The organism is Phreatobacter sp. (assembly GCF_051860605.1).
GTDB lineage: Bacteria > Pseudomonadota > Alphaproteobacteria > Rhizobiales > Phreatobacteraceae > Phreatobacter.
In genome coordinates this window covers 1-360586 of record NZ_JBHYDR010000006.1, presented here as the reverse complement: position 1 = coordinate 360586, position 360586 = coordinate 1, and the positions used below count along the sequence as shown (strand labels likewise).

Here is a 360586-nt window from a genome sequence, read left to right as displayed (position 1 = left end):
GCCATAACGCCGCCGCCGCAGGGCGAGGCATGCTACGAGGCTCGATACGGCTGACGCCTGCCCGCCTCGCCGTTCTTCGCCACGGCGCGATCGCCGCGGCATCGCTCGGAGCAATGACGCACCTCCGCCCAGGCGCGGGCCCATTTCTTCCGCCAGGCGAAAGGGCGGCCGCAGGTCGTGCAGAGCTTCTGGGGCAAGTCGCCCTTCCGGACCATTTTCGCCATCGCGACACACTGTTCTGAACCGTCGCCGGCCGCGTGTCGTATCGCGCTGGCCGGCATCGGTGCCGGCGGCGAGACAGCGGACCCATGGCAGGCACCTTCCTCATCTACGGTGGCACGGGGGGCATCGGATCGGCGCTGGCCCGGCGGATGCGCGGGCGCGGCCATGCCGTCCACCTGGTTGCGCGCGACGGGGCCCGGCTGAAGGACCTCGCCCGCGACATCGACGCGACCTGGTCGGTCGCCGACGTGACCGACCGCGCAAGCATCGACGCGGCCGCTGCCGAGGCCGGTCCGGACCTCGCCGGCCTTGCCTATTGCGTCGGGTCGATCAACCTCAAACCCGTCGCAAGGCTGACGGATGCCGACTTCACGCGCGACTTCGAGGTGAACGCGCTGGGTGCCGTGCGCGCCATCCAGTCCAGCCTGCCGGCGCTGAAGGCCCATGGCGGCACGACGTCCTCCATCCTGCTGGTGTCCAGCGTGGCGGTGGCGCAGGGGTTCTCCGCCCACGCCTCCATCGCCATGGCCAAGGGGGCGGTCGAGGGCCTGACGGTCGCGCTTGCCGCCGAACTGGCGCCGCGCATCCGCGTCAATTGCATCGCACCCTCGCTGACCCGCACGCCGCTTGCCGCCGCACTGACCGGTTCCGACCAGATGGCGAACGCCATCGCGGCGCTGCATCCCCTTCCGCGACTTGGCGAGCCGGACGATGTCGCCGCCCTTGGCGCATTGCTGCTGGATGCCGAGGCCGGGTGGATCACGGGCCAGATCATCGGTGTCGATGGCGGCCGCTCGACGCTGCGGACCAAGGGATGAATACCCTGGGTTGAAGATTGCGGCCTAGCGGTGCCACCCGACCCGGCCGAAATGATCGGGAGACATCTCGAAGACCGCAATGAAAGCGAGATTGAATATCGGCTGGCGGACCCGCTAGACTGTCTGACACAAGTGGGGGCGAGCCAATGAGCGTCATCGTCGAGACGATCCTCTACGTCATCTTCGATCTCATTCTCGTTGGCATTGCCAGTATCCTGCTGCCGCTCCTGACCCTCGGGCGGGTGCGTGTCGCCGCAGCCGATGCGCCCGGCGCGTTTCCGCTGCACGGATTCCGACGCGGCGAGGACGGGCGGCTGGAACTCGGCCGGAGCCACACAGGCAAGTATGCGCTCGTCATCCTGCTGTTGATCCTCGCTTTCTGGCTGAGCTTCGCGGCCCGCTGAGGCGCGGCGAACCGGGACGCCGTCCCGAACGTATCGGGTGCATGACCGCTCCCGTTCTCCGTTTCGTGCTCGGTGACCACCTGACCAGAACGGTCGCGTCGCTGCGCGACATCGATCCCGCCCGCGACATCGTCCTGATGGTCGAGGTGGCGGACGAGACCACCTATGTCCCGCATCACCGGCAGAAGATCGCCTTCATTCTCTCGGCGATGCGGCACTTCGCCCAGGATCTCAAGGGCGAGGGGATCAGGGTCGATTATGTGCGGCTGGACGATGCCGCCAATACCGGCTCATTCACCGGGGAACTGATGCGGGCCGTGGCTCGGCATAGCCCGTCGCGGATCGTGGCAACCGAGCCCGGCGAGTGGCGGGTCCGCCGGATGATGGAGGACTGGGAGACGCTTGCCGGCGTTCCGGTGGACATCCGCGAGGATGACCGGTTCGTCTGCAGCCACGAACGCTTCGCCCGCTGGGCCGAGGGCCGGAAGGCCTACCGCATGGAGTTCTTCTACCGGGAGATGCGGCGCGGCACCGGGTTGCTGATGGCGGACGGCGAGCCCGTGGGCGGCCGCTGGAACTTCGATGCCGAGAACCGCCAGCCCCTGCCGCGCGGCGCGCGCCTTCCCGAGCGCCTGCGCTTTACCCCCGATGGCATCACGGCCGATGTGATTGCGCTCGTCGCGAGCCGCTTTCCCGACCAGTTCGGCGATCTCGACGCCTTCGGATGGGCGGTGACGCGCGCCGATGCGCTGCGTGCGCTCGACCATTTCATTACCGACTGCCTTGCCGGGTTCGGCGACCATCAGGATGCGATGAAGCGCGGCGCACCATTCCTGCACCACAGCCTGCTGTCGCCCTGTCTCAATGTCGGACTGCTCACCGCCATGGAGGTCTGCCGGGCCGCCGAGAGAGCCTACCGGCAGGGCCTCGCTCCGCTGAATGCGGTGGAGGGGTTCATCCGCCAGATCATCGGCTGGCGCGAATATGTCCGCGGCATCTACTGGCGCCACATGCCGGACTATGCCGACACCAATCACCTCGGCGCCGGCCGGCCGCTGCCCTGGTTCTACTGGTCCGGCGAAACCGACATGGCCTGCCTGGCCGAGACCATCGCCGACACGCGGCGCAACGCCTATGCCCACCACATCCAGCGCCTCATGATCACGGGCAATTTCGCGCTGCTGGCAGGCATCCGCCCGGCTGAGATCGAGGACTGGTATCTGGCGGTCTATGCCGATGCCTTCGACTGGGTGGAACTGCCCAACACCCACGGCATGGTGATGTTTGCCGATGGCGGGCTGCTTGCCTCCAAGCCCTATGCGGCCTCGGGGGCCTATATCGACCGCATGTCGGACTATTGCTCCGGCTGCCGCCACGACCCCAAGATCAAGCTCGGGCCGGGCGCCTGTCCGTTCAACCTGCTCTACTGGAACTTCATCGACGCGAACGAGGCCGTGCTGGCCGCCAATCCGCGCATGGCCATGCCCTACCGGACCTGGCGCGCCATGGACGCCCAGCGCAAGGCGGCGATCCGCGCGCAGGCCCAGGCCTTCCTCGACGGGCTCGACGGGTCAGGGGGCGCACCGGCAAGCCCGGTTCAGGCCAGCCTGCCGCTGTGACCGGGGCTTTTGCCGGTCCGTGAGAGGGCCATTCCATCTGATGAAACATCGTTTCAAACTAAGCCTTCCGACGGACTATCGCTGCGGCGCATGATCGGCTTTCATCCGTCGTGCCGATACACGTTGGACGCTCGAACCCGGACCCTTCCATGACGCTCCCCGTCTCGCTTGCCAGCCGTCTGCAGCTTCCCGCCATCGGGTCGCCGCTGTTCATCGTGTCGAACCCCGATCTGGTCATCGCCCAGTGCAAGGCCGGCATCGTCGGCTCCTTCCCCGCGCTCAACGCCCGTCCGGGGCCGGTGCTCGAGGACTGGATGAAGCGGATCACGGAGGAACTGGGGGCCTATGACGAGGCCCATCCGGAGGCGCCCTCGGCGCCGTTCGCGGTCAACCAGATCGTCCATAAGTCCAATGACCGGCTCATGCTCGATGTCGAGATGTGCGTGAAGTACAAGGTGCCGGTGGTCATCACCTCGCTCGGCGCGCGGCCGGAGCTCAACGAGGCGATCCATTCCTATGGCGGCATCACGCTGCACGACATCATCAACATCACCCACGCCAAGAAGGCGCTGGAAAAGGGTGCCGACGGTCTGATCGCGGTGGCGGCGGGTGCGGGCGGCCATGCCGGCACGCTTTCGCCCATCGCGCTGATCCAGGAGATCCGCGAGTTCTTCGACGGTCCGCTGGCCCTCTCGGGTGCCATCGCCACCGGGCGCGCGATCCTCGCCGCGCAGGCAATGGGGGCCGATCTCGGCTATATCGGTTCGGCCTTCATCGCCACGCGGGAGGCCAATGCCGACGAGGCCTACAAACAGGCGATCGTCGATGGCACGGCAGGCGACATCGTCTATTCAAACCTGTTCACCGGCGTGCACGGCAATTATCTGCGCGCCTCGATCGTCGCCGCCGGCCTCGACCCCGAGAACCTGCCGCAGAGCGACCCCTCCAAGATGAGCTTCGGTTCGGGCGGCACGTCCAAGAGCAAGGCCTGGCGCGACATCTGGGGTTCGGGACAGGGCATCGGCGCGGTCAAGGCGGTCGAGGGAGCCGGCGAGTTCATCGCCCGGCTGAAGCGCGAATATGCCGCCGCCCAGGCCGATCTTGCCAAGGTCTCTGCCTGGCCCCTGCGCGAGGCACGACGGCTGGCAAGCTGATCGACCCCGTCCTTTCGCACGGCGGCGCTTGACGGCGCGGCCGGTTGCGCCATCCTCTGGCTTCCCCCGGACCGCGGGCCGGCCCTGATGCCGGCTTGCCGAAGCAGCCAGCCGGAGGATGCCCATGCGCCCAGTCGATACCCCAGCCGATTCGCCGCGGCTGCCCGCGTCTGGCGTGCCATCCGTGCGCGCGGCGACGGCCCACGATATCCGGGCCGCGCTTGAGGCCGGCTTTGCGGATCTGAGGGCCGCGCCCCTCTACGGCCTGTTCTTCGGCGCCATCTACTGCCTCGGCGGCTGGCTGATGATGATCCTTCCCGGGATGTTCGGCTATGTCTGGGCGGTCTATCCGCTCGCGGCGGGATTTGCGCTGATTGGCCCCTTCGTCGCGGTCGGGCTCTACGAGGTCTCGCGCCGGCGGGAGATGGGCCAGCCGCTGAGCTGGCCTGCCGTGCTCGGCGCGGTCTGGCGACAGGGCGGCCGGGAACTGTCCTGGATGGCCTTCGTCACGCTCTTCATCTTCATGATGTGGATGTACCAGGTGCGGGTGCTCTATGCCCTGTTCTTCGGTTTCGCGACGCTCGATCCGGTCCTGTTCCTCAAGCAGGTCGCAACCACCTGGGAGGGCTGGACCTTTCTGGCCGTCGGCACGGTGGCAGGCGCCTGCATGGCGCTGGGCACCTTCGCGATCACGGTCGTGTCGTTCCCGCTGCTGCTCGACCGTGACATCGACATGGTGACGGCCATCATCACCAGCGTGCGGGCCGTGCTGGCCAGTCCCATGGTCATGCTCGGCTGGGGAATTGTGACGGCTGTGGTGGTGTTCCTCGCCATGGCACCGCTGTTCACCGGCCTCGTGGTCGTGCTGCCCCTGTGGGGGCACGCGACCTGGCATCTCTACCGGCGGCTGGTGATCGGGCCGGAGGCGTCGGAGGCCGGCCGGGCATGACAAAAGGCCCGCCGGTGAGGGCGGGCCTTTCGCACCACGAACGGGGGAAGATGCGGGCCGCCTGACAGGCAGGCGGTCGGATCGTCAGGCCGCCTTGGAGCCGAACGGGGCGAACTTGCCCATCTCGGCCTGCAGGGCCTTGGCGCTTTCGGTTGCGGCCTGGCGGACGGCGTTGAAGCTGTCCTGGGCGCGGACGATGTTGGCCTGGCCGATTTCCTTGACGAAATCGACATAGCGCTTGGCCGCATCCTGGGCGCAGGAGGCATCGGCGAGCGACTGGATGCCGCCCAGCGTCATGGTGACATTGGCGACGGTGGCGTCGATCACGTTGCGCGACACGGTGGCGCCGGCGCCGACGACGGCGACAAGCGCCTTCTCGACAGTCGCGGTGGCGTTCAGCGCGCCCTGCTCGACATCGGCCACGCGGGCCTTGGCGGATTCGGCGTTCTGCTTGACGAAGTCGCGGGCGGCGGTCGGAACCTGGATCTTCTCCTGGGCGCCCTTGAGCGTCTCGAGGATCTGGGCGACCGGCGCGAAAGCGGCGGATTCGGTGGCGGTGGCCTTCGTCTTGGCGGTCTTCTCGGTCATTTCTCTCTCCATTCTCTCGTTTGAGCCATGGTGGCTGCGTCCGACATCGGCCCGCAGCGGCAGAGCTCTTATCGCATGAACTATTGTGCATTGCAACATAAAAATTGGATGCAGCGCAACATCACATATTCACCCGTCTTTTCAGGCTCTTGGGATGCATGGTCTGGAACCGGGTCGCCTGACGCGGGTTTCGGACATGGGGCAGCGCCTTCCGAATGGCGCTCGGGCGGCCTATGTCAGGGAGCCGAGGCCCGGAGGAGTGCAGCATGGACGGAACAGGCAAGGCCGCGCCCGCCGCCGGACGCCTTGGCGGGAGCGAACTGGCTCTCACGGACCATGACCTGGAAAAGCTCGCCGGGCTGCGCCGCGCCAAGGTCGTCGCCACCAGCCTGCTCGGCGTCAATGTCTCCGTCATGGTCATCGCCAAGGTGCTGGAGCACCATCATCCGGCCTTCGGCTTCGTCGCGGCTTTCGCCGAGGCCGCCACCATCGGCGGTATCGCCGACTGGTATGCGGTGGTGGCGCTGTTCAAGCATCCGCTCGGCCTGCCGATCCCCCACACCGCCATCGTCAGCAAGAACCAGTCGCGCATCGCCGACAGCCTCGGACAGTTCGTCGAGACCAATTTCCTCGCCCCGGCGCCGGTCGCGGCCAAGCTGCGCGAGGTCGATTTCGCCAAGATCATCTCGGACTGGCTGTCAGATCCGGAAAAGAGCCGGAACCTTGCCCGCTTCGCCCTCAAGCTCGTGCCGCAGGCCGTGGCCGGGCTTGACCAGTCACGGATGAAGGATTTCGTCACCCAGCGCGTCATGGACCAGATCCGGCAGCTGAAGATCGCGCCCGTGGCGGCGCAGATGCTGTCCGCCTTCACCTCCGATGGCCGGCATCAGAAGCTGCTCGACGAGATCATCGGCGCGATCGAGAAGATCCTGGCGGACGAGGCGACCGTTGCCGGCATCCGCGAGAAGATCCGGCGTGAACTGCCGAGCCTGTTCAACCTGTTCAAGGCGGACGCCTATCTCCTGAACAAGGTCATGAAGTCCACCTCCTCGTTCCTCGACGAGGTGCGCGAGGATCCCGACCACGCATTGCGCCGCGAGTTCGACCGGTTCGTCGCGACCTTCATCGACCAGTTGCGCGACAGTCCCGAGATGGCGGCGCGCGCCGAGAAGCTCAAGGCGGACCTGCTCGCGCGCGCGGAGTTGCGCGACCTTGCCCAGCAGGTCTGGCGCTCGATCACCACCTTCCTCACCGACGACATCGCCTCGCCGCAGTCGCAGATCGAGAGCCAGCTTGTCAGTCTGTTCGTCGATATCGGTCGCAAGCTTGCGACCGATCCGGTGATGGCGGCCGAGATCAACGAGGGTTTTGTCACGGTGCTCGCCGGCTTCGTCGAACAGCAGAAGAGCGGGGCATCGACCTTCATCGCCGATCAGGTGAAATCCTGGGACCTCAACCAGCTCATCCGCCTCATCGAGATCAATATCGGGCGCGACCTGCAATATATCCGCCTCAACGGCACGCTGATCGGAGGCCTTGCCGGTCTCACCCTGCACACGATCGAGGTGCTGATCCGCTCCGCGTGAGCCGGGACCGGTCGGCGCTGGCCTCCTTGATCCGGTCACGGGGCGGGCCTACGGTCAGTCGGACGGGTCCGGCGCAGGCCGGGTCGCCGGGCCCGGCCCCGGACTGCCAGCCACATGGAGATGCGACATGACCGAGATGCCCAAATCGATCCTCGATATGTTCTCCAAGCTCGGGCAGGAGATGAAAATCCCGACCGTCGACCTTGAGAAGATCGTCGACCATCACCGCAAGAACTTCGAGGCTCTGAGCGCCAGCGGCAAGGCCGCAGCGGAGGGCGCCACGGCGATCGCGGCCAAGCAGCGCGAGATCATCGAGACGGCGATCAAGGAGATCCAGGACGCCTCCAGGGGCTTCCGGATGCCCGGGAGCGCGCAGGAGATGATGGCTGCGCAAAGCGAATTCGCCAAGAAGGCCATGGAAGCCGCGGTGAAGAACACCCGCGACATGGCCGAACTCGTCCAGCGCTCCAATCAGGACGCGGTGCGCATCATCCAGGACCGGATGAAGGAAAGCTTCGAGGAAATCCGCCAGAGCTTCACGCGCAAGTGAGGCCGGGTGCCCGGGCGCAGGCGGCCTGTCAGGCCGCGCGCCAGGGCTGGGGGTAGAAGATCGACCGCCAGCCGGACCGCTCGAACGGATCGTGGCTGCCCTCGGCCTGCGCCAGCCGGTCGGCCACCGCATAGGCGACCGACGGGTTGTGGCCAAGGCCGCAATGGCTGCCGCGCACCTCGATGTTCTCGGTCAGCGGGCCTTCGGTCTCCACGCAGCACTGCCAGGCGCAGATGCCGTCGGTGCGCGAATAGATGGCGGTGGTCGGCACCGGCGGCGGATCGGAAATGAGCCCGCCCATGTGGTGGTCGCGGTCGTCGACCTTGTGGCCCGACGTGAATTCGTAGAGCCGCCAGGCATTGGTCGCCTTCGGCGTGCCCTTGAACGGCGAACCGAGCGTGATGACCCGCCGCACCTTGTCGGGCAGCATCTTGGCAAGCTGGCGGGCATAGATGCCGCCCAGGCTCCAGCCGACGAGGCTGACCTTGCTGCCATGGGTCTCGGCCAGTTCCTCGATCCGCTCCACCATGCGCCGCTCGATGCCGGGCAGGAGGCCGTAATTGCGGCCAAGCTCCCAGCCATAGGCAGCATAGCCCTGGCCGGCGAGATAGGTCCTGAGCGGAACCGTGGCCCGGTCGGAGGTGACAAGGCCGGGCAGCACGAGCACGGGATGGCCGTCGCCGCGCGGGGCAGAGGCCAGCAGCGGATAGGCGGTGACGAAGGCGGCGAGTTCCGGGATCGCCCGGCCTTCAAGCAAGAGAAGCGTGCGCGATGGCGGCGCGAGCTCTGCGGATGCGACTGCCATGCTGTCTCCTCCGTCGTGGCTCCGGCCTGTCGCCGTGCCTGATTCGTGGCTCCCGAGAGGGGAAGCCCCGCAACTAGACCATTGCCGGGCCGCTGCGACAAGCTGCCCCGCCGTCATGCGGCAGGGCGCTGTCCGTCAGATGGGGGCGGGCGACGGCCATTCCAAGGGCGCTTCAGCGTGGTGCAGCCTTCGCGTTGCGTCTGGACGCCGGTTTGGCGGGCACCTTGCCACCGGCGGCCTTCGGTCTGGCCCCGGCCTTCCCGGCCTTTGCCGGTGCCGGCTTTGCGGCCGTTTCTGCCTTGGCCGAAGGCTCTTTGGCTGGAGCCTTCCTGGCTGCGGCTTTCGCCGTGGTTGCCGCCTTTGCGGTCGTTGCCTCTTTTGCCGGTTTTGCTCCCTTGGATGCCTTGCCGGCCGGGGGCGTCTTCGCGGGCGCATCCTCTGCCGTCGGCGGTGCGGCTGCCGCGGCCGCCTTGGCCGGTGCCGGGGAAGCGGTGGCCATTTTCGCCTTCACCGCCGCCACCAGTTCATCGAGAGCGGGCTTCAGGTCATCGGCGAGCGCGGCCATGTCGGGCATGGCCTTGCGGCAGCCGGTCAGGCCGAAATCGAGCTGGCCGAGATAGCTTTGCACCGTGAGATTGAGGCCGATGCCGTGCGTCGGGATCGAGACCGGATACAGCGCCGAGACCTTCGCCCCCGCGCAGTAGAGCGGGAAGGGCGGGCCGGGCGTGTTGGAAATGACGACATTGACGCCCATCGGCACCATGTCGGCGATGCCGGACTTGCCGAACAGCTGCATCAGGCCCGGCAGGATAAGCGGGGCGCCGATCATGGTGAAGTCCTTCGGTGCCGCCTCCTTTGTGACGCCGGCGACCTGCTTGGTGGTGGTCGAGGTCTTGCGGATCGAGGCGAGGCGCTCCAGCGGATCGGCGATGTCGGTCGCCAGCGGGCAGTTCATGCCGAAGACCTGGTTGTTGATGTCGGTGTTGCCGGCCTCGCGCAGCGAAATCGGCACGAAGGCGATGAGCGGCGTCTTGGGCAGCTTCTTCTTGGCCTGGAGATAACGCCTCAGGGCGCCCGAACAGACTGCCATGACGACATCGTTGAGCTTGGCGCCGGTCGCCTTCGCCACCAGCTTGGCATCGTCGAGGGAGAGCGTCCGCGCCGCATAGGCGCGCTGGCCGGTGATGGTGACGTTGAAGGGTGTCTTCGGTGGCACGAGGCTGGGCAGGGCCGGGGTGCCGGAGGGCTTGTCCGCCGTCTCGTCCTTCTTCTCCGCCGAGGAACCCGGCAGCAGCGCACTCGCGACCGAGCCGACGAGCTTGGCTCCGGCGGTCATCAGCGTGATGTGCTGGCGCACCATGTTGGCCATCAGGTCGTTAAGGCCGACGACGGCGCGCTGCGGGACGCTCGGCTTCGCCTTCTGCTTCGCCTCAGGGGCCGGGCCGACATCGCGCGGCACCTCGGTGATGTCGTAGAGCGCCTTGGTGATGACCATGCCGGCGCCACCATCCACGGCCGCATGGTGGACCTTGGAATAGAGCGCGAAGCGGCCGTCGGCGAGGCCGTCGATGACGGTGAACTGCCAGAGCGGGCGCGAGCGATCGAGCGTCACGGAATGCAGGTCGCCGACCAGCGTCTCGAGCTGGGCGAAGCTGCCCGGCTTCGGCAGGGTCTGGTGGCGGATGTGATAGTCGAGGTCGACATCGCCGGCATCGACCCAGCCGGGATGGTCGAGGTCGAAGATGGCGCGGGCGAGCTTCTTGGAGAAGATCGGGATGAGGTGGACGCGCTTCTCGAAAAAGCTGCGGAAATGTTCGTGGAACGTGCCCGTCATGGCCTTTGGCGGCTCGTAGAGCGTCAACCCCGCGACATGCATCGGGGTCTCGGGCGTCTCCATGTAGAGGAAGGTCGCATCGATCCCGCTGAGCTGCTTCATGGCGGTTCTCCCTCGCGCCCGATGCGCATCGGCCTCTGGCGGGCCCTTGGCGCCATTCAAGGACGGGACAGCCCGCGGCACAAGCCCGGTGACGGCGCTTGAAGCCGGGGCGGAGAGGGCTCTAGTGTCGGACCAACGAGAACAGTCCCAAGGGAGAATGCCATGGCACGCCGCGATGCGACCCCGTCCGGCAAGGCCGGAACCCGGAAACCGCCTTCGGCCAAGGCGTCTGCGGCCAAGGCGTCCGCCGCCAAGGCAACAGCGGCGAAACCCGCCAGGGCGAAGGCCACGGCTGCCGGCAACGGGCCCGCCGCTGATGCCGCCGAGGCGGTCCGCAACGCCCCCGACCGGCCGCTTGCCGAGCAGATCGCCGAGGATGCCTCGCGCAACACGCTGGCGCTCAACCCGCTGGTGGGCGTGCGCACCGAGGAACTGATCGGGGCTGCGCGTACGCTGGTGGGCGCTCTCGCGGCACAGCCGCAGATTGTCGCCCAGCAATGGATGGACTTCGTCAAGGAGATGGGCCGGATCGTCACCGGCCAATCGGAGGTCGCGCCCGATCCGAAGGACAAGCGCTTCGCCGATCCGGCCTGGCAGGCCAATGCCTTCCACCGCACGCTGATGCAGTCCTACACGGCGTGGGCGAAGACCGTTCACGAGGCAGTGGCCAAGACCGACCTGCCCGACAAGGATGCCGCCCGCGCGCGGCTCGTGACCTCGATCTTCGTCGATGCCATGGCCCCGTCCAACACGCTGCTCGGCAATCCGACCGCGCTGAAGCACGCGGTGGATACGCGCGGCAAGAGCCTCGTCGAGGGCGTGAAGAACTACATCTCCGACCTGTCGAAGAACGGCGGCCTGCCGAGCCAGGTCGACATGAGCGGCTTCAAGGTGGGCGAGAATCTCGGCAATACGCCGGGAACGGTGGTGTTCCGCAACGACGTGCTGGAGCTCATTCTCTACACGCCGACGACCGAGACGGTCTTCTCGCGGCCGCTGCTGATCGTGCCGCCGCAGATCAACAAGTTCTATGCGGTCGATCTCTCGCCGAAGAAGAGCATGATCCGCTTCCTGCTGGCGAACGGCATCCAGCCCTTCTGCATCTCCTGGCGCAACCCGACGGCCGAGCAGCGCGACTGGGGTCTCGACACCTATATCCAGGCGCTCGACGAGGCGGTGGATGCGGCCCTCGACATCACGGGGCAGGACAAGCTCACCATCATGGGGTCGTGTTCGGGCGGCATCACCGTTTCCACCTATGCCGGCTGGCTGGCGGGGCAGGGGCTGGACAAGCTCGCCTCGATCATCCTCGCCGTCTGCGTGATCGACACGGAAGCAGGCGCCGATACCGATTTCGCCGCGCTGGTGACGCCGGAATCGGTCATGGCGGCCAAGCAGATGTCGGCCACCCGCGGCGTGCTGGACGGCCAGGAGATGGCGAAGATGTTCGCCTGGATGCGGCCGAACGACCTGATCTGGAACTACTGGGTCAACAACTACCTGATGGGCAACCAGCCGCCGGCCTTCGACATCCTCTACTGGAATGCCGACACCACCCGCCTGCCGGCGCGCCTGCACGGCGACTTCCTCGACCTGATCTTCACCAATCCCTTCGTCAATGCCGGCAAGATGTCGATCCACGGCGTGCCGATCGACATGGGCAAGGTGACGGCCGAGGCCTATGTCATCGGCGGCACCACCGACCACATCACGCCATGGAAGGCGGTGTACCAGACCGCCCGCATCTACGGGCCGGACACCACCTATGTCCTGTCCAATTCGGGCCACCTGCAGAGCCTCCTGAACCCGCCCGGCAACCCCAAGGCCTGGTTCGTCACCGGCAAGGCGACGGCCGAGGATCCCGACCAGTGGGCCAAGGGCGCCGAGAAGCAGGCCGATTCCTGGTGGACGCACTGGGGGCCATGGCTGAAGGCGCGCGCCGGCAAGGAAATCGCAGCGCCGAAATCGGCCGGAAGCGCCCGCTACAAGCCGCTCGGCCCCTCGCCGGGCACCTATGTGTTCGAGCCGTGAGGGGAGCCGACCGGCTGACAGTGCCGAATCGGCCGGCCTGTCGCATGATCGCGAAAAGTCGCCTGACACGCTGCAAGAGGACCTGCCCTTGACCCAGACCGCCCCGCATTCCGCCCCGGCCTCCTTCGAGACCCGCATGGAGGACGTCGGCGGGCAGGTGCTGCGCGTCGGTATCCGCAGGGGAACGGGCAAGCGGCCGCCGCTGCTCATGTTCAACGGCATTGGCGCCAATCTGGAACTGGCGGCCCCGTTCTTCGAGGCTCTGGGCGATACCGAGGCCGTCATCTTCGACGTACCCGGCATCGGCGGCTCACCGGCGCCGCTGCTGCCCTACCGCCCCTCGACGCTGGTCAAGCTCGCCCACGATCTGATGCGCCAGCTTGGCTATGACGGCGAGATCGACGTCTCCGGTGTCTCGTGGGGCGGGGGCGTCGCGCAGCAGTTCGCCTTTCAGTACCCCCTGGTTTGCCGGCGCCTGGTGCTGGTCGCGACTTCCCCCGGTTCGATCATGGTTCCCGGCGCGCCCGATGTGCTGGCCAAGATGGCAAGCCCCCGGCGCTACGCGGACAAGGGCTACATGCAGTCGATCGCCGCCGACATCTATGGCGGTGCCTTCCGCCGCGATCCGACCCTGATCCAGCGCCATGCGGCGGCCATGCGCGGCGCGACGCAATACGGCTATACGCTGCAATTGCTGGCCATGCTGGGCTGGACCAGCCTGCCCTGGCTCTGGATGCTCCGCCAGCCGACGCTCGTCGTCTCAGGAACCGACGATCCGCTCATTCCGGTGATCAATGCCAAGGCGCTGGCGAGCCTTATTCCCAAGGCCCGGCTGGAACTGGTCGATGACGGACACCTGTTCGTGGTCACCGATCCGGTTCGCATGGCGGCGCTGGTCGAGGAGTTTCTGGCAGAGGAGTGATGCCTGCCGGGGCGCGACACCTGTCTCGCAGGTGCGAGGCGTCACGTTGTTGCATGGCAGCATGAGTGCAATCGCAGCTCTCGGCCAAGAAATGCCATGAGGCAAAGCGTGTTGACGGTCGGGAGGGCTGTTTCGCCACAGTCCTGACACGGGAATGAAAGAACCGAAACAGCGTGGAAACAATTGATCGGATGCGTCAAAAGTCTTGATGAGTTCCGTCAAAACCGTAATACGCTGAAATGCGACCAACGGAGCGAGACGAGAGGCCGAAACAGCCCCGGCCCATAAGCCTCGCCATCAACCGTTGGAGCCCATCATGTCCCTCATGTCGTCCCATGCCCCGTCCGCCTCATCCCAGGCCGGCGGCTTTCTCACCCGCATTGCCGCCCTTGCCGGTGGCCTTTTCGCAAGCTTCGCCGACTGGCAGCGCGTGCGCCGCAACACGCTCGAGCTCGGCAGCCTCAGCGACGAGTCGCTGAAGGATATCGGCATCGAGCGTTCGCAGATCGAGCGCATCGCCCGCCACGGCCGCAGCTTCCGCTGATCCTGTCCGGCTCCGGCATGGCAGCCAGCGTCTGCACGACACCCCTCTTCGGCACGGCGGCCGGGGAGGGGTTTGTCATGCGGCGGGTGGTGGCCGGGACGCGCGCACAAGCCGGTCGAGGAAAGCCGGGATCGGCCGGCCCTCGCCGACCAGCCAGCGCCCCATGGCGCCGGCCACGCGGATGACGGAGGCCCGTTCGCCGATGCGGTCACGCCAGGCGACGAGGCGCGGATGCGCCTCGGTCATCGGTGCGCCCATCCGGTCCCCGAACAACTGGGCCATGTAGAAGGCGATGTCGGCATAGGAGAAGGCGCCGGCAAGGCACTCGCCTCGGCCAAGCTCCGCCTCCATGGCATCGTAGAAGGCCGAAGCTCCGGCCCTCGCGGCGATCGCGGCCGGGTCGTCGGGCGCCTGCTGAAGTCCCATCAGCCGGACGATGTGGGGAAAATAGACCTCGTCCGACTTCATCTCGAGCAGGCGTGACCGTGCCCGTGCCACCGGATCGCGCGGCCAGAGCGGCGGATCCGGGACGATGTCCTCCAGATATTCGAAGATCTGCGTCGAATCGAAAATCTCCACCGGCCCGTGGACCAGCACCGGCACCTGCCGCTTCGGGTTGATGCGCAGCACCTCGGGGTGCTTCGGCTCGTAGAGACGCTTCATATCGAACGGCACCATCACGACCTCGGCGTCGATGCCCTTTTCCAGCAGGGCAATCTCGGCCTTGGCGCCGAACATGCTGAGCGGTCCGGAATAGAGGCGCGGGCGGGTCGGGGACGTCATCGGGGGGAGCTCTCTGGTCAGGCAGGCGCCAGACTGGCAGCCGCCGGCTCCCGTCCTGTCAGCAGCTATTCCGCCGCTTCCTTGTCCTGGCTGTCGGTGCGGTTGGCCTCGTCGACGACGAGGCGGATGCGTTCGGCGAGCGTCAGGTCGGACCGCTTGCGCCGGCGTCCCGGCCCGGTGCCGGCGGCCTGTTCCGACAGGATCGCGGCGATGCGCGAGTTGGGCCCTTCCAGCGTATGGGTCACGCGGGCAATGGTCGCGGCGAGCGAATCCATCTTCTCCCGCACCATGTCGATGTCGCGGGCATCGCGCGTCGAGGCGGTCTGCGCCGACTGGGTGAGCGCGGCAACCTCGCGCTGGATGCGCACGCGGTCCTCGCGCGCCTTGGCGAGCGAGCCCTCGAGCATGTTCTTCGCCGCCTTGGCGGTCTCCGCCTCCACCTGGAGGGCGCGGGCTGTCTCTCCTGCCGTGACCTTGAGCATCGCGAGTTCCGCCGCCAGCCGGTCGCGCTCGGCTTCGCCCCTTGCGGTGGTGCGCTCGGCCGTGTCGCGCGCCTGCCTCTCCCGCTCGGCGCGGGCCGTTTCCTCGGTGAGCCGCTCCTTCTGTCCGGCAAGCTCTGCCGTCATCTTCTCGATGCGGCGGGTTCCGGCCTCCACCTTGCCCTGCAGCGTGCGCACCTCGCCCGTCAGTTCGCCGTTGCGCCGCCGCTCGGCGCTGAGATCGCGGGCCGTCTCCGACAGCGTGCGGTTCAGCTCGGCAAGTTCCGCGCGCAAGCTGTTGGTCAGTTCGTTCTCGCGGTTCAGCCGGTCCTGGACCTCCGAAATGCGCTGCCGCTCGGCGGTGAGCGCCGAGGTCACCTCGGAGAAGGACTTGCGACGGGCGGCAATGTCGGCCTCTGCGAGTTCCAGGCTGCGGGTGAGATCGTTGACCACGGCGGTCTGGCTGTCGATCCGGGTGCGCAGCGCCACGCCGTCGATCCGCAGGGCATTGGCATCGGCCCGCGAGGCGGCCAGTTCCTCCGTGCGCTCGGCCAGCGCCGCATCGCGCTCGGCCAGCGTTTCGGCCGCAGCCTTCAGGCTGGCCTCCTGCCCGGCGATGGTCGCGCGGGCTGCAGCGAGATCGGCCCCAAGCCCCGCCACTGTGCCGTCGAGCGCGGCAATGCGTGCCGCCCGCGCGTCGAGTTCGGTGTTGATGTCGCGGATCACCTCGGTGCGGCGGGCGAGTTCGATCGTCCGCAGGTTGAGCTCCTCGCGGAGCCCGTCGGCGGCAATCTCCAGCCGGCGCGTCATCACCGCATAGTCCGCACGGATCTGGTCCTTCTCGGCCTTGATCTCCGAGAACGACAGCGGCATGGCGTTTTCCACCCGCCGCGTGGTGAGCCGAACGGCGCGCCGCCAGACCGCGCCCATCATCCCGAGCGACAGCAAAGCCGCCGTGAGGAAGCCGAGCGCGAAGACCATGGCGGTCTCGATGGTCACGACCGGCGCTCTCCTTCTCGTGCGCGCAGACAGGGCAGCTCACGCTGCGTCAGCCACCTTTTGCCATGCCGGGCCCGCCGCGGGAAGGGCCGGCGCGCCGGATCAGAAGGGGTTCCAGGTCGGGCGCGAGGTGAATTTCAGGTAGCCGCCATTGACGCCGAGCCGGGCGCCGACACCGGTGCGGATCGGCACGACCAGCATGTTGTCGGCACCGAGCGCCGTCATGCCGAGGCCGCCGACCAGATAGGCCGAACCGTCGACGCCGATGAAGCGGCGCTCAAGGTCCTGCGGCGAGCGGACACGATAGGCCAGCATCATGGTGCGCGCGCCGTCGCCGCCGAAGTCGAAGCCGAGCGTCGGACCCTGCCAGAACACTTTCGCGTCGGCGCCATCCTTGGTGTAAAGCATGCCCTCGCCGTAGCGCAGGCCGGCGACGAAGGCGCCCGAACCCTCCTGGCCGAGGATATAGGCGCTCGGCCGGCCCCATTGCTGGGTGGCGCGCTCGACGAGATTGGCGAGCCCCCGGCTGGTCGAGCCGAAGAAGCGGTGGCCAGTGCCGACGATCTCGCTGTTCGAATAGGTGCGCGGCGACTGGTCCTGATAGGCGCGCTGGGCCAGTGCCTGGCGGTCGAAGCCGACGAGAGCAGTGCCCGCGAGGGCGGCGATCAGGGCGCGGCGATCGATATGGTCATGGCTCATATGTGGTTCTCCACGGATCGGCGGCCCGAACCGGCCGCCGCGATGTGAGATGATCCTAAGCGGGGAAGGTAACCATTTGGTCACCAGTCGCAGATTTCGGGCATTGCGGTAAGGAACTGGTTACCCTCGGTTGCCAAGGTCGGCCTCCGTCTTCGACTCCCAGATTCGGCAGAAAACATGACGATGGTGAGGCATTTCCTCCGACCCCTGGCCTGGACGCTGGTCGTGACCGCGCTCTATGCCGGCGTCGCTGTCCTGATCGGAATGACGGGGGTGGAGGACGGGCCCCGGGCGGCCACCACCGAGCGCATCGTCACCGACCGGATGACCGGCGTGGCGCTCTACGGCATGGACCCGGTGGCCTATTTCACCGATGGCGGACCCCGCGAGGGCTCTGCGGATTTCGAGTTGAGCTGGGCAGGGGCGACGTGGCGCTTCCAGAACGAGGGCAATCGCGCGGCCTTCATGCAGCACCCCGGCGTCTATCAGCCGCGCTATGGCGGCTATGACGCGATCGCGGTCGGCGAGGAGAGCCCGGCGGCCGGTCATCCGTCCATCTGGCTCGTCCATGACGACCGGCTCTATGTCTTCCATTCCGAGCGCAACCGCACGGTCTTCGCCACCGATCCGGACAAGGCCGTGGCCCGCGCCGAGCGCGCATGGCCGACGGTGCGCGACAGGCTCGTGCCCTGACCGCGAACGGGCCGGCCCATCGGCCTCGCGAAGCGCGCATGGCTGCATTCCAGCGCATCCACTGGCGCCCTTAGGACTTGACCGCGGGCGGTCCCCGCGTGCTTTTCGACGGCATGCCGAACCTCGTCGTCGCCGCCACGGGTGCCCGTCTTCTCGTCAATCCCGGTCTTGACCGAAACCGGCCCTATGGCGAGGCGGAGCGCGCCATCCTGTCGCTGGAAGGCGCCCGTCTCGCCCATTCGACCATCTCGGCCTGGCCCGGCTATGCGGCCACGCCCGTCCTGTCCCTCGACGCTCTCGCGGCCGCTTCGGGGCTTGCCGCCATCGCCTACAAGCACGAGGGCCGGCGCTTCGCCCTGAAGAGCTTCAAGGCGCTGGGCGGCGCTTATGCCGTGGAGCGGCTGGTGGTGCAGCGCGGATCGGCCGAGGGGCTGACAGTCACCTGCGCCACCGACGGCAATCACGGCCGGGCGGTGGCCTGGGGCGCCAGCCGGCTGGGCGTGAAGGCGGTTATCTATGTCCACGAGACGGTGAGCGAGGGACGCGCCACCGCCATCGCCGCTTTCGGTGCCGAGGTGCGCCGGGTACCGGGCAATTACGACGATGCCGTGCGCGCCTCCGCCGAGGCGGCCGCCGCCAACGACTGGACCATCGTCTCCGACACGTCCTGGCCGGGCTATGACCTGATCCCGCGCGACGTCATGCAGGGCTATGCCGTGCTGGCGATGGAAGCGGAGGAGCAGGGCGCCGCCCCGACCCATGTCTTCGTGCAGGGCGGGGTGGGCGGTCTCGCTGCCGGTGTCCTGTCCTGGTACTGGGAGCTGCAGGGTGCGGGCCGGCCGCGCGTGATCGTGGTCGAGCCGGAAACCGCCGATTGCCTCTACCGGAGCGCATTGGCGGGTCGCTGGACCGCGGTCGGCGGCGACCTCGACACCATCATGGCGGGTCTTGCCTGCGGCGAGCCTTCGCAGCTTGCCTGGGCGCTGCTGGCGCCGGGTGCCGATGCCTTCGTGACCATTCCCGACGCACGCGCGGCCGATGCCATGCGCGACCTTGCCGATCTGGGGATCGCGGCGGGCGAATCCGGGGTTGCCGGGCTTGCGGGCCTTCGCGCCATTGCCGGCGACGCGGCCTGCCGCGCCGCGCTGGGCCTCGACGGGGCCTCGCGCGTGTTCTGCATCGGGACCGAAGGGGCCACCGACCCCGTCATCTATCGCGAAATCGTCGGGCGCGATCCCGAAGACGTCGAAAGGATGTCCGCATGAGCCGAATCGTCACCGTGGGCGCTGCCCAGATGGGGCCGATCCAGCGCGCCCATTCGCGCCGCGAGGTGGTGGCGCGCATGGTGGAACTGATGCGCGAGGCGGCGGCGCACCGCTGCGACCTCGTGGTCTTCCCCGAACTGACGCTGACCACCTTCTTCCCCCGCTGGTGGATGGAGGACCAGAGCGAAATCGATGCGTTCTTCGAGCGCGAGATGCCGTCCAACGAGACCGCGCCGCTGTTCAGCGAGGCGGCCCGGCTCGGCATCGGCTTTTCGTTCGGCTATGCCGAACTGACCCCCGAGGGCCGGCACTTCAACACCGCGCTGCTGGTCGACAACACCGGCCGGCAGGTCGGCAAATACCGCAAGATCCATCTGCCGGGCCATGCGGAACATGAGCCGTGGCGCGCCTTCCAGCACCTGGAGAAGCGCTATTTCGAGGTGGGCGACCTTTCCTGGGGCGTGTGGAACGCGCTCGGCGGCCATATGGGCATGATGATCTGCAATGACCGGCGCTGGCCGGAGAGCTACCGGATGATGGGGCTGCAGTCGGTGGAGATGATCCTGCTCGGCTACAACACGCCGCGCCACAACCCGCCGGCACCCGACCACGACCGCCTGTCGGAGTTCCACAACCAATTGGTCATGCAGGCCGGCGCCTACCAGAACGGCACCTGGGTGGTTGGCGTCGCCAAATGCGGCGTGGAGGAGGGCTGCGAGATGATCGGCGGCTCCTCGATCATCGCGCCCACCGGCGAGGTGATCGGCCAGGCGCTGACGCAAGACGACGAACTGGTGATTGCCCGCTGCGACCTCGATATCGGCAAGAGCTACAGGGCGACGACGTTCAATTTCGACATGCATCGCCAGCCGGAGCAGTACCGGCGAATCGTCGAGCAGCGGGGCGCGGTGGGGCCGGCGGGGTGATCTGGCGTGGGCGGTTCAGGGGCGACTGCACCTGCTTGCAGACGTGATCGAACGGCGCGGCCCGAGGCACGATCATTTATGAATCAGGCTCATGATCGCATGCTGAGCGCGCACCCTAATCGGCGGGGCGTCTCTCGACTAACTTCCGTGTGAAAATTCATGAACAGAGAGCGGAGATACCGCCATGAACACGCGGAACCAAACCGGCCACGCGACGCCTCGTCAGATGGAGTCTGAAGTTGCTCGTCGCGATCTCTTGAAACTGACGGGCGCGGGCTTCGCAGCCATCGGCGCCGGCTCTCTCGTCACGGCGTCCAGCGCAGGGGCTCAACGAATGTCATCGGAATGGGACAAGGTTTTCCCGAAGAGCCCGATGATCGACCACGAGAAGGTGACCTTTAGGAACCGCTACGGCATCACCCTGGTTGGCGATCTCTACCTCCCGAAGAACCGTGTCGACGGGCGGCTGGCAGCGCTCGCCGTCTGCGGCGCTTTCGGCGCGGTGAAGGAGCAATCGTCGGGCCTCTATGCGCAGACCATGGCGGAGCGCGGTTTCGCCGCTCTGGCTTTCGATGCGTCCTATACGGGCGAGAGTGGCGGCGAGCCGTGCAACGTCGCCTCGCCGGACATCAATACCGAGGATTTCAGCGCCGCGGTCGACTTTCTCGGACTGCATTCTGCCGTGAACCGGGAGCGCATCGGCATCATCGGTATTTGTGGCTGGGGCGGCATGGCATTGAACGCCGCCGCCATCGACAAGCGTGTCAAGGCGGTTGCCGCCAGCACCATGTACGACATGACGCGGGTCATGTCGCGCGGCTACAATGACAGCGTGACGCTCGAACAGCGCACACAGGCGCTGGAACAAATGAACCGACAGCGTTGGGTGGACGCCGAGCGCGGAACACCGGCTTACCAGCCGCCCTACAATGAGCTGAAGGGTGGCGAGGCACAGTTCCTGATCGACTATCACGCCTATTACATGACACCGCGCGGCTACCATGCCCGTGCTGTCAACTCTGGCAACGCGTGGACGCAGACGACTCCGCTGTCGTTCATGAACATGCCAATCCTGTCGTACATCAGGGAGATCGCACCGCGCCCGCTGTTGCTGATCCACGGCGAGAAGGCCCATTCGCGCTACTTCAGCGAAACGGCTTACGCGGCTGCAGCCGAACCGAAAGAACTGATGATCATCCCCGGTGCCAGCCACATCGACCTCTACGACAGGGTCGACCTGATCCCGTTCGGCAGGCTGGCCGGCTTCTTCAATCAGCATCTGGCTGCGTGAAGGCAACCCGGGCCAGCATGCTCGAAACAAGCCTCAACAAGACCGGGAGAGCGCCACGTGCTGAAATCGCTGCTTGGTGCCGCCGCCGTGATGATCGGAACGGCGGGAGTTGCCATGGCTCAGGATCGTATTCGGCTTGTCTCAGACTGGGGCGAAGTAACAGCCGAACTTGCAGACAACGAGGCGGCGCGCGCGCTGGCTCGGATGCTTCCGCTCACCATCGCGATGCGCGACCACCTCCGACAGGAAAAGACAGGCAATCTGCCCTCATCGCTGCCGGACTTGGCACGGCAGCAAGACTTCTCGACGGGCACGCTTGGCCTGTGGAGCTCCAATCATTTCGTCATCTACTATCGCAGCGGTCGCGTCCCGCTTCCGGGCATAGTCGTGCTCGGCCGGGTGAGGGGCGACGTCTCGATCTTCGACCGGCCGGGCCCGGTTGCGATCCGCCTGGAGCGCGCAAACTGAGAGGTCTGCGGTGATGCACTTCACCGGCCCGGCCGCTGTCGGTATCGGGCAAGTCATCCCACTCCGGCAACTGGAATAGCGCCGGGCAGAGGCTATGATCGACGCCGCAACATGAGAAGGGTTCGCGTGTGACGCGGCAGAACGTCAACGACCTCCTCGCCTTCCTGGCCGTCGCGCGCGAACGCAGTTTCACGAGGGCTGCGGCCAGGCTCGGTGTTTCGCAGTCCGCCCTGAGCCATACGATCCGTCAGCTTGAGGCGCGCCTCGGCGTCCGCCTGCTGACGCGCACCACGCGCGCGGTTGCACCCACCGAGGCCGGCGAGCGGCTGCTTGAGAGGATCGGCCCCCATTTCGACCAGATCGAGGTGGAGATCGACGCCCTGAACGATCTGCGCGAGAAGCCCGCCGGGACGGTCAGGATCGTCGCGTCGGACTATGCGATCAACAACGTCCTCTGGCCAAAATTGAGAAGCGTCCTTCCGAGATACCCGGACATCAAGGTCGAATTGCTGCTCGACAACGGCCTGACCGACATTGTCACCGGGCGCTATGACGCGGGCGTTCGCATGGGCGAGCAACTGGCAAAAGACATGATCTCCGCCCGCATCGGACCGGATTTCAGATTCGCCGTGGTCGGCTCAAGGACGTACTTCGACGCGCATCCCACGCCCTCGAAGCCCCAGGACCTCATGCAGCACCAGTGCATCAACTACCGTTTCCCCACGTCCGGTGCGCTCTACGTGTGGGAGTTCGAGGACAACGGCCGCGAGATCAAAGTACGCGTCGATGGTCAACTGGTGTTCAACAATATCTTCCATGTTCTGGAAGCCGCCCTGGCAGGGTGCGGCCTGGCCTATGTGCCGGAGGAGATCGCCCTTTCCCAAATTGAGGAGGGGCGGCTGCAGCGCGTGCTCCAGGGCTGGTCGCCGTACTGGGATGGCTACCACCTCTACTATCCGAGCAGGCGACAATCATCTCCGGCCTTCGTTGCACTCGTGAATGCGCTGCGGCATCGCATTTAGCCGCGCGCTCGCCTGTTTCGCGGACGTTGCCAAAGGTCCGACATGGCGATGATCGGTCATGGCGTCTCCTATTCGGCCGCCTGCCTTGCCCCACCCTCCCAGCCCAGCAGCTTGCCGGGGTTCATCAGCCCGTGCGGATCGGCAAGGCGCTTGAACTCCGGCTGCGGCGCGTCGATCCGCTTCCAGCCGGCATTGTTCAGCACGAAGGTGTGGGGGCTGGAGGGCTGCACGCCGCCCTCGGCCGCCCGACGCATGATCTCGTCCAGCCGCTCGGGCGTGGTGAACTTCACCAGCGGCAGGGATGAGGTGATGACCTTCCCCTCGCGGCGCTGGAACTCGAGGTGGAAGAACACGTCCTCGTGGAATTCCTTTTCCGCCCAGGCGACGAGCTTCAGGTTGTCGGGGGCGGGGAAGCGGAGCTGCAGATAGGTGATGGACGGGTCCATCTTGAGGGCGTGCAGCGTCGTGTGGTTCCAGGTGTATTCGTAGAGCGGACCGGGGCCGCCGCGCTCCTTGTGGGTGCCGAAGGCGACCGCCTTCGCCTCGGCCGCGCCGCGCCGGAAGGTGACCCTGCCGGCATGGTCGGCGATCAGGAGGTCGAGCGTGTCGGCCTGCGGCTCGGAGACCATCAGGATGGCGAAGGCCCTGTCCGTCTCCAGATAGGGGGCGAGGCGGCGCAGATAGGGCCCGATGCGCGGGTCGTGGACCGAGACCAGCTTCTTGGCCAGCCCGTCGCATTCCATGAAGGCCTGACCGAAGCGGGCGGCCGCCGTCAGGCTGTCGAAGGTGACGATGCGCTCGGCCCAGTCGTGGGCGGGGGCGGTCGGCAGTTCCACCTCGGTGATGATGCCGTTGACGCCATAGGCGTGCATGACCTTCAGGATCTCGCGGCCGCGCAGTTCAATCAGGCGCGGCTCCTCCTCCACCGTCATCACCTCCAGCGCGGTGACGGCGCCGAGATTGTCGATCTGACCCCAGGTGCAGGAGCCGGCACCGGCGGCGCCGCCGGCGACGAAGCCGCCGATGGTCGCCTGCGCGCGCGTGGACGGGTGAAAGCGCAGCTCCTGGCCATGGGCATCGAGCGCCTTGTCCATGTCGAGCATGTTGGCGCCGGCCTCGAACCGGCAGCCGCCGGGTTTTGCGAACACCATGCGGCCGAGCTTGCGCATGTCGACGACCAGCCCGCCGGCCAGCGGCACGGCCTGTCCGTAATTACCCGTACCGCCGCCGCGGATGACCAGCGGCACGCGATGGCGCGCGCAGGCCGCGGCGATGCGGCGCAACTCGTCCTTGCTGGACGGAGTTGCCACCAGGTCGGCGACCTTGCCCTCCAGAAGCGGCTTGAGCACGGGCGAGAACCAGAAGAAGTCGCGGCTCGCCATGCGCAGCGTCGGCGCGTCGTCGGCGAGCGCGATGCCGGAGAGGTCGGCGCGCAGGGCCTCAAGTTTGCTCATCGGGTCTATCCATCGGTCGGACTGGTGCCACAGTGCCAGAAGGGCGAGGCAGCCGCCATGCCACGGCGCGTGCGCGGCCATGTTGTGCCGGGGGATCGGGCGGCGCGGGCAAGCCTGCCGCTCAAGCCAGTGGCAGAGTGCCTCAAACCTGTGCAAGTCTGATCCGTGAAACCCCTCAATCCGGGCCTTTGGTCCGGCACGGCCGTTGCTCTTCGGCCCTGCATCGGTTTCATGGGTCTCCAGACGGGCCCAGCACAGGAGAGGTCGTCATGTCCGCCACACCCCCGACCAGCCGCAGCCTGACACGCCGCCGGGCGCTTGCCCTCGGCGCGGGCGTCTCGGCTGCCTATCTCATGACCTCGGGCAAGATCAGCGCCCAGGGCCTCGACAAGGTATCCTACCAGACCAACTGGCGTGCCCAGGCCGAGCATGGCGGCTTCTACCAGGGCGTCGCCGCCGGCATCTATCGCAAGTACGGCATCGAGGCGGACATCCGGATGGGTGGCCCGCAGCAGAATCCCTCGCAGCTCCTGCTCGGCGGACGGGTCGACATGATCATGTCGAACTCGTTCGAGGCGATCCGCTATGTGCAGGAGAACCTGCCGTTCCTGTGCATCGCCTCGATCTTCCAGAAGGACCCGCAGGTCATCATCTGCCATCCGGGCGTCGGCAATGACAGCTTCGCGGCGCTGAAGGGCAAGACCATCCTGGTGGGCGCCGGCGGGCGCACCTCGTTCTGGCCCTATCTGAAGGCCCGTTTCGGCTTCACCGACGAGCAGGTGCGTCCCTACACGTTCAACATGGCGCCGTTCCTGGCCGACAAGAACCTATGCCAGCAGGGCTTCCTGTCGTCCGAGCCCTTCGCCATCGAGCAGCAGGGCGGGGTCAGGCCGCTGGTCCATCTCATCGCCGATGCCGGCTTCGCAAACTACAACACGACCATCAACATCTCGAGCAAGATGGTCGCCGAGCGGGCCGACGTCGTGCAGCGCTTCGTCACGGCCTCGCTGGAGGGCTGGGCCGAGTACATGAAGGGCGGACCGGCGATCGCCGAGGCCAACAAGCTGATCATGCGGGACAATCCCGACATGGATCAGAAGAAGATCGACTATGCCATCAAGGTCATGACCGAGAACGGCATCGTCATGTCGGGCGATGCCACCACGCTCGGCATCGGCGCGATGACCGATGAACGCTGGGGCCGCTTCTACACGCAGATGCGCGATGCCGGCGTGTTCCAGCCCAATGTCGATTTCAAGAAGGCCTATGACCTCCGCTTCATCAACAAGGGCATCGGAAGGACCTGACGTGGTCCAGGCCGCACGCGTCCGTGCGACGGCGACCGGCGGCGCAAGGCCGCTGGTCACCGTCCGCGGTGTCACCAAGCAGTTCGCCAACGGCACGATTGCCGTCCGCGACGTCAATCTGGACCTTGCGACCGGCGAATTTGTCAGCCTGCTGGGGCCGTCCGGCTGCGGCAAGTCGACCCTGCTGCGCATGATCGCCGGTCTTGGCGACCCGAGCGTCGGCACCATCGACTGGCCGACCGCCATGCACGATGCGTCCGGGCACGCTGAGCGGGATCTCGGCTTCGTGTTCCAGGACCCGACCCTGATGCCCTGGGCAACGGCGCTGGCCAATGTCACGCTGCCGCTGCGGCTGAAGGGCGTGAAGGGGCGCGAAGCGGAGGACCGCGGCGCCGAGATGCTGGCGCTTGTCGGGCTCAAGGGCTTCGAGACGAGCTATCCGCGCGAATTGTCCGGCGGTATGAAGATGCGCGTGTCGATCGCCCGGGCGCTCGTCACCCATCCGAAGATCCTGCTGATGGACGAGCCCTTCGCCGCGCTGGACGAGATCACCCGCCACAGACTGAACGACGACCTGCTCGGCCTGTGGGAAGCCAATCGCTTCACCGCCGTCTTCGTCACCCACTCGGTTTTCGAAAGCGTCTATCTGTCCCAGCGCATCGTCGTGATGGCGGCCCGGCCGGGCCGGGTCATGGCCGACCTTCGGGTCGAGGCGCCCTATCCGCGCGACGAGTTGTTCCGCACCTCGGCCGATTATGCTCACTGGTGCCGCATCGCCTCGGAAAAGCTGAAGGAGGCCATCGCCTCATGAGCGACACGACGCTTCCCGGGCCGGCGGTGCCGCATGACGGCACCGATGCCGAGGCCCGCCCGGTCTATCGGGTGGACAAGAAGGTGCTCGGCATCTCGACGGAAGCCTGGCCGGGCATCCTGGCTCCGCTCGTCATCGGCGTGTTCGCGCTCGGCCTTTGGGAGTTCGTGGTCTGGTGGCGCGAGGTTCCGCCCTTCATCCTGCCGGGCCCGCTGCTGATCGCCCGCACGCTGTTCGAGGACTGGGGCACGCTGTCGGCCTCGCTGTGGATCACGCTGCGCATCACTGCGGCGGCGCTGATCGCGGCTGTCTCGCTGGGGGTGGGGCTTGCCGTGCTGTTCTCGCAGTCCAAGTGGCTGGAGAAGTCGCTGTTCCCCTATGCGGTGATCCTGCAGGTGACGCCGATCGTTTCGATCGCGCCGCTGATCATCATCTGGGTCGGCGACATCAACCTGTCGCTGCTGATCTGTGCCTGGATCGTCGCCTTCTTCCCGATCCTGTCGAACACGATCCTCGGGCTGAACTCGGCCGACCACAACCTGATCAATCTGTTCCAGCTCTACGGCGCCTCGCGCTGGCAGATGCTGCGCTATCTGCGCCTGCCGGCAGCGCTGCCCTACTTTCTCGGCGGCCTGAAGATTTCCGGCGGCCTTGCGCTGATCGGCGCGGTGGTGGCCGAGTTCGTGGCGGGCTCGGGCGGCTCGGCGTCGGGGCTTGCCTACCGCATCCTGGAGGCGGGCTACCAGCTCAAGATCCCGCGCATGTTCGCCGCCCTGATCATGATCTCGATGACCGGCATCGCCATCTTCCTGATGACCAGCTGGATCTCCCACATGCTCCTGCGGCGCTGGCACGAGAGCGCGCTGAAGCGGGAGAACTAGAGGGTTCAGAGGGCGGCGGGCGCGATGAGCCGGACTGCCGGAAAATAGGTTCGGAAGCGGCGGGTGTCGCGGGTCAGGATGGTGAGGCCAGCGACTTCGGCATGGGCGCCAATCAGGAAGTCTGCCAAAAGACTCGTTCGCGGGCCGCCCGACTCTCGATAGGATGCGAAGGCCTTGCCGGCGCGAAACAGGGCATCTGGCGGCGTATCCGCGAGTTTCACCTCAAGCTGTTCCAGCCAGGCCGTCACATCAGATCGCCGGTCGAAACGTGCCGAGAGCTCCGCATAGTTGATCGGGGTTGTCACGACGGAACCTACCCTGCCGACAGCCACCAGCTGTTCGGCGGACCATCTGGCCCATTTGGGATCGTCGCTGAAGATATCGATCAGTACATTCGTATCGACGAGCGTCAATCGTCGCTCCTGATCATCTTCATAAACTCGTCGGTCGTGACCATACCCTTCAGCGGCGCAGCGCGTCGGACAGCTTCAACCTTATGTCGATAGCTTTCTTCCCGCGATGTTGGAACCGGTCCAATGGAAACCTTTCCATCGGGAGCCAGCGTGACCGAGACCTTGTCCCCCGGCTTGATGCCGGCAGCCTCTCTCACGGCCTTGGGGATGGTGACCTGCCCCTTCACGGTCATGGTGGTCATGGCGGCCTCCGCGGTAATACCAACAAGGTAATACTAGCCTGGGGCCCCATCAAGGCGCCCCTCACAGCCTCGCCATGGCCGCCCTCACCCGCTCGATGAAGCCGGCGCGCTGCTCGGCTGTCGCGACGTTCAGGTGGTAGAGCGCCAGATAGCGGCGCTTCGCCTTCCAGCCGGTGAACCACCACAGGTAGCGCATGACGATCTTCTTCGGCGGATCGCCCATCCACAGCGCGTACCAGAACGGTCGGCCATAGGTGACGATGCCGGTGATCGAGCGGATATGGGTGAGCAGGGGCTTCACGGCGGCGGGGTTCGAGATGTCGAAGCCCACACCCGGCATGAACATGCGGTCGAAGAAGCCCTTGAGCATGGCCGGCGGGCCGAAGCTCCAGGTGGGGAATTGCACGACCAGCGCCTCGGCCGCCCTGAGCCGCTTGATGAAGGGTTCGAGTCCCTGCTGGTTCACCGCCTCATCGTGGTAGGTCCGGCGGCCCTCGGCGGAGAGGACGGGATCGAAGCCCTCGGCATAGAGGTCGAGCAGGTCGACCTCGTGGCCGGCCGCCTTCAGCACGGCCAGCGCCTCGGCGCGGATGGCGGCGTGGAAGCTCTCGGGCAGGGGGTGGCAATAGAGATAGAGGACTCTCATCGGACGGGCACGTAGCTGGCCATCTTGCCGGGATTGAGCAGACCCATCGGGTCGACCTCCGCCTTGAAGCCGCTCTGGTCAGCATCCGCCCGCTTGTGGCGCGAGCCGCCTTCCAGGCTGACCACATGCGGATTGGCGACCATGACGCCGTGGCTCTCGTGCTCCGCGATGATCGCGTTCAGCCGCTCCGGCGTGGTGTAGCGCACGATCGGCAGGGCCGAGCAGGTGATCCTGCCGGCGAAGCGGATGAATTCCAGATGTGGCAGCACCTCGCCCTCGAACAGGGCCTTCATCTGCATGACGCTCTCTTCCAGCCGGTCATGCGGATAGAGCAACTGGAGATAGGTGACGGAGCGGTCGGTCTTGAGCCACTGAAGGGTGGTGTGGTTCCAGGTATATTCGTAGAGCGGCACCTGGCCGGGACCTTCCTCCGAGGGCGCCTCCAGCGTGATCGTACCGCGTCCGGCGAGAATGGCGCGGAAGCTTTCGAGGAACGGCTCGGCGATCATGGCGATCAGAATGGCCTGGCCTTCCGGGCAGGCGCGCTTCAGCGCGCCGAACTTTGACGGGATCGGCCAGGCGATGGGCGACAGCAGCTTCTTCACCACGCCGTCGGCATGGGCGACGTCGCGCCCGGCGGCGAAGGCCTCCTCGAATGTGTCGAAGGCGACGATCACGTCGATCCAGGGCCAGGCCGGTGCGGTCGGCATTTCCAGCTCGGTGATGATGCCGGTGGTGCCGTAGGCGCGGTTGACCTTCTGCGCCGCGTCCTGGCGCAGTTCCAGGACACGCGGCTCCTCCTCGACGGTGACGATGCGGGCGGCGAGAATATTGCCGGGTTCGCGCAGGCCGCCATAGGCGACCGAGCCGACGCCGCCCGAACCGCCGGCCACAAAGCCGCCGATGGTGGCGGTGCGCTTGGTGGAGGGGTGCATGCGCAGTTCGTAGCCCCCGGCCCGGACCTCCTGGTCGAGGGCAAGCAGATTGGTTCCGGCGCGCGCGCGCGCGACGCCCGGCTTCTGCCAGACGATGCCGGAGAGGGCGTTGATGTCGAGCAGGACGCCGCCGGCAAGCGGCATGGCCTGGCCGTAATTGCCGGTGCCGCCGGCGCGCACGGTGAGCGGGATGCGCAGGCGCGCGCACGCGGAGGCGGTGCGGATGACATCGGCCTCGTCGCGCGGCTGGACGATGATGTCGGCGCGAACGTCCTTCAGCTCCTCGGCGAGGATCGGCGAATACCAGAAGAAGTCGCGGGAGCGGCGGCGGACCACCACCGGCTCGGTGATCACGGGTACGTCGCCGAGGAGGGCGAGGAGGGCCGGGATGTCGTGGCTCTGCGGAACGTGGCTGCGCGCTGCAGCGGGTGTCTGGTGAAGGGTCATGCCGGGTGATTCCGCCTCGCCGGGTGGCAGCGCGAATCATGCAACCGGCGGGCCAGAGAGGCAATCGCCGGCAGCCCGTCGCTCGCACGCCCGCCGCGCAAACCTTGCGGGACCGGCCGCCAGGGCGCGCCGATTTCTCTCCTCTCCGCCTGCGAAACAGGCATTCCGCGACCCTTGGTTAACCGTCCGCTAGCGTTTTCCCTACAAGGTTACCGGCAATCGAACGGACCCGGAGACCCTTCAGTGAAGATCAAGACCCGCCTTCTCGTCGTGGTCGGCTGCCTGGCTGCCGCCGCCCTTGTGATCGGTGCGGTGGCGGCCACCGGCTTCCAGCGCTATCAGGCCGCCATCGAGGAGAACGAGCGCAATGCGCGCGTCACCCAGCTGGCCGAGCAAGCCAATGCGCTGATCTATGCCGTGGTGATGGAATCGCGCGGTATCTACATGTCGTCCGACCCGAAGGTGCTCGAGCGGTTCGCGGCCAACCAGGACCGCGAGCTTGCCAAGTTCCGCGCCGTCGTCAGCGAATGGGCCGGCCTTGCCCGCCCCGAGGACGATGCCGTGAAGACCCGCCTGCTCGAACAGGCCGAAGCCTTCATCAAGCTGCGCAACGACCTCTCCCAGGCCGGCCGGGCCCAAGGCAACCAGGCCGCCCGCGTCATCGGCGACAACGACGCCAACCGTACCACCCGCCAGCGGCTGAATGCCGAGATGATGGCCTTCGCCCAAGCCAACGCCCAGCGGGTCTCGGCCCTGGCCGACCGGGTGCAGACCATGCAGCGGCAGTTCACCTGGGCGATCGTCGGCACGATCGGCCTGGCGCTGCTCGCCGCCATCCTCGCCTTCTGGACCGTTTTGATGGGCGTCGCCCGCCCGCTTGCCCGCCTCACCGCCTCGGTCGATGCGGTGGCCGATGGCCGAAGCGACGTCGAGGTCAGCGATACCGAACGCGGCGACGAGATCGGCGGCCTTGCCCGCTCGGTCCTGGTGTTCCGCGACAATGCCCGCGAGATGGAGCGCCTGAAGGCCGCCGAAGCCGCCCGCGAGGCCGAGGTCAAGGCCCAGCGGGTCCGCGAGATGGCCGTGCTGGCCGAGGAGTTCTCGGCCACCGTCCAGTCGGTCGTGTCCACCGTCACCCAGTCGGCCGAGGCGATCGTCGACAACGCCATCCGCGTTGGCGACGTTGCCCGCAACGTCGCCGATCTCGGCGAGACGGTGGCGGCCACCTCGGCCGGCGCCACGCAGAGCGTCGAGAGCGCTGCCGGCTCGGCGCAGGAACTGGCCTCCTCCATCGGCGAGATTTCCAGCCGCACGGCGCAGGCCCAGCAGATCGCGGCCTCGGCGGTGGATCAGGCGACCCGCACCGGCGAGATCGTCGGCACGCTCGTCACCTCCACCCAGAAGATCGGCGACGTGGTCAACCTGATCAACGCCATCGCCGCCCAGACCAACCTGCTGGCGCTGAATGCCACCATCGAGGCGGCGCGTGCAGGCGAAGCCGGCAAGGGCTTCGCTGTGGTCGCCACGGAAGTGAAGAGCCTGGCCGCCCAGACCTCCAAGGCGACCGAGGAAATCGCCAGCCAGATCGGCGCGGTCCAGTCGGTCACCGGCGATGCGGTCTCGGCCATCGAGGCCATCAACCGCACCATTGCCGAGATCAATTCGATCTCCTCCTCCATCATGGCGGCGGTCGAGGAGCAGTCGGCGGTGACCAACGGCATTGCCGGTTCGGTGGCCGATGCCGCCGAAGGCACCCGGTCCGTGGAGACCGATATCGGCCGGGTGACCCGCGCGGCCGGCGAGACCCGCGAGGCTGCTTCCGCCATGAACACGGCGGCCGGCTCGCTGAAGGACGGCTCCTCGAAGCTGGACGGCGCGGTGGCCGGCTTCCTCGCCCGGATCAGGGCCGCCTGAGGCGGTTCATCCGGCCCGAAACGACGAAGCCCGGCTCAACAGCCGGGCTTCGGTTTTTTTGGAGGGCCGTTCCGCCAGTCAGGGCGACCCTGTGGTGAACCACGGTTGTCGGGCCTGTACCGTCCGACGAAATCGGCAACACCCTTGCGCCAAGCCCGCTGCACAGGGCTGTGCATCGCATGCATGCTTCGAGGAATGAACAGTTTTAACCGCGTGAAATGCGCGTATCCAGCGAATTTGCTTGGGTCGATTGTTCGTTGGTGTTCTCACCTCGGACGTTGGATATCGAACCACTCCAGATGTCGGGGGGTGCAATTGCACCCGTGAGCGCGCAGCATTTGAGTGAACCCGATGGCTACACGGGCGGCCCAGTAAAGCGTTTGACCTATGGCACGAAATTCATCAAAATCGAAGCAATTGACTATTGCGTGATAATCACACCAGCGGGGCCATATTGGAGATTTGACAATGACTAAATTGCCAAATGATAGAATATCATTCGAGCTAGAGTACATGTACAGAGATGGAGGCAATTATAAATTTTTCGGGCATGTTTTGTTGGACGATTCAATTGACATCACGCAATTGAATGAGACTATGATCGATAGATGTTATTTTTTGCCAATGGAAGTAGGGCTCGAGTCGCTGGTGCCTTCGCCCAGAAACTCCGACGATCACGATCTTCATGAAGTAATCGGAATTAATGAGACGGTTTCCAATGGTCCTAGAACATCAAGTGCCGAATTAGTTCGGCGCTTTGCGCTCGCATCCTCCAAGGGTTGGTACAATGTCCGGTGAAAGGTGGACATCGGAGCAGCTAAAGCTCGTTCTTGAGCTGTATGCTTTCACGCCGTTCGGAAAGATGCACTCACGGAATCCGGACATAATTGCACTTGCTGACCGTATTGGTAGATCGAGTAGTGCCGTCGCGATGAAGATGGTGAACTTTGCGAGTCTTGATCCAACCCTTGAGCAGAAGGGTATGGCGAACGCAAGCAAATTGGATCGAATTGCTTGGGACGATTTTTTCAGCACTCTGAAATTTGATGACGACCGTGAAGGAGGTTTTTCCGATGTTGAGAAAGATCGATATGTATTCAATGATCAAGCAGTAGGTTTAGATGTTGAATCATTGTCTAAGTCTCGGCGAGGACAATCTGCATTTCGTAAGATAATACTCGCATCATACGATAATATGTGCGCCATATCATCGATAACGAATGAACATCTTCTTGTTGCAAGCCATATCGACCCTTGGGCGGTCAATGCGGATCGCAGGATCGATCCAACAAATGGAATATGTCTTTCAAGTATTTTTGACAGAGCGTTTGAGAATGGCTTGGTTGTCATTGGTGATGATTGGGAGGTCTTGGTTTCGAGCAGACTGTCTGAAAATGACTGCGAAAAACTTCGGTCAATAGGCAGTTCGAAAATTCGTCGTCCCTCAAAATTCGTACCTGATCTATCTCTTTTTCGGAGGCATAGAGAAAAATTCAGCGGATCATATTTGTGTTTATAAACGATTTTTGACCAAAAATTTTTTGTTGTTGCGCTTTTTACTAGAATGGCATAGTGAAATTGTGCTATCAAGGCCTATATTATTTGATTTATACTCTGTTATTGAGAGGATACGCTCTCTTGTATTGACCTCACACAGATTTTCCGCGCAGTTCGGCTTGATCGTGGCCGTCGCGAATTGGTCCAATACCTGAACGTTGATCAGCCCGGCCCGGCTCAACAGCCGGGCTTCGGTGTTTTTGGGGTGCTCGGCGCCCGCTGTCACGCCACCGATTTCGCGAACCGCTTCGAGCGCTTCGGGTGCCACCAGGCGCCAGAGACCACCGTGCCCTCGGCAACGATCTTTTTGTCGCCGATCAGGTGCTCGCCGACCACGTCGACATAGTCGAACTTGCCTTCCCTGATCGACAGGATCGTGGCATCGCCAGCCGAACCGGGCTTGAGACTGCCAAGTTCCGGACGCTTCAGCGCCATGGCCGCGTTGACGGTGGAGGCCGCGATCACCCGGTCGAGCGGCATGCCGAGGCAGAGGAACTTCGACAGCGTCGTCACCTGGTCGAAGGCCGGGCCCTCGATGCACAGCGTATGCACGTCGGAGGAGATGACGTCCGGCTCGAAGCCGCTTGCCAGCATGTTGCGGGTGGTCTTGAACGAGAACGAGCCCTTGCCGTGGCCGATGTCGAAGATAACGCCCTTCTTGCGGGCGGCGACGACCTCCGGCTTGACCGCGCCCTGCGCCGTGCAGGGGGCGTTGGGGAAGGGGCGGAAGGCGTGGGTCAGCACATCGCCGGGGCGCAGGCGGCCGATCACATGCTCGTAGCTCGGCGGCGGATGGTCGATATGGGCCATCAGCGGCATGCCGACCTCGTTGGCCACCTGCAGCGCCATGTCGAGGGCCGCCTCGCCGTTCATGCCGGAGGCGTGCAGGCCGACACGCACCTTGATGCCGACGATCAGGTCGCGGTTGGCGTCGGCTACCGCCACGCAGTCGATCGGGTTGAGATGGGCGATCTCGCGGCTCTCGCCGACCATGACGCGTTTGTCGAAGCCGTAGATGCCGGCATGGCTGACATGGAGATAGGCGAGGATGCGCACCTGGCTCTTCTCGATGACGTGCTTGCGGAAGCCCATCCAGTTGCCGGGGCCGGCCGAGCCGGTGTCGACGGCGGTGGTCACGCCGGAGGTGCGGCAGAACTCCTCGGCGTCGATGCCGAGCGAGGTGCCGCCCCAGTAGACATGAGTGTGCAGGTCGATGAGGCCCGGCGTGACGATATAGCCGGAAACGTCGCGGATCTCGGTGCCGGGCGCCGCCTTCAGCTCCTTGCCGACCGCCGCCACCTTGCCGCCGGAAAAGGCGACATCGCGGACGCCGTCGAGTTTCTGCGAGGGGTCGATCACCCGGCCGCCGCGCAGGATCAGGTCAAAGGTCATCAAGGGCTCCACTTGGGTCGATGGCACGGGCAGCAGGGACGGGCCCATGCGAAAAGGACATGGATCGGGCCGTTGCCGGGCCCCTGCAGCGGGGGGCAAGATTGCGCGCCCGGAGCCGGCTTGCCAACCGTCCCGACCATGAACTTTGCGGAGACCTCCCATGCCGGCGCGCCACTGGGGCGACCTGAAGACCACCGATTTCGACCGCCTCGACCCGGCGACCACCGTTGCCGTGCTGCCGCTGGCAGCCATCGAGCAGCACGGGCCGCATCTGCCGGTCTCGACCGACACCTCGATCATGCAGGGCATGATCGCGACCGCCTTTCCCCTGGTGGGCGAGGGGGTGACAGCCCTGTTCCTGCCGATCGAGGCGGTGGCCAAGTCCAACGAGCACCTGCATTCGAAGGGGACGCTGACGCTGTCGGCCGAGACGGTGCTGCGCGGCTGGATCGAGATCGGCGAGAGCGTGAAGCGCGCCGGCATCGACAAGATCGTGCTGATGACCTCGCATGGCGGCAATCTCGACCCGATGCGGGTGGTGGCCCGCGAGCTGCGCGTCCGCTTCGGCCAGCTGGCGGTGGTGACGAGCTGGACCGCCTTCGGCCGCCCGCCGGGCCTCTATGGCGACCTCGACATCAAGCACGGGATCCACGGCGGCGATGTCGAGACCTCGCTGATGCTGCACTTCCGGCCCGACCTCGTGGACATGGCCGAGGCGCGGCTGTTCGAGCCGGTCATGGTGTCGATGGAGAAGGAATTCGCCTATCTGCGCCCCACCGTGAACCATGCCTTCGGCTGGATGGCCCAGGACATCCATCCCGACGGCACGGCGGGCGACGCCTCGCTGGCGACGCCTGAGAAGGGCCGGCTGACCGCGGAATTCCAGGCGCGGGAGTTCGTGAAGCTGCTGGACGACATGGCGCGGTTCGACATCGGCCGGCTGTATCGGCCGAAGGCGTGAGGCTTTAGGTCCGATTGAAGGAAAATAAGCCTTGACCATCGTGACGATGGTCTGCTATGAAATGGATATGTTCGGAACGTGCGTCCGGCGCTTCGTTTCGCCCATCCGCCCCCGCACAGACCCGCCGCCCTCGAACCGGAGACAACGCATGCACACGGTGATGGTGATCAGTGCCGGACTGCTGCTGCTGGCGGCGACCGCCATCGTCGTGAGACGGGCCGGCGCCGACGGCTGGATGATCCCGAAGATCGTTCTGCCGCTCTGGCTGCTGGCTTCGCTGGTCAATATGTGGGTGGGCGTCACCCGTGCGGGCTATTCCGTCGCCGTCGAGACGCCCATCCTGCTGCTTGTGTTCGGTGTTCCGGCGCTGGCCGCGCTGGCTGCCGGATGGCGCCTGTCGCGGAGATAGAGGCGGCCGCCGTCCGCGGGCAAAGGATCAGCCGGCCACCGGCTTCACGTCCACCGCGACCGAAATCTCGTGATCGCCGGCAGCGATCAGCACGCCGCCATTCGGGGCGACATCCACATAATCCCGGCCGATCGCCAGGGCGATATGGTCCTCGTCGACGATCAGGCCGTTGGTGGGATCGAGGCCCCACCAGCCAAGCTCGCGCCCGCACCAGACCTGCACCCAGGCATGGGTGGCATCGGCGCCCTCGAGGCGCGGCTGGCCCGGTGGCGGATTGGTGCGCAGGAAGCCGGAGACATAGGCCGCCGGCAGGCCGAGGCCACGCAGGCCGGCGATCATGATGTGGGTGAAGTCCTGGCAGACCCCGCGTCGCATGGCGAAGGCCTGGCTGGCCGGTGTGTTCGTGTCGGTGGCCTTGTCGTCATAGGCGAAATCGGCCTGCATGCGCCTGGCGAGGTCGAAGGCGGCCTCGAGGATCGGCCGGCCGGGCGGGAAGGAGGCGCTGGCATAGGCGCGGATCGCGGGATCGCGCGGCACGCGGCTGGAGGGAAACAGCGCATGGACCGGCGAGGCGGGGGACAGGTCCGCGGCCGCGAAGGCGGTCTCGCGCACGCGCTCCCAGGGCGGGTCCATGCCGGGCAGGGGGCGCTGGCGGCCGCTGACCCCGACGCGGGCCCGCATGGATATGCGCACCGCCTTATGCGGCGCGTCGAAGTTCACGAAGATGCGGTGATTGCCGAAGAAGTCGAGATCGTCGCGGCGCTGGGTCGGCTCGGGCGTGATGCTGATCTCGGTGGCGATCACCTTCTGCCCCGGCCGGTCGACCGGAACGAGGCGCAGCACATGCTGGGCGAAGACCACCGGGCGGGCGTAGCGATAGTCGGACACCTGACGCAGATCGTAGATCATCAGGGCAGCTCGATGGCGGTCGGCAGCAGGGCGCGCGTGCCGTCCCGGTGGGTGAAATACTGCTCCGAGACGACGTCGGACAGGTCCATCAGGTCGCGCTCGACGGCCAGGATCTGGCGGTCCTCCATGGCCTCCGCATCGGTCGTCTGAAGCGCGACGATGACCCTGGCCACCAGCTTCTCGGCCTTGTTGAGCCGGCCGTCGGCGGTGTGGTCGGGCAGATGCTTCAGATGCTGGATGATCCGCTCGGCCTGGAAGGCGACCGAGCGCGGGTTGTTCGGGTCGAGGATGACGAGATCGAGCACCGGCGCGCGCGCGGCGATCATGACATAGCGCCGGCGATAGGTGATCTGGCTGTCGGCGAGGCCGAGCAGCACGTCGAGGCCCGACGTGCCGCCCTTTTCCGCGGCGAAGCGGCGGGTGAAGCGGCAGGTCGCCAGGGCCCGCTCGATGCGCCGGCCGATCTCCAGGAAGCGCCAGCCGATCAGCTGGTTCATGTTCTCCTGGGCAAGACCGGAAAAGGCCGCGGACAGGCGCAGGCCCGCCTCGACCGCATCGAGCGTGCCGGTCTCGGTGCGCCGGCTGTCGCGCTCGGCCAGCGAGACGAGATCGGTGATGGTCTTCCAGGCATCGGGCGAGAAGCGGTCGCGGATCACCGAGGCACAGCCGAGCGCTGAACGGGCGAGCGAGAGGATGCTGCCGGCAGTGCGGCCGTTGACGACCATGGCGATGACGGCCAGCGGGTCGGCGATGACGGCATCGTCGGGCACGGCATTCCAGACCTTCAGCAGGTCGACAATGCCCTTCACGGCGCCGGTGGTCGTCGATTCGCCGGCGCCGACCTGGTCGCCGAGCACGCGCACCAGGCGCAGCGTCGCCTCGGCCCGCTCCATGTAGCGCGCCAGCCAGTAGAGGTTGTCGGCGGCCCGGCTCGGCAGCGAGGCGGTGGCCCGGCGCACCGCCACCCGGTCCGGGGTCGGCAGCAGCGTCGTCTGGGCAATCTCGCCCTCGCCGAGCACGCAGACATCGGCGGAGCTGCCGTCGCGCTGCATGGTGACGGCGCGGGCGTCGATCCGGTCGCCGATGCGGCAGAAGCCGCCGGGCATCACGGTCCAGCCGTCGCCGGCACGGGCGAGGAACAGGCGCAGGATGAACGGGCGCGGCTCCAGATAGCCGTCGACCCAGACCGGCGTGGTCGACAGCTTGACCACCTCCTGGGCGACGAAATCCGACCCGCGCAGCCGCATCTCGCCGGCAAGGCGGATGCGCTGCTCGGGATCGAGGTCGCTGGCCAGAACCGGGCCGTCGTCCAGCACGCCGGGCAGGGCCGGCGCGAAGGCCGGTGCGATGACGAAGGATTCCAGATCGGCAATCACCGCGCCGCGCTCCAGCGGCTGGCCGCACCACCATGTGGCGATATGCGGGATGGCCAGGTCCCGGCCGAGGCGGGCGCGGGCGATGGTCGGCAGGAAGGCCAGCAGCGAGCGCGATTCGATGACGCCGGAGCCGAGCGCATTCGCGAGCGTCACCGTGCCGGAGCGCACGGCATGGGCAAGGCCGGCGACGCCCAGATGCGAGCGCGGATTGAGTTCCAGCGGGTCGGCGAAGTCGGCGTCCAGCCGGCGCCAGACCATTTCCAGCTTCTTCAGACCGGACACGGTGCGCAGGTAGAGCGTGTCGTCGCGCACGGTCAGGTCGGCGCCTTCGGTCAGCAGGAAGCCGAGATAGCGGGCGAGGAAGGCATGTTCGAAATAGGTCTCGTTGAGCGGGCCGGGCGTCAGCACGGCAACGCGCGAATCGGTGGTGGCCGCCAGCCCCGAGAATTGCGAGCGCATGTCCTGAAAGAAGCCGGCCAGCCGCTCCACCGGCAGGGTGCGGTAGATCTCGGGGAGGGCGCGCGCCATGGCGAGGCGGTTTTCCAGCGCGTAACCGGCGCCGGATGGCGCCTGCGCCCGGTCGCCGAGCACCCACCAGCGGCCGTCCGGGCCGCGACCGACATCGACGGCATAGTAGAGGAGGTGCGAGCCGCCGCGCGGCTCGACCCCCACCATGGGGCGCAGGAAGTCGGGCGAGCCGGCAAAGGCTGCGGCCGGCAGCAGGCCGTCATGGACGAGGCTCGCCTCGCCGAACAGGTCCTTCAGGACGAGTTCCAGCAGGCCCGCCCGCTCCATCAGTCCTTCGGTCAGGGCCCGCCACTCGCCAGGGTCGATGACCAGCGGCACATGGGACAGCGGCCAGGTCCGCTCCGCCCCGTTCGGATCGTCATAGACCCGGTAGAACACACCGGAATCGCGCAGATACTGGTCCGCCGTGCCGAAGCGCCGGTCGAGTTCGCGCGGGCCGAGATCGGCGAGCGCCGCCAGCACCGGCTTCCAGTGTTCGCGCGGCTCACCATCGGCGCCGACCAGCTCGTCATAGACGCCGGCGAGCGGCCGGTAGCGCGCCAGCATCGCCAGGACGCGCTCGGCACGGCTCTCGGTGGCGCGTTGACCCCTCAGGCTCATGACATCTCAATGGACCGGCGGCCGGCGCAAGTCGAGGGTGGCGGGGAATTCCCCGGTGCGTTCCGCAGGAGGGGGATCGACAAGGCCGGGCGTATGGCCGTGATCCTGGAAGCGCGCACGGCGGCGCGCCTCGGCCTCGTAGGAATTGACCGGAAAGGTGTCGTAGTTGCGGCCGCCGGGATGGGCGACGTGATAGACGCAGCCGCCCATCGAGCGCCGGCCCCAGCTGTCGACGAGGTCGAAGGTCAGCGGCGCGTGGACCTTGATGGTCGGATGCAGACCGGAGGGCGGCTGCCAGGCCTTGAAGCGCACGCCGCCGACAAATTCGCCCGTGCGCCCGGTGGCGATCAGCGGCACGGGGCGGCCGTTGCAGGTGACGACGTGGCGCTCCGGCTGAAGGCCGGTGAGCTTCACCTCGATGCGCTCGACGGAGGAATCGACATAGCGGACGGTGCCGCCGATGGCGCCCTCCTCGCCCATGACATGCCAGGGCTCGAGGGCCTGACGCAGTTCCATGCGCACGCCGGCATGATCGACCAGCCCGGCCAGCGGGAAGCGGAACTCGTACTGCGCCTCGAACCAGGCGGGATCGAAGGCATAGCCGGCGCGCGACAGGTCGGCCAGGACGCCAAGGAAGTCCTCCCGGACGAAATGCGGCAGCATGAAGCGGTCGTGCAGGGCCGTGCCCCAGCGGACCAGCGGGCCATCCTGCGGCTCGCGCCAGAACCAGGCGATGAGGGCGCGAATCAGCAATTGCTGGGCAAGGCTCATGCGCGGGTCGGGCGGCATCTCGAAGCCGCGGAACTCGACGAGACCCAGCCGGCCGGACGGCCCGTCCGGCGAGAACAGCTTGTCGATGCACAGTTCGGTGCGGTGGGTGTTGCCGGTGGAATCGACCAGCAGGTTGCGGAACAGCCGGTCCACCAGCCAGGGCCGCGGCGGGTCGCCCTCGCCCGGCTTCGGCACCATCGCCATGGCGATCTCCAGCTCGTAGAGCCCGTCATGGCGCGCCTCGTCGACGCGCGGGGCCTGGCTGGTCGGGCCGATGAACATGCCGGAGAACAGGTAGGACAGCGAGGGGTGGCGCTGCCAGTAGAGCACCAGACTCTTCAGCAGGTCCGGCCGGCGCAGGAACGGGCTGTCCAGCGGCCGTGCCCCGCCGACCACGACATGGTTGCCGCCGCCGGTTCCGGTGTGGCGGCCGTCGAGCATGAACTTCTCGGTGCCGAGCCGGGCAAGCCGGGCCTCCTCATAGAGGCCCTGGGTGATGGCGACGCATTCGCGCCAGGAGGCAGCCGGATGGACGTTCACCTCGATCACGCCGGGATCGGGCGTCACCTTGATGACGTTGAGGCGCGGGTCGGTGGGGGGCGGATAGCCCTCGACATGGACGGGCAGCCCGAGTTCCTTCGCCGTCGACTCGGTCGCGGCGATGAGCTCCAGATAGTCCTCCAGCCGCTCGGTCGGCGGCATGAAGACGCAGAGCCGGCCGTCGCGCGGCTCCACCGCCAGCGCCGTCCGCACCGAATTGTCGTCGGTCAGGATCTGCTCCACCTGCTCGCCGCGCTCGGCCTCGCGCTCGCGCTCGCCCGAGATGCGCTGCGTGACGCGGCTTTCGATCTCCTGCGGCTCGGGCAGGGTGTCGGGCACCGCGGTCGGGTCGGCGTCGACGACATAGGGATAGGCGGCGGGCGGCACCCAGGGGAGCGCTGCCAGCGGCAGGCGGTAGCCGACCGGGCTGTCGCCGGGCACGAGGAACAGCTTCTCGCGCCGGAGCTTCCACTTCTCCGTCATCCAGTTGCGCTTGGCCGGCTCGGCGTTCCAGCGCTGGATCGGCAGGACATAGCCGGAAGGGTGGGTCAGGCCGCGGCCGAACACCCGGGCGATGCGGGCGCGCGCCTCGGCGTCCTCCAGCCGGGAATCGAGCGCATCGACATTCTCCGGCAGTTCGGCCTCCTTGAGCACCCAGTGCGCGGGGTCCTCGTAGGCCGGAACCGCGGCTTCCGGCTCCAGCCCGAGCCGGGAGGCAATGCCGGCGGCAAGGGCGCCCGCGGCATCGACGGTTGCCGGCTCGACCGCGGTCTCGCGGGCGATCAGGCGCTCGTCCTGCCAGATCGGCCGGCCGTCACGCCGCCAGTAGAGGGCGAAGGTCCAGCGCGGCAGGCTCTCGCCCGGATACCACTTGCCCTGGCCGTAATGCAGGAAGCCGCCCGGCGCGAAGCGGTCGCGCAGCCGGCGGATGAGTTCGTCCGCCCGGTCGCGCTTCATCGGCCCGACGGCGTCGGTGTTCCACTCGGCGCCCTCGTAGTCGTCGACCGAGACGAAGGTCGGCTCGCCGCCCATGGTCAGGCGCACGTCCTGGGCGGTCAGGTCGGCGTCGATCCGGTCGCCGAGCGCGTCGAGCTTCTCCCAGGCCGCGTCCGAGAAGGGGGCCGTGACACGCGGGCGCTCGTCGACGCGGTCGACGCGCATGTCGAAGGCGAACGAGACCTCGGCCGGATCGACATTTCCCGAGATCGGCGCCGCCGAGCGGAAATGCGGGGTCGCGGCCAGCGGGATATGGCCCTCGCCGCAGAGCAGGCCGGAGGTCGGGTCGAGGCCGACCCAGCCGGCGCCGGGGATATAGACCTCGGTCCAGGCATGCAGGTCGGTGAAGTCCTTGTCGGTTCCGGCCGGCCCGTCGAGGGCCTTGAGATCGGGCTTCAGCTGGATCAGGTAGCCGGACACGAAGCGGGCGGCGAGGCCGAGCCGGCGGGCAAGCTGGACCATGAGCCAGGCCGAGTCGCGGCACGAGCCGGAGGCCCGCTCCAGCGTTTCGTCGGGGGTCTGGACCCCCGGCTCCATGCGGATGACGTAGCGGATGTCGTTCTGGAGCTGCTGGTTGATCGCGACGAGGAAATTGATCGTCTGCATCGGCGCGCGCGGAATGGCGGCGAGATAGGCCTCGAAGGCGGGCCCGGCCGGTTCGGCATGCAGATAGGGAGCAAGCTCCTCGGCCAGCGCCGGCGCATAGGTGAAGGGGAAGGTCTCGGCATAGGCCTCGATGAAGAAATCGAACGGATTGATCACCGCCATGTCGGCGAGCAGGTCGACCGTGATCGAGAACTCGGTGGTCTTTTCGGGGAAGACGAAACGGGCCAGCCAGTTGCCGTGCGGGTCCTGCTGCCAGTTCACGAAATGGGTCTCGGGAACCACTTTCAGCGAATAGCTCTGCACGGCCGTGCGGCTGTGCGGGGCCGGCCGCAGGCGGATCACCTGGGGCCCGAGCGACACCGGCCGGTCATACAGATAGCGGGTGACGTGGTGCAGTTTCGCGAGAATGGCCATGGGACCTGCGGGCTAGGGGAACCTACGGGTAAGCGGTCGGCATCCCTTGAGTCAAAGGCTGCGATCGCGCCCGTGCGAGGCAAAGCAAACATCGCGCCGGACCCGGTGGTGTGCCCGTCGCGCCACGGCCGGCCGGGAGCGGGCCGGGAGGGAGGTGAGTTGCGTCCAAAGGCCTTGACATTGCGAGCGATTTCCCGCCTTCGATGGTTGCACGACCCTGACCGGGGAGCGACGTGCAGCTTTATCTTCCGATCGCAGAACTACCCGTCAACATGCTCCTCATTCTGGGCATGGGGCTGGCGATCGGCTTCATTTCGGGCATGTTCGGGGTCGGTGGCGGCTTTCTGCTCACGCCCCTCCTCATCTTCATCGGCATCCCCCCGTCGGTTGCGGTCGCCTCGGTGTCGGGCCAGATCGCCGCCTCGTCCTTCTCCGGCACGATCAGCTACTGGCGCAGGAAGGCGGTCGATCCGAAGCTCGTCTCCGTGCTTCTTGTCGGCTCGGTGGTGGGCTCGGCGCTTGGCGTCGCGGCCTTCGCGCTGCTCCGGCGTGTCGGACAGCTCGATCTGTTCATCGCCATCTCCTATGTCAGCCTGCTCGGCGGTATCGGCCTGCTGATGGTCGCCGAGAGCAGCCGCGCGATCATGCGCAACCGGTCCGACGAGCCGCCCAAGCTGCCGCCGACGCGCAGCCGGCGCATCGCATCGGGCCTGCCCTTCGTGGTGGACTTCCCCCGCTCGCGTATCTCCATCTCGGTCATCCCGGTGATCGCCATCGGCCTCGGCATCGGCTTTCTCGGCGCCATGATGGGCATCGGCGGCGGCTTCCTGCTGGTGCCGGCGCTGATCTACATGCTGCGTGTCTCGACCTCGGTGGTGATCGGCACGTCCAGCCTGCAGACGCTGATCACCATGCTGATGACGGTCATCTTCCACGCCATATCCAATGCCTCGGTGGACGTGGTGCTGGCGCTGCTGCTGATGATCGGCGGGGTGATCGGCGCCCAGTTCGGCGCGCGCACCTCGCTCGCCCTGAAGGGCGAGGAATTGCGGCTGCTGCTCGGCATCGTGGTGCTGTCGGTCGGCGTGCGCTTCCTGATCGATCTGGTCGTCCGGCCGGAGGATCCCTTCTCGAACACCATCGTCGAATGGGCGACCCGGACATGACCGCCCGTCTCGTCCTTTTCGCCCTTCTCGTCCTCCTGGGCCTCGGCACCGTCGCGGCGCGCGCCGAGACGATGATCATCTCGCTGTCCACGCACCGACTTGAGATCACCTCCAACTTCGTCGGTGCCCAGATCGTCCTGTTCGGGGCCATCGAGCGCGACGCGCAGACCATCTCGCGAACGGGCACCTACGACATCGCGGTGGTCGTGCGCGGCCCCAGGGCCATGGTGGTGACCCGCCAGAAGAACCGCCTGTTCGGCATCTGGATGAACACCGATGCCCGCGAGTTCATCGAGGTGCCGAGCTATTATGCACTGGTGTCGAACCGGCCGGCCGAGGTGATGGCCGATCTCGACCTGCGCCGTCGCCAGCAGATAGGCGTTCAGGGCGTGCGTGTGGAGACGCCGCGCATCGGCACCAATCCCTCCGCGACGCCGGCCTTCCGCGACGCCTTCCTGCGCATCAACCAGGCGCGCGGCCTCTACCGGGAGAACCCGACCGGCGTCACCTTCCTGACGCCCATGCTGTTCCGCGCCAACATCCCCGTGGTGCCGAACACGCCGGTCGGCACTTTCGACGTGGATATCTACCTGTTGTCGGGCGGCGTGATCCTCGCCCGCGACAGCACCAATTTCGAGGTCACCAAGACCGGCTTCGAGGCCTTCGTGGCCAATTCCGCGCGCGATTACGGCCTGCTCTACGGCATGGCGGCCGCGGCGCTGGCGCTGTTCACCGGCTGGGCGGCCAGTATCATCTTCCGGCGGGACTGACAGACCGTCACAAAGCCGTCGCGGCCGGATGACACGGCAGGCGGATGAGCAGGACAGCGGCAATGCCGGAGAGTTTGGGGCAGGCCTGGCACCATGGCTGGCGGGGACGCTGGTTCCTCTATGCCGCCGGCAGCCTGCTGGCGATGGTGCTGATGGTCTGGGGCCGGCTCGCCTGGCCCTATGCGGCCGGGGCGGGACTTGCGCTTGTCGCCGCAGGCTTTGCCATGCGGGTGCCGGCCGGCCGGGCGGGCGCCGGAGAGGCCCCGCCCGTCGAGCGGCAGGGGCCGCGGCGCACCGACCTGACCATCGAGGGGCTGATCGGCGCGCTTCCCGAGCCGGCCATCCTCACCGATGCCCGCCTGGGGGTGAGGAGCTTCAACGCCGCAGCGCTTGCCGTGGCATCGGGCCTCAGGCGCGGCGAGCCGCTGACGCTGGCCATGCGCGAGCCGGGGCTCGTCGAGGCGGTGCGGCGGGCGGTGGCGGCCGGAACGGCCCAGGAGGTCGACTACGAGGAGCGCGTGCCGGTCAGTCGGTGGTTCCGGGCGGTGGCGGCGCCGCTGGCCATCACCGCGCAGGCGCGGGACGGCGGCGAGCCGGATTTCGTGCTCATCACCCTGCGCGACCTGTCGGAGGAGAAGCGCCTGGAGCGGCTGCGCGCCGATTTCGTCGCCAATGCCAGCCACGAACTGCGCACGCCGCTGGCCTCCGTCGTCGGCTTCATCGAGACCATCCAGGGACCTGCCCGCAACGACCCGGCCGCCACCGAGCGGTTCCTCGCGATCATGCTGTCGCAGGCCCAGCGCATGGCGCGGCTGATCGACGACCTCCTGTCGCTGTCGCGCGTGGAACTCAACGAGCATGTCCGCCCCTCCGGCCGGGTCGATCTGGTGACGCTCATCGGCCATGTCCGCGACACGCTCGGCCCCTTCGCGCAGGCGCAGGAGGTCAGCGTCCAGGTCACGGCGGCAGAGCCCGCCCTGCCGGTGACCGGCGACCACGACGAACTGATCCGCCTGTTCGAGAACCTGGTCCAGAATGCCATCAAATACGGCGCCGAGGGCAGGCGGGTGGAGATCACCCTGTCGCGAGAGGCGCGCGAGGGCCGCCGCGACGAGGCTGTCGTGGCCATCCGCGACTTCGGCGCCGGCATCCCGGCGGACCATCTGCCGCGGCTGACCGAACGTTTCTACCGGGTCGATGTCGCGTCCAGCCGGGACAAGGGCGGCACGGGGCTCGGCCTGGCGCTGGTCAAGCACATCCTCAACCGGCACCGCGGGCGCCTGTCCATCGACAGCCGCCCCGGCGAGGGGGCGGTGTTCACCGTCCGGCTCGAATACGCCGAAGCCGTCACCCCGCCGGCGGGACCTGCGGAAAGCGGGCGGGCCTGAGGGCGATCGTGCGCCGCCCGTTGCGGCGCGGTTCCGTCGCAAGTGCAACAAGCGCTTGAACTGGCAGCATAATTGACGTCATTGATGTGTCACCTCACGGGCATAGAACCGTCGCGTCGTGGGGCTATGGAGCAAGTCCGTCCGCCCCATTGAGGAGATTGGCATGACCGAGCACATCGTCAGCGCTTTCGAGAACGAACTGAAGAGCCTGGCGCAGCGGGTCGCCGAAATGGGCGGTCTGACCGAGAAACAGATCGTCGGCGCGATCGACGCCCTTGTGCGCGGTGACAACGAACTGGCCCAGACCGTCCGCGAGGCGGACCCGGCCATCGATGCCATGCAGCGCGACATCGAGGAGACCGGCGTTCTGGTCATCGCCAAGCGCCAGCCCATGGCCATCGACCTGCGGGAGATCGTCGGCGCGCTGCGCATCGCGTCGGACCTGGAGCGGATCGCCGATCTTGCCAAGAACATCGCCAAGCGGGTCATCGTGATCAACGGGACGCTGCCGGCGCCGAAGGTGACGGGTGGCTTCGAGGCCATGTCCAAACTGGCGCTGGAGCGGGTCAAGGAAGTGCTCGACGCCTATGCCCAGCGCGATGTGGCGGCGGCCATGGACGTGTGGAAGGCGGATGGCGACATCGACGCCCTCTACAATTCGCTGTTCCGCGAGCTTCTGACCTACATGCTCGAGGATCCGCGCAATATCGGCGCCTGCACCCATCTCCTGTTCTGCGCCAAGAACCTGGAGCGGATCGGCGATCACGCGACCAACATCGCCGAGACCGTCCACTACATGGTCAAGGGCGTGGCGCTCTCCGACGAGCGGCCGAAGCTCGACACCACCAGCATCATCACGGCCGGCACCTGACGGGGACCGGATCGCAAGGGACCAGGACAGTTCCATGACGGCACGCATCATGGTCGTTGAGGACGAGGAGCCGATCGGCGTCCTCCTGCGCTACAATCTCGAGGCCGAGGGCTACAATGTCGAGACGGTGGGCCGCGGCGACGAGGCCGAGGTGCGCCTGCGCGAGGCGGTGCCGGACCTGCTCCTGCTCGACTGGATGCTACCGGGCCTGTCCGGCATCGAGCTGTGCCGGCGGCTGCGGCTGCGGCCGGAAACCGAGCGCCTGCCGGTGATCATGCTGACCGCGCGCGGCGAGGAGGGCGAGCGCGTGCGCGGCCTGGCCACCGGCGCCGACGACTACGTGGTCAAGCCCTTCTCCGTTCCCGAACTTCTGGCGCGGGTGCGGGCGCTGCTGCGGCGGGCCAAGCCCGAGCACCTGTCGAGCCTCCTGAAGTCGGGCGATATCGAGCTCGACCGCGAGACGCGGCGGGTTCATCGCGCCGGCCGCGAGATCAATCTCGGGCCGACCGAGTTCCGGCTGCTGGAATTCCTCATGCAGTCGCCGGGCCGTGTCTATACCCGCGAGCAGCTGCTCGACGGCGTCTGGGGCCGAGACGTCTATATCGATGAGCGCACCGTCGACGTTCACATCGGCCGCCTTCGCAAGGCGGTGCGGCGCGGCCGGGAGATCGACCCGATCCGCACGGTGCGCGGCTCGGGCTATGCCTTCAACGAGCGTTTCCCGGCAGCCTGACGGCCGGGTGCCCCGACCGGGTTCGGGGGGTGACAGCCGGGATTTCGTGCTTCGTGCCATGGCGGGCCCGGAATATCGAGGAGATAGCGGACCCAGCGCCGGACGTAGCGGTTGTCCGGCTGTGCCCCCGCGATGTCTGCGCGGCAATCCTCGAAACCGATGGACTTGAGCAGACGCACGTAGTGGCGGAATTCGTGCGGCACGTTGCCAGCCTTCAGCATCGCGACGATGCGGGCACGCAGCCGCTCCCGCAGCCGCTCGTCGAGATCGACGCGGCGCAATTCGCGTGCCATCCGCGACTTGTGCAGGCGGCCGAACGGCATGAAGTCGTCTGCCTCGATCAGCTCGACGCCGATGGCGATACAGCCGGCGTCGTGCTGGCGCACGCCTTCGATCACCGCGTCGAGCACCGGCGATATCCACAGACGCTCGCCCTGCCGCATGCGTCGACCGGCCAGCGGACGAGGTTGGATCCCGACGGACCGGCAGTGCATCCGATAGCGGCGCAGGATCGCCGCCTCGGACCAGTCGCCGGTGCCGTTGTGGTCGATGATCTGGACGGGAGGCGTTTGCGACATGGGTTGCTCGGGCGGCCCGGGACTGCAAGAGCCTGCAGCCGGTGCCCTTGGGTCGCGGAGCAGCCGCTCGCGGTTCACCGCGGGCTCACGCCTCAAGGCTCTCCTTGAGCATTTCCAGTTCCAGCCAGCGGTCCTCCGCCGCCGACAGCTCGGCCTGTGCCTTGCCGAGGGCGGCGGTAGCCTTGTCGAAGGCGGCCCAATCGCGGACATAGAGGGCCGGGTCGGCGAGGATCGTCTGCAGCCTGGCGATGTCGCGGCCGAGCGCTTCCATGCGGGCCGGCAGGCTGTCGAGGTCGTGCTTCTCGCGGAACGAGAGCTTGCGCCGGGCCGTGTCCGGGGCGGATGCGGGAGAACTGGCGGGCGCGGCCGCCGCGGCGGGCCTCGCGGCCGCCTCGGCCTTGCGGGCCCGGATGCCGGCGCCGCGCTGGGCCACCATGTCGGCATAGCCGCCGGCATATTCGGTCCAGCGGCCGTCGCCCTCGGCCATCAGCACCGAGGTGCAGACCCGGTCGAGGAAGTCGCGGTCGTGGGAGACGAGGATCAGCGTGCCGGGAAACTCGCCGAGCATTTCCTGCAGCAGGTCGAGGGTCTCGAGGTCCAGGTCGTTGGTCGGCTCGTCGAGCACCAGCAGGTTGGCCGGGCTTGCCAGCGCACGCGCCAGCATCAGCCGGCCGCGCTCGCCGCCCGACAGGACGCCGACCGGCGTGCCCCGCTGCTCGGGCGCGAACAGGAAGTCCTTCATGTAGCCGATGACATGGCGGTTCTCGCCGTTGATGGTGACATAGTCGCCCCGTCCGCGCGTCAGGGCCTCGGCGAGCGGAGTTGCCGGGTCCAGTTCGTCGCGCCGCTGGTCGAGGCTGGCCATGACCAGGTTGGTGCCGAGCTTGACCGTGCCGGCATCGGGTTCGAGCGTGCCGGTCAGCAGCCTGACCAATGTCGTCTTGCCGGCACCGTTCGGCCCGATGATGCCGAGCCGGTCGCCGCGCAGGATGCGCAGGTCAAGCCCGTCGACCAGCGTGCGGCCGCCCAGCGCCTTGGTGATGCCGTGGGTCTCGACGATGCGCCGGCCGGAGACCTCGGCGTCGGAGACGGTCAGCGTGACATTGCCGACCGCCCGGCGATGCTCGCGGAAGTCCTTGCGCAGGCTGTGCAGGCCGGCGAGGCGACGGACATTGCGCTTGCGCCGCGCCGAGACGCCGTAGCGCAGCCAGTGCTCCTCGCGGTTGATCTGCCGGTCGAGCTTGTGCTGCTCCTTTTCCTCCTGTTCGAGGGTCTCGTCGCGCCAGGCCTCGAAATCGGCAAAGCCGCTGTCGAGGCGCCGGGTCAGGCCGCGGTCGAGCCAGACGGTGGTGCGCGACAGCGTTTCGAGGAACCGGCGGTCGTGGCTGATCATCACCACGGCCGAACCGATCTGCCGGAGCCTTGCCTCCAGCCATTCGATGGCGGGCAGGTCGAGATGGTTGGTCGGCTCGTCGAGGATCAGGATGTCCGGATCGGGGGCGAGCGCGCGGGCGAGCGCCGCACGCTTGGCCTCGCCGCCGGAGAGCCCTGCAGTGCCCTCCTCGCCGGTGAGGCCGAGTTCCCCGAGCAGGTAGCGGGCCCGATAGGCGTCGTCGCCCGGCCCGAGGCCGGCCTCGACATAGGCGAGCGTTGTGTCGAAGCCGGACAGGTCCGGTTCCTGCGGCAGGTATCGGATGGTCGCGCCCGGCTGGGCGAAGCGGCTGCCGCCATCGGGCTCGACGAGGCCTGCGGCAATCTTCAGAAGGGTCGACTTGCCCGAACCGTTGCGGCCGACCAAAGCGAGGCGGTCGCCGGCCTCGATCGACAGGTCGGCTGCGACCAGCAGCGGGGTGCCGCCGAAGGTGAGCGAGATCGACTGGAGCTGGATCAGGGGAGGGGCCATGGCCACCCTCTAGAGCAAAGCGTCGCCGGATTGAACCATCGCCTGCGACATGAGGGGCCAATTGTCACGGCCGGTTGCCGGTGGCTGGATCGGCGCGCGGCGATCGGCGAAGAAGAATGGCCCGCCTGACGGGCTGATTCCCCGTTTCGGCCAAGGAACAGGATCTCAACCGCATGCGGACAGTGCTCGTTGCGGCCGGCATGGCCCTCCTCTCCACGCTCGCCACCCCGGCCATCGCCCAGCAGGCCTCCACCCTCATCATCATGGACGGTTCGGGCTCAATGTGGGGCCGCATCGGCGGCCGGCCGAAGCTGGAGATCGCCCGCGAAACCGTGGCGCGGGTCCTGGCGACCATGCCGGCCAACCGGCGCCTCGGCCTGATGGCCTATGGCCACCGCTCCCGCGGCGACTGCGCCGATATCGAGTTGATCGTGCCGCCGGCCGCCGGCGGGGCCGCCGCGATCCGCGACGCCGTGGCGGCCATGCGCTTCCAGGGCCGCACGCCGCTGACCGAATCGCTCAGGCAGGCGGCCGAGGCGCTGCGCAGCACCGAGGAGCCCGCAACCGTCGTCCTGATCACCGACGGGATCGAAACCTGCAGTGCCGACCCCTGCGCGATGGCCAGCGACCTGAAGGCGGCCGGTGTCAGCTTCACCGCCCATGTCATCGGCTTCGGCCTGACCCGCCGCGAGGGCGCGCAGGTCGCTTGCATCGCCGCCAATACCGGCGGGCGCTATATCGAGGCGCGCGATGCGGGCGCGCTCGCGGGCGCCCTTGCCGAGGTTGTTGCGGCTGCTCCGGCGCCGTCAGCCGGAGCCCCGCCTGCCGCGGCTGCCGCCCCGCCGCCGGCACCCGAACCCGAGACCTCGCGCCACTTTCCCGGCGGGGAGATGATGACCGATGCGGCGCTGGCCCCGACCGGCGGTACGACCAGCGAGCCGATGCCCTATCCGGCCGAGCGGGCGTTTCCGCCGGAGGGCACGATCGCGCAGTGCCGGGCCCAGTGCGACGCCGACAGCGCCTGCGGCGCCTGGCGCTACGAGCCGAAGGGCAGTCATTTCGTCGATCATGCGCGCTGCCACATGTACAATTCCTCGGCCGAGTTCGACCTCGGCATGATGCGGCCGGAGGATGGCTGGGCCTCCGGCATGAAGCCGGGCGTGCGGAGCCTGATCCGGCCCTATCTGCCTCTCGGCACATCGACCTTTCCGGTGACGCTGGAAGTGCGCGGGCCGGTGGCGCCCGGCGCGGAGATCACGGTTCTGTGGGCGGGACCGGCGAATGCCCGTGACTGGGTCGACATCGTGCCGGCGGGACATGAGGGCACCGATGGTGCGCTCGCCCATTTCGACGTGAACGAAACGATCGAGCCCGGCGATGCGCTCCAGGGCGCCGGGACGCTGACGGCACCGGACCAGCCGGGAACCTATGAACTGCGCTATGTGCTGGCGCGGGAGATCGACCGCAGGGTGCTGCATCGCATAAGGGTGACGGTCGGCCCGCCACGCTGAGGGGCCGGGCTGCGGCTCCGGGGGGCTGAATGCGCATCCTGCTGGTCTATTGCCATCCCTGCCCGGAGAGCTTCACGGCCGCGATCCGCGACCGGGCCGTTGCCGCGCTGGCGGGCGCCGGCCACACGGTGGAGGTCGTCGATCTTCACGCCGAGGGCTTCAACCCGGTCATGGAGGCCGCGGAACGGCGCGACTACCACACGCCGGGGCTGAACGAGCAGCCGGTTGCCGCACATCTTGCCGCGCTGCGCCGGGCCGAGGGGCTGCTCTTCGTCTATCCGACCTGGTGGTATGGCCTGCCGGCCATGCTGAAGGGCTGGCTGGACCGGGTGTGGGTGCCGCATGCGACCTTCACCATGCCCGAGGACGGCAGGCCCATCGGCCGCGTTCTGACCGATATCCGCCTGGTGGCGGCCGTGTCCACGCTGGGTTCGCCGTGGTGGTGGTGGCGCTTCGTCATGTCCGAACCCGGTCGCCGGACCCTGCTGAGGGGATTGCGGCCGCTCGTCCATCCGCGCTGCCGGACGCTGTGGCTGGCGCTGCACGAGATCGATACGGCCAGCGCCGGGCAGCGCGAGGCGTTTCTCGAGAAGGTCGGGAACCGGCTGGGACGTGTGCGCTGAGCCCGCCTCAGTCGAACAGGCTTGACACGCTTTCCTCGGTGGCCGTGCGGGCGATCGCCTCGCCGATCAGGCTTGCGACCGACAGGGTGCGGATGTTGCGCGCCACGCGCACCGCCTCGGTCGGCTGGATGGAATCGGTGATGACCAGTTCCTTCAGCTTCGAGGCGGTGATGCGCGCCACGGCGCCGCCCGACAGCACGCCGTGGGTGATGTAGGCGGACACGTCCCTGGCGCCGCGGGCCAGCAGCGCCTCGGCGGCGTTCACCAGCGTGCCGCCTGAATCGATGATGTCGTCGACGAGGATGCAGCTCTTGCCTTCGACATCGCCGATGACGTTCATCACCTCGCTCTCGCCCGGGCGCTCGCGGCGCTTGTCGACAATGGCGAGCTGGGCGTCGATGCGCTTGGCCAGCGCGCGGGCGCGGACGACGCCGCCGACGTCGGGCGAGACGACCATCACGTCCGAGATGTCGCGGGTGTCCCGGATATCCTTGGCCAGCAGCGGCGCGGCGAACAGGTTGTCGGTCGGGATGTCGAAGAAGCCCTGGATCTGGCCGGCATGCAGGTCCAGCGTCATGACCCGGTCGGCGCCGGCGCGGGTGATGAGATTGGCCACCAGCTTGGCCGAGATGGGCGTGCGCGAGCCGGACCGGCGGTCCTGTCGAGCATAGCCGAAATAGGGGATGACCGCCGTGATGCGCTTGGCCGAGGACCGCCGCAGCGCGTCGCAGATGATCAGCACCTCCATCAGGTGGTCATTGGCCGGGAAGGACGTCGACTGGACGATATAGACGTCTTCGCCGCGCACGTTTTCCTGGATCTCGACGAAGATCTCCATGTCGGCGAAGCGCCGGACCGAAGCCTTCGTCAGCGGGGTGTTCAGGTAGGACCCGATCGCTTCGGCCAACGGACGGTTGGAGTTGCCGGCAACGATCTTGATCCCGGGTTTGCGCGACATCAGGCAGGTCTCGGCGGAGGCAAGGGTGGCGCCGTCATAGCAACCGCATCCCGACGCCACAATGCCGCAGCCTGGAAGTGTGCCATCCCATCAACAGGTGTGACGGTTGGGTGACTCGTCCGCCTCAGCCTGCCAGCGTGATCGCGGCGATGTGCCGGCCATAGTCCGGCTCCTTCCGGTGGGTCGCCCGGCGATAGGAGAAGAAGCGCTCCCCGTCCGCATAGGTGTCGAGCCCGAGGTCCTCGATGGCGGTGATGCCGGCGGCCGCGAGCCGGTGGGCGATGAAACCCGGCAGGTCGAACTGGGCGTGGCCGGGCTTCCCGGGCACGAAGAACCGGGCATGGCCGGCATCGGCGGCCGTGAACTGGGCGACGAAGGCATCCCCCACCTCATAGCTCGGCTGGCGAATCAGCGGGCCGATGGCTGCGACCATGGACCCGCGCCTTGCGCCGAGCCCCTCCATGGCGCCGATGGTCGCCTCCAGGACGCCCGACAGCGCGCCCTTCCAGCCGGCATGGGCGGCACCGACCACGCCGGCCCGGGGGTCTGCGAACAGGACCGGGCCGCAATCGGCGGTGGCCACCCCGCAGGCGATGCCGGGCGTTGCCGACACGACCGCATCGGCCCGCGGGCGGTCGCCGCCCGCATGAGGGCGGTCGGCCACGACCACGTCGGGCGAATGAATCTGGAAGCAGGAGATGAGGGCATCGGCCGTGACGCCGAGCGATTCGGCCATGCGCCGGCGGTTCTCGCGGACATTGTCCTGGCTGTCGTTGGAGCCGAGGCCGGCATTGAGCGAGCCATAGATGCCCGAGGAGACGCCGCCCTGCCGGGTGAAGAAGGCGTGGCGGATGCCGGGAAGGGCTGCGAGGGAGGGGGCTGTGACCTGCATCCCGTCAGCCAAAGCCGCTTCGCGGCGTCCTGTCAAACGGTGCCGTCCGAGGCAGGGATCACAAACGAAAAGGCGCGCCTTGCGGGCGCGCCCTGGTCGTCCGGATGGGTGTCTGGCAGGGCCAGTCTCAGAACTGGCGGGCCGGGGCGGCGGCGCCGGGAGCCGAAGGCGCCTGGCCGGCGGCCATCGGGGCACCGGGACGCGGGCGGCGCTCGGGACGCGGCTTCGGCTTGGGAGCGGGCAGGAGACCGTCACGCTGGGCCTGCTTGCGGGCGGCCTTGCGGGCGCGGCGCACGGCCTCGGCCTTCTCGCGGTTCTTGCGCTCGGACGGCTTCTCGTAGGCCTTGCGCTGCTTCATCTCGCGGAAAATGCCTTCACGCTGCATCTTCTTCTTCAGGACGCGCAGCGCCTGATCAACATTGTTGTCGCGAACGAGAACCTGCATGTCGTCTCCGGTCGAAAGTCAAAAGAATCGGTTCAGGCCGGCACGGCCGGCTTCTTGCGCCAGAGCTGGAAGCCGTTCTCGGCAATTCCAGCCTCGATGGCCGTGCGGCTCAATCCGTGCGGCGGCTTCTGGTCGCCGCGGACGACGCCGACATTGGTCCAGGGACCGAATTTCTCAGGAAGGTTGCCGCCGCGCGCGTCGGATGCGAAGCCAAACAGCAGATCCTTCGATCCTGACCGGAACATGAAGAGCCGGTTGGGATCGTCGCGATGGCTCGTTGCACGCATGACACACTTCCTATGGCTGAGGCCCAACAGGGCCAGAGCGGGGCCGCGCCCATCACAGGGTGCGAACCCGCCTCGCTGGACTGCACCAACCGCCGGTTCATCCGCGGTCGGTCGGGCTGTCCGAATTGCGTCAGTCGACGGCCTTCAGATTGTCAGCCGAGGACTTGCCCGACCGACGGTCGGCCACGACCTCGAAAGAGATCTTCTGGCCTTCGTTGAGGCCGTAGAGGCCAGCGCGCTCGACGGCGCTGATGTGAACGAACACGTCACTGCCCCCGGCATCCGGCTGGATAAAGCCGAAGCCCTTCTGGGAATTGAACCACTTCACGGTTCCGGTCTGCATAGGATAGTCCTTTCGCGGAGCGAGCTTAAGATAAACGACCCGCGTCACGCACGAGTAGTTGGTTTCACGTTTGCGAAGAGCTTTTGAGAGCGGTGCGCCGACTGTGCGACGCGGGGCCAAAAAAGAACGGCCGAAACGTGGGGGTTAGATATCCTGCCGGGCCGGAAAAATCAAGGAATATCTTTACCGGGCAGAAATCCGGTGCTTTCGCTGCTGGCCGGCTGCGGCCATCCGTAGCTGCTGCCGTCGCGCCACCCATGCCGGAAAGCCGTTGCCAGCCCCGTGCTCCGGGCTAGAGTTGGCGCTTCACAGACGGGCGGTACGGCCCGCGAACCAGAGGTGGAGTGGGATGTTGAATCGGTTTATCGCGGCGGCGGGGCTCGCCGCCATGGTGTTCGGCGCGGGTGCCGTCCAGGCGCAGACCATCGAGTGGCGCGGCGGCTCGATCGGCGGTGGCTGGTACACGATCGTCTCGGGCGCGGCCAAGCTCCTCGAGGACAAGGTGCCCGGTCTCACCGTCAAGGCCGTTCCCGGCGGCGGCGCGGCCAATCCCGTTGCGGTCCAGCAGGGCCAGGCCCAGATGGCCATGTCCATTGACATCTTCGCGGCCATGGCGGCGGCCGGCACCGGCACCTATCAGGGTCGCCCGGCGGCGGACAAGCTGCGCATGATCGGCCAGTCCTTCGGCGACACGCCCTATCACTTCATCCGCGCGCCGGGCCAGACCATGGACATCCCGACGCTGTTCCGCGAGGGCCGCAACATCCGCTTCGGCGGGGCCAACAATGGCGCGACCGACGAGATCGCGCTGCGCTGGCTGCTCGCCCTGTACGGCCAGACCTATGACAGCCTGCGCGCCCGCGGCTGGCGCTTCCAGCTCACCGCCTATGCCGACCTTGCCGCCGCCTATCGCGACAACCAGCTCGACTATGCCTTCTTCGCCCTGGGCCTGCCCGGTTCGGCGGTGGTCGACATGGCGACGGGCCGCGACGGCGAACTGCTGGACATCCCGCAGGAGGTGCTGGACGGCTTCAAGCAGCGCCACGGCATGGGCTCCGGCGTCATTCCGCCCGGCACCTATCCGCGGTTCCAGGGCACGCGCGAGGTGCGCACGCTGGTCATGGCGACGACGCTCGTGACCTCGTCCGACGTGTCCGAGGACATCGTCTACAAGATCACCAAGGCGATCTGCGAGAACGTCGCCGATCTGCCGCGCATCCACGCCTCGCTGAAGGACTATCGCTGCGAGACGGCGGTGGCCAACCGGCCGGTCCCGGTTCATCCGGGTGCCCTGCGCTACTATCGCGAGCGCGGCTGGGTCCAGGGCTGAACGGTCATCCGGTCCGTCCAGCAGGCCCGGGCCTCCCGGCCCGGGCCTTGCTTCATTCGCATTCCGACTTGGCGTCCTGCCGTGACCCCGGACTGATCCGATGCGCCTCCTGAAGGGCCCCGTCTTCTGGCTGGCGGGAGCAGTTGCCGTTGCCGCCGCGCTGTTCCACCTGTGGACCGGCGGCTTCGGCTTCCTGGAGCCGCGCGAGCAGCGCTCCGTCCACCTGCTTCTGCTGCTGCCGCTGGCCTTCATTCTCTATCCGGCCACGGCTGGCTCCCCGAAGGACCGGCCGACGCTCCTGGACGGCGTGCTGTCGGCGCTCGCCGTGCTGCCGAGCCTCTATTCCTATTCCTGCGCCAATGGCGGGGCCTATTGCGCCTCGATCATCAACTTGCGCTTCGAGACGGTGGATCCGGTCTTCCCCGTCGAGTTCTGGCTGGGGGCGCTGGCCATCGTCCTCATCATCGAGGCGCTCAGGCGGGCCGTAGCACCGGCGCTTGCCCTGCTGGTCTCCATCGGCATGGTCTATCTGTTCGTCACGGAATACATGCCGGGCATCCTGCATTTCCGCGACATCCCGACGAGCCAGATCATCGAGACGATGTATCTGTTCAATTCGATGGGCATCTACGGGTCGATCACCGGCATCTCGGCGACCATGGTCGCCATGTTCATCATCTTCGGCGCCTTCATCGAGGGCTCGGGCGTCGGCCGTCTGTTCCACAATCTCGGCATGGCAGCGGCCGGACGGCAGGCGGGCGGGCCGGCCAAGGTGGCGGTTGTCTCCTCCGGCCTATTCGGCACGATCTCCGGGTCGTCGGTCGCCAACGTGTTCACGACCGGCTCCTTCACCATCCCCGCCATGATCCGCAACGGCTACCGGCCGGCCTTCGCCGCCGGCACCGAGGCGGCGGCCTCCGTCGGCGGGCAGATCATGCCGCCGGTCATGGGGGCCGGCGCCTTCGTCATGGCCGAGATCACCAACATCCCCTACCAGACCATCGCGCTGGCGGCCCTTGCCGGGTCGATGCTCTATGTCTTCATGATCCTCATCAGCGTGCATTTCGAGGCGCGCAAGCTCAGGCTCGCCGGCTGCGATCCCTCGGAAATCCCGACCTGGGGCGAGGTGCTGCGCGACATGCACCTGCTCATCCCGGTCTTCGTCATGATCGGCACCATGGTGATGGGCTATTCGCCCACCTTCGCGGCCTTCTGGGGCATTGTCGCGGTGCTGCCGGCCTCGTGGCTGCGGACCCATACGCGGCTCTATCCGCGCGACCTCGTGCGGATGCTGGCAGCCGGCGGGCGCAACATGGTGGTGGTCGCGCTCGCCTGCGCGGGCGCGGGCATGTTCGTCGCCTGCCTGACCGTCACCGGCATGGTCATCTCCTTCTCGACCGTGGTGACCGGCCTTGCCGGCGACAGCCTCTACATGGCCGGCTTCCTGGTGGCGCTGACGGTGCTGATCCTCGGCATGGGCGTGCCGACGACGGCCGCCTACATCATCGGGGCGGCCATCGGCGCGCCGATCCTGCAGCAGTTCGGCGTGCCGGTGCTGGCCTCGCACATGTTCGTCTTCTACTTCTCGATCCTCGCCGATGCGACGCCGCCGGTCTCGGTCGCCTCCTATGCGGCCGCGTCGATCGCGCGGTGCAGTCCGATGGCGGCGGGTGTCACGGCCTTCCGGCTGGCGATCGCCGGCTTCCTCATCGGCTTCTCCTACCTGCATTCCAACTCGCTGCTGATGCAGGACACCTGGCACGAATTCGTCAGCGAGTTCACCGTCAACGCGGCGGCGCTGACCCTGATGGCCGCCGGCTTCTTCGGGTTCTTCCGGGCGCCGGTGCCGACGATCCTGCGCTTCGTACTGGTGCCGCTGGGCGTTGCGCTGGTGCTGGTCGATGCCGTGCCCGCCTGGTGGCGGCTCGCCATCGCCATTCTCGTGTGCGTTGGCCTCTACCTCTTCCAGAAGGCGGCGGCCGGACGGGAAGACATCATCCTCGCTGATGAGGCGTCCGTGCGTGCCGAGGCCCGGCTGGGCAAGGAAATCTCCTCCCGATGACTATCGACAGATTGCAGATCCGGCTGGTTCGCTGGCCGCTGAAGATGACGCGCAAGCACGGTGTCGGCGACATCGCCGACACGCTGCCGGGGGTCATCGTCTCGCTGCAGACGCGCGAGGGCCTGACCGGCTGGGGAGAGGCTGCGCCGTGGTCGGTGTTTTCCGGCACGGCGGAAGCGGCGGTTTCGGCGCTCGACGTCTATCTGCGTCCGCTGGTCATCGGCCGCGCGCCGGCCGAGGCGGCACGCATCATGGCGGAAGCCGACCGCGTTCTTGTCGGCCATCCGGAGGCCAAGATGGCGCTCGACATGGCGCTGCAGGATTTGCGCGGCCAGTTGGCCGGGGTGCCGGTTGCCGACCTGCTCGGCGGGGTGTTCCGTCGAAACATCCCGCTCTCCGTCTCCATCGCCGATCCGGATTTCGACGCCGATCTGGATTTTGCCCGGTCGCGGCTGGCCGAGGGCGTGCGGCTGTTCAAGGTCAAGACCGGCTTTTCCACCCATGCCGAGGACCTGAGACGGCTGGAGCGGCTGACCGCCATCCTGCCTGCGGATGCCTCGCTGCGGGTCGACTACAATCAGGGGCTGGAGACGGTGGACGCCATCCGCACGCTCCGCGACGTGGAGGCCTTCCGCCCGGCCTTCATCGAGCAGCCGGTGGCGCGCGACCGGCGCGATGCGATGGCCGAGATCACCCGCGCTCTCGACACGCCGATCCTCGCCGACGAGAGCGTGTTTTCGCCGGAGGAGGCGGTGGAATGCGCCCGCGCGCGCTTTGCCGACGCCATCTCGATCAAGCTGATGAAGGCGGGCTCGTTCGCGAAGGCCAGGGCGATCGCCGCCATTGCAGGCGCGGCCGGCATGCCCTGCTATGGCGGCACCATGTATGAGGCCGGCATCGCCCTGACCGCCGGCATCCATTTCGCCGCCTCGACGCCCGCCATGACGCTGGGCGCGGAATATTACACCTCCGCCTTCGTGCTCGGCACGGAGATCCTTGCGCAGCCGGTGCGGCTGGAGGCCGGCGCGTCCTGGCTGCCGGAGGGAACGGGGCTCGGCATCGCCGTGAACGAGGCAGCCCTTGCCGGCGTCACGGTGGAAAGCCGCGGCTAGGCCGCGTCAGGCAACCTGAGCGTTCGGACCGGCCAGTTCGCTGGCAAGGCCACGGGCGAATTCCGGATAGGTCTCGGCAAGCTCCCCGAGCACGCGCCCGCGCAGCAGCGCCAGGATGTCGGCATCCGGATCGGGCGTTTCGGCGGCCTGTCCGTCGTGGTCGAAGGCAAAGCCGGTGGCCGCGATAACCTCCTCCAGCGTGTGGCCGGGATGGACCGAGGTCAGGCGGAAGCGGCGCCTGTCCTTGTCGAAGGCGAACAGCGCGAGGCTCGTCAGCAGCGCATGCGGCCCGCCGGATCGGTAGGTGCCAGCCTCGCTGGTGCCGGGGGCGGACACGAAATCGACCTTTTCGACGAAGACGCGCGGGGAATGTTCCTCGCGGAACAGGATCACCCGCGGGACGACGAAATAGAGATAGCTGGAGCCGAAGGAGCCGGGCCAGCGAACCGGCGTTGCCGGATAGTCGCCGGTGCCGACCAGGTTGATATTCGCCTCGCCGTCGATCTGGCCGCCGCCGAGGAAGAAGGCGTCGATCCGGCCCTGTCCGGCGCAGTCGAACAGCTCCACCGAACCGTTGGTGAAGAAGTTGTTCTCGCGCGAGCCGAGGATGGAGATGCGCACCCGCGGGCGGCCGTCGCGCTCGGCGAGCGCCCGCAGCAGCATGGCGCCGGCCGCCGGGATCGGTGAGGAGGCGCCGACAGCGACGTGGCGGACGCCCTCCAGCAGGCCGGCAATGCTGACGATCAGGCGCTCACGCGGCAGGACTGGGCTCACCGCGCGACCTCCAGCACGCGGTCGGCGCCGTCGAGGAAGGCGCGGAAGCCTTCCCGGCTGCGGGCGGCTTCGGCATAGGTCCGGATCGCGGCCATGTCGGCGGGATATTCGTTCCACAGGCCGATGGGGGCGGCCCCGCCGGGGGCGAGCGCGATGCCCTCGACATAGAGCGCGGGCAGGGCGCCTGCGGCCAGCGTCTCGTCGGCGAACAGGCTGTCCTCGACGATGCGCTCCACCGTCACGAATGTGCGCTCGGAGGCATAGGCGAGGCTCGCCAGTTCCCGGCGCCGGCCGACCCAGACATTGCCGTCGCGGTCGGCGAAGGGGCAGTGGAAGACGGTGACGTCCGGGCGGATGGCCGGAATGGCGACGATCGGGTCCGGCGCGTCCGCGAAGGGGTTCTGGATCACCTTCCAGTCCGGTCGGTTGGCGAGCAGGTCGGTGCCGATCATGCCGCGCAGGGTGGCGAAGGGCACGCCCTTCTGGGCCGCCAGGAAGCCGGCATGGACGGCCGGGCAGGTGCCGTCCATGACGCGGATGGAGCCGTCCTTGACGGCGCGCTGGAAGCAGGGCGCACCACCCGCCTCGCCGAGCGTCATGGCGCTGGTCTCGATGGTGGCGACCAGCCCCGCGCCGATCAGCATGTCGGGCTGCATGCCGCCGGTCGGCAGGCAGACGATATGCAGGCGCTGCGGCGCGCGGGCGATGATCGGCCGCGTCAGCGCCATGGAGACGCCGGCATAGTCGACCGGCAGAGCGAGCTTCGCGCCGTCGGGAATCGCGGCGGCGATCTCATCGAGGGTGAGGATGGTGCTCATGGCGGCCTCCCTGTGCCCGGTCCTGCCGACGGGCTGCGGCCACACTATGCCAGAGCCGGCCCCGGTGCCGCAGGGGGCCTTTCGGGCAGGAGCAATTCGCCCCCCGGCGTCCTACCAGACGGGCCGAAGTCCGGGCGAATGGACCAGCACGGCCTTGAACAGGGCGCCCATGCCGGCGGGTGCCGGATCGACCAGCCGCTCGACACCCGACCGGATCGTCTCGAAGGCGGCCGGATTGGCGCGCGCCAGCGCCTCGGCCCGGGCGGCAAGCCCGAGGCGGAACAGCAGGTCGCGCTGGGTGAGCGGCGGGGCGACGTCAAGTCCAGCCGTCGTCATGGTCCGCGCGAAGGCAGCGAAGTCGACATGGGCCGTGAGGTCGGCGTGGCCCGGTTCGGCCAGCGGGTCCGCGAAGGCATGGGCCTTCACCGCCTGCAGCGTCTCGCCATGGGCCGACGCCAGGTGGCCATAGTCGATGAACAGCGCGGCCAGCGGGCCAGCGGCGGCACGGGCGGCGAGAGCGTCCGCGATCGCCGAAAAGGCCGGGCAGAGCTCGAAGACGCTGCCGGCCGGCGCCTGTCGCAGGGGCTCGGGCACCAGTGCCGGCGGCAGCGGATCGGGGGCGAGGCCGAAGGCGAAGGCGCCCCCGGCATCCAGCCCAACGACCCGCTCGCGCCAGCCGCGCTCCGTCATGACCAGTTGCCGGACGGGCAGGGCATCGAGAAACTCGTTGGCGACGAGGATTGTCGCGCCCGCCGGCACGGTTTCGAGGTCGTCGTGCCACGATGCGGAGGCGCCGGTGGCATGAAGCGCCTCGCGCTGGTGCTCGCGCAGCCGCGGCGAGGTTTCCACCAGGTGGATGTCGAGGGCGCCGGCAAAGTCCGGCATGGACCGGGCAGCGCGCAGGAGGTCGGCCATCAGCGTGCCCCGGCCGGGGCCGAGCTCGACGAGCCGCAGCGGGGAGGGCTGGCCCATGGCCTGCCAGGTCGCCGCCGCGAAGGCGCCGATCAGTTCGCCGAAGACCTGGCTGATCTCGGGGGCCGTGACGAAATCGCCGGCCGCACCGAAGGGCTCGCGGGCGCGGTAATAGCCGTGGCGCGGATGGCCGAGGCAGAGCGCCATGTAGCGCGAAACCGGGATTGGGCCCTCGGCCGCAATGAGGTCCTTCAGCTCGCGTCCGAGCGGCGTGTCGCCCGTGCTCATGCGGTCCGGCGGGAGCGCAGCACCAGCCAGAGCCCTGCCAGGACGAGCGGCACCGACAGCAACTGGCCCATGGTGGCGCCCGCGAACAGGAAGCCGAGCTGCGGGTCCGGCTGGCGGAACAATTCACCGAAGGCGCGGGCAAGGCCGTAGCCGATGCCGAAACAGCCGGCCATGAAGCCGGGGCGCTTCAGCCCGCCGGAGCGGGCGATGAGCAGCAGCACCGCGAACAGCACGAGACCCTCGGTCAGGGCCTGATAGATCTGGCTCGGATGGCGGGGCTCCGGCCCGGCGCCGGGGAAGATCACCGCCCAGGGCACGTCGGCAACGCGGCCCCACAGTTCGCCATTGACGAAATTGGCGATGCGGCCGAGCGCGATGCCGAGCGGCGCGACGATGGCGGCAAGGTCGATGAGGGCGGGGAAGGAATAGCCGTTGCGGCGGGCATAGATCCACAGGCCCAGTACGCAGCCGACAATGCCGCCGTGGAAGGCCATGCCGCCTTGCCAGACGGCGAAGATCTGCGAGGGGTTCGCGATGTAATGGTCGAAATTGTAGATGAAGACGAAGGCGAGGCGGCCCCCGAGAATGCCGACGAGTGCGGCCCAGACAATGGCGTCGTCGATGGCGGCGGGCGGAAACGGCGAGCGGTTCTCCGGCCAGAGCGAGGCGGTCGCGACAAGGCGCCGGGCGAGCCACCAGCCGGCCAGGAAGCCGCCGATATAGGCCAGGGCATACCAGCGGATGGCGAAGGGGCCGAGCTGGATCAGGACGGGATCGATGGCGGGAAAGGGGATGGCGAGCACCGGCATGGGCGCGGTGTGCCTGCCGGGCGGGGCAAGGTCAAGGCGGCCGGCCGGATCGGCGCTGCGGGTTCGGCTCTTGCGCGCGGCCCCTGCCATGCCCATACCCTGCCTGAACCAGGAGCCTTCGCCATGACCCAGACCACTGACCGCATCGCCGATGAATTCGCCAAGTTCCTCACCGATGCCGCCGGCTTCGCGCAGGGCATGAAGCGGGAGGCCGATACCTTCGTGAAGACCCAGGCCGAGCACTTCCTGCGCGATCTCGACCTGCCGAGCCGCGAGGAGTTCGAGGCGGTCCGCGACATGGCGGTGAAGGCGCGCGAGGAGAACGAGGCGCTCAAGGAGCGCATCGCCGCGCTGGAGGAGATGCTGAAGGCGGCTTCAAAGCCAAAGAAGGCGGAGAAGGGCGAGAAGTGAGCGGAAGGCCGGTCAGGCGGCAGCCGCCACCGGCCGTTTCGCCTTGTCGCCGATGGCCGCCACCAGCATCTGCGGGATGGTGGCAACGATCAACAGCACAAGCAGGCCGAGCATCTCCACCAGCGTGAGCGGCGCGCGCGGGAACTGCGCACCGGCGGACGCCAGCACGGACCAGCCCCAGGCGAGGATCGCACCCATGGCCGCCCAGGCGGCAAGGGCGAGGATCGCCCGGATCGGCTTGCCCAGGGTCCATCCCCAGCTCCAGTCGAAGATGGCGCGTGCAAGCCCGGCCAGGAGGGCGAGGGTCGCCCCCGCCACGGCGCCGCCGAGCAGCGTGCCGGGTCCGGCGCCGGCCACCACCGAATTGATCAGCGAGAAGCCGCCGCCCATGAAGGCGCCGCGGGCGACGATGCCGCCGAAGGTCGGATAGAGCGTCGCCACCAGCACCAGCGCCACCGCCGGCACGAACAGGACGAGGCGGAACAGGATCATCGGCCGGCGCGCCACGAAGACGCCGACCAGCAGGCGGACCAGCACGAAGACGATCGCGAAGGCGAAGACCGGGAAGCGGTCGGCATAGACGCCGAGGATCAGCCAGGGCGAGTCCACGGCCTCATCGATGCCGCGCGCGGTGAGCCCGGTCGCATAGGCCCAGACGACGGCGAACAGGCTGGCCAGCAGCGGCAACATGGCGCCGAAGGCAGCCCGCCGATCGATCAGGCGCATGGACATTCTCCGGCTTCAGCCCGTTCGCAATTGCGCGACAAACCTAGCAGGGCGCGCGGCCGACCGAAACTGCCGGCAGCCTCCGCCACGCAGCCGTGATGGGCGCCTGACCGGTGCTCAGCCCGGCCAGCGCTGCGCCTTGGAGACGAGGAAATCGCGGAACACCTGCACGCGGGCGACCGACTTCAGCTCTTCCGGATAGACGAACCAGGCGTCGAGCACCGGCATCTCCTCGTCCTCGAGGATCTGCACCAGGCCGGAGCCGTCGCGGACCAGATAGTCGGGCAGAACGGCTATGCCGATGCCGTTCTCCACCGCCGCCACCAGACCGGAAATGTTGTTGATGGTCATGGCGAATGCGCGCGGCGGCATGCCGTTGCGGCCGGCCGTGGCAAGCCAGGTGAGGTTCTGCATGTAGTTCGGCGCCCGGCCGCCGAAGGCCAGCAGGCGGTGGCCGTCGAGATCGGGCCCGACCTTGGGCGTGCCGTTGCGCTTGACGTAGTCGGAATGGGCGAAGGCGTGGAACTTGATCTGGAACAGCTTGCGCTGGATCAGGTCCGGCTGCACGGGCTGGCGCACGCGGATGCCGACATCGGCCTCGCGCATCGACAGGTCCAGTTCCTCGTCGGTGAGGATCATCTTGATCTGGATGTCGGGATAGAGGTCGAGGAACTCGCCGAGGCGCGGCGCGAGCCAGGCGGTGCCAAGGCCGACGGTCGTGGTCACCTTCAGCTCGCCGTTCGGACGCTCCTTGGAATCGGTGAGCTTCACCTTGGCGCTCTCGAGCTTCATCAGCACGTCCTGCGCCGTGTGATAGAGCAGTTCGCCCTGTTCGGTCAGGACGAGGCCGCGCGCATGGCGGTGAAACAGTGGCACCTTCAGGTCCTGTTCCAGCGAGGAGACCTGACGCGAGACCGCCGACTGGGACAGGCCCAGTGTGTCGGCAGCGTGCGTGAAGCTGCCGGCCGCAGCGGCCGCGTGGAAAATCCTCAGCTTGTCCCAGTCCATCGCTTCCCCCTTTGGCCGGGCGCCCGTGGCGCCTATTCGGCCGCCGCGCGGGTCGTCGCGTGGTGTGCGAGGAACCGTTCGGCTTCCAGTGCGGCCATGCAGCCCATTCCGGCAGCGGTGACCGCCTGCCGGTAGATATCGTCGGTGACGTCGCCTGCGGCGAACACGCCGGGCACGTCGGTGGCCGTGGAGTCGGGCGCGGTCCACAGATAGCCCGAAGGCTTGTGGCGCAGCTGGCCGGCGAAGAGCTCGACCGCCGGCGCATGGCCGATGGCGATGAACACCCCGTCCACGGGCCGCTCCTGGGTCTCGCCGGTCCTGACATTCTTCAGGCGCACGCGGGTGACGACGGCCGGATTCTCGCGGCCGATCACCTCGTCGAGCGCATGGTCCCAGACCACCTCGATCTTCGGATGGGCGAACAGCCGCTCCTGCAGGATCTTCTCGGCCTTGAACGCGTCACGGCGATGCACGACCGTGACCTTCGAGGCGAAATTGGTCAGGAACAGCGCTTCCTCGACGGCGGTGTTGCCGCCACCCACCACCACGACCTCCTTGCCGCGGTAGAAGAAGCCGTCGCAGGTGGCGCAGGCCGAGACGCCGAAGCCGCGGAACGCCTGCTCGGAGGGCAGCTCCAGCCATTTCGCCTGCGCGCCCGTGCAGATGATCAGCGCATCGGCCATGTAGATGTCGCCCGACTCGCATTCGAGCCGGAACGGACGGGTCTTCAGGTCCACCTTCGCCACATGGTCGGAGACGATGCGGGTGCCGACATGGGCTGCCTGCTTCTCCATCTGCTCCATCAGCCAGGGGCCCTGGATGACGTCGGCGAAACCGGGATAGTTCTCCACATCGGTGGTGATGGTCAGCTGTCCGCCCGGCTGGATGCCCTGGATCATGACCGGCTTAAGCATTGCGCGCGCGGCATAGATGGCGGCCGTGTAGCCAGCCGGCCCGGAGCCGATGATGACGACGCGCTCGTGATGGATTCCCATGACGGTGCCGGCCTTTGGGGAGCAACGGGGGAGTGGGGGGCGGAATCTGCCCGGAGACCAAGAGTTTAGGGGGAGCTATGCGCCTTGCGCAAGGCTCATTCCATCGACCTTCGCAATTTGCCGACAAAATGCGTTGATGAAAATATTCAATGATTCAAATGAGTCATGGGCAAACGGTCGCATCGCTCGCGCCGATGTGACCATCTGCCGCCCAAATCTCAGGCAGCCTTGCCGGTGATGAAGCGGATCAGCTTCTTGAACCGCGAGGAGCGTGCGTGGCGCCCCTGCTCGTGGTCCACCACCGCCTGGGTCGTCACCCAGTTCATCTGGATGGCGCGGCGCTTGCCGGCGAAGGGCTCGTGCCCGTGCCAGGAGCGGTCCGACCGGCGGAAGATCAGCAGCGTTCCGCCATTCGGGGGAATTTCGGCGGCATAGTCGTTCAGGTCCGTGCCGTTGCGCAGGACGCGCAGGCGCCCGCCATCCGCATCCCAGTCGTCGTTCATGTAGAGCAGGACGGTGATGATCTTGGTCTCGGAATCGGTGTGGATCTTGCCGTCTGTGGCGCGCGTGAAGCCGCGCACGGTGTACATGGTCGGCCGGCCGGCGAGATCGACGCCGAACTTCTCCTCGACCGCCTTGCGGAAGGGCTCCTGGTCGAGCTCGGCCATCAGGCCGTGGAAATTGCCGCGGATGTCGAGCACCGAGGGGGGATGCGAGCCGGGGCCGGGGACGTCGGGATAGTCGGCTAGGATGTCCTTCAGGCGATCCGCCTTCACGAAGTTCGGGATCACCACGAAGTCATAAGGGTCGGTCTGAAGCGTCGCCGCGCGCAGGCGGTCGATGTCGATATAGCTCATGATGGCCTCGCGTCCGGTGGCGCCGCATCGTGCCTGAAAATGCGACATAGGTGGGGCGGCTGGCAATGTCCACGCGGGCGTCTGCGTGCAGGCGGGGCAATCGCAAGAGGCGGACCGGACGTTGCGCATGGCGACCTGCATGAGAAATATTGTTGCTGGCGGGGGCGGGCTGCGCTATCGGCTGGCATCCGGTGCTGCATTGCACCGGCCGACCTGCCGGGGCCGGATCTGCCGCGGTGTGAGCGAACCCCCGACAGTGAGGCTGCCGTGAAGGCCCGGCTCGATGCCATCGATTGGAAAATCCTCAAGGAACTCCAGGCCGACGGCCGGATGACCAATGTCGAGCTGGCGAGCAGGGTCGGCATATCCGCGCCGCCCTGCCTCAGGCGCGTGCGCGCGCTTGAGGAGATGGGCGTCATCCGCGGCTATCGGGCGCTGGTCGCCGCCGACAAGCTCGGCTACGGGGTCACGGTCTTCGCCATGGTGCATCTGGCCAGCCAGGCCGAGGCCGACCTGAACGCCTTCGTGGCGCGCGTACGCGCCTGGCCCGAGATCCGCGAGTGCCATACGGTCTCGGGCGATTTCGATTTCGTGATGAAATGCGTGGCACCGGACCTGGCCAGCTTCCAGACCTTCGTCGGCGAGCTCGTCGCCATTCCCAATGTCCGCAATGTCCGCACGGTCCTGACCCTGACGCAGGTCAAGGACGAGCCCATCGTGCCAATGGATGCGCCGCCGGCGGACTGACCAGCGCTCCGCCCCTGCACCCGTCATGGCAGCCGGGCGCCTGCCTGATGGGGGATGTCGTCGGGCATGACGGCTCGCCTAGATTGCCGCCCGGATGGCAGCGGGATGGCAGGCATGAGTGCTCCGGCAAGCGATGGTCAGCATCAGGCGGACGAGGGCCGGCGGGTCACGCTCGCCATGCCCCACGGCACGATGTCGGGCCTGCGCTTCGGGTCGCAGGAGGGCGAGCCCGACCTCCTGTTCCTCCATGCCAACGGCTTCAACGCCGCGACCTATCGTCCGCTGGTCGCGCCGCTCGGCGGCCGCTGGAGGGTATTGGCGCTCGACCAGCGCGGGCACGGCTTCACACGCCTGCCGGCCGAGCCGTCCGAGCTCGAGGACTGGTGGCCCTATGCACGCGACCTCATCACCCTGCTGGACCGGCGGGCGGCGGCTGGCGCCCGGCCGGTGGTCCTGGCGGGGCACTCGATGGGGGCGACGGCCTCGATCCTTGCCGCATCCCAGCGTCCGCGGGCGGTGAAGCGCCTGGTTCTCGCCGATCCGGTCCTGATGTCCCGGGATTTCCGGCTGTCGCTGTTCACGCACGCGGGCCGCAAGCAGTCGGAGGCCTCGCCGCTGTCGGTCGGCGCGGGCAAGCGGCGGCCGGTCTTTGCCAGCCGCGCGGACGCTCTCGAATCCTATCGGACCCGACGGGCCTTCTCGACCTGGCAGCCCGGCTTCCTCGAAGGCTATGTCGAGGGCGGCTTCATTGAGGATCCGGAAGGCGTGCGGTTGGCCTGCGCGCCCGCCTGGGAGGCAGCCTCGTTCCGCTCGCACCGGCACAATTCCTGGGCCGCGCTGAAGCGCCTCGCCATGCCGGTCCGTCTGTTGTCGGCCGGCGAGGGCTCGACCGTCCATGGCGGCGCCGATCGCGTTCGCCGCATCGCACCGAACGTCGCCGCCGAGAGCCTGCCCGGCACAACCCATTTCCTCCCCATGGAGCGGCCGGACGTGCTGCGGGCGGCCCTTGAGGAGGCTCTCACGGCGGCGTGACCATTGATCGCCGAGTCGTGACCGGCGGTCGCGTGCGCCGCAGCACGAAATGAACTATTCTGTTCAATAATCGTTGCCGAGGTGGTGGGGCCAAAGCGGCCCGCAACGATTTTGACGAGATCCATGACCCAACAGACTTCGCTTTCCAGCTGGTTTTTCGGCACCCTGCCGGCCGGGGCGCAGGGGCGGCCTGACCGCGATGCGCGCATCGACGTGTTCCGCGGTCTCGCCCTCATCATCATCTTCATCGACCATGTTGCCGGAAATGCCGTTTCGATGGTCACGCCCATGGCGCTGGGCTTCTCGGATGCAGCCGAATATTTCGTTCTGCTGGCCGGCTTCTCGGCCGCGCTCGCCTATGGCCCTGCGATCGACCGCAAGGGGCTGGTGGCCGGCGGCGCACCCGTGGTGGCGCGTATCTGGAAGCTTTACACGGCGCATCTCGCCCTGTTCGTGTTCATGGCTGTGGCGGTGGCCTTCATGGCGGTTCGGTTCGGCAACCCGCTCTACTACGAGCATGTGTCGATCCTGCCGTTCTTCCAGGACCCGGCGAACACGATCCTGCGGATCGCCACGCTGACCTTCCTGCCCAACTACCTCGACATCCTGCCGCTCTATGTCGTCCTGCTGGCGATGATGCCGGCAATCTGGCTGCTGGCGCGGACGGCGCCGGTCGCGGCCATCGGCGCCTCTGCCGGCCTCTATGGTCTGGCGTGGGGGCTGCAGCTTGCGCTGCCCAATTTCGCCACGGGTGGCTCGTGGTTCTTCAATCCCTTCGCCTGGCAGCTCCTGTTCACGGTCGGTCTGGTTGCCGGCCATGCGACGCTCAATGGCGTGGCGCTGCCGCGTTCGCACTGGCTGGTTGTCGGCGCGGTGGCGCTGCTTGCCATCGGCCTCGTCACCCAGGCTCCCTGGTCGGTCATTTCCGGACTCGAGTCGATGGTCCTCCCCGATGCCTGGCGCCTGGAACTGGACAAGGCCAATCTGTCCCTCTGGCGGTTCAGCCATGCTCTGGCAGTTGCCTATCTGATGGCGCGGTTCGTCGCCTTCGATGCGGCCTGGCTGAAGCGCGGCCTGTTCCGCCTGCTCGAGGAGGCCGGGCGCCACTCGCTGCCGCTGTTCTGCCTCGGCGTGATCCTGTCGATGATCGGCACGTTCGCCTTCTTCGAGATCGGCCGCGGCCCGCTGATGCAGGTTGTCGTCAACGTCACCGGGATCGTCGTGCTGCTGGGTGCAGGACGCATGTTCCAGTGGTATCGTGACATCTCGACCAAGGCGCCGCGGCCGGCTCCCGCCCCCGTCGCCAGCGGCATGGAAGAGGTGAAGACCGCTTGATCCGCTGCCTTACCGCTCTGTTCCTGGCCGCCGCGCTCAGTCTTGGCCCGGCGGCTCAGGCCTTTGCGCCGGGCGCCCGTCCGGCGCCGGAGGCGCTTGCGCGTTGCGATGCCGGTGCCGAGGTCAGGCGCATCCATCAGGACCTGCCGCGCTCGCGTGCGGCCGTTGCCGAGGGCCGTGTCCTGACAATCGTGACGCTCGGCTCGACCTCCACGCTGGGAGCCGGCGCCTCCTCCGAGGCCGCGTCCTATCCGGGTGTTCTCGAAACCGAGCTGTCGCGCCTGCTGCCCGGCCATGTCCTCAGGGTGGTCAATGCCGGGGTCGCCAGCAATTCGGCCCACCAGATGTATATGCGGCTCGACGATGACGTGCTGTCCGAGGAGCCTCGTCTGGTCATCTGGCAGACCGGCGTGAACGATGCCATCCACGACGTGGGGATCGAGCGCTTCAAGCGCATCCTGCGCAAGGGCATCGCGCGCCTGCGCGAGGCCGGCGTCGATGTGGTGCTGATGGACATGCAGCCGCTGCGGCAGATGGAGCGCTACCCCGTCTATGCCGATTACCAGGCCGCCCTTCATGCGGTGGCGCTGGAAACGGGAACGCCCGTGTTCCGGCGCTTCGCCCTGCTTGGCGTGCTGCTGGCCGATGGCCGGCTCCGGCAGGACGAGATCGTCGGGACCGGCGAAGCCGGTCACGCGGTCGATTCGGGCTATTTCTGCCTCGGCATGAATCTCGCCCGCTCGCTTGCGGAAATCCTGTCGCCGCGCGCCGTCCAGATGCGCTGAGCGCAGGCGCGCAACCGTCTCGCCACCCGCGTCATCCACACCGACCGGCAGGCCTGCCGCAGGCGGCTTCCCATCCCCGGCAAAGCCGTCTATAGGGCACCTCAATCACGCGACCCACGGTCCGGGGTATGCGGTTGCGCGGGGCTGGCTCTTTGGGGGTCCGGCCTCTTTTTTTGCGCCGCCTGATCCGGACGACCGACAAACCAGCCTGAAAAAGGCCGGAGACCCATGCCGAAACGCACCGACATCGCCTCCATCCTCATCATCGGCGCCGGCCCGATCGTCATCGGCCAGGCCTGCGAGTTCGACTATTCGGGCACGCAGGCGGTCAAGGCGCTGAAGGAGGAGGGCTACCGGATCGTCCTGGTCAATTCGAACCCGGCGACGATCATGACCGATCCCGATCTGGCCCACGCGACCTATATCGAGCCGATCACCCCGGAGATCGTCGCCAAGATCATCGAGAAGGAGCGCTACGCGGTTCCCGGCGGCTTCGCGCTGCTGCCCACCATGGGTGGCCAGACCGCGCTGAACACGGCGCTCAAGCTTGAATCCATGGGCGTGCTCAAGCAGTTCGACGTCGAGATGATCGGCGCCAAGGCCGACGCCATCGACAAGGCGGAGAACCGCGAGCGGTTCCGCCAGGCCATGACCAAGATCGGGCTTGCGACGCCCAAGAGCCATGTCGTGCAGTCGCTGGGTGCGGCGCTGGACGTGCTCGACGATATCGGCCTGCCGGCCATCATCCGCCCCTCGTTCACGCTCGGCGGCACCGGCGGCGGCATTGCCTACAACAAGGCCGAATTCATCGAGATCGTCGAGCGGGGGCTGGATGCCTCGCCGACCACCGAGGTGCTGGTCGAGGAATCGGTGCTGGGCTGGAAGGAGTTCGAGATGGAGGTTGTCCGCGACACGGCGGACAACGCGATCATCGTCTGCTCCATCGAGAACGTCGATCCGATGGGCGTTCACACCGGCGATTCGATCACGATCGCCCCGGCGCTGACGCTGACCGACAAGGAATACCAGATCATGCGCGACGCCTCGATCCGCGTGCTGCGCGAGATCGGCGTCGAGACGGGCGGCTCGAACGTGCAGTTCGCGGTCAACCCGGCCGACGGCCGCCTGGTCGTCATCGAGATGAACCCGCGCGTGTCGCGCTCCTCGGCCCTTGCCTCGAAGGCGACGGGGTTCCCGATCGCCAAGGTCGCGGCCAAGCTTGCGGTCGGCTACACGCTCGACGAGGTCAGGAACGACATTACCGGCGGGGCGACGCCTGCCTCGTTCGAGCCGACCATCGACTACATCGTCACCAAGGTGCCGCGCTTCGCCTTCGAGAAGTTCCCCGGCGCCGACCCGGTGCTGACCACCTCGATGAAGTCGGTCGGCGAGGTCATGGCCATCGGGCGCACCTTTCAGGAATCGCTGCAGAAGGCCATGCGCGGCCTCGAGACCGGGCTGACCGGCCTCGACGAGATCGAAATCGAGGGCCTCGGCAAGGGCGACGACAAGAACGCCATCCGCGCCGCCATCGGCACGCCGACGCCGGACCGGCTGCTGAAGGTCGCCCAGGCCATGCGGCTTGGCGTGTCCAATGCCGAGATTCACACCTATTGCCGGATCGACCCCTGGTTCCTCGACCAGATCCGCGGCATCGTCGACATGGAGGCCGCCATCCGGACGCGGGGCCTGCCGCAGACGGCGGGCGTCTTCCGCAAGCTGAAGGCGATGGGCTTTTCCGACGCGCGGCTTGCCGTCCTCACCGACCGCAGCGAGGCGGAGGTGGCAGAGGCCCGCCGGTCGCTGGGCGTCCGGCCCGCCTACAAGCGCATCGACACCTGCGCGGCCGAGTTCGCCTCCCCCACCGCCTACATGTACTCGACCTACGAGGAGCCTTTTGCCGGCGCGCTGGCGGACGAGGCCCGGCCATCCGACCGCGAGAAGGTGGTCATCCTCGGCGGCGGCCCGAACCGCATCGGTCAGGGTATCGAGTTCGACTATTGCTGCTGCCATGCCTGTTTCGCGCTCTCCGATGCGGGCTACGAGACCATCATGGTCAATTGCAATCCGGAGACGGTCTCGACCGACTACGACACCTCCGACCGGCTCTATTTCGAGAGCCTGACCGCCGAGGACGTGATCGAGATCCTGGAGCGCGAGCAGACCAACGGCACGCTGAAGGGCGTCATCGTCCAGTTCGGCGGCCAGACGCCGCTGAAGCTCGCCCGGGCGCTGGAGGAGGCGAAGATCCCGATCCTCGGCACCTCGCCCGATGCGATCGACCTGGCCGAGGACCGCGACCGGTTCAAGCGACTGCTCGACAAGCTCGGGCTGAAGCAGCCGAAGAACGGCATCGCCTATTCGGTCGAGCAGGCCCGCCTGATCGCCGGCGAACTCGGCTATCCGCTGGTGGTGCGCCCGTCCTACGTGCTGGGCGGCCGCGCCATGCAGATCATCCGCGAGGAGGGGCAGCTCGGCGACTACCTTCTCGGCACGCTGCCCGAACTGGTGCCGGCCGACGTCAAGGCCCGCTATCCGAACGACAAGACCGGCCAGATCAACACGGTGCTGGGCAAGAACCCGCTGCTGTTCGACCGCTATCTGTCGGATGCCATCGAGGTGGACGTGGACTGCCTTGCCGACGGCAAGACGTCCTTCGTCGCCGGGATCATGGAGCATATCGAGGAGGCCGGCATCCATTCGGGCGATTCCGCCTGCTCGCTGCCGCCCTATTCGCTCTCGCCCGCCATGCTGGAGGAACTGGAGCGCCAGACGAAGGCGCTGGCGCTGGCGCTCGACGTCGGCGGGCTGATGAACGTGCAGTTCGCCATCAAGGACGGCGCGATCTATGTGCTGGAGGTCAATCCGCGGGCTTCCCGCACGGTGCCCTTCGTCGCCAAGGTGGTCGGCCAGCCGATCGCCAAGATCGCCTCGCGCATCATGGCGGGCGAGAGCCTTGCCTCCTTCGGCCTGACGACGCCGACGCTCGGGCATATGGGCGTCAAGGAAGCCGTCTTCCCCTTCGCCCGCTTCCCCGGCGTCGATGTGCTGCTCGGACCGGAGATGAAGTCGACCGGAGAGGTCATGGGCCTCGACCGTTCGTTTGCCACCGCCTTTGCCAAGAGCCAGCTCGGCGCCGGCACCATCGTGCCGACCTCCGGCACGGTGTTCGTCTCGGTGCGCGACGACGACAAGGCGCGCATCCTGGATTCGGTGCGCATGCTGCATACGCTGGGGTTCAAGATCATCGCCACCTCCGGCAACCAGCGTTATCTGGCCGAGCAGGGCATTCCCTGCGGCAAGATCAACAAGGTGCTCGAAGGCCGGCCGCACATCGTCGACGCAATCAAGAACGGCGAGGTGCAGCTGGTGTTCAACACAACCGAAGGCGCCCAGGCGCTGTCCGACTCGCGCTCGCTGCGCCGCGCCGCCCTCTTGCAGAAGGTGCCCTACTACACCACTCTTGCTGGAGCGATCGCGGCTGCGCAGGGCATCAGGGCCTACCTTGAAGGTGACCTTGAGGTCCGGGCGCTGCAGAGCTACTTCGCCTGATCGGGCCCCCGCCCGGGCAGGGCGGTTGCAAATTCAGAGGTTGGGTTCCGCGCGGCCGGCGTCCTCGGCACGCGGCGCCTTTTTCTTTATCGAAAGGTCAGGGCGAGCATCATGGAAAAGGTTCCGATGACCATCGCCGGCTTCGCCAAGCTCGAAGCCGAGTTGAAGGAGCGCCAGCAGGTGGAACGTCCGCGCATCATCGCGGCCATCTCCGAGGCCCGTTCGCATGGAGACCTGTCGGAAAATGCCGAATACCATTCGGCCAAGGAACAGCAGTCGCTCAATGAGGGCCGGGTCGCCGAGCTGGAGAGCCTGATCGCGCGGGCAGAGGTGATCGACGTGACCAAGCTGTCCGGCGAGACCGTCAAGTTCGGCGCCACCGTCAAGCTGGTGAACGAGGATACCGAGGAAGAGCGGGTCTGGCAGATCGTCGGCGACAGCGAGGCCGACGCCAAGGCCGGCCGCATCTCGATCTCCTCGCCGCTGGCGCGTGCGCTGATCGGCAAGAAGGCCGGCACCTCGGTCGAGGTGAACACGCCCAAAGGGGCGCAGAGCTACGAGGTTCTGGAAGTCCGCTGGGTCTGACCGCGTTCCGGGTCGGGCGAGCGCCCGCTGGTCGGCACACCATCCGAAACGACAAAGGCGCGGCCGTGGGCCGCGCCTTTTTCATGCCGCAGAAGCGCGCCCCCGAAGGGGCCGCATTCGAGTCAGCGGGCCATGTTGGTGTTGACCGTCTGGAAGGCGGTGTTGACCGAGCCGCCGAGCGTGTTGACGGCGAGGATGATCACGGCGGCGATGCCGGCGGCGATCAGGCCGTACTCGATGGCGGTGGCGCCGGAATTGTCATTGGCGAAGCGGGAGAGAAGGGCCTTCATGGGGAACTCCATCGGTGTCTGTTGCGAACCGTGTCCACGGTGGTAGCCGTTCGACTATCCGGGACAGAGCCTAGCAAGCCCCTCTGGAGGAACCGTAAAGTGAAGCCCGGAAATTGCCCGGGCGGTTTGACGCTTTGTTCATCGACAAATTGAAACAAAGATAAACGATTCTGGAGAGGCCCCGGAAGGCATCCATCCCTTGATCTGCCTGCCCGTTCATGACGTTCTGACTGGTGGGCGACGGAAAAATGGACAGATGACCATGACGTTTCACGCCTCGTTGCGTTCAGGCCTTGCGGCCGCTGCAATCGGATTTTTCGCAGTCGCGGCCGTCACGCCCATGCCGGCGCGCGCGCAGCCGGCGCCGGCCGTCCAGCAGGACCCCGCGCTCGCGGCGGAGATCGGCAAGGTCAATGCCTATACGGGGCTGATGAACCGGACGCTGCGCGCGGTGGAGTCCTGGCAGCGCTATGCGAGCTGGGTGGACATGCGCCGGGGCCCGACCGGGCGCGAGCGCTACATCAGCTACGGTCTCTACAGCCTCTACGACGTGACGCGTGAACTGGCGGCCGCCCGGCAGGCCATGGTCAGCCCGCCCGAGCGTCCCGCGCTCGACGAGGCGGTCGGCCGCTACATCCTGGCCTATGAGGCGCTGGCCCCGCTCATCACCCGCGCCGAGCGTTATTACGACCGGCAGGATTACCGCGACGACCGCATGGCCGAGGGGCGGGCGCTGCATGAGCAGATGGTGCCGGCCGCCCAGGAGTTCCTGGCGGCCCGCGCTGCCCTCGAAGGCCAGATGCGGGCCATGCGGGCCGATCTCGACCTGCGCGAACTGGCGGATATCGAGGCGCGGGAGGGCCGGTCGGCGCGCTGGCAGATCCGCAACACGATGATCCAGGCGCGGGCGGTGATCAATGCGCTGCCGCCGCGCGGCCAGCGTCAGGTGGACATGGCGGCTCTCGACGAGGCCATTGCCGGCTACTCGGCGGCGATCCGCGAGATCGACCGATACAAGGAGCGCGATCCGCAGGGCCTGTCGATGTTCGAGGGGCGCGCCAGTTCCTGGCTCGGAAGCCTGCGCGAGTTCCGCCAGAAGCTTGGCCGCAGCCGCGGTGACATCCGCCGGGTCGGCAACGAGGCGACCTGGCTGGTCAACAACTACAACATGCTGGTGTCGCTCGCGGGGACCGCCATGTCCATGTCGCGGATGCGCCGGTGACGGCGAAGGAACGTCAGGCTCTCACGAAGGGTTGAGCGCCGGACCATGGCCGCAAGGGCGCTTTTGCCATTTCATGGTCGCCAGTCCGATCGAACGGGGAGCAACCGATGACGACCAGACGCCAGATCCTCATCGCCGGAATTGCAACCTTCGGCGTCGCCGTCCTGCCGGCAGGGGTTGCGGCTCACCACGGCTGGGGCGGCTTCGACCGATCGAAGGTGCTCGACTTCACGGGGGTGGTGGCGCGCTCCACCTATGCCAACCCTCACGGTACGCTGTTCATGGTCAGGGACGGGCAGGAACTGACCATCGAGTTGTCGCCGACATCGCGCATGCAGGCGAGGGGCCTGTCGCCGGAGGATATCGCCGCCGGCAAGACGGTGCGCGTCTATGCTTACCAGAACCGCGGCAACCCGCAGGTCTTCCGGGCCGAATGGGTGGAGGTCGAAGGCCGTCGCGTGCAATTGCGCTGAGCCGGTCAGACGAAGGCGATCCAGCGGCCGAGGGCAAGGGCCGCCGGCCACAGCACCAGCGACAGCGCTCCGGCCAGGCGGCCGGCGCTGCTGTCAAGGACGGTCTGCAGGGACCGTCGGCGGGCCAGCCACTCGAACAGGGCGGCATTGGCGAGCGCCAGCGCGATCACCGCCAGCTTGGCGAGAAACACCCGATTGGCCAGGTACTCGTCAGGTCGCGCCGAGACGAGGACGATGCCGGTGGCGATCGCCAGCACCGCGCCGCTTCGTGCCAGCCGCCGCAGCAGGCGCACGGCTGCCGTGTCGAGCGACCTGACCAGCCCGACCAGGCGCAGATCGACCAGCACGATGCCGCCGATCAGAAAGGCGATGCCGGCAATGTGCAGTGCGGAGACCGCGGCATAGCGAGGCGAGGACAGGGCAACGCCCGTGATCGCGCCGAGACCGGACAGGAGCGCCCCAAGCGTCTCCACGCCGGCCGCGCTCAGCCGCCCAGCAAGTGCTTGACCAGTGGGCTCGCCTTGCCGAAGTCCATCTGGCCGGCAAAGCGGGCCTTCAGTTCGCCCATCACCTTGCCCATGTCCTTGATGCCGGCGGCGCCGGTATCCGCGATCACGGCGGCAATGGCGGCCTTCGCCTCGGCGTCGTCCATCTGCTTCGGCATATAGGCGGCGATCACGGCGATCTCGCCATTCTCCTGGTCGGCCAGTTCCGGCCGGCCGCCATCGGCATACATGCGCGCGCTCTCCTGGCGCTGCTTCACCATCTTCTGGAGCAGTTGCAGGATCTCGTCGTCGGACAGGGGGCCCTTGCCGGCGCCGCGCGCCTCGATGTCCCTGTCCTTCAGGGCGGCCTGGATCAGGCGGACGGTGGCAAGTCGCGGCTTGTCGCCGGCCTTCATCGCCTCCTTCATGTCGCTCGTGAACCGGTCGCGCAGCATGATCGTTCTCCACCAGGAGGGGAAACGCTCCGCCGGCGGCGGAAACAGCTTACCCGAGAGGCGCAAGCCTCTGATTTATCTTGAATATAATGTCCCCGCGCAGGGTTGACGGCAGGCCCGGTAGCACGTAACTGTCCGGACTGATCCCGCGCCGGGGCGAGCCCGGTGCGCGCGCGCGGTCGATGCCCGTCCCGCGGGGCATTCGGGCCTTCGTCCGGTGCGCTTGACCCGAGCCTGATAGACGAACCATGAGCGCTTCTCAAGATCATGCCGGCCACGCGGCCGCAGCCGACGGCTGGACCGAGGACAAGCCGACCGCACTTCTGGTGCTGGCGGATGGAACCGTCATCGAGGGCCAGGGCCTTGGCGCCGATGGCGCGGCCGATGGCGAGGTCTGCTTCAACACGGCGATGACCGGCTACCAGGAGATCCTCACCGATCCCTCCTATGCCGGCCAGATCATCACCTTCACGTTTCCCCATATCGGCAATGTCGGCGCCAATGACGAGGATATCGAAACCGTCAACATGGCCTCGGCATCCGGCGTGCGCGGCGTGGTGCTGAAGGCGCCGATCACCGACCCTTCGAACTATCGGTCGGGCGGCCATTTCGACCTCTGGCTGAAGCGCCGCGGCATTGTCGGCCTTGCCGGCATCGACACGCGCGCGCTGACCGCGCTGATCCGCGAGAAAGGCATGCCCAATGCGGTCATCGCCCATTCGCTGACCGGCGAGTTCGACATCGAGGCGCTGAAGCGCCGCGCGGCCGGCCTGCCGCTGATGGACGGGCTGGATCTCGTTCCGGGCGTCACCTCGCAGCAGCGCTATCCCTGGTCGGAGACGGTCTGGGAGTGGAACGAGGGCTATGGCGAGGCGGGCGAGCCGCGTTTCCACGTCGTCGCGCTGGACTATGGCGTCAAGCGCAACATCCTGCGCCTGCTGGCCAATGCCGGCTGCAAGGTGACGGTGGTGCCGGCCAGTGCCACGGCCGAGGATGTGCTGGCGCTGAAGCCGGACGGCGTCTTCCTGTCGAACGGGCCGGGCGATCCGGCGGCGACCGGCACCTATGCCGTGCCGGTGATCCGGGCGGTGCTGGACAGGCAGATCCCGACCTTCGGCATCTGCCTCGGCCACCAGATGCTCGGCCTCGCGGTGGGCGCGAAAACCATGAAGATGCACCAGGGTCATCACGGCGCGAACCATCCCGTGAAGGACATGGACACCGGCAAGGTGGAGATCACCTCGATGAACCACGGTTTCGCCGTGGACGAGGCCTCGCTCCCGGCCAATGCCCGCCCGACCCATATCAGCCTGTTCGACGGCTCCAATGCCGGCATCGCGCTGACCGACCGGCCCGCCTTCTCGGTGCAGTACCACCCGGAGGCCAGCCCCGGCCCGATGGACAGCCACTACCTGTTCGACCGGTTCGTGGCGCTGATGGAAAAGGCCAGGGCGGCCTGAACCGGCCGCCTGACGCCTCGCTGCCTTATCGACTTATCCACGTTATCCACAGGCGCGGTGGAGACCGGGCGGCCGCTCCGGGCAAGCCGCACGTCCTGGAAAGTTGAACACGATCAATCAGTTGAATGGTTTGTTGTGCCGCGGCCGTGGGTTGCCGCGGCACGGAAGTCACGTCAGTTGAAGCGGCAGCCGAACGGCTGGAGCGCCTGCGACATGCCAACCTTCTGCTGCTGGCACATGGTCTCCAATTGAGCGCGCGTCTGCGGGTCGGTGGCGGCCTGGCGGAGGGTCGCGCGGGACTGGTCCAGCGCCTGGCGGAAGGTCGGGCGCTGGGCTTCCGGCACCTGGCCGCTGACGCAGGCCTCGTAGTCACGCAGGAAGCTGTCGCAGGCGGGAACCCCGGTGTCCTGCGCCATGGCGGCGCCAGTGGCGAGAAGGAAGGCGGCGGCGAGAAGGCGTCGGGTCATGCGCTGGTCCTGTTCAGGAGGATGGACCGCGGCGTTGCCGGCTGCATTGCCGGCCCGGCCCCGCGGATGGCGGGGCTTCTAGGCCGGCCGGGTGGCTGGCCTGTGTTGCGGGATGTCGTGCGTCCTTCCGGCCTGAAACCTTGCTGACCCGGCGCGTCAGTGCCGCGCCACCCGGACGCGGCCGACCCCGCGCTGGATGAGACCGATCTCGCGCGCCACGCCGCGCGAGACATCGATGATGCGGCCGCGGGTGAAGGGGCCGCGGTCGACGATGGTGACGACCGCCGAGCGGCCATTGGCGAGATTGGTCACCTTCACCTTCGACCCGCAGGGCAGGGTGCGGTGGGCGGCCGTCATCGCTTCCGGATTGTGGCGGGAGCCGCAGGCCGTGCGGCCTGGCAGCTGATACCAGGAGGCCATGCCGACCGTCTCGGCCGCGCGGGCGGTGCCGGGTGCGGCGAGGGGCGAGAAGGCCATGACCACGGCGCCAAGCGCCGCCATGCGGATCGGAATGTCCATCGTGTGAAGGCTCGTCCGTCGCTCGCGCCGGCCGGCCGCTTGCGCGGATGGCCCCGGCGGGTGGGTGGGCCGTGCCGGTCTGGAACGCGGCACGGCAGCGGGATGATCCCGCCTAGGCGCGAAATGGGACGAGAATGCGGTCGGTTGAGGCCCGCTCAGGCCCAGAGCCGTTCGTTCTGCCGGTCCTTGTAGAGCGGGGCGACATATTCGCCATAGCCGTTGTAGATCTGCGTGGGCACCCGGCCGCCGCCGCCGATCAGTTCCTCGGTCGCCTGGCTCCAGCGCGGATGGGCGACGGCCGGGTTCACATTGGCCCAGAAGCCATATTCTCCGCCCTGCAGCCGCTCCCAGAACGACACCGGCCGCTCGGACGTGAACGAGATGCGCACGATCGATTTCACGGCCTTGAACCCGTATTTCCACGGAACGATGAGCCGGAGCGGTGCGCCGTGCTGGCGCGGTGCCGGCTTGCCGTAGATGCCCGTGACGAGGATCGACAGGTCGTGGGCCGCCTCGTCGATCGTGAGGCCCTCGACATAGGGCCATGAATACCAGGGCGAACGCATGCCCGGCGCCCAGGGCTGCGCACCGAACGTCTCCATGCGCACGAATTTCGCCGAGCCCAGCGGCTGGACCATGTCCATCAGCGCCTTGATCGGGAATCCCGTCCAGGGAACCGTCATGGCCCAGGCCTCCACGCAGCGGAAGCGATAGACCCGCTCCTCGAGCGGCATGCGGCGGATGAGGCTGTCGATGTCGATGGTCTGCGGCTTCTCGACCAGGCCGTCGATCACCACCGACCACGGGCGGATCGGCAGCGCCTGCGCTGCGCGCGCGACGCGCTTGGACGTGCCGAACTCGTAGAAATTGTTGTAGTTGGCCGCGACGTCCTCGGCGGTCAGCGGCCGCTCGACCGTGTAGCTGGCGTTGCGGCGCGCGGGATAGAGGTCGGCGGTCGGGTCGGTGGCGGGCGCCGCCTGGGCCAGAGCCGGGGCGGCCGGAACGGTGGCAGAGATGGCGGCAAGGCCTGCGGCTCCGCCGATCAGTCCACGGCGGGACAGATAGAGCGGTTCAGGGGTCACGGCGCTTTCCGGCAGTTCCCAGCCGCGCTTCGATCGGATCAGCATCACGGTCTCCCATCGGTCCTGTACAAGGCTTATAGAGCACGGCGCCCGAGGCCAAATCACGCTGCAGCGAGTCGGGCACTGCCCGTTCCTTGCCGCGTGCCGGAAACCCCCATGGTCCCGCAATCCGTCACTGCCTATATCGGTCTGGCCGCCGCATTCGTTACAACGGTCTGCTGGCTGCCGCAGGCGATCCGCATCATCCGCACGCGGGAGACGAAGGCCATCTCGCTATCTGCCTATGGCGCCTTCACCTTCGGCATCCTGCTGTGGCTCGTCTATGGCTTCCTGCAGGGGGACCTGCCGCTCATTCTGGCGAATACGGTGACGCTGGCGCTTCAGCTCACCATCGTCGTTCTGAAACTGCGCTACGGGTGAGGCATGGCACTGGCCGAGCACGCATTGCAGGCCGTGGCGCACAACCTGTGGCGGCCCGGCGACAGGTGCGCTGTCGCCTGAAACGGTGGCGCTCGGCAGGGGGCTGGCCTGATGCCCGGGCCCGGCAGCCATGCTAGCCAAGGCATGCCCTTCCGGAGACCCCCATGGCCGCCCTGTCGTCGCCCTTCGTGCTGCCCGTCCTGCTGCTCGTCGCCTCCAACGTGTTCATGACGCTGGCCTGGTATGGCCACCTGAAGTTCAAGGCTGTTCCGCTCGTGCTGGTGGTGCTGGCCAGCTGGGGCATCGCTTTCGTCGAATATTGTCTCGCCGTGCCGGCCAATCGCATCGGCCATCAGGTCTACAGCGCCGCCGAACTGAAGACGATGCAGGAGGTCATCACGCTGGTGGTGTTCGCCGGCTTCTCGGTCTTCGTCCTGAAGGAGCAACTGACCTGGAACCATGGTATCGGCTTTGCCTTGATCGCCGCCGGCGCCTTCTTCGTCTTCCAGGGAAAAACGGCATGAGCAACGCCTTTGCCAGCGGCATCGCCGCCGTCGACCGCTATCTGGGCGCCGGTTTCGAGACGGTGCGCGGCATGTCCTCACGCTTCTCCGCGACCATCTGCGGCCACCTCATGCGCCGTCAGAGCGAGATGGGCATCCGCGGCGATGTCGCCGAGATCGGGACCTTCGAAGGGCGCTTCTTCATCGCCATGGGCCTGGCACTGGCGGAGGGCGAACATGCCTATGGCTTCGACCTGTTCACCTGGCCCGACGATCAGGTCATGGACCGGCTGCTTGCCAATGCGGCGCGCTGCGGCCTCGCCGACGGGCGCTTCACGCCGCGACCCTTCGACACCGGCAAGCTCAGCCTTCCCGATTTTCGCGGCCTGACCGGCCGCCGCCCGCTGCGTTTCATCCACATCGATGGCGACCATTCACCCGAGGCGCTCGCCCATGACCTCGAACTCGCCCATGCGACGCTGCATCCGCAAGGCTTGCTGTGCCTCGACGACATGCTGCATCCCGGCTACCCGTTCCTCGTCGTGACGGTCCATGCCTACCTGAAGCGCCATGCCGACATGCGCCTGATGTGCGTCATCGACCGGGAGGACATCGTCGCCGCGCCAAAATTCCTGATCTGCCGCGCCGATGCGGTCAGGCTCTACGAGAACGATCTGATGGAGACGTTCCGCGACCAGCATTTCGTGCTCGGCGGCGACGCCATGGGCCATCACTGCGTGGTGCTGACGCCCAATCCCCGCATCGCGGACGTGTAGGGCGGTCAGCGTCCGCGCGGCGCGAGGCGAAGCAACTCGCCGTCGGCGGCATCGGAGATCAGCCAGATCGCCCCGTCCGGCCCCTGCTGCACGTCGCGGAACCGTTTGCCGAGATCGGCGAGCAGGCGCTCCTGCCTCACGACCCTGTCGCCGTCCAGTTCCATCCTGACCAGCATCTGGCCGGCCAGCGCGCCGGAGAACAGATTGCCGCGCCAGGACGGGAACAGGTCGCCGGTGTAGAAGACCAGTCCGGACGGCGCGATGGACGGCGTCCAGTGGACGCTCGGCTGTTCCAGCCCCCGACGCTCGCGCAGCCCCTCGTTCACCGGCCGGCCGTCATAATGCGTGCCCCAGGAGATCAGCGGCCAGCCATAGTTCCGCCCGGCCCGGATCGGGTAGAGCCCGTCGCCGCCGCGCGGCCCGTGGTTCGAGACCCAGAGTTCTCCGGTCTGCGGATGCAGGGCAGCGCCCTGGGAATTGCGCAGGCCGATGGCGAAGACGGCCGGGTTCCACGCCCCGCCCGGATTGCCGGGCGCCGGTTCTCCGTCACGGGTGATGCGCACGACCTTGGCGATGGTGTTGGCGGGGTTCTGCGCCTCCATGGCCTGCTGGAAGCGGTCGCCCGTGGTCACATAGAGCAGGCCCGCGCGGTCGAACACCAGCCGCGAGCCGAAATGGTGGCGGCTGACGAAGGCCGGCTCCTGCCGCCAGATGATGCGGCCCGCCTCGAGACCCGTGGCGGCGGCATTCAGCCGGCCCCTGAACACCGCCGTGGCATTGGCACCGTTGGCGCGGCGTTCGGCGAGGCTCAGATAGATGAAGCGGTTCCGGTCGAAGTCGGGATCGACCGCGATGCCGAGCAGGCCACCCTGGCCGACCGCGTGGACGGCCGGAACGCCGGCGAGCGCCGGCGAGACGCGACCGTCGGCTGTGACGAGCCGCAGGCGACCGGGGCGCTCGGTCACCAGGATGCGACCGTCCGGGAGGAAGGCAATTCCCCAGGGATGTTCCAGCCCGCGCGCAACCGTGCGCACCTCGAAGGGGGAGGCGGACTGGGCGGAAGCGGGCAGGATCAGGACGGGCGCCGCGACAAGCGCGAGCAGGGCGGCGATCAGGGCTCTCACGGTGCAGCGGCTCCGTATCGGGGGTCGGGAGGGGCCCTGACGGCTGCACGGCCCGGCTGGCGGATCGTTGCGTGGCCTCCGCTCAGGCCGGGTAGGCCGGTCCGCCGCGCCGGCCGGATCCGGCGAAGCGGCGCAGCATGGCAAATAGGATGGCGGCGAAGACGACGATCAGCCCGATAACGGTGCCCGAGAGGACCAGCGTCTCGGGATCGGCACCCTCCTCGCGGATGGCGGGATCGGCAAGCTCGGCCGTCAGGGACAGTCCAGCCACCAGAAGCGCCAGCAGAAGGGCCACGACGACGCCGGCGGAGACGATGGTGGACACGCGCGGATAGGCAAGCGGAAAGCCGCGCCGCGAGGGTCTTGACCGGAACTGATGGGATGCACGCTGCATGGACGACAACTCCAGACGGGTTGACGCAAACGGATGACCTGAAACGTCATCTAGCCGAGAAGATTGGGTGCGCGGCATCGCCAAACAATGACGTCCCGACGAAATCTCGCGGCGAGAATGCGGCAGGCGATCAAGACTGTGTGAGAAACTGGCAGTGCCTGCTGTCGTTTGTGTGAACGGGGCGCAGTGCGTGAACGGCTCCTTAACCCTGCCGCGCGATGCTCAAGGTCCCGACGCCGCGCCGAGACCTGTCATGTCCCGCTGGATCCTGTTCGTGATCGCCGCAGTCAGCGTGCTCATCGCCAACACGGCCGACCAGGGCTCCAGCCGGCTTGGCGAGCAACAGCACGCCGGCCGTGGCCAGGCCGCGGACGACAACATCGTCACCGGCAGCGCCAGCCGCCGTCCCGCCAGCCGCTGAGACCCCGCGACCGCCCTTCGCTGCGCTGCGAGACGGGTCCCTTGCGCCCGGCCGCCTAAGGGCAGACGATCACGCCTGCGTGAGGTCCCTCAACAAGACCCTCCGTTTGTCCGGTCACTTCCGGGTTGTCCTTCTCGCCCGGGCCCCGATCGCGAGGGGATGACGACATGGGTGAAGCAGGCGGCAGACGACAGGCGGGTCCCCGGTGCATCGCGCTGGTGGGCCCGTTCCAGAGCGGCAAGACGACGCTGCTCGAGGCCATTCTCGAACGGACCGGCGCCATCCAGCGCATGGGCTCGGTGGAGACCGGAACGACGGTCTCGGACGCCAGCCAGGAGGCGCGCCAGTTCAAGATGAGCGTCGAGGCGGGCGCCGCGACCACCACCTTCATGGGCGACAGCTACACGTTCATCGACTGTCCCGGCTCGGTCGATTTCCTCAACGAGATGCGTGCGGTGCTGCCCGCGGTGGACGCCGCGGTGGTGGTCTGCGAGGCGGACGAGAAGAAGATTCCGGGCCTGACCGTGATCCTGCGCGAACTGGAGGAGCGCGGCATTCCGCGCATCCTGTTCATCAACAAGATCGACAAGGCCGACAAGCGCATCCGCGAGACGCTGCAGGTGCTGCGCCCGGCCTCGCGCGTGCCGCTGCTGCTCCGCCAGATTCCGATCTGGGCCAATGGCATCGTCACCGGTTTCGTGGATCTCGCGCTGGAGCGGGCCTTCGTCTATCGCGAGCACGCGGCCTCGGAGGTGGTTCCGCTCGGCGGCGAGGATCTCGACCGCGAGAAGGAAGCGCGCTTCTCCATGCTGGAGACGCTGGCCGACCACGACGACGAACTGATGGAGACCCTGCTCTCCGATCTGGAGCCGCCGCGCGACCGGGTGTTCGACGATCTCGGCCGGGAGCTCAGCGACGGCCATGTCGTCCCGGTCCTGTTCGGCTCGGCGACCCGCACCAACGGGGTGCTGCGCCTGCTCAAGACGCTGCGCCACGACGTGCCGCCCGTCGAACACACCGTGGAACGGCTCGGCCTTTCGGGCAGCGAGCCCATGGCTCACGTCATGAAATCCGTTCACACGGCCCATGGCGGCAAGCTGTCGATCGCCCGCATCCTGTCGGGCACGTTGCAGGACGGTGCCGTGCTGACCGGTGCTGCCGGCCAGGCCGAGCGGACCTCGGGCCTGTTCAAACTGTTCGGCCCGGCGACGGAGAAGCTGCGCGAGGCGAAAGCCGGCGACACCATCGCCCTCGGCAAGCTCGACCATGTGGCGACGGGCGAGACCATCACGACGGCCAAGGCAGCGCCTGCACGTCTCGCCGAGGGCGCGGCGCCGCAGCCCGTGCTGTCCGTGGCCCTCAGGGCCAAGGACCGCAAGGACGACGTCAAGCTGGGCCTCGCCCTGGCCAAGCTCACCGACGAGGACCCCTCGCTGACGGTCGAGCATCACGGCGAGACATCGGAGATTGTGCTCTCGGGCCAGGGCGAGATGCACCTGCGCGTGGCGGTCGCCAAGCTCGGCAATCGCTACGGCGTGCAGGTCGAGCAGGCCAGGCCCACCATCGGCTACCGGGAGACGATCAAGAAGGCCGTGACGGGCGTGCGCGGGCGCCACCGCAAGCAGTCCGGCGGCCATGGTCAGTTCGGCGATATCGTGATCGACGTCCGGCCGCTGGAGCGCGGCGCCGGCTTCGTGTTCAACGACACGATCACCGGCGGCGTCGTGCCGAAGCAGTATATTCCGGCGGCCGAGCACGGCATCGCGGAGGCGCTGAAGCGCGGCCCGCTGGGCTTTCCCGTGGTCGATGTCGGCGTGACGCTGACGGATGGCAGCTATCACACGGTGGATTCATCCGACATGGCGTTCCAGCAGGCTGGCCGGATCGCCATCCAGGATGCGCTGCCCGCCTGCCATCCGGTCCTGCTGGAGCCGATCCACCGCGTGGAGATCGCCGTGCCGTCCGATGCCACGGCGCGCATCAACGCCATCGTGTCCGGGCGACGGGGGCAGATCCTCGGCTTCGATGCGCGCGATGGCTGGCCGGGCTGGGACGTGGTGGCGGCGCTGCTGCCGGCCACCGAGATCGGCGACCTGATCGTGGAGATCCGCTCGGCAACCGCCGGGGTCGGCTTCTTCACCTCGCGCTTCGACCATCTGGCCGAACTGACGGGCCGCGAGGCCGACAGGATCGTGCAGGCGCGCGCGGCCGCCTGAGGCCGCATCGCGCGCTTCAGACAATGGTCGGTGCGGACAGAAAAAAGGCCGGGCAATGTGCCCGGCCTATTGAGTTTCGGCCAACCGACGGAACCGCCGCAAGGCCGCCTTCCAGAGGGGAACGCCGACAGCGACGCGCAAAACCACAGGGAGGGAGTGATCTGCAAAAGCCATCGACCTGAGTGATATGGACGTTTCGTGTGCAGCGCACAACCGGAAGGGCTGCATGGCTGGATTTCCCCTGCCGCACGCCTCGGCAGCATGCCCAAAATCTGTGCTCGCACCCTGTATCGGCAGGTCGCGACACGGTCAGGGCGGGCGGGCCGCACGGCGCCCGACGACCTGCCGCTGCGTCGCCCGGTGTGGACAAATGCAACAGCCGGGTTGCGGTTCGGTGACGAATCCAAGATCGCTTGTCGGGTCAGTAGGCAGCGCCGCCGTCCTGGGATAGTTTCTTGGTGGCGACCGATTCGGATAGACGAATCAAACGGTTGCCGGCGTCTTGCCGGCTGCGTCCGTTCGGTCCCGTCAGTCCGGTTGCGTCACGTCGCGTCTGTCCGACAACCGAGCGAACCGCACGGGGGCGGAATGTCCTTGATCGATGTCGATACTGCTGGCCGGCAGAACAACCCGGTCGATCTGGTCGAAGATCTCGCGGCCCTCAACGAGTGGTCGTTCGACCGCGCAGGGGATGACGAGATCACCCTTTCGATCAATGGCCGATGGTCTGACTACCACGCCTCCTTCACCTGGATGGACGATATTGAATCGCTCCATCTGGCCTGCGCCTTCGACCTGAAGGTGCCGGAGCCGCGGTTGCAGGAGGTCAAGGACCTGATCCAGCTGATCAACGAGCAGCTCTGGATCGGGCATCTCGACCTGTGGCCGCGCGAGGGCGTCGTCATGTTCCGCCATGGCCTGCTTCTGGCGGGCGGGGCGGAAGCTTCGGGCCGGCAGTGCGAGGCCCAGCTCGACGCGGCGGTCGAGGCCTGCGACCGCTATTACCAGGCTTTCCAGTTCGTCGTGTGGGCCGGCAAGTCGGCACGCGAGGCCATGGATTCCGCTCTGTTCGAGACCGCCGGAGAGGCGTGACGGGCAGGGCGTGACAGGCCGGGGCGGGACGGCTATCGAGGACGGCCGTTCCCTTGCCGAGGCTGTCATGAACCAGACGACCGATTCTCACCTGCTCGCCGGCTTTTCCGGTCATGTCGTGCTGGTCGGCGCCGGGCAGATGGGCGGTGCGCTGCTGGCAGGATGGCTGCGGCTCGGACTGTCGCCCCAGCGCGTCACCGTGCTCGACCCCAAGCCGCCGGCCAATATCCAGGCGGTGATCGAGGCGAGCGGGGTGGCGCTGAACCCGCCCGCGCCCGCCTTCGCCGACGTGCTCGTGATTGCGGTCAAGCCGCAGATTGCCGACGAGGTCATGCCGCTTGTGACCCATGTGGTGGCCAGGACCACCGTCGTGGTCTCGGTCATGGCTGGAAAGACCCTGGCCCGCATGGAGGAGGTGTTCGGGCGCGAGACCGCCATCGTGCGCACCATCCCCAATACGCCGGCGGCGGTCGGCCGCGGCATTACCGGGGCGGCGCCCAACCGCCATGTCAGCGAGGCGCAGCGGCAATCGGTGGACAGCCTTCTGGGGGCGGTCGGCCGGGTGGAATGGCTGGCGCGCGAGGACTGGATCGACATCGTCACGGCGGTGTCGGGGTCGGGGCCGGCCTATGTCTTCCTGCTGGCCGAGACGCTGGCCAAGGCGGGGGTCGCCGCAGGCCTGCCCCTGGAGCTGTCGGCAAGGCTTGCCCGCGCGACGGTCGAGGGCGCGGCCGAGCTGATGCATCGCTCGCCCGACATCGAGCCGACCACGCTGCGGCAGAACGTCACCTCGCCGAATGGCACGACCCACGCCGCCCTGCAGGTGCTGATGGCGCATGACGGCGTCGATTCCCTGTTCGAGAAGGCGGTGGCGGCTGCCGCCCGTCGCTCGCGGGAACTGGCGGGCTGAGCCCGGCGCGCCTATCTTGAGGGTCGGGGCAGCCGACCAGCGGAGCGCGCCATGGCCAAGACATCCAAGACCTCATCGACTGCGCAGGCGGAGCCGGACCGGCGCGAGGCAATCATTGCGGCCTATATGGCCCTGCTCGCCGACAAGCCACCCAACCGGATCGGCTACGAGGAGATTGCCGCGCGCGCGGGCGTCAGCCTTGCGGCCCTGCGGAGCGAGTTCGACTCGGCCTTCTCCATCCTGGCGGCCTTCGTGGCCGACATCGACGAGGCCGTGCTGGCGGGGATCGACAAGGACCTTGCCGACCAGGACACCAGGGAGCGACTGTTCGACGTGCTGATGCGCCGGCTCGACCTGCTGGCGCCCCACAAGGCGGCCATCCGTTCGCTGTCGCGCGCGGCCGCCGCCGATCCCGGCCTGGCGCTGGCGATCAACCGTCTCGCGGTCAGGTCGCAGCGCTGGATGCTGGCGGCAGCCGGCGTGGAAACGGCCGGGCCGGGCGGCGGAATCCGCGCGCAGGGCATGGCGGTCGCCTTCGCGCGCATCGTCAGGGCCTGGCTCGACGATGAGGATCCGGCGCTCGCCCGCACGATGCGGGTGATGGACGAGCAGCTGAAACGGGCTGGCCGTGCCGCCGGCTTCCTCAGGGCCTTCGAGCAACTGACCGCCCCGCTGAGGGCGCTGGCCTGCGCGCCGGCAAGCCTCTGCTCGCGGTCCTGGCCGCGCGACCGCTGGCGCGATCGGGACCGGCAGAATGACGGCGAGGACGGCCCGCGCGGCGAGGGCTGGCGCGGTGACGATTTCCGCGACCCGAAGGTCACACCGGCCTGAGGATATCCCGGCCTGTGGCGCTCGGGGATTGACCGCGCGGCCGGACGTGGCGAAGAGGCCGCATCCGGCCGCCGGCCGGCCTCAGCCCCGGACTGGATCCCGTGCCATGGACATGCCCGCCGCCCCCGGCCCGATCGGCTTCGACGATTTCCTGAAGGTGGATGTGCGGGTCGGCCGGATCGTCGAGGCTGCGCCCTTCCCCGAGGCGCGCAAGCCGGCGATCAAGCTGGTCATCGATTTCGGCGGGACAATCGGCCGGAAGAAGTCATCGGCCCAGATTACCAAATACTACACGCCCGAGGCCCTGGTGGGGCGGCAGGTGCTGGCCGTGGTCAATTTCCCGCCGCGGCAAATCGGCAAGTTCATGTCGGAGGTGCTCACCCTCGGCGTTCCGGACGCCCAAGGTGAGGTCGTGCTCATCGCGCCCGATCGGGCGGTGCCGGAGGGCGGCCGGCTGTTCTGACCGCCGCCCTCCGCAAGTTTGCCGCCCGCGATCAGCGGATCGGCGGGGCGTATTGCAGGCCGCCCTTGGTCCAGAGCGCGTTGAGACCGCGCGCGATGCCGAGGCGCGAGCCGGCGCCGAGATGACGGTCGAACATCTCGCCGTAATTGCCGACATGGCGGACGATGCGCACCACCCAGTCCTTGGACACGCCGAGCGCCTCGCCGAAATTGCCCTCCACGCCGAGGACGCGCCGGATCTCGGGGTTGGTGGACTGCATCATCTGGTCGAGATTGGCCTTGGTGATGTTCAGTTCCTCGGCCGTGATCATCGCGAAATGGGTCCACTTGACGATGTCGAACCACTGGTCGTCACCGTGACGGACCACCGGGCCGAGCGGCTCCTTGGAGATGATCTCCGGCAGAACCATGTGATCGTTCGGGTTGGCGAGGCTCAGGCGCTGGGAATAGACGCCCGAGGCGTCGGTGGTGAACACGTCGCAGCGGCCGGAATCATAGGCTTTCAGCGTCTCGTCGGCGGTGCTGAACACGACCGGCTCGTAGCGCATGTTGTTGGCGCGGAAATAGTCGGCGACGTTGAGTTCGGTGGTCGTGCCGGTCTGCACGCAGACCGAGGCGCCGGACAGTTCGCGTGCGCTCTTGATGTTGAGCGACTTGCGGACCATGAAGCCCTGGCCGTCGTAGTAGTTGATGCCGGCAAAGTTCAGGCCGAGCGTCGTGTCGCGCTGGATCGTCCAGGTCGTGACACGCGAGAGCAGATCGACCTCACCGGACTGGAGCGCCGTGAAGCGGTCCTTGGCCGAGAGCGGCGAGAACCGCACCTTGGTCGGGTCGTTGAAGATGGCCGCGGCCAGTGCCCGGCACAGGTCGACGTCGATGCCTGTCCAGTTGCCGGCGCTGTCCGGCTGGGAGAAGCCGGCAAGGCTGGGGCTGACCCCGCACTTGATGTAGCCGTTGCTCTGGATGTTGCGCAGAGTCGTTCCCGGCGCAGTCTGGGCCAGGGCCGCGCCTGCACCCAGGCTGATGGCCGCGCCGAGCGCAATGGTGGAGACGATCCGTTTCATGATGGCAGCCTTCCCGCTCTGGATGGATGTGTCTTTGCCGCGCCGTCGCCATCCCATCGACAGGGCGCGCATCGGCAGACTAGCAGGCAAGGACCATGCCCGGGCAAGGGGTCGGGCGGGGACGCGGCGTCGCGCCCCCCAAACGCAGAAGGCCGGGCTGTCGGGCCCGGCCTTTCGCAATCATCCGTTCAATCGGCCGTCAGGCGGCGGCTGCCGCCGGGGTCACCTCGGCGGTGTAGTCTTCCATGATCACCTTGGACATGTTGCCGGGCACGTAGCGGTAGGGGCCGATCTCGGAGACCGGCGTCACCTCGGCTGCCGTGCCGGTGATGAAGCACTCGTTGAAGGACGCCAGCTCTTCGGGAAGGATGCGGCGCTCGATCACCTCGAAGCCGCGCTTGCGGCACAGGTCGATGACGGTGCGGCGGGTGATGCCGTCCAGAAAGCAGTCGGCGAGCGGGGTGTGGATCTTGCCGTCCTTGATGAAGAAGACATTGGCCCCGGTGCATTCGGCGACGCGGCCCTGCCAGTCGAACATCAGGGCATCGGCATAGCCCTTCTTCTCGGCCTTGTGCTTGGAGATCGTGCAGATCATGTAGAGGCCAGCCGCCTTGGAATGGGAGGGCGCGGTCGCCGGATCCGGCCGACGATAGTCGGCGATGTCCATGCGGATGCCCTTCATCTTGGTGGCCGGGTCGAAATAGCTCGGCCATTCCCAGGTGGCGATGGCGAGGTGGATCGTGTTCTGCTGGGCCGAGACCCCCATCATCTCCGAGCCGCGCCAGGCGATCGGCCGCACATAGGCATCGGTCTGGCCGTTCGCCTTCAGCGTCGCCATCTTGGCCGCGTCGATCTCGGCGACCGAGAAGGGGATCTCGAAGTCGAGAAACTCGGCCGACTTGCGCAGGCGGGCGGAATGCTCGGTCGACTTGAAGATGGTGCCGCCATAGGCGCGCTCGCCCTCGAACACGGCCGAGGCATAGTGCAGCCCGTGGGTGAGCACATGAACCTGTGCGTCCCTCCAGGGAATGAGCTTGCCGTCCATCCAGATGAAACCGTCACGGTCGTGGAACGGGACGAGGGTCATGGCATCTTCCTCCTGTCTCAGCCGGTTTGCGGCTTCTGCTTGGCCTTTTGCGAAGCGTGCCGGGTCCGGCTAACCTTGCCTGCGAGAGGGCTGTGGGACGAGCCGATTCCCGTATCTGGACTGGACGTCCGGGCAGGATCGTTTCGTGAATGCAGGCTCATGAGTAACAATCGGCACCGAATATGTCAACATGGCTGACATAAATGTCTCTCAGGCCGCGCGACGGCCTGCCGCCGGGTCTCCGGGCTCACCCGCCGAGCCGCCCGCGCGGGACCCGGCCTATGACCTGATCGAGCTTCTGTTCTTCGCCTACCGCGATTTCGTCGGCGATCCCGACCATGTGCTGGAGCGTTTCCAATTCGGCAGGGCGCATCACCGCGTGCTGCATTTCGTTCACCGCCATCCCGAGATCCGGGTCGCCGACCTGCTCGATATCCTGAAGATCACCAAGCAGAGCCTGGCGCGCGTGCTGCGCGAACTGATCGAGCAGGGCTTCATCGTCCAGAAGGAAGGACAGGTCGACCGGCGCCAGCGCCTCCTGACCGTGACCGAGAAGGGCCGCGTGCTGGCCCTCGAACTGGCTCGCCTGCAGACCGAACGCTTCGCGCGGGCGCTGGCCATGTCCGGCACGGCGCGGGATGCGGCGGCGCGCTTCCTGTTTGCCATGATCGACCCCGAGGACCGCGAGAACGTCACGCGGCTGATCGCCAGGGCGGACAGCCCGAAGAAGGAGCGCTGAGGCCATGGCAGCCGTCGCCAAGCCACTGGCCGACGACGCGCCGCACCTGCTCGTCGTCGACGACGACAGGGTCATCCGCCAGACGCTGGCGCGCTATCTCAGCAACAACGGCTATCGCGTGACCACCGCGGAGCATGCGGGCGCGGCGCGGCGCCGGCTCGACGGGCTGACCTTCGACCTGTTGATCATCGACGTGATGATGCCGGGCGAGACCGGTTTCGACCTTGCCCGCGCCATCCGTTCCGGTCAGGCAGGTCACGCCCTGGACGTGCCGATCCTGATGCTGACGGCGCGATCCGACCCGTCCGACCGCATCACCGGGCTGGAGATCGGCGCCGATGACTATGTGCCCAAGCCCTTCGAACCGCGCGAACTGCTGCTGCGCATCGGCGGCATCCTCCGGCGGGCCATGCCCAACCCGCAGCCGGTGGTCGAATCCGTCCGCTTCGGCGACTTCCATTTCCACCTGTCGCGGCTGGAACTGAAGAAAGGCGAGGACCAGATCCGCCTTACCGACCGCGAGAAGGAGATGCTGAAGGTGCTCGCCACCCGCCCGGGCGAAACCGTACCGCGCTTCGACCTGGCAGCGCCCGGCGGCGAGATCAACGAACGCACCGTCGATGTCCAGGTCAACCGGCTGAGGCGCAAGATCGAGGTCGATCCGGCCAATCCGGTCCACCTGCAGACGGTCCGTGGCATCGGCTACCGGCTGATCGCGACTCCCTGATCGCTACGTGCGTTCACACATGCGCCAGTCCCGCGAAAAGGAGCGGAAACATCGGCGTGCATGAAGTCCTTCCCGAAAGTGACGGGAGAATTTCATGTCGATGGATTCGGACGGCGGCTGGTCGGCGGGGCCCGATGGGCCGGGCGATGTGGTGACCGAGCATATCGGTTTTCTGGAACGGCTCTGGCAGTCGATCACCGGCATCCTGGTCGGGCTTGGCCTCATCGCGGCGGTGATCGCGGGTATCTTCTGGAACGAGGGGCGGGCCATCGGCACCACCCGCGCGCTGAACGAGGGCGCCAGCGTGACGGTCTCCGTGCCGTCGGCGCGCGTCGATCCGGCCAATGAGGGACGACTGATCCACATGACCGGCGACCTGCGCGGCGCCATGCTCGCCGACGACGAGTTCCAGGTGCGCGCCCAGGGCGTGCGGCTGGTGCGCAAGGTCGAGATGTACCAGTGGAAGGAGGAGCAGCGGACCGAGACGCGCAGCAATGCCGGCGGCTCGCAGACCCGCACCACCACCTACAGCTACACCCGCGTCTGGTCCGACCGGCCGATCGATTCGAGCCGCTTCCGCCAGCGCGACAACCACCAGAACCCCGCGATGGCGGTGACGGGCCGCAGCAGGACGGCGGACAATGCCATGCTGGGCGGCTTCAACGCGGACAGCCGGGTCATCGGCCTGTTCGGTTCTTCCGACGAGCGCAAGCTGGAACTCACACCGGCCCAGATCGCACCGTTTGCCGCCCGCTTTGCCGGACGGGCGCGGATCAATGACGGCGGCGTCTATGTCGGCTTCGATCCGGCGAACCCGAACATCGGCGATGTGCGCATCACCTATTCGCTCCTGCCCGAGGGGCCGGTCAGCGTGGTCGGCAAGCAGGTCGGCAGCGGACTGCAGCCCTATATGGCCACCAACGGGCACCAGGTGTTTCTCGGCGCAACAGGGACCAAGGCGGCCGGCGAACTCTATTCCGGCGCCCACGAGGCCAATCGCATTCTCACCTGGATCCTGCGCGGGCTCGCCTTCGTCGTCATGTGGATCGGCTTCAACCTGATCCTCAGGCCCTTCGTGGTGATCGCCGACATCATCCCGATCCTCGGCAGCGCCATGTCGGCAGGTGCGGGACTGGTCGCCTTCGCGTTGACTCTTCTGGTGTTCCTGCCGACCATCGCCATTGCCTGGTTCTGGCACCGGCCGGTCATGTCGATCTTGCTGATCGTGGCGGGCATTGCCGGCGCCTACGGCTTCAAGATGCTGGGCGAGCGGCGCCGCGCGGCCAGGGCGGCGATGCCGGCGGGGACCGCCCAGCCGCCGATCGGCCAGGCCGCCTATGCCGGCATGCCCCAGGGCTACGATCCGCATGCGGGCCAGCAGGGTTATCCCCAGCAGGGCTATCCCAAGCAGGACTCGGGTCAGCAGGGCTATCCCCAGCAGGGCGGCTACGGCCAGCCGCCAGCGCAGGGCGGTTTCCTCAACGTGCCGCCCGGCATCGATCCGCGCCGCGGCTGAGGATCCGGCCAGACACGGCAGGGCCGCCGTCCGGGGCTCCGGGCGGCGGCCTTTTTTTGGGTCCGGCAATGCTCAGGGGATCAGGATGATCGAGCCAGTGGTCTTGCGACCGGCGAGGTCCTTGTGGGCCGCGCCAGCGTCCTTCAGCGCATATTCCTTCGGCTTCTGCACCTTGACGATGCCGTCCTTCACGGCCGCGAAAACGTCGGCCGCATTGGCCAGCAGGTCCTTGCGGGTGGCGATGTAGTGGAACAGCGTCGGCCGGGTCAGCGAGGCCGATTTCGACGTCAGGATGGCCGGCGCGATCGGGTCGGGCTGGCCGGAGGCCGCGCCGTAGAGCACCAGATGGCCGCGGATGGCGAGGCACTCCAGCGACTTCAGGAACGTGTCCTTGCCGACGCCGTCATAGACTGCCTGGACACCCTTCCCGCCGGTGATCTCCTTCACCCGCGCGACGAAGTCCTCACGGGTGTAGACGATCGGGTATTTGCAGCCGTGCTTCCTGGCGAGCGCCGCCTTTTCGTCCGTCGAGGCCGTGCCGATGACGGTGGCGCCAAGCGCCTTGGCCCACTGGCAGAGCCACAGGCCCATGCCGCCGGCCGCCGCCTGGACCAGCACGACATCGCCCTTCTTCACCGGATAGGTCTGCTTGAGCAGATAGCGGGCGGTCATGCCCTGCAGCATGATGGCGGCTGCCGTCCGGTCGTCGATCGCCTTGGGCAGCTTGACCAGCATCGAGGCCGGGATCATCCGCTTCTCAGCATAGGAGCCGGGCGGTCCGCCGGCATAGGCGACGCGGTCGCCCACGGAGACCTCCGTGACACCGCTCCCGACCGCCTCGACAACGCCGGCGCCTTCCGTGCCCAGGCCATGCGGCAGGGAGGGCAGGGGATAGGCGCCCGAGCGGAAATAGATGTCGATGAAATTCACGCCGACCGCTGTCTGGCGGATATAGGCCTCGCCGGGACCCGGCGGCTTCACCTGTACGTCCTCGAACACCATGGCATCCGGCCCGCCGGGCTTGTGGATGCGGATTGCCTTGACCATGTCCCGTCCCCTCTGGCGCCTCGCGCTCGGTGCCCGGGCAGGACCGGGCGCTTGATGGATCGCTGTCGCAAAGCTGTTGTAGAGTGATTTTCGCCGGTTCGTCGAGGCAGGGCACGGTCCCTGCCAGCGCAGGCAACCGGACCCTGCGGGCCGGTACGGGGCACGGCTCTTGCCAGCACGAGGGTGCGAGGTATCCATGCTGTCCCGACGCGAGACATTGAAGACCATCCTGACCGCCGGGGCCGTGACCGCGGCCGCCGGTTCCTTTGCCCTTGCCCAGGCCGAGGAAGCGATGGCGTCGGCGCGCGGCTGGGCCATTCCATTCGGCGCCGCCGTGCGCGATGGGCCCTTCGCCGATGAGCCCATCTATCGGGAGACCCTCAAGCGCCATTGCCGGCAGATCGTCAGCGAAGGCGGCATGAAATGGCAGGATATCCGCCCGTCCCGCGAGCGTTTCGTGTTCGACAGCCCGGACCGCCACATGGCGTTTGCGACCGAGAACGGCATGGAACTGCGCGGCCATACGCTGGCCTGGTATGGCGCCATGCCGGACTGGACGCGCGCCATTGCCAGCCCGGCGGAGGCGGAGCGCGAACTGGCGGGTCATATCGAGACAGTGGTCGGCCGCTACCGCGGCAGGATCCGCTCCTGGGACGTGGTCAACGAGCCGATCCCGAACGATCCGTCGAGCCGGTCGGACCTGCGCCCGTCGATCTGGACGCGGCATCTGGGCGAGAGCTACATCCCCTTCGCGCTGAGGACGGCGGCCCGCATCGATCCCCAGATCGAACTGGTCATGAACGAATATGACATCGAGTTCGTCGGCGCGCGGTTCAGGCGCAAACGGGAGGCGTTCCTCCGGCTCATCCGCGATCTCAGGCTGCGCAACGTGCCGCTCACCGCGATCGGTTTGCAGGGACATCTGCGCGCGGAACTGGCAATCGACAAGGAGGGGCTGTCGGCCTTCGTCTCCGAGGTGCGCTCGCTCGGGCTCGACGTGCTGGTCACCGAACTCGACGTGATCGACGACAGGCTGCCCGGCCCGCCGGCGCTGCGCGACGCCATCGTCGCCGCCAAGGCCTATGACTTCCTCGACGCGATCTTCGCTGCCGCCCGGCCGAAGGCGATCCTCACCTGGGGGATCACCGACAAGCACACCTGGGTGCCGATCTGGTTCAAGCGCCGGGACGGACTTATCAACCGGCCGCTGCCGTTCGACGAGGCCTACCGGCCGAAGCCGCTGATGCGCGTCATCGAGCATTTCGCCAGGGCGCCCGGCTGATGCTGCTGCGTCAGACGACCACCTATCTGTTCGCGCACGGCATCTCGGCGGTGCTCGGCTTCGTGTCGGTGATCCTGTTCACCCGCATGCTGACCCCGGCGCAGTACGGGGTCTACGTGGTCGCCTTCGGCGTGGCCGGCGTGTTCTCCTCGCTGCTCTTCACCTGGGTGCGGCTGTCGGTCCTGCGCTTCGAATCCGAGGGGCGCGGCGCCGATGTCCGGCTGACGGCGCTCTTCGCCTATCTCATCTCGGTGGCCACGACACCGGTGGTGCTCGGCATCACCGTCTGGGTCGTCGGCATGCCCGTCGACCGTGCCCTTGCCGCGCTGGCACTGGCACTGGCACTCGGCCTGTTCGACCTCGGCCAGGAAATCCTCAAGGCGCGGCTGGCGACCGGGGCCTACCTGCGCGCAACCATCCTGCGGGCTGTGGTCGCCATCGGCCTGTCGCTGATGCTGATCCAGGCCGGATGGGGCGGCTTCGGCCTGATCGGCGGCGTCGTCGGTGCCTATCTCATTGCCGCGCTCGCCTCGCTCCGGCCGGTCTGGCAGGGCCCGCGCAAGCCGTTCGACCGCGAGGTCTTCGACCAGATGGCGCGCTTCGGCCTGCCCATGGCCCTGTCGGGCCTGGTTTTCGCCCTTCATTCGGCACTCGACCGGCTGCTCGTCGCCTGGCTGCTGGGCGATGCCGCGGCCGGGATCTACGGCGTTGCGGCCGATCTGGTGCGCCAGATCATCCTGTTTCCGGCCATGGCCGTCGGGTCCGCCCTCGCACCGCTGGCCATCCGGGCTCTCAGCGAAGGCGGCCGAGCGGCGGCCGACGATCATCTGACCCGCAGCGGCGAACTGATGCTGGCGGTGATCCTGCCGGCCGTGGTCGGGCTTGCGATCATCGCGCCGCACCTCGCCGAACTGATCCTCGGCGAGGCGTTCCGCGCAACTGCTGCGGCGCTCATCCCGATCCTCGCCTATGCCTGGCTGTTCCAGGTGATCTCCCAGCAATATGTGCAGGTCAGCTTTCACCTCGCCAAGAAGCCGCGCCTGCTGGTGCTGCACGGGCTTGCCGCGCTGGTCGTCAATGTCGCCTGCATGCTGGTGCTGGTGCCGCGCTTCGGCCTCAAGGGGGCTGCCCTGTCGCTGGTGATCGCCGAGGCGGCCGGCGTCGTCGCCGGCTTCTTCCTGTCCCGCTTCGCCCATCCGCTGCCGGTCAATCCCTGGCCGATCCTCAAGGTTGTGGCGGCGGTGGCGGCCATGGCGGTGCCGACCCTGCTGGTCGAAACGCTCCTGAACAGCCACGCCGCCATCGATCTCGTCATCAGTGTCGGCGTCGGCGTGGCGATCTACGGGCTGGCGGTGCTTGCATTCGATATCGCCGGCATTCGCAGCGTCGTCGCCGGGCGGCTGTCCCGCTGGCGCAGCCCGGTGGCGCGGTAATGCGTTTCGCACCTGCTCAAGGTTCCAAGGACAAGACGGCATGCTGACCTTCCTGAGAAACCTCCAGCCCCTGCGGTCTTTCAAGCGGTCGCTGACGTTCCTGGCCGGCCTGCCGGACAGCTACGATTTCACGGCGGTCGACATCGCCCAGAAGCAGCTTGTCGCGACCTGGGTGCATGCGTATCGCGCGGGTGTCGTGCTGCCCTTCGAGCAGGTCGGCTTCCAGGCCCGTTCGGCCGAGGAGGAGGACGGGCTCCTGCTCTACATCTTCACGCTGGCCGGCACCACGAACAAGGTGGTGCTGGAGATCAGCGCGCAGGACGGCCGCACCTGCATGGCCTCCAACCTCATCCTGCACCATCGCTGGACCGGATTCCTCTATGACGGCGATCCGGTCTGGGTGGAATCGGGCCGGCGCTTCTTCGAAGGCCACCCGGCCACGCGCGGCTGGCAGCCGACCTACAATTCACACTGGTTCACGGTCGAGAACATCGAGGCGCGGCTGGCGGCCGACGGCGTACCGGCCGAGATCGACCTCCTCTCGCTGGATATCGACGGCATCGACTTGCACCTGTGGAAGGCGCTGGACAGCGTGTCGCCGCGGGTGCTGATCGCCGAGTTCAACAGCGCGGTGCCGAGCGATCTGTCGCTGACCGTGCCCTACCGGCCCGATTTCGCCTATACCGACAATGAACCGGGCCGGGAGATGTTCCGCTCGGCAAGCCTTGCGGCCTATGTCGCCGTATCGCGCGCGAAGGGCTACCGGCTCGTCGCGGTCAACCGGCTTGGCTACAACGCCATCTTCCTGCGCAACGATGTGGCGGCCGACATCTTCCCGGAGATCGAGGCGAGCGTCATCGACACGCTGCCCGACGTCGCCGTGACGCGGGCCGAGCACTGGCCCCGGCTGAAGGACCTCGCGTGGGAGACGGTGGGGGATGCCGGCCGGCCGGTGCCGCATCGGCAGGGCGAGCCGGCCACGGTGGGCTGATCGCCCTCCGGCTTGTTGAAATCCCGGCCTTGACCTGTCGACCGCGTCGGAATGGCGAGGCCGCGCCTGCGGCTGACCCGCTCCGGCTGCCTGTCCCTAACGTGACCAGTCGACCGCTTCGAAATGGCTTGCAAGGTCGCCGTCCGGCTCGAAGGTCTGCGCCGGATCCGTGCCCTCGCTGCCACTGCGCTGATATTTCCAGTTGTCGGTGATCGCCATGAAATGACGGTAGCTGAAGTCGGACGACTTGCGCCGTCCGGGCAGCCAGCGTCCGAAGGCGTGGACGCTCCACTGGACACGGTCGGGAATGCGGGCAGGTACGACCGTCCATTTCGGTGGGCAGGCATGAGCGTCCGCAGTCAGGATGCCGTAGCGCCGCACGGGCTTTTTCTTCAGCGTGAAGCGATGGTCGCGGTGGGTGGGCTGGCGCTGCCGCCTGGTGCCCATCGCCGGCGCCGACACCCAGCGCCCGTCATAGCGGGCCACGCCGAAAGGGTCGCTGGCCGCGGCCTCGAAGACCGACCGGCCCGTGCGGGTGAGCAGCATTTCGTCGATATCCGCGTTCTGCGCGCCCGCGGCCCTGGTGAGAAAGCGGCGGCGCGCATGTTCCATGACGCCGAGCTGGCAGAAGTCCGAGTCCCAGAACCGCGTGGCATCGAGGCCCTGCGGGCCATAGCGGAAGGGCCACGAGACCACACGGGCAACCGCAATGCCGTCGACGCCGGCAATGGCGTCGCGCAGCGCCTCGGGTCGATAGGCCGTCGAGCCGTTGTCGTAGATCAGCGCCGCATCGGCGCCGTGGACGTCGCGGGCAAAGCGGAGCCAGTCCTTGATCCAGGCGAGCCGGTTGTTCCGCGACAGGGTGAACATGACGCGGCGCCCGGCGAAGACGTCCGTCTCGCCCGGAGAGATGGCGACACTGACCGCGCCGATCGGCAGCGACAGATCGAGGCCGGTCGTGCCGGGCGGTGCCTGGACCAGGACCTGGCCATGACGGTTCCAGTTGCGGAGCTCGAAACGGCACGCGCTGCCCGACGGCAGGGCCGTGACCTGCATCGCACGGACGGCCGGTTCCAGATTGAGGAAGGGCGGCCCCAGAAGGACCACGCGCCCGTCGGAGTCGTGAAAGGCATCGTAGAACAGCGTGTCCGCGTCGAACTTGTCATCAAAATCGGGCGGGCGGTGCTCGGCGGGACGGACCGGCAGGCGCCGCATGCCCGTGAAGGACGACAGCAGGACCGGCCTCGGCACGACCACGGCCGGACGTGGTCTTGCTCGCGCCAACAAGCCATCGGCTTCCCGCGCGGTACGACTGGCAGTGGAGAGCCCTGCGGTCATGGGATCATCCGGTCCGGGTGGCCAGCAGATAGATCGCCAGCGGATTGGTCACCGCATATCGCCAGAACAGGCGGCGCGGTTCCAGCCAGACCCGCCAGGCCCATTCCAGGGACGCCTTCTGCATCCAGTCCGGGGCCCTGCGATTGGAGCCCGACAGGAAATTGAACAGGCCGCCCGACGTCTTGATCATGCCGACATTCGGCAACCGCATGGCGTGAGACGCCACGAAGCGCTGCTCGTGCGGAACGCCCATGGCAAGCCAGAGGATGTCCGGGGCGAGGGCGTCGATCTCCTTGAGCTTGGCGTCCAGCAGGTCGCCGGACAGATAGCCGTGGCACCGGCCGCGGATGTCGAGGCGGGGATAGAGCCGGCGCGTGGTCTCGACCGCGCGGGCGTTCTCCTCTTCCGTCGCGCCCAGCAGGTAGAAGCTGGTGCCTGTCGCCTCGGCCCGCCGGGCGACGTCATGGAAGAGGTCCGTCGTGGCGACCCGCTCGGGCAGGGCGCGGAAGCCGCGCAGCCGCGAGGCGACGACCAGCGGCTGGCCATCCGCGACGATCTGGTCGGCGGTGAGCATCAGGCCGCGGAAACCTGCGTCTCGGGCGGCGCGGGCGATGACCTCGCCGTTGGCCGAGGTCAGGTAGAGGGGGCGGGTGCCGCGCCGGTGCTGCCGCGCCTGATCGATCATCCAGTCGGCGGTGCCCGCGCGATCCAGCACAGCCATCGGTAGTCCACCCACGGTGACGGTGTCGAAGCCGCGGGTGGCCGCGCCGGCATGGGGGCCGGCAGGCGGGTCGAAAGCGAGGGCCGGTGCTGCGCTGCGGGTCATCGCGTCACCCCACCAGTCGGGCCACGGGAGCGTGGCTCATGACGCGGTCGGGTCTGGCCGTCGCCGGCAGGATCCGGCGCCTGAGGCCGGTCAGAACGACCAGGCCCAGCCCCAGACCGCAGCCGAAGATGAAGCCGGCGGCCACCAGAACGGCTCCGCGCGGCGGGAAGACGCGGTCGCGCGGCGGCTGGGCGACCGTGATGATCCGCGTGTTGGATGTGTCGAGGCGCTCCAGCTCGCTGGTCTCGCGCGAACGCGCCAGGAAGGCGTTGAGGAGGTTGCGGTTGACATCGACCTCGCGCTGGAGTTCGCGCAGCTGCACGAAGGCCTGGCCGGCATCGGAGGCCTGGGTGGTGAGCTGGTCCACGGTCCGGCGCTGCGTCACCTCGGCAGCGCGCGCGCGCTCGAGGTCGGCGCGGGCCGACTGGGCGATGCGGGCGAGTTCCTCGGTGATGGCCCGGTCGAGGTCGGTGACCTGGGCCCGGGCATTGCGGACGGACGGGTGGCGCGGGCCGAATTCGGTCTGGGCATCGGCCAGGCGCCGGCGGGCCTCGGCCTGCTGGCCGCGCAGGGCGGCAATGGTCTGGGAGACAACGGCCTCGGGCAGGGCGCCGGCCTGGCCGCCATTCCTCAGGGCCTGGACGATCTGTTCCTGCCGGGCCTGCGCCTCGGCGACGCGGGCCTGCGCCTGGGCCAGCTGGGTGTTGGCGTCGGTCAGCTGCTGCTCGGAGACGAGCTGGGTGCGGGTGCCGACGAGGCCGTTGCGGCGGCGAAAGTCTTCGGCGCGCTGTTCGGCGATGCGGACCCGCTCGCGCAGTTCGTCCAGCCGGTTGGTCAGGGACTGGGTGGCGCGGCGGGCGGTGTCGGACCGCACCGCAGCCTGTCCGTCGATATAGGCGTGAGCCACGGCATTGGCGAGGCGGGCGGCCTTTTCCGGATCGGCGGCACGGAATGTGACCTCGATGACGAAGGTGCGCTCGGGCCTGCGGACGATGACGCGCTCGTAGAGAGCGGTCAGCGCGCTGCGCTCGCGCTCCTGCAGGCTCGCCTGGTCTTCGGCGCGGCCGAGGCCAACGCTGCGGAGCAGGCGAGCGGCCCAGCCGACCTGGCCGACACCGCTGAATTCGGGATCCTCGGTCAGGCGCTCGCCGTCGATGACCCGCGACAGGACACTCTGCGAGGCGACGATGCGCACCTGGCTTTCGACGAAGTTGATCGCCGCGTTCGAGTCCTGCTGGCGCGGGGTGAGCTCGTTGTCCAGCACCTGCAGGCCGCGCGGGTCGATGAAGATCTGGGCCGTCGCCATGAAGCGGGGCGTGGCGATGCGGGAATAGCTATAGGCGAGGCCCGCAAAGATCAGCCCGAGCGCGAGGATGAGCGGCCAGCGCCGCCACGCAAGGGCGATGAGATCGAGCGGGCCGGCCCCGTTGCGGTCAGGGGCCGGAGCGGCCGGGCGTTGGTTGCTGGTCTGGAGGCCATCGGCGTACACAGCAGAACCCTTTCCTCGCCGATCCGGAAGAACCGCCCGAAGGCGGCGTCCCGGATTGGAACACTGTCACCATGTCTGGTTGAGACATCGCAAGGGCGGGGCCAGATGCAGAGAAGTGCGGTCAGGCGAGGCCGAAATGATCGAGGGCCTGGCGGACCGGCAGGATTGCCAGGTCGTTGCGGCCGGCTTCGGCGATGGCGTGGGTCAGCAGGCCGGGCGAGACGCCGAAGGGGCCGGGCCGGTCCGACACGTCATGGCTGAAGAAGATCAGCCACCCGCCATTCCGGCTCGTATCGTCGATCAGCGCCGAGACCTCAGCGGGCGAGAGGAAGGCGTCGATCAGTTCGTGAGCCAGCAGGAAGTCGAGATCGACGGAGCCGCGGTTGATGCCGGGCTGGATCGACCGGCTGGCCGGAACGTGGCGGCCGATGCGGCGCTTGTGGGCGATGCCGGTGAGGCCGAACGGATAGGCGAAGGTGGTGTCGGCGAGGTCCGGCACCAGGCGGTGCAGGGTTGCCCGATTGTTCGCAAGATCGGCCTCGAACGCGGCCATGCGCATCTCCGGCAGCGGCCGGTGGCTGTGGGTGTGCAGGCCGATCTCGTGGCCGCGCGCGTGCAGGTCGCGCACCACATCGGGGCCGGCCACCTGCCAATGCTCCGTCGCGGTGTCGAGCAGGCCGGATGCGACGTAATAGGTTCCGCGTCCGCCGGCCCGTTCGAGCAGCGGCGCGCCATGGGTGGCTGCCGACAGCGGAAAGTCGTCGAACGTGAAGGACACCACCGGTCTCGCCTTGCGCATGGGCGCGCGCCGGAACGGCAGGCGCCGGGCCAGCGCATGTTCGAGCCGGGCAAGGCGGGTGCCCGGCACGCCGAGAGCTTCGCGCGTCCCGGCGCCGCCTGACCGCGCGCCGTCTGCGGACGGCGATCCCTCTCGCTGCGTGTCACCCATCCCGGACTGTTCCATTCCCTGCTGCCTGTGCCGCGCCGGAACGATCCGGCCGGCCCTGGCCCGGCGTCCGGTCCTTGCTGCAAGCGGCGCGCCAGTGCCGGATCGCCGCGGACCGCACCTGAACGGGCAGGAAACTTGCTCCTGACGGGGTGACCTGCTTCAACCTGCGATGACCGGGGGGCGAAGATGCTCCAGAACGAGATGGTGTCCATGACTCTGTCCCCAACCGGGACCGGCGAGGACCATAGCCAGCCCGGCCCGGATCGCCAGGGCGAGACAGGCGTGCGCGCCGTGGTGGTGGTTCCGACCTTCCGCCGGCCGGCCATGCTGGCGGACACGCTGGCGTCGCTGGAGGCGCAGGAGACCTCGGTTTCCTTCGCTGTCGTGGTGCTGGAAAACGATGCAGCCGGCCGCGAGGGCCTTGCCGTCGCGCGGCGCGTCTTTGCCGCCCGCCGGCTCACCGGCCTCGCCGCCGTCGAGCCGCGACAGGGCAATGTCCACGCCATCAATGCCGGTTTCGCGCTGGCGCTCGAACGGTTCCCCGCGGCCGACTTCTTCCTGATGATCGATGACGACGAGGTGGCAACGCCCGGCTGGCTCGACCTGATGGTGAAGGCTGCCGAGGCGCAGGACGCCGATATCGTCGGCGGCCCGGTCCAGCCGCGCTTCCACCCCGGTGCCGGCAGCCAGTTCCGCCGCCACCCGGTGTTCTGGCCGTCCATCGACCGGACCGGCCCGGTCGCCATGATCTATGGCACCGGCAATTGCCTGCTGCGCCGGCGCGTCTTCGCGCGCGTCGGCCTGCCGGCCCTCGACGAGCGGTTCAACTTTCTCGGCGGTGGCGACCTCGACCTGTTCGACCGGTGCCGCAGGGCCGGACTTGGCTTCTACTGGGTGCAGGAGGCGCTGATCGTCGAGACCGTGCCGCCCGAGCGCACGCGGGTCGGCTGGGTGCTGCGGCGGGGCATGCGGATCGGCACGATCAACCGGGCCGTGGAGCGCAAGAACGCCGCCGGCATGGCCGGCCGCCTGCGCATCCTGGCCAAGGATCTCGCCATCGTGCCGGCCGCGCTCATGCGGGCGCTTGCCGTGCTTGTCCGGACGGGCAATCCGCTGGCTGCGGCACACCCGCTGGCGGTCTCGGCCGGCCGGCTCACCTCCGCGCTCGGCTTCGAACCCCAGCCCTACAAGGCGAAGGCATGAGCAGCTCTGTCGGAACAGGTCGGCCGGAGGTCGCCGCGGGGGACCTCGCGGAACTTGCCCGCTACGCGCGGGTGGTGCTGTTCATCGCGGCCTTCCTGCTCGCCTGGTTCACGCTGGAACCCTATGCGGACCTGACCAATACCGATCTGCTGGAACTGGCCAGCGGACGCGAGGGAGCGACCTATCTGGCCTTCGGGCTGATCGCCGCCGGTTCCACGGCCGTTCTTTTGGCAACCCAGCCGCGGGCGTTGCTCGCCCTGCTGCACCCGGCCTGGATCGCCATGGCGATCTGGCTGCCGGTCACCGTGCTCACCTCGCAGGATTTCGGGACGTCGCTGCGCCGTTTCGTGCTATTCGGCCTGGTTGCAGCGGTCAGCGCGGCGCTCTTCCTCCTGCCGCGCGGGCGGCTCGACCTTGCCCGCCTGCTTGCCGTCGTGCTCGCCCTGGTGCTCGGCTTCTCCTATGCCGGTGCCGTGCTGGCTCCCGAAATGGCCATCCATCAGGCCACCGATATCCTCGAACCGCAGTTGGCCGGCGACTGGCGCGGCGTCTTCGCCCACAAGAACACGGCCGGGGCCATCTTCGTCATGGGTCTGTTCATGGCGATCTATGTGGCGCGGTCCGGCCTGCCCGGGACCGGGGCGGTGCTGGTGCTTGCCTGCCTGGTCTTCGTTGCCCTGTCGGGGGCAAAGAGTTCGACCATGCTGATGGTGATCACGCTCGCGGTCTCGGCCTTCGTCGTCTCGATCCGCTTCTTCTGGATTCGGGCGATCGCCATGCTGTCGCCGCTCGTCGTGCTGCTGGCGCTGGGTCCCGGCACCGTGGTCAACGAGACGCTGGCGCGGCTGGTGGCGGCGCTGCCGGTCGACGTGACCTTCACCGGCCGCACCGACATCTGGGAATTCGCGCTCGAGAAGATTGCCGAACGTCCGCTCACCGGCTGGGGCTTTTCCGCCTTCTGGACCCTGGAATCGACGCGCTACGGTGCCGAAGACCTGACCCAGTGGGCCGGCAAGGCGGCCGCCCACGCCCATAACGGCTATCTCGACGCGGCCCTCAATCTCGGCCTGCCGGGCCTTGCCCTCACCGTGCTGGTCCTGATCCTTCTGCCCATGCGCGACTTCCAGCGGGCGCGGCGCGATGGTGCCGATCCCGCGCTCAGCATCATGCTGCTGCAGATCTGGCTGTTTGGCACCTATCTGTCGGTGATGGAGAGCTTCCTGTTCATGCGCTTCGACCCGATCTGGATCACCTTCCTGTTCGCGGTGTTCGGGCTGCGCTACCTTGCCCGCTATCCCCATGCCAGCGCCTGATCAGTCCGCGCCGAGCCTCGCCGTTCTGGTCTCGCCGGCCGCGGCCCCTTGCGGCGTGGAGGCCTTTGCGCGCCGACTGGCCGGGACGGCGGGCCAGCGCGCCACGCTGTCGGTCCTTGGCGGCCCCGATGGGCTTCCCCGGGTTCCGGATGCGGCGGAGGCGCTCGTGCTCAACCTGCCGGTGGTCGCCTGGAAGCGCGATCTTGCCGGTCCGCTCCGCGCCGCCATGGCGTCCCGCCGAGCCGGTCGCGGGGTGGTGCTGGTGCTGCACGAATGGGCCGATCTCGACTGGAAGCGGCGGGCGAGCTACCTGCCCATCCTGCCGCTGGCCACCGCCATCGCCTTTTCCTCGCCGGAGGTCGCCCGCCAGTTCGCGGCGAGCCCCGCATCGCGGCTCGCCACGTCCCGCCGCGCCGTAGTGCCGGTTCCCCCGAACCTGACGCCGCCGGCCATGACGATCGCCCCGCTGCAGGCCGTGAAGCTGGACGAGGCCCGTGCGGCCGGCCGGCTGGTTATCGGCCATTTCGGCTCGATCTATCCGAAGAAGCAGTCGACCGCCGTGCTCGATGTCGCCCGCGCGCTGGTCGACAGCGGTGCCGATCCCTTCGTCGCCTTCATCGGCTCCTTCGTGAAGGGCCTCGACAGGGTCGAGGAGGATTTCATGGCCAGGGTCGCGGCGCTCGGCCTCGAGGATCGCGTGACCGTGACCGGCTATGTCGCTTCGGAAGCGGAGGTGTTCGGCCTGTTCGAGCGCTGCGACGCTTTCGTCTATGCCTTCGCCGAGGGGCTGACCTCGCGGCGCGGCAGCGTGCTGGCCTGTGCCCTCTCGGGCCGGCCGGTCGTGGTCAATGCGCCCGCCGAGGCGGGGGCGTTCGACCATCACCCGACCTACCGGATGCTGCTGGAATCGGGCGCCCTGAAGCTCGTTCCGCACACGGCCGATGCTTCGGTCATCGCTGCAGCTGTGCTGGAGGCGGTGGCCGACGGTGGCCGGCGGCCGCCCGTCGATGTCGAGGCGGCCTGGCGCGACGCGCTGGCGGTGGTGGACAGCCTCGCCCGCGTCGCGTGATCTCTCGCTTCCGGGCGTCCTGACGGGAAGCGGTTGCCCGGGGTTCTTGGTTGGACCAGAGGCTCAGAAGGCGTTGGCGTAGGCCTTCCGCGAGAACACCGTGCGGAACAGGATCTCGATATCGAGCAGCAGCGACCAGTTGTCGATGTAATAGAGGTCGTGCTCGACGCGCGCCTGCATCTTGGCGTCCGTATCCGTCTCGCCCCTCAGTCCATGTACCTGTGCCCAGCCGGTGATGCCGGGCTTGACGTTGTGGCGGCGGGCGTAGAGCGCGATGCGGTCGTCGAACTGGCGATCATGGGCGATGGCATGCGGACGCGGGCCGACCAGCGACATCTGGCCGCCGAGCACGTTGAGAAGCTGCGGCAGTTCGTCGAGGTTCCAGCGGCGCAGCACCGCCCCGACGCGGGTGATGCGGCTGTCGTTGCGGGTCGCCTGACGGACGACGTCACCGTCGTCCATCACCGTCATGGTGCGGAACTTCAGGATCTGGAACTCGCGCTGGTTGAACCCGAGGCGGCGCTGGCGGAACAGGACCGGCCCGGCGCTGTCCAGCTTGATGGCGAGGGCAACGAGAGCCAGCACGGGCGTGAACAGGAAAAGCGCGAAGGAGGCCAATCCGATGTCCAGCACGCGCTTGGCCAGGATTTCGCCGGCGGTCAGCGGCGGGCGTCCGAGCTGCAGCGAGGCGATCCCGCCTGTCTTGGCGATGCGGATGTCGTCGAAACGATCAAAGATGCGCTCCGGGCCGAGATGGAGCGTGACCGGCAGGCGCATGAAGCCGTCGACGAGGCGGTCGATCAGCACCGTGTCCGACCAGGGCACGATGATGAGAACGTCGTCGAGCGCCATCAGCCGCGCCTGGGCGACGATGCGGGCGACCTCGTCCGTCTCGGGAGCATCCTGACGGGCGTCCAGCAAGCCGGTTCCCGCGACATGCAGGCCGGCATTCCAGGGCTGGTAGCGCATTGCGAAGGCGTTGACGTCCTTCTCGCGTCCGACCAGCAGGACGCGGCGGGCCGGGATCACGCCGATCTTCGAGCCGATCGTCAGCAGCCGGCCGATGAAGTGCCGGGCGAGCAGCACCAGCGGCAGTCCGGTGAGGAAGGTGGCGAACACCGCCGCGCGGGAGAAGGTCTCGGTCGTCTTGGTGGCGAAGGCGAAGGCCATCAGCGTGACGAAGGTTGCGATCCACAGGGTCAGCGCCGTGGTGATCTGGCGACGCACACCGACATAGTTGGACAGCTGGTACTGGCCGCGCAGGGCGTTGAACAGGACGAACAGCGAGGAGGCGAGCAGCGCCAGGTCGACATTGGCCTGCGTCCACCACCATTCGCCGCTGGCCGTGCGATTGTAGAGAAGTGCCGTGATATGGGAGGCACCCGCAATGACCAGCCAGTCCGCCAGGGCCGTCGCCGGCTTGAGCAGCAGGCGGGCCCAGTCATGGCCGCCGCGGCTGCGCCGGGCAATGACACCGACCGGAATATCGAGGTCCTTCAAGGTCATGGCACCACTCGCAACGATCCCGCCTGCGGCCGTCCCGCTGCGGGACAGTCGCGTGCCTCTGGCCTCTGAAATGCAGAACCCGTGCCGCGGACGTCCGGATGCAGGTCATCAAATGGAGGAAGTCTGCCAGTCCTTCATGGCGACCAGAACACGACCGGTGAGGGCCTGCCGTGCTGCCGGTGGTGTCAGGTCGTGGTCAGCGTCCGGGATGACGGTGAGACCGACTCCGCGTGTGCCGCGGAGCCGGCTTCCGGCCGCCCCGAAATGGCGCGCCAGTTCGTCGAGGCCGGCGTCTCCGGCGCTGTAGACGAGCTCCACGCGCGCGCCGCGCGCGAGGATGGTGTCCAGCGTGCTGCGGGCCCTGCGGGTCTCCGGACCGGGCAGCACCGCCCGCGCGCGCGCGAGGAGGCGCGATGCGAGTTCCCGAACGAGCGGCGCGAGTTTGCGCTGGCCGGTGAGGACGCGCTTCCATGCCCGCGCATCCGCGATCTTGGCCACATAGGTGGAGGCCTGGGCGAAGCCGGAGGCGATGGCCTCGGCCACGGTCTCGCCTTCACGCCAGACGAAGCGCTGGGTGTTGATGAGGAACAGGCCGGCAATGCGCGGATCCTGCTCCGCGGCCTGGAAGGCGGTATATCCCCCGCTGCAGGCGCCCAGCAGAACCGCCCGCGGAAAGCCTTCCGAACACAGAGCGTCCAGCCCGGCCGCCACTTCGGCAATGTGCTCGGCGTGATAGGTCGTGTCCTCCAGCCCGTCAGTCGCACCGGGACGGGTGTCGCTGTCGCCGACGCCCCCGAAATCCATGCGCAGGGAGGCGATTCCGGACCGCGCCAGCGCGCGCGACAGATCAACGCCCAGCCTTGCCCATCCGACATGCGGGTTGCGCCCGGCATTGACGATCAGGATCGGCATGGCGCCGGTATCGCGGCCTGCCGGACGGCACAGGATGCCGAACAGCCTGCCGCCGGTCCCGAACAGAAGGGGTTGCTCGACGAAGTCATCGCCCGCCAGAACCGGTGGGGCATTCGGCGGCGCGGGCACCGGGGGCGCGCCCTCGCCCGGTTCGGTCGGGACCGCGCCGATCCAGTCGAGGGCTCGAACGAAGGCGGCCACGGGCGTGACGGCCATGGTCGGGGAGAGCCCTATTCTGTCGAGGCCGGGGGCCTCCTCTGCGGTCGCGGCGGAACCGGTCTTTCCCCAGGACGCAGCCAGCGCCTCGGCATCGGCTGCGCCACGGCGGTGCAGGATCAGCGTCGGGACCCTCGGCGCATCGAGGCGCGCAAGGTCGAGGCCGCGCATGGCCTCAAGCGTCTCGCGGCTGGTCAGCCAGCCGCCGACGATCAGGCCTTCGTCGGTCGTGGTTGCCGCGGGGTCGAGGCGTCCGCCCTCGGCGACGGCGCGCGCGGTCATGGCAAGCTCTCGCGCATAGGCGCGCCCGCGCACGACGGGGTCGATCAGGATGAGCCCGGTCGCGGTGTCGATGGCCGGCAGGGCGCGGGCTGCCAGCAGCGCGCCGAAGCGCAGGCCGCAGAGCATGATCCGGCTGGTTCCCGCGGTGCGGGCGAGGGTCTGGGCAGCCGCCACGATGGCGGCGGTCCAGGCCTCGATCCGGTCCGGATCGGCGTCCGATCCGAGCGCGTCACCGGTCCCCGGCAGGTCGAAGCGCAGCACGGCGTGGCCAGCTGCGGCGAAACGTGCGGCGCAATGCGCCAGCGGCCGGGCGGCGGCCAGCGCCTCGAGCCCGTGGGGTGGCACTATCAGGATGCCGGTTCCGGTCGGGCGGCCCTGGGGCAGGTGCAGCCTGCCAAGCGTCCCTGCGAAGGCGATCGGGATCATGCCACGCCCCCATAGGTCACAGGGTGGCTGTTGAGCGCGGTGACGCGCCCGCGCGGCTGCCCGGACCCGTTGCGCGAACTCAAGGGGATACGGCGCTGTTCTCCGGGGGCGAGGCAGAAGCCCTGGTCGGCGGGCCGGAAGTCCTGGTCCTCGATGGTGACGAAGCGGGCGAGGCGCGCGCTGGAGACCGTGAGGGCGAAACCGTCGCCGGCGGGGATACAGCGGGCCGCAAGGCCGATGTCGCGCGGTGTGCAGGCGCGTCCGGGCAGGACATGAGCTGCTTCGGCGACCCTTTCGCCGGTCTCGGCATCGGTCAGGCGGGCGAGCGTCGCCTCATGCGCTGCCGGACCGAACCGGTAGGCATCGGCCATGTCGAAGAACCGGCCCAGAAGCGCGAAAGCCGCAAGGCTTTCAGCCGAGCGTGGCGCCAGTTCGAGCCTGCGCTCGGCCCGTGCCAGCGGGTGCGGGCCTTCGCCATAGCAGGCGAGCGAGAGGATCACGGGGCGCGACCCCGCCGTTTCGTTGACCAGATGGATGCCGAGACCGTTCAGCCCCTCGTCGGTCAGGCCGAGATGGACCGGCCGGAAGGCGCGCTTCAGTGCATGGAACGTCGTCTTTGGCTCGCCCCTTGCGTCGATGACGCCCCAGCCAGCGCCGCGGACAATGTCGTTGAGGAACCAGACGAGGCCACCGCCGCAGGGCGAGCCGTCCCGCCGCCACTCGGCGAATACGGCTTCCATGAGCTCGGCGGGCGCCGCCCGGCCGAGCGCCAGATAACGGTCAGGATCGGCGCGGCGCAGGGCTTCGGGATCGACGCCGTAGAGGGCGCGGACATAATGGTCGCGCACATCCTCGAAATCCCAGCTGTCGCCTGCATCGCGCGGGATGGCCGTGGCCCAGCGCGGATCGGCCGGATCGGTGAGGCCGAACGCGGCGAGGCTTGCGGGATCCGGGACATTGGCGAAGGCGAGACATTCCGCCGCGAAGCGCACGTTCGCGCGGCGAACATCCTCCATGGGACGGCGATAGGCACCGACGCCGAAATAATGCGCGATGCCCGCGTCCGTGACGAAGGGCAGGGCCCCGCCCGAAGGCGAATGCGGGACATGAACCGCGTTCGGCGCGCATTCGGCGACGAGGTGGGGAATGAGATCGTCGAACAGCGGGCTGGCCGCCTGCTCCGGCGTCAGGCCGAGCATGGTCGCCTGCTGGGCGATCTCGCTGCCGCCGCAGACCACGGCCAGCGAGGGCGAGGCCTCCAGACGGCCGAGCAGGTGTCGGGTCTCGGCGTCGACGAGGGCCATGAAATCCGGGTCGCCCGCCGGATAGTCGAAATTGGCGAAGGGCAGGTCGTGCCAGACGAGGATGCCCAGTTCGTCGCAGATGTCGTGGAAGGCTGCCGCCTCGGGCACCATGGTGCCGGAGATGCGCAGCATGGTCATGCCGGCATCGCGCGCCAGTTCGAGCAGCGGGCGCGGATCGGCCGTGGCGGGCGAGACCGGGTCGGCCGGCATCCAGGAGGCGCCGCGGCAGAAGACCGGCTCGTCGTTGACGACCAGCGAGAAGCCGCGGCCATCGGCGCCCCGGTCGACCCGCAGCGAGCGGAAGCCTGTACGGCCAAGATCGACGAGAGTGTCGCCGACACGCAGGGCAACATCGTGAAGGTGCGGCGTGCCATGGCTATGCGGCCACCAGGGGCGGGCGCCCTCCACGATCATGCGACCGGCAAAGGTGGCCTCGCCGGTCGGATGCAGGACATGGGCATGGCCGGCGCAGAGCAGTTCGACGGGCGCTGCCGGAGATCTGTCGAACGTGACGGTCGCGTCCAGGGTGGCGATGCCGTCGTCGAGTCGCGGCCCGAGACGGACGGATGCGATGGCGAGGGGGCCGTCGAGACGCGCGCGCGTCACCGGCTTCCACGGGCCGACCACCGCCACCGGCGGCGCCCAACCGGGCATGTGGCCGAGCGGGGTCGTGCGGACGAGGCGCAGCGAGCCGGGGGCGATCATCATCGGGCGCCATCGCGGGCGCGGACCCTTGGCAGCCGCAAGCACGCCCGACAGGGCGGGGAAGCGGATGGCGAGCCGGTGGTCGCCGGGATGCGGGCAGGCAATGCCTGCGCCGAGGAACATGGAGCGGGAGACCAGCGCCGGCGCGCCGTCCAGGAAGACCTCCGCCGAAGGGGTCAGCCCCTCGAAATGCAGCCTTTCCGGTGCCTGCGTGACGATGTCCACGCGATACCAGACGTCCTTGTCGTTGAGGCCCGAAGCCGCGGCAGGATCGAGCCGGCCGGCCGCATGGACTGCCTGCTCGGCAGTGCCGGGCACCGGCGCGGGGAGCCAGCCTTCGAGGCGTTCCGCCTCATCCGGGGTCGCGGCCGCTCCCGGCTCGCAGACGATCATCCGCCAACCCGTGTCGAGAGCTGCGATCGTCGCGCCGGTCATGCCGCGGATGGCGGTCATGGCATCGTCTCAGGAGGCTGCCCGCAGGCCCTGCGAGCCGTGCGGCAGACCAAGGGCCGTTGCGACAAGGCCGAGCATCCGGTCGTGGTCGCGCGCAATGGCGGCGAGCGCGGCATCGAGGCCGTCGAACCGCTTTCTGGCGAGCGCCCGCGCCAGCAGGAACTGGAAGGTCTTCATGGCATTGGCCATGGAGGCGCAGAGCGGGACCGCAGCGTCCAGTCCGTCAACGCCCTGGTGCGACAGCCAGTCGAGATGGGCGCCGAGCAGCGAGACATTGGCGCCGAACTGCCGGGCCGTGTTGAAGGCATAGGGGTGGAAGCCGCAGGGCGGCAGGCCGGCGAGCCGGTCGAGATGGGCGGGCAGGGCGGAGCGGTAGGCATCGACCGGGTTCTGCACCGGGCGCTTGCCCCAATGGCGGGCGAAACGCGCGAGGGCGGCATCGCGCAGCGCCGGTCCCGACAGCGGGGAGCCGGCAGTCTTCAGGAACTCGACATAGGGCGGCAGAACCGGCACGGGCGCCGCGCCGAAGCCGAACAACGCCTCGACATCGGCGCCTTCCGCCTCGAAGTAGCCGGCATTGTGAAAATAGCCGAGGCGCGCGGAGGCCCGGTCGAAGAGATTGACCGCGATCGTCGTCTTGGAATGGTCCGTGCGGTAGGTCACGCCGCGGGTATCGGGCAGGAAATGCGCGTCCACCTCGACCAGCACGAAACGGCCGCGCGCGGCCTGCTCCTCGATATGGTCGACCAGCGGCCGGTAGATGGACAGTTCCTGAACGTCGAGGCCGAACAGGGCTTCCAGGTCGTCGCTCGCCATCTTGAAGAAGGTGAACTGGTCGCCCTCGAAATCCTGGGCGACCGTCATGCCCAGCCCCGCGGCCGGTTCCATGCCAAGCGCATGGACCAGCTCGATGAACAGGTCGGTGTGGCAATTCGTCTCCGGCCAGGGGCAGGCAGCATCGTGCAGCCCGTGCCGCCGGTGCGATGCTGCGGTCACGCCCGGCAGGACGACTTGCATGGTCACAGCCCCAGCGCGGAACGGACGCTGGCCGGCCAGCGGGCAACATCGGTGCCGTAGTGCTTGAGCAGCGCCAGGATCACCCGCTCGTGACCGAAGCCGACGCACGCCGTGTGGGCGACCTCGCCGTCGGCCGTCGTCAGTCCGAAGGTCTTGCCGAAATGGTCCTGGTGATAGTTGAACGACAGGCAGGCCGTCGGGTTCTCCTCGCTCTCGATCGAAATGAGCAGTTCGAACTTGAGGCGCTGGTCGCGCTGGTTCACGGCCAGCATCTTGCCGGTGCGGCCGAAGAAGGGGTCGTTGGCGACATCGACCGCGAAGGGCAGGCCGAGTTCGGCGATCAGCGCCTGGCCGCGCTCCAGCCATGAGGCGCGGAACTCCGTCACCTGGTCGGGCGTGCCCATGCGGACATATTCGCGCATGCGGAAGAACTGCTGGCGCGCCGGATCCTTCGACGGCTCGTGGCGGAAGCAGTAGGACATCAGGTCGAACAGGCGGCCCTCGGCGGGCAGCGCGCCGCGCTTGGCGGCGGTCGGGTAGAGCGGGTAGCAGGCCGCCGGCGTCAGCACGATCTCGCTGGCCTGCTGGCCGGCTGTCCAGTCGCCCTTCTGTTCGATGGTCTGCATCAGGGCCAGGTGATCGGCAGGCGAGCCGCAGAAGCAATGCACCGTGCCGGCGAGCTGGGGGAAGCTCTTCATGTAGCCGGACTTCTCGAAGACGTCGCGGGCCATGGCAGGGGGAAAGCGGACGATTTCGGCATTGTCGCCGCCGCCATGGCGGGTGACGAGCGCCTGGAAGCCGTCGCCGATGGCCTCGAACAGGCCGGAGCGGCCATAGAGGCCGTCGACCCCGGTCTCGATCAGGAGGCCACGGTCGAACAGTTCGTCCAGGAAGGAGGTACCGGTGGCCGGGGCAGCGCCGGCCGGGGTCTTGGCAAGCATGACTCAGTCCTCCAGCGCGGTGTCGAGGCGCGACATCAGAAGCAGGGTTGCGGTGTTGGCGAGGACCCGATCGTTGGCGATCATCAGCGGCGCGGACAGGATGTCGCGCAGCTGGCGGCCAACCGAGAAGGGGTTGTCGTTCTTGTAGCCCATGATGCCGGCAATGGTCAGGGCCTCCTGGACGATGGCGACGGCGCGGCGCGAGGCCTCGACCTTGACCGCGTTCATGGCCACGGCGAAGCCCATGGCATTGAGCTCGTCCTCGTCGTGGCGGGCGCGCTCGAAGCGGGCGATGCCGTCGCGGACGAGGGCCTTGAGGCCGGCGAGCTCGGCGGCTGCGGCAGACAGGCGGGAGGCGCCGGGGGGGACGGCATTCGGGGTGCGCCGGGCAGCCGCCCTGACGGATGCCTGGGCGCGACCGAGCGCCGAGCCGGCAATGCCGAACCATAGCGCCGACCAGAACAGGTGCGAGCTTGCCAGCATGCTCTGCGCCGCGATCTCGGCGAAGGGCTTGGGGAAGACCTGGGCGGCGGGAACGCGCGCGGTCAGCCTGAACCCGTGCGAGGTGGTGCCGCGCATGCCGAGCGTGTCCCAGACCGAGGTCTGGACGAGGCCGGCCTGATGCTTCTCGATGACCACCATGGCCTGGTCGGAGGAGGCGGCGTCGGGCGCGCGGCGGGCGGTTGCCATGATGGCGTCGGCATCGAGGCCGTAGGAGATGACCGTCGCGTCCTTGTCGATGGCCACATGGTCGCCATCGGGAACGATGGCGCAGACCGAATTGCGCAGGTCGCCGCCGATGCCCGCCTCCGTGGTCGCCGACCCGACCAGCAGCTGGTCGCGCGCCACGCGGCGCATGAAGTCGCAATGCCAGGGGGAGCCGGCGCCGTGATGGACGAGGCTGGAAATCTTGATCTGGTGCATGGCGAAGACCATGCCGGCCGACGAACAGGCGCCGCCGAGAATGGTGCAGAGTTCGGCGATCTCGCCGAAGCTTAGGCCCTCGCCGCCGAATTCGGTGGGGATCATGAGCCCGAGGAGGCGCTGTTCGCGCATGGCCTCGACGGCCTCGCGCGGGAAGCGCCCGTCGCGATCGACGGCGTCGGCCTGTCCGGCGGCAACCTTCGCGACCGCCATGGCGCGGGCATGCGCAGACCCGGCGCTGGTGGCGCCGGCGGTCCTGGTGCTGTCCAGCATGGTCAGCCCCCGACGTGTTCGGTCGAGAGTTCGTCGAGCGCTGCGGCGATGCTGGACACGGAGGAGAACAGACGCCGGTTCAGCATCCGCTCCGGAAACTCGATGTCGAAGGCCTCTTCGAGGGCCAGCATCAGCTGGACCGACGCAAAAGAGGTCATTCCGGCCTCGTAGAGGTCGGACGTGTCGCTCAGGCCGTCGATGCCCCCCGGCAGCTCGACAGTCCGCGCGATGATCTCGCGAATTCTGGCCTTCATGTCGGATCGCTCCTGTGAGCCGATCCCCGTTCCCATCGGCATGATTACTCGCATTGGACCCAAGCCATCAACATTTGATTACCGATAGTGTTAACGCCCTTGCCCTGCGTCACCTCACGCCTGCGGGATCGCGACAATGGCTCGGTGAATACCCCCGCGGGGGCCGATCAGATGCAGGCCCGGGCGCAGATGATCGGCACCGACGAGCGCGCGAAGGCTTCCAGGCCAGGTACCGGTTCGCCGAGACGTGCGCGGATGGCGAGCGTGTCGAGAAGCGCGGTCGCCATGCGTGCGCGGGCGGGCGGGGCGGGGTCTGCCGCCAGCGCGCCATCCTCCACCGCACGGGCGAAATGACGGGCGAGCGCCTCCTCGTTCGCCGTCATGAAACCGCGCGCCGCCTCGGCGATGGCCGGATGGGTCGGCGCCTCCACGGACGCGGTGCCGACGATCAGGCAGCCGCCGGGCCGCGGTGCGGACGTGTATTGCCGGATCGCATGGCGGTAGAGGCGGTTGAGCCGCTCCTCGACCGTGCCGGGGCTGGCCATGACCGCGTCGATGCCCTCGACGCTGCCCCGGCTGACCCGGCCGATCAGCGCCACATAGAGCTGCTCCTTGCTGCCGAAGGCGGCATAGAGGCTCGGGCGGTTGAGCCCGGCCGCAGCAGCCAGATCATCGAGCGTGGCGGCCGAATAGCCCTTCTCCAGGAAGACCGGCCGGACCCGGTCCAGCACCTCGGCTTCCGAGAAGCTCCGTGGTCGCCCCCGCGGGCGGTTCTCTTTTTCCGTACTGTCTCGCATAAAAATCTTGACTTCAGTCGCCCTGCATAATTTTGTACCGCTGCGCATAAAATCAAGGAGGATCAGATGGACCTGTATTCCGCCCCGCTCGCCTGTTCGCTCGCCTCTCATATCACGGTGCTGGAGGCGGGGCTTCCCGTGGCCGTCACCTATGTCGACAACCGCCGGAAGACCACCTCGCGCGGCGAGGACTTCTGGACCGTCTCGCCTCATGGCTATGTGCCGGCCCTTCGGCTGGATTCGGGCGAGGTGCTCAACGAGGGTCCTGCGGTCCTGCAATATCTTGCCGACCAGAAGCCGGAGACGGGGCTTGCCCCCGCCTGGGGTACGCCCGAGCGCTATCGGCTGATCGACACGCTGAATTACCTCTCGACCGAGGTTCACAAGCGCATCTTCGCTCCCCTGTTCTCGACCCGGTCGTCCGAGGCGACGAAGGAGGAGGTGCGTCCGCTTCTCGCCAAGTCGCTCGATGCCCTCAGCATCAGGCTGGGCGAGCGCGATTTCCTGGTCGGCGAGACGTTCACCGTGGCGGATGCCTATCTCGTCACCCTGCTCAACTGGTTCCGTCATGTCGGAACTGACCTGAAGCAATGGCCGGTGATGGCGGCCTATCACAAGCGCATGCTCGCCCGTCCGTCCGTTGCCCGCGCCATGGCCGCCGAGATGGCCGAGTACCAGAAGCTCGCCGCCTGATCACGAAGCGGTGAGGAGCGAAATGAACCGGCCTCCCGGAGCGAAGACCGATTGCCCGTTCTGAAGCGGGCATGTCCTCGTCTCCGGGAGCCCTGCCCATGTTCGACCGTCGCCATCTACTGGTTGCCAGCGCGGCTCTGCCGCTTCTCGCCGTCAGGGCCCATGCCGCGCCCCGGGCCTTCACGCCCGCCGCGTTCCAGGCTGCACAGGCAGCTGGTCGGCCGATCCTCGTCGAGGTGAGCGCCCCGTGGTGCCCGACCTGCCGCGCGCAGAAGCCGATCCTGTCGGACCTCACGGCCAGCGAGCGGTTCCGCGGCTTCGTTGTGCTGACGGTGGATTTCGACAGCCAGAAGGATGTTCTGCGCCAGTTGCGCGTCCAGATGCAGAGCACGCTCATCGTGTTCCGCGGCACGGAGGAGAAGGGACGCTCCACGGGCGACACGAACCGGGCCTCCATCGAAACGCTGCTGGCCAAGGCCATCTGAACCGCGGATACCGGAGGTCCTGCCATGATCGCGACCCTTGGCTTCGCCTTCCTGGCGGGTGTCCTGTCCATCCTTTCGCCCTGCGTGCTGCCGTTGGTGCCGTTGGTGCTTGGTGCCGCCGTGTCGGAGCATCGGCTGGGGCCGCTGGCGCTTGCCGGAGGCCTAGCTGCCTCCTTCACCGCCATCGGCCTGTTCGTGGCGACCGTGGGTTTTGCCATCGGGCTTGACGGTGGCGTGTTCCGGTCGGTCGCCGCCGTGCTGATGATCGGCGCCGGCCTGCTGCTGGTCCTCCCGCAGGCGCAGGCGCGGCTGGCGGTCGCCGCCGGGCCCGTGTCCAACTGGACGGAGCAGCGCTTCGGCGGCTTCTCGACCGGCGGCCTGTCCGGCCAGTTCGCGCTCGGCCTGCTGCTTGGCGCGGTCTGGAGCCCCTGCGTCGGGCCGACGCTCGGCGCCGCCTCGGTGCTGGCGGCCCGCGGCGAGAGCCTCGGTGCGGTCGCCCTCACCATGCTGGTGTTCGGGGTCGGTGCAGGGGTCCCGCTCGTCCTGCTCGGCCTCGTCTCGCGCGAGCGCATGGTGCAGATGCGCGAGCGGATGATGGCGGCCGGCAAGAGCGGCAAGCTCGTGCTGGGCGGCCTGCTGCTGCTGGTCGGGCTGGCGATCCTGACGGGCCTCGACAAGGCGGTGGAGGCACGTCTCGTCGATCTCTCGCCGGACTGGCTGACGCAGCTCACCACCCGGTTCTGACGAGGGCCCTTTCCGCGGCCAGCCGCTGCAGCGCCGCGCCCCGGCTGCTGACGTCTGGCTGCGTCCTGATTGCACGCCCGGCCCCATTGCCATTGTCGCCAGATGCCGTTTCACTGGTCGCCAGAGGCGAACAATCGTGAGGGGGTGCGGCGTGAGCGATCCGGCAGATCAGCATCGGGACGGGAGTGTGAAGGCGGCGCCCATCCTGGCGGCAGCCGCCGCGCTCCTTCTCGCCGGCTGCATGACGTCGCCGACGCCAGCTCCGGTGGTTGCCCCCGCGCCCTCGCCGGGGTCCCAGCGCCTGCCCTCGCCCTATCCGGTGGCGGGACTGGTGGGCAACTGGGGCGTTGCCAGCTACCGGGAGGACCGGGACCGGCAACGCACCGAAGCCATGGCCCGCCAGCATTGCCGCACGCCGTATGTCATCACGCGGGGGCCGTCCGACGGGGTCATCATGCATGTTGCAGACGATGCACGGCCCTATGAGCTGACATTCAAGGGCGGGACTGACGGCAAGACCTATCTCGGCTTCGATGCTCCGCCGGGACATGTGCAGGATCGCGAGATCCTCTCCTTCTCCGACAACCTGATCGTCATGCGCTTCGTCGATCCGGCCGTCCATGCCCGCTACGGGACCTTCGTTTACGTGCGCTGCCCCGCGGCGCCAACGACGCGCGCCTCGCGCTGAACCCTGCATGAAGGTGTTGTCCATGATCGCAACGACCCCCAAGGCCGCCGGGCGGCTTGCTGCCGCCCTTTGCCTCGCCCTGTGCCTGGCGCCCGCCGCCGCCCTCGCACAGTCTGCATCGCCCGCCGCCATGCGCGAGACCATGAATATCGGCGACGAACCGGGGCGGGTCTCCACCGAAGAGGTCGTCATCCGCGAGGGAGCGTTCCGCAGGCAACTGGTGTTCTTCCGCTCGACCGAGGCTCCGGGAACGCTGGTCGTACATACCTCCGAGCGGTTCCTCTATCTGGTGCTCGGCAACAACCGCGCACTTCGCTACGGCATCGGCGTCGGCCGCGAGGGCTTCACCTGGTCGGGTCTCGTGCGCGTGTCGCGCAAGGCCGAATGGCCGGACTGGACACCGCCGCCGGAAATGATCCAGCGCCAGCCCTATCTGCCGCGGTTCATGGCTGGCGGGCCGGGCAATCCGATGGGTTCACGCGCGCTCTATCTCGGCTCGACCGTCTATCGCATCCACGGCACCAACCAGCCCGAGACGATCGGCCATGCGGTTTCGTCAGGGTGCTTCCGGCTCGCCAATGGCGACGTCATCGACCTCTACACGCGCGTGCCGGTCGGCGCAAAGGTCATCATCCGCCACGCTGCAACGCTGTGAACCGCCGGGAGCGCGCCATGATCAAGGGATTTCGACGCCTCGCGGCGTCTGCCGCGGTGTTGCTGGCGGCCGCAATGGTGCTGGCGGCCCCGGCTCCTGCCGCAGCCAGTACGCTGGCTGCCGTGAAGCAGCGCGGCACGCTCAACTGCGGGGTGAGCCAGGGACTGGCCGGCTTTTCCGACCGTGACGCCCAGGGCCGCTGGTCGGGCTTCGATGTCGATTTCTGCCGGGCGCTTGCCGCGGCCGTGCTGGGCGACCCGGCCAAGGTGACCTACCTGCCGCTGTCGGCCTCGGAGCGTTTCGAGGCCCTGCGGGCCGGCCGAATCGACGTGTTGTCGCGCAATTCGACCTGGACGCTGGAGCGCGAGGCGGGCCTTGGCCTGCTGTTCGCCGGCATCACCTTCCATGACGGGCAGGGTTTCATGGTGCTGCGCCGGCCGGCCATCACCTCGGCGCTGGAACTCGACGGCGTGCCGGTCTGCGTGCAGGAGGGAACCACCAGCGCGATGAATGTCGCGGACTATTTCCGCGCCAATTCCATGCGCCTCACCCTTCACACACTGCCGACGGCGACCGACTCGCTCCAGGCGCTGCAGGACGGCCGTTGCGACGTGCTGACGACCGACCAGTCGGGCCTGTTCGCCGAGCGGCTGAAGCTGTCGCAGCCCGACGCCGCGGTGATCCTTCCTGACGTGATTTCCAAGGAGCCGCTCGGACCGGTGACCCGCGCCGACGACCTTGGCTGGTTCAATGTCGTCAAATGGGTGAACTTCGCGCTGATCAATGCCGAGGAACTCGGCATCACCATCGCAACCGCCGATGAGGCCATGCGCTCGACCAAGCCGGATGTGCGTCGCTTCGTCGGCGCGGAGGGCGACCTTGGCACCAAGCTCGGCCTCGGCAACGACTTTGCCATCCGAGCCGTCAGGGCCGTCGGCAATTACGCCGAGATTTACGAGCGCAACGTCGGTGCCAGCTCGCGCCTCGGCATCCCGCGGGGCATGAACCAGCTCTGGTCCATGGGCGGGATTCTGTACGCGCCACCCTTGAGGTGAATGCCGGGATGGAGCCGATCCGCTGAAACGGTTCCGGTCGGCCTGCGACCGGCGAAAATGGTAGCGGGAGGCAGATTTGAACTGCCGACCTCAGGGTTATGAATCCTGCGCTCTCACCAACTGAGCTACCCCGCCCCGAAAGGCCATCCGGGCGCCCGTCCGGGCGCTGCGGAGAGCGCGGATATAAGGTCCGACCCGAAAGCCTGTCAAGGCGCCGTCCTGCGGCCGAGCCACCGGTCGAGCGCAACCATCAGCGCCGCCAGACCGAGGAACAGGACCGTGACCACCAGCGCATTGCGCAGCACGACGCCTAGGCCCAGCCGGCCGACATCGAGGAACGGATAGGGATACCAGCCGTCGAAGCTGCCCCGGACGAGACTCAGACCGAGGAAGGCGAACGGATAGATCAGCCAGACCGGCAGATCGCGGGCCGACAGGCGTCCCTTCGGCACGAAGGCGAGCCAGACCAGCACGGCCAGCACCGGCACCACGTCGTGGAGCAGGTGATCGGCGACCTTCTGCCAGCCGACGGGATTCCAGATCGCCCTGAGAACCGCGGAATAAACCAGTCCGACCACGGCGATGTTGAGGGTCGTCGCCCCGGCCAATGACGCGGAGACACGGCTGCCGCTGGCGAGCCGGGTCATGACCACCGCCACGAGGAGGTTGGTGAGGACGGTGAAAAAGCTGAAGAAGATGACGAGACTGCCGGCTGTCGAGCGTCCGGCGGCCCAGCCGTTGGCAATGGTCAGGGGCAACTGGATGGCGAGCGCCATCCACCCCGTGACGGCGACGAGGCCCGCCGCGATCCTGCCGGTTCTGCCGATGATGTCCATGCCGCCTCCGCCGGCAGGCTAGCCGGCCTTGCGGAACCTGACGAGCGTGAAGAGCCCGCCAAAACCTGCCGGCTTCTTCTCGATCAGGGACAGGTCCTTCTGGCCCATGACCCGCTCGAACGGGAAGTCGGGGTGCCAGCCGAGCCGGTCGCCGAAGGGTGCGGCGGCCTTCTCGACCAGCTTGCGGATGCCGCCTTCGGCCGCGAAATGATTGACCAGAATGACCTCGCCGCCGGGTTTGCAGACCCGGTCGAGCTCGGCCATCACGCGCTCCGGATCGGGCACGACGGTGATCAGGAACATGGCCACGACGCAGTCGAACGATGCATCGGGGAAGGCCAGGCGGCCGGCATCCATCTGGAGGATGCCCTCGACATTGCTGAGGCCGTCATCGGCGCGCTTGCGGGCGATGCGCAGCATGTCGAAGGACAGGTCGAGGCCGATGACCCGGCAGTTGGCGCCATAGTCGGGCAGGGCGATGCCGGTGCCGACGCCCACCTCGAGCACGCGCCCGCCCACGCGCGTGGCTGCTGCCGCCGCGGCGCGCCGGCCGGTCGCGGTAATCCGCCCGAACAGCGGGTCGTAAATCGGCGCCCAGCGGGCATAGGCCTTCTGGATCGAGGTCTTGTCGAGTTCGGCGGCTGGCATTGCGGCTCCCCGTCTGTCACGCCTCTGTAGCCAAGGCGGCGCCGGTCGTGAAGGGGAGGGTCAGGAGATCGCGAGGATGGCGGCCGGCTCGGTTCCGGTCGTGCGGCTCACCGCCTCCTGGCGACGAATGAAGCCGCCGCCGAGCACGCGCGCGGGGCCGGTTCCGGCATCGTAGAGCACGCAGGCCTGGCCGGGGGCGACGCCCTCCTCGCCGCCTGGCAGTTCGAGCGCCGGGCCGATCGCTGTCATGTGCAGCACGGCCGGGCGGGGCGGGCGGGTGGAGCGCACGCGCGCGAAGCAGTCGAGGCTCTCGCCGATGGCGAGCGGGGTGTCGCCCAGCCAGTTGAGATCGCGCAGGGCGATGGTGCGCGTGACCAGCGCCTCGCGCGGGCCGACGATCACCTGCCGGCGCGCGGCCTCGAGCCCGACGACATACAGCGGCTCGCGCGCGGCGATGCCGAGGCCGCGGCGCTGGCCCACCGTGAAGCGCATGACGCCCTCGTGGCGGCCGAGCACCCGGCCGTCGACATGAACGATGTCGCCCGGCTCGGCGGCCTCGGGTTTGAGCTTCTCGACGATGGCCGTATAGCGGCCGGCCGGCACGAAGCAGATGTCCTGGCTGTCGGCCTTGTCGGCAATCTCGAGCCCGAAGCGACGGGCGTGGTCCCGCGTCTCCGGCTTGGTCATGGTGCCGAGCGGGAAGCGCAGGGTGTCGAGCTGGTCCTGCGTGGTGGCGAACAGGAAATAGCTCTGGTCGCGGTCATCGTCGACCGGCCGGAACAGGCCGCGACGGCCGTCGCCAACAGGTCGGGACGCAACGTAGTGGCCGGTGGCCAGGACATCGGCGCCGAGATCGCGGGCGGTTGCCAGAAGGTCGGTGAACTTGACGTGGCGGTTGCAGTCGACGCAGGGGATCGGCGTCTCGCCGTCCGCATAGGACTGCGCGAAACGATCGATCACCGCGGCGCGGAACCGCTCCTCGTAGTCGAGCACATAATGCGGGATGCCGAGGCGCTCGGCCACGCGACGGGCATCATGGATGTCCTGGCCGGCGCAGCAGGCGCCCTTGCGGTGGACCGCGGCGCCATGGTCGTAGAGCTGCAGGGTGACACCGATGACCTCGTAGCCCTGTTCGGCGATGAGGCCGGCGACCACCGAGGAATCGACCCCGCCGGACATCGCGACAACCACGCGGGTCGCCGATGGCGGCTTGGCGATGTCGAGGCTGTTGAGCATGGGTTCCGCGTCCTGACGGCGGCTATATAGGCGCTCGTGGCCGGCTGCGCAAAGCATGGGAGGCGCCTGAAACAGGAGCCACCACGTTGAAACCGCCGCGGCCCGGGCCACCACCGCAGCGAAACGTGCGCCTGCGAGAAGCCGGACCATCGCCTGCGAAGGACGCCCATGAGCCGGTTTCTCGCCCTGTCCCTTCTGATCGCCTCACTTGCGGCAGTGCTTCCGTCCGGTGCCCGTTCGACCGGCTGCACCGGACTGGCGGCCGCCGCCGGGTCTCCGGCATGCCTTCAGGACCAGGCGAGGGCGGCCGAGGCCGGGCTGGCGGCCGCCCGTCACGAAGCGCAGGCTGTCATTGACGGCGGGAGCGAGGGCAATCTGTCGCCCGAGGACCGGAAGGCCTGGTCCGAGGCCTTCGGCAGGACCATCGCCCTCTGGACCACATTCAGGGATGCCGTCTGCGCACCGCGGCTGCTCGCCTTCGAGCGTGGTCTGGCTGCGGAGGCGGCGGGGCAAGCGGCGCTCGCCTGTCACATCGCGATCACGGACACCATGGCGAAGGACCTGTCGTTCCGGTTCCGGGAGCCGCAGGCCGGCGCCCCGCGCGCAAGCTTCGAGGCGACCGGGGGCAGTCCAGGCCGCCGCGACGTCATCGCTGTCGAGGGCGACGCGCCTCTGTGCCGTCATCCGGGGCATGGCGGCGACTACCAGCCGCTGACGGCCTGCACGGAGCGGCACGTCGCCCGCGTCGATGGCGAACTGAACGCGGTCTGGGCCCGCGCTCTTGCCGCGATCCGCGCGCGCGGGGATTTGAGCGAGGCCGACCGGGCGGCCTGGATCGAGGCCCTGCGCGCGGCGCAGCGCCCGTGGGCGCAGTTGCGCGATGTCGCCTGCCGGGCCGAGGCCTTCGAGACGCCCAACCGGCATGCCAATTCGATCTATGCCAATCTCGTCGGCCCCTGCCTCATCGTGGAGACCGAGGAGCGCATCCGCGCCCTGAAGACCGCCTATCGCCTGCGCTGATGCGCGCGCACGGCCTCGCCGAAAGCTGTGAACAGCGCCCGATTGATCGGGTTGCGCTGCGGGTCGTATTCGGCGTGCCACTGGACACCAAGCGCGAAGCCGGGCGCACCGGCAATATGGATCGCCTCCGCCGTGCCGTCCTCGGCCACTCCCTCGACGACCACGCGCTGTCCCGGTTCGAGGATGCCCTGGCCATGCAGCGAGTTGACGCGGATCCGGTCGGTGCCGAACAGGGTGGCGAAGGTGCCGCCGGGGGTGAGGGCGACATCGTGCCGGTCAGCGAAGACCACCTCCGGATCGGGATGGATCTCGCCCGTCGGCAGCCGCGGCATCCTGTGGTTCATGCGGCCGGGGATCTCGCGGATCTCGGGGTGAAGCGAGCCGCCGAAGGCAACGTTCATCTCCTGAAAGCCGCGGCAGATGCCGAAGATCGGAACGCCGCGATCGACGCAGGCCTGGCAGAGCGTCAGGGCCACCGCATCGCGCCCGTCGTCATAGGGCTCGTGACGCGCGTCGGGTTCGCTGCCGAAGCGGCCGGGATGGACATTGGCACGGGCACCAGTGAGCAGGACGCCATCGACGACGTCAAGCAACGCCGTCATGTCGGTGATGTCCGGGGAGGCGGCAAACATCATCGGCAGGGCGCCAGCGACCTCGGCCAGGGCCCGCAGATTGCGCTCGCCGACCAGCTGCGCCGGGAAGCGATTTTCAACGACATATGTGTTGCCGATCACGCCGACAACGGGCCTGCTCATCTGCTGTTCTCCCAAGCGCCGGCCCACACTGTCCGCGACCCTGCGCGCGCGTATTGTGGTTGGCTCGCCGCGCCGTGCAAATCCACAATTTCGACATGGCTGCCACTGTCCGCCGTCAGGCATGCGCGCCGTCTTGCGGCCGTCGTCCGCCTTGGCTAAGGCCTGTCCATGACATCGCGCTATGCCCTCTTTGTCGCCCCGCCATCCGGCGACCCTCTCTGGACGTTCGGCTCGTCGGTGATCGGCTACGATGCCGCCCTCGCGCGCGACGTGCCCTGGCCGGAGGGCGAGCCGTTCGATGCGCCCGACTGGCCGGCACTCACCGCCGCGCCGCGCCCCTACGGCCTGCACGGGACGATCAAGGCGCCGTTCGAACTGGCCGCAGGCCTGACCGAAGCCGACCTGCTCGACGCCCTGTCAGGATTTGCGCGAAGCCGGCCGGCCTTTGTGGTGCCGCGCCTGGCGGTTTCCGCGATGAAGTCTTTCGTGGCCCTGTTGCCGGCTGCGCCGTGCGAGCCGCTCGACCGGCTGGCGACCGAGACCGTGCGCCACTTCAACCGTTTCCGCGCGCCGCTGTCATCGGAGGACATGGCGCGCCGTCTCGCGGCGCCGCTGACCGCACGCCAGAAGGCCCAGCTGGACGCTTTCGGCTATCCCTACATCTTCGACGACTTTGTCTTCCACATGACCCTGACGGGCCCGCTGGCGGTCCAGCGCCAGGAGCCGATCCGGGCCGCGCTCGCCGCCCACTACGCGCCTGTTGACGCACCTTTTGTGGTCGATGCGCTCGTCGTGTACCGGCAGGCGCGGCGCGAGGACCGGTTCTCGGTGCTCACACGCGTTCCGCTGGAGGGTTGATCCCGGTCAGGCGGCCACTGCTTTTTTTTTCCGGCGGCTTCTCCCGGCGCGACCTGACGATGTTGAGACCCATCAGGGCGGCGAAAACAGTGATCGCGACCCAGTTGTAGACATCGCCGAACGGCACGATCAGCACGAAGCCGGCGACACCCATGGCGACACGCTCGACGAGCGTGAGCCGCGCCTCGGCATAGCCCTCGATGGCCGCGGACAGGGCATAGATACCCGGCAGGGCGAAGGCCGCGATATAGATCTGCACGAACACGTTGCTCGACAGGAACGGCTGGTAGGCCATCATCAGGGGGACAAAGTAGAGCGCCTTCGACAGGCGCCAGGCGACGATAGCCGAGGGCATCGGCTTGGCATCGGCAATGGACGCGGCCGCATAGGCCGGAATGCAGACAGGAGGCGTGACGTTGCTGTCCTGGCTGAGCCAGAAGATGATCATGTGCGCGGAGAGAAGCGCGAGCGTCGCCGCGCCCGGCGAAAGCAGCGAATCATAGACCTGCGAGCGCATTTCCGTGGGGATGGCCGCCAGCAGTCTTGCAGCATCGGCCTGGGCCATGCCGGTACCGGCCGTCGGCAATGTCAGGTCGGGCGCAGCCAGCGTCGCGATCATCCGCACCATGTCGGGAATGTTGCCTGCAACCAGCGAGGCCGTGGCCGTCTGGCTGAGGATCATGTCGGTCAGCGCCGGCGCCGAGAGCGTTGCCAGCACCACGTAGGAGGCCGTCACCGGCAGCGCGGCACCGAGAACGAGCGAGGCGATCGCGATGAGCACCAGAGCAATGGCGAGGTTTCCCGCCGCCCAGCGCTCCACCATGATGGAGAAGGTGCTGCCGATGCCGGTCGTGGCGACCGCCGAGATCATGATCCCGATGCCGACCAGCAGGACCGCCGTTGGGGCCATGCTGCGCGCACCGAGTGCCAGCGCATCGAGGATGCGGCGCGGCCCCATCGGCGTATCGGAGATCCAGGAGACGACGACCACGGCGGCGATGGCTGCACCCGCCGCGTAGGCCGGACCGATGCCGGTGAACAGCAGATAGAGCAGCAGCGTGAAGGGCACCAGGAAGGGCAGGCCACGCCGGCGAACGGTCTCCCAGACGGGCGGGGCCTCGTCATCCACGAAATACAGGTTGTGGCGCTTGGCATGGATGCGCACGCCGACGGCGACGCCGAAGAAATAGACCAGGGCCGGGATCGCCGCGACGGCTGCGATGGTCAGGTAGGGGATGGATGTCATCGAGGCCATGATGAAGGCGCCAGCCCCCATGATGGGGGGTAGAATGCCGCCGCCGGTGGAGGCGGCCGTCTCGACGCCGGCGGCAAAGTGCGGCTTGAAGCCGGCCTTCTTCATGAGCGGGATAGTGACGACGCCCGTCGAGGTGACATTGGCGACCGCCGACCCGGAAATGGTGCCCGACAGGGCCGAGGCGATGACGGCGACGAAACCAGGGCCGCCGAGCATCCGGCGTGCCATGGCGCGGCCGATGTCGAGAACGAAGCGGTCGGCGCCCGACACCTGCAGGAACGCGCCGAAGATGATGAACATCGCCACCAGATTCCACGAGATCTGGGCGATGTTCCCGAACATGCCGTCGTCGGAATAGAAGACGCGGAACAGCGCGATCTCGAGGCTGAGGCCGGCAAAACGGAAGGCTCCCGGCACCCAGGGACCCAGCACGGTCATGTAGAGGAAGGCGATGATGCACAGGATCGGCACGACCCAGCCGGTGGTCCGGCGGATCAGTTCGAGCGCGATCAGCGGCGCAGCGATGGTGAAGATCCAGTCGTACCAGGTGAAGGTGCTGGACCGCGCGTAGAAACTGTCCTCCCCGAGGAAGAGATAAAAGACGCAGCCCACCGCCATCAGGGCAATCAGGACGTCGAGCGCGAGGGCAAGCGCGCCGCGCCGCCCGCGGCCGGCCAGCAGCGGCCAGGCCAGAGCGCCGATGACCGCAAATCCGGCAAAGTGAACGATACTCGCCCGCAACTCGCTCAGCACCCCGAAGGTGTTGAGCCAGATATGCCAGGCAGCCAGCAGCGCCCCGCCCCAATAGATGAAATGCGCGACGAGGCTTCCCTCGCCGCGCAGGTCGCGGTCGTCCCGCTGGCTGTCCGCTTCGCTCACGGATCAGGCCGGGCGGATACGCTCGGGGATGGTGACCCCCTTCTCCTGATAGTAGCGGGCCGCACCCGGATGGACCGGATTGACGATGCCGGCGAGCGCCGTCTGGATGTTGATCTCCTTGGTGGCGGCGTGAATGCCGTTCAGGAACGGCAGGTTCTCGAAGATCGCCTTGGTGACCTCGTAGACGTCGTTGTCCGGCACCGCGGCGTTCACCGCCAGGAAGTTCGGCTGCACGATGGTCTGCAGCGGCTGCGGCTGGTTCGGATAGGAATTGGCCGGGATCGTGAAGGGCACGTAGAGGCCGTTTCCGCCATCCGCCTTCTTGGCCTGCTCCTCGTTGAAGGTCAGCAGCTTGAACTCGGTCGCGTTGCGGGCGAACAGCTGGGTGATCGCGGCCACCGGCACGCCGCCGCCCGGATTGGAACCGTCGATCTGGCCGTTCAGCATGGCCTCCGTCGACGGGCCGAAGCCGAGGAACACCAGTTCGAAGATGTTCGGGTCGATGCCCATATTGGCGAAGATGAAGCGGTTCGAGAACTCGGTGCCCGAGTTGCGCGCCGACATGGAGAAGCGGCGGCCGCGCAGGTTCATGATGTCGTCGATGGTACCCGTCGGCGCGTAGCGCGCGCGGATGACGAAATGCTCGACATTGCCCCACAGCGCGCAGATCGAGCGCACGTTCGGCTGCTTGCCAGCCTGCTGGATGGGACCCGACCCGTCGCGCGCATAGACGCCGAACAGGCCCTGGAGAATGGCGAACTGGGCCTGGTTCTCACGCAGCAGGCGGATGTTCTCGCCCGAACCGGCAGAGGAAATCGCCGACATGTCGATCTGCTTGGCGTTCTGCAGGCGCAGCTTGGCGAGCGTCGCGAGCGCCACGCCGACCGGGTAATAGGTGCCGCCGAGCGTGGCGGTGGCGAGAATGTAGTTACGCGCCTGGGCGCGGGCGACGGACGGCGCGGCGATCAGGCCGGCGGTTCCGATGATGAAGTGACGACGACTGGGCATTGGGCTCCCCCTCATGTGATGGCTCCTATGGAGCTAGGGCGCTGATGCCAGAAGGCAATCGGCACCCGTTGGTTGCTACGATGGCCGGGCGGCTGGCGGAAGGCAAGCGACCTGCGCCATGGCGCCGCGCCGGCATGCCACGTCGGGGCCGCCGCGACCATGGCCGCAGTCTGCACGGCCGGACTGCAAAGCCGCTCTTGGCGACGGCTGCGGCAGGGATAGAGTGCTGTCGCGGCTCCGGACCAGAACAGGACGAATCATGACCTACCGCCTCGACGCCGGAGCGGAAACGGCCCACTGGGGCTATTTCGACGCCGGCCTTGCCCCGCGCCTGACCCTTGCATCGGGTGAGAGGGTGACGGTCTCGACCGTTTCCGGCGGCCCGGACGTGCTGCCTCCAGCGGACTGGGGCATTCCGCCGGGGCTCAGGGCCATCCACGACAGGTTCGGTGGCCCTGTGCTGCCGGGGCATATCTGCACCGGCCCGGTGGCGGTCGAAGGCGCGCGGCCCGGCGATGTTCTCCAGGTCGATATCGAGGCGATCGACCTGCACTATGACTGGGGCTACACGTTCGTCGCGCCTCTGGTCGGCGCGCTTCCCGACGAGTTCAGGGCGAAGCGCCTGTTCCATTCGCGCATCGACCGGGCGCGCAAGGTCGCGACCATGCCGTGGGGCCATGAGATCGCGCTGGACCGCCCGTTCTTCGGCGTGATGGCGGTTGCGCCCCCCGCCGAGTGGGGCCGGGTCAACACCCTGCCGCCGCGCCGCAATGGCGGCAATCTCGACAACAAGGAACTGGTGGCCGGCACGACCCTGTTCCTGCCGGTCTTCGTCGAGGGGGCTAATTTCTCCGTCGGCGATGCCCACGGTGCGCAGGGCGATGGCGAGGTGTGCATCACCGCCATCGAGACCGGGCTTGTCGGCACGTTCCGCCTCACCGTGCGCAAGGACATGAGCCTTGCCTGGCCGCTGGCCGAAACGCCGACCCACGTCCTCACCATGGCCTTCGATCCCGATCTCGACGCAGCGGTGCAGATCGCGCTGCGGTCGATGATCGACCTCCTGACGGCCCGCTCCGGGCTCGACCGGGAGGAGGCCTTTGCCCTGATGTCGCTGGTTGCCGACGTGCGGGTGACGCAGGTCGTCAACGGCAACAAGGGCATCCACGTGATGCTGGCCAAGAAATGGCTCGAGAAGGTGCGCTGAGCCTCATTCCCACGGTGCGCCGCGCACGATGAGATCGGCGAGCGCGTCGGCGGCAGCCTCCATCAGCCTGTCGCCCTTGGCCTTCGAGGCCTTGCGGGCATCGCCGAGCACGCCGGATGGCGTGAGCGTGGCGAAGGAGCGGAAGCGCTGGGCGGGGGGCGCCAGCACCGCGCGCGGGTCGCCGAAATGGGGGCCATAGGCCTCGGGCAGCCTGGCCTCGCGCACAGCCTCGGGAAAGGCTGCCATCATCATGGATGTCTCGGCCTCGCAGGCGTGCAGCACGCTCTGCTGGTCCTCCAGCAGGGGGGCGAAGGCCGGCTGTGCCAGCTCGAAATAGGTGGTGGCCGCGACGGCGAGCCCCGTCTCGCGCTCGAAGTCCGGCAGGAAGGCATTGAGCGCGGTCATGTTGCCGCCATGGCCGTTGACGATCAGCACCCGGCTGAACCCGTGGCGCGCGATCGAGCGGATGAGGCAGAGCAGCACCGCCCGATAGGTCGGGATGTCGAGGGTGAAGGTGCCCCCATGGGCCATGTGATGCTCGGCCATGCCGACCCAGAGCGTCGGCGCCGTCACGACGGGGCGGTGGTTCACCGCCTTCAGGGCCGCCCGCCGGCAGACCTCGCCGCACAGCAGCGTATCGACGCCGGTGCCGAGATGCGGCCCGTGCTGCTCCGTCGATGCCACGGGCAACAGCACCGTGGCGCCTGCGGCGGCCAGCGCATTGAGTTCGGGTGCGGTGAGCCTTGCCCATTCGACGGGCGGTGTGGCGGTGTCGGTCATGATGTCCTCCCGGTGCCATGGTTCCACGACGGGCACCGTCCGGTCGAGGCGGGGACGCAGCATGGCGGATGCGAGTGCTGCAGCGCTGACCTGCCGATGGCCCGGAGTTCCCCAGCATCTGGCAACTTCATTTCGACAACGAATTGTCGATGAATTATTGACATGGCGGTTTCACGCAGCGAATGTCGGTTCCCGCGCGGTTGGCAGTCGTCGGGCCGAACGGTTCGTGCGAGAAACACCGCGGTTCCGGAGACGGGAGCGGCATCCGCCGGCTCCGTCCCGGCCAGGGATCGGACCGACCTCGACATGGCCAAACCTGTTGCCAAGAAAGCCGCAACCGCGAAAGCGGGCACGAAGGCCGTCGCCGCAAAGGTGCCGACGCGCCTTGCCACCGATATCGGCGGGACATTCACCGACATCGTGCTGGAACGCGGCGAGGATCGCCTCACCACCAAGGTGCTGACCACGCCGCACGCCCCGGAGGAGGCGGTGGTGGAGGGCACACGCCAGGTGCTTGCCGAGGCCGGCATCGGATTTGCCGATCTCGACACCTTCGTCCACGGCACCACTCTGGCCACCAACGCCGTCATCGAGCGCAAGGGCGCAAGGACCGCGCTGATCGCCACCGACGGCTTTCGCGACGTGATCGAGATCGCGGACGAGAGCCGCTACGACCAGTACGACATCTTCATCGACAAGCCGCGTCAGCTGGTTCCGCGGCGCCTTCGCTTCACGGTCCCCGAGCGCATCGACGTGATGGGCAAGGTCTGGATCGAACTCGACGTCGCCGCGGTCCGCAAGGTTGCAAAGCAGCTGAAGGCGGAAAAGGTCGAGGCGGTCGCGGTCGCCTTCATCCATTCCTATGCCAACGGCGCGCACGAGCAGCGCGTGCGCGAGATTTTGGCCAAAGAGGCACCGGGGATCGCCGTGACCCTGTCCTCGGAGGTCTGTCCGGAGATGCGCGAATACGAGCGCACCTCCACGGCGGTGGCCAATGCCTATGTCCAGCCGCTCATGTCCGGCTATCTCGGCCGGCTGAAGGCGGGCTTTGCCGCCGAGGGCTACACGAAGCCGATCCACCTGATGACCTCCGGCGGATCGCTGGCGACGCTGGAGACGGCGGCCCGTTTTCCGATCCGCCTCGTCGAGTCGGGGCCCGCAGGCGGGGCGATCCTTGCCGCCCACATCGCGGCGGAGCGGTCTGAGGACAAGGTGCTGTCCTTCGACATGGGCGGCACCACGGCCAAGATCTGCCTGATCCACGACGCGACGCCCTACAAGGCCCGCACCTTCGAGGTCGACCGCCAGTCGCGCTTCATGAAGGGGTCCGGCCTGCCGGTGCGCATCCCGGTCATCGAGATGGTGGAGATCGGCGCCGGCGGCGGGTCCATTGCCCGTGTCGACGCGATGAAGCGCATCACGGTCGGGCCGGATTCGGCCGCGTCCGTGCCGGGCCCGGCCTGCTATGGCCGCGGCGGCGACCTGCCGACGGTGACGGATTCCGATGTGGTGCTGGGCAAGATCGAGCCGGCGCACTTCGCCGGCGGCGCCATCACGCTCTATCCTGAAAAGGCGGAGGCCGCGCTCGATGCCAGCGTTGGCAAGCCGCTGTCGCTGACCACCTCCATGGCCGCCTATGGCGTGGCCGAGATCATCGACGAGAACATGGCGAATGCTGCGCGCGTCCATGCGGTGGAGCGCGGCGTCGTCGTCACGGATCACACGATGGTGGCGTTTGGCGGCGCAGCCCCGCTCCATGCCGCGCGCCTTGCCGAGAAACTCGGCATCGCCCGCGTGATCGTGCCGGCCGATGCCGGCGTCGGCTCTGCGGTCGGGTTCCTGCGGGCGCCGGCGGCCTATGAGCTCGTCCATTCACGGTTCATGCGGCTGGACAAGTTCGACCTGAAACAGGCCAACGAACTCCTGTCCGGCATGAGCCGCGAGGCGACCGGACTGGCGCGCGCGGCTGCCGGCAGCCGCCGCCTGACCGAGACCCGCACCGCCTTCATGCGCTATGCCGGGCAGGGGCACGAGATCGCCGTGCCGCTGCCGGAACGGGCGCTGACCGGCCGTGACATTGCGGCGATGCGTGAGACCTTCGAGGCGGGTTATCGCCAGCTGTTCGCCCGCCACATTCCGGGTGCGGCCATCGAGATCCTGTCCTGGGCGGTGCTGGTGACCACCGATGCCGCCAGTCCGCCGAAACTGGCAAAGGCCCGGTCGAAGTCCGGGCCGAAACCGATCGGCTCGCGTCCGGTCTTCGATGCGAAGTCCGGCAAGCCCGTGAAGGTGCCGATGTACGACCGCCTCGCCATGGAGCCGGGATCGCGCATCGAGGGGCCGGCCATCATCGTGGAGGCGGGCACGTCCACCTATGTGACCGCCGCATTCGACGCGGAGATCGATACCGGCCTCGGCCTCGTCCTCACCGCCCGCAAGCCTGCCGCGAAGAAGGGAAAGTGACCGTCATGAGCAAGCTTTCCGACATCGAACTGCAGGTCATGTGGAACCGCCTCATCGCGGTGGTCGAGGAACAGGCGCAGGTGCTGCTGCGCACCGCCTTCTCGCCCATCGTGCGCGAGGCGGGCGACCTCTCCGCCGGCGTCTTCGACCGCGACGGCAACATGCTGGCCCAGGCCGTCACCGGCACGCCCGGCCACGTCAACTCCATGGCCGAGAGCGTCAAGCACTTCGTCCGCGTCTTCCCGGTGGAGACGATGAAGCAGGGCGACATTTACATCACCAACGACCCCTGGATGGGGACGGGCCACCTCAACGACTTCGTCCTGACGACGCCCGCCTTCCATCGCGGCAAGCTGGTCGGCCTGTTCTCCTGCACCAGCCACCTGATGGATATCGGCGGCATCGGCTTCGGGCCGGACGGCACCGACGTGTTCATGGAAGGGCTCTACATCCCGCTGCTGAAGCTCGCCGACCGCGGCAAGCTGAACGAGACGCTGATGGCGATGATCCGGGCCAATACGCGCCTGCCGATCGATACCGAGGGCGATGTCTATTCGCTCGCCGCCTGCAACGATGTCGGCTGCGAGCGGCTGTCCGAGATGATGGAGGAGTTCGGCCTCAGGGATCTCGACGTGCTGTCGAACCACATCCTGACGCGCTCGAAGGCGGCCGTGCTGGAGGCTATCGCCGCGCTGCCGAAGGGCAAGTGGTCCAGTTCCATGACCGTGGACGGCTATGACGAGCCGGTGACGCTCGCCTGCACCGTGGAGGTCCGGAAGGACGGCATCCATGTCGACTATACCGGCACGGGTCCGGCCTCGGGCCGCGGCATCAACGTGCCGCTCGCCTATACGACGGCCTACACGGTGTTCGGTCTCGCCTGCATCGTCGGCAAGGACATTCCGAACAATGCCGGCTCGCTGGCGCCGCTGACCGTGTCGGCTCCGGAGGACACGATCGTCAACGCGCTGAAGCCGAAGCCGGTCGCATCGCGCCACATCATCGGCCAGATGCTGCCGGACGTGGTGTTCGGCGCGCTGCGCCAGGCCATTCCCGACCGGGTCCCGGCGGAAGGCACGTCCTGCCTGTGGAACCTCAACGTGCGTGGCCAGACCGACGAGGAGGGGCTTGGCAATTACGGGTTCATGATGGCCGTGACCTCGAACGGCGGGACCGGCGCGCGTCCGATGAAGGACGGCCTGTCCGCCACCGCCTATCCGTCGGGCGTGAAGGGAACGCCGGTGGAGATCGCCGAGTCGATCACGCCGCTGATCTTCTGGCGCAAGGAATATCGCGAGGATTCGGGCGGTGCGGGCCGCACGCGCGGCGGTCTCGGCCAGGTGATCGAGGTCGGCAGCCGCATCGGCAAGCCATTCGACCTGCTGGCCGCCTATGACCGCATCGACCATCCCCCGCGCGGCCGCGATGGCGGCAAGGACGGGGCCGCCGGAGCGGTCGCGCTCAAGTCCGGCAAGAAACTGAAGGGCAAGGGCTTCCAGCTCATCCCGCCCGATGACCGTCTCGTCGTGATGACGCCCGGCGGCGGCGGCATCGGCGATCCGGGCGCGCGGGACCGCGAGGCCGTGGCGAAGGATGTCAGCGAGGGTCTGGTCAGCGCGAAGGGCGCCAAGGTCTATGGCGGCTGATGGCCGGCGGCGCGGCGGCTAGAGGCTGGCCGCCGCCCTTGCCGCCTGGTCGTAGAGGCCGGAGAGCGCGCGCATCTCGGTGGCGATGCGGCTGAGGACGGCCGGTTCCGTGCCGAAGGCCTTGACGCTCTGGATGAGCAGGGCCTCGCGCACTTCGTGGTAGCGCATGACGGCATCCGAGCCCTTCCGGGTGACCGAGACGGCCTTCTCCTTGCCGATGCGTTCGCCCTTCACGAGGCCCGCCTTTTCCAGCTTCTTCACCGCATAGGTGACGAGATGCATGTCCTCGACATTGAGGACGAGGGCGATGTCGGCAAGGCGCTTCGGCCGGCCGCGGTGATAGACCGTGTGCAGGATCATGTTCTCGAGCGCGGACAGGCCGGGCGCGCCCCCCGCAGCCGCGCAGCGCACGGTCCAGCGATGGAAGGCGTGGCTGACCATCATCATGCCGAACTCGAATTCCGAAAGCGCCGGCAACTCGCCCGCTGCCAGATGGGCGGAGGAGACGATGGGACCGAGCGCGGCAGGCGGGGACATCGCAATTTCTCCGGGAATGAATGGTGCCGGGCCGACCATTTGGCCTCGTGAACTCGTCGAAATCAAGCAGTTAAAATCATGACAAAATATCGACGATACGTTGACATGCCGACATCGCTACGCCAGTCTTTCGTCGGCTGCGGCTTTCGCCCGCAGGGCTCGGCGCAGCACTTGCCAGGGAAACGGGGCCTTCCAGGTTTCACCCCTGTGCAGGAAGCGCTTGTCATGACGGGCGATCAGCAGTCCAATCGTGCCAAGGGCGTCAGGCCCCAGCCGCCTCTCGACAGGCGGGCCATCCAGAGACAGGGACAGAGGAGCTTTCCCATGTTCGACCGCCGTCAATTCGTCGCTGGCATCGCCGGAACCGGCCTTCTCGCCGCGCCGACCATTGCCCGTGCCCAGTCCGTCAACTGGGATCTGTCGACCGTCTGGCCGGACGGCAATTTCCACACGATCAACGCCAAGAAGTTCGCCGATGAGGTCAAGGCCGCCACGGGCGGTGCCGTGAACATCACCGTGAAGTCGGGCGGCCAGCTCGGTTTCAAGGGTCCCGAGCATCTGCGTGCCGTGCGCGACGGCCTGGTGCCGATCGCTGACGTCCTGAACATCCAGCAGATCGGCGACGAGCCGATCCTGGGCGCCGAGGGCGTGCCCTTCCTGGTCGGTTCGGTGGACGAACTGCGCGTCTATCACAAGCACATCCGCCCGGTCTTCGAGCGCGTCGTGCAGAACAACAATCAGAAGAACCTCTATATGGTGCCCTGGCCGACCCAGTACCTGCACATGAAGGTGAAGGCCGACACGCTGGCCGGGCTCGCCGGCCAGAAGGTCCGCTGCCCGGATCGTGGCGCGCAGGACATGGTCAATGCGCTCGGCATGACCGGCGTCGTGATCCCCTGGGGCGAGACCATTCCGGCGCTGGCGTCCAATGCCGTGCAGGGCGTGTCGACCTCCGCGGTCTCCGGCGTGGACGGCAAATTCTGGGAGTTCCTGAAATACGTCTATCCGACCAACCACGTCTGGTCGTGCCAGATGGTCAACGTCAATATGGATGCCTGGAACAAGCTGCCGGCCAACCATCGCGCGTCCATCGAGGCGATTGCCAAGCGCCTGGAGCCGGAATTCTGGAACACCTCGGTCAAGGCCGATACCGACAGCCTCGCGCGCCTGAAGCAGGGCGGCATGGAGGTGGTCGACATCCCGGCGCCGATGATGGCCGACATGCGCCGTCGCACCGCCAACATGGTGCAGGACTACACCCGCCGCGTTCCGGCGGCCAAGGGGCCGATCGAGGCCTATCTGGCCGAAGTGAAGCGCTCCTGACGGGGCGACGGCGATGGCGACCCCAGCTTCCGATCTCGACGCCGGGGCGCCATCGGCCTTCCGGTGGTTTCTGAAGGCGATTGACCAACTCGGTCGCCTCGACCTGTGGCTCGGAGCCGCCTGTCTGGTGGCTCTGGCCGCGCTCATGCTGTCGGAGGTCTTTGCGCGCTCGCTGTCGAACTTCACCGGCATCGGGCCGGGCGTCGTTCCGAACGCCTGGGAATATTCCTCCTATCTCATGGCCGCCGCCTTCACCTTCGGGGCGGCCATGACCCTCCGGGCGGGGGGCCATATCCGGGTGACGATCCTTCTGGCCGTTGCCGGACCGGGCCTGCGCCGCGCGATCGAGGTGGTCTCCTCATTTCTCGGCGCCCTGGCGACGAGTTACCTGACGTTCTCCATGGTGCTGTTCACCTGGGCGTCGTTCTCACGCGGACAGGTGTCGATCTCCTCCGGCACCATCGTGTGGCCGCCCATGGCGATGGTAACCTTCGGACTGGCGCTGCTGACCCTCCAGTTCTACGCCCGGACCATCCGCGCCGCCTGGAACCTGCCGCTCGACGACCCTTCGCTGCGGGCTCAGAACCCGGTCGAATAGCGCATCCGCCCCGAACGCCTGCCTTTGCGGAGGCCCTCCATGGCCGTCGAAGTCATCGTCATGTTCGCCATCCTGTTCGGCCTGCTGGCCGGCGGGCTGTGGATCGGCCTCTCCCTCGGCGTCACCGGGGTGGTGCTCCTGTTCATCTTCCGCGACATCCCGCTGCATCGGCTGGTGCCGCAATATACGTGGAACATCCTGACCACCCAGGAACTGCTGGCGCTGCCGCTGTTCATCCTGATGGGCGAGGTGCTGTTCCGCACCAAGCTGTCGAAGTCGCTGTTCACCGGCCTTGCCCCCTGGGCGGGCCTGCTGCCCGGCCGGCTGATCCACGTGAACATCGTCGGCTGCACCATGTTCGCGGCCATCTCGGGCTCCTCGGCCGCCACCACGCAGGTAGTCGGGCGCATCGCCCTCACCGAACTGCTGAAGCGCGGCTATTCGCGCGACATCGCGGTCGGCACGCTGGCGGGCGCCGGAACGCTCGGCTTCCTCATCCCGCCCTCCAACATCCTGATCATCTACGGCGTGCTGGCGGATGTCTCGATCATCAAGCTGTTCACCGCCGGCCTGATCCCCGGCGCACTGCTCGCCATGTGCTTCATGGGCTGGGTGATGATCCACACCACCATCCGCAGGGACCTCGTGCCGGACAGCGAGCGGGCGATGAGCCAGGTGTCCTGGGGCGAACGCTTCGCCGCCGTCAAGGATCTGGCGCCGACCGTGTTCCTGATCGCCTGCGTGCTCGGCTCCATGTATGGCGGCATCGCCACGCCCTCGGAGGCCGCGGCTGTCGGCGTTCTCGGCGCCGTGCTGGTGGCCGCCGTCCAGCGGACGCTGACGCTCGCCGTCATGCGCGAGATCGCGATCGCGTCCGTCATCACCTGCTCGATGATCGCGCTGATCCTTCTGGGCGCCTCCATCCTCGGATCGGCCGCTGCCTTCCTCGGCATTCCCGCCAAAGTCGCCGGCTTCGTGGAGAGCCTCGGCCTGTCGCCGCTGATGCTGATGGTCGTGCTGATCCTCTTCTATCTGGTGCTCGGCTGTTTCCTCGACGGCTTCTCGATGATCGTCATGACGCTGCCGATCGCGCTACCGATCGTGAAGCTTGCCGGCTTCGACCCGATCTGGTTCGGTGTCTTCATCGTCATGGTGGTGGAGATGGCGCAGATCACGCCGCCAGTCGGCTTCAACCTGTTCGTCATCCAAGGCATTACGGGCGACAGCCTGTCCTATCTGGCCCGCGTCACGCTGCCCTATCTCTTCATCATGATGGCCTTCACGATCCTGCTGGTGCTGTTCCCGAACATCGTGATGTTCCTGCCCAACCTGATGGCCGGCTAGCGGATCCTGCGATGAGCGGCTCGACGTTCAGCCCCCCGACCCCGCGCTTCCTGCCGTGCGGCGACACCGCCGTCACGATCGAGTTCGGCACCGAGATCGACGATGCGGTGAACGCCCTGTGCCTTGCCTTCGACGCGGTGCTGACGGGCGCGGCCATTCCGGGCGTCGTGGAGACCCTGCCGACCTACCGTTCGGTCTTTGTCCAGGTCGATCCGCTCGTCATCGACATGCCTGCCTTCGAGCAGCGGGTCCACGACCTCCTCGCCGGCATGACCATGACGAGCCGCAAGCCGAAGCGCTGGCGCATCCCCGTCGTCTATGGCGGAGAGTTCGGCATCGATCTCGAGGCGGTTGCAGCGGCCCACGGCCTGACACCGGAAGAGGTCATCCGCCGGCATTCCGCGCGCATCTACCAGGTGGCCATGCTCGGCTTCCTGCCGGGCTTCTGCTACCTTTCCGGCGCCGACCAGTCGATCGCCCTGCCGCGGCGCACCGATCCCCGCCTCAAGACGCCGGCCGGCACGGTCTCCATCGGCGGAGTGCAGGCGCTGTTCGCCTCGGTCGAGGCACCTTCGGGATGGCACCTGCTCGGCCGCACGCCGGTGCGCAACTTCATGCCGGATCGCGATCCCGTCTTCCTGGTGGGTGCGGGCGACGAGGTGGTCTTCGAGCGGATCGGTGCGAGTGAGTGGCAGGCGCTCGACGCGCGCGCGGCCGCGGGCGAGCCGGTCGCCGAGGTGATCGCGTCATGACCGTTCTCAAGGTCAGGGACTGCGGCGCCGGCACGTCGATCCAGGATGGCGGGCGGCACGGCTACCGGCGCTTCGGGGTCAGCCCGGCCGGAGCCGCCGACCGGGTGGCGCTGGCGGTCGCCAACATGCTGGTCGGCAATCCGCCGGACCGCGGCGCCATCGAGTTCACGGTCATGGGCGGGTCCTTCGTGGTGGAGGGCGGTCCGGTGCGCGTGGCGCTTGCCGGCGCGCCGGCCGATCTCAAGGTGGATGGCGAGCCGGTCGCGCCGCTGACCTCGGTGACGGTCCAGCCGGGACGGACGATCTCCATCGGTCCTGCCAGGGCAGGAGCCTTCATGGTGCTGGCCGTTGCCGGCGGTATCGACCTGCCGGCCGATCTCGGCAGCCAGTCCTTTCACCTGCGCGGCGGGCTGGGCGGTGTCCTTCGCGAGCCTGTCCGGGCCGGACAACTGCTACCGGTTGGCGGCGTCCCGGCCGGACCGGATCTGACGGCCACGGTCGCTCCGAAAGTCCATGCCGGGGCCTTCCGGGTGGTGATGGGGCCGCAGGACGACTATTTCACCGCTGCCGGCATCGAGACGCTGCTGAGCGAGGCCTATACGATCTCGCCGCAGGCCGACCGCATGGGCTACCGGCTCAACGGCCCGCTGATCGAGCATGCCAAGGGCTTCAACATCGTCTCCGACGGCATCCCGACCGGGGCGATCCAGGTTCCGGGCTCGGGCGAACCCATCGTGCTGCTTGCCGATGGCGGCACCACCGGCGGCTATCCGAAGATCGCCACGGTCATTTCAGCCGACCTGCCGCGTCTCGTCCAGCACCGGCCGGGCAGCGCGATCCGCTTTGCGGCCGTGACGATGGCCGAGGCGATTGCCGCCGCGCGCGAACAGGCGGCCATGCTGGCCGCCGTCAGCGCGGGCCTGAAGCCGGTCGGACTGGGTCTCGATGCGGAGAGCCTGCTGTCCGTCAATCTCGTCGATGGCTGGGTCGACGCCCATGCGCCGGCGGGCGATCCCAGCCTCGAATTCCTGCCCTGAAGGAGGACCGTCATGGCCAGCGTCGATCTCAATGCCGACATGGGTGAAGGCTTCGGTCCCTGGAAGATGGGCGATGACGAGGCCATGCTGTCCATCGTCTCGTCGGCCAATATCGCGTGCGGCTGGCATGCCGGAGACCCGATCATCATGCACCGCACGGCCGAGATCGCGAAGGCGAAGGGGGTGTCGATCGGTGCCCATCCGGGCTTCGGCGACCTCTGGGGCTTCGGCCGCCGCACCATCCGGGGCGAGAGCATGGCGGACCTCGAGAAGCAGGTCGCCTACCAGATTGGCGCCATGCAGGCCTGCGCGGCGCTGGCCGGCCACAAGGTCACCCATGTGAAGGCGCATGGCGCGCTCGGCAACATGAGCAACGACGACGAGGACATCGCCATGGCCATCGGCCGGGCGGTGAAGGGTGTCGATCCCTCGCTGGTCTTCGTGGTGATGCCGACCCTGCCGACCGAGCGTGTCGGCGAGAAGCTGGGGCTCACCATGGCACGCGAGGTCTTCGCCGACCGCACCTATGACGACAGCGGCAACCTCACCAGCCGGAAGAAGGACGGGGCGATCATCCACGACGCGGCCTATGCGGCCGACCGGGTGCTGCGCATGGTTCAGGATCAGGAGGTGGTCACCGTCACCGGCAAGCGATTGAAGGTGGCGATCGACACGATCTGCGTCCATGGCGACAACCCTGCGGCGGTGGCCATGGCCCGCACGGTCCGCGAGACGCTGGAAAAGGCCGGCGTCACGGTCCGGCCCTTCGCTCGGCCTTGACGCTCAGCGCCAGCCGAGCTGGGCGAGCGCGCCGCGCAGGGGGGCGAAGGTGAAGGTCACATTTGCCTTGCCGGGCGGCACGTCCACCGCCCGCACGAGACCATAGGCCCTCCGGATCGGCGTTTCGGTGCCGTTCACATGCGCCCGCCACCACGGATGCCAGGCATCGGCCAGCACCAGCACGCCGCCTTCGGCCGTTTCGGTCTCGACCGTGACGCGGGTATTGGCGTAGGTCCCGATGCGCGCCGTGCCGCCGCCGGCCCGCGATGGCGGCAGGGAGCCCTCCAGCAGCACGGTCGTGCGGGGGTCGAGCCCGGCCGGATAGCCTGCCGTGGCAAGGTCCGGCGGGGTGGCGGCAGCCGTGCCGGCAATCCACACGCGCGGGAGCGCGCGCGGGTTCTCGTAGATGTGCGCTTCTGCGGTCCTCGCCACCGGCACCAGGGCGCCGGGCGCAAGCGACCTGTCAATCTCCTCGACCGGCACGCCCGTGACCACGAAACGCAGCCCCAGAATGTCGGCGAGCGGCGAGCGGTAGGACGGGAAGGCCGGCGGGAAACGGCGCTGGTCTGGCAGCGAGGCGATGTCCTCGGCCCCGACCAGATTGGCATAGGCCGCCGAACGCACGGGGTTGAAGCCGAGCGTGTCCTCGAAGCCCTGTGCCATGGCGGCATTCTGCCAGTGATAGCCGAGGCCGATCAGTTCCACGCGGTCGCGCCGGTCGCCGTCGCGCACCACGCGCTCGCGGATGGCGGCGACCGTCGCATTCGCTGTGCCGGGCTGCAGGACGTCGTAGGTTGCGGGCGGCAGCGCGGTCGATTCATTGCGGCCATTGGTGATGGCAAGGTCCTGGATCAGCACGCCGGCGAGCGCCAGCGGCACCAGTTCCGCCCGGAAGCGCCTGGCATTGGACAGCACGGCCAGCGAGAGCACCAGCGTGACGATGCCCACCAGCAGCGCCCCCCACGCGGTGATCGGCGGCTGCTTGATGATGATGAGCATGATGGCGAGGATCGCGGCCAGGAACACGAGGCCGGTTTCGACGATCCAGCCCGTACGCAGCTTGCCCGTGAGCAGGAGATGGGCGCCATAGCCCGCGAGGATGGCAAACAGGCCGCCGACCATGAAAACGGCGTCGGCGGGCCGGCGGAACAGCGACACCCCCGGCAGGTGCCAGAACAGATGGAGGGCCGGCGTGTACCAGCCGAGCGCATAGACCAGCATGACGATGAGGGCGATGGTGACGAACCGGATCTCCGGGCGGAAGGCCGTGCCCTTGCAGAGCGTCGCCAGCACGAGGAACAGCGGGATGGCGCCGGCATAGAGGACGCCCATGTTGCGGGCAAGGAACAGGCCGGTATCGCCCCAGGTCGGGCTCGGCGGTCCCCAATGGCCTTCCAGCGGCCCCGAGACGCCATAGATGTTGCCGATGAACAGGGTCAGCAGGTGGCCCGGATGCAGGGAACCGCGTCCGGCGCCCTCGATGTCGATGACGACGCGGTTGGATTCGGCGCCCCAGAGCGCCGACAGCAGCACGGGTCCGCCTGCAACGACACCGGCGGCGAGCGCTGCCGCTGCCAGCGGCAGCAGACTGGCCGTGAAGCGGCCGGCCCGGTCCGGCCCCTCGAGCCAGTGGGTCACGACATAGGCCGCGAGCACGTAGCAGGCCAGCAGGGCCACCTGGTCGCGGCCGAGCAGCATGAGGCCGGCTGCAAGCCCTGCCGCCAGCCCCCAGAGGATGGAGCGGCGATCGAGTGACCGCCCCAGCAGCCACCAGACGATGGGGAACCACGCGAGCGAGACGACCTGTGCCAGATGCTGGATGCGCCAGGCCGCGGCCATGCCGAACGCGAACACGATGGCAGCGATCAGCGCGCCGCCCCAGTGCCAGCCGCGGTCGCGGAACATGAGGATCACGCCCGAGCCGCCGGCAAGCAGCATCAGATAGATGGCCCAGTCCATCTCCAGAAGTGTCGGCTGGGGTCGCAGAAGGGCAAGCAGCAGGAGCGGCAGCGAGAACAGGGCCGATTGCGGATCGGCTACCTCCGGCGAGCCCGAAAAGATGTTCGGTGTCCAGAACGGGCTTTCGCCGGAGTGAAACGCCCGCGCCGCGAAGGACAGGTGGGGATACCAGTGCGCCTTGCCGTCCCACGGGATGGTCACCGCGCCGAACAGCCAGGGGCCGGCCAGCACGAACCAGGCGAAGGCGAAGAGGGCGAGGGTGGCGGCGAGCGGGAAGGACGGGCGGCTGTCGTCGGGCATGCAGGGGTCCGGATCAGGAGGACCCTGATGCTAGCCGAGGGGCCATTGCCGCGGAATGAAGTGTTTCGGTTGCATGCGACCCGGCGCATTAGCGGACAATTGAGGGCGTCGGCCGGTCAGGCCCGAGCCGGTCAATTGCCCGCCGTCAGGCTTGCCAGCAGCGCATCCGCGTCAATCGCATGGCCGGCGCGCTCGCGCTTGGAGGCAAGGTAGCGGATGTTGTGATCGGTGGCCCGGCCGATCACCCGCCGTTCGGCCGCGACCTCCAGCCCGGCGGCGGTGAGCGCGGCGATCTTCACCGGATTGTTGGTCATCACCTCGACCTTGGTGACGCCGAGCATCTTCAGCATCTCGGCAGCGAAATCGAAGCGCCGCTGGTCAAGGTCGAAACCGAGCACCTCGTCGGCGTCGTAGGTGTCCCAGCCCAGAGACTGCAGCCGATAGGCGCGCATCTTGTTGGCGATGCCGTTGCCGCGGCCTTCCTGGTCGAGATAGAGCAGGATGCCGCCGCCGTTCTTGGCCATCCAGTCGACCGTTCCGCGCAACTGGTCACCGCAGTCGCATTTCAGCGAGCCGAACAGGTCGCCGGTCAGGCAGGCCGAATGCAGGCGGACCGGCACGGTCTGAGTCAGGTCCGGCCGGCCGACAATGATCGCCACCTGGTCGCGCAGGCCCTCGCCGCCGCGGAACACGACGAATTCCGTCTCCGGCGCGCCTTCCAGCGGCACCGGCGCGCGCCCGACGATCGACAGGGCCTTGGCCTCGTCGGCACGATAGCGACGGATCGACGCGGCCGTGACAGCGAGAAGATCGGCGATGCCTGCAGATGCCGGATCGACCGGCACGACGATGACTGCCGGGACAGTCAGCGCAAGGCGCGCCAGTTCGAGCGCCGCCTCGTCCATGGCATCGACAGGGGAGACCGGCGCATCGATGCGCGCCTCGATCGTCAGCGCAAGCTGCACCACCCGCTTCTCGTCGATGACGGGCAGCGCCACGCGCCCCGGAACCGTGCGCTCGATGCCGATCCGGCGCAGCCGGGCGGCCGGCAGCACCAGGCGGGGAGGGGCGAGAGCAAGTCCGGTGAGGGCTTCCGCAAGCTCGGCGGTCAGGCCCTCGACGCCGGCCACGATGGCGGCATCGTCCCCGTCGTGGATCACGACCGGCCGCGCCGCGCGAAAATCAGCCAGAGCGCGTTCGACGCCGGCCCGCGAGCGGCCGGCCGATCCGCCTAGTATCCCTGTCGCATCCGTCATAAGACTGCCTTCACGCAACGCGCAAATGCCAACGCCTGCCGCGAAGGCAGACTTCATATCGGGAGCCCGACCATGCCGAACAAGCGTGACAGGCCCGCCACGGGAGGCTTCCTTGTCGCGTAATGGTGCAGACAGGGAAGCTGACGTGTCTCTACACGGTGAGGGATACGCTGGAGAAAGTCTATCGGATCAGACGGTGGAGGCAGCCTTTGCTGCCATCTGCGGGGCGCCTGCGGGCCGACCCTTCGTCGTGGCCCAGCTTGGGCAGTCGCTGGACGGGCGCATCGCCACGCTGAACGGCCATTCCAAATATATCAACCGCTGGGCCGCCCTTGACCACCTCCATCGCCTGCGGGCCGAGGTCGATGCCGTATTGGTCGGGGTCGGCACGGTCGTTGCCGACGATCCGCTGCTGACCGTCCGCCGGGTGCCTGGCCGCAGCCCTGTGCGCGTCGTCATCGACGCCAATGGCCGCCTGCCCGCCAACGCCCGCTGCCTGAACGAGGATGGCGTGCGCCGGATCGTGCTGCGCGCCGAACCGAAGCCGACACCGCCGGGTGTCGAGGAAATCCTCGTGCGCCGGCTCGGCAGCGGTGGGCTCTGCCCGCAGGCCATGGTGGAGGCGCTCCAGGCAGCCGGCTGCCCGCGCATTCTCGTCGAGGGTGGTGCGCGCACCATCTCACTCTTTCTCGAGCATCGGGCCGTCGATCGCTTGCATGTTCTGGTGGCGCCGATGATCATCGGCTCGGGCGTTCCGGGGATCGAGCTGCCCCCGATCACGCTGGTGGACGATGCCTTGCGTCCGACGACCCATGTGCATCCGCTTGCCGATGGTGACGTGTTGTTTGATTGCGATCTGAGGTTTGCAGCCAGCGAGAACCCCGACCATGTCGCAGCCTGACGTCTATTCGGCCCCGCATCGTGCCATCCACTGGATCATGGCCATCCTGATCGTTGGCCTGGTGCCCGTGGGGCTCTACATGGCCAGCATTCCCTATCCGCCCAATCCGGGTGCCAATCCGGCGCTGAAGGACAATCTCTACGAACTGCACAAGTCCTTCGGCCTGATCGTGCTGATGCTGGCCATCGCCCGCGTCGTGGTGCGCAGGGTGAAGGGCGTGCCGCCGCCCGAGCCGACCCTGACGCGGGTCCAGCGCATCGCCTCGGCGGCGGTGCATCACCTGCTCTACGTGCTGATCTTCCTGGTCCCGTTCGCGGGCTGGCTGGCCACCTCCATGTGCTACGGGCCGGTCAAACTGTTCTGGACGGTGCCGATGACGCTACCCTTCTCGGGCCAGGAGAGCACCTGCACGGCCATCTACCGGGTGCATCTGGGCGGGGCGCTGCTGATGACGGCCCTTGTCTTCGCCCATGTCGGGGCGGCGCTGATGCACCTCGTCATCATCCGCGACGGGGTGTTCCGCCGCATGTGGCCGACGGGCTGACTTGTCCGAACTGTCCGATCCGGGCGCCTGAGAACGAAACCGCCGGGGCCTTGCGGCCTCCGGCGGTCCGTTCAACGGTTCGGCCGCACCGTGCGCGGCCTTGATCCGGTGGAAACTCCTTCAGTGCACACTCGTGTTGTCGGCCTTCAGCCGAGCGATCTCGTCCTTCAGGTGCAATTTTCGACGCTTCAACTCGGCGATCTCGGTATCGCCCGAAGACGGGCTGGCGATGAGGCTGTTGAGTTCCCGGTCGAGCGCCTGGTGACGCCGTTCGAGTTCCGTGAGGTGCGACTGCAAGCTCATCCATCTCCTCCTGAAAATGGAGCCATGCCGACGCGGATCGGACGGAAGTCCGAAGCGCCTCGGACAGGGACCAGTCTGAACCTGAATACGGCAAAGTAAAGTCACGGAATGTTACGGCTCACAGGACAAGCGCCCCCCGGCGGCGAACGGGCCGGCATCGCCCGGGCGGCTCCGGCTTGCCCTTGGCGGGCCATCCGGCAATAGTTGCGGGCAGCGCGGGGGCGACCGCGCGACCCTTCCTTCCGACGGTGCATGATGGCTCTGACCGAGGCCGAAGAGCGCGAATTCACGCTTGAACTCGAGCGTTTGCGTCAGGAGCACCGCGATCTCGACGCTGCGATCGAGGCGCTCGCGGTAATGATCGTGGCCGACCGGCTGCAGATCCAGCGGCTGAAGAAGCGCAAGCTCGCACTGCGCGACCGGATCGCCTTCATCGAGGACAATCTCACCCCCGACATCATCGCCTGATCGCCCGAATGTCTGCGGCGCGGTTAAGCCGGGGTAAACATCCGGTGGCCGCCGGGGCGCTCTTGCCGCGGCAGGGGCGCCTGCCTATGCTCCGGCGCTTCTTTCGGGGGGCCGCCTGACGACAGCGCGGCCTTGGGGGAGGCCTTTCATGCCGAAGACGAAGGCCCGCGGATCAGGGACCGCGGTAACGCCGCCCGTTGCCGTCATCATGGGCTCGCAGTCCGACTGGGCGACCATGCGTCATTGCGCCGAGACGCTCGACGCGCTCGGCATCGGCCACGAGGCGCTGATCGTCTCGGCCCACCGCACACCCGACCGGCTGTTCGCCTTCGCCAAGGGTGCGCGCGAGGCCGGCTTCAAGATCATCATCGCGGGCGCGGGCGGGGCCGCACACCTGCCGGGCATGGCGGCGGCGCTGACGCCGCTGCCGGTCTTTGGCGTGCCGGTCGAGAGCCGGGCCCTGTCCGGAGTCGACAGCCTGCATTCCATCGTCCAGATGCCAGGCGGCATCCCCGTCGGCACGCTGGCCATCGGCAAGGCCGGGGCGATCAATGCGGCCTTGCTCGCCGGTGCGGTGCTCGCCCTGAACGATCCGGCGCTCGCCGGACGGTTGGATGCCTGGCGCGCCCGGCAGACTGCCGCCATCGCGGAGCGCCCGCGCGATGAACCCTGAACGGTCGTCGGTCGGTCCCGACCAGATCATCGGCATTCTCGGCGGCGGCCAGCTTGGCCGGATGCTGGCGCTGGCCGGCGCCCGCCTCGGCCTGCGCTGCCAGGTCTATGCACCGGAGCCGGAAAGCCCAGCCTTCGACGTGGTCCGCCGCATCACCGAGGCCGACTATTCCGACGAGGTGGCGCTGGCCCGCTTCGCCGAGGATGTCGATATCGTCACCTACGAGTTCGAGAACGTTCCGGACAATGCCGCGCGCTTCCTGTCGAGCCGCCTGACCGTGAGGCCGGGAGCGCGGGCACTGACGGTGTCGCAGGACCGGGTCGTGGAGAAGACCTTCGCCCGCGACTGCGGCCTGGACGTGCCCGATTTCGAACCGGTGGACGACGAGGCCGATCTGGAGCGCGCGCTTGCCCGCCTCGGCCGCCCGGCGGTGCTCAAGACCCGCCGCTTCGGCTATGACGGCAAGGGGCAGGCCGTGATCCGCATGGGCGACGATCCGGCCGCCGCCTATGCCGCCATCGGCCGCCAGCCGGCGATCCTGGAGGCCTTTGTTCCGTTCGAGCGCGAGATCTCCGTGCTGACCGTGCGCGGCGCGGATGGCGAGGTGCGCCACTACGATCCGGTGGAGAATGTCCACCGCGGCGGCATCCTGCGGACGTCCATCGTTCCGGCCCAGATCCCGGCCGCGACCACCATCGCCGCGGTGCGCATGGGCCGGGTCCTGGCCGAGGCGCTCGACTATGTCGGCGTGCTGGCGGTGGAACTGTTCGTGACCGCCGATGGCCGCCTGCTGGTCAACGAGATGGCGCCGCGCGTTCACAATTCCGGCCACTGGACGGAGGCTGCCTGCCATTGTTCCCAGTTCGAGAACCACATGCGGGCGGTTGCCGGACTGCCTCTCGGCTCCACCGAGCGCCATGCCGACGCGGTGATGCAGAACCTGATCGGCGCCGATGTCGAGGCCTGGCGGGCCATTGCTGCCGAGGACGGCGCGGTGCTTCACCTCTACGGCAAGCGCGACCAGCGCGACGGCCGCAAGATGGGCCATGTCACGAGGCTGAAAACGCTCAGCCGAGGGTGAGCAGCAGCGCCACTCCGGCGATGATGAGGATGATGCCGAGCCCGTCGCGCGGGCTGGTCGCCTGCTTGATGATGGCGCCCGACACGATGCCGGCGAACAGCACCTCGACGAGCGCGAGCGTGCGCACCTTGGCGACCGTCTCCAGCGCGAAGGCGAGAAACCAGAACTGCGAGGCGAAGGCGCCGAGGAAACCGGCGATGATGGACGGCCGCCAGGCACGGAGGATCGCCGCAAGCGCGGGCCGGTCGGTGACGGCGAGATAGGCAGTCAGCACGAGCGCCTGGAAGCCCAGTCCCCAGACCAGCGTAGTCGTGGCGGCCAGGATGAAGCTGTCGGCCTCCAGCGCACGGATGCCACCGCGGAAACCGACCGCTGCGATGCCGAACAGGGCGGCTGCCGCAACCCCGAGCATGGCGGGCCTGAGGCCAGCCTCGGCACCCGGCCGCCAGGACATGAGAAGGATGCCGGCGGTCGCAATGAGGATCGAGAGCCAGGCCCAGTGGCTCAGATGGTCGCCGAGCAGGACCACCCCGAACAGCGCGACCAGAACCGGTTCTGTCTTGGTGTAGGCGGTGGTGACCACGAAGGAGCGCTCGCGCATGGCGGCCAGCATCAGCGCGGTGGCGCCGATCTGGGCGAGCCCTCCCAGCGCGGTCCAGGCGAAGAAGGCTCCGTTGACGCCCGGCACCGTGCCCGGCACCGCGTTGCGCACCACGAGATAGAACAGCACCGCGAAGGGGAAGCCATAGAGGAAGCGCACATGGGTGGCGCCGATGGTGCCGAGCCGTTCCGTCAGGCCGCGCTGCATGGCATTGCGCGCGGTCTGGGCGGCAGCGGCAATCACGGTGAAGACGGCCCACAGGCCGGGCAAGGCGAGCATGGAAACCTCTTCAGCGAGCTATCGCCGCGAGACGGGCCTGCGGTCAATTACCGGTGGTGCAGGTCAGAAACGCATCGCCCCAGCCGAGCCGGCGGGTGAGCCGCGTCCGCTCGCGGTCGCGCGCCGGAACATGGATGGGGGTGGCGCCCGCAGGCGTACAGAGCGCGAAGTCGGTGCCGGCCCTGGTCGCGCGCGGGGGGCGCAGGATGCGCGCGTCGGCAGGGGAGCCGGCGATCTCGGGCCGCGCTGCGACCAGATAGGCGAAGGGCTCGTCCTCGAAGGGCACGTCGGCACCCTTGGCAGCCCTATGGGCGCGCAGGCGCGGCAGGCGGACCGAGAAATGGCACCAGTCCGGAGCGCTGACCGGGCAGGCTCCGTTGCTGGGGCAGGGCGCAAGGAGCCGTGCGCCGGCGGCGATGAGCGCCGACCGCACACGCCCGATGACGGCGAAGCCGGCCTTCGTGCCCGGCTCGACCACGATGACGAGGCCGGTGCTGCGGGAGAGCATGGCCGCTGCCACGCGGTCGAGCTCCGATCCGTCCAACTCGTTCAGCGCATAGGAGGCGATGACCAGATCGGCGGGTTCGGCTCCGGCCAGTGCGGCCGGGATGCCGGCCTGCCGCCAGCCAGCATCGCGCAGGGCCGGCGGACCCTGACGGGCCAGGTCCTGGCCGAGGCCGATCATGCCGGCATGGGAATCGACGAGCCGCACGGATCCGACATCGGGAAAGGCCTCCAGCGCCGCCCAGCTGGCCGTGCCCGGTCCGCAGCCGAGATCGAGAACGGAGGCGGGCGTGAATGCTGTCCGCAGGCTTGCCTCGGCCAGCGCGGCGGCGACGGCGGCATAGGTGGCCGGCAGGCGCGCCGTGGCATAGGCGGCCGTGTCGACGGCATGGATGAACCGCGTGCCGCGCCCTGCACGATAGTCCGCGGACAGCCGCTGGCTGGCCTCGGCCAGCGCCCGGCCGGGAAAGCGCCCGGCCAGTGCCTCGATGCCCGCGCGCAGGGCCGGCGGCAGCGCGGCGCTCAATCCTCGACCGGAACGGTGTAGTTCAGCCCAAGGCGGCCGCCATCGGCATAGATGGTCTGGCCGGTGATGTAGCTGGAGGCGTCGGAGGCAAGGAACACGGCCACCTGCGCGATCTCGTCGGGGTCGCCGAGCCGGCGCAGCGGCGTGCGCGAGAACAGCCGGTGGCGGGCCGCCTTGTCGGTGTTGACGGAGGCCAGCATCTCGGTGGCGATCGAGCCCGGCCCGATGGCGTTCACCCGGATGCCATGCTCGGACAGGCCGAGCGCCATCACGTTGGTGAGCTGGCGAACGCCGCCCTTGGACACGCAGTAGGGGATCTGGTTGACGATCGCGAGCTTGGCATTGACCGAGCTCATGTTGACGATGGCGCCCGGCTTCCTGCCCGCCTTGACCTGCTCGACCATCCGGCGCGCAACCGCCTGCCCGACGAGGAACGAGCCCTTCAGATTGACCCGCAGCACCTTGTCGAAATCGGCCTCGGCGAGATCGAGGAACTCGGCCGTGTGAACGATGCCGGCATTGTTGATGAGGATGTCGATGTCGCCGCCGAAGGCGTCGCGCGCACCCTGGACCAGGCCTGCAACGGACGAGGCATCGCCGACGTCGCAGCCGATGAACACTGCCTTTCCGGTCTTCGACAGTTCGGCGGTCGTGGCGAGCCCGGTCTCCACGGCGACGTCGGACAGGACAACCGCCGCGCCCTCCTGCACGAACCGGGTGGCAATGGCCTTGCCGATGCCGCGGGCGGCCCCCGTGACGATGGCGACCTTGCCTTGAAGCGCGCCCATGATGCCCTCCTGATGCGATGGAACTCCGCACCTTCTAGAGCATGGCGGGGGACTGCGGGAGGGGTCGTCGCGCAGCGGCGGCCTGCCGGCGGGCCTCAGCCACCCATCTTGGCGACGAGGGCGTCCGACAGCTCGAAATTGGAATAGACGTTCTGGACGTCATCGTGCTCGTCGAGCAGGTCCATCAGCCGCAGCAGCTTCTCGCCGTTGTCGTCGTCGACGGCGACATTGTTCTGCGGCTTCCAGGTCAGCGCGGACTTGCGCGGCTCGCCGAACGCCGCTTCCAGTGCCTTCGACACTTCGGCGAGGCTGTCGGCCGCCGTCGTGATCTCGTGACCGGTGTCCGAGGACGCGACGTCGTCGGCGCCGGCCTCGATCGCCGCCTCCAGCATGGCATCGGCATCGGCGACCTCGGGCGGGAACTCGATCGTGCCGACCCGGTCGAACATGAAGGACACCGCGCCGGTCTCGGCCAGGTTGCCGCCGACCTTGGTGAAGTAGGAGCGCACGTCGGAGGCAGTGCGGTTGCGGTTGTCGGTCAGCGCCTCGACGATGACGGCGACGCCGCCGGGGCCGTAGCCCTCGTAGCGGATCTCGTCGTAGTTCTCGCCGTCCGTGCCGGCCGCCTTCTTGATCGCCCGCTCGATATTGTCCTTGGGCATGTTCTCGGCGCGGGCCGCGAGAATGGCGGCGCGCAGCCGCGGGTTCATCGCCGGGTCCGGCGTGCCCATCTTCGCCGCCACCGTGATTTCGCGCGCCAGCTTGCCGAACAGCTTCGACTTGGCCGCGTCCTGGCGGCCCTTGCGGTGCATGATGTTCTTGAACTGGGAATGCCCGGCCATGTGCCCCTCGTCGGCAGTCTTGTCGGCTTGGCGGGCCGGGCTCGGGACCCCTATCGGGCGTCGCGCCGATCGCCGGCTCCGGATCGGCGGCTCTTATAGGCTCGGGTGCGACGGAAAGAAAGGCTGGCGCAGCGGGCAGGCCGGCGCGAGCCGCCGGGCACTCAGGGGTGCCCGGACCCTGTGGCGGGTTCAGCCCTTGGTGGCGAAGGCTGAGGCCAGGCGGTTGATCTGGCCGGCCACCGAGTTGGATGGAACGGTCTCGACCGGCTCGAACGACCCGAACAGCAGGCGGTCCATGTGGACGATGCGGGCCTGCAGGCGCATGGCCTTGCCGATCAGCGCAGACAGCGCCCCGGGCAGTTCGTCGAGCGTGGCCTGGGGGGTCGGAGCGCCCACCGAGGACAGGCGAACCTTGGATTTTTCCTGAGCGGCCTGTTCCTGGGTGAGTTCACCCTCGTTGACCGCGCGCTGCAGCAGCAGCCAGGACGCAAGCTGCATCAGCCGGGTGGTCAGGCGCATGCTTTCGGTCGCGTAGGCCAGCGCCGGGCCGCGATCGAGCGCGCGGCTTTCCGCGCGGCCGGGACCGTCGAGATAGGCGGCGGTCTCCTCGACCAGTGCCATGCCATCGCGGAACAGGTCCTTGAAGGCGGGGGAATTGGCCAGCCGCACGCCGAAGGCGACGGTCGGCTCGGCGGCGGACGGAACACTTCCCTGCGACATGACGCAACAACTCCCTGGCGACCCCGGTGTGCCGCCGGCCTGCCGCCGAGTAAAGCCTTTGCTTAAGCGAAGGTAAACGGCGGGCGACGACGTGGGGTGCCGAGCAAGGCAGGTGCCAGACGGCGCCGTCCCGCGTCGGGACGAGGCGCATGGCAACCGGCCGCAAGGGAACAGATAAAAAAAGGCCGCCCGGAGGCGGCCTGAAAGTGGAATACAGGGAGGCGTCAAACAGAGTGGACAGGAGCCACTCGCGTCCAGCGAACTGAACTGATCCCAGTGATAAAGGGGAAAGGTTAACCCCCGGTTAACCCCAGCCGGTGCAGCCGGCAGAACCTTGCAGGATTCGCGGATTCAGAGCCTGAAGACGCTCTCGGCGGCCGAACGGCTCGACTGCTTGGCTGCCATGTCGGCCTCGAGGCGGGCAATCTCGTCCTTCAGGACCTGCACGCGCTCCTTCAACTCGTGCACGGACAGGGTTGAGAGGTCCTGTCCAACGACATGCACCGGGGGCTTCGGGCGCGGCTTCAGGTCATCGTCCATGGCATCCTCCTGTGTCGTGACTGGCCATTGGCGGGCCGCGAGGCTACACCCGACAGCCGCGCTGCAATACCCCGACGAGGATGTCCGATGACCACCCTTCCCGCCACCATGACAGCCATCGCCATTCCGGTTCCCGGCGGCCCCGAGGCCCTGGTTCCCGAAACCCGGCCGGTGCCGCAGCCTGGCCCCGGCGAGGTTCTGGTGAAAGTGGCGGCCGCCGGCGTCAACCGGCCGGACGTGCTGCAGCGGGCCGGCGGCTATCCGCCGCCGAAGGGCGCGTCCGACATTCCGGGCCTTGAGTTTTCGGGTGAGGTGGTGGCGCTCGGCGAGGGCGCCGGGCGCTTCGTGTTGGGCGACAAGGTCTGCGCGCTGGTCGCCGGTGGCGGCTATGCCGAATATGCGGTGGTTCACGAGACCAATGCCCTGCCGGTGCCGGCGGGCGTGTCGATGGTGGAGGCTGCCGGCATCCCCGAGACGTTCTTCACGGTCTGGTCGAACGTCTTCGACCGAGGTGGCCTGAAATCTGGCGAGACCATCCTCATCCATGGCGGCACATCCGGCATCGGCGTCACCGCCATCCAGTTGGCCAAGGCCTTCGGTGCACGGGTGCTGACCACCGCCGGCTCGGACGAGAAATGCGCAGCGGCAACGGCGCTCGGCGCCGATGTCGCCATCAATTATCGAACGCAGGACTTCGTCGCTGCGGTCAAGGAGGCGACGGGTGCCAAGGGCGCCGAGGTCATTCTCGACATGGTCGGCGGCGACTATGTGCAGAAGAACCTCGACTGCGTGGCCGCCGACGGGCGCATCGTGCAGATCGCCTTCCTGAATGGCTCCAGGGTGACGGCCGACCTGCGCTGGCTCATGCTGAAGCGCGTGACCTTCACCGGGTCCACGCTGCGCATCCGCGACCTCGCCTTCAAGGCGGCGCTGGCCGACGCGCTGAAGGCAAAGGTCTGGCCGCTGATCGAGGCCGGCACGGTGAAAGTCGTGATGGATTCCACCTATCCGCTTGCCGAGGCGTCAAGGGCCCATGCCCGCATGGAGACCAATGCCCATATCGGCAAGATCGTGCTGACGGCCTGACCCAGCCGCGTCAGCGCAGCAGCCTGTCCAGCATGGGCAGGCTGGTCAGCGCGGCGGCAGCGATCACCGCGAAAGCGACGGGTCGGAACAGGCGCGGGCTCGCCTTCTCGAACAGCAGCGAGCCGAGCCCGACGCCGAGGCCATAGGGCAGGATCGTCCAGGCCGCGATGCGGATGACCTCGGACGTGTAGATGCCGGCGAGCGCCAGCAGCGAGATCGAGATCACCGAGGCCGGCACGAAGAAGGCCACGGACGAGCCCCGTACGCCGGCATTGTGGCTGGGGCCGGCCAGCCAGAACAGCGACAGGACCATGCCGCCGAGGCTGGCAAGTCCGGAGATCAGGCCCGAGACGATTCCGGTCGAGACGGTGGCCACCCGGCCCGGCGAGGCCTCGATGCGGCCGACCGTCAGCAGGGCCGTCAGCACAAGAAGGATCGAGGCCGAGGTGATCCAGCGCACGGGCGTCGGGTCGATTGTGACCAGCAGCCAGACACCGATGGGCAGGCCGACGACATAGCCGACGAAGAGCGGGCCGATCTCGCCCCAGCGGGCGTGCCGCCAGGACGAGCGCAGCATGGCGAACTGCAGGACCGCGTCGATGATCGACATGATGCCGATGGCGGCCTTCGGGCCGAGATAGGCGCCGGCGACGGGCATGAAGATCATGGCCGAGCCGAAGCCGGTATAGCCGCGCACCGTTCCGGCGAGCAGGGCGGCGACGAGCACGGCGACGGGCGGCGGCGAACCGAGGGCGGCGAGAATGTCCAGGGGGAGGTTCCTTTGGACGGCCAGTGCCCATGCGATAGGCGAGATTCGGCGGGCGGTGAACGTCGCGCCGCGCGGGACGGGTGTGCGGCAGGACGGGCGCCTCGGCTAGACTGGCGCCATGGCGGGCACGATTCGCATCCTTGGGCTCGACCCAGGTCTCAGGCGCACGGGCTGGGGCGTGATCGACGTCACCGGAAACCGGCTGGCCTTCGTCGCCTGCGGCACGGTGACCTCAGACGACAAGGCCGAGCTCGGCGTGCGGCTTGCCCAGCTCTATCGCGGGATCACGGAGGTGCTGACCGCGTGGTCGCCGGACGAGGCGGCGGTCGAGCACACCTTCGTCAACAAGGACGCGACCGCGACGCTGAAGCTCGGCCAGGCGCGCGGCATCGCCATGGTGGTGCCGGCGCTGGCGGGCCTTGAGGTCGCCGAATACGAGCCGAACAAGGTCAAGAAGTCGATCGTCGGCGCCGGGCACGCCGAGAAGACCCAGATCCACATGATGATCGGTATCCTGCTGCCCAAGGCCAATCCGAAGACCATGGATGCCGCAGACGCGCTCGCCGTGGCAGTCACCCATGCCCATCACCGCACCGGCCCCGGCCGGCGGTGAGGATCAGCCCAGCGGCCGGGCGTAGCGCTCGAAGGCCTCCGCCCTGATCGCCGTGCCGGCGCCCGGCCATTCGGGGCGTTTCAGGTTGCCGTCGACGACCGTCACAGGGTCCTCGAAACAGGCCCTGATCCAGGGGATATATTCGAACAGCGTGGTGGCCGGGTGCCAGTGCGACAGATGGGCGTGGACCTGGCCCATGTCGCCGGCATGGGCGACCACCGGCAAGCGCGCGGCATGGGCCGCTTCCGCCACGCGGATATATTCGGTGATGCCGGCAAGCCGCGTCACGTCGGGCTGGACGAAGTGGAGCGCGCCGCGGCGGATGAATTCCGCAAAGGCCTCGGCGGTGTAGAGCTGTTCGCCGAGCGCGACCGGCACGGAGGAGGCGCGGGCCAGCGCCTCGTGGCCGGCAAGGTCGTCATACCAGAGCGGCTCCTCGATCCAGAACACGTCGAGGCCGGCCGCCTCGCGGGTGAAGCGCAGGGCGGTCGGCAGGTCCCAGCGGCCATTGACGTCGGTTGCCATCATGACGCCGGGGCCGATGGCCTTGCGCACGGCGGCGAGGCGCCTGAGGTCGCGGGCAAGGTCGGGCGAGCCGATCTTGATCTTCACGCCGCGGAAACCCTCCTCCTGAACGGCGCGGCGGGCGCCCGCGGCCAGGTCCTCGTCGGAGATCGAAAGCCAGCCGATATCGGTGTTGTAGGCGGTGACCACGGGCCTGGTGGCGCCGCCGAGCAGCCGCCACAGGGGCTGGCCGGCGCGCTGGGCCTTGAGGTCCCACAGCGCGATGTCGATGGCGGCAAGCGCCAGGTGCGTGATACCGGCCCGGCCGATCCATTGCAGCGGCGGGTGGCGCGCGATCTTCAGCCACAGCCGGGCGATGTCGTCCTCGTCCTCGTTGTCCAGCAGCGGTGCGCAGGAGCGCTCGATGCAGCGGGCGATCAGCCGGTCACCCTCGATATCGGCATGGGTGCCGGTGAAGCCGGTGCCGGTGAAGCCGTCATGGGTGTGGATGCGGCAGCCGACCACGCCCCAGTGGGACAGGGTGTGGGTGGAATCGGAGATGGAGGAGCCGGTCACCGGCACGTGCAGGATGAAGGGCTCGATGCGGGCAATGGTCATGGCGGGTGGAATGCAACGAGAAAGGGGCGGACACTGTGGTCCGCCCCCGATCCGTTCTCAACCTGCTTTCGCGTGCCGTCAGGCCTGCGGCTGCGGCTCCAGTCCGTCGTCATTGGCCGGGCGGCGGGTCTTTCCGCCGGCGGTCGGCACGGCGGAATGGCGCGGCTGGTTCTTGTCGGGCTCGGCGTCGCGCACCGGCGCCTTGCCGGCGAGCAGGTCCTTGATCTCGTCGCCCGACAGCGTCTCGTATTCGAGCAGGGCCTCGGCCACCTTGACGAACTGCTCGTGATGCTCGGTGAGGATGCGGTGGGCCTCGACATAGCCCTCGTGGACCAGGCGCTTCACCTCGGCATCGATCTTCTGGGCCGTGGATTCGGAAATGCTCTGCTGGCGACCCATCGACATGCCGAGAAAGACCTCCTCCTGGTTGTCGCCATAGGCGACCATGCCCAGTTCTTCGGAGAAGCCCATGCGGGTGACCATGGCGCGCGCCATCTTGGTCGCCTGGTCGATGTCGCCGACGGCGCCGGAGGTGACGTTCTCCTTGCCGAAGGTCAGTTCCTCGGCCACGCGCCCGCCCATGGCGACGGCAAGGTGCGAGGTATATTCCTTGTACTTCATCGAGTAGCGGTCGCCCTCGGGCAGGAACTTGACCATGCCCAGCGCGCGGCCGCGCGGGATGATCGTCGCCTTGTGGACGGGCAGGCCCGCCGGCACGTTGAGGCCGACCACCGCGTGGCCCGCCTCGTGATAGGCGGTCAGCTTCTTTTCTTCCTCGCTCATGGCCATGGAGCGCCGCTCGGCGCCCATCATCACCTTGTCCTTGGCGTCTTCCAGATCGCTCATCGTGACCATGCGCTTGCCGCGGCGGGCGGCCAGCAGGGCCGACTCGTTGACAAGGTTCATCAGGTCCGCGCCGGAAAAGCCGGGCGTGCCGCGGGCGATGATCTTGAGATCGACGTCGGGCGCCAGCGGCACCTTGCGGACGTGGACCCTGAGGATCTTCTCGCGGCCGTTCACGTCCGGATTGGGCACCACGATCTGGCGGTCGAAGCGGCCTGGACGCAGCAGCGCCGGATCGAGCACGTCGGGCCGGTTGGTGGCCGCGATGATGATGATGCCCTCGTTGGGCTCGAAGCCGTCCATCTCGACGAGCAACTGGTTCAGCGTCTGCTCGCGCTCGTCGTTGCCGCCGCCGAGGCCGGCGCCGCGATGGCGGCCGACCGCGTCGATCTCGTCGATGAAGATGATGCAGGGCGCGTTCTTCTTGGCCTGCTCGAACATGTCGCGGACGCGGGAGGCGCCGACGCCGACGAACATCTCGACGAAGTCCGAACCGGAGATCGTGAAGAAGGGCACATTGGCCTCGCCCGCGACCGCCTTGGCGGTGAGGGTCTTACCCGTGCCGGGCGGACCGACGAGCAGCACGCCGCGCGGGATGCGGCCGCCGAGCCGCTGGAACTTCTGCGGGTCGCGCAGGAATTCGACGATCTCCTGCAGGTCCTGCTTGGCCTCGTCGATGCCGGCGACGTCCTCGAAGGTGACGCGTCCATGCGCCTCGGTCAGCAGCTTGGCCTTCGACTTGCCGAAGCCCATGGCCTTGCCGCCGGCGCCCTGGATCTGGCGCGACATGAAGATCCACAGGCCGATGAGCAGCAGGACCGGGAACCACTGGGCCAGCAGCGCGACGAACCACGGCACCTGCTCGCCGGGCGCGCGGGCCTGCACCTGCACGCCCTTGTCGACCAGCCGCTGGGCAAGTCCGGGGAAGGGCGGGGCATAGGTCTGGAAGTTGCGCCCGTCGGTGTAGTGGCCGGTCAGTTCCGGCCCCTGGATGGTGACGTCACGGACCCGGCCGTTCTCGACCTCGGTGAGGAACTGGGAGAACGGCAGGTCCGAGGAGCCAGCACGTTGCTGCGGGCTCTGGAACAGCGTGAACAACGCCAGCAGCAGCAGGACGATGATGACCCAAAGGGCGAGGTTGCGGAAATTGGAGTTCATCGCGTGTCCATCCCCGGGAGTGGCCGTGCGCGGGCGCCGAAAAGGCGCGGCCGAAGAGCGCCGGTCGACCAGACTCCCTTATTGCCCAATGTAGGTTCGCCGAAGGGTCTTGCCAAGGAGCGCCGCGGCAGCGCCGACCCCCGACTTCTGCGGCACGGCACCTCCCATGGCGCCAGATGGTCCGCAGACCGTGCCCGGTCAACCGGAACCATGGTCGATACGGGGGGCGCGGCGCGCCGGTTCACGCGCCACGATGACGCGGGCATCGGCCGTCACGCTGACCAGAGCGCCCTGAAGATTGCGCCGGAAGGGCTCGCCACGCGCAATCGCCATCAGCACCTCCCCGGCCAGTTCCTCCAGCGCCTCCAGGCGCGGGTCGGCCGCCGGATCGCCCGCGGCTGCCACCGCATCGGAGATGAGCCGCAGGACCACGGCGAAGGGCTCGGAAAGCCAGGACGCGCCGGCATGGACGGCGGCGCCGGTGCCGCCGGCCTTGGCGGGCTGCGCGGTTGCCTCCGCCAGCCGGGCGGCATGATGGGCGATGGCCTCGTCCAGCATGCGCATGCGGCCGGCAAGGATCGCGAGGCGTTCGGCGTCGAGCCCTTCGGCCGCGAGTTGCGGCATCAGGCGGCGCAGGCGGACGCGGGCGAAGCGGGCGTCGTCGTTGGAGGGGTCGGCGACCGGTTCCAGACCTGCGGCCGCGGCGGCCGCGGCCAGCCGCGCCTTCGGCACGAACAGAAACGGCCTGATGAGTTGCACTCCGTTCCGCTCGCTTGCCGAGGCCATGCCCATCAGTCCGCGCGGTCCCGAGCCGCGGGCAAGCCGCATGAGCACGGTCTCCGCCTGGTCCTCCTGGTGGTGGGCCAGCACGATGGCCGTCGCGCCGACCATCCCGGCGCACCCGGCGAGCAGCCGGTACCGGGCCTCGCGGGCGGCCTCCTGCAGACCGGTGACGGGCTTGTCGCCGTCCCAGCGCAGCGTCGCCGCGGCAAGGCCGAGGCGGGCCGCAGTCTGTTCGACATGCGCGCATTCGGCCGCTGCTTCCGGCCGCAGGCCATGGTCGACGGTGGCGACATGAAGCGCGGGCGTCTCGCCGCCGAGGTCCCGCCAGCGGGCGAAAACGGCCATCATTCCAAGCGAATCCGGGCCACCGGACACGGCCAGCAGCAGGCCGGCGCGATGCCGGTGGGGATCGAGAAGGTCGCGGATGTCCTCGTCGGTGAGCGAACCTGCCGGTCCGCCGTCAGCAGCTTGCACGGCGCTGCTCGTTCACCACGGCCGTTCGGGTCCCCTGCGCGGCCCTCGGATATTTGCGGTTGAACTCGGCATAGGCGGCGCAGGCTGCCTCGCGCTCGCCCAGCGCGTTCAGCGATTGACCAAGCCGCAGGAGGCTCGAGGGCGCCCGGCTCGAGCGGGGATAGTCGGTGGAGACCTTCAGGAACTGCTCTGCCGCCTCGCGATACTGGCGGCGCTGGAACATGGCCTCGCCCAGCTGGTGGGTCGCATCGCCCACCATGCGGTCGCGCGGATGGGCGTCGATGAAGCTGCGCAGCGCAATTTCCGCCTGCTCGTAGTCGCGGCTTTGCAGGAAGGCGACGGCGGCGTTGTACTGCTCGCGCGGCGTTGAGGCGGCAATCACCGGCGGCACCGCGCCGGTCGTGCCGCGCGGAGCGAGGGTGGGGTCATTGGCCGCCTGCCCGGAGAGCTGGCCGAGATCGAGCGGACGGTTCGTGTCGGGCCCTGCGGCGACGGGGGGCGGCGCGGCGTTGCTGCCGGGCGGCAGGCTGCCGAGGTCGCGCGGTGCGCCAGGACCGCCCTGCTGCTGGGTCGGGTCGAAGGCGTCGCTCCGGCGCTGCTGGCCGGGCGCCGGCGCGGTCTGTTGCGGCCGTTGCGGCGCTGGTCGGGCTCCGCCACGGGCGCCTTCCAGTTCGTTCAGGCGGAACTCGATGTCGGCCTGCATGCGGCGCTGCTGCTCCTCGAGCTGCCGGACGCGGAACTGCGACTGTTCGAGCTGGCCGTTGAGCGAGCGAAGCTGCGCCTCCAGCCGCTGGATGCGGTCGAGGAGGTCGGCCGCGGTCTGGGCGCCTGCGGGGGAGGCGGCCAAGATCACCGCGGCCAGTGCGAAGGTGGCCAGCGGCAACCGGAGGCAGACCGTCTTTGCCCATCCGATCATGTGATGTTGTCCTCCGGCCCATCGCTTGGCAGTTGAACCATGGAGTTGGGCGAGATTTCGACCCGTTTCAAGCGAAAACGGCGCCCGGAGAACCGGGCGCCGCAATCCGACCCGCCATCGGGTCGTGTCGTCAGGAGCCCGTGCCGCCGGTCAGGACCGTCACCGAACGGCGGTTCTGGGACCAGCAGGAGATATCGTTGCACACCGCCACCGGCCGTTCCTTGCCGTAGGAGATGGTGCGCATCCTGGCGCCGGATATGCCCCGTGCCGCGAGATAGTCGCGCATGGTCTGGGCGCGGCGGGCGCCCAGCGCAATGTTGTACTCGCGCGTGCCGCGCTCGTCGGCATGGCCTTCCACGGTGAAGGCATAGCGGTTGTACTGGTTCAGCCAGACCGCCTGCTTGTCGAGGGTGGCGCGCGCCTGGGGCGTCAGCTCCGAGGAATCGGTTTCGAAGAACACGCGGTCGCCGACATTGACCACGAAGTCCTGCGGGCTCCCCGGAGTGGCTGCGCCGGCGCCGGCGCCAGCGTTCTGGTTGACGGGGTTCTGGGCACAGGCGCCGAGCGCGAGGCCGAATACCATGAGGGCCGCAAACTTCGCTGCGCGGCCGAAGGCCATGGACAGCATGGTGGTCTCCTTGACCTGAAGGTGTGTCATTCGTCTATCAGAATGTCGGTTAAGCGAACCTTCCGGTTCCTGCCCGCCTTTGGCCGCCCGGGTTCACCCGAAACGTCCGAAAGACGCGTGCCTTTTGCCCAACATCCTGTTTTTCTTGTTGAATTCCGATCGTCTGGACGATGCGGCGTTAACGCCACGCCGTCCGGACAACCGCCGGGATGGTCAACCATCCGTAAATGGCTGGTCCCGGAGCGCCGAACCGGCAAAAGCGCACCGATGCGACCGGCCCCGGATCGCGGCGCAGCGTGACCAGACTGTGGCAGGCGGGTGGCGCGGGGGTGTTACCTCCCCCGCCGCGGCATGTCCGTCCTGGCTGTGGCAGATCGGCAACAGGCGTTACCGACCCCAGGGGCTGAGGCGGATGGCCGCGACGGTCGCCAGGCCATAGACCACCATGGCGGCGCCCACGAGGGCGAACATCGTCCAGGCCGGCGCGCCGGACGAAGCGAGCCAGAACCCGCCGACGACGATGACGGCCAGCCGGGTCGTGCCGGCGATGACCGGGCCAACCACCCGGCCCGAGCCCTGCGCGGCAAAATAGAGGCACAGGCCAAGCCCGTAGAAGCCGAAGGTCGGTCCGACCCAGACAAGGTAGGAGCGGGTCGCCTCGATCACCCTGGGATTGTCCGTGAACAGCCGTGCCCAATGGTCGGGCATCAGCCAGGCGAGGAGGCCGATGGCGCCGGTGATGGCGAAGGCGAGAAGTCCGCCGGTCCAGGCGGATGCACGGGCGCGCGCGATGTTGCCGGCGCCGATCGCCATGCCGACCATGGGCACCAGCGACACGCCGACGGCAAAGGTGATGGGGATGAGCAGGAACTCGATGCGCGTGCCGATGCCATAGCCGGCGAGGGCTTCTTCTCCGAAGCGCGCGACGAGGGCAGTCAGGACCAGCACGGTCAGGACCGACTGGATGGAGGAGATGCCCGCCACCGCCCCGACCTTCAGGATGTCGGTAAAGTGGTCGCGGCGCATGGGGACGTTGGACAGCGGCAGCGCGAAGCGGCCGCGACCCGCAGCAAGATACCAGATGAGGAACGCCGCGCCCGCGCCATAGGCGATGATCTGGCCGAGCGCGACGCCGGCCATGCCAAGCCTGGGGAAGGGTCCAAGGCCGAGCCCGAGCCCGCCGCCGGCGACGACCTGCAGGGCAGCGACGGCCAGGAGCGTGGCGGACGGCACACGCATGTCGCCCATGCCGCGGACGATGGAGGCGGACAGATTGCACAGCCAGACGAGCAGCGCGCCGGCAAACAGCGTGTTGGAATAGATCAGCGCCTGTGCCAGCACCTCGCCCCGCCCGCCCAGCACGCGATAGAGCGCGGGGCCGAAGAGCAGGAAGACGGCGGTGAGAAACAGCCCGCAGGCGAGTGCGATCACCATCGTGTGATAGGCGATCGACCGGGCACGATCGAGGTCGCCGGCGCCGAGCGCGCGGCTGACCGCCGAGGAGACGCCGCCGCCCATGGCGCCGGCCGAGAGCATCTGCATCAGCATGGCCAGCGGGAAGACCAGCGCCATGGCGGCGAGCGACGCCGTGCCGAGCAGGCCGACATAGGCCGTCTCCGCGATCGCCACGCCGCTGGTGGCGGCCATGGCCATCATGTTGGGCGTCGAGAGCCTGAGGATGGTCGGCAGAATCGGTGCCGACAGAATGGGATTTGGGCGAGCAGCCGCAGTCCCGGCCGATATGGCGGTCGTCATGGCGTGCTCCGGAAAGGCTGGAGGCCAAGTTGCTGCATATGCAGGCAATGGCCGTAGGGCGTCGTTTCGCGGCTGGCTGTCATGCCAGTCTCTCCAGGGTGAAGTCGATGGACTGGTGAAGCGCGGCGGTTGCGTCCGCGCCGAGCGCGGCGCGCACCTCCGCCTGGGCCCGTGCCCAGCCGGGCCGGGCCTCGGACAGGGCCGCGCGTCCCGCTGCGGTGAGCAGGATGCGCCGGGCCCGCCGGTCGTTGGGGTCGGGCTCAAGCCGGACAAAGCCCTGACGCTCGAGCGGCTTCAGGCCGCGGGTGAGGGCTGTCGGATCCATGATCATGCGTTCGGCCAGCGCGCCGATGGCAATGCCGTCGAGGCGCGTCAGGTTTGCCAGAATGCCGAACTGGGTGACGGTGAGCCCCGCCGGCTGGATATGGCGGTCGTAGATCTGGGTGATACGGCGCGCGGCCTTGCGGACCCGTGCGCAGGTGCAGGCAAAGCTCTCGGCAGCGGGGTCGATCCGGACGGACATGGCGACATAATGCTGCATATGCAGATAAATGCCACCGCGATCCTGCATCGGTGACCTGCGTCGGCCTGTCGCCAGTGCCGTCGGGCCGGTTGCCGGGGTGCGGGGCGGGGCCTAGTCTTGGCGTCCGCCGAGGAGGCATGGCCATGCTCCGACAGGTGTCCGCAAGGCTCGTTCTCGCCCTGATGCTGATGACGCTGCCGGCATCGGCCTCGTCGTCGCCGCCGGCTGACTGCCCGCTCCAGCCCGACATCATCGCCCATGCCGATTTCCTGCTCGTCGATCCGAAAATCGAGCAGCGGTTCTGGCGCGACCGGGTCAGCACCGATGCCGGCTATCTGATGATCCGCTATGGCGGTCTCGACCAGCGCAGCGGCGACCAGGTCATCGAGATGCTGAGGCAGCGGCGGGTCCGGCCCGAGCGGATCGGCGATCTCCGGCTCGCCTTCGCCCCGCCGGACCGGCGGGTCGGCCTGATCGAGGACTTCCAGGAGGGGTCATCGGTGCCCCCGGGCGGCTTCTCGTTCTTCCGGGCGATGGTCATCGACGCGCGCGAGGACTGGCTGTTTGCCGATATGGCCCGCCGTGCCCGCACGCCCGGTGCCGACCAGCGCATGGTCGCGGCCTTCCAGATGCGGCTTGCTCGCTCGCTCTCCGATCTGGCCGACCGCGACAAGCTGGCCATTGCCCTCAAGGCCGAAGAACAGGGTCTGTGGACGCTCGCCCGCGAACTGCTGGCCCAACTCCCGGATCCCCGCGACTGGCTGGCGCTCGTCCGTCGCGCGCCCAATGCGCCGCGTGACCAGGCTGCGCTGACCCAATGGTTCACGCCGCTGTGGAGAGGCACGCATTCGTTCAGGCCGCGGTCCTTCGCGCCCGACGTGATGCCGCCTGAGCTTCAGGCAGTCGCGGATGCGATCGACCGCCAGCGTGGCCCCCATACGCCCGCTGTCGATGTCCTGATCGAACTCTATGGGCGCGCGCCTGCGACGCAGGTGCTGCTCACCGTGTTCAACCAGACCGGCAATATCCGCATCGGCTCGGAGATCGGCGTTCCGCTGCTCGGCGAGGTGCGCTCGGGCGACCTCGACCCGGCGCGCCATGCGGACCGCCTGCAGGCGCGCATTCTGCGAGGGCTCGTCCAGGTGCTCGGCAAGGTCGAGGCCGAGCGGCAGCTGACGTCGTTTTCGGCAACCGCCCTGATGCCCACCCACGAGCCGGCGCTGGCGCCCCTGGAGAGGGCGGCAGCGCGCGAGGCCCTCGCCGGCTTCGTCGCCGGGCGCACCGAACAGCCGCCGCCGCGACCGGAGGTCGTCTCCGCGACCTTCGACTGGGCCGGCTGGGTGCATGTGGCGCGGGCTATCCGGGGAAGCGAGCAGGTCCACGACAGCTACCGGGGCATCCAGGCGGACCTGCTGCATGCTGCGGGCCGGCATCAGGAGGCCGTCGACATGCTGCGGCAGGTCACGCCGGTGGACGATGCCCGCCGGCGCAGCCACCGGATGATGCTGTCGCTGGACGGCCAGTGCGCGGGGTTGCTGGCCGACACCCTGCTGCTTGGCGATCCGCTCTACCGGTTTCCGCCGCGCTGAGAGGTCAGCGCAGCGTCGGGCTCCAGGCCGGGTCGGAGGCGAAGCTCGGCGTCGGCACGACAACCTCCGAACGGGCAAAGATGTCGGCCTGGTAGAGGCGCGGCCCGCCGCCCTGGTCGCGGAAGAACATCACGAAAAGGCCGTTCGGGGCGAAGGTCGGACCCTCGTTGTGATAGCCGGAGGTGATGATGCGCTCGCCCGAGCCATCGGGCCGGATCACGCCGATGGAGAACTGTCCGCCGCCCTGGCGGGTGAAGGCGATGAGGTCGCCGCGCGGCGACCAGACCGGCGTGCCGTAGCGGCCCTGGCCGAAGGAGATGCGGTTCGCGCCGCCGCCGGCTGCGCCCATCAGATAGAGCTGCTGGCCGCCACCCCGGTCGCTCTCGAACACGATCTGCCGGCCGTCGGGCGAGTAGGACGGCGAGGTGTCGATGGCGGCGCCGTCGGTCAGGCGCACGGCGCTCTTGGAGCGCAGGTCGAGCGAATAGAGCGAGGAGCCGGCGCCCTGCTGCAGCGACAGGACGATGCGCTGGCCGTCGGGCGAGAAGCGCGGCGAGAAGGTCATGCCGGGGAAGTTGCCGACCTGCTCGCGCTGGCCGGTCTCGATATTGAGCAGGAAGACGCGCGGTTCCCCGCCCGTATAGGCCATGTATGTGATGTCCTGGCTCGACGGCGAGAAGCGGGGGGTCAGCACCAGGTCGCCGCCGCGGGTCAGGTAGCGAACGTTGGCGCCATCCTGGTCCATGATGGCCAGCCGCTTCTGCCGGCGCTCCTTCGGGCCGGTTTCGTCGACGAAGACGATGCGGGTGTCGAAATGACCCTTCTCGCCGGTCGCGCGCTCGAAGATCTGATCGGAGACGATATGGGCGATGCGCCGCCAGTTGGCCTCCTGGGCGGCGAATTGCTGGCCATGGAGTTGGGTGCCCTGGACAACGTCCCACAGGCGGAACTCGACGCGCGTGCGCCCGTCGGGTCCGCGCGCCGCGCGCCCGGTGACGACCGCTGCGGCCCCCGTCTGCTGGAACCGCTGGAAATTCGGCGCCCGGTCCGGATCGATCTGCTGGTCGGCATAGGCCTGCCGCTCGATGATGCGGAAGAAGCCGGAGCGGCGCAGGTTGTTCTCGATCACGCCGGAAATATTGGCGCCGAGCCCGCCATCGCCGGCAAAGGGCGGGATCGCGATCGGGAAGGGCTGGACCTGCCCGCGCCGGATGTCGATGACCGGCGGTGCGCCCTGGGCGAGCGCCCAGGGGCCATAGAGCGGCGTGCCGGCGATGGCGGCGCCTGCGGCAAGGATGGATCGGCGGGTCAGCATCGGGGTCATGATCGGTCTCTGGGCGGCGACAGACGGCGCTGGGTCCTGGCCCTCTCCAAGCAAGAGATAGGGCGCCAAGACTAGCGCATCATGTCCTTCGGGTCGAAATTGAGCACCACCTCACGCCAGGTGTCGTAGCGCTCGCGCGGCAGGCGTACGCCACCTTCCGCCGAGCAGCGCATCACCGCGCGCACGGCCGAATTGGCGAGAATCTGGAAGTTGGAATCGCCGCGCGGATTCTGCACCTCCGGCCGGCCGGTGACCGTGCCGTCGGGGTTGAAGGATACGCGCAGGCGCACGGCGGCCGCATTGCCCTCGCGGGCGGCGATCGGCACCTCCCAGCAGCGCTCGGCCCAGGCGCGGATGGCGTCGATCTCGCGGCCGGTGATGCGGGAGGCAGCGCCGGTGGCGGTGCCGAGCGAGGCTGTGCGGCTCGGGGCGGTGGCGCCGGTCGCCTCGGTCCGGCTGGCCTGACGGCGGTCGTTTTCCTGGTTCGGGTTCAGACGGGCGGCAATCGAGTTGGGGTCGAACTGGCGGGCATTGGCACGCTCCTGGCGCTGCCGTTCGGCGCGCTCGCGCGCCTCGCGCAGCCGGCGGTCGCGTTCGGCCCGCTCCCGCTCCTGCCGCTCGCGGGCCTCGCGCAATTCGCGATCGCGCTGCTCGCGCTGGCGCTGTTCGGCCTGGCGCTGCTCCTCGCGACGGCGCTGCTCTTCCTGGCGGCGCTGCTCGGCCTGACGCTGTTCCTCCTGCCGGCGCTGCTCGTCCTCGCGCCGCTGGCGTGCCTGGATCTCGGCCTCGCGGGCTGCTGGGTCCTCGCGCACCTCCTCGGTGGCGGCGGCCGGAACCGGCCGCGGCACCGGCTGCGGCGGGACCGGCATGGTGGGCGCCGGCGGCACGGCGGCAAGACGCGCCGGTGGCGGGGGTTCCTCGGCGACCTCGGGCGGACGCGGCGCCGGGGGAGGAGGAAGCTGGACGTTCTGGACGCGCTCGCGCGCCACAGGCAGGGTGGCCGGGTCGGGCGTCGGCCGCTCCTCGGCGGCCTGCCGGTCGACGACGCGCTGGGGCGTGGGGGTGCGCTCGCCGCGCAGGTCGCCGCGCACCGACTGGGCCGGCTCGTCGGAGACGATCTCGACCGGCACGGCCTCGCCCTCGTCGATCCGCTGGGGCGACGTCAGGAAGCCGACCAGACCCGCGACCACGAGCAGCACATGGCCCGCGACCGAGATTCCGTACCCGACTTTCTCTGGATGCAGCGCCAAGAAGAGACCCCGCGAAACCCTGGACTAGCGCGACGCGCGTTCGGTGGCGACAAGCGCCACCTTGGTGAAGCCGCCGTTCTTGATCTGCGAGAGCACGTCCATGATCGCCTGATAGTTGGCGGCGGCATCCCCGCGCACGAAAATGCGCTCCTCGGTGCCGTTCTGAGCGCTTGCGCGGATGCGTTCGACGAGCTGGCCGTTCTCGACCCGGTTGTCGCCCACATAGATCTCGCCGTTCTGGCGGACTGAAACGGTGATTGGCGGGCGATCCTGCTGGACCGTGCGGGCGGACGCCTGCGGCAGGTCCAGCGGGACGGAGACGGTCATCAGCGGCGCGGCGATCATGAAGATCACCAGAAGGACCAGCATCACGTCCACGAAGGGCGTGATGTTGATCTCGTTCATGACGAAGGCGCGGCGGCGGCGGCGGCCGCTGCCGCCGCGTCCTGCACCGCCACCTGCGAGTTGGGCTCCCATGGCGCTGCCCCCTTACGCCGCGCGCTGATCGTAGCCGGCGGGCGAACCGCCCTGCTGGTCGATCTGGCGCGAAAGAATGGCGGCGAACTCGTCCGCGAAGCCCTCGAGGCGGCTGGCGATCTTGTTCACCTCGCCGGCCAGCTTGTTGTAGGCGATGGTTGCCGGAATGGCGGCAACAAGGCCGATGGCGGTGGCGAACAGCGCCTCGGCGATGCCGGGGGCGACCACGGCCAGCGAGGTGTTCTTCGACACGGCGATGGCCTGGAAGGCGGTCATGATGCCCCAGACAGTGCCGAACAGGCCGATGAAGGGCGCGGAGGAGGCGACGGTCGCCAGCACCATCAGCCGGGATTCCAGCCGCTCGATCTCGCGCTGGATGGTGACGTTCATCACCCGGTCGATGCGCTGCTGCAGGCCGGCGAACGAACGCACCGAGGTCTCGTGGCTGCGCTTCCACTCGCGCATGGCCGCGACGAACAGCGCCGCCATGGCGGTTGTCGGGCGCTGGGCCAGCGAGCGGTAAAGCTCCTCCAGGCTCTGGCCCGACCAGAAGACCTGTTCGAAGCGGTCCATCTGGCTGCGCGTACGGCGGTAGACGATCAGCTTCTCGACAATGATGGCCCAGACCCAGATGGAGGCGGCCACCAGACCGATCATCACACCCTTGACCACCCAGTGGGCGGCCCAGAACAGGCCCCAGAGCGACACGTCATGCGAGGCTGCGGCCGCGGCGGCCTGGGCGACTTCGGGGTTCATCGGCGACTATCCTTTTCGCAACAGGGCTGGCTGCGAGGCCGCACCCTGCACCCCCGGACCACGGATCGGACCTTCCTGAACGGATGGGCGCGTTTCCACCCCGGCGCACCCAGAACGTCCCCTAGAGAGGCGCGAAATGCCCCCGGAATATGTCGTGACCGTGGCGCGGCGCGTGCTTCCGCGTGGTGTCCTACCAAGCCATCGCCATGGTTAAGGCGAGGTTATTTTCTGCAATGCAGCATCGAGGGGACGCCCGTGCGCCCACATAGCCCGGCTGCCGGCGGGGGCGGGCGGCGCATCCCGGAGCGGATCAGCCGCGCAGGATGAGCACGAGCGCGCCGGCCACCGCGACGGCCAGCATGCCGATGCGCATGCAGCGGCGGTCGATATGGGCGATGACCCGCGGTGCCAGCACGTAGCCGACCACGATGCCCGGAACCAGGAGCCCCGCGCTGGCGAGGTCCGCCAGGCCGAACCGGCCGGCGAGCGCATGCATGGCCACCATCAGGCCATAGGCGATGATCCAGTAGAGGCCGAGGGTGGCCCGCACCCGGGCCGGGTCCTCGCCGGCGTAGACGATGCCGATCAGCGGGCCGTGGATGCCGGACATGCCGCCCATGAACCCGGAGACGAGGCTGGCGCCGAGGATGTCGCGGGGGATGGCCCTCAGCTTCAGCCCGACAAGCGCGAGCACCACCGCCAGAAGGATCATGGCGCCGAAGACGCGCGGCAGGTGGTGCGGGTCGATGGCCAGAAGGGCCGCAACCCCGGCTGCCGTGCCGAAGACGAGGCCGAGCGTGCCCCAGCCGATGCCGGGACGGTCGATCAGCGCGGTGCGGCCCCAGATCATGGCGGCCATGACCAGGAATGCCGACAGGATGGCCGGCGCCGGCACGAGGCTGGTGGAGACCAGCGCCAGCAGCGGGATCATCACCAGACCGAGCCCGAGGCCGAGCGCCATCTGCACGATGGTCGCCGCGGCCATGATGGCGGTGATGGCGAGAAGCTGGAGGGGGGAGAAGCCGAGGAGGGAGAAGCCGAGCAGAGAGAGGGTCGTCATGGGCCGTTGGCCTCTCGGCGGCCGGGCAGGGCGTTTCCGAGATACCCCACCCTTACCCTCCCCTCGCTTTCGGCGTCATTACCTGCCTCAGTCCGTCGGGGATGCGCACCGGCTTGCCATCGGCGAGGAAGGCGACCCGCACGGAGGCCTCCACCAGCACCTCCGCGCCGCGCGGCACGCGCTGGGCGAGGTTGAGGGTCGCGCCCTTCACGACGTCCGTGCGGGTCTCGACGGTCAGCACATCGTCGATGCGGGCGGGGCGCAGGAACTCTATGCCCATGGATCGCACGACGAAGAAGAAGCCGGCACCGGCCTCGTCCTTCGCCTGCTCGAACAGGTGCCCCTGGGCCACGCCGAGCAGGCGCAGGAAGTCGGTGCGTCCCCGCTCCATGAAGCGCAGGTAGCTCGCGTGATAGACGACGCCGGAAAAGTCCGTGTCCTCGTAATAGACGCGGACCGGGAGGAGATGGGTCTCGCCGTCGATGCGGCCGGCGAGATGCGCGTGCAGGCCGGCCTCATTCATCCGGCTCGTCCCGGAACATCTGGAACTGGGGTCCCTCCCGCTGCGGCTCGGCGAGCCCGAGGTGACGGAAGGCGTGCGAGGTGAGGAGGCGCCCGCGCGGCGTGCGCTGCAGGAGCCCCTGCTGGATCAGGAAGGGCTCGATGATCTCCTCGATCGCATCGCGCGGCTCGGAAAGCGCCGCCGCCATGGTCTCGATGCCGACCGGTCCGCCGCCATAGTTGAGCGCGATCGCCTTCAGATAGCGCCGGTCCATGGCGTCGAGGCCGGCACCATCCACCTCCAGCCGCGTCAGGGCCTCGTCGGCGATGGCGCGGGTGATCGTGTCGGACTCGCGATAAATGGCGAAGTCGCGGACGCGCCGCAGCAGCCGGCCGGCGATGCGCGGGGTGCCGCGTGCGCGTCGGGCGATCTCGTTGGCGCCGTCGGGCGTCATGCCGACGCCGAGCACGCGCGCACCGCGGGTGACGATCAGGTCCAGTTCCTCCACCGTATAGAAGGCGAGCCGGATCGGGATGCCGAAGCGGTCGCGCAGCGGCGTGGTCAGCAGGCCGGCGCGGGTGGTGGCGCCGACGAGGGTGAACTTCGCCAGATCGATCTTCACCGAGCGCGCCGCCGGCCCCTCGCCGATGATCAGGTCGAGTTGGAAGTCCTCCATGGCCGGATAGAGAATTTCCTCCACTGCCGGGTTCAGCCGGTGGATCTCGTCGATGAACAGGACGTCGCGCTCCTCGAGGTTGGTCAGCTGGGCGGCGAGGTCCCCGGCCTTGGCGATCACCGGGCCCGAGGTCGCGCGGAAGCCGACGCCGAGCTCCTTGGCGAGGATCTGCGCCAGCGTGGTCTTGCCGAGGCCGGGCGGGCCGACGAACAGCACATGATCGAGCGCCTCTCCGCGCGTGCGGGCGGCCGAAATGAAGACATCAAGATTGGCGCGCGCCTGCGCCTGACCGATGAACTCGGCCAGCCGCTGCGGCCGCAGATGCGTGTCGGCATCGTCGTCGCGGCGTTCGGCATCGAGAATGCGGCGGGGTTCGGTCATCAACGATTCGCTTGAGGCGTCAAATAATTGTATATACGATTCATGGCTGATGGACATCTGATACGACGAGAACAAACGGCAGAGAACCCTGGTAGAACGGGGTCTCGATTTCGCGGAAGCTGGTCTCGTTTTTCGGGGTGTTCACTTCGACGTCACTGATGATCGCATGGACTACGGCGAGCCGAGAATCGCGACTTTCGGCATTCTGGGCGGCCGGATGGTCACGCTGATCTGGACACCCCGTGGGGCCTCGCGCCGCATCATTTCGATGAGATATGCCAATGACCGGGAAAGAGCCCGCTTCCAAAAACATCTGGGTCGACGCTGACGACGCTCCCGAGTGGACCGACGAGGTGTTCGAGGCCGCTGATCTCTACCACGGCGAGACGCTGATCCGCCGCGGCCGGCCGCGCAAGCCCAAGCCGAAGGTGCCGGTGTCCATCCGCCTGTCGCCAGAGGTCGTCGATGCCTTCCGTGCAGACGGCCCCGGTTGGCAGACGCGGATCGACGAGGCACTCAAAGAGTGGCTGGCGAATAAGGTGGCGTGATGGTCTGACCTATTTCTTTGCGGGCCATAGCCGCTCTCTGCCAATCTGCCAGATGCGATTGAGGTCAAGTCCGACGCCGAACAAATTCGGCTTTAGGATGAGGGCATCTGACAAGCCAGAGTCTGCCCTTTTAACTTCACGCACAATCTCGAAACTACCCAAGGGGGTCTTTGTTTGAATCGACCGTTTGATGCGCTCGAACATCTGAGCGACATCAGTTTCAGTTTTACAATGCTCGGCGAGCGGGATCAGCAAGAACCGCTCTGGCTTTGCATTGACTCGATGGCGGCCACTTAGGCCACCGTCGTTGGCTTCCGCCAAGAGGCGCGGATCACAATCGGTGATCATGATTGCAGGCAGCAATTCATTCGCGTCCTCTCCGTTGACGCGATGCCAACTGAGCACTTCGTTTGCGAATTCCGTTCGATTTAGCCCGGCAATAACGAGCGTCCGGTTCCCTGCAGCAAACTCTGCGATCTGATCAAAATTATTGTACATCGCGCGGGTTAGAGGTTCGTCCCAGCCATAGTCCAAGAAATAGATAAAATAGTCCCGGTCGGTCGTTACAGGCAAACGCGAAATTGTGGATATCTTAAGTCCCAACGCAGCCTCCCCTAGCTCGACAATTCCTTCAGCCCCATACGGATGAGCGTCTGGGTATTGGCCTCCTCGCCCGCCTTTTTCGCAGCGGCGGCGATGGCGGCGGCGGCCTGCGGCTGGCCATAGCCGAGATTGACGAGCGCCGAGATGGCGTCGGCAACCGGGCCGGCAGCCCGCTTCTCGTCGAGGTCGCCGGCCAGCTTTGCCAGTGCCGGGTCGATATCGGTGAAGCCAGGCGCCTTGTCCTTCAGTTCGGTGATGATGCGCTCGGCAACCTTCGGCCCGACACCGTTGGCGCGGCCGATCGCCGCCTTGTCGCGCATGGCGATGGCATTGGCGAGGTCGGAGGCCTTCAGCGCCGAGAGCACGGAAAGCGCCACCTTGGCGCCGACCCCCTGCACGGCCAGCAGCAGCCGGAACCACTCGCGCTCAAGGTCGTTGGCGAAGCCATAGAGGCGGATCATGTCCTCCCGCACCATGGTCTCGATGGACAGGACAGCCGCCTCGCCGGCTGCCGGCAGCGCCTGCAGGGTGCGCGAGGAACAATGCACGACGTAGCCGACGCCGTGGACGTCGACGATCACCCAGTCCGGGCCGTAGCTGTCGATGGTGCCCTTGAGCTTGCCGATCATCGGTCTGAACCCTCAATCGTCATGCCCGGCGTCGTGCCGGGCATTCACGACCTGAACCCCGCGCCCTTCGCAATCGTGGCGACCCGGCACGAGGCCGGGCATGACGAAACGGGGCACGTCGATGCGTCATATAGCGGATTCGCGCGGCGTCGGGCCTTTCGCGCTGCATCGGCGGCGAGCCTCGAAGGACGCACCTCGCTGATTCAGGGCGCGCCTCCCGCGCCCCTACGCGTCGTCCATAAACCCCTGCAGCTTCTCGACCGCGTGGTTCTCGCCCACCGACATGGCGAGAATGCGCGAGATGTAGACGCGCGGCAGGCCGGTCTCCTGCGCCCAGGCGTTCATCTGCGCCTGCACCTTCCTCATGTCGGCCTTCGAGGTGGGTTCGGCGGCCACGTCCAGTCCGGCATCGCGCATCGCCGCCACCATGTCGTTCGAGGTGACGAAGCCGTCATAACCGACGAAGCGCAGGAAATACTGGCCTGTCTTGCCGCCGAGCCGGGACCCGCGCTTGCCGAGCAGATCAAGCAGGCCGATCTGGTCGTCGGCGGGCCATTGGCTCAGGAACCTGCCGAAGGAGCCGTGCTCCTTCGCCACATCCGCGACGAAGGCCGCATTGTCCCGCACCGATCGGATCTTCTGCGGATTGCGGACGATGCGGCTGTCGCGGGCGAGGTCGTGCCAGAATTCGTCCGGCTGGAACACAAGCGCCTGCGGCACGAAGCCGAGAAAGGCCGCCTCGAAGCCCGGCCACTTCTTCTCGATGACGCTCCAGACGAAGCCTGCGGAAAAGATGCGCTTCGCCATCTCCGACAGGATTCGGTCGTCGGAGATGTCGGCGAGGGCGGCCTGCGGCGGGACGGCCGGCAGCAGCGATGCCAGCGCCGCTTCGCCGCCCTTGCGCCGGGCTGCGCGCGCCCGGATGGCCTTGAAATCCGTCATGGTCGACCCTCCCTGGCCTGCATCCCACGGCAGAAGCCCTGCGGCGGCAAGAGCCCCTGGTGGGAGGCTGCCCGATGTCTGCCTTCGTCGCGAGCGCACCCCGCGGCCGGGCGGCATGCCCGGCCGGCCTTGCCGAAGCCTGCTCCAGGCGGCTAAGTCAGGTCCGGGACAGACGAAAGAGCGCCGCAATGGCGCCACAAGCGGGGCTCATGGCGTGACGCCAGTCATCTCAGCGGATCGGATCTGGCGCGACTTGCCCCTGTCTTTCGGCCTTTTCCGGCACATTCTTGCGTGCCTCGTGCTGGTCTGCGCGCTGGTTTCCGCAGGTGGCCAGCCGGCGCTCGCGGTCGATCCGGTGGCTGTCACTGCGCGCACGCCGGCGATCAATCTCGGCCGCGCCATCCAGTTCGTGCAAGGCGAGGCAGACCGCGTCAGCGTGCCGACCACGCCTGGCGCCGACGGCATTGTCCGCCGCATGGAGGTGCGCCAGACGCGCACCGATTCCAGCTCTGTCTGGGGCGTGTTCGCGCTGACCAATGCCACCGACGAGCAGGTGGACCGGCTGGTGGTCGTGCCGCATTACCGGCTGATCCGTTCCGGCCTGATCTGGCCCGATCTCGGCTCGCAGCGCATCGTCTCGCTCACCCCCAGCCAGGGCTTCCGGCCCGAACGCCAGTCGGCCGTCGATCAGGACGTGTTCCTGGTCACGCTCGATCCGGGGACCACGGTGACCTTCGTCGCCGAGCTGCGCGATTCGCGACTGCCGCAGATCACGCTCTGGCAGGTGGACGATTTCAAGGACCGCGAAAACTCCTTCACGCTCTATCGCGGCATCGTGCTGGGCATTTCGGGCCTTCTGGCGCTTTTCCTGACCATCCTGTTCGTGGTCAAGGGCTCGCTCATGTTCCCGGCGGCCGCGCTGCTCGCCTGGGCGGTGCTGGCCACGCTGGCGCTCGACTTCGGCTTCTGGACGCGGGTCGCCGATCTTGGCCCGGAGACGGTGCGGTTCTGGCGCGCGACGGCGGAGGCGATCCTTTCCGCCACGCTGATGATCTTCCTGTTCGCCTATCTCGACCTCAATCGCTGGCATGTGCGCTACACGCTCCTGACCGCCATCTGGCTGGCCTTTGCCGGCGGCCTTGTCACGGTTGCCTGGTTCGATCCCTCGATCGCCGCGGGCATTGCCCGGCTGGGCATCGGCATCGTGACCATTCTGGGCACGGTCATCCTCGTCTACCTGTCCTTCCTCCGCTACGACCGGGCGATCAACCTGGTGCCGACCTGGGCGCTGTTCATGATCTGGGGCGGGGCGGCCCTGCTCATGGTCACCGGCCGGCTCAACAACGAGATTGCAGCGCCCGCCCTGCTCGGGGCCCTCGTCCTGCTGGTCATGCTGATCGGGTTCACGGTGATGCAGCATGCCTTCGCCGGCGCAGGACTGGCGCGCGGCCTTGCCTCCGATTCCGAGCGCAAGGCGCTGGCGCTGACCGGCTCCGGCGACATCATCTTCGACTGGGATACCGGCTCGAACCGGATCTGGGTCAGCCCGGAGGCGGAACAGCAACTCGGCCTGAAGCGCGGCGCGCTCGAGGGTGCGGCCGTCCAGTTCATCGACGCCCTTCATCCCGGCGACCGCGACCGGCTTAGGGCGAGCCTCGACATGGTGGTCGAGCACCGGCGCGGCCGGCTGGTCGAGGAGTTCCGGATGCGCGCGGGCGACGGCCATTTCGTCTGGTTCGTCCTACGGGCGAGGCCGGTGGTCGGCTCGACCGGCGAGGTGGTTCGCCTGGTCGGCACGTTGTCCGACATCAGCGACTTCAAGACTGCCGAGGAACGGCTGCTGCACGACGCGGTCCACGACAATCTCACCGGCCTGCCGAACCGCGAATTGTTCCTCGACCGGCTGGAAGCTGCCTGCCTGGTCGCCCCCGGCGAAGACGGCCGGCGGCCGACCGTGCTCGTCTTCGACATCGACCGCTTCAAGCAGGTCAACGACTCCGTCGGCATCTCGGTCGGTGATTCGGTCCTGCTGACCGTGGCGCGACGCCTTGGCCGCCTGCTGAAGCCGCAGGACACGCTCGCCCGGCTGAACGGCGACCAGTTCGGCATCATCCTCGTGTCGGAACGGGCGCCGGAGCGCATCACCGCCTTCGCCGAGACCCTGCGGCGGACGATCCGGGCGCCGATTGCCTTCGGCGAGCGCGAGATCGTGCTCACGGGCTCGATCGGCATCGCGCTGGCCGACGGCGCGCAGCGGCCGCGCGAAGACCTGCTGCGCGACGCCGAGCTTGCCGCCTACCACGCCAAGCGACTGGGCGGCGACCGCATCGAGGTGTTCAAGCCGGCCCTGCGCGCGCACAAGAGCGACCGGCTGGCGCTGGAAAGCGACCTCAGGCGCGCGCTGGAACGCGGCGAGATCGCCATCGTCTATCAGCCCGTCGTCCGCCTTGCCGACCGCACGCTGGCCGGTTTCGAGGCGCTGGTGCGCTGGGACCATCCGCGGCTCGGCCGCCTGCCGCCGGGCGAGTTCATCGCCATCGCCGAGGAGACCGGCCTGATCGTCGACCTCGGCCTGTTCGTGATGGACCGGGCCGCGCGGCAACTGGCCAGTTGGCAGGCGATCATGCCGCTGGAGCCGCCGCTGTTCACGGCGGTCAATGTGTCGAGCCGGCAGGTGCTGCGCCACGACCTGCTGCAGGACATCAAGGGCGTGCTTGCCCGCTCGCCGGTTGCGCGCGGCTCGCTGAAGCTGGAACTGACCGAGAGCCTGGTGATGGAGAACCCGGAATATGCCGCGCAGATGCTGCAGCGCATCCGCGAACTCGGTGCCGGCCTGTCGCTGGACGATTTCGGAACCGGCTATTCCTCGCTCGCCTATCTGCAGCGCTTTCCGTTCGACACGATCAAGATCGACAAGAGCTTCGTGCGTGCCGACCAGCGCGGCGTGCGGCCTGTGCTGCTGCGCTCGATCATCGCGCTCGGCCACGATCTCGGCATGGAGGTGGTGGCGGAGGGCGCGGAGACCGATGCCGATGCGGTGGAGCTCTACCAGATGGGTGCGGAACTCGCGCAGGGCTTTGCCTTCGGCGAGCCGATGACCGCCGAGCAGGCAACCAAGCTGATCAAGGCAGCGGTCGCGCAGGCGGCGTAGCGGGGCTCGTCACACCGCGATCATCGGCATGATGCTTGCTGGGTTCGGGGGCGCAACTGCCCATCCCCATCGCTTTGCAAGCCGATCGCGCCGAGGCCTGATCATGCAAGAGTCCATGCATCACGCGGTGCATCGGTTTTCATCCCCCGATGCCTCCGCGATCGTCAGCGCCATCGACCGGGACGGCATCGCCGCTGTCGAGAACTTCGTCGATCCGGCCGATCTTGACGTGGCCCAGCAGTTCGTCCGGCAAAGCGTTGCGGCCAATGGCGGCAATTATCTGGACTTCAAGGGCTCCGGCCAGCTCGACGGCACGTTCCTGAAGTCGCTGCCGTCCGACCCGGGCTTTGTCGGCCTGTGCCATGGCATCTACGAGAAGAGCATCGGGGCGCCGGCGCCCGATACCGGCTTCTATCAGGTCCTGCGCTGCCTATCGGGCAGCCTCGCCCGGTCCAACTCCCTGAATTTCCACTACGATTCCTACGTGCTGACGGCACTGATCCCGATCATCATGCCGGACCGGGGCAAGCGCGGTGACCTGCTGATCATCCCCAATGTCCGGCGTGTCAGGTCGTCCTATGCCGGCAACATGATCGACAAGATCCTGCTCGACAATCCGCTGTCCCAGGGCGTGCTGCGCGGCCTCTATGCGCGCAAGTCCGGCCTCATCCGCCATGTCCGGCTGGTTCCGGGAACGCTCTATCTGTTCTACGGCTACCGGACGATCCATACCAACGAGACCTGCGACCCGGAAGCCATCCGTTCCACGGCGCTGTTCCACTTTGCCGACCCGCATGCCGAAAGCGGGCTGAAGACCTTGCTGCGCCGGCACTGAGGTCCCGCATGCCGGGGGCAGCACCCGTTCGGCAACGGGGATGGCCAGACAGGCGCACCGCGGCGATCATGGGGGGTCGCGACCCGCTCAGGATCTGTCCCATGATGCCCCGCAAGCTTGGCCGTTCCGGCCTGAAAGTCTCGCCGATCTGCCTCGGCACCATGATGTTCGGCGGGCCGACGGACGAAAAGGAATCGGCCCGCATCATCGCCCGCGCCAAGGAGGCCGGCGTCAATTTCATCGACACGGCCGATGTCTACACCGAGGGCCGTTCCGAGGAGATCACCGGCCGCGCCATCCGGGCCGACCGCGCGCACTGGGTGCTGGCCACCAAGCTCGCCAACCCGACCGGGCCCGGGCCGAACGACCGCGGCCTGTCGCGGCTCTACATGTTCCGCGCGGCGGAGGCCTCTCTGAAGCGGCTGGGCACCGATGTCATCGACATTCTCTACCTCCACAAGGAGGACCACACGACGCCGCTGGACGAGACCGTGCGCGCGCTCGGCGACCTCATCCGCCAGGGCAAGATCCGCCATTACGGCGTTTCCAACCACCGTTCGTGGCGCATTGCCGAGATCTGCAATCTCGCCGACCGCATGGGCATCGACCGGCCGGTGGTCAGCCAGCCCTACTACAACGCCATGAACCGCATGCCCGAGGTGGAGCACCTGCCGGCCTGCGGCTTTTACGGTCTCGGCGTCGTGCCCTATTCGCCGCTGGCGCGCGGCATCCTGTCGGGCAAATACGACCCCAAGGCGCCGCCGCCGGAAGGCTCGCGCGCCGGCCGCGCCGATGCCCGCATGATGCAGACCGAGTGGCGCAAGGAATCGCTGGTCATCGCGCAGAAGCTCAAGGGCCATGCGGAGAAGCGCGGCATCACGCCGGGGCAGTTCGCCACTGCCTGGGTGCTGAACAATGCCTTCGTCACCGCGGCCATTGCGGGCCCGCGCACCATGGCGCAGCTGGAGGACTATCTGGGCGCGCCGGCCTATCGCTTCACGGGCGCCGACGAGGCGCTGGTCGACCGTCTCGTGCCGGCCGGCCATCCCTCGACGCCGGGCTATACCGACCCGGCCTATCCGCTGGAGGGGAGGGTGGCGAGGAGCGGGTGAGGCTCACTCCACGAAGGCCACGTCCATCGCCACCACCCGGTCGCGGCCGGCGCGCTTGGCCTGGTAGAGGCCGGCATCGGCCTCGGCGATCAGGCGGTCGAGCGTGTCGGTGCCGGTGCCGGTCACCGCTATGCCGATGCTGGCGGAGACCCTGACGGCCGTTCCCTGGAACGCCAGGCCGAGCCCGCTCAGGCGGACACGCAGGGCCTCGCCCATGCCGGCTGCGGTTTCAAGCCCGGTGTCGGGCAGCAGGCAGCCGAACTCCTCGCCACCCAGCCGAGCGCACATGTCGCCCGGCCGCAGGCTGTCGCGGATGGCATGGGCCACCGCGATAATCACGGCGTCGCCGGCGGCGTGGCCGAGGCTGTCGTTGATCGCCTTGAACCGGTCGATGTCGATGACGAGCATGGCGGCCGGACGGCCTCCCTGCGCGGCCGCCCGCACCAGTGGTTCGGCCTGCTCGAAGAAGGCCCGGCGGTTGGCGATGCCGGTCAGCATGTCGGTCTCGGCGACCAGGCGGTAGCGGTTGTCGGCGCGGCCCTTGGCGAGGGCGATCTGCAGGAAAGACAGCAGGACCGAATGGATGATCGCGCCGAACAGGGCAAAGGTCATGGTCGGGGAGGCCAGCGCGCTCGCACCGTCCGGGAAGGTCTGGGACAGGGCGACCGGCGTGCGGACAGCCATGAGCGCGCCGTAGAGGGTCAGCCAGATGATGGCCGGCTTGCGTGCGAACAGGTCCTCGTCCCTGAAGCGGTAGAGCGTCCAGGCCGTGGCGAGGCACCAGCCACCGGTGAGCGCGGCGCTGGCGGCCATGCGCATCGCGGGGCTCTGGAACAGCGGTAGCTGGACGACGACGAGCCAGACCAGCGGCGGCGCGAGGATGACCGCGACCGAGGCCGGACGCCCGCAGAAATGGCGCATGCCCGCCCAGTTCAGGGAATAGCCGAGCAGGATGGCGGCAAAGGCGATGTTCACCAGGGCGGGAACGGGCTCGCTCGCGATCAGACCGAGGATGAGGACGCCGGCCGCGGCGGCAAGGTTCGCCGCGCCCCAGTAGGGCAGGCTCGCCTCGTCCCGTCCCGGCCGCGCCGAGACGAGTTGAATCACGCCCGTGATGAGCAGCAGCGCGATGAGGGTCAGCAACAGGGTTCGGGGGTCGAGCATGCAGGCCTGGTGCGCGCCCCGGTCCGGCGACGGCCGAACCCCAGGCAGCGCTTGGATACCTACGATGCGCCAAGTCCGTTGAGGCCGGGTTAAGGTCTTCTGGCCGGGTTAAGGTCTTCGGGCCGCAACGAAAACGGGCCGGCGCGCGGCCGGCCCGTTCCCTGTCAGGCGCCATGCTTCAGGCGCCAGACCTCTCTCTGTAAGAATTACCAGATACGGCGGCAGACCCGCTCGCCCCACTGATTGATCCAGCAGCGAAGCCGCGGACCGGGACCCCAGCCAGGGCCGCCCCAGCCGCGCCGGCGCCAGCCGGGGCCACGACCGAAACCGCCGCCACCGCCGCGACCGAAACCGCCGCCACCGCCGCCACCGCGACCGAACCCACCGCCGCCGCCGCGACCGAACCCACCGCCGCCGCCGCCGCGGCCACCACCGCCGCCACCGCCACCGCGACCGAATCCACCGCCACCTCCGCCGCGACCACCGCCACCGCCGCCGCCGCCGCGACCACCGCCGCCACCGCCACCGCCGCGACCACCGCCGCCGCCACCGCCACCGCGACCACCGCCGCCGCCACGGCCCTGCATTTCAAGTGCGTCGCGCAGGTCGCCTGTCTCCCGCATGCCGGTCGGGGCAGGGGGCGCGGAAGAGGCGCGAGCAGGCGCCTGCATCAATGCGAAAGCGCTACCGGCCAAGGCCAGCAGAAATGTCCGGCGTTCCATGGGGCTTCTCCCTGTTAAAAGTTGTCGCTATCCCCGAGTAGCAGACTAGCACGGGTCCAGCGTTGATGCGTCTCAATTCGCAACGGTCTGAAAGATTTGGTTTACGAATGCGTCGCCGCGCCTTGTGCGATGCGAAACTCCTCAAGGGAAGGCGTCGGCGAGGTCAGCCGATCTCCCCGGTACCATTCCCCTGTATGAGGCAATGAAAATCCGGGCCCGGCGGAAGCCGGACCCGGATGTCATGCACAATCGGTCGTCAGTTTCGCCTTACCAGACGCGGCGACAGAACCTGCGGCCGAATCGGTCGCGCCAGCACCGAACGCGCGGGCGGCGCGGCGGCATGTAGCGGCGGCGTCCCCGATAGCGACGGCCGCGGTACCGCCGCCTGCGCTGCATTTCCTCCGGTCCCTCGGGCGTCAGCGCCTCGCGGATGTCATCAAGGCCCGTCGCCGGTGCCGGACCCGGACCGGCTGTCAGAGGGGCAGCAGCCTGAACAGAGCCCGTGCCGAACGTGGTGAGAGCAACGCCCGCTCCGGCGAGAGCCAGCAGGAATCCCCTGCGTTCAAATGTTTTCGTTTCCATCAATCAAGCTCCTGTGTGTTCGGCACCCCGGCCCGATGTGCAGCCTCGCAGGACAATGTGGCGAGGACCAAAAGCCGCGGGTGCGGTTCATCGCCCCACGCGCGATGCGCGGAGGAGGAACGCTTCCTGCGGCCATTCGTTCCCGGCAATTGGCAAGGCGATGCGATTGCGGCTAGGTGTCCGGCAAACGATCAGCCGGCCTCAATGGGCCGATCCGGAGCGCATCACGATGACCCAGACCCCCGAAACGCCGCCCGACCGCTTGTCCAACGATCCGCGCAGCCCCTTTTATGACGAGGCCGCGCTCGCCCGCGATGTCGGCATCCGCTTCAAGGGCGTCGAGAAGACCAATGTCGAGGAATATTGCGTTTCGGAGGGATGGGTCCGGGTGGCCGCCGGCCCGGCGCGCGACCGGCACGGCAATCCGGTCACGATCAAGCTGAAGGGCGCGGTCGAGCCCTATTTCCGGACCTGACGCCCTGTTCCGGTGGCTCCGTCCTGCCGGTCGCTCGGTGACACCCCCGACTTGACCGCAGTTCCGCGCGGGAAGACGCTTCTTGGCCGGGCTGCGCGGGGATGCGCCCGCGCTGGAGGGCTTCGGGCATGATGGTGGCGATCTTCGCAACGATGGCCCTTGCCATCCTGCTCGGCCAGTTCGGCCCCCGCTGGCTGGCGCTGTCCAGTCTCGGCCTGTGCCTCGGGCTGTTCGTCTGGCTGTTCCTGTTCGAGATCTACAGCCCCGACTATGGCTTCAGGATGCCGTGGCTGCAGACGGACCTGCGGCCGCCGCTGCCGGCTTCGGGAGCCTGAGCCATGGCCATTGCCGCCTTGCCTGCCGACCCTGCAGAAAGCCGCAATGCCCGACTGATCTGCGGGCTGAACCATGCCTTCGCCCTTCTGATGCTCGTCGGCATTGCCGTCGTGCTCACCGCCGCGATGGTCATGCAATATGTATTCGGCGAGCTTCCCTGCCCGCTGTGTCTGCTGCAGCGGGTGGCGCTGTTCGGCATCGGCTTTGCGCTCGCGCAGAACTTTCGAAATGGCTTTTCGCACCGGAACACCGGAATCGGGCTCACCTTCGCGCTGCTGCTGCTGATCGTCTCGGTGCGCCAGACCCTGCTCGATATCGTGCCGCGACCGGGGCACAGCTATGTCGGCTCGACCCTGTTCGGCCTGCACATGCCGGTCTGGTCGGTGATCATCGCCACCCTGATCATTGCCGGCTATGCCGCCGCCATGACGCTGTTCGGGGGCGAGCGGCAGCTTGCCCGGCACGGCATCGCCAGCTTCCCGGTGATCGGACGGCTTGCCGACGTGGCCAGCGCCTATCTGATCGTCATCTGCCTGGTCAATCTCGGCTCGGTCGTCGTCCAGTGCGGGTTCGGGGAGTGTCACACCATGGGATACAAGCTGATCCAGAGCGGCTGGGGCGGTCTCTGGGCGAGATGACCGCCCGTCGACATGATGGTCAGGCCGCGATCATGTAGCGGTCCCAGTATCCGGCCGCCGGTTCGCACTGCTCGACCACGTCCACCCACAGGCCCGACGGGTCGAAGAAGCCGAAGCGGACCTGGCCGAAGGGCTCGCGTGTCAGCGGCAATGTGATGGGCAGCCCGCGCCCCACCGCTTCGGCATGGGCGGCGGCGGCATCCACAACCTGCAGCTCGAAGCACAGGCCCTTGCCGGAAAAGGCGTCCGGTCCCGGAGGGGCGGAGGGGTGATCGGGGGTCATGAAGGCGATGGTCGCGGTCTGGTCATCCGCGGCGAGAAGCGTGAACCATGTGCTGTCGAACAGGACCTCGAAGCCGAGATGGTGGACCCAGAAGGCACGGCAGGCGTCCTTCTGCGCAGTCACGACGATCGGGTAGCGGTCGAGGAAGCGCATGGCGCATCTCCAGGTTTGACGCGGGCAGGCGGGAGCGATAAAATAAACAGACAGTCGGTTTATATAAACAGACAGTCTGTCTGTCAATGAGGTCGGGATGGCGAAGAACGTGGACCGGTCGGCGGCAACGCGCGGGCGCCTGCTCACTGTGGCGCGGGCGCAGTTTGCCCGCGACGGCTTTGCCGGCACGGCCACCGAAGCCATCCTCGGCGAAGCCGGTGTGAAGCGTGGCGCGCTCTATCACCACTTTCGCGACAAGGCGGACCTGTTCGAGGCGGTCTGCCGGGAGATTGCCGCGGAGGCCGTGGAGGCCATCCGCGCGGCTGCGGCCGACGGGATGACGGCTTTCGACCAACTCGCGGCCGGCTCGCTCGCCTGGTTCGATGCCATGATGCGTCCCGATGCGCGCCGCATCCTGGTCATCGACGCACCGGCGGTGCTCGGCTTCGAACGCTGGCATGCCATCGACCGGGAGAATGGGTTCAGGCTTCTGCTGGATGGCGTGCGGGCAGCCCATGGCGAGGGGGCCCTGCGCTTCGACGGTCCGGCCGATGCGCTGGCAGTCCTGCTGAACGGGGCGATGAACGGGGCCGTCATCCATGCCGGAGCGGTGGAGGGTGCGGATGCCGCCGTGCTGCGGGCTGGCATCGTCGGTCTGCTGGCCGGTCTGAGGCCGGCGGAGGCATGACCGGGCCGATTGTCACGAAGCCTCACCAATTGTGAAGCCGGGGCGGCGACATGCGGGCGTGTTCGGCCTATATACGGGCGCTGCCGGGCCCGCCCCCGCGAATCACCGACGCATCGATCTTCCGCCGGACGAGACCTTCGCAATGCCCCGCAAGTATTTCGGCACAGACGGCATCCGCGGCCGCGCCAATGCTTTCCCCGTCACGCCCGAATTCGCGATGAAGATCGGCCAGGCCGCCGGCCTGGCCTTCCAGCGCGGAACGCACCGGCACCGGGTCATGATCGGCAAGGACACGCGCCTGTCCGGCTACATGATCGAGAACGCGCTGGTGGCCGGCTTCACATCGGTCGGCATGGACGTGCTGCTGGTCGGCCCGATGCCGACGCCGGCGGTGGCCATGCTCACCCGCTCGATGCGCGCCGACCTCGGCGTCATGATCTCGGCCTCCCACAATCCCTTCGACGACAACGGCATCAAGCTGTTCGCGCCCGATGGCTACAAGCTGTCCGACGAGGTGGAGCACACGATCGAGGCGCTGCTCGACGAGAACCTGACCAGCAGGCTCGCCGCCTCCCGCCTGCTCGGGCGGGCCAAGCGCATCGACGATGCCCAGGCGCGCTACATCGAGTTCGCCAAGCGCACGCTGCCACGCAACCTCGACCTGTCCGGCCTGAGGATCGTCATCGATTGCGCCAATGGCGCAGGCTACAAGGTCGCCCCCGCGGCGCTGTGGGAACTCGGCGCCGAGGTCATCACCATCGGTGACAAGCCCGATGGCTTCAACATCAACGACGCCTGCGGCTCGACCCATCCGGCCACGCTGATCGAGAAGGTGCGCGAGATGCGCGCCGATATCGGCATTGCGCTGGACGGCGATGCCGATCGCGTGCTGATCGTCGACGAAAAGGGCCAGATCATCGACGGTGACCAGTTGATGGCCGTGGTGGCCGAGTCGTGGATGGTGGACGGCCGCCTGTCGGCGCCCGGCATCGTGGCGACCGTGATGTCGAATCTGGGGCTCGAGCGGTTCCTGACGGGCCTCGGGCTCAATCTGGCCCGCACCCCGGTGGGCGATCGCTATGTGCTGGAGCACATGCGCGAGCATGGCTTCAACGTTGGCGGGGAGCAGTCCGGCCACATCATCCTGTCCGACTATTCAACCACCGGAGACGGTCTCGTCGCGGCCCTTCAGGTGCTGGCGGTGGTGCTGAAGATGGGCAAGCCCGTGTCCGAGGTCTGCCACCGTTTCGAGCCGCTGCCGCAGGTTCTGAAGAATGTCCGCTTCAAGGGCGGCAAGCCGCTGGAATCGTCCGCCGTCGTCACGGCCATCGACGATGCCAAGGCGAGGCTCGGCGCCCATGGCCGGCTGGTCATCCGCCCGTCGGGGACCGAGCCGGTCATCCGCGTCATGGCCGAGGGCGACGACCGCGACCTGGTCGAGACCGTGGTCGATCAGATCGTCGCGGCTGTGGCCAAGGCAGCGGCGTGAGGGCAGGGCGGCAGGCCCGCCCTTCACTGTCCCTTCACCACGCCTGTTAGGGTTAAGTGCCCTTTAAACAATCCCTGCGAGCATTGCGGCGTTGAACCTCGGATGCGCCGCCGACCGGCGCGTCCTCTTGCCGGGACCTCGCCATGCGCCGCCTTCAGTACCTTGCGTTCGCCGCAGCGACGCTCTTCCTTACGCCGGCCGTGCAGGCGGCCGACATGCCACCTGTTCTGCGCGCCTCCGCCCCCACCGTCGAGCCTGCCGCATCCGGTGGCTGGTATCTGCGCGGCGATATCGGCCTTGGAACCCAGCGGGCGCGGGACTGGCACTACAATCCGAACCCGCCGCTCGGCATCACGGACACGACCTACCAGCACTCGCTGTCCTCGACCATGTTCATCGGCGCCGGCATCGGCTACGCGTTCAATTCCTGGTTCCGTGTCGACGGCACGCTGGAATATCGCTCCGGCGGCCGGTTCATCGGCCGTGACGTCCTTTCGGGTCCCGGTGGCGCCTACGAGAACGTCCTGCACTCCAACATGTCGTCGGTGGTGGCCCTCCTCAACGGCTATATCGACCTTGGCACCTGGTGGGGCATCACGCCCTATGTCGGCGCGGGCGTCGGCTATGCCTGGAACCGGCTGTCCCCCACCTTCGACACCGGTGTCGTGGTGGGTGTCGGGGCCTCGTCCGGCATGATCAATGCCGGCACCATGGGCAATTTCGCCTGGGCGCTGATGGCCGGTCTCGCCTGGGACGTGACGCCCTCGACCAAGATCGAACTCGGCTACCGCTACATGCAGACGGGCCATTTCCGCTCCGGCGCGCCGTGCCCGCTCTGCACGACGGCCGTGGTCAACTACCAGGTCCGCAACGTCAACGCGCATGATCTGCGCATCGGCCTGCGCTATGCCTTCGGTGGCGGACCGGCCGCAGCCCCGATCGTCGCCCGCTACTGATCCAGCGCGCAATTTCCCGCAGCGGCGCGGACGCCCCGTCCGCGCCGTTTGCATGTCCGGCGGCTGCCTGCAGGTTAAGCGTTAACCTTAAATCCCCCTTAACCGCAGCAGCCGACACTGCCTCGGCAGATCCGGCCCGGGCCCATGGGCCACCGTTCAGCGTTGCAGGGACCTTGCCATGACCCGCCCGACGAACCGCCGTGCCATCGCTGCGCTGACGGCGATCCTCAGCCTGGCGGCGACCATCACCCAGGCGGCCGATGTGCGCGGCGCTGCCCCGCCGCCGCTGGCGCCCCCGGTTCTCGCCGAGGACTTCTCCTCCGGCTGGTATCTGCGCGGCGATGTGACCGCCAGCCTCTTCCGCCGGCCGGCCGCCCGCTATCTCGACAGCGTGAACTTCGCGCCCGCCGAATGGGTGGATCTGCGCGACACGCGCGGCTCGACGGTGTTCGGCGGCGGCCTTGGCGCCGGCTTCAAGTACAAGTGGTTCCGGCTCGATGCGACGCTCGACCTGCGCTCGACCGCGCGGTTCTCCGGCTTTGCCCCGCCGGAAGGGAACTGGGGCTATGTCGGCCCGCTGCCGGTGCCCGCGCGCGAGGATCGCTTCGGCGTCACCGGCCAGACCGCGCTGCTCAATGTCTATGCCGACCTCGGCACCTTCTCCGGCGTCACGCCCTATATCGGTGCCGGCATCGGCATGTCGCGCCTCGCTGCGTCCAGCTATGTCTCGACGCCGGTTCCGGCAGCGGCCGGGCTCGGCGAACTGACCGTCACCCCCACCCTCGCCGCCACGGTGAAGTGGAACCTGACCTTTGCGGCCATGGCCGGCCTGACCGTCGACATCACGCCCCAGACGAAGCTCGATCTCGGCTATCGCTACCTGCACATGGGTGGCCTGCGCTTCGCCGACACGGGTGGCGGTGCCTACCGGACGACCGTTGCGGCGCACGAGTTCCGCATCGGCCTGCGCTACATGTTCGGCGACGGGCTCGGACCCGCCGGTCCGTAGGCGCTTACGCAGTAACCCGCGTCACCTTGACCTGACTCACCATTGGTCCTATTCGCAGCGGCGGGACATGCCCCCCCAACGGGGCACGCTCATCTGCGAGGATGGAGATCCAAATGGCGACAACCGCCCCGACTGCGCGCCCGCGCGCGAATACCTTTTCGTCCGGCCCCTGCGCGAAGCGCCCCGGATGGTCCCTCAAAGCACTGGCTGACGCGCCGCTCGGGCGGTCACACCGCGCCAAGATCGGCAAGGCGAAGCTGAAGCTCGCCATCGACCTGACGCGCGAGGTGCTGCAGGTTCCGGCCGGCTACCGCATCGGCATCGTGCCCGCCTCGGACACGGGCGCTGTCGAGATGGCCATGTGGTCGATGCTCGGAGCGCGCGGCGTCGACATGGTCTCCTGGGAAAGCTTCGGCGAGGGCTGGGTCACCGACGTGGTGAAGCAGCTGAAGCTTGCCGACGTGCGCACCATCACCGCGCCCTATGGCGAATTGCCGAACCTGAAGTCGATCGACACCAGGACCCGCGACGTCGTCTTCACCTGGAACGGCACGACGTCCGGTGTGCGCGTGCCGAATGCCGACTGGATTGCGGCGGACCGTCAGGGCCTGACCATCTGCGACGCCACCTCGGCGGCCTTTGCCCAGCGGCTCGACTGGGACAAGCTCGATGTCGTCACCTTCTCCTGGCAGAAGGTGCTGGGCGGCGAGGCGGCCCACGGCATGCTCATCCTCTCCCCGCGCGCGGTGGAGCGGCTGGAGACCTACAAGCCGTCATGGCCGCTGCCGAAGATTTTCCGCATGACCACGGGCGGCAAGCTGATCGAGGGCATCTTCGAGGGCGAGACGATCAACACCCCGTCCATGCTCTGTGTCGAGGACTATATCGACGCGCTGAAATGGGCACAGAAGGTCGGCGGCCTCGACGGCCTGGTGAAGCGCGCGGATGCCAACACCCGCGTCATCGCCAAGTTCGTCAAGGAGAACGACTGGATCGACTTCCTGGCCGTTAAGCCGAAGACCCGCTCCAACACGTCGGTGTGCCTGAAGTTCACGGATCCGGCCGTGACGGCGCTGCCGGCCGACGCGCAGGCGGCCTTTGCCAAGGGCGTCGTCGCGACGCTTGAGAAGGAAGGCGCCGGCCTCGATCTCGGCCATTACCGCGACGCGCCTCCGGGCCTGCGCATCTGGTGCGGTGCGACCGTGCAGGCGCGCGACCTCAAGGCGCTGATGCCCTGGATCGCCTATGCCTTCGCCACCGAGAAGGCCAAGCTGAAGAAGGCGGCGTAAGCGCATTCCGTCATCCCCGGCGAGCCGCATGAGCGGCGAGGGAAGGGGAGCCAGGCATCGGGCATCAGCCTTCATGATCTGGACCCCCTTCCCCTCGCTATCGCCCGGCCGGGGGTGACATGCGGAGCCAGAGGGTTCCGCTCAACCCTTCTCCCCTTTCTCCGGCGCCCGATGGCGCCACCCTCTCCCCCTTGCGGAGAGGCCGCATGTGGAGCCCATCCCGTGACGAAACCCCGCGTTCTCATTTCCGACGCTCTCTCGCCCGCCGCCGTGCAGATCTTCAAGGATCGTGGCATCGAGGTCGATTTTCAGCCGGCCCTCGGCAAGGACAAGGACAAGCTCGCCGCGATCATCGGCGACTATGACGGCCTCGCCATCCGCTCCGCGACCAAGGTGACGCCGGCTATCCTCGCCAATGCCACGAAGCTCAAGGTGATCGGCCGCGCCGGCATCGGCGTCGACAATGTCGACATCCCGAACGCCACGTCACGGGGCGTCATCGTGATGAACACGCCGTTCGGCAATTCGATCACCACCGCCGAGCATGCCATTGCCATGATGTTTGCCGTCGCCCGGCAGATCCCCGATGCCGACCGCACCACGCAGGCCGGCCGGTGGGAGAAGAACAAGTATATGGGCGTCGAACTGACCTCGAAGACGCTCGGCATCATCGGCTGCGGCAATATCGGCTCGATCGTCGCCGACCGTGCGCTGGGTCTGAAGATGAAGGTCATCGCCTTCGATCCCTATCTGTCGCCCGAGCGCGCCGTCTCCATCGGGGTGGAGAAGGTGGAACTGGACGAGTTGCTGCGCCGCGCCGACTTCATCACGCTGCATGTGCCGATGACCGCACAGACGAAGAACGTCCTGTCGCGCGAGGCGCTGGCGAAAGCCAAGCCGGGCGTGCGCATCATCAACTGCGCCCGCGGCGGCCTCGTCGACGAACAGGCGCTGCGCGATGCGCTGGATGCCGGCCATGTTGCGGGCGCGGCCTTCGACGTCTTCTCCGAGGAGCCGGCAATCGCCAATCCGCTGTTCGGCCATTCCAACGTGATCTGCACGCCGCATCTGGGGGCAGCCACGACCGAGGCGCAGGAGAACGTCGCCCTGCAGGTGGCCGAGCAGATGTCCGACTATCTCCTGTCGGGCGCCATCACCAATGCGGTGAACTTCCCCTCGATCTCGGCCGAGGACGCACCGAAGCTGCGTCCTTTCGTGGCGCTGGCGGAAAAGCTCGGCTCGTTCCTCGGCCAGCTGACCGAGGCGCCGGTCAAGGGCATCCGCATCGAATATGAAGGCAAGGTCGCCGATCTCAACGTGCGGCCACTCACCGCCGCGGCCGTGACCGGCGTCCTGCGGCCCTTCCTGTCCGACATCAACATGGTCAATGCCGTGCCGATCGCCAACGACAAGGGCATCACAGTGGACGAGGTGAAGCGCGAGGCGCCGGGCGGCAATCTGGAAAGCCGCATCATGATCACGGTGGAGGCCGAGGACATGCCGCGCCACGCCGCCGGCACGGTGCTCGCCGACGGCAAGCCGCGTATCGTCGAGATCCGCCATATCGCCATGGATGCGGAGTTCGCCGATCACATGCTTTACGTCCGCAACGACGACAAGCCGGGTTTCATCGGCCGGTTCGGCTCATTGCTGGGCGATGCCGGCGTCAATATCGCGACCTTCAACCTCGGCCGCGACCGGCCGGGAGGCGACGCCATCTGCTTCGTGGCGGTGGACGAACGCATCTCCGACGCGCTTCTCGCCCAGATCCACGACATTCCGCAGGTGAAGCGCGCGCGCCGGCTGGCCTTCTGAAACACCTCATCCCTCCACTGATCCCTGTCCCGACCCGTTGCGGGGCGGGGCATCGTCATGGTTAGGATGGTCAAGTCTGCGCCGGGGGGAATCCATGTCGGTTGTCGTTCGTATCCTGCTCGGCTTCATCGCCGGGGCTCTGGCCGTGCTGATGTTCCATCAGCCGACCATCTGGGGGCTGACCCAGCTTGGCCTTGCCTCCGGCGCCGTCTATCAGATGACGCCGAATCCCTGGGGCGTGCCGACCATCGCCAACCAGTGCTTCTGGGGCGGCATGTGGGGCGTGCTCTTCGTGCTGCTCTGGGACCGCCAGGGCTGGGACGCGCGCGGCTCGCTGATGGGCCTGTTCTTCGGGATTTCCGCCGGGCTGATCGCGTGGGGCGCGCTGCATCTGGCCTTCGGCGACATCCGGGCCGTGGCGATCGCCCTGGTCTTCGGCGTCACCATCGCCGCCTTCATCCTGCTGCTCGGCCCGGAAGTGCTGTTCGGCATGGTCTTCGGCGTCATGGGGCCGGCCATGGTCAACTGGGTGGTGCTGCCGCTGATCCGCGGCCAGGCCCTGTTCGGCGGCGGCGCGGGGGGCGCCATCGCCCGCACCGCGCTGATCGGCGCGATGTTCGGGTTGGGGCTTGCGGTGCTTTTGTCGCTTCTGGAGAAGATCGGCGCCCGGCGGGCCTGATCAGCGCCGCCCGCCTTCGGCAACCGCGATGCCGCCGAGCACCAGGACCAGCGCCGCGGCGTGATACCACGCGAACACCTCGCCGAGGATCAGGGGACCGAGGATCGCCGCCCAGACCGGCACGAGATTGACCCACAGGCCGGCCCGGCCGGGGCCGATCAGCTCGACCCCGCGCATGAACAGGATCTGGGCGACGAAGCCCGGCAGAACGGCCACGTAGAGGATGATGGCGAGGCCCTTGAGGTCCGGCAGTTGCGCCGAGCCATGCGCGACCTCGATGGCGAGCAGCGGCAGGGACGAGATCAGCGCCACCAGCGAAAGGCCGAGGAAGAAGGGCTGCGCGGAGATGGCCGGCCGGTTGCGCAGGGCCACCGTATAGGCCGAGTAGCCGAGGCAGGCGATCAGCATCAGCAGGTCGCCGAAATTGAAGGCCAGCGTGAGCAGGAGGTCGAGGCTTCCGCGTGCGGCGAGCAGCGCAACGCCGGCAATGGTCACCACGATGCCGATGGCCTGCAGGCCGGTGATCGGCGTGCGGTAGGCGAGGAAGGCGCCGGCCAGGACCATGACCGGGATCGAGCCCTGGATGATGCCGATATTGATGGCGGTGGTGTAGAGCGCGGCGAGATAGAACGCGGCGTTGAAACCGGTGAAGCCGATGACCCCCATTACCGCCAGCCATTTCCAGTGGGCGCGGATCGCCGGCCATTCGCGCCGGAAGGCGGGTCCGGCAATGATGCTGACGAGAATCACCGTGCCGACCCAGCGCAGGCAGGTCAGCATCATCGGCGAGACGTGTCCCACGGCCAGCCGGCTGGCAATGGCATTGCCGGCCCAGATCAGGGTGGTGGCGGCGAGGATGAGATAGGGACGATCGAGAAGGCGCATGCGCTCGCCGGCAAAGGAGGAGGCGTCACTATAGGGTTCTGCTGCGGCCGGCGTCAGGGCGCCCCCCGCAGGCGAGCGATGCGCGGCACGGTGGCAGCGGGCGGATGTGCCGACGACTGTCGGAATTCATCCAGACATATTGTTATCTTATTGTAATTACAGAGAAAATACATTCATGCTTCTGTCAATGAAGGGTCATAGAAGTATCGCCCATCGGCCCTATCAGTGGGTCGTGCCAGGCCATTCATGCGGCGCTCAAGCCGCCCGCCTCGGGATCGTCAACGACAGGAGACTCCTGTGAAGCTTACGCCCTATTTTTCCGCGGCCGTGCTCGCCCTCGGCGGCGCCGTCGTCCTCGCCATGCCCGCCAACGCCCAGACCCGCGATCGCATCCAGATCACGGGTTCCTCCACCGTCTTCCCCTTCACCACCACGGTTGCCGAGCGATTCTCGCAGCGCGGCGGTCGCGCCCCGATCGTCGAGTCGACGGGCACCGGCGGCGGCATGCGCCTGTTCTGCGCCGGCGTCGGCCTGAACACGCCTGATCTGACCAATGCCTCGCGCCGCATCACGCAGAACGAGTTCAACACCTGCAAGACCAACGGCGTCGACCTTGTCGAGCTGCAGATCGGCTTTGACGGCATCGTCTTCGCCAATGCCAAGCAGGGTCCGCAGGTGCAGCTCACGCTGGAGCAGATCTACCTGGCCCTGGCCGCCAAGATCCCGAATGCCCAGGGTCAGCTGGTCGACAATCCGAACCGCAACTGGTCGGACATCGCGCCGAACCTGCCGAATGCCCGCATCGAGGTCATCGGCCCGCCGCCGACCTCCGGCACGCGCGACTCGTTCAACGAGATGGCCCTTCTCGGCGGCTGCCGCGAGCATGCCAAGCGCCGCAACGTGCAGATTTCGAGCCGCGACTGCCAGCAGATCCGCGCTGACGGCGCCTTCATCGAGGGCGGCGAGAACGACAACATCATCGTCCAGCGTCTGGTCGCCAATCCGACCGCCTTCGGCATCTTCGGCTACTCCAACCTCGAAGAGAATCACGACAAGATCCAGGGCGCCCGCATCGGTGGCGTCGAGCCCACGGTCGAGAACATCCAGAACGGCAAGTGGCCGATGTCCCGTTCCATGTTCGTCTATCTGAAGAAGAACCACATCGGCATCGTTCCCGGCCTTCAGGATTTCATCAACGAGTATGCGTCCGAGCAGGCCATGGGTGACGACGGCTATCTGGAGAAGAAGGGCCTGGTTCCGAGCCCGACGGCCGACCGCGCCCGCTTCCGCGCTGCCGTGACCGCCGCCACGCCGATGGCAGGCCTCTGATCGCCGGTTGAATCAGAAGGGTCCGGCTTCGGCCGGGCCCTTCGACCGAACCCTGCGCATTGCTGATCCCGATCGTCCGCGGAAGGCTCTGATGTTCCTGCCCCTGTTCGGCCTCGTCCTGGCGATCGCACTGGCCTGCGTGCTGCTCGGCCGCAATCGCGCCGTGACCCTGTCCGGCGCCAATTTCGCAGCCCTCCATTCGCTGCCGGGCTATCATGGCTGGTGGCTTGCGCTGATGACGGCCGGCCCGGCCCTCGCCGTGCTCGCGCTCTGGTCGATGATCAGTCCCAACGTTCTCCGCTCGCTGATGCTGTCGCAGTTCGCGAGCCAGGTTGCCGAGTTCAGCCCGGCCCAGATCGACGGCTTCTGGCGCGATATTCAGGCCATTGCCGGCGGCGGCTCGGCCGGCGTGCGCGACGCGTTCCGGGAAGAGGCCGCCAGCGCCTTCCAGTCACTCAACCGCCTTTCGACGCTGGCCATGGTCGCGGTGATGGCGGTCGTGGCGGTTGCCGGCTTCCGCTACGCGTGGAATGCCATTGCCGTGCCGTTCCGCGCCCGCCACAAGGTCGAGGCCGCGGTCAAGGTGTTCCTGGCCCTGTCGGCGACGCTGGCGATCCTGACCACGGTCGGCATCGTCATGTCGCTGATCGTGGAATCGATGCGGTTCTTCACCTTCGTCAATCCGATCGACTTCCTGTTCGGACTGACCTGGACCCCGCAGCAGATGGCGTTCCGCGCGGATCAGGTCGGCGGTACGGCCGCTTTCGGCTTCATCCCGCTTCTTACCGGCACGCTGCTGATCACCTTCATCGCCATGATGGTGGCAGCGCCGCTGGGCATTCTCGCCGCCATCTATCTCTCCGACTATGCGAGCCCCAAGGTGCGCGCCGTCGGCAAGCCGGTTCTGGAGATCCTCGCCGGTATCCCGACCGTCGTCTATGGTTTCTTCGCCGCGCTGACGGTTGCCCCCTTCATCCGCAACATGGGCACGGCGCTTGGCCTCGACGTTTCCTCGGAGAGCGCGCTCGCTGCGGGCATCGTCATGGGCATCATGATTGTGCCCTTCGTCTCCTCGCTGTCGGACGACGTCATCAATGCCGTCCCCCAGTCGCTGCGCGACGGCTCTGCCGGCCTTGGCGCCACCAAGTCCGAGACCATTCGGCGGGTGGTCCTGCCCGCCGCGCTGCCGGGCATCGTCTCGGCCCTGGTTCTGGCCGTCTCGCGGGCCATGGGCGAGACCATGATCGTGGTGATGGCTGCCGGCCTTGCCGCCAATCTGACGCTGAACCCGCTGGAAGCCGTGACCACCGTCACCGTCCAGATCAGCTCGCTCCTGACCGGCGACCAGGAGTTCGACAGCCCCAAGACGCTGTCGGCCTTCGGCCTCGGGCTGGCGCTGTTCTTCATCACCCTGACGCTCAATCTCATCGCCCTGCGCGTCGTGAACAAGTATCGGGAACAGTATGACTGACGTCTCGCTCCCGCGGGTCGGCACCGACCTGCACACCAACGACGCAGCGCAGAAGCGGCTGAAGGCCCGCTACCGCAGCGAGTACATTTTCCAGGCCATGGGTATCGGGGCGCTGGCGATTGCAGCCGGGTTCCTCGTGCTCTTCCTGTCGACCATCATCGGCCAATCCATTCCGGCCTTCACGCAGAACTATCTCAAGCTGGACGTTGAGCTGAAGCGGGAGGACCTGAATCCACAGAACGCCACCGGCGAGGATTTGACGCGAGCGATCAACGCGGCCAATTTCGACGCGATCGTCAACACCGGCCTGCGCGGCTACTTCCCATCGGTGACCGACCGGACGTCGCGCCGCTCGCTCGGCTCGATCATGTCGTCGGGCGCGCCCTCGATGGTGCGTCTCGCAGTGGTGGACAATCCGGCACTGATCGGCACGTCGCAGCAGATCCTCGTGCCGCTGCAGGCCAATTCCGATCTCTATCTCAAGGGGATGATCTCGCCGGTCGAGGTGACCCGCGGCCAGGGCGAACTGGGCGTTTCGGGCACATCGGGCCAGGTTCAGCTGTCTTCGACGGTCAACAATTTCCAGCCGCTTCTGGCGGCCATGAAGGCGCAGCTGCAGACCGAGGCCGCGCGCCATCGCGCCGACCTCGCCGGCAAGGAGCGCGTGCTCGCAGGCCTTGAGCGGATGGTTGCCGCCCTTCAGCAAACGCTGTCGACAACGCCGGAAGCTGGCCGTGCCTCCCTGCAGGCCCGCGTCGAGCAGGAGACCCGGCAGGTCGCCGCCACGCGTTCCGAGATCGAGCAACTGCGCCAGCGGATCGCCGGTCTGGAAGCCCGCATCACCGGCGCCGACCGGGCCGAGTCGCTCGACAACACCATTTCCAGCTACCTCATCCGCATCAATGGCGGCGTGGTGAAGCTGACCCAGGTGCAGAGTGCCAATGCCACCGGGCAGGTGCTGCTACCGCCACGCAGCACCGACGTGGCAAAGCCCCGTGAATGGGAAATCCTGCGCATCGTGCAGCCCGAGACCAACAGGCGCATCGGCGACCGCGAGATTGCCTATCTGGAATCGCTGAAGGAGCGCGGCCTCGTCGAACGGCGCATTTCTCGCGAATTCTTCTTCGGCGGTGCCTCCCGCGAGGCCGAACTTGCCGGCGTCTGGGTGGCGGTGGTCGGCTCCTTCCTGACGCTGATCATCACGCTGGCGCTGAGCTTCCCCATCGGCGTCGCCGCAGCCATCTATCTGGAACAGTTTGCCCCGAAGAACCGGATCACCGAGATCATCGAGGTGAACATCAACAATCTGGCGGCTGTGCCGTCGATCATCTTCGGCCTGCTGGGCCTTGCGGTGTTCCTCAACGTCTTCGGCATGCCGCGCTCGGCACCGGTGGTCGGCGGCCTGGTGCTCGCCCTGATGACCCTGCCGGTCATCATCATCGCCGCTCGGGCGGCGATCCGCGCCGTGCCGCCCTCCATCAAGGAGGCGGCGCTCGGGGTCGGGGCCTCGCACCAGCAGGCGGTGTTCCACCACGTCCTGCCGCTCGCCATGCCGGGCATCCTGACCGGCACCATCATCGGCATGGCATCCGCTCTCGGCGAGACGGCGCCGCTGCTGCTCATCGGCATGGTCGCGTTCGTCGTCGACGTGCCGAAGGGCATCACCGATGCCGCAACGCTGCTGCCCGTCCAGATTTTCATGTGGGCCGACTTCCCCGAGGCCGCCTTCGTGAGCAAGACTGCCGCGGCGATCGTTGTCCTGCTTGTCTTCCTGATCCTGATGAACGCGGCGGCGGTGTTCCTCCGCAAGAAGTTTGAACGCCGCTGGTAAGCCGGCCCGATACGAGGATTGATCCGATGAACTCGCTTCCGACTTTCGAGACGGCTGCGGCGGCCCATGCCACCGCTCCCGTGGCGGCCACCCGGCCGAAGATCACCGGCCGCAACGTCAATGTCTTCTACGGCGAGAAGCAGGCCATCAAGGACGTCAATGTCGACATCCCCGAGCGCTCGGTCATGGCGTTCATCGGGCCGTCGGGCTGCGGCAAGTCGACCTTCCTGCGCTGCATCAACCGGATGAACGACACGATCTTGATCTGCCGGGTGACCGGCGACATCAAGATCGACGAGCAGGACATCTATGACCGCTCGCTGGACGTCGTGCAGTTGCGCGCTCGGGTCGGCATGGTGTTCCAGAAGCCGAACCCGTTCCCGAAGTCGATCTACGAGAACGTCGCCTATGGCCCGCGCATCCATGGCCTGGTGCGCTCGAAGGCCGATCTGGACGGGATCGTCGAGACCTCGCTGAAGAAGGCGAGCCTGTGGAACGAGGTGAAGGATCGCCTGCAGGAATCCGGCACGGGCCTGTCCGGCGGCCAGCAGCAGCGCCTGTGCATCGCCCGCGCCATCGCGGTGTCGCCGGAGGTGATCCTGATGGACGAGCCGTGTTCGGCGCTCGACCCGATCGCCACCGCCAAGATCGAGGAACTGATCGACGAACTGAAGCAGAACTTCACCATCGTCATCGTCACCCACTCGATGCAGCAGGCTGCGCGCGTGTCGCAGCGCACCGCGTTCTTCCATCTCGGCGTGCTGGTCGAGGAGGGCACCACCGACCAGATCTTCACCAATCCGGTCGATACGCGCACGCGCGACTACATCACCGGCCGCTTCGGCTGAGGCTCGGCAGTCCGGTCCGGGGCGGCCGCGGTTCAGCCGCGCGGCCGCCGCATTCCGCAAGGTTACTCGGGGCTCCCTCACGCCGGAGAGCCCTATGACCGCTCGTCGCTTTCCCGACCCATCGTCCGTTCCCGCCCGCAGCTGGCCTGGCCTCGCGGCGGTCGCGGTGCTGCTGATCGCGCCCGCAGGTCCGCTTGCTGCCGCCGAGTTCCGCCTGCCCTCGCGCATCGAGGCGGTCACCGTCTTTCCGGACGGGGCGAGCATCACCCGGACCATCCGTGTGGAGCTGCCGGCCGGGGAACATGTGCTGGTTCTCGACGACCTGCCGCTGACCGCCGATCCGGCCTCCATCCGCATTGCCGGGGGAGGGGAGGGGCGCCTGACGGTCGGGTCTGTCGATGCCCGCCAGCAGCGCCCCTTCGAGCGCCCCGATCCGGAGCGGGTGCGGATGCTGGAGACGCTGCGCGACCAGCGCCTCGCCCTTGAGGACCGCATCGCCGCCGAGCGCATGCGCAAGCGGGCGGCCGAGGCGCTCGTCCAGCCCGCCACGCTGTCCGCCGGGGAGCGCGGTCTCAACATTGCCGAGGCGCGCCAGGCGCTTGCCGCAGCGCTCGAGGAGACGGTTGCCGCCGACCGTGCCATCCGCGAGGCCGAGCGTGCCCAGCGGGCCATCGATCGCGACATCCAGCAGATCGAGGCGCAGTTGCGCACGCAGCCGCCCCGGCACCTGGAAGCGCGTGTCGATGTCGAGGCGGGTGAGACCTTCCGCGGCGAACTGACCGTCACCTATGCCGTGCGCGGCGCCCGCTGGTCGCCGCTCTACGATGCCCGGCTGACGACGACGGGTCCGAAACCCTCCATCGAGTTGATCCGCCGTGCCGAGATCGTCCAGCAGACCGGCGAGGACTGGTCCGACGTCGCCCTGACTGTCTCGACGGCGCGGGTTGCCCGCGGCGGCTCGGGCCCGGACCTGCCGTCGCTCATCGTCCGGTTCGAGGCTCCGGCCGACGGCGAGCGTGCGATGGCCCCACCGCCACCGATAGCCATGGCGCCGAGCTACGGCGCAAACCAGGCGCGCCAGGCGCGGCGGGCCCCCTCCGCGGCGCTGGTGCCGGTCGCCGAACAGGAGGCGGTTGTCGACATGGGCGGGTTCCAGGCCTCCTTCCGGATCGCCGGCCGCGCGGCGATCGGCTCCGGGGGCGGTGCGCGGGCGCTGCGCATCCAGTCCGCGACGATCGAGACCGATCTCGTCTCGCGCGTGGTGCCGAGCCTCGATCCCACCGCCTATCTGGAGGCCCGGTTCCGCCACCAGGGCGAGGTGCCGCTGATGCCGGGCCGGGTCAATCTCTACCGCGACGGCATGTTCTCCGGTCGCACGCAGATTGCCGCCGCCACGCGCGAGCAGGAGGTCCGCCTCGGTTTCGGCGCCGACGATCTGGTGCGGGTCGAGTACCAGGTTGTGCGCCGCACCGACGGCACGGCGGGCATCATCTCCAGCGCCAAGACCGACGAACGCGAGTTCCGCATCATCGTGCGCAACGGCGCGGCGACCCCCCGCAAGGTCATGGTCGAGGACCGCGTGCCGGTGACGGAGGCCAGCGACATCACGGTCGAGACGCTGTCGGGCATGACCGCGCCCGCGCGCCGCGACGTGCGCGGGAGGCGCGGCATCCTCGAATGGGACCTTGAGATCGCCGCCGGCCAGAGCCGCGACATCCGTCACGGCTGGCGCATCCGCTGGCCCGCCGACCGGCAGATCCAGTCGAGCCAGGCGCGGGGCTGAGGCATGGCGGCGGGCGTGCGGCTCCGATCCGCCGCACCCTCCCGCCCTTGCCAGCCCGGCGGCGATCCTTTATCGGCACGGTGCAAGGACCCCGGCTGGAGGCGGTGAGCGCGCAGTCGGGGTTTGCCTTGCCGTGGACGAGGATCGAGGACCATGGCGAACGTGGTTGTCGTCGGCTCCCAGTGGGGCGACGAGGGCAAGGGCAAGATTGTCGACTGGCTGTCGAGCCAGGCCGATGTGGTGGTCAGGTTCCAGGGCGGGCACAATGCCGGCCATACCCTGGTGATCGACGGTGTCACCTACAAGTTGTCCCTGCTGCCCTCCGGCATCGTGCGGCCCGGCAAGCTCTCGGTTATCGGCAACGGCGTCGTCGTCGATCCCCATGCGCTGATGGCCGAGATCGAGCGCGTCTCGACGCAGGGCGTGGCGATCACCCCTGACAATCTGAAGGTCGCCGAGAACGCTTGCCTCATCCTGTCGGTGCATCGCGAACTCGACCAGCAGCGCGAATCGGCCAATGCCGGCACCAAGATCGGCACGACCGGTCGCGGCATCGGCCCCGCCTATGAGGACAAGGTCGGGCGCCGGGCCATCCGGATGACCGATCTCGCCGACCTGCCGGCACTCATGCCCAAGATCGAGCGGCTGCTCGCCCATCACAACGCGCTGCGCCGCGGGCTGCGACTGACGGAAATCGACCCGCAGGCGATCTATGACGAACTGGCCGGCGTCGCGCCGAAGGTGCTGCCCTATGTGACGACGGTGTTCGACCTGCTCGACGCCGAGCGCCGTGCCGGCAAGCGCATGCTGTTCGAGGGCGCGCAGGGCACGCTTCTCGACATTGACCACGGCACCTATCCGTTCGTGACCTCGTCCAACACGGTGGCCGGGCAGGCGGCGATCGGCTCGGGCCTGGGGCCTTCGGCCGTCGGCTATGTGCTCGGCATCACCAAGGCCTATACGACGCGCGTGGGCGGTGGCCCGTTTCCGACCGAACTGGAGGACGAGAACGGCCAGACGATGGGTGACCGCGGCCGTGAATTCGGCACCGTCACCGGCCGGCGCCGTCGCTGCGGCTGGTTCGACGCGGTTCTGGTGCGGCAGGCCGTGAAGACCAATGGGATTCACGGCATCGCACTGACCAAACTCGACATCCTGGACGTGTTCAGGGAGATCAAGGTCTGCGTCGCTTACGAGATCGACGGCAGGCGCTACGATTTCCTGCCCGCCGCGCAGGATGCGCAGGCGCGCGCAAAACCGGTCTACGAGACCATAGAAGGCTGGGATTCCAATACGATGGGTGCCCGCTCGTGGGGCGAACTGCCGGCCCAGGCGATCAAGTATGTTCGTCGGATCGAGGAATTGATTGGCTGCCCGGTCGCGTTACTATCGACGAGTCCGGAGCGTGACGACACGATCCTGGTCCGCAACCCGTTCGAGTGAGCGTTGAAGGGGCTCGATAGCAACCGCCGATGGCTGATTACACGCCCCTGATCTCCCGTGCCGTTGCGGCATTGCCGGACAATACCGGCGAAGCGCGACGCGCAGTTTATGAACGCGCACGCCACGCGCTGCTCGCGCAGTTGCGCGGCGTCAACCCGCCGCTCCAGGAGGAGCAGATCACCCGCGAGCGCCTGTCGCTCGAGGAGGCGATCCGCAAGGTCGAGGCACAGAATGCCGAGGCCGACCTCGACTCGATGTTCCAGCGCGAAATGGGCGATCTGGTGCAGCCCGGAAACGGGCGGCGCAACGAATCCATCTCGGTGGGCGGCGCTCGCACGGTGAGTGCGGCGGCCCATGATGCCGAGACGCTGGGTGAAGCGGCGCAGAGCGCCAGCCGGTCGGCACGCGGGCAACTCGGTGGACCGGGCGAGGCTGGCGACCGGATCGAGCCGGGCCTCGGCGGGGCAGGCCGTCCTGGTCCCTATGGCAGCGATGCAGGGCCGATCCGCCCAAGAGTCTCCGTTCTCGACGAACCCGAAGACGAGCAGGTCCCGCGCCGGGGTCGCGGCGGCAAGATCGCCGTCCTTGTCGTGCTGCTGCTGCTCGGCGCGGCGGGCGGTCTCGGCTGGTTCGTGGCGACCTACTATCCCGAGCGGCTGCCCTCGCAGCTTGCCATCCACCTTCCGGGCGGCGGCCAACCGGCGTCGCAACCGTCGCCACCGGCTGACGAACCGCCGAAGACCGGTGACCGGGTGGCCGAGGCGACCCCGCCCGCGCCTGCGCCGGCGGATCCCACCCCGGCCGCCCCTCCGGCTGTTGACGCAACCCCTGCTCCGGCGCCCACGCCTCCCGCGGCCGATGCCCAGCCGACGACCCCACCCTCGGATACCGCACCCCCGCCTGCGGCCCAGGCAACGGAGCCGCCGCCGGCAGCGCCCGCCACCCCTGCACCCGCACCCGCTCCAGGGACCGTGCAGCGGGCCGCGCTGTTCGAGGAAACGCCGGGAAACCAGGCCGGGACGCTGATGCAGGGCACGGTGGTATGGCGCACCCAGACGGTCAGCGTCGGCCCCGGCCAGCCGCCGGACCTGGCGCTTGTCGGCGATGTGGCCATCCCCGAACGGCGGATGACCGTGACGCTCACCATCCGCCGGAATCTCGACCAGACACTTCCCGCCAGCCATACGGTGGAGGTTCTGTTCGCGCTGCCGCCCAACTTCCAGTTCGGCGGCGTCGCCGAAGTGCCGGGACTGCTCATGAAGGTGTCCGAGCAGGCGCGCGGCGTGCCGCTGGTCGGTCAGGCCGTGCGCGTGACCAACGGCTTTTTCTTCATCGGCCTGTCGGGCTTCGACATGGACCGCTCCACCAATATCCAGGCGCTGAAGACACGGCCGTTCTTCGACATTCCGATCCGCTACGACAGCGGCCGGAGGGCCATCCTGACGATCGAGAAGGGCGCAGCCGGGGACAGGGCCTTCGAGGAGGCCATGACCGCCTGGGGGCAGTAAGCCGACGGCTGCCCGAGCCGGCCTCCGGATCTGCCTCTGGAGCGGCAGGCCGACGGATCGCTTCGCCAGCGGTTCCCACGGCCCGGACGATGAAAAAAGGGAGGCCGCCGGGGGCCTCCCTTTGTCATTTCAGCCGGTGAGCTGCGCCATCAGGCGGCAGCAAATCACATGGCGGCGATCTGCGCCGTCTCCGTAGCGGGACGCTCGATCTCGCGGATCGACTTGACCACCGCGTCCTGCACCTTCTCGAAGGCGCGGACCTCGATCTGCCGGACGCGCTCGCGCGAGACGCCGAAACGCTCGGCAAGCTCCTCCAGCGTGATCGGATCGTCCTTGAGGCGGCGTTCCTCGAAGATGATCCGCTCGCGCTCGTTCAGGACACCGAGCGCGCGGCCCAGCGCCTTGCGGCGGTTGTCGGTCTCCTCTTCGCGGGCGAGAATCTGCTCCTGACTGTCCGAATCATCGGCAAGCCAGTCCTGCCACTCGCCGTCGCCATCCTCGCGCAGCGGGGCGTTGAGCGAGGCGTCGCCGCCAAGACGGCGGTTCATGTCGATGACGTCCTGCTCCTCGACCCCGAGCTTGGTGGCGATCACCTTGACCTGATCCGGCCGGAGGTCGCCCTCCTCGAGTGCGGAGATCGAGCTCTTCGCCTTGCGTAGGTTGAAGAACAGCTTCTTCTGGTTGGCCGTGGTGCCCATCTTCACGAGCGACCATGACCGCAGGATGTATTCCTGGATCGAGGCCTTGATCCACCACATGGCATAGGTGGCGAGGCGGAAGCCCTTGTCGGGCTCGAACCGCTTGACCGCCTGCATGAGGCCGACATTGCCTTCGGACACGACTTCTCCGATCGGCAGGCCATAGCCGCGATAACCCATCGCGATCTTGGCGACGAGGCGGAGGTGGGACGTGACGAGACGGTGGGCAGCCTTGGTGTCGCCGTGCTCGCGCCAGCTCTTGGCGAGCATGTATTCTTCCTGAGGCTGAAGCATCGGAAACTTGCGGATCTCATCGAGATAGCGCGCAAGACCGGAATCCGATGCCAGGATCGGAAGCGATGCAACGTGAGCCATGAGGCCCTCCTTCACTTGGCTCCCGGACCATCCGGCGAGCACCGGGTCGCCTGCCCCAAAGCCCAGGCAACCCTCCGCATCCGGCTGCGATACGCCAACCGACTGCGCGATCATCATCTCCATCGATCATGGCGGAAGGGTGGCGGGGACCACCTCCACCTGCCGACGCACCGCTCGATCCTTGCATCTACGCAAAGGTCTGCGTCGTGATGATGTGGATACGAGACTAGCCGGCTCCCGGATGTCGTGTCGTTACACGTTGGCGTGAATGTCCCCATTCGCGAGGAAAATGCGACATGAAGCCGCTGAGGTTGCTCATCTCGTGCCGAGATTGGCTCAGTTTTCAGACAATTGCATGGATGTGTTTCGCGGCCATGCCGTGGCCGCGGGTGGCGACGACACAGTCCAGGCCACTCGTCGCCCCTTGCGATTGGCGGGTGCCGTGTGCCCTCAGGCAAGGTCCGCATCGGCGGGGCCGAGGGCCGCGGCGAGCGCCGCCATGTCGGCGGGCAGCGGGCTTTCGAAGCGCATGCGCGCGCGCGTGACCGGGTGCTCGAAGCCGAGCAGGCCGGCATGGAGCGCCTGGCGGCCGAGCCGCTCCAGCGCGCTGCGGGCGGCATCGGGCAGCTTTGCCGCCTTGGTGCGGAAGCCGATGCTATAGGTGGCGTCGCCGAGAAGCGGGTGACCCTCATGGGCCATGTGGACGCGGATCTGGTGGGTGCGCCCGGTCTCCAGTCGGCAGGCGAGGCGGCTGACGAGACCGTCGAGGAAACTTGCCTCGCGCGTCGCGTGCGTGAGCGCGTGACGGCCGGAGGGGCGTACCGCGATCTTCTCGCGTGCGCGCGGGTCGCGGTCGAGGGCGGCATCGACCGTGAAGGCGCGCCGGACCGGCCGGCCCCAGACGAACGCGACATAGGCCCGTTCCAGCGGTCCGGAGCGGCCATGGTCGGCGAACTGCGCGGCAAGGCCCTTGTGGGCGCGGTCGGTCTTGGCCACGACCATCAGCCCGGTCGTGTCCTTGTCGAGCCGGTGAACGATGCCCGGCCGCCTGACGCCGCCGATGCCCGAGAGGCTGTCGCCGCAATGGGCGATCAGGGCATTGACCAGCGTGCCGGTCCAGTTGCCGGCGGCGGGGTGCACCACCAGGCCGGCCGGCTTGTCGATGACGATGAGGTCGGCATCCTCGTAAACCACGGCCAGCGGGATCGCCTCGGCCGTCGGCACGGCCTCCTCCACCGGAGGCACGGTGACGGCGATCACCTCCCCTTCATTGACCCTGTGGGCGGCTTCCGTCATGGTCCGGCCGCCGAGCGCGACATGGCCCGCCTCGATCAGCGCCTTCAGGCGCGAGCGCGAGAGGGCGGGAACGTGGCGCGCCAGCACGCGGTCGAGACGCTCGCGCGCCTCCTCCGCTCCCACCACGATGGGCGGCAGGGCACCGCCTGCCTCGCTGTCATTCACCTGCCCGTTCCTCCGGCCGATCCGCTCCATGACCAACACGCCCCGCGACGCAGATGTCAACGACCCGGCGGCCGAGGCCGTGGTGGCGCGCATCCGCCGCATCTCCATCGTCTCCTCGCTGATCATGATCGCCGGCGTCGGCTCCGTGCTGGCGGTCATCGCCTATCGTCTGATGGGCGCGCCGGGCTCGGGGCCGATCCTGTCCGGGACGATCGACCCGGAGGGCGGGCGCGTGGTCTCGGCGGTGGCGGCCGACGGGCGGCTGACGGTGACCTATGACCGCGGCGGGGCACCGGTCATCGTGGTCTATGACCTCAGGACCTTCAAGGAAACCCACCGCGTCAGCGTCGGCGGGCCCCAGGTGCCACGGCCCTGAACGGGCCTTGGGCGGGACGCATGGCGGCTTGTGCGTCGTTCGAGGCTCGCTTCGCGCGCACCTCAGAGTCTGGCCCGTATTGTGGAAACGCCACCCTCTCCACCGTCATGGCCGGGCTTGTCCCGGCCATCCACGACTTGAATGCGACCGAAATGGCCAAGTCGTGGATACCCGGCCCAAGGCCGGGCATGACGAAATCCCTATCTCGAACCTTTATGGGCCAGCCTCTCAGAACAAGGGAGGTTCAGGCCTGCATCAGGGCTGAAGTGTCCCCACCCTTACCCTCCCCGCTTCGCGGAGAGGGAGACTATGGCCGCGTGATCCTGCTTAAACCGGTACGCCAGGCACGACGGTCGAATCCAGGCGGGACGCGGTCGTCCCTCTCCGCGAAGCGGGGAGGGTCAGGGTGGGGTTCTCCCCGGTCCCCAGACCGCCAAATCGAAAGGCCCGGCGCGGGCCGGGCCTTCCACAGTTCCTTGACAGGACGCAGCCGCCAGCCTCAGGCCGTGGCGCGGATGACCCGGCCGACCTTCTCGACCAGTTCGCCGATCTCGGTCTCGGAGATGATCAGCGGCGGGGTGACCACCACCGTGTCGCCGGCCGTGCGGATCATCAGCCCCTCGTCGAAGAAGGCCTGGTCGATGCAGGCAAAGCCGCGCTTGCCGACGCCGTCCTTGCTGGGCTCGAAGTCGATGGCGGCGGTGAGGCCGACCTGGCGGATGTCGAGCACGCCGGGAATGTCCTTCAGATGCGAGAACACGGCATCCGCCCAGACCGGCTCCAGCGCCTTGGCGCGGTCGAACACGCCCTCGTCGCGATAAAGGTCGAGGGTGGCAAGGCCGGCCGCGCAGGCCAGCGGGTGCGCCGAATAGGTGTAGCCGTGGAACAGCTCCACCACATGCTCCGGCCCGTTCATGAAGGCGTCGTGGATATGCTTGCGGGCAATGACGCCGCCCATGGGCGTGGTGGCATTGGTGACGCCCTTGGCGAAGTTCAGCATGTCCGGCACCACGCCGTAGCGCTCGGACGCGAAGGGCGCGCCAAGGCGGCCGAAGCCGGTGATGACCTCGTCGAAGATCAGCAGGATGTCGTGCTTGTCGCAGAGCTCGCGCAGGCGCTTCAGATAACCCTGCGGGGGCGGCAGGACGCCGGTGGAGCCGGCCATGGGCTCGACGATGACGGCGGCGATGGTGGAGGCGTCATGCAGCGCGACGAGGCGCTCCAGCTCGTCGGCCAGGTGGGCGCCCCATTCCGGCTCGCCCTTGGAGAAGGCCTGCTTCTCGCGGTTGTAGGTGTGCGGCAGGTGGTCGGCGCCGGCCAGCAGGGAGCCGAAGAACTTGCGGTTCGGCACGATGCCGCCAACCGTGATGCCGCCGAAGCCGACGCCGTGATAGCCGCGCTCGCGGCCGATCAGCCGCGTCTTGGAGCCCTTGCCGCGGACGTTCCAGTAGGCCAGCGCGATCTTCAGCGCGGTGTCGGCGGCCTCCGAGCCGGAATTGCAGAAGAACACGTGGTCGAGGTCGCCGGGCGCCAGGCTGGCGATGCGGCTGGCCAGCTCGAAGGCCTTCGGGTGGCCATACTGGAAGGTCGGCGAGAAATCGAGCTCGGCCGCCTGCTTCTGGATGGCCTCGACGATGGGCTCGCGGCCGTGGCCCGCATTGGAGCACCACAGGCCCGCCGTGCCGTCCATCACCGGGCGGCCCTCGGGGGTGTAGTAGTACATGCCCTTGGCGCGGGCCACCATGCGCGGCCGGGCCTTGAAGGCGCGGTTGGCGGTGAACGGCATCCAGAACGCGGCAAGGTCGTTCGGAATGGCCGTGGTGGCAGCGTCGTCGGCGCCGACAACGCGCAGGGCGCTCGTCTTGGACATGAAGAAAAAGTCTCCGGAAGGGGCGGAACGGAGAGAGACCATACCAAGCGGGGCCGGGGGAACAAGGTCGCAGGTGGAAGGGGAGGGATGCGGGGGCAGGGCCCGGGGGGCCTGACCCGGCCTGCCGGACTTTGCGGTCCCCTGAATTGGTCAGGTCAGTCCGCATGGCCGGACGGCCTGCCGCCTCCCGTCACCCCCGGCGAGGCCGAAGGCCGAGGGAAGGGGGTCCAGCGTGTCGGGGGCGGCGCGATGGATTCTGGATCCCTTCCCCTCGCTTCGCTCGGCCGGGGATGACGGGTGGTGCCCGGCATAAGGTCAATGATCCTTGAATAGGAAAGAAAACTTGACACCCTTGACCCTCTCAGGCAGGATGCCCGCTCGGTTGGAGAGGGGCGGATCACGATGGTCGGCGCGATGGCAGGAAGGGTCTGGCTCGAGGCGGCGGCGCTGGCGAAGCTGCGCGTCTGGCTGCTGGCGGGCCTTGCAACGCTGCTGCGGCTGGCTCTGCCGCGGCGTCCGGCCGGGGCGCTGCGCGCAACGCAAAACCCTCTCCCGCGGGCGGAAGAGGGTGGGACCTTCGTCAGGGCAGGTCGTGTCGGGGTGTGGAAACCGGGCATCCGGGGCATGGGCAGCCCGAACTGCCACGCGCCGGACGCGAGGGGCGGCGCCTTCGCGATCAGGCCCCGCCGCCTCCTGTCGTCACATCACCACCACGCGGGTGCCGACGCGCACCCGGCTGTAGAGGTCGATGACATCCTCGTTGCGCATGCGGAAGCAGCCGGAGGACACCGCCTGCCCGATGGTCCAGGGCTCGTTGGAGCCGTGGATGCGGTAGAGCGAGGAACCGAGATAGAGCGCGCGGGCGCCGAGCGGGTTGTCCGGGCCGCCGGCCATGAAGCGCGGCAGGTCCGGCCGGCGGCGCAGCATTTCGGCCGGCGGGCGCCAGTCCGGCCACTCGGCCTTGCGGGTGACGGTCTTGGTGCCCGACCAGCCGAAACCGGGCCGGCCGATGCCGACGCCATAGCGGCGGGCCATGCCGTCGGCCTGGACGAGGTAGAGGTAGCGCTGGCGGGTGTCGATGATGACCGTGCCGGGGCGATGCGTGGTCTGGTATTGCACGACCTGCGGCAGGAAGCGCGGGTCGATGCCGCGGGCGGGCGTCGAGGCGGGGCCTGCCATGCGCCGCGGCTCGCCCTGGGGCAGGGGCGAGCGCACCGGCTCATAGGCGGACAGGACCGGCCCGCGCCGCGGTTCGGCGGGGATCACCAGCGGATCGTGCTGGCGCGCCGGTCTGCCTGCCGCCTGTCCGGCGGGCCGGGCTCCGGCAATCGCGCCGGACCGGGCGCCGGCCGGCGGCTGGCCACCCTCGAACAGGAACTCGATGAAGCCGCCGCCGAGATCGCCCCGGCGGGCGGAGGCGACCTGTGCGGCCGCATCGGTTGCGACAAGGGGGGCGGCAACCAGCAGGGCTGCGGCAAGGGCGGTGATACGCAGACAGGTCATCGACGGACTCTCACACATACGCGTCGGCGGAACAGGTCGGTCAGGGCAGGCCCGACAGGCGCTCATGGCCTTCGATAAGCCGGCCGAACGGCAAGCGGAGGGTTAACGCGGCCGCCTTCGCGACGCTGCGGAAGCGCGGGGAAGGCTGGAACCGTTCCTCAAGGTTAACGCGCTGCAAATGCCAGCGTTTTCCGCGGCCCGGGGCCTTAAGCCGTCATTATCCCTAACGATTTTCTGTTTCGCGATGACCGGTTCCGCCGCATCGCGACAACCCGTCCTTAACGCTCCCGCCCGGAAGGTAACCGGGTCGGGGAACCCCCTCCCGGACGCACAACCATGCCCGGAACGTCATGCCCGGATCTTCCATGCGCGCCAAACGAGCCTTCCGGATCGAATCCTATGGACAGCCGATGCAGGCCCTGCCCCATGCGGGCGGCGGCGGCACCGGCAGCCACAGCGAGATCATCTCCGAACTGCGCGAGCTGAAGGCCCTGATCCGCCCGGCGGAGGAGGTCTCCCGCCAGATGATCGAGGCCTATCGCGGCGAGATGCAGGAGGCGATGAAGCTCAAGGCCGAGCTCGACCAGATCTGGCAGGCCATCGACAAGACCAAGCACGAGATCGCCACGCTCCACGTCACCGGCTTCAAGGGCAAGGAGATGTCGCGCGTCACCCACGAGCTCGACGCCATCGTGGACGGCACCGAGGAGGCGACCGAGGGCATCCTGGCGGCGGCCGAGGGCATCGACCAGATCGCCTCGCAGCTGGCCGCCAAGTTGAAGAGCTCCCAGGATCGCGGCGCCGTGGACGACATCCAGCAGCGCATCGTCACCATCTTCGAGCACTGCAACTTCCAGGACCTCACCGGCCAGCGCATCACCAAGGTGGTCAACACGCTGAAGTTCATCGAGGAGCGCATCATGCGCATGATGGACATCTGGGGCGGGCTGGAGAGCTTCAAGGACATTCCGGTCGATACCATCGTTGCGGCCGAGGGCGATGCCGCTCTGCTCAACGGGCCGAAGATCGACGGCGAGGGCGGCCACGCCACGCAGGACGACATCGACGCCCTGTTCAACTGAGGCAGCCGGCGCGCCCGCCGCCTTTCGGGCACGCGGGCGCCGCGATTCCGCCGGGGCGCCGTGGCGGCTTATGATCGCCAACGATCCTGCCTCCTGATTCGGGCCTGATGCGCCGCGCCCCTGTTTCCGCCTCCCTGATCGCCGGCCTGGTCGCCGGCCTGCTTGCGGGCCCGCTGGCCCTGCCGGCGGCCGTCCGCGCGGCAAGTCCGGCCGAGCGCGCCGAGGCCGAACGCCGGGAGCGCCAGCGCGAACTCGATGCCGTGCGCTCGGACATGGCGCGGGCGAGCGCCGAGCGCGCGCGCATCGAGCGCGAGATCCTGACCATCCGCGCCGACCGGGCGGCGATCGTCCAGCGTGGCATCGAGGCCGCCGCGAAGGTGCGCGCGCAGGAGGAGCAGGTTGCCGCCACCGAGGAGCGGCTCGCCGCGCATGACCGCCGCCGCATCGCCATCCGCACCTCGCTGCACGAACGCCGCGCGCTGATCGCGGAGGTGCTGGCCTCGCTCCAGCGGATGGGGCGCCGGCCGCCGCCGGCCCTTCTGACCGGCTCCGACGACGTGCTGCGCAGCGTGCGCACCGCCATGCTGCTGGGAACGCTGGTTCCGGAAATGCGCGAGAGCGTGCGGGTTCTGGCCGCAGACCTGGAGGAGCTTGCCGCCCTGCAGCGCTCGACCGCCGCCGAGCAGGAGCGCCTGAAGGGCGAGATCGTGGCGCTCGACAACGACCGCATCCGCATGGAGGCGCTGGCCGACGCCCGCCAGGGGCAGATCGCCGAAACCGAGCGCACGCTCGCCGGCGAGCGCCAGCGGGCCGAGACGCTGGCCCGGCAGGCCGGCAATCTCGAACTTTTGATCGGCCGGATGGAGACCGAGATTGCCGCCGCGCGCCGGGCCGCCGAGGCCGCGCGCACCACCGTGGTGGCCCGCTCGGGCACTGCCGAGGACCGGCGCCAGCAGATGGCGGCGCTGCAGAATGCAGGCCGCATGAGCCCCGCGATCCCCTTCGAACAGGCTCGCGGTGGCCTTTCGCTGCCTGTCCTCGGGGTCCGGCTGAGGACTTTCGGCGATCCGGACGGCCTTGGCGGCACCGAGCGCGGCCAGTCGATTGCCACCCGTCCGGGCGCTTCCGTGACCGCGCCCGCCGATGGCTGGGTGGTCTATTCCGGGCCATTCCGGACCTATGGCCAACTCTTGATCCTGAATGCCGGCGACGGGTATCATGTCGTCCTTGCCGGAATGGACCGGATCACGGTTGATCTCGGACAGTTCGTGCTCGCAGGTGAGCCGCTGGGCGTGATGGGCGATCAACCTCCTCCGGCAGCAGCCGTGACGACGGGCTCTTCCCAGCCCGTCCTCTATGTCGAGTTTCGCAAGGACGGGTCGAACATCGACCCGACGCCTTGGTGGGCCCCGCGGCCGCCGGGTGCGCAGGCCAATGAAAGGGTTCGCGGATGATGCGCAGAGCTTCGATCCTCCTCGCCGGAGCCGCCATGGGCGCGCTGGCGACCATTGCCGTGACCCAGCCAAGGGCGCTGCTCGGCATGACCGCCAACGCGGCGGCCTCCGACACCTACCGCCATATCAACCTGTTCGGAGACATCTTCGAGCGGGTGCGCACGGACTATGTCGAGAAGCCGGACGACGCCAAGCTGATCGAGGCGGCGATCAACGGCATGCTCACCTCGCTCGATCCGCATTCGAGCTTCCTGGACTCGCGCAACTTCCGCGACATGCAGGTGCAGACCCGCGGCGAGTTCGGCGGCCTCGGCATCGAGGTCACGCAGGAGGAGGGCCTGATCAAGGTCGTCTCCCCCATCGACGAGACGCCTGCCGCGCGTGCCGGCATCCTCGCCAACGACATCATCACCCATATCGACAACGAGCCGATTCAGGGCCTGACCCTGCAGCAGGCCGTTGAGAAGATGCGCGGCCCCATCGGCTCGAGCATTACCATCCGCGTGACCCGCCAGGGCGCCCAGCCGCGCGACATCGCGATCGTGCGCGACCGCATCATCATCCGCGCGGTGCGCCACCAGATCATCGACGAGGACATCGGCTATGTCCGCGTCACCCAGTTCAACGAGCAGACCACCGAGAACCTGCGCAAGGCCATCGAGGAGATCAAGGCGAAGGTGCCGGCCGACAAGCTGCGCGGCTATGTCATCGACCTGCGCAACAATCCGGGTGGCCTGCTCGACCAGTCGATCTCCGTGTCCGACACGTTCATGGAGCGCGGCGAGATCGTCTCCACCCGCGGCCGCAACGCCGAGGAGACCCAGCGCTGGAACGCCCGCGCCGGCGATCTGACCGCGGGCAAGCCGGTGATCGTGCTGATCAATGGCGGCTCGGCCTCGGCGTCGGAAATCGTCGCCGGTGCCCTGCAGGACCACAGGCGCGCGACCGTCCTCGGCACCCGTTCGTTCGGCAAGGGGTCGGTGCAGACCATCATCCCGCTGGGCAGCCAGGGCGCCCTGCGCCTGACCACGGCGCGCTACTACACGCCGTCGGGCCGCTCCATCCAGGCCCGCGGCATCGATCCGGACATCGTGCTGGAGCAGCCGGTGCCGGAGGAACTGCGGGCCCGCCTGCAGGAGAATCGCGGCGAGGCCGGGCTGCGCGGACACCTGCGCAACAGTGGTCAGGACGGCAACCTGGAGCGCTCGGCTTCCTCGGTCTATGTCCCGCGTGAGCAGAAGGACGATGTCCAGCTGAACCGCGCCTACGAACTGCTGCGCGGCACCGCCACCGATCCGGCCTTCCCGCCGGGCCAGCGGGCCGCCGCCACGCCGCCCGCGACGCCGGCTCCGGCCAGTCCGGCGCCGGCCAGTCCGACGCGCTGACCGGTTCTGCGATCCGAACCCCCGGCCCCTGGCCGGGGGTTTTTCGTCTCCGGCCTGCCGCCTGATCCCGCAGGAATTGCCCGATGAGCCTTTGCCGTTCGCAGACGCGCGACTTCGCCGACATCATTGTCTCGACCTGGCAGCAGGGCCGGCAGATATCCCCGCTGACGGAGGCTGAACCGACCTTCGACATGGCGGACGCCACGCGTGTGGGCCATGAGGTCATGCGCCGGCGCATGGCAGCCGGCGAGGTTCCGGTCGGCCGCAAGATCGGCTTCACCAACCGCACGATCTGGGACGAGTACGGCGTTCACGCGCCGATCTGGGGCCCGGTCTACGACAGGACGCTGCGGATGGTCGACGGACCGGCGGACCTGTCGCTTGCCGGCCTCGTCGAGCCGCGCATCGAGCCGGAGATCGTCTTCGGCTTCCGCTCGGCCGTGTCGGCGGATATGGACGAGGTCGCGATCCTCGACGCGGTGGACTGGGTCGCCCATGGCTTCGAGATCGTCCAGTCGCTGTTTCCCGGCTGGCGCTTTGCCGGGGCCGATTGCCAGGCCGCCTTCGGGCTGCACGGGGCGCTGGTCTGCGGGCCGAAAGTGCCGGTGACCGGCGACCGGCAGCGCTGGCTGAAGGACCTGACGGATTTTGCGATCACCCTCTCGCGCGACGGCGAGCGCATGGACCGCGGCCTCGGCACCAACGTGCTGGACGGGCCGCTCTCGGCGATCCGGCATCTGGCCGGCGTGCTGGCCGCCGATCCGGAGGCGAGCCCGGTCGGGCCGGGCGAGGTGATCACCACCGGCACGGTGACGCGGGCCTTCCCCATCGCCGCGGGCGAGACCTGGACGACCGGGATCGAGGGACTCGATGTCGCACCCATGCGGCTGAGGCTGGTCTGAGGGATCGGGCGTTCCGGTTCTGACCGTTGCAGCCCGCCCTTCCAGCTGAACCTTTTCGGGCCAGATCGACACCCACGACCCGTGGGGTTGTCATCGCGTTGCCGCCCGCATGCGGCGTCGTCGGACAGGCAGCCCGTTCGACAGGCGGCGCCCTTGCATGCAGGATCGCGCGCAAGGCTCTTCGGGAGGTTCGGGCCATGGGACACGGGACGAATGAAGCGGCAGGCCGGCGACTGCTGGCCCTGACGCTGCTTGCGCTTCTTGCCTGCGGGCCGGCACTCGCCGACACCGCGCCCCAGGACCCGCAGGAGACGCAGGAGCCGCCAGCGGCGCGGTCCGCACCGTCCAGCAATGCCATGACGTTCCGGATGGTCGAGGGGCAGGGCCTGTTCGGCCTGACGCGCTGGGTCCAGGCGTCCGGAGCGATCTTTGCCGACACGGCCGAGCGCTTCGAGCAGTTCGCCCGCAGCCATCCGGTTTCCGGCCTGACGGTTGCGCTGGATTCGCCCGGTGGCCGCGTGCTGGCAGGCGTGCGCCTCGGCCGGGCGTTCCGCGCCGCCGGTGTGAACACGACCGTCGCGCGGACGATGACAGGGTCGCAGCCGGGCGGGGCGGTGTCCGCCATGGTCGCCCATGGCATCGCCTGCGGGTCGGCCTGCACCTATGCGTTCATCGGCGGCGTCCAGCGCACGATCGCCACGACGGCCCGGTTTACCGTCCACCAGTTCAGCCGCACCTTCGGCCGGGACGGGCGGCTGGAGGCCGGCGCCCTGACCCAGGCCCAGTACGAGAACGCCCAGCGCCTCTCGGCCGAGCTCGCCGTGCATATCCAGGACATGGGCGTGGATGCGCGGCTGCTGCGCCTGGCCGCGTCCGTGCCCTATGGCCGGCCGATGCGGTTGCTGACCGGCCAGCAGATCGGCGATCTGCGGATCGCCATGTCGACAACGGTGAACGAGGCCGCGCGCGGCGCCACGGGCTGGCTGGAATCGGCGCGGCCGGTCGCGCCCCAGCTGTTCCGCCGGACGATCCGTTCAGCGGAGGCCAGCCGCCGCGTCGACGAGGAGATCACGCTGGTCTGCCACCGGGAAGCCAGCCGCGTCGCCCTGCACTACCGCGTCATCCTGGTGCAGGGTCTCGGCGAAACGCCCGCGCGTGTCGAGGGCCTGCGCGCGCGGCTCGCCGATCAGGTGCTCGACTGGCAGCCGCGCGGCCGCCAGCCGGAGATCCGCGCCAATGGGGCCTCGATGTGGATGACCGTCGCCGTGCCTCGGGAGGCCCTTCAGGCGGCGGCGCGGACCGGGTCGTTCACCGTCGAATTCGGTGGAGAGGGGCCGCTTGCGGGGAGCAGCGGCTTTGCCGAGGGGCTCGGGCAGAGGCTGGACGGTTTTCTCGCCGCCTGCGACGGCCTTCGCAATGCGCAGTCCGCCACGCGCTGAGGCCGGCGCCGGCAGGGACGCTCTTGCCAGGACGCGCTGCCCTCAGAGTCTGGCCCGTATTGTGGCAGCACCACCTTTTCAACGTCATGGCCGGGCTTGTCCCGGCCATCCACGACTTGAATGCGACCGCCAAAGGCCAAGTCGTGGATACCTGGCCCAAGGCCGGGCATGACGAAATCCCTATCTCGAACCTTTATGGGCCAGCCTCTCAGGTCTCCACGACGGTGCGGCCGGCCTTGTCCTCCGCCTCGCTGGCCATGAACTGGGCCCTGGCGAGGGATGCGAAGACCCCGCCCCTCGCCACCAACTCGTCGAAGGAGCCGGTCTCGATCACCCGGCCCTGGTCGAAGACCAGGATGCGGGTGGCGTGGCGGATGGTGGCCAGGCGGTGGGCGATGACGAAGGTGGTGCGGCCCTTCATCACCTCCTCCAGCGCCAGCTGAAGCTTCTGCTCGGTGGCGGCATCGAGCGCCGAGGTCGCCTCGTCGAGGATCAGCACCGGCGGGTCCTTCAAAAGGGCGCGCGCGATCGACAGGCGCTGCCTCTCGCCGCCGGAGAGCGAGCGGCCGCGCTCGGCGACCTCGGTGTCGAGGCCCTCCGGCTGGCGGCGCAGGAACTCCATGGCCTGGGCGCGTTCGCAGGCCGCCCACAGCTCCTCCTCCGTCGCCTCGGGCCGGCCGACCAGCAGGTTGTCGCGGATCGTGCGGGCAAACAGCATCGGCTCCTGGAACACCACGCCGATATGGCGCCGGAGCGAGACGAGCCTGACGTCGCGGATGTCGTGTCCGTCGAGGGTGACGCGGCCGGATTGCGGGTCGAACACCCGGTGCAGCAGCGACAGGGTGGTGGACTTGCCCGATCCGGTCGCGCCCACCAGCGCGATGGTGTCGCCGGGGTGGGCGACGAAGGTGAGATCGGCCACGGCCGGGCGCTTGCCGTCATAGGAGAACGAGACGTTCTCGAAGGCGACGCGGCCCTCGACATGGGGGATGTCGATGGCGCCGGGCCGGTCGTGGACCTGCGGGGCGGTGTCGATCACCTCGAAGAAGTCGCGGATCTTCGGGCCTTCCATGAACACGGAATTGATGAAGCCGACCAGCGCCTCCAGCTTGCCGATCAGCATGGTGGCAAAGCCCATGAAGGTGACGATCTCGCCGATGGTGGCGAGCCCGTTGATGTGCAGCCAGGTGCCGACGAGGAAGATCGACAGGACGGTGAGGGTTGCCGAGGCGCGCGAGGCGACCGCCGCGATGGCCCACCAGGACAGGACCGGGATCTGCGCGGCCAGCAGCGCGTCGATGGTCGCCCGCATGGCGTGCAGTTCGGCCTCCACGCGGGTGAAGGACTGGATGACCGGCACGTTGCCGAGCGCGTCGGTCGCCCGCTCGGCCAGGGCGTTGTGATATTCCTGGACGCGGCCCTGAAGGCTCTCGGTCTTCCTCAAAACCCAGCTGGTCAGGAAGAAGAAGAAGAACACCATGACCACCAGCAGCACGCCCAGCCGCCAGTTCACCCACAGCGAGATCGGCACCAGGAAGACCAGCGCGATCAGCGAGGCGCAATGCTCGCGCAGGAACGACAGCAGCAGCCAGGCCATGGCATTGGAGCCCTCCAGCATCTGCTTCAGCAGGCGGCCGGAATGGGCTCCCGAATGGTAGGAGAGCGGCAGGTTCAGCACATGCTCGAAGAAGTGATGCATGAAGGCAAGGCGGCGGCGGTGCGACATGCGGTCGGCGTGCAGCGCCACCAGAACGCCGGCCCCGATGGTGACGATGCCGAACACCACCCAGGCGCCGACCAGCGGCAGGATCTCCGACCATGTCACGAGGCGCCCCTGCGCCTGCGCGCGGGTCAGCGTGTCGATGATCCGGCCGAACAGGATCGGCTCGGCGAACATGATGAGCGCCAGCGCGATGTTGCACGCCAGCAGGATCATGCCGAGCCGGGTCTCCGGTCCGAGCTGCCGGAGAACGCGCCAATAGACTTTGAGGAGTGACATGCGCCGGCCCTTTGCCCGCTTTTCCGGAGTTGCCTCCGGACTGCGTGTGAAACACGGGAACGGGTGCGCCGCAAGCGGGATGATGGGCGCGCAGGGCGCCGTCAGCCGGGCGGATTGATCGGCCGGTTGAGCGTCCAGTCGAAGGTGCCCGCGTCGCGCTCGGCCACCGCCTGTCGCCAGCCGCGCTCCTCGGCACGGGTCTTGAAATTGATGCCCTCCGGCGAGTGGCGGGTCATGCCGTCGAACAGGGTGGCGAACATCTGCGTCTGCTTCAGGCCCATGGCCTCGATGGCCTGGTTGACCACCAGCTTCTGCATCATCAGCTGGTTGACCGGGACGCTGGCCATGCGGCCGGCGAGGCGCTCCACCTCGGCGTCGAGGCCTTCGGCCGGCACCGCCTTCAGGACGAGGCCGATCCGCTCAGCCTCCCGGCCGTCGATCGTGTCGCCGGTGAAGAGCATGCGCTTGGCCCGTTCCGGCCCGAGGCGATAGACCCACATGGCCGTGGTCGGGCAGCCCCAGACGCGCACCGGCATGTAGCCGATGCGGGCCTCCTCGGCCATGACGATCATGTCCGCGCACAGCGCGATGTCGGAGCCGCCGGCCACCGCGAAGCCGTGGACCTTGCAGATCACCGGGCGGTGGGAGCGCCAGAGCGACATGAACAGCTCGGTGTTCCGCATCATGAAGGCATAGTCCTTCATGGGGTCCCAGGGCATGTCCTGCGTCGCCTGGCCGTTGCCGTTGCCTTCCGCGTAATAGGCGAGGTCATAGCCGGCGCAGAAGGCCGGGCCGTTGCCCGCGAGCACGATGACATGGACGGCAGGGTCGGCATTGGCCTCCGCAACCGCAGCGGCGAGGGCTGCCGGCAGTTCGTCGTCGATGGCGTTCATCACCTCCGGCCGGTTGAGCGTGATGCGGCCGATGCGACCGTCCTTCTCGTAGAGCACCTTGGGCATGGCCTTCTCCCCTTGCGGGTCCCGGTGCCCGCCTTTGCGGCCATGCTAGCCCTGCGCGGCCGGGGAGGGGAGGCCGGCCGGACGGCGGGGCGCGGCACCGCGGCCCGGGGCATCGTGCGGGCCCGCGGCGCCGTGGCCCGGTGGCGGGGACGGGCGGAACGGGCGGGCGGAACGGGATTGACCGGCCGGACCCTTTGCGCTTATGAAGCGCGCTCCGCCACGCGCGGCCGCGCTCCCTTCGTCTAGCGGTCTAGGACGTCGCCCTCTCACGGCGAAAACAGGGGTTCGAGTCCCCTAGGGAGCGCCAGACTTTCTCCAGATCCTGAACAAGCCCTACTTTGCGCGGCACGTCCGTCTGGCGATCGGCGCTAGCTGGCAGCGGCGGCAAAAACCTTGCTCAGCGCGTCGACAAGCTGCTCATCGGAATAGAGCAGCGGATCGCCCTGCGATTCCACGAGCCCCTTCATGGTGAGCAGTCCGAGCGCGGACACATAGGCGAGGAAGGCGAGCATGCGCGGCTCGACCTTGCTGCGCGGGCTGCCTCCGGCGAGCTTTCGCGCCGCGCCGCCGAAGATCATGTCGTTGATCGGACGGATGCGCGCGAACTGTTCCGCCGACAGCTGGAACCCGGCCGAACTGGACACCTGCCCGAGCATGAAGGCGAGGCGGAAATCGTCCATCTGCGGGGCATAGCCCTCGACGGTGTTGCGGATGATCGCGGCAAGGGCGGCCGGCCCGGTCTCGACCGTCTCGACCGCATCGCGGACCCGCTCGCCCTTGCCGGCCCAGATCGCGAAGACGAGTTCGAAGACCAGCACCTCCTTGGAGGCGAAATAATAATAGAGCCCCGTCTTCGACATGCCGGCCTCACGCGCGACCGCGTCGAGCGTCACGGCGGCGATGCCATCGCGGAGCAGGACAGTGCGGGCAGCGGCAAGAATATCCTCGCGCGAGCGGTCACGGCGGCGCTGCTGTCGCGCGCGCCGGGCCGCGGTCGGGTCGGATGTCGGGTCGGATGTCGGGTCGGCCATACCGGGTGTCTCTCGCGGGTCCGGACAGGTCTGGTACCAGCCGTACATAAAAAAGTCCAGAAGTTGACTTTTTCGACCGTTGGTCTAAAAACAGAAACCAGAGACGCCGGGCAACAACCGCCGGGCCGGGCTTTGGGGGGCATCCATGGACCAGTTGACGCTGACGAACCCGGTTTTCGCGACCTATGCCATTGCCGCCGCCATCATGGTGCTGAAGGGCGTCGCGATGTCCTGGCTTACCGTCGTCCGGCTGGTCACGGAGAATGCCGGCCTGCGCAGTCCGGAGGACCTGAGGAAGACCCCCTTCAACCCCAATCCGGACCCGGCCCAGCTTGGACCGAACGACCGGGTGGACCGCATCCGCCGCATCCAGCAGAACGATCTCGAAAGCCTGCCGTATTTCTTCATGGCCGGGCTGCTCTATGTCACCACGATGCCGCCGCTCTGGCTGGCGCAGGTGCTGTTCTACGGGTTCGTCGTCACCCGGCTGGCGCATTTCGTCGCCTATTACACCGCACAGGACCACGAGATCCGGGCGGCGCTGTGGACGCCGGGGTCGCTGGTCATCCTCTACCTTGGCGGCGCGTCGCTGGTCGCGGCGTTCTGAAGCGGTTTCGTCACGAGCGCGCCGGTCCCATCCCGCCCCGTCTCACGCCTGCGCCTGCGGCATCCCGTAGACCGGTGTCGCAAGGCCCTCGTAGCGGGCCTTGAACTGGATCGCGAGATAGCGCGAATAGTGCCTCGACTGGGCGAGGTTGCCGCCGTGGAACCACAGGCCCGGCTGGGCGGTCGGCTTCCACATGTTGCGCAGTTCGCCGACCCAGGGACCGGGGTCGCGCGCGGTTCCAGACCCCATGCCCCAGCAGGGGCCGACGCGATCGGCGACCTCCTGCGAGATGAGGTCGGCGGCCCAGCCGGTCATCGAGCCATAGCCGGTGGCATAGACGACGAGATCGGCCGGCAGGCGCGTGCCGTCGTCGAGCAGCACCGCGTCTTCGGTGAGGCTTGCAACGCCCACGCCGCTGCGCAGGGCGATCTGGCGGCTGGCGATCAGTTCCGATGCGCCGACATCGATGTAGTAGCCGGAGCCGCGGCGCGGATACATCAGGCCGAGGCCGGTCTCGTCCTCGCCGAAGGTCAGCTGGAAGCCGACCGCGCGCAGGCCGTCGTAGAAGGCGGCGTCCTCCTGCTTCATGCGCTCGACGACGGGTTTGAGCAGTTCCGGCAGCACCGCGAAGGGCGTCGAGGCCACGATCAGGTCGGCCGTGTCGACGTCGATGCCGGCCTTGACGGCCGCTTCCGAATAGAGCGCCCAGCCGAGCCGCTGGACGGTTTCGGATCGCACGACCAGCGTCGGCGAGCGCTGGATCATGGTCACGCTGGCGCCGTGTTCCCACAGGTCGGCGGCGATGTCGTGGGCCGAGTTGTTGGCGCCGATGATGACGCAGCGGCGGCCGGCATAGCCCGCGCCGCCCGGATGGGCGCTCGAATGATGCTGCACGCCGCGGAACATGTCCTGGCCGGGCAGGCGCGGCATTTCCGGCTTGCCGGCCATGCCGGTGGCGAGCACGAGATGCTTCGGGCGAAGCGTCGTCACCGCGCCGTCGCGCTCGACGGTCACCGTCCATTCTGCCGTCGCCTCGTCATAGGCGGCGCTGCGGCAGGCCGTGCCCGTCCACAGGTCCAGTTCCATGATGGCGGCATAGGCCTCCAGCCAGTCGCCCATCTTGTCCTTCGGCGTGAACACCGGCCAGTGGTCGGGGAAGGGCAGGTAGGGCATGTGGTCGAACCAGACCGGGTCGTGCAGGCACAGCGAGCGGTAGCGGTTGCGCCAGGCATCGCCGGCCCGCGGGTGGCGGTCGACGACCAGCGCCGGAACGCCGATCTGCTTCAGCCGGGCCGCGAGCCCGAGGCCTCCCTGGCCGCCGCCCACGATCAGCACATAGGGTTGCCGGTCGAGGCCGAGCCGGGCGTCCTCGGCGCGCTGGTCAGCCCAGGTGCGCCGGTTGCGGATCGCGCCGTGGACTGTGCCGAGCGGGCGCGTCTCGCCGCGCTTCTCCTCGAAGCCCTTCAGTTCGCGCAGCGTCGTCAGAACGGTCCAGCCGCGGCCGTTCCTCAGGCGGGCGTGGCCGCGACCATGGCCGGCCGCCGTCTCGAAGGTGAACCAGAACTCGATGCCGGACCCTGTGGTGCGAACCTCGCCATCGAGCGTCAGGGCCGTGGCGGCTGTCCTGCCGCCGCATTCCGCCAGCATGGCCGCGATGGCGGGCCGGCCCTCGCATGTGGCGATGTTCCAGGTGAGCGCGACGAAATCGCGCCAGTAGCAGTCGTCGCCGAAAAGCTCCGCGGCACGCGACGGATCCTCGCCCGCAAGGCAAGCGGCCAGTTCCGAAAGCCAGTGTGATGCCGTCGCCTGCCCGTCCATGCGCTCTTCTCTCCCGGTTGCCCGTGCGGGGAGAATGGTGGGGCATGGTTCGCCTGCCCGGCAATGCGCCCGAACGACCGGCAGCCGTGCGGCGGCCCGCCGGCGCTTCGCGTGACAGGCGCTTCGCATGGCAGGCTTGGCAAATCCGCGCCGTGCGCCTAGCCATCGCACCGGACCCGCGCGAGGCCGCACCCGCATGAACACAGACCCCAAGCGCATCATCGTCTATGTCGATGCCGATGCCTGCCCGGTGAAGGACGAGATCTACCGGGTCGCGCAGCGCTACCGGCTGCATGTCGCGGTGGTGGCGAACGCGCCCATCGCGGTCCCGCGCGAGCCGTGGATCGAGCGCGTGGTGGTGAGCGAGGGGCCCGATGTCGCCGACGACTGGATCGCCGGCCGGGCGGTGCGCGGCGATATCGTCGTCACCGCCGACATCCCGCTGGCGGCGCGTGCGGTGAAGGCGGGCGCGACCGTGCTGGCGCCCAATGGCCGCCTGTTCGACGCCGGCGCCATCGGGCTGGCGCTGGCCACCCGCAACCTCATGGACGATATCCGCTCGGCCGGCGGCACGACGCGCGGGCCGAACGCCTTTTCCGCCCGCGACCGGTCCGCCTTCCTCTCGGCCATGGACCTTGCCGTGGTCAGGCTGCGCCGCGACGGTTTTCTGGCGGGCTGATCCGGCATTGCAGCAGGGCAGCCACGCGAGGCCAGCCGCGCGCGTGACCTCGCCGTGACCGCGCCGCTAGGATGGCCCTCTCACGCGCCCGGCCGGAGGTCGTCATGCACGGATCGAACCCGCTCTCCCTCGCCAACTCGGTCGATACCGCCCTGCGGGCCCGGGCGCGGCAGGTCATTCCCGGCGGGCTGTGGGGCCATCTGAACGCCGCCAGCCTGCCCGAGGGCTATCCGCAGTTCTTCGCGCGCGGCGAGGGTTGCCGGGTCGTCGATGTCGATGGCCGGGAGTTCATCGACTTCATGTGCTCCTGGGGACCCATCGTGCTGGGCCACCACCATCCGGCCGTCGAGGCCGCCGCGCGGGACCAGGCCGCCCGCGGCGATACGCTCAACGGCCCGGCGCCGGTGCTGGTCGATCTCGCCGAGCTGATGGTAGGCATGATCCCCCATGCCGACTGGTGCCTGTTCGAGAAGAACGGGGGTGATGCCACCACGGCCGCCGTCACCATCGCGCGCGCGGGCACGGGCCGGCGCAAGCTGCTCGTCGCGCGCGGCAGCTATCATGGCGCCGTGCCGTGGTGTTCGCCCTCGCTTGCCGGCGTGACCGCCGAGGACCGGGCGCACATCATCCTCTACGACTACAACGACGTGGCCAGCGTCGAGGCGGCGGTCGACGCGGCCGGTGGCGACCTTGCCGCGATCCTCGTCACGGCCTTCCGGCATGACATGGCCAGGGCGCTCGACCTGCCCGATCCGGTCTTTGCCCGCCGCCTGCGCGAACTGTGCGACGCGGCCGGTGCGGCCCTGATCGTCGACGACGTCCGCGCCGGCTTCCGCCTTCATCTCGGCGGGTCGTGGGAGACGATCGGCGTCCGGCCCGATCTCTCCGCCTTCAGCAAGGCGATCGCCAACGGCTATCCGCTGGGCGCGATTGCCGGCGGCGAGCGCTGGCGCGAGGCGGCGACCAAGATCTTCACGACCGGCTCGTTCTGGTGCGCGGCGGTGCCGATGGCGGCGGCGCTGGCAACGCTCACCGAACTGAAGCGCATCGACGGACCCGCGGTCATGGCCCGCATGGGCCAGCGGCTGCGCGACGGGCTGGCCCGCCTCGCCGCGCGCCACGGCGTCGCGATCAGCCAGAGCGGACCGCCGCAGATGCCGCTCGTGCTGTTCGACGACGATGCCGGCTTTGCCAAGGGCTCGGCCTTCTGCAGCGCCGCCCTGAAGGCCGGCGCCTACTTCCACCCCCGGCACAACATGTTCCTCTCCTGCGCCCATACGGAGGCGGACATCGACACCGCGCTGGAGGCGGCCGATGCCGGCTTTGCCGCCGTGGCGCGGATGGGGTGAACGATCGCGCGAGAGGACGTGATTGGTGCCCTGCATCGGGCAAGAGCGTCCTTCGAGGCTCTCCCGTTCCGGGCTCGCGCCTCAGGATGAGGGGGTTGGTGGCTTGCATGTGTGGCGAACGCAGCTCGATTGGCTGTGCTCATTCAACCATGATGGAATCCACTCCCTTCCTCATCCTGAGGTGCGAGCTGTAGAGAGCCTCGAAGGACGCAATTCCATCTCTGCAGGGCAGCGACTTCCGACCCGCAGATCGCCTCAGACCAGCGCGTCGAGCGCCCTGACCAGGGTCGGATGCGGCTGGCCGAAACCGAGTGCCTGCTCGATGGCGAGACCGGCCTCCAGGATCAGGCGTTCGGAATATTTCGGCCCCACCACCTGCAGCCCGATGGGAAGACCCGAGGCGGACAGGCCGCACGGCGCGGTCGAGGCCGGCTGGCCGGTCAGGTTGAAGGGCAGGGTGAAGGGAACGCTGTCGCGCCAGCGGTCATAGGCCTGGCAATGGTAGATGGTTTCCACAGCCGGAGCGACATGCGGCATGGTGGGCGTCAGCATGAGGTCGTAGTCGCGGTGGAACATCGCGAATTCGCGGCCGAGGGCGGCGCGGGCCGCCTCCGCATCCAGCAACTGGTCGATGGTCACGGCCATGCCGCGCTCGGCCAGATCGCGGAAGGCCGGATCGAGGTCGCCCCAGCGATCCTTGGGGATCATCCGCATCCGGCGTGCGAAGGCGCCGATCCAGTAAACCTCGAAGCGGCTCTTCAGTTCGCCGATGGGGGAGGCCACTTCGGTGATCGAGGCGCCGCGGCTGCGCAGCGTCTCAACGGCCGCATCGACGACGGCGCGCACCTCGGCATCCGCGCCGATGCCGCCGAGCACCGGCACATAGGCGATCCGCAGGCCCTCAAGCCGCGGCTGCAGCCCGGCGAGCCAGCCGTCGGAGGCCGGCGGCAGGGCGAACCAGTCGCGGTCGTCCGGCCGGGCCATGACGTCGAGGGTCGCGATGGCGTCCTCCACCGTGCGGGCGATCGGCCCGCCAGCGACGAGGGTTGCGAACATGCCCTCCTGAAGGTGATGCGGCACGCGGCCGAAGGTCGGCTTGATCCCGTAGAGCCCGCAGAGATTGGCCGGGATGCGGATGGAGCCGCCGCCGTCATTGCCGAAGGCGACGGTGCCGATGCCGGCCGCCACGCAGGCCGCCGCGCCGCCGCTGGAGCCGCCGGGCGATGTCGCGATGTTCCAGGGATTGCGCGTCGGGCCGTCCTGCAGCGGGCCATCGGTCAGGCCCTTCCAGCCGAATTCCGGCAGCCGCGTCTTGCCGAGGATCACGGCGCCTGCCTCGCGCAGCCGGGCGACCACGGGGGAATCGGCCGCAGCCGGGGCGTCGGAGGTCGTCAGCGAGCCGTGGCGGGTGGGAAAGCCGGCGACATCGACATTGTCCTTGATGGTGACGGTGATGCCGTCGAGGGGCCCCAGCGGCCGGCCGGCGGCCCAGCGGTCATCGCTCTCCTGCGCCGCCTTCAGCGCGCCGTCGACATCCACGACCTGCATGGCATTGAGACGAGGGTCGATGCGGGCGATGCGCTCCAGGTGCTGGCTTGCGATGGCGCCCGGCTTCAGGGCGCCCGTCGCATAGCGCTCGCCCAGTTCAGCAATGGTGAGGAAGCAGTTGGCATCGGTCATGGGGCTACTTTCAGGCCGCCTTCGGCCGGTGCTGCGCCCAGGGGCGCGTCAGTTCCAGAAGCGAGGCGAAGCGCATCACGTCGGTGTCCTGGCCCCAGCGGCCGACGACCTGGATGCCGGTGGGCAGGCCATCGGTGCCAAAGCCCGACGGGATCGAGATGGCCGGGTGGCCGGTGAGGTTGAAGGGATACTGGTAGGAGGTCCAGCCCTGCCGGGTGATGCCGCATTTCACGCCGTCGACCTCCACCTCGTCGTTGGCGGCATCGAAGCCGACCGGCAGTGCGGTGCGCGAATGGGTCGGCATGACGAGGAAGTCGTAGCGCTCGAACAGCGTCTGGATCTGGCGGAACAGGGCGGTGCGGGCGAATTGCGCATTGCGGAAATCGGCCAGCGAGAAGGTCGCGCCGCGCTGCATGAAGGCCAGCGTCACGGGGTCCATCTGGTTCTGCCATTTCGGCAGGAAGGGCGCGCAGAACACCGAGAAATTCGACTGGTAGAGGATGCGGCCCTCAAGCTCGATCCAGTCGATGGCGTCGGTGACCTCCTCCACCTCCGCCCCCAGACCCGCCCAGGCATCGAGCGAGGCAAGGGTGTTGGCGCGCATGTCGGCGGCGACGCGCGGATTGGCGCAGCGCTCCACATAGCCGATGCGGATGGCGGACAGGTCCTGCCCGATCAGCCCCGGGGACAGTTGGCGCCGGTCCTCGCCGCCCTGCGTCCAGGGGTCCTTCGCCGTGGCGCCGCTCAGCACCGTGTGCATGATCGCCGCATCGGTGACGGTGCGGCTCAGCGGTCCGGCATAGATGTTGTTGCCGAAGGCATCACGGGTGGTGTCGTAGGGCACGGCGCCAAGCGTCGGCTTCAGCCCGACGAGACCGCAGCAGGCCGCAGGTCCGCGCACCGAGCCGGCGCCGTCCGTGCCGAGGCCGAGGGGGGCAAGGCCCGCCGCCACCGCCGCCGCCGCGCCGCCGCTCGAACCGCCCGGCGTGCGCTCCGTGTTCCACGGATTGCGCGTGATGCCGAAGCTCGGCCCCTCAGTCAGGCCCTTGTTGCCGAATTCCGGCGTGGTGGTCTTGGCCACGATGATGGCGCCGGCCTGGCGCAACCGCGTGACGAGAATGTCGTCGGCCCTGGCCACGTTGTCGGCGAAGATCGCCGTGCCGTGGGTGGTCCTGACACCCGCCACGTCGACGAGGTCCTTGATATGGACGGGAACGCCGTGGAGCGGGCCGAGCGGCTCGCCGGCCATGACCGCATCCTCGGCCCGCTGCGCATCGGCAAGCGCCTGGTCGGCCATGATCGTGACGAAGCAGTTCAGCCGCGGCTGCGCGCTCTCCATCGCTGCCAGCACGGCCCTCGTATAGGTGACCGGAGACAGCTTGCGCGCCCGGATCAGGGCGGCTGCCTTCGTTGCGGACATGAACAGGAGGTCGGTGTCGGCCATTGCGGCTCCTCGCGATGCGAGCGTTGCGCCCGTCGTGGCCCGCTGCGCGCGCCGGCCCGTGATGATCTTGTGGCGCGATATTCATTGCGTCCAGACGGCCGGAGGGTTGAGCTGCATGTTGCAGGGCAGGCCTGCAGGAGAAAGAAATTGCCGCCAACCGATTGCACGGCGCGCCGGCCCGGCTAACCTTGGACGGCCTATCGACGTGCAACCTCAACGGGGCCGCGCGCCGGCCTCTCCGGCTTCGTCACACGAGCGAGGAGACAGCCATGGCCTTTGTCAATCTGACCCGCAGGAACGCTCTTGCCGGTGCGGCCGCCATCAGTGCGGCCAGCATCATCCGCCCGCGCGAGGCGCGCGCGGACAAGTCGCTGACGGTCGTGCTGGAATCCGAGGTCATCATCTTCGACCCGCATTTCACCACGGCGGCGATCACGCGGACGTTCGGCTACCATATCTGGGACACGCTGTTCTCGATGGACGGCAAGGGCGACATCCAGCCCCAGATGGTGGCCGCCTACGACACCTCGCCTGACAAGCTGACCTGGACCTTCACGCTGCGCGACGGGCTCAAGTGGCACGACGGCGCGCCGGTGACGGCCGCCGAATGCGTGGCGTCGATCAACCGCTGGTCGCCGCGCGATGCCATCGGCCGCATGCTGCGGGCCGCCACCGCCTCCATGGCGGCGAAGGACGACAAGACGTTCTCCATCGTGCTCAAGGAGCCGTTCCCGCTGATGCTGCCGGCGCTCGGCAAGGCCAATGCGCCGCTTCCGGTGATGATGCCGATGCGCTTCGCCTCCACGCCGGGCGACCAGCGCATCACCGTGCCGCCGGTGGGTTCGGGACCGTTCCGCTTCCGCGCCGACCTCTGGCGGTCCGGCAACTCGATGATCCTGGAGCGCAATCCGGACTATGTCTCGCGCCCGGAGCCGGCCGATTTCCTGGCCGGCGGGCGGTCGGTGAAGATCGACCGGATCGACCTGCGCGTCATGCCGGACCAGATGACCGGCGCCAGCGCCCTGATCAAGGGCGAGATCGACTACATGCAGTATCTGCCGTTCGACGCCCTGCCGCTGTTGCGCCGGGCGCGCGACGTCAAGCTGCTGGGCATCGGCGGAATCCATCAGTTCCAGGGCAATTTCCGGCTCAATCACGAGTTTCCGCCGTTCAACGATCCGGCGGTGCGGCGCGTGCTGTGGAAGCTGGCGGACCAGTCCTCGATCCTCTCCGCCATCGGCATCCCGGAGGAGTTCCGCGCGCCGCAATGCCCCTCGTTCTGGATGTGCGATGCGCCGCTCTCCACCACGGCCGGCTCGGAGATCGCCCGGGTCGACATCGAAGCCGCCAAGGCGGAACTGAAGGCCACCAGCTATGCCGGCCAGCCGGTAATCATCATGGAGGTGGCGGGTTCGATCAGCCAGACGGCGGCACAGGTTCTGGCCCAGAACATGAAAAATGCCGGCTTCACCGTCGACGAGCAGACGATGGACTGGGGCACGGTGCTTGCCCGCCGCGCCAAGAAGGACGGCTGGTCCATGTTCGCGGTCTATTCCAACGGCACAGACATGATCTCGCCGCTGAACCACTTCTACATCGCCTCCACCTGCGCCGATTTCCCCGGCTGGTCCTGCGACACGCGCATTCCGGACCTGCTCAAGGCGTTCACGCGCGCGGAGGATCAGGCCGCGCGCAAGAAGGTGGCCGAGGAGATCCAGAAGATCGCCTACGAGCTGACGCCGTCCGTCATGTGGGGGCAGTTCACCATTCCCGCCGGCTACCGCGCCAATCTGCGCAATCTGCCTCAGTCGTCCTATCCCATGTTCTGGGACGTCGACCGGTGACAATCGGCGGCTGATGCCGCGGGACGCGATCGGGTCTGGACGGTTATGCCGCCCGGACCTGCCATCGGCAGGGCGGGGCCTGCGGGATGTCGGCCGCGACTGCGTCCGGCCCCTGCGCGACGGAGCGGGCGGGGTCAGGACGCCTCGTCAGAGCATTCCGGTGCGGCCGGCCGAGGGACGGCCGCCGAGCCTTTCGATCTGCTCCTCGGCCTGTGCGATCCGGTCCGCCTGATAGGCGTCGGGCGTGCTGTCGTTCCGGAGCCAGAAGACTGCCTCGATATAGAGGTCCCTGGCGCGGCCCGCGCGCCCCTGCTGCTCGGCGAGCCGGGCCTGCCGGACGAAGTCCTCGAAGACGAGTGCGTCGCGCTCGGCGCGCAGCACGATGACGGCCTTCTCGATCACGGAGGCATCGTCGACGATGTCCTTCAGCGCCTGAAGCCGTTCGATGGCCCTGGCGTAGGGGCGGCTCATGGCATTGGGCGTAGTGGCATCCCGGGCGCGTTCGCGCGCCTCGAACCAGTGATCGCGGACGGACTGTTCGATCGTGTCCGTCCTGACCTGTTCCAGCTCGGCCATCAGGGCCGCAGCGTCGATGCCCTGGAAGCTCAGGCCGGAATAGGACTGGAGCGTGCGGCAGTGGTCCATCGACTGGCTGATGGCGGCGAGCTGGTCCTCGACCCTGCGCGCCCTGGTCCGCCGTTCGGTCGCGGCCGCGATGCCCTGGATGGCTGCGGCGATGACCGGGGCGTGCTCAGCCGAGCAATGGTGGCAGAGCCCGAGACTGTCATAGGTCAGGAACTGGCTCGCGGTGCCGCAATGGATGCAAGCGGTCATCTGGCTCCTCCGGGCGGGTCGTCTCTGCGCCAGGCCGCCCGGCGACGGCTGCCTGCCGACGGGCGGTTCACGGCGGGTGCCCTTACGCGCCCACTCTCTCTCCTGCAGCGATCGTCGGCGGGGCGGCGTTCAACTGCTCCACCGCGAAGCCAGCGGCCGCCCGGTAGCCGGCCATGAAGGCGGCGCGCTCGTCGGGCGGGATGACGTCGTCGATATTGTCGAACGTGCCACCGCAGCGTTCGTCGACGAGGTTGAGCAGGCCGAAGGGGCCGGCACCGCGGTTGCGCAGCACGAGCTGCGAGATGGGGCCGCAGAGCTTCTGGTCAAAGGCGGAAAGTGCCGCCGGCGTGGCGCCGTGCGCGACCATGGCCGCGCCGAGCACGCGGGCATCGACGATGGCCTGGCTCGCACCGTTGGAGCCTGTCGGATACATGGCATGGGCCGCATCGCCGAGCAGGACGACCGGTCCGTCCTGCCAGGTGGGAACCGGATCGCGGTCGATCATCGGGTTCTCGTAGGCACTGTCCGCGCCGCCGATGAGCGCGGGCACGTCCAGCCAGTCCCAGGTCCAGCCATCGAAATGGTGGATGAAGTCGGCGGTGGCCACCTCACGGAACCAGCCGGTCTGTTTCCAGCCCTCGGACCCGTCGAGCGTGACCTCCGCGATCCAGTTGATCTCGGCGAGGCCGGTTTGCGGATCGGGATGGGAGATCGGGTAGAACACCACCCGGTGGCGGTGGGTGCCGAGACCGACGAAGGAGGCGCCGGAGCGGATCGGCCTGGCCCGCGTCGTGCCGCGCCACATCAGCGCGCCGCCCCAGTGGATGGGGGGCTGGGCCGGGTGCATCTGCGCCCGCACGGCCGAGTGGATGCCGTCGGCGCCGATCAGCAGCGATCCGTCCAGGCTGGAACGGCTGCCATCGGCCGCGTCGATCGTCACCCTTACGCCGTCCGGCCGGGTCTCGTAGCCAGCGACGCGGCAGCCGAGCCTGACGGCCTGCGCGCCCGCGCGCGCGATCAGCGTGCGGTAGAGCAGCATGTGGAAATGGCCGCGATGGACGGCATATTGCGGCCAGCGATAGCCGGCGAGGCGGCCGCGCGGCTCGGAATAGACATCGTTGCCGTTCAGCCCGACGAGCGCCCATTCGCGGGCCGGCACGCCCACCTGATCGAGCGCGTCCTCGCCGATGCCGAGATCGGCAAGCTCGCGCACGGCGTTGGGCTGCAGGTTGATGCCGACGCCAAGCGGGCGCATCTCGCGCGCCGCCTCGAGGACGAGGCAGGGCACGCCGATCTGGTGCAGCGTCAGGGCGGTCGCGAGCCCGCCGATGCCGCCGCCGGCGATGATGACAGGTGTATGCGCCATGAGCCCGCCCGTTCCGCTGGATGCCCAAGGGCTTTAGCGGTCCTTGGGGCCGGCCGGCAAGCCGTCGTTCGGGCAGGGGCGCCCGCGTCGGCCCCCCTGCCGCGACTTGCGAGGGCCCTGGATCAGCTCTGGCCGCCGGCCGACACGACGATCTCGTTGCCGTTGCACAGGTTCTGGCGGGCCAGCGTGCGGCGCTGCTTGCCATCGACCGTGAACTCCGCGGTCACGTCGAACAGGCACTGGCGGCTGCGGGCGATGCGGCCGGTATAATGGTCGCCCTGCATCATCACCCACTGGTCGAGCAGGTCGGCGCCCTGGCGGCGGTTGCCGGCCGGCGTCACGCGCAGCGCGAAGATGGTCGCGCTTGAGCGGTTGACAATCCGGTAGAGCGCCACGCCCTCGCGCGGGGCCGGGGCGTCCGCCGCGATTTCGATCAGCTCGATCGTCTCCTGGGCGCAGAAGTCGTGGCCGAGCCGGACGAACTCGTTGCCCTCCTCGAAGGTGATGCGCACGTCGTAGTGGCAGGTGCTGTCGGCGACGCGCCAGCGCATCGTGGCGCCGGTGTTCATGCGCTCGTTCTGGAGGCGGTTCCGCCCCCAGCTGTCGCTGCCGGTGGGCGCGAACTGGACGACCAGTGCCTTGTGCGGAACGCGGTTGGTGAAGGCGATGGCGGCCGCGCCGCGGCTCGCGGGGTTTTCCGCCGCCGGCAGGCCGGGAATGCGGGCCGCGCCATGGCCGGCCTCCATCCTGCGGCGCATGTCGGGCGGCACCTGCTGCATGGCCCGGTCGATCTCCGACTGGACATTGGGCATTCCGGGCACGTTGGGGATGCCGGCGGGTGCCTGGGCGAGGGCCGGGCCGGCGAGGAGCGCGGCGGCGAGGGCAGGAGCGGCGAGGCGGGCGACGATGGTGCTGGCGGTCATTGATGGGTCCCTTCCGATGGCGCCTGTCTGACGCCATCCGATTGCCCCGTTGTGCCTGGCCGAAGGGAACCGTGTTTCGATTGCTTCGTTGGCCGAAACAGCCTGGCTGGGCCCGCAGGCTCCGGGTGAAGCCGGCCGTCATGGCCGGTTCAGCTTCACTCGGGCTTGATCGCGGCACGCCGCACGAGGAGGAGCGAGAATGACCCTGCCCAACACCACCCGCCGGCAGGTCGTCCTGGCCGGCCTTGCAACCTTCCTTGCCGCCGCTGCCCTGACCACGGGAGAGGCCGCCGCCCAGGGGCGTGGCTGGGGTCCTGACGGTATGGGTCCGCCGGGCCAGCGGCGCGGTTGGGTTCCGCCCGGCCATCGCCGGCGGGGCGGGCCGCCCGGCTGGTCGCGCAGCCGCGGTCGTGGCCGCCGCCGGGGGCCGCCGCCGGGCCGCGGCTGGCGTCGCTGGAGCCTACTGGACTGGTTCCGGCCCGCGGCATGATCGCTGCCGGCCGCGGCGACCGGGTCTTGCCCCGTCAGATGATGCGGGTCTTCCGGTCGCCCCAGTACCGGTCGCGCAGGGTCTTCTTGTAGAGCTTGCCGGTCGGCAGGCGCGGCAACTCGTCCATGAAGTCCACCGTGCGGGGGCATTTCTGGACCGACAGGTGCTCCTTGCAGAAGGCGATCAGCTCGGCCTCCAGCTCCGGCCCCGGCGCATGGCCGGGCATGGGCTGGATCACGGCCTTCACCTCCTCGCCGAGATCCTCGTTCGGCACGCCGAAAACGGCGGCATCGGCGACCTTGGGATGGGTGATGAGCAGGTTCTCGGTCTCCTGCGGGTAGATGTTGACCCCGCCCGAGATAATCATGAACGAGGCCCGGTCGGTCAGGTGAAGGAAGCCGTCGTCGTCGACATAGCCGACATCGCCCACCGTCGACATGGTGCCGTCGGGCGAGAGCGCCTGGGCCGTGCGGTCGGGATCGTTGAAATATTCGAACGGCGTCGCCGTCTTGAACCAGATCTGGCCGGGCTCGCCCTTCGGGACCGGCTTCATCTCGTCGTCGAGGATGTGCAGGTCGCCGAGCAGGACCTTGCCGACCGTGCCGCGATGGGCGAGCCATTCATGGCTGTCGCAGGCGGTGAAGCCGAGCCCCTCGGTCGCCCCGTAATATTCGTGGATGATCGGCCCCCACCAGTCGATCATCTGCTCCTTGACCTGGGCCGGGCAGGGGGCCGCGGCATGGATGGCGATCTCGAGCGAGGACAGGTCGTATTTGCGGCGGACCTCCTCGGGCAGCTTCAGCATGCGCGAGAACATGGTCGGCACGAGCTGGGTATGGGTCACCCGGTATCGCTCGATCAGGGCCAGATAGTCTTCGGGGTCGAACCTCTCCATGATGATGGCCGTGCCGCCCCTGCGGATCGTCAGGTTCACGGCCGCCTGGGGCGCCGAGTGATAGAGCGGGGCGGGCGAGAGGTAGATCATGCCCTCGCGGTAGTGCCAGAGCTTCGTCAGGAACTGGAACAGCGGTGTCTGGTGCTCCGGCGGCTCGTCGGGAATGGGCCTGAGAATGCCTTTCGGCCGGCCGGTCGTGCCCGATGAATAGAGCATGGCCATGCCGAGGCGCTCGTCGGGGATCGGCGTGTCGGGAAAGGCGGCCAGGGCCTCGTCGAGATTGAGGATCGTGCCGCCATCGCCCGGCCCGTCGACGACCAGGCACAGCGAGACGCGGGGCACGATGGCCATGGCCTCGCGGGCGACATCCAGCCTGGCGGACGAGGTGATGAGGATCTGCGACTGGCTGTTGTCGAGGATATAGGCCAGTTCGTCGGCCTTCAGGAAGGAGTTGATGCAGGTATAGTAGAGCCCCGTCCGGTCGCCGGCGCCGCAGGTTTCCAGATAGCGGTTGTTGTTCTCCATGAAGATGGCGAAATGGTCGCGCGCCTTGAGGCCGCGGGCCCGCAGGAGATGGGCCAGCCGGTTGGTGCGCCTCTCCAGTTCGCCATAGCTCAGGGTCTGGCCGGTCCCGGCCATGATGAAGGCGGTGTGATCGGGATTTGCGCGCGCCTGGACGCCGGGATACATGACCGATCTCCGCTTCGATATGCGGTCCGGACGCAGACCCTCTCGCGCCGCAATGGCGACGTCTGGCCGGCCGGGCCTGCTGGCAAGGAAAATGGGGGCAGGCGGTCGCCCGCCCCCGTCGTCTGGACTCAGACGCTCTCGTTGGAGAGCACTTCGCCGAACAGTTCGAAGCTCTCGCCCTTCACCCGGGCAAGACGGACGGCCTGGATCGGGTAGAAGTCGGTCGGGCTGGTGTTGATCTTGATGCCGGGGAGCAGCAGCGGCGCCTCGAAATTCTTGAGGTTGGCCGCTTCCTTCATGACGTTCTCGCGCGTCAGGTTGTCGCCGGCCTGGCGCAGCGTCTGCAGCAGGGTGTGCGAGCAGCAATAGCCGTAGTTGTGGACGTCGTCCTTGAGGTTGGCGTTCGGCATGTACTTGGCCATGAAGGCCAGGAACGCCGTCACGTCGGCGGCACCCCTCCACTGCGGGTCGTTGATGTCCTTGCGGTAGAGAGCGGTGACGATGTCCTGCGAGGCCGGGATGCCGGCCGGGCCGAACACCGTGCCAAACGACGAGGACACGTTGTTCAGGTAGTGGACCGGCTTCCAGGCGATCTCCGCCGCCTTCCGGATCGCCTGCGCGGCGAATTTCGGCGTGGTGATGTTGAAGAACACGTCGGCGCCGGAGTTCTTCAGCTGGATCATCTGGCTGTCGACGGTCGGGTCGGTGACCTCGTAGGTCGAGAGCTGGACAATCTTGCGCTCGTTGGCCGTGCCGAGGCCCTGCTTGAAGCCGTTGAAGTAGTCCTTGCCGTAGTCGTCGTTCTGCATGAGAACGCCGATCTTGGCATCGGGCTTGGTCGCCAGGATGTGCTTGGCGTAGATGGCACCCTCGGTCACGTAGTCGGGCTGCCAGCCGATGGTCCAGGGGAACTGGCGCGGATTGCCCCACTTGGATGCGCCGGTGGCGACGAAGAGCTGCGGCACCTTGCGGGTGTTCAGGTAGCGCTGGATGGCCGTGTTCGACGGCGTGCCGAGCGGGTTGAACACGAGCAGGACCTTGTCTTCCTCGACCAGCTTGCGGACCATTTCCACCGCCTTGGGCGGCGAGTAGCCGTCGTCATAGGTGATGAAGTTGATCTTGCGGCCGTTGATGCCGCCGGCCTCGTTGACCATCTTGGCGACCGCCTCGTGGGTCCGGCCGATATTGCCGTAGGCCGAGGCATTGCCCGAATAGGGCATGATGTTGCCGATCTTGATCTCGCTGTCGCTGGCGCCGTCGTCGTAGCGCTTCTGGGCGATGGCGGGTGCGAAGGGCGCAGCCGCCAGGACGCCGAGGCCTGCAATGACCGTCCTGCGTTTGATGCCAGTCATGGGTTTATCCTCCGGTTGTTGGGTTCTCGGGTGTTTGAGACCGCATGATCGGGCGCCCCACGGCGCCTCTTGTTGAAGAAGGTCCGGCGCTCAGCCCGCCCTCTTGTTCTTCAGCTTCGCCCACAGCAGGGCGAGACCGCCGGCAACGCCGCCGGGCATGACATAGATCAGCACGATGATGGTGATGCCGTAGAGGGTCCAGGGCTGCAGCTCGAGCGGCAGGTTGATCGCATGCGTCACCTTCTTCGTGAGGGCGTCGGCATATTTCTCGATGAACTGCACGAAGATGCCGCCGATCACCGCGCCGGGCAGCGAGGCGATTCCGCCGACCACCGCGCCGACCAGGATGGCGATGGACAGCTCGAAGCGGAAGCTGTCCGGCGAGACGAACTCGAAGATGATGGCGTGAAGCGCGCCGGCGATGCCGACATACATGGCGCTGATGCCGAACACCGTCGCCTTGTAGCGCGAGGTGTCGATGCCCATGGTGCTGGCGGCCATGGTGTGGTCGCGGATCGCGACCATGGCCCGGCCGGGCCGCGAGTTGAGCAGGTTGCGGGCCATCCAGAACAGCACGACCGCGACGATCAGCACCACCAGATACATCCACTGGTCGCCCGACAGGGGCAGGCCGAAGGGCGCATCGGGCTTGATCAGGCTGACGCCCATCACGCCGTTGGTCAGCGGCTCCAGGTGCCGGTATTTCAGGATCTGCGGCACCGCGATGGCGAGCGCGAAGGTGGCGAGCGCCAGATAATGGCCCTCCAGTCTCAGCGCGGGCAGTCCGAACAGGTAGCCGACGACGAAGCAGAACAGCGCCGCGATCGGCAGGGCCAGCCAGTAATTGACCGAATACTGGTCGATGAGGATGGCGGCCGTATAGGCGCCGACGGCGAAGAACGCGCCGTGGCCGAGCGAGATCTGGCCGTTGAAGCCGGTCAGCAGGTTGAGGCCCAGCACGGCGATCGCATAGACGATCATCAGGCTCAGCTGCAGGAACGTGAAGTTCGAGATGTAGCCGCTCCGGCCGACCAGAAAGGGCAGGGCCGCGGCGAGGATGAGCATGCCGAACAGCAGGATGCGTCCGACATTCGCCGTGAAGTCCCGGCCGACGGGCTGCGTCGAGGTGATCGCGGTCACGGTGCTACACCCTCTTCACGGTGTGGTGGCCGAACAGGCCGGCAGGCTTGAGCGTGAGGATGGTGATGACGATGATCAGCGCCACCGACAGCTTCTCGCCATTGCCGATGATGTAGATGCCGAAGGTCTTCTCGGTGAGGTTGCCGAAATAGGCGACGAGGTTCTCCAGCACACCCACGAGGAAGCCGCCGAACACCGCCCCGCCGGGGCTGGAAATGCCGCCCACCAGCGCCCCGGCAAAGCCGTAGAGCAGGATGGAGGCCATCATGTTGGGCTCCAGATAGACGACCGGGGCGACCATGGCGCCGGCGACCGCGCCGATGGAGGCGGCCAGACCCCAGCCGAGCGCCAGCATCCAGTCGACCTTGACGCCGACCAGCCGCGCCGAGACCGGGTTCTGTGCCGCCGCGCGCATGGCAAGCCCCAGCGGCGTGAACCGGAAGAAGGCGAACAGGGCAAAGAGCATCAGGAGCGAGACCGCGATCATGCCGATCTGGTGCGGGCCGATGAAGCCGGAGCCGGCGAAGGTCACGGAGGGGAACGGCGAGGGGAAGGTCTTGATCGTGTGGGTCCAGATGCCGCCGGCCAGCGAGTGGAAGATGGCGAGCAGCCCGATGAACACCACGACGATCGATAGAATGGATGATCCGTGCAGGGGTCTGAGGATCACCCTCTCGATCGACATGCCGAGGATGAACGAGAACATGATGGTGAAGCCGAGCGCCGGCCAGAAGGGAAAGCCCCACTGGATCAGCTGCCAGCACACATAGGTCGAGAACATCGCCATCTCGCCCTGGGCGAAGTTGAGATGGTCGGTGGCGGTGTAGATCATCACCAGGGCCAGCGCGAGAAGCGCGTAGATGGCGCCATTGGCAAGTCCCGAGGCGATCTGCTGGATGAGCTGTTCCATGCCTGGGCTGTTCCTTCAGTATCCGAGATAGGACTTGCGGATGCCTTCGTCGTTCTTCAGGTCGGATGAGGATCCGGCCATGACGACCCGGCCCGTCTCCAGCACGTAGCCGGTGGTCGACAGTTCGAGCGCCAGCGTCGCGTTCTGCTCGACGAGCAGCATGGAGACGCCCTCCTCGGCGTTGATGCGGCGCATGATGTGGAAGATTTCCTGGACGATGAGCGGGGCGAGGCCGAAGGACGGCTCGTCCAGCAGCATCAGTCGGGGCCCCAGCATCAGGGCGCGCGAGATGGCCAGCATCTGCTGCTCGCCGCCCGACAGCGTGCCGGCCTGCTGGTGGAGGCGCTCCTTCAGGCGGGGGAAATAGGTGAAGACCATGTCGAGGTCGCGCGGCACGCCCGACTTGTCGCGCCGGCCGTAGGAGGCGATCTTGAGGTTCTCCTCCACCGACAGCGAGACGAAGGTGCCGCGGCCCTCGGGAACGTGGGCGACGCCGAGGCGCACGATGTCCTCGGTGGCCATCTGGTTGATCGGCTGGCCGTCGAGGCGGATGTCGCCGTCGCGTCGGACCATGCCGCAGATGGCGCGCAGCGTGGTGGTCTTGCCGGCGCCGTTGGCACCGAGCAGCGTGGTGATCCCGCCCTTGTCGAGCGCAAAATCCACCCCGTGGAGAGCTTTCGTCTGGCCGTAATAGGCACTCAGCCCCTTGATCTCGAGCAGCGCCATGGTCAGGCCCCCGTGCCGAGATAGGCGCGGATCACTTCCGGGTCGCGCTGGACCTCGGCGGGCGTGCCGTCGGCGATCTTCTTGCCGAAGTCGATCGCCACGACCTTGTCGGAGACCGACATGACCAGGCTCATGTGATGCTCGACCAGCAGGGTCGTGACCTTTTGCAGGTCGCGCACCCGCCGGATCTGTTCCTTCAGCACGTCGATCTCGTCGTGGTTGAGACCGGCTGCCGGCTCGTCCAGCAGCAGCAGCTTCGGGTGGGCGGCGAGCGCACGGGCGAGTTCCACGCGCTTGCGGATGGGGAAGGGCAGGGGGCCGGCGGGCATCGCGGCGAAGGGCTCGATGTCCATGAAGGCGATGAGTTCGCGGGCCCGCTCCTCGATGCGCTTTTCCTCCTCGGCGACCCCGGCAAGGCGCAGGGTCGAGCGGATGAAGCCGGCCGAGGTCTGGCTGTGGCAGCCGACCTTGACGTTGTCGAGAACCGACATGCGGTCGAACAGCGCGACATTCTGAAAGGTGCGCCCCATGCCGATGGACGCGATGGCATGCCGGGGCGCGTTCATGATCGAACGGCCCTCGAACAGGATGTCGCCCTCGTTGGGAATGTAGAGGCGGCTCAGGCAGTTGAAGAGCGTGGTCTTGCCTGCACCGTTGGGGCCGATCAGCCCGACGATCTGGCCGGGATGCACATCGAACGAGATGCCGTTCAGCGCGATGATGCCGCCAAACCGAACCGAGATGTCGCGAACCGCCAGCATGGGCGAGGGGTCAGCATGGCGATCAATCGCCTGCACGCTATCGACGGCTGTCATGCAGCAGACGTCCTCCCTGGAATTGGGCCGCGTTTTTGGAATGGCCCTTATGCTTTGTATGCATGTGACCAGAAACGTCCGTGCGCCGCAACGGCTCATCGCCCTACGAAACGGCGTTTCACCCGAAAGGGGGATGGTGCGGGGGCGGCCGCCACGGGCCGCAACAGGGCGCAACCGTCTGCAATGGTCCGGCGCGGCGGCGCGGTGTTCCCTGAACCTGTCGGCAAGCCGCCGATACTCATGAACACGGGCCGCGGTCTGCGGCCCCTCCGCCAGGAGCGACCGCCATGCCCAAGTCCTCTCACATGACCGCCGGCAGCATCGCATTCTCCTCCCGGTCCGCCGGTGCGCCGCGCAAGATCTCCCTCGACCGCAAGGCCGGCAAGGACGTCCTCGCCCGCTCGGCCAAGGGCAAGACCTTCAGCCAGGGCTGGGCCCGCGCCTTCCTGCGCGAGGGGCTCTGATCCGTGCTTCGATGACGACGGAAGCCCGGCTCACTCAGAGCCGGAACAGCGGCCTCAGGCGCGCGCCGAGCCAGTTGCCCGGCAAGGCCGCCGCGATCCACAGCCAGCCGTGCAGGCTGCCCGAGGCGATCCCCGAGAAATAGGCGCTGACATTGCAGCCGGTCGCCATGATGGCGCCGAAGCCGAGCAGCAGCCCGCCGATCACCGAGGCGGCCAGCGGCGCGAGGCCGATGCGCCAGACCGGCGCGAACCGCCCGGCAAGGGCTGCCGCGGCCAGCGCTCCCACGACAATGCCGATATTCATGACCGAGGTGATGTCGGCGAACAGCCGCCGGTGCAGCAGATCGGCGCGGGTCGGCTCCTCCCAGAACGCCCAGAAGGCCGGATCGTCGAGGCCGAGCCGCTCGATGCCCCAGGAGCCCCAGAGCGCGAAGGCCTGCGTGATGCCCCACGGCCGGCCAGCCAGCAGGAGCGTGGCAAAGTTCAGCAGCGCGAGCGCCAGCGCGGCCCACGCATAGGGCCAGGGACCGGTCAGGAACGCCCGGCCCCGGCGGGCAAACAGAGGTTCGAGATCCCCGTGCCGGGCCTTCTCGCGGCGGGTCACGACCCAGGCGACGAGTGCCAGAGGCGCAAGGCTGACGACGAGGGCCGGCGCGAGGCCCAGGCTGTCGAGCAGCGAGATGCCGGGCAGCGAAGGCAGGCCGCTCCAGCTCTCGACGGTGTAGGCCGCGCCGGTGGCGCCGAGGACGAAGAAGGCGAGGGTCACGATCATGCGCGTGCCGCCGCCGGCAACCGTGTAGAGCGTGCCCGAGCCGCATCCTCCGCCAAGCTGCATGCCGATGCCGAACAGGAAGGCGCCGATCGCCACCTCGAGGCCGAGCGGGAAGACGAAGCCGCGCACCGGCTGGCCGAGCACCGAGCCGGCGGCAAGCGCCGGCAGGAACAGGATGAGCGCCGTGGCGAGCATCAGCATCTGCGCGCGAACGTGGGCGCTGCGGCCGGTCTCGAAAAGGGTCCGGAACCCGGACGTGAAGCCGAAGGCCGCGTGGTAGAGCGACAGGCCGAGCCCGGCGCCGACCAGCCAGAGGGCGGCCATGCGCCAGCCGGCGGTCTGACCGGCCAGGACTGCGCCGATGACGATCAGCAGGGCCGCTGCGAGGGTGACCACCGGCTGGCCCGGCAGGACCCGGCGGCGCGGTCTGGAGAGTGTCGCGGTCGTGGCGAAATCGGTCATGGTCCGAACGGGTCCGGCGGGTGGTCGTGAGCGGGTGCCCGGGCCTTCCGGCGGGCGGATTGCCCCTCTCTGTCGCCTCTAGAAGGCATGCCGTTCGGTCGATTCAAAGGGGTCGGAAAAGAAAAGACCGTGGCAACTGTCCGGCTGGCCCGGCCTGGCAACCACATCCTTCACGATGCCGTATCCGTGGACGATCATTCTCCGGGTGCTGCGCACGAGGGGCACCCTTGGGATGGACATTCCGTCATGACCGTCGTGCTCAAGGCGCGATTGCGGCGCGCCGCCGCCCGGCTAGGATGGCGGGATGTCCGTTGATGCCGGGGTCGCAGAAGTCCCGGGCGGCGGGCGAGGAAACAGCCATCCGCGAGGGGAATCCTGGATGACCACCCGGCTCGATCCGGTCGACGTTGTCATCGTCGGCGCCGGCTTTTCAGGCGCCGCCTTCGCCTGGCGACTGTCGCAGCGTCGTCCCGGCCTGAAGATCGCGCTGCTCGACCGCGGCGGGCCGGTCGATCGTGCCGCCATGCCGGTCGGCCATGACGGCTGGCAGCGCCAGTTGCAGGGAGCATGGGCAGCCTCGCCGAATCTCAGGATCGCGGCCGGCGGCAATCCGTTCTCGGCCGACTATCCGGTCGATGACAGCGACTCGGCCTTCAAGCCGCTGATGTGGAACGGCCTCGGCGGCTCGACGATCAACTGGGCCGCGCATTTCCCGCGCTTCCATCCGTCCGACTTCCGCACGCGCAGCCTCGATGGCGTCGGCGACGACTGGCCGTTCGCCTACGCCGATCTCGAGCCCTATTACGACCTGAACGATGCCCGCATGGGCATTTCCGGCCTGCATGGCGACACTGCCTATCCGCTCAAGCCCGAGCGCCCGATGCCGCCGCTCGCGCCGGGGCGGACGGGGCGCATTGCCGCCGCCGCCCTCGACCGGCTGGGCTGGCACTGGTGGCCGGTGGACGCGGCCATCAACACGGCGGCCCATGGCGGCCGCGCCGGCTGCAATTATTGCGCTTCCTGCGTTGCCGGCTGCCCGCGCGATGCCAAAGCCAGCGTCGATGTCACCTATCTCGCCGATGCCGCCGCGCAGGGTGTCGACATCCGGCCCCATTGCATCGTGCTGCAGGTGGAGATGGAGGCCGGTGCGGCGCGCGGCGTCCGCTACCGCGATCGCGACGGGCGCGAGGTGGTCCAGCCGGCCGGCGAGGTGGTGGTGGCGGGCAATGGCATCGGCACGACCCGGCTCCTGATGGCCTCCGGCCTGTCGGCCCCGGCCCTCGGGCGAAACCTGATGTTCCATGGCGGCGCCTATATCCGCGGCTTCTTCGACACGGAGCTGGACGGGCCGGTCGGGCCGAACGGCTGCACCATCTACAGCCACCAGTTCTACGAGACCGATCCGGCCCGCGGCTTTGCGCGCGGCGTGCATCTGCAGATCACCCGCGAGAACCCGCTGCTGGCCCAGGCCGCCCGCCTCGACCGGCCGTGGGGACGGGCCGCCCACCGGGCGGTCAGGGCCGAGTTCGGCCGCTCCATGACGGTTCTCGTGCTGAACGAAGACCTGCCGGAGGCGCATAACCGCGTGGAACTGACAGACCGGACGGAGACGGACGGCCTGCCGGGCGTCAAGCTGCACTACCGGGTCTCGGAGCACACGCGCAAGGCGCTCGATTTCGGCCTCGACCGGGCGGAGGAGCTTCTGCGCGAGGCCGGTGCGACCACCATCGTCCGCTTCGACATCGCGCCCTTCACCGGCTGGCACCTTCTGGGAACGGCGCGGATGGGCACCGATCCGGCCACATCGGTCACCGACGGGCAGGGACGGGTTCACGGCATGTCCGGCCTGAGGGTGGTGGACGGGAGCCTGTTTCCGACGGTGGCGGCGGTCAATCCCGGCTCGACCATTGGCGCGGTGGCGCTGAAGCTCGCCGACGACATGGCAGCCGATCTGGCAGGAGAGGCCGCATGAACCCGCTGACCGGACTGTCCGATGCCTTTCTCGACCGGGTGATCGACACGCTGCTGCCGGGCGAGGCGGAGGGCGATCATGCGCGCCCGCTTCCGCCGGCGACCGGCATCGGGCTCGCCGGTCGGACCTATGCCGCCGGCCATGGCGCCATGTTCGCAGCGATCGCGGAAACAGCCGGCGGCGAGGCGGTCTTCCTCAAGGCCGATGCCGACCAGCGCGAGGCCGTGCTGGCGGCGGTCGAGGCGGGGGCCCTCGTCGCCTTCCGCAATCTCGTCAACACGGTGCTGGCCGACTACTACGAACACGCCGATGTGCTGGCCGCCTTCGCGCAGCGCAGCACGCCGCCGCAGCCGCAGGGCCATGTCGTGGCCGGCGCCGATTCGGCCATGGCGGAGGCGCTGGAGCGGGTGAAGGCGCGCGGACCGCTCTGGCGCCGCTGACCCTAGCGGTGGCCGTTGCCGATGATGACGGGCTGGCCGCAATTGCGATGGCCGGCCTCGGCACAGACATAGGACCGCGATGACGCCCGCAAATGGTCGAAGACCAGATAGGTCGCAACCCCCAGAACGGCGACGATCAGCAGGCCGGCAATGTTCTGGCGGGCGCGCACGCGCTCGTCCCAGGCGTTGAAACCGGGCTTTTCCGGCTCTCCGCGCCGATATTCCGCGCTCCAGGTGGGCGGGCGCCTCAACAGAGCCGGCCTGGAATCGCCCCCCGTGCTGCCGTCGCCGCTCATGCGCCAGGTCTCGCGTCCGCCGGGGCCTGCATGGTTCAGGTGCCCGGACCAGACGACAATCTAGCCTGTTCCGCCGGGCCGGTCGAATGACGGTTTGGCGAGGGTTCGGGCCCGATGGTGCGGGCGCTGAACTGGTAAGCTGCGCTGCGGCATGGCATCAGGGGCACGCCACGACCGAAACGGAGCTGATGAGCATCCCTGTTGCCCGCCGCCTGACCTTTCTCCTGACCGGCTACGAGCCGCTCGGCCCGGAGGCGCATTACCGGCGCTTCGCCAGGGAGATCGGCCGTTTTCGCGCCACCTGGCAGGTGGAGGCGAAGGTCGGCGAACTGGTGCAGCCCGAAGGCCGTCCACTGGCCAGCTGGACGGTCGAGGCCTCCGGACCGGACTGGCGGACGGTGTCCGAGATCCGGCTGCTGCGCTGGGACGATATCGTGGCCGAGGACATGACGTCGCCGGTCTGGCGACGGCTCATCGGCTATCTGGGGGCGGCCGCCGACATGGCCGTCACGGGCACCTTCATTCGCTATTGGCTGGCCTACTGGCGCTATGCGCTGTTTGCGGCCTATCCGGCGGTGCTTCTGCTGGTTGCCGCCGGCCTGGCCTTTGCCGGCGCGCGGATGTGGGCGGCCTTCGGCATTCCTGGCGGGACGGCCGGTGCCGTCGTTGCGGGCCTTGCCCTGTTCGCCGGGCTGATCCTGTTTGCCGGCAAGCGGATGCATCTCGACTACATGCTCAGCGACTGGATCTTCGCCCGCGACATGATCCGGCGGCGACGCCCGTCCATCGAGGCGCGTGCGGCTGCCTTTGCCGGGGAGATCGCCGGTGCCCTGCGGGCCGGCGAGGCGGACGAGGTGGTGGTCATCGGCCACAGCCTGGGTGCGGCCTGGATGGTCGAGGCGCTTGGCAGGGCCCTGGCCGATCACCCGGACCTTGCGACGCGCGGGCCGCCGCTCGGCCTGTGCGGGCTCGGCTCCTCGACGCTGAAGATCGCGTTGCACCCGGCGGCCGGCTGGCTGCGCGAGAGCGTGCGCCGCATCGCCAATACCCCGGCCATCACCTGGGCGGAATATGACAGCCACGTCGACTTCATCTGCTTCTACAAGAACAACACGGTGACGGCGCTTCGCATCGAGGCGGCGTCGCAGCCGGTGCGGCGGGCCATCCGCCTGTCACGCATGCTCTCGACCGATACCTGGCATCGGTTCCGCGGCAATCTGCTGCGGATTCACCGGCAATATGTGATGGGAAACGAGCGACGCTATGCCTACGACTTCCACATGATCGCCTGCGGCCCCTTCCGATTCGCCGATATCGTGACGCACGGGGATGACCTGCCCGAGGCTCTCGGCCCGGATGGCTCGCTGGGCCGCGCCGCGCGCCGACTTGGCGCCCCGGCTGAGGAGACTGCCCCCCGATGACCCGCTTCGCCGCCCAGATCATCTTCCTCATCGGCGTGTTCGGCTGGGGCGCCATCCGCTTCCCCCACGAGGTGAAGAACAAGCGGAAGAACCGGATCAGCGAAAGCCAGGTCGATGGCCGCGAGCGGCTCCTGCTGATCGTGTCGCTGTTCGGCCTTGGCCTCCTGCCCATGGCCTATTGTCTCGTTCCGGGCCGCTTCGTCTTCCTCGCCTTCGCCGATTACGGGTTCTTTCCCGCCCAGGCCTGGCTGGGGGCGGCGGTCTTCGCCGGTGCGCTCGCGCTGTTCCTGGCGACCCATCGCCAGCTCGGCCGCAACTGGTCGCAGACGCTGGAACTGCGCGAGGGCCATACGCTGGTGACCCACGGTGTCTATCGCCTCGTGCGCCACCCCATGTATTCGGCCTTCTTCCTGTGGGGGCTGGCCCAGGCCCTGCTGCTGCAGAACTGGATCGCCGGTCCCGCCGGCCTTCTCGGCTTCGGGCTGCTCTATGCCTTCCGGGTCGGGCGCGAGGAGGCGATGATGCGCGCTGCCTTTGGCGAGGCCTATGCCGCCTACGAGGCACGCACCCGCCGGATCGTGCCCTTCCTCCACTGACCTGCGCCGGCCCGGATCGCGCCTGACAGGGTCGCGACAATTGCGCAACACCTCGCCCGGACCGCATGCGGACGCGGAACCGAATGCGATGCCGCGGCATTGACAGGCCGGGTCCTGATCCGTTCAGACTGGCTTAACCGTAATGGGGGCAGTTTGCTTCGCGGATTGGCGCGCGCCGGCCGGCGGACTTGATATCGGGACTTGAGGCAGACCCATGGGGATCGCATCGCGCTTCGCTGCTCTGGGACTCTTGCTTGCGGGCATCGGCCTCGCGGGCTGCCAGACCACGGCCCAGACCAGTGGCGATAGCGGCGCGGTCCAGATGGCCCGCGAGGCCATGGCGCGCGGCGATATGCTGTCGTCGGCGCCGGTTCGCGGCCGGGCGCAGCAGATCGCTCCGCGCATCTACCTCATCCGGGGCCTTGCGAACGTCTTCTCCCAGGGCATGGACGACCTGGCCGCCAAGCTGCGCGCCAGGGGCTACAATGCCACCGTCCATGAATATGGCACCTGGAACAGCATCGCCGCCGAGATCGTCGCCAACCAGCGGGCCTCGGCAGGGCGTCACCGGGCGGTCGTGATCGGTCATTCGCTCGGCGCCAATGCTGTGACCGATATCGTCAACGCGGTCGGCCGGAACGGCGCTACGGTGGCCCTGGCGGTCGCCTTCGATCCGACGGTGCGCCAGCAACTGGCCGGCGGCGCGCAGCGCTACGTCAACTTCTTCCAGTCGAACAACGGCTGGGGCGCCTCGATCACGGCCGCGCCCGGCTTTCGCGGCCGGCTCGAGAATATCGACCTGCGCCAGCAGGGGTCGCTCTCGCATTTCAACATCGAGAAGGACCCGCGCCTCCACGCCCAGGTCATCGGCTGGGTCGGTCAGGCGGTCGGCGTCAGGGGACGCAGGGTGGCGTCCCGCTGACGGGAGAAGGCGTCACGCCCGTTCAGGCCGCCGCGCGCTGGTAGTCCTTGACGCTGGCGAAGGTGATGTCCGGAGCCCGCTCCTCCTCATAGCGCAGCGAAAAGGCCGAGGAGGCCATGTAGACCGGCGCGCCGTCCAGATCGTGCGCCATGGATGAGCCATGGCTGTCGATGAAGGCGTTCAGCTTCTGTGCGTCATCCGACATGATCCAGCGGCAGACAGAGAACTGGCAGGGATCGAAATCGACCGGCAGGCCATATTCCGCCGACAGCCGCTCCTTGAGCACGTCGAGCTGCAGCGCCCCCACAACCCCGACAATGGCCGGCGAGCCGTCATGGGGGATGAAAAGCTGGACCACGCCTTCCTCGCCCATCTGCTGCAGCGCCTCGCGCAGCTTCTTGGCCTTCATGGCATCCTTCAGCTTGACCCTTCGGAGCTGCTCGGGCGCAAAGCTCGGCACGCCCTTGAAGACGATGTCCTCGCCATCGGTCAGCGTGTCGCCGATCCGCAGCGTGCCGTGGTTGGGGATGCCGACAATGTCGCCGGCATAGGCTTCTTCCGCCAGCTGGCGGTCCTTGGCGAAGAAGAACTGCGGCGCATTCAGCGGCATGGGCTTGCCGGTGCGCACCAGCTTCGCCTTCATGCCGCGCGCCAGCTTGCCTGAGCACACACGCAGGAAGGCGATGCGGTCGCGATGGTTGGGGTCCATGTTCGCCTGGATCTTGAACACGAAGCCGCTCATCTTCGGCTCGTCGGCCAGCACGGTCCGGCTCTCGGCGACCTGGGCGCGGGGCGGCGGCGCATAGGCGATGAGCGCGTCGATCAGGTCGCGGACGCCGAAATTGCGCAAGGCCGAGCCGAAATAGACCGGCGTCAGGTGGCCTTCGCGATAGCTGTCGAGGTCGAAGGGTTTGGCCCCTTCCTTGGCCAGCATAGCGCTCTCCCGCCACTCGTCGGCGCCGTGAGGCAGCAGTTCGTCGAAGAGGCCTGCCTCGGGACCGTTGACCTTGATGGGCTCGCCGTCATGGTCGATGCGGCGCACATGGTTGTGGACGAGATCATAGGTGCCGGCGAATTCGCGCCCGACCCCGATCGGCCAGGTCATCGGCACGGTGTCGAGGGCAAGCGCCTTCTCGACATCGTCCATCAGGTCGAAGGGGTCGCGGCTCTCGCGGTCCATCTTGTTGACGAAGGTGATGATCGGGATGTCGCGCAGGCGGCAGACCTCGACCAGCTTGCGGGTGCGGTCCTCGACGCCCTTGGCGCCGTCGATCACCATGATGGCGCTGTCGACGGCGGTCAGCGTCCGGTAGGTGTCCTCCGAGAAGTCCTCGTGGCCCGGCGTGTCCAGAAGATTGAAGACGCAGCCGCCATATTCGAAGGTCATCACCGAGGTGACCACCGAGATGCCGCGCTGACGCTCGATGGCCATCCAGTCGGAGGAGGTCTGCCGGCGGCCCTGCTTGGCCTTCACCTCGCCGGCGAGCTGGATGGCGCCGCCGAACAGCAGCAGCTTCTCGGTCAGCGTGGTCTTGCCGGCGTCCGGGTGCGAGATGATCGCGAAGGTGCGCCGGCGCGAGGCGGGGCTGCCGGAGCCGTTCGGGGCATTCGGGAGGGGGGCGGTGGTGACAGAGGCGCTCATGGGCGCGGTTTAGCGGCGGCGGGCTTGCCCGGTCAACCGATGCCGGTGCCCTCCGTCCGAAGCGCAGGATCGTCCGGCCAGGGGTAGAGCCGAAAACCGGTGAAGGACGGGCAGGCGGCCATCGCTGTCCGGAGCGGTTCCGGCAGCGCCCCCGGCGACCGGGCGGAAGGCTCAGGCCGGCCGGCCCATTCGATCACCAGCGCGCCTGTCGGCCGATCCGATCCGCCCGTCGGGGCATCCCGTGTCCGGCGCAGCAGGCGGACGGTTCCGGCGCCCTGCGCGAGGAGGCGCGTCTCGCCGCCCGATCCAAGCCAGTCCGCGGCGAGGGCAAAGGCCGCGGGATCGGCGCCGAACCGCCAGACCGTCAGCCAGTCGCAGGCGATGGGCGCATCGTCGCCGACCTCGGTCCCTGAGGGGAAAGGCACATGAACATAGGGCGTGCGGCGGTTGGCGATCGCCGGCATGAAGGCGGGCAGGTGGGGGTCGGCAGCGGCAAGCCGGCGATAGCGGGCGAAGCGGGCGCTCTCGAAGACGGACCAGTCGCCGGCCTGGTAGATGTCGACGATCTCCATCTCGCCGTCCACGGCCTGATAGGAGGTGCAGGTGGTGAAGCCCGCCTCGTAGAGATGCGGCGCATGGACATGGGCATACCAGTCGATGAAGGTCGCCCGGTTGCGGGGGCGGTCTGCGGCCGGGAGGTCGATCTCGACGATATAGACAAGGGGCTGCGCCATGCTCGCCTCGCGGGCTGTGTCGGGGCCATGCGAAGGCCTGCCATTGCCGCCGTCAAGGCATGCGCTGGTGCGATGGCCTGCGCGCGGAACATCATTGCTTTCCCGGCCGCGCTCGCTCTACCGTCGCGAACTGTCCAGCTTGGGGGAAGACCATGACGAAGTTCCTGCAGGGATTGGCCACGCTGGCGTGGCTCGGATTGGGCGGCCTTGCGGCCCAGGCGCAGGCCCCGACGCTGCCCGCCGGCCCGCCGGTCGCCATCCAGATGGTGACGCAGCTGTCGCCGTCGATCCCGCAATATACCAAGGTGGACATCCCGATGCTCCGCGAGGCGCTGCCGCAGCGCTCCGGCGGTCGCATCCGGGTGACGCTGGCAAGCTGGCCGGAGCGCAACCTGACCGGTCCCGATCTCATCCGCGTGCTGCGCTCGGGCCAGATCGACCTCGCCGGCATGGCGCTGCCGACGGTGGCCGGCGACGTGCCGCTGCTCGATATCATCGACATGTCGGGCCAGAACCCCTCCCACGAGCAGGGCCGGCGCATCGCCCATGCCATGCTGCCGATCCTCAACAAGGAGCTGGAGCGGTTCAACGTCCGCATCGTCGCCTTCTATCCCTTCCCCGGGCAGGTGCTGTTCTGCCGCGAACCGGTCACCAACCTCGCGGACCTGCGGGGCCGGCGCGTGCGCACGCCGGGCGGTTCGCAGAACGACTTCATCCAGTCCATCGGCGGCCAGCCTGTCGCCATCGGCTTCCCCGAGGTCTATGGCGCGCTGGAGCGCGGCGTCGTTGACTGCGCGGTGACCGGAACCGCCACCGGCAACGGTGCCCGCTGGTACGAGGTGACGCGTCATCTCTACACGCTGCCGATCCAGTGGGGCGTTGCCGCCTATGCGGTGAACCTGGCCTGGTGGAACCGGCTCGACCCGCCGGTGCGCGAGTTCCTGCAGGCCTACATGAACGAGGTCGAGGAAGCGCAATGGAAGCTCGGCGCCGAGCTCACCGAGGACGGCATCCAGTGCAATTCCGGCAATGCCGCCGGCTGCAAGATCGGCCATGTCGTGACCAACCGGCCGATGACGGTGACGCGCGAGACGCCGGCGGATGTCGCCCTGCTGCGCGAGGCCCTGCAGAAGGTGGTGCTGCCGGCCTTCGTGCGCCGCTGCGGCGCGCGCTGCGGCGAGATCTACAACGAGATCGTCTCGCCGATCAGCGGCATCCGCTACACGGCGCAGTGACCGCATGATCCGCCTCATCGATGCCGCCGCCTTCCAGGCCGTGCCCTGGAAGAACGGCGGCGGCACCGCCACCGACATCGCCGTCAGCCTCGCCGCAGACGGCGAAGTCGCCTGGCGCGTCGGCACGGCGGCGATCCGCAGGGACGGGCCGTTCTCCGACTATGACGGCGTGACACGCACCTTCACCATCGTGGAGGGGCCGGGTGTCCATCTCGATTTTGCGGGAGAGGGCACCCGAACGCTCGACCGCGACCAGCCGACGCGCTTCGCCGGCGCTCCGGCCCCGTTCTGCCGGTTACGCGACGGGCAGTCGGCCACTGCCTTCAACCTGCTGACGGGAGACGGTCTGGCCGCCGGGGACGTCGCCATCCATCACGGTCGCGGCGCTGCGGAGCCGGTCGCAGCTGCGCCGGTCGTCGTGCTCCTCGCGCTGGAGGCGGACTGGACCCTCACGGCCGATGGCGAGACGGTGGTCGTGCCGGAGGGCGCGGCGGCGCAGGTCGATGGGGCTGGGACGATCACGGTTGCCTCCGCTCCCGGCGGTCGGGCGGCCGTGGCGTCGATCAGGCCCGGCTGAGCGCTTCTCACCCGATCGCCACGATCTCCACCTCGCCGCCGGCCACCAAAGCCACGTCGCCGACTGCCTTGCCCATCAGGGCGCGGGCCACCGGCGAGACATGGGAGATGGTGCCCTTGGCCGGTTCGGCCTCGTCCTCGCCGACGATGCGGAAGGTCTGGCGGCGGCCATCATCGCGGTCGAAGGTGACGCGGCTGCCGAAATGCACGCGGTCGGTGTCGGGGGGCGGTGGCACGACCTGGGCGCTGGCGTGGCGCGCCGCGTAGTAGCGGGCGTCGCGGCTCGCCCGGGCCAGGGCGAGGCCGGTGCCATCCTCGCCGGCCTCCCGGGCCGCGGTCACCGCGGCGCGCGCAGCCTCCAGCGCCGCTTCGAGCATGGCGAGCCCTTCCGGCGTCACCAGGTTTGGATGGGGCGAGATCGGCCGGTCCTGAAGATTGGCCTCGGTGCCGTCGCGGTCGTTTTCCTTGGTGAAGGCGACGCTCATGGCGGGCAGCCTCCTCTCGCTTCATGCTTGTGGACGGGTGGTTCGCGCGGCAAAAGACGTGGCCTCGCCCCGCAGACCGGGGAGATGGCGACTGGCTGGCCTCGCTGCAACCTTGACACTCCGCCGCCGGGACCGTATAGCCCGCGCCTTCTCTTATTCGACGCACCGTCCGTCGGGTCTCCCGATCCCCGGTGCTCGCCTCATTCAGGGATCGCCGCCATGAAGGTCCGCAACTCGCTCAAGTCGCTGCGCGGCCGCCACCGCGATAACCAGATCGTGCGCCGCAAGGGCCGCGTCTACATCATCAACAAGACCCAGAAGCGCTTCAAGGCGCGTCAGGGCTGATCGAACGGGCGTCTTCACGCGCCTTTCATCGCAAGACCATTGACCGCCGGCGAGGCGTGGACCACCCTCTGGTCCATGACTCGCACGGCGGTTTTTCTCTGTCTGACGCTTGCGGCTGCCACGCCGGCCGCAGCGCAGATCACCGGGCCTTCTCCCGCCCCCGCGCCTCCGGCGCAGGCTCCCCAGGGGCCCGCCGCCGCGCCGGGCAATGTCACGGCGCCCGGCCTCGAGGCCCATCGCGCGCGCCGGCTGGATGAACTGTACTCACGCCTGCGCGATGCCGAAACGCCCGCCCAGGCGCGCGTCCTCGAACGCGAGATTGCCGCCACGCTGGCGCGGACCGATTCCGACACGACTCTGCTCCTGATGGTGCGCGCGACCCAGGCCGCGCAGATGCAGCAGCCCGATCTCGCCCTGTCGCTGCTGGAGACCATCATCGATCTCTATCCGGGCTATGTGGAGGCCTGGAGCCGGCGGGCCATGGTCCACATGTCGCGCAACGAATACGGGCGCGCCATGTCCGACATCGAGCATGTGCTGCGGCTGGAACCCCGGCACTATTCGGTGATGGTCGGGCTCGGCATGATGCTGCAGCAGATCGGCCAGGAGACGCGGGCGCTGACCGTGTTCCGCAAGGTGCTTGAGATCAATCCGCATGCCGAGCGGATCCCCGACATCATCCGGCGCCTGGAGCCGAAGGTTGACGGCCAGCGGCTATGAGGCGGCCGCACAGGCAAACTGCTGCGGGATCTCGGACGTAAAACGGGCATGAGCCTTCCCCTCGTCCCGCTGATGGCCGGACTGGCCGTGCCTGCCGTTCTCGGGACGTGGACGGCCATCCGCACGCGCACCATCACCCGCACCTATCCTCCGGAAGGCCGGTTCGTCGCGACGCGCGCCGGACGCCTGCATCTTGTCGAGCGTGGCAGCGGAACGCCGGTGCTGTTCCTTCACGGGGCGAGCGGCAATGCGCGGGTCTGGGAGCCGGCGCTGGGCAACCGGCTGGACGGGCTCGGCCGGGCGCTGCTGGTGGATCGCCCCGGACACGGGTTCAGCGAGCGCCGTGCGGGGCGCGCCGGCGGCCGGCTCGGCCACCAAGGCGACGCCATGATCGACGTGCTGGATGCGCTCGGCGAGCAGCGGGCGGTCGTGGTGGCCCATTCCTGGGCCGGGGCGCTTGCCTGCCGCATGGCGCTCGACCATCCGGACCGGGTGGCGGGGCTCGTGCTGATCGCGCCTGCGACCCATCCCTGGCCGGGCGGTGTGCACTGGTACTACCGGCTGGCGGCAATGCCGGTCATCGGCCCTCTGTTCGCATGGACCGTGGTCCTGCCAGCCGGCGAGGCTTGGATGGCGCGCAGTGTCCAGGGCGTCTTCGCGCCGCAGGCCGTCGATCCCGACTATGCGCATGCGGCGGCCATCCCGCTGGTGCTGCGGCCGCCCCAGTTCATCGCCAATGCCGTGGATTGCGTCCTGCTCCACGAGGAGGTGACGGCGCAGGCGCCGCGCTATCCGTCCATCCGCTGCCCGGTGACCGTGATCTCCGGCACCAGCGACAGCGTGGTCTGGACCCACCTGCATTCGCAAGGCCTTGCCCGCGACATCGCGCAGACCCGCCTCATCCTGCTCGACGATGTCGGCCACGGGCCGCACCATGCCGCGCCGGACCTGGTCGTGGAGGCGATCGGCGCCATGGCCGGGACGGCATCGGTGCCGCCCGCGGTTCCGGCCTGAACGCCATCACACGTCCACCGCCTCGCTGCCGACGAAAGCGATGCGCAGCATGTTGGTCGCGCCCGGCGTTCCCAGCGGCACGCCGGCCACCACGATGATGCGCTGGCCTGGCTTGGCGAACCCCTCGCGGAAGGCGAAGCGGCAGGCGCGCGAGACCATGTCGTCGAGGTCGCGGGCGTCCTGGGTGACGACGCAATGCACGCCCCAGAGCAGGGCGAGGCGGCGGCCGGTGGCGATCTTCGGGGTGAGCGCGATGGTGATGGGCTTGGCACGTTCGCGCGCCACCCTGAGCGCCGTCGAGCCGGACGAGGTCCAGCAGACGATCGCGGACAGGTCCAGCGTCTCGGCAATCTGGCGGGCGGCGAGCGCAAGGGCATCGGCGCCGGTCGCTTCCGGCTCGGCGCGCTGGTTCTGGATCACCGCGCGGTAGGTCGGGTCGGATTCCACCTCCTCGGCGATGCGGTTCATCATGGTGACCGCCTCGACCGGGTACTGGCCGGCCGCGCTCTCCGCCGAGAGCATGATGGCATCGGCGCCCTCGAACACGGCGGTGGCGACGTCCGACACCTCGGCGCGGGTCGGCACGGGCGCGGTGATCATGCTCTCCAGCATCTGGGTCGCCACCACCACCGGCTTGCCGGTGCGGCGGGCAAGCCGCGTGATCTGCTTCTGGATGCCCGGCACCTTGGCCATGGGCATCTCCACGCCGAGGTCGCCGCGGGCGACCATCAGCGCATCGGCAAGATCCATGATCTCGGCAAGGCGGGTGACCGCCTGGGGCTTTTCGATCTTGGCCATGACGGCCGCGCGCCCGCGCGCGATCTTCTTCACCTCGGCCACATCCTCCGGCCGCTGCACGAAGGACAGGGCGATCCAGTCGACGCCGGCATTCAGCGCCGCGTCGAGGTCGGAACGGTCCTTTTCGGTGAGGGCGGAGACCGGCAGTTCCGTGTCGGGCAGGCTGACGCCCTTGCGGTCGGAGACCTTTCCGCCGACCATCACCCGGCAGACCGCCTTCTTCGGCGTGCAGTGCTCGGCCTGGAGCACCACCTTGCCGTCGTCGATGATCAGCCGATGACCCGGTTCCAGCGCGGCGAGGATTTCCGGATGCGGCAGGTGCGCGCGCGTCGCATTGCCCGGTGCCGGATTGGAATCGAGGGTGAAAGCCTCCCCGTTCGACAGCATGACAGGCCCGTCGGCAAAGGTGCCGACGCGCAGCTTCGGTCCCTGCAGGTCGGCCAGGATGCCGATCGGCCGCTGCAATTCATGCTCGATCGACCGGATCGTCTCCACGAACTCGCGCAGCTTGTCATGCGCGGTGTGGCTCATGTTGATGCGGAACACGTCGGCACCGGCATGGAACAGCGCGGCGATCTGCTCGCGGGTCGACGAGGCGGGACCGAGGGTTGCGAGAATCTTGGTTCGGCGCAGGCGACGCATGAATCACTTGGCTCCCGGGGTTCCGGGCAGGTTAGCCCCGATTCATGACGGCAGGCCAGCCGCGCGGCACGGCTGCGACAGTGGCGTCCCTACGCCCGGCCCGCCTCGCTCGACAGCATGGCCGGGTCGATGCCGATCTTGCGCATGGCGCGCTCGTATTTGGTTTCCACATCCGAACCGAAGATGAGGTCCGGATCGGCAGCGCAATGCAGCCAGCCATTCGCCTGGATCTCGCTCTCGAGCTGGCCGGCGCCCCAGCCGGCATAACCCAGCGCCAGCACGGCATTGGTCGGGCCTTCGCCCGTGGCCATGGCCTTGAGGATGTCCAGCGTGGCGGTCAGGCAGATGCCCTCGTCAATCGGCAGCGTGGAATTCTCGATATAGAAGTCGGAGGTGTGCAGCACGAAGCCCCGCCCGGTCTCCACCGGCCCGCCGCGCAGCACGTTCACGCCGGTGACGTCCGAGGGCAGGTTGATCTTGCGATCCTCGGGAATGATGTCGAGTTGCACGAGAAGGTCGGGAAAGGCCACGTTCGAGGCCATCTGGTTGACGACAATACCCATGGCGCCGTCGGACGAATGGGCGCACATGTAGATCACCGACCGGGAGAAACGATCGTCGCGCATCGTCGGCATGGCAATGAGCATCTGTCCGTCGAGATATCCGCGCGGATTGCCCAGACCTTTGCGTGTCGTCCTGCCCTTGGCCATGGTGCCAGATTAACGCCAATCGTCGTGTTGCGCCACAGCAACCGGGCATGCGCCTGCGAACGTGATCGCTGCGCGCCGGTGCCTTCAAGCGATCGTCAGTGGCCAAAGGCCTTTCGACCCCCTACATCGCCGACATGATCGATCGCCGCCTTTTCACCACGGGGCTCGCGGCCGGCCTCATGGCGCCGGGTGCGGCGCTTGCCGGGCCAGCAGCCTCCGCCTGGTCGCAGGACCTGAAGTCGTCGGCCCGGCTGATCGGGGCCGGCACGACAGGTGAGGGCACCTTGCTGCGCCATCTGCTTGGTCTCGAGATACGGCTCGACGAGGGCACCAAGACCTATTGGCGCACGCCGGGGGATTCGGGCGTGCCGCCGCAGTTCGACTGGTCGGGCTCGACCAACCTCGCCGATGTCGCGGTCTCCTGGCCGGCGCCGGTCCGGTTCGCGGACGGCGATGGATTCTCCATCGGCTACAAGCGCGATGTGGTGCTGCCGCTGCTGGTCCGGCCGCAGGATCCGGCGCAGCCGGTCGATCTGCGGCTGAAACTCGCCTATGCCGTCTGCGACCGGATGTGCATTCCGGCAAAGGCCGAGGCCCGGCTGAAGAGCCGGCCGGGCATGGCGTCCGACCCCGATCTCGTCCGGTTGCGCAGCGGCTTTGCCGCGCGCGTGCCGCAGGCCGGTGCGCCCGGCCTGTCGCTGGCGATCGACAGTATCGACCGCTCGGGCCGCCACCCGGCGGTGCTGTTCACGGCAAAGGTCGGGCAGGCCACGGGACCCGTTGATCTTTTTGTCGAGGGGCCGGAGGAGACCTGGTCGCTGCCGCTGCCATCCGTGCTCGACGCGGCTGGTGAGACCCGCAGGTTCCGGTTGGAACTCGACGGCGTGCCGCGCGGCATCGATCCGATGGGCCGGGACCTGACCTGCACCCTCGTGACAGCGGCAGCGGCGCTGGAGGCGCGGCTGCGGCTCGCCTGACGACATCGAGAGGGCGATGCGGCGCCTCTCGACGCGACGGCATCCGCACCTTAAGTCTGCCGCGTCCGGCCTCTCGGCGTTGCCGAGCCCAGCGCAGGGCACAACCCATTGCAGGAGTTCCCCATGACCATTGAGGTGGGCGCCAAGCTGCCCGAGGCCACGTTCCGGACGATGACCGATGACGGTCCGGGGGCCCGCACGACGGAGCAGGTCTTTGCCGGCAAGACCGTGGTGCTGTTCGCCGTGCCGGGTGCCTTTACCCCGACCTGTCACAAGAACCACATGCCGGGCTATGTCGAGAATGCCGAGGCCATCCGGGCCAAGGGGGTGGATGCGATCTACGTCACGTCGACCAACGACGTGTTCGTGCTCGATGCCTGGCAGAAGGCGTCCGGGGCGGCCGGCAAGGTCGGCATTCTCGCGGACGGCAACGGCGATTTCGCCAAGGCCATCGGCCTGTCGAACGATTCGACGGCCTTCGGCATGGGCATCCGCTCCAAGCGCTATTCGATGCTGGTGAAGGACGGCGTGGTCCAGAAGCTCAACGTCGAGGACAAGCCCGGCCAGGCGGAAGTGTCCGGAGCCGCGGCCCTGCTCGGCCAGCTCTGAGGCACTATCGGCTGGCGGGCACCCGGATCGTGCCGGCTGCGGCCAGCCGGTCGATTTCCGTTTCCCCAAATCCGAGATCGGCGAGGATGGCCCGGCTGTCCGCGCCGAGATCGGGCGCCGGCCCCGGCAGGTCCGCCAGGGCGCCATCGAACCGGGCGGCGCCGCGCGCCAGGCGCACCCGGCCGACCGCGCCATTGTCGATCTCGGCGATGGCGCCGTTGTGGACGACCTGCGGGTCGGTGATAACGTCGCCCCGCTCGTTGACCCGGCCGACGGGCGTGCCCGTGGCCTTGAGGCGCGCCAGCGCCTCCTGCGTGGTCAGGGTGGCGAACAGCGGTTCCAGGACCGCCCTCATCTCCGCGGCATGGCGGCTGCGCATGGCGAGCGAGGCAAAGCGCGGGTCCTTCGGGATGTCCGGGCGTCCGAGGCCCTCGCACATGGCGGCGAACTCGCCCTGCTGCGGCACCATCGTCGCGAGGTGGCCGTCAGCCGTCTTCCACAGCCGCTGACTGGCGCCGAATTCGGGAAATGGCGGCGGCGGGTCGTCCAGGAAGACGTGATTGTACATCGCATCCGGCCACTGGAAGGCCAGGGCAGCATCCAGCATGGAGAGCTCGATCCTGCGGCCGGTGCCGTCCCGCCCGCGCGCGAACAGGGCGGCGGTGATGGCCTGCGCGGCGGTGAGTGCGGTGAGCTTGTCGCACAGGGTCGTGGCCAGCAGCATCGGCTCCTTCGTACCCGGCTCGCGATGGGCTGCCGCAAAGCCCGATACGGCCTGCACGACGGAATCATAGACCCGCGCCCCGCTGTCCGGCCCGCTCTGGCCGAAGCCGGAGATGGACAGGTAGACGATGGCCGGAGTGACGGCCGAGACCGCCGCATGGTCGAGCCCGAGCCGCGCCATCGCGCCGGGCCGGAAATTCTCCACCAGCACGTCGCAGCGCGCCGCCAGCGAGAGGGCCAATTGGCGCCCGGCCTCCTGCTTCAGGTCGATGACGATCGACCGCTTGCCGCGATTGGCTGCGATATACATGGCGGACATGCGGCCCCTGGACGGACCGATCATGCGCGTCGTGTCGCCCTCGGGCGGCTCGACCTTGATCACCTCGGCGCCCTGGTCGGCCAGCATGGCGGTCGCCATGGGGCCGGACAGAACGGCGGAGAAGTCGAGGATGCGGATGCCTGTCAGGGGGCCGGGCATTGATCCGTGCTGCGCAGGGTGACGTCGGTCAGGGTGGACGCCTTCGGGCCGAAAGCTTCCGCTCTCAGCGCCAGCTCGACGTTGAGTGAAATGCTACTTCACCAAGCGAAAAGATCAACCGTGCCGAAAGACCGGCCTGCCGGCGTCAGGCCGCCAGCAGGACGGCCAGTGCCAATGGCAAGCGGCCGGCTGGCAGGTGGAGGGTCGCGCGGCTCGCGAGCGCCTCGCGGATCCTCGACAAAATGCGGGCGGCCCGGCGCGTCGCGCGCAGCGGCAGGGTGATCGCGGCCGGCAGGCTGTCGCGGCAGATGGCGTGTTTGCGGACGTAGTGCGGCACATGCCACGTGGACCATGTCCCGGCGCGGAACAGGGCGGCATCGCCGGGGCCGAGCCGGCGCGTGGCGGTCCCCTCGCCCGAGACGATCACCTCGCCCTCGATGATGTGGACGATCTCGTCGCCGCCGAAGAACCAGCGGAAGCGGCCGGCCGTGCAGTCCCAAACCATGGCGCTGGTCGTGCCGTCGGACGAGCCCGACCAGTGGCGACAACGTGCGACCGGCTGGCCCTCCATGATCCATTCGGGCCGGATAGGGGCCGGATCGAGATCGAGGCTGGCAAGACTTGCCGCATCGAAGGGCGCACGGCTCATGGATGTCTCCTGTTCCATCGCGGGACATTCGCGTCGGGTCGGAAACGGCCTCGCAAGAGCCTTGCCGGGATCAGACCCGGGTCGCCCAGAGCAGCCAGACGGCCACAACGGCGAGCAGGACGGCGAGAATGCGGCGCACCCGCCCGATGCCGGCCCGGCGCCGCAGTACCGGCTCCAGCCGTGCCGCGGCCAGAACGATGCCGGCATGGATGGTCGTGGCCACGGCCACGAAGATCGCGGCATGGGCTGCCGAACTCGCCATCACGGCGGCCGGCGGGCCGGGCGCGATGAAGGCCGGCATGACAGCGACATAGAAGACCGCGGCCTTGGGGTTGAGAACATTGGTCAGGAAGCCGCGCCAGAGCAGGCCGGTATCGGACCGGGATCCACCAAACTCGCCGTCGTCTGCACCGGCATCGCGCCAGGTTTCCCAGGCGAGCCAGAGTAGATAGAGCGTGCCGGCCCAGCGCAGCGTCTCGTAGAGAACGGGACTGGACGAGACCAGCGTGCCGAGCCCGGCAACCGCCAGCGCTCCGATCAGGGACAGGCCGAGCGCAACGCCTGCGACAGCAAACAGCCCGGCCCTGCGCCCCCGCGCCAAAGTCATCGCGGCCAGCGTGGCCATGTTCGGACCGGGCGTGATCTCCACCAGGATGCAGGTGAGGAGGAAGCCCAGCATGGCGGTCAGCGCCCGGCGGGCTTGAACGGCGCCATGCCCTGCCGCGCCAGTTCGTCCGCACGCTCGTTCTCGGGGTGCCCGGCATGGCCCTTGACCCAGTGCCATGTCACGTCATGCAGGTCGCGCAGGTCGTCGAGGCGCTCCCAGAGATCGGCGTTCTTCACGGGCTTCCTGTCGGCGGTTTTCCAGCCATTGCGCTTCCAGCCATGGATCCATGTCAGGATGCCGTTCTTCACATACTGGCTGTCGGTATGAAGATCGACCCGGGTCGGGCGCTTGAGGGCCTCCAGCGCGCTGATGGCCGCCATCAGTTCCATGCGGTTGTTGGTGGTCACGGCCTCGCCGCCGGACAGTTCCTTCACCTGGTCGCCCCAGCGCAGGATGGCGCCCCAGCCTCCCGGCCCCGGATTTCCCGAGCAGGCGCCGTCGGTGAAGATGTCGACGCGGCGGGCGGCGGGGCTGGCGGCGGCGGTCATGACAGGCCGTATTCGGTCGCCGAGACCACCTTGCGGTGGAAACGGAGTTTCTTGAAATATTCGAGCGGATCCTTCGGCGTCACGACGGCTCCCGGCGGCACGTTCAGCCAGTCGACCAGCCGGGTCAGCAGGAAGCGTAGGGCCGAGCCGCGGCAGAGCAGCGGAAGGGCCGCCCGTTCGGCGCCGTCCAGCGGCCTCACCGCCTGATAGGCTGCGATCATGGCCGAGCCCTTGGCAAAATCGAACTCGTAGTCGGCCGAAAAGCACCAGGCATTCAGGCAGATGGCAAGGTCATAGGCCAGGATGTCGTTGCAGGCGAAGTAGAAGTCGATCAGCCCGGAGAGCCGGTCCTTCAGGAAGAAGACATTGTCGTTGAACAGGTCGGCATGGATCACGCCGGTCGGCAGGCCCTGCGGCCAGTGGCGCTCGCAATGCTCCAGTTCCTCGGCAATGGTGGCGCCGAGCGCGGTGGCAACCGTATCGGCCCGGTCGCGCGCGCGCTCGTAGAGGGGTCTCCAGCCGCCGACCGAAAGCGCGTTGCGGCGGGTCAGCGCGAAACCCTCCCCCGCCAGGTGCAGGTCGGCCAGCGCCCGCCCGACAGCCGCGCAGTGATGCACCTGCGGGCGACGGATCCACAGGCCTTCCAGAAAGGTGACGATCGCCGCCGGCCGGCCGGCAAGCTCGCCGAGCGCCTCGCCGGACGTCATCTTCACCGGCTGCGGGCAGGTCAGCCCGCGCGCGCTCAGATGTTCCATCAACCCGATGAAGAAGGGCAGGTCCGCCGGATCCACGCGCTTCTCGTAGAGCGTGAGGATGAAGGAGCCCGCCGTGGTGTGGACGAGGAAGTTGGAGTTCTCGACGCCCTCGGCAATGCCCTTGAAGGACAGCAACTCGCCGATGTCGTAGCGGGTCAGGTGGGCCGAGAGGTCCTCGGCTGTGACGTCGGTATAGACGGCCATCGGTGACGGTCTCAGGCCGCCGCGTCGGGGCGGAGTTGTCGGGGCAGGGGGAAGAAGACGCTCTCGTCGGCGGTGGATACCGTCTCCACCCGCACGTCGAAGCGCGCGGCGAAGGCGGCGATGATCTCCTCGACCAGCACCTCGGGCGCCGAGGCGCCAGCGGTGATGCCAAGCGAGGAGACGGCACCGAAGCGGCTCCAGTCGATGTCGGCGGCGCGCTGGACCAGGTCGGCGATGCGGCAGCCCTCGCGCTCGGCGACCTCGCGCAGGCGCTGGGAATTGGACGAGTTCGGCGCACCGACCACGATCATGGCCTCGACCCGCGGGGCAACGCGCTTCACCGCCTCCTGGCGGTTGGTGGTCGCGTAGCAGATGTCTTCCTTGTGCGGGCCGACAATGGCCGGGAAACGTGCGCGCAGGCAGTCGACGATCTCGCGCGTGTCGTCAACCGACAGGGTCGTCTGGGTGACGAAGGCCAGCGCCGCCGCATCGCGCGGGGTGAAGGTCCGCGCATCCTCCAGCGTCTCGACCAGCGTGACCGCGCCGGGGGGCAACTGGCCCATGGTGCCGACCACTTCGGGATGGCGGGCATGGCCGACAAGAACCACCTCGCGGCCGCGCCGGTGGTGGATCTCCGCCTCCCGATGCACCTTGGTGACGAGCGGGCAGGTGGCGTCGATCGCGAGGAAATTGCGCGTCTCGGCTTCGGCGGGAACCGATTTCGGCACGCCATGGGCGGAAAAGATGACAGGGGCGTCGGTGTCGGGGATTTCTGCCAGTTCTTCGACGAAGATGGCACCCTTGGCCTTCAGGCTGTCGACCACGAAGCGGTTGTGGACGATCTCGTGGCGGACATAGACCGGCGGGCCATAGAGTTTGAGGGCCTGCTCGACGGCATCGATGGCGCGCACCACGCCGGCACAGAAGCCGCGCGGGGAGCAGAGCAGGATGGTGAGCGGGGGCTTGGTGTCCAGGCTGGCCAAGGGGGTCTCCAGGAGGTGCGTGCCCGGTTTCGGGGCAAGCGCGCCGCCTGTCAAGGCGAACGGGAGCGCAGAGGCCCGCCGGTCGCCCGCCACTCAATCGCCCAGGCCAGTCTCCTCATGGTAGAGGCGCGGCAGGAAGGCCTCGAACTGTCCCACTTCCTCGACATTGTGCCGAAACCAGGCCTGGCCCTTTTCGGGCGAGAAGGCGAAGCGGGCGACCAGGGGGTTGGCGAGGCGCAGCAGCGGTCCCGATGCACCGACGATCAGGCTGTTCTCGTAAAGCGTGCCGCCAGCCACCCGCTCGAACCGGTATTCCATGCGGGCGAAGCCGGTCCTGCCGTGGAATTCGGGATTGTGGACATAGCCGCCCTCGTCCAGCCGCTCGATATGGCTGCGCGTGTCCACCAGAAACCGCTCGTCGCGGCCGAGCACCTCGATCAGCCGCAGGATCGCGCCGGGGCCGACGCTGCCATCGGGCAGACGGCGGGCATAGCTGATGTGGACATGGTCGCGCGGGTGCCAGAACCGGTAGCGGTTGTAGCGCTGCCCGCCGAAGGCGATGTCGCCTTCCAGATTGCGGAACCACCAGGCCAGCATGGCCGGCGTGACCCCGCGCAGCACATCGTGGCGGATGCTGTAGCGGACACGCCCGTCGGGCAGGTGCTCGACGGCCGTGTCGGCCGATGTGACGGGCCTGAGGGGGAAGGGCAGGACGAGCGGGTCCGGAAGGCCCTGGAAGCGCACGGCAACCGGGCGGGGCAGGGGAAGGGCAGCAGCGGCGGACATGGGGTCTCCGTTGGGCGGTTATATGTAAAGCATTCGCTATATGATTGCCCTAGCATCTCCGTCGCTATATGTAAAGCGTGGACAATACAAATGAGCGACGATGACCGACACAGATGATGACAGCGGACGGCCCGTGCGCCGTCCTCCGGGGCGCAAGCCCTCTGCCGAGAAACGGGCGGCCATCGTGGCGGCAGCGCTGCGCCTGTTCGCGGAACGTGGCGTTGAAGGGGCCACGACGCGCGAGATCGCGGCCGGCGCAGGCACCACCGAACGCACGCTGTTCAAGCATTTCGGCGGCAAGGACGGCCTCGTCCGGGCAGTGGTGGAGGATGCCTCGCTGGCGCTTGTCCGGCAGGCCTCGTTCGCGCGGGTGCTCAGCGCCGAACCGTTCACGCCGGACACCTTCGCCGGGTGGCACCGGCAGTTTCTCGAGGAGCGGGTCGCAGCGGCCGACCGCTCGCCCGACACCTACCGGGTCATCGTCCGGGAACTGCTGCGCGACGACGGCTTTCGCCAGCGCTATTCAGCGGCCTGGATGTCTGCGGTCTTCGGGCCGCTGGAACGGCAACTGGCGAGCATGCAGGAGCGCGGCCTGATCGCAACCGGCTCAAGCCCGCAAGCGCTGGCGGGGCTCTTCTTCAGCCTCAACCTTGGCTATCTCGCCTCGCGCTATGTGCTGGCGCCGGAGCGAGGCTGGGAGACCGGCGGCGATATCGGGGCCATCGTGGCGCTGTTCCGCGCGGCCTGCGGCAGAGCCTGAGCGGCCGGCCGCGCCACCCGGACCCGCCGCACGACGGCGACGATTTCCTGGCGCGTGGAGACTTTCGCGCCCAGGGCAATGGCCTTGCGCCGCTCGAACGCGGTCAGGTCATAGTGGGGGGCGGTGGTCTTCGGCGGACCCTGATAGACAAGGCGATGCACGCCGAGGCGGGCGGCGAAACCGTGCAGCTCCTGCTCGGTGTCGGCGAGCAGGTGGCACCACCTGAGCCCCTGCCAGTGCCAGATCGCCTCATCGACATAGACCGTCACGGGCGGGCCTCAGGCGGCCTGCAGGCCGACGGAGCCGAGAGCCGCGTCCTGCCGTGCTGTGACCTCCGCCAGGCTGAAGCGCTCGATCTCCTCATTGTAGAGCCGGTAGAAGTTGAGCTCGGCCTTCAGGTGCAGGAACACGCCGCCGAGGCCGATGGCGGCCCGGTCCATCAGCACGAATTCCTGCGGGATGGTGATGGGCCCCTTCTCCTTCAGCGCCTGGTGGACCTGGAAGGCCTCGCGGCGGCCATAGGCGCCGGGCGCGACGCCATCGGCGATGGAGCGCACGCGGTCGTCGAGCAGGGGACCGTAGATGAAGCGGGCCCAGACGTTCAGAACGTCGATCAGGTCGCGCTTCAGGTTGCGGAAGCCCCAGGTCTCGTAGGCATGGACGACGCGCGCCTCGTCGTTGATTTCCAGCCCCTTGTACAGGTCTATCACCGCGGCGATGAAGCGGGGCGGAAAGATGCGCACGCAGCCATAGTCGAGCAGATTGATCCCGCCGGGTTCACCCGCGTCCTCGAACACCGTGTAGTTGCCGAGATGGGGGTCGCCGTGGATGACGCCGACCGACGTGAACGGGTGCCACCAGGCGCGGAACATGGCGGTGGCGAGCCGGTTGCGGATGGCGAGCGGGGTATCGACATGGCTCAGCATCTTCGTGCCGTCGAGCCACGAGAGGGTCAGCAGACGCCCGGTCGACAGATCGGCATGGACATCGGGCACGCGCACCAGCGGCTCGTCGTCGAGTACGCCGGCATAGAGCGCGGCATGCTTGGCCTCGCGCCGGTAGTCCAGTTCCTCGCGCACGCGCGCGGAGATTTCCTTGATGATCTCGCGCGTGTCGATCACCGGGTCCATGCGCCGATGCAGGGCGAAGAGGATTTCCAGCTGGGCGATGTCGGCCTCAACGGCCGACTGCATGTCGGGATATTGCAGCTTGCAGGCAAGGCGGGCGCCGTCATGGGCGGTCGCGCGGTGGACCTGTCCGAGGGAGGCGGCGGCGGCCGGCAGCTTGTCGAAATGGGCGAAGCGTTGCTCCCAGTCCGGGCCGAGCTCGGCCATCATGCGCCGCTTGACGAAGGCCGGGCCCATGGGCGGGGCCTCTGACTGGAGCTTCTGCAGTTCGTTGGCATATTCCGGCGGCAGCACCTCGGGAATGGTCGCCAGAAGCTGAGCGACCTTCATGATCGGGCCCTTCAGGCCCCCGAGTGCGCGGGTCAGGTCGGCGGCGTTCTTCTCGCGGTCGAGGCCGAAGCCGAACAGGCGCGCGGCGGCTATGGAGGCCGCGGCGCCCGAGACATTGGCGCCGACCCGGGCATAGCGCGACAGACGGCCGGTCAGGCGGTTGGCTTCCTCGTCGCGCTGGCTCATGGGATCTCCGGCCGGTGGTGCACTGTACAGATAGTGCGCTGGCCGGCATGGCGCGAGGGCTGTCAGGCTGGCGGGCAATTGTCCCTGATCCAGCGCGTCAGCCCCTCGTCGCCGACCTCGCCGGCGGCGAGCGCAAGGATCATGGCAGCCATTTCCGTTTCGGGAACATCGAAGTCGACGCCGTTGAGATCGAGGAACACAACGAAGGCGAGCAGCGCCGCACGCTTGTTTCCGTCCACGAACGGGTGATTGCGAGCAATCCCGTAGGCATGGGCGGCTGCCATTTCCGGCAGCTGCGCACCTTCGTAAGCCCACTTGTTCCGCGGACGATCGAGCGCGGATTCCAGCATTCCCCGATCCCGAATTCCCTGGGGACCGCCAAACTCCCGCAATTGCTTGTGGTGGATCGCAATGACGAGTTCGGTCGACAGCCAGACGGGCTCGCTCACTTTGCAAGCTCCGCAAGCGCGTTCCTGTAGCGCCTGATGGCCTTGCCCGCGCTTTCCATTCCCTTGGCGAAATGCGGGTCACGGGCCGACAGTTGCAGGGAGCCGTCCGCAAGTTCCGCGACATGAAGCCTGTCGCCTTCCCGCAGGTTGGCGCGCGCAACAAGCTCCTTCGGCAGGATGAGACCAACCGAATTGCCGATTTTGCGAACCTGCAGCACGAAGCCTTCAGTATCGCCCCTGCGCGGCTGATCGTTCACGGCGGCCTCCATCGCGTTATACGAAACGTATAACATGGAGTGCGCGGCCTGTCTTTCCGCGCCTCAGTCCACCGTCGTGTCCAGAATGAACGGCCAGCGGCGGCCATGGACGCGGATGGCCGAATAGGAATTGTCCAGCCAGAAGCCCGTCGCCGCCATGGTCGCATGCGGGTTGCTGCGGCGCTCGCCGGAGAACGTCACGTTGGCAAGCGGATAGGTGCTGGTCTGCCGCCCGAGCGTTGCGAGCGTCTCGATGCGGACCGCCTCGGACGACACCCATGCCCTGGTGACGTAGTGGCGAAGGTAGACTTCCAGAGCGACCGCGAAGAGCGCGCAGAGAGGCGCCAGAACGAGGGAAGCGACGTGGTTGTTGGTCGGATCCTCGATCCGCGTCGCCCAGGCAAGCCACAGGAAGAACAGGGCCGGCGCCCAGAACACCAGTTGCAGGAACCGCACTCGCCGGAAGCGTGTGTTGCGGTAGATCAGCGCAAAGCCGTCTGCGTCCCGTTCAGCCGGCATGGGCCTTCAACTGCTCGATCAGGCCGTGGACGTCGCCGAGCACCCACAGGTCGCGGACCCTGTCGCCCTCGAAGGTGAAGAAGGGCGCCCCGGCCCAGGCGACATGCTTGCCCGTCGGCGCGAATCCGAAGAGCTCCTTGCGATGATGGCCATGGAAGCGCAGGCGGCCGGCGACCCGGTTGTCTTGCTCGACCAGTTCGAGGATGTCGCTGGTATAGTCGCCGAGCGCGCCGGTGACGAAATCGACATAGCCTGCGAACTGGTCGTGGCCGACGAGTACGGGTCCGAGCGACCCCCGGAAGGTGAAATCCGGATGGAAGATCGAGGGGATCAGGCTCTTGTCGGCCCGGTCCCACATCTCCTTGTAGAAGCGCGTGACGACCGCGATCTGGTGCGACATCACGCTTCCATAGCCTCCAGTTCGTCGATCAGCCGGGCGAGGACGCCGATGCCGCCCTGCCAGAAGGCCGGGTCGCGCGCGTCGAGGCCGAAGGGGGCGAGCAGGTCCGCATGGTGCCGGGTGCCGCCTGCCGCGAGCATGGCGAGATAGCGCTCGGCGAACCCGGAAGAGGAGGTCTCGTAGACCGCGTAGAGCGAGTTCACCAGACAGTCGCCGAAGGCATAGGCATAGACATAGAACGGCGAGTGGATGAAGTGCGGGATATAGGCCCAGAAGGTCTCGTAGCCCGGCTTCAGTTCGATTGCGGGCCCCAGGCTCTCCGACTGTACCGACATCCAGGTCGCGCAGATGTCGTCGGTGGTCAGTTCGCCCTCGCGGCGGGCCAGATGCACCTTGCGCTCGTAGGAATAGAAGGCGATCTGGCGCACCACCGTGTTGATCATGTCCTCCACCTTGGAGGCAAGCAGCGCCTTGCGCTGCGCCGGTTCGGTGGCGGCCTCGAGCAGGGCACGGAAGGTCAGCATCTCTCCGAAGACCGATGCGGTCTCGGCAAGCGTCAGCGGTGTCGGCGCCATCAGCGCGCCGTTGGGGGCGGCGAGCACCTGGTGGACGCCATGTCCGAGTTCATGGGCCAACGTCATCACATCGCGCGGTTTGCCTTGGTAGTTGACCAGCACGTAGGGATGGGCGGAGGGCACGGTCGGGTGCGAGAAGGCGCCCGGCGCCTTTCCGGGCCGAACCGGCGCGTCGATCCAGCCCTCGTCGAAGAAGCGGCGGGCGACATCGGCCATGGACCGGTCGAAGCCGGCATAGGCGGTGAGCACGGTGTCGCGGGCCCGGTTCCACGGGATCGGCGTCGTATCGACCTTCGGCAGCGGGGCGTTGCGGTCCCAGTGCGACAGGGTCTCGCGGCCGAACCATTTCGCTTTCAGCTTGTAATAGCGGTGCGACAGGCGCGGATAGGCGTCGGTGACGGACGCGACCAGCGCATCGACCACCTCGCGCTCGACGCGGTTGGACAGATGCCGGCCATCGGCAACGTCTTCGAAGCCCCGCCAGCGGTCGGAAATCTCCTTGTCCTTGGCCAGCGTGTTGGTGATCAGCGTGAAGGTGCGCAGGTTGTCCCGGAAGGTGGTGGCCAGCGCGTCTGCGGCCTCCTTGCGGCGCGCCTCAGCCGGGTCCTGGAGCAGGTTCAGTGTCGGCTCGAGCGGCAGCTTCTGGTCGCCGATGGAAAAGCGCAGCGCAGCGATTGTCTCGTCGAACAGCCGGTTCCACGCCGCGCGGCCGGTCATGGCCTTCTCGTGGAAAAGCTTCTCGATGCGATCCTCGAGCTGGAACGGCTTGTCCTTGCGCAGGTCCTCGATCCATGGACGCCAGTGTGCAAGCTGCGGGTTGGCCAGGGCCTGGTCCATCAGCGCATCATCGAGCCGGTTGAGCTCCAGCGTGAAGAACAGCAGGTGCGAGGAGATCGCCGTGATCTTCTCCTGCACGTCGCCATAGAACTTGGCACGCGCCGGATCGGTGGTATCGCCCGCATAGACAAGGCCGGCAAACGAGGCGAGGCGGCCGAGACGGTCCTCCAGGGCTTCATAACGGCGGATGGCTGCGGCGAGGTCCGCGCCGGCATCGGTGGCGTTGAGCCTTTCGGCAAGCGTGCCCTTGTAGGCGGCCTCGAAGGCGAGGGCCTCGGCCTCGGACCAGTCGAGGTCGGACTTCACCTCCGGCGCGGTCATCGCCGGATAGAGGTGCCCAAGGTTCCACTCCGGCAGGTCCCCGAACGGACCGGCCGCACTTGCCGCGCTGGACGCGGTATCCCGGACTTTCCGGCGCATGGATCTCGTCTCCGCCTCCCGATGTCGATCCTGCCCGGTATGGGCAAAGTGGCGCGCCGGTTCAACGTGGCGGATCGGCCGGAGGAGGCGGGAGAGCGCGGCCGTTGTATTCGGGCAACGGCCGGGGCTGCAGGTCAGGCGCTCATGCTGGCAGCCGGCGCCCAGGCCTGCTCGCCCTCGGCGAGGCGCCGGAAGCGCACGAGCGTGTAGACGCCCATCGGGGCGACCCGGCGGCGCTCGATCACCTGCGCGCGGCCGCTGCCCGCGGCCCAGTCCTGCAGGCGCTGGAAGGGGAACTCCGGCCGGAGGCCGAATGTGTGCGCGTGGCGGGAGAACCAGCGCTCGATGGCCGCGGCCAGGCCGCGCTCGGAATAGAGGTGATTGACGAGGATGATCTCGCCTCCCGGCTTCACCACGCGGGCCATCTCGTCCAGCACCCGCTCCGGCCGTTCCACCAGCGTGATGAGGAACTGCGCGACCACGCAGTCGAAAAAGCTGTCCGGAAAGTCGAGGTCATGGGCGTCCATGACCCGCACGTCGCGCACATGGGGAAAAGCCCCGCTCGCCATGCGGTCCCGGGCCTTGGCGATCATGGGTTCCGAGAGGTCGATGCCGTAGATTTCGGTCGAGGCGTCATAATCGCCGAACGACAGGCCCGTGCCCACGCCGACCTCGAGGATCCGGCCGCCGGCCTGCATGGCGGCGGCCGTCGCGGCCCGCCGTCCCTTCTCGAAGACTGGACCGCAGACCGCATCATAGATGGGCGCCCACCGGGCATAGGCCCGCTGCATCGTGTCGCGGTCGAGATCGCCGGCCATGGCTGGGCTCCCTGGGTGGCTTGGAACCAATTTCACAGCGTGCCCGCGGCGATTCGCCGCTGCGGCCACCCTGGTCGTTCCAGCGCTAGCAAGGGCGTGCGACAGTTCCACGACACCTGCCCGGCGGGCCGCATGGAGGCCTGTTGAGGTGTCACAAAAGCGCTACGGGAATCTGATGTTGCTCCGCAAAATCGCTCAGTCTTCCGGAGCCGGATTGATGGCGCAGAAGCGGCACAGGGCCATATTCATCTCGGACGTTCATCTGGGCGCACGCGGCTGCCAGGCCCAGCTCCTGATCGACTTCCTCCGCCACAACGATGCCGACGTGATCTATCTCGTCGGCGATATCGTCGACGGCTGGCAGCTCCGGCGCGGCTGGTACTGGCCCCAGTCGCACAATGACGTCGTGCAGAAGCTGCTGCGCACCGTGCGCAAGGGCAGCCAGATCATCTACCTGCCCGGCAATCACGATGAGTTCATGCGCGACTATTTCGGCACGCATTTCGGCGGCATCGAGGTGATGGACCAGGCCGTTCACGAGGCTGCCGACGGTCAGCGCTTCCTGGTCATTCACGGCGACACCTTCGACGTGGTGGTGATGCATGCCCGCTGGCTCGCCCTCATGGGTGACTGGGCCTATGACGCCGCGCTCTATTGCAACCGGTGGGTCAATCTCGTCCGCCGCAAGCTCGGTCTGACCTACTGGTCGCTGTCGGCTTGGGCGAAGCTGAAGGTGAAAAAGGCGGTCAATTTCATCGGCGCCTTCGAGGAGGCCCTGGCCACCGAGGCGAAGCGCCAGAAGGTGGACGGCGTCATCTGCGGCCACATCCATCATGCCGCCATCCATGACCAGCTCGGCATCCGCTACATGAACTGCGGCGACTGGGTGGAAAGCTGCTGTGCCCTCGTGGAGGGCTATGACGGCCGCTTCGAGATCGTCCGCTGGACGGCGGTGCATGCCTCGCCGAGCCTTGTCGCGGAGGAGGAGGCGCTGCCGGACATCCCGCTGCCGCTGCCGATCCCGGGCCGATCGCCGCTGGGCGTGTGAAAGGCTGCGACCTTGAGGCTGGCGATCGCCACCGACGCCTGGGAACCGCAGATCAACGGCGTCGTCCGGTCGCTGGGCGAGACCGCGCGCAGGCTGCCGGCACTCGGCATCGACCCGCATTTCGTGACGCCGCAGGGGCTCGCGACCCTGCCGCTGCCGACCTATCCGGACATCCGCCTTGCCATCGGCGCAGGGGCGGCGATTGCGGCGCGGCTGGACGAGCTCTCGCCCGAGGCCGTCCATATCGCCACCGAGGGTCCGGTCGGCCTGGCCGCGCGGCGCTGGTGCCGGTCGCGCGGCCTGCCGTTCACGACCAGCTTTCACACCCGCTATCCTGATTATATCCGCGCCCGCGTGCCCGTTCCGGAGGGGTGGACCTACCGCGCCCTGAACCGCTTTCACGCCCCGGCCGTGCGCACGCTCGTGCCGACAGCCTCGGTGCGCGCCGAACTGGAGGCGCACGGGTTTGGTCATCTCGTGCTGTGGTCGCGCGGGGTGGATGCAGACCTGTTCCGGCCGCGGCCGGACGCAAGGCTCGACCTGCCACGGCCGATCATGTTGTCGGTCGGCAGGCTGGCCGTGGAGAAGAACCTCGAAGCCTTCCTGTCGCTGAACCTGCCTGGCACCAAGGTCGTCGTCGGGGACGGTCCGCAGCGCGCTGAACTGGCGAAGCGGTTCCCCGGCACCGTGTTTCTCGGGGCCCGCACGGGCGAGGACCTTGCCCGCATCTATGCCGCGGCCGATGTCTTCGTCTTTCCGAGCCGGACCGACACCTATGGCAATGTCATGCAGGAGGCGCTGGCGAGCGGCCTTCCCGTGGCGGCCTTCCCGGTTCCGGGGCCGCTCGACGTGCTCGCCGAACCGGGCGCCGGCGTCATGGATGACGACCTTGCCAGGGCCATCCGCGGTGCTCTGAGGCTTGATCGCGCCCAATGCCGGGTCATCGCCGAGGGGCGGACCTGGGAGGCGGCAGCCCGGCAGTTTGCCGATGCTCTGGCGCCTTTTCCCGCGCTTGCGGCCGCCGCATGACAAATCGGCACAGCCCGCTTACGGCCGATTAACCCGCCCTTAACGGCGGACGACCACCTTTTCCCGAATCGAAACACTGGGTTTCGGCGGGAAAGTGCATCACATGACGACTGTCCTCATCTGCGACGACGATCCGGTCCAGCGCCGCCTGGTGGAAGCCATGGTGCGCAAGCTCGGCCATGACGCGCGCATCTGCGAGAACGGCGAACAGGCCCTGCAGATGCTGCGGGAGGAGGGTGAGACCGTCGATCTCGTTCTCCTCGATCTTGTCATGCCCGAGCGTGACGGAATGGGCGTGCTGGCGGCCATGCGCGAAGAGGGGCTCGTCAAGCCGGTCATCGTCCAGACCAGCCAGGGCGGCATCGACACGGTGGTCAATGCCATGCGCGCGGGCGCGACCGATTTCGTGGTCAAGCCGGTCGGTGCCGAACGCCTGTCCGTGTCGATCCGCAACGCGCTGAAGACCGAGGCGCTGGCAGCCGAAGTGCAGCGGCTGAAGCGCAAGGTCGAGGGCACGATGACCTTCAAGGACATCGTCACCCGCTCGCCGCGCATGCAGCCGGTGCTGAAGGTCGCCGAGAAGGCGGCCGGCTCCATGATCCCGGTGATGATCGAGGGCGAGAGCGGCGTCGGCAAGGAGCTTCTGGCGCGTGCCATTGCCGGCTCGGGAGAGCGGCGCTCCAAGGCCTTCGTCGCGGTCAATTGCGGTGCGATCCCGCAGAACCTCGTCGAGAGCATCCTGTTCGGCCACGAGAAGGGCGCCTTCACCGGCGCCACCGAGAAACACACCGGCAAGTTCGTCGAGGCCCATGGCGGCACGCTGTTCCTCGACGAGGTGGGCGAACTGCCGCTGGAGACCCAGGTCAAGCTGCTGCGCGCCATTCAGGAAGGCGAGGTCGATCCGGTCGGGGCCAAGCGCTCCGTCAAGGTCGATATCCGCATCATCTCGGCCACCAACCGCGATCTCATCCGGGCGGTGAAAGAGGGCCGGTTCCGAGAGGACCTCTACTACCGCCTCTGCGTCTTCCCGATCACCCTGCCGCCGCTGCGCGAGCGCGCGGAGGACATTCCCGATCTCGTCCGGCACTTCCTCGCCCGCATCTCGGTGGAGGAGGGCAAGCGAATCCGCGCGGTCCAGCCCGCCGTGCTTGGCCTCCTCAGCGCCTATCCGTGGCCGGGCAATGTTCGTCAATTGGAGAACGCCGTGTTCCGCGCGGTCGTCCTGTGCGACGGGGACGAGTTGTCCGTCGCCGACTTCCCCCAGATCGCCGCGCAGGTCGACGGCTATGAGGTGGTGGTGCCGCTGGCACCGCCGGTCGTGGCGGCCCCCGCGCTTCAGCCGGGAGCCATGGCCCAGCCTGCCATGATCGTGACGGGGGCTTCGATCGGCCTCCTCGACGAGGCCGGACATGCGCGCACGATGGAGGCGCTGGAGACCGAGGCGATCCGCTTCGCCATCGACCATTATCGCGGTCAGATGTCGCAGGTGGCGCGCCGTCTGGGTATCGGCCGTTCGACTTTGTACCGCAAGCTCAAGGAATTGGGCATCGAGGATCGTGACGAGGAACAGGTGTGACTGCAAATCCTCGCTGACTTCGAATTGATGGAAGGCGGGGGCCCGCGGGTTGATTCCGGGGCATGCGCATGGTCGAAACTCGGCATCCCGCCGGGTGTGGGACGTGGGAAGATTCGGGAGGGGAATGTCGATGCGGCTTGGTCCGGCGCTTCTCGCCAGCGTCCTTGTCGGAGCAGGGCTGGCTTCGGCCCCGCTCAGGGCATCGGATGCCATGCGTCTCGCCGGCTGGGAGGTGGAGGCTGCGATCCCGCGTCCGCCGCTCGACCGCGTCGGCCCGCTGACGCCGGGCCATTTCGGCCTGGAGGCCTTCCCGCCATCGTCCATCCTCGCGGAGTCGGACAATCCGGATGACGAAGCGCCGGCCGTTGCTGCTGCGCCGCAGTTGCCCGAGCCGACCGAGGCTGATTTTGCCGTCCTGCCGGAGGATCCTCCGAGCCTGGTGGAGGACGGCCAGCCCGATCCCGCCATTACCGCCGAGCGCGTGGCCCTGCAGCTGCGCGTCCTGCTCGCCCGGCCCGGTGGCGACCGCGCGCTCCAGCAGCAGTTCAATCCCTTCTACCGCGAGCGCGGCTATCAGCCGGTCTTCGTCAGCGAGGGCATTGTCTCCGAACGCGGGCAGGCGCTGCTGACCCGCCTCGGCCAGGCCGGCGACGATGGCCTCGACCCGGCAGCGTTCCGTGTCGAACTGCCGACCGGGGCCCGCAATGCCGAGAGCGTCGCCCGCCTCGAACTGGCCCTTGCCCGCGCCGCAGTCCTTTATGCCGCCCAGGCCTCCGCCGGTCGCACCCAGCCGCGTCGCCTGTCCGGCTATTTCGACGTGACGCCGCCGCGCATCGAAACCACCGAAGCGCTCGGCGTCCTGGCGGCCGCGGCCAGCATTCCCGCAGCCCTTGACGGGTTCAATCCGCCCCATGCCGGGTTCCGCCAGCTGCGCGCCAAGCTCATCGAGATGCGCGGCGAGCGCCGTGAGATGACCACCGGCGAGGTGACGCGCACCCACGCGCTGCGCGAGCGCAACATCATCGCCAATCTCGAGCGCTGGCGCTGGCTGCCACGCGACCTCGGGCAGAGCCACATCTGGGTCAACTCACCCGACTACCACGTCAACGTCATCCGGGACGGACAGATCGTTCATCGCACCCGCACGGTGGTCGGCCGCGCCGAGACGCAGACGCCGGTCTTCTCGGATGCGATGAACCACATCGTGTTCAATCCTTCCTGGTATGTGCCGCTGTCGATCGTGCGTCGCTCCATGCTGGGGCCGGCGAGCCGCAACAACAGCTATTTCGCCCGCCAGGGCATCCAGGTGACCCAGGGTGGCCGGCAGGTCGATGCCTCCACCATCGACTGGAGTTCGGCGAGTGTCGGCCGCTACGCGTTCCGCCAGCCGCCCGGTGCGCGCAATGCGCTCGGCCGCATGAAGTTCATGTTCCCCAACCGGCATGCCGTCTATCTGCACGACACGCCCTCGCGCAGCTTCTTCAACAATGCCAACCGGGCGCTCTCCAACGGCTGCGTGCGCGTGCAGAATCCGGAGGAACTGGCCGAGGTTCTGCTCAACATGGGCCAGCCCGGCGAGACCTGGAGCATTGCGCGGATCCGCGGCCTTTATGGTCCCTCGGAGCGGACCGTGCGGTTCCGGCAGAGCGTGCCGATCCACCTCGTCTATTTCACGATGTCGGTGGATCCGACCGGCTCACTGGTTGAGTTGCCGGACATCTACGGCCACAATGCCCGCGTTCGCGCGGCACTCAATGGCGGTCGCGGCTGAGGTCCATCACCGGTCGCGATCGAAGCCATCATGATCCGGCATGATTTCGCCACACTCCGCTCTTACCGGTCACGGGTCCGTGAGCGAGGTCATGCTTTCCGACCTGTTGACGACAGTCAGGGTTCTTTAACCGATCCCGGCCACACTGTTTTCACCATAGGCCGGCGCTGTCCGGCGAAGCGCCATTCCTGGTCCGTTTCCAACCCGGTAGCATAGTGACCCCATCCCAGCGATCAGCGTCAGGAACGGCTCGGGAGCGCGCGCTGCGCGCCGGTGCCACCGCCGCCCTCAGCTTCGGTATCCTGATCGCGGTCAGCAGCCACACCCAGACGGTCGTGGCCAATGGCGATACGCGCACGCTGTCGATGCTGCACAAGCACACCGGCGAGCAGATTCTGGTCACCTTCAAGCGCAATGGCCGTTATGACCGCGATGCGCTGAACAAGCTGAACTGGTTCCTGCGCGACTGGCGGCGCGACGAGCCGACCCGCATGGATCCCCACCTCTTCGACGTTGTCTGGGAAGTCTACCGGTCGGTCGGTGCCCAGTCGCAGATCCACGTCGTATCGGCCTACCGTTCGCCGGGAACCAACGCCATGCTGCGGCGTCGTTCCCGCGCCGTCGCCCAGCAGTCGCGCCACATTACCGGCCAGGCGCTGGACTTCTACATCCCCGGCGCCTCCATGGTGCGGGTGCGCGAGGCCGGCATGCGGCTGCAGCGCGGCGGTGTCGGCTTCTATCCGGGATCCGCCAACCAGTTCGTCCATATGGACACCGGCTCTGTGCGCCACTGGCCGAAGGTTTCGCGCGACTATCTCGCGCGCCTGTTCCCCGATGGTCGCACGGTCCACATTCCTGCCGACGGCAGACCGCTGGCAGGCTTCGATTCCGCGCTGGCCATGGTGCGCGCGCGTGGCGGCAGTGCCTCACGCACCTATGACTCGCGCGCCGACGAGCAGATGAGCTCCGACGACGATGGCGACCGCGGCGGCGTCATCCGCCAGCGTTCCAATGCCAATGTGTTTGCCGGCCTGTTCGGCGGAGCCAGGCGGCCTGCGCCGCCGCCGCCCGCTCCGGTTGTTGCCGCACCGGCAGCACCGCCGGCTCCGGCCGTTGCTGAGGCTGCACCGGGTATTCCGGCGCGGACCGAAGCTCCGACCGCTTCGGGTCGTCCCGTCCAGATTGCGCCTGCCGCTCCGCGCATGCTGATTGCCGCCGCTCCGATCCCGCCGCGCGCACCGCCCGCCGCCGCACGCATGCGCGATGCCGGCGAGGAAGAGGCCGAGGCCGAGAGGCTCGTCGCCGCGCCGCTACCGCCCGCCCGTCCGACGCTCCCGGGTGAGACGGTCGTTGCCATGGCGGATGCCGCCGCCGCCCCGGCCGCCCGCGGCCAGAACCGTCCGTCGGTTCTCCCCGAGCCCGGCCAGACTGCCCTTCCCGCCATCATCACGACCGGCGACCAGCGCGGCCGCGCCGGCCAGCCCGCCGATGCGCCGCCGGCCGTTGCCCTTGCCTTCGCCTCGCCGTCGCGTCCGGTCACGTTGCCGCAGGCGGCTGCGATGGGTCCGCAGCCGCGCATGGCACCGCTGCCGCTGCAGCGGCCCCAGCAGGACCTGCGCTCGGCGCGTTCCCCGGCCGCAGCGCCGCTGATGGTGGCGCCCACCCCCGATACCTCGCGCACCGGTGTTGCGCTGGCTCGCCAGACCACAGAGCGCGGCACCTCGGCGGCCGTCCTTTCGGCACCCGATCTGCGCCAGCAGCGTCTGATCGAGCAGCCGGTGCAGATGGTTGCCATGACCTTCTCCCGCTCGGCCTCCGGAACAGTCGACGCGCGGCGCTTTGCCGGCGAGGCGGTCGCCTCGCTCGCAACCGTCGAGTTTTCCAGAGCCGGCGGTTCCCAGAACCGGGCCTCGCTGAGCCGCTGACGGCTCCGTCCTCCGCGTTTCCGCCACAACGCAGCCCTGCGCCGCGAAGCCTGTCCCGACGGCGGCTCGCAGGGCAGGGTGCCGGCCCGGTTCAAGCTGGCCGGACCCGTGACGCGGACAGGTTCCATGATGAAACCGACGAGGCCTGAGCCGGACGGGGAACGCCGCCTCGCCCCGACATCGCCATCGGCGCGCGCATGACCCTGACCCGCATCGTCCCGCTGCTCCTCGCCATTCTGTGGGGGTTCAACTGGCCGGCCGTGAAGATCGGCCTGTCGGAAGTGCCGCCCTTCGCGCTGCGCATGGTCGGGCTGGGGGTGGGCGCGCTGCTCCTGGCACTCGTGGCCTGGGCCATCGGGCGATCGATGGGCGTGCCGCGGCGCTCATGGGGGCCGCTCCTGATCGCCGGCGTGTTCAACATTGCCGGCTTCAACCTCGCCACGGTCTTTGCGCAGCTGACGACATCGACGTCGCGGGCCGCCGTGCTGACCTTCACGACCCCGCTCTGGGCGGTGCTGTTCGCGTGGCTGTTCCTGGGCGAACGCCTGGATCGCTATCGCTGGATGGCACTCGGCATCGGCCTTGCCGGCGTGGCGGTTCTGTCCGCGCCGCTGCTGAGCGGGGAGATCCGGCCGCTCGGCATCCTGTTTCCCATGCTGGCGGCGGTCAGCTGGGCCATCGGGACCGTCTATCAGAAGGCGAACCCGATCGGAGGCGACCGGGTGGCCGTCACGGCCTATCAGTTGCTCATCGCCTCGGCGGTCGCCGGCGTCGGCTTCGTCATCGCCGGCGAGACGTTGCCGACCAGCGTGTCGATGCCTGTGGCCTGGGCCCTCCTGTTCCACGTCGTGGGAGCGACGGCGATTGCCTACCTGCTCTGGTTCCTGCTGCTGGACCGGTCAACGGCCGGCACGGCAGCGCTGGCGACCTTCTCCATACCGGTGGTCGGAGTGCTGGGGGCGATGGCACTGGTCGGCGATCGCCCCTCCGGGCTCGACTATGTCGGCTTCGCTGCCATCCTGGCCGCGGCGGGCGTGACGCTCTTCGCGCCCCAGCCGCGACCGGACTGATCGAGAGCTTAGGGCCTCAGCCCATGCCGAGGGCCTGCTTGTAGAGTTCCAGGATCGCCTCCTCCTCCATGCGCTCGTCGCGGTCCTGTTTGCGCAGCGAGATGATCTTGCGGAGGATCTTGGTGTCGAAACCATTGGCCTTGGCCTCGGCATAGACATCCTTGATGTCGTCGGCGAGGGCCTTCTTCTCCTCCTCGAGCCGCTCGACGCGCTCGACGAAGGCTTTCAACTGGTCGGCTGCGACGCTCTGGGTGTCGACCATGCGGTGCTCCAGGGGGTGGGTCCGGGGGAGCGGCACCGTTCGCGGATCGGGGCGCCGAGGTCAAGCGGGGGCGTGCTTGTCCACAGGCCCGCGCGCGGTTATGCCGTCCGTCCCCACCGAGTCCGTCATGTCATCTCCGGTTTCCTCAGGGCCTGCCGCAGCCAAGGCCCCGCCGTCCGCCTCACCGCTCGCCGCCATGCTGGCGCTGTGCGGCGGCGCGCTGGCGCTCGGCATCTCGCCGGTTCTGGTCCGGCTGGCCGATGTCGGGCCTTTCGCCTCGGCCTTCTGGCGCTGCTTCCTCGCCCTGCCGGTGCTGTTCATATGGATGCGGCTTGAGGACAGGTCCGGGGCGCCACGGGCCCGCATCGGCCTGCCGGTGGTCCTCGCCGGGCTGTTCTTCGCCGGAGACCTGTTCTTCTGGCACCTGTCGATCCTCAACACGACCATCGCGAACTCGACCTTTCTCGCCACCACCGCGCCGATCTGGGTGATCCTGGTGGCCTGGGCCTGGTTCGGCGAGCGCATCTCGCCGGCAACGCTGGCCGGCCTTGGTCTCTGCCTCGCCGGCGGGGCCGCCCTTGTCGGCAACAGCATCGAGATCGACCGCTCCCGGCTCGTCGGCGATCTCTACGGCGCCGCCACCGGCGTGTTCTTCGGGCTCTATTTCCATGCGGTGCGGATCGGCCGCCGGACCCACGCCGCGGGCCGGCTGACCTTCCTGTCGACCGCCATCACGGCCCTGTGCCTGTTCGTGATCGCCGTGGCGCTGGAGCCTCGGCTCCTGCCGCAGAGCCTCAACGGCTGGCTGGCCCTCCTCGCACTCGGCATGGTCACCCATGCGGCCGGCCAGGGACTGGTGTCGGTGGCGCTCGGCACGCTCCCCGCCGTGTTTTCCTCGCTGGTGATCTTCATGGAGGCGGTCGTCGCCGCCCTGTTCGCCTGGGCCGTGCTCGGCGAGGCCCTGACCCTCACGCAGGTTGCCGGCGGGCTGTCGATCATGGCCGGTATCGCGGTTGCACGTCCGCGATGATCGGCTGCAGGCGCCATCGTTGACACCACACCCTGCATCATCGAAAAGCCGGTTTGTCCCGTGATGCAGGTTCCATGGCTCGATTCCTTGCCAGTCGTACTGCGTTGATCGCCGGCCTCGTGGCGGGCGGCGCATGGCTTGCCGGCACGGCGCCGGCCGCGGCAGACCTGCGCCTGTGCAATTCCACCGCCAGCCGGGTCGGCGTCGCGATCGGCTACAAGGAGGGGGAGGGCTGGACCACCGAGGGCTGGTGGAACATCGCGCCGAAGAGCTGCGAGACCATCCTTCGGGGCACCCTGGTGGCCCGCTACTACTACCTCTATGCCGTCGACTACGATCAGGGCGGTGAATGGTCGGGCCGCGCCTTCATGTGCGCGCGCGACCGCGAGTTCACCATTCGCGGCATCGAGCACTGCCTGACCCGCGGCTATGACCGCATCGGCTTCTTCGAGGTCGACACCCAGGACCAGCGTCAGTGGACGGTGCAACTGACCGACGAGACGCAGCGGCCCCAGCAGTCGCCGCCCATGGCGGCACCCGTCCCGCCCACGGCGCCGGTCCGTCCGGCATCCGGCAGCCCCGACGCGCGGCCGGAGATTCGCCAGGCGGCACCCGGTCGGCCGGCGGGTTCGCAGACGACGCCGCTGCCGACCGGCCCGGCGGGAACAGGGGGCGGTGCGGGCGGTGTTCCCGCAGGCGTTCCCGCCTTTGTCGCCCCACGCTAAAAGACCGCATGCACAGCGGCATCGGGTGCGTTGCAAGATGCCGTGCCATGCGCTACCCCTCGCTTGACATTCCATGAAGCAGGAGACGCGCCATGGCCTCCGAACCTCGGGTCGACGGCACCGCGCCAATGGACTACGCCGAGCACGACAAGAGCTACGCCCTGTTCATCGCCATGACGAAATGGGGCTCGGTCTTCGTCGTCGTGCTGCTGATCCTGATGGCGATCTTTCTTCTCTGATCCGAGGGGCGCCCGGTTTCCGGGGGACTAGAGGGCGCATTCCCATCCCAGACAACAGGCCCCCGGGCGCGCCCGTCACGCGGGCGGAGCGGAGGACCTGTCGATGCGCATCGCCATCCCGAAAGAGACGGTTTCCAGCGAGCCGCGCGTCGCGGGAACGCCTGACACGGTCAAGCGGCTGAAGGCGCTCGGCGCGGATGTCGTCGTCGAGCCGGGTGCCGGGCTCGCGTCCGGCATGCTCGATGCGGATTTCGTCGCGGCCGGTGCGACCATCTCGGCCGATGCGGTTCGCGACGCCGACGTCGTGCTCAAGGTGCGCCGGCCGACCGCCGCCGAGGCTGCCGGCTACCGGCGGGGCGCCCTCGTGCTGGCCACCATGGACCCCTATGGCAACGAGGCGGCGCTCGGCGAACTTGCGCGCACCGGCATCGCGACCTTCGCGATGGAGCTGATGCCGCGCATCACGCGCGCCCAGGTCATGGACATCCTGTCCAGCCAGGCCAACCTTGCCGGCTATCGCGCGGTGATCGACGCATCCTCCGAGTTCGGCAGGGCGATGCCGATGATGATGACCGCGGCCGGCACGGTTCCCGCCGCCAGGGTCTTCGTGATGGGCGCCGGCGTCGCGGGGCTTCAGGCGATTGCCACCGCCCGCCGGCTCGGTGCGGTCGTCACCGCCACGGATGTGCGCCCGGCCGCCAAGGAGCAGGTGGAAAGCCTCGGCGCCAAGTTCGTGGCCGTGATGGACGACGAGTTCAGGCAGGCCGAGACGGCCGCCGGCTATGCCAAGCCGATGTCGGCCGAATACCAGGCCAAGCAGGCGGCGCTGGTTGCCGAGCATATCGCCAAGCAGGACATCGTCATCACGACCGCGCTCATCCCCGGCCGGCCAGCCCCGCGGCTGGTGACGGCCGCCATGGTCGCCAGCATGAAGGCCGGCTCGGTCATCATGGACCTTGCGGTGGAACGTGGCGGCAATGTCGAGGGCGCGAGCGCCGGCGAGGTGGTCACCACCGCCAACGGAGTGACCATCATCGGCCATCTCAATGTGCCGGGACGGCTGGCTGCGACCTCTTCCTCGCTCTACGCGAAGAACCTCTATGCCTTCCTCGAGATCATGATCGACAAGGCCTCCAAGGCGCTCAGCGTTCCATGGGACGACGAACTGGTGAAGGCGACGCTCCTGACGCGCGATGGCGCGGTGGTGCATCCCTCGTTCAAGGATGCCGTGCCGCCGCCCGCGCCGGCCCCCGCCGCGCCCGTGGTCGAGACGCCGGCCGAGGTCGAAGCGGCACCGGCCGAGCCAGCGGGTGCCAAACGCAAGGCCGCTCCTAAGAAGACGACGACGAGCTGATCCAGAGGCTTGACCAGGGGGTCCCCATGACGACGCTGACGCCGGACCAGGCCCTCGAACGGGCGCGTGCCGCAGCCGATACGGCCAGGGTCGCTGCCGAACAGGCGCGGCTGGCGGCCGAGCAGGCCACCATCATGGCCGACCAGATCGCGACGGCGGCCGGTGTGGCCGCCTCGACGGCGACCGGCGGCGCGATCGACCCGACCGTGTTCCGGATCACCATCTTCGCGCTGGCGGTTTTCGTCGGCTATTACGTGGTCTGGTCGGTGACGCCCGCGCTGCACACGCCGCTGATGTCGGTCACCAACGCCATTTCCTCGGTCATCGTGGTCGGCGCCCTGCTCGCCGTCGGCGTGCAGGTGATGGACAGGGGATCGGGCCTTGCCCGCGCCTTCGGCTTCATCGCGCTGGTTCTCGCGGCGATCAACATCTTCGGCGGCTTCCTCGTCACACAGCGCATGCTTGCGATGTACAAGGCGAAGGACAAGCCAGCAGGACAGAAGGGCTGAACCGATGTCGGCGAACCTTGCAGCCCTGCTCTATCTCGTCTCCGGTATCCTGTTCATCCTGAGCCTTCGCGGGCTCTCGAACCCGGAGAGCTCGCGCCGCGGCAACCTGTTCGGCATGGTCGGCATGACCATCGCCGTGCTCACCACGCTGGCCTATTCCCGGCCGACTGGCATCGGCGCCTGGATCCTGATCCTGCTCGGCCTCGGCGTCGGCGGCGGCATCGGCGCGGTGATCGCCCGCCGGGTGCCGATGACGTCGATGCCGCAGCTGGTCGCGGCCTTCCATTCGGGCGTGGGGCTTGCGGCGGTCTTCGTCGCCGCCGCCGCCCTCTACGCTCCGACAGCCTTCGACATCGGCACGCGCGGGACGATCAAGGGCCTGTCGCTGTTCGAAATGGGGCTCGGTGCCGCCATCGGCGCGGTCACTTTCACTGGCTCGGTCATCGCGTTCCTGAAGCTCGACGGGCGGATGAGCGGCAAGCCGATCCTCCTGCCCCAGCGCCATCTTCTGAACCTCGCCATCGCCGGTGCCATCTTGGTGCTGATGATCGTGTTCATGCGCACCGAGAGCACGCTCGCCTTCTGGCTGATCGTGATCCTGTCGTTCATCGTCGGCGTGACCCTGATCATCCCGATCGGCGGCGCCGACATGCCGGTGGTCGTCTCGATGCTCAACTCCTATTCGGGCTGGGCGGCGGCGGGCATCGGCTTCACGCTGGGCAATACGGCGCTGATCATCACCGGCGCTCTTGTCGGTTCGTCCGGTGCCATCCTCAGCTACATCATGTGCAAGGCGATGAACCGCTCGTTCATCTCGGTCATCCTCGGCGGCTTCGGCGGCGACGACGCGGCGGCTGGCGGCTCGGCCGAGGCGCGGCCCTACAAGGCCGGCTCGGCGGAGGATGCCGCCTACATCATGAAGAACGCCTCCAAGGTCATCATCGTGCCGGGCTACGGCATGGCGGTGGCCCAGGCCCAGCACGGCCTGCGCGAGATGGGCGACCTGCTGAAGAAGGCGGGCGTCGAGGTGAAATATGCCATCCACCCGGTGGCGGGCCGCATGCCCGGCCACATGAACGTGCTGCTGGCGGAAGCCAACGTTCCCTATGACGAGGTGTTCGAGCTGGAGGACATCAATTCCGAGTTCGCCCAGGCGGACGTGGCCTTCGTTATCGGCGCCAATGACGTGACCAATCCGGCGGCCAAGACCGACAAGACCTCGCCGATCTACGGCATGCCGGTGCTGGACGTGGAGAAGGCCGGCACGGTTCTGTTCATCAAGCGCGGCATGGGCGGCGTCGGCTATGCCGGCATCGACAACGACCTGTTCTATCGCGACAACACCATGATGCTGCTCGCCGACGCCAAGAAGATGGTGGAGAGCATCGTCAAGTCGCTGGGGCATTGACGGGGTCGGGCTGGCGGCCGTGAGCCATGCGACACGATTCAGGGCGGACGAGGTTGCCACCGCGAGGGCAGCCTTCGATGCGGATGGCGCAGCCGTGGTCGCAAGCGGATTGGCTGCGAGCCTGCTCGAACTGATCCGTGGAGAGTTCGTGAACGGAACTCGCCCCGGGCAACGGAGCTTCGCGCTACCTGTTGCAATCAGCGACCTGCTCACGCCGGATGGCCCGGTCGGAAAGATCGCTTCGGCGCTGATGGGGCAGCCTTCCGTGCCGGTCAGGGTTCTGAAGTTCGACAAGAACGCCAGTTCGAACTGGGCCGTGCCTTGGCACCAGGACAGGACCATTGCGGTAGCGGAGCGGGTGGAACTGCCCGGCTTCGAGATCTGGAGCCGAAAGGGCGGCATCGACCATGTGGAGCCTCCCGAGGACTTCCTGCGGGACATGGTTGCGCTGAGGCTCCATCTGGATGATTGCGGGATCGACAATGGTCCGCTGGAGATCGCAGCGGGCTCGTGGAGCTTGGGGCGTATTCCGTCCGGCGCCGTGTCGGATGCCGTCCAACGACATGAGATCATCACTTGCACTGCCGGTGTGGGGGAGATCGTTGCAATGCGCGGGCTGACCCTCCACGCCAGCCAGCCCGCGCGGAAGGTCGGGCATCGACGGGTCCTACATGTGGATTACGCGACGCGTCCGCTTCCTGCCCCCTTGCGTTTTGCCATGGTGTGACTCAACGGAGACTGGTTGAGTGCTTGCCTAATCGTCCTCTAGGATGAAAAGGGGCCTCTGGGCCCCGTTTCTGTATTCCGGGACGCGTTCATGACCGTGACTATTCGCGCCTACTTGCCAGCCGACCGGATGGCGGTCGTCGGGCTCGTCCATCAGCTCAACCTGTTCGAGGACGAAATTTCGGGCGACCGGGCCCAGGACATCAAGGCGGCCGAGGCCTGTCTCGACAGCGACCTCGCCCGTGTCGAGCGCGATGGCGGCGGCGTGCTGGTTGCGGTGGACGGGGCGGAGGTCGTGGGAATGCTGTGCTTCGCGCTCGACCAGCCGCAACCCTATCTGCGGGCGGAGATCGCCAGGGTCGGCTGGGTGACGGAACTCGTCATCGACGAGCGCCGGCGCGGGCAGGGCATCGGCACGCAGCTGCTGGAGGCGTCGGAGACGCTGGCGCGCGGGCTGAACGTCAACCGCATGATGATCGGCGCGATCGTCGGCAATCACATCGCCCGCAAGGCCTATGAGCGGTTCGGCTTCCGTCCGGCGGTGCTGGAACTGTCCAAGGACCTTTCCGGATGAGCGGGGCGGCCGCCTGGCTCAAGGCGGTGCCGGACTGGCTGCGGTCGCTCCTGCTTTTCGTGGTGGTCTTCTACGCCCTGCTCTGCCTGGTAGCCTGGGCGGCCCAGCGCCGGCTGCTCTACTTTCCCGATCCTCAGGTCGTCGCCCCGGCGGCTGTCGGCCTTGAGGCCGAGGTCCTGTCGCGCCAGGCGGCCGACGGCGTCACGCTGACGATGTGGTGGGTGCCGCCGCAGGGCGATCGGCCGGTGGTGGTTTATTTCCACGGCAACGGCGGGAACCTGGCCTATCGGGCCGCGGTGTTCCGGGACCTGACCGCCGCGGGCCATGGCCTGCTGGCGCTGTCCTATCGCGGCTATGGCGGTTCCGGGGGATCGCCGAGCGAGGCGGGGCTGATTCTCGATGCCCGCGCAGCCTACGAGGCAGCCCGCGAGCGCGCGCCCGCTGCCGGCATCGTGGCCTATGGGGAATCGCTCGGCACGGGCGTCGCAGTTCGGCTGGCCGCCGAACGCAGCGTCAGCGGGCTGATCCTCGAGGCGCCTTTCACGGCGGTGGAGGATCGCGCGAGCGAGTTGTTCTGGTATCTGCCGGTGCGGATGCTGCTGGCGGACCGCTGTCGGTCCCGCGACCACATCGCCGCCGTTCGTGCGCCGCTGCTGGTGCTCCACGGCGACGCCGACACCGTGATCCCGGTCGGGCATGGCCGCGCGCTGTTCCAGCTGGCAAACGAGCCCAAGACCTTCGCCCATTTTCCGGGAGCCGGCCACAACGACCTCTGGTCGCGGGGCGGGCGCGAGGAGGTGCTGCGCTTTCTCGGCGGCCTTCGGCCGGGCGCAGCGGATGCCGGCGGGGCGGCCCCGCCGCCGGCGGTCGCTCAGTTGAACAGGCGGTAGGTCTGACCGGCCCGGCCGCCGAGGCGGTTGAAGGCCTCGCGGGCACCGGGGTGGTTCTCCTCGACGCTCAGTGCCTTGGTGTAGGAGCCGAGCGCCCGCTCGTTGTCGCCGGTCTGCTCCAGCGCCTGGCCGCGGGCGACCCACAGATCGGCATTGCGCTGGTCGAACTGCACCGCCTCGTTGAAGTCGTCGAGCGCGGCCTTGGCATCGCCGATCGCCAGATAGCTCAGGCCGCGGCCGTAATAGGGCTCGGCATTGTTGGGGGCGAGGCCGAGGGCGGTGGTGAAGTCCTCGATCGCCTGGCGGTGGTTGTTCTGGGCGGACGCGACGAGGGCGCGGTTGTGATAGGCCTGCGCGTTCGAGCCGTTGATCTGGAGAGCGCGGTTGTAGTCGTTGAGCGCCTCTCCCAGCCGGTTCTGCGAACGATAGACGTTGCCGCGGCCGACATAGGCTGCGCCATAGTTCGGGTCGGCGGTGATCGCGCGATTGTAGTCGGCGATGGCGAGGTCTTTGCGACCGGCCTGGCGGTGGGCCAGGGCACGGTTGGACAGCGCCTGCACATAGGAGGGGTCAAGCTGGATGGCGCGGCTGAAGTCGGCAATCGCCTCGTCGCGCCGGCCGGTGCGGGCCAGCACCGTGCCCCGCATGTTGTAGGCTTGCGGGTCGGACGGATTGCGCTGGACCACCTCGGAGAGCGAAGCGAGGTTGGCTGTCGAGCCGAGATAGTGGGAATCGACATCGTCGCCGCCGGTCTGCGAGGCAACGCCCATGCTGCCGGTGGTGTTGCAGCCGGCCAGCGCCAGCGCCGCCACCACCGCCAGAAGGCGGAGTGGGCCGATCGCACAGGGCGCCCTGAGGCTGGTCATCCGCTCGTCCTCTCCAGACCGATGGTCTGTCATCCGGAATCAGGGCCCTGAACGCAAGAGGGCCCGCGAGGATGGTTCGTCGCGGGCCTGTCAAAAATACGGCAGAGCCGGAAACCGGCGAAGATCAACGCGCCGCGACGCGGGGCTTGACCGGCTTTGCAGGGATCAGGCCTTCCCGCTGAGCGCGCTTGCGGGCGAGCTTGCGGGCGCGGCGCACGGCCTCGGCCTTCTCGCGCGCCTTCTTCTCCGAGGGCTTCTCGTAGTGGCCGCGCAGCTTCATTTCGCGGAAGATGCCCTCACGCTGCATCTTCTTCTTGAGGGCCTTCAGGGCCTGGTCGACATTATTGTCGCGGACGAGAACCTGCACGCGTCTATCCTTCAGCCTTGATAACACGGGCCGAAACAGGCCTCGCGGGTTGGCGCCGCGCGAAAGCTGCCGTTCGGAGAAGCCGGCCGATAACAGAATCAGAAACGCTTGTCCACGCGCTCCGTGAGGATTCGCGCAAGATTTCGCCGGATCGTTTGCTTCCCCGACTCCGACCATATATACCGGCAGCGAATTCCCGATCCTGTGATCGATGCGAGGCTGACGCCTCGGCCCGGGCCCCGAGCCAGGGCACGGGAGAGGTCACCCTCCGTCCGGCAGATCGCGGGCCCGGCAACGAAAGAGGTTTCGCCATGATCCAGTTGCTCATGCCCAAGGCCACCGCCGTCTGGCTGGTCGACAACACCGCGCTGTCCTTCGACCAGATCGCTGCCTTCTGCACGCTGCATCCGCTCGAGGTGAAGGCCATTGCCGATGGCGAGGCCGCGCAGGGCATCAAGGGTGCCGACCCGATCATCACCGGCCAGCTCACCCGCGAGGAGATCGCGAAGGCGGAGAAGGATCCGGCCTATCGGCTGAAGCTCGCGCCCCCGAAGGTCAAGCTGCCCGAGGTGAAGAACCGCAAGGGCCCTCGCTACACGCCGGTCTCGCGCCGGCAGGACCGGCCCAACGCCATCCTGTGGCTGGTGCGCAATCATCCCGAGGTGAAGGATGCCGGGATCATGCGTCTCGTCGGCACCACCAAGCCGACGATCGCCGCCATTCGCGAGCGCACGCACTGGAACTCGCAGCAGCTGAGCCCGATGGACCCGGTCACGCTCGGGCTTTGCTCGCAGATCGATCTCGATCTGGAGGTCAGCCGTGCGGCCAAGGACAAGGGGCCGGTCGACACAACGCCGGAACAGACCCTGCTGCCGGCCGACCAGACCACCAGTGCTCCGGCAAGGTTCGACCCGTTCGAGCGGCCCGACGCGCCGCGTCGCGAGGAGCGCTACGATGCCGACAAGGTGTTCGCGAACCTGAAGTCGCTGAAGGGCGCCGACGAGGACTGACTCACGGACCGGCCTTTTCGTGCCGGCCCGGGCATTGTAACCGGGTGGCGCCTCCGGTTGCGGAAGCGCTTGCGATTCGATCCAGCAGGGGATGAACCATGGCCGATGCCGAACGCCAGCCGATCACGCTTGAGGGACTGGATCTTGCCGCGCTGGTCGCAAGCCGCGTCTGCCATGACGTGATCTCGCCGGTGGGCGCCATCGTCAACGGGCTGGAACTGATGGAGGACGGCGCCGACGAGGCGACGACCGAACTCGCCCTCGACCTCATCCGCAAGAGTGCCAGGACCGCCTCGGCAAGGCTCCAGTTCTGCCGCATCGCCTTCGGCGCGGCGGGCTCTGCCGGTTCGGCCATCGATACGCGCGATGCCCATCAGGTGGCGGCCAATTTCATCAATGACGAACGCACCACGGTGGACTGGCACGTTCCGGCCGCCTTCCTGCCGAAGAACCGGGTGAAACTGCTGCTCAACCTCGTGGTTCTCGGCCAGGCCTGCATTCCGCGCGGCGGCACGATCAAGGTGGAGATGACCGGGGAGGGCGATGCGGCCGGGTTCCAGCTGACTGTGGTCGGCCTCAACGTGCGGACGCCCCCGCATGCGATGGAGCTGATTTCCGGCATTCCGGCCAACGAGCAGGGAACGATCGACGCCCACGCGATCCAGCCGTACTATACTGGTCAGCTTGCACGCGCGGCAGGAATGACAGTGTCCATCGTCAAGGATGGCGATCAGGTACTGCTCGCGGCACAGTAGAGCGGACGCCTGCCGCTCGGTAAGGCTAAGTCCTCGAATTGCAACGAATTTGCCGGCTGCTGCGATGCAGGCGGCTGCCTCCACTTCAACAAGATTTAACCCTTTTCCGTGACACTTCCCGGCAAGAGGCGCTCTGCAGGTGCGGCGTGCCGTTGTTTCGAAATGTCCGGAATCGGCTGCTATGGATGATCTGCTGAGGGAATTCCTGACCGAGACCAGCGAAAGCCTGGACGTGGTCGATGTCGAACTGGTCCGGTTCGAGCAGGACCCGAACAATGCCAGCATCCTCGGCAACATCTTCCGCCTCGTTCATACCATCAAGGGGACATGCGGCTTCCTGGGACTGCCCCGCCTCGAAGCGCTGGCCCACGCGGCCGAGACGCTCATGGGCAAGTATCGCGACGGCGCGCCGGTCACCGGCGAAGGCGTCACGCTGATCCTGTTCACGATCGACAGGCTGAAGGAAATTCTGGGCGATCTGGAAAGCGCCGGCGCCGAGCCCGACGGCGATGATGGCGACCTGATCTCGCAGCTGGAGGCCATGTCGACGGCGGCCGAGGTGCCGACGGCCGCCTCCAGGGCCGAGGCCGCCAAGGCCTCCGAACCGAAATCCGTCGCAGGAACGCTGGCGCCGCAATCGCTGGAAAGGGCGCTGCGTCCGGGCGAGGTGTCGCTGGACGAACTGGAGCGGGCCTTTCGCGAGACGGCTGTCGAGGCGGCCGCCCCGCCGGCTCCCGCGCCTCCGCCCGCGCCTGTCGCGACCGCAAAGGTCGAGACCAAGGCGGATGCCAAGAAGCCCCAGCGTTCGGCCAAGACCTCCGGCCCTGCCGCCGAGGATGACGGCGAGGGTGGCGTCAAGGGCCAGCAGACCCTGCGCGTCAATGTCGACACGCTCGAACAGCTGATGACCATGGTCTCGGAGCTGGTGCTGACCCGCAACCAGCTCCTCGAGATCGTGCGCCGCCACGAGGATTCCGAATTCAAGGTGCCGCTGCAGCGACTGTCCAACGTGACGGCCGAGTTGCAGGACGGCGTGATGAAGACGCGCATGCAGCCGATCGGCAATGCCTGGCAGAAGCTGCCGCGCATCGTCCGCGATCTCGGCAACGAGCTTGGCAAGCATATCGAGCTTGAGATGCACGGTGCCGAGACCGAGCTCGACCGCCAGGTGCTCGACCTGATCAAGGACCCGCTGACCCATATGGTCCGCAATTCGGCCGACCACGGGCTGGAACTTCCTGAACAGCGCCGGCTTGCCGGCAAGTCCGAGAAGGGCACGATCCGGCTCGCCGCCTATCACGAGGGCGGCCATATCGTGATCGCCATCGCCGATGACGGGCGCGGCCTCAACACCGACCGGATCAAGCGGAAGATCGTCGAGCAGAACCTGGCCTCCGAGATGGAGGTGGAGAAGCTCACCGAGGCGCAGATCCACAAATACATCTTCGCCGCCGGCTTCTCGACTGCGGCCCAGGTCACCTCGGTCTCCGGCCGCGGCGTCGGCATGGACGTGGTGCGCACCAATATCGACCAGATCGGCGGCACCATCGACCTGAAGTCGGTTCAGGGCGAGGGCACGACCTTCACCATCAAGATCCCGCTGACGCTGGCCATCGTCTCCGCCCTGATCGTGGAAAGTGCCGGTGACCGCTTCGCGATCCCGCAGCTGTCGGTGATCGAACTCGTCCGCGCCCAGCAGAACTCCGAACACCGGATCGAGCGGATCAAGGACACGCCGGTCCTGCGCCTGCGCAACAAGCTGCTGCCGCTGGTGCATCTGCGCCAGCTGCTCGGCATCGCCGACGGCCAGGTGATCGACGAAACCAACGGCTTCATCGTGGTCACGCAGGTCGGCAGCCAGACCTTCGGCATCGTCGTGGACCAGGTCTTCCACACCGAGGAAATCGTCGTGAAGCCGATGTCCTCGAAGCTGCGCCACATCACCATGTTCTCCGGGACGACGATCCTCGGCGACGGCTCGGTGATCATGATCATCGATCCGAACGGCATTGCCTCCGCGATCGGAACGGACCTGTCGGCGGAAGCCGGCGAGGCCGAGGCGGACGCCCGTCGCGGCGGCGAGCGCAGCCTCGTGTCCATGCTGGTGTTCCGTGCCGGCTCACGCGAGCCGAAGGCCGTGCCGCTGTCGCTGGTCACGCGCCTCGAGGAGGTCGCGGTCGACAAGATCGAGCAGGCCCACGGCCGCCATCTGGTCCAGTATCGCGGCGCCCTGATGCCGCTGGTGCCGGTCAGCGGTCATGTGAGCCTGAAGAGCGATGGTGCCCAGCCGCTGCTGGTCTTCTCCGACGCCGGCCGCTCGATGGGCCTGGTCGTCGACGAGATCGTCGATATCGTCGAGGACGCCCTGAACATCGAAGTGGCCTCCGACACGCCCGGCGTGCTCGGCTCGGCGGTCATCAAGGGCCAGGCGACCGAGATCCTCGACATCGGCTACTACCTGCCGCTCGCCTTCGAGGACTGGTTCAAGCGCAAGGAAATGCGGATCGACGCGCTGACGCGCCGGCTGCTGTTCGTCGATGACTCGCCGTTCTTCCGCAACATGCTGTCGCCGGTGCTGAAGGCGGCCGGTTACGACGTCATCACCGCGGAATCGGCTGCCGACGCCCTCGACATGCTCAAGAGCGGCGAGCGCTTCGACGTCGTCGTCTCCGACATCGAGATGCCCGAGATGAACGGCTTCGAGTTTGCCGAGGCGATGCGCGCCGACCAGCGCTTCCAGTCGACCCCGGTGATCGCTCTGTCGTCCCTGACCAACCCGGCCGCGATCGAGCGGGCGCGGGTCGCAGGCTTCCACGACTACGTGGCCAAATTCGACCGCCAGGGCCTGATCGCGGCCCTGAAGGAAACCTCCATCGACTACGCGCAGGCTGCGTGAGGACCGACCGATGCAGAAGACCACCTCGGACGACGTCACCGAATATGTGACCGTCTTCATCGGCGGCCAGCTGTTCGGCCTGCCGATCTCGCGGGTTCAGGACGTGTTCATGCCCGACCGGCTGACCCGCGTGCCGCTGGCCCATCCCGACATTGCCGGCGTGCTCAACCTGCGCGGCCGCATCGTGACCGCCATCGACATGCGCGTGCGCCTCGGTCTGGTCCGCGAGAAGGATGCCCGGCCCGCCATGGCGGTCGGCATCGAATCGAAGGGTGAAAGCTACGGCCTGCTGATCGACTCGGTCGGCGAGGTGCTGAAGCTGTCACCCGAGAGCCGCGAGCAGAATCCGATCAACCTCGATCCGCGCTGGTCGCGTGTGTCGGGCGGTGTCCACCGGCTGGACGGCCAGCTGATGGTCATCCTGGATGTCGATTCCGTCCTGTCCATGGGCGGCGAGCAGATGGCGGCCTGAAGAGGCCTCAAGCGTAGGACTGTTGCGTCATGAAAACCTGTCTCGTGGTCGACGATAGCTCGGTCATCCGCAAGGTGGCCCGCCGCATCCTCGAGGGCCTCGGCTTCCAGATCGAGGAGGCGGAGGACGGCAAGAAGGCGCTGGAATATTGCTACGGCACCATGCCCGAGGCGATCCTGCTCGACTGGAACATGCCGGTCATGGACGGCTACGAGTTCCTGCGGGAGCTGCGCAAGCTGCCCGGGGGGCAGGCCCCCAAGGTGGTGTTCTGCACCACCGAGAACGATGTCGCCCACATTGCCCGCGCCATGCATGCGGGCGCCAACGAATACATCATGAAGCCGTTCGACAAGGATATCGTCGAGGCCAAGTTCGCCGAAGTCGGCCTGATCTGATCCGCCTGCCGGCCTTCGGGCCGGCCTGTTTCCGCGTTATCTGTTCGAGTACGGCGTATGAGTTTTGCGTCAACCCTGGGGGCATCGCCACCGGCCGCCCCAGCCACAGCCGAACCGATCAAGGTGATGCTGGTCGACGACGCGGTCGTCGTGCGCGGTCTGGTGGGCCGCTGGGTTTCCGACGAACCGGACATGAAGCTGGTGGCCGCGCATCGCTCGGCCCGCGAGGCGGTTGCCGATATCGTCCGCAAACAGCCCGATGTGGTCATCCTCGACATCGAGATGCCGGACATGGACGGCATGACGGCCCTGCCGCTGATGATCGCGGAGAAGCGCGATCTCATGATCCTGATGGCCTCGACGCTGACGCGCCGCAATGCCGAAATCTCGCTGAAGTGCCTGTCGCTCGGCGCCGCCGACTATGTGCCGAAGCCCGAGACCAATGCCGGCGTCACGACCTCGCAGGACTTCAAGCGCGACCTGATCGAGAAGGTCCGCGCCCTCGGCCGCCGGCGCAAGATCGCCGGCCGCGCCTTCCGCGCCGCGACCGTTGCCGGCCAGGTGCCTCCCCGCCCTGCCGCGGCGGGTCCGAAGCGGGTGGCCGCGCCATCCATCGCGCCCTCGGCAGTCAGCTTCAACGATCCCGGCGTGAAACTTCGGCCGTTCGGGAACAGCCTGCCGAAGGTGCTGCTGATCGGCTCCTCGACCGGCGGGCCGCAGGCGCTGACCGTGGTTCTCAAGGGTCTCGGCTCGTTCATCGACCGGGTGCCGGTGCTGATCACCCAGCACATGCCGCCGACATTCACCACCATTCTGGCTGAACATGCCGCCAAGGCGACCGGCAAGCCGGCCGCAGAGGCGCGGGACGGCGAGCCAGTGGTGGCCGGGCGCATCTACGTCGCCCCCGGCGCAAGGCACATGGTGGTCCAGAAGACCGGCCTGTCGACAGTCATCCGCCTCGAGGACGGGCCAGCCATCAATTTCTGCAAGCCCGCCGTGGACCCGCTGTTCCGTTCCGCCGCCCAGGTCTGGGGCCCCCAGACCTTCGGTTGCGTGCTCACGGGCATGGGTCACGACGGGGCAGAAGGCGCCGGCGAGATTGCCGCCGCCGGCGGCAGCGTCATTGTCCAGGACGAGGCGACCAGCGTCGTCTGGGGCATGCCGGGCGCGGTCGCGCTGGCCGGACATGCCTCCGCGGTGCTGCCGCTCGACCAGATCGCCTCCAAGATTGTTCGCGTGTTCTCCGGAGACCGGTCGTGACCCCTCTCGACTATGACTATCTGCGCGGTTTCCTGAAGGCGCGCTCAGGCCTGGTTCTGTCCAATGACAAGCAGTACCTGATCGAGAGCCGGCTGATGCCGATCGTGCGCAAACAGGGCATGTCCGGCATCGGCGACCTGGTGGCTAAGCTCAAGGTTCCGGGCTCGGAGGCCCTCGCCACGCGCGTCACCGAGGCAATGACCACCAACGAGAGCTTCTTCTTCCGCGACAAGACGCCCTTCGACCACTTCCGCGAACTGATGATGCCGGCGCTCCTGAAGGCCCGGGCCTCAAGGCGGCAGATCCGCATCTGGTGCGCGGCGGCCTCGACCGGCCAGGAGCCCTATTCGCTGGCCATGATCCTGAAGGACATGGCCGCGCAGCTGGCAGGCTGGCGCGTCGAGATCATCGGCACCGATCTGTCGGGCGAGGTGCTGGATCGCGCCAAGGCCGGTATCTACACCCAGTTCGAGGTGCAGCGCGGCCTGCCGATCCAGATGCTGCTCAAGCACTTCACGCAGAATGGCGACCAGTGGGTAATCTCTCCCGAGATCCGCTCCATGGTTCACTACCGCACGCTCAACCTGCTCAACGACTTCTCGGCGCTTGGCCAGTTCGACATCATCTATTGCCGGAACGTGCTGATCTATTTCGACCAGCCGACCAAGATCGACGTGCTCAACCGCGCCGCCCGACTGCTGGCGCCGGACGGCTATCTGCTGCTGGGCGCTGCCGAGACCGTCGTCGGCCTGACCGATGCCTTCAAGCCGATTGCGGAGCGCCGCGGCCTCTACACGCCGTCCGAAAAGACGACGGCGACCGCCCCCCGGCTGACGGCATTGGCCGGAGGCCGGGTCGCCTGATCCCATCCGGTCCGGCCGGCATGGCGCGCGCCGGTTCGCCTCGCGCCAGCGTGTGAAGCCCCGATGATCACGGACCCGGTCTTCTATCTGGCTGCCGTGCCGGCGGTCATCCTCTACGGCCTCTCCAAGGGCGGCTTTTCAGGCGTTGCCATCCTCTCGACGCCCTTGCTCGCGCTGGTGGTCTCTCCACTCCAGGCGGCGGCCATCATGCTCCCGGTCCTCATGGTCCAGGACGTGGTCACGGTCTGGAGCTATCGCCGGACCTGGGACCGGCGGACGCTCCTCCATCTGGCGCCGGGCGCGCTGGCCGGCATCCTGGCGGGCTATCTGTTCGCGAGCGTGGTGTCGGATGCCGCGGTGCGCATCCTTGTCGGGGTCATCGCCATCGCCTTCTGCCTCGACCGCTGGCTGCGGTCGCCGGCCCGGCGGGCCGTGCTGCGGCCGCACAGCTGGGCCTCAGGCACGATCCTTGGTGCGATCTCCGGCTATACGAGCTTCGTCATCCATGTCGGCGGACCGCCCTTCAACATGTATGCGATCCCGCGCGGGCTCTCGCGCGATCATTTCGTCGGCACGGCTGCGCTGTTCTTCGCGGCGCTCAATCTCGTGAAGGTTCCGCCCTTCCTGGCGCTCGGCGTGCTGACACCCGGCGTGCTGGCAACGGCGGCGGCCCTGTTTCCGCTCGCCGTGGTCGCCAATCTCGCCGGCATCTGGCTGGTCCGGCGCGTTCCGCCGGAGCTCTTCTACCGGCTGATCTACGTGCTGACCTTCATGGTCGGCTGCGTGCTGCTTGGAGGCGGGCTGCGGGCGCTGGCCTGACCGGCAGAAGCAAAAAGGGCCGCCCGAAGGCGGCCCACTGGGTAATTTCGGGTTTGGTGCGCCGTAAAATCAATAGCGGGCCACCACAGCGGAGGGGCCGGTCGAGAACAGGTAGTTGATGCCGACCCGGAACTTGTGCGTCTCCATCCGTACGCCAGCCAGCGGGATGGTCGGGAAGTCCCGGCGACCATAATTGGCGTAAAGATACTCGGCCCGCACGGTCCAATTCTGCGTGACCGCATGCTCGATGCCGGCGCCAAGCGTCCAGCCCACGCGGGTCTGGCTCTCCGCAAAGGGGAAGAACGCGATCGGCTGGCCGGCCACGCCGCTGATACGCAGGTCGGCGAAGGCAACGCCGCCCGTCACGTAGAGCAGGGTGCGATCAACCGCGATGCCGAGGCGGGCGCGGATTGAGGCGTCCCACTGGGTGCGCCAGGCGATGAAGTTACCGGCGCCATCGCCCGCGCGGCGGCTGACGCCGAAGTAGCCGAGGTCGCCCTCAAGGCCGACCACCAGGTTGTTGATCTGGTGGTTGTAGCCGATCTGGGCGCCAGCCACGATGCCAGTGCCGCTGCCCGACAGGGGGAAGGGGAGGACAAATCCGCCGAGGTTGGTGTTGACGAAGCCGACACCGATGTTGAGGCCACCGTAGAAGCCGGTCCAGTTGAAGACCGGTACCACCACGGCGGTGGCGATCGGCATGCGCGGAGACGCAAGATCCGCAGCCTGCGCCGAGGCGCCGAACGTGATGGCGGCGGCTGTGGCCAGAAAGATTTTCCTCATGTCACCGTCTCCGCTCCGAACTGTCGCGCCAGCTTGCTGGTGCGATTTCACTTATTCTTGCGTGTGGCGGGTTGGCCGGGCAATGGGTGCGGAGACGGATTCTGTGGTCTGATGTGAAGTTCGCCGGGGTATGTGGTTACCCGGACACACGTTCCCTGACAGGGAAACTTAAGAAATCCCAAAAAAGAACGGGCCGCCCGAGGGCGACCCGTTCCTGGATCGGTTGGGCGTTGCGGCTCAGTAGCGCGCGGAGACGGCCGAAGGACCGGTCGAGAACAGGTAGCTGACACCGACGCGAACCGCGTGGGTGTGGGTCTTGAAGGTCGTCGCACCGAGGAAGACCGGGTTCAGGTCGACCGTGCGCGAACCGAAGTCGGTGTAGCGGTACTCGAGGCTCGCCACCCAGTTCGGGGTGAAGGCATACTCGGCACCGGCGCCGACGGTCCAGCCGATCCGGGCACCGGAATTGCCGATCCGGACGCCGCCGGCGAAGTTGAGGGCCGAGTAGTTGAGGCCCGCATAGGCCACACCACCGGTGGCGTAGATGTGCATGCGGTCAACCGCGAAGCCGAGACGGGCGCGGGTCGAACCCTGCCAGTTCATGCGGGTGCGGTAGTCGTCGCCATTCGGGAACACGCCCGTGCCGTTGATGCCCGCGGCCTCGATATCGGTCACCAGACCGAAGACCAGGTTGTTGAACTGCCAGTTGTAGCCGAGATGGACGCCGCCGGTGATGCCGCCGATGTTGTAGGTGCCGCTCGAACCCGGGACGAAAACGCCGCCATTGTTGAAGAAGCGGGCCGACGTGGTGCCCCAGCCGTAGCCGAGTTGAGCGCCGATGAATGCGCCGTTCCAGGAGAAGGCCGGAACCATGACAGCGGCGGAGATGGGAGCGCGCGGGGAAGCGATATCTGCTGCGTTGGCGCTGGTGGCGAGGGCCGCGAAGGCGGCGCCGGCGAGGAGGATTTTCTTCATCATGCAAGTTCCTGATACCCGGCGGACCGATCCGCCTATCGTTTCGCTCGTCGAACCTTCCCTGCCACGGCCCCCTTCCGTGACACGGAATGATCCGTGCGAGGTCGAAGGGATAAACCCCGATCGTGAACATTCAATTCCCGAAACCGTGATAGCGGTATCAGGGGGAGGGTTGGACATCGCTCCGCAGCGGCCTGTGTCATGGTTGTCACAACTTCCCTTCGGTCATGGTGAACGAAGTGCGAAGCCTCCGGCGTCCGGTCGGCCGGCAGGGCGGGAATCAGCGTTCCACAGAGCCGGCCGGAGTGTTGAACTCGCCCGGTCCCGCTCCTAGGCTGGTCCGGCGCGCAACCCTGTGGAACCGCCATGAGCGCCTATGACGCCGACCTCGACAAGAATCCGGCCAACTACCAGCCGCTGACACCGATCACCTTCCTGGAGCGCGCGGCCCGCGTCTTCCCGGCGCAGACGGCCGTGGTCCACGGGGCGATCCGGCGCAGCTATGCCGAATTCTATGCCCGTTCGCGGCGGCTTGCCTCCGCGCTTGCCCGGGCCGGTATCGGCAAGAACGACACGGTGGCCGTCATCTGCGCCAACACGCCGGCCATGCTCGAATGCCATTACGGCGTGCCCATGTGCGGGGCCGTTCTCAATACGCTCAACACCCGCCTCGACGCGCCGATCATCGCCTTCTCGCTCGACCATGGCGAGGCGAAGGTCTTCATCGTGGACCGCGAGTTCTCGAAGCTGGCGAAGGAGGCGCTGGAACTGGCGACCGTTAGACCGCTGGTGATCGACTACGACGACCCCGAATATGACGGGGCGGGCGAGCGGATCGGTACGGTCGAGTATGAGGATTTCATCGCGGGCGGCGATCCCGGCTACGACTGGCAGCGGCCCGCCGACGAATGGGACGCCATCGCGCTCAACTACACCTCCGGCACCACCGGAAACCCCAAGGGCGTGGTCTATCACCATCGCGGTGCCTACCTGCTCGGCATCGGCAACGTCGTGACCTGCGGCATGACCAAGCATCCCGTCTATCTGTGGACGCTGCCGATGTTCCACTGCAATGGCTGGTGCTTCCCCTGGTCGATTTCCGCAGTGGCGGGCACCCATGTGTGCCTGCGGTGGGTCAGGGCGAAGGCCATGTATGACGCGATCGCCGACCATGGCGTGACGCATCTGTGCGGCGCGCCCATCGTCATGAGCCTTCTGCTGAATGCCCCCGAGGGCGAGCGGCGGGCCATCGACCGGACGGTGTCCTTCTTCACCGCCGCCGCGCCGCCGCCTGAGGCGGTGCTTGCCGCCATGAAGACGGCCGGCTTCGATGTCACCCATCTCTATGGCCTGACAGAAACCTATGGCCCCTCGGTGATCAATGACTGGAACCGCGACTGGGACCGGCTGGACGCCTCCGACTATGCCGCCCGGAAGGCGCGGCAGGGCGTGCCCTATGTCGTTCTCGAGGACATGACCGTCATGGACCCCGAGACCATGGCCCGCGTGCCGGCTGACGGGACCACGCTGGGCGAGGTCATGATGCGCGGCAATGTGGTGATGAAGGGCTATCTGAAGAACCCGAAGGCCTCCGACGAGGCTTTTGCCGGCGGCTGGTTCCATTCCGGCGATCTCGGCGTGCTCTACCCCGACGGTTACATCCAGCTGAAGGACCGCTCCAAGGACATCATCATTTCGGGTGGCGAGAACATCTCCTCCATCGAGGTGGAGGACGTGCTGTTCAAGCACCCGGCCGTGCAGGCCGCCGCCGTCGTGGCAAGGCCCGACGACAAATGGGGCGAGACCCCTTGCGCCTTCATCGAACTGAAGCCCGGCATGAGCGCCTCGGCCGAGGAGATCATCGCCTGGTGCCGGCAGAACCTGGCGGCCTTCAAGTGCCCGCGCCATGTGGTTTTCACCGAACTGCCGAAGACCTCGACCGGCAAGATCCAGAAGTTCAAGCTGCGCGAGATGGCGAAGGCGGCGTGACCGCCGCCCTCAGCCTTCCGCGGGCGCTTCCGCCATGACCCGGTGGAAGCTCTCCAGCACCGCCTGGGGATCGACGTCGCGCAGAATGAGCACGATGCGCGTGCGGTGGTCGTCGTCCGGCCACGCGGCCAGCGCCACCGGGGGGTGAAAGGTCGTGTGGACGCCGTGGATGACGAGCGGACCGGGCTCCTCCTCGATCGCCACCAGCCCCTTCAGCCTGAGCAGCCCGTCGCCCCAGGTGGCGCGCAGGCCGCGCAGCCAGAAATTGACCCGGTCCCAGGGGAGGGGGCGGTCGTGGACGATGGCGATCTGCCGGATGCGCGCGCCGTGGCGCGAGCCGTGGTCGGGATGGGCGCAGGCCGGATCGGCACAGTCCGGGCCATGCGCCGGCAGCGGCTCCATGGGCAGCGCGGCCGCGCGCGGTGAATGGCCGGCTGCAAACAGCGCGGCCGGGTCGACCTCTCCCATGACGGCCAGCGTGCGCGGCACGCCGGGCGCCAGGGCCTCCAGCCGGGCCGCGAGCCTTGCAAGGCCCGGCGCGTCGGCAAGGTCCGGTTTGCTGACGAGGATGCGGTCGGCGACCGCCACCTGCACGGCGCTTTCCGCCTGTTCGGCGAGCTGGCGCAGGCCGTTCACCGCATCCACCACCGTGACGATGGCCTGAAGGCGGAAGTCGTGCATGACCATCGGGTTGTTGAGGAACAGGCTGGCGATGGGGGCCGGATCCGCCAGCCCCGTCGTCTCGATCAGCACGCGGTCGAAGCGCGGCATGTCGCCCGACTGGCGGCGGGCGGCCATGTCGCGCAGCGTCGCCTCCAGGTCGCCGCGCACCGTGCAGCAGATGCAGCCGGAGGACAGCAGCACAAGGTCGGTGTCGCGGCTCTCGATGAACAGGTGGTCCAGCCCGACCGTGCCGAACTCATTGACGATGACCAGCGAGTTGGCCATGCCGGCATGGGTGAGCAGGCGGTTCAGCAGCGTTGTCTTGCCGGCTCCGAGGAACCCGGTGATCAGGCTGGCCGGCGTGCGTTCATGTGATCGATCAGGGTCGAACAGGCTCATGCAAAGAGGCTATCCGACGCCAGCGACGACTTCCATTGGCGGATCGATAGACTTTTCCAACCTTTCTGGTGTTACTCTATTACGTAATGGATGCTGACTTATTTTACGTCAAACGACTATCTGGCGGGTCATCGCTTCCCCGCTAGACTTCGCTCCGCCGGACAAGGCCAGCCCGACAACAGCAGCCGGCACGGAGGAGATCCCATGACTGTGCGAGACCCGAAGGACATTGCCGAACCGGTTGCTCCCGAGCGCCGCAACTTCCTGAAAGGCGCTGCCGCCGGCGGTGTCGTTGCGGCAGCGACGGCGCAGGTTGCCCAGGCCGTCGTGTCGCCTGCCCAGGCGCAGACGCCTGCCGTGCAGCCCTGGTGGCCCTCGCGCTGGGGACCGGATGACCAGGCCGGTGCCTCCAACCACATCACGCCCGCCAAGGTGCTGGAGGCGGCCAAGTGGATCCGCGACGGCAAGATCCATCCCATCGGCCGCATGTCGGAATCGGCCATGCCGAAATTTGGCGACCGGGCCTTCACCCTGCGCATTCCGGGCAACCCGACCGGCGGGCCGTTCGGCGCCAACAAGCTCATCTACAACGACGAATTCCTGGCCACCGAGATCGGCCAGACCGGCACCCAGTTCGACGGCCTCGCCCATATCGGCCTGCAGGTCGGCCGCGATGGCGATACCAATGACATGGTCTATTACAATGGCATTCGCGGTGCGGCGCTGGGCGGCGCCAATGGCGTGAAGAAGCTCGGCATCGAGAATGTGAAGCCCATCTTCACGCGCGGCCACCTCGTCGATGTCATGGCCCATCGCGGCGCCATGATGGATGCCGGGCAGGAAGTGACGATGGCCGATGTGCGCGGGGCTCTGGCCAGGCAGAACATGAACGAGAACGACGTGCAGCCGGGCGACGCGGTGTTCTTCCACACCGGGTGGAGTTCGCTGTGGATGCGCAACAACGAGCGCTATGCCTCCGGCGAGCCTGGGCCGGGCCTCGAAGTTGCGCGCTGGCTGATCGAGAAGCAGATCGTGGTCATGGGCGGTGACAGCTGGGGCGTGGAATGCGTGCCGAACCCCGACCGCAACCTGGCCTTCCCGGTCCATGCCGAGCTTCTGACGAAGAACGGCATCTTCATCCACGAGAACCTGCAGTTCGACAGCCTGCTGGCCGACCGCAAGTACCAGTTCGTCTATGTCTTTGCCCCGGTGCCGATCAAGGGCGCGACCGGCTCGCCCGGCGGGCCGATCGCGATCACCTGAGGCGACCCGCCTGTTGCACGACCCGGCTGCCGCGGCGATGATCGCCGCGGCATGACGGAGACTGCGCCGCGATCGCGACCGCGACGACCGCGCAGCGACGGGAGGATCGTGCATGGACGCCGATGTCATCGTGGTCGGGGCGGGGCTTGCCGGGCTCGTGGCCACGGCGGAGCTGGCTGCGGCCGGCCGCAAGGTGATCCTCGTCGACCAGGAGGGCGAACAGAACCTGGGCGGCCAGGCGTTCTGGTCGTTCGGCGGGCTGTTCTTCGTCGACAGCCCCGAGCAGCGCCGCATGGGCATCCGCGACAGCCTCGACCTTGCCTGGCAGGACTGGCAGGGCACCGCCGGCTTCGACCGAGACGAGGACGACTGGGCGCGCAAATGGGCCGAGGCCTATGTACAGTTTGCCAGCGGCGAGAAGCGCGCCTGGCTGCATGAGCGCGGCGTGCGCTGGTTCCCGCTGGTCGGCTGGGCCGAACGGGGCGGCGGCCATGCCACCGGCCACGGCAATTCGGTGCCGCGGTTCCACATCACCTGGGGCACGGGGCCGGGCCTCGTCGTCCCCTTCGAGCAGCGGGTGCGCGAGGCGGTGGCGAGCGGCCTCGTTTCCTTCCGCTTCCGCCACCGGGTCAACAGCCTGACGAAGAGTGCCGGCGTGGTCGACGGGGTCGAGGGCGAGGTGCTCGAGCCGACCTCCGTTGGGCGCGGCGAGGCGAGTTCGCGCGTGGCAACCGGAGCGTTCACGCTGAAGGCTCAGGCCGTGATCGTCACCTCGGGCGGCATCGGCGGCAATTTCGACCTCGTCCGCAGGAACTGGCCCGAACGGCTCGGCAGGCTGCCGGATTTTCTCATCTCCGGCGTACCGGCCCATGTCGACGGGCGCATGCAGATCATCACCGAGGAGGCCGGCGGGCGCATCGTGAACCGCGACCGCATGTGGCACTATGTCGAGGGCATCCGGAACTGGAGCCCGATCTGGCCGCATCACGGCATCCGCATCCTGCCCGGCCCCTCGTCGATCTGGCTGGACGCCACGGGCAAGCGCCTGCCGGCGCCGAACTATCCCGGCTTCGACACGCTCTCCAGCCTCGAACACATCGTCAAGTCAGGCCACGGTTATTCCTGGTTCGTGCTCTCGCGCGCGATCATCAAGAAGGAGTTCGCGCTGTCCGGCTCCGAGCAGAACCCGGACCTGACCAACAAGTCGATCCCCGGGGTCCTCTCGCGCCTCGGCAAGGGACTGCCGCCGCCGGTCCAGGCCTTCCTCGACAAGGGGGAGGATTTCATCGTCGATACCGACATCCGCTCGCTCGGCCGGCGCATGAACGCGCTGGTCGGCACCGACCTGATCGATCCCGAGGCGCTGGAGCGCGAGATCGCCGCGCGCGACCGCCAGATCGACAATCCGTTCTGCAAGGACATGCAGATCCTCGCGCTCAGGGCCATGCGCGCCTATCGCGGCGACAAGCTGATGCGCACAGCCCCGCCGCACAAGCTGCTCGACCCCAAGAACGGGCCGCTGATCGCGGTCAGGCTCAACATCCTCACCCGCAAGACGCTCGGCGGCCTGCAGACCGACCTTGACTCGCGCGTGCTGACCGCCGACGGATCGCCGCTCGGCAATGTCTATGCGGCGGGCGAGGTGGCCGGCTTCGGCGGCGGCGGCGTCCACGGCTACCGGGCGCTGGAGGGCACGTTTCTCGGCGGATGCATCTTTTCCGGTCGCTCAGCGGGGCGGGCGGCGGCGAAGGCGGTGGGGACCTGACGCCTCCGGCGCGCAGGCGTCCGATAACGGCCCCCGTCAAGACATGCAAAGGAACGTCCATTGAACGGCCGCTTCAAGATCCTGGGAAATCACAGTGCCTATCACGCCGGGGCTGCTGCCGTGTGGAGCGTCCTGAATGCGTCGATCGCCAGCGCCGGGATGGAGATCGTCGATACAGGTGATTTCGATCTTCTCGTCGTGAACGGCGAGGGCTCGATGCATCATAGCCGGCCGACATTTCACCGGAAGATGCAGTTCCTTCGCACCGCTGTCGAGCGGGGGAAAAAGGCCTATCTCGTCAATTCGGTATGGGAGGCCAACTCCAACGAATACGACGATGTCCTGCGCGCGCTCGACGGGATCGTCGTTCGGGAGATTCTATCGGCGGAGGACTTGCGCAAGAACCATCAGATCGAAGCCAGCGTTTGCGTGGATCTGAGCTATTTTGCGCAGGTGCAATGCAGCACCCATCCCGACTACAGCGGGCAGGATGTCGTTTCGGATTTCTATTCCAGTGAGTTTCAGGATTTCGCTCGCATCACGGGCGGGCCTCTGAGCAAATTGCCCTACATCGATATGGGCGCCATGACCTGGCCCGAGCTGGTTTGCGGGCTTCGGACAGCCGGAACCTTTGTCACCGGACGCCAACACGGCGTGTACGCCGCCTGCAAGGCGCGGATTCCCTTCATCGCCCTCGTGGGCAACACCCACAAGATCGATGGGCTTCTCGCTTCGGCAGGCTGTTCCATTCCATGCTGCCAAAGCCTCCAGCAGGTCACGCAGCAACGATCCGTACCCATCGACCACGAGGCGTATGGACGCCTGTTTGCCTGGATGGACACGCACAGCATCACGGACGCCTTGCCCTTCCTCAGGAGCGGAGGGGGATAGCCGGAACTGTTCGTCGGGGGCTATGTTTGCTGGATGTCTGTCCTTGGCCGCATCCGTTCAATTGCATTGAAGAGCAAATGGACGTGCGCCAGTCTGTATACTGGCGTCTCCTGACCGATCAGGGTCGGCTCAATGTCGAACAGTTTCTTCAATATCAGCAAGGCTGTCGAGCTGATGCTGTAGGATTTTTCAATGGAAAACAGGGTCGCGAGAAATTCAATCGGCAGGCGATCCCGGATGATGATCAGATTGTCCTGAGCTTGCAGCAGCGGCCTGTCGAATGATCGCGGGTGCTCCTTGAAGATCACCCTTCCGCCCTCGCCGGTCACTTTGTCGACGAGCGATTTGTAGAGGGATGCTTCTTCCTCAAACGTGATGAATTTGGATCGATAGAATGATGAGCCTATGATCAGGCTGTAGGTCTCATGGGCGGGAATATACGCGTAGAGATCGGCAATCACGCTCCTGAATGCACCAAGATGTGCGATGTATTCCTCAGTCGCCATGACCTTGCCGATCGCTTTGGCATGCGGCGGGATGTCCAGCAGGTCGCCGACCAGATACCAGGCCTGGTCGATTTGATCGAAGTCAGATCGGGAAATCGTGCGGACTTCCGACCAGGGGTCATCAGCGATTGTGCGCGGGACATGACTGTCGAGCCCATTGTCGAACAGAATGATCCTCGCCTCCGGGAAACACTGCAGGATCGCGCGCTCGGGAAGCTTATCAGGCGAATGGGTGACGATGACATCGATCCGCTGCTCGCCGATTGCAGACATGATGTTTGATGAATACTGGTTTCGCTCGCCACCAGGCGTCGCTATCGCGTCGCTGAGATCGCACAAATCCACGATCGATGCCCAATTGTGGAAGAGCCCACAATATTGAAGCGTCTCGTGCCTGAGGGCGTCCGGCATGCTCACCCTGCGCCCATAAACGAGGCATATTGCGCTGAGATCGGCTCCGGAGGTTTTCTGCAGTTGCTTCAAGACAAACGAAGCATTCAGCGCCTCGGTCAGGCCGCATACCATCACCAGGACATTCATGTCAGGTCAGAGTCCGTCCATGTGATGCGAAAAGTCCTTGCTGGTGCGCGCTGATCTCGCGGGACGGTATCGAAGGAGGCTGGGCGGATCAAGGCGCTTCCGGTCTAGAGCGCGTCGCCGCGACTGGGTCTTGGGCACGCGGGTGCGCCATGTCGGGATCGTCCTGGACCGGGGCGTTTCCGCGCACTGCCCGCGCTGCTACGAGCAGCCGTGCGGATGGCAGCGGCCTCGCTGCCGTTCGCTGTCATCCAACCGCTGCCTCAAGGGTCTCGCCATGCCCGGAATTCACGATCTCTGGCTGTTCGTTCTCGCCGGCCTGCTGCTCAACATCACGCCCGGCCCGGACATGGCGCTCGTCATCGGCCGGTCGCTGCGCGACGGCACCCGGGCGGGGGCCGTTGCGGCGCTGGGCATCGGCGCCGGTGCCTTCGTCCATATCGGCGCCGCGGCTCTCGGCCTGTCGGTGATCCTGTCCACGTCGGCGCTGGCCTTCACCATCGTGAAATGGGTCGGTGCGGCCTATCTCGTCATTGTCGGGCTGTCCCTTCTGCTGTCCCGGCCGGCCACGGGCGACAGGGCGGTCGCGCTCGCTCCGGCGCGGCTCGGGACGGTCTTCCTGCAGGGTTTCCTGACCAACGTGCTGAACCCCAAGGTGGCGCTGTTCTTCCTCGCCTTCCTGCCGCAGTTCATCGATCCGCAGGCGCCGGACAAGGCGCTGGCCTTCGTGGTGCTCGGGCTGATCTTCAACGTCACCGGCACGGCTTGGAACCTTTGCGTCGCCTGGGCGGCCGGTCTCATGTCCCGCATGCAGGGATTTTCGACCGTTCGAACCTGGCTCGACCGCGCCCTCGGGGCCCTGTTCCTCGGGCTCGGCGTGCGGCTGGCGCTGTCCGAACGGCTCTGAGCCGCGGGCAGTCCAGGGTCGGGCCGATCTGACTGCGCGCATCAGGCGGTTATTCGCTTGCACCATCTGTAAAAAGGCGCAAATGATGTCTCTGCCCGCAATTGCATGAAATTGTGGGAGAGAGTGGCCAGAATGGCTCTTCGTGTGCGTTCATGTTGCGTGGCGTTGGCCACGTGCGCATTTTTGGGCGCCTCCGGCCCTGCACAGGCCATGGACCAGTCGATAGCGGTGTTCGGCGGGGTCAGCAGCAAGTCACGGTATTTGTACAACTATTGCTGTCCCTGGCTGATCCGTCCCGAGGCGGATTTTTTCGCCGGCATTGCCTATCAGCGCCGACTGGCCCGATTGCCGCTTGGCTTTTCCGTCGGCGTCGAACTCGGGGCCGGATCGCATTTCGGCATGGCCACGTCGCCGCAGATCTGGGGCGGGGGCTACCTGCGCTACAACGGCTTCCCGTGGGATCACCATCTGCGGACGACGATTTCCTACACGATCGGGCTTAACTACGCGACCACGGTCCCGGCGGCCGAGCAGCGAATCTCGGTCGAAACAGGCACGCCGACATTAAACCTGTTTTTCTATCTCGCACCGGAAATCAGCTTCAGCCTGCCCTCGCAACCGAATGTCGAGATGTTCTTTCGCGTTCACCACCGGTCAGGACTGTACCCGCGCATCAGCAAATCCTCTGGCGCCTCGAACGTCGTGGCTGCCGGGATCAGATGGGCCTATTGAAGCGCTCGCACGTCGCCAGCTGGCGCCCCCATCGGCCGGACGGAAGGCGGTGTTGCCCCTGCATCGCTTCGTGTGGCAGTCGTAGACGCCTCGACTGATTTCCGTATCCGCCGCGTCGGCAGCGCTGCGGTGCGAGGTGATGAGACGGACCGATGGACGCCAACGCACCTTCCCGCTACCCCGATGTCTATGCCGCCTGGAAGGCCGATCCGGCCGGGTTCTGGGCCGAGCAGGCGAAGGCCATCGACTGGGTCGTGCCGCCGAAAACCGCCTTCGATCCGTCGCTGGGTGTCTATGGCCGCTGGTTTCCGGACGGCGTCTGCAACACCTGCTTCAACGCCGTCGACCGCCATGCCGCCACGCGCCCGGACCAGGCCGCGATCATCTACGACTCGCCGGTGACCGGCACCAAGCGCGCCATCACCTTTGCCGAACTGAAGGAGGAGGTGGCGACCTTTGCCGCCGTACTCCAGGGCCTCGGGGTCGCGAAGGGCGACCGCGTCATCGTCTACATGCCGATGGTGCCGGAGGCGGCGATCGCCATGCTCGCCTGCGCGCGCATCGGGGCGATCCATTCGGTGGTGTTCGGCGGTTTTGCCTCGAAGGAACTCGCCACCCGCCTCGACGACTGCCACCCGAAGGTGATCGTCTCGGCCTCCTGCGGCATCGAGGGCGCGCGGGTCATCCCCTACAAGCCGCTGCTGGATGGCGCCATCGACCTTGCGCTTGCCAAGCCGGAGGCCTGCATCATTCTCCAGCGCCCGCAGGTTTCAGCGACCATGACCGATGGCCGCGACCATGACTGGGCGGCCATGATGGCGGAGGCGAGGGCGGCGGGCAGGCAGGCGGACTGCGTGCCGGTTCAGGCGACCGATCCGCTCTACGTGCTCTACACCTCGGGCACCACGGGCAAGCCGAAGGGCGTGGTGCGCGACAATGGCGGTCACATGGTCGCGCTCAACTGGTCCATGGCCAATCTCTACGGCGTGGCGCCGGGCGAGGTGTTCTGGGCGGCCTCGGATGTCGGCTGGGTGGTCGGCCATTCCTACATCGTCTATGCGCCGCTGATCGCGGGAAACACCTCCATTCTCTACGAAGGCAAGCCGGTCGGCACGCCCGACCCCGGCGCCTACTGGCGGGTGATTGCCGATCATGGCGTTGCGGCCATGTTCACCGCGCCGACCGCGTTCCGCGCCATCAAGAAGGAGGACCCGAACGCGGAGCACCTCGGGCGCTACGACCTGTCGAAGTTCCGCACCCTGTTTCTCGCCGGCGAGCGGGCCGATCCCGACACGGTTCTTTGGGCAGAGCGCATCCTCGGCGTGCCGGTCATCGACCACTGGTGGCAGACCGAGACCGGCTGGTGCATCGTCGGCAATCCCGTTGGCCTCGGACAGCTCCCCGTCAAGCCGGGCTCACCGACCGTGCCCATGCCCGGCTATGACGTGCGCGTCGTGGATGAGGCCGGTCACGAGGTCCCGCCGAAGACCATGGGCTCGATCGTGGTGAGGCTGCCTTTGCCGCCCGGATCGTTTCCGACCCTCTGGCAGCAGGACGACCGGTTCAGGGAGAGCTATCTCACCCAGTTTGCGGGCTGCTACTCGACATCGGATGCCGGCTTCGTCGACGAGGACGGCTATCTCTACATCATGGGCCGCACCGACGACATCATCAACGTCGCCGGCCACCGGCTGTCCACCGGCGGCATGGAGGAGGTGCTGTCTTCCCATCCGGATGTCGCCGAATGCGCGGTTATCGGCATGGCCGACGCCCTGAAGGGCGAGGTGCCCTGCGGCTTCGTGGTGCTGAAGGCCGGCGTCAACAAGCTGCCCGAGGAGGTGGAGAAGGAACTCGTCCAACTGGTGCGCGACAGGATCGGGCCGGTCGCCGCCTTCAAGCTCGCCATCGCGGTAACGCGCCTGCCGAAGACCCGTTCGGGGAAGATCCTGCGCGGCACGATGAAGAAGATCGCCGATGGCGGCGAATGGTCCATGCCGGCGACCATCGACGACCCGGCCGTGCTCGACGAGATCGCCGCCGCTCTTGCCGGGCGTCGCTGACCCTTGCGGCGCGCTCTTCAGGTGACAGGGGCGGCCCGGTCGGTCAGGCTGCCGGCGACACGGAGTACGAGGTGAACCATGGTCCGGCGCGATGCCGCGATGATCGATCGCCGCGCGATGCTGACAGCATCCGTTGCCTTCCTGCTGGTCGTTCCGGGTCGTGCGCCAGCGCAGGGCCTGCCCGGCAGTTCCGGAAGCCTCGCTTATGATCGGCTCGACCTGTCGAGCCCGGATGCGGCCCTGCGGGCCTTTCTGACGGCCTATCGCGATGGCGACTTCGTCACTGCCTTCTGGATCTTCACGCCAGAGACTCAGGACGAGATCGCCCGTCACGTGGCAACCCTAAATCTCCACCGGCTTGCAGCCTTGCCGACCCAGAACAGGTTGGCGATCCTGGCCGAGATGCTGCCGCCCACTGCCGATCTTGACCAGCGCGACCTGGGGTTCATGTTCGCCAACATCATGCAGGTGGCGCAACGCCGCGGGATGCAGCCGCTCAACCTCACTGGTCTGCCGCAGGATCTGTCGCCCGCCAATGTCCCAGATCTTGGCCGGCGGACAGAGACGACCGACGGTGCCACCGAGGTTGCCGTGACGCTGAGCGCCTATCGCGGGCCAGTCGTCTTCCGTCTCGTCAAGGCGCGGACCGGTCGCTGGCGGCTTCGGCAGGTGGTGCCGCCCGGTAGCGATCCGGAGTCCACCCCCTTCGGGTTGCCCGCCAGGTAGCAACCGGACCTTCAGTGCCCGCCTTGAGCGGCGTTCAACGCGGCGCCTTCGCCCTGAGGATCAGGTGATAGTCGCCGTGGCGGACGTCGCCCCGGATGCCGGGCAGCACGTTCAGCACCTTCGCGAAAGTGTCGAGCAGGCCGGCAAAGAGCGGGCGCTTCAGGCGCAGTTCGGGATAGCGCGGGCTCTCGTAGACGCGGTTATGGACGATCTCGAAGCCGAGGCTCGCGGCGTGAGCGGCGAGCCGGTCCGGATCGACCAGCGGATGAAAAAAGGTCGGGAAGGGCGGCTGGCCCGGTTTGCCGGCGTTCTTCCAGCCCATCACGTGGCGGCAGAACCAGACGTGGAACCAGTGCGGGGTGAAGCGGGTCACGACGCCGGACAGCGATCGCGGATGCGGTGCGCCGATCAGGATGAGACCGCCGGGCTTCACCGCCGACTGGAAGCCGGCAAAGGCGGCGGCCACGTTCGGCAGGTGCTCGACGACATTGTAGCAGACGACCAGGTCGAAGCGCGGTTCGGCGAAGCGATAGGTCTGGATGTCGCCGAGGATCAGGTCGTCGGCATAGAGATTGGCCTTGAGCTGGTCGGCATCGATGTCGATGACCGTGTAGTCCGCCCGCGCCGCAACGTCCTCGGGCAGGTAGGAGGTCGAACCGCCGCCGGCCTCATAGACCTTCAGCGTGCCGGCCGGCAAGGTGCGCGAGAGGACCGCGTGGACATCGCGCAGCGCGGCTCCCGCCTCGGTCGTCGGTGCCAGATGCGCCACGGCAAAGCCCGGCAGTGCCTCGCGCCGCTGCTGCTCGCGCTCCGTCGTCTCGGCCACGACCATCAACCCTCCGCCAAAGCTCGAAGGACCGCGTGGCGGTCCGGGGGATACAAGCCGATCAGACTATCGGCCGATGCCCCCGGCGCATCAACACAAGACCAGAATTAAGGTTTCCACGGCGGTGCCCTGGTGGGGGGCCTGTCTGTCAGAGCCCCTCGAACAGCGCGGTGGACAGGTAGCGCTCCGCGAAGCTCGGGATGATCACCACGATGGTCTTTCCCCCGTTCTCGTCGCGTGTGGCAAGGTCGAGTGCCGCCTGCACGGCCGCGCCGGCGGAGATGCCCGTGGGGATGCCTTCCGCGCGCGCGAGTTCGCGGGCGCGCGCGAAGGCCTGGTCGTTGGTGACCGTCACCACCTCGTCGATCACCGAGCGGTCGAGAATCTCCGGCACGAAGCCGGCGCCGATGCCCTGGATCTTGTGCGGTCCGGCTGCGCCGCCGGACAGGACCGGCGAGTCCGCCGGCTCGACCGCGATGACCTTCACCCCGGGCCGGCGCTGTTTCAGCACCTGGCCGACGCCGGTGATGGTGCCGCCCGTGCCGATGCCGGAGACGAAGAAGTCAATGTCGCCGCCGGTGTCGTTCCAGATCTCCTCTGCCGTGGTGCGGCGGTGGATCTCCGGGTTGGCCGGATTGGCGAATTGCTGCGGGATGATCGCGTCCGGGTTCGCAGCGGCCAGTTCCTCCGCCTTGGCAACCGCGCCCTTCATGCCCTTGGCGCCTTCGGTCAGCACCAGTTCGGCGCCGAGCAGGGCCAGCATCTTGCGCCGCTCCATCGACATGGTCTCGGGCATGACCAGGACGAGCCTCAGACCGCGCGCCGCAGCGACGAATGCCAGCGCGATGCCGGTATTGCCGGAGGTCGGCTCGATCAGCACGGTCTTGCCGGTGATCTTTCCGGCCGCTTCCAGCGCGTCGATCATGGCCACCCCGATACGGTCCTTGACGGAGGCGATGGGGTTGAAGAACTCCAGCTTGGCGAGGATCGTCGCCTTTGCCCCATGCAGCTTTGCCAGCCTGTCGAGCCGCACCAGCGGCGTGTCCCCGATCGTCTGCGTGATCGAATCATAGATGCGGCCGCGGCCGGGGCGGACGGTCTGGTCGGGCGAGACATGGGCGGTCATGACGGGGACCCTGGCTGGTGGGGGATGGGGAATTCTGCTCCCAAATGGGAGATTTTTCCACGGCAGCCAGAGGATCACTCCGAGAAAAGAAACTGCGCGCTGCGCTTGTTGCCGTTCTGGCGGAAACATTCTCCCCGGCCATCGGTGCGGAGAATGTCGGCACATCGTCCTGTGCTCCGCTGCGTTCAGGTGCCCGGTTGCCCCTGCGACCATGCGGGCGTTGCCTTGGACCGGAGCCTTGGGCCAGTTTGGCCACCCCCGCGCGCCGGATGGCGCTGACGCTTCCAACACCATTCAGGGACTATCAACACCATGCTTTACGTGGACATTCCCACCCGTCCGGAGATCAAGGCGCTCGTCGAGCAGCGGTCAGATGCCTGCGTGTCGCTGTTCGTTGCGACCACGCCCGAGACACAGAACATCGGGCAGGCGCGGATCGCATTCGGCAATCTCGTGCGCGAGGCGCTGGCCCAGATCGACGCGTCCGGCTTTGACAAGCGCCGGCGTGCCGCGCTCGTCGAACAGCTCGACGATCTGGTCGATGATGACGCGTTCTGGACCTTCCAGGCCCACAGCCTGGCGGTGCTGGCGACGCCGGACGCGATCCGCACCTTCCGCCTGCCGAACCGCCTCACCGACATGGTGCAGGTCTCCGACCGCTTCCACCTGAAGCCGCTCCTGCGGGCCGTGACCTTTCCGCATCAGGCCTTCGTGCTGGCGCTGGCCGAGAAGGGGCCGCGTCTGGTGCAGGTCTTTGCCGACCTGCCGGCGGAAGAGGTGCGGGTTGGCGCCATGCCCAAGGATGCGGGCTCGGCCACCGGCCGTGCGTCGGTCAATGACCGCTCGCCATCGGGCCGCATCCAGGGCGGGGAGGGGCAGAAGGTGCTGCTTCGCCAATTTGCCCGCCAGATCGACGCGGCGCTTCGGCCCGTGCTCTCCGGTCGCGACGAGCCGCTGATCCTTGCCGCGACCGAGCCGCTGCTGTCCATCTATCGATCGGTGAACAGCTATCCAGGCCTTGCGGCTGCGGCCATCCAGACCAGCCCCGGCGAGATGACGCCGGCACAGATCGCGGAGGCCTCCCGGCCGATCCTCGACGGTGTCTATGCCGACCGGGTCAGTGCGTTCGGCGAACTCTACCGCCAGCGCGAGTCCGAAGGCCGGGCGACCTCCGACGTTGCGCAGGCTGCCCGTGCGGCGACCTTCGGCGCGGTCGATACGCTGCTGGTGGACATCGACGAGGTTGTGGCCGGCACGGTGGCGGACGACGGATCCGTCACCTTCGCCAAGGGCGAAAGCGCGGCGACCTATGGTGTGGTGGACGAGATCGCCGGCCGCGCACTCGCCTCCGGTGCGCAGGTGCTGGCGGTCCGGCGCGAGGACATTCCGGCCAAGGCCTCGCTCGCCGCCGTGCTGCGCTACGCCATCTGACCGGCGTCGGCCCTCGTCAAAGGACCATCTGGGTCTGGGTGACGAGGGCCACCGCGCGCCCGTCCGCGCGCGTGATGCGGGTCTGCCAGACCTGCGTCCGGCTGCCGCGATGAACAGGCGTCGCGGTGGCCGTCAGGGTCTCGCCCACCGGGCCCGAGGCCAGGAAGTTGGTCTTGCTCTCGATGGTCGTCGTGCCCTTCGCGCCGGCCGGCAGGTTGATGAAGGTCGCTGCTGCCCCGACCGTGTCGGCAAGCGCCATCAGCGCGCCGCCATGGACGATGGAGCCTGCTGTGCAGAGATCGGGCCGCACCGTCATGGTCGCCACGACCTCGTCATCTCCCGCCGAGACGAAGACGATGCCCATCAGGGTCGCCAGCGGCATGCGGTTGGTCTGCAGGATCGCGAGTTTCGACATGGGGCGCCTCCGGAGGGACGACGACCCTGATCCATCGGCGGGAAGGGCGTCAATAACCTTCGGGGTCATGGAGGGGCGGCCCGCTGACCGGGCCCGAAGCGGGCGGACAACAAAAAGCCCCGCTCGGTTTCCCGGCGGGGCCTCCGTTCCCGGCGGCATTGCATCCGTGCGCACCAGGATATGAACGGGCTTTTGTCAGAGGGCCGTGACGGCCATGTGACGCGCCTGCGGCGGAATTGTCGACCGGGACGTCAGGTCACGCGGGAATGCGCTCCTCAGCCTCGGTCGGCTCCCGCAAAACATATCCGCGACCCCAGACCGTCTCGATGTAGTTCTTGCCGTCGGAGGCGTTGGCGAGCTTCTTGCGAAGCTTGCAGATGAACACGTCGATGATCTTCAGTTCGGGCTCGTCCATGCCGCCATAAAGGTGGTTCAGGAACATTTCCTTGGTGAGCGTGGTGCCCTTGCGCAGCGAGAGGAGCTCCAGCATCTGGTACTCCTTGCCGGTCAGGTGCACGCGCTGGCCGCCGACCTCGACCGTCTTCTGGTCCAGATTGACCAGGAGGTCGCCGGTGGTGATGACCGACTGGGCATGGCCCTTGGAGCGGCGCACGATGGCGTGGATGCGGGCGACAAGCTCGTCCTTGTGGAAGGGCTTGGTCAGGTAGTCATCGGCGCCGAAGCCGAGGCCGCGCACCTTGTCCTCGATGCCGGCGAGGCCGGACAGGATCAGAATGGGGGTCTTGACCTTGGCCACCCGAAGCGACTTCAGCACTTCGTATCCCGACATGTCGGGCAGGTTCAGGTCGAGCAGAATGATATCGTAGTCGTAGAGCTTGCCGAGATCGATGCCTTCCTCGCCGAGATCCGTCGTGTAGACGTTAAAGCTCTCGGACTTGAGCATCAGTTCGATGCTCTTCGCAGTGGCGCTGTCATCTTCGATCAACAGAACGCGCATGCCCATCCCCTTCCGCTGACCCTAAGCCGGCCATCTCGCCGCAACACGCGAGACAACCGCCTGGCATGGCAATCCCGTGCTTCCGCCGCCGCGCGGAAGGCGCAAGGGATTCGTCCCCGTTTACTGATTCGACGCTACGCCCCAATGGTTAACAAACAGTGATTCGCGGGGGCAAGAGTCCTCGCAAAATATTTCTGCGACTCACTCCAACCCTCTGCCGAATCGACCGTTTCGGTCGCGTCGCCAGCAAGCGGTTCATGCCATTCCGCAGCTTTGGTCCGTCGCGGGTCGTTGCAGACGAACCGTCAAGGCCGCGGGTGCCATTAATCGGCTGACAACGATCATTAATGGGGCGGGTTAAGGAAGGGTTACCCGAACGCGCGCAATGCGGGCGTGATCTGCCTTTACTTTGAATCGCTTAGCGGCCGGGCCGTTAAACATTGGCCCGGATCGGGGCCCGTTGCGGCGGCGACGGGCCGGTCCGGCGGGGACCAAGGGGAAGGGGAGGTTCGCGCCGGATGGGCAAGTTCTACCGGGTTCATGGTTAATCACGGGTAAACGGCACGCGCCGATCCGCGCAGAATGCGAGGATGCGGTGTTGGCGGGCGCCCCATGCGGGCAAAATCTGCCGGGTGGCGTTAACACCTCGCCCCGCCGTTAACCCTTCGTTGACCATGCGGGCCGAAAGTCGGCGGATCGTTCAGAATTCGTCAGAGCCTTCCCATGCGCGCGCTAGCGGACCAGATCGCGGATATCGACGGCGTTGCCATCTACGGGCGCGTCGCGGGCGTGCGCGGGCTGATGGTCGAGGCCGCCGGTCCCATCCACGCCATGTCGGTCGGCGCGCGCGTAACGGTGGAGACCGTCGGCCGGCCGATCCCCTGCGAGGTGGTCGGTTTTGCCGGAGACCAGGCGCTGCTGATGCCCTTTGCCGGCCTCGAGGGAGTCCGGCGCGGCTGCAAGGCGCTGGTATCGCTGACGCCGGCCGCGGTCCGGCCGACCACGGCCTGGCTTGGACGGGTGGTGAATGCGCTTGGCGAGCCGATCGACGGCAAGGGCCCGCTCCCCCAGGGCGGCGATCCGATGCCGTTCCGTGCCGACCCGCCTTCCGCCCATGCCCGCCGCAGGGTCGGCGCGCCGCTGGACCTCGGGGTGCGGGCGCTGAACACCTTCCTGACCTGCTGCCGCGGCCAGCGCATGGGCATTTTCGCCGGATCCGGCGTCGGCAAGTCGGTCCTGCTCTCGATGATCGCCCGCAATGTCGATGCCGATGTCTCGGTAATCGGCCTTGTCGGCGAGCGCGGCCGCGAGGTGCAGGAGTTCCTGCAGGAGGATCTCGGCGAGGAGGGCCTCGCCCGCTCGGTGGTGGTGGTGGCGACCTCCGACGAACCGGCCCTGATGCGCCGGCAGGCGGCCTATCTCACCCTGTCCATCGCGGAATATTTCCGCGATCTCGGCCAGCAGGTCATGCTGATGATGGATTCGGTCACGCGCTTCGCCATGGCCCAGCGCGAGATCGGCCTGTCGGCCGGCGAGCCGCCGACCGCCAAGGGCTATACGCCGACGGTCTTTTCCGAACTGCCGCGGCTGCTGGAGCGCGCCGGCCCCGGCGCGGGGGCCGGGGCGATCACCGCCATCTTCACTGTGCTGGTCGATGGCGACGATCACAACGAGCCGGTGGCCGATGCCGTGCGCGGCATCCTGGACGGCCATATCGTCATGGAGCGCGCCATTGCCGAGCGCGGCCGCTATCCGGCGATCAACGTGCTGAAGAGCGTGTCGCGCACCATGCCGCGCTCGGCGGATCCGGCCTATTGGCCGGTGATCCTGCGCGCCAAGCGTCTCCTGTCCACCTATGCCGACATGGAGGAGCTGATCCGGCTCGGCGCCTACCGGCCGGGCTCGTCCCCGGAGGTCGATGAGGCCATCGCCCTCAATCCGGCGCTGGAGGCCTTTCTCGGTCAGGGGCAGGGCGAGGCGTCCTCGATCGGCGAGGGCTACCGGCGGCTGGCCGAGATCGTCGGCGAGCCGGCCGGTGCCTGACCGCGGCCAGGGCGGGGCAGCCGACGGCGCGCACCGTCAAGGCGCGTTAACGGTTGGTCATCCTTTCCGGAAACGGAATCTCAACTTCGCACCTCTAGCCTCGCCGTTCATAAGGGGTGAGGCATCCGTTCTGCGGATGAGTGTATGGCCTTGCCGGCGTGTGTGTGCCGGTCGGGTCTTGGGGACTTCTGGGAGTTCGAGTCGATGAAGTCGCGAGAGACGTTGATCCGCCTGAAGCGTTTTCAGGTCGATGAGAAGCGCCGTCAGGCGGCGCAGATCGAGATGATGATCGCCGAGTTCGAACGCATGGCGGGCGAACTCGACCGCGAGATCGTCGCCGAGCAAAACCGGGCCAATGTCCATGACCCGGCCCACTATGCCTATCCGACCTATGCCAAGGCGGCACGCCAGCGGCGTGACAATCTGCTCGGCTCGGCGGGGGAGCTGAAGGGCCAGCTCGACGATGCCAAGGCTGCGCTGGCCGAAGCCTTCGAGGAGTTGAAGAAGGTCGAGATCCTGGACGAGCGCGAAAGTGCCCGCGACCGGATGGCCGATCAGGCCCGCGAACAGGCCGAGATGGATCGCATCGGGCTTTCCAGACGTGGCGCCTATCTCGGCGTCTGAAACGCCGGGCTCAGGCGGGCCTGCAACGGGCCAGATGACACAACTGGGCGTGGCCGCCGGCCGCGCCCTTTGTCATTCTGCGGCCCATTGAACCGGCTGGCTGCGCGGCGCGACAGAGGGTGGCCCTGACCGCCCCTGCGCCCTGCCCGGATTGCCATGACCGACCAGTACACCGACATTCCGGCAGCTGTGGCGGTCGCGGCCCTCGGCCTCGACCGCCACTTCGACGGCCGGACGACGCTCTGGCCCTTCGACACCGCCGATCAGGCCGTTGCCCGCATCGAGGCCGACCCGGCCATGAAGGCGGCGATCGCGCGTTCGGTTCCGGACTGGCGCGAGGCCGAGCGGCGCAAGCATCGCCGGCCCTGGGTCATCCGGCACTATCCGACCCATGCCGTGGTCGCCGGCACCCTCGACCTGGACGCCATGGCAGACAGCGACACCCTTGCCGGCATCGTGGTGGACGGGGACCTCGAGATCTTCGGCTCGCTGATCAACCGGGAGCCGGACACGGTCGTGCCCTTCGTGGTGGTGCGCGGCTGCCTGCATTGCGACAACCTGCTGGTCGCCGGCTCGGATGTGACCGTTGCCGAACATGCCGCGGTCACCAATCTCGTCGCCATCACCGACAATCAGGCCTGGGTCGATATCGGCGGCGATGTCACCAGCCGGCTGTTCATCATGGACAGCGACGGTTTTGCGCGTGTCGGCGGCGCTGTCCATGGCCATGGCTGGAGCCGGTCGCGCAATGCCGAGCTTCCCGTCCGGCAGAGCGACTGGAGCGCCGAGATCCGGCCCGCATACCGGGATGCGTTTCTCGACGCAGATGGCGAACCGTCCGACCGGTTCGCGCTGTTCGAGGCGTTGATGGATGGCCGCGACCTGATCGGGACGCGCTGAGGGCAGGGCGGCCCGGCGAATTGTGATGATAGTCTTGTTGTAGGACTTTGGGCCTTGACAGCGTGACGATGGTTTGGTAGTTTCCGGCTATGTTCGAAAACTGCGCCCGGCGGGGGAGACCCTGACCGGGCGCCGGCGTTTCGGAGGGGTTCGTGGCGGTGTTTGCGTGCAGGCGGCGTGCTTCTGTCGGCGCGCTTGGCGGACGGGTCCGAAGACCCCACCCGCACCCTCCCCGCTGCGCGGAGAGGGGGGACTTTGACCGTGCGCCTGATCCGGGAATGGCAGGGCCGGGCGCAACCCTCATGGCGGGCATCGACTTTCCCCGGGGCAGGGCGTGGCGCGACGGTCGCAGCCCTGCGCGACGCCGAAGCCCCCCTCTCCGCGCAGCGGGGAGGGTGAGGGTGGGGCTTGCATCAAGGGCTTTGCGTCCTTCGAGGCTCGCGCTTCGCGCTCGCACCTCAGGATGAGGGGGGTGGTTGCTGGCAGAGGGGGTGGTTTCTGGCAGAGCAGGGTTGTTGCTGGCAAAGGAGGGTTCTTGCTGGCATCAGCGTCGGATGAGGCCCGACCCGCCGCGTTCCAACCTGCGGGTCGTGCAACCCACACCCCTCCTCATCCTGAGGTGCGAGCGCGAAGCGCGAGCCTCGAAGGACGCATGGCCCCCGATGCGGGACGCCTCGCGCCGCGCACCATCCGCCCCCCGCCGCACGCCTAGCCGGCCACCGCCCGCCGCTCCACCGCAATGCGCCAGTCGCCCGGCCCGCCGTCGACGGTGACGAGGTTCCAGGCGGCCGCCTCCTCGTGGCCGCCGGAGGCCGCCGAGGCCGAGGCAACGCCGACCACCGGGATCGGCCCGGCCGGGCCGGCAAGATCCACCCGGCTGCCCTTGTGGGTATGGCCATGCAACACCAGTTCACAGCCCGAGCGGGCGAGCGCCCGCGCCAGGTCGGCATGGTCGACGAGGTGCTTCTGCCAGCCGATCTCGAAGGGGGGGTGATGGATCAGGACCACGCGGGCAAGGCCTTCCATACGAAGGTCCTCCAGATGGTCCTGCAGGGCGGCGATCTGGCGGGCGCCGACTGCTCCGGTGGCGAGGAAGGGCGGCGTCGGCACGCCGCTGCACAGGCCGACCAGCGCCACCGGGCCGCGCCGCCGCACATAGGGAAAGGCATAGCCGCCGGCGGTCTCGTCGGCACCATCCTCCAGGAACCAGGGGCGCCAGTGATGCACCATGCCGGCGACCGTCGCGCGCATGTAGGTGTCGTGGTTGCCGGGCACGAAGCTGACCCGGTCGGGGGGGCCAAGGCGCCCGAGGAAGGCGCGTGCCTGCGGATACTCGGCCTCCAGCCCGAGATTGATCAGATCTCCGGTGACGGCGATATGGTCGGGAGCCTCGGCGGCGATATCGGCCATCAGCCGGTCCAGCACGTCCATCCGGTGATGGGCGGCGCGGCTGCGGGTCCAGTTGAGATAGCCGGTCAGGCGCTTGCCCATCAGTTCGCGCCAGCCGGGCACCGGCAGGGGGCCGAGATGGGGATCGGACAGGTGGGCAAGGCGGAACATGGCCTGCCTATGCGGGATCGTCCCGGCCCTGTCCAGCCAGGGCCGGCGCCGTGGCCTGTTGCGCCGTCGGTCCGCCGGGCCGGAAGGCCAGCGGACGCCAACGGCCGTTCAGCCGCGGCGTCCGTCGGATCGCACCCGGGCCCGAGGGGAGGTCGGCCCGGACGCGGTCAAGGCGTCAGGTGCGGGTGTAGTACTCGAGCGTCGCCGCGGAGGCGCCATCACGGATGTCGATGGCCGGCTTCCAGACATAGGCCGGGCGGCGGGTGAAGAGCGAGGACACGAAGGCGATGAGCATGACATGCTCCCTTGATCGGCACGCTGCTCGATATCGCAGCGCAACATGGCGATCATTTAGGCGTTTGCATTGCGGCGCACCACTCCCGCGCCGGCCTGCCAGCCATGCATTTCTAATCGGTCTTCTTCATGAGTTGGCAATGACTCATTCGCCCTGCTGATGAAAGGTTTCGCCATGATCCTCCTCTCGCCGGAGCGCCGCGCCTGGCTCTCGCCGATCCTGCATCGCTACTGGCGCTTCTCGCGCGGCATGACGCTGGGGGTGCGCGCCTGTGTCTTCGATGACGCGGGCAGGGTGCTGCTGATCCGGCACAGCTACACGCCCGGCTGGCATTTTCCCGGCGGCGGGGTGGAGGTCGGCCAGACCCTCGCCGATGCGCTTGCCACCGAACTGAAGGAGGAGGCCAATGTCGAGATCACCGGCGAGGCGCGGCTCGTCGGCATGTTCCTGAACGCCCGGACGTCGAAGCGCGACCATGTGGCGCTCTACCGCCTCGATCCGTCCTGCTGGCGCCAGCCCGCGCCGCCCGTGCCGAACCGGGAGATCGTCGCGCATGGGTTCTTTAGCCCCGACGCCCTGCCGGCGGACATATCCCGCGGCACGCGCGAGCGGGTTGTGGAACTGGTCTCCGGCGCGCCGCCGGCCGCGATCTGGTGAGGCTCAGCGGCGCCGGCCGGCAAGGAACAGCACGATCGCGAGGGCGAAGAGCAGCGCCGCCAGCGCATAGAATTGCGGGGCCGCGCCGGGCACGGCCTGCGGGAAGGTTTCGCGGACGAGGCCGAACAGGGCCGGGGCGAAGGCATAGAAGGCCTGGCCGCCCGCAACGATCAGCGCGACCGTACGCGGCACGTCGGCGCGGACGAACTCGACCTGCGCGATCAGCGGCGGCAGCGAGACGAGATTGCCGATGCCGAGCCCGACCAGCACGACCCCGATCCAGAGCAGCGGCTGGTTCGATCCGCCGGCGAGCAGGAAGGCGAGGGTGCCGGCGATCTGCACGCCATAGCTCACCGAGGCGACCACGCGGCGGTCGACGCCGTCCGGCATCAGCCAGCCGACAAGGGTGCGGCCGGCGATCGCCGCAAGGGTTGCAACCGACATGGCAAGGCCGGCTCCCCATGTACCAAGGGCCGGCACCAGCAGCGAGAACAGGTGGGCGATCAGGCCGACCTGGGCGACCAGCGCCAGCGCGCTGCCGATGGTCAGCGTCAGGAAGGCGCGGTCGCGCCACAGGGCGGCGCCCGGCAGCGGATAGGCCGCCGGATGGGTGAGGCTGGCCTCCGGCTCGCCGGGAAGGCCGCCATCGGCCGCCTGGCCGAGGCTCTCCGGCGAATGGGCGAAGACCCGGTCGCACAGCAGCCAGACGACGAGCGTGACCGCCAGCCCGATCAGCAGCGCTCCCAGCGGGAAGCCGAGCCAGCCGATGGCGAAGACCCAGAGTGGCGAGAACAGGATGCCGCCGAAGCTGGCGCCGTTATAGGCCATGGCGAGAGCAGCGGGCCGCCGGGCGGCGAACCAGGGCGCGACGATGGCATTGACCGCGGCGGCGCCGAGCACGACCCATCCGAGGCCGCTGAATGCCGCAGCGACGAACAGTTGCCACGGCGCCTGGGCCAGGGCCCATCCGACGACGCCGAGGCTGACGATCACGGTGCCGGCCTTGGTCACGCGCGGCAGGCCGAACCGGCCGTAGAGCCGCGGCAGGTTGGCGACCGTCACCGCGCCGACGAGGAAGTGGACGGAGACCGCCGCCGAGACCAGCGAAACCGGCCAGCCGCGCGCCTCGTGGATGGCGTGGAGGAAGACCGGCGGGCCGTAGAAGCCGAGCCCCCAGCCGCAGGTCGCCAGCACGAAGGCGCCGGCCACCACGCGCCAGCCGAAGAAAGGCGGCGGTGCGCCCCCCGTCGATCCGGCGCTGCGGATCGTGGCCCTGTCGCCGCCGGCCATGCTGCCCCTCCTGCAATCAGGGGCAGTCTAGCCAATCGCGATCCGTCCCGCTTCGGCCGCGGCCGAAGGGTGGGCATGCGCGGCGGGCGTGAACCGGCTCAGTTCAGGCGAAACTCCGAACCCACCGTGCGCATCTCGGTCGGGCCGATCAGGTCCTTGTGCGCCACGGTCACGCGGTAGAGCTTGCCCTCGAGCTTGGCCTGCCAGAAGGCGAGGAAGCGCTTGAGCTCGGGAAAGCGGGGGGCAAGGTCATAGGCCTGCCAGACATATTCCTGAAGGATCGCGGGGTGGTCGGGCAGGCGATAGAGGATGCCTGCCGTTGTCAGCCCGTAGCCCTCGATCTGGCGGGCGAAATCTGCCGATGCCATGCGTGAACCTCCTTTGCCGGATGACGACGCCATCGCAGCGCAACATCGTGCGCATGGCAAGCGGAAAGTTCGGTTTCCTGATTAAAATCAGCCTGTTAGCACTCGCCTGAAAAAAGTGCTGACAGGCTCTTGCGGGCCAAAAACGGGCTTCCTAACTCAACGCCCGGACGGGGTGCCGGAAGGGCCTGGCGATGCGCTCGCCGGTCCTTCGCGCCGGGTCCCGTCCACATCAATCGCGATGATCTGATCCGGAGGAACTCATGAAGTTTCGGCCATTGCATGACCGTGTCGTCGTCAGGCGCATTGACGCCGAGGAGAAGACCCGCGGGGGCATCATCATCCCCGACACCGCCAAGGAAAAGCCGCAGGAGGGCGAGGTGATCGCCGTCGGTCCGGGCGGCCGCAACGAGCGCGGCGAACTGGTGCCGCTCGACGTGAAGGCCGGCGATACCGTGCTCTTCGGCAAGTGGTCGGGCACCGAGGTGAAGATCGACGGCGTCGACTACCTGATCATGAAGGAGAGCGACATCATGGGCATCGTCGAGACCTCGGCGACCATGAAGAAGGCCGCCTGAGCGGGGCCTTTCCGACGTCCAATATCCCTCAACGTCTCAATCCAAGGAGTGAGGAACCATGGCTGCGAAAGACGTGAAGTTTTCGCAGGACGCGCGCGAGAAGATGATCCGCGGCGTCGACATCCTGGCCAATGCCGTGAAGGTCACCCTCGGCCCCAAGGGCCGCAACGTCGTCATCGAGAAGAGCTTCGGCGCCCCGCGCATCACCAAGGACGGCGTCACCGTCGCCAAGGAGATCGAGCTTTCCGACAAGTTCGAGAACATGGGTGCGCAGATGGTGCGCGAGGTGGCGTCCAAGCAGAACGACGCGGCCGGCGACGGCACCACCACGGCGACCGTGCTCGCCCAGGCCATCGTCCGCGAGGGCGCCAAGTCGGTTGCCGCCGGCATGAACCCGATGGACCTGAAGCGGGGCATCGATCTCGCCGTCGAGACCGTCACGAAGGAGCTGGAGACAAACTCCCGCAAGGTCACGAAGTCCGACGAGGTGGCCCAGGTCGGCACCATTTCCGCCAATGGCGATGCCTCGATCGGCCGGATGATCGCCGAGGCCATGCAGAAGGTCGGCAACGAGGGCGTGATCACGGTGGAGGAGGCCAAGAGCCTCGAGACCGAGCTCGACGTGGTCGAGGGCATGCAGTTCGACCGCGGCTATCTCTCGCCCTATTTCGTCACCAACGCCGACAAGATGGTGGCCGAGCTGGAGGACCCCTATGTCCTCATCCACGAGAAGAAGCTGACCGGCCTGCAGGCCATGCTGCCGGTGCTGGAAGCCGTGGTACAGACCGGCAAGCCGCTGCTGATCGTCGCCGAGGACGTGGAGGGCGAGGCCCTTGCCACGCTCGTCGTCAACAAGCTGCGCGGCGGGCTGAAGATCGCAGCGGTGAAGGCGCCGGGCTTCGGCGACCGCCGCAAGGCCATGCTCGAGGACATCGCCATCCTCACCGGTGGCACGGCGATCTCGGAAGACCTCGGCATCAAGCTGGAGAACGTCACGCTCAACATGCTGGGACGGGCGAAGAAGGTCCGCATCGAGAAGGAGGCCACGACCATCGTCGACGGCGCCGGCTCGAAGAAGGACATCGCGGCTCGTGTCACCCAGATCAAGGCGCAGATCGAGGAGACGACCTCCGACTACGACCGCGAGAAGCTGCAGGAGCGTCTGGCCAAGCTCGCCGGCGGCGTCGCGGTCATCCGTGTCGGCGGCGCGACCGAGGTCGAGGTGAAGGAGAAGAAGGACCGCGTCGACGATGCGCTCAACGCCACCCGCGCGGCGGTGCTGGAAGGCATCCTGCCCGGCGGCGGTGTCGCTCTCCTGCGGGCCGCCAGGGCGCTGGAGGGGCTCAAGGGCGCCAATGACGACCAGCGCACCGGCGTGGACATCGTCCGCAAGGCACTGGAGGCCCCGATCCGCCAGATCGCCGAGAATGCCGGCGTCGAGGGCTCGATCGTGGTCGGCAAGGTCACCGACAAGGCCGATTATGCCTTCGGGTACGACGCGCAGGGCGATGCCTATGGCGACATGTTCAAGCTCGGCATCATCGACCCGACCAAGGTCGTGCGCACGGCGATCCAGGACGCGGCCTCGGTTGCCGGCCTCCTGATCACCACCGAGGCCATGGTCGCCGAGAAGCCGAAGAAGGACGCGGCGGCACCGGCCATGCCGGGCGGCGGGATGGACTTCTGAGGAAGGCCATCGCGGGTGGACAAGGGGGCGTCGCGGGTGACCGCGGCGCCCCTGCCTGTTTCTGCACAACGGCTGTTTCCGCGCCGCATGATGACGGCCGGGTTTCGCCATGCTAAGGCGCCCGCCATGCTGCATGCGAGGCGCGATCTTCTGCTGCGACGACGACGGCCGGCGTGACCCCCACCCGGACCGCTCCCCCTTGATTCGCCGCGCTGGATCCCATGCCCGACCTGACGCTCGACCTCTATCCTGAAACCCCCTCCGACCATGCCGCCATCGAGCGCCTGCACGAGCGCGCCTTCGGTCCCGGCCGTTTCGCGCGCACCGCCTTCCGCCTGCGCGAGGGCGTGCCGCCCTATACGGAGCTTTGCTTCACGGCGCGGGTCGGCACGCTGCTGGTCGGCTCGATCCGGCTCTCGCCGGTGCTGATCGGCACGGTTCCGGCGGTGCTGCTCGGGCCGATTACCATCGACCCCGCCTTCCAGAACCGCGGCATCGGCGCGGCCATGATGACACGCTCCATGGACGAGGCCCGCGCGCGCGGCCACAGGCTGGTGATTCTCGTCGGCGATGCGCCCTATTACGAGCGGTTCGGCTATCGCGTCGTGCCGCCTGGCCGCCTCAGCCTGCCCGGGCCGGTCGATCCCGCCCGCCTGCTCTATGCCGAACTGGTGGACGGCGCGTTCGATGCCGTGGCCGGGCCGGTGCGCGGGTCACGGGCTGCCTGAAACGAAAGCGGCGCTGTGGCGACACGCGGCTGTTGCCGACCCGGCGGCAGACTGTCAGCATTCGCCGGAATGCCAGAGGGGCCCGTCATGATCGCACGCCGTTCCAGCCTCGCCATCGCCGCGGCCCTGGGCGCCGCACTCGTTGCTGCGTCGAGCGTTCCCGCGGCGGCCCAGTCGCCGCGCTGCCGGGTGATGGACCCGACCGGCACGCCGCTCAACGTGCGCGATTCGCCCAACGGTGCGATCATCGGCCGCTTGCGCAATGGCCTGCTGGTCACGCGCGTTCGCGACGGAGAGGACGAGCGCGGCCGGCCCTGGGCCTATGTGACCGACCGGTCCACGGGCGAGCCGCTGGGCTGGGTCTATCGCGAGTTCATCGCCTGTTTCTGACCGTCGCCGTCCATCACCGGGGGCTTGCTTTCCACCCGCGGGCAGCGAGACTGCCTTCCGGGCGGCAAGACGACGGAGACAGACCATGCAGCGGCGTGACTTCCTGAAGGCGCTGTTCGGAACGGCGGTGGCGGCGGTGGCCATGACGGTGGCGGCCCCGAAGGCCGAAGCGTCCTGGCTGACGGACGGCGCACGCGCTGTCGGCCGCGGAACGCGACGGGCGGGACGTGCGGTCGGGCGCGGGGCCCGGCGCGTCGGCCGGAGCGTCGACCGCGGGGCAAGGCGGGTGCGCCGGCAGGTCTTCGGCCGCCCGCGCCGGCGCCGCCGCAGCTGACGCGGTTCAGCTGACCAGCTGGCAGCCGGAGCGGACCAGCGTGAAGCTCCGGCGCGCCAGCTCGCGTCCCCCCGCCGACAGGACGAAGGTCCAGGTGCCGGGCACCAGTTCGTAGCGTTTATCGAAATGCCAGCCGGCATAGCGCGTTTGCGCAAAGGCCTGCGCGCGCCATCGGCTGAGGCTGCGCCGCCGGCCGTCGGGCGCGATCTGCTCGGGGTGGTGAACCGTCACGTCGATGGCCGTGCCGGCCGGTCCGGTCCGGCCGGTGGCGCGGAACAGGATGCCGAACCGCGTGCCGAGGCAGGCGGCGATGGTGGTCGTCCGCTCGGCGATGACGACCGTGGCGTCAGGGTCGATCAGGCGGTTGCGGCCGACCAGCGTGTCGGAGGGCGTGGTCCCGATCACCGGCGCGCGCTCGACGATGCCCCAGTCGACGATCTCGACGGCGGCTGCGGGAGCAGCTCCGGTCAGCGCGGCAAGGCAGGTTGCGAAGGCAAGAGCCCGAACAGTCATGGGCCGAGACTGCGGCCTGCATGTTTCCAGGCGATGGCTTGCAGCGACCGGCCGTTCCGCGCAACGGCGATCAGCGCCCCTCGCGCGCCCAGACTGCGGCCAGCCCGCCGAGCAGCAGGATCAGCCCCAGCACGCCGGCAAAGGCCGGCAGGATGCCGATGCCGCGCACCACCGAGGCGTCGCGCTGGCGGATGCCCATCCAGTCCTCGCCGCGCAGGACGGTGGCCGAGCGGGTCGGCACGAGGCGCGGCATGGCGAGTTCGCCGGTCTCGGAAATGCGCCAGATGCCTCCGCCGGTGGCCCTCACCAGCGGCTCGAGCACGCCGAGCGTCGAGGTCACGTCGGTGAATTCGCGCGGATTGGGCGGGCCGACATTGATGAGACGCGTCAGCTGGCCGGACTGGGCGCGCCACAGGCCGAGCTCGGTCACGTCCACCTGGCCGCGCCACAGGCCCGGTTCGGCCGCCTGCATGGTCACGGTCTCTGTGGCGCCCGAGGGCCGCGTGATGGTCACGGCCTCTGCCGTCTCAGCCATGGTCTGGAGTTCGACGGCGATCTGGCGGCCGCGCACGGCAAGCCTCAGGCTCTCCTCCTCCAGCTGCGGCTCCTTCATGAGCCAGTGGGAGAGCCGCCGCAGCAGTTCCAGATGCGGGCCGCCACCCTCGAAGCCGCGCGCCCAGAGCCAGATGTGGTCGGACAGGAGCAGCGCGACGCGTCCCTCGCCCTGGCGGCCGAGCAGCAGCAGCGGCCGGTTGTCCGGGCCCTCCATCACGCTTGCGGCGCCGGGATTGGGTGCGCGCGACTCGATGAGGCGGAACCAGCGGCTCCATTGCGGATTGCCCTCGGCGACCATGCCGGGCAGGGCGCGGGTCACCGGATGGCGCAGGCCATGGGCCGAGACGCGGGCGTGGAAGGGCTGTTCGAGCACGTCGCCGGTGGGGGCGGCGGGCAGGATCGATTCCAGCGGCGTGTCGTTGATGGAGGCCGACGAGGCATGTTCCGGGCCGGCGGCGATCAGGATCGCGCCGCCATTGCGCACATAGCGGGCGATGTTGTCGAAATAGATCAGCGGCAGCACGCCCTGCTGGGCGTAGCGGTCGAAGATGATCAGGTCGAACTCGCGGATCTTGACCTGGAACAGCTCGCGGGTCGGGAAGGCGATCAGCGACAGCTCGTTGATCGGCGTGCCGTCCTGCTTCTCCGGCGGGCGCAGGATGGTGAAGTGGACGAGATCGACGCCGGCATCCGATTTCAGGAGGTTGCGCCAGGTGCGCTCGCCGGCATGGGGCTCGCCCGAGACCAGCAGCACCCGCAGCTTCTCGCGAATGCCCTCGATGATGACCACGGCGCGGTTGTTGATGTCGGTGAGTTCGCCCTCCAGCGGGTCGACCTCGATCTCGACGATGTTCGCGCCGGCATGGGTGATCTGGACGGAGACGGTGGTCGTGGTGCCGGTCGTCACCGTGCGCCGCTCGATCGTCTCGCCGTCGCGGCGGATGACGACGGGCGTCTGCGCGATGCGCCCGCCGGTGCCGTCGTCCTCGATGCGGAAGCCAACGGTCTGGCTCTGGCCGACAATGCCGAAGCGGGGCGTCTGAGTCAGCACGACGCGCCGGTCGCGATCGGTCGACCGGCCGGTGACGAGGGCATGGACCGGCGCCTGGAAGCCGATGGCGGCGGCCTGGGCCGGCACGTCGTGGACCTGGCCGTCGGTGATCAGGATGGCGCCGCCGATCCGTTCGGCCGGAACGTCGGACAGGCCCGAGCGCAGCGCCTCGAACAGATGGGTGCCGTCGGTCTGGCCATCGGAGGCGCCGGCCTCGATCCAGCGCACCTCGAAACCGGGCGAGCGGGCGAAGCTGCGTTCGAGGGCGGCACGCGCCGCCTCGGTCACGCGGGCGCGGTCGGCCAGCGTCTGGCTCGCCGAGCGGTCCAGCACCACCGCCACCACCGAGCGGAGCGGATCGCGGTCCTCCTGCGTGAAGACCGGATTGGCGATGGCCAGAAGCGCCAGCGTCATGGCGCCGATGCGCCACCAGGCCCCGCGCGTGCGCGACACGATGAGCAGCGCCGCCAGTGCCAGCACGGCAAGCGCCGCGGCGACGAGCGCCCAGGTCGGCACGAGGGGGGACCAGACGAGACCGAAGGTCATGGCTCAGTTCCCCAGCCGCTCGAGCAGGGCCGGAACGTGGACCTGATCGGTCTTGTAGTTGCCGGTGAGCGCATACATCACGATGTTGACGCCGAAGCGGAACGCCAGTTCGCGCTGGCGGGCCGGTCCCTCGACCGGCAGCAGCGGGCCGCCCTGCGGGTCGATGGCCCAGGCCGAGGCCAGGTCGTTGGCCGAGATGATGATCGGCGAGACCGAGTCCGAAGCGCGCGCGGGGCGGGCCTCCTCGCCCTCGACGGCGGGTGGAATGGCCTCCACCCAGGTCACGCCCTCCGCGTAGCGGCCAGGATATTCGCGCAGGATGAAGAAGGCGCGGGCGAGCACATGGTCGCGCGGCACGGCTTCCAGTTCCGGAATGTCGAGCCCGGCAAGGATGCGCCGGAGCGTCGCCTGCGCCGGGCTCACCTGGCCGGGCCGGGCCGTGATGGCGTCGCGCGTGTCGAAGATCACCATGCCGCCCTGCTTCATGTAGGCGTCGAGCCTGAGCAGCGCGGCGGGCGTCGGTTCGGCCGCCCCGGGAACCACCGGCCAGTAGAGCAGGGGGAAGAAGGCGAGTTCGTCGCGGGCGATGTCGACGCCCTGCGGCTGGGCCGGCTCCAGCGCCGTGCGGGCCGACAGGAAACGGGTGAGGCCGAGCAGGCCGGCGCGGCTGATGTCGTCCACCTCGCGGGCGCCGGTGATGACATAAGCGAGCCGGGTCGACTGCGTGGCGCGGATCGCCGCGTCATCGGCCGGGTTGCCGGTGGAGATGACCGGCCGGTCCGGAGCGCGGCGCGTCTGGGCCTCGGCGGGGGCGGCGAAGGCCAGCGGTAGCACGGCGAGTGCCAGGATCGCGGCCGTCCGCGCGGTCCGTCCGCCGGTCAGCCGGGCGAGGCCGCCGGCGATCATGAAGACGGCGATGCCGTCGAGCAGCAGCAGGGCGAGGGCGGCGATCACGAGGGGGGATCTCAGATCAACGGGTTCGCCAACCCGGTAGCGTTCGATGGTGGCGCCGAGAGGGCCGAGCGGCAGCGGCCGGATGCGCTGGTCGGCGCCGAGCGTGTTGACGGCCACGGTGCCCTCCTGCGGTCCGTAGAAGCCGGGCGGATATTCGAAGGTCGCGGGGTCGCGCCAGTCGGCCGGAATGGGGCGGGCGGTGGCCGGCGGACGGGTGAAACCGCCATAGCCGTCGAGCACCCGCGTCGGCGCCACGCGCTCGCTCGCCCGTGGCTGGCCGGGTGCGGCAGCGAGGCCCTCGGCGGCCGGCCGGCCGGCGGCCGACAGCGCGGCGACGCGCTTGAGCATCTCGACGAAGGCGCCAGACAGCGGCAGGTCCGACCAGGCCGTGTCGGCTGTAATGTGGAACAGCACCAGAAGGCCGCGGCCGCGCTTCTCGGCGGTGACCAGCGGGGTGCCATCGGTGAGCTGGGCCCAGGTCTTGTCGGCCAGCAGGCCGTCCGGCTCGGCCAGAACCTGCCGGCGCACGCGCACGTCGGCCGGGACGGGAATGCCGTTGAACGGGCTTTCGCGCAGGAAGGGGGCGAGCGTCTGCGGCGTCTCCCAGGAGAGCGCGCCGCCGAGCTGGCGTCCGCCGCGGCGCAGGCGCACCGGCACGAGGTCGTCGGTCTGGGCGCCCGCAAGGCGCGTGCCGGCGAAGCGCAGCAGGATGCCGCCATTGTCGATGAAGCGGTTCAGCGCCTCGCGCGCCACCGGCGTGACGGTGCCGACATCGAGCAGCACGATCATCGGCACCCGGCTCTCGATGAAGCGCAGGATGGCCTCCGAGGGCGCGGCGCCCTCGACCGTGCGGATATCGGCGAAGGGATCGAGCGCGCGGGAGAGGTAATAGGTCGGCGAGAGCAGCGGCTGGGCGGTGTCGGCGGTGGCGCCCGAGATGACGCCGATCGTGCGCCGCGCCCAGCGCGCATCGACCAGCTGGACGGCGCCAGCCGAGCGCTCGGCGACGATGTCGAGGCGGACGATCTCGTTGCGGATCTCGACGGGCAGGTCGAAGCGCACCTGCGCCTCGCGTGCGCCGGTCTCGAAGGCGAAGGCGACCTCGCCGAGCGGCAGGCCGCGGACGTCGAGCGCGCGTACGCGGCCGGCCTGGGCGGGACCCTGGTCGGCGCGGATGACGACGGCATCGAACCCGCCGGAGGTGTTCACGGCGCCGGTCAGCGCCAGCACCGGCGGGGTGCCGCCGTCATAGACGATGACCGGCCGGCCGGCGGCCGCCTCGCGCAGGCGCTGCACGAAGGTCTCCGAACCGCCGGCATCGATGCCATCGGCCAGCCAGACGATCTCGGCCTCCGGTTGCGACTGGATGAAGCGGGTCAGGGGCCCGAGGACCGACGCCCTGTCGGGCGTGTGCGGTGAGGGCTCCAGCGAGCGCAGCCGTTCGCGGGCGCTGGCGGGCGTGTCGATGGCGATCTCGATCACCGGCTTGCCGGTGGTCACCAGCGCGACCGCGCGCCCGGCGCTTTCCGCCGAGCCGACGATCTGCTCGGCGACCCGCATCCGCTGGTCGAAGGTCGCCGCCGAGGGCCAGCCGTCATCGATCATCAACAGGACCGGCCCGCGGCTCGATCCGGTGGTGGCGGGCGGGTTCCAGAGCGGGCTGGCCATGGCCAGGATGATGAGGGCCGCCAGCAGCAGGCGGAGCACCGTCAGCCACCAGGGACTGTTGGCCGGTGTCTCCTCCTTCGGCGCGATGTCGATGAGAATGCGGGTCGGCGGGAACTGGACGCGGCGCGGGCGCGGCGGCACGAGCCGCAGCAGCCACCAGAGCGCCGGCAGGGCCGCAAGGGCAAACAGCACCAGCGGCGAGGCGAAGGCGAGCGGCAGTCCCAGCATCAGCCCCTCCCGACCCTCGTGCCGACCTCGCGCGAGCCCGGACCCATGCGCTGGTGCAGGGCCATGACCGCCTGCGAGGGCGGCTGGTCCGTGCGGTGGACGCCGAAGCTCCAGCCGCGGCTGTCGCATTCGGCCCGCAGCGCGGCGCGATGGGCGGCCAGGCGTGCCACGTAATCGTCTCGCCAGGTCTCGGCGCGGCCGGCGGTGATGGTGAGCCCGTCCTCCAGCTCCTCGAACTCGACACGACCCTTGTACGGGAAGGTCTCCTCGATCGGATCGTTGATCTGCAGGACATGGCCGTGGGAGCCGGTGGCGGCGAGGCTGGCAATCTCGTCGCGGAAGGCGTCGATGGAGACCAGGCAGTCCGACAGGATCAGAACCTCCGACAGGCGCGAGACCGGCGCCTTCGGCGGCAGGTCCGGCTGGCGGCCGGTCACTTCGGCAAGCAGGGATTCAGCCATGCGGTCGATGATCCGGCGGCTGGCGGTCGGACGCATCAGGCCGGGAATGCCGACCCGTTCGCCGCCCTTGACCAGGATCTCTGCCAGCGCGAAGGCCAGCACGATGCAGCGGTCGCGCTTGGTCTCCCAGGCGAGCGGCGACACGAACTGCATGGAGGGCGAGCGGTCCGGCCAGATCCACACCGTGTGGGCGGCCTCCCATTCCTGCTCGCGGACATAGAGGTTCTGGTCGCGTGCCGAGCGGCGCCAGTCGATCCGGCTGGCCGCCTCGCCATCGCCATAGCGGCGGAACTGCCAGAAGCTCTCGCCCGAGCCGGCACGCCGGCGGCCGTGCAGGCCATGCACCACGGTCGAGGCCACGCGCCGCGCCTCGAGCACAAGGCGGGGCAGGGCCGCGGCCAGCATCTCGGCATCACGGGTGAGCCGCCGGTTGTGGTCCTCGCGACCCGTGGCTTCAGCGAGGCCGAACATGGCTGTCACCGGATGGCGCGCACAAGGGTTGATACCGCCGTTTCCACGGTCATGCCATCGGCGCGGGCCGCAAAGGACAGCGCCATGCGGTGCTTGAGCACGGGCTCTGCCAGCGCCACCACGTCCTCCACCGACGGCGCCAGGCGCCCGTCGATCAGCGCGCGGGCGCGCACGGCCAGCATCAGCGCCTGCGAGGCGCGCGGGCCGGGACCCCAGGCAATCGCCTGGGCGAGCTCGCCCTTGGCGGCGCCGGGACGGGCGGAGCGGACGAGGGTCAGGATGGCCTCGACCACCGAATCGCCCACGGGCAGGCGGCGCACCAGGCGCTGGGCGGCGGCCAGATCCTCGACCGACAGCGCCTGCTGGGGCCGGCTCTCCTCCGCGCCCGTCGTGTCGAACAGGATGCGCCGCTCGGCCTCAAGGTCCGGATAGCCGACATCGACCTGCATCAGGAAGCGGTCGAGCTGGGCCTCGGGGAGCGGATAGGTGCCCTCCTGCTCGAGCGGGTTCTGGGTTGCGAGCACATGGAAGGGGCGGGGCAGGTCGTGCCGCTCGCCGGCGACCGTCACATGGTACTCCTGCATGGACTGCAGCAGCGCCGACTGGGTGCGCGGTGAGGCGCGGTTGATCTCGTCGGCCATCAGGAGCTGGGTGAAGACCGGCCCCTTGATGAAGCGGAAGGCCCGCTTGCCGGTGGCCGATTCCTCGAGCACTTCCGAACCGAGAATGTCGGAGGGCATCAGGTCGGGCGTGAACTGGATGCGCCGGGCATCGAGCCCGAGCACCGTTCCCATGGTCTCCACCAGCTTGGTCTTGGCAAGGCCCGGCAGACCGACCAGCAGGGCATGGCCGCCCGACAGGATGGTGATGAGGGCCTGATCGATGACCGTCTGCTGGCCGAAGATCACGGCGGAAATGTTGGCGCGTGCCGACCGCACCTGTGCGGCGGTGGTCTCGGCGGCACGGATGATGGCGTCTTCCATCCGTTCTGCGGGCTCGGCGGACATGGGGCCTCCCTTCGACTCGCAGGGGTATCGCAGTGCATCATGGCGGAAGCGTTGCGATGGCGATAGGCGAGTCTTACGTTCGTCACAGGCCGCGTCCACTGCATAGCGGTGGGTCTGGTCCTCGGTTCACCGAAACGTGAGGCTTGAACGAGCGTGTCCCGCCCCCCGTCTGCCCCCGCCGGGCTCGACGATCTTGCCGGCAGCGTGAAGCGGGTGAAGGGCCCCCCGCCCGTCCACCTGTGGAACCCGCCCTATTGCGGCGACCTCGACATCCGCATCGGCGCCGACGGCACCTGGTACTATCTGAAGACGCCGATCGGTCGTCTGCCGCTGGTGAAGCTGTTTTCCTCGGTTCTCAAGCGTGAGAACGGCCGATATTTCCTGGTCACGCCGGTCGAGAAGATCGGCATCACCGTGGACGACGCCCCGTTCGCGGCGGTGGAAATGCGGGTGGAGGGCGAGGGCCCGGCGCGCCGCATCGCGTTCCGCACGCAGGTGGAGGAGTGGGTCGATGTCGGCCCGGACCACCCGATGCGCTTCGAGACGGAAGCGGGAACCGACGGGCTGAAGCCCTATGTCCATGTCCGCCGCGACCTGTGGGCGAGGGTCTCGCGCACGCTCTTTCACGATCTCGCGAGCCTTGGGGATATCGTTGCTGTCGAGGGCGTCGACTGGTTCGGGGTCTATGCCGGCGGCACGTTCTGGCCCATGGTGCCGGCCGCCGAACTTGAGGGGCTGACGTGATTCCGCTGTCGATCGACGCGTTCACCCTCCGGGTGACCGAGAGACTGTCGCTCGACGTGCCGACCGAGCGGCAGGAGCTGTTCGGGGCCAGCATGCCCGCCATCATCGCCGCCGAGGACGGGCCGCCGCCGAAACCCGCCGCGGTGCTCGTGCCCATCGTCGCGCAGGGGGAGGGGACGATCCTGCTCACCCAGCGCTCGGGCGACCTGCCGGACCATTCCGGCCAGATCGCCTTTCCGGGCGGCAAGATCGATCCGGGCGATGCGAGCCCGCTCGATGCGGCGCTGCGCGAGGCGGAGGAGGAGATCGGCCTTGCGCGAGCGCATGTGCGGCCGCTCGGCTACATGCCGCCGTTCCTGTCGCGCACCGGTTACCTGATCACGCCGGTAGTCGGGCTGGTCACGCCGCCGTTCCGGCTCGTGCCGAACCCGCGCGAGGTCGCGGACGTGTTCGAGGTGCCGCTCGGCTTCCTGATGGACCCGCGCAACCACCAGATGCAGTCGCGCGTCTGGCAAGGCGCGAGGCGGCACTTCTACGCCATGCCCTATGGCGAGCGGTATATCTGGGGGATCACCGCCTCGATCCTGCGCAACCTGTGGGAGCGGCTCGCCGCCGAGGGCGCCGATCAGCCGCAGGGGTCGCGCCTGCCCCATGACGAACCCGTCCCGTAAGAGGGAAGGCCGGTCCGCCGGCAACCACAGGGGACGCCCGGCCCATGCGCATCGTCATCAACATCCTGCTCTTCCTGCTGCCCTTCGTGCTCTATGTCGGCTGGCTGCACCTGAAGGAGCGCAGTCCGTTCCTGAAGGAACACTGGGACCGCAAGCCGGTGGTCTGGCTGGGACTGTTCGGCCTGGCGCTGAGCGGCAGCTACTTCCTCTGGCATCTGTCGAAGCAGAGCAACGACCCGACCGCCATCTACGAGCCGGCCCGGCTGGAGAACGGCGTCTGGCATCCGGCGCGCCTGAGGCCGCGCACGCCAGACGACGACAGGCGCCCGGCGCCGGCCCCGGAACGGCCCGCTCCATGACGGGATCTGTCCCATGACCGGAACGGCCCAATGACCGGAACGGCCGCCCAGCCCCTGCCAGCCATGCCGTCCTGGCTGCGGGACGGGCCGGCCGCGCGCATCCTGTCGGTGCTGGACGGCGACGGCGAGACCGCACGCGCCATCGGCGGGGCGGTTCGCAACTGGCTCATCGGCCTCGAACCCGGAGACATCGACATCGCCACCACGGCTCCACCCGGCGAGGTGGTGCGCAGGGTCGTGGCGGGGGGGCTGAAGGCAGTGCCGACCGGCATCGAGCATGGCACGGTCACGGTGGTTGCCGAGGGCCGGGGCTTCGAGGTGACGACCCTGCGCGAGGATGTCGAGACCGATGGCCGGCGCGCCGTGGTGCGCTTCGGCCGCGACTGGCGGGCCGATGCCGCGCGGCGTGACTTCACGGTCAATGCCATGAGCCTGACCCGCGACGGCCGGCTGTCCGATCCGTTCGGCGGGCGCGAGGACCTTGCGCACCGCCGGATCCGGTTCATCGGCGATCCGCACCAGCGCATTCGCGAGGACTATCTGCGCATCCTGCGGTTCTTCCGGTTCCATGCCGCCTATGGCGCGGGAGAGCCGGATGCCGCGGCGCTGGCCGCCTGCATCGGCGAGCGGGCGGGACTTGCCGGCCTGTCGCGCGAACGAATCCGGGCTGAACTCGTCAAGCTGCTGGTGACGGCGGGCGCTGCTCCTACGCTCGCGCTTCTGGCCGAGACAGGGCTCGCCGGCCCGATCCTTGGGGGCATTGCCCTGCATGGCCATGTCGCCCGCCTCGCCGCCATCGAGAACGCCCTGTCGCTTGCGCCCGATCCGACCCTGAGGCTTGCCGCCCTCGGGGTGCTGGTGCGCGAGGATGCCGAACGGCTGAAGCGCCGGCTGACGCTGTCCAACGAGGAGTTCCGACGGCTCGACGGCGTCGGCCACGGCTGGCGCGAACCGGATCCGGCCGGCGGCGAGCCGGCGGCCCGGGCCATGCTGTTCGCCACCGGGCCGCGCGCCTATCGCGACCGGGCCCTCATCGCCTTCGCCCGGTCGGGCGCGCCCGTGGACGATGCCGGCTGGATGGACCTCGTTCGGCTGCCGGAGCGCTGGTCGGCCCCCTCGCTGCCGGTGGGCGGCGAGACCTTCATGCGCCGGGGCGTGTCCGAAGGACCGGCACTGGGTGCGGCCGTGGCCCGGTTTCGCAGGGCCTGGATCGCCGCAGGCTTTCCGCTCGACCGGCAATCGGTCGATCGGCTGGTGATTGAAGCGATGGGCGGCGATGATTAGACTTGTCCGGTATCCGGCAACCTCCCGACAACCGGAATTGCCCGACCATGCAACCGATTTTCCTCAATTAATTGATGTGCAAGGATTTTTTGGTGCAGTGCGCGTGCTTGCCGTTGACCTTTCGCAAGTGACCAAGGTCCAGCTGCACGGATGACGAGTAAACTGAGCGAGACGCGATACGGACAGAAGCGCGAATTGCCCGTCGAGATCTATGTCTCGATGGTCGATGCGCTCTATGCCGATCTGCGCTCGTTTCTGTTCGGGATCGCCGCAGCGCTTGCCGGGACGCTCTACACGGCGCACCTCACCGAAAGCCACGCCCTCAACATCTTTCCCGCCCTCATCGTGCTGGTCGGCGCGATCCGGACGCTGCGCATGGTGCAGTATCGCAAGCGCCGCCAGGAGGGCCTCAGCTATGCCGAGGCGCGCCGCTGGGAGCGGGAATATACCATTGGCGCCAATACCTTCGTCTTCTGCATCGGCCTGTGGTGCTTCGCCACGTTCAATCTCAGCGACAGCATGGCCGCGCACCTGTTCTGCGTGTCGGTGGCCCTGTCCTACACGGTCGGCGTGACGGGGCGGAACTTCGCCAACGGCCGGTTCGTCAACTACCAGATCCTGCTGCTGTGCGTGCCGCTCTGCGGCGGCATGTTCCTGACCGGCAATCCCGACTACATCGTGCTGGCCTTCTTCGCGCTGCCGTTCTTCGGCTCGGTGCGGTCGATCACGACACGTCTGCGCGACATTCTCCTGCATGCGCTGGTCGCCGAGCGCGACGTGTCCATGCTGGCCACCCGTTTCGATACCGCCCTCAACAACATGCCGCAGGGCCTTGCCATGCTGGATGCCGAGGGTCGGCTGCTGGTGGTCAACGAGCGCTGGGGCGAGATCCTGCCCTGCGACACCGGGGCGCTGGTCTCGGGCTCGCGCGCCGAGGCGCTGATCGCGACCTATGTCGAGGCGGGCATCGTGTCGGAGCGCGAGGCGGGCCGCGTCATCGAGGCAATCGCGCGGCGCGTTCCCGGACAGGCGCCCGAGCGGATGGAGGTCGAGGCCAATGACCGCAACCTCGACGTCACCTTCCAGCCGATGGATTCCGGCGGCCTCGTCATCGTCATCGAGGACGTCACCGAGAAGCGCCGGACCGAGGCGCGCCTCGCCCATGTCTCCCGCCACGACGCCCTGACCGGCCTGCCCAACCGGACGCTGTTCCAGGAGCGGCTCGACGCGGCGCTGGCCATGCGCGCGGAAGACGAGACGCTGGCCGTGCTGTTCGTCGATCTCGACAATTTCAAGCAGGTCAACGACACGCTGGGCCACACGATCGGCGACACGCTGCTGATCGAGGTGGCCGACCGCCTGCGCTTCGCGGTCGGCGAGAGCGACATGATCGCCCGCTTCGGCGCCGACGAGTTCGTGATCCTGCAGACCGGCGTGCGCAGCGACAACGAGATCACCGCGCTCGCCAGCCGGATCATCGAGACCGTGTCCGACATGGTCCAGGTCGGCGGCCTGCCGATCGCGGTCGGTGCGTCGGTCGGCATCGCGCTGGCTCCGCGCGACGGGCGCGACGCCGACCAGCTGCTGAAATGCGCCGACATGGCCCTGAACCGCGCAAAGGCCGGCGGCAAGGGCATGCTGCATTTCTACGAGGAGGAGATGGACCGCAAGGCGCAGGCGCGCCGGGCCATCGAGATCGACCTGCGCCGGGCGATCCAGAACGACGAGCTGGCGGTCTATTTCCAGCCGCTCCTGAACCTGAAGTCGCTGAGCATCTCGACCTGCGAGGCGCTGGTGCGCTGGCCGCATCCGGTGCGCGGCATGGTCTCGCCGGGCGAGTTCGTGCCGATTGCCGAGGAGACCGGCCTGGTGGTGGAGCTTGGCCGGCAGGTTCTGCGCAAGGCCTGCCGCGCCTGCGTGGACTGGCCGGACGACGTGCGGGTCTCGGTCAACCTGTCCTCGGTCCAGTTCGAGCGCGACGACATCGTCGCCACCGTCCGGGCGGTGCTGGCGGAAACCGGGCTGCCGGCCGACAGGCTGGAGCTGGAGATCACCGAGACGCTTCTGCTGAACGATGCCGTCGGGGCGGTCGCCATCATGGAGAAGCTGCGGGCCATGGGCGTGCGCCTGTCGCTGGACGATTTCGGCACGGGCTATTCGAGCCTGAGCTACCTGCACCGCTTCCCGCTCGAGAAGCTCAAGATCGACCGCTCCTTCGTGCGCAACATCGAGACCGACAAGCGCTCGCTCAAGCTGCTGCATGGCGTCACACGCCTCGGCGCCGAACTCGGCCTGCAGGTGGTCGTGGAGGGCGTGGAGACGCAGGGCCAGCTCAAGCTGATCGATGCCCCCGGCGTGGTCAGCGAGATCCAGGGCTTCATCCTGAGCCCTGCCGTGCCCGACCGCGAGCTCAGGTCCATGCTGGGCCGGTCGGTGAAAGACCTCCTCAGGAAGGCCGCCTGACGCCTGCCCGGCGCCGGGCAGCCCTGCGCCCGCGCGTCCCTCATGGAGGCTTGAGGCGTGAATGTGGCGGGAAAATGCGCCGCTGATCTGAAATCACAAGCCACAAGCGCATCCATCCGCAACGGAAGGCGACCATCCGCCGCACACTCGGGGCAAGGATCGACTGTCGCTGCTGCCTGATCGACTTGAGATGAAGCAGCGTCAATCGCTCCCGCGACCATCGCGATATTGTATCAGGCCCTGTTTTAAGCTGCTGATGTTGCTGCACTGCCGCGTAGTACATCAAGTAACATCGACGGAGGTATTATAAGAACGTCCATGTTTCTGACCCTGTTTCAGAAATCGTGTTAACGATGTTTTAACCACGCGCTTTCCAATCGTTAAATTTCGATTAACAATGTCCTCACTGTGCGCGGCGGATGCCTGCGTCGCATGTGAGGCCGGATGCATGAATACGGTTAACGTCCCGAGTGCGTTCGCAAACAATGTCACCGAGCTGCTCGGGCGGCTCGAATACCGCCTCGCGGTGACCAAGCAGGACAAGCAGGCGATCTATCGGCTCCGCTATGCGTGCTATCTGCGCGAGGGCGCGATCCGCCGCAACAAGTCGGAACTCTTCCACGACAGGTTCGACCGCGCGCCGAACGTCTGGATCTTCGGCGTCTATCTCGGCGACGTGCTGGCAAGCTCGATCCGGGTGCATGTGGCAACGCCCGACGTGCCGGTTTCGCCGGGGCTGTCGATCTTCGGCGACATTCTCAACTCGCGCATCGACCGGGGCGAGACGATCGTCGATCCGACCCGCTTCGTGGTCGATCCGGACCTGTCGCGACGCTATCCCGCGCTCGCCTATGCGACGGTGCGGCTCGGCATGCTGGCTTCCGAGTATTTCGACGCCGACTATGCGCTGGCCACGGTGCGCCGCGAGCACCGGGCCTTCTATCGCCGCCTTCTGTGCATGGAGCCTGTGGCCGAGCCGCGCCGCTATCCGAGCCTGAAGGAGCCGATCAACCTGATGGGCGTGTCCTTCCCGCTCATGCGCCAGCGGGTCTATGACCGCTATCCGTTCATGATCTCCAGCGGCGTGGAGCGGGACTTCCTGTTCGGCCGCACCCGCGAGGGCCGCGAGATGCGGGAGGCGATCGTCGCGCGCCGGAGCCTGATGGTGCCTGCCGCCGTTGCCGGGCAGGCAGCCGCCTGACAGGATGGGCCTGGAGGTTGCCATGCGCTCCAGCCGCCGCACACCCTTCGACACCTTCCGGCGCGGTCCGCGGCGTCGCGAGGACGGGTTCCTGCGCGAGACCTTCACCCTGCCGCGTGACCTTGCCCGCGAAAAAGCGCGCGAGGTCTTCGCGCGCTTTCCGAAGGCCGCCTACATGACCGAGGTCGAGTTCTGGCGCGAATGCGAGGACGGCTCCATCGAGTTCACGATGCGCCGCCTCCCGACGGCCGACTGAGGCCGGGCCTCACTCGTCCTCGCCGTCCCCGGTCTCCTCGTCCTCGTCCTCTTCGTCTTCCGGACCCATCTCGTCGAGGCCGGTCAGGGCGGCGACGGGAATGCGCTCGCGGAAGAAGTCGCCCTCCTCGCCGATCCACAGACAGAGGGCCTCGCCGTCCTCGACCGAAGCCACGGTCAGGGCCTGGCCGCCCGATTTCAGCACTACAACGTCACCGGCATTGAATGTCATGGATAGCCTCCGTGTCTGGGACACGGAATGCTAGGCCGGCGAGGTGACAGGCCGATCACAGGACAGCGACGGCCCTGTGGCCATCGCTGTCAGCGGCGGGCGGCGAGCCCTTCCATCAGCGCGCGGATGCCGAAGGTCCAGCGCGGACATTCGGTGGACAGGCGCACGCGGTTGGTCAGGCTGCCGAGTTCCGGGCTGGCGATGGTGACGATGTCGCCCACGCGGTGGGTGAAACCCTTGCCCGGTGCCTCGCGGTCCTGGATCGGCGCGAACAGCGTGCCGCAATAGAGCACGAGCCCGTCCGGATACTGGTGGTGAGCACCGATGGCCTGGGCGGCCAGATCCTCCACGTCGCGCGAGATCGCCGCCATGTCGCTGCGCCCGTCCATGACGAAGCCGTCGTCGCCCGTCACCTTCAGCGACACCTGCATGGCGCGCACGGCGTCGATGCCGAACGTTGCATCGAACAGGCGCACGAAGGGGCCGAGGGCGGCGGAGGCGTTGTTGTCCTTGGCCTTGCCCAGGAGGAGGGCCGAGCGGCCCTCGACATCGCGCAGGTTGACGTCGTTGCCGAGCGTCGCCCCGACAATGGTCCCGGCCGAGGAAATGACCAGCACCACCTCCGGCTCCGGATTGTTCCAGGTGGAGATGGGGTGCAGGCCGACATCGGCGCCGGTGCCGACCGAGGAGAGGACGGGGGCCTTGGTGAAGATCTCCGCGTCGGGGCCGATGCCAACCTCGAGATATTGCGACCAGAGGCCACGCTCCTGGAGATGGGTTTTCAGGGCCGCAGCCTCCGGGGAGCCGGGCTTCAGGCCCTTCAGCTCGCCGCCGATGATGTCGCCGATCTCGGCACGGATCGCCGCCGCCCGCTCGGGCGTGCCCTTGGCCTGTTCCTCGATGACGCGCTCGACCATGGAGATGGCGAAGGTGACGCCCGCCGCCTTCACCGCCTGCAGGTCGATGGGGGAAAGGAAGAACGGTTTGCCCGCGTCGCGGCCGTCGGGAGGGGTATTGGCCAGGATGTCGGCAAGGTCGCCGACATGATCGCCCGTGGCGCCGGCCAGCGCGGCGGCCGGGTCCGGCCGGTCGAACAGGTCGGAGGTGGTCGGGAAGCTGGTGGTGACGTCGAAGACGCCGCCGCTGCGGACCGCGACCACCGAGGGGCCGAGGCCGGGCCGCTCGACCCGGCCGACGAGGGTGCCTTGCGTGCCGTCGGCGGGCAGGGCGGTTTCAGGGGTGAGGGTGATGGCCATCAGATGCACCGCCCGCCATCGACTTCCAGCACCACGCCGGTGAGGAAATGGCCCGGATCGGCCGCGAGGAACAATGCCGCATCGGCAATGTCCTTCGGGGTCGAGAGGCGTCCCATGGGAATGGACGCGATGAACTTGGCGCGCATGTCCGGGGTGTCCTCTCCCATGAAGGTGCCGAGCAGCGGCGTGTCGCCCGCCACGGGCGCCAGCGCGCAGACACGGATCCTGTCGGGCGCCAGTTCCACCGCCATGGATTTGGTGAGCAGGTTCACCGCGCCCTTCGAGGCATTGTACCAGGCAAGGCCCGGCCGCGGCCGGATGCCGGCGGTGGAGCCGACATTGATGATGACGCCGCCGCCATGCTCGCGCATGACCGGGACGGCGGCATGGGCGAAGTGGAAGATCGACTTCACGTTGACGTCGAAGACGCGGTCGAAGGTCGCCTCGTCCACCTCCAGCATCGGCCGGTTGCGGTGCGAGGTGCCGGCATTGTTGACGAGAATGTCGACGCGGCCGAAGCGCTCGACCGTCTTCGCCACGGCGCGCTGCACGTCCTTCGCCTTCGAGACATCGCATTTCAGGCCAAGGGCCCTCCGGCCGAGGGCCTTGGCGGCTGCCTTCGCGCCGTCCTCGTTGAGATCGAGCACTGCGATGCGTGCGCCCTCGCGTGCGAAGGTCTCGACAATGCCGAGACCGAAGCCCTGTGCGCCGCCTGTAACGATGGCGACCTTGTCCTTGAGACGCATGAAGTCCTCCTGAAGGGGATGCTTTTGAGTTGAGCGCGGCTGGGTCTATTCGGCGGCAGCGAGGTCGGGCCTCGGCAGCCGCTCGATCCGTTCGATCTCGGGACCGAGCAGGTCCTGAGCCGTCTCCAGCTCGAAATCGGCCTGCAGGCCGAGCCAGAAGCCTGGAGTCATGCCGAGGTGGCGGGCGAGGCGCAGGGCCGTATCGGCGGTGATGCCGCTGTCCTCCCTGACGATCCTCTCGATCCGCGTCCTTGGAACGCCAATGGCCTTCGACAGACCATAGGCGGTCAGTCCGAGAGGGCGCATGAACTCCTCGCGGAGATATTCGCCAGGATGAAGTGGCGCCATGCGCCGGCTTCCGGGACGCACGGCCGATCGATCGACCGGCGTGTCGGGCGTGATCGGGTCAGCGGTGGTAGTCGACGACCTCGACGTCATGGGGACCATCCTCCTGCCAGTCGAAACAGATGCGCCACTGATCGTTGATCCGGATGGACCAGTGGCCCAACCGATCTCCACGCAGTTTCTCAAGGCGGTTGCCGGGCGGCACAAGCAGGGACTGCAAAGTCTCGGCCCGATGCAGCGCGCGCAGCTTGATGAAGGCGGCGCGGGCCAGATCAGGCGGGAAGCCCCTGGCATGTTCGCGATGAAAGAGCGCGTGGCTCCGCTTGTCCCTGAAGGTCCGGATCATGGGCCATATGTATCATCGAACGATACGTATCATCGTATGATACGTCAACCGTGGCTGATCACGATGGTCTTGGAGGCGGAGAACTCGTAGAGCGCCTCGAAGCCCTTCTCGCGGCCGTGGCCGGACTTCTTGACGCCGCCGAAGGGCAGCTCGATGCCGCCGCCCGCGCCATAGCCGTTGACGAAGACCTGGCCGCAGCGCATGGCGCGCGCCACCCGCATGGAACGCTTCGCGTCGCGGCTCCAGACGCCCGCGACGAGCCCGAAATCGGTGCCGTTGGCCAGGCGGATGGCGTCGGCCTCGTCGTCGAAGGGGATGGCGGAGAGCACCGGCCCGAAGACCTCGTCGCAGGCCAGCCGGTTTGACCGCGGCACCGGGCCGAACAGCGTGGGCGAGACGTAATAGCCGTTGGGCGGCAGGTTCGGTGCGAGCTGGCCCTCGGCGAGCACCGGGATGCCGTCGGCACGGGCGCGGGCGACGAAGTCCTCGACGCGCGTCTTCTGCCCGGGGGTGATCATCGGGCCGCAGTCGAGATCCATGTCCCAGGCCCCGACGCGCACGGTGCGGAACCGCTCGGCGACGCGCTCCACCAGTTCGTCATAGGCCGGGCGCTCGATCAGCATGCGGGACCCTGCCGAACAGGTCTGGCCGCCATTCTGGATGATGGCGTTGACGAGCGTCGGCACGGCCGCATCGAAATCGGCGTCCCTGAACACGACCTGCGGGGACTTGCCGCCGAGTTCCAGCGTGCAGCCGATATGGTTCTTCGCGGCGGCCGCCTGGATCAGCGTGCCGACCTCCGGCGAGCCGGTGAAGGAGATGAAGTCGATGCCGCGGTGGGAGGAGAGCGCCGCGCCGGCTTCCTCGCCGAGCCCGGTGACGAGATTGAGCACGCCGGGCGGAAAACCGACCTCCAGGGCCAGTTCGCAAATGCGGATGAGCGACAGGCAGGCGTCCTCGGCCGGCTTGACCACGCAGGTGTTGCCGCAGGCGAGCGAGGCCGCCACCGACCGTCCGAAGATCTGCGCGGGATAGTTCCACGGCACGATATGGCCGGTGACGCCATGGGGATCGCGCACGACGGCGACCGTATAGCCGTTGAGGAAGGGGATGGTCTCGCCATGCACCTTGTCGGCGGACGTGCCGTAGAACTCGAAATAGCGGGCGGCGGCCGTGATGTCGGCCTTGCCCTGCTTGGCCGGCTTGCCGGTGTCGATGCTCTCCAGCATCGACAGGTCCTCGTGGTTGGCGAGGATGGCCTCGCCGAGCTTGCAGAGCAGCCGGCCGCGCTCCGTGGCGGTCATCCGGCCCCAGGGGCCTTCCTCGAAGGCCGTGCGGGCGGCGGCCACGGCGCGGTCGATATCCGCGGCGGCCGAGCGCGGCATCTGCGTGAGGACGGCGCCGTCCGACGGCCCGATCACGTCCAGCACCGCGCCGCCCTGCGCCTCGACCAGCCGTCCGTCGACGATGTTGAGGAAGGCGCGCGCGAAGGCACGGGTGGCGGCGGGATGGGTCTGGACGGTCATGGGGGCCTCCCCCGTCGAACGGGTCTGTCGGGTGTGCCGGTGCGTTCACGCGCCGGATCGGGCGCGCACGCTAGCGGCAGCGCGGCGCCGGCGGAAGGGGGCCGGCGTGCATGAACGCTGCTCGAGCCGGCAATGGACCGGCTCTCAGTAGCGCGACAGGATCTGGGCCAGTGCCAGCAGGCCGCCGGCGCCGGCCGCGACCCCGATGAGGAACAGGGCAAGGCCGCCCACGACGCCGAGGCGGCCACCTTCGCTTCGGGCCGGTGCCGGCCCGGAGGGGCCGCCCGTCCTCGCGGATTCGGCTTGAGCGGCCTCGGTTGCGGCGGTTGAAGGACCGATGGGGGCCTCAGCCGCACCGGCGGCGACCAGCCGTGCAGCTCCCGCAGGGGCCGAAAAGGCTTGTGCCGAAGAAGCCTCCGGGAGCGGGATCGCGGCAGGCGCGGCCATGACGGGCATCGCGGCCGCAGGCGCCGGCTGTGCGGGTGCTGCGTCCAACTCCGACGCCATCGGCGGCAGGGCCAGCAGCCGATCCCGCTCGATCAGGCGGCGGGCCATGTAGCGGGTGATCCGGTCGGCGATCCTTGCGGGGTCCTCGGCCTCGGCCAGCACGACACGGCCGTTGCGGGTGTCCTGCAGGAAGCGGTAGGTGCGCCGGTCGCGGCCCATCTCGACGAAGGCGATCATGTCGATCCACAGGCGTGGCGTGTCGCCCGGCGTCAGGCCGATATCGAACAGGTCGATGCCTTTCGGCACCTCGGCAAAGGCTGGCCCCAGCCTGTCGCGCAGGATGGCAAGCCGCGATTCGGCCGCCTCGCGCAGGGCCACGACCACACCGGTGCGCTCGGCCTCCTCGATGCGGACGGCGCGCAGCGCCTCGGTGAGCGGGCGGGCAGGGCGGACGGGATCGCTGCCGGAGGCTGTCGAGGCCTGGGCATTCGCGAGTTGGGCATTCAGGTCTTGGGCGGTCATGGCGGCTCCGTGCCGGTGCTGCCGGACAATCAGGGTTAACGGCAAGATAAGGCCTCTCGCGGCCTGACCCAAGGGGCCATCGAACCGAAACGGCGGTTGCACCGGCACGGCCCGCCCGCGGATCGGAACCTTTTGCCTCCGTGCAGGTTTGCAGCGCAGACCCGTGCCGGCGGCCGTCATGCCGGTGTGTCACCTCCCGCGGCCGTTCACGGCGGCGGGCTTTGTCGTTTGGGGGGACCCTTCATGATCGTCCAGGTATCGGCAGCGCTGGAATACGAGTTCTTCGGCTCGACGCAGGTCGTGCTGGAAATCCAGCCGGCCACCTCGCCCGACCAGGTCATCCGCGAGGAAAGCCTGACCCTGCCAGACGTGCCGTGGCGGTCGGATGTGGCGCCAAGTGGACGCCGGCGCCTGCGCGGCGTCGTGTCGGGGCGCGTGTCACTGGGTTACACGGGCACGATCGACAATGGCAGCCGGGCGCTGCTTCCCGCCAGCGGGCGCATGGAGGCGTGGAGCGATCTGCCCGACGACGTGATGCCCTATCTCCTGCCCAGCCGGTTCTGCCCTTCGGATTCGCTGTCGCGCTTCGCCAACCGGACATTCGCGGAGGCCGGCGACGGTGTCGCACGGGTCATGGCGGTCATGGACTGGATCGCCGAGCATGTCGATTACGTGCCGGGCGCCAGCGTGGCCCAGACGGGCGCCGACGAGACGTTCACGACCCGGGCCGGCGTCTGCCGCGACTTCACCCATCTGGCGATCGCACTGTGCCGGGCGCTCAACATCCCGGCCCGGGCGGCCAGTGTCTATGCGCTCGATCTCGATCCGCCCGACTTCCACGCGGTGACCGAGGTCTATGTCGGCGGGGCCTGGTGGATGGTGGATCCGACGCGGCTCGCGCCCGTCGAGGGCATGGTCCGGATCGCCGAAGACCGCGATGCCGCCGACATCGCCTTCATGACCACCGACCGGCCTTGCACTGTCATCTCGCAGACGATCACCGTGTCCCGGGCCTAGCGGCGGGGCGGGTTTGCTCCGGAAGCCCGAACTGGCGCAGCGCTTCTCCAGTGACCATGGACGGCGCGCAGCCAGTTGACGTGCCACGTCATTGTGCCTCGCCGGTGACACCTGCCTCCAATACTGTCTATTCCGAACAGGAAACGCACGCGACGGACAGTGCCGGGTCTTGAACGGCTCCAACATTTTCGGTCAAGATAACGTCGACTCAGCCGTCTGGCTTGTGCTGACGTAAGGATCCATCGATGAAGAGACTTTTCCTGGCCACCACAGCCTTGGTTGCCTTCGCTGCCGGCGCTCAGGCTGCCGACCTCGCCGTTCCGCGCTCGCCGATCGCGTCGGCCGTGGTCATGCCCGCCTTCAGCTGGACCGGGTTCTATGTCGGTGTCCATGCCGGCTTCGGCTTCGGACGCTCGACGGGTTTCGGCCCGGGCCCGTTTCCCGCCAATACTTCGGGGCCGCTGATCGGTGGTCAGGTCGGCTTCAACTACCAGATCAACCAGATCGTTCTCGGTGCTGAGGCAGATCTGGCCTTCGCCGCCATCAGCGGCCGCGACGACGTGACCCTGCCGGGGTTTGCCGCGCACTACCGCACCCACATGCTCGGCTCGGTTCGTGCCCGCGCCGGCGTCGCCGTCGACCGCGCGCTCCTCTATGTCACGGGTGGCCTCGGCATCCAGGGCGGATCGTTTGCCACGAATCCCGGCCCGGGACCGGAACGGTATTCGCGTCTCGGCTGGACCGTCGGTGCCGGCGTCGAATATGCGATCACCCCGAACTGGACCGCCAAGCTTGAGTACAGCTACTACAATTTCGGCACCCATACGCTGGGGCCGCTCTATGTGGGAACGGTTCAGTCGCACGTTCATACCGTCAAAGTCGGCCTGAACTACCTGTTCTCGACCGGCTCATCGGCCGTCGTCGCCCGCTACTGACAGCGACCGGCAGCACTGAAGACCCAACGGGCCGCCTTCGGGCGGCTCGCTTGCGTTTGGCTCAGACTTGGCCGGGAAAGCCGAGCTGGCGCAGCGCTTCTCCAGTGACCATGGCGGCCGAGACCGCCACGTTGAGCGAGCGCAGGCCCGGCCTCATGGGAATCAGGATCCGCGCATCGGCCGCATCATGAACGAGGTCCGGCACGCCGGCCGATTCGCGGCCGGCCATGACCACGTCGCCCGGGCGGAAGCCGAAAGCGGTGTAGGGCAGGGCGGCGGCGGTCGTCATCAGTACGAGGCGTCGGCCCTCACGTCGCCGCCAGGCCTCGAAGGCGGTAAAATCGTCGTGTCGGGTCCAGTCGACATGGTCGAGATAGTCCATGCCGGCGCGCCGGAAGGCCGGCGCCGAAACCGGGAAGCCGGCCGGCTCGACGATATCGGCGCCAAGGCCGAGACAGGCACACAGGCGCAGGACCGTGCCGGCGTTCTGGGCAATGTCGGGCTGGTAGAGCGCAAGGCGGATCATCGCGTCGGTCCTGGTGGTTCGGCGGGTCCGGGCAGCATGGCGCGCGGCGGCGGGCGGGGATGGGGCCACAGGGATGCGGCCCGCATGTGCAGCCCGCGCAACCCTGCGACGAAGGTGCCATATGTCGCATTGCGGTGTGCTGATCCACGCACTGGACATCACCTTATAACGATGCGAATAAGCCAGCGCCGAGACAGGTTCCCGCGTGGATTCCCGTAAAAATGCCCTCCCCCGGGGGCAGCCGGCGACGAGGCGCCCCTTGACGGCGGCCTCGCGCAGGGCAAGACGGTCCGCGCCGGGCTCCGGGATGGGGCTTTTCCGGCTCCTGCGGCGCGATCGAGGCCCTGGAGGGGCCATGAGCGAAAGGACGAAGACAGTGGCAAGCGTTCAACATGCCGAGGGCGATCGTCGCGATTTCCTGTTCCTGGCGACGGGCGCGGCGGCAGCGGTGGGCGGTGCGGCAGCGATCTGGCCGTTCATCAGCCAGCTTGCCCCGGATGCCGGAACCGTGGCGGCGGGTGCCCCCGTCGAGATCGACCTTGCGGCGATTGCCGATGGCGCGCAGATCAAGATCCTGTGGCGCGGCAAGCCCTATTTCGTGCGCAGCCGCACGGCAGCCGAGATCAAGTCCGCGCAGGAGGTGGACGTCGCCACGCTGCGCGACCCGCAGCCCGATTCGGCCCGCGTGAAATCCGGCCACGACAAGTGGCTCATCGTCGCCGCCAACTGCACGCATCTTGGCTGTGTGCCGCTCGGCAACCAGGGTGACTATGGCGGCTGGTTCTGCCCGTGCCACGGGTCGCATTTCGACACGTCGGGCCGCATCCGCCGGGGTCCGGCACCCACCAACCTGCCCGTGCCGCAATACGAGTTCGTCTCGGAAACGCGCATCCGCATCACCGGCGCCGCGGCGGCCTGACGAACGTATCAGAGGTTACAAGACCATGCAGGGCCATTCCCATTACGTCCCGAAGACGGGCATCGGAAAGTGGATGGACGCGCGCCTGCCGCTGCCGCGCCTCGTCTACGATTCCTTCGTCGCCTATCCGGTGCCGAAGAACCTCAACTATGCCTGGACCTTCGGCGGCATCCTCTCGATCATGCTGGTGTCGCAGATCGTCACCGGCATCGTGCTCGCCATGCACTACACGCCGCATGTCGACATGGCGTTCAACTCGATCGAAAAGATCATGCGGGACGTCAATTACGGCTGGATGCTGCGCTATCTCCACGCCGTCGGCGCCTCGATGTTCTTCGTCGCGGTCTATATCCACATGTTCCGCGGCATGTACTACGGCTCCTACAAGGCGCCGCGCGAGGTGCTCTGGATCCTCGGCGTGATCATCTACCTTCTGATGATGGCGACCGCCTTCATGGGCTACGTGCTGCCCTGGGGACAGATGTCGCTGTGGGGCGCGGTGGTCATCACCAACCTGTTCTCCGCCATCCCCCTCGTCGGCCCGACCGTGGTCGAGTTCCTGTGGGGCGGCTACTCGGTCGACAACCCGACGCTCAACCGCTTCTTCTCGCTGCACTACCTGCTGCCGTTCATGATCGCCGGCGTGGTGGTCCTGCATGTCTGGGCCCTGCACGTCACGGGTCAGAACAACCCGACCGGCGTCGAGGTGAAGGACATCAAGAAGGACACGGTGGCGTTCACGCCCTATGCCACGCTGAAGGATGCGGTCGGCCTCGTCGCCTTCTTCATCGTCTTCATGTATTTCGTGTTCTTCCAGCCGAACTATCTCGGCCACGCGGTCAACTACGTGCCGGCCGACCCGCTGGTGACGCCGCCGCACATCGTGCCGGAATGGTACTTCCTGCCGTTCTACGCGATCCTCCGCGCCATCACCTTCGACATCAACCTGGTGATCTTCACCATTCCCTCCAAGCTCGGCGGCGTTCTGGCCATGTTCGCGGCGATCGCCGTGCTGGCCTTCCTGCCCTGGCTGGACACGTCGAAGGTGAAGTCGACCGCCTATCGCCCGCTGCACAAGCAGTTCTTCTGGGCCTTCGTCGTGGTCTGCGTCATGCTGGGATGGCTCGGGTCCAAGCCGGCCGAATATCCCTACACGGTGCTGTCGCTCATCTTCACCGGCCTGTACTTCGCCTACTTCCTGGTGGTCCTGCCGCTGCTCGGCCTGTTCGAGACGCCCAGGCAGATTCCGGCCTCGATCGCTGATGCGGTCCTGCAGAAGAAGGGCAAGGGCGCCGCTCCGGTCACGGCGGGCGCCACCGCCGCGCCCGAGACCAGGGGCTGAGGCAGCGAGACATAAGGACCATAACGATGAAGCGTCTCTCCCTCAGGCTCGCGGCCGCCGGCCTCCTCGGCCTCGGCCTCCTCGCCGCGGCGCCGGTCACGGCCGCCGAGCAGGTCCCCCCGCCGCGCGCGTCCTGGAGCTTCTCCGGCATGTTCGGCCTCTATGACCGGGCGCAGCTGCAGCGCGGCTTCCAGGTCTACAAGGAGGTCTGCGCGGCCTGCCACGGCATCGGCCTCGTGTCGTTCCGCAACCTGTCCCAGCCGGGCGGGCCGGGCTTCACCGATCCGCAGGCGGCGGCGATCGCGGCTGACTGGCTGCACAAGGTTCGCGAGATCGGCGACGACGGCCAGCCGGCCGAGCGCACGCCGCGCCTGGCCGACCGCATTCCCGGTCCCTTCGCCAATGTGAAGGCGGCGGAAGCGGCCCATGGCGGCAAGGCGCCGCCCGACCTGTCGCTGATGGCCAAGGCGCGGTCCTACGAGCGCGGCTTCCCCTGGTTCGTCTTCGACATCTTCACGATGTACCAGGAGCAGGGTGCCGACTATCTGAAGGCCTTCCTGACCGGCTACGAGGAGGGTCACGAGACCCCGCCGGGCACCAACTACAACAAGTACTATCCCGGCAATTTCGTCAGCATGCCGAATGTGCTGCAGGACGGCCAGGTGGCCTATACCGACGGCACGCCGCAGACGGCCCGCCAGTATGCCTCCGACGTCACGGCCTTCCTGATGTGGACCGCCGAGCCGCATCTGGAGGCCCGCAAGCGCATCGGGTTCCAGGTCCTGGCCTTCCTGCTGCTGCTGTTCTTCCTGGTCTATTTCACCAAGAAGAAGGTCTGGTCGCGGCTCGAAGGCCACGCCTGATCCCTGCCGGCGATCCGGGGTTGACGAAGGGCCGCTCGCGCGGCCCTTCTTCGTTTCAGGCTTTGCAGGGGCAGGGTATGGCACGGGCGGTTCTCGGCATCATGGGCGGGTCGGGGCTCTACGACCTGCCGGGGCTTGAGCAGATCGAGGACCTGACCATCGCCTCGCCTTGGGGCCTGCCGTCGGCGCCGCCGCGGCGCGGCCGGATCGGCACCACCGAGATCGTCTTCATGCCGCGTCATGGCGTGGGCCATGCCATCGGCCCCTCGGACATCAATTACCGCGCCAATATCGACGTGATGAAGCGGGCGGGGGTCACCGATCTCGTCTCGCTGTCGGCGGTCGGCTCGTTCCGGGAGGACCTGCCGCCCGGCCTGTTCGTGCTGGCCGACCAGTTCATCGACCGCACATCCCGCCGCGAGCCGAGCTTTTTCGGGCGGGGCTGCGTCGCCCATGTCGCCTTCTCGCATCCGGTCGGCCCGCTGCTCCAGGCGCGCGTCGCGGCGGCCGCCGCTGCCGAGGGCATCGACCACCGGACCGGCGGCACGGCGGTGTGCATGGAGGGGCCGGCCTTCTCGACGCTGGCGGAAAGCCTGTTCCACAAGGCTCAGGGCTGGGACCTGATCGGCATGACCTCGATGCCCGAGGCCAAGCTCGCGCGCGAGGCGGAGATCTCCTACGCCTTCGTTGGCATGGTCACCGATTTCGATGCCTGGCACGAGGAGGTGGGGCCGGTGGACGTGGCGCAGGTGATCCACCACCTGCACGCCAATGCCGACAAGGCACGGCGGCTGGTGGCGCGCCTTGCCCGCGACTTTCCGGCCGAACACGAGGCCTGCCCGGTCGGCTCCGACCGGGCGCTCGACATGGCGATCATCACGGCGCCGGAGGCGCGCGATCCGGCCCTGCTGGCCAGGCTCGATGCCGTTGCCGGGCGGGTGCTCGCCCCGCGCCCGGCCTGAGGCGGATCAGAACCAGGCCCAGTCGCCGTAGCGCCAGCCGCCGGCGACGAAGAAGACCATGCCGAGGACGACCTTCAGCACCAGGACGGCGACGATGACGGCGGGAATGGCGGCCAGCGTCGCCTTGAAGAAGAAGCCCATCAGCCGGGTGAAGGGCACGTCGAGGGCCGTCACCGTGACGGGGGTCGGACCGGCATAGACAGGCTGGGGAGCCTGAGGCAAAGGCGATTGGGGCATGGTCATGAAACTCTCCGCATGAAGGCGGGGGCGGGTTGGTGCCCGCTTCCCCTGGTGGTCGCACCCGCCGTAAGAGTTACGAATGCGCCGGGCGGCGCGCCAATGAATTCGCGGTAAGGTTCGGATCAGCCATGACCCTCGTCGACGACCTCAAACAGGCCATCCGCACCATCCCGGATTATCCCCGGCCGGGCATCATGTTCCGCGACATCACCACGCTGCTCGGCAATGCGCGCGCGTTCCGGCGGGCCGTGGACGAACTGGTCCAGCCCTGGGCCGGCGCGAAGGTGGACCAGGTGGCCGGCATCGAGGCTCGCGGCTTCATCCTGGGCGGGGCGGTGGCGCACCAGTTGTCCGCAGGCTTCGTGCCGATCCGCAAGAAGGGCAAGCTGCCGCATGCGACGGTGCGCATGGCCTATGCGCTGGAATATGGCACCGACGAGATGGAGATCCATGTCGATGCCATCCGCCCCGGCGAACGGGTCATCCTGGTCGACGACCTGATTGCCACCGGCGGCACGGCCGAGGGCGCGGTGAAACTGCTGCGCCAGATCGGCGCCGATGTGGCGGCCGCCTGTTTCATCGTCGACCTGCCCGAGCTTGGCGGGGCGGACAGGCTGCGGGCCATGGATGTGCCTGTGCGCACGCTCGTGGCCTTCGACGGGCATTGAAGGGGGGTGTCATGAGCCAGGGCATCGACCGGCGCGGATTTGCCGGGGGCGCGGCGGGGCTCGCCGTTTTCGCCGGCACCAAGGCCGGAGCGGGCGAGGGACCGGCCGGCCGCTGGCTTGCCGAGGATATCCGCGGTGGCGGCGTCGTCGACCGTATCCAGACGGTTCTCGACATCGCGGGCGACGGTCGGGTCTCCGGTTCCGGCGGCTGCAACCGGATTGCCGGGCAGGCCCGCATCGAGGGTCCGGCCATCTCGTTCTCGCAGATGGCCTCCACCCGCATGGCCTGCCCGCCGGCCGTGATGGATCAGGAGATGAAGTTCCTCTCCGCGCTGGGCGAGGTCCGTCGCTGGCGCATCGACGGGCCGCGCCGGAAGCTCATCCTCGAGGATGGCAATGGCGCGGTGCTGGTCGTGCTGGCACGGCACGCGGGCTGAGCGGGTCCCTGAATCGGGAAGGCCATGGAGGCGCTGACCTGCGCCTCCATGGCCCTCTGGGCACCGTCCGCCCGGTGCCCGGCGCGCCCGTGAGCACGCAACTTTCCTGAAACTCTAGCGGCAGCCGACCGGGGGCCTGCTTCCACGCGGACATGAACGCCCGAAATTGCGGCCGGTTCCGTACCAGGACCCGTCGGAACTGCGCTCCCAACCGGCCCCGAAATTGGAGCCCGTGCCGGTGATGCGGCCGCGCGAGATGTCGTAGCCGCTGCCGAAATTGCGGCCGGTGCCGGTGACACGGTTGCCCTGGCGCTCGAAGCCGCCGCCGAAATTGCGCCCCGTGCCCTGATAGGTCGTGGTTCCCGAGCGCCGCGAGCGGCGGACATCATAGCCGCGGCCGAAGCGGTTGCCCTCGCCAATAAGGTTGCCCTGCCGATCGGCACGGTACTGGGCCGGCTCGATGGCGTGGCAGGGAACGGCCAGTCCGGCGGTCGCGATCTGGCCGGCCAGCAGCAGGGCAAGCGTTGCGCTCATCGTTCCGGATCCCCGTCGTTGCCCAAAGGCATCGCGCCGCCGCGTTTCAGTCCGGTGGCGGGCGGATCAGCACGGTCTTTCCGGATCGACGGTCCAGCGGCCCTTGCCGAGGCAGTCCATCGCGACCTCGATGCAAGGCCCGCACCATCGGGGGCTATGTCCGGCGCCGTTTCACCGCATCGGCAGCGGCCAGCGGATCCCATCCGCTGCCGCCTCCGGTCCGGCCGCTTCCTCGCGCCGGCTGAGCCCAGTCGGGCGCTGGCCTTGCCTCGAAGCTGAGCGCGGTGAAGTCGGCGAGCTCGATCGACGCGGCCCTGATGTCCGGGACGTGCGCAATCTGCGGGAGAGCTTCGAAGGGCAGCAGCATCAGCCGTCCGCCAAGCGAGTACACCATGCCGGGGCGCCGGCCCCAGGGGTTGAACTGAAGGGCTCCGACCTCCGGGGGAATGGTGCCGAGCACCCTGCCGCCAGCATCGACGAGGCGCCGGTCGCCAAGCAGCGTCTGCTCCAGCCTGAGCCCATCGGGCATCGACTGGACCCAGCCATTGGCGAAGTCGGACTGCGCCGTATAGTCCTGACGGTCACTGGCGCCGAAGGCACGGTGCCAGCGCAGGAGATCGACAGGGCGGGCCCCGTCTGCCTCGGTCCACACCCTCGCCGTCATGCCACGGGGCAGGGGAGCCGGACCGCTGCCGGCCGGTCCCTCGCGGGCGCCGATGCGATGCAGCACGATGCTTGAGTCCGAGAGGAAATAGCCGCCGGCGCCCCAGTGGTCGCCGATGTGCCACAGCCCGTGGGCGGTCAGCCAGGGCGGCTTGGACAGCACGGTCCAGCTGTCATAGCCCTTGGAGCAGAAGCTCAGCAGCCATTCGCCGCCGGGCGAGAGGTCGTGGATCTCGACCGTACCCCTGTACCAGTGGCCGACCGCGAAACTGTCCTTTCGGATATCCCAGAGGATCAGGCATGTGAGACGGCGCGGCCCGCGCCGTGCAATGACGGCGAGCGGCACCGTCGGTGACAGATGAAGCGACAGCTTGCACCGGGCGGGGGTGGACATGGACAGATCTGGGGTCGCAAGGGGAAGGCTTTCGTCTGACCCGGTAGTCGCTGCAGGCCGCCAGCGGGTTCACGCCGACCCCGTCACATCGGCAGGAAGACCGAACCCTCGAAGGAGAAGACCAGTTCGCCGTGCTGGTTCACGCCGGTGTTCAGCGAGAAGGCGATGCCGGTGCCCGGCCGCGAGGCCAGCGGCCGCTTGCCGGTATAGTCGGTGAAATAGGTCACCGTGTCGCCGGCACGCACCGGCTTCGGCCATTTGAGGTTCTTGAACCCGCCGGAGGGGCCGTTCCAGCGCGGCGGCAGGCCCTGCGCCGCGCGCTCGGCCGCGACGCGCTTGCCGTGCTCGACCTTCAGGCGCATCCAGATGCTGCCGGTATGCCAGCCGGAGGCGACGAGACCGCCGAAATGGGTCGCCGCTCCCGCCTCCTCCGAGAGGTGGAAGGGCTGGGGGTCGAACTGCCGGGCAAAGGCGATGATCGCCTCGGGCGTGAACGTGTGCGAGCCGAGCTCCTCGCGCGCGCCGATGACGATCTGGTCGTACATGGGTCAGGCCGTCCCCGGGTTGCGCCGGCCGAACAGGATCGGGTTGGTCTGTTCCATCACCACCTCGCCCTTCTGGTTCAGCAGCTCCAGACGGAAGCGCACGATGCCGCGGTCCGGCTTCGAGGCCGAGGGGCGCGCATCGAGCACCTCGCGGCGCACCGAGAGGACATCGCCGGGAAAGACCGGCTTCAGCCACCGCACCTCGTCGATGCCGGGCGAGCCGAGCGAGGTGGATCCGTTCATGAAGCCGTCGAAGATCATCCGCATCAGGAGCGAGCAGGAATGCCAGCCGGAGGCAGCAAGCCCGCCGAGCATGGAGGCGCGGCCCGCCTCCTCGTCCAGGTGGAAGGGCTGCGGGTCGAACTCGGACGCATAGGCGATGATCGCCTCTTTCGTCACCTCGTGGGCGCCGAAGGTGACGATCTCGCCGGGCACGAAATCCTCGAAGGCGGGGTAGGGTGTGGCTGACGTCATGGCGACCTTGCAGTCAGGATTGCCTGAACTCTTTATGCCGGAAACCGGCGGCGCCGTCCGTCTGCCGTTCGGTGGGTTGCTGTACCAACCGCCGGACGGCAGAGGTCAGTTGGCGAAGCGGAAATGCAGCACGTCGCCGTCGGCGACCACATAGTCCTTGCCCTCGAGGCGCAGCTTGCCGGCATCGCGGGCCCCCGCTTCTCCGTTCAGCCCGACATAGTCGTTGAAGGCGATGGTCTCGGCGCGGATGAAGCCCTTCTCGAAGTCGGTGTGGATGACGCCGGCGGCCTGCGGCGCGCGCGTGCCCTTCGTGATGGTCCAGGCGCGGGCCTCCTTGGGACCGACCGTGAAATAGGTCACCAGCGCGAGCAGCTCGTAGCCGGCCCGGATGACGCGGTTCAGGCCAGGCTCGGCAAGGCCGACGGCCTCCAGGAAGTCCGCCTGGTCCTCGACCGCCATCACGGCGATCTCGCTCTCGATCTTGGCCGAGACGACCACGGCGCGCGCGCCCTCGGCCTTCGCCCGCTCGACCACCCGTTCGGAAAAGGCATTGCCCTTGTCGGCGGCGGCTTCCTCGACATTGCAGACATAGAGAACCGGCTTGGTGGTGAGCAGGTTCAGCATGGCGAAGGCCTTCGCCTCCTCCGGTTTCACCTCTGTCATGCGCGCCGGACGGCCGTCGCGCAGATGGACGAGGGCGCGGTTGACGAGGTCCATCTGCTCCTTGGCTTCCTTGTCGCCCGAGCGCGCCTTCTTCTCCAGGGTGAAGACGCGCTTCTCCAGGCTCTCCAGGTCGGCCAGCATGAGTTCGGTCTCGATGGTCTCGATATCGGCGATCGGGTCGACCTTGCCCTCGACATGGGTGATGTCGCCGTCCTCGAAGCAGCGAACCACATGGGCGATGGCATCCACTTCGCGGATATTGGCGAGGAACTGGTTGCCCAGGCCCTCACCCCGCGAGGCGCCGCGCACGATGCCGGCAATGTCGACGAAGGTGATGCGGGTCGGGATGATCTGGGCCGATTTGCCGATGG

354 protein-coding genes, 2 tRNA genes and 3 pseudogenes are annotated in these 360586 nt (G+C 68.0%); 191 read left to right on the top strand and 168 right to left on the bottom strand.

Annotated elements, in window-relative coordinates; genetic code table 11:
- Positions 1 to 32: 32 nt before the first annotated feature.
- Positions 33 to 224 (bottom strand): DUF2256 domain-containing protein, encoded by a 192-nt coding sequence (locus ACTIFS_RS13430; RefSeq protein ID WP_439574617.1) that lies wholly within the window; start codon positions 222 to 224, stop codon positions 33 to 35.
- A gap of 84 nt (positions 225 to 308) precedes the next feature.
- Between ACTIFS_RS13430 and ACTIFS_RS13425 the strand changes: the two genes are divergently transcribed.
- The 5 genes from ACTIFS_RS13425 (at position 309) to ACTIFS_RS13405 (ending at position 5166) form a co-directional block, all read left to right on the top strand.
- On the top strand, positions 309 to 1040 hold the full coding sequence (locus ACTIFS_RS13425; RefSeq protein ID WP_439574616.1) for an SDR family NAD(P)-dependent oxidoreductase: 732 nt from the start codon (positions 309 to 311) through the stop codon (positions 1038 to 1040).
- 146 nt (positions 1041 to 1186) lie between these two features.
- Positions 1187 to 1444, top strand: a complete 258-nt coding sequence (locus ACTIFS_RS13420) for a hypothetical protein (RefSeq protein ID WP_439574615.1) — start codon at positions 1187 to 1189, stop codon at positions 1442 to 1444.
- Positions 1445 to 1485: 41 nt separating this feature from the next.
- Positions 1486 to 3063, top strand: coding sequence for a cryptochrome/photolyase family protein (locus ACTIFS_RS13415; RefSeq protein WP_439574614.1), 1578 nt, complete (start codon positions 1486 to 1488; stop codon positions 3061 to 3063).
- A gap of 149 nt (positions 3064 to 3212) precedes the next feature.
- Positions 3213 to 4217, top strand: a complete 1005-nt coding sequence (locus ACTIFS_RS13410; protein WP_439574613.1) for an NAD(P)H-dependent flavin oxidoreductase — start codon at positions 3213 to 3215, stop codon at positions 4215 to 4217.
- Between the two features lie 124 nt (positions 4218 to 4341).
- Positions 4342 to 5166, top strand: a complete 825-nt coding sequence (locus tag ACTIFS_RS13405; protein WP_439574612.1) for a DUF2189 domain-containing protein — start codon at positions 4342 to 4344, stop codon at positions 5164 to 5166.
- 84 nt (positions 5167 to 5250) lie between these two features.
- Here the strand turns inward: ACTIFS_RS13405 and ACTIFS_RS13400 are convergent, their stop codons facing one another.
- Entirely contained in the window at positions 5251 to 5754 is a 504-nt protein-coding gene (locus ACTIFS_RS13400; RefSeq protein ID WP_439574611.1) for a hypothetical protein, read from the bottom strand.
- 266 nt (positions 5755 to 6020) lie between these two features.
- On the opposite strand from ACTIFS_RS13400, the gene ACTIFS_RS13395 reads away from it, so the two are divergent.
- Positions 6021 to 7340, top strand: a complete 1320-nt coding sequence (locus tag ACTIFS_RS13395; protein WP_439574610.1) for a DUF445 domain-containing protein — start codon at positions 6021 to 6023, stop codon at positions 7338 to 7340.
- 127 nt (positions 7341 to 7467) lie between these two features.
- Positions 7468 to 7890, top strand: a complete 423-nt coding sequence (locus ACTIFS_RS13390) for a phasin family protein (RefSeq protein ID WP_439574609.1) — start codon at positions 7468 to 7470, stop codon at positions 7888 to 7890.
- A 28-nt stretch (positions 7891 to 7918) separates the two neighbouring features.
- Here the strand turns inward: ACTIFS_RS13390 and ACTIFS_RS13385 are convergent, their stop codons facing one another.
- Positions 7919 to 8695 (bottom strand): esterase/lipase family protein, encoded by a 777-nt coding sequence (locus ACTIFS_RS13385; protein WP_439574608.1) that lies wholly within the window; start codon positions 8693 to 8695, stop codon positions 7919 to 7921.
- Between the two features lie 172 nt (positions 8696 to 8867).
- Positions 8868 to 10631 carry a WS/DGAT/MGAT family O-acyltransferase gene (locus ACTIFS_RS13380; RefSeq protein ID WP_439574607.1) on the bottom strand — a complete coding sequence of 588 codons (1764 nt, stop codon included), beginning with the start codon at positions 10629 to 10631 and terminating at the stop codon, positions 8868 to 8870.
- A 162-nt stretch (positions 10632 to 10793) separates the two neighbouring features.
- Here ACTIFS_RS13380 and ACTIFS_RS13375 point away from each other — a divergent pair, with 162 nt between their 5' ends.
- From ACTIFS_RS13375 to ACTIFS_RS13365, 3 genes are all read left to right on the top strand, one after another.
- On the top strand, positions 10794 to 12662 hold the full coding sequence (locus tag ACTIFS_RS13375) for an alpha/beta fold hydrolase (protein WP_439574606.1): 1869 nt from the start codon (positions 10794 to 10796) through the stop codon (positions 12660 to 12662).
- An 88-nt stretch (positions 12663 to 12750) separates the two neighbouring features.
- Positions 12751 to 13584 carry a poly(3-hydroxyalkanoate) depolymerase gene (gene phaZ, locus ACTIFS_RS13370; RefSeq protein WP_439574605.1) on the top strand — a complete coding sequence of 278 codons (834 nt, stop codon included), beginning with the start codon at positions 12751 to 12753 and terminating at the stop codon, positions 13582 to 13584.
- 316 nt (positions 13585 to 13900) lie between these two features.
- Positions 13901 to 14128 (top strand): DUF1127 domain-containing protein, encoded by a 228-nt coding sequence (locus ACTIFS_RS13365; protein ID WP_439574604.1) that lies wholly within the window; start codon positions 13901 to 13903, stop codon positions 14126 to 14128.
- A gap of 75 nt (positions 14129 to 14203) precedes the next feature.
- On the opposite strand, the gene ACTIFS_RS13360 is transcribed toward ACTIFS_RS13365, so the two are convergent.
- From ACTIFS_RS13360 to ACTIFS_RS13350, 3 genes are all read right to left on the bottom strand, one after another.
- Positions 14204 to 14911 (bottom strand): glutathione S-transferase family protein, encoded by a 708-nt coding sequence (locus ACTIFS_RS13360; RefSeq protein ID WP_439574603.1) that lies wholly within the window; start codon positions 14909 to 14911, stop codon positions 14204 to 14206.
- Positions 14912 to 14976: 65 nt separating this feature from the next.
- The gene (locus tag ACTIFS_RS13355) at positions 14977 to 16389 is read right to left on the bottom strand and encodes a hypothetical protein (RefSeq protein WP_439574602.1); all 1413 of its coding nucleotides are present in this window, start codon (positions 16387 to 16389) and stop codon (positions 14977 to 14979) included.
- A 102-nt stretch (positions 16390 to 16491) separates the two neighbouring features.
- The gene (locus ACTIFS_RS13350; RefSeq protein ID WP_439574601.1) at positions 16492 to 17088 is read right to left on the bottom strand and encodes a DUF1134 domain-containing protein; all 597 of its coding nucleotides are present in this window, start codon (positions 17086 to 17088) and stop codon (positions 16492 to 16494) included.
- Positions 17089 to 17265: 177 nt separating this feature from the next.
- On the opposite strand from ACTIFS_RS13350, the gene ACTIFS_RS13345 reads away from it, so the two are divergent.
- The 6 genes from ACTIFS_RS13345 to ACTIFS_RS13320 all read left to right on the top strand — a co-directional run bounded on the left by ACTIFS_RS13345 (position 17266) and on the right by ACTIFS_RS13320 (position 22753).
- Positions 17266 to 17781, top strand: a complete 516-nt coding sequence (locus ACTIFS_RS13345) for a YHS domain-containing (seleno)protein (protein ID WP_439574600.1) — start codon at positions 17266 to 17268, stop codon at positions 17779 to 17781.
- Positions 17782 to 17879: 98 nt separating this feature from the next.
- Positions 17880 to 19046 carry a diaminopropionate ammonia-lyase gene (locus ACTIFS_RS13340; protein ID WP_439574599.1) on the top strand — a complete coding sequence of 389 codons (1167 nt, stop codon included), beginning with the start codon at positions 17880 to 17882 and terminating at the stop codon, positions 19044 to 19046.
- Positions 19043 to 19972, top strand: coding sequence for an N-carbamoyl-D-amino-acid hydrolase (locus tag ACTIFS_RS13335; protein WP_439574598.1), 930 nt, complete (start codon positions 19043 to 19045; stop codon positions 19970 to 19972). The genes ACTIFS_RS13340 and ACTIFS_RS13335 overlap by 4 nt, the downstream gene beginning before the upstream one ends.
- A 184-nt stretch (positions 19973 to 20156) precedes the next feature.
- Positions 20157 to 21263 (top strand): alpha/beta hydrolase, encoded by a 1107-nt coding sequence (locus ACTIFS_RS13330; RefSeq protein ID WP_439574597.1) that lies wholly within the window; start codon positions 20157 to 20159, stop codon positions 21261 to 21263.
- 57 nt (positions 21264 to 21320) lie between these two features.
- Positions 21321 to 21731, top strand: a complete 411-nt coding sequence (locus ACTIFS_RS13325) for a cyclophilin-like fold protein (RefSeq protein WP_439574596.1) — start codon at positions 21321 to 21323, stop codon at positions 21729 to 21731.
- 128 nt (positions 21732 to 21859) lie between these two features.
- Positions 21860 to 22753, top strand: coding sequence for a LysR family transcriptional regulator (locus tag ACTIFS_RS13320; RefSeq protein ID WP_439574595.1), 894 nt, complete (start codon positions 21860 to 21862; stop codon positions 22751 to 22753).
- A 68-nt stretch (positions 22754 to 22821) separates the two neighbouring features.
- Here ACTIFS_RS13320 and ACTIFS_RS13315 read toward each other — a convergent pair whose 3' ends face one another.
- The gene (locus ACTIFS_RS13315; protein WP_439574594.1) at positions 22822 to 24207 is read right to left on the bottom strand and encodes an FAD-binding oxidoreductase; all 1386 of its coding nucleotides are present in this window, start codon (positions 24205 to 24207) and stop codon (positions 22822 to 22824) included.
- Positions 24208 to 24476: 269 nt separating this feature from the next.
- On the opposite strand from ACTIFS_RS13315, the gene ACTIFS_RS13310 reads away from it, so the two are divergent.
- From ACTIFS_RS13310 to ACTIFS_RS13300, 3 genes are read left to right on the top strand one after another with little or no spacing between them, the layout of a single operon-like run.
- Positions 24477 to 25514 (top strand): ABC transporter substrate-binding protein, encoded by a 1038-nt coding sequence (locus ACTIFS_RS13310; RefSeq protein WP_439574593.1) that lies wholly within the window; start codon positions 24477 to 24479, stop codon positions 25512 to 25514.
- A gap of 1 nt (position 25515) precedes the next feature.
- Complete coding sequence (locus ACTIFS_RS13305) at positions 25516 to 26325, top strand: ABC transporter ATP-binding protein (RefSeq protein WP_439574592.1); 810 nt, start codon at positions 25516 to 25518, stop codon at positions 26323 to 26325.
- Positions 26322 to 27206, top strand: a complete 885-nt coding sequence (locus ACTIFS_RS13300; RefSeq protein ID WP_439574591.1) for an ABC transporter permease — start codon at positions 26322 to 26324, stop codon at positions 27204 to 27206. The genes ACTIFS_RS13305 and ACTIFS_RS13300 overlap by 4 nt, the downstream gene beginning before the upstream one ends.
- Before the next feature lie 5 nt (positions 27207 to 27211).
- On the opposite strand, the gene ACTIFS_RS13295 is transcribed toward ACTIFS_RS13300, so the two are convergent.
- The 4 genes from ACTIFS_RS13295 to ACTIFS_RS13280 all read right to left on the bottom strand — a co-directional run bounded on the left by ACTIFS_RS13295 (position 27212) and on the right by ACTIFS_RS13280 (position 29889).
- Positions 27212 to 27619, bottom strand: coding sequence for a type II toxin-antitoxin system VapC family toxin (locus ACTIFS_RS13295; RefSeq protein ID WP_439574590.1), 408 nt, complete (start codon positions 27617 to 27619; stop codon positions 27212 to 27214).
- Complete coding sequence (locus tag ACTIFS_RS13290; RefSeq protein WP_439574589.1) at positions 27616 to 27861, bottom strand: AbrB/MazE/SpoVT family DNA-binding domain-containing protein; 246 nt, start codon at positions 27859 to 27861, stop codon at positions 27616 to 27618. The genes ACTIFS_RS13295 and ACTIFS_RS13290 overlap by 4 nt, the downstream gene beginning before the upstream one ends.
- A gap of 61 nt (positions 27862 to 27922) precedes the next feature.
- Positions 27923 to 28507 carry an NAD(P)H-dependent oxidoreductase gene (locus ACTIFS_RS13285; protein ID WP_439574588.1) on the bottom strand — a complete coding sequence of 195 codons (585 nt, stop codon included), beginning with the start codon at positions 28505 to 28507 and terminating at the stop codon, positions 27923 to 27925.
- Positions 28504 to 29889 (bottom strand): FAD-binding oxidoreductase, encoded by a 1386-nt coding sequence (locus tag ACTIFS_RS13280; RefSeq protein WP_439574587.1) that lies wholly within the window; start codon positions 29887 to 29889, stop codon positions 28504 to 28506. Before ACTIFS_RS13280 ends, ACTIFS_RS13285 begins: the two co-directional genes overlap by 4 nt.
- 243 nt (positions 29890 to 30132) lie before the next feature.
- Between ACTIFS_RS13280 and ACTIFS_RS13275 the strand changes: the two genes are divergently transcribed.
- Both ACTIFS_RS13275 and ACTIFS_RS13270 read left to right on the top strand, forming a co-directional pair.
- Positions 30133 to 31803 carry a methyl-accepting chemotaxis protein gene (locus tag ACTIFS_RS13275; protein WP_439574586.1) on the top strand — a complete coding sequence of 557 codons (1671 nt, stop codon included), beginning with the start codon at positions 30133 to 30135 and terminating at the stop codon, positions 31801 to 31803.
- Between the two features lie 931 nt (positions 31804 to 32734).
- Positions 32735 to 33322, top strand: a complete 588-nt coding sequence (locus ACTIFS_RS13270; RefSeq protein WP_439574585.1) for an HNH endonuclease — start codon at positions 32735 to 32737, stop codon at positions 33320 to 33322.
- Positions 33323 to 33582: 260 nt separating this feature from the next.
- On the opposite strand, the gene ACTIFS_RS13265 is transcribed toward ACTIFS_RS13270, so the two are convergent.
- Positions 33583 to 34752 carry an amidohydrolase/deacetylase family metallohydrolase gene (locus tag ACTIFS_RS13265; protein ID WP_439574584.1) on the bottom strand — a complete coding sequence of 390 codons (1170 nt, stop codon included), beginning with the start codon at positions 34750 to 34752 and terminating at the stop codon, positions 33583 to 33585.
- Positions 34753 to 34912: 160 nt separating this feature from the next.
- Here ACTIFS_RS13265 and ACTIFS_RS13260 point away from each other — a divergent pair, with 160 nt between their 5' ends.
- Positions 34913 to 35713: a creatininase family protein gene (locus ACTIFS_RS13260; RefSeq protein ID WP_439574583.1), complete on the top strand. Its 801-nt coding sequence runs from the start codon at positions 34913 to 34915 to the stop codon at positions 35711 to 35713.
- A gap of 148 nt (positions 35714 to 35861) precedes the next feature.
- Positions 35862 to 36122, top strand: coding sequence for a hypothetical protein (locus tag ACTIFS_RS13255; protein WP_439574582.1), 261 nt, complete (start codon positions 35862 to 35864; stop codon positions 36120 to 36122).
- Between the two features lie 27 nt (positions 36123 to 36149).
- Here the strand turns inward: ACTIFS_RS13255 and ACTIFS_RS13250 are convergent, their stop codons facing one another.
- The 3 genes from ACTIFS_RS13250 to ACTIFS_RS13240 are packed head-to-tail and all read right to left on the bottom strand — an operon-like array spanning position 36150 to position 42862.
- The gene (locus ACTIFS_RS13250) at positions 36150 to 37031 is read right to left on the bottom strand and encodes a transglutaminase family protein (protein ID WP_439574581.1); all 882 of its coding nucleotides are present in this window, start codon (positions 37029 to 37031) and stop codon (positions 36150 to 36152) included.
- Positions 37031 to 39535: a circularly permuted type 2 ATP-grasp protein gene (locus tag ACTIFS_RS13245; RefSeq protein WP_439574580.1), complete on the bottom strand. Its 2505-nt coding sequence runs from the start codon at positions 39533 to 39535 to the stop codon at positions 37031 to 37033. Before ACTIFS_RS13245 ends, ACTIFS_RS13250 begins: the two co-directional genes overlap by 1 nt.
- A 6-nt stretch (positions 39536 to 39541) precedes the next feature.
- Entirely contained in the window at positions 39542 to 42862 is a 3321-nt protein-coding gene (locus ACTIFS_RS13240) for a DUF2126 domain-containing protein (RefSeq protein ID WP_439574579.1), read from the bottom strand.
- Between the two features lie 233 nt (positions 42863 to 43095).
- On the opposite strand from ACTIFS_RS13240, the gene ACTIFS_RS13235 reads away from it, so the two are divergent.
- From ACTIFS_RS13235 to phoB, 5 genes are all read left to right on the top strand, one after another.
- Entirely contained in the window at positions 43096 to 44028 is a 933-nt protein-coding gene (locus ACTIFS_RS13235; RefSeq protein ID WP_439574578.1) for a sulfite exporter TauE/SafE family protein, read from the top strand.
- Positions 44025 to 44798 carry a TIGR02186 family protein gene (locus ACTIFS_RS13230; RefSeq protein ID WP_439574577.1) on the top strand — a complete coding sequence of 258 codons (774 nt, stop codon included), beginning with the start codon at positions 44025 to 44027 and terminating at the stop codon, positions 44796 to 44798. The genes ACTIFS_RS13235 and ACTIFS_RS13230 overlap by 4 nt, the downstream gene beginning before the upstream one ends.
- A gap of 62 nt (positions 44799 to 44860) precedes the next feature.
- Positions 44861 to 46186 carry an ATP-binding protein gene (locus ACTIFS_RS13225; protein ID WP_439574576.1) on the top strand — a complete coding sequence of 442 codons (1326 nt, stop codon included), beginning with the start codon at positions 44861 to 44863 and terminating at the stop codon, positions 46184 to 46186.
- A gap of 163 nt (positions 46187 to 46349) precedes the next feature.
- Positions 46350 to 47057 carry a phosphate signaling complex protein PhoU gene (phoU, locus tag ACTIFS_RS13220; protein ID WP_439574575.1) on the top strand — a complete coding sequence of 236 codons (708 nt, stop codon included), beginning with the start codon at positions 46350 to 46352 and terminating at the stop codon, positions 47055 to 47057.
- A gap of 34 nt (positions 47058 to 47091) precedes the next feature.
- Complete coding sequence (phoB, locus tag ACTIFS_RS13215; RefSeq protein WP_439574574.1) at positions 47092 to 47790, top strand: phosphate regulon transcriptional regulator PhoB; 699 nt, start codon at positions 47092 to 47094, stop codon at positions 47788 to 47790.
- Here the strand turns inward: phoB and ACTIFS_RS13210 are convergent.
- Both ACTIFS_RS13210 and ACTIFS_RS13205 read right to left on the bottom strand, forming a co-directional pair.
- Positions 47757 to 48368 (bottom strand): hypothetical protein, encoded by a 612-nt coding sequence (locus tag ACTIFS_RS13210; protein ID WP_439574573.1) that lies wholly within the window; start codon positions 48366 to 48368, stop codon positions 47757 to 47759. The genes phoB and ACTIFS_RS13210 overlap by 34 nt on opposite strands.
- 85 nt (positions 48369 to 48453) lie before the next feature.
- Complete coding sequence (locus ACTIFS_RS13205; RefSeq protein ID WP_439574572.1) at positions 48454 to 50271, bottom strand: ABC-F family ATP-binding cassette domain-containing protein; 1818 nt, start codon at positions 50269 to 50271, stop codon at positions 48454 to 48456.
- A gap of 173 nt (positions 50272 to 50444) precedes the next feature.
- On the opposite strand from ACTIFS_RS13205, the gene ACTIFS_RS13200 reads away from it, so the two are divergent.
- Together ACTIFS_RS13200 and ACTIFS_RS13195 are read left to right on the top strand one after the other, a co-directional pair.
- Positions 50445 to 51782 carry a vWA domain-containing protein gene (locus ACTIFS_RS13200; RefSeq protein ID WP_439574571.1) on the top strand — a complete coding sequence of 446 codons (1338 nt, stop codon included), beginning with the start codon at positions 50445 to 50447 and terminating at the stop codon, positions 51780 to 51782.
- Between the two features lie 29 nt (positions 51783 to 51811).
- Complete coding sequence (locus ACTIFS_RS13195) at positions 51812 to 52405, top strand: NAD(P)H-dependent oxidoreductase (protein ID WP_439574570.1); 594 nt, start codon at positions 51812 to 51814, stop codon at positions 52403 to 52405.
- A 7-nt stretch (positions 52406 to 52412) separates the two neighbouring features.
- Here the strand turns inward: ACTIFS_RS13195 and ACTIFS_RS13190 are convergent, their stop codons facing one another.
- From ACTIFS_RS13190 to ACTIFS_RS13170, 5 genes are all read right to left on the bottom strand, one after another.
- Positions 52413 to 53363, bottom strand: a complete 951-nt coding sequence (locus ACTIFS_RS13190) for a ribose-phosphate pyrophosphokinase (RefSeq protein WP_439574569.1) — start codon at positions 53361 to 53363, stop codon at positions 52413 to 52415.
- Positions 53364 to 53487: 124 nt separating this feature from the next.
- On the bottom strand, positions 53488 to 54255 hold the full coding sequence (pgeF, locus tag ACTIFS_RS13185) for a peptidoglycan editing factor PgeF (protein ID WP_439574568.1): 768 nt from the start codon (positions 54253 to 54255) through the stop codon (positions 53488 to 53490).
- A 127-nt stretch (positions 54256 to 54382) separates the two neighbouring features.
- The gene (gene rpsU / locus ACTIFS_RS13180) at positions 54383 to 54700 is read right to left on the bottom strand and encodes a 30S ribosomal protein S21 (RefSeq protein WP_439574567.1); all 318 of its coding nucleotides are present in this window, start codon (positions 54698 to 54700) and stop codon (positions 54383 to 54385) included.
- 32 nt (positions 54701 to 54732) lie between these two features.
- Positions 54733 to 54987 (bottom strand): hypothetical protein, encoded by a 255-nt coding sequence (locus ACTIFS_RS13175; protein ID WP_439574566.1) that lies wholly within the window; start codon positions 54985 to 54987, stop codon positions 54733 to 54735.
- 130 nt (positions 54988 to 55117) lie between these two features.
- The gene (locus tag ACTIFS_RS13170) at positions 55118 to 55330 is read right to left on the bottom strand and encodes a cold-shock protein (protein ID WP_439574565.1); all 213 of its coding nucleotides are present in this window, start codon (positions 55328 to 55330) and stop codon (positions 55118 to 55120) included.
- A 349-nt stretch (positions 55331 to 55679) separates the two neighbouring features.
- On the opposite strand from ACTIFS_RS13170, the gene ACTIFS_RS13165 reads away from it, so the two are divergent.
- From ACTIFS_RS13165 to ACTIFS_RS13155, 3 genes are all read left to right on the top strand, one after another.
- Entirely contained in the window at positions 55680 to 56660 is a 981-nt protein-coding gene (locus ACTIFS_RS13165; RefSeq protein WP_439574564.1) for a TAXI family TRAP transporter solute-binding subunit, read from the top strand.
- Positions 56661 to 56760: 100 nt separating this feature from the next.
- Positions 56761 to 58722 carry a TRAP transporter permease gene (locus tag ACTIFS_RS13160; protein ID WP_439574563.1) on the top strand — a complete coding sequence of 654 codons (1962 nt, stop codon included), beginning with the start codon at positions 56761 to 56763 and terminating at the stop codon, positions 58720 to 58722.
- Entirely contained in the window at positions 58719 to 59834 is a 1116-nt protein-coding gene (locus ACTIFS_RS13155; protein ID WP_439574562.1) for an enolase C-terminal domain-like protein, read from the top strand. Before ACTIFS_RS13160 ends, ACTIFS_RS13155 begins: the two co-directional genes overlap by 4 nt.
- Positions 59835 to 59840: 6 nt before the next feature.
- On the opposite strand, the gene ACTIFS_RS13150 is transcribed toward ACTIFS_RS13155, so the two are convergent.
- The 4 genes from ACTIFS_RS13150 to lgt form a co-directional block, all read right to left on the bottom strand.
- A complete protein-coding gene (locus tag ACTIFS_RS13150) occupies positions 59841 to 60608 on the bottom strand; it encodes a CoA-transferase (protein ID WP_439574561.1) in 768 nt (255 codons plus the stop codon).
- Positions 60605 to 61426 (bottom strand): CoA transferase subunit A, encoded by an 822-nt coding sequence (locus ACTIFS_RS13145; RefSeq protein ID WP_439574560.1) that lies wholly within the window; start codon positions 61424 to 61426, stop codon positions 60605 to 60607. The genes ACTIFS_RS13150 and ACTIFS_RS13145 overlap by 4 nt, the downstream gene beginning before the upstream one ends.
- Positions 61427 to 61537: 111 nt before the next feature.
- Entirely contained in the window at positions 61538 to 62626 is a 1089-nt protein-coding gene (locus ACTIFS_RS13140) for a class I SAM-dependent methyltransferase (RefSeq protein WP_439574559.1), read from the bottom strand.
- Positions 62623 to 63525 (bottom strand): prolipoprotein diacylglyceryl transferase, encoded by a 903-nt coding sequence (gene lgt, locus ACTIFS_RS13135; RefSeq protein WP_439574558.1) that lies wholly within the window; start codon positions 63523 to 63525, stop codon positions 62623 to 62625. Before lgt ends, ACTIFS_RS13140 begins: the two co-directional genes overlap by 4 nt.
- A 33-nt stretch (positions 63526 to 63558) precedes the next feature.
- Between lgt and ACTIFS_RS13130 the strand changes: the two genes are divergently transcribed.
- Complete coding sequence (locus ACTIFS_RS13130) at positions 63559 to 63846, top strand: accessory factor UbiK family protein (protein ID WP_439574557.1); 288 nt, start codon at positions 63559 to 63561, stop codon at positions 63844 to 63846.
- A 12-nt stretch (positions 63847 to 63858) separates the two neighbouring features.
- Here ACTIFS_RS13130 and ACTIFS_RS13125 read toward each other — a convergent pair whose 3' ends face one another.
- From ACTIFS_RS13125 to ACTIFS_RS13110, 4 genes are all read right to left on the bottom strand, one after another.
- A complete protein-coding gene (locus tag ACTIFS_RS13125; protein ID WP_439574556.1) occupies positions 63859 to 64572 on the bottom strand; it encodes a hypothetical protein in 714 nt (237 codons plus the stop codon).
- 117 nt (positions 64573 to 64689) lie between these two features.
- Complete coding sequence (locus ACTIFS_RS13120; protein ID WP_439574555.1) at positions 64690 to 65580, bottom strand: LysR family transcriptional regulator; 891 nt, start codon at positions 65578 to 65580, stop codon at positions 64690 to 64692.
- Positions 65581 to 65612: 32 nt separating this feature from the next.
- The gene (gene trxB, locus ACTIFS_RS13115) at positions 65613 to 66575 is read right to left on the bottom strand and encodes a thioredoxin-disulfide reductase (protein WP_439574554.1); all 963 of its coding nucleotides are present in this window, start codon (positions 66573 to 66575) and stop codon (positions 65613 to 65615) included.
- 218 nt (positions 66576 to 66793) lie between these two features.
- Positions 66794 to 67432, bottom strand: coding sequence for a 2OG-Fe(II) oxygenase (locus ACTIFS_RS13110; protein WP_439574553.1), 639 nt, complete (start codon positions 67430 to 67432; stop codon positions 66794 to 66796).
- 267 nt (positions 67433 to 67699) lie between these two features.
- On the opposite strand from ACTIFS_RS13110, the gene ACTIFS_RS13105 reads away from it, so the two are divergent.
- The 6 genes from ACTIFS_RS13105 (at position 67700) to greA (ACTIFS_RS13080) (ending at position 75468) form a co-directional block, all read left to right on the top strand.
- Positions 67700 to 68179: an Lrp/AsnC family transcriptional regulator gene (locus tag ACTIFS_RS13105; protein ID WP_439574552.1), complete on the top strand. Its 480-nt coding sequence runs from the start codon at positions 67700 to 67702 to the stop codon at positions 68177 to 68179.
- A 114-nt stretch (positions 68180 to 68293) separates the two neighbouring features.
- Positions 68294 to 69211, top strand: coding sequence for an alpha/beta fold hydrolase (locus ACTIFS_RS13100; RefSeq protein ID WP_439574551.1), 918 nt, complete (start codon positions 68294 to 68296; stop codon positions 69209 to 69211).
- 123 nt (positions 69212 to 69334) lie between these two features.
- Positions 69335 to 70546, top strand: a complete 1212-nt coding sequence (locus ACTIFS_RS13095) for an OpgC family protein (protein ID WP_439574550.1) — start codon at positions 69335 to 69337, stop codon at positions 70544 to 70546.
- Positions 70543 to 71331 carry an SGNH/GDSL hydrolase family protein gene (locus ACTIFS_RS13090; protein WP_439574549.1) on the top strand — a complete coding sequence of 263 codons (789 nt, stop codon included), beginning with the start codon at positions 70543 to 70545 and terminating at the stop codon, positions 71329 to 71331. The genes ACTIFS_RS13095 and ACTIFS_RS13090 overlap by 4 nt, the downstream gene beginning before the upstream one ends.
- Positions 71332 to 71559: 228 nt before the next feature.
- On the top strand, positions 71560 to 74883 hold the full coding sequence (gene carB / locus ACTIFS_RS13085) for a carbamoyl-phosphate synthase large subunit (RefSeq protein WP_439574548.1): 3324 nt from the start codon (positions 71560 to 71562) through the stop codon (positions 74881 to 74883).
- Positions 74884 to 74994: 111 nt separating this feature from the next.
- Positions 74995 to 75468: a transcription elongation factor GreA gene (gene greA, locus ACTIFS_RS13080; RefSeq protein WP_439574547.1), complete on the top strand. Its 474-nt coding sequence runs from the start codon at positions 74995 to 74997 to the stop codon at positions 75466 to 75468.
- A 122-nt stretch (positions 75469 to 75590) separates the two neighbouring features.
- Here greA (ACTIFS_RS13080) and ACTIFS_RS13075 read toward each other — a convergent pair whose 3' ends face one another.
- Positions 75591 to 75758 (bottom strand): Flp family type IVb pilin, encoded by a 168-nt coding sequence (locus ACTIFS_RS13075; RefSeq protein ID WP_439574546.1) that lies wholly within the window; start codon positions 75756 to 75758, stop codon positions 75591 to 75593.
- 256 nt (positions 75759 to 76014) lie between these two features.
- Here ACTIFS_RS13075 and ACTIFS_RS13070 point away from each other — a divergent pair, with 256 nt between their 5' ends.
- On the top strand, positions 76015 to 76980 hold the full coding sequence (locus ACTIFS_RS13070; RefSeq protein WP_439574545.1) for a YiiG family protein: 966 nt from the start codon (positions 76015 to 76017) through the stop codon (positions 76978 to 76980).
- 107 nt (positions 76981 to 77087) lie between these two features.
- Complete coding sequence (locus ACTIFS_RS13065) at positions 77088 to 77453, top strand: DUF6152 family protein (RefSeq protein ID WP_439574544.1); 366 nt, start codon at positions 77088 to 77090, stop codon at positions 77451 to 77453.
- 5 nt (positions 77454 to 77458) lie between these two features.
- Here ACTIFS_RS13065 and ACTIFS_RS13060 read toward each other — a convergent pair whose 3' ends face one another.
- The gene (locus ACTIFS_RS13060; RefSeq protein WP_439574543.1) at positions 77459 to 77926 is read right to left on the bottom strand and encodes a DUF2214 domain-containing protein; all 468 of its coding nucleotides are present in this window, start codon (positions 77924 to 77926) and stop codon (positions 77459 to 77461) included.
- An 11-nt stretch (positions 77927 to 77937) separates the two neighbouring features.
- Entirely contained in the window at positions 77938 to 78393 is a 456-nt protein-coding gene (locus tag ACTIFS_RS13055) for a GatB/YqeY domain-containing protein (RefSeq protein WP_439574542.1), read from the bottom strand.
- Between the two features lie 248 nt (positions 78394 to 78641).
- Here ACTIFS_RS13055 and carA point away from each other — a divergent pair, with 248 nt between their 5' ends.
- The gene (gene carA / locus ACTIFS_RS13050; protein WP_439574541.1) at positions 78642 to 79853 is read left to right on the top strand and encodes a glutamine-hydrolyzing carbamoyl-phosphate synthase small subunit; all 1212 of its coding nucleotides are present in this window, start codon (positions 78642 to 78644) and stop codon (positions 79851 to 79853) included.
- Positions 79854 to 80026: 173 nt separating this feature from the next.
- Here the strand turns inward: carA and ACTIFS_RS13045 are convergent, their stop codons facing one another.
- From ACTIFS_RS13045 to msrP, 3 genes are all read right to left on the bottom strand, one after another.
- Positions 80027 to 80320, bottom strand: coding sequence for a hypothetical protein (locus tag ACTIFS_RS13045; RefSeq protein WP_439574540.1), 294 nt, complete (start codon positions 80318 to 80320; stop codon positions 80027 to 80029).
- 156 nt (positions 80321 to 80476) lie between these two features.
- Positions 80477 to 80839: a septal ring lytic transglycosylase RlpA family protein gene (locus ACTIFS_RS13040; RefSeq protein ID WP_439574539.1), complete on the bottom strand. Its 363-nt coding sequence runs from the start codon at positions 80837 to 80839 to the stop codon at positions 80477 to 80479.
- A gap of 155 nt (positions 80840 to 80994) precedes the next feature.
- Positions 80995 to 81966, bottom strand: coding sequence for a protein-methionine-sulfoxide reductase catalytic subunit MsrP (gene msrP, locus ACTIFS_RS13035; RefSeq protein WP_439574538.1), 972 nt, complete (start codon positions 81964 to 81966; stop codon positions 80995 to 80997).
- 111 nt (positions 81967 to 82077) lie between these two features.
- Between msrP and ACTIFS_RS13030 the strand changes: the two genes are divergently transcribed.
- The 3 genes from ACTIFS_RS13030 to ACTIFS_RS13020 all read left to right on the top strand — a co-directional run bounded on the left by ACTIFS_RS13030 (position 82078) and on the right by ACTIFS_RS13020 (position 83620).
- Positions 82078 to 82341: a SemiSWEET family sugar transporter gene (locus ACTIFS_RS13030; protein ID WP_439574537.1), complete on the top strand. Its 264-nt coding sequence runs from the start codon at positions 82078 to 82080 to the stop codon at positions 82339 to 82341.
- A gap of 164 nt (positions 82342 to 82505) precedes the next feature.
- The gene (locus tag ACTIFS_RS13025; protein WP_439574536.1) at positions 82506 to 82865 is read left to right on the top strand and encodes a DMT family protein; all 360 of its coding nucleotides are present in this window, start codon (positions 82506 to 82508) and stop codon (positions 82863 to 82865) included.
- Positions 82862 to 83620 (top strand): class I SAM-dependent methyltransferase, encoded by a 759-nt coding sequence (locus ACTIFS_RS13020; RefSeq protein ID WP_439574535.1) that lies wholly within the window; start codon positions 82862 to 82864, stop codon positions 83618 to 83620. Before ACTIFS_RS13025 ends, ACTIFS_RS13020 begins: the two co-directional genes overlap by 4 nt.
- A 5-nt stretch (positions 83621 to 83625) precedes the next feature.
- Here ACTIFS_RS13020 and ACTIFS_RS13015 read toward each other — a convergent pair whose 3' ends face one another.
- Together ACTIFS_RS13015 and ACTIFS_RS13010 are read right to left on the bottom strand one after the other, a co-directional pair.
- Entirely contained in the window at positions 83626 to 84744 is a 1119-nt protein-coding gene (locus ACTIFS_RS13015; protein ID WP_439574534.1) for a PQQ-dependent sugar dehydrogenase, read from the bottom strand.
- A gap of 82 nt (positions 84745 to 84826) precedes the next feature.
- On the bottom strand, positions 84827 to 85138 hold the full coding sequence (locus ACTIFS_RS13010; protein ID WP_439574533.1) for a hypothetical protein: 312 nt from the start codon (positions 85136 to 85138) through the stop codon (positions 84827 to 84829).
- 253 nt (positions 85139 to 85391) lie between these two features.
- On the opposite strand from ACTIFS_RS13010, the gene ACTIFS_RS13005 reads away from it, so the two are divergent.
- The 6 genes from ACTIFS_RS13005 (at position 85392) to ACTIFS_RS12980 (ending at position 91071) form a co-directional block, all read left to right on the top strand.
- Complete coding sequence (locus tag ACTIFS_RS13005) at positions 85392 to 85559, top strand: hypothetical protein (RefSeq protein ID WP_439574532.1); 168 nt, start codon at positions 85392 to 85394, stop codon at positions 85557 to 85559.
- A 167-nt stretch (positions 85560 to 85726) separates the two neighbouring features.
- A complete protein-coding gene (locus tag ACTIFS_RS13000; protein ID WP_439574531.1) occupies positions 85727 to 87775 on the top strand; it encodes an elongation factor G in 2049 nt (682 codons plus the stop codon).
- A gap of 588 nt (positions 87776 to 88363) precedes the next feature.
- The gene (locus tag ACTIFS_RS12995; RefSeq protein ID WP_439574530.1) at positions 88364 to 88867 is read left to right on the top strand and encodes a YbjN domain-containing protein; all 504 of its coding nucleotides are present in this window, start codon (positions 88364 to 88366) and stop codon (positions 88865 to 88867) included.
- A 67-nt stretch (positions 88868 to 88934) separates the two neighbouring features.
- Positions 88935 to 89777, top strand: a complete 843-nt coding sequence (proC, locus tag ACTIFS_RS12990) for a pyrroline-5-carboxylate reductase (RefSeq protein WP_439574529.1) — start codon at positions 88935 to 88937, stop codon at positions 89775 to 89777.
- Positions 89778 to 89828: 51 nt separating this feature from the next.
- Positions 89829 to 90608 (top strand): TetR/AcrR family transcriptional regulator, encoded by a 780-nt coding sequence (locus tag ACTIFS_RS12985; protein WP_439574528.1) that lies wholly within the window; start codon positions 89829 to 89831, stop codon positions 90606 to 90608.
- 106 nt (positions 90609 to 90714) lie between these two features.
- Entirely contained in the window at positions 90715 to 91071 is a 357-nt protein-coding gene (locus ACTIFS_RS12980; RefSeq protein WP_439574527.1) for a tRNA-binding protein, read from the top strand.
- A gap of 31 nt (positions 91072 to 91102) precedes the next feature.
- Here the strand turns inward: ACTIFS_RS12980 and ACTIFS_RS12975 are convergent, their stop codons facing one another.
- Both ACTIFS_RS12975 and ACTIFS_RS12970 read right to left on the bottom strand, forming a co-directional pair.
- Entirely contained in the window at positions 91103 to 92134 is a 1032-nt protein-coding gene (locus ACTIFS_RS12975) for an amino acid ABC transporter substrate-binding protein (RefSeq protein ID WP_439574526.1), read from the bottom strand.
- 199 nt (positions 92135 to 92333) lie between these two features.
- A complete protein-coding gene (locus tag ACTIFS_RS12970; RefSeq protein ID WP_439574525.1) occupies positions 92334 to 93221 on the bottom strand; it encodes a branched-chain amino acid aminotransferase in 888 nt (295 codons plus the stop codon).
- 190 nt (positions 93222 to 93411) lie between these two features.
- Between ACTIFS_RS12970 and ACTIFS_RS12965 the strand changes: the two genes are divergently transcribed.
- The 3 genes from ACTIFS_RS12965 to ACTIFS_RS12955 all read left to right on the top strand — a co-directional run bounded on the left by ACTIFS_RS12965 (position 93412) and on the right by ACTIFS_RS12955 (position 96203).
- Entirely contained in the window at positions 93412 to 93960 is a 549-nt protein-coding gene (locus tag ACTIFS_RS12965; protein ID WP_439574524.1) for a MarR family winged helix-turn-helix transcriptional regulator, read from the top strand.
- Positions 93961 to 93964: 4 nt separating this feature from the next.
- Entirely contained in the window at positions 93965 to 94687 is a 723-nt protein-coding gene (locus tag ACTIFS_RS12960) for a response regulator (protein ID WP_439574523.1), read from the top strand.
- A 94-nt stretch (positions 94688 to 94781) separates the two neighbouring features.
- On the top strand, positions 94782 to 96203 hold the full coding sequence (locus ACTIFS_RS12955; RefSeq protein ID WP_439574522.1) for a TMEM43 family protein: 1422 nt from the start codon (positions 94782 to 94784) through the stop codon (positions 96201 to 96203).
- Positions 96204 to 96275: 72 nt separating this feature from the next.
- Here the strand turns inward: ACTIFS_RS12955 and ACTIFS_RS12950 are convergent, their stop codons facing one another.
- Positions 96276 to 97250 (bottom strand): quinone oxidoreductase family protein, encoded by a 975-nt coding sequence (locus ACTIFS_RS12950; RefSeq protein ID WP_439574521.1) that lies wholly within the window; start codon positions 97248 to 97250, stop codon positions 96276 to 96278.
- Positions 97251 to 97446: 196 nt separating this feature from the next.
- Between ACTIFS_RS12950 and ACTIFS_RS12945 the strand changes: the two genes are divergently transcribed.
- The 3 genes from ACTIFS_RS12945 to ACTIFS_RS12935 are packed head-to-tail and all read left to right on the top strand — an operon-like array spanning position 97447 to position 100956.
- Positions 97447 to 98532, top strand: coding sequence for an endo-1,4-beta-xylanase (locus ACTIFS_RS12945; protein WP_439574520.1), 1086 nt, complete (start codon positions 97447 to 97449; stop codon positions 98530 to 98532).
- Entirely contained in the window at positions 98532 to 99965 is a 1434-nt protein-coding gene (locus ACTIFS_RS12940; protein WP_439574519.1) for a lipopolysaccharide biosynthesis protein, read from the top strand. Before ACTIFS_RS12945 ends, ACTIFS_RS12940 begins: the two co-directional genes overlap by 1 nt.
- 40 nt (positions 99966 to 100005) lie before the next feature.
- Complete coding sequence (locus ACTIFS_RS12935; protein ID WP_439574518.1) at positions 100006 to 100956, top strand: hypothetical protein; 951 nt, start codon at positions 100006 to 100008, stop codon at positions 100954 to 100956.
- Between the two features lie 96 nt (positions 100957 to 101052).
- On the opposite strand, the gene ACTIFS_RS12930 is transcribed toward ACTIFS_RS12935, so the two are convergent.
- The 4 genes from ACTIFS_RS12930 to ACTIFS_RS12915 all read right to left on the bottom strand — a co-directional run bounded on the left by ACTIFS_RS12930 (position 101053) and on the right by ACTIFS_RS12915 (position 105477).
- Positions 101053 to 102213, bottom strand: a complete 1161-nt coding sequence (locus ACTIFS_RS12930; RefSeq protein ID WP_439574517.1) for a hypothetical protein — start codon at positions 102211 to 102213, stop codon at positions 101053 to 101055.
- 85 nt (positions 102214 to 102298) lie between these two features.
- Positions 102299 to 103120: a WecB/TagA/CpsF family glycosyltransferase gene (locus tag ACTIFS_RS12925; RefSeq protein ID WP_439574516.1), complete on the bottom strand. Its 822-nt coding sequence runs from the start codon at positions 103118 to 103120 to the stop codon at positions 102299 to 102301.
- Between the two features lie 4 nt (positions 103121 to 103124).
- Positions 103125 to 104609, bottom strand: coding sequence for a GumC family protein (locus tag ACTIFS_RS12920; RefSeq protein WP_439574515.1), 1485 nt, complete (start codon positions 104607 to 104609; stop codon positions 103125 to 103127).
- Positions 104610 to 104730: 121 nt separating this feature from the next.
- Positions 104731 to 105477, bottom strand: a complete 747-nt coding sequence (locus ACTIFS_RS12915; protein WP_439574514.1) for a polysaccharide deacetylase family protein — start codon at positions 105475 to 105477, stop codon at positions 104731 to 104733.
- A 291-nt stretch (positions 105478 to 105768) separates the two neighbouring features.
- Here ACTIFS_RS12915 and ACTIFS_RS12910 point away from each other — a divergent pair, with 291 nt between their 5' ends.
- The 3 genes from ACTIFS_RS12910 to ACTIFS_RS12900 are packed head-to-tail and all read left to right on the top strand — an operon-like array spanning position 105769 to position 109143.
- On the top strand, positions 105769 to 106761 hold the full coding sequence (locus ACTIFS_RS12910) for a glycosyltransferase family 2 protein (RefSeq protein WP_439574513.1): 993 nt from the start codon (positions 105769 to 105771) through the stop codon (positions 106759 to 106761).
- Positions 106758 to 108074, top strand: coding sequence for an O-antigen ligase family protein (locus ACTIFS_RS12905; protein WP_439574512.1), 1317 nt, complete (start codon positions 106758 to 106760; stop codon positions 108072 to 108074). The genes ACTIFS_RS12910 and ACTIFS_RS12905 overlap by 4 nt, the downstream gene beginning before the upstream one ends.
- Entirely contained in the window at positions 108061 to 109143 is a 1083-nt protein-coding gene (locus ACTIFS_RS12900; RefSeq protein ID WP_439574511.1) for a glycosyltransferase, read from the top strand. Before ACTIFS_RS12905 ends, ACTIFS_RS12900 begins: the two co-directional genes overlap by 14 nt.
- 63 nt (positions 109144 to 109206) lie before the next feature.
- On the opposite strand, the gene ACTIFS_RS12895 is transcribed toward ACTIFS_RS12900, so the two are convergent.
- The 8 genes from ACTIFS_RS12895 to ACTIFS_RS12860 form a co-directional block, all read right to left on the bottom strand.
- Positions 109207 to 110649: an undecaprenyl-phosphate glucose phosphotransferase gene (locus ACTIFS_RS12895; protein WP_439574510.1), complete on the bottom strand. Its 1443-nt coding sequence runs from the start codon at positions 110647 to 110649 to the stop codon at positions 109207 to 109209.
- Between the two features lie 108 nt (positions 110650 to 110757).
- Positions 110758 to 112485 (bottom strand): alpha/beta fold hydrolase, encoded by a 1728-nt coding sequence (locus ACTIFS_RS12890; protein WP_439574509.1) that lies wholly within the window; start codon positions 112483 to 112485, stop codon positions 110758 to 110760.
- A complete protein-coding gene (locus ACTIFS_RS12885; RefSeq protein WP_439574508.1) occupies positions 112482 to 114947 on the bottom strand; it encodes a glycoside hydrolase family 2 protein in 2466 nt (821 codons plus the stop codon). The genes ACTIFS_RS12890 and ACTIFS_RS12885 overlap by 4 nt, the downstream gene beginning before the upstream one ends.
- Positions 114948 to 114956: 9 nt before the next feature.
- Positions 114957 to 115964 (bottom strand): DUF1839 family protein, encoded by a 1008-nt coding sequence (locus ACTIFS_RS12880; RefSeq protein ID WP_439574507.1) that lies wholly within the window; start codon positions 115962 to 115964, stop codon positions 114957 to 114959.
- 2 nt (positions 115965 to 115966) lie between these two features.
- Positions 115967 to 116905 carry an amino acid--[acyl-carrier-protein] ligase gene (locus tag ACTIFS_RS12875; RefSeq protein WP_439574506.1) on the bottom strand — a complete coding sequence of 313 codons (939 nt, stop codon included), beginning with the start codon at positions 116903 to 116905 and terminating at the stop codon, positions 115967 to 115969.
- Between the two features lie 3 nt (positions 116906 to 116908).
- A complete protein-coding gene (locus tag ACTIFS_RS12870) occupies positions 116909 to 118102 on the bottom strand; it encodes an acyl-CoA dehydrogenase family protein (protein WP_439574505.1) in 1194 nt (397 codons plus the stop codon).
- Between the two features lie 2 nt (positions 118103 to 118104).
- Positions 118105 to 118356, bottom strand: coding sequence for an acyl carrier protein (locus ACTIFS_RS12865; protein ID WP_439574504.1), 252 nt, complete (start codon positions 118354 to 118356; stop codon positions 118105 to 118107).
- 167 nt (positions 118357 to 118523) lie between these two features.
- The gene (locus ACTIFS_RS12860; protein ID WP_439574503.1) at positions 118524 to 119087 is read right to left on the bottom strand and encodes a TetR/AcrR family transcriptional regulator; all 564 of its coding nucleotides are present in this window, start codon (positions 119085 to 119087) and stop codon (positions 118524 to 118526) included.
- Between the two features lie 132 nt (positions 119088 to 119219).
- Between ACTIFS_RS12860 and ACTIFS_RS12855 the strand changes: the two genes are divergently transcribed.
- The 6 genes from ACTIFS_RS12855 to ACTIFS_RS12830 all read left to right on the top strand — a co-directional run bounded on the left by ACTIFS_RS12855 (position 119220) and on the right by ACTIFS_RS12830 (position 123473).
- Positions 119220 to 119846, top strand: coding sequence for a glutathione binding-like protein (locus ACTIFS_RS12855; RefSeq protein ID WP_439574502.1), 627 nt, complete (start codon positions 119220 to 119222; stop codon positions 119844 to 119846).
- Between the two features lie 98 nt (positions 119847 to 119944).
- Complete coding sequence (locus ACTIFS_RS12850; protein ID WP_439574501.1) at positions 119945 to 120331, top strand: thioredoxin family protein; 387 nt, start codon at positions 119945 to 119947, stop codon at positions 120329 to 120331.
- A gap of 24 nt (positions 120332 to 120355) precedes the next feature.
- Positions 120356 to 121075, top strand: a complete 720-nt coding sequence (locus tag ACTIFS_RS12845) for a cytochrome c biogenesis CcdA family protein (protein WP_439574500.1) — start codon at positions 120356 to 120358, stop codon at positions 121073 to 121075.
- Positions 121076 to 121262: 187 nt separating this feature from the next.
- Positions 121263 to 121763, top strand: a complete 501-nt coding sequence (locus ACTIFS_RS12840; RefSeq protein WP_439574499.1) for a hypothetical protein — start codon at positions 121263 to 121265, stop codon at positions 121761 to 121763.
- 22 nt (positions 121764 to 121785) lie between these two features.
- On the top strand, positions 121786 to 122418 hold the full coding sequence (locus tag ACTIFS_RS12835; RefSeq protein WP_439574498.1) for a L,D-transpeptidase: 633 nt from the start codon (positions 121786 to 121788) through the stop codon (positions 122416 to 122418).
- Positions 122419 to 122435: 17 nt separating this feature from the next.
- The gene (locus tag ACTIFS_RS12830; protein ID WP_439574497.1) at positions 122436 to 123473 is read left to right on the top strand and encodes an amino acid ABC transporter substrate-binding protein; all 1038 of its coding nucleotides are present in this window, start codon (positions 122436 to 122438) and stop codon (positions 123471 to 123473) included.
- 58 nt (positions 123474 to 123531) lie between these two features.
- Here ACTIFS_RS12830 and ACTIFS_RS12825 read toward each other — a convergent pair.
- The 4 genes from ACTIFS_RS12825 to mnmA form a co-directional block, all read right to left on the bottom strand.
- Positions 123532 to 123608, bottom strand: a tRNA-Met gene (locus tag ACTIFS_RS12825).
- Between the two features lie 71 nt (positions 123609 to 123679).
- Complete coding sequence (locus tag ACTIFS_RS12820; RefSeq protein ID WP_439574496.1) at positions 123680 to 124309, bottom strand: Pr6Pr family membrane protein; 630 nt, start codon at positions 124307 to 124309, stop codon at positions 123680 to 123682.
- A gap of 18 nt (positions 124310 to 124327) precedes the next feature.
- On the bottom strand, positions 124328 to 124957 hold the full coding sequence (locus ACTIFS_RS12815) for a class I SAM-dependent methyltransferase (protein WP_439574495.1): 630 nt from the start codon (positions 124955 to 124957) through the stop codon (positions 124328 to 124330).
- A gap of 60 nt (positions 124958 to 125017) precedes the next feature.
- The gene (gene mnmA / locus ACTIFS_RS12810; RefSeq protein WP_439574494.1) at positions 125018 to 126193 is read right to left on the bottom strand and encodes a tRNA 2-thiouridine(34) synthase MnmA; all 1176 of its coding nucleotides are present in this window, start codon (positions 126191 to 126193) and stop codon (positions 125018 to 125020) included.
- Positions 126194 to 126361: 168 nt separating this feature from the next.
- On the opposite strand from mnmA, the gene ACTIFS_RS12805 reads away from it, so the two are divergent.
- Positions 126362 to 127213, top strand: coding sequence for a lysozyme inhibitor LprI family protein (locus tag ACTIFS_RS12805; RefSeq protein ID WP_439574493.1), 852 nt, complete (start codon positions 126362 to 126364; stop codon positions 127211 to 127213).
- Here the strand turns inward: ACTIFS_RS12805 and ACTIFS_RS12800 are convergent.
- The gene (locus ACTIFS_RS12800; RefSeq protein ID WP_439574492.1) at positions 127198 to 127968 is read right to left on the bottom strand and encodes a gamma-glutamyl-gamma-aminobutyrate hydrolase family protein; all 771 of its coding nucleotides are present in this window, start codon (positions 127966 to 127968) and stop codon (positions 127198 to 127200) included. The genes ACTIFS_RS12805 and ACTIFS_RS12800 overlap by 16 nt on opposite strands.
- Positions 127969 to 128136: 168 nt before the next feature.
- Between ACTIFS_RS12800 and ACTIFS_RS12795 the strand changes: the two genes are divergently transcribed.
- Positions 128137 to 128826 carry a DUF1045 domain-containing protein gene (locus tag ACTIFS_RS12795; protein ID WP_439574491.1) on the top strand — a complete coding sequence of 230 codons (690 nt, stop codon included), beginning with the start codon at positions 128137 to 128139 and terminating at the stop codon, positions 128824 to 128826.
- Here ACTIFS_RS12795 and ACTIFS_RS12790 read toward each other — a convergent pair.
- Together ACTIFS_RS12790 and ACTIFS_RS12785 are read right to left on the bottom strand one after the other, a co-directional pair.
- Positions 128801 to 130960 (bottom strand): TRAP transporter permease, encoded by a 2160-nt coding sequence (locus ACTIFS_RS12790; protein WP_439574490.1) that lies wholly within the window; start codon positions 130958 to 130960, stop codon positions 128801 to 128803. The two genes, ACTIFS_RS12795 and ACTIFS_RS12790, sit on opposite strands and share 26 nt — an antisense overlap.
- A 3-nt stretch (positions 130961 to 130963) precedes the next feature.
- Complete coding sequence (locus tag ACTIFS_RS12785) at positions 130964 to 131968, bottom strand: TAXI family TRAP transporter solute-binding subunit (protein WP_439574489.1); 1005 nt, start codon at positions 131966 to 131968, stop codon at positions 130964 to 130966.
- A gap of 259 nt (positions 131969 to 132227) precedes the next feature.
- Between ACTIFS_RS12785 and ACTIFS_RS12780 the strand changes: the two genes are divergently transcribed.
- The gene (locus ACTIFS_RS12780; RefSeq protein ID WP_439574488.1) at positions 132228 to 133175 is read left to right on the top strand and encodes an acetamidase/formamidase family protein; all 948 of its coding nucleotides are present in this window, start codon (positions 132228 to 132230) and stop codon (positions 133173 to 133175) included.
- Positions 133176 to 133178: 3 nt separating this feature from the next.
- Here the strand turns inward: ACTIFS_RS12780 and ACTIFS_RS12775 are convergent, their stop codons facing one another.
- On the bottom strand, positions 133179 to 133955 hold the full coding sequence (locus tag ACTIFS_RS12775; protein ID WP_439574487.1) for a creatininase family protein: 777 nt from the start codon (positions 133953 to 133955) through the stop codon (positions 133179 to 133181).
- Between the two features lie 306 nt (positions 133956 to 134261).
- Here ACTIFS_RS12775 and ACTIFS_RS12770 point away from each other — a divergent pair, with 306 nt between their 5' ends.
- Together ACTIFS_RS12770 and ACTIFS_RS12765 are read left to right on the top strand one after the other, a co-directional pair.
- Positions 134262 to 136418, top strand: a complete 2157-nt coding sequence (locus ACTIFS_RS12770; RefSeq protein WP_439574486.1) for a hydantoinase/oxoprolinase family protein — start codon at positions 134262 to 134264, stop codon at positions 136416 to 136418.
- A 5-nt stretch (positions 136419 to 136423) separates the two neighbouring features.
- On the top strand, positions 136424 to 138064 hold the full coding sequence (locus tag ACTIFS_RS12765) for a hydantoinase B/oxoprolinase family protein (protein ID WP_439574485.1): 1641 nt from the start codon (positions 136424 to 136426) through the stop codon (positions 138062 to 138064).
- A gap of 18 nt (positions 138065 to 138082) precedes the next feature.
- Here the strand turns inward: ACTIFS_RS12765 and ACTIFS_RS12760 are convergent, their stop codons facing one another.
- Positions 138083 to 138601, bottom strand: coding sequence for a winged helix DNA-binding protein (locus tag ACTIFS_RS12760; RefSeq protein WP_439574484.1), 519 nt, complete (start codon positions 138599 to 138601; stop codon positions 138083 to 138085).
- A 324-nt stretch (positions 138602 to 138925) separates the two neighbouring features.
- Between ACTIFS_RS12760 and ACTIFS_RS12755 the strand changes: the two genes are divergently transcribed.
- The 6 genes from ACTIFS_RS12755 to ACTIFS_RS12730 are packed head-to-tail and all read left to right on the top strand — an operon-like array spanning position 138926 to position 144435.
- Positions 138926 to 139924: a TRAP transporter substrate-binding protein gene (locus ACTIFS_RS12755; protein WP_439574483.1), complete on the top strand. Its 999-nt coding sequence runs from the start codon at positions 138926 to 138928 to the stop codon at positions 139922 to 139924.
- Positions 139925 to 139937: 13 nt separating this feature from the next.
- Entirely contained in the window at positions 139938 to 140522 is a 585-nt protein-coding gene (locus ACTIFS_RS12750) for a TRAP transporter small permease subunit (RefSeq protein WP_439574482.1), read from the top strand.
- Between the two features lie 39 nt (positions 140523 to 140561).
- Entirely contained in the window at positions 140562 to 141866 is a 1305-nt protein-coding gene (locus tag ACTIFS_RS12745) for a TRAP transporter large permease (protein WP_439574481.1), read from the top strand.
- A gap of 11 nt (positions 141867 to 141877) precedes the next feature.
- Entirely contained in the window at positions 141878 to 142618 is a 741-nt protein-coding gene (pxpB, locus tag ACTIFS_RS12740; RefSeq protein WP_439574480.1) for a 5-oxoprolinase subunit PxpB, read from the top strand.
- Positions 142615 to 143655 (top strand): biotin-dependent carboxyltransferase family protein, encoded by a 1041-nt coding sequence (locus tag ACTIFS_RS12735; RefSeq protein WP_439574479.1) that lies wholly within the window; start codon positions 142615 to 142617, stop codon positions 143653 to 143655. The genes pxpB and ACTIFS_RS12735 overlap by 4 nt, the downstream gene beginning before the upstream one ends.
- Before the next feature lie 12 nt (positions 143656 to 143667).
- Complete coding sequence (locus ACTIFS_RS12730) at positions 143668 to 144435, top strand: LamB/YcsF family protein (protein ID WP_439574478.1); 768 nt, start codon at positions 143668 to 143670, stop codon at positions 144433 to 144435.
- Between the two features lie 3 nt (positions 144436 to 144438).
- Here the strand turns inward: ACTIFS_RS12730 and ACTIFS_RS12725 are convergent, their stop codons facing one another.
- Positions 144439 to 146694, bottom strand: coding sequence for a hypothetical protein (locus ACTIFS_RS12725; RefSeq protein WP_439574477.1), 2256 nt, complete (start codon positions 146692 to 146694; stop codon positions 144439 to 144441).
- A gap of 131 nt (positions 146695 to 146825) precedes the next feature.
- Positions 146826 to 147950 carry a GTP cyclohydrolase II RibA gene (gene ribA, locus ACTIFS_RS12720; RefSeq protein WP_439574476.1) on the bottom strand — a complete coding sequence of 375 codons (1125 nt, stop codon included), beginning with the start codon at positions 147948 to 147950 and terminating at the stop codon, positions 146826 to 146828.
- A 196-nt stretch (positions 147951 to 148146) separates the two neighbouring features.
- Between ribA and ACTIFS_RS12715 the strand changes: the two genes are divergently transcribed.
- Positions 148147 to 148851 carry a RibD family protein gene (locus ACTIFS_RS12715; protein WP_439574475.1) on the top strand — a complete coding sequence of 235 codons (705 nt, stop codon included), beginning with the start codon at positions 148147 to 148149 and terminating at the stop codon, positions 148849 to 148851.
- Positions 148838 to 149395, top strand: coding sequence for a cytochrome b (locus ACTIFS_RS12710; RefSeq protein ID WP_439574474.1), 558 nt, complete (start codon positions 148838 to 148840; stop codon positions 149393 to 149395). The genes ACTIFS_RS12715 and ACTIFS_RS12710 overlap by 14 nt, the downstream gene beginning before the upstream one ends.
- A 120-nt stretch (positions 149396 to 149515) precedes the next feature.
- Here the strand turns inward: ACTIFS_RS12710 and ACTIFS_RS12705 are convergent, their stop codons facing one another.
- The gene (locus ACTIFS_RS12705; protein WP_439574473.1) at positions 149516 to 149698 is read right to left on the bottom strand and encodes a YdcH family protein; all 183 of its coding nucleotides are present in this window, start codon (positions 149696 to 149698) and stop codon (positions 149516 to 149518) included.
- Between the two features lie 252 nt (positions 149699 to 149950).
- Between ACTIFS_RS12705 and ACTIFS_RS12700 the strand changes: the two genes are divergently transcribed.
- The 3 genes from ACTIFS_RS12700 to ACTIFS_RS12690 all read left to right on the top strand — a co-directional run bounded on the left by ACTIFS_RS12700 (position 149951) and on the right by ACTIFS_RS12690 (position 151920).
- Positions 149951 to 150166 (top strand): YdcH family protein, encoded by a 216-nt coding sequence (locus tag ACTIFS_RS12700; RefSeq protein ID WP_439574472.1) that lies wholly within the window; start codon positions 149951 to 149953, stop codon positions 150164 to 150166.
- A 148-nt stretch (positions 150167 to 150314) separates the two neighbouring features.
- Positions 150315 to 150839, top strand: coding sequence for a 5-(carboxyamino)imidazole ribonucleotide mutase (purE, locus tag ACTIFS_RS12695; RefSeq protein WP_439574471.1), 525 nt, complete (start codon positions 150315 to 150317; stop codon positions 150837 to 150839).
- Positions 150829 to 151920 carry a 5-(carboxyamino)imidazole ribonucleotide synthase gene (locus ACTIFS_RS12690; RefSeq protein ID WP_439574470.1) on the top strand — a complete coding sequence of 364 codons (1092 nt, stop codon included), beginning with the start codon at positions 150829 to 150831 and terminating at the stop codon, positions 151918 to 151920. The genes purE and ACTIFS_RS12690 overlap by 11 nt, the downstream gene beginning before the upstream one ends.
- Here the strand turns inward: ACTIFS_RS12690 and ACTIFS_RS12685 are convergent.
- The 6 genes from ACTIFS_RS12685 to ACTIFS_RS12660 all read right to left on the bottom strand — a co-directional run bounded on the left by ACTIFS_RS12685 (position 151907) and on the right by ACTIFS_RS12660 (position 156720).
- Positions 151907 to 152800, bottom strand: a complete 894-nt coding sequence (locus tag ACTIFS_RS12685) for an EamA family transporter (RefSeq protein WP_439574469.1) — start codon at positions 152798 to 152800, stop codon at positions 151907 to 151909. The two genes, ACTIFS_RS12690 and ACTIFS_RS12685, sit on opposite strands and share 14 nt — an antisense overlap.
- Positions 152801 to 152843: 43 nt before the next feature.
- Positions 152844 to 153830: a small ribosomal subunit Rsm22 family protein gene (locus ACTIFS_RS12680; RefSeq protein ID WP_439574468.1), complete on the bottom strand. Its 987-nt coding sequence runs from the start codon at positions 153828 to 153830 to the stop codon at positions 152844 to 152846.
- Positions 153827 to 154618 (bottom strand): SDR family NAD(P)-dependent oxidoreductase, encoded by a 792-nt coding sequence (locus ACTIFS_RS12675; protein WP_439574467.1) that lies wholly within the window; start codon positions 154616 to 154618, stop codon positions 153827 to 153829. The genes ACTIFS_RS12680 and ACTIFS_RS12675 overlap by 4 nt, the downstream gene beginning before the upstream one ends.
- Before the next feature lie 95 nt (positions 154619 to 154713).
- Complete coding sequence (locus ACTIFS_RS12670; RefSeq protein WP_439574466.1) at positions 154714 to 155460, bottom strand: YebC/PmpR family DNA-binding transcriptional regulator; 747 nt, start codon at positions 155458 to 155460, stop codon at positions 154714 to 154716.
- A 189-nt stretch (positions 155461 to 155649) separates the two neighbouring features.
- Positions 155650 to 156180 (bottom strand): protease adaptor protein RcdA, encoded by a 531-nt coding sequence (rcdA, locus tag ACTIFS_RS12665; RefSeq protein WP_439574465.1) that lies wholly within the window; start codon positions 156178 to 156180, stop codon positions 155650 to 155652.
- Between the two features lie 351 nt (positions 156181 to 156531).
- Positions 156532 to 156720 (bottom strand): DUF1192 domain-containing protein, encoded by a 189-nt coding sequence (locus ACTIFS_RS12660; RefSeq protein ID WP_439574464.1) that lies wholly within the window; start codon positions 156718 to 156720, stop codon positions 156532 to 156534.
- An 87-nt stretch (positions 156721 to 156807) separates the two neighbouring features.
- On the opposite strand from ACTIFS_RS12660, the gene ACTIFS_RS12655 reads away from it, so the two are divergent.
- Positions 156808 to 157806 (top strand): NAD(P)H-quinone oxidoreductase, encoded by a 999-nt coding sequence (locus ACTIFS_RS12655; protein WP_439574463.1) that lies wholly within the window; start codon positions 156808 to 156810, stop codon positions 157804 to 157806.
- A gap of 10 nt (positions 157807 to 157816) precedes the next feature.
- Here ACTIFS_RS12655 and ACTIFS_RS12650 read toward each other — a convergent pair whose 3' ends face one another.
- Positions 157817 to 158533 carry a sulfite exporter TauE/SafE family protein gene (locus ACTIFS_RS12650; protein WP_439574462.1) on the bottom strand — a complete coding sequence of 239 codons (717 nt, stop codon included), beginning with the start codon at positions 158531 to 158533 and terminating at the stop codon, positions 157817 to 157819.
- A gap of 160 nt (positions 158534 to 158693) precedes the next feature.
- On the opposite strand from ACTIFS_RS12650, the gene ruvC reads away from it, so the two are divergent.
- Positions 158694 to 159188, top strand: a complete 495-nt coding sequence (gene ruvC, locus ACTIFS_RS12645; protein WP_439574461.1) for a crossover junction endodeoxyribonuclease RuvC — start codon at positions 158694 to 158696, stop codon at positions 159186 to 159188.
- Positions 159189 to 159191: 3 nt separating this feature from the next.
- On the opposite strand, the gene ACTIFS_RS12640 is transcribed toward ruvC, so the two are convergent.
- The 7 genes from ACTIFS_RS12640 to ACTIFS_RS12610 all read right to left on the bottom strand — a co-directional run bounded on the left by ACTIFS_RS12640 (position 159192) and on the right by ACTIFS_RS12610 (position 167438).
- Entirely contained in the window at positions 159192 to 160310 is a 1119-nt protein-coding gene (locus ACTIFS_RS12640; protein WP_439574460.1) for a mandelate racemase/muconate lactonizing enzyme family protein, read from the bottom strand.
- 78 nt (positions 160311 to 160388) lie between these two features.
- Positions 160389 to 162311, bottom strand: coding sequence for an ATP-dependent zinc metalloprotease FtsH (gene ftsH / locus ACTIFS_RS12635; protein ID WP_439574459.1), 1923 nt, complete (start codon positions 162309 to 162311; stop codon positions 160389 to 160391).
- A gap of 198 nt (positions 162312 to 162509) precedes the next feature.
- Complete coding sequence (tilS, locus tag ACTIFS_RS12630; protein WP_439574458.1) at positions 162510 to 163568, bottom strand: tRNA lysidine(34) synthetase TilS; 1059 nt, start codon at positions 163566 to 163568, stop codon at positions 162510 to 162512.
- Positions 163555 to 164484, bottom strand: coding sequence for a tol-pal system protein YbgF (ybgF, locus tag ACTIFS_RS12625; RefSeq protein WP_439574457.1), 930 nt, complete (start codon positions 164482 to 164484; stop codon positions 163555 to 163557). Before ybgF ends, tilS begins: the two co-directional genes overlap by 14 nt.
- Before the next feature lie 130 nt (positions 164485 to 164614).
- Positions 164615 to 165112, bottom strand: coding sequence for a peptidoglycan-associated lipoprotein Pal (pal, locus tag ACTIFS_RS12620; RefSeq protein ID WP_439574620.1), 498 nt, complete (start codon positions 165110 to 165112; stop codon positions 164615 to 164617).
- Positions 165113 to 165499: 387 nt separating this feature from the next.
- Positions 165500 to 166867 (bottom strand): MATE family efflux transporter, encoded by a 1368-nt coding sequence (locus tag ACTIFS_RS12615; RefSeq protein WP_439574456.1) that lies wholly within the window; start codon positions 166865 to 166867, stop codon positions 165500 to 165502.
- A gap of 79 nt (positions 166868 to 166946) precedes the next feature.
- Complete coding sequence (locus ACTIFS_RS12610) at positions 166947 to 167438, bottom strand: MarR family winged helix-turn-helix transcriptional regulator (protein ID WP_439574455.1); 492 nt, start codon at positions 167436 to 167438, stop codon at positions 166947 to 166949.
- Between the two features lie 95 nt (positions 167439 to 167533).
- Between ACTIFS_RS12610 and ACTIFS_RS12605 the strand changes: the two genes are divergently transcribed.
- Positions 167534 to 168979: a hypothetical protein gene (locus ACTIFS_RS12605; protein WP_439574454.1), complete on the top strand. Its 1446-nt coding sequence runs from the start codon at positions 167534 to 167536 to the stop codon at positions 168977 to 168979.
- 4 nt (positions 168980 to 168983) lie between these two features.
- Here the strand turns inward: ACTIFS_RS12605 and tolB are convergent, their stop codons facing one another.
- The 7 genes from tolB to ruvB all read right to left on the bottom strand — a co-directional run bounded on the left by tolB (position 168984) and on the right by ruvB (position 175405).
- Positions 168984 to 170303 (bottom strand): Tol-Pal system beta propeller repeat protein TolB, encoded by a 1320-nt coding sequence (gene tolB / locus ACTIFS_RS12600; protein WP_439574453.1) that lies wholly within the window; start codon positions 170301 to 170303, stop codon positions 168984 to 168986.
- Positions 170304 to 170374: 71 nt separating this feature from the next.
- Positions 170375 to 171553 (bottom strand): cell envelope integrity protein TolA, encoded by a 1179-nt coding sequence (gene tolA / locus ACTIFS_RS12595; RefSeq protein ID WP_439574452.1) that lies wholly within the window; start codon positions 171551 to 171553, stop codon positions 170375 to 170377.
- 24 nt (positions 171554 to 171577) lie between these two features.
- A complete protein-coding gene (gene tolR / locus ACTIFS_RS12590) occupies positions 171578 to 172030 on the bottom strand; it encodes a protein TolR (protein ID WP_439574451.1) in 453 nt (150 codons plus the stop codon).
- A gap of 12 nt (positions 172031 to 172042) precedes the next feature.
- Entirely contained in the window at positions 172043 to 172786 is a 744-nt protein-coding gene (tolQ, locus tag ACTIFS_RS12585) for a protein TolQ (protein WP_439574450.1), read from the bottom strand.
- Between the two features lie 310 nt (positions 172787 to 173096).
- Positions 173097 to 173846 carry a sulfite exporter TauE/SafE family protein gene (locus ACTIFS_RS12580; RefSeq protein WP_439574449.1) on the bottom strand — a complete coding sequence of 250 codons (750 nt, stop codon included), beginning with the start codon at positions 173844 to 173846 and terminating at the stop codon, positions 173097 to 173099.
- Between the two features lie 52 nt (positions 173847 to 173898).
- The gene (ybgC, locus tag ACTIFS_RS12575) at positions 173899 to 174369 is read right to left on the bottom strand and encodes a tol-pal system-associated acyl-CoA thioesterase (protein ID WP_439574448.1); all 471 of its coding nucleotides are present in this window, start codon (positions 174367 to 174369) and stop codon (positions 173899 to 173901) included.
- On the bottom strand, positions 174362 to 175405 hold the full coding sequence (gene ruvB / locus ACTIFS_RS12570; RefSeq protein ID WP_439574447.1) for a Holliday junction branch migration DNA helicase RuvB: 1044 nt from the start codon (positions 175403 to 175405) through the stop codon (positions 174362 to 174364). Before ruvB ends, ybgC begins: the two co-directional genes overlap by 8 nt.
- Before the next feature lie 88 nt (positions 175406 to 175493).
- Here ruvB and ACTIFS_RS12565 point away from each other — a divergent pair, with 88 nt between their 5' ends.
- Complete coding sequence (locus ACTIFS_RS12565; protein WP_439574619.1) at positions 175494 to 175733, top strand: BrnT family toxin; 240 nt, start codon at positions 175494 to 175496, stop codon at positions 175731 to 175733.
- The gene (locus tag ACTIFS_RS12560) at positions 175687 to 175953 is read left to right on the top strand and encodes a BrnA antitoxin family protein (RefSeq protein WP_439574446.1); all 267 of its coding nucleotides are present in this window, start codon (positions 175687 to 175689) and stop codon (positions 175951 to 175953) included. Before ACTIFS_RS12565 ends, ACTIFS_RS12560 begins: the two co-directional genes overlap by 47 nt.
- Before the next feature lie 9 nt (positions 175954 to 175962).
- Here the strand turns inward: ACTIFS_RS12560 and ACTIFS_RS12555 are convergent, their stop codons facing one another.
- The 3 genes from ACTIFS_RS12555 to ACTIFS_RS12545 form a co-directional block, all read right to left on the bottom strand.
- Positions 175963 to 176556 carry a hypothetical protein gene (locus ACTIFS_RS12555; RefSeq protein WP_439574445.1) on the bottom strand — a complete coding sequence of 198 codons (594 nt, stop codon included), beginning with the start codon at positions 176554 to 176556 and terminating at the stop codon, positions 175963 to 175965.
- A gap of 11 nt (positions 176557 to 176567) precedes the next feature.
- Positions 176568 to 177185: a Holliday junction branch migration protein RuvA gene (ruvA, locus tag ACTIFS_RS12550; RefSeq protein ID WP_439574444.1), complete on the bottom strand. Its 618-nt coding sequence runs from the start codon at positions 177183 to 177185 to the stop codon at positions 176568 to 176570.
- A 225-nt stretch (positions 177186 to 177410) separates the two neighbouring features.
- The gene (locus ACTIFS_RS12545; protein WP_439574443.1) at positions 177411 to 178127 is read right to left on the bottom strand and encodes a DNA-3-methyladenine glycosylase I; all 717 of its coding nucleotides are present in this window, start codon (positions 178125 to 178127) and stop codon (positions 177411 to 177413) included.
- Positions 178128 to 178380: 253 nt separating this feature from the next.
- On the opposite strand from ACTIFS_RS12545, the gene ACTIFS_RS12540 reads away from it, so the two are divergent.
- From ACTIFS_RS12540 to ACTIFS_RS12530, 3 genes are all read left to right on the top strand, one after another.
- Positions 178381 to 181278, top strand: a complete 2898-nt coding sequence (locus ACTIFS_RS12540) for an EAL domain-containing protein (protein WP_439574442.1) — start codon at positions 178381 to 178383, stop codon at positions 181276 to 181278.
- 103 nt (positions 181279 to 181381) lie between these two features.
- Entirely contained in the window at positions 181382 to 182113 is a 732-nt protein-coding gene (locus ACTIFS_RS12535; protein ID WP_439574441.1) for a hypothetical protein, read from the top strand.
- Between the two features lie 101 nt (positions 182114 to 182214).
- Entirely contained in the window at positions 182215 to 183225 is a 1011-nt protein-coding gene (locus ACTIFS_RS12530) for an aldo/keto reductase (protein ID WP_439574440.1), read from the top strand.
- 3 nt (positions 183226 to 183228) lie between these two features.
- On the opposite strand, the gene ACTIFS_RS12525 is transcribed toward ACTIFS_RS12530, so the two are convergent.
- Both ACTIFS_RS12525 and ACTIFS_RS12520 read right to left on the bottom strand, forming a co-directional pair.
- Complete coding sequence (locus tag ACTIFS_RS12525) at positions 183229 to 184389, bottom strand: diguanylate cyclase domain-containing protein (RefSeq protein ID WP_439574439.1); 1161 nt, start codon at positions 184387 to 184389, stop codon at positions 183229 to 183231.
- Between the two features lie 178 nt (positions 184390 to 184567).
- Positions 184568 to 184981 carry a hypothetical protein gene (locus ACTIFS_RS12520; protein WP_439574438.1) on the bottom strand — a complete coding sequence of 138 codons (414 nt, stop codon included), beginning with the start codon at positions 184979 to 184981 and terminating at the stop codon, positions 184568 to 184570.
- A gap of 941 nt (positions 184982 to 185922) precedes the next feature.
- On the opposite strand from ACTIFS_RS12520, the gene ACTIFS_RS12515 reads away from it, so the two are divergent.
- The 3 genes from ACTIFS_RS12515 (at position 185923) to ACTIFS_RS12505 (ending at position 187142) form a co-directional block, all read left to right on the top strand.
- The gene (locus tag ACTIFS_RS12515; protein ID WP_439574437.1) at positions 185923 to 186168 is read left to right on the top strand and encodes a DUF3297 family protein; all 246 of its coding nucleotides are present in this window, start codon (positions 185923 to 185925) and stop codon (positions 186166 to 186168) included.
- A gap of 128 nt (positions 186169 to 186296) precedes the next feature.
- Complete coding sequence (locus ACTIFS_RS12510) at positions 186297 to 186503, top strand: hypothetical protein (protein ID WP_439574436.1); 207 nt, start codon at positions 186297 to 186299, stop codon at positions 186501 to 186503.
- 3 nt (positions 186504 to 186506) lie between these two features.
- Positions 186507 to 187142 carry a disulfide bond formation protein B gene (locus ACTIFS_RS12505; RefSeq protein ID WP_439574435.1) on the top strand — a complete coding sequence of 212 codons (636 nt, stop codon included), beginning with the start codon at positions 186507 to 186509 and terminating at the stop codon, positions 187140 to 187142.
- A gap of 19 nt (positions 187143 to 187161) precedes the next feature.
- On the opposite strand, the gene ACTIFS_RS12500 is transcribed toward ACTIFS_RS12505, so the two are convergent.
- Entirely contained in the window at positions 187162 to 187578 is a 417-nt protein-coding gene (locus ACTIFS_RS12500; RefSeq protein WP_439574434.1) for a VOC family protein, read from the bottom strand.
- Between the two features lie 97 nt (positions 187579 to 187675).
- Between ACTIFS_RS12500 and ACTIFS_RS12495 the strand changes: the two genes are divergently transcribed.
- The 7 genes from ACTIFS_RS12495 to ACTIFS_RS12465 all read left to right on the top strand — a co-directional run bounded on the left by ACTIFS_RS12495 (position 187676) and on the right by ACTIFS_RS12465 (position 195503).
- Entirely contained in the window at positions 187676 to 188266 is a 591-nt protein-coding gene (locus ACTIFS_RS12495; RefSeq protein WP_439574433.1) for a TetR family transcriptional regulator, read from the top strand.
- Positions 188267 to 188408: 142 nt separating this feature from the next.
- Entirely contained in the window at positions 188409 to 189755 is a 1347-nt protein-coding gene (gene glmM / locus ACTIFS_RS12490; RefSeq protein WP_439574432.1) for a phosphoglucosamine mutase, read from the top strand.
- Between the two features lie 143 nt (positions 189756 to 189898).
- Complete coding sequence (locus tag ACTIFS_RS12485) at positions 189899 to 190711, top strand: outer membrane protein (protein WP_439574431.1); 813 nt, start codon at positions 189899 to 189901, stop codon at positions 190709 to 190711.
- Between the two features lie 178 nt (positions 190712 to 190889).
- Complete coding sequence (locus ACTIFS_RS12480; RefSeq protein WP_439574430.1) at positions 190890 to 191720, top strand: outer membrane protein; 831 nt, start codon at positions 190890 to 190892, stop codon at positions 191718 to 191720.
- Positions 191721 to 191833: 113 nt separating this feature from the next.
- Positions 191834 to 193009, top strand: coding sequence for a phosphoserine transaminase (locus tag ACTIFS_RS12475; RefSeq protein ID WP_439574429.1), 1176 nt, complete (start codon positions 191834 to 191836; stop codon positions 193007 to 193009).
- A 171-nt stretch (positions 193010 to 193180) separates the two neighbouring features.
- Positions 193181 to 194824: a phosphoglycerate dehydrogenase gene (gene serA, locus ACTIFS_RS12470; RefSeq protein ID WP_439574428.1), complete on the top strand. Its 1644-nt coding sequence runs from the start codon at positions 193181 to 193183 to the stop codon at positions 194822 to 194824.
- 94 nt (positions 194825 to 194918) lie between these two features.
- Positions 194919 to 195503, top strand: coding sequence for a hypothetical protein (locus ACTIFS_RS12465; RefSeq protein ID WP_439574427.1), 585 nt, complete (start codon positions 194919 to 194921; stop codon positions 195501 to 195503).
- Here the strand turns inward: ACTIFS_RS12465 and ACTIFS_RS12460 are convergent, their stop codons facing one another.
- Complete coding sequence (locus ACTIFS_RS12460; protein WP_439574426.1) at positions 195504 to 196388, bottom strand: DMT family transporter; 885 nt, start codon at positions 196386 to 196388, stop codon at positions 195504 to 195506.
- Between the two features lie 297 nt (positions 196389 to 196685).
- On the opposite strand from ACTIFS_RS12460, the gene ACTIFS_RS12455 reads away from it, so the two are divergent.
- From ACTIFS_RS12455 to ACTIFS_RS12420, 8 genes and pseudogenes are all read left to right on the top strand, one after another.
- Positions 196686 to 197717, top strand: coding sequence for a substrate-binding domain-containing protein (locus ACTIFS_RS12455; RefSeq protein ID WP_439574425.1), 1032 nt, complete (start codon positions 196686 to 196688; stop codon positions 197715 to 197717).
- A 91-nt stretch (positions 197718 to 197808) separates the two neighbouring features.
- Positions 197809 to 199188: a phosphate ABC transporter permease subunit PstC gene (pstC, locus tag ACTIFS_RS12450; protein WP_439574424.1), complete on the top strand. Its 1380-nt coding sequence runs from the start codon at positions 197809 to 197811 to the stop codon at positions 199186 to 199188.
- Positions 199181 to 199672, top strand: a pseudogene (locus ACTIFS_RS12445) (DUF3333 domain-containing protein); the annotation flags it as partial. The gene pstC and the pseudogene ACTIFS_RS12445, both read left to right, overlap by 8 nt.
- 591 nt (positions 199673 to 200263) lie before the next feature.
- A pseudogene (gene pstA / locus ACTIFS_RS12440) lies at positions 200264 to 201019 on the top strand (phosphate ABC transporter permease PstA); the annotation flags it as partial.
- Between the two features lie 26 nt (positions 201020 to 201045).
- Positions 201046 to 201867, top strand: coding sequence for a phosphate ABC transporter ATP-binding protein PstB (pstB, locus tag ACTIFS_RS12435; protein ID WP_439574423.1), 822 nt, complete (start codon positions 201046 to 201048; stop codon positions 201865 to 201867).
- 94 nt (positions 201868 to 201961) lie between these two features.
- A complete protein-coding gene (locus ACTIFS_RS12430; protein WP_439574422.1) occupies positions 201962 to 203650 on the top strand; it encodes a mucoidy inhibitor MuiA family protein in 1689 nt (562 codons plus the stop codon).
- Between the two features lie 153 nt (positions 203651 to 203803).
- On the top strand, positions 203804 to 205093 hold the full coding sequence (locus ACTIFS_RS12425) for an adenylosuccinate synthase (protein ID WP_439574421.1): 1290 nt from the start codon (positions 203804 to 203806) through the stop codon (positions 205091 to 205093).
- A 29-nt stretch (positions 205094 to 205122) separates the two neighbouring features.
- Entirely contained in the window at positions 205123 to 206601 is a 1479-nt protein-coding gene (locus ACTIFS_RS12420) for a hypothetical protein (RefSeq protein ID WP_439574420.1), read from the top strand.
- A 164-nt stretch (positions 206602 to 206765) separates the two neighbouring features.
- On the opposite strand, the gene rpoH is transcribed toward ACTIFS_RS12420, so the two are convergent.
- Both rpoH and ACTIFS_RS12410 read right to left on the bottom strand, forming a co-directional pair.
- Positions 206766 to 207674: an RNA polymerase sigma factor RpoH gene (gene rpoH / locus ACTIFS_RS12415; RefSeq protein ID WP_439574419.1), complete on the bottom strand. Its 909-nt coding sequence runs from the start codon at positions 207672 to 207674 to the stop codon at positions 206766 to 206768.
- A gap of 450 nt (positions 207675 to 208124) precedes the next feature.
- Positions 208125 to 209135 (bottom strand): RluA family pseudouridine synthase, encoded by a 1011-nt coding sequence (locus ACTIFS_RS12410; protein WP_439574418.1) that lies wholly within the window; start codon positions 209133 to 209135, stop codon positions 208125 to 208127.
- A gap of 28 nt (positions 209136 to 209163) precedes the next feature.
- Between ACTIFS_RS12410 and ACTIFS_RS12405 the strand changes: the two genes are divergently transcribed.
- Positions 209164 to 209511 carry a hypothetical protein gene (locus tag ACTIFS_RS12405; protein WP_439574417.1) on the top strand — a complete coding sequence of 116 codons (348 nt, stop codon included), beginning with the start codon at positions 209164 to 209166 and terminating at the stop codon, positions 209509 to 209511.
- Positions 209512 to 210010: 499 nt separating this feature from the next.
- Here the strand turns inward: ACTIFS_RS12405 and ACTIFS_RS12400 are convergent, their stop codons facing one another.
- Together ACTIFS_RS12400 and ACTIFS_RS12395 are read right to left on the bottom strand one after the other, a co-directional pair.
- Positions 210011 to 211381: an aspartate aminotransferase family protein gene (locus ACTIFS_RS12400; RefSeq protein ID WP_439574416.1), complete on the bottom strand. Its 1371-nt coding sequence runs from the start codon at positions 211379 to 211381 to the stop codon at positions 210011 to 210013.
- A gap of 699 nt (positions 211382 to 212080) precedes the next feature.
- Entirely contained in the window at positions 212081 to 212884 is an 804-nt protein-coding gene (locus ACTIFS_RS12395) for a L,D-transpeptidase (RefSeq protein WP_439574415.1), read from the bottom strand.
- 365 nt (positions 212885 to 213249) lie between these two features.
- Here ACTIFS_RS12395 and ACTIFS_RS12390 point away from each other — a divergent pair, with 365 nt between their 5' ends.
- The 5 genes from ACTIFS_RS12390 to ACTIFS_RS12370 all read left to right on the top strand — a co-directional run bounded on the left by ACTIFS_RS12390 (position 213250) and on the right by ACTIFS_RS12370 (position 219146).
- Entirely contained in the window at positions 213250 to 213966 is a 717-nt protein-coding gene (locus ACTIFS_RS12390; protein WP_439574414.1) for a protein phosphatase CheZ, read from the top strand.
- 107 nt (positions 213967 to 214073) lie between these two features.
- Entirely contained in the window at positions 214074 to 215420 is a 1347-nt protein-coding gene (locus ACTIFS_RS12385; protein ID WP_439574413.1) for a murein hydrolase activator EnvC family protein, read from the top strand.
- Positions 215417 to 216805, top strand: coding sequence for a S41 family peptidase (locus ACTIFS_RS12380; RefSeq protein ID WP_439574412.1), 1389 nt, complete (start codon positions 215417 to 215419; stop codon positions 216803 to 216805). Before ACTIFS_RS12385 ends, ACTIFS_RS12380 begins: the two co-directional genes overlap by 4 nt.
- Before the next feature lie 83 nt (positions 216806 to 216888).
- On the top strand, positions 216889 to 217707 hold the full coding sequence (locus ACTIFS_RS12375; protein WP_439574411.1) for a 2-keto-4-pentenoate hydratase: 819 nt from the start codon (positions 216889 to 216891) through the stop codon (positions 217705 to 217707).
- Between the two features lie 197 nt (positions 217708 to 217904).
- On the top strand, positions 217905 to 219146 hold the full coding sequence (locus tag ACTIFS_RS12370; protein ID WP_439574410.1) for a hypothetical protein: 1242 nt from the start codon (positions 217905 to 217907) through the stop codon (positions 219144 to 219146).
- 208 nt (positions 219147 to 219354) lie between these two features.
- On the opposite strand, the gene ACTIFS_RS12365 is transcribed toward ACTIFS_RS12370, so the two are convergent.
- On the bottom strand, positions 219355 to 221145 hold the full coding sequence (locus ACTIFS_RS12365; protein WP_439574409.1) for a glucan ABC transporter ATP-binding protein/ permease: 1791 nt from the start codon (positions 221143 to 221145) through the stop codon (positions 219355 to 219357).
- A gap of 101 nt (positions 221146 to 221246) precedes the next feature.
- Positions 221247 to 222110 (bottom strand): annotated as a pseudogene (locus ACTIFS_RS12360) (crotonase/enoyl-CoA hydratase family protein); the annotation flags it as partial.
- A gap of 225 nt (positions 222111 to 222335) precedes the next feature.
- On the opposite strand from ACTIFS_RS12360, the gene ACTIFS_RS12355 reads away from it, so the two are divergent.
- Positions 222336 to 222411, top strand: a tRNA-Glu gene (locus tag ACTIFS_RS12355).
- Positions 222412 to 222472: 61 nt separating this feature from the next.
- On the opposite strand, the gene ACTIFS_RS12350 is transcribed toward ACTIFS_RS12355, so the two are convergent.
- Positions 222473 to 223135: a TetR/AcrR family transcriptional regulator gene (locus ACTIFS_RS12350; RefSeq protein ID WP_439574408.1), complete on the bottom strand. Its 663-nt coding sequence runs from the start codon at positions 223133 to 223135 to the stop codon at positions 222473 to 222475.
- 145 nt (positions 223136 to 223280) lie between these two features.
- On the opposite strand from ACTIFS_RS12350, the gene ACTIFS_RS12345 reads away from it, so the two are divergent.
- Positions 223281 to 223742 (top strand): MAPEG family protein, encoded by a 462-nt coding sequence (locus ACTIFS_RS12345; RefSeq protein WP_439574407.1) that lies wholly within the window; start codon positions 223281 to 223283, stop codon positions 223740 to 223742.
- A gap of 42 nt (positions 223743 to 223784) precedes the next feature.
- Here the strand turns inward: ACTIFS_RS12345 and ACTIFS_RS12340 are convergent, their stop codons facing one another.
- Complete coding sequence (locus ACTIFS_RS12340) at positions 223785 to 225560, bottom strand: NAD(P)/FAD-dependent oxidoreductase (protein ID WP_439574406.1); 1776 nt, start codon at positions 225558 to 225560, stop codon at positions 223785 to 223787.
- A 196-nt stretch (positions 225561 to 225756) separates the two neighbouring features.
- Here ACTIFS_RS12340 and ACTIFS_RS12335 point away from each other — a divergent pair, with 196 nt between their 5' ends.
- Both ACTIFS_RS12335 and ACTIFS_RS12330 read left to right on the top strand, forming a co-directional pair.
- Positions 225757 to 226239 carry a YaiI/YqxD family protein gene (locus ACTIFS_RS12335; protein WP_439574405.1) on the top strand — a complete coding sequence of 161 codons (483 nt, stop codon included), beginning with the start codon at positions 225757 to 225759 and terminating at the stop codon, positions 226237 to 226239.
- A gap of 104 nt (positions 226240 to 226343) precedes the next feature.
- Complete coding sequence (locus ACTIFS_RS12330; protein WP_439574404.1) at positions 226344 to 227588, top strand: aminotransferase class III-fold pyridoxal phosphate-dependent enzyme; 1245 nt, start codon at positions 226344 to 226346, stop codon at positions 227586 to 227588.
- Between the two features lie 255 nt (positions 227589 to 227843).
- Here ACTIFS_RS12330 and ACTIFS_RS12325 read toward each other — a convergent pair whose 3' ends face one another.
- Entirely contained in the window at positions 227844 to 229268 is a 1425-nt protein-coding gene (locus tag ACTIFS_RS12325) for an amidase family protein (RefSeq protein WP_439574403.1), read from the bottom strand.
- Between the two features lie 10 nt (positions 229269 to 229278).
- Positions 229279 to 230712 (bottom strand): amidase, encoded by a 1434-nt coding sequence (locus tag ACTIFS_RS12320; RefSeq protein WP_439574402.1) that lies wholly within the window; start codon positions 230710 to 230712, stop codon positions 229279 to 229281.
- 269 nt (positions 230713 to 230981) lie between these two features.
- On the opposite strand from ACTIFS_RS12320, the gene ACTIFS_RS12315 reads away from it, so the two are divergent.
- A complete protein-coding gene (locus ACTIFS_RS12315) occupies positions 230982 to 232556 on the top strand; it encodes an ABC transporter substrate-binding protein (protein ID WP_439574401.1) in 1575 nt (524 codons plus the stop codon).
- A 147-nt stretch (positions 232557 to 232703) separates the two neighbouring features.
- Here the strand turns inward: ACTIFS_RS12315 and ACTIFS_RS12310 are convergent, their stop codons facing one another.
- The 3 genes from ACTIFS_RS12310 to ACTIFS_RS12300 all read right to left on the bottom strand — a co-directional run bounded on the left by ACTIFS_RS12310 (position 232704) and on the right by ACTIFS_RS12300 (position 235679).
- Complete coding sequence (locus tag ACTIFS_RS12310) at positions 232704 to 233390, bottom strand: hypothetical protein (protein WP_439574400.1); 687 nt, start codon at positions 233388 to 233390, stop codon at positions 232704 to 232706.
- Positions 233391 to 233472: 82 nt separating this feature from the next.
- Complete coding sequence (locus ACTIFS_RS12305) at positions 233473 to 234756, bottom strand: flavin-dependent oxidoreductase (RefSeq protein ID WP_439574399.1); 1284 nt, start codon at positions 234754 to 234756, stop codon at positions 233473 to 233475.
- 122 nt (positions 234757 to 234878) lie between these two features.
- Positions 234879 to 235679 (bottom strand): hypothetical protein, encoded by an 801-nt coding sequence (locus tag ACTIFS_RS12300; protein ID WP_439574398.1) that lies wholly within the window; start codon positions 235677 to 235679, stop codon positions 234879 to 234881.
- A 199-nt stretch (positions 235680 to 235878) separates the two neighbouring features.
- Here ACTIFS_RS12300 and ACTIFS_RS12295 point away from each other — a divergent pair, with 199 nt between their 5' ends.
- Positions 235879 to 236169 carry a hypothetical protein gene (locus tag ACTIFS_RS12295; RefSeq protein WP_439574397.1) on the top strand — a complete coding sequence of 97 codons (291 nt, stop codon included), beginning with the start codon at positions 235879 to 235881 and terminating at the stop codon, positions 236167 to 236169.
- A gap of 34 nt (positions 236170 to 236203) precedes the next feature.
- Here ACTIFS_RS12295 and ACTIFS_RS12290 read toward each other — a convergent pair whose 3' ends face one another.
- The 6 genes from ACTIFS_RS12290 to ACTIFS_RS12265 form a co-directional block, all read right to left on the bottom strand.
- Positions 236204 to 237754: an AMP-binding protein gene (locus ACTIFS_RS12290; protein WP_439574396.1), complete on the bottom strand. Its 1551-nt coding sequence runs from the start codon at positions 237752 to 237754 to the stop codon at positions 236204 to 236206.
- Positions 237755 to 237882: 128 nt separating this feature from the next.
- A complete protein-coding gene (locus ACTIFS_RS12285) occupies positions 237883 to 239106 on the bottom strand; it encodes an ABC transporter substrate-binding protein (RefSeq protein WP_439574395.1) in 1224 nt (407 codons plus the stop codon).
- 90 nt (positions 239107 to 239196) lie between these two features.
- Entirely contained in the window at positions 239197 to 240246 is a 1050-nt protein-coding gene (locus tag ACTIFS_RS12280) for a branched-chain amino acid ABC transporter permease (RefSeq protein ID WP_439574394.1), read from the bottom strand.
- A 4-nt stretch (positions 240247 to 240250) separates the two neighbouring features.
- On the bottom strand, positions 240251 to 241156 hold the full coding sequence (locus ACTIFS_RS12275; protein ID WP_439574393.1) for a branched-chain amino acid ABC transporter permease: 906 nt from the start codon (positions 241154 to 241156) through the stop codon (positions 240251 to 240253).
- Between the two features lie 15 nt (positions 241157 to 241171).
- The gene (locus ACTIFS_RS12270) at positions 241172 to 241882 is read right to left on the bottom strand and encodes an ABC transporter ATP-binding protein (RefSeq protein ID WP_439574392.1); all 711 of its coding nucleotides are present in this window, start codon (positions 241880 to 241882) and stop codon (positions 241172 to 241174) included.
- A gap of 2 nt (positions 241883 to 241884) precedes the next feature.
- Positions 241885 to 242697: an ABC transporter ATP-binding protein gene (locus ACTIFS_RS12265; protein WP_439574391.1), complete on the bottom strand. Its 813-nt coding sequence runs from the start codon at positions 242695 to 242697 to the stop codon at positions 241885 to 241887.
- A gap of 287 nt (positions 242698 to 242984) precedes the next feature.
- On the opposite strand from ACTIFS_RS12265, the gene ACTIFS_RS12260 reads away from it, so the two are divergent.
- Positions 242985 to 243161: a hypothetical protein gene (locus tag ACTIFS_RS12260; RefSeq protein WP_439574390.1), complete on the top strand. Its 177-nt coding sequence runs from the start codon at positions 242985 to 242987 to the stop codon at positions 243159 to 243161.
- Positions 243162 to 243195: 34 nt separating this feature from the next.
- On the opposite strand, the gene ACTIFS_RS12255 is transcribed toward ACTIFS_RS12260, so the two are convergent.
- The gene (locus tag ACTIFS_RS12255) at positions 243196 to 244395 is read right to left on the bottom strand and encodes a YeeE/YedE family protein (protein ID WP_439574389.1); all 1200 of its coding nucleotides are present in this window, start codon (positions 244393 to 244395) and stop codon (positions 243196 to 243198) included.
- A gap of 379 nt (positions 244396 to 244774) precedes the next feature.
- Between ACTIFS_RS12255 and ACTIFS_RS12250 the strand changes: the two genes are divergently transcribed.
- Positions 244775 to 246367: a GMC family oxidoreductase gene (locus ACTIFS_RS12250; RefSeq protein ID WP_439574388.1), complete on the top strand. Its 1593-nt coding sequence runs from the start codon at positions 244775 to 244777 to the stop codon at positions 246365 to 246367.
- Positions 246364 to 246807 carry a hypothetical protein gene (locus ACTIFS_RS12245; RefSeq protein ID WP_439574387.1) on the top strand — a complete coding sequence of 148 codons (444 nt, stop codon included), beginning with the start codon at positions 246364 to 246366 and terminating at the stop codon, positions 246805 to 246807. The genes ACTIFS_RS12250 and ACTIFS_RS12245 overlap by 4 nt, the downstream gene beginning before the upstream one ends.
- Before the next feature lie 2 nt (positions 246808 to 246809).
- Here ACTIFS_RS12245 and ACTIFS_RS12240 read toward each other — a convergent pair whose 3' ends face one another.
- Complete coding sequence (locus ACTIFS_RS12240; protein ID WP_439574386.1) at positions 246810 to 247103, bottom strand: hypothetical protein; 294 nt, start codon at positions 247101 to 247103, stop codon at positions 246810 to 246812.
- 188 nt (positions 247104 to 247291) lie between these two features.
- On the opposite strand from ACTIFS_RS12240, the gene ACTIFS_RS12235 reads away from it, so the two are divergent.
- The 3 genes from ACTIFS_RS12235 (at position 247292) to ACTIFS_RS12225 (ending at position 250042) form a co-directional block, all read left to right on the top strand.
- The gene (locus ACTIFS_RS12235) at positions 247292 to 248524 is read left to right on the top strand and encodes a hypothetical protein (RefSeq protein ID WP_439574385.1); all 1233 of its coding nucleotides are present in this window, start codon (positions 247292 to 247294) and stop codon (positions 248522 to 248524) included.
- Complete coding sequence (locus tag ACTIFS_RS12230; RefSeq protein WP_439574384.1) at positions 248521 to 249120, top strand: protein-S-isoprenylcysteine O-methyltransferase; 600 nt, start codon at positions 248521 to 248523, stop codon at positions 249118 to 249120. The genes ACTIFS_RS12235 and ACTIFS_RS12230 overlap by 4 nt, the downstream gene beginning before the upstream one ends.
- Positions 249121 to 249334: 214 nt before the next feature.
- On the top strand, positions 249335 to 250042 hold the full coding sequence (locus ACTIFS_RS12225) for a hypothetical protein (protein ID WP_439574383.1): 708 nt from the start codon (positions 249335 to 249337) through the stop codon (positions 250040 to 250042).
- A 22-nt stretch (positions 250043 to 250064) separates the two neighbouring features.
- On the opposite strand, the gene ACTIFS_RS12220 is transcribed toward ACTIFS_RS12225, so the two are convergent.
- On the bottom strand, positions 250065 to 251684 hold the full coding sequence (locus ACTIFS_RS12220; protein WP_439574382.1) for a peptide chain release factor 3: 1620 nt from the start codon (positions 251682 to 251684) through the stop codon (positions 250065 to 250067).
- Positions 251685 to 251716: 32 nt separating this feature from the next.
- Positions 251717 to 252418, bottom strand: coding sequence for a hypothetical protein (locus ACTIFS_RS12215; protein WP_439574381.1), 702 nt, complete (start codon positions 252416 to 252418; stop codon positions 251717 to 251719).
- A 152-nt stretch (positions 252419 to 252570) separates the two neighbouring features.
- Between ACTIFS_RS12215 and ACTIFS_RS12210 the strand changes: the two genes are divergently transcribed.
- Positions 252571 to 253653: a TRAP transporter substrate-binding protein gene (locus tag ACTIFS_RS12210; RefSeq protein WP_439574380.1), complete on the top strand. Its 1083-nt coding sequence runs from the start codon at positions 252571 to 252573 to the stop codon at positions 253651 to 253653.
- A 4-nt stretch (positions 253654 to 253657) separates the two neighbouring features.
- Positions 253658 to 254230, top strand: coding sequence for a HutD/Ves family protein (locus tag ACTIFS_RS12205; RefSeq protein ID WP_439574379.1), 573 nt, complete (start codon positions 253658 to 253660; stop codon positions 254228 to 254230).
- A gap of 7 nt (positions 254231 to 254237) precedes the next feature.
- Here the strand turns inward: ACTIFS_RS12205 and greA (ACTIFS_RS12200) are convergent, their stop codons facing one another.
- On the bottom strand, positions 254238 to 254714 hold the full coding sequence (greA, locus tag ACTIFS_RS12200; protein ID WP_439574378.1) for a transcription elongation factor GreA: 477 nt from the start codon (positions 254712 to 254714) through the stop codon (positions 254238 to 254240).
- Between the two features lie 219 nt (positions 254715 to 254933).
- Here greA (ACTIFS_RS12200) and ykgO point away from each other — a divergent pair, with 219 nt between their 5' ends.
- The 3 genes from ykgO to ACTIFS_RS12185 all read left to right on the top strand — a co-directional run bounded on the left by ykgO (position 254934) and on the right by ACTIFS_RS12185 (position 256793).
- The gene (gene ykgO, locus ACTIFS_RS12195; protein ID WP_293419845.1) at positions 254934 to 255059 is read left to right on the top strand and encodes a type B 50S ribosomal protein L36; all 126 of its coding nucleotides are present in this window, start codon (positions 254934 to 254936) and stop codon (positions 255057 to 255059) included.
- Positions 255060 to 255134: 75 nt separating this feature from the next.
- Entirely contained in the window at positions 255135 to 255779 is a 645-nt protein-coding gene (locus ACTIFS_RS12190) for a hypothetical protein (protein ID WP_439574377.1), read from the top strand.
- A 48-nt stretch (positions 255780 to 255827) separates the two neighbouring features.
- Positions 255828 to 256793, top strand: a complete 966-nt coding sequence (locus ACTIFS_RS12185) for an alpha/beta fold hydrolase (protein WP_439574376.1) — start codon at positions 255828 to 255830, stop codon at positions 256791 to 256793.
- Positions 256794 to 256799: 6 nt separating this feature from the next.
- Here ACTIFS_RS12185 and pyk read toward each other — a convergent pair whose 3' ends face one another.
- A complete protein-coding gene (gene pyk, locus ACTIFS_RS12180) occupies positions 256800 to 258233 on the bottom strand; it encodes a pyruvate kinase (protein ID WP_439574375.1) in 1434 nt (477 codons plus the stop codon).
- 89 nt (positions 258234 to 258322) lie between these two features.
- Complete coding sequence (locus ACTIFS_RS12175; RefSeq protein ID WP_439574374.1) at positions 258323 to 258943, bottom strand: YqgE/AlgH family protein; 621 nt, start codon at positions 258941 to 258943, stop codon at positions 258323 to 258325.
- A gap of 98 nt (positions 258944 to 259041) precedes the next feature.
- Here ACTIFS_RS12175 and ACTIFS_RS12170 point away from each other — a divergent pair, with 98 nt between their 5' ends.
- The gene (locus tag ACTIFS_RS12170) at positions 259042 to 259920 is read left to right on the top strand and encodes a protein-disulfide reductase DsbD domain-containing protein (protein WP_439574373.1); all 879 of its coding nucleotides are present in this window, start codon (positions 259042 to 259044) and stop codon (positions 259918 to 259920) included.
- Positions 259921 to 260043: 123 nt separating this feature from the next.
- The gene (locus tag ACTIFS_RS12165; RefSeq protein WP_439574372.1) at positions 260044 to 260529 is read left to right on the top strand and encodes a peroxiredoxin; all 486 of its coding nucleotides are present in this window, start codon (positions 260044 to 260046) and stop codon (positions 260527 to 260529) included.
- A gap of 4 nt (positions 260530 to 260533) precedes the next feature.
- Here the strand turns inward: ACTIFS_RS12165 and ACTIFS_RS12160 are convergent, their stop codons facing one another.
- The 7 genes from ACTIFS_RS12160 to ACTIFS_RS12130 all read right to left on the bottom strand — a co-directional run bounded on the left by ACTIFS_RS12160 (position 260534) and on the right by ACTIFS_RS12130 (position 266262).
- Positions 260534 to 261730 (bottom strand): CaiB/BaiF CoA transferase family protein, encoded by a 1197-nt coding sequence (locus ACTIFS_RS12160; RefSeq protein ID WP_439574371.1) that lies wholly within the window; start codon positions 261728 to 261730, stop codon positions 260534 to 260536.
- 145 nt (positions 261731 to 261875) lie between these two features.
- On the bottom strand, positions 261876 to 262379 hold the full coding sequence (locus ACTIFS_RS12155; RefSeq protein WP_439574370.1) for a cupin domain-containing protein: 504 nt from the start codon (positions 262377 to 262379) through the stop codon (positions 261876 to 261878).
- A gap of 70 nt (positions 262380 to 262449) precedes the next feature.
- Positions 262450 to 263058, bottom strand: a complete 609-nt coding sequence (locus tag ACTIFS_RS12150) for a LysE family translocator (RefSeq protein WP_439574369.1) — start codon at positions 263056 to 263058, stop codon at positions 262450 to 262452.
- Positions 263059 to 263063: 5 nt separating this feature from the next.
- Positions 263064 to 263534, bottom strand: a complete 471-nt coding sequence (gene rnhA / locus ACTIFS_RS12145; protein WP_439574368.1) for a ribonuclease HI — start codon at positions 263532 to 263534, stop codon at positions 263064 to 263066.
- Entirely contained in the window at positions 263531 to 264493 is a 963-nt protein-coding gene (locus tag ACTIFS_RS12140) for a homoserine kinase (RefSeq protein WP_439574367.1), read from the bottom strand. Before ACTIFS_RS12140 ends, rnhA begins: the two co-directional genes overlap by 4 nt.
- Before the next feature lie 11 nt (positions 264494 to 264504).
- On the bottom strand, positions 264505 to 265467 hold the full coding sequence (gene ispH / locus ACTIFS_RS12135; RefSeq protein ID WP_439574618.1) for a 4-hydroxy-3-methylbut-2-enyl diphosphate reductase: 963 nt from the start codon (positions 265465 to 265467) through the stop codon (positions 264505 to 264507).
- Positions 265468 to 265569: 102 nt separating this feature from the next.
- A complete protein-coding gene (locus tag ACTIFS_RS12130; protein ID WP_439574366.1) occupies positions 265570 to 266262 on the bottom strand; it encodes a DAPG hydrolase family protein in 693 nt (230 codons plus the stop codon).
- A 100-nt stretch (positions 266263 to 266362) separates the two neighbouring features.
- On the opposite strand from ACTIFS_RS12130, the gene ACTIFS_RS12125 reads away from it, so the two are divergent.
- On the top strand, positions 266363 to 267022 hold the full coding sequence (locus ACTIFS_RS12125; protein WP_439574365.1) for a TetR/AcrR family transcriptional regulator: 660 nt from the start codon (positions 266363 to 266365) through the stop codon (positions 267020 to 267022).
- Here ACTIFS_RS12125 and ACTIFS_RS12120 read toward each other — a convergent pair.
- The 8 genes from ACTIFS_RS12120 to ACTIFS_RS12085 all read right to left on the bottom strand — a co-directional run bounded on the left by ACTIFS_RS12120 (position 266932) and on the right by ACTIFS_RS12085 (position 272940).
- Positions 266932 to 267291: a DUF4031 domain-containing protein gene (locus tag ACTIFS_RS12120; RefSeq protein WP_439574364.1), complete on the bottom strand. Its 360-nt coding sequence runs from the start codon at positions 267289 to 267291 to the stop codon at positions 266932 to 266934. The genes ACTIFS_RS12125 and ACTIFS_RS12120 overlap by 91 nt on opposite strands.
- 9 nt (positions 267292 to 267300) lie before the next feature.
- Positions 267301 to 268665 carry an ABC1 kinase family protein gene (locus ACTIFS_RS12115; protein WP_439574363.1) on the bottom strand — a complete coding sequence of 455 codons (1365 nt, stop codon included), beginning with the start codon at positions 268663 to 268665 and terminating at the stop codon, positions 267301 to 267303.
- A gap of 62 nt (positions 268666 to 268727) precedes the next feature.
- Positions 268728 to 269114, bottom strand: coding sequence for a type II toxin-antitoxin system death-on-curing family toxin (locus ACTIFS_RS12110; protein WP_439574362.1), 387 nt, complete (start codon positions 269112 to 269114; stop codon positions 268728 to 268730).
- Positions 269111 to 269383, bottom strand: a complete 273-nt coding sequence (locus tag ACTIFS_RS12105) for an AbrB/MazE/SpoVT family DNA-binding domain-containing protein (protein ID WP_439574361.1) — start codon at positions 269381 to 269383, stop codon at positions 269111 to 269113. Before ACTIFS_RS12105 ends, ACTIFS_RS12110 begins: the two co-directional genes overlap by 4 nt.
- A 51-nt stretch (positions 269384 to 269434) precedes the next feature.
- Positions 269435 to 269890, bottom strand: a complete 456-nt coding sequence (locus ACTIFS_RS12100; RefSeq protein WP_439574360.1) for a hypothetical protein — start codon at positions 269888 to 269890, stop codon at positions 269435 to 269437.
- The gene (locus ACTIFS_RS12095) at positions 269880 to 270290 is read right to left on the bottom strand and encodes an ester cyclase (RefSeq protein ID WP_439574359.1); all 411 of its coding nucleotides are present in this window, start codon (positions 270288 to 270290) and stop codon (positions 269880 to 269882) included. The genes ACTIFS_RS12100 and ACTIFS_RS12095 overlap by 11 nt, the downstream gene beginning before the upstream one ends.
- A complete protein-coding gene (locus tag ACTIFS_RS12090; protein ID WP_439574358.1) occupies positions 270290 to 272122 on the bottom strand; it encodes a M3 family oligoendopeptidase in 1833 nt (610 codons plus the stop codon). Before ACTIFS_RS12090 ends, ACTIFS_RS12095 begins: the two co-directional genes overlap by 1 nt.
- A gap of 134 nt (positions 272123 to 272256) precedes the next feature.
- Positions 272257 to 272940, bottom strand: coding sequence for a class I SAM-dependent methyltransferase (locus ACTIFS_RS12085; RefSeq protein ID WP_439574357.1), 684 nt, complete (start codon positions 272938 to 272940; stop codon positions 272257 to 272259).
- 217 nt (positions 272941 to 273157) lie between these two features.
- Here ACTIFS_RS12085 and ACTIFS_RS12080 point away from each other — a divergent pair, with 217 nt between their 5' ends.
- From ACTIFS_RS12080 to ACTIFS_RS12055, 6 genes are all read left to right on the top strand, one after another.
- Complete coding sequence (locus ACTIFS_RS12080; RefSeq protein WP_439574356.1) at positions 273158 to 273988, top strand: UDP-2,3-diacylglucosamine diphosphatase; 831 nt, start codon at positions 273158 to 273160, stop codon at positions 273986 to 273988.
- Positions 273989 to 274000: 12 nt separating this feature from the next.
- Positions 274001 to 275017, top strand: coding sequence for a glycosyltransferase family 4 protein (locus ACTIFS_RS12075; RefSeq protein WP_439574355.1), 1017 nt, complete (start codon positions 274001 to 274003; stop codon positions 275015 to 275017).
- Positions 275018 to 275120: 103 nt separating this feature from the next.
- The gene (locus ACTIFS_RS12070) at positions 275121 to 276593 is read left to right on the top strand and encodes a sigma-54-dependent transcriptional regulator (protein WP_439574354.1); all 1473 of its coding nucleotides are present in this window, start codon (positions 275121 to 275123) and stop codon (positions 276591 to 276593) included.
- Positions 276594 to 276717: 124 nt separating this feature from the next.
- The gene (locus tag ACTIFS_RS12065) at positions 276718 to 278364 is read left to right on the top strand and encodes a L,D-transpeptidase family protein (protein WP_439574353.1); all 1647 of its coding nucleotides are present in this window, start codon (positions 276718 to 276720) and stop codon (positions 278362 to 278364) included.
- Between the two features lie 215 nt (positions 278365 to 278579).
- The gene (locus ACTIFS_RS12060; RefSeq protein WP_439574352.1) at positions 278580 to 280289 is read left to right on the top strand and encodes a DUF882 domain-containing protein; all 1710 of its coding nucleotides are present in this window, start codon (positions 278580 to 278582) and stop codon (positions 280287 to 280289) included.
- A 197-nt stretch (positions 280290 to 280486) separates the two neighbouring features.
- Positions 280487 to 281359, top strand: a complete 873-nt coding sequence (locus ACTIFS_RS12055; RefSeq protein ID WP_439574351.1) for a DMT family transporter — start codon at positions 280487 to 280489, stop codon at positions 281357 to 281359.
- 16 nt (positions 281360 to 281375) lie between these two features.
- Here ACTIFS_RS12055 and ACTIFS_RS12050 read toward each other — a convergent pair whose 3' ends face one another.
- Positions 281376 to 281621 (bottom strand): DUF2312 domain-containing protein, encoded by a 246-nt coding sequence (locus ACTIFS_RS12050; RefSeq protein WP_439574350.1) that lies wholly within the window; start codon positions 281619 to 281621, stop codon positions 281376 to 281378.
- 127 nt (positions 281622 to 281748) lie between these two features.
- Between ACTIFS_RS12050 and ACTIFS_RS12045 the strand changes: the two genes are divergently transcribed.
- From ACTIFS_RS12045 to ACTIFS_RS12005, 9 genes are all read left to right on the top strand, one after another.
- Positions 281749 to 282651 (top strand): DMT family transporter, encoded by a 903-nt coding sequence (locus ACTIFS_RS12045; protein ID WP_439574349.1) that lies wholly within the window; start codon positions 281749 to 281751, stop codon positions 282649 to 282651.
- Between the two features lie 74 nt (positions 282652 to 282725).
- Positions 282726 to 283376 carry a DUF1036 domain-containing protein gene (locus tag ACTIFS_RS12040; protein ID WP_439574348.1) on the top strand — a complete coding sequence of 217 codons (651 nt, stop codon included), beginning with the start codon at positions 282726 to 282728 and terminating at the stop codon, positions 283374 to 283376.
- Positions 283377 to 283468: 92 nt separating this feature from the next.
- Entirely contained in the window at positions 283469 to 283615 is a 147-nt protein-coding gene (locus tag ACTIFS_RS12035; protein WP_439574347.1) for an aa3-type cytochrome c oxidase subunit IV, read from the top strand.
- Between the two features lie 103 nt (positions 283616 to 283718).
- A complete protein-coding gene (locus tag ACTIFS_RS12030) occupies positions 283719 to 284969 on the top strand; it encodes a Re/Si-specific NAD(P)(+) transhydrogenase subunit alpha (RefSeq protein ID WP_439574346.1) in 1251 nt (416 codons plus the stop codon).
- A gap of 26 nt (positions 284970 to 284995) precedes the next feature.
- Complete coding sequence (locus ACTIFS_RS12025) at positions 284996 to 285478, top strand: proton-translocating transhydrogenase family protein (protein ID WP_439574345.1); 483 nt, start codon at positions 284996 to 284998, stop codon at positions 285476 to 285478.
- Positions 285479 to 285482: 4 nt separating this feature from the next.
- Entirely contained in the window at positions 285483 to 286886 is a 1404-nt protein-coding gene (locus tag ACTIFS_RS12020) for an NAD(P)(+) transhydrogenase (Re/Si-specific) subunit beta (RefSeq protein WP_439574344.1), read from the top strand.
- 19 nt (positions 286887 to 286905) lie between these two features.
- Positions 286906 to 287613, top strand: a complete 708-nt coding sequence (locus ACTIFS_RS12015) for a phytanoyl-CoA dioxygenase family protein (RefSeq protein WP_439574343.1) — start codon at positions 286906 to 286908, stop codon at positions 287611 to 287613.
- A 90-nt stretch (positions 287614 to 287703) separates the two neighbouring features.
- Positions 287704 to 288186 carry a GNAT family N-acetyltransferase gene (locus ACTIFS_RS12010; protein WP_439574342.1) on the top strand — a complete coding sequence of 161 codons (483 nt, stop codon included), beginning with the start codon at positions 287704 to 287706 and terminating at the stop codon, positions 288184 to 288186.
- A complete protein-coding gene (locus ACTIFS_RS12005; protein ID WP_439574341.1) occupies positions 288183 to 289076 on the top strand; it encodes an alpha/beta hydrolase in 894 nt (297 codons plus the stop codon). The genes ACTIFS_RS12010 and ACTIFS_RS12005 overlap by 4 nt, the downstream gene beginning before the upstream one ends.
- On the opposite strand, the gene ACTIFS_RS12000 is transcribed toward ACTIFS_RS12005, so the two are convergent.
- Together ACTIFS_RS12000 and rpsU (ACTIFS_RS11995) are read right to left on the bottom strand one after the other, a co-directional pair.
- A complete protein-coding gene (locus ACTIFS_RS12000; RefSeq protein ID WP_439574340.1) occupies positions 289058 to 289942 on the bottom strand; it encodes a tetratricopeptide repeat protein in 885 nt (294 codons plus the stop codon). The genes ACTIFS_RS12005 and ACTIFS_RS12000 overlap by 19 nt on opposite strands.
- Before the next feature lie 124 nt (positions 289943 to 290066).
- Positions 290067 to 290309 (bottom strand): 30S ribosomal protein S21, encoded by a 243-nt coding sequence (rpsU, locus tag ACTIFS_RS11995; RefSeq protein ID WP_439574339.1) that lies wholly within the window; start codon positions 290307 to 290309, stop codon positions 290067 to 290069.
- A 311-nt stretch (positions 290310 to 290620) separates the two neighbouring features.
- On the opposite strand from rpsU (ACTIFS_RS11995), the gene ACTIFS_RS11990 reads away from it, so the two are divergent.
- The 8 genes from ACTIFS_RS11990 (at position 290621) to ACTIFS_RS11955 (ending at position 298779) form a co-directional block, all read left to right on the top strand.
- Positions 290621 to 291319 carry a DUF1013 domain-containing protein gene (locus ACTIFS_RS11990; protein WP_439574338.1) on the top strand — a complete coding sequence of 233 codons (699 nt, stop codon included), beginning with the start codon at positions 290621 to 290623 and terminating at the stop codon, positions 291317 to 291319.
- 98 nt (positions 291320 to 291417) lie between these two features.
- Complete coding sequence (gene chpT / locus ACTIFS_RS11985) at positions 291418 to 292074, top strand: histidine phosphotransferase ChpT (protein WP_439574337.1); 657 nt, start codon at positions 291418 to 291420, stop codon at positions 292072 to 292074.
- A gap of 181 nt (positions 292075 to 292255) precedes the next feature.
- Positions 292256 to 294970: a chemotaxis protein CheW gene (locus ACTIFS_RS11980; RefSeq protein ID WP_439574336.1), complete on the top strand. Its 2715-nt coding sequence runs from the start codon at positions 292256 to 292258 to the stop codon at positions 294968 to 294970.
- A gap of 10 nt (positions 294971 to 294980) precedes the next feature.
- Positions 294981 to 295442 carry a chemotaxis protein CheW gene (locus tag ACTIFS_RS11975; protein ID WP_439574335.1) on the top strand — a complete coding sequence of 154 codons (462 nt, stop codon included), beginning with the start codon at positions 294981 to 294983 and terminating at the stop codon, positions 295440 to 295442.
- A 29-nt stretch (positions 295443 to 295471) separates the two neighbouring features.
- A complete protein-coding gene (locus ACTIFS_RS11970; protein ID WP_439574334.1) occupies positions 295472 to 295837 on the top strand; it encodes a response regulator in 366 nt (121 codons plus the stop codon).
- Between the two features lie 57 nt (positions 295838 to 295894).
- A complete protein-coding gene (locus ACTIFS_RS11965; protein ID WP_439574333.1) occupies positions 295895 to 297097 on the top strand; it encodes a protein-glutamate methylesterase/protein-glutamine glutaminase in 1203 nt (400 codons plus the stop codon).
- A complete protein-coding gene (locus ACTIFS_RS11960; RefSeq protein ID WP_439574332.1) occupies positions 297094 to 297960 on the top strand; it encodes a CheR family methyltransferase in 867 nt (288 codons plus the stop codon). The genes ACTIFS_RS11965 and ACTIFS_RS11960 overlap by 4 nt, the downstream gene beginning before the upstream one ends.
- 63 nt (positions 297961 to 298023) lie before the next feature.
- Positions 298024 to 298779: a sulfite exporter TauE/SafE family protein gene (locus ACTIFS_RS11955; RefSeq protein WP_439574331.1), complete on the top strand. Its 756-nt coding sequence runs from the start codon at positions 298024 to 298026 to the stop codon at positions 298777 to 298779.
- Between the two features lie 69 nt (positions 298780 to 298848).
- Here ACTIFS_RS11955 and ACTIFS_RS11950 read toward each other — a convergent pair whose 3' ends face one another.
- Complete coding sequence (locus ACTIFS_RS11950) at positions 298849 to 299562, bottom strand: outer membrane protein (RefSeq protein WP_439574330.1); 714 nt, start codon at positions 299560 to 299562, stop codon at positions 298849 to 298851.
- Between the two features lie 237 nt (positions 299563 to 299799).
- Positions 299800 to 300717, bottom strand: coding sequence for an outer membrane protein (locus tag ACTIFS_RS11945; RefSeq protein ID WP_439574329.1), 918 nt, complete (start codon positions 300715 to 300717; stop codon positions 299800 to 299802).
- Between the two features lie 186 nt (positions 300718 to 300903).
- Here ACTIFS_RS11945 and ACTIFS_RS11940 point away from each other — a divergent pair, with 186 nt between their 5' ends.
- Positions 300904 to 302526: an acyl-CoA synthetase gene (locus tag ACTIFS_RS11940; protein ID WP_439574328.1), complete on the top strand. Its 1623-nt coding sequence runs from the start codon at positions 300904 to 300906 to the stop codon at positions 302524 to 302526.
- Between the two features lie 9 nt (positions 302527 to 302535).
- Here the strand turns inward: ACTIFS_RS11940 and ACTIFS_RS11935 are convergent, their stop codons facing one another.
- Positions 302536 to 303588 carry a CobW family GTP-binding protein gene (locus tag ACTIFS_RS11935; protein WP_439574327.1) on the bottom strand — a complete coding sequence of 351 codons (1053 nt, stop codon included), beginning with the start codon at positions 303586 to 303588 and terminating at the stop codon, positions 302536 to 302538.
- Between the two features lie 204 nt (positions 303589 to 303792).
- On the opposite strand from ACTIFS_RS11935, the gene ACTIFS_RS11930 reads away from it, so the two are divergent.
- From ACTIFS_RS11930 to ACTIFS_RS11920, 3 genes are all read left to right on the top strand, one after another.
- A complete protein-coding gene (locus tag ACTIFS_RS11930; protein ID WP_439574326.1) occupies positions 303793 to 304851 on the top strand; it encodes a cyclase family protein in 1059 nt (352 codons plus the stop codon).
- A 112-nt stretch (positions 304852 to 304963) separates the two neighbouring features.
- The gene (locus ACTIFS_RS11925) at positions 304964 to 306616 is read left to right on the top strand and encodes an FAD-binding dehydrogenase (RefSeq protein WP_439574325.1); all 1653 of its coding nucleotides are present in this window, start codon (positions 304964 to 304966) and stop codon (positions 306614 to 306616) included.
- Between the two features lie 60 nt (positions 306617 to 306676).
- Positions 306677 to 307507 (top strand): polysaccharide pyruvyl transferase family protein, encoded by an 831-nt coding sequence (locus tag ACTIFS_RS11920; RefSeq protein ID WP_439574324.1) that lies wholly within the window; start codon positions 306677 to 306679, stop codon positions 307505 to 307507.
- A gap of 20 nt (positions 307508 to 307527) precedes the next feature.
- Here ACTIFS_RS11920 and ACTIFS_RS11915 read toward each other — a convergent pair whose 3' ends face one another.
- The gene (locus tag ACTIFS_RS11915) at positions 307528 to 308553 is read right to left on the bottom strand and encodes a polysialyltransferase family glycosyltransferase (RefSeq protein WP_439574323.1); all 1026 of its coding nucleotides are present in this window, start codon (positions 308551 to 308553) and stop codon (positions 307528 to 307530) included.
- Between the two features lie 274 nt (positions 308554 to 308827).
- Between ACTIFS_RS11915 and ACTIFS_RS11910 the strand changes: the two genes are divergently transcribed.
- From ACTIFS_RS11910 to ACTIFS_RS11895, 4 genes are all read left to right on the top strand, one after another.
- On the top strand, positions 308828 to 309457 hold the full coding sequence (locus tag ACTIFS_RS11910) for a LysE family translocator (RefSeq protein WP_439574322.1): 630 nt from the start codon (positions 308828 to 308830) through the stop codon (positions 309455 to 309457).
- Between the two features lie 132 nt (positions 309458 to 309589).
- Entirely contained in the window at positions 309590 to 310189 is a 600-nt protein-coding gene (locus ACTIFS_RS11905; protein WP_439574321.1) for a hypothetical protein, read from the top strand.
- Positions 310190 to 310341: 152 nt separating this feature from the next.
- Positions 310342 to 312249, top strand: coding sequence for a propionyl-CoA synthetase (locus tag ACTIFS_RS11900; protein ID WP_439574320.1), 1908 nt, complete (start codon positions 310342 to 310344; stop codon positions 312247 to 312249).
- A gap of 78 nt (positions 312250 to 312327) precedes the next feature.
- Positions 312328 to 312975, top strand: a complete 648-nt coding sequence (locus tag ACTIFS_RS11895; protein ID WP_439574319.1) for a hypothetical protein — start codon at positions 312328 to 312330, stop codon at positions 312973 to 312975.
- A 34-nt stretch (positions 312976 to 313009) separates the two neighbouring features.
- Here the strand turns inward: ACTIFS_RS11895 and ACTIFS_RS11890 are convergent, their stop codons facing one another.
- Both ACTIFS_RS11890 and cysK read right to left on the bottom strand, forming a co-directional pair.
- Positions 313010 to 313801 carry a class I SAM-dependent methyltransferase gene (locus tag ACTIFS_RS11890; RefSeq protein WP_439574318.1) on the bottom strand — a complete coding sequence of 264 codons (792 nt, stop codon included), beginning with the start codon at positions 313799 to 313801 and terminating at the stop codon, positions 313010 to 313012.
- A 148-nt stretch (positions 313802 to 313949) separates the two neighbouring features.
- Positions 313950 to 314927 (bottom strand): cysteine synthase A, encoded by a 978-nt coding sequence (gene cysK / locus ACTIFS_RS11885; RefSeq protein ID WP_439574317.1) that lies wholly within the window; start codon positions 314925 to 314927, stop codon positions 313950 to 313952.
- A gap of 312 nt (positions 314928 to 315239) precedes the next feature.
- On the opposite strand from cysK, the gene ACTIFS_RS11880 reads away from it, so the two are divergent.
- Positions 315240 to 316358, top strand: a complete 1119-nt coding sequence (locus tag ACTIFS_RS11880; protein ID WP_439574316.1) for a baeRF11 domain-containing protein — start codon at positions 315240 to 315242, stop codon at positions 316356 to 316358.
- 16 nt (positions 316359 to 316374) lie between these two features.
- Here ACTIFS_RS11880 and ACTIFS_RS11875 read toward each other — a convergent pair whose 3' ends face one another.
- Positions 316375 to 316773 carry a PaaI family thioesterase gene (locus tag ACTIFS_RS11875; RefSeq protein WP_439574315.1) on the bottom strand — a complete coding sequence of 133 codons (399 nt, stop codon included), beginning with the start codon at positions 316771 to 316773 and terminating at the stop codon, positions 316375 to 316377.
- A 256-nt stretch (positions 316774 to 317029) separates the two neighbouring features.
- On the bottom strand, positions 317030 to 317731 hold the full coding sequence (gene ctrA, locus ACTIFS_RS11870; RefSeq protein ID WP_439574314.1) for a response regulator transcription factor CtrA: 702 nt from the start codon (positions 317729 to 317731) through the stop codon (positions 317030 to 317032).
- 723 nt (positions 317732 to 318454) lie between these two features.
- Between ctrA and fliI the strand changes: the two genes are divergently transcribed.
- The 3 genes from fliI to ACTIFS_RS11855 all read left to right on the top strand — a co-directional run bounded on the left by fliI (position 318455) and on the right by ACTIFS_RS11855 (position 321298).
- Positions 318455 to 319774 (top strand): flagellar protein export ATPase FliI, encoded by a 1320-nt coding sequence (gene fliI, locus ACTIFS_RS11865; protein WP_439574313.1) that lies wholly within the window; start codon positions 318455 to 318457, stop codon positions 319772 to 319774.
- A 204-nt stretch (positions 319775 to 319978) separates the two neighbouring features.
- Positions 319979 to 320398 carry a flagellar export protein FliJ gene (gene fliJ, locus ACTIFS_RS11860; protein ID WP_439574312.1) on the top strand — a complete coding sequence of 140 codons (420 nt, stop codon included), beginning with the start codon at positions 319979 to 319981 and terminating at the stop codon, positions 320396 to 320398.
- A gap of 156 nt (positions 320399 to 320554) precedes the next feature.
- A complete protein-coding gene (locus tag ACTIFS_RS11855) occupies positions 320555 to 321298 on the top strand; it encodes a hypothetical protein (RefSeq protein ID WP_439574311.1) in 744 nt (247 codons plus the stop codon).
- 708 nt (positions 321299 to 322006) lie between these two features.
- Here ACTIFS_RS11855 and ACTIFS_RS11850 read toward each other — a convergent pair.
- Positions 322007 to 322858 (bottom strand): metallophosphoesterase family protein, encoded by an 852-nt coding sequence (locus ACTIFS_RS11850; protein WP_439574310.1) that lies wholly within the window; start codon positions 322856 to 322858, stop codon positions 322007 to 322009.
- 469 nt (positions 322859 to 323327) lie between these two features.
- Between ACTIFS_RS11850 and ACTIFS_RS11845 the strand changes: the two genes are divergently transcribed.
- The gene (locus tag ACTIFS_RS11845) at positions 323328 to 323810 is read left to right on the top strand and encodes an NUDIX domain-containing protein (RefSeq protein WP_439574309.1); all 483 of its coding nucleotides are present in this window, start codon (positions 323328 to 323330) and stop codon (positions 323808 to 323810) included.
- A 3-nt stretch (positions 323811 to 323813) separates the two neighbouring features.
- Here ACTIFS_RS11845 and ACTIFS_RS11840 read toward each other — a convergent pair whose 3' ends face one another.
- Both ACTIFS_RS11840 and ACTIFS_RS11835 read right to left on the bottom strand, forming a co-directional pair.
- Positions 323814 to 325100 (bottom strand): MFS transporter, encoded by a 1287-nt coding sequence (locus ACTIFS_RS11840; RefSeq protein WP_439574308.1) that lies wholly within the window; start codon positions 325098 to 325100, stop codon positions 323814 to 323816.
- 98 nt (positions 325101 to 325198) lie between these two features.
- The gene (locus ACTIFS_RS11835; RefSeq protein ID WP_439574307.1) at positions 325199 to 325468 is read right to left on the bottom strand and encodes an usg protein; all 270 of its coding nucleotides are present in this window, start codon (positions 325466 to 325468) and stop codon (positions 325199 to 325201) included.
- 260 nt (positions 325469 to 325728) lie between these two features.
- Between ACTIFS_RS11835 and groES the strand changes: the two genes are divergently transcribed.
- The 5 genes from groES to ACTIFS_RS11810 all read left to right on the top strand — a co-directional run bounded on the left by groES (position 325729) and on the right by ACTIFS_RS11810 (position 329182).
- Positions 325729 to 326043, top strand: coding sequence for a co-chaperone GroES (gene groES, locus ACTIFS_RS11830; protein WP_439574306.1), 315 nt, complete (start codon positions 325729 to 325731; stop codon positions 326041 to 326043).
- Positions 326044 to 326101: 58 nt separating this feature from the next.
- Positions 326102 to 327730 (top strand): chaperonin GroEL, encoded by a 1629-nt coding sequence (gene groL, locus ACTIFS_RS11825; protein WP_439574305.1) that lies wholly within the window; start codon positions 326102 to 326104, stop codon positions 327728 to 327730.
- 221 nt (positions 327731 to 327951) lie between these two features.
- Positions 327952 to 328458, top strand: a complete 507-nt coding sequence (locus tag ACTIFS_RS11820) for a GNAT family N-acetyltransferase (protein ID WP_439574304.1) — start codon at positions 327952 to 327954, stop codon at positions 328456 to 328458.
- An 87-nt stretch (positions 328459 to 328545) separates the two neighbouring features.
- Positions 328546 to 328848: a peptide-binding protein gene (locus ACTIFS_RS11815; RefSeq protein ID WP_439574303.1), complete on the top strand. Its 303-nt coding sequence runs from the start codon at positions 328546 to 328548 to the stop codon at positions 328846 to 328848.
- An 85-nt stretch (positions 328849 to 328933) separates the two neighbouring features.
- Positions 328934 to 329182, top strand: a complete 249-nt coding sequence (locus tag ACTIFS_RS11810; protein WP_439574302.1) for a hypothetical protein — start codon at positions 328934 to 328936, stop codon at positions 329180 to 329182.
- Positions 329183 to 329188: 6 nt separating this feature from the next.
- Here ACTIFS_RS11810 and ACTIFS_RS11805 read toward each other — a convergent pair whose 3' ends face one another.
- The 5 genes from ACTIFS_RS11805 to ACTIFS_RS11785 all read right to left on the bottom strand — a co-directional run bounded on the left by ACTIFS_RS11805 (position 329189) and on the right by ACTIFS_RS11785 (position 336636).
- A complete protein-coding gene (locus ACTIFS_RS11805) occupies positions 329189 to 329695 on the bottom strand; it encodes a DUF3859 domain-containing protein (protein WP_439574301.1) in 507 nt (168 codons plus the stop codon).
- Positions 329696 to 329765: 70 nt separating this feature from the next.
- Positions 329766 to 331847, bottom strand: a complete 2082-nt coding sequence (locus tag ACTIFS_RS11800) for a hypothetical protein (protein ID WP_439574300.1) — start codon at positions 331845 to 331847, stop codon at positions 329766 to 329768.
- Between the two features lie 3 nt (positions 331848 to 331850).
- Entirely contained in the window at positions 331851 to 334697 is a 2847-nt protein-coding gene (locus ACTIFS_RS11795) for a DUF4159 domain-containing protein (protein ID WP_439574299.1), read from the bottom strand.
- Entirely contained in the window at positions 334697 to 335629 is a 933-nt protein-coding gene (locus ACTIFS_RS11790; protein WP_439574298.1) for a DUF58 domain-containing protein, read from the bottom strand. The genes ACTIFS_RS11795 and ACTIFS_RS11790 overlap by 1 nt, the downstream gene beginning before the upstream one ends.
- Positions 335630 to 335634: 5 nt before the next feature.
- On the bottom strand, positions 335635 to 336636 hold the full coding sequence (locus tag ACTIFS_RS11785) for an AAA family ATPase (protein WP_439574297.1): 1002 nt from the start codon (positions 336634 to 336636) through the stop codon (positions 335635 to 335637).
- Between the two features lie 153 nt (positions 336637 to 336789).
- On the opposite strand from ACTIFS_RS11785, the gene ACTIFS_RS11780 reads away from it, so the two are divergent.
- From ACTIFS_RS11780 to ACTIFS_RS11750, 7 genes are all read left to right on the top strand, one after another.
- Entirely contained in the window at positions 336790 to 337380 is a 591-nt protein-coding gene (locus ACTIFS_RS11780) for a DUF1285 domain-containing protein (protein WP_439574296.1), read from the top strand.
- A complete protein-coding gene (locus ACTIFS_RS11775; RefSeq protein ID WP_439574295.1) occupies positions 337377 to 338051 on the top strand; it encodes a CoA pyrophosphatase in 675 nt (224 codons plus the stop codon). The genes ACTIFS_RS11780 and ACTIFS_RS11775 overlap by 4 nt, the downstream gene beginning before the upstream one ends.
- A gap of 44 nt (positions 338052 to 338095) precedes the next feature.
- Positions 338096 to 338410 (top strand): DUF6111 family protein, encoded by a 315-nt coding sequence (locus tag ACTIFS_RS11770; RefSeq protein ID WP_439574294.1) that lies wholly within the window; start codon positions 338096 to 338098, stop codon positions 338408 to 338410.
- A 30-nt stretch (positions 338411 to 338440) separates the two neighbouring features.
- The gene (locus tag ACTIFS_RS11765) at positions 338441 to 339694 is read left to right on the top strand and encodes a CCA tRNA nucleotidyltransferase (RefSeq protein ID WP_439574293.1); all 1254 of its coding nucleotides are present in this window, start codon (positions 338441 to 338443) and stop codon (positions 339692 to 339694) included.
- 150 nt (positions 339695 to 339844) lie between these two features.
- Positions 339845 to 342157, top strand: a complete 2313-nt coding sequence (locus ACTIFS_RS11760) for a putative bifunctional diguanylate cyclase/phosphodiesterase (protein ID WP_439574292.1) — start codon at positions 339845 to 339847, stop codon at positions 342155 to 342157.
- A gap of 448 nt (positions 342158 to 342605) precedes the next feature.
- Complete coding sequence (locus ACTIFS_RS11755; RefSeq protein ID WP_439574291.1) at positions 342606 to 343358, top strand: N-acyl amino acid synthase FeeM domain-containing protein; 753 nt, start codon at positions 342606 to 342608, stop codon at positions 343356 to 343358.
- Between the two features lie 22 nt (positions 343359 to 343380).
- Positions 343381 to 343614, top strand: coding sequence for a hypothetical protein (locus tag ACTIFS_RS11750; protein WP_439574290.1), 234 nt, complete (start codon positions 343381 to 343383; stop codon positions 343612 to 343614).
- Between the two features lie 9 nt (positions 343615 to 343623).
- Here ACTIFS_RS11750 and ACTIFS_RS11745 read toward each other — a convergent pair whose 3' ends face one another.
- The 7 genes from ACTIFS_RS11745 to ACTIFS_RS11715 all read right to left on the bottom strand — a co-directional run bounded on the left by ACTIFS_RS11745 (position 343624) and on the right by ACTIFS_RS11715 (position 349033).
- Entirely contained in the window at positions 343624 to 343845 is a 222-nt protein-coding gene (locus ACTIFS_RS11745; protein ID WP_439574289.1) for a YodC family protein, read from the bottom strand.
- Between the two features lie 89 nt (positions 343846 to 343934).
- Positions 343935 to 345101: a fumarylacetoacetate hydrolase family protein gene (locus ACTIFS_RS11740; RefSeq protein WP_439574288.1), complete on the bottom strand. Its 1167-nt coding sequence runs from the start codon at positions 345099 to 345101 to the stop codon at positions 343935 to 343937.
- Positions 345101 to 345847 carry a glucose 1-dehydrogenase gene (locus ACTIFS_RS11735; protein ID WP_439574287.1) on the bottom strand — a complete coding sequence of 249 codons (747 nt, stop codon included), beginning with the start codon at positions 345845 to 345847 and terminating at the stop codon, positions 345101 to 345103. Before ACTIFS_RS11735 ends, ACTIFS_RS11740 begins: the two co-directional genes overlap by 1 nt.
- 45 nt (positions 345848 to 345892) lie before the next feature.
- Positions 345893 to 346195 carry a HigA family addiction module antitoxin gene (locus ACTIFS_RS11730; RefSeq protein WP_439574286.1) on the bottom strand — a complete coding sequence of 101 codons (303 nt, stop codon included), beginning with the start codon at positions 346193 to 346195 and terminating at the stop codon, positions 345893 to 345895.
- 58 nt (positions 346196 to 346253) lie between these two features.
- Entirely contained in the window at positions 346254 to 346538 is a 285-nt protein-coding gene (locus tag ACTIFS_RS11725) for a type II toxin-antitoxin system RelE/ParE family toxin (protein ID WP_439574285.1), read from the bottom strand.
- 44 nt (positions 346539 to 346582) lie between these two features.
- The gene (locus ACTIFS_RS11720; protein WP_439574284.1) at positions 346583 to 348064 is read right to left on the bottom strand and encodes an aldehyde dehydrogenase family protein; all 1482 of its coding nucleotides are present in this window, start codon (positions 348062 to 348064) and stop codon (positions 346583 to 346585) included.
- 144 nt (positions 348065 to 348208) lie between these two features.
- The gene (locus ACTIFS_RS11715) at positions 348209 to 349033 is read right to left on the bottom strand and encodes a hypothetical protein (RefSeq protein ID WP_439574283.1); all 825 of its coding nucleotides are present in this window, start codon (positions 349031 to 349033) and stop codon (positions 348209 to 348211) included.
- Positions 349034 to 349276: 243 nt separating this feature from the next.
- On the opposite strand from ACTIFS_RS11715, the gene ACTIFS_RS11710 reads away from it, so the two are divergent.
- Together ACTIFS_RS11710 and ACTIFS_RS11705 are read left to right on the top strand one after the other, a co-directional pair.
- Positions 349277 to 350050: a transglutaminase-like domain-containing protein gene (locus ACTIFS_RS11710; protein ID WP_439574282.1), complete on the top strand. Its 774-nt coding sequence runs from the start codon at positions 349277 to 349279 to the stop codon at positions 350048 to 350050.
- A gap of 245 nt (positions 350051 to 350295) precedes the next feature.
- On the top strand, positions 350296 to 350985 hold the full coding sequence (locus ACTIFS_RS11705) for an outer membrane protein (RefSeq protein ID WP_439574281.1): 690 nt from the start codon (positions 350296 to 350298) through the stop codon (positions 350983 to 350985).
- A 61-nt stretch (positions 350986 to 351046) separates the two neighbouring features.
- Here ACTIFS_RS11705 and ACTIFS_RS11700 read toward each other — a convergent pair whose 3' ends face one another.
- Complete coding sequence (locus ACTIFS_RS11700) at positions 351047 to 351511, bottom strand: tRNA (cytidine(34)-2'-O)-methyltransferase (protein WP_439574280.1); 465 nt, start codon at positions 351509 to 351511, stop codon at positions 351047 to 351049.
- A 355-nt stretch (positions 351512 to 351866) separates the two neighbouring features.
- Here ACTIFS_RS11700 and petA point away from each other — a divergent pair, with 355 nt between their 5' ends.
- The 4 genes from petA to ACTIFS_RS11680 all read left to right on the top strand — a co-directional run bounded on the left by petA (position 351867) and on the right by ACTIFS_RS11680 (position 355597).
- On the top strand, positions 351867 to 352430 hold the full coding sequence (gene petA / locus ACTIFS_RS11695) for a ubiquinol-cytochrome c reductase iron-sulfur subunit (protein ID WP_439574279.1): 564 nt from the start codon (positions 351867 to 351869) through the stop codon (positions 352428 to 352430).
- A gap of 25 nt (positions 352431 to 352455) precedes the next feature.
- A complete protein-coding gene (locus tag ACTIFS_RS11690) occupies positions 352456 to 353772 on the top strand; it encodes a cytochrome b (RefSeq protein ID WP_439574278.1) in 1317 nt (438 codons plus the stop codon).
- A 26-nt stretch (positions 353773 to 353798) separates the two neighbouring features.
- Positions 353799 to 354635, top strand: a complete 837-nt coding sequence (locus tag ACTIFS_RS11685; protein ID WP_439574277.1) for a cytochrome c1 — start codon at positions 353799 to 353801, stop codon at positions 354633 to 354635.
- Between the two features lie 77 nt (positions 354636 to 354712).
- Positions 354713 to 355597 carry an S-methyl-5'-thioadenosine phosphorylase gene (locus tag ACTIFS_RS11680; RefSeq protein WP_439574276.1) on the top strand — a complete coding sequence of 295 codons (885 nt, stop codon included), beginning with the start codon at positions 354713 to 354715 and terminating at the stop codon, positions 355595 to 355597.
- A 6-nt stretch (positions 355598 to 355603) separates the two neighbouring features.
- Here ACTIFS_RS11680 and ACTIFS_RS11675 read toward each other — a convergent pair whose 3' ends face one another.
- Positions 355604 to 355840, bottom strand: coding sequence for a hypothetical protein (locus ACTIFS_RS11675; RefSeq protein WP_439574275.1), 237 nt, complete (start codon positions 355838 to 355840; stop codon positions 355604 to 355606).
- Between the two features lie 125 nt (positions 355841 to 355965).
- On the opposite strand from ACTIFS_RS11675, the gene ACTIFS_RS11670 reads away from it, so the two are divergent.
- Positions 355966 to 356505 carry an adenine phosphoribosyltransferase gene (locus ACTIFS_RS11670; RefSeq protein WP_439574274.1) on the top strand — a complete coding sequence of 180 codons (540 nt, stop codon included), beginning with the start codon at positions 355966 to 355968 and terminating at the stop codon, positions 356503 to 356505.
- Between the two features lie 11 nt (positions 356506 to 356516).
- A complete protein-coding gene (locus tag ACTIFS_RS11665) occupies positions 356517 to 356942 on the top strand; it encodes an META domain-containing protein (protein WP_439574273.1) in 426 nt (141 codons plus the stop codon).
- A gap of 114 nt (positions 356943 to 357056) precedes the next feature.
- Here ACTIFS_RS11665 and ACTIFS_RS11660 read toward each other — a convergent pair whose 3' ends face one another.
- The 5 genes from ACTIFS_RS11660 to ychF all read right to left on the bottom strand — a co-directional run.
- Positions 357057 to 357476 carry a hypothetical protein gene (locus ACTIFS_RS11660; protein WP_439574272.1) on the bottom strand — a complete coding sequence of 140 codons (420 nt, stop codon included), beginning with the start codon at positions 357474 to 357476 and terminating at the stop codon, positions 357057 to 357059.
- A 154-nt stretch (positions 357477 to 357630) separates the two neighbouring features.
- The gene (locus ACTIFS_RS11655; protein ID WP_439574271.1) at positions 357631 to 358533 is read right to left on the bottom strand and encodes a hypothetical protein; all 903 of its coding nucleotides are present in this window, start codon (positions 358531 to 358533) and stop codon (positions 357631 to 357633) included.
- Between the two features lie 83 nt (positions 358534 to 358616).
- Positions 358617 to 359078 carry a MaoC family dehydratase gene (locus ACTIFS_RS11650; protein WP_439574270.1) on the bottom strand — a complete coding sequence of 154 codons (462 nt, stop codon included), beginning with the start codon at positions 359076 to 359078 and terminating at the stop codon, positions 358617 to 358619.
- A 3-nt stretch (positions 359079 to 359081) separates the two neighbouring features.
- A complete protein-coding gene (locus ACTIFS_RS11645) occupies positions 359082 to 359552 on the bottom strand; it encodes a MaoC family dehydratase (RefSeq protein ID WP_439574269.1) in 471 nt (156 codons plus the stop codon).
- A 105-nt stretch (positions 359553 to 359657) separates the two neighbouring features.
- Positions 359658 to 360586 (bottom strand): redox-regulated ATPase YchF (gene ychF, locus ACTIFS_RS11640; RefSeq protein ID WP_439574268.1); only part of this gene is annotated, 929 nt, incomplete at its 5' end.

Coding starts and splice junctions, on each gene's coding strand:
- ACTIFS_RS12910 (WP_439574513.1), top strand. CDS start 105,769: ATGACTCTGTCCCCAACCGGGACCGGCGAGGACCATAGCCAGCCCGGC.
- ACTIFS_RS11650 (WP_439574270.1), bottom strand. CDS start 359,078: ATGTACGACCAGATCGTCATCGGCGCGCGCGAGGAGCTCGGCTCGCAC.
- ACTIFS_RS12420 (WP_439574420.1), top strand. CDS start 205,123: ATGGCTGATTACACGCCCCTGATCTCCCGTGCCGTTGCGGCATTGCCG.
- fliI (WP_439574313.1), top strand. CDS start 318,455: ATGCGCGCGCTAGCGGACCAGATCGCGGATATCGACGGCGTTGCCATC.
- ACTIFS_RS12955 (WP_439574522.1), top strand. CDS start 94,782: ATGTCGATGGATTCGGACGGCGGCTGGTCGGCGGGGCCCGATGGGCCG.
- ACTIFS_RS12895 (WP_439574510.1), bottom strand. CDS start 110,649: ATGACCTTGAAGGACCTCGATATTCCGGTCGGTGTCATTGCCCGGCGC.
- ACTIFS_RS12220 (WP_439574382.1), bottom strand. CDS start 251,684: ATGAGCGCCTCTGTCACCACCGCCCCCCTCCCGAATGCCCCGAACGGC.
- ACTIFS_RS12175 (WP_439574374.1), bottom strand. CDS start 258,943: ATGGCCAAGGGCAGGACGACACGCAAAGGTCTGGGCAATCCGCGCGGA.
- ACTIFS_RS11680 (WP_439574276.1), top strand. CDS start 354,713: ATGGCACGGGCGGTTCTCGGCATCATGGGCGGGTCGGGGCTCTACGAC.
- ACTIFS_RS12190 (WP_439574377.1), top strand. CDS start 255,135: ATGACTCGCACGGCGGTTTTTCTCTGTCTGACGCTTGCGGCTGCCACG.
- ACTIFS_RS12675 (WP_439574467.1), bottom strand. CDS start 154,618: ATGGGCGCGCTTCAAGGCAAGGTCGCCATCGTCACGGGGGCCGCCCGC.
- ACTIFS_RS12900 (WP_439574511.1), top strand. CDS start 108,061: ATGCCAGCGCCTGATCAGTCCGCGCCGAGCCTCGCCGTTCTGGTCTCG.
- ACTIFS_RS13175 (WP_439574566.1), bottom strand. CDS start 54,987: ATGCGTGCAACGAGCCATCGCGACGATCCCAACCGGCTCTTCATGTTC.
- ACTIFS_RS12265 (WP_439574391.1), bottom strand. CDS start 242,697: ATGACAGCCGTCGATAGCGTGCAGGCGATTGATCGCCATGCTGACCCC.
- ftsH (WP_439574459.1), bottom strand. CDS start 162,311: ATGAACTCCAATTTCCGCAACCTCGCCCTTTGGGTCATCATCGTCCTG.
- ACTIFS_RS12385 (WP_439574413.1), top strand. CDS start 214,074: ATGCGCCGCGCCCCTGTTTCCGCCTCCCTGATCGCCGGCCTGGTCGCC.
- ACTIFS_RS13200 (WP_439574571.1), top strand. CDS start 50,445: ATGCGGACAGTGCTCGTTGCGGCCGGCATGGCCCTCCTCTCCACGCTC.
- ACTIFS_RS11990 (WP_439574338.1), top strand. CDS start 290,621: ATGATCCAGTTGCTCATGCCCAAGGCCACCGCCGTCTGGCTGGTCGAC.
- ACTIFS_RS13400 (WP_439574611.1), bottom strand. CDS start 5,754: ATGACCGAGAAGACCGCCAAGACGAAGGCCACCGCCACCGAATCCGCC.
- ACTIFS_RS12305 (WP_439574399.1), bottom strand. CDS start 234,756: ATGGCGCATACACCTGTCATCATCGCCGGCGGCGGCATCGGCGGGCTC.
- ACTIFS_RS11895 (WP_439574319.1), top strand. CDS start 312,328: ATGGTCCGGCGCGATGCCGCGATGATCGATCGCCGCGCGATGCTGACA.
- ACTIFS_RS13265 (WP_439574584.1), bottom strand. CDS start 34,752: ATGACCTTTGACCTGATCCTGCGCGGCGGCCGGGTGATCGACCCCTCG.
- ACTIFS_RS11945 (WP_439574329.1), bottom strand. CDS start 300,717: ATGTCCAACCCTCCCCCTGATACCGCTATCACGGTTTCGGGAATTGAA.
- ACTIFS_RS12945 (WP_439574520.1), top strand. CDS start 97,447: ATGCTGTCCCGACGCGAGACATTGAAGACCATCCTGACCGCCGGGGCC.
- pxpB (WP_439574480.1), top strand. CDS start 141,878: ATGAGCGGCTCGACGTTCAGCCCCCCGACCCCGCGCTTCCTGCCGTGC.
- ACTIFS_RS11930 (WP_439574326.1), top strand. CDS start 303,793: ATGACTGTGCGAGACCCGAAGGACATTGCCGAACCGGTTGCTCCCGAG.
- greA (WP_439574547.1), top strand. CDS start 74,995: ATGGAAAAGGTTCCGATGACCATCGCCGGCTTCGCCAAGCTCGAAGCC.
- ACTIFS_RS13405 (WP_439574612.1), top strand. CDS start 4,342: ATGCGCCCAGTCGATACCCCAGCCGATTCGCCGCGGCTGCCCGCGTCT.
- ACTIFS_RS13195 (WP_439574570.1), top strand. CDS start 51,812: ATGCGCATCCTGCTGGTCTATTGCCATCCCTGCCCGGAGAGCTTCACG.
- ACTIFS_RS13385 (WP_439574608.1), bottom strand. CDS start 8,695: ATGGCAGTCGCATCCGCAGAGCTCGCGCCGCCATCGCGCACGCTTCTC.
- ACTIFS_RS13005 (WP_439574532.1), top strand. CDS start 85,392: ATGTCCCGCTGGATCCTGTTCGTGATCGCCGCAGTCAGCGTGCTCATC.
- ACTIFS_RS12185 (WP_439574376.1), top strand. CDS start 255,828: ATGAGCCTTCCCCTCGTCCCGCTGATGGCCGGACTGGCCGTGCCTGCC.
- ACTIFS_RS12950 (WP_439574521.1), bottom strand. CDS start 97,250: ATGGTCAAGGCAATCCGCATCCACAAGCCCGGCGGGCCGGATGCCATG.
- ACTIFS_RS12395 (WP_439574415.1), bottom strand. CDS start 212,884: ATGACCTGTCTGCGTATCACCGCCCTTGCCGCAGCCCTGCTGGTTGCC.
- ACTIFS_RS12545 (WP_439574443.1), bottom strand. CDS start 178,127: ATGACGGATTTCAAGGCCATCCGGGCGCGCGCAGCCCGGCGCAAGGGC.
- ACTIFS_RS11770 (WP_439574294.1), top strand. CDS start 338,096: ATGCGCATCGTCATCAACATCCTGCTCTTCCTGCTGCCCTTCGTGCTC.
- ACTIFS_RS11910 (WP_439574322.1), top strand. CDS start 308,828: ATGCCCGGAATTCACGATCTCTGGCTGTTCGTTCTCGCCGGCCTGCTG.
- ACTIFS_RS13095 (WP_439574550.1), top strand. CDS start 69,335: ATGACCCAACAGACTTCGCTTTCCAGCTGGTTTTTCGGCACCCTGCCG.
- ACTIFS_RS13165 (WP_439574564.1), top strand. CDS start 55,680: ATGTTGAATCGGTTTATCGCGGCGGCGGGGCTCGCCGCCATGGTGTTC.
- ACTIFS_RS12875 (WP_439574506.1), bottom strand. CDS start 116,905: ATGCTTGCCAAGACCCCGGCCGGCGCTGCCCCGGCCACCGGTACCTCC.
- ACTIFS_RS11645 (WP_439574269.1), bottom strand. CDS start 359,552: ATGACGTCAGCCACACCCTACCCCGCCTTCGAGGATTTCGTGCCCGGC.
- ACTIFS_RS13030 (WP_439574537.1), top strand. CDS start 82,078: ATGGTCCCGCAATCCGTCACTGCCTATATCGGTCTGGCCGCCGCATTC.
- ACTIFS_RS13285 (WP_439574588.1), bottom strand. CDS start 28,507: ATGAGAGTCCTCTATCTCTATTGCCACCCCCTGCCCGAGAGCTTCCAC.
- ACTIFS_RS12750 (WP_439574482.1), top strand. CDS start 139,938: ATGGCGACCCCAGCTTCCGATCTCGACGCCGGGGCGCCATCGGCCTTC.
- ACTIFS_RS13145 (WP_439574560.1), bottom strand. CDS start 61,426: ATGAGCACCATCCTCACCCTCGATGAGATCGCCGCCGCGATTCCCGAC.
- ACTIFS_RS12390 (WP_439574414.1), top strand. CDS start 213,250: ATGCGCGCCAAACGAGCCTTCCGGATCGAATCCTATGGACAGCCGATG.
- ACTIFS_RS12240 (WP_439574386.1), bottom strand. CDS start 247,103: ATGAGCGGCGACGGCAGCACGGGGGGCGATTCCAGGCCGGCTCTGTTG.
- ACTIFS_RS13025 (WP_439574536.1), top strand. CDS start 82,506: ATGGCCGCCCTGTCGTCGCCCTTCGTGCTGCCCGTCCTGCTGCTCGTC.
- ACTIFS_RS12500 (WP_439574434.1), bottom strand. CDS start 187,578: ATGCGCTTCCTCGACCGCTACCCGATCGTCGTGACTGCGCAGAAGGAC.
- ACTIFS_RS12975 (WP_439574526.1), bottom strand. CDS start 92,134: ATGAAACGGATCGTCTCCACCATTGCGCTCGGCGCGGCCATCAGCCTG.
- ACTIFS_RS11980 (WP_439574336.1), top strand. CDS start 292,256: ATGGATGATCTGCTGAGGGAATTCCTGACCGAGACCAGCGAAAGCCTG.
- ACTIFS_RS13280 (WP_439574587.1), bottom strand. CDS start 29,889: ATGACCCTTCACCAGACACCCGCTGCAGCGCGCAGCCACGTTCCGCAG.
- ACTIFS_RS13315 (WP_439574594.1), bottom strand. CDS start 24,207: ATGAGCAAACTTGAGGCCCTGCGCGCCGACCTCTCCGGCATCGCGCTC.
- ACTIFS_RS13310 (WP_439574593.1), top strand. CDS start 24,477: ATGTCCGCCACACCCCCGACCAGCCGCAGCCTGACACGCCGCCGGGCG.
- trxB (WP_439574554.1), bottom strand. CDS start 66,575: ATGGGAATCCATCACGAGCGCGTCGTCATCATCGGCTCCGGGCCGGCT.
- ACTIFS_RS12770 (WP_439574486.1), top strand. CDS start 134,262: ATGGCCAAACCTGTTGCCAAGAAAGCCGCAACCGCGAAAGCGGGCACG.
- ACTIFS_RS12580 (WP_439574449.1), bottom strand. CDS start 173,846: ATGACGACCCTCTCTCTGCTCGGCTTCTCCCTCCTCGGCTTCTCCCCC.
- greA (WP_439574378.1), bottom strand. CDS start 254,714: ATGAGCGTCGCCTTCACCAAGGAAAACGACCGCGACGGCACCGAGGCC.
- ACTIFS_RS12765 (WP_439574485.1), top strand. CDS start 136,424: ATGAGCAAGCTTTCCGACATCGAACTGCAGGTCATGTGGAACCGCCTC.
- ACTIFS_RS13155 (WP_439574562.1), top strand. CDS start 58,719: ATGACTATCGACAGATTGCAGATCCGGCTGGTTCGCTGGCCGCTGAAG.
- ACTIFS_RS12230 (WP_439574384.1), top strand. CDS start 248,521: ATGACCCGCTTCGCCGCCCAGATCATCTTCCTCATCGGCGTGTTCGGC.
- ACTIFS_RS12815 (WP_439574495.1), bottom strand. CDS start 124,957: ATGCCAGCCGCCGAACTCGACAAGACCTCGATCCAGAAGGCCTATGCC.
- ACTIFS_RS13270 (WP_439574585.1), top strand. CDS start 32,735: ATGAAGATGGTGAACTTTGCGAGTCTTGATCCAACCCTTGAGCAGAAG.
- ACTIFS_RS12660 (WP_439574464.1), bottom strand. CDS start 156,720: ATGGACGATGACCTGAAGCCGCGCCCGAAGCCCCCGGTGCATGTCGTT.
- ACTIFS_RS12985 (WP_439574528.1), top strand. CDS start 89,829: ATGGCCAAGACATCCAAGACCTCATCGACTGCGCAGGCGGAGCCGGAC.
- pyk (WP_439574375.1), bottom strand. CDS start 258,233: ATGCGTCGCCTGCGCCGAACCAAGATTCTCGCAACCCTCGGTCCCGCC.
- ACTIFS_RS12785 (WP_439574489.1), bottom strand. CDS start 131,968: ATGCCCAGTCGTCGTCACTTCATCATCGGAACCGCCGGCCTGATCGCC.
- ACTIFS_RS13350 (WP_439574601.1), bottom strand. CDS start 17,088: ATGAGCCATGACCATATCGATCGCCGCGCCCTGATCGCCGCCCTCGCG.
- ACTIFS_RS12030 (WP_439574346.1), top strand. CDS start 283,719: ATGCGCATCGCCATCCCGAAAGAGACGGTTTCCAGCGAGCCGCGCGTC.
- ACTIFS_RS12775 (WP_439574487.1), bottom strand. CDS start 133,955: ATGACCGACACCGCCACACCGCCCGTCGAATGGGCAAGGCTCACCGCA.
- lgt (WP_439574558.1), bottom strand. CDS start 63,525: ATGGCAGGGGCCGCGCGCAAGAGCCGAACCCGCAGCGCCGATCCGGCC.
- ACTIFS_RS12250 (WP_439574388.1), top strand. CDS start 244,775: ATGACCACCCGGCTCGATCCGGTCGACGTTGTCATCGTCGGCGCCGGC.
- pal (WP_439574620.1), bottom strand. CDS start 165,112: ATGCTGTCCATGGCCTTCGGCCGCGCAGCGAAGTTTGCGGCCCTCATG.
- ACTIFS_RS12380 (WP_439574412.1), top strand. CDS start 215,417: ATGATGCGCAGAGCTTCGATCCTCCTCGCCGGAGCCGCCATGGGCGCG.
- ACTIFS_RS11715 (WP_439574283.1), bottom strand. CDS start 349,033: ATGACCGCCCAAGACCTGAATGCCCAACTCGCGAATGCCCAGGCCTCG.
- ACTIFS_RS12495 (WP_439574433.1), top strand. CDS start 187,676: ATGGCGAAGAACGTGGACCGGTCGGCGGCAACGCGCGGGCGCCTGCTC.
- ACTIFS_RS12885 (WP_439574508.1), bottom strand. CDS start 114,947: ATGACCGCCATCCGCGGCATGACCGGCGCGACGATCGCAGCTCTCGAC.
- msrP (WP_439574538.1), bottom strand. CDS start 81,966: ATGCTGATCCGATCGAAGCGCGGCTGGGAACTGCCGGAAAGCGCCGTG.
- ACTIFS_RS11855 (WP_439574311.1), top strand. CDS start 320,555: ATGACCGACCAGTACACCGACATTCCGGCAGCTGTGGCGGTCGCGGCC.
- ACTIFS_RS11900 (WP_439574320.1), top strand. CDS start 310,342: ATGGACGCCAACGCACCTTCCCGCTACCCCGATGTCTATGCCGCCTGG.
- petA (WP_439574279.1), top strand. CDS start 351,867: ATGAGCGAAAGGACGAAGACAGTGGCAAGCGTTCAACATGCCGAGGGC.
- ACTIFS_RS13390 (WP_439574609.1), top strand. CDS start 7,468: ATGACCGAGATGCCCAAATCGATCCTCGATATGTTCTCCAAGCTCGGG.
- ACTIFS_RS11755 (WP_439574291.1), top strand. CDS start 342,606: ATGAATACGGTTAACGTCCCGAGTGCGTTCGCAAACAATGTCACCGAG.
- ACTIFS_RS13375 (WP_439574606.1), top strand. CDS start 10,794: ATGGCACGCCGCGATGCGACCCCGTCCGGCAAGGCCGGAACCCGGAAA.
- ACTIFS_RS12890 (WP_439574509.1), bottom strand. CDS start 112,485: ATGATCCCGATCGCCTTCGCAGGGACGCTTGGCAGGCTGCACCTGCCC.
- ACTIFS_RS11850 (WP_439574310.1), bottom strand. CDS start 322,858: ATGTTCCGCCTTGCCCACCTGTCCGATCCCCATCTCGGCCCCCTGCCG.
- ykgO (WP_293419845.1), top strand. CDS start 254,934: ATGAAGGTCCGCAACTCGCTCAAGTCGCTGCGCGGCCGCCACCGCGAT.
- ACTIFS_RS13260 (WP_439574583.1), top strand. CDS start 34,913: ATGCCGGCGCGCCACTGGGGCGACCTGAAGACCACCGATTTCGACCGC.
- ACTIFS_RS12845 (WP_439574500.1), top strand. CDS start 120,356: ATGATCGCGACCCTTGGCTTCGCCTTCCTGGCGGGTGTCCTGTCCATC.
- ACTIFS_RS13245 (WP_439574580.1), bottom strand. CDS start 39,535: ATGAGCCTGAGGGGTCAACGCGCCACCGAGAGCCGTGCCGAGCGCGTC.
- ACTIFS_RS12430 (WP_439574422.1), top strand. CDS start 201,962: ATGACCGCTCGTCGCTTTCCCGACCCATCGTCCGTTCCCGCCCGCAGC.
- ACTIFS_RS12300 (WP_439574398.1), bottom strand. CDS start 235,679: ATGACCGCCAGCACCATCGTCGCCCGCCTCGCCGCTCCTGCCCTCGCC.
- ACTIFS_RS11955 (WP_439574331.1), top strand. CDS start 298,024: ATGATCACGGACCCGGTCTTCTATCTGGCTGCCGTGCCGGCGGTCATC.
- ACTIFS_RS12235 (WP_439574385.1), top strand. CDS start 247,292: ATGAGCATCCCTGTTGCCCGCCGCCTGACCTTTCTCCTGACCGGCTAC.
- carA (WP_439574541.1), top strand. CDS start 78,642: ATGAGCGCTTCTCAAGATCATGCCGGCCACGCGGCCGCAGCCGACGGC.
- ACTIFS_RS12080 (WP_439574356.1), top strand. CDS start 273,158: ATGGCGCAGAAGCGGCACAGGGCCATATTCATCTCGGACGTTCATCTG.
- ACTIFS_RS11915 (WP_439574323.1), bottom strand. CDS start 308,553: ATGAATGTCCTGGTGATGGTATGCGGCCTGACCGAGGCGCTGAATGCT.
- ACTIFS_RS12610 (WP_439574455.1), bottom strand. CDS start 167,438: ATGCAGGATCGCGGTGGCATTTATCTGCATATGCAGCATTATGTCGCC.
- carB (WP_439574548.1), top strand. CDS start 71,560: ATGCCGAAACGCACCGACATCGCCTCCATCCTCATCATCGGCGCCGGC.
- ACTIFS_RS12700 (WP_439574472.1), top strand. CDS start 149,951: ATGATGGCTCTGACCGAGGCCGAAGAGCGCGAATTCACGCTTGAACTC.
- ACTIFS_RS12965 (WP_439574524.1), top strand. CDS start 93,412: ATGGCTGACATAAATGTCTCTCAGGCCGCGCGACGGCCTGCCGCCGGG.
- ACTIFS_RS12290 (WP_439574396.1), bottom strand. CDS start 237,754: ATGTATCCCGGCGTCCAGGCGCGCGCAAATCCCGATCACACCGCCTTC.
- ACTIFS_RS12055 (WP_439574351.1), top strand. CDS start 280,487: ATGACCCTGACCCGCATCGTCCCGCTGCTCCTCGCCATTCTGTGGGGG.
- ACTIFS_RS12425 (WP_439574421.1), top strand. CDS start 203,804: ATGGCGAACGTGGTTGTCGTCGGCTCCCAGTGGGGCGACGAGGGCAAG.
- ACTIFS_RS12065 (WP_439574353.1), top strand. CDS start 276,718: ATGTCGATGCGGCTTGGTCCGGCGCTTCTCGCCAGCGTCCTTGTCGGA.
- ACTIFS_RS13125 (WP_439574556.1), bottom strand. CDS start 64,572: ATGCGCCTGATCGATCGGCGGGCTGCCTTCGGCGCCATGTTGCCGCTG.
- ACTIFS_RS12040 (WP_439574348.1), top strand. CDS start 282,726: ATGGCTCGATTCCTTGCCAGTCGTACTGCGTTGATCGCCGGCCTCGTG.
- pgeF (WP_439574568.1), bottom strand. CDS start 54,255: ATGCAGGTCACAGCCCCCTCCCTCGCAGCCCTTCCCGGCATCCGCCAC.
- ACTIFS_RS13020 (WP_439574535.1), top strand. CDS start 82,862: ATGAGCAACGCCTTTGCCAGCGGCATCGCCGCCGTCGACCGCTATCTG.
- ACTIFS_RS12035 (WP_439574347.1), top strand. CDS start 283,469: ATGGCCTCCGAACCTCGGGTCGACGGCACCGCGCCAATGGACTACGCC.
- serA (WP_439574428.1), top strand. CDS start 193,181: ATGGCGCCACCCTCTCCCCCTTGCGGAGAGGCCGCATGTGGAGCCCAT.
- ACTIFS_RS12835 (WP_439574498.1), top strand. CDS start 121,786: ATGATCGCAACGACCCCCAAGGCCGCCGGGCGGCTTGCTGCCGCCCTT.
- ACTIFS_RS12115 (WP_439574363.1), bottom strand. CDS start 268,665: ATGAGCCAGCGCGACGAGGAAGCCAACCGCCTGACCGGCCGTCTGTCG.
- ACTIFS_RS11835 (WP_439574307.1), bottom strand. CDS start 325,468: ATGGCATCGGCAGATTTCGCCCGCCAGATCGAGGGCTACGGGCTGACA.
- phoU (WP_439574575.1), top strand. CDS start 46,350: ATGACCGAGCACATCGTCAGCGCTTTCGAGAACGAACTGAAGAGCCTG.
- ACTIFS_RS11880 (WP_439574316.1), top strand. CDS start 315,240: ATGCTTTACGTGGACATTCCCACCCGTCCGGAGATCAAGGCGCTCGTC.
- ACTIFS_RS12020 (WP_439574344.1), top strand. CDS start 285,483: ATGTCGGCGAACCTTGCAGCCCTGCTCTATCTCGTCTCCGGTATCCTG.
- ACTIFS_RS13210 (WP_439574573.1), bottom strand. CDS start 48,368: ATGTCGCAAACGCCTCCCGTCCAGATCATCGACCACAACGGCACCGGC.
- ACTIFS_RS12400 (WP_439574416.1), bottom strand. CDS start 211,381: ATGTCCAAGACGAGCGCCCTGCGCGTTGTCGGCGCCGACGACGCTGCC.
- ACTIFS_RS13415 (WP_439574614.1), top strand. CDS start 1,486: ATGACCGCTCCCGTTCTCCGTTTCGTGCTCGGTGACCACCTGACCAGA.
- ACTIFS_RS12980 (WP_439574527.1), top strand. CDS start 90,715: ATGGACATGCCCGCCGCCCCCGGCCCGATCGGCTTCGACGATTTCCTG.
- ACTIFS_RS11660 (WP_439574272.1), bottom strand. CDS start 357,476: ATGAGCGCAACGCTTGCCCTGCTGCTGGCCGGCCAGATCGCGACCGCC.
- ACTIFS_RS12560 (WP_439574446.1), top strand. CDS start 175,687: ATGACCGGGAAAGAGCCCGCTTCCAAAAACATCTGGGTCGACGCTGAC.
- ACTIFS_RS12515 (WP_439574437.1), top strand. CDS start 185,923: ATGACCCAGACCCCCGAAACGCCGCCCGACCGCTTGTCCAACGATCCG.
- ACTIFS_RS12105 (WP_439574361.1), bottom strand. CDS start 269,383: ATGGAGGCCGCCGTGAACGATCAGCCGCGCAGGGGCGATACTGAAGGC.
- ACTIFS_RS13420 (WP_439574615.1), top strand. CDS start 1,187: ATGAGCGTCATCGTCGAGACGATCCTCTACGTCATCTTCGATCTCATT.
- ACTIFS_RS12285 (WP_439574395.1), bottom strand. CDS start 239,106: ATGACTGGCATCAAACGCAGGACGGTCATTGCAGGCCTCGGCGTCCTG.
- ACTIFS_RS12690 (WP_439574470.1), top strand. CDS start 150,829: ATGAACCCTGAACGGTCGTCGGTCGGTCCCGACCAGATCATCGGCATT.
- ACTIFS_RS11820 (WP_439574304.1), top strand. CDS start 327,952: ATGCCCGACCTGACGCTCGACCTCTATCCTGAAACCCCCTCCGACCAT.
- ACTIFS_RS12010 (WP_439574342.1), top strand. CDS start 287,704: ATGACCGTGACTATTCGCGCCTACTTGCCAGCCGACCGGATGGCGGTC.
- ACTIFS_RS12960 (WP_439574523.1), top strand. CDS start 93,965: ATGGCAGCCGTCGCCAAGCCACTGGCCGACGACGCGCCGCACCTGCTC.
- ACTIFS_RS11725 (WP_439574285.1), bottom strand. CDS start 346,538: ATGATCCGGACCTTCAGGGACAAGCGGAGCCACGCGCTCTTTCATCGC.
- ACTIFS_RS11925 (WP_439574325.1), top strand. CDS start 304,964: ATGGACGCCGATGTCATCGTGGTCGGGGCGGGGCTTGCCGGGCTCGTG.
- ACTIFS_RS12795 (WP_439574491.1), top strand. CDS start 128,137: ATGACATCGCGCTATGCCCTCTTTGTCGCCCCGCCATCCGGCGACCCT.
- ACTIFS_RS13065 (WP_439574544.1), top strand. CDS start 77,088: ATGACGACCAGACGCCAGATCCTCATCGCCGGAATTGCAACCTTCGGC.
- ACTIFS_RS12315 (WP_439574401.1), top strand. CDS start 230,982: ATGGCCTTTGTCAATCTGACCCGCAGGAACGCTCTTGCCGGTGCGGCC.
- ACTIFS_RS13410 (WP_439574613.1), top strand. CDS start 3,213: ATGACGCTCCCCGTCTCGCTTGCCAGCCGTCTGCAGCTTCCCGCCATC.
- ACTIFS_RS12310 (WP_439574400.1), bottom strand. CDS start 233,390: ATGACCGCTTGCATCCATTGCGGCACCGCGAGCCAGTTCCTGACCTAT.
- ACTIFS_RS12685 (WP_439574469.1), bottom strand. CDS start 152,800: ATGCTCGCCTTGCCCGGCCTGTGGGCCGTCTTCACCGTGATTGCCGCT.
- ACTIFS_RS12050 (WP_439574350.1), bottom strand. CDS start 281,621: ATGGTCGACACCCAGAGCGTCGCAGCCGACCAGTTGAAAGCCTTCGTC.
- ACTIFS_RS12850 (WP_439574501.1), top strand. CDS start 119,945: ATGTTCGACCGTCGCCATCTACTGGTTGCCAGCGCGGCTCTGCCGCTT.
- ACTIFS_RS12165 (WP_439574372.1), top strand. CDS start 260,044: ATGACCATTGAGGTGGGCGCCAAGCTGCCCGAGGCCACGTTCCGGACG.
- mnmA (WP_439574494.1), bottom strand. CDS start 126,193: ATGCTCAACAGCCTCGACATCGCCAAGCCGCCATCGGCGACCCGCGTG.
- ACTIFS_RS13055 (WP_439574542.1), bottom strand. CDS start 78,393: ATGCTGCGCGACCGGTTCACGAGCGACATGAAGGAGGCGATGAAGGCC.
- ACTIFS_RS12655 (WP_439574463.1), top strand. CDS start 156,808: ATGACCACCCTTCCCGCCACCATGACAGCCATCGCCATTCCGGTTCCC.
- ACTIFS_RS12210 (WP_439574380.1), top strand. CDS start 252,571: ATGACGAAGTTCCTGCAGGGATTGGCCACGCTGGCGTGGCTCGGATTG.
- ACTIFS_RS11690 (WP_439574278.1), top strand. CDS start 352,456: ATGCAGGGCCATTCCCATTACGTCCCGAAGACGGGCATCGGAAAGTGG.
- ACTIFS_RS11965 (WP_439574333.1), top strand. CDS start 295,895: ATGAGTTTTGCGTCAACCCTGGGGGCATCGCCACCGGCCGCCCCAGCC.
- ACTIFS_RS11810 (WP_439574302.1), top strand. CDS start 328,934: ATGCAGCGGCGTGACTTCCTGAAGGCGCTGTTCGGAACGGCGGTGGCG.
- ACTIFS_RS12525 (WP_439574439.1), bottom strand. CDS start 184,389: ATGCTCGACCCCCGAACCCTGTTGCTGACCCTCATCGCGCTGCTGCTC.
- ACTIFS_RS13100 (WP_439574551.1), top strand. CDS start 68,294: ATGAGTGCTCCGGCAAGCGATGGTCAGCATCAGGCGGACGAGGGCCGG.
- ACTIFS_RS11665 (WP_439574273.1), top strand. CDS start 356,517: ATGAGCCAGGGCATCGACCGGCGCGGATTTGCCGGGGGCGCGGCGGGG.
- ACTIFS_RS12005 (WP_439574341.1), top strand. CDS start 288,183: ATGAGCGGGGCGGCCGCCTGGCTCAAGGCGGTGCCGGACTGGCTGCGG.
- ACTIFS_RS12615 (WP_439574456.1), bottom strand. CDS start 166,867: ATGACGACCGCCATATCGGCCGGGACTGCGGCTGCTCGCCCAAATCCC.
- ACTIFS_RS12820 (WP_439574496.1), bottom strand. CDS start 124,309: ATGGACATCATCGGCAGAACCGGCAGGATCGCGGCGGGCCTCGTCGCC.
- ACTIFS_RS11875 (WP_439574315.1), bottom strand. CDS start 316,773: ATGTCGAAACTCGCGATCCTGCAGACCAACCGCATGCCGCTGGCGACC.
- ACTIFS_RS13140 (WP_439574559.1), bottom strand. CDS start 62,626: ATGAGCACGGGCGACACGCCGCTCGGACGCGAGCTGAAGGACCTCATT.
- ACTIFS_RS12760 (WP_439574484.1), bottom strand. CDS start 138,601: ATGTCCCCGCCTGCCGCGCTCGGTCCCATCGTCTCCTCCGCCCATCTG.
- ACTIFS_RS11760 (WP_439574292.1), top strand. CDS start 339,845: ATGACGAGTAAACTGAGCGAGACGCGATACGGACAGAAGCGCGAATTG.
- ACTIFS_RS12320 (WP_439574402.1), bottom strand. CDS start 230,712: ATGGCCGACACCGACCTCCTGTTCATGTCCGCAACGAAGGCAGCCGCC.
- phoB (WP_439574574.1), top strand. CDS start 47,092: ATGACGGCACGCATCATGGTCGTTGAGGACGAGGAGCCGATCGGCGTC.
- ACTIFS_RS12255 (WP_439574389.1), bottom strand. CDS start 244,395: ATGACCGATTTCGCCACGACCGCGACACTCTCCAGACCGCGCCGCCGG.
- ACTIFS_RS11845 (WP_439574309.1), top strand. CDS start 323,328: ATGATCCTCCTCTCGCCGGAGCGCCGCGCCTGGCTCTCGCCGATCCTG.
- ACTIFS_RS13240 (WP_439574579.1), bottom strand. CDS start 42,862: ATGGCCATTCTCGCGAAACTGCACCACGTCACCCGCTATCTGTATGAC.
- ACTIFS_RS12830 (WP_439574497.1), top strand. CDS start 122,436: ATGATCAAGGGATTTCGACGCCTCGCGGCGTCTGCCGCGGTGTTGCTG.
- ACTIFS_RS11950 (WP_439574330.1), bottom strand. CDS start 299,562: ATGAGGAAAATCTTTCTGGCCACAGCCGCCGCCATCACGTTCGGCGCC.
- ybgC (WP_439574448.1), bottom strand. CDS start 174,369: ATGAATGAGGCCGGCCTGCACGCGCATCTCGCCGGCCGCATCGACGGC.
- ACTIFS_RS12935 (WP_439574518.1), top strand. CDS start 100,006: ATGCTGACCTTCCTGAGAAACCTCCAGCCCCTGCGGTCTTTCAAGCGG.
- ACTIFS_RS13205 (WP_439574572.1), bottom strand. CDS start 50,271: ATGGCCCCTCCCCTGATCCAGCTCCAGTCGATCTCGCTCACCTTCGGC.
- ACTIFS_RS11935 (WP_439574327.1), bottom strand. CDS start 303,588: ATGAGCCTGTTCGACCCTGATCGATCACATGAACGCACGCCGGCCAGC.
- ACTIFS_RS11940 (WP_439574328.1), top strand. CDS start 300,904: ATGAGCGCCTATGACGCCGACCTCGACAAGAATCCGGCCAACTACCAG.
- ACTIFS_RS12270 (WP_439574392.1), bottom strand. CDS start 241,882: ATGGCGCTGCTCGAGATCAAGGGGCTGAGTGCCTATTACGGCCAGACG.
- ACTIFS_RS12725 (WP_439574477.1), bottom strand. CDS start 146,694: ATGCCCGACGACAGCCGCCCGTCCTTCCCGCTCGCCGCCACCCTCGCC.
- glmM (WP_439574432.1), top strand. CDS start 188,409: ATGCCCCGCAAGTATTTCGGCACAGACGGCATCCGCGGCCGCGCCAAT.
- ACTIFS_RS12325 (WP_439574403.1), bottom strand. CDS start 229,268: ATGACCGATGCCAACTGCTTCCTCACCATTGCTGAACTGGGCGAGCGC.
- ACTIFS_RS13345 (WP_439574600.1), top strand. CDS start 17,266: ATGACGATGGTGAGGCATTTCCTCCGACCCCTGGCCTGGACGCTGGTC.
- ACTIFS_RS11970 (WP_439574334.1), top strand. CDS start 295,472: ATGAAAACCTGTCTCGTGGTCGACGATAGCTCGGTCATCCGCAAGGTG.
- ACTIFS_RS11840 (WP_439574308.1), bottom strand. CDS start 325,100: ATGGCCGGCGGCGACAGGGCCACGATCCGCAGCGCCGGATCGACGGGG.
- ACTIFS_RS12275 (WP_439574393.1), bottom strand. CDS start 241,156: ATGGAACAGCTCATCCAGCAGATCGCCTCGGGACTTGCCAATGGCGCC.
- ACTIFS_RS12150 (WP_439574369.1), bottom strand. CDS start 263,058: ATGCTGGGCTTCCTCCTCACCTGCATCCTGGTGGAGATCACGCCCGGT.
- ACTIFS_RS12350 (WP_439574408.1), bottom strand. CDS start 223,135: ATGGCCGACCCGACATCCGACCCGACATCCGACCCGACCGCGGCCCGG.
- ACTIFS_RS12855 (WP_439574502.1), top strand. CDS start 119,220: ATGGACCTGTATTCCGCCCCGCTCGCCTGTTCGCTCGCCTCTCATATC.
- ACTIFS_RS12155 (WP_439574370.1), bottom strand. CDS start 262,379: ATGAGCCGTGCGCCCTTCGATGCGGCAAGTCTTGCCAGCCTCGATCTC.
- ACTIFS_RS12735 (WP_439574479.1), top strand. CDS start 142,615: ATGACCGTTCTCAAGGTCAGGGACTGCGGCGCCGGCACGTCGATCCAG.
- ACTIFS_RS12865 (WP_439574504.1), bottom strand. CDS start 118,356: ATGAAGGCCAGAATTCGCGAGATCATCGCGCGGACTGTCGAGCTGCCG.
- ACTIFS_RS13225 (WP_439574576.1), top strand. CDS start 44,861: ATGCCGGAGAGTTTGGGGCAGGCCTGGCACCATGGCTGGCGGGGACGC.
- ACTIFS_RS12745 (WP_439574481.1), top strand. CDS start 140,562: ATGGCCGTCGAAGTCATCGTCATGTTCGCCATCCTGTTCGGCCTGCTG.
- ACTIFS_RS12905 (WP_439574512.1), top strand. CDS start 106,758: ATGAGCAGCTCTGTCGGAACAGGTCGGCCGGAGGTCGCCGCGGGGGAC.
- ACTIFS_RS13365 (WP_439574604.1), top strand. CDS start 13,901: ATGTCCCTCATGTCGTCCCATGCCCCGTCCGCCTCATCCCAGGCCGGC.
- ruvB (WP_439574447.1), bottom strand. CDS start 175,405: ATGACCGAACCCCGCCGCATTCTCGATGCCGAACGCCGCGACGACGAT.
- ACTIFS_RS13290 (WP_439574589.1), bottom strand. CDS start 27,861: ATGACCACCATGACCGTGAAGGGGCAGGTCACCATCCCCAAGGCCGTG.
- ACTIFS_RS12925 (WP_439574516.1), bottom strand. CDS start 103,120: ATGACCCGCAGCGCAGCACCGGCCCTCGCTTTCGACCCGCCTGCCGGC.
- purE (WP_439574471.1), top strand. CDS start 150,315: ATGCCGAAGACGAAGGCCCGCGGATCAGGGACCGCGGTAACGCCGCCC.
- ACTIFS_RS12485 (WP_439574431.1), top strand. CDS start 189,899: ATGCGCCGCCTTCAGTACCTTGCGTTCGCCGCAGCGACGCTCTTCCTT.
- ACTIFS_RS12880 (WP_439574507.1), bottom strand. CDS start 115,964: ATGCAAGTCGTCCTGCCGGGCGTGACCGCAGCATCGCACCGGCGGCAC.
- rpoH (WP_439574419.1), bottom strand. CDS start 207,674: ATGGCTCACGTTGCATCGCTTCCGATCCTGGCATCGGATTCCGGTCTT.
- ACTIFS_RS12940 (WP_439574519.1), top strand. CDS start 98,532: ATGCTGCTGCGTCAGACGACCACCTATCTGTTCGCGCACGGCATCTCG.
- ACTIFS_RS12460 (WP_439574426.1), bottom strand. CDS start 196,388: ATGCGCCTTCTCGATCGTCCCTATCTCATCCTCGCCGCCACCACCCTG.
- ACTIFS_RS12755 (WP_439574483.1), top strand. CDS start 138,926: ATGTTCGACCGCCGTCAATTCGTCGCTGGCATCGCCGGAACCGGCCTT.
- ACTIFS_RS13110 (WP_439574553.1), bottom strand. CDS start 67,432: ATGAGCTATATCGACATCGACCGCCTGCGCGCGGCGACGCTTCAGACC.
- ACTIFS_RS12345 (WP_439574407.1), top strand. CDS start 223,281: ATGGACCAGTTGACGCTGACGAACCCGGTTTTCGCGACCTATGCCATT.
- ACTIFS_RS12505 (WP_439574435.1), top strand. CDS start 186,507: ATGGCCATTGCCGCCTTGCCTGCCGACCCTGCAGAAAGCCGCAATGCC.
- ybgF (WP_439574457.1), bottom strand. CDS start 164,484: ATGATCGGATGGGCAAAGACGGTCTGCCTCCGGTTGCCGCTGGCCACC.
- ACTIFS_RS12670 (WP_439574466.1), bottom strand. CDS start 155,460: ATGGCCGGGCATTCCCAGTTCAAGAACATCATGCACCGCAAGGGCCGC.
- ACTIFS_RS11785 (WP_439574297.1), bottom strand. CDS start 336,636: ATGTCCGCCGAGCCCGCAGAACGGATGGAAGACGCCATCATCCGTGCC.
- ACTIFS_RS12970 (WP_439574525.1), bottom strand. CDS start 93,221: ATGACCCTCGTCCCGTTCCACGACCGTGACGGTTTCATCTGGATGGAC.
- ACTIFS_RS12160 (WP_439574371.1), bottom strand. CDS start 261,730: ATGCCCGGCCCCCTGACAGGCATCCGCATCCTCGACTTCTCCGCCGTT.
- ACTIFS_RS11805 (WP_439574301.1), bottom strand. CDS start 329,695: ATGACTGTTCGGGCTCTTGCCTTCGCAACCTGCCTTGCCGCGCTGACC.
- groL (WP_439574305.1), top strand. CDS start 326,102: ATGGCTGCGAAAGACGTGAAGTTTTCGCAGGACGCGCGCGAGAAGATG.
- ACTIFS_RS13000 (WP_439574531.1), top strand. CDS start 85,727: ATGGGTGAAGCAGGCGGCAGACGACAGGCGGGTCCCCGGTGCATCGCG.
- rpsU (WP_439574567.1), bottom strand. CDS start 54,700: ATGCAGGTTCTCGTTCGCGACAACAATGTTGATCAGGCGCTGCGCGTC.
- ACTIFS_RS12095 (WP_439574359.1), bottom strand. CDS start 270,290: ATGTCGCACCAGATCGCGGTCGTCACGCGCTTCTACAAGGAGATGTGG.
- pstB (WP_439574423.1), top strand. CDS start 201,046: ATGAACTCGCTTCCGACTTTCGAGACGGCTGCGGCGGCCCATGCCACC.
- ACTIFS_RS12205 (WP_439574379.1), top strand. CDS start 253,658: ATGATCCGCCTCATCGATGCCGCCGCCTTCCAGGCCGTGCCCTGGAAG.
- ACTIFS_RS12805 (WP_439574493.1), top strand. CDS start 126,362: ATGAGCCGGTTTCTCGCCCTGTCCCTTCTGATCGCCTCACTTGCGGCA.
- pstC (WP_439574424.1), top strand. CDS start 197,809: ATGTTCCTGCCCCTGTTCGGCCTCGTCCTGGCGATCGCACTGGCCTGC.
- ACTIFS_RS13360 (WP_439574603.1), bottom strand. CDS start 14,911: ATGACGTCCCCGACCCGCCCGCGCCTCTATTCCGGACCGCTCAGCATG.
- ACTIFS_RS12780 (WP_439574488.1), top strand. CDS start 132,228: ATGACCTACCGCCTCGACGCCGGAGCGGAAACGGCCCACTGGGGCTAT.
- ACTIFS_RS13045 (WP_439574540.1), bottom strand. CDS start 80,320: ATGACCCGACGCCTTCTCGCCGCCGCCTTCCTTCTCGCCACTGGCGCC.
- ACTIFS_RS13010 (WP_439574533.1), bottom strand. CDS start 85,138: ATGCAGCGTGCATCCCATCAGTTCCGGTCAAGACCCTCGCGGCGCGGC.
- ACTIFS_RS12130 (WP_439574366.1), bottom strand. CDS start 266,262: ATGTCCGCCGCTGCTGCCCTTCCCCTGCCCCGCCCGGTTGCCGTGCGC.
- ACTIFS_RS12260 (WP_439574390.1), top strand. CDS start 242,985: ATGCCCAAGTCCTCTCACATGACCGCCGGCAGCATCGCATTCTCCTCC.
- ACTIFS_RS13120 (WP_439574555.1), bottom strand. CDS start 65,580: ATGGACTGGGACAAGCTGAGGATTTTCCACGCGGCCGCTGCGGCCGGC.
- fliJ (WP_439574312.1), top strand. CDS start 319,979: ATGAAGTCGCGAGAGACGTTGATCCGCCTGAAGCGTTTTCAGGTCGAT.
- ACTIFS_RS12340 (WP_439574406.1), bottom strand. CDS start 225,560: ATGGACGGGCAGGCGACGGCATCACACTGGCTTTCGGAACTGGCCGCT.
- ruvC (WP_439574461.1), top strand. CDS start 158,694: ATGGCGGGCACGATTCGCATCCTTGGGCTCGACCCAGGTCTCAGGCGC.
- chpT (WP_439574337.1), top strand. CDS start 291,418: ATGGCCGATGCCGAACGCCAGCCGATCACGCTTGAGGGACTGGATCTT.
- ACTIFS_RS12710 (WP_439574474.1), top strand. CDS start 148,838: ATGTCGCAGCCTGACGTCTATTCGGCCCCGCATCGTGCCATCCACTGG.
- ACTIFS_RS13250 (WP_439574581.1), bottom strand. CDS start 37,031: ATGATCTACGATCTGCGTCAGGTGTCCGACTATCGCTACGCCCGCCCG.
- ribA (WP_439574476.1), bottom strand. CDS start 147,950: ATGACGGATGCGACAGGGATACTAGGCGGATCGGCCGGCCGCTCGCGG.
- ACTIFS_RS12605 (WP_439574454.1), top strand. CDS start 167,534: ATGCTCCGACAGGTGTCCGCAAGGCTCGTTCTCGCCCTGATGCTGATG.
- ACTIFS_RS13330 (WP_439574597.1), top strand. CDS start 20,157: ATGAACACGCGGAACCAAACCGGCCACGCGACGCCTCGTCAGATGGAG.
- ACTIFS_RS12705 (WP_439574473.1), bottom strand. CDS start 149,698: ATGAGCTTGCAGTCGCACCTCACGGAACTCGAACGGCGTCACCAGGCG.
- ACTIFS_RS12640 (WP_439574460.1), bottom strand. CDS start 160,310: ATGACCATTGCCCGCATCGAGCCCTTCATCCTGCACGTGCCGGTGACC.
- ACTIFS_RS11745 (WP_439574289.1), bottom strand. CDS start 343,845: ATGACATTCAATGCCGGTGACGTTGTAGTGCTGAAATCGGGCGGCCAG.
- ACTIFS_RS11750 (WP_439574290.1), top strand. CDS start 343,381: ATGCGCTCCAGCCGCCGCACACCCTTCGACACCTTCCGGCGCGGTCCG.
- tolB (WP_439574453.1), bottom strand. CDS start 170,303: ATGACCCCGATGCTGACCCGCCGATCCATCCTTGCCGCAGGCGCCGCC.
- ACTIFS_RS11905 (WP_439574321.1), top strand. CDS start 309,590: ATGGCTCTTCGTGTGCGTTCATGTTGCGTGGCGTTGGCCACGTGCGCA.
- ACTIFS_RS11685 (WP_439574277.1), top strand. CDS start 353,799: ATGAAGCGTCTCTCCCTCAGGCTCGCGGCCGCCGGCCTCCTCGGCCTC.
- ACTIFS_RS12475 (WP_439574429.1), top strand. CDS start 191,834: ATGGCGACAACCGCCCCGACTGCGCGCCCGCGCGCGAATACCTTTTCG.
- ACTIFS_RS12295 (WP_439574397.1), top strand. CDS start 235,879: ATGACCCTGCCCAACACCACCCGCCGGCAGGTCGTCCTGGCCGGCCTT.
- ACTIFS_RS11735 (WP_439574287.1), bottom strand. CDS start 345,847: ATGCGTCTCAAGGACAAGGTCGCCATCGTTACAGGCGGCGCACAGGGC.
- ACTIFS_RS12800 (WP_439574492.1), bottom strand. CDS start 127,968: ATGAGCAGGCCCGTTGTCGGCGTGATCGGCAACACATATGTCGTTGAA.
- ACTIFS_RS13335 (WP_439574598.1), top strand. CDS start 19,043: ATGAGCCGAATCGTCACCGTGGGCGCTGCCCAGATGGGGCCGATCCAG.
- ACTIFS_RS12215 (WP_439574381.1), bottom strand. CDS start 252,418: ATGGCGCAGCCCCTTGTCTATATCGTCGAGATCGACCTCCCGGCCGCA.
- ACTIFS_RS12085 (WP_439574357.1), bottom strand. CDS start 272,940: ATGGCCGGCGATCTCGACCGCGACACGATGCAGCGGGCCTATGCCCGG.
- ACTIFS_RS13130 (WP_439574557.1), top strand. CDS start 63,559: ATGACCCAGACCACTGACCGCATCGCCGATGAATTCGCCAAGTTCCTC.
- ACTIFS_RS12330 (WP_439574404.1), top strand. CDS start 226,344: ATGCACGGATCGAACCCGCTCTCCCTCGCCAACTCGGTCGATACCGCC.
- ACTIFS_RS13255 (WP_439574582.1), top strand. CDS start 35,862: ATGCACACGGTGATGGTGATCAGTGCCGGACTGCTGCTGCTGGCGGCG.
- ACTIFS_RS11670 (WP_439574274.1), top strand. CDS start 355,966: ATGACCCTCGTCGACGACCTCAAACAGGCCATCCGCACCATCCCGGAT.
- ruvA (WP_439574444.1), bottom strand. CDS start 177,185: ATGATCGGCAAGCTCAAGGGCACCATCGACAGCTACGGCCCGGACTGG.
- ACTIFS_RS13075 (WP_439574546.1), bottom strand. CDS start 75,758: ATGAAGGCCCTTCTCTCCCGCTTCGCCAATGACAATTCCGGCGCCACC.
- ACTIFS_RS12365 (WP_439574409.1), bottom strand. CDS start 221,145: ATGTCACTCCTCAAAGTCTATTGGCGCGTTCTCCGGCAGCTCGGACCG.
- tolQ (WP_439574450.1), bottom strand. CDS start 172,786: ATGAACCCCGAAGTCGCCCAGGCCGCCGCGGCCGCAGCCTCGCATGAC.
- ACTIFS_RS13040 (WP_439574539.1), bottom strand. CDS start 80,839: ATGGACATTCCGATCCGCATGGCGGCGCTTGGCGCCGTGGTCATGGCC.
- ACTIFS_RS11795 (WP_439574299.1), bottom strand. CDS start 334,697: ATGCTGGGACTGCCGCTCGCCTTCGCCTCGCCGCTGGTGCTGTTTGCC.
- ACTIFS_RS12480 (WP_439574430.1), top strand. CDS start 190,890: ATGACCCGCCCGACGAACCGCCGTGCCATCGCTGCGCTGACGGCGATC.
- ACTIFS_RS11720 (WP_439574284.1), bottom strand. CDS start 348,064: ATGACCGTCCAGACCCATCCCGCCGCCACCCGTGCCTTCGCGCGCGCC.
- ACTIFS_RS12405 (WP_439574417.1), top strand. CDS start 209,164: ATGACCAACACGCCCCGCGACGCAGATGTCAACGACCCGGCGGCCGAG.
- ACTIFS_RS12225 (WP_439574383.1), top strand. CDS start 249,335: ATGGGGATCGCATCGCGCTTCGCTGCTCTGGGACTCTTGCTTGCGGGC.
- ACTIFS_RS11800 (WP_439574300.1), bottom strand. CDS start 331,847: ATGACCTTCGGTCTCGTCTGGTCCCCCCTCGTGCCGACCTGGGCGCTC.
- ACTIFS_RS11975 (WP_439574335.1), top strand. CDS start 294,981: ATGCAGAAGACCACCTCGGACGACGTCACCGAATATGTGACCGTCTTC.
- proC (WP_439574529.1), top strand. CDS start 88,935: ATGAACCAGACGACCGATTCTCACCTGCTCGCCGGCTTTTCCGGTCAT.
- ACTIFS_RS11675 (WP_439574275.1), bottom strand. CDS start 355,840: ATGACCATGCCCCAATCGCCTTTGCCTCAGGCTCCCCAGCCTGTCTAT.
- ACTIFS_RS11655 (WP_439574271.1), bottom strand. CDS start 358,533: ATGTCCACCCCCGCCCGGTGCAAGCTGTCGCTTCATCTGTCACCGACG.
- ACTIFS_RS12045 (WP_439574349.1), top strand. CDS start 281,749: ATGTCATCTCCGGTTTCCTCAGGGCCTGCCGCAGCCAAGGCCCCGCCG.
- ACTIFS_RS11730 (WP_439574286.1), bottom strand. CDS start 346,195: ATGGCGCCACTTCATCCTGGCGAATATCTCCGCGAGGAGTTCATGCGC.
- ACTIFS_RS11705 (WP_439574281.1), top strand. CDS start 350,296: ATGAAGAGACTTTTCCTGGCCACCACAGCCTTGGTTGCCTTCGCTGCC.
- groES (WP_439574306.1), top strand. CDS start 325,729: ATGAAGTTTCGGCCATTGCATGACCGTGTCGTCGTCAGGCGCATTGAC.
- tolR (WP_439574451.1), bottom strand. CDS start 172,030: ATGGGAGCCCAACTCGCAGGTGGCGGTGCAGGACGCGGCGGCAGCGGC.
- ACTIFS_RS12000 (WP_439574340.1), bottom strand. CDS start 289,942: ATGACCAGCCTCAGGGCGCCCTGTGCGATCGGCCCACTCCGCCTTCTG.
- ACTIFS_RS13300 (WP_439574591.1), top strand. CDS start 26,322: ATGAGCGACACGACGCTTCCCGGGCCGGCGGTGCCGCATGACGGCACC.
- ACTIFS_RS12070 (WP_439574354.1), top strand. CDS start 275,121: ATGACGACTGTCCTCATCTGCGACGACGATCCGGTCCAGCGCCGCCTG.
- ACTIFS_RS12100 (WP_439574360.1), bottom strand. CDS start 269,890: ATGCCGGCTGAACGGGACGCAGACGGCTTTGCGCTGATCTACCGCAAC.
- ACTIFS_RS13070 (WP_439574545.1), top strand. CDS start 76,015: ATGACCATGACGTTTCACGCCTCGTTGCGTTCAGGCCTTGCGGCCGCT.
- ACTIFS_RS13190 (WP_439574569.1), bottom strand. CDS start 53,363: ATGTCGCGCAAACCCGGGATCAAGATCGTTGCCGGCAACTCCAACCGT.
- ACTIFS_RS12530 (WP_439574440.1), top strand. CDS start 182,215: ATGATGCCCCGCAAGCTTGGCCGTTCCGGCCTGAAAGTCTCGCCGATC.
- ACTIFS_RS12335 (WP_439574405.1), top strand. CDS start 225,757: ATGAACACAGACCCCAAGCGCATCATCGTCTATGTCGATGCCGATGCC.
- ACTIFS_RS11815 (WP_439574303.1), top strand. CDS start 328,546: ATGATCGCACGCCGTTCCAGCCTCGCCATCGCCGCGGCCCTGGGCGCC.
- ACTIFS_RS12140 (WP_439574367.1), bottom strand. CDS start 264,493: ATGGCCGTCTATACCGACGTCACAGCCGAGGACCTCTCGGCCCACCTG.
- ACTIFS_RS11710 (WP_439574282.1), top strand. CDS start 349,277: ATGATCGTCCAGGTATCGGCAGCGCTGGAATACGAGTTCTTCGGCTCG.
- ACTIFS_RS13160 (WP_439574563.1), top strand. CDS start 56,761: ATGCGCCTCCTGAAGGGCCCCGTCTTCTGGCTGGCGGGAGCAGTTGCC.
- ACTIFS_RS12730 (WP_439574478.1), top strand. CDS start 143,668: ATGGCCAGCGTCGATCTCAATGCCGACATGGGTGAAGGCTTCGGTCCC.
- ACTIFS_RS11790 (WP_439574298.1), bottom strand. CDS start 335,629: ATGTTCGGCCTCGCTGAAGCCACGGGTCGCGAGGACCACAACCGGCGG.
- ACTIFS_RS12090 (WP_439574358.1), bottom strand. CDS start 272,122: ATGCGCCGGAAAGTCCGGGATACCGCGTCCAGCGCGGCAAGTGCGGCC.
- ACTIFS_RS13430 (WP_439574617.1), bottom strand. CDS start 224: ATGGCGAAAATGGTCCGGAAGGGCGACTTGCCCCAGAAGCTCTGCACG.
- ACTIFS_RS13170 (WP_439574565.1), bottom strand. CDS start 55,330: ATGCAGACCGGAACCGTGAAGTGGTTCAATTCCCAGAAGGGCTTCGGC.
- rcdA (WP_439574465.1), bottom strand. CDS start 156,180: ATGTCGCAGGGAAGTGTTCCGTCCGCCGCCGAGCCGACCGTCGCCTTC.
- ACTIFS_RS13395 (WP_439574610.1), top strand. CDS start 6,021: ATGGACGGAACAGGCAAGGCCGCGCCCGCCGCCGGACGCCTTGGCGGG.
- ACTIFS_RS11765 (WP_439574293.1), top strand. CDS start 338,441: ATGACCGGAACGGCCGCCCAGCCCCTGCCAGCCATGCCGTCCTGGCTG.
- ACTIFS_RS12125 (WP_439574365.1), top strand. CDS start 266,363: ATGACCGACACAGATGATGACAGCGGACGGCCCGTGCGCCGTCCTCCG.
- ACTIFS_RS11740 (WP_439574288.1), bottom strand. CDS start 345,101: ATGGCCATCACCCTCACCCCTGAAACCGCCCTGCCCGCCGACGGCACG.
- ACTIFS_RS12535 (WP_439574441.1), top strand. CDS start 181,382: ATGCAAGAGTCCATGCATCACGCGGTGCATCGGTTTTCATCCCCCGAT.
- cysK (WP_439574317.1), bottom strand. CDS start 314,927: ATGACCGCCCATGTCTCGCCCGACCAGACCGTCCGCCCCGGCCGCGGC.
- ACTIFS_RS12465 (WP_439574427.1), top strand. CDS start 194,919: ATGTCGGTTGTCGTTCGTATCCTGCTCGGCTTCATCGCCGGGGCTCTG.
- ACTIFS_RS13425 (WP_439574616.1), top strand. CDS start 309: ATGGCAGGCACCTTCCTCATCTACGGTGGCACGGGGGGCATCGGATCG.
- ACTIFS_RS11700 (WP_439574280.1), bottom strand. CDS start 351,511: ATGATCCGCCTTGCGCTCTACCAGCCCGACATTGCCCAGAACGCCGGC.
- ACTIFS_RS12375 (WP_439574411.1), top strand. CDS start 216,889: ATGAGCCTTTGCCGTTCGCAGACGCGCGACTTCGCCGACATCATTGTC.
- ACTIFS_RS12245 (WP_439574387.1), top strand. CDS start 246,364: ATGAACCCGCTGACCGGACTGTCCGATGCCTTTCTCGACCGGGTGATC.
- ACTIFS_RS13380 (WP_439574607.1), bottom strand. CDS start 10,631: ATGAAGCAGCTCAGCGGGATCGATGCGACCTTCCTCTACATGGAGACG.
- ACTIFS_RS12370 (WP_439574410.1), top strand. CDS start 217,905: ATGGGACACGGGACGAATGAAGCGGCAGGCCGGCGACTGCTGGCCCTG.
- ACTIFS_RS13230 (WP_439574577.1), top strand. CDS start 44,025: ATGACCGCCCGTCTCGTCCTTTTCGCCCTTCTCGTCCTCCTGGGCCTC.
- ctrA (WP_439574314.1), bottom strand. CDS start 317,731: ATGCGCGTTCTGTTGATCGAAGATGACAGCGCCACTGCGAAGAGCATC.
- ACTIFS_RS12995 (WP_439574530.1), top strand. CDS start 88,364: ATGTCCTTGATCGATGTCGATACTGCTGGCCGGCAGAACAACCCGGTC.
- rnhA (WP_439574368.1), bottom strand. CDS start 263,534: ATGACCGCCGCCGCCAGCCCCGCCGCCCGCCGCGTCGACATCTTCACC.
- ACTIFS_RS12510 (WP_439574436.1), top strand. CDS start 186,297: ATGATGGTGGCGATCTTCGCAACGATGGCCCTTGCCATCCTGCTCGGC.
- ACTIFS_RS12870 (WP_439574505.1), bottom strand. CDS start 118,102: ATGCTGGACAGCACCAGGACCGCCGGCGCCACCAGCGCCGGGTCTGCG.
- ACTIFS_RS12025 (WP_439574345.1), top strand. CDS start 284,996: ATGACGACGCTGACGCCGGACCAGGCCCTCGAACGGGCGCGTGCCGCA.